We start from the raw sequence: 461,373 nt of genomic DNA, 5'->3' as shown, positions 1-461,373 counted from the left end.
ATTTCGGCTGCGCGTCTTCGTAGCGGGTTGCCTGGGCAACGCCCTGCGCATCCGGAACGTTTGGGGAGCCATACCAGCGGGTTGGCGATTCGCCCAAACGCAACTGGTTGCGTCCGTAAATACTGAAACCGGAACCCACCGTCGTGTTCGGAATTTCCAGCCGCGTAATCTTGCTGCGGTTAAACCAGTATTGCACCGAAGAGGTCCAGGTGAAATTCGACATCTCGACCGGTGTAACGTTCAGGCCCAACTCAACCCCCCGGTTTTGCAAATCGCCGACCGGGTAGGCGTTGAACTGCGTAACCCCGGTTCCGGATGATAAGGTGTAGGGATTCAGCAGGTTGAAGATTTTTTTGTCGTAATACGTCGCTTCCAGATTAACCCGGTTTTTGAACAAGCCCAGATCGATACCCCATTCGATTTCCTGCGCCGTTTCGGGCTCGATGGTCGGGTTTCCAACGCTCGTGGGGGTTACAGAACCCAGTTGGCCGTCGATGATGGTGGTTCCCAGCGAGGTGAAGAGGTTTCCGTAAGCCGGTACGCCCCCGGTCCGGCCAAAAGCGCCCCGGAGTTTGAACTGGCTGATGGGTTCGTAGGACCAAAAACCGAATTTCGTCAGGTTAATAGCCAGTGACGCCCGAGGAAAACCGTACCATTTCGCATTGTCGCCGTTCAGGCTCGATTTGTCGAAGCGAATCCCCAGCGTACCGATGATTTTGTCCTGGTAATTGGCTTCCTGCTGGGCAATCAGCCCCACATCCTGCCAAGCCTGCCAGGTTTCGCTGAACGTACGGACGCTCCCGGTGTTGGGGTTTTTCTGCTTGGGTAACAAACCATCCCCCTGAATCCAGCTAAAGTCGTTGTCGGTCGAGAGCCGCACCGTTCCCACCTGCGACGTCAGGTCGAGTTTGCCACCCAGCAACTGCCAGTTGTAAATCAGGAAAGCCTGTAGATTGGTGTTGAAGCTTCGGCTTTTCGAATACCGGGAAGCACCGGGCGTGGCCCGGGTGAGCTGCGATTGCAAATCTTCCGGGAAATACACCTCCGCTTCCGTATTGACGTAATCCAGACCGCCTTGGAGGGCCAGTTTCAGCGTGCTGTTCGGTTTTTGCAGGAAGTAAATGTTGCTGGTAAACGACTGAATAAACCGGTTGGTGAGTTCGTCGTTGATCGTCCGCTCGGCAATGGCAATCGGGCTATCGCCGGTGTAGCGGGATTGCGGGTAAACGCCGTTGACGGGCATTAACTGGGCATAATTAGGGGTATAGGCCAGGGTGTAGCCAATCGAAACGCCCCGGTTGTCGTTCCCGCTGAAACTCCGCTGGGCGCCCGTCTGCATGTAACTGGAACCAATCGAAAAGTCGATCCACTTCGCCAGTTTATGATCCACATTCAGACGGAGCGACTTCCGTTGGAAACCGGTTCCTTTCTGAATACCGGTTTCGTCGTTCAAACCAGCCGCCATATAAAATTTGGTCTTGTCGTTCCCGCCGGAAATGCTCAGCCGGGTGTTGGTGATTTTGCCGGTATTGCCATAAATGTATTTTTCGTAATCATACAGCTTGCCTTCGGCGGTAGCTTTCTGCCAGAGGTCGATTTCGGTTTTGCTACCACTGCCCACAGTTCCGTTGCCGAAAACGTAGTCGAATTTGGTCTGTCCTTCCGGGCCGATGGGGTCCAGGCTGAAGCCTTCGTAGCCCAGCAGTTTGATGGCGGACGAAAAGCCGACATCCTGGCCAAAGCTCACTTTGGTTTTGCCCGCTTTTCCCTTTTTGGTGGTGATGATGATAACTCCGGCATTGGCGCGGGTTCCGTAGATAGCGGCTGCACTGGGACCTTTCAGGATTTCCATCGACTCAATGTCGGCGGGGTTGATGTCCGAAATCCGGTTGGGGGCTTGATCCTGGTTGGTGCCCGCCCCGCTGAACGAGCCGGAACCGGCCCCGGTGGCAAACTGCGAGTTGTTGACGAAAACGCCATCGATGACATACAGCGGTTCGGAACTTCCGTTGATGGACGAAATTCCGCGTAGTTTCACGGAAATCCCGCCACCGGGCGCTCCGCTGTTCTGCACGATGTTGGCCCCGACAATTTTACCGCTCATGGCGGCATCGAGGGTCACCGGGCGGGTTTTTCCGACCAGTTCGTCCGACGAAATCCGGGTAACGGCATTGGCGGCATTGCTTCGTTTGACGCTCGTTGCCAGACCCGAAACAATGACTTCGTCGAGGCTTTGACTGGCTTCCGTCATCGTCACATTGATGGCGTTGGAGGAGGCCGAAACGGGTGCTTCCTGGGTCAGAAAGCCAATGTAGGAAAAGACTAGCGTTTTGGTGCCGGCGGGAGCCAGCAGGGAATAATTCCCGTTGACGTCCGAAACGCTGCCTTTTGAAGAACCTTTGGCCACCACATTGACGCCGGGCAGGGGAGAGCCATCGGACGAACTGGTGATTTTGCCGGAAAGCGTTCGGTCTTGCGCCCAGGCTTTTCCGAGGCCGCTGACGACGATCCAGACCAGGAGCAGAGAGTAGATTTGCTTCATTAGTGAATAGTTTGGGTTATAAAAATGGAAGAAACAAGCACTGCGGGTGTTGAGTAAAGGCAATAAAAAGTGTGCGCTCTCCACCATGGAGAGGCAGCCTAATCGTTCAGAATGGGAAGAAAAAGGGCAGCAAACCGGGAAGTTTGCCGGAGATGGTTTTGACCTGCTGGTTTTGTAAAGCGTCAGAGAAACTGACGATGCAATTATAGGTACTTATTCTTGAAGTGCAAATATAATTTTGAAAATATTGAAATTGTCAAAATATTTTGGAGATTATTGATGAAGTTGTAAAATTAAATATTGTATATTTTTTATCTTTTTTATGATGTTTTGCAGTTAATAGATACTGGGCAATAAAATACTGCTATTTGGTGATTAGTTAATCGATCGTATTACAAAGTTCTTGATTGGATTCTTTTTTATGATTTTCACCAATTTTCCTTTTACGTAAAAGTACTCGTCTTCCCGGTCATCGATCCGAATGCGGTAACTTCCCTTTTTCGTGGGTTCGATGGTGGCGTAATCGCCAAAGTATTCCGCAAAGACCCGGGTACGACCCACCGGTTCTTCAAAGTAAAGCCGCATGGTGGTGAAATCGATCGGGTTCGGTTCAATCGCTTTTCGTTCGTATTTATACTGCCTGACGTTGATGTCGTAGTGGTCTTTTTTCCAGAGAATGTCAGACTGGTAATTCCCGTGATTGGACAGCGCATCGATGTCGGAATGCAGGAGCTGGCGGGAGGTGGGATCGTGGCGGGAAACGGTTTTGTAATACACTTTGATTTTCCCGAAAAACCAGAATTCAACGTCGCTGACCTGATCGTAAACCACTGAGCCGGGGCTGGTAATCTGGGCGACCGTCATTGTCCCAACGCGAAAACCGGCGATATCGATTTCGTATTTTTGATTTACCGTCTGGCAAAAGCTTCGCGTGCAGGTCAGTATCAATAAGCTGGTAATGAGAAAAAACTGTAGCACGTTCGAACTGGTTTTATGTACTTTTAACCGATTAAAAACTCAACTGCTTGTGTGTATGCCCCGAATTGTCTGTCTGTGGCTGGGTTTGCTGCTGTCTTTTTCCGGCTTCGGCCAGTCGGATAAAGACTTCCAAATCATTCCCAAACCGGCTAAAATGGAATCGCGCGAGGGTCGGTTTATGTTCAGCAACGAAACCACCATCCGGTTTCCCCCGGGCAACGCCGACCTGAAAACAATGGCCGAAAATTTTATCCGGCAATTCCAGGCCGCTACCGGTTTTTCGCTGCGAACGGAAAACCGCTCCGGAGCGACGCCAACCGGCACTTTCCTCGCTTTTGTGCCGGTTTCTTACGCTAATTTGGGCGACGAAGGCTACCGGCTCGATGTTACCACCACTACTATAACGATTGAAGCGAGCAAACCGGCTGGTTTTTTTTACGCCATCCAATCGCTGTATCAACTTCTGCCGCCCGAAATCTTCCGTTCCACACCCGCCGACTCGTCGGTTAACTGGTCAATTCCGGCTTGCCGCATCGAGGACAAGCCCCGCTACCGCTACCGGGGGTTGCACCTGGATGTGGCCCGACACTTCTTCCCGGTTTCGTTCATCAAAAAATACATCGACCTGCTGGCTCTGTATAAATTCAACACCTTTCACTGGCACCTGACCGACGATCAGGGCTGGCGGATCGAAATAAAAAAATACCCCAAATTGACTCAGGTTGGTAGTCGGCGGAAAGAAACCCTCATTGGCCACTATTATGAATCGGATCCACAACAGTTTGACGGACAACCGTACGGCGGTTTCTATACGCAGGATGAAGTGCGCGAGGTGGTGCGGTATGCGAAATCCAAATATGTAACTATTATTCCTGAAATAGAAATGCCGGGTCACGCCCTGGCCATTTTAGCGGCATATCCGGAGTTTGGCTGTTCGGGCGGGCCCTACGAAACCGCCACCAAATGGGGGATCTTCACGGACGTTTTGTGTCCCTACGACCGGACATTTACTTTTCTGCAAGACGTCCTGATGGAAGTGATGACGTTGTTCCCTGGCCCCTATATTCACATTGGTGGTGACGAATGCCCGAAAACTTCCTGGAAAAAAAGCCCGTTTTGCCAGAATCTGATGAAGAGGCTCAAACTGAAAAACGAGAATCAGTTGCAAAGTTATTTTATTTCCCGAATTGATAAATGGGTGACTTCCAAAGGCTGGAAAACCATTGGCTGGGATGAGATTCTGGAAGGGAACAGTCCGGCCATTCGGGTGTCGCCGGGTGCAACCGTCATGAGCTGGCGCGGCATCGACGGCGGTTTGAAAGCCGCCCGGCAGAACCACGATGTGATCATGACACCCGGCGATTTTCTGTATCTGGATCATTACCAAGCCGACCGGTCGCAGGAACCGCTGGCTTTTGGCCGGTTTACGCCCCTCGAAAAAACGTATTCGTATGATCCAACGCCGGCTGATTTACCGGCCACGGCCCAAAAACACCTCATCGGTGCGCAGGCCAACGTCTGGACGGAATACCTCAAAACCGCCGATCAGGTCGAATATATGGTTTGGCCCCGGGCGGCTGCCGTGGCCGAAGTGGTATGGACACCCCTCGATCAGAAGAACTGGCCGGACTTCACCCGGCGGCTTCCGGTTCTCTTCAAACGACTAGAGGCACTGGGGGTTTCGTATTCCCGCGCCTATTACGATGTGGTGGCCGAAACCCGTCCGCAGCCGGATGGTAGCTTGCAGATTGCGCTGGCAACCCAGGAAGAAACCGCCGAAATCCGGTATTCAACCGATGGCTCGACGCCCACGGACCAATCCGTTCGGTATGATCGCCCGTTGAACCTGACAAAACCCACGACGGTAAAAGCCGTTGCGGTGAAAAATGGTATACGGATTGGCGATGTGCAAGCGTGGGATTTTGCGGTTTCCAAAGCGACCGGCAAATCGATCCAACTCGACACAGCACCAACCCGTCCGAAAAATGCGGAGCCTTCAACGTTGATCGACGGGCGCTACGGAACCACCATTGGCTACCTGGAGGAGATGCAGAACGTAGTTGGCGTGAAAACCGCCGACCTGACGGCCACTCTGGATTTGGCTGAACCGAAGTCGATTCAACTGGTAACGATTGGATTGGTAAAAGCCACTGCCGGAGCGATTCTGCTGCCCAGACAAATCGCCGTGGCCGTTTCAGACGATGGCCGGACGTTCCGCACCGTCAAAACCGTGTCGATGGACCCCACGGAACGTGGAAAAAAGGCCATCATCCGCCAGACCCTCACCTTTGAACCGGTGATGTGTCGGTATGTGCGGATCATGGCCCGAAATGTGGGAAAAGTGCCCACCGGCATGCCCCAGGCTGGCAAAGAAGCCTGGGTGATGGCGGATGAAATCACGGTCGAGTAAGCCCGGATTTAGTTACTGGCCAGGGCTTCTTTCTCCTTACTCGCAACGTCATTTTTAATTTTAGGCACCGTTTTCAGGTATTCGTAAATGGCTCCTACTTCGTAGTCGGTCATCTGGTGCGGAAACATCGGGGAGCGAATCAGGCTGCCATCCGGCCGTATACAGGCTTTGACGGCCTGGATGAACTGCGCTTTCGTGTATTTCCTGCCAATGCCGGTTTCTTCATCAAAGGTCAGGTTGGACGTGAAAATGGGTTTGCCATCGGGGGTTTTCATCTCGTTTCCACCGCCGTAGTACCCCGCTGACAACTCGGGGTGCATGGGATCTTGTTTGGTAAAGTCGGCGGAATGACAGGCATAGCAGGTTCCCAAACCGTCGGCTACGTAACGCCCGAATGCCACTACGTCGGTGCTATCCGGAATCACAATGGGCTTTTCCGGGTAGGGAAGCGGTTTGATAACGGTATTGGCGAGCAGTTTGGTGAAAAGCGAAAATTCCGATGGAGGAGCTTCTTGGCCGGAGGCTTGCACCGGGGCCGCATCCGACCGGAGCCAGGCCACAACCGATTTCAGGTCTTCGTCGGCCATGGTCGCAAATTTCGGCATGATTCCGGCGAAGGTGCCGTTTTTACGAACACCGGTTCGCAAAAAATGGAGCAGTTCACCATCGGTCCAGTTGCCAATGCCGACTACTTTATCCTGTGTAATGTTCATGGAGTAAATGGTTCCGAACAGCCCGGGAAGGTCGTTCATGTGTCGGCCTGTCAATTGATTATTTTGATCGGAATGGCAGGCGATGCAGTGCATCTGGGCAATCTTGGCTCCCCGTTCCAGCCGGGCCGGGGTGGCTTCGATGTTCATTTCCTGAACCATGGGAGGGTCGTACGTGGGAATACCACGGACGGCAACAAAACTGACGAAGCCCAGCAAGCCAACGACGACAAAACCGACTACGATCAGTACAATGCGCAGTACTTTTTTCATACAAGGGAATAATTAATGAGTAGTATTTGTATTTACGGATACAAATTAAGCGTCTAGGGGTGGGTTTGGCGGTGTCGGAATGCGTCAAAAAAGCAACATTTGCCGACAGGAACCGACCGTTCAATCAAAAGGTAAAAACCGCAAAAGGAAGTATTAAAGAGAGCCAACAGGCCGTTTTAACGACCTAAAACTTGTTTTTCAGAGCGGTTTTACCGAATCGTAGTTTTTTTCTTTATCTTCCGATTCCAACCTTTCAAGCTCAAAACCCCTGTATGTCTGATTCCGCAAACCTGTTAACCGAAGAGAAAACCGAATTAAAGCGCTCCCTGGGGTTCATCGATGCCACCCTGCTCGTATCGGGGTCGATGATTGGTTCCGGTATTTTTATTGTCAGTGCCGATATGGCCCGCAACGTTGGGTCGGCGGGGTGGCTGCTGTTACTGTGGGTGTTAACGGGTGTCATTACCGTTACGGCGGCTTTGAGTTACGGTGAACTGGCCGGTATGATGCCCAAAGCGGGCGGACAGTTTGTGTATATTCAGCGGGCGTATGGCTCGCTGCTCGGATTTGTGTATGGCTGGACGGTTTTTGCCGTGATTCAAACGGGAACCATTGCTGCGGTCGCCGTGGCCTTTACCAAGTTTACGGCGGTTTTTATTCCGGCTTTAAATCCTGAAAATATCCTGTTCAACGTTGGCAGCTTTCCCATTAAAGCGTCGGCGCTCTTTGCCATTGGCAGTGTGGTGTTGCTAACCTGGATCAACAGCCAGGGCATTCAAAGTGGAAAGCTGATTCAGAATGTATTCACATCGGCTAAACTGCTGGCTCTTTTGGGTTTGATTGTGGTGGGCATCGGTGTTGGATCAAAAACCGGAACGCTCTCGGCAAACTTTCAGAATGCCTGGGCGGCCACCCAAACGACGGCCGATGGCTCCGTGGTTTCGCTCGGTGGCATGGCGTTGCTGCTGGCGCTGGGCGTGTCGATGATTGGTTCGCTTTTCTCGGCCGATTCGTGGAATAACGTGACGTTCATTGCCGGCGAAATCCGGAATCCGCGCCGGAATATTCCCCTGAGCTTGTTCGTGGGAACACTGATGGTAACCACCATTTACGTACTCGCCAATATTGCGTATCTCTCGCTGCTCCCCTTGCAGGGATCGCCCAATGCCGCCGATGTGGTGGGCCGGGGCATTCAGTTTGCTTCCTACGACCGTGTGGCCACAGCCTCGGTTTCGCTGATTTTCGGGGATGTGGCCGTGGCCATCATGGCGGTTTTGATCATGGTATCGACATTCGGCTGCAACAACGGCCTGATTCTATCGGGTGCGCGGCTCTATTACGCCATGGCGAAAGAAGGTCTTTTTCTGAAAACCGCTGCCCAACTCAACAAGAATTCTGTTCCCGGTATTGCGCTTTGGTTGCAATGTGGCTGGGCGTCAATTCTTTGTTTGTCAGGGACGTATGGCGATTTGCTGGACTACTGTACCTTTACCTCACTGGTGTTCTACATCATTACCATCGGCGGTCTTTTTCTGCTTCGGCGCAAGGAACCCAATGCCGAGCGGCCCTACAAAGCTTTTGGGTATCCGCTGGTTCCGGCGCTTTACATCGTGGCCGGGGTGACCATCTGCCTGATACTGCTGAAAGAAAAAACATTCAATACGGGCATGGGACTGTTGATTGCCGGTCTCGGCGTCCCAATTTATTTCATGACATCGCGCGGGCGGAAGAATTAAGATTGCTCTTAAAGGGGGCTTTCGGCTCTGTATGTTTCTGAGTCCAAGTCCCCTTTAGGCCGGGCCGACGCTTCGGGCTTTAGGAGCAAGAATACTTTACAATTCCGGCACCGGTTTTCGCAATACACCCATCAGATACCGCATTTCGGTCAGGATTCTTTTCGGAAATTGGCCGAAATGCAATTACTTGCTGTTGTTTCCTGAAAAATTATTCTGATGAATGTATTGATTGTTGAAGATGAGGATCTGGCGGTGCGCAAGTTGCGGAAACTGGTGCAGGAAGTGGACCCGACGCTCGAAGTGGCGGGCATCACGGCCAGCATTGAAGATACCGTCGCCTGGCTCAAAAACAACCCGGCCCCCGACCTGATTTTCATGGATATTGAACTGGCCGACGGGCAGAGCTTCGAGATATTCGAGCAGGTGGAAGTGAACAGTACGGTTATTTTTACAACTTCCTACGACGAATATGCGCTCCAGGCTTTCAAGGTCAACAGCATCGACTATTTGCTGAAACCGATTCAAAAGGATGATTTACAGCGCAGTCTGAAAAAATTCCGGGATTTGAAAGTTCGCAGGGACGAAGCGAGTGCCCAGGCCAACCCGGCCTTCAATTTGGATAAACTTCTGCGCGAACTGCAATTGCAACAACCCAAAGAATACCGGCGACGGTTTCTGGTGCGGCTGGGGCAGCGGCTGCTTTCGGTCGAGGTGCAGGACATTGCTTTTTTCTTCACCGATGAGCGGTTCAGTTTCTTCAAAACATGGAATAACCAGAAATACCTGATCGACTACACCCTCGACGAACTGGAGGATGCGCTGGATCCGGGTATGTTTTTCCGGATTAACCGGGGCGTCATCGTTACCCACAGCACCGTCGAACAGATTCAACCGTATTTCGGAAACCGCCTGTCTCTCACCCTCAAACCGGTATTCGAAAAAGAAGCCATCGTCAGCCGTGAGAAGGTGAGCGATTTCAAGGTCTGGATGGGAAAATAAAGAAACCTTGCAGCCAGGGTAGCCGTTTACTATTCAAACGACTGCTCATCAATGAACGTTTCTTTCATCAACCGACTTCTCTTTTTTGCCGTACTGAGTTTGCTGGGAGCCTGCACGAGTGTCGGGCCGGGTAAATTGTTTCGGTCGGCATCACCCCACGATCAATACGCCCAGTCGCTGCGGGATGCGCGGCTGGAACGCACAGCTTTGGGCACCGGCTGGCTGACGACAGCCGACCGGGCTCTGAAAGATTCGGTGCTGATCACGGTGCCGTACCGCGAAAGCGGTTATTTCTCATCCTCCCGCCCTTTCGCGCTCGGGTATCGCCTGAACGGGCAGCGGGGCGACAAGTTCATCATCAAAGTCGATGTGCAGGGGCAGGAGCCGGTGCAGGTGTTTATCGACGTGTTTGAATTGAACGAAACCAACCGGGACCCCGACCGGCTATCGTCCGCCAAAGCCGATACCAATGTACTGGAACTCGAAATCCGCCGAGCGCGCACCCACCTCGTCCGGATTCAACCCGAATTATTGCGCAGTGGCCGCTATACACTTTCCATCACCCGCGAACCGATTCTGAGTTTTCCGGTTGTTGGGCGCGATAGCCGCCAGATCAGCAGTTATTTCGGTGTTCCGCGCGACGCTGGTCGTCGTCGGCACGAAGGCATCGATATTTTTGCTCCCCGTGGCACTCCCGCCATTGCCGCATCCGACGGGTACATTTCGGGCGTAGGGACGAATAATCTGGGTGGGAATGTGGTCTACGTGTCGGATTCACGACGAAACCAGACGCTGTATTATGCGCACCTGGATTCGCAGGCCGTTCAGCAGGGGCAAAAGGTTTCGGTGGGCGACACCGTGGGCTTTGTGGGCAATACTGGCAACGCCCGAACAACCGGTCCGCACCTGCACTTTGGTATTTATAGTGCCAACACGGGAGCTGTCGATCCGCTGCCTTTTGTCCGTCGCGGAACTGGCCCGGCGCGTCAGGCACTCCTTGCCGCCGAAACGCTGGGCGACTCTGTTCGAACTTCATCTCCGCGCGCTATGGTCCGTCAGTCGCCCAACGGAGATGCGCCCGTTCTGCGCACCTTGCCGCGTTCTTCTGCATTTACCATCGCGGGTGGAACAGCAGCCTGGTTGCGGGTTGAATTGCCGGATGGCGTAACGGGCTATGTTGCCAGCAGCGTTGTTGAACCGGCCCGCCGGATGTTACGCCGGGCGTCCCTGCCGGTTGGAACGGATTTGCTGGAAGCCGCCCGTCCGGGTGCCGCCGTAATCGAAACATTACCCTCCGGAACGACTGTCGATGTGTTGGGCGTCTTTGGTTCCTTTCAACTGGTGCGGCACACCACCGGGCTAACAGGCTGGCTGTTGCAAGCACCCTAAATACAAAAAAACCGCTCATTTCGTTGGAAATGAGCGGTTTTGATAACTTACACCTGCAAGGTCTTTAAGACCTTACAGGTGTAAAAGACCTCACAGGTATCGGGTTGATTATTTCTCTTTTATAGAGCCGTAATCAGAACCGGCACTTTCGGGAAGCTGTTTCATAATGCTTTGAACCGTTGTGCGGTAAGCTACATCACGATTGCTTTCCTTTTTACTCTGGTTTAGCTGACCAGACGCCCAGCCCTGCCAGATGATATCGTTCGTACGGGTATCGTACACATTGACAACAACCCGGTTTTCTTCGTACTGGCGGGTATACACGTTGTTATAACCCGGGTTATACCACATCCAGTAAGGCGACCAGGTATTGTTGGACTGCACTTGCTGGCGGTCTTTCGAATCAGAGAAGAACCGGATGACGAGGTCGGCTTCTCCGCCCACGACCGGTTTGTAGCCTTTGGCCCGCATTGTTTTTTCGATCTCGTCGGCAATTCGGCGTTGGTTCAGGTTACTGCCCGCAATCGGGTCAGCATTACGGCGTTGGTCAGCTTCAACCCGGAAGGTGCTGAACTGGCGAACATTGACTTTTGGGTCATAGTCATATTTGACATTCACTGATGGCGAACAACTTGCCAACAGACCCAACATGAACAGACTGGCAATTATGCTCCTGGTATTCATCGGTTGATTTGCGTTATTAGGGTTAATGTAATCGACTTCCAGATTTGAGTGAACTACTTGTTAACGCTTACAGATTTCTCATTAGTATTTAGTCCCTTAAATAACTAAATTTTACGAAAGTTAGTTCGCTGAATTGGCCTTGCATTTTAAGGATATATGTTTGATGATTAATTCTTTAAGGGTTTGATTTATAATGGATTGACTATAGATACTCTGCTTTCTAAGGCAATAAAAAACCACCCGCCTAACGGAGACGGATGGTTAAAAATAGTTAAAAGAAGTTTTACTGGTGCGACACCTGAACGTCGAGAAGCAGCTTCACATCGTCGCTTACGACCACGCCACCGGCTTCGGTAACGGCATCCCATGATAAACCGAATTCTTTCCGCTTGATGGTGCCGGTAATTTCGAAACCGGCTTTGGTATTTCCGTAGAAATCACCCATTTGTCCGCCGTGTTCCGCTTTCAGGGTAATGGATTTGGTGGTTCCCCGAATGGTCAGGTCGCCCGTGATGTCGTAGGTATCGTCGCCGGTTTTCTTGACGGACGTCGATGCAAAAGTCAGTTGCGGATGATTTTCAGCATCAAAGAAGTCCGCTGATTTCAAGTGTCCGTCGCGTTGGTCGTTGCCGGTGGTGATGCTATCGATATCGGCTGAGAAAGAAACCGACGCATTTTCAAAATCGTCGCCAACCGTTTCAATTTTTCCATCAAAGGAGTTGAATTTACCGGTCACGTTCGAAACCATCAGGTGACGGACTTTAAACTGGATGACGGTGTGAGATGGATCAATGGTCCATACGATGGTTTCGGGAGCAGCAGTTGCCATGATTGTCTTTTTATTTTTGGTTAATAATGTTAATACATTTAATGTTAATACATTTAATCTTGGAAAAATGTTTCAAGATTCCTGATTTTTTTTGAAAAAGAATGATTTCCCGGACGATCAATTCATGAATAGATCGTAGGATTATAAGCAAATATTTGGTTATCAGCCAAATAGTAAATCAAGGACGGCCCCCAAATTGTCTTTTCCCTCCAGAATTTCCGGGTTATAAACTCGGTATAACTGCATCTTGCACACGAACACGCTATAAACACGTTGTGCTCGATGTCGAAAATACGGGACAGGCCCGTTCCGGTAGTAGCAATCCGCTTGATATACACTTCACGGTTTTGGCATTTTGCACAGGAATACCGGTTGGCAATTTCATGTTCAACGGTCATGGAGAATACGGTTTGTGGTGTGAAAATTAACGGGCTTAAAGATAAATTTTCACGGAAAACCGTAAGGGAGTTATGGGCAGAAAGGCAATTTGTCGCTGTGAGTGGATTTATAAAGTTACCACAATAATGAAACCGGTTCTTTCGTATGGGTACGGTTCGAATGTTGCGAAGCTATAAAAAAGAAACCCCCGTTGCGGATCACACAACGGGGGTTCTGTATCGGTTTCTTATTTGCTATTGTTGTGCCAGTGCTTCGGCTCCACCAACGATTTCGAGAATTTCTTTTGTAATGGCTGCCTGACGGGTCCGGTTGTAAACCAGCTTGAGTTCTTTCAGCAGTTCCCCGGCATTTTCCGTGGCCTTGTCCATGGCCGTCATCCGCGCGCCATGTTCCGAAGCATTGGATTCCAGAACGGCTTTGTACAACTGAATTTTCAGCGTTTTCGGAATCAGCTCCGTAATGATTTCTTCTTCCGAAGGCTCAAAAAGATAGTTGACGTTGTTCGCCTTCGTAGCGGAATGCGTTGCTGCCGAAACGATGGGCAGAAACTGCTCGGAGCGGATCACCTGCGTCGCCACGTTTTTGAACTCGTTGAAGACGACGTCTACGCGGTCGTACTGACCCGCCGTGAAAGCCGCCATCACCTCTTCGGCTGCCGCCCGGACTTTGGCAAAACTCAGCGACAGAAAGGTATCGACAAAGTTGGTATTGACCTTATATCCCCGGCGTTGAAAAGCTTCGGCTCCTTTTTTACCAATGGCCAGAATTTCAACGTTACCCCGGCGGTTTTGCTCGGCGTAGCGTTCATTGATCAAAACCAGCGCTTCCTTGACAACGTTGGTGTTAAAGGCTCCCGCCAGACCCCGATCCGAGGTTACCACGATCAGCAGGACCCGTTCGATCGGACGAACCTGGTTGTATGGACTTTCGCCCGCCAGTTCGGCACCAGCCGCGACGGTGCTGAGCATTTCACTCAGTTTTCGGGCATACGGCCGCATCTGGATGATGTTGTCCTGTGCCCGGCGCAGTTTGGCCGCAGCCACCATTTTCATGGCTTTGGTGATCTGCTGCGTCGAGATAATAGAGGTAATCCGGCTTCGTACTTCTTTTAGTGAGGCCATTGTCTTTGGTTGTGGAGCGGTGATCGTTGAAAGCCGGGAAATAATCAGCCGGGGTCTCCGGGACGATTAGTTCCGCACTTTCAACGATCTGAACTCCTGAGTATCTAAACGTTATGCGTAACGAACTGCTAATTCCGTGGCAACTTTCTTGATGACGCCGATGATGTTGTCGTCCAGTTTCCCGGCGCGGAGCAGATCCAGCGTATCCTGGTATTGCGTTGTCAATAGCATCGTGAATTCGGATTCAAACTCTTTAACCCGGTTGACCGGCACTTTATCGAGGAAACCGTTGGTTGAGGCCAGGATGATGGCCACCTGGTGCTCTACCAATACCGGCGAATACTGCGGTTGTTTCAGGATTTCCTGGTTCCGCCGACCCCGTTCGATGGTCAGTTTCGTCGACGCATCCAGATCCGAACCGAACTTGGCGAAGGCTTCCAGTTCGCGGAACTGCGCCTGATCCAGTTTCAACGTACCGGCCACTTTCTTCATCGACTTGATCTGGGCATTACCACCCACCCGCGATACCGAGATACCGACGTTGATGGCGGGGCGGATACCGGAGTTGAAGAGGTTGGTTTCCAGGAAGATCTGTCCGTCGGTAATCGAAATTACGTTCGTCGGAATATAGGCAGAAACGTCACCGGCCTGGGTTTCGATGATCGGCAGAGCCGTCAGCGAACCACCTCCTTTAACCTTGCCCGTCAGAGACGGCGGCAGGTCGTTCATGGTGGCGGCAATGGCGTCGTTATTGATAATTTTGGCGGCCCGTTCCAGCAGACGGCTGTGCAGGTAGAAAACGTCACCCGGATAGGCTTCCCGTCCCGGAGGACGACGCAGCAGCAGCGACACCTCACGGTAGGCAACGGCTTGTTTCGACAAATCGTCATAGACTACCAGGGCCGGACGACCCGTATCCCGGAAGTACTCACCAATGGCGGCACCGGTAAAAGGTGCAAAGAACTGCATCGGCGACGGATCGGCTGCGGGAGCGGCTACAATGACCGTATAGTCCATGGCTCCGGCCCGGCGCAGGGTGGCTTCCACCTGCTTAACGGTGGAGGCTTTCTGACCACAGGCCACGTAGATACAGAATACAGGCTGACCTTTGTCGTAAAATTCTTTCTGATTGATGATGGTGTCGATGGCTACGGCGGTTTTACCCGTCTGGCGGTCACCAATGATCAGCTCGCGCTGTCCCCGACCGATGGGGATCATGGCGTCGATGGATTTAATACCGGTTTGCAGCGGTTCGGTTACGGGCTGGCGGAAGATAACCCCCGGGGCTTTGCGCTCCAGCGGCATAGCAAACGTTTCGCCAACAATGGGGCCTAAACCGTCGATGGGGATACCAAGCGTGTTGACAACCCGACCCAGAATACCTTCACCAACGTTGACATAGGCAATCTGATTCGTACGCTTCACCGTGGCACCTTCTTTAATTTCGCTGTAGTCACCCAGCAATACGGTTCCGACGTTGTCTTCTTCGAGGTTCAGGGCTAATGCCTGCAATCCGTTTTCAAACACCAGCAATTCACCGGCCTGGACTTTTGACAGTCCGTAAATGCGGGCTACTCCGTCACCAATTTGCAACACCGTACCGATTTCCTCGAGTTCGGCGGTGGTTCTGGAGTTCGATAGCTGTTCCCGGAGAATGGCCGAAACCTCGTCGGGTCTAACTGATACCATATGAGTGGAAGAATCGTTTTATGATGGTTCTAAGAATTCGGGTGCAAAGTTACGCACTAAATTTCACTAAAACAGACGTTATCAAGAAAATTCGTTGGCAAAGTTTATACTTTTCTAAGAATCGGGCGTTCATTATTTCATAAAGTGGACGGAACCGGTATTAATCGCATTTTAACCGGAAAGCCGGGGTTGCCCGAAAAAAAGTACACTATTTGAACTCCGCTTGTTGAGATCCTGCCATTTGTTTTTTACTTTAGTGAGTTGTGAGTAATTCGTCGTCAGAAACTCCTGTCCAGGATGGACCGAATTACCCATCCCGGTGGTCTCCACTGACCCCTGCCTGGCACCATTCATCAATAATTTGTTTCATTAAATCCTGCTATTGCCAAACTTTTGACCTACATCTTTACGTTTTCAGCTTAAGCACTTTTTGAATACAACTTTTGTCTCTTACACATGACGATTAAACAATGGACTTTAGCCGGCCTGCTGTCGGCTGTATTGGTAACGGGTCAGGTAGTGGCTCAAACGAAAAAGCCGGCCGCTAAGCCCAAACCCAAAGCACCGGCGGCTGCCGTTGCGGGAGCCTCTTCCCCACTAAAATTAAACAATGCCATCGACTCCGTTAGTTATAGCATTGGCGTGAATGTGGGATTGGGTCTGAAACAGCAGAATCTCGGTAATGCGAACATCAAAGCCATTACGAAAGCGTTGCAGGATGCACTCCAGTCGCAGAATATGCAGATTGCACCGGAGCAGGCTAACCAGATCATTGGAGCGTTTTTCCAGCGTGAACGGTCGGCCAAAGCCGATGCCAACAAAAAGATAGGCGAACAGTTTTTAACGGAGAATAAAAAGAAACCGGGCGTACAGACGACGGCCAGCGGGTTGCAATACGAAATCGTGAAGGAGGGAACCGGCCCCAAACCGATGACCACCGATACCGTTAAAGCACATTACACGGGTCGATTGATCGACGGAACGGTTTTTGACAGCTCCGTTGAACGGGGGCAACCCCTCGAAATACCGGTCAATCAGGTCATTCAGGGGTGGAGCGAAGCGCTTCAGCTGATGCCGGTGGGCTCGAAATGGAAACTGTTTATTCCTTCGTCGCTGGCCTATGGCCCCCAGGGAACCGGCCCCCAGATCGGGCCCAACTCGACGCTTGTTTTTGATATTGAATTGCTTGAAATTGTGAAGAAGTAATCAGTGATTGGCTGAATGGTTAAAAATTGTTAAATGGTTGAAGCCGGTGGACGGTTCAAGGGCTGAAAAGGGTTAATCACTTGGTGAATGGATGAAACTGCATAGCCATTTAATGAACCATCTAAACCATTTTCAGCCATTCAGCTTTTAAGTTAAAGAGTGGTGCTACATTAATCATAAAAGGGGAACATGAGAAAGTATCTCATTACGTTAGTACCGGTGCTGATGCTAAGTCTTCAGCCGGGTCCACAAGCAGGGATGTCAGCCGTACCGCTGCCCCCCCCAAGCGCTGATGATTTAAAACCGTCGGTATCGCAGGAACATGTTGAACAACTGGTCGCGCGTTTGCTGACGACCCACCACTACCGCAAGGTACGGCTGAACGACTCCCTGTCGTCGGTCGTTTTTGATAATTACCTCAAGGAACTGGACGGAAACAAAGCCTATTTTCTGGCCTCCGACGTCAATTCATTCGAGAAATACCGCAACAACATTGATGATCAGTTGATCAACGGCGAATTAACGGCCGCTTACGACATCTACAATGTGTTCCGGAAACGCTACCAGGAGCGCAATAAATTTGTTCAGGAGAATTTCGTAAAACCGTTCGATTTTACGGTGGACGAAACCTTCAATACCGATCGCGAAAAAGCCAACTGGCCCAAAAGCATCGAAGATCAGAACGATCTGTGGCGCAAACTGCTGAAAAACCAGTCGCTGGAACTGAAGCTGACCGGAAAAGCCGATACGTCGGTGGTCAACAGCATGAAGTCGCGGTATAAAAACCTCGACCGCTACATGAACCGGATCAAAGCCGAAGACGTGTTTCAGATTTACATGAACTCGTTTGCCGAATCGCTCGATCCGCACACCAACTACATGTCACCCCGCTCAGCCGACCGTTTCAATCAGGAAATGAGCGCATCGCTGGAAGGCATTGGTGCCTTGTTGCAGGAAGATGGCGACTACATCAAGATTTCTGACATTGTTCCCGGCGGGCCGGCATTCAAAAGCAAGCTGTTGTCGAAAGGCGACAAGATTGTGGGTGTGGCGCAGGGTGAAGGCCAGGTCGTCAACATCGTTGGCTATCAGGTTGACGACGCCGTTAAGCTGATCAAAGGCCCTAAAGGCACAACGGTTCGTCTGCAAATTCAGTCGAATGATGCCATCACCGGTGCTCCCCCGAAAGAGATTCGGCTGGTGCGTGAAAAAATCAAACTGGAAGAGCAACGGGCGAAGAAGGAAGTGATCGAAGTCACGCAGAACCAGAAGAAATACAAACTGGGCGTTATTACCATTCCGGTTTTCTATCGCGATTTTGAAGGGGCCCGCAAACGCGAAGAAGGCTTTGCCAGCACGACCGGCGATGTTCAGAAGTTTTTGAACGAGCTGAAAGCTGAAAAAGTAGACGGTGTTGTGGTGGATTTGCGCGACAACGGCGGAGGATCGCTGACCGAAGCCATTACGTTGACCGGTTTGTTCATTTCACGCGGACCGGTGGTGCAGGTGAAAGAAGCACAGGGCGACATTGAAGTACAGACCGATCCCGATCCGTCGATCATCTATGATGGTCCGCTGGCGGTCATGGTAAACCGCTTCAGCGCGTCGGCGTCGGAAATTTTTGCGGCTGCCATTCAGGATTACAAACGCGGGCTGATCGTTGGAAGCCAGACCTACGGGAAAGGCACCGTTCAGACGATGGTGGATTTGAACACCTGGTTGAAAGAATCGGAGAAAGTGGGACAGGTTAAAATGACCATTGCCAAGTTCTACCGCATCAACGGCAGCAGCACCCAGCACAAGGGCGTGACTCCGGACATTGAGTTGCCATCGGCGTTCAGCGCGGAAGAATACGGCGAAAGCTCACAACCCAGCGCGTTGCCCTGGGATCAGATTGCCTCAGCCCGTTTTGACGTAACCCGCAGCCTGGACGACAAGATCATTGCCAAGATCCGCGAACGCTACGAACAGCGTTTAAAGTCGGATACGGACATGAAACAGTTGATGGCTGATTTCGCTGAATTGAAACGCGCCAAAGAGAAAACGGTCGTCTCTCTCCAGGAGTCGAAACGCAAGAAAGAACGCGACGAAGCGGAAAAACGCCGGAAGTCGATCAGTGCTTCGGCGGGTGAACCCGTAGCAACCAATGATTCGACCACACCGGCCAAAGATTCGAAAGATGCCAAGGCACCGAAGAAGGATCTGTATCTCGATGAGTGTGGCAAGTTACTGGCCGACTACATTGCCTTTACGAAGAATCCCCAGTAAGGGAGTCTTCTCCTCTAATAAAAAACCGTATGGATCAGCTCCATACGGTTTTTTTGATGCCAAAAGACAGCAGCCCAGTTGTAGAACCGACGACCCCGGATTTCTCCGGGGCCGTCGGCGTTTTTGGTAGAGGACAGGTAGTGTGTTAGATCAGGCGAATGCGAACCTTGGCCAGGTATTCCTGATTTTCGTTGGAGTTTGGCTCGGTTAAAAATACTTTTTTGCCCATCAGTTGCTTAATCAGCGTGGCATTCAGGCTTTTGTTGTCACCGCTGGAAATCCGCAAATCGGCCAGCCGTTGTTCGCCATCGACCCGGAATTTGATGACAACGAAATCTTCATTGTCGAGCTGTTGCAAGATCTCCGGATACAATACGTATGAGGCAATCTGTTGTTCCAGCGTTTGTTTGAGCGTAATTTTTTTCTGACCCGAAGCCCGTAAAGTGATTGCCAGGGCGAGGCAGAGTGTACTGATTATCAAGACCGTTTTCATTAGTTTGTTGCGACTAGAATTGTATCAATGGTGTGGATATGTCAGATTCGACTTTACAAAGGTAGGGCGACCGGGGTAGCTCTTTTAGCGCACAACTACGCAATTTGAAAATCGCGTAGTTTCCACATCCCCTCTGCCGGAAGTGCGTAGTTACCCTTTCATCATTGATTGTATACTATTTGATCGACACATGCGGAAGAAAAGTAGACATTATGGGGATTTAGTTTGATATTCTTTGGTGTAAATGCGAAAATGGCAATTTTATTTATACCTTGTGGTTCAAACGCCATATTCCCTCCTGACCACAGTGTCTACCCGCCGTACCTTCTTCCGCCAACTGGGCGCAGCAGCCGCTACGCCCCTCGTTTTACCTGATTTCCTGACTGAATCGACCCGCACGGCTTTTCAGCGACTTCAAAAACCGGGAAGCCCGCAGCAGATTGCGCAGGACGAAGACTACTGGTCGTGGATCAAAGCCGAGTATACGGTTTCGCCCAACATTCTGAACCTGAACAATGGCGGGGTCAGTCCGCAGCCAAAAACGGTTCAGGACGCCCACATCCGGTTTTATCAGTATTGCAACGAAGCCCCCAGCTATTACATGTGGCGGATTCTGGATCAGGGGCGGGAGTCGCTGCGGGCCAAACTGGCCGATCTGGCGGGTTGCTCACCGGACGAACTGGCCATCAACCGCAATGCGACGGAAGGCCTGAACACGATCATTTTCGGGCTGACGCTGAAACCGGGCGACGAGGTGGTGCTGGCAAAGCAGGATTATCCGAACATGATGAATGCCTGGAAACAGCGGGAAAAACGCGATGGCATCAAACTCGTCTGGCTCGACCTGAAACTGCCTTCCGAAAACGATGAGGACCTGGTGCGGCAATACGCCGGCGCCATTACCAGCAAAACCAAAGTGGTTCACGTCACCCACGTCGTCAACTGGACCGGGCAGATCATGCCGGTTCGGAAGATTGCAGATCTGGCGCACAAGCAGGGCATTGAAGTCATTTGCGACGGCGCCCACAGCTTTGCCCACCTCGACTACAAAATCCCGGAACTGGGCTGCGATTATTACGCGACCAGCCTGCACAAATGGCTCAGTGCGCCTTTCGGCAGCGGTATGATGTATATTCAGAAGGAGAAAATCAAAAACGTCTGGGCGTTGCTGTCCAGTCCTGAACCCGACGGGCCGGACATCCGGAAATTCGAGTCGCTCGGAACGCGTTCGTTTGCCGCCGAAATGGCCATAGGCACGGCGGTCGATTTTCAACTGGGCATCGGAGCGGCCCGGAAATTTGCGCGTTTGCATTACCTGAAAAACTACTGGGCCGAAAAAGTAAAGGATATTTCCGGCGTCAAATTATTCACCTCGCTCAAACCGGAATTTGCCGGTGCGCTGGCCGTTGTCGGCATCAGCGGAATGGCTGGTCCCGAACTGGAGAAACAGCTTCTGGAAACGTACAAAATCCATACGGTACCCATTATCCTCGGACCCGTCGACGGAGTTCGCGTGACGCCCCACGTCTACACATCGCCCAAAGACCTCGATCGGCTGGTGGTGGCCATTACCGAACTGGCGGGAAAACAAAATCTGGCAACGAAACAAAAGAAGAGCTGATCCGCTATCTTTGTCGGTGGTATTGCTTTGGTGTAGCAAGTAACTAAACCGCCATGATGAGGATTTTAAGCACACTGCTTTTTTTGTTTGTACTCACGACAAAGACAGCGGCACAACTGATGGTCAACCGGGTCGATGTCAATAGCCTGGATGTTCAATATTGTCAGTTGGTTTGTGTACATCGTACCGGGATGACCAAAGACAAAATCGACATCTATATTGATTACGGGCAAGTTAATTTCCAGCGAAGTGCCTATTGGGAACTTCGCCAGATCGATTCATTAGGTAAGTATACTGAGCGTTTCGGTACGATTATGCAAGCCGTTAACTATGTCGCAAAAAACGGATGGGAGGTGGTTTCATTCCAGGTAATGCATGACCCTGGCGATTCATACAAACAATTCATCTATTTAATGCGGAAGAAGCAGCGACAGTAAGCTGGTATCTTCCTGACTCTTCCCCTCTTTGGCCCATTTTTGTGTCAGTTCACCCCAATTCTCCCACGCATTGCCATTCCCGGCCTAGTTTTGTTGAAAAAACAGATCAGTTATGCGGGAATTAGTGGGTTTCCGACGCTTTGAGTTGTGGTTCGCCGGGGGAGCGACCTTCATTTACGTCGTCCGAAGGCTTTTGGAAGAAGCAAACCGGATTGACGGAATGATTGAGGTGGTTGAACAAAACCGGGTCTCTTCGGCGACCATCTGGCGGGATCTGGCGGGGTACAACCACATCCTCAACAACAATTTCCCGCTGATTGCCGGTGCTCTGCTTTTTCTGATCGCCTGGTACGTTTTTCATTACCTCACCCTCCCGAACTGGAACAGCAAAGAAGATGATGAGAAAATCCGGTTGTATGCCGGCCTGAGTGTTTTACTGGTTGTGAGCAGCGTGGCTATTTATTACGTTGCCAAACTTCAGGTGCATTACCGGCAGAACGAAGTGGGGACCACGATCGGCCTGAAAGTGTATTCCTTATACCGGAAACGGAATGTGCTGGCCGATGCCATCGGCATGGGGATTTTCCTCGTTGGGTATGAATTGCTCTGCCAGTTGGGGTATTACCTGCATCGAAAAGCCCGCCAGGATTTTCGTTTTATCAGTTATCTGGTCTGGGTGCCGTTATATTCCTTCCTGACGGTTTTTGTTCTGGGAGGAAACCTCCCCGAAAAACTCTGGCAAAGTCCGGTTTTCGAAATACTGCTTCTGCTGGCCATCCCGATCCAGGTGTATATTCTACAGGCCTATATCTATACGTCGCTGTTGCCGTATATCCGGAGCTTTCGCACGACTGAGTTTCTGGGCCGTTTACTGGCCGGTTTGCTGATCTGGTTTCTGCTCAGTGCGATGCTCTGGGGCGCCCGCACCTATTTCAGATTTCCCAATTCAGGGCTGAACAATACGTTGTCGATACTGACGCTTTTTTGCGCGGTCATCATTGCTCTGCTGCGCCGGACTTCGGTTAAAGAAAAGGTCGCGTTGCAAACCCAGGTTTCCCACACCTCCGCTGAGCTGGCCGGCCTGCAATCCCAGATCAATCCGCATTTTTTGTTCAACGCGCTCAACAGCTTGTATGCCACGGCTTTGAAAGAAAACAGTGAAAAAACCGCCGACGGGATTCAGAAGCTGGGCGATATGATGCGGTTTATGTTGCAGGAAAACAACCGGGATCGGATTTCGCTGGAAAAAGAGGTGGAATATTTGCGTAATTACATCGAGCTCCAGCGGATGCGGCTGGACGAATCGCACGGAATCGAAATTCGGGTAACCATTCAGGAACCGGATCGGGACATATCCATTGCGCCGATGATGCTGATTCCGTTCGTTGAAAATGCCTTCAAACACGGGATTAGTCTGCGCAAATCATCCTGGATTTTTGTTACCTTGACCCTCGATCACACAACAATTTACTTTAAAGTCCACAATTCACGCCATCCGGGGCTGGTCAACGACCCGGAAAGAGAGCATACCGGCATTGGCCTGGAAAACGTCAGCAAACGGCTGGAGCTGATTTATCCCAGACGGCATACGCTGGCGATTCAGGCGTCGGAACAGGATTATTTTGTCGCTTTAACGATTCGCTATTGAATGTTAACCGCCATTGCCATCGACGACGAACCGCAGGCTTTGGAAGTCGTCCGGCTGCATGCCGCCAAAGTGCCATTTCTCGATTTAAAAGCGAGTTTTACGGATGCGTTTGAAGCAATTCCGTATCTCCAAAAAAACAAAATCGACCTGATCTTTCTGGATATCAAAATGCCCGATATTTCGGGGATCGAGTTTGTTCGCTGCCTGCAAACCGTGCCGATGGTGGTTTTTACCACGGCTTATTCCGACTACGCCGTTCAGGGCTTTGAACTGGATGCCATCGACTATCTGCTGAAACCGTTTCCGTTGGCCCGTTTCCTGAAAGCCTGCAATAAAGCACTGGATTACAAGAATTTGCGGGATAGTGAGGCCGAAGAATTTATTTTTGTCAAAACCGGCTACGAAGAAGAAAAGGTCTGGCTGGATGATATTTTATACCTGGAATCCGACGGAAACTATGTAACGTTCGTCCTGAAAAACCGCAAGGTTCTGAGCCGCCAGACCCTGTCGGATATTCCGCGAATTTTGCCGGAAAGTCAATTTGTCCGCGTACACCGATCCTACAGTATTTCGCTCCGAAAAATCGAGAAAATTGCCCGGAACGAAATCACCATCGCCGGTTTTAAAATTCCCGTTGGCGCTTCCTATGAAGATAAACTAGCGGAAATTAAAGCCCGGCTTTTGAAATAGAATCTGTTTCGAAAGTCGAAGGAATGATAAATGTAAAATGATGAACGCTAAATGTAAAAGTGTTTGGAACGCGCCAGCCCACTTTTACATTTAGCGTTCATCATTTTACATTTATCATTCTCTTTTAAAACACCAACACTTTTTCATTCTTTCCAATCAAACCGGATCACCTGCTCCAGATCCGGGTGCAGGCTGAGGGCAACGGGGCAGGTGTGGGCGGTATGCTCCATTTTGGCCCGAAACGCTTCCGTATGCGCTTCCGATGGCGGCATCATGATGTCGACTTCAATGCGGACAATCCGCCGGGGAGCGTCCTTCGACATCACTTTCGTAATCGACAATTCGCCGTTGGTCAGTTCGATGCCGTCGCGCCGGGCCACAATTCCCATCGTAGTGATGATGCAGCTTCCCAGTGAGGTCGCCGTCAGGTCGGTCGGTGAAAAGGCTTCACCTTTGCCGGTATTGTCGGTGGGGGCATCGGTCAGAATTCGGGTGCCGGACTGGAGGTGAACCGCTTCCGTCCGCAAGTCTCCTAAGTAGGTTGTTTGTACCGTGGGCATAATCCAAAAACTAAAATCCTGTTTGTGTACAACTATAAATTGAAAAATATAAATTGCTTCACGCAACCATCCAATGACTCAGACCGTTACTCAATAGAACGAGGGAGTTACAAGAGACGTGTTGGTTGATGCAGACGATAATTTCGTAGTGTCAAAGTAAACTGTTATTTTTATCCTTACAAAAGTTTTCCATTACGACCGTGTCACGAGTTTTACCGATAGTGTCCATCTTAGGTCTGCTGCTCACCGTTTGCAGTGTGCAGGCTCAGACCGCCGATACCGACGAGGATAAGTATACGACCGTTACTACGTACGGCGTAACGACCAATACGAACTCCGGTATTTTAGGCGGTTTTGTTTTCCGGCATTCGAAAGCGTTGCCGAATCTGTTTCAGGGAAAGCGGCAGTTTCGGTATATGGCCCTGGAAATTGTCAATGTGAAGCATCCGAAAGAAGTGCAGTCGCAGACGCCGTATTCGGGAGCGCGGTATGTGTATAACAAGCAGAATTATCTCTTTGTCGTTCGGCCGCAGTACGGGCGTGAAATATCGCTCTTTACCCGGACCGCTGACGAAGGCATTGCCATCAACGGTATTCTGGCGGTTGGTCCGTCGATCGGTGTTATCAAACCGTACTACGTCCAGTATACCACCAGCCCGGGGCATGTGGATACGCGCCCGTTCGATCCCAGTTTGCAACCCGAACTGATTGTGGGTGCCGGGAGTTTCTTTCAGGGGTTTGACAAGTCGAAACTGACCTTTGGCCTGAATTTTAAAGCCGCCGTGGCTTTTGAACTGAGCGCGTTTCGGAACAACATGACGGGTTTGGAAATCGGTTTTCTGGCCGAAGCATTCCCCAAAGAGGTGGTGATTATGAATGACACCAACAACCGCAGCGTGTATACTTCCGGGTTCGTAACGCTGTTTTTTGGTAACAAGCGATAAATTGCCCCCAGTCCCTAAAGGGGAGCAAAAGTTCGTTATTTTAAAGCCCCCTTTAGGGGGTTAGGGGCAGTTGAGCGAACTTTACTGCCCGAAAATTCCTTGTGTAAAAAACAGGATTGAGGTTTGCCATGATTGAACTTCCCGTAATTCCCTCCGAAACACAACGAAAGAAACGCCCCGACTGGCTGCGGGTGAAATTGCCCATTGGCCCGGAATATGCCAAAGTCCGCAAATTAGTCGATACGTATAAACTGCATACCATTTGTGAAAGCGGTAATTGCCCAAACATGGGCGAATGCTGGGGGGCTGGCACGGCCACTTTCATGATTTTGGGCAACGTCTGCACGCGGAGCTGTACGTTCTGCGCCGTGGCAACGGGTCGCCCGAACGAATACGATACCGACGAGCCCCGCCGGGTGGCCGAGGCCATTCTGCTGATGAAAGTTAAACACGCTGTTCTGACGTCGGTGAACCGCGACGAACTGAAAGACCGGGGTGCCGAAATCTGGTACCAGACCGTGCGGGCCGTGAAAGACGTGTCGCCCACGACCACCATCGAAACGCTCATTCCGGATACCAAAGGCAACTGGGATGCGCTGATCCGCATGATTGAAGCCGGGCAGGAAGTGGTTTCACACAATATGGAAACCGTCGAGCGCCTGTATCGTCGTGTGCGTCCTCAGGCCCGGTACGAACGCAGCCTGGAACAAATCCGCCGGACGAAAGACTTTGGTCAGCGGACCAAATCGGGCATTATGCTGGGGCTGGGCGAAACCGTCGACGAAGTGCTGAAGGCGATGGACGATCTGGTCGAACACGGACTGGACATTCTGACGCTGGGTCAGTATCTGCAACCGACCAAAATGCACCACGAAGTGATCGAATGGATTCACCCCGACACGTTTGCAATGTACCGGGAGGAAGGCCTGAAACGCGGGTTGAAATACGTCGAATCCGGGCCTTTGGTCCGTTCGTCCTACCATGCCGAGCGGCATGTGAACGTCTGATCCCGTATAATTGGATTAAAAAGAAGAGGGAGGAGTGGAAAAGAGGTTTTTAAAGCCTTTTTCCGCTCCTCCCTTTTTCCTTAGCTCCTTTTTTGCTTTCTTGTTCAGAATGAAAAAATACGACTTCATCATCGCGGGGGGCGGAATGGCTGGGTTAAGCCTGGCGTATTACCTGAGCCTGTCGTCCCTCCGCGACCGTTCCATCCTGATTCTTGACAAAGAAACCAAACACCGGAACGACCGGACGTGGTGTTTCTGGGAAGATCAGGAGGGGCCGTTTGAGTCGATTTTATTTCGAAAATGGGACACCGTCGAGTTTTTCGGGACCACCTTCAACGGGATGCTCGATATGGGGGCCTACCAGTATAAAATGCTGCGCGGCATTGATTTCTACACGTTTATGAAGAATCACCTCGCGCAGTTTCCGTCCATCGAGTTTCGGCAGGTGACCGTCAACCGGGTTAAGGACACGCCCCAGGGCGGTTTTGTGATTGCCGACGACGAACCCTACATTGCCGACTACGTGTTCGACAGCACCCATTTGCTGAAACTGAACCGCCCCGAAAACCACAACCTGTGGCAACATTTCAAAGGCTGGACGATAACCGCCGAAAAACCGTGTTTCGATGCCGACAAGCCCTGCATGATGGATTTCCGGGTGGATCAGCACGGCGATTGCCGGTTTTTGTACGTGCTTCCCTTTGATGACCGGACCGCGCTGGTCGAATACACGATTTTCAACGACCGGCTGTTGTCGGACGAACAGTACGAAAATGCACTTCTTGGTTACATCGACCGGTTTATCGATACGGGAAGTTACGCGGTTCAGGAAACGGAATTTGGCATCATCCCAATGTCCGACGAGCCGACTACCGAACGCCCGGGCAAGCACGTCATTCGGATCGGGACGGCGGGTGGCTACACGAAACCATCGACTGGCTACACCTTTCAGCGAACGCAGCGGTATTTGCGTGAAATTGTTCAGAATCTGGCGGCAAACGGCAAACCCAAACGCAGTAAGCCGTGGCTACGGCGCGTTTTCAAACGGTTTCTGGACAGTGTGCTGCTGAATGTGCTGCAACACCGCCGTCATCCGGCCGACGATGTGTTCACCCGCCTGTACCAGCGCAACCCGCCCGCGCAGATTTTCCGGTTTCTGGATGAAGACACGACATTTGCCGAAGATCTTAAAATCATGACTACCGTTCCGCTGGGAGCTTTCACAGTGGCGGCTTTCGATGTGATTCGCAAGCGCGTTTTCCGGGTTTAACCTGACCGCAACCGATTGCCGTAAGGCACACGACGATTCGCATCAGCAAACAGGGTTGTGTACCTCACGGCACACGGTTGGGCAGAATTGCCTTGACCTACCGACGTTGCAATGTTACATCACTATGGGATAGATTGTGCCATCACGACATCTACTTCTATACCAATGCCGGGATGGCACTTGGTTGCAATGGAACGGCAATCCTGTCAACAATCTTCCTGAAAAACGGATAAAAGGTACTGATTGCACCAAAACTGATGAGTAGTATTTTACTAAAAATTCTTTATTATGTAATAATGACAAAAAGCGTCTCATGGTTAAGCGCGTCAACTACCTTTACCTGATCGGTGCCGGGCTGCTGGGCCTGTTGGGTTTTATAACGACCCGGGAGGAGTCTCCGTCGCCGGTTCGAACACCCGCCGAAGAGTTAGCGACTTTTCAGGTTGAGCCGGGGTTAAAGGTTCAACTGGTGGCGTCGGAACCGATGGTTCAGGACCCGGTTGTGATTACCTTCGATGCAGACGGTCGGCTCTGGGTAGTCGAAATGCGGGGATTCATGCCCAACATGGACGGCACCGGCGAAGAAAAACCGGTGGGCCGCATTTCGGTATTGGAAGATACGAACGGCGACGGGCAGGTGGACGTCAGTACAGTCTACCTCGACAGTCTGGTCATGCCCCGGGCGCTGGCACTGGTTCCGGGGGGCGCTTTGGTGGTTGAAAGTGGCGCCCTGTGGATGACCAGCGACCGCAATGGCGACCTGAAAGCCGATACAAAAACGCTGATCGACCCGACCTATGCCGCCAACGGTTTGCCCGAACACGCCGGAAATGGCCTCTGGCGCAGCATGGACAACTGGTATTACAATGCCAAATCGCGCCTTCGCTACCGGCTGAACGACGGAAAATGGGAGCGGGACAGCACGGAATTTCGGGGGCAGTGGGGCATCAGTCACGACGATGAAGGCCGACTCTATTACAACTACAACTGGTCGCAACTCCACGCCGATCTGGTGCCGCCCAATTACCTTTCCCGCAATAAAAACCACACGCCAACCACCGGCATCGACCACGGCCTGACCATCGACCGCCGGGTGTATCCGATCCGGCCGACACCGGCGGTAAACCGGGGTTACATTCCCGGAACGTTGAATAAAGAAGGTCGACTGCTGGAATTTACGGCGGCCTGTTCACCCCTGGTCTACCGGGGAACGGCTTTGCCAGGCCCTTATTACGGCAATGTTTTTGTCTGCGAACCCGCGGGCAATCTGATCAAACGCAACGTCGCCGAAGACAATGGGCTGCTGATAACGGCGCAGGACCCCAATCCGGGCCGCGAGTTTCTGGCTTCGACCGACGAACGTTTTCGGCCGGTTCATCAGGCAACGGGTCCCGACGGCGCGCTGTACGTAGCGGATATGTACCGGGGTCTGGTGCAGCACAAGGCGTATGTAACCCCTTATTTGCGGGAACAGACGATCAAGCGGGGGCTGGTGATGCCGATCAATCGGGGGCGAATCTGGCGGATTGTACCGGAAAACTGGAAACCGACCAAACCCGTTAAACTGTCGAAGGCAGCCTCCAAGGACCTCATTCGCGAACTGTCGAGCCCCGATGGCTGGCACCGGGATATGGCGCAGCGGCTGCTTGTGGAGCGCAATGACAAAACCGTGCGGCAACCACTTACCGAGGTGGTGCTGAAAGGCAAAAGCCAACTGGGGCGGTTTCACGCGTTATGGACGCTGGATGGCTTGAAACTGAGCAACCCGGAACTGCTATTGAGTCTGCTGGCGGACCCCAACACGCTGGTCAAAACCACCGCATTGCGGCTGCTGGAACCGATGGTCCAAACAAACCCGGCGGTTCGGGCCAAACTGGAAGCGCAACTGCTGAGAGCCTGGGAAAAAGCTCCCATCGAGCAGGTGCTTCAAATGACCTTTACGGCGGGCGTTCTCTCACCGAATGCGTCTCATCAACTTCTGGCCGGGATTGTAAATCGGTATGGCCATACCGCCCTGATTCGGGATGCCGCCCTCAGCAGTCTTCAGAATCAGGAGTTTGCGTTTTTGCAAAGCCTGATGAAATCGCCCCAGTGGCAGGCGCATGAACCTTCGAAGGAGATTTTTCTGGAAATGCTGACCACATCGATTGTTCGAAAACGGAATCCGGCTGAACTCGCCGACCTGTTGAACCAACTGGATCGGGAGTCGCTGGGATGGCAGGAAAAAGCCGTCCTCACCAGCTTGTCGATTCAGGGTAATACCACCAAAAAACCGATTTGGCTTGAAACCGCCCCCACACTGCTGACCCATTCCAACACGAAAATCGAGCCGTTCCGTCTGGAAGGGTTAAACCTCCTTTTTGAATGGCCCGGACACACCGCTGTCAAGAGCAGCGTGACCAAAAAGAACCCCTTGAGCGATGAGGAGCAGAAACTGTTTGCGTCGGGACGGCAACTGTATCTGAGTACCTGCTCGGGTTGTCACGGCACGGACGGAGCCGGCCTGAACCGGTTTGGACCTCCGCTCGTGGGCTCGGATTGGGTGTTGGGCGATGAAAAACGACTGGCATTGATTCTGTTGCACGGCATGGAAGGGCCGGTGGAAGTGGGTAAAAAGGTGTACAATGCGCCGGAGATTCTGCCGGTGATGCCCGCCCACTCCACGATGGATGATGCCTCGATCACGTCCATTTTGATGTACATCCGCAATGAATGGGGGAACAACGCCGGGCCGATTGGCCGGAGAACCGTCGGGATGACCCGCATTACGTCGCAGGGACGCGTTATGCCCTGGACCGCCAAAGAATTGAACAGCTATATGCTGGAAGCCAAAGCCGCGGGCGGGAAGTAAATTCGCCCGAAAGCAATACTGAATACAGACTATTCCAAACCCGTAATCCGAATGGACAGACGTGACTTTATACAAAAGGCGACCCTGGGTGCCCTGGCGATCTCGTTGCCTAAAATGCCCGCATTCCTGAAAGACGTGCCGATGGGCGTGGTCGTCCATTCCTACGGAAGTCGCTGGAATTCAAAGGTCGAAAGCAAAAAATACCCCGGTTTTACGAGCGCAATTGAATTGATCGATCACTGCAGGGAAATTGGCGCGGGCGGGGTTCAGACGGTGGTCAAAGACTGGTCGGCCGAGTTTGCCAAAAAAGTGCGTTTGGAACGGGAGAAAACGGGCCTGTATCTGGAAGGGTCCATCGGGTTACCCAAAAAAGCGGAACAGGTAGCGGCTTTTGAGCAGGATGTGATCAACGCGAAAGAAGCGGGTGCGACGGTTTTGCGGACGGTTTGCTCGAGCGGTCGGCGGTATGAAACCTACCATTCCAACGAAGAGTGGCAGGCGTTGAAGAAAAACGCGCTGGTTTCGCTGCAACTGTCGGAGCCCGTTCTGCGCAAACACAAAGTCAAACTGGCGGTTGAAAACCACAAGGACTGGCGGGCCGACGAACTGGTAGCGATTCTAAAACAGATTGACAGTGAGTGGGTTGGTGTAACGCTGGACTTTGGCAACAGCATTGCCCTGCTGGAAGAACCGATGGAGGTGGTGCAAACGCTGGCTCCGTATGTGTTTACGACCCACGTCAAAGACATGGGCGTGGCCGAATACGCGGACGGTTTTCTGTTGTCGGAAGTACCGCTCGGCAGCGGCATGCTGGATTTGCAAAAAATGGTGGCCATCTGCAAAAAACACAACCCGGCGGTTACCTTTAACCTGGAAATGATCACCCGCGATCCGCTGGAAATACCGTGCCGGAAAGACGCCTATTGGGAAACGTTTGGCGGCATACCCCGAACGGATATGGACCGGACGCTGCGCATGGTCAAACAGCATACCTACAAACCGGCCCTTCCGAAGGTTTCCCAACTTTCTCCCGAAGAACGACTGGCGGTTGAGGAGAAAAACATCGTTTCCTGCCTTTCCTACAGTAGCAACAAGCTGGGGCTTAACTAGAGTTTACGGTTTACGGTTTTCGGTGCGGTTCCCCGCCGGGACTAACGCATGCTTGCTGGCGCGTTTTTGTTTCATGCGTCAGTCCCGGCGGGGAACCGCACCGAAAACTGTAAACCGAAAACTGTAAACCAATCAACCGATAATGAGTAAAGAAACATTACCTGGAATTAAGCAATTTGATTTGAGCGGGAAAGCCGCCATCATTACCGGAGGCTCCAAAGGGCTGGGATTCGCGATGGCGGCCGGGCTTGCTTCGGCGGGGGCGAATGTGATGCTGGTGAACCGGAATGCGGAAGAAGGGGCCAGAGCCGCTGAGGAACTGAGCCAGGATTTTGGGGTAAAAGCCCTCTCGTTCAGCGCCGATATTACGAGTCAGGAACAGACCGAAGCGATGGCCCAGGCCGCCATCGACGCTTTTGGCCGGATCGATATTCTGATCAACAGCGCCGGGATCAACATCCGCGGACCCATCGATGAGGTGACGCTGGAGGATTTCAGCAAGGTCATGACAGCGAATGTTACCGGCACCTGGCTATGCTGCCGGGCTGTGACGCCCTACATGAAAAAAGCCGGGCGGGGCAGCATCATCAACCTGGCCAGTACGCTGGGCGTGGTCGGCCTGGCAAACCGGACGCCGTATACATCGAGCAAAGGAGCCGTGGTGCAGATGACCCGCGCGCTGGCGCTGGAACTGGCGTCGCATCACATCACCGTCAATGCCATTTGCCCCGGACCGTTTCTGACCGATATGAATGTGCCGATTGCCGACACGGAAGAAGGCAAGAAGTTTGTTGTGGGTGCCACTGCACTGGGTCGCTGGGGTCATCTGCGCGAAATTCAGGGAGCCGCAATCTTCCTCGCCAGCGATGCCGCCACCTACATGGTCGGCTCCCTGCTCACCGTCGATGGCGGCTGGACGGCGAAATAGTTTAACGGTTTACGGTTTTTGGTATCCGGTTTACGGTGCGGTTCCCCGCCGGGACTGACGCAAGCTTGCCGACGCTTGAAACAGAAACGCACCAGCAAGTAGGCGTCAGTCCCGGCGGGGAACCGCACCGAAAACCGTATACCGAAAACGGAAAACCCCTAAACCCAAAACCGTAAATGGAACAAGTCATTGGCAAGGCGCCCAAAACCCGGGTACGATACGGGATGCTGGCACTCGTATTCATCAATGTCGTTATCAACTACTTAGACCGCAGTAACCTCTCGGTGGCTGCGGCTTCGCTGAGCAAAGACCTGGCCCTGTCTCCGGTCGAAATGGGGTATATTTTTTCCGCTTTTGGCTGGACCTACGCGGTGTTGCAAATTCCCGGCGGGCTGGTTGCCGACCGTTTCGGCCCCCGGATTTTGTACGCCTTCTGTCTCATTACCTGGTCGATATCCACTGTATTTCAGGGCTTTGCACGTGGCTTTGCCAGCCTGTTTGCGTTGCGGCTGGCCACCGGGGCGTTCGAAGCACCGTCGTATCCGATCAACAACCGGATCGTAACCAGTTGGTTTCCGGATAATGAGCGGGCGGCTGCAACGGCCATGTACGTTTCGGGCCAATTCATCGGCCTGGCGTTTCTGACGCCGGTTCTGGTAACGATTCAGTATTACGCGGGCTGGAAAGGGCTGTTCGTCATCACCGGGTTGGTCGGTTTGGTCTGGGGTGTTGTCTGGTACCTTTCCTACCGCGATCCGCTGGAGCACAAGGGCGTCAATGAGGCTGAACTGGCGTATATCGAAGAGGGGGGCGGTTTGTTCCGGGGAAAAAAAGCGGGAACGAAGCACACCAGTGTATGGAGTTGGGAAAACATTAAACTGGTGTTTCGGGGCCGCACGTTGTGGGGCGTCTATATCGCCCAATTTGCCGTGAATGCGACGCTCTGGTTTTTTCTGACCTGGTTTCCCACCTATCTGGTAAAATACCGGGGCCTGGATTTTATCAAATCCGGTTACCTGGCTTCCATTCCTTTTCTAGCCGCCTGCGCCGGGGTTTTATTGTCCGGCTTCCTGTCCGATAATCTGGTCAAAAAGGGCTGGTCGGTGAGCGCGGCCCGCAAAACGCCGATCATCGTCGGACTCATTTTATCGACCAGCATTGTGGGTGCCAACTACAGCACCGACACGGCCTACATCATTTTCTTCATGGCCTTTTCGTTTTTCGGAGCCGGTATGGCCCTGATTTCGTGGGTTTTCGTCTCTTTGTTGTCACCGAAACACTTGATTGGGTTAACGGGCGGTGTCTTCAATTTCATGGGCAATCTGGCGTCGATCATCGTTCCGATCGTCATCGGCTATCTGGCCAAAGACGGCGATTTCAAACCGGCTCTGGTCTTTATCGGCGCCCTGGGTCTGATCGGTGCCTGTTCGTATATTTTTCTGGTGGGGAAAATCGAGCGGAGGGGATAGAAAAGAATGATAAATGTAAAATGCTGAATGTAAAATGTAAAAGTTTTTCCAAACCGTCCCTTTTACATTTTACATTCAGCATTTTACATTTATCATTCCTGAAAAGTTTTGTTCTGGTTTACTTATTAATCCATTGCATATGAGTGATTTAGTATTTCCCGACCGCTACAAGGGCCAGGTGGCCATTGTTACCGGTGGCGCAGACGGCCTAGGAAAAGCCATTGCCCGGCGGCTGGGTGCGGAGGGCGCTTCCCTGGCCTTGTTCGACCGGAATGCGGTTTTGCTGGAACGAACGGCGGAGGAACTGACGGTGTCAGGTGTAGTTGTTCGGACGTATACCTTGGATATTTCGCAGGAAGAACAGGTCAAACGAGCCGTGGAGCAAGCCGTGGCGGATTTCGGGCAACTCGATGTCGTGGTGCATTCGGCGGGAATTGTTGGCCCAACCAGCACCAACATTACTGCCTACGCGACGGCTGATTTTGAAAAGCTGCTCGCCGTCAATCTGTTCGGGAGTTTCCTGATTACCAAATATACCGTCGGGCACATGGCCAGCCGACAGTATGGCCGGATTCTGCTCATTGCATCCATTGCCGGAAAAGAAGGCAACCCCGGCATGGTGGGCTATTCGGTCAGTAAAGCGGGCGTCATCGGGTTGGTGAAAGCCATTGCCAAGGAATACGCAACCGCCGGAATCACCGTCAACGGGCTGGCTCCGGCCGTGATCAGAACCGCCATGAACGCCGATACCGCTCCCGAACAACTGGCCTACATGACCGCCAGAATCCCGATGGGCCGTTTGGGTGAAACGGACGAGGTGGCGGCTATGGCCTGTTTCATCGTTTCTCCCGAAAATAGTTTTTCAACCGGTTTTATTTACGATATTTCGGGCGGCAGGGCAACGTATTGAGCAGGAAGAAACAAATCGCAGGAGTTCGTAAATCAAAATGGTTGATCAATCCGTTACCGTCGTAACCAATTACGCTCCGTATGAAAACACGATTTCTTCTGCTTCTGATTGTATCGGTTGGCTTGCTTTTCGGGCGTGTTTCGGCGCAATCGAACCAACTGAAACCCGGTTTTGAAAAAGCTGAATACCTGGAAATGCTGCGGGTGGGCGCTGGCCACATTGACTCGGTGACGATTGATCCTCCGCAAGGCTACAAGAAAGTGTATCGCTCGCCCGTTGTCGGGCTCGACAACCGCTGGGAGTTGTGGCAGGGGAGCAACGGCGTTGCGGTGATCAGCATCCGGGGCACCACCCTCGACCCGCTGGGCTGGATTGAAAACTTCTATGCCGCAATGGTGCCGGCCACGGGCCAGATTCAGTTGAGCGCCAACGAGCCGTTTTCGTACAAGCTGGCTAAAAATCCCCGGGCGGCTGTACACGCCGGTTGGCTGATTGGCATGGCGTATCTGGCCAAAGACATCCTGCCGAAAATGGATTCCTGTATTCAGAAAGGCACCAAAGAATTCATCGTTACCGGCATCAGTCAGGGGGGCGCCATTTCCTTTTTAATGACGTCTTATCTCTCCAATTTGCGGAGCAACCGGCTCCCCGCCGACCTCCGGTTCAAAACCTATTGCATTGCTGCGCCTAAGCCGGGCAATCTTTCGTATGCGTATGATTACGAGGTTCTTACGCAGGCTGGTTGGGCGTTTAATGTGGTCAATTCGGCCGACTGGGTTCCCGAATTTCCGTTGACGGTTCAGACCACCGATGATTTCAACCTGACCAATCCGGTTACGACGATTCGCAAAGCCATCCGGAATCAGAAGTTTCTCAACCGGGTGATGTTCAACTATGTTTTCAATAAAATGGATAAACCGTCCCGGAAAGCGCAGAAGCAGTACCAGCGGTTTTTGGGAAATTACATCAGCAAGGCTGTCGGGAAGAATTTGCCGGATTACCAGAAGCCGACTTACTTCCCGAGCAGTCATTTCATGCGGGCCGGGCAAACCATCGTTCTGGACGCCGACGAATTGTATTTCCAGCAGTTTCCGGCCGATCCGAAGCAACTTTTCCAAAACCACTTGCTGAAACCGTATTTGTTTTTAGGAAATCGGTTGAAGTAAAGCGGAAGTTTCTCCTGAAAAGAGATCGTCGGGCGTTACTCGCCGGACGAACCTTTCAGGATGATTTCCCGGTGCAAAACGCCCCATTTCCGCAGGGCTTCAATGACTTCATCCAGCGATTTGCTGTGGGGTGTCAGGGCGTAGGTAACCTTCACCGGGAAGGTGTCTTCCACCGTCCGTTTCACCAGTCCGTTCATCGTCAGATCCTGCAACTCCTTGGATAATACGCGGTCGGTAATGCCGTGAACCTCCCGCGCAATTTCACTGAAACGTTTTTCTCCAAAGGTTAGCGCTACAATGATGGGCAATTTCCACTTGCCATTCAGCACATCCAGGGCGTCCCGAATGGGTCGTAAAATGCCCATGCATTCCGAGTGGTTTAGTTCGATGGGTTTTTCCATGATTTCCGGTTTTACTATTCAAAAGGATAGTGCTATTAAAAAGTATAGTGCTTACAAATGGATAGTAAATATAGGTAAATTTGTTTACGAAATAAAAAGAATACATACATGGAAACACAACAAGATGTGACGATCCGGCGCAAGCTGGTCAATGTCTATACGCCACCCGCCCAGCCGGGATTTCTGGGACCCGATCACACGGCCCGCGCGGTCATTCATACGAGCTTTTCGGAAAGTGATCCGTTTATCCTGTTAATGGATGACGTGCTCGACAAAAAGGGGGGGGAGCCGGTGGGCGGTCCGCATCCCCATGCCGGTTTTGAAACGGTTACGCTAATCCTGGAAGGCGAACTGGGGGATGATGACCACCGGATGAAAGCGGGGGATTTCCAGATGATGACCGCCGGAAGCGGGATTGTTCATACGGAAACCATCGACCGGAAAACGAGGATGCGGCTTTTGCAATTATGGCTCAATCTTCCTAAAAAAGACCGTTGGACTGCGCCCCGCGTTCAGGATTTGACGGTAGAGACCGTTCCCCGCGTGTCTGAATCCGGTCTGGAAATCCGGCTCTACAGCGGTTCGTTTGCTGGCATCACCTCGCCGGTTCAGAATCATGTTCCGGTTATCATTGCCGATATTCAGTTGCAACCCGGCGTCAGCACCACGCAACAGCTACCGGCTTCTTTTAACACGTTTTTGTACGTAGTTGGCGGAAGTGTTGGAATCGGGAAAGAAGGGAAGCTGCTAAAAGAAAACCAGGTAGGCTGGCTGGACAAATTTTCCGGCGATGCGCTCAGCGACCTTCAGCTAACTGCCGGAGAAACGGGGGGACGGGTGATTTTGTATGCCGGGCAGCCTCAGCACGATCCGATTGTGTCCTACGGGCCTTTCATTGGCGACACCGAAAGCGACATCAAAGGATTATACCAGGTGTTTCGGCAGGGCAAAATGGGGCATGTGTCGGTTTTGCCGGAAAATCAGAAGTTTCGGTATTAAATCACGGTAGGTGTCTCTGATCGGGAATAAAAATGAGCCGGAAATGGGTAGTTCGTTCGTATGAATTCGCTTCGGGAATTGGAAGGACGAACTATTCCTTTTAAACCAGCGCGCCTATGTCCCTGTCTACCCCTAAACCGCCTTCCACACACTGGCGACTTCGGCTGCACGAGATCATCTTCGAAGCCGATACGCCCGCCGGGAAAACCTTCGATATCATCCTGATCGGGAGCATTCTGGTCAGTGTCATCATCGTCATGCTGGAAAGCATCGGCCGGGTCAGGGCGGTGTACGGGGATGAACTGCACCTTGCGGAGTTGTTTTTCACGGTGCTGTTTACTCTCGAATACATCCTGCGGCTGATCAGCGTGAAGCAGCCGTTGCGGTATGCGCGGAGTTTCTTCGGGATTGTCGATATTCTGGCCATTTTGCCGACCTACCTGAGTTTGTTCGTCCCTGGCACCCAATACCTGTTCACGATCCGTATCCTGCGGCTGCTCCGGATTTTCCGAATCCTGAAGCTATCGGAATACCTCTCGGAAGCCACGATTCTGACCAGCGCCCTACGGGCCAGCCGTCGCAAAATCAGCGTGTTTATCCTGACGGTTCTGTCGCTGGTGGTCGTGCTGGGGTCGTTAATGTACATCATCGAGGGGGAAGAAAACGGTTTCGACAGCATCCCGACCAGTATTTACTGGGCCATTGTGACGCTGACGACCGTGGGCTATGGCGACCTCTCGCCCCAAACGCCCCTGGGCAAAGCCCTGGCCTCCCTCGTCATGATCATGGGCTATGGCATCATTGCGGTTCCCACCGGCATCGTCACCGTCGAACTTTCTCAGGCAGCCCAGAAACTGAAGCAGGTTGTTTCGTCCCAATCGTGTCCGTCGTGCGGGGCGGAAGGGCACGACGTAGATGCGGTTTTCTGCAAATACTGCGGTACGCACTTGTAACGGGTTTCGCTTTACCGGCTCCCGTTGAGGCTGAAATGGATCGGCAGGTTATACCGACAAGCCACCACTTGCCCCCTGTGTTTCGCCGGGGTCCAGGCTGGCATAGTTTCGATGAGTCGAATGGCTTCTGCATCCAGTTCCGAACCTAAACCTTTTAAAATTTCCGCCTTTTCGATCCGGCCCTGCTCGCTAACGATGAAGGTAACGAATACTTTGCCTTCCTGTCCGGCTTTCCGGGCGGTTTCGGGGTAGCGAAGATTCTTCCCAATATACTCGCCTAACTTGTTCATTCCTCCTGGAAAAGTGGGTGAATCGTCGACAACTAAATAAACCGGGCGGTCGAATGTGGACGTCGAATCGAGGTTTTTGGGCTGGCATTGCGCGAGAAGCCAAAGCGTCCCCAGTAGTGAAAATGTGGTAAGGAAGGATTGCCGGATCATGGTGTTTCTGTTGTGTGGCCAACTGAATAACCTGAATAAGCAAACGTACGGATTTCTGCCGTTACTTACTCCCCAATTCGCTTAAATACCGGATCAAATCCCGCACATCTTCTTCCGAGTACGCATCCATCAGTCCCGTCGGCATTAGCGAACCGCTTTCGGTCTGGCTCGCCAGTTCCTTTTTGTTGATGACCCGGTTTTTGGTAGAAGCCGTCGTTTTGATGTGAATCACCTCGGCGGTTTCGAATACCTTGATACCTTGAATGATTTCGCCTTTTTTCGTTTCCACCTGCACCTGGTTATAGCCTTCCTTGATGTTCTGGTTGGGCCACAGCACTTCCGTGATGATTTCGCGGGAGGAAAGTCCGCGGCCAATGGCCGACAGGTTCGGACCAATGGTGCCGCCTTTGCCGTTCAGCGAATGACAGGCCGAGCAGCTTGGGTTGGCCTGATAAATCAACTCACCCCGTTTCGCATCACCCTGTTCCTGAACGGCTTTCGCCAGTTTTTCCACGTAATCTGAACTGTATTTCCGGGCAACAATGGTCCGTTCTTCGGCCAGTGTATTCAGCCGGGCGCTGAGGTCGGGCGCGTTGATCCCTTTGGTGGCCAGGGCTTCCAGCGCCAGCCGGGCCTGCGGTTTGGACAGGGCGGTTTTTTCCAGTTCCGCCGTGAGGGCTTTGATCCCGGAACGCTGATCGATCAGGGGGGCGATGGCTTCCCGCATGGCGTCGACCGAAGCCCCGGAACGTTGCATTTCGGCCACGGTGACCCGGGCCGCCAGTGCCACATCCAGCTCACTGAGGCCCTTCAACGATGCCAGCCGGATCACGCGGGGCGTTTCGGCAGAACCCACCAGCTTTTGCAGCAACGGCAAAGCCGCGCGCCCTCTGAGTTCGACCAATGCTTTCAACCCTTCGGCCCGGACCCGCTGATCGATCGGGTTGCTCATCGCCAGGTTGTTGATCGTTGCCGCAGTTGAACTGATTTTCCAGGCCCGCGCCAGATGGATCGCAGCCATGTTGACCTCGGCGGTTTTGGTCGGCAAAAGGCTGTTTTTGAGCGAAGCGGCCGCGATAGGAGAGACCGGCCGGACGTCCAGTTTGCTCAGGTTTTCGAGCAAAACCGCATCGGTTTGCGCCGAGGGTTGACTCAACACAAACTCGATGTCGGCGGCTTTTCCGGTTTTCGCCAGACTGAGCAGCAGGTTCCGCCGAACCTCTGGCGAAAGGTTTTCGGTTCCGATCAGCTTCCGATATTGATCCGGCGCATACCACGACGGTGGTAAAACGCTTACAAGCCAGGCCAGATGCGCCGGTTTTTTGAACGTCAGCTTCCCGTTTTGCAAAGCCGGTTCCCACGAATCCTGCAAGGCATAGGCGGTTTTGTTCAGCGCATACGTTAGAAATTTGTCCATCGGCTGATTCAGCACCTGCGTCGCCAGAACCATCGCTTCGGGGCGGTGAACCGAACTGACCGCCACGAGGGCCTCCAGCCGAACTCGCGCATGTTTGTCGTTGATCAACGGTTCCAGCACCGCCAGCGGATCAGCCAGGCGATCGGACCAACGCCCCACCACGTGGGCGGCATAGGCCCGCGCGCCCGGTTCTTTTCCTTTGGTAAGTTGCCGAAGCAGGTCTTCATAGACCAGTTCGTGGCTTTCAAAGACGCCGAGTGCCTCCATCAGGTGATGTTCGTAATTCGGATCTTTTGGGTCTTGTTTTGCCACCCATTCCGTTAAATCCGGTCGCACTTCGGGCATCGGTTTTTCGGCCAGAAGCCGCTTCACCTGATACCGCACCCAGTGTTCATCGGATTTCAGATGATCCAGTAAAACCGGGACCGGCTGCCCGGCCAGCTTCGGCAGCTGAACCAGCGGCCGGTCGGTGGCCGTAATCCGCCAGATTCGTCCGTGGGTTTTGTCGCGATCCGGGTGTCGCATGGAAGCCTGGTAATGTCCGATAATCGGGTTGTACCAATCCAGAATGTACAATGCGCCGTTGGGGCCAACTTTCACGTCGATGGGCCGAAAACTGCGGCTGCTCGAACTCAGAATCGGGTCGAGCAGCCGGGCCGAATACCCGGACGAATCGTTCGCAACCCGCATCCGCTCAATTTTGTTGTTGTAATATCCCGCAATCACAAAATCACCCTTCAAATCGTCCGGCAGGTGTTTGGTCCGAATGATTTCGATGATGGAACCTTTGATGACGAGTTTGCCAATGGGCGGGAGCAGGGCGCGTTGGGCGGTTTTGACCAGACCGGGAACGGTGTAAAACAATTCGGGGTCGTTGGCTTTGTGAAACATTTCGCCCCATTCGCCAAAGTTCATGCCCCACGGATTGACGCTGGCCATCGAACCATCCAGAAAATTGTCGAGCTGACGGCGCAGGGGCCGATACCGCCAGATGGCCGCCCGGTCGGCTTTTTCGATGCCCCAGGCGGTTTCGACGCGGCTGTAGATGCTGTGTCCCTGCGAAAAAAACAACTCACCCCCGGGACTCCAGATAAACGAGTTGATGGTCTGGTGCGAATCGTGCGTGCCAAAACCCGACATCAGCACCTGCCGTTTGTCGGCTTTTCCGTCGCCGTCGGTATCTTTCAGAAACACCAGTTCGGTTTGTTCGCCCAGATACACCCCGCCGTGGCCGAGTTCAAAACCGAGCGGCATCATGAGTCCGTCGGCAAAAACCCAGGACGTATCCGCCTTGCCGTCACCGTTGCGGTCTTCCAGAACGGTGAGTTTATCGACCGGTTTTTTGCCGGGTTCCAGTTGCGGATACGACGGAATGGTCAGCACCCAGAGCCGTCCTTTTTCGTCCCACCGCATGGCGCAGGGGTCGGCAATGCCGAGGTCTTCGGAAGCGAACAACTCGATTTTGTAGCCTTTGGCCAATTGAAAAGATTTGAGTTCGGCGGCCACTGAATTGTCAGTTTCGGCCGGCGAAACAGACATCGGATTGATTTGACCGAAACCACGATTGGAATGGCTGATTAGACTCAAAATGAGCGCAATCAATAGCGGGATTTTAGGTGGAAAAGTAGAAATGGTACGCGTCATTTGACAAAAAATCAGGTTTTGGGAATGATGAATTGAGCGTTTGCAGGTTCATACAGCCCACGGTTTGAACCGTGGGTTTGGAGAAAAAACGCAATTTTTATAAACCGTTTTAACGGTTTAAGGCGGTTTGCAAAACCGTTAAAACGGTTTCCTGGCCGTGTTTTTTTCGACGGATTCCCACGGTTCAAACCGTGGGCTATATTTTGAAAATAGACGAATAGTGCTCATCGCACCGGAGCCAGCTTGTGTTGTTCGTCCGCAATTCGCTGTTCGGCTTCCCGGATCAGCGGCTCGAACGCTTTCATTTCTTCGGGAAAAATCCGCCGGTTTTTGTCTTTCCAGTCGTGGCTAAACGGTTGCGTGATCCGGTCGCCGTTCAGAAATGCCCAGTTGCTCGGTCGCCAGTAGTTGAACCACAGGACGTTTTTCGTCAGAACTTCCTTTCGAAGCGGAGCGAACTGATTGGAAAATTCCTGCGGCTGATGCAAGGCTTTCAAGATTAATTCCGCCACCAATTGCTGGCCGTCGGTGTTTAGGTGCATCCCGTTGGTCGTCAAAGTCCCGAACGAAGCCGACGACTGAACCGGATGAAACAGATCGACAAAACTGTACCCGTCGGATTCCGCCAGCTTTTGGATCGCATTCGTGTATTGCTCAACGGGCGCGTTCGTCAACCGATTATTCGATTTACCCTCCGGGGTCAGGTGCGAACGGGCGGGTTCAAACGGGATCGGCGAAAGCAGCACGATGCGCCGGTCGGTTTTCCGAATACTGTCCAGCAATTTTTGATACGCTTTGACAAAACCGGGCAGGGCTTTTTCGCCATCCAGCGACTCTAGTTGCCCGAACTGCACAAACACCACGTCGGCGCCCAGGCTGTCCAGATTCTTGCTCCAGCTCCCGAAACCGACATCCCGGAATTGCTCATACACCGTGTCGCCGTCCCAGCCCAGGTTCCAGAGGTGGAGTTTTGTGGTGGGGTGAGCGGCCAAGAGCAGCGTTTCCAGAATACCGTCTTTGCGCATCGTGGCGATGTTAGTGCCGCCCGCAAATGCAATCACCTCGTCCGGGTTGAATTTCAGCGGCAAACGGCTCTGGCGTTTGTCCTCCGGGCGTTTCAGTTGGTCGTTCAACTGTGCTTCGTTCATTCCCGCCAGTTCGACTTTCGGATGATGGACCAGCTTGTTGATTTTGTAGGTAACGGTTTGCGGATCACCGCTGTGAATCTGGAGGGCAATCTGCCCCGAGGCATCCCCGCCGGGGTCTTTGATTGCTACCGCCAGCTTGCCATTGATCGCCGTCCAGATCCGGTCGCCCACGGCCAGAATTTCGTAATGATTCCACTGTCCGCGTTTGACGGCTTTCTCGCCCCGGTCGCCCCAGTCCAGTTTCTGCCGACCGTGTTCGTGGTACAATCGCCCCCAGACGTCCTTGCCCATATCCGCCTGATAACCTAGGGCTTGCCCCGTCGCGTCGGCCTGTTTGGAGCGAAACTGAATGCCGGCATTGCGGTCGTCCGGTTCGAGTTTGACGTCGATGCTCAAATAAAAATCGCTCACGTTGACCGACGACCAGAGGAAGCGGTTTTTGGCCACCGGCTGGTCGGCCCGGCCCACAATGGCACCGTTTTTCACCGACCAATACGTCATGTCCGTCGCCGACCAGCCGACTAGATCCTTCCCGTTGAAGAAGGTTTTGTCCAGGCGGGGTTGTGCGAAACCGGTTGAGAAGGACATCCATAGAAGTGTAGTCAATAGCAAAAACCGGTGCATAACCCTGACAGCGCCGGGCCGTCGTACGGTCGAAGGCCCTGTCAGCGGTTGCAACGCTGGGCTGACGTTACACTCTGCATTGCCGTAGAGAAATTCAGGTCGTATCATATTGGAAAAATAGCTGATTTAGGACCGTTGTTGAACAATAGAGTTGGATAAGCGATAGCCGCTGTCAGGGTCTTCGACCGTACGACGGCCCGGCGCTGACAGGGCTTTTTTCAATACCCCGGATTCTGTTTCATATCCGGATTGATGATGATCTCGCCGATGGGAATCGGATACAGCAAATCCCGCTCGGTAACGTTAAAAGCAGCGGCTGCGGGCGCGCTACCCAGCGGGTAATAATATTTCTGCGGATTGGCCTTGATTCGCGCACCGTATTCGCTCATCGTCTTGACCGCCAGCCCACTGCGGACCAGGTCATGCCAGCGTTTGTTCTCAAAAGCCAGCTCGATCCGGCGTTCGCGCAGGATGGCGTCGCGCAGCGCCGTCTGGGTATGAGCGGTGGCATTGGGCAAGCCCGCCCGGGTGCGAACCTGATTCAGAAAACCGCCCGCATCCGCCGAACGCCCCTGTTCATTGACCGCTTCGGCCAGCATCAGTAGTACTTCCGCATACCGGTAGACCGGCCAGTTGACGCCGGTTTCGCCGTAGCGGGCGTGCGGAAACTGATACTTCTTGATGTACGGCGTATTTTTATACGTAACGCCCACCAACGGCGAGGTGCCGGAATAAAACCCGATCGACGCCTTGTACCGTTTGTCTCTGAGCGTATCCTCGTAAGCCGCCAGCAAATCCGGCGTTGGCGTGTTGTAGCAGCCATCCGTGTTCGACGACGACGGTTTTACGCCGGTAATCACCGATGGATCAGCTAAAACCGGCAAAAACTTGTACGGCATGTAATTGCTGACGGCCTGCGACGTGCCTTCCGCGTACTGCACATCGAAAATGATCTCGCTATTGCCCTCGTTCGTCGGTTTAAACACATCGCCGTATTCGGCCACCAGCGCGTAACCCTGGGCTGTCACCAGTTTCAACGAGGCTTCGGCTTCAGGCCAGCGTTTCTGGTTGATATACACGTCGCCGAGCAGGGTGTAAGCCGCGCCCGATGCGACGCGTCCAGCCGTCTGGGCGGTTTTGGCGGGCAGCAGTTTGGCCGCCTGTTCGGCGTCGGCGATGATCTGTTTGTAGACCTCGGCGATGTCGGCGCGCGGCTTGAACGTGTCTTTGTAGGAACCGGCCGGTTCCAGAAAAACCGGGACACCGCCGAAATTTTTCAGCAAATCGAAATACGCAAAAGCCCGAAGAAAATACGCCTGCCCTTTCAGATTGTCTTTGGAAGCCTGATCGAAATCGACCGCGTCGATCGTAGTCAGCACCTGGTTGGCGCGGGCGATGATCAGGTAGTCGTTCGTCCATTTTCCGGCCGTATTGCGGTTGTTGTTTTCGATGGTGAACGTCGAAGGATCTTCTTCCGGTTTGGGACCGCGCTGGGCGATGTTGAACACAAAATGGGTGTTGTCGGAACGCATCTCGTTCAGAATCCAGTCCTGGTTATACAGCGGTTGCAGGGGGGCGTAAATTCCGCCGACGGCCTGTTCAAAATCCGCTTTCGACTGGTAGAAACTGGCCGGTGTCAGCACGGTTTCTGGAACAACATCTAAAAAATCTTTGCAGGCACTGACCAGGATAAGCAGGAGTCCCGCGAGTAAAAATCTATTTTTCATGGTGAGTCGAATTGAAGGGTTTAGAAACCGACGTTAACGCCGAAACTGACCGTGCGGGGCACCGGATACGAATTTTCATCGATACCCGGCGAACTGCCGCTGGTCGAATTGCGCGTGTTTACTTCCGGATTCGGTCCCGGATATCGGGTGATCACAAACGCGTTCTGAACGCTTCCGTAAACCCGCAGCCGACGGACGACACTCCCGGCTTTCAGTGGTAGCGTGTAGCCCAGCGTGATGTTTTTGAACGACAGAAAACTCCCGTCCTTGATGTAGCGGGTGTGCCAGCGGTCGCGCTCGAGGTACGTTGTTCCCTGTTTAGTGCTGCCGTATTTGCCCGCTCCCGGGTTTTCCGGCGATTTCCAGCGGTCTTTTACTTCGGCCAGAACGTTGAAAACGCCGTCGAGGTTGGTCGTCCAGTTTTCATACTGCGTCAGAATCTGGTTGCCGTAGGTGCCGGTGAGGGTCAGCGAGCCGTCAAAATTCCCGTACGTAAATGTGTTGGTCATCCCGAAAATGAAATCCGGCCAGGGGTTGCCGATGTCGGTGTAGTCTTCGGGAAACGTGATTTTTCCGTCGCCGTTCAAATCCCGGAATTTGATCGTTCCGACCTGCGAATCAGCGTATTTGGGCGAACGGTCGAAGTCGGCCTGATTCACATAGACCCCATCCTGCACGGCCCCGTAGAACATGCCGACGGGCTGGCCTACCTGCGAGCGGTGGCTGAAAAAACCGTAGCTGCTGATGCCGTGGAACAAAGCCGTGGTTGATTGGGTCGACAGGCTGACGGTTTTGTTGCGGTCGAACGAAAGGTTGAAGTTGGTATTCCACGAAAACCGGCTGGTGTTGATGTTATAGGTATTGATTCCGATTTCGTGGCCCCACAGTTTCAGCTCGCCGATGTTGGTCTGAATGTTACTGAAACCGGACGATTGGGGAACCGCAACGTTAAACAGCAAATCGCTGGATTTCGTGGAATAATAATTATACGTCAACTGAATGCGGTCGTTCAGGAAATAGATGTCGGCGCCCACGTTCAGTTGCTTTTTGCGTTCCCAGCCTAAGGTGTTGTCGCCCAGGTTGGTCGTGGCCCGGCCCTGAAACAGCCCGTTGTTAAACCCGTAATACACCGGGCTGATGGTCGAACGAAACGTGTAATTCCCGATGTCAAAATTGCCGGTGGTGCCGTAGCTGGCGCGGAGTTTCAGGAACGAAACCGGTTTGAATTTCCAGAAATCTTCCTTCGACACAATCCAGCCCACGGAAGCGGAGGGGAAATTTCCCCAGCGGTTGTCCGGCCCAAACCGGGAAGAACCGTCGCGCCGAACCGACGCCGTGAAGAGGTATTTGCTCTTGTAATTGTAATTGAACCGCGCCAGATACGACAGCAACGCCCACTCCTGAACCCCGCTGGTAACCACCACCCGACCGGCGGCACTGACGGCCTGAATCTTGTCGTCGGCGTAGTTGCTGGCCGTAACGAGCGTGTTTTCACTCCGAAACCGCTGCGCCGTAAAATCAACCAGCGCGTCGATGTTGTGCCCGTTGAAGTCGGTTTGGTACATCAACGAGTTCTCGTTCACCCAGTTATACGACCGGCTGGAGTTGTCTGAACCGAACGGAATCCGGGGCGGGGGCGTAAACATGACGCCGATGGTCGACGGATTGAACTGGAACACGTTGGAATTGCTGGTCTGAACGTTCACCGTCGTCTTGGCCGTCAGCCCTTTCAGGATTTTATATTCGACAAAGGCGTTTGCCAGCAGTTGCAGATTCTTCCCCTCATACACTTTCTCTTTGGCCACCCGGAGCCAGTTCGGATTGCCAAACGTGGCCGGGTCCGAAGCGGTCAGCGTCAGGCTACCGTCCGGATTATACGGACTCGCCAGCGGGGTGGTCGCCAGAGCCGCCGAAACGATGTTCTCGGAACCGTAGGGCCCGCCGTCGGTGGCAAAATTGGTGTTGGTAGCGTAATTCGGGGCGATGTTGAAGCCGATTCGCACCTTCGGGCTGGGCGTAAAAATCGAGTTGACCCGCAGCGAAAGCCGCTTATACCCCGTTCCGACAATGACGCCTTCCTGACTGAAATAACCGCCCGTGACCGAGGTGCTGAAATTTTTCATGCCCGCGTTGACGGTCAGGTTGTAGCTCTGGATGGGCGCGGTTCGGGTGATGGCGTCGTACCAGTCGGTGCCTTTTCCGGCGTATTGTTCGGGATTCTGGAAAGCTGCGTTCACCGGGCGGCCGTTCAGTTCGGCGATTTCTTTCTGAAACTGCGCGTATTCCTGCGCGTTCATCATCGTCAGCCGACGCGATTTCGGGATCTGTTCAAACCCGTAATAGGCATCGAAATCGATCTGCGTTTTGCCGGGAATCGCCGATTTGGTCTGGATCAGCACCACGCCGTTGGCCGCCCGGGAACCGTAGAGCGAGGAGGCTGCGGCATCTTTCAGAACCGTAATGCTTTCAATTTCAGCGGGGTTGATGGTGTTGATGTTGCCGGAAATGGGCATTCCGTCCACCACATACAGCGGATCGGCCCCGGCGGTGATCGAAACCGCCCCCCGGATTTTGATGTTCATGCCTTCGCCGGGCCGTCCCGACACCTGATCGATGCGCACCCCGCTCAGTTTTCCCTGCAACAATTGCCCCACCTGCGCCACGGGCGCGTCTTTCATCTGCCGTTCGGAAATCGTGGAAATCGCGCCGGTAATGTCTTCTTTTTGCTGCGTTCCGTAGCCGACCACAACCACTTCGGCCAGGGCTTTGGTGTCGGTTTTGAGTAAAACATCGACGGTGGACCGATTGCCAACGACCATTTCTTCCGGCAAATAGCCCACAAACGAGAAAACCAGCGTCGCCTTTTCATCTGGAACTGCGAGCGTATACCGGCCCTCGGCATTGGTGGTGGTTCCACGCTGTGAGCCTTTCAGAACGACACTAACACCCGGCAGGGCCTCGTTTTTCTCGTCGGTCACTTTCCCCGAAATCGTGATGTCAGCTTTGGGCTGGATCGGCAGGGGCGTAATGTCCCGCAGAATCTCGGGGGCGTTCAGGAAGGACGTTTTTCGTCGGTTGCGCTTGAGAATGATCTGTTCGTTGGTGGATTTGTATTCGATTTGCAAGGGTGACAGAAGCCGGTCGAGGACGGCCGAAAGCGGTTCGTTGAGGGCCGAGATGCTCACTTTTTCGTCGACCGGAATCATGCTCCGGCTGTAGGCAAACCGTACCTTGGCCCGGTTTTCGATTTCCGAAAGGGCTTTTTGCAGTGATATATTTTCAGCCTTCAGGCTAATGTTTCGTTTGAGAAGATCCTGCGCGTCGGATTCCCGGGCGTAGGCAACCGCCGTGAGGAGTCCAATGAGCAGAATTTGAAGCACCGATAACCGCATAAGGGCATATACAGTCTTGTTTTTTAGAAAAAAATGCATAGGTTTGGGTGGTTAAATTGAACAATAGAAAGCCGATCATCACCTTCCGAGTGATGGGATTCAGGAATGCTTGTTCAGAGTCAGGAGTGCCGCAATCACTCCTGATTTCCTTTACAAGCCCGGCAAAAAGAGGGAGTGTCGTTGTAGCATAGGAGGGGGTTTAGCGATAATCATTAACATTTCGTCTTCCGGTTTTTTGCGTTCATTCTACGGTACCACAGCCTTCGCCGTCGATCACGATGCTGTCGCCCCGCATTTCGTAAGTCGCTTCCACCATTTGGGTCGTTATTTCCAGAATTTCCGCCAGCCGGTTGTGGTCAAAAGTGGCTTTCAGGCGGCAATTGGCCAGATTGGGGTTGGCGAGTTTGATTTTGATTCCGTATTTCTTTTGCAGTCGCATCGCAATTTCCGACAGTTTTTCGTCCTCAAACGTGAGCGAAATGGGCTGCCAAGTATCGACTTTTTCCCGGAATTTCGAGAGTTCCGTGGACGTCAGCAGGCCCGAAGCAACTTCGAAAACCGCCTGTTGCCGGGGCAATAGCAGCACCGATTTCGCTTTCCCCTGGCGGTCCGGAACCGACACCGACACCTTGCCCGTTACGACCGATACCTCATACCACGACTGATCGGAGTTGGACTTTACGTTGAAACTGGTTCCCAACACTTTCACCAGCAGCGAATTGCTCTTGACAAAGAAGGGCCGCGCCGGGTCTTTGGTTACTTCAAAAAACGCTTCGCCTTCGACGCTCACCGTCCGCGACGTTTTGGAAAACGCCCGGGCCGTATACTGAATTTTGGCGGCCGGATTCAACCAGACCTTGCTGCCATCCGGCAACTGGTGACGGACCACCTGCTTCTGCGTGTTGACAATGGAAACCGCATCGGCGACCGGGTTTGCAGCCGGTTGGGTCGTATTCAGATAGAAGTAGACGCCCAGACTCGCGATGAGCAGCACCACAGCAGCCGCAGCATATCGCCAGACATTCGGCACCAGCGGACGGATTTTGACCGGTTGTTCCGGCTGGATTTCGTCGTCGGTTTGGTGGCGGATAAGTTCCTGAATTTTTTTCAAGTGCCGGGGCTGGTCAAAGTCCCGGCTTTCGGCGGTTACATTGTTCAGGCTGGCGTACCATTGCTCTACCTGTTCAACTTCGTCCGGGTTGCACTTTCCCTCCAGGTATTTCTTCAACAGGTCGGGCGAAATGGCTTTTGGGTTCATAGGTTCGTTTGGTCAGCTCCTGCTTGGTTGGCTGCTTTACCTACAAGACGCACAAAAAAACGCTAACCCTGGTGGGATTTGAAGAAAGTTTATAACGAATACTATCTGAAACCTTAGTAGTATTGCATTCGGCCTGCTTTTTAGAATCGATGCACAACCCGTACCGTGAGATGGACGCCCAGGCGCTGTGGCAACTGGTGAAAACGAAAGCCGATTCGGCGGCTTTTGCGGAACTGCACGCCCGGTTTTCCGGAAAACTCTATGCATTGGCCTACCGGAAAACCGGTGATTCGGATGCCGCCGAAGATCTGGTGCAGGATTTATTTGTGACACTCTGGGTGCAGCGGGAAGCTCTTTCCATCGACAAAACCGTTCAGGTCTATCTGTTTTCGGCGCTCAAAAACCGGATCATTTCCTACCTCCGGAAGCAAATCCTGCACAAATCGGTTTCGCTCGACGAGGTGTATTCGGAAGTTCAGGTTTCGCACTCGGCCAACGTCGTGCAGGAGTGGATTCAGGTGCGGGAAGTGCAGGAAGTCTACCTGCGGGAATTGCAAAATCTGCCCGAAAAAAGCCGGGAAGTGTTCGAACTCAGCCGCAGTGGCCTTGCCAACAAGGAAATTGCGGAGCAACTCGGGCTGGCCGAAAAAACCATCGAATTTCACATCAGCAAGTGCCTGCGGGTGCTGCGGGTCAAGTTGTTATACGTGGCCGGGGTTGTATCGACGCTGTTGCTGCTGCATTGATTTCGATACGAATTAAAAAACAGCCCACGGTTTGAACCGTGGGAATCCGGTAATAAAAACGAATCTGGTATGGGAAACCGTTTCAACGGTTTTGAGATCTCAAAACCGTTGAAACGGTTTCAGCGCACGCGATGCATTTCTTATAAACCCACGGTTCAAACCGTGGGCTGGATTTGACAATAGCCTCTTTTTACACGGAACGTTCTCCCGAGAATAGGCTTGCCGGAACATTCTGACTTTCAGATGGAACTGGGAATTCAGGAGCGGCATTTTCTCCCGTCGGTCGTTTCCGAAACCAGTTCGCCAGCGCCGAACCCGTCACGTTCTGCAACGGTCCGAAGATGGCCGACGCCAGCCCCAAGGTCGCTACTTTCCCCATTTGCAGGGCCAGGCCGGTGGCCACTCCGCCGTTTTGCATCCCGACTTCAAAGGCAATCGTCCGGCGGTCGCGCTCCGGCAGTCCGAACAGCAAGGCCGTGAAATAACCGACGCTCAAGCCGATCAGGTTGTGCAACAGGCAGGTAATGATCAGCAATCCACCGACTTGCAGCAGATTGTCGCGCCCGGACGCCGTGATGATGACGGTATTGATCACAATGCCGAGCATGGCGATAAAGGAAAGGCTGCTTTCGATCATGGGCCGGTTGATATTCTTTGCATTTCTCAGCAGCATCGCGCTCACCATGGGCAGGAGGTAAAACCAGAACGTCGAGGTCAGGAGGGCCATCAGAAAACCCATGCCGTCGGCCATCGTGACTACCATCATCACCAGATTGGTTACCAGAATGATACCGGCAAATGCCAGCAACTGAACGGTTCTGGCGCGTCTGGTTTCGTTGCCGAAATAAAACAGGTTGAAAATAAAACCGGCCACAATCGGGATGATGATCATGTTGGTGATGTCGATCATCATGTGGGCGATGTCGATTTCGACGTACTGCCCGCCCAGCCATTTCATCAGAAAAGGCGTTATGAACGGCGACAGGATGGTGGAACAGGCCCCGATCGTGACGGCCAGCGCCAGGTTGGCCCCCGATAGATACGACATCACATTGGACGCCATCGCGCTGGAAACGCAGCCGATCAGGATGACGCCCCCCGCAATTTCGGGCTCAAAATCGAAGAGATGGGAGAGCGAAAAACCGACCAGCGGCATCACCATAAAGTGGCAGCCAATTCCGATCAGAACGCCCTTCGGCATTTTGACAACGCCCTTAAAATCGTCAAAACTCATGTGCGACCCCATGCCGAACATGGTGAGCTGCACGAAAGGGACGATGAGCTTTTTTAACTGAAAATCGCCGACGGTGAAGAAATACGTGGGGTAGAACATCGCGACCGTGACAGCCGCCAGAATCCAGACGGTGTAGGAAAAACCTTTGAGTTGGGCAAAGCCCCGGAACGCCAGCGCCAGCAAAACCAGGGCGAGCATCAACACCGGGCCGGTTGCTGCGGGTTTATCGGACGCATACAGGAAAGCAGAACCGGCAAAGGCCAGGCCGGACAAAACCAGCAGGGCAATCGAAAAGCGACGTGGCATCATCAGGTTTAGGGTTATTCGCTAATAAGTTCAATACCAGCCCTGGGATACTCATGGCAGAGGAAATACCGGCGGGCTTCATCCTCTTCAATTTCGGGAAACCGGATGCCGTAATCGACCAGGAAAACGTTGTCGTTCAGGTCGTCACAGACGCTCGAAATCTCGGCACTGAGCGTGTAGCCAACGCCGTCGATCGGCCAGCCAGTGCCTTCTTCACCCCAGAACTGGTGAATGGTGCGCGGGTGAATCGTCAGGCTTTCGCCGGGCCGCAGTCGCACGATCTCGCCCGGTCCCAACCGCCGGGTACAGCCGTCCACCTGCGTCAGGAAAGTCTCGTTGGACGGATGGCCTTCGGCGTCGGCCTTGGTGAGCTGCACCAGCACATTACCACCCGCGCGGCAGATGATGTCTTCGCGTTTGGAAAGGTGGAAGTGGGCCGGTGCGCGTTGGTTTTCCGGGTCGATCAGCCACTTTTCGGCGTATTGTTTCGGATAATTCGGCTGGTTAGGTCGGCCATTGCGGACGGTAAACAACGTCCGCCCGATGGTGTGAAAATCCTGGCTGCCAAAGTCGGTGACGTCCCAACCCAGCATGCAGTCGCGGATTTCGTTGTATTCCGGCCCGGCGTCGAGCCACTGGTCCAGGGTCCAGTTGGCGAAAGGAGGGAGGTACAATCCGAAATGGGCGATAACTTCTTTCGCCGTTTCGATGCTGGCGTTCACAACGGATCGTTTCAAGTTCATGAGAATCAGGGTGATGTGTTTGGTTTTTTAAGAATGAGATAATTATTTGGAACGAACCCGGAAGTGGACAATCCCGCCCACAGTTTCATCGCATCGGCTAACCGTCCGTGGGGAATCCGGAAAAACGCATCTGGATCGGGAAACCGTTTCAACGGTTTTAGGAGCAATAAACCGTTGAAACGGTTTGAGAATGCCCAAATGATCCCCTGGCCCACGGTTTTAACCGTGGGCTGGCTGCTGCCCCGTTCCCCTAAAGGGGACTTGGACAAAGCATCTTCCGGATGCGAAAGTCCGGCTCCGGCCGCCCGGCCTTTAGGGGAAAAAGCAACGGTTTTACGGGATCTTCTTCTGCGCGTTGTAATTGCCGATGGCTTCCGACACCGTCAACGCCCGGCTGTAGACCGAAAGCTGACTGATCCGCCCGTTGAGTTGCGTTCCGAGGGTGATCTGAGCGGCCCCGGCCACAGACTTCAGGTACGGATTGAACCGCCCCCAGCCGAACTGTCGCGTGTCGCCCCCGTCGTTGAAATTGCCGTCGACTACGAAGGAGATGAGGTGCGGGCCGCCGTCGACAATGATGCTGACATTGTGGTTTTGATTGGCTTTCAGCAAGCCTTCGTCGCAGGACCAGGTGGATTCCGTACGCCCGTCGTTCATCGCAAACTCAACCGTTTTTTTGTCGGTCGTTCGTACAAACCAGCCTTTTCCGGTGGCGTCGCGGGCGTCGAGCAGAATCTGGTTGTCAGACAGGTTGGTAAGGTTAAAGCTGAGGTCGACGGTAAAACCGTTTGGTACATTCATGCCCGGCTGTTCCAGTTTCTTCGTATCGCGTTTGTAGAATTCGGGCAGCGTTGGGGCGGCCACGGTTTGCGGAAATTTTCCTGATTGATACGACCAGTTGGTCACTAAACCGTCCTGCGCTTTTTTCGCGTTGTCGAACTGATTCCACAGTTGGCTCAGCAGCTTCTCGTCAATTTTGTGGACGCGGGCGACGTCTTTCTGCGTTTCTGTGATGTAATACGAGCCTTTGTCTTCGACCAGATCGGGGTAACTCATCCGAATCAGCGGGTCTTCATCGTAGAGCAAAACCTCGGGCTGCGTCCATTTGATGACTTTCCCCTTGGGCGAATCGACTTCCACACCACCCGACACCCAGGCCGGATTCCGGTCTTCGTAGGCCATGCTACGCCGGTTTTTGTGTTCCCGAATAAACCGCCCGCCGTGGTTGTGAAACCAGTAGAGGTATTTTCCGTTCTCGCATTTCCAGACAAAATTAGCGGCTCGCGGGTGCTTCATCAACTGGCCGTTGCCATACCGCATGTACTGGGGCGGCTCCCAGGTATGACCGGCATCCCGGCTGTAGGTATAGGCCGGATAACCGTCGATGGTCCGGTAAACGCAGAAGAAAGAACCGTCGCTCAACACCACAAAATTCTGTTCTTCGGCAATGGGACCGCCGTCTTTGGCCGGTGTCCGCAGGCCGATTTCGCCGTCGGGCAGGGTGTTCCACTTCGCCTTGGCGGGATCGGTGGCGGTGAATAAATCGGGACTTTGCAACAACGCGCCTTCGCTGCTGGTGAAAAAGCCTTCGCCAAAACCGCCGACTTTGTGGACCGGAACATACGCCGATTCCTTGTAGGCAAACGCCCGGCCCACGTTCCAGAAGTACTGAATTTTGCCCTGGTACGGGTTCTTTTTGTCAATTTCGAAATTCCGCATGGGAATCGCGACCCGGTTGGCCGACCAGCTTTTGCCGTTATCGTCCGAGTATTTAAAGACAAAATACCCCTGGCTATCCACGCGCTTGACCAGTCCATCGGCATACGGCGGACTGTCGCCTTTCACCGCCCGGATGTTGTCGGTATTGTGGTTGTAGAAAACAAAAACCCGCCCCGACGGGGCTTTCAACAGCACTGCATACGACGCTTCCGGCCCGTCGCCCGGTTCGACATCGCGTTTGTCGATCCAGGTTTTCCCCTGATCGAGACTCCGCTGGGAAATCAGATGCTGGCCCGATGCGCCTTCGTGGCCGGTTCCGGTGGTCAGCACGCAGAGCCACGCGCCGTCGTTGGTTTTGACGATGTAAGGCTGATCACTGTACGTTTCGTCGGGAATCACCATCCCGGTTTTGATATCGCGGGCATCCTGCGCCACCAGCACGCCGGTCAGGGCGAAACCGAGACTCAGCGACAGAACGATTCTTTTCAAGTTGACTTGCATGGTTTCAACGGTTTTACCTAAAAGCCAGCCGCTCCGCCGGACTATCGATGAGCGGCTGGACGAGAGGATCAATACCCCGGATTTTGGGGCAACAGATTGGGATTGAGCATAATTTCGGTTATCGGAACGGGCAGCAGTGGTTTTTTATCGACGCCCAGAACCGCTTTGGCGCGCCCGGTTCGGAGCAGATCATACCAGCGATGGCCTTCGAAACACAGCTCGACGAAGCGTTCCTGTTCGATGGCCAGCAAAAGCGCATCTTTAGTCGCGGCTGCCGTATTTGCCAAACCCGCCCGGTTGCGGATGCGGTTGACCAGCGCGATGGCTTCGGTGGTTTTGCCCAACTGCGTCAGAGCCTCGGCCTGCATGAGAATGACGTCGGCCAGCCGCAAAAAGATGTAGTTGCTATCGCCGAAGCGGGCGTTGCCGACCACCGTTCCGAGGTATTTCCCAACCGTCGGCAGGTTCGCAAACTGATCGGTTTGCGGGTTGCTCAGAAAGAAACTGGCGGTTTTCCGCAAATCACCCGGTTCAAACGCGTCTACCAGTTTCGGGGTTGGAATCAGCGTCTGATTTCCACCGGTTTGTACCTTGCTGCTGCGGGGCAGAAAATAGGCCGAAAGACCGTTGGTTTCCTGATTGGCGTTGCTGTACTGAAGCTCGAAAATGGATTCGGTCGTATTTTTGGCAGTAAAAAGCGTGCCGTAATTGGCCCCGGAAACCAGCGAGTAGGTCGGGTTGGCGAGGACTTTGGCGGCATAATCGGCGGCCAGTTGCCACTCATTCGTCTGGTTAAACGAACTCCGCCAGAGGTAGACCTTACTCAGCAAGGCCTGCGCGGCTCCCTGCGTGGCCCGGCCCCGGGTTTCGATGTTCGATGCGTAGGTAACGGGCAGTAATTTTTCCGCTTCGATCAGGTCCGCAATAATTTGCTCCTGAATTTTGTCGGCGGGTGTTCGCGGCAACTGGAGATCTTTATCCAATGAATTGGTCGGTTCCAGCACCAGCGGCACGGCACCCCAGAGCCGTACCATGAAGAAATAATTGAAGGCCCGCAGAAAATACGCTTCGCCCATAATCCGGTTGCGGACGCTGCCGATGGTCGGGCTCTGAATGGTAGGGACCTGCGCCAGTACGTTATTGACGCGGTTTATGCCCACATAGAAAGAGCCCCAGGTTGCAAAACCGTTGCTGTTGCTGATGTTGTCATTCTGAAAATCCAGTACGCCCGGATCGGTGACGCCAATCGTTTCAATCGGTATTTTCAGGTTGTCGGCGCGGGCATCACCCCAGACCACCCGGCGGGTATCGTCACCCTGCAAGGCGTCATAAGCGGCAATGATGGCGGCTTCGGCATCGGCGGCATTCTGGAAAAAGGAACCCTGCGTAAGGGCACTCACCGGCACCTGATCCAGAACATCGGTGCAGCCGCTGGCCAGACTGAGCAGCGCGGTGATTAAGAGGAAATAGCTAATTTTTTTCATGGTCGAGGTCAGGTTAGAAGCCCAGATTTAAGCCAAACGTGAAAGTGCGAACCTGCGGATACGTGCCTAAGTCGATGCCCTGGAGCAACGGCAGACTGTTCCGGAAATTCACTTCCGGGTCCAGACCCAGGTAGTTTGTGAATGTGAACAGGTTCTGGCCGGAAGCATACACGCGCAGGCTTTCAACTTTGATCCGTTTGAGTAAGGTCGATGGAAAGGTGTAACCCAGCGTGGCGGTTTTGACGCGGAGATAGGACCCATCTTCAACCCAGCGGGATGACGGAAAACCGTTGCGGCCAATGGTGCTGGGTGCGCCACGCGGCACGTCGGTCACATCGCCTTCTTTCCGCCAGCTCCGCAGCACTTCGGTCGTGGCCGCGTTGTAGACAAAACTCCGGTTCGATGACTGGCGGGTCTGGTTGAAAATCTGGTTGCCGTAGGACCACTGCATGAAAACCGACAGGTCGAACCCTTTGTAGGAGAAGGTGTTGGTTAAACCGCCGGTGTGTTTGGCGTTGGAATTGCCAATGATCCGCCGGTCGTCGGCATTGATCACACCGTCGCCGTTGAGGTCTTCGTAAATCATGTCACCGGCCTGATAGAGCGGCCCGGTTTTGCTGCCATCCCGCAGGTTGGCGGCTTTGGCTTCTTCCGAGGTTGCATACACCCGACCCGTATACACATAGCCGAAGAAAACGCCGATGGGTTCGCCCACCCGCCCGATTCCGACGGGGCGGTCGCTGTAGAAAACCGCATCGGCACTTGCCTGAATGATGTCGGCATTGTTGTTGGAAAGCCGGACAATCTGGTTGCGGTTGAAAGAAATATTGAAATTGGTGCTCCACCGGAAAGCGCCCACCAGATTCTGGCTGGAGACACTGAATTCCAGCCCTTTGTTCTGCGTATCGCCCACGTTTTGCAAGGCAGAGCTAAAGCCCGAACTCGTCGGCAGATTCACGGACAGCAGCAGATCGTTCGTTTTTTTCAGGTAGGCGTCGGCGGTAAAAGCGACGCGGTCGTTCAGAAACGACACATCGATGCCGATGTCGGATTGCGTAGTCGATTCCCAGCTAAGCGTTGGGTTGGGAACCGCCGACAGCGCAATGCCGGATTTGCCGATGTAGTTGCGTCCCGTGCTGTACAGACCCTGCGCCCCGTAATCGCTGATGGACTGGTTGCCGACCACGCCGATGCTGGCCCGCAATTTCAGGTCATTGATAAAAGGCAGGCCCTGCATGAACGGTTCCTGCGAAATCCGCCAACCGGCTGATACCGAAGGAAATGTCCCGTATTGGTTGTCTTTCCCAAACCGGGAAGAACCGTCCCGGCGCAGGGTGGCCGCCAGCAAATACTTGTCGTTGAAACTGTAATTGAGTCGGGCATAATATGAAACCAGTCCCCAGGCGGATTTGCTGCTCGAAGCACCCGTTGCCGTGGCAGCCGCATTCAGAGTCGGAATGTTGTCCGTCGCGCCCTGATTGGCCGCTGCTGAGAGGTTGAACGTCCGGGTTTCCTGAACACTATAGCCGAGCAGACCCGAAACCGCATGCTGACCGAATGAACGGCTGTAATTCAGGGTATTTTCGCTGATCCAGCTAAAACCGTCGCCGTAGGAAGCCGTTGCCGGTCGGGCGGCTCCGCCCTGGATGGTGCTGGGAATGAAGTTTTCGTTCCGGTTGCCGGCGTAGTCGACGTTCAGGGTCGAGCGCAGCGTCAGGTCTTTCAGAATCGTATAGTCGGCGTAAATATTGCCAAGCAGGCGGTTGGAAACGGAAAAGATGCTGCTCTGGGTGGCCAGGGCGACCGGGTTTGGACGCTGGATCTGATCGACGAAGGTGTAGGAACCGTCGGGGTTGTACACCGGCGAAAAGGGCAGCATCCGGAGGGCGTTGGTCAGCACGGCATTGTTGTCGTCGCCCTCGGGAATCTGGTCGCGCTTGGCGGTCGACAGCAGAATGTTGGCCCCGGTTTTAAAGCGTGAAGAGGCCTGGTGATCGATGCTGAACCGGCCGCGGTAGGTTTTGTAGCCCGAACTGATGACGACCCCTTTTTGATCGAACAGGCCTAAACTGGCCGCATACGTGGTTTTGTCGTTGCCGCCCCGCAGCGACACTTCGTAGTTGGAAACCGGAGCGTTCCGAAACAGCTCGTTCTGCCAATTCGTGTCATACACCGGCGTGTTGCCGTTGAACAGCGTATCGAGGCCCAGTCGCACTTCCGCAACGCCCGCATTCTGGACGGCATTCAGGATGTAATCGCGTTCCTGCACGGCATTCAGCATCGGAATCTGCTTTCTGACTTCCGAAAAACCGGTGTAGGTACTGACATTGATGGACGTTTTGCCCGACTTGCCGCGTTTGGTCGTGATGATGATAACCCCGTTGGCTCCCCTTGCACCGTAAATAGCCGAGGCCGAGGCATCTTTCAGCACTTCCATGGATTGAATGTCATTCGGATTGACCACGTTGATGTTGCCCGTAATCGGCACGCCGTCAACGATATAGAGCGGGCTGTTGCCTGCGTTGAGCGACGTAATACCCCGGATTTTAACCGTCGGGCTACCTCCCGGTGACCCGCTGCTCTGCACAATTTCGACCCCGGCGGCCCGGCCCTGCAAAGCTTCTAGTGGTCCCTGAACGGGCAGGTTTTCCAGTTCTTTTCCTTTGATGGAGGCTACTGATCCGGTCAGATCCCGGCGCTGCTGGGTGCCGTAACCAATGACGACGACTTCGCCCAGGGCTTTGGTGTCGCCTTTCAAAACCGCATTGATCGTAATGCGGTTGCCGACCGGTATTTCCTGTTTTTCGTAGCCCACCGAACTGAAAACCAGCACGGCCTTGTCGTCGGGAACACTGATGCTGTACTGACCCGATTCGTTGGTGGTGGTGCCGATGGTCGTTCCTTTGACCGCAACAGTGACGCCCGGCAGGGTTTCGCCGGTTTCGGACGAGACCAGACCCCTGATCTGCAACACCGCCCTTGGGGCCGACGGACTATGCGTGGATACCGCCGGATGATGAGCCAGGACTTGCAGCCGGATGGTGGGGCCTAGCAGCAGGAGTGCCAGCCAGCCAACCTTTCTTAGATTTATTTTCATACAGGTACATGGATTGGAATAGTTCAAATCGTCAATTCTTTTTCTGTCGATAACCCGACTACCGGGATTTCGACAGTCGGGACTGAATCAGCATTTTTTATTGAATTATTTCTGAATTTAACAGAAGTAAAAAGAGAACGGCAACCGAAAAGGAGTCAAGTTTTCAGGAGAATCAAAAAAAACGTTTCCGGTAACGTTGCCGGAAAGGAAAACTGGCGGGCCTGATTTCAAAAGTGTTGAGACGGGCAGGAAAGTCCGGATTGGTTCGGAATCCATAAAAAATCATATTGATGTATTGATTTCCCGGCGAGCGCGGTAGTAGAAAAACAGGAAGACGCGTCTTGTGTAACGTAGCGGAGATTTTATCTTTAGTATGTGAATCCGACCCTGTCCGTATGAGAAGTAAACAACCAACCATCTGGGATATTGCCATTAAATTAAATGTCTCGATATCAACCGTTTCCCGGGCGTTGCGGAATGCGCCGGATATCAACCCGGATACCAAAAAGGCGGTTCTGGATCTGGCCCACGAGCTGGATTACCAACCCAATACGATTGCGACCAGTTTGCGGAAAAACAAAACCGACATCATTGGCGTGCTGGTCCCGGAGTTTGTACATGCCTATTTTCCGAATGTGATTCTGGGGGTGCAGGAGGTCGCCAATGCGGCCGGTTATAAAGTCATGATCGGGCAGTCGAACGAGTCGCTGGAGATTGAAAAGCACAATTTGCAGGCCATGCTGTCGAGCCGGGTGGAGGGACTGATCATGGCAATTACTCGGGAAACGAATGAATACGAACACATTCAATCGGCCCAACGGAAGGGGTTGCCGGTCGTATTTTTTAACCGGATTGTGGATGAATTGCAAGGATCAAAGGTGCTGGTGGACGACTACCGGGGCGCGTTCCGGGCGGTCGAACACCTGATCCAGACGGGTTGCCGGCGGATTGCCCACCTCGCCGGCCCCGAAAACCTGACCATGAGCCGAAACCGCCTGAACGGCTACATCGACGCGCTGAAAGCCCACGCCTTTCCCATCGACGAAACGATCATTATGCCCTGCGATTTTGTGGAAGGGAAAGCCCGGTTTTGCACCCAGCAACTGTTGAACCGGCCCGACCGCCCCGATGCCCTGTTTGCCGTCAACGATCCGACGGCCATCGAAGCCCTGGTTTGCATTCAGGAGAACGGGTTGTCGATCCCGGATGAAATTTCGCTGGTTGGTTTTTCCAACGCGCCCCACAGTGCGTTTGTCACTCCGCCCCTCACGTCGGTTGTTCAGCCGACCAACGAAATCGGCCGCGTGGCCGCCCGGCTTCTGCTGCGGCAACTGGCGGAGGGACCTGATTTTGTTCCTGAAACCCAGACACTGGACACCACGCTGGTGATTCGCAAATCGACGCAGCCGGTTTTGAGGGCGGTTTGAGGATTTACCAGGGACAGGTTCGACTATCTAAAAACCACTTCATGGCTCCATAAATGAGTAAATCGGCGACCGGTTTCAGGGTGAAATCGCTCACAGCGGGAGCGGAAGGATTTCCTCCCCCCCAATTGTAGACACTCGACCAGGCGAAACTCCCGTTGTTACTGACAAAACCGTATTTTATTCCCGGATTGCCATCAGTAACCAACTGCTGCGTCCAATGCTGATGCGCCTGACCGGTATACGATTGAAGGACCAGCTCGGTATCCAGCGTTTGATTCCCGCCAGCCGCACCGATAACCAGGCCCGTGCCGGTCATGGTCGTGAGCTTAGTGGAAGAACCTACAGGGTCAAGTTTCCAAATTTGCCCGTTCTGGCTATCGTCCGGGTCCTGTATTTTCAGGGTGCCATTCGCGTTGGTTAACCGTTTCCCGTTGGCCACCAGGCGAATGGAGTAGCAGTTCGGAGAGGTAGGACACCCCACCGAGGTGAGCCTGAAAATTCGGTAGGTACCTGCATAGTCCGGATCGGAGGTGTTCTGAACACTTCCCCATAATTGAAGTTCCGGGTCGACGCCACGGCTTCTTAAATCCCAGGTATTTCCGGCGGACTGATGCACCCGGTACTGTCCGCTACCCGCTGCGGTTTGGGAAAAATTCCAGAATTGAAGGGTCGTATTGGTAAAAGCAGCCAAACGAATCAACTCACCGTTGCCCGCTGCGTTGACGGACGCCACCTGACCGCTCCCGTTTTGCGAGGTGAGTTTATACTGACCGTTTCCCTGTTGTTCGAATTTCCAGATTTGGTTGGCCTGTCCCACAACCTGCGTTTGCTGTTGAACGGTGTTGTCGCTCATCACCTGCATGGCTTTGCCGGAATAAACACTCGAAATGACAAAGCAACCGTTTCCGACGGCATCGCCCCCCGCGCAATTGGCGTTGGTTTGTACCGTTACCTGCCCGGCCGAACTGGTGCAGCCATTGAGCGTGCAAGTTGCTAAATACGTACCGCTGTTGTTGACCAGCAGCGTATTGCCGACGACTCCTGTTGACCAGGTGACGGTTCCGCCGGTGCAGCCACTGGCGGTTATGGTCGCTGTCTGCCCCGGACAAATAGACGAGGGGATGGCTGACAGGGATGGGATCGGCGCCGAACAGCCCGGGCAGGATACGGATAAAAGCTGGAAAAAACGGTACGGCTGGCTATAATGAAAATCGCCGGGATTGGTCATGCTGCCGTACAATTGAGCTTTAGGACCGGCTCCTGCGCCTTCGATGTCCCAGGTTGTACCCGCCGACAGACTGACCCGGTACTGCCGGGAGTTGGCTGCGGTTTCGTTAAAATTCCACAGTTGAAGGGTGGTGCCGGTATAGTTCCCAATCCGCAGAAACTCGCCCTGATTGGCCGAATTCGTTTGAAGGGCCTGCCCACTGCCATTCTGGGTCGTCAACTTAAAAGCCCCATTGGGTTGCTGATCGAATCGCCAGATCTGGTTGGTTTGCCCGCCGACCGGCGTCTGCTGCTGAACGGTATTGTCGTTCATCGTCTGTAATACTTTGCCGGACAAAGCATTGTAAATCAAGAAACAACCGCTTCCGACCGAACTGTTGACCGTTGAAAATGGAGCGAGTTTTTTGGGGTTTTGTTCGCCGTTCGCATAATTGTAGTCGAAGGTTTTGAGCAAGTTCAGGTCGTGGTCGCGAATGGCATCCAGTCGCCCGAAATGGTCGTATTCATACCGGGTTGCGAAGCCATTTGGATCGGTGGTTGTTTTTACTCCCAGGAGTGGAACATCATAGGCATAACGGGTCGTTAAACTGGCCGCGGTATTGTAATTGGATGTTTCGCTGGTGAAAACCGAAAAAGGGACAAGTCCAGGATTGTAGGCATTCCATTCCAGGCGTGTACGCAAACCATTCCGCAGCAGGTATTCCAGCGGATTGCCCCGGCTATCATAGGCCGTATAAGTCAACTCCAGCCCGTATCGGCTGTCTTTGTTCGCCGTGCTGTTCGTCAGCGATAGCGGGACGTAGCCGCTCAGCAGACAGCAGCGATCCATTACCTGAAGCCGATGTGTTTCTTTTGGCAGCGCATACCCCGGAACGAGGCTGTTTTCTTCAAATAGATTCAATTGCCCCCCGGTTAAATACGGATTTGGATCGGCTGAGTGGTTTTTGCGGTACGCATATTCTTCAATAACGACGTTCCGCTGCCCCCGATTCTGCAGGAGTTGGATGCCGCGTGTTGACCCCGAAGCGGGCGTTGGGAAACTGAGGTCAAACGGGTATCGCATCTGCCGCACGGTGATGCTGCCATCAGCGGCTGTGACTGTTTGCTGAGCGGGTTGGTAATCGGCGTTGTATACGGTTTCAGTACTGGTTGCGACGGCATTGCCATTGCCCGCAGGGTACTGGTAGTCCTCGGTTCGGAATAGCCGGATGTTTCCTTTGGGCCAGGGATAGTAGGTGGGCGGTGTGTATTGGTTGCGCAGGTAGTCGCAGGGAGGAGGGGTTCTGGGATTGGAATAGTAGGTGGCCCATTCGGTCGTGTAGGTCAAGTTTTTTAGAATCAGAACCCCGGCTTTTGGCAGTTCTGTTTTTATCGGGTTCATATACGTATTGACCTGCCGATGGAGCATTTGATTGGCCTGATTATAAACCGTTCTGGTGAGCAGTTGCCCCCGATCCCAATGATAACTGGCCACATAGATTCGCCCGGAATTTCCACCACCTACTCCAAACGTTACGTCACCACTGGTTCGGAAGGTGTAGACGGTTTTCCCGTTTTCATTCGAACCGTTGTAAGTGCCTTCATACTCGGCCACTTCCGGATACGTAACCGGACTGCCGTCGAACGGGCTGATGCTGGAGGTGGGATTGGAGCCGAATATGCGGGTTTGTTGCCGGCAGTCGGGGGGAAGCTGTTCGGAATACACATTGGACCAACTGCTTTTGTTCAGGGTCACGTTGAGGGTTCCGTACCCATTTTCGCCGGAGCCGTAGCGGTATGTTTTGACTTTAAGCGGGTCATTGGCCGATGCCTGGGTCTCGATTCGGTTCACCCGAAGTCCGCCCGCTAACTGGATGGCGTTCATGCCTGCGTCAAAATACCGGTTAGACTCGTAGAAAAAACGGGAATAGCCGCCTGTTGGGTAGGTTACTTTGTTCAGGATCCAGGCCTGCATGTGGGGCTCGCTGCACGAGCGATTGGCTCCGCCGACCGTGGTCGAACCCATATAGCCTGCGGTGCCGTACAGGTTGACGGTTTGGGCCGGTATAAGCGTGGTCGGGTTGTTGGCTCCGTTGAAATAGCCCCAGACATCCCGGCTGCGCGATTGGGTCCCCGGCAGGTTCTGGGTCATGTTGTATTCGAACAGATATTTACTGATAATCCCGTTATTGATATCCTGCATCAACACGGCGTTGAGTTTCAATGGGGCATTCAGATAACCGTAATTCTGAGGTTGGGTTGCTGGAAAGTACCCCTGCTGGAGGTCAATCCGTTTGATTCGCTGGAAGGTGTTGGAAGTGATGTTGAACCCATACACATCGATGTAATCCAACGCCTTTAGACCGGGTAGGTCGGCCCGATTGGCAGCTTCCGGCGAAAAAGCTAGTTTCCCGCCCGGAAAAACGATTTCCTGCAACTGACGGGTGGTATGATACGTACTGACCGCAGCAGAAGTGAAATTCTGATTGCCCAGAAAGGCAAAACTACAATCACCTGAAGTCTGATCCACAATGGTTTGCGTATCGACGATGTCGGTGGTACTGTTGTAACTGACCGATGTATAATAAAACTGAACCAGATCATCCGGTCGGTTTCCCTGGATTTTGCTGAGCTGCCAGGCACTGGTGTAGCTGAGTTGTCCGTTGCCATTGTTAAAAGCGACGGATTCGGTCTGGTCGAACGTATAGACGATGCCGTCTTCGTCGGTGACCGTAAAGCCTGTGATGCTACCCGTTTGGGCTTGTATGAGACTGATTTTAACCCGCTCGAAAGGCATGGTGGTGGCAACACTGCCCGTACCGTCCGGAATGAGCACAAATTTAAGGGTCCTTCCACCTGGAAAAGTCAGGTTAAAAACATCATACCCGGAATCGTAGACCCGGTTATTATATTGTTCAAAGAAATTGAATATGTTGTCGCAGGCCGTATTTCCACTCACATTGGGATCCAGGGCGGGATGAACGCCGGGCCAGTACAAAATCTCCGACTGTTCATCCGGCCGACCCGTCACGCTGCGTGAAATGACTCCACCGGTATTTAAAGCCCAGCCCAAGCCAACCCAACTCGCCTGATCCGTCACTTTATTCCCTCCGGCATGGTAATCGAAACTGACCGGAACCCGCACTTGGCCCGCCGAGATGTCGAAAACCGGAACGGTGATCGACGGTATTCCCGTATTCAAACTAACCGGATGTTCACCGAATCGGCCCAGCGATGCTACATTGGGCGATTGGGGCGACAACGAAGGCCGTAAAGTAGGAACCTGGCCTTGTGCTTTTGCTGCCTTGATCGAAGTAAACAGCAGCAATGCAACGAGTAGAAACCGTTTCATGGAAGGGAGGATTATCGGCGCACAAAATACGTACTGCCCTGGTAAAGCGTATTATTCAGAAAACCGTCCGTAAACACCAGCGTATCCTTGCGACAGTCATAACGAAACGTATCCCGAAAGTTGAAAGCGGCTTTGTAGGTTTCAATCTCATCCGCTTTTCCCTCCCAGTAGAAGCGAATGACTTCATTCGTTACTTCGTAATGAAAGGAGATGGACAGGTCACTTCGTTTGGTATTCCGGCAATCATAAAAACTGAGTTCCCCTTTGTCCTTGCCCTTAAACTGGAGGACCAGTTCTTCTTCCAGCCGATTCTTTTGATTGGATTTCCCCTTTTTTCCACTCTTTTCCTTATCGCAAAGCACGAAGTCGTTGCCCCATTTTCCCGAAAAACAATCTTTTGCCAACGGAGCGGAGATTACGGGTAAAGCACCGGAGTGGTATCGGCTCGTGCTGCCGACCAAAGCCAGAAAAATAACCAGCCCCATGTATTTGGCCTTCCTGAAAAGCAGTTCCATACCCATAAAAATTAGTGTTTCACTAAACGAACGGTTGTTATTTGATCGCCCTCCCTGACGGTTACGACGTAATGACCACTGGTCAGCCTGGTCAGGTTGAGGGTCTGTGTATACTGATGATCGGTTAAATTGCCGGCAGTCGTCATCAGGGGTTTGCCCTGTAGGTCAAACACGGTGAGCGTCAATGCACCGGTTTGCTGATACCCGCGATAGCGTACGGCCGTCTGAACACCTGCCGGATTGGGCGTGAGCCTTAACCGTTCCGGCTCGGCAGTCTGGCTGGCGGGCGCACAGGAACCACACTGAAGCCCGATGTCTAAGCCCGGCATTGACCTGCCCCCTGGTGGGGTTGTAAAACGAATCAGCGCCGTCTGATCGGCCAGAATGGCGTCATTGTCAATTTGGTCAGCCTGGCTGGTGGCTACCGCTTTGCGCCGGTCAGGTGCGGGCAAGCTCAAGCCCGAATGAGCCGTTTGTTGCAGGGGTACCCGGATTTCGTAGTCCGTCAGGGGCTGTATACCACCAGTTACCGATTGGTTATCAAAAGCATAATAACCCGCCTGATCGGTTTGGGTTTGTCCTGCCAATTTCCCTGCGTGATGGAGCGTTACTTGAATGGCTGGCAGCCCCGGCTCGTCGGCATCCTGTTGGCCATTGGCGTTGCGATCGTTCCAGACCCGGTTGCCGAGGGTCAGCGGAGGAGGGTCAGCGATGACTTCGATATCACCTACATTGTTGGTTTTCCAGAAATAACCGGCCCGCTCCCCGCCCGGAAATGCCGCCTGCCCCCGAACAAAACTTCCGGTCTGATTGGCAAACCAGCGAAAACCACCCGTCACATACTGACCCGGCACCGGTTCGCGGGCGGCTACGACCAGTTGCCCTTGCTCCGGCAGGATGGCAAGCCCTCCCGTAGCGGTTTCCTAGTGCCAAACGATGCCATCGGCCTGAAACTGATCGTCGTGGTAAAATTCACCCCCGGTGGGTCCCTGTCGGTTATTACGGCCAGCCGACAGTTGGTCACCCACACCGCCGTTTCGTTCGAGGTCGTAGCGGCCATTCCGAAAAGCGACCCGCAAAATATCTCCTCCTGACAAACCCCGGTAGGGCATCAAGGGCATGGACGAATTCGGCCGAAAGAGTTGTCCACCCCCGGCTTGGTGTCCGAGTCGATCCATCAGGCCGAGAATCATCGACCCGTCGGTGTCAAATTCAATGTCAGCCAGGATAGGCTGTGGATAGATGAGCCAGTCGGGAGCCGACGAAACCCTGGCTTGCCGGTAATCATCCGTCCAGGGTTGCCACCCGGATACGCCGTAGTCGAGCGTGCCCCGTGGATAAGTCAAGGCCGTACTAAAAACCTCGGTAAAAGCAGGTGTGTCGGCATTCGGATCGAATCGGTAGACAATGGCTCTCAGATCCGTAACGCGCTTCGAATGGCTGGCATCCTCAACAACGCCCACATAGACCCGGTCGTTGTATATTTTAACGGCAAAAGGCCGGGCGTCGCCCGATTGTCCCGCTGTCAGGGGCAGTGTAAATTTTTTTACATCCGCGGATTGGGGCAATGCGCCGTCAGCAGGCAGACGAATGGCATACAGGGCACGGTCGTAAAGGTTCATGACGAACAGCATCTGCCCGTCGTCGGTTACATCCAGGCCCCCTAAACTGCACTTGCCCACCAGGGAGAACATCAGCGAATCGTGGCTGACACTCGTAAGGCTACTGCCCAAATCGCGTTTCAGATTAGCCGGAGCCGTAGCGAAGCCCAATGCATCGAGATTGATGAAGGGCAAAACCGTTCCGTCGTCGGGCGACAGGCGGTAGATGCCCCCCGACCCTAATGGCCCGAAACCGGCGTGCCGTTTCGCCAGGGCTGCTGCATAGAGCCGTTGGGAAGTTCGGTCATACGCCAGCCCCCAAAGCGAACCCACTTGCCGGGGTGTGGCGATTCGTTTCAACGTGGATGGGTCGCCGGAGGCCGCGGTTATGACCACCGCCGTGAGCGAATCGGCACCCGCATCGCCGTAGTCGCCGTTCACATAAACCGTCTGAACCAGCCGTGGATTGGCCCCCAACTGGTTAGCAGGGTGCTGCACAACCAGATTGACCTCGGCGGGTGTTGTGGCAAACCGCACCAGGGGTGTGTGTGCCACCGGTTGCCAGCCTTTTTCCAGATTGCCAAATTCCAACCGGACGGGCTGTTGTGGAGGAACCACCAATTGGTACGTTCCATCGGCCCCCGTCGTCGTTTGGGCGATTAATCGCCCGTCTGCCCCGTAAGCCTTCACTGCCACCGGGCTTACCGGGCGTTCTGTGCCCTTGGTCCCGTTAAGAGCATTGGCGTCCTGCCAAACCCGCCCCGAAATCTGGGCGGATAGGGCCGACGAGTACAGGAGCAAAATCAGTGTTGATAGATAGTTCATCATGGTTCATCTGATTTCTATGTTGTTTTGTGGTGTTGCGGATAGTTGAAAAAAGCTTTTAAAGGATGTTGTATGGTCCTTGAATTTGTAAGTTGTATCATTTGCTTTTACAAGCAAATATGATTTGGCAATTATACTCATTCTATAAGTGGTTTCTCGGTGTACGTATTGACAAATGTTATAAGTGATATACTTGCTCTTTATTCTATCGAATCATTTCCCATTCGGCTTAATTTCTCCTTTGTTTCTTTTATTTTTTGCTTTAACTGGTCTATTGTATAAAACGCTTTAGGGTCTAATTCATGATCTTCTTCGTACTCCGAAAAACGGCTTGCTATCTTATCTAGCTCTGAAAAAACTTTTTGCTCCAATTTCGTTAAATCGTCATCCCTTATCTCTAAACTGTACGAATAGTAAAACTCATCACAAAAAACTCTTTCAGTGATTTTGCCTGATAAGTACTGGTCTATTAGCCAATATAGTCTTCGTTTATCTTTCTTTTCAAACATAGCTTATTTGATTGCTGGTGATGGGTCTAAAGTACGAGTGTAAGCCCCAAAAGAGGTAACATTAGAATATAAAACGACCCTCTAACAGGTTAAATTCATTGCCCAACTCGACCCCGAAGATAAAAATATGGTATTCCGTTTGATTGACTCGGTACTTACCAAACAAAAATTCAAAAACTTCTTCCAACAAAATTTAGCTGTCGCTCAATAAAATAACTCCTAATCATGGGGGTTATTTTATGAATTCAAGACGAACATGTTTAACCGAACAAATTATGTTATCTCTTTCAGGCAGGACTTCATAATTATCAAGTTCATTACCAATAAGTAAATGCATATGGTCTTGGGTTTGTTTAAGACTTTGAAGATATAATATCAAATCTTCTACACCCTTTTCGTCAAACAAAATTTCTATCTGTTCGGGAACTTGCTTGTATGTTATAAATGATAGCATTATTAAAAGAAAAATTTGCGTTTGGGTTCTACATTTTTAGGCTTAGGATTTGGGTAATTTACATCTACATGAGGTGGTTCAACCTTTGCCCCTGTTTTGCCACTTAATCCAGTATCAACATTGTAAGAGTATTTACTCTTGGGATTTACATAGGACTTTGAGCCACTCACTGGGTCGGTATAGGCAGCCTTCAATTTACCCGATTGTACCTGTTTTTCAAACCCTTGTTGCACCTGTTCTAACGTTTTCCCTTTAAAAGGATTACCTAATGTTTCTTTTGCTGCTTTGACTGCCGAACTTGTTACTACGCCATTGGGTACGGTTTTAGCTAAGAGTCCTTTGGTTGTGCCACTGGTAGGCGATACAGCCGCTACGGCATTGAGACCGTCTAATAAGTGTCCACCTGCATCTTTCAAAAAGCCTTGCCGTGGTACTTGCTCAATCACAGTTTCGTACTTTTCGCCTACTCTCCTTTCTACCGCTTCCCACTTCATACCTTGGGCAGTAGGCGTAATACCCAACGCATCACCTGCATTATAGCCAAGGGTCATAATTGAGTTTTTTAGGCTCAACATAGCCGCCCCTATCATCATACCTATTTCGCCATTCTCTCCTGGGCAGTCTGGACACCTTCCATCGGGGTCGGTATATTTGATAGGATTGTTCCATCCGTAGGCATAGGGGGACTTATCTATTTGTGCTGGTTCATCCGCCAGCGGATCGACCACACTCCATCGCCCAATCGTCGGATCGTACATCCGGGCCCCATAATCCAGCCAGGGGGTTTGCAACTGCTGCTCCTTGCCGTTGTAGAGGTACTTATTGGTGTTGACATCGCCTTGCCGCAGCACCGCCAGACCAAAACCGTAGTACTCCGTTTGCTATAATTATGTTAGCTTGTTGCGTATATCAAAGAACAATTCGCCAGCCCCGAATCTCTACCGATTTTATAGTTTTATTCGAGTCTCAGAATTCAAAAAAACGTAGATGTCGAATTGGTCGTTTAAAGTCAGAAAAGTTGTAAACTACCGGATAAAATAATACACTTTAAAACGCCATTGATCGGCACCAACAGCATGTTACTCATATACCTTTGCGGCAATAAGTATGTTGGCAAAAACTCTCCAATTAACATCTTTAGGAACTGATATGTTCTTATTATAATAATAGCCGTCCATATCCTCAGTCCAACTTTGAAGGGCTTCGAGGTAGTTGAAAAGAGTCCTATTTCCCCATGTATCAGGATTGTTTTTTAAATCATTGATTAAAGCGGCAACAAAAGATATAAAATCCTCTTTAGTATCTATTAATTCAACCAATTCTTCTAAGTTCATGTCTTAAATTATTTAATTTAGAGTTATTTAATTATTATATTGTCTCCATCACCCAACTTAAGTTTCACGGAGGTGCCACCATTTTTTGTTGTCATTTTCCACATTTGGTTCTGAACTTGTGCTGGAGAGGCCCACTGAACTGGGGCTTTTTCCAAGCCCGAGAGCCTAAATGCTCCTAAACGTCGATGGTCAAGTGTCCAGATCTTTCCATTGGCGTCTTTCCACACATTCATTTTTAATACATTGGGGTTTAAGGCTCCTGTTTTCTGTGCTTCAGCATTACCCAAAACAGTAAATTCCCCTGTAACGTTTTTTATACTACTTTGCATAAAATGGATTTCTTTTGGACTTAGAACAAGAATGTCATCCGCTCCTGCCCTAAGAAAAGATTTTAACCACTTAACCCCTTTTCCTAACAGATTGATTCCTTTGCCAATCGGCAATAATGCGGCTTCTAGGTCAAACGAAGGGGCAATTCCATCAACGGCTCCAAATGCCTGGAAGCGTTCGCCAATCGAAGCTTTCTTCCAGGCAGCCTGCTCATTAACCGTCAGGTCTGAAAACTTAGACTTATTTTCACTGCCCTTTCCTGTCCTGGGTCCATCCTCCTTATTGGCTCCATCCCTGGCATCCTGATAAGTCCCACTGAACTCCATCGACCCCGTCGAATACTTGCTGTTCTGCGTACTGTACCCATCAGAATACTCAAACATCCCATCCGGATCCGTTACCCCGATCGGATTATTGAAGCCATATCGGTACGGCGTTAAACTCGGCTCCACATCCGCCAGCGGATCGACCACACTCCACCGCCCAATCGTGGGATCATACATCCGGGCCCCGTAATCCAGCCAGGGCGTTTGCAACTGCTGCTCCTTGCCGTTATAGAGGTACTTGTTGGTGTTGACATCGCCTTGCCGCAGCACCGCCAGACCAAAACCGTAGTACTCCGTTTGCTGGACCACCGCCCCGTTGTCACTCGCGACCTGCCGCACGTTGCCCAAGTGGTCGCGGTAGTAATACTGCACGGAATAGACGCCTGAATTGCTGCGGACCAGTTGCCCTTCTTCCAGCCCAATCCGCAGCAGCGTTCCGTTGGCATTGTACTCAAAATCGCCCTCGTAGGTGGTGGCCACCCCGCCCGGCCCCGTCATGCGCCGTTTCCGGCCCAGGGCGTCGTAATCGTATTGCACATAATTGGCGCCGACATTCACCTGCCGGGGCAGGTTCAGCACGTTGTAGCTAATGGCATTCATGGCCCGGTTGGCATCGCTGGTCAGGTTGCCATTGGCATCGTACACGAGCTCGTTGTCGTAATCGGTCGCGTTGGCAAACCCCTTTTCGGCCAGCGCGTTGTTGCCCCCGTCGCCAATGCGGTGGACCTGATTGCCGGTGTAAAAGTAATTCAATTGATCGATCAACTGACCGTTCCAGGTACGGTTCAGCGTTTTTATATTGCCGTTGCGGTCGTAGGCGATGTTGTTTTCGTCGAAACCGCCCAGACTCCCGCTGCCGCTGGTGGCCGTCAGCCGGTTGGCCAGATCGTAGGTGAAGCTCCGCGAACCGCTGTACTGGCCATTGGTACTGACACTCATCGACTGGACGTTGCCGTTGGGCTGGTACTGTAACGTGTGGCTAAAACCGGGTCCTTTGGTACTTTGCTGCTCGCAGAGCCAGCCCCGGGCGGTGTACTTGTAGAGCTGACCCAGGTTGCCCGCGTTCCATTCCTCACTGGCCAGCAGCCCCACCTGGTTGTAGATCTGGCGGCTGTGTTCGTAGCTCTTTACCGGGACGCCGTTTTCGTAAACCGTATGCTGCACCTGGGTCAATCGGTCGGCCTGGTCGTAACTAAAGGTCTTGTCGATGCGGTAGGTGATGCTGCCGGTATACTGCGTCGTTCGCTCCAGCACCCGCTTGCCCGCAAAATCATACTGGTACGAAATGCGTTCATAGGCCGAACCCGACAGGCCGAATAATTGCCGGTTTTGTTGAATGAGCCGGTTGCGGTTATCGTAATAAAAAACGGTTTGGTACCAGTTGTCGTAGCCGCCACTGGCATTCAGGAGCCGCACCGATTGGCCCGTCATCAGCCCCTTGCGCGATTCGGATTGGGGATTACTGACAAAGTGATCGGCCGCAGTCAGCCCCAATTCATTGACAAATCCCCCGTTGGCAAAGAGACTAAACCCATAATTGTCGTAATAGGTGTACTGAATCGGGATGTTGTTGTTAACCAGCACCTGGGTAGGGCGATTCAACTCATCGTACTGGTGGGTAAAAATTATGCCCCGGGCATCGGTCACACTGCTGAGTCGGTCGCGGGTGTCATACAGCATGGTTTGCTCACCGGCTCCGGGCACTTTTTTACGGATCACCAGCCCCCGGTTGTTGTACTGGTACATGAAAGCAAACCGATCGAGGTTACCTTCCAACTGAAATTGTGGCTGCAACTCAAACCGGAGCTGGCCGGGCTCATCGTAGACGTAATAGGTATCCAGATTTTCCGTTGCCAGCACCACCCGCCGGAGCACCACCCGCTTTTCGGAGTCGTGAAACGTCTGTGTCGTCGTGTTGTTTTCGTCTTTGACCTCCGTCAGCGTCAGGGTGTTGGCTGCATAATAGCCGTTCACGCCCAGGTCCTGTAAATTGGGGCCGGATACCTGATAGCGAATCACGGAATTGACGGTGTTGGTCTGGTAAGTAGTCCGGACGCCGGTTGCTACACCGATGGCCCGCTGCTCGGTGGGACGGTTGAGGGGCGAGGACTCATACACCGACTGGTCGTAATAATTGGCCGTGGGTGAACAGACCTCCGCCGAGTTGTAATAGGTTCCGATCGGGTTGCCAACCCAGCCGCCGTTGTTGCCGGGAGCGGCTACGGGTGCGAACGTTTGCGAGGGGCGTCCGTAGGCATCGTGCACGGTGCGGGTCATCAGGTCCTGGCCAATGTTGCCGGCAAAAGCCGCAATTTGTTGGGTGGGTTGCCCCAGACCATCGAAATACGCCACCTGCGTCGCGACCTGATTGGGCGTACCGTTGTATGAAATACCGGTCGCTTCGGTGGCCGCCCGAACTTTATAGGTTCGGGTCAGGACATAGTTCTGATCGTTGGACTGCGCTGTTGTCCAATGCGATAAGGCAAGTAAGCCGCCAATGAGGTAAAGTTGACGCATCATATACGAGGCAACCGCTAGGTATCATCTGGCGCAAATATATTTTTATTATTTGTATATGCAAATACTTTCATTAAGTAACCATTCTTAGGATTTATGGTACAAAACCGGTATCGTCCTCAATTAGTAGGGCTAGTTAGCGTAATTAAGGTATCACTAATCCGGGTAGGGTCATCTTCCGTTCGTTAATCGTTAGTTGGACGAAATGACCCAGGTAGGCTGCAATTGGCTAAATTTACCGGGCGTTCTCACCATTCCTGTTCTGAGACGAATATCTTTGGCCGACGCACACGAAATGCCTACAGTCGCTATGAAATTCAGCCCAACCCGCAGAACGTTTATCAAGGCATCGGTCCTGACCGGTACCGTTCCCTTTTTGCCTCCCGGCATTGATTTTGACGCCGTTGGGGAAAGTCAAACCAATTCCCTATTACCCGAAATGGTACCGGAAACAAAGAGTATTATCGGCGCCTACGGTTCCTGGGCGGCCTTTCTTCAAGCGCAGCCTTCACTTTCTTTCCGAAATGCCCGGTGGAAGCCGGAGCAGTTGACCCGCTGGAAAAAGGAAGCCCTGGAAAAAACCCGCGAATTGGTGGCGGCTCCCCCGCAACCGGCCACGCCCGAGGTCCGCATCGACCGGACCTTCGAGTATGACGGTCTGACGATTGAAGAAATTAGCTGGCAGCTTCCCTACGGTCGGCCCACCAGGGCGGTTGTTCTGAAGCCCAAGGGAGCCAAAGAACCGTTGCCTGCCATTCTGGCCCTTCATGACCACGCCGGGAAGAAGTATTTCGGGTATCGAAAAATCGTCAAAACCGGGGATGATCAGCATCCGATGCTTACCGAGCACCAGCTTGAGGATTACAGCGGAAGGGCCTGGGCCAATGATATGGCCAGGCGAGGGTATGTAGTGCTGGTGCACGATGCATTTGCGTTTGGCAGCCGACGGGTGTTGTATGAGGATGTGGTCGATTTGAAATACGAAGGACTCGATACGAGGGGGAAGACCGATGCCGATCCGGAAAAAAAGGAACACATCGAAGCCTATAATAAATGGTCAGCCGAGCATGAACACGTCATGTCGAAGTCCCTGTTTTGTGCGGGTACCACCTGGCCGGGCGTTTTTCTAAGCGAAGATCAGGTTGCGCTGTCCATTTTGTGCGGCCGAAAAGACGTTGATCCTCAGCGGGTTGGTTGCGGTGGTTTGTCGGGCGGGGGACTGCGGACCGTATATCTGGCCGGTATGGATGCCCGGATCAAATGTTGCGTCTGCGTCGGGTTCATGACGACCTGGGACGACCTGACCCTGCATAAATCCTATACGCATACGTGGATGACCTATACGCCTTTGTTGCCCCGCTACCTTGATTTTCCGGAGATTCTGGGCCTGCGGGTGCCGCTTCCCACCATGATTCAATGCAACAACCAGGATGAGTTGTATACGTTCCCCGAAATGAAGACCGCCGATAAAATACTGGGTGAGGTTTTTAAAAAGGCGGGGGCCGCAGACCGCTATGCGGCCCGGTTTTACGATGGCGGACACAAGTTTGACAAAGACATGCAGACCGATGCCTTTAACTGGTTTGACCGGTGGCTGAAAAAAGCCTAGCAAGCCGGGTTGCCGAAACTACTTTTGGGTTTGCCGTTTACTCACTAGTAAAATGCGACTGCGACCCGCTTTTGAAGGGAGCCTATTTCCTAAACTATGCGCAAAACCGTTCCTCTTTTCCTGCTTTCCAGCTTTTTTCTGCTGGCGATTGAATCCGTTGCCCAAACGATCTACGTGGCTCCTTCGGGCAGCGACAAAAATCCCGGAACGATCCAGAAACCGCTGGCAACGCTCACAGGTGCCCGCAACCGCGCCCGGCTGCTGCGCCGGCAAAAACCGCCCACCAAGCCTCTCGAAATTGTGGTTCAAAAAGGGGAATACATTCTGAATGAACCCCTGACGCTGACCGCCGAAGATTCCGGCACCGAAACCGCTCCGCTGGTGATCAAAGGCGAAGCGGGCAGCACCCCGGTTTTTTACGGCGGTATGCGCCTGAACCGGTTTGAGAAAGTGTCGGACGACCTCTGGAAAACCGACGTGCCGGAAGTGCGCCGGTATGGCTGGTCGTTTGAGCAATTGTACGTCAACGGGCAGCGGGTCGTTCGCGCCCAAACGCCCAATACCGGTTTTTTTCAGCCGAAAGCCGTCACCGAAACCGTGCTGAGCAAAGGAACGGGGCTGTTTGCCGATTTTGCCGCGCAGAAAATCACGGTTTCGCCGGAGAGCCTGGACTGGCTGGCCCGGCTCCCGGAAGCCGAGTTGAATCAGGCGGTTTTGACGTTCTACCACCACTGGGACAACACCCGCAAACCGGTGCTGGCCGTTAGCAAGGCCGATACGGCCCTCTACATCGCGGGAGAAGGCATGAAGCCCTGGAATAAGATCACCAACCATTCCCTGTTTGTCATCGAAAACCTGAAAGCGGCCCTGGATGCCCCCGGCGAGTGGTTTCTTGAGAAAAACGGCACCCTGTATTACCGCCCCCGGCCCGGCGAAACCATCGACAAGCTCACGGTTTTCGCGCCGGTTAACGAGAAGTTCGTCGTTGTCAAAGGCGATGAAACTGGCGGAAAACGGGTGAAAAACATCCGGTTTGAAAACCTGTCGTTTCAGATGGCGGGCTACCGAATGCCACCGTTTGGCGTCGAACCGGAGCAGGCAGCCGCGCGCGTGGAAGCCACCATTCAACTCGATTTTGCCGACCGGATCAGCTTCATTGACTGCGAAGTGGCGCATACCGGCGGCAGTGGCATCTGGTTCCGGCGGGCCTGCGCCAACGGGCGGGTGGAGCGGTGTTACCTGCACGATCTGGGCGCGAGTGGTGTCAAAATCGGTGAAACCGTCATCCGGCCCGATTCGTCGGAACTGACCCACCACATTACGGTCGACAACAACATTCTGCGTTCGGGCGGCCACGTTTTTCCCTGCGCCGTGGCCCTGACGATTTTTCACGGTCGGGATAACGTGCTGTCCCACAACGAAGTGGCTGATTTCCGGTATTCCGGTGTGTCGGTCGGCTGGGTGTGGGGCTACGCTTTCAGTCCGTCCAAGCGAAACCGGGTCGAGTTCAACCACATTCACCACCTCGGCTGGGGCGTTCTGAGCGACATGGGCGGAGTCTATACGCTCGGTGTTTCGGAAGGAACCGTGGTGTCGAATAATGTGATCCACCACATTTACGCCTTCGATTACGGCGGCTGGGGGCTGTATACCGACGAGGGTTCGACGGATATTGTCATGGAAAACAACCTGGTGTATGCCTGCAAAAGCTCCGGTTTTCACCAGCATTACGGCAAGGACAACCTCATCCGCAACAACATTTTTGCCGACAACATCAAGGCGCAACTCCAGGCCACCCGCGTCGAACCGCACCGGTCGTTTTCGTTCACCAACAACATCGTTTATTACAACAGCGGCACTTTGCTGAGCAGCAACTGGGCCAAATTCAACCTGCTGGCCGACCAGAATTGTTACTGGGATGCCCGCTCGAAAGAGCCGGTTTTTGGCAAACAATCCGTGAAAGAATGGCAGGAGGGGGGGAAAGACCCGCATTCCATCGTGGCCGATCCGGGGTTTATCGACCCGAAAACGTTCGATTTTCGGTTAAAAAATACCGACGTGGTCAGCCGGATTGGCTTCAAACCGTTCGATTACAGCCAGGCGGGTGTTTACGGAACGATGGCCTGGCGCAACAAGGCCCGGCTGGATTCGGCGGTGGCGCAGGAATTCGACCAGATGGTTGCCCAACACGAACAGAACTAATCATTGATCCATCATGCGACATTTTTTGAGTACTCTTTTTTCGATTGTTATCCTCAGTTATTCCGGTTTTGCGCAGGCGCAGACCGATACCTTATCCGAAAGCCGGGAGTTTCTGGGCCGGGAAGGGTTGCCCAATTTTTTTCAGAAGGTGCAGAAAGGTGGCCCGGTTTCCATCGCCTATTTTGGTGGCAGCATTACCGAAGCTGGCAATGGCTGGCGGGAGCAATCACTGAGCTGGTTGCAGCAGCACTACCCGAAAGCCAACCTGACGCACATCAACGCGGCCATTGGCGGAACCGGCTCCGACCTGGGCGTTTTCCGGCTGAAAGAGCATGTGCTGGTACATAAACCGGATCTGGTATTCGTCGAATTTGCGGTCAACGATGGCGGTCAGCAACCGGCCAAAATCCACAAAGCGATGGAAGGCATTGTCCGGCAAATCTGGCGGCAAAACCGGCGCACCGACATCTGTTTCGTCTACACCCTGAATGCCCCGATGGCCCCAGCTTTGCTGGCACACCGGATGCCGAACTCCGTCCGGGCGATGGAAGACATTGCGAATCATTACGGGATTCCGTCGGTGCATATGGGGCTGGAAGTGATTCGGTTAGACCGTCAGGGAAAGCTGGTTTGGGGCGGTAAAAAAGAAGATTTTCCCGATAAGACGGTTTTTGCCCCCGACAAAACGCACCCCTATTCGGATACCGGTCACCGGCTGTACGTGGAAGCGTTGAGCAAGGCGTTGCAACAGATCACCACGGTGGGCAAACCCGGTTCCCATGCCATCCCGAAACCGTTTGTGTCCGACAACTGGGAAAACGCGCAAATGATTTCGGTGCAATCGCTGACCCGACAGGGCGACTGGAAAGAGCTGACCCCGACGACCGATACTGTGGCCCGCCAGCTCCGCAACCGGTTTCCCTACCTCCTGAAATCGAACCAGCCAGGGGCGTCGATTCAGTTCAAAATCAAAGGCACGATGGCGGGGATTTACGATGTCATCGGCCCCGGTTGCGGGCAATATGCCGTGACGGTCGATGGCACACCCGGTGCGCTGTATCCCCGTTTCGACAGTTATGCCACCTATTACCGCTCGCATTATTTCTTTTTGCCGACCCTGAACGAAGGCACGCACACCATTACGCTGACGGTTTCGCCGGAACCGCTCGACAAAGCCGCCATTCTCAAAACCCGCAACCAGACCATCACCGATCCGCGCAAGTATGCCGAAAATGCCGTCTATGCGGGTCAGCTTTTGATCATCGGCAAGCTGGAAAAGTAGAAAATAGTGACCATTAAAAAGAGACAGTCTTTTGTCCTTTTGGCTATTTTTGACCATTTTCGTGCTCTGTTTTCGCACCATTGAGCAGCCGCATCTCTATTTCCTCTGAAAAGTACGTGTCAAATCACGAGTCTGTTCTGATTTTTCGTATTCCATAACTCCATCAACAATCCATGAGAAGAAGGGATTTTATCCAACTTTCCGGTTTGGGAATGAGCGCTCTGGTGGGCAGTTCTGTTCCTGTGCTGGGCAATACGGTTTCGTTGCATCAACTGCTTGAACCCCGCGCCGATACCGCCCAGAAGAAAAAGCTGGCCGACGTGGCCCTGAATGCGGCCAAAAGCAAAGGCGCAACCTACGCCGATGTTCGAATCGGGCGGTATTTGCAGCAATTTGTGTTCACCCGCGAAATGAAGGTGCAAAACATCACCAATGCCGAATCCTACGGCGTTGGCATTCGGGTGATTGCCAACGGAACCTGGGGGTTTTCGGCCACGAGTGACGTTCGGCCCGAAGCCATTGCCAAATGCGCCGAAACCGCCGTTGCCATTGCCAAAGCCAACGCCCGCATCCAGAAAGAACCCGTCGATCTGGCTCCGCAGAAAGGCGTGGGCGAAGTGGCCTGGAAAACACCCTTGAAAAAAAACGCCTTCGAAATACCGGTTCAGGAGAAGATCGATCTGTTGATGAAAGTGAACGGCGAAGCGATGAAAAATGGAGCCGGTTTCGTTACGTCCAACCTGTTTTTTATCAACGAACAAAAATATTTTGCCTCCACGGATGGCTCCTACATCGACCAGGACATTCACCGGATCTGGCCGACGTTTACCGTGACCGCCGTTGACCGTCAGGCCGGTAAGTTCAAAACCCGGGATGCGCTCAGCTCGCCGATGGGCATGGGCTACGAGTATCTGGACGGTCTGGCGGGCGATAAAATTCCCGGCCCGAACGGCCTGATCAGTTACCGCAACTCCTACGACATGGTTGAAGATGCGACGGTGGCGGCCAAACAGGCGAAAGAGAAATTATCGGCCAAGTCGATTCAACCCGGCAAGTATGACCTTGTGCTGGACCCTAATCACCTCGGCCTGACCATCCACGAATCGGTCGGACACGCGACGGAACTCGACCGGGTGTTGGGCTACGAAGCCAATTACGCCGGAACCAGCTTTGCAACGCTCGACAAGTGGAAATCCAAAAACTTCAATTACGGCAGCAAACTGGTTAATATTGTGGCCGACAAAACCCAGCCGCTGACGCTCGGGACGGTGGCCTACGACGACGAAGGGGTTCCGGGCAAAGAATGGGACCTCATCAAAGACGGTATTCTGGTGAATTACCAGGCAACCCGCGATCAGGTGAAAATTCTGGGCGGCACCGAATCGAACGGTTGCAGTTACGCCGACAACTGGGATTCGATCCAGTTTCAGCGTATGCCGAATGTCTCGCTGAAACCCAGTACTGAAAAACGCTCCGTGTCCGACATGATCAAAGGCGTCGATAAAGGCATTTATATCCTGGGACGTGGTTCGTATTCCATTGACCAGCAACGATATAACTTTCAGTTTGGCGGTCAGGTGTATTACGAGATCAAAAATGGTCAGATTGTCGGCATGCTGGATGATGTCGCCTACCAGTCGAACACCCAGGAGTTCTGGAATTCGTGTGCGCAGCTTTGCGACAAAGACGATTACCGGACATTCGGTTCGTTTTTCGACGGAAAAGGCCAGCCTTCGCAAATCAGCGCCGTTTCCCACGGCTGCCCCACGACCCGCTTCAACGGCGTAAACGTCATCAATACCGGTCGGAAGATATAAGAGTCGGTTTACGGTATTCGGTTTACGGTGGCTGACGCAAGTGTTGGAAGCGCGCGTCAGCCACTGTAAACCGTAAACCGAATACCGTAAACCCAAAACCAACAAACTGAGTCATGGCTATCCTAACGAAAGACGAAGCAAAAAAAATAGTGGATAAGGTTTTGGGGTATTCCAAAGCCGATGAAATGAGCGTTACGCTGAATGGCAACCGAACCGGCAACATTCGCTACGCCCGGAATAACGTGTCGACGAGTGGCGAAACCGATAACATGTCGCTGGCGGTAACGGCGGTTTTTGGGAAAAAAGTCGGCTCGGCCACCATCAACGAATTTGACGACGCGTCTCTGGAAAAAACCGTCCGGAGAGCCGAAGAAACCGCCCGGCTGGCACCCGAAAATCCGGAATACGTGCCGATGCTCGGACCGCAGAAATACATCGAAACCGGTGCTTATGCGGAAAGTACGGCTAAAATCAATCCGGAATTCCGCGCTCAGGCGGCTTTCGACAGCATTGATCCGTGCAGCAAAAAGAACCTGACTGCCGCCGGATACATGGAAGACAGTGCCGGTTTTACGGCCATTGCCAACAGCAAAGGATTGTTTGGGTACAACCCGGTTACGTCCGTCGAGTTTTCGGTGACCACCCGAACCGCCGACGGCACCGGTTCCGGCTACGCATCCCGCGATTATAACGACGTATCCAAACTAAGCACCAAAGAGGCCACGGAAGTGGCCATGAACAAGGCCCTGGCGTCCACGAATGCCAAAGCCCTGGAACCGGGAAAATATACGGTTATTCTGGAACCTACCGCAGCCGGTGATCTCATCGGCCTGATGATGAACAGCCTGGATGCCCGGAATGCCGAAGAAGGCCGGAGTTTTCTGAGCCGGAAAGGGGGCGGCACCCGATTGGGTGAGAAATTCTTCGACGAGCGGATTACGATTTATTCCGATCCGGCCAATGCTGAAATTCCCGGTTCACCATTCGCCGGTGGGGGCGGGGGCGGAGGAGGTGGCCGCTTTGGGGGCGGTGGCGTCGACGGTCGTCCGCAGGAGAAAACACTCTGGGTCGAAAACGGAATCATCAAAAATATGAGCTATTCGCAGTTCTGGGCCCAGAAAAGCGGGGTGAAAGGCACTCCGCCCGCCCGGGGTTTCATCATGCAGGGCGGCAATCAGTCGCTGCTCGATTTGATCAAAAGCACCCAGAAAGGCATACTGGTAACCCGGTTCTGGTACATCCGCGCCGTCGATCCGCAAACGCTGCTCTACACCGGTTTGACCCGCGACGGGACATTTCTAATCGAAAACGGGCAGATCAAATACCCCGTTAAAAACTTCCGGTTCAACGAAAGTCCGGTCATTATGCTGAACAACGTCGAGGCCCTGGGCAAACCCGTTCGCTCCGGTGGCGTCTTGATTCCGCCGATGAAAATCCGGGATTTTACGTTCAGTTCGCTGTCGGACGCGGTGTAATCAGGAGCGTCCCGTTCCCCCGTTGCGATCAGCCCCCCAGCCCCCTGAAGGGGGAGTTTTCTCGCGCTCCAAACTCCCGCTTTAGGGGGCTGGGGGGCTGATCGCAACGGGCAACGGGGCTAACCAGCCAAATATCCTTCAAACTGGGGGATGGTTTTATCGACACATCTTTCGCATTTTTAATACGTCCCATCAATCCATAATTCCTGGGATTATAAGCAGAAAGACTGGTATTTATTACTTTTTCGGGCCAAAAGCCACGGAAACGAGACCAGATTTCGTTAAAATTAGACCGTATCACTTTATCACCAACAAACATTGAACCGTCGAGATTTTCTTCAATTGACCGGCCTGAGTGCCGGGGCTTTCCTCTTGCCTGATAGCACGGTTTTCGGTCGCTCGGTTGCGCCGGAAGCGCTGCTGGAACCCGGCGTGGATGTGGCCGTTAAAAAACGACTGGCCGATGCTGCGCTGAATGCGGCCAAAGCCAAAGGGGCCAGCTACACCGATGTTCGGATTGGCCGGTATTTACGGCAGTTTGTCATTACGCGCGAAGACAAGGTGCAGAACATTGTCAACACCGAATCCTACGGGGTGGGCGTACGCGTGATTGTCGACGGCTGCTGGGGATTTGCGTCGGTGGTGGAAGCCAAAAGCGAAGCCCAAACCGCCAAAGCCGCCGAAGAAGCCGTGGCCATTGCCAAAGCCAACGCCCGGTTGATGAAACAGCCCGTCCAACTGGCTCCGCAAAAAGGCTTTGGGGAAGTAAGCTGGAAAGCACCCATCAAGAAAAATGCGTTCGAAGTTCCCATCAAGGAAAAGGTGGATTTACTGTTGACGGTCAACGACGCGGCTCTGAAAAATGGTGCCAATTACGTCAACTCGGTGTTGTTCATGGTCAACGAGCAGAAGTATTTTGCGTCGTCGGACGGTTCCTACATCGATCAGGATATCCACCGCCTGTGGCCTACGTTTACCGTGACGGCGATTGATCCGAAGAGTGGCAAGTTTGAGACCCGCAGCGAACTGAGTGCGCCGATGGGCATGGGGTATGATTACCTGCAAGCCAATCCGAGTGATAAAATAACCGGTATTACGACCCGCTACAACAAAGGGTACGACATGCTGGAAGACGTGACGTCGGCGGCCAAACACGCGAAGCAGAAGCTGACGGCCAAGTCGGTCGAAGCCGGGAAATACGACCTCGTACTCGATCCTTCGCACCTCTGGCTGACCATCCACGAGTCGGTGGGTCATCCGTTGGAACTGGATCGCGTATTAGGCTACGAAGCCAATTTTGCCGGAACGTCCTTTGCGACGCTCGACAAGTGGAAATCCAAAAACTTCAACTACGGCAGCAAGCAGGTGAACCTTTTTGCCGACAAAACGCAGGTCGGTTCGCTGGGTGCCGTGGGCTGGGATGACGAGGGAGTTGCCTGCAAAAAGTGGGATCTGGTGAAAGATGGTACGCTGGTCAATTATCAGGCCATTCGGGATCAGGTTCACATCATCGGCGAAAACGAATCGCAGGGTTGCTGCTACGCTGACAACTGGAGTTCGGTGCAGTTTCAGCGGATGGCGAACGTATCGCTGGCGGCTGGCAAAACGCCCCTGTCGGTGGAACAGATGATCAAGGATGTCAAAAAAGGCATTTACATCATCGGCGACGGCTCATTCTCCATCGACCAGCAGCGGTATAACTTCCAGTTTGGCGGGCAGTTGTTCTACGAAATCAAGGACGGACAGATTGCGGGCATGCTGAAAGATGTGGCCTATCAGTCGAATACGCAGGAATTCTGGAACTCCTGTGTTCAGATTTGCGACGAGAAAGACTACCGGCTGGGCGGCTCGTTCTTCGATGGCAAAGGCCAGCCGATGCAGGTCAGCGCCGTCTCCCACGGCAGCTCTACCACCCGTTTCAACGGCGTCAATGTGATCAATACAGCGAGAAAAATCTAGTTTACAGTTTACGGTTTTTGGTTTACGGTTGGCTGACGCACGATTTAAATGCGTTGGCCAAGAATGCGTCAGCCACCGAAAACCGTAAACTGAGAACCGTAAACAATTCAAAAATATGGCTTTATTAACCGAATCTGAGGCTAAGGCATTGCTTCAGAAGGTATTAAGTTATTCCAAAGCAGATGCGTGCGAGGTGAACGTGGTGGGTGGGGGGCGGGGAAACATCCGCTACGCCCGGAACGAAGTCTCGACCAGTGGCACCATGATTACGCAGACCATCCAGGTGCAATCGTCGTTTGGCAAGAAAAACGGGGTTGCCGCCATTGACGAGTTTGACGATGCTTCGCTGGAAAAAGTGGTTCGGCGGGCGGAGGAACTGGCCCAACTGGCTCCCGAAAACCCGGAATACATGGGTGTTCTGGAACCGCAGCAATACCTGAAATCGACGGGCTATTTTGAATCGACCGCCAAAGTTACCCCAGCCATCCGGGCCGAAGCTGTTGCGAAAAGTTTGCAGGAATCGGGTCAGCAAAAACTGGCTGCGGCCGGTTTTCTGGAGGATTTCCGGGGCTATTCGGCCATGATGAATTCCAAAGGACTGTTTGCGTATTACCCCAGCACGAACGTGAATTTTTCGCTGACGGTTCGGACCGACGACGGAACCGGCTCGGGCTACGTGACGCGGGGTTACAGTGATTTTTCCAAACTGGATACGGTTTCGGCGACCAAAATTGCCGTTCAGAAGTGTCTGGGTTCGGTGGGCGCGCGGGCCCTGGAACCGGGGAAATATACGGTCATTCTGGAACCGACAGCGGCCGCCGTGTTGCTCGAAAACATCTTTTTCAACATGGACGCCCGCAGCGCCGACGAAGGCCGGTCGTTCCTGAGCAAACCCGGTGGCAAGACCAAACTGGGCGAGAAGATTGTGGATGAGCGCGTTACGATCTATTCCGATCCAACGAACCTTGAATTGCCAGCTTCGCCCTGGTCGGGCGATGGCCGGGCGCAGGAAAAGGTCAACTGGATTGAAAAAGGCGTGGTGAAAAACGTCGCCTATTCCCGGTTCTGGGCGCAAAAGAAGGGTGTAAAAGCGGTTCCGTCGCCCACGAATGTGATTATGGCGGGTGGCACGGCTTCGCTGGAAGACATGATCAAGAGTACTCAGCGCGGTATTCTGGTGACCAAGCTCTGGTACATCCGTTCCGTCGATCCGCAAACGCTGCTGCTGACGGGCCTGACCCGCGATGGGACGTTTTACATCGAAAACGGCAAGATCAAACACCCGGTCAAGAATTTCCGGTTCAACGAAAGTCCGATCATCATGCTGAACAACCTTGAAGCTCTGGGCAAACCGGAGCGGGTGGTCAGCACGGAGTCGAATTCCAACTACCTGATTCCCCCGATGAAAATCCGGGAGTTTACGTTTAGTTCGCTGTCGGACGCAGTGTGAAAAGAAATTATTTCGCAGAGTTTACCAGAGAAAAGAAGAGTTACGCAGAGTTTTTTTCTCTGATAAACTCTGATTTCCTCCGCTTAACTCTGCGAAATAACTTTTAATTAACTCTATTCATCAACTCAACTTGAAACCATTCATTTTCACCCGCATCCAGTATGCCTCCGGCGATTGGGATACGGACCAGCGAATGCCTTCCAACCTGCTGCATTCGCTGGTCGAGTATACCACGATTCCGGTGGATGAGAAGGAAAAAGTGGTTCAGTTGACCAGTAACGAGATCTTTAAAAGCCCGTTCTGCTACCTCAGCGGTCATAAACTGGTGGAGTTTTCGACCCAGGAACGGGATCACTTCAAGCGGTACGTCCAGAACGGCGGTTTTGTGTTTGTGGACGACTGCAACCACGACATCGACGGGCTTTTTGCCAAGTCGTTCGAGCAGGAAATGGCCCGCACCTTTGGACCGAAAGCCTTGCAGAAAATTCCGAATTCCCACCCGATTTACACCTGCTTTTTCAAGTTTGAGGAAGGGCCGCCCACCACGACGTTCGAGCTGAACGGCTGGGGCGACGACCTGGTGCACGATTACCTGAAAGCCGTGCTGGTCAACGGGCGCATTGGTGTTTTGTATAGTAACAAGGATTATGGTTGCGAGTGGGATTACGACTTCCGCAACAAACGATTTCTGGCCGAGGATAATACCAAATTTGGCGTCAACATTATCACGTACGCATTAACCGCATAAGCATTGGAAACCAAGGAACTGACCCATTACAAAACCGTAGTCGCCAAGCTTCCGCGCCTGAAGAACGAAATTGGCAAGGTGATTGTCGGACAGCAGGAAGCCATTGACGAAATCCTGATTGCTCTGCTGGCGGGCGGCCATTGTTTGCTGGAAGGCGTGCCGGGACTGGCCAAAACGCTGATGGTGAAAACGATGGCGGAGGCTCTGGAGATGAATTTCAAACGGATTCAGTTTACGCCGGATCTCATGCCGGGCGACATTATCGGGACGGAAATTCTGGAAGAGGATCATAATACCGGCAAGAAATTCTTCAAGTTTAACCGGGGGCCGATCTTCGCCCATGTGGTGCTGGCCGACGAAATCAACCGGACACCGCCCAAGACGCAGGCGGCTTTGCTGGAAGCCATGCAGGAAGGCAAGGTGACCTACGGCGGAACCGACTACGAACTGCCCCGACCGTTTCTGATCATTGCCACCCAAAACCCGATCGAACAAGCCGGAACCTATCCACTACCGGAAGCCCAGCTAGACCGGTTTTTACTGTATATCAAGCTGAGCTACCCGTCTGAACAGGAGGAACTGAGCGTGTTGAAAAACACCACCGGCACCGCCCGCCCGGAACTGCAAACCGTACTGACCGATCAGGAAATTATCGACTTGCAACGCCTGACGAGACAGGTCCACATCAGTGATGAACTGATCGGTTTCATCAACACACTCGTCCGGTCGACGCGCCCCGAAAGCAGCCCGTCGGCGTTTGTCAAACAGTGGTGCGACTGGGGGGCGGGGCCGCGCGCAGGGCAGGCCCTGGTGCTCTGTTCCAAAGCCCGGGCGGTTCTGAACGAACGGTTTTCGGTGGTTCCGGAGGACATTCAGACGCTGGCCTACCCGATCCTGCGCCACCGCATCGCCCTCAACTTCCGGGCTGAGGCAGAGAATATTACGACTGATCAGGTGATAAAAGAGTTATTAAAATGAAGAGTTGTTTCGCGGAGTTGAGCGGAGTAAAAGGGAGTTAAGCAGAGTTAATTAAAATCTCCGCTTAACTCCCTTTTACTCCGCTCAACTCCGCGAAACAGCTACAAATCATGTTAGCCACAGATCTCATCAAACTCAACAACCTGCAACTCGCCGGCAAACTCGTCAGCGATGAGCTGCTGTTGGGGATTCACGCCAGCAAACGCTCGGGGTCGGGGACGGAGTTTGAGCAATACCGCCATTACGAACCCGGCGACGACCCCCGGCGCATCGACTGGAAATTATACGCCCGAACCGACAAGCACCTCGTGCGGGAATCGGCCACGGAAAGCAACCTGCAAATCCGTTTTTTGCTGGACTTATCCGGTTCGATGAACTACACCGAGCAGGGCGTCAGCCGATTGGAGTACGCGAAACTATTGCTGGCATCGCTGGCCTACCTGGGCTACCGGCAAAGCGACCAGATGAGTTTGTATGCGTTGCAAAACGGGGCTTTGCAGACGTTGGTTCCGACCGGAAAGCAGGCTTTTCAGCGGATTTTGTTTGCCCTGCAAAATGCCACCGCTTCCGGAACCTGGCTACCCAAACAGGCCCGGTTTCCGGAATTTCAGCAGAAACAGAAGGAGTTGCTGGTGATGGTTTCGGACTTTTTGCAAGTGGACGATGAGTGGTTACAACTGATAAAAACCGTGGCCAGTCCGCGCCGGGAGATTGTCATTTTTCAACTGCTTGGCGATCAGGAAACGGATTTTAACCTGAGCGGTTTTTACCGGTTTAAGGACCTGGAAACCGAGCGGGAAATTGAAGTGCAGGCCGAAACGATTAAAGAGACATTTCAACAGGCGGTTTCGGCCTATTTCAAAAAATTACAGGAAGAATTGTTGCTGCCGCACGTTCATCTGATTCGCATAAAACTGAGTGAGCCCATCGCCGGGGCACTAAAAGATTTTCTGACCAGGAGAAGCGTTTAATGGAGTTCATACAACCGTTATTTTTGTGGGGAATTGGCGCCGTGGTGATTCCGGTGGTCATCCATTTCTGGCACCAGAAACGGGGCAAAACCCTGGCCTGGGCCGCCACGCGCTGGCTTCAGGAGAAGAACCAGCAACAGCAGCGGGGCATCAAGCTTGACAACCTCCTGTTGCTGCTCCTGCGCTGCCTGGTGGTGATGCTACTGGCGCTGATCCTGAGTCAACCCATTCTGACCGGATTGACAAAACCGGTGGCCGTTGCCAAAATTCACCTGGTGCAACCGGAGAAAGTGGTGGTCGACAATTACCGGTTTGAATTGGAGGAAGCGATCCGGAAAGGAGAAGCGGTTTATTGGATCAATGCCGCCACCGAAGCAACGGGTCATCCGGCACAACTGCCTGATCAGCGGACGTTTAATTTAGATGTATTGCAGTCGTCCATCAATACCGTATCGGAAAAACCGTCGGAAATCCACCTGTATGTCCTGAATAACCAGCAACTGGCGAATGTTCCATTTATTCGGGTTCCGGCGCAGTTTACATTGCACACGATGGTTGATTCGGCGAGTCGCCCGCTTCGGCCCTATCTGAAATTACCGGGCAGTGGTAACGTATTTGTGAATGTCTCCAATCAGCTAGTCAGCAGTTCAGCCTTAAGTAAAGGCGTTCGTTTTCAGGATTTTCCGGCGCATTCGGGGCGTTTGAAAGCGCTGGTTGATTTCCACGATAAAACCGAGCAGCAAACCGTGCTAGCGGCTTTGAAGGCCCTGTCGGACGTGTATGCGCTCGGGATTCAAATCGACGTAAAAAAAGAGCAGAAAACCGGATACGACTGGGTTTTAACGGATCAGGACGTGGTGGCTCCCACATCCAAAACGCTTTACGTAGTTTCGGGAAAACTCAGCCTTCCGAGGGTTCCGAATGTGGTATACTGGGAAGAAAAACTGACCCCCCAAACCGCCGAACGGGTGCGAACCGGGCAACTGCCGGAACAATTGGGCGAACTTTTGATCCGGCATTTTAACCTCAAACCGAATCCGTTTCCACTGAGTCAGGCCCAATTAAATACGCTGTTTGTTCCGACGGGGGAGCGAAGAGAGAACCAACCGGAGAACCTGCGTAATGGCTTGTTGCTGGTGTTCGTCGGTTTGATCGGTCTGGAACGTTGGATGGCTTTAAGACAGAACGCATGAACAAACTGAAAAACACCCTGTCGACGATCATTTATCAGCTTGTTGCCAACGCGCTGCTGAAGAGCGGTTTGCTGGGCATTGCGGTGGGGATGATGGCCCGGCTCTGCGGTTTTTCGCCGGAACTGGCGGGCATCTTCGGGTTGCTGGGTTTTGGGATCGGAGCCTGGTTTACCGGTCTTTTTCAGGACAAAAAACCACAGGCTATCGGGATTATGCACCGGCTGGTGGGCGATGCGGAATACAGTTTGCCATTGCTGGAGAAAGACGAACTGAACATCGCGGAGCAGCTCCAACTGGCGCGGTTGAACGAACGGGTCCAGACGGTCCGGATTCCCGCGAGCCGGTATCTTTCGGTGATTTTTTCAAAAACTGGTTTTTATGGGTTGCTTGTGCTGCTTTCTGTGGCGGTTTATTACGGCTATCCCCTCCTGCAATCGAACCCGGTTGTTCAGAAACAATTGACGAAATACATTCCGGTTCTTGCCAAAGATAACCGCCCCGTTGCGCCTACTTTTCAGTCGGCTTTGTTGCAGATTCAACCGCCGGATTATACCGGTTTGCCAATCAAAGAATCGTCGGATCTGAACGCTGCGGCCGTGAGCGGTTCTTTGCTAAAATGGCAGTTAACATTCAGCGAATCCGCGACAGTTTCGGTTCGATTGGTGAATAGCCGGGGCGAAGAAGTGGCTTTTAAGAAGGCCGGAGCCGCTTTTGAATACCGTGATAAGTTGGTCAGTTCCGGGATTTATGCCCTCAAAGGCTATTGGAAAACGCCGGTTGGAAAAGACTCGTTGATTTATCAATCGGATTATTACCGACTGGAAGCGCAGCCCGATCTGGCTCCGAAAATCCAGCCGGATTCCAAAGAAGTATACCGGTTTCACTTTCTGAAAGATGACAAAAACCTGCGCATCTCGGCGCGTATTTCCGACGATTTTAAAGTTCGCCAAGCCTTCATTGTTGCCACCGTAGCGCGTGGTTCCGGTGAAAGTGTGAAATTCCGGGAAGTGAAATTTGCGTTGCCGCAAACTAATTTCAAGGAGGCCCAATTGACAAAAATTATCGATCTGAAAGCCCTCAATTTTGCGCCAGGTGATGAATTGTATTATTACTGGGCCGCCATCGATAACAAAGAACCGGAAGCCAATTTTGCCAAATCCGATACTTATTTTGTCGTGTATAAAGACACCGCCCGGGTAGAAGAAGCCGAACTGGCGACGATGGCGGTAAACATCATGCCGGAGTATTTTCGCAGCCAGCGGCAAATTATTATCGACACGGAAAAGCTGATTGCCAAACGAAAAAAGCTGGCGGCTAAAGATTTTAAAAGTACGTCCAACGAAATTGGTTTTGACCAGAAAGTGCTGCGGTTGCGGTATGGGCAGTATTTGGGTGAAGAGTTTGAAAATTCGATTGGCGGGCACGATTTGGTGGCCGAGGGCAATGTGCTGGAAGGCTTTATTCACAAGCACGATACGGAAGAAGAGAAAAATGCGCCCAAACCGTTTGCGTTCAAGCTGGCCGAAAAAGCGGAAGAACAGCAGAAAAAGGACTTGCCCGCTCCGGATGCACACGGACATGATCATGATAATCAGGGCAAAAGTAACAACGAAGACCCGGTGGCGGCTTTAATGGAGCAGTATATCCACGCGCACGACGACGCGGAAACCAACACATTTTACGAACAATCGACCCGCAGTTTGTTGAAAATGGCACTGGAACAGATGTGGCAATCGGAGCTGCACCTGCGTTTATACGAACCGGAAAAAGCGTTGCCGTTTGAGAATAAAGCCCTGGTTTATCTGAAAGCCGCCCAGCACAAAGCCCGGACGTTTGTCAAGAAAAGCGGCTACGATCCGCCCCCCATCAAAGAAAAAGAAACCCGCCTGACCGGCGAATTAAAGAAGGTCAACACGAATTTGAATCAGGAGCGCATATACGATCCGGTTCGGACCGGGCAGTTGGTTGGGGAAGTCCTGGGCTATCTGGAATTGAAAACCTTGGATCAAAACCAGAAAAAAACCGTACAACAACTAAGTTCTTCTTTGACGAATGACATCCTGAACAGCGGGTTGTCGAACTGGTCCGTGATCAGTGGGCTACAAAAACTGGGAAGTGGTAAGAACCTGTCTGATAAAGAGCGAGTGGAATTGAAAACAAAATTGTATGGTCTGGCGGCTGGTTCATCCCAAACCACAAAACGATCCGGATTGGGCTCGTATTCCAGCGAAAAGAAATTAGAACAGTCGTTCTGGCGACATTTAAAATGAGCCTATTGAATCGGTTTACGGTCACGTTTAACCCGGCTGATGTTGTTAGCTGGCTGATTCTGTTGCTTCTAGCAGTATTGCTCGTGGTGCAGGTGGGGCTGGTCGTTCGAAATGACACCCTTCCGGTTCGGAGAAAATGGATTCGGGGTGCTTTAAACGTCTTGCTTTGGAGCCTTCTGCTGGCGTATTTTCTTCAGATTGAATGGGAAATCAAACCGGCTTCAACGTCGGTCTGGATTGCGGATTCAAACGTGCCCGGTTCGGCGATCAGTCAACTGAAAGACAGTCTGAAAAACCGGGAAGTCGTTCGGGTCAGGGCGTTCAAAGAGGCTTCGTTTCGGTCGCGGCTGACCGACGGAATGATCGATACCGTCACCTTAATCGGTAACGGTTTTTCACCCGATGTGCTGGGCCAACTGAGTCGGCAAACCGTCCAGTGGGTTCCATACGCCCAACCCGATCAGGTGCAGCTGCTTCGCTGGAAAGCCATCCTGCGGAAAGGCGAAACGCAGTCGGTGAGCGGGCGTCTTCAATCATCGCAGGAACGGGTGCTGAAGCTGCGGTATGGCAATCAGACGCTGGATAGTTTATCCGTACAAACCGGTACGACGGCGTTTGCCTTTCACTTTCCAGCTTTCTCGCAGGGACGCACCGAACTGACGCTGGCGCTGGATCAGAAACCGCTGGACACGCTTCGGTATTTTACCCGACCGACAGAACCCATTGCCTACCAGTTTATTCTCAATAGCCCGGATTTTGAAAGCAGAACACTCGCCGACTGGCTGGGTAAAAAAGGCTTTTCCGTTCAGGTAACGTCCACGCTTTCCAAAGACATTAGCAGTCGCCTGAGCATCAACCGGGCGGCCACGCCTGACGTGATCATCACCGACCCGGCCAACGCGACGAACCCCATTGTTAAAAAGGCCGTAGCGCAGGGAAAACCGGTGCTGTTTATCAATCTGTCGGACGCCGAAACCGACACGAAAACCATCAACCGGGCTTTGAATACGAGCTGGAAACTGAAGCGGTTGTCGAATGAAGCGACCATTCCAATTGGGGCTGGCCTGCAGGCGTTGCCTTTTCAGCTTACGGAAGCCCTGAATCAGTTTCCCGTGGCCGGGTATCCGGTGGCGGTTCAGAAAACTACGGCCAAAATCGGGGTAAGTCTGGTGAGCGAGACGTTTCCCCTGAAACTGAGTGGCGACAGCGTTGCGTACGACCAGATTTGGACGGCCATTCTGACACCCTTACAACCGGCCTTCCCGAACAATATCCAGCTCGACGCACCGGTTTTTAAAGGCCTTCGATCCGTCATTCACTTCAACAACCTGACCCGGAAACCGGCTGAAATCCGGATCGGAGATGACACGGTCCGACTCGATTATTCGGCCATCAATCCCCTGTCGGCTGATGTTTCGTATGGGTTTGGCCGGGCGGGCTGGCTGTCATTGCAGGACAGTCTGGCGGTCTACGTTGACCAGCCGGACGAAAAACCGGTATTTGGAAACCAGTTGGTGAGCGATTACCTGCGCGCCCGGTCAACCGCAGTGCCCGACACCCGGCCCGGTTTTCAGCGCGGGTTTCCTGCGAAAATCCCGAATTGGATCTGGATCCTGCTATTCCTCAGTGCGTTGACCGCGCTTTGGGTCGAACCTAAATTTAGCATTTGACCTGTCGTAAAATTCCAGTAGCTTTGCGGCTGTTTTTAGTCTTAAATCTTACGTACAATGCCCTATCTATTTACCTCAGAGTCAGTCTCTGAAGGACATCCCGACAAAGTCGCGGATCAGATTTCCGATGCATTGATCGATCATTTTCTGGCCTACGATCCTTCCAGCAAGGTCGCCTGCGAAACCCTGGTTACGACCGGACAGGTGGTGCTGGCAGGTGAGGTAAAAACGAACACGTACCTCGATGTTCAGAAAATAACCCGGGAGGTTATCAGGCGTATTGGATATACCAAGAGTGAATACATGTTTGAGGCCGACTCGTGCGGTATTTTGTCCGCCATTCACGATCAGTCGGCCGACATCAATCAGGGTGTTGAACGCACCAACCCGGAAGATCAGGGCGCTGGCGATCAGGGCATGATGTTTGGCTACGCGACCAACGAAACGGACAATTTTATGCCGTTGCCGCTGGATCTGGCCCACAAGATTTTGCAGGAAATGTCGTACATCCGCAACCACGATTCGTCCATTTTACCGTACCTCCGGCCGGATGCCAAATCGCAGGTGACCATTGAATACAGCGACGACGACAAGCCCATCCGGATCGATACGATCGTGGTTTCGACGCAACACGATGATTTCGACACCGATGCGGTGATGCTGGCGCGCATTCGCGAAGACATCATCAACATCGTTATTCCCCGTGTGAAGGCTGGCCTGAAGCCGGAATTGCAAGCCTTGTTTTCGGATGACATTACCTACCACATCAACCCGACGGGCAAGTTTGTCATTGGCGGGCCACACGGTGATACGGGTTTGACGGGTCGTAAGATCATTGTCGATACCTACGGCGGCAAAGGAGCGCACGGTGGTGGTGCTTTCTCGGGCAAAGACCCCTCGAAAGTGGACCGTTCGGCGGCTTATGCCACGCGTCACATTGCCAAAAACCTGGTAGCGGCTGGTCTTTGCGATCAGATTCTGGTTCAGGTTTCCTACGCCATCGGGGTGGCCAAACCCTGCGGTTTGTACGTCAACACGTATAATTCGGCCAAAGTCGATCTGACTGACGGCGAAATTGCGACCAAAATTGAAGAACTGTTCGACATGCGTCCGTATGCCATCGAACAACGGCTGAAACTCCGGAATCCGATCTATTCAGAAACGGCGGCTTACGGGCACATGGGCCGTGAGAACAAGATCGTGAAGAAGGTATTCGGGATGAACGGCAGCACGAAAGAGGTTGAAGTCGAGCTGTTTACGTGGGAGAAACTCGACTATGTCGATAAAGTGAAAGAAGCTTTTGGGTTGTAGTCGATGGGCTAAAATCGATAGATACAAAAAAGCCGCCTTGTTAGGGCGGCTTTTTTCGTTGAAATGTATCGGTTAATATTCGATGTCTTCGTTAACGGTGTCCGCTTCAACGAGGTCGGTCGACTCATTGATCTGCTGGGCGGAAATACTTCGCTGTTTATCTTTATGGCGTTTCAACTTGTTTTTGAGCGTATCGATCACCACGTCGGTTGCTTCCTCAAACGTGGTACCCTGCTGGCGGACAAAAATGGAGTCGCCGGGCAAAAACAGTTTAACCTCGAAAATTTTCTGTTTGACTTTGTTGGTATCGCTTCCCTCTAACCTCAAATACACTTCACCGCTGATAATCCGGTCGTTGAAGGTTTCTAATTTGTCAAGCTTCTTCTGAATGAAGTCCAGCAACTTTTGGTCTGCTGTAAAATGGACGCAATGAATTTGAATTCTCATACGTGTCACATGGTTTAAAAGTTAAACAAAGAACCCACGGACTACCTAAGTTTGGAAAACCATTTGACAGAGTCAATAGGCTGAAAGAAATATCCAACTCAGTATATTGTCCGAAACTGTACGAATGCTACTTCACGACTCACAACCAACACTTATCGTACCAACCCCCAATCAGACCGACACAAAGATTCTTTTTATTGTCTAATTACGTCGTCTGGAAAATCAGGGCAATTGGCCCTTTTTGGCTACTTTTAGTAGCTTTCAGGAATTGACTACCTCACCGCCGTTGACGTGCATGACCTGGCCGGTGATGTAAGACGCATCTTCAGAAGCCAAAAAAACAAAGGCGGGGGCTACTTCCGCCGGTTGCCCGACCCGCTCCAGGGGCGTGTCTTTGCCAAACTCGGCGACTTCCTCTTCCGTTTTGGTTGACACGATCAGGGGCGTCCAGATGGGGCCGGGGGCTACGGCGTTGACACGGATGTTCCGCTCCACCAAATGTTGCGATAAAGAGCGCGTGAAAGCCGTTACGGCCCCTTTCGTAGACGCATAATCAATCAGCGCCTTGCTGCCCCGGTACGAAACCACGGAGGTCGTATTGATGATGCAGTCGTAGGCATTCATATAGGGCAACGCCAGTTTGGTCAGCCGGAAAATCGCCAGAATGTTGAGTTCAAACGTTTCGGTCAACTGCTGATCCGTAATGTCGGTAAATTCGTGCTGCTCGACGTGGTTGGCTGCGTTATTCACCAGGATATTAATGTGGTGATATTCACCGATGACCCGATCCACTAATTGTCTGATAAATGAGGGATTTCTGAGGTCACCAGCGATTAACAAACAACGTTGTCCTTCGGCTTCGACCAGCGATTTGGTCTTTTGGGCGTCTTCCTGTTCCCGCGGGTGATGAACAAGAGCCAGGTCAGCCCCTTCGCGCGCAAAATGCACAGCAACGGCCCGGCCAATACCACTGTCGCCCCCCGTTATGAGGGCTATTTTATTCTCCAGCTTTCCCGTGCCGACGTACGAATCCTGGATGTAAATCGGCTGCGGATGCATCTCGTTTTCCAGACCCGGTTGCGCTTCCTGGTGCTGGGGTGGTGTTTCAAGTTCCAGATTCATAGCTTTTGAAGGTTTTGGTTCAGGCGTTTATAATGGTTCCGCCGTTGGGGTGGATCGTCTGACCGGTGACGTAACTGGCATCGAACGATGCCAGATAGACATACGCTGGTGCCACTTCACTGGGTTGGCCGGGGCGTTTCATCGGCACATCCTTGCCAAACTGAGCCACCTCCTCCGCCGGAACCGATGCCGGATTCAGGGGCGTCCAGATGGGGCCGGGGGCCACACCGTTCACCCGAATTTTCTTCTTCGCCAGGTTGGACGACAACGCGCGGGTAAAACTCATGATCGCGCCTTTCGTGGCCGAATATTCCGGCAAATCGGCGCGGCCCTGAAAAGCCGTTACGGATGTCGTATTGATAATGCTGTCGCCTTCGTGCAGGTGTTTCACGGCGGCCCGGGTGACCCGAAAAAACGAATAGATGTTGATTTCGAAGGTGTTGACCAGATCGTCGTCGGTCATGTCTTCAAACCGTTCGTGCTGGAGTTGCAGGGCGGCATTGTTCACCAGAATGTTGAGCTTGCCAAACCGCCGGACGGTATCTTCGACCAGTTGTTCGCAGTAGGACGGATCGCGCAGATCGCCGGGTATAAGCAGGCACTGCCGCCCCTCGGCTTTCACCAGATCCCGGGTTTTTTGCGCATCATTTTCTTCGCGCTGCGTGTAGGCAATGGCTACGTCGGCTCCTTCACGGGCGAAATGGACGGCGACGGCCCGGCCAATTCCGCTGTCACCTCCCGTAATCAACGCCACTTTGTCTTTCAGTTTCCCCGACCCAACGTAGGTGTACCGAATCACTTTCGGCTGCGGATTGAGTTCACTTTCCAGACCGGGCTGGACAGCCTGGTGCTGGGGTGGAATTTTAGTTTCCATACCGTTTCTTGCGTTGTTGAGTAAATCAGAAAGCGTAGGCAGACAAAAGAGGTGAGATGAGAGAAGAAAGACAACGGTTGATGATTTCAATAGCATTCTGCCCCTCTGATCTCACATCTCATCTCTTTTGTCTACTAACTCAACAACAGAATCCCCGACCTTTTGACTGGATTCTGTTATCGAACGGGCTATGAAAAAAGCCGGCTGTTCGGAAACAGTCGGCTTCTGGTTTTGGTAAAGGGTTGTATATCAGGCCGTCTTTTGGGGTATTTCCGCCGTCAGGGCTTCCCAGATTTTATCGTAAACGTCAATGGCCGGTATCGGTTTTGCACTCGCCTGGCCCGGACGGGTCGACACAAAAACCGGGTGATCGGCGGGCTGGGTGCCCACCCGCCCGTGTGATCCTTTGATTAGCGTGGCATCCAGCGGAATGACGTTCATCAGATACCGGAAGCCGAGCTTTTTGCGCATCAGTTTATACCCGGCTTTGAGTTTGATCATCGGGTTGGCCGGGTCCATAAACATCTCGACCGGATCATAACCCGGTTTTCGGTGAATATCGACCAGCCGGGCGTAATCCGGGGCTTTGGCGTCGTCCGTCCAATAGTAATAGGTGAACCAGCTTTTGGCGTCGGCCATGACGACGAAATCGCCCGAACGCTCGTGATCAAGGTGGTACTTCTTTTTCCCGGCTTCATCCAGCACCAGTTCCACACCCGGTGTTTTCTCCAGAATCGAACGCACCTGAGCAGCACAGGACGGGTCGTTGATGTAGACGTGGGCAATCTGATGGTCGGCAGCAGCAAAAGCCCGTGACGCGCCCGCATCGAGCAATTCCAGCCCTTGTTCGACCCGAACCTGAATCAGCCCGGCTTCCCGCAACAGGCGGTTCAGGTGGATCGGCTGGCTGACGTTCGTAATGCCGTATTCCGACAAAAGGATAATCTCGGCGTTTTGCCGTTCATAGTGCTGAATCAAGTCCTTGCAGACGTCATCGATTTCGTGCAGTTCTTTCGATATTTTGCTGAAATCTTTTCCGAATTTTTGCAGGCAGTAATCCAGGTGCGGCAAATAAATGAGCGTCAGCGTCGGGTTGTGCCAGCGGTCGACGAGCAGCGACGCGTCGGCAATCCAGCGGGTCGATTTGATGTTGGCGTTGGGTCCCCAGAAACTGAACAGCGGAAAGGTGCCGAGTGCTTCCTGAAGCCGGTCGCGCAGGTCGGCGGGTTGGCTGTAGCAATCGGGTGCTTTGACACCGTCGGCGTGGTATTGGGGGCGGGGTGTTACTGAAAAGTCGGCGGATGAATACATGTTGTACCACCAGAACATCTTGGAAACCGTAAACGACGGATCGAGTTGCCGGGCGCGTTCCCAGATTTTTTCGCCACCAACCAGTTTGTTCGACTGTTTCCAGAATTTGACTTCACATTCGGTGCGGTCATACCAGCCGTTGCCAACAATCCCGGTCTCGGTGGGCCATTTTCCCGTTACGTAGGTCGATTGCACCGAGGTCGTGACAGCGGGCAACATCGGCTCGATGCTGGAAAGCTGCTTTCCTTCCACCCATTGTTTCAGGAAAGGGGTATGGTCACCAATCAAAGCGGCTGATAAGCCCACCACGTCGATTACTACGGTTTTTTTCATTGCTAATGATGGAGAGCAATACTATTGCATACTGAATGTAAAATGATGAATATTAAATGTAAAAGTATTTCTCAATCCAGCACCTTTACATTTGATATTCATCATTTTACATTTAATATTTCCTTTAATACCCATTCCAGTTCCCGCCCAATCGAATCATTCAACCGCAGTTTCATGTCTTCCGGCAACACTTCCCAAGTATAGGTTTCGACTTCCAGTTGCTGTGTAAACGGGTTTTCTTTCTGTAACCGAAGCACTTCCGTAATATCCTCCTGCGTCGATTGCAGCAAACCGTAATCCGCAACGAAAAGCGGAACGTGGAAATGCGACCGCCACTCGACGTGACTCGCATCGAAGGCCAGCAAAGCTTCGGGCAAATCCGGAAACCGCATCAGGTCGCCGTTCGAATCCCGCGCGACGACCTGATGCAGATACGTGGGTTCGTTGAACTGCCGGAATTGATCCAGAACCGCTTCCCGGCTGTTTTCTTCCACTGGAAAAGTCGCTTTCAAAGCCGCGCTGATCTGGATTTTGCCGACTTTCAGGTCATTGTCCTTTAGCTTTTTAAGGACTTCTTCCGGGCGTTCGTAGCCAACGGCAAAGTGACAAACGTCGTAGCACAATTGTACGTGTTCGCGCAGAGCCGCTTCCGCTTCCCCCGCCGATAGGCCAAACTCATCGTTGAGCCGTTCGAGGCCAATGGGGAGCAGATACAGATTGAACCATTCGATAAACTCGTCGCCGGTTTCCAGCAAACCATCCGGTTCGGGTTCGAGGTCGAGGTGGAGACTGATGCCTTCGGCTTGTTTGATCCGAACCAGTTCTTCCACAACCGTCATCAGCCGTTGCGTAGTGGCTTCAAACGCCAGATCGCGCTCATCCCGGTTATTCCATTGAAACCAGTATCGGTAGGAGAGGGGTGAGGTGGAAATCCCGGCTTCCGTAATGCCGCCCGCCATGTTGATGGGCAGCAGTGCCGTCAGCAGCCGAAAAAGCCGGATGGTGTAGTCAACCCGTTCGGGTGTTCGCCAGTCGGGGGCGTGAACCTGGTCTTTGACGCGGGTGTTGTGAAAACCGCCATACGGGAAACCGTTCATTGTAAAAACGTAGCAGTCGTTGTCGGTCAGCCAGTTCTGAAACTCCTTCAGCCGCTCGGGCTGCGTGAGTTCCACGCTGGCGATGTTGGACAATCGCAGGCCAATACCGAAGGGTGCATCGGGCGAAAGCTTCTGTTTGATCGTTGGAATGGCGTGTTGCAGCGCGATAAAATGATCCGCCCAGTGCTCACCGGCGTGAATGTTCGTACAATAACCGAGGTGTCCCAGCGGGGTTTTCATGCGGGCTGAATTTCGTTTTCTTTTAAAATACCGATCGCTTCGCGAATCAGCTCCGTGTCCATTTCGTGTACTTCCACGCCTTTGCCAATGGCTTTCAGCAGCATGATCGTCAGTTGGCCGCCGAGGTGTTCCCGGAATTCATTCAGCCCTTTCAGAACACCGTCACCGTCGAGAGCGGGGTGGAATAACGTAAAACCGAGGGTTCGTTCCAGGTGCAGAATGCGGTGGGTGTCGGTTTCGCTGAGCCAGCCCAGTCGTTGCGAATAGAGGCTGTCGAGGGCAATGCCGATGGCAACGGCTTCGCCATGACGAATCTCAAAATCAGTGAGTTGTTCGAGTTTGTGTGCACTCCAGTGTCCAAAATCCAGCGGGCGCGACGAACCCATTTCGAAGGGGTCTCCACTGGCAATGTGGTCGAGGTGCAACTCGGCGCAGCGGTGAATCAGGTATTGCATGGCGTCCAGATCGCGGGCGGCCAGTTTTTCAGCGTTCGTTTCCAGCCATTCAAAAAACGGTTGGTCCTTGATCAGGGCGACTTTGATGGCTTCCGAAATGCCCGCCCGCCAGTCGCGGTCGTCGAGCGTTTTCAAAAACTCAGTGTCGTTGAAAACCGCAACCGGTGGGGCAAACGAACCCAGGAAGTTCTTTTTCCCCCGGTAATTAACACCGTTTTTAACCCCGATGCCCGAATCATTTTGCGACAGAACCGTCGTTGGAATCCGGATGTGGCGGATGCCCCGGTGCGAAATCGCGGCCACATAGCCCACCAGATCGAGCACTGAACCGCCCCCGATGGCAATCACGTAGGAATGACGGTCGATGCCGTAGCGATCCACGGCCTCGATGAGCCGATCAACCAGCGCCGGATCGTTTTTGGCACCTTCACCACCGGGTATAACGAGTAAATCGGGGACAAGATCAACCATCGAAATCGGGGCAAAATAGGCTTTGATTTGTTCCGGTAAACCGGGATGGCTGGTGGTAACCCCTTCATCCAGAATGAATAATATTTTTTTGCGAAACCCTTCGGAATGGCGTTTTTTCAGAAATTCCAGTAAGGTGAGATTGGCACTTTCGAACAAACGATCGGAAAAGTAAACGTCGTAGGTAAACTGAACGTTGAATGACTGGTGAAGGGTATTCATTCCTTAGGACACAAAGTTAATAGAATGTATAGTTACTGATTGAACTGCCCCCACCCCCTGAAGGGGACTTTTTCAATTGCATGAAGCCCCCTTCAGGGGGTGGGGCAATAGATAATAAACAACCAAACTAACGGTTTGTCTTCTAAAACAAGAGTTTGGCCGGAACCGTTCGGTTACGTCACCGCAAATACTTTGGCCAGCAGCCGCGACAACGGCAACAGGCAAGCCACAAGCATCGCCAGCGGGAACGAGGCAAAAGCGGCCACCCACGCGGCATTCATGACAATCAGCGACAACACTCCCGATTTAACCGCCATGCCGATGTTTCGGCCCGTTGGTTCGCGAATGGCTTGCCAGAGGGGCGGAAAAATAAAGAAGCCAAACAGTAAAAGAAACGGAATGGCCGTTCCTAATTGGTGTTGCTGCTGGGCAATGGCACCGATGCAGCCGATCACGAGTCCATACAGCAAACCGGCCACCCTGAGAACCATGGGTTTTCCACCATGTACTTCGCCCCGGCTGATCATCGTAATGGCGGCAATGTAGACAATCGGAATCACGCCCAGCGAGGCCCACAGCGGCACCTGATCGGGCAGAACACTGATACCCAGTACCAGATTCAGCCCCCGGCACAGGCCCATGTTCAGCGGCCCGATGATGGCATTGTGTTTTCCAAACTTGTCGTAAACGAGCGATGCAACGCTAATTGCAATGGCCAGCCCGCCCGCTGTTGGGTTCACCATCCAGGCGGCTACCATCCCGATCAGCAATAATACACTTCCCAGTAAAGTTGCCTGTCCCAGGCTCACCTGCCCGCTTGGAATGGGCCGTTCCGGTCGCTCGACGGCATCGAGTTCGGCATCGAAAACGTCGTTGAACACCACGCCCCCGCCATATAAGCCGACCGTCGACAGGCAAAGCCAACCCACCGGCCCCGGATCGGCATCAGGAATCATGTAATAGCCGGCAATAGCCATTCCCGCCATGACATCGGCAACAGAGGTGATGAGGTTGGCAGGGCGAGTTAGGCGAAGAAGCGGGAGGAGCATGTTTTTGAATGATGGATGATGAATGATGAACGATGAATTGCATGTGCGTCAGCCAAATTCATCGTTCATCATTCATCATCCATCATTTACTTAATAATCGTTGATGATTTATCCACCCTGGGCGCTTGTCCTCCGCGCAGCACCGAACTACCATTGTAGCGCTGGCTCTGGTCGATGTCGATGGGTTGTTCGAAGTCGGCGAGGCTGATCTGGCCGCTCTGGGCAAAAGCCGTCACGGCGTTTTCGAAGGTGACCAGGCGGATGGTTTCGTCGGAAATGCCGCGTTCCTTCATCAGGGATGCGGTTTTCGGCAACGCCAGGGGATCGCTGATGCCCCAGTCGGCCGCCGAGTTGATCATGATGCGTTCCGGGCCATATTGTTTCACCACTTCCACCATGCGCTCGTTGCCCATCTTGGTGAACGGATAAATCGTAAAACCAGCCCAGAAACCGCGATCCAGGACTTCCTTCACGGTTTCTTCGTTGTTGTGATCGACAATCACCATGCCGGGGTCCAGACCGTGTTCGAGCGCAATGTCCATGCTGCGGCTGGTGCCCTGCTTTTTATCGCGGTGGGGCGTGTGAATCTGCACCGGCAAACCGGCTTCTTTGGCCAGATCCAATTGCGCGCGGTAGTATTTTTCTTCGGCGGGCGTCTGGTCGTCGAAACCAATTTCGCCCACGCCCACGACGCCTTCTTTGTAGATAAACAGCGGCAGAATTTCCATTACCTGCTCGGCCAGAGCCTCGTTGTTGGCTTCTTTGGAGTTCAAACCGATGGTGCAGTAGTGCCGGATGCCAAACTGCGACGCCCGAAACCGTTCCCAACCCACGAGGCTGGCAAAATAATCGCGGAACGAATCGACGCCCGTGCGCGGCTGCCCGAGCCAGAAGGCCGGTTCGATCACGGCCACAATCCCGGCGTCGGCCATCGCCTGGTAATCGTCGGTGGTGCGGGACGTCATGTGGACGTGCATGTCAAAAAACTTCATCCCGCGTACTGTATCTAAAAAACTCATGAGTGTATCGGCTTTAAAAAGCAAAGTTAGTTGGGTAGTCATCCAGTTGCAAGTGACCGGGAGAACGATTCTGATTCCGGGGCTCCGAAAACCGGTTTTGAGCCATTAGAATACTATTAAAAACCGCAGCCATCCCCATTTCGTTAAATAGATGCGGTGCGTTTATCGTTAATTAAGTATAAGGCAAATTCAGTAACCTATGAAAACTGTATTTCGGATTCTGCTGTGGGTGGGCATTTGTGGAGGCATAGGAAGTGGAGTCAGTTCCTGCCGACCCGACCCCCTCGACGACCTGACGCCCGAAGAGAGCCAGGTCTTTATTACCAATCACGACCGTTCGGTCAATTTTGCCAATTATAAAACGTTTAGTTTGCCGGATTCGGTGGTAGAAGTCAGCAACGACCGGCAGCAACTCTCCATGACGGGGATTGAGCAGCCGTTTCTGGATCGTCTGGCCCAAACGCTCACCAGCCGTGGTTATCAGCGGGTGAGCCGGAGCGATAGCGCCGATCTGGGCGTCGCCGTGATGCGGGTTAATAACAGTTATGTAGGAGTCTCCTCCATGCCCTTTTCGCCTTATTACCTCGATTACTGGGGCTACGGCGGTTTGGGCGGTTTTGGGGGCTTCAACCCCTATTACCCCAATTATTATTCGTTCTACGAGGTAAGCGACACCTACTGGCTGATTCAACTGATCGATTTGAAGAATGCGAATACCGCCAGTCAGGAGTTGAACGTCATCTGGCAGGCCCAGATTCGCGGCACCGGTATTTTCGATGCCGCTTCGGTCGATTCCATCATTACCAACGTGTTCGACCAGTCGGCTTACCTGCGGGCTAATCAGTAAAGACAATAGAGGATAGACAAGAGAGAAAAGACAATCAGGACGATCCCGTCTTTCATCTCTTGTCTATCCTCTTTCATCAAAAAAACAGTTATGAATACGAAAATCATATGGAGTCTTATGGGCATCCTCTGGGCCCTGGGAGCAGCGGCTCAAACGAATCAGGAACAAAAAGAGCGGGACATCGAGTTTAATAAAACCCTCTACGAGCGGTTTGTATCGGGTCGGGCTACGGTTTTTTACGGGGTAGGGCTCCCTCAGGGCAGCCAGCAGAACTTCATCGACAAGGTGGGAAACCGTAATTTTGCCGTTGCCGTCGAAGCGATGTTTCCGGGGCGGTTTTCGGTGGGCGCGCGGATCGGGCAGCAGTATGTTTCGGAGCGGTTGCCGCGTCAGGTTTTTTCGTTTGAAGACGGAACCGACATCTCGGCGGTGCAAACCCGGGCGCTGACCACCATTCCGCTGCTGGCGATTGGTTCGGTATACCTGAACGACATCAACTCGGTTTTTCGTCCGTACCTCCAACTGGGTGCCGGTGGGGCTTACGTCGATTATGCCCGGTATTACGGCACGCTGGTGGATCAGAAAACCGGCGTTCGGGGTGCGGTCGCTCCGGCCATTGGGGCCAAGTTTCAGTTTGGAAAAAATAACAACCTGGGCGGAGAAATTCAGGCGCAGTACCAGCACGTCTTTTTCAACTACAACGAGTTGAAAAACAGCACGAATTTGCTGTTTTCGCTGGGATTGTCGTATCGCTGGTTGTAAGCCCTTAATTGACCATCCCTACGGGATTGGGTGAAAAAATCCCGTAGGGATGACCCATTAAAGACTAAACAGGGGCGCCAGCCGCCCCGTGGGTTCGTAGCAAACCCTCCAGTTCGGCCCGGTTGGCTTCGGTTACGAACGGTTTTACCAGTGTCCAGAGTTGCGGGGGAATGGTGCGTCCGGCCGCCCGGCGTTCGTGAGCGTAGTCGACGGCGATGCGCGCCAGCGTTTCATTGGTGCGTTTCTCAAAACCGAGGATTTCTTCTACCGGTTTGTCGCAGAAGAAAGCCTTCATCACCAGTTGGTTCCAGGCGGGTTCGTCCAGTTGCTCGGCCGGATACGGATTTTGGAGCATGAGCGCATCCTGCACCGGACTCATGTTGCTCCGAACGCCCTCGGTGGCCTGAAACCGCCAGTGTTCAGGAAAAGACAGGACCGGAATGGCCGAATACAAGGCCGCCAGTTCGTTCATTTCAGCCGCTTTGAACAGGTTTTCGATGGTGCTGACATACACCGCCGGATCATCGGCAGGCAATTGGAGCAGCCACCACACCCGCGCCAGCCGGTCGAGTGACCAGCCTTCGACAGTAAAACCGTTCCGTAAAGACTGGATTTCCTGCGCCTGCTCGGGCGAAATGCGAATGGTTTGTTTGCCGACGAACCGCGGAATGGCGGTAAAAACGCGGTAGAAAACCGCTGTGGTGGGCTGGTTCCGGTAGGCGTCGGCTTGCTGGGTCAGGTAGGCAACGGCTTTTTCGGCGTCGGGCTGCTGCCGGATCAGGTCGAGGAGGGTGTCGGAAAGTGCGGGCGAATTCATGCCGTAAAAGTAGTAAGCAGATTGACGACTGCCAACTTACCCGGCCTTTGGATGGGCCTGATTATACGCTTTCTTCAATTTATCGATCGTCGTGTGCGTATAGATCTGCGTCGCGGCCAGGCTGCTGTGACCCAGTAAGTCCTTGATGGCGTTCAAGTCGGCGCCCCGGTTGAGCAGATGGGTGGCGTAAGTGTGGCGCAGCACGTGCGGACTTTTCTTTTCCAGGGTCGTTACCAAACCCAGATACCGCTTTACAATCCGCTGAATCAGAACCGGGTACGATTTAACACCCTGGTCGCTCAAAATCAGAAAAACCGGGTCGGCATTGGTGCCGAATTCGGCTTCTTTCGTTTGCTGGTACTGCTGAATCAGAGCGAACAGCGGGTTTGGCACGGGAATGATCCGGTGTTTGTTGCGCTTGCCCAACACCGTGATGGTTTTTTCGTACAGATTGACGTCGGCGGTTTTCAGCCCCACCAGTTCGGCGAGCCGGATGCCGGTACCGTAGAGGAGTTCCAGCACCAGTTTGTCGCGCAATCCCTTGAAATCATCCGGGAAATCGACGTCGTCCAGCAAGGTTTCCATCGGTTTTTCTTCGACAAAAACCGGGATTTTTTTGCTGGTTTTCAGCGCCGAAACTTTCAGCATCGGGTCGGTGGCAATGGCTTTCCGGCGAAGCATAAACCCGAAAAAACTCCGGAGTGTGGCAATTTTCCGGTTGACTGACGTTTTATCCAGCCCGCTTTCGACCAGGCTCACAATCCAGGAACGAATCATGTGAAAAGTCGCGTTTTCGGGTTGGTCCAGTTCGTACTGGCTTTTCAGATAAGCCTGAAACTGGTCGATGTCAATGCGATACGCCGTCAGGGTATGATGGCTCAGGCGTTTCTCGTAGCGGATGTGTTCAAGGAAAGTCGAAACCATAGAGCGTTGAGAGTCAGAATACACAACAAGATACCATAAAAAAAGCAGTAAGCGAATGCCTACTGCCAACCCATGCTGTCGTCGGTGCTTTTACTACAGACTATACTTCACTATTGCTGCCGTACATTTTTTCACGGTACACCGCTTTCAGAATTTCCTGACGACGTTTGATCGACGGTTTCTGGAAAGCAGTCCGGGAACGCAGAGCGCGCAATACGCCGGTTTTTTCAAATTTTTTCTTAAAGCGCTTGAGGGCTTTGTCAATTGACTCGTTTTCTTTGACGTTTATGATAAGCATATCCTGCAATTCGTTAATTTTCTGATACCAAACGGATTGCAAAGGTATGTTTCCAGAAGGAAAAAACCAATAGTTTTGCACGAAATGATTAACAACGAAATGGTCGAATGGTTAAATGGTTGTTGATGGTTAAATGGTTAAAATGGCTGGTGTCCATTTAACCATTTAACCAGTTTTAGCCATCAACAACCATTCAATCCATCCATTCCATGAAACAAGCCGTTATTGACCTCGGAACCAATACTTTTCATTTGATGATTACGGACGCGGGGCGGACGCTTTTTCGGGAAAGCCGACCAACGAAGATTGGGAAATCCGGTATCAATCAGGGCCTTATCACCGACGAAGCCACCGAGCGGGCGTTAACGGTTTTGCGGTATTTTCGGGATGTGCTTGACAGGCACCAGGTTTCGCCCAAAGACGTCGTTGCCATCGGTACCAGCGCCATCCGCAACGCAGGAAACCAATCGGCGTTTATTGACCGGATTCGGCAGGAAACCGGGATTGTCATCCGCACCATTTCGGGCGACGAAGAAGCGGGTTATATTTATGCCGGGGTGCGGGCTGCGGGCGCGCTGGACGAAAAAATGGCGCTGGTGATCGACATCGGTGGCGGCAGCGTCGAATTTATTTTGTGTACGGAGCGACGGGTTTACTGGAAACAAAGTTTCGAAATCGGCGGGCAACGGTTGCTGGAGCGGTTTATGGATACCGATCCGATCAGCCCGACGGCGGTCAATCGGTTGAACCGCTATTTTCAGGAACAATTGTTGCCGCTCACGAATGCCGTTCACCAATACGCGCCCGTCGTGCTGGTGGGTTCGTCGGGTTCGTTCGATACGCTGGTCGACCTGCAATTCATGCACGAAAAAGGCCATTTACCAGACGAAAGCCAGACGGCTTTTGAGTTGTCGATCCGCGAATTTTACCGGTCTTATGAATTATTGCTGACCCGCAACCACGCAGAACGGATGCAATTGCCGGGCATGATCGAGTTGCGCGTCGATATGATTGTGGTGGGTGTCTGCCTGATCGATTACGTGCTGCGTGCCTACGGGATTCAGCAGATCCGGGTGTCGACCTATTCGTTGAAAGAAGGCGTTCTGGCCGGTATTTTTCAATCCTGAAAAGAACGGTTTTGACGCGGAAAGGCCTTGCAATTAACTAATTAACTATATTTTTTACGTACCCAATGGCAGCAGACGAAAGAGAACGATCGTATAACTGGGAGGATCCCATGCAGGGCGCACAGGCCGCCAAAACCATGTCCGGACTGGAGTATTTACAAAGCATTCAGGACGGCATCAATCCGCTTCCGCCCATTTGCCAGACGCTGGATTTTGACCCGGTATCCATGGAAGATGGCAAGGCGGTTTTTTCCGTGATCCCGTCCGAATTTCATTACAACCCGATTGGCGTGGTACACGGCGGTTTGTTGAGCACCCTCTGTGATTCGGCCATGGGGTGCGCCATTCACACCAAACTGGCGGCTGGCGTCGGCTACACCACCCTTGAACTGAAAGTGAATCTGGTGCGGCCCGTGACGGCCAAAACCGGTAAGCTCATCTGCACCGGAACCGTCATCCACGTCGGTCGCAGCGTTGCCACGGCCGAAGCGCGGGTGGAAGACGCGCAGGGCAAACTCTACGCCCACGCGACTTCGACGTGTATGATTTTGAAGTAAGGTTGAAAAATGGTTGGATGGTTGAATGGTTGAAAAATGGTTGGGATGGTTCAAAATGGTTGGATGGTTAGCTGCTATCTTTAACCATGCTTAACCATCCCAACCATTTTGAACCATCAGAGCCATTCAGCCATCCTTTAACCATCAAACCATTACTTCCTGTGAATCGTCGTTGCTGCGGACTGGGCGGAAGCGAGAATGGTCATATCGGCAATGGTGACGTGGGGTGGGGCGGTGACAGCGTATACGACGGCATCGGCGATGTCGGTGGCGGTTAGCGGGGAGAACCCTTCGTAGATTTTGGCCGCCCGCGTTTCGTCGCCTTTGAAACGAACCAGCGAAAACTCGGTTTCGACTGCGCCGGGAGCCACATTCGTTACTTTAATACCGTATTGGGTCAAATCCAGCCGCATTCCTTCGCTCAGGGCTTCGACGGCGGCTTTTGAGGCACAATAGACCCCGCCGTTCGCGTAGGTCTGTTTCCCGGCAATGGAGCTGATGTTGACGATATGACCCCGCCCGTTGGCCACCATGCCCGGCGAAACCGCCCTTGTAACGTACAGCAAGCCCTTCACATTGCCGTCGATCATTGCATCCCAGTCGTCTACATCACCTTCGTGAATCGGCCCCATGCCGTGCGCATTGCCGGCGTTGTTGATCAGCATATCGATGGTTTTCCAGTCGGCGGGCAAAGAAGCGATGGCGGTTTCGACGGCGGCCCGGTCGCGGACGTCGAAGTTGAGCGTATAACACGCTGAATCCGGGCTGAGAGTCTGTTGCAATTCATCGAGCCGTTCCTGCCGTCGGCCACACAGAATAAGCCGGTAGTTTAGTTTGGAAAAAGCGGTTGCAATGGCAAGACCGATGCCGGAGGTGGCGCCGGTGATCAGGGCAGTTGGGGTCATTTTTTGAATGATTAATTTGAAAGAAACAGGTTGTAAAGAAAGCGGATGTTCCGGATAAATCAGAATCAAACCGGCTTCCCGGTCGTTTAACGGGTACGTATAGTACGAATTTAGCGATTCTTTTTTACCTTGGGATTTAGACCACTCGTCAATGAACCCCATTCTTTCCCTATTTCTGCTTCTTGCCGTTTTTTTCCTGCCTTCCGACCGACTGACCCGGAAAGCCCATAAAATTCACCAGCGTATATTGACGCTCGACACCCACGCCGATGCGCCGATTAACATGGTGAAAGACGGTTTTGACGTGGGGGAACGGCACGATCGGGTGCGCGACAAGTCGCAGATCGACTTTCCCCGCATGAAAGAAGGCGGGATGGATGCGATGTTTTTTGCGGTGTATCTGGCGCAGGGCCCCCGCACGCCGGAAGGCCACGCGGAGGCCAAAGCCCGGGCACTCGCCATTTTCAAAAGCATCGATGCGGCTTTAAAGAAACACCCCGATCTGGCCGAACTCGCAACGACACCCGCCGATGCCTACCGCATCAAAAAAGCCGGAAAGCGGGCGGTTTTTATCGGAATGGAAAATGGCTATCCGGTGGGTGAAGATCTGGCAATGCTGAAGACCTATTACGACCTGGGTTGCCGCTACATCACGCTCGCCCACTTTGCCAACAATGCCATTTGCGACTCCGCGACCGATCCCGATGGCCCGCTTTACAACGGCTTGAGCGATTTTGGAAAAAAAGTGGTGCCGGAAATGAACCGGCTCGGCATTCTGATCGATGTGTCCCATATTTCCGATAAATCGTTTTACGACGTGCTGGCCTTGTCGAAAGCACCGGTGATTGCGTCTCACTCCAACGTTCGGGCGCTTTGCAATTTTCCGCGCAACATGACCGACGAAATGATCCAGGCACTAGCCGCGAAAGGTGGCGTGATTCAGGTAAATTTCGTAACTGATTACCTCCGAAAACCGTCAGACGAACACCGCCAGGCGTTGAATGCCATCCGGATGGCGGGTGTGGGCCGGGTGGTAACGCCGGAAATGCGGACGCGTCTCGATGCCAAAGAAGATTCGATTCAGAAACGGTATGCCTACGAACGGGCGAGCGTGGCGGACATCGTTAAACACATCGACTACATTGTCCGGCTGGTGGGCATCGACCACGTCGGCATTGGCAGCGATTTTGACGGGGGCGGGGGCGTCAATGGTCTGGAGGATGTCAGCGAAATTGAATCCCTGACGCTGGAACTGGTACGGAAAGGCTATTCCGAACAGGACATTGCCAAAATCTGGGGCGGGAATTTGCTGCGGGTGCTGGGGCAGGCTAAAGTGGCACGGTAGATTACAGCCAGCCGGTCGGTTTTTTAGCAATTCGGGTGCCAGACGTTTGCCAGATTGGTTTTCGTAAACTAATAAAACCGCCGGTGGCATTCTCATAAAGTTCGCCCGAATCCACAGACACGGCAGCTGTCAGCCAGCAACCACCCAGCCACGATACCGGTAAACCCAATTGCAGGACGGACGACCATTGCGGTAGCGTTTTTGGAAACGGATAATTATATGTGCCTTTGTTCTCGCTGTACGAAACCCTGGCCATTACATCGATTTTGTTAGCCAAAGTGGCCTGAATTCCCAGATGAGCCATTTTAACACGGTTGTTATTGACGATATACCCAATCCGGTATTCCGGTTTGGCATCCACCAGACGGGTTAAAAAAGGCGACCCAATAACCCGGTTTCGGTAAACCCAACCCTCCTGATACTGAGCGTGATTAAAATTGTTGTCACCCCCCCAGCCAAATTGCAGGTTTTTGAGCGCCGGATCACCGCTTTGAAAAACCGTGGAAAAAAACTCCATATTCAGTCCTACCAGGTGAAAAAAGGATGGTGAAGAACGGTTCGTCCGCAGTCTGATGCCATACAGGCCATCCGGAATATTCTGAAGCAGGAAACTGGAAGCATCTTCAAAAGAATGCTGGTGATACAGCAACACCGACAACGTTTGAAGGGGTAGTTCGGCGGCAATATCGAGACTTCCCACATGGTTGCCGTACATATTTTCCCAATCGAATTTCGTGATGCGATCGTTGTTCAGCCCGTTGGTGCGGATGGCAAACACGACGTTTGGGAAATCACTCAGGCGGTTGGGCATCTGACCATTCACCGAAATCGCGTTGTTTGGTAATCGGTCGGTATGCCCGGCCCATTGGACATTGTGATTAAGGCCAGCATAAAACCGGGCTCGCCAGGACGGTTTCCCAATTCGCCAGGTAATTGATTTTTGGTGCAAGAAGGAGCGTTTGATGTACCAGGTATCACCAAACCACCCGTGCGCAAAGAACGCATTGAGGGCCAGCCAACTGTTAAGAGAAATAAATCCCCGGGTGCCGATCTGAATTTTGGGAATGGGTAAAGCATTTCCCGACCAGCTATAGGAACCGGAAGAAAGGGTTGAGTCGACGAGGCCGATGACTTCCCGCCGACGTCCCGCTACCAGCTCTACTCCCTTATGAGTCAGTTTAATGTAGGCTTCCGGTAGCAGAAGCTGGTTGGTTTTTCCAGCATTGCCGACGCTCTCAGCGGCATAAGACAATGTCCATTCCCGGTGCGGACGGATGAAAGAGCGGACGGATGTGGTATCAGTTAATAAAAGTGTGCCCTGTATTCCAACCCGGAGTGTTCCGCCGGGCGATGATAAAGGAATACTGCCATACTGATTGGCCCTTAACCAGAACGGCGTTCGTTCGGCAGTTGAGCCAAATGCTCCCACTTCGGTGTAGGCAGAGACTTGATGCGGATGCGAGTTCTGGGCAAAAACACTCCATGAAAACAGGGTATAAATAACAGGTAGACAGTAGAGTATTTTCATGCCACAAAAAAAAACAAATGTTTCTAATTTCCTATGTTTGGTAACTAATCAATTTGGAGATTCTGGAAAACCGATGCAAAAAAAAGCCGGTAACATGTTGTTACCGGCTTCAAATTTCAGAGGGATATTCTCAGGCTTTTTCGCAAAATTCTTCGAAAGCCATTTCCAAGTGTTGGGCGATCATTTGCGCCGAACGTCCTTCGATGTGGTGCCGCTCGATAAAGTGTACCAACTCGCCATCTTTGAAAATACCGATGGCCGGTGATGACGGCGGGTAAGGCAGCAGATACTCACGCATCCGGGCCGTGGCTTCAGAATCGACGCCGGCAAAAACCGTCACCAGTTTGTCGGGTTTGATACCGCTCAGGTTTAAAGCCGCCTTAACGCCGGGACGAGCCGCACCAGCCGCGCAACCGCAGACCGAGTTGACGACCACCAGCATGGTGCCTTCGGCATTATCCATGGCCTCATCGACTTTTTCGGCGGTGCTCAGGTCCTCGAAACCGACGCTGAGTAGGTCGTCCTTCATCGGGGCAACTAAATGTGGAGGATACATTGTATTGAGTTTTAAAGTGTATAGTAAATGATTGTAATGGTTAAATGGCTGTAATGGTTGGATGGTTGAAGGATGATTAGAAATGGCTGAATGGTTTGTCGTACGGCTAGCTATCCAACCATTATAACCATACAACCCTTTTCAACCCTTTAACCATAACAACCATCGAACCGTTCAAGTTACATAAAGCCGAGTTCCAGCTTGGCCACTTCCGACATCATTTCGGTGGAATAGGTCGGTTCGAATGTCAGCTCGACGCTCACGTCGTTGACGCCTTCAATCGACCGGACTTTGGCCTCGATCTCGCCCGGAATGGTTCCCGCCGACGGGCAGGAGGGGGAGGTCAGCGTCATCAGAATGTAGACGTTGTTAATCGGAAATATTTTGATTTCGTAAATCAACCCCAATTCGTAGACGTCTACCGGAATTTCCGGATCATAGACTTCTTTCAGGGCTTTCACGACTTGTTCTTTGAGTTCTTCGTCATTCATGACTTTCTACTTTATAGCGTTGGCTGTTCGGTCGTACGGTTTTTACCAGCTTGTGCCGCCGAAAACTGCTTCATTTGCTGAATCATGGAAGCTAGTCCACCGGCGCGCCGGGAGGTTACCAAGTTACTCAATCCAATCCGGTCGATGAAATACAAATCGGCGTTGGCAATGTCTTCGGCTTTTTCATTCGACAAAATCCGGATCAATAAACTCACCAATCCTTTGCTAATTTGGGCGGTCGGTTCGCTGTCGGCTTCGAAATGGACGGTATCGCCCCGCATTTCGGAATGCAGCCACACTTTCGACTGACAGCCCCGAATCAGGTTCTCGTCCGTCTGGAACTGCACCGGCATGGGTGGCAGTTTCTTGCCGATGTCGATGATGTATTGCGTCTTATCGAGCTGATCGTCAAAGAGATCGAAGTCTTCGATAATTTCGTCCTGTTTCTCGTTGATGGTCATATTTATAACTTGCCCAAAGGTCGACCCATCGGGCGAATTGCAACTACTTTAATGACACCGTCCTGATAGGTATACACAAGCCTGTAACGTCCAACAAATACTTCACGGATGAACGAAATAGAGAACTCGGGCACCTTTCTTCCCATTTCTGGAAAGCTTGTTATCAGATTTAATTTATTTTCTAATTCATTTGCCCAATCATCTGCCAGAATAGGAGCTTCATCAAGTAAATATGAATAAATATCTTTGACTTCTTCTTTTGCTTCAGCACTCCAGGCGATGATCACTGTTTCTTCAAATCTCTAAGTTCCTGCATAACCTGCTCATGAGCCACTACTTCCCCTCTCTCTATCTGTTGTAAACCCCGTTCAACGCGCTGGATAAACAAGATTCTTTCAATCAAATCATTCGCGGTAACGTCTTCAGGTAAATCCTGAAAACTGTTAATTACCTGACTCTTTTTCAGCGTTACTTCCATGACCATGCTTGAAATGAGTTTTATGGCTACAACATCATCTTTTTGACCCGCAGCAAACCCTGCACCAGCCGGTCAATCTCTTCTTTCGTGTTGTAAACCGCAAAGGAGGCCCGGGTGGTTCCCGTGAGGTTAAACCGGCGCATCAACGGCTGCGTACAGTGGTGACCTGTCCGGACGGCAATGCCCTGCTGATCCAGAATGACGCCCGTATCCTGGTGGTGAATCCCGTCCAGAACAAAGGAAACAACGCTGATCTTTTCAGCACTTTGGCCAATGATCCGCAACCCGTCGATGCTTTCGAGTGCTTCGGTCGCATAGTTGAGCAGGCTGTGTTCGTAATCCGCTATCTTTTTCTTGCCAAGCGTTTCGATGTATTCCAGTGCCGCATACACCGCGATGACATCGGCGATGTTAGGCGTTCCGGCTTCAAACTTATACGGCAGATCGTTGTAAGTAGTTTTTTCGAAGGTGACTTCCTTGATCATTTCGCCCCCTCCCCGCCAGGGCGGCATGGCATTCAGAATATCCCGTTTGCCGTAGAGCACACCCATCCCGGTCGGGCCATAAAGCTTATGGGCCGAAAAGACGTAAAAATCCGCATCCAGTGCCTGTACATCGATGTCGATGTGTGAACTGGCCTGAGCGCCATCGATCAGTACTTTGGCTCCCACGGCGTGCGCTTTTTCGATGAGAAACTTCACTGGATTGATGGTGCCCATCGCGTTCGAAACATGAACGGCGGAGACGAATTTGGTGCGTTCCGAAAGGAGTTTTTCGTATTCTTCCAGAATCAGATCACCCTTGTCATCAATGGGAATCACTTTCAGGATGCAGCCCTTTTCTTCGCACAGCATCTGCCAGGGAACGATGTTGGAGTGATGCTCCATCGTCGTGATGATGATTTCATCCCCTTCTTTCAAAAACCGCCGTCCGTAAGTTTGAGCCACGAGGTTGATCCCGTCGGTAGTGCCGTAGGTAAAGATAATTTCCTCAACATGGGCTGCGTTCAGAAACTGTTGAATGGCCCGGCGCGACGCTTCAAAGGCCGACGTCGCTTTTTCGGCCAGCGTATGAATCCCCCGGTGAATGTTGGCATTGTAGCCTTCGTAATACCGGGTCAGGGCGTGGAGAACCGGTAGCGGTTTCTGGGTGGTTGCTGCGTTATCAAAATACACCAGTTGCCGACCGTTCACGACCTGATCGAGAATCGGAAAATCCCGGCGAATGGCTTCAATATCAAGGATTTCGTGTGTCGCGGTTTGCATAAAATCAGAGTGATCTGTCAGAAAGTAACATGAAGCGACATGGAATGGTGCGAAGAATTAAAGTAATATCGAATATTGAATAACGAATATTGAATAGCGAAGTAATTGTTCCCTTCCATTTCAACATTCGGTATTCAATATTCATTATTCGATATTAATCAATTTTATTATCGTGCGAGTTTGGCCTGGATCCGGCGTTCCAGTTGCTCGCGCAGGGGATCGATTTTGATCTTTTTGATCACATCTTCCGCAAAGGCGAACATCAGCAGCGATTGAGCTTCCGTTTTCGGAATACCGCGTGACTGAAGATAAAATAACGCTTCTTCGTTCAGTTTTCCAGTGGTTGTACCGTGCGAACACTTCACGTCGTCGGCGAAAATTTCCAACTGCGGTTTGGTGTTCATGGTGGCATCGTTCGAGAGCACCACGTTTTTGCACGACTGGTAGGCGTTGGTTTTCTGGGCATCCTGACGGACGAAAATCTTGCCGTTGAAGACCCCCGTCGACCGGTCTTCCAGAATTCCTTTATACAGTTCGTTGCTGTGTGAATTCGGTTTGCGGTGATCCACCAGCGTGTGGTTGTCGATGTGCTGGCGGCCATTGGGGAAATACAACCCGTACATGTGCGCTTCGCAGTTGGAACCGTCGAGGGCAATGTTGAGGTTGTTGCGGATAAAACCGCCGTCGAGGGTAACGGTAGCCGAATAAAAATGGCTGCGGTCTTGCTGATACACCTGCGTGGTGCCGATGTGGTAGGCCATATCCGATTCGTTCTGGATTTTGTAATACTCCATCCGGGCGTCTTCGGCCACCACGATCTCGGTGACGACGTTGGTAAAGCTGGCCTGATCGCCTAGGGTTCGGAACGATTCGGCCACTTTGACTTCCGCGTTTTGATCGACAATAAAGAGGTTGCGCGGTTGCGAAGCCACGTTCATCTGCCGGGCATCGGAAATGAAGCGCAGAATGGTCGGTGCTTCTACCGTCGTATGGGCCGGAACATGAATCACCACGCCTTCGCTGGCAAAAGCCGTGTTCAGGGCGGTGAAAGCATTGTCCTGGAAATCAGCGTATTTGGCAAAATACTGATTCAGCAAATCCGGCGTATTTTTGACCGCTTCGGCCAGCGTCGTGATCGAAAGCTGATCGGCCGGGCTGACAATCTTCGACAACTGGGGCTGATACTGGCCGTTGACAAAGTAGAGAACGTTCCCGTTGAGCTGCGACGACTCCAACTGGGCCAGATCTTCCAGCGTGATCGCAGACGGGGCATTGAATTCGAATACCTCCTTGATTAAGCTATTGACGTTGGTATATTTCCACTCTTCGTGTTTGACGGTGGGGAAACCCAGGCGATCGAACTGGTTGAGGGCTTCGCGCCGGATTTGATGCAAAGCCGACTTGCTGGCTCCGTTCATCCGCTCTTCCGAGGTTCGGAAATCCGCCAGTAGCCTGGATTTGAGATCGTTATTGGGCTGATTGTTCATCTTATGAGTTAAGAATTAAGAGTGAAGAGTTAAGAGTTAAATGCGCCAGCCAAACGCGTCAGCCAACTCTTCATTCTTAACTCATCACTCTTAACTAAAAAATTAGACCGTTTCCACTTCTGCCTTGATCCAGTCGTAGCCTTTTTCTTCCAGCTCGAAAGCCAGCTCTTTGGGCCCTGACTTCACGATCCGGCCTTTGTACAGGACGTGAACGTAATCCGGCACGATGTAGTCGAGCAGGCGTTGATAGTGGGTGACGACGATGGTGGCCCGTTCCGGTGAGCGGAGTTGATTGACACCTTCGGCCACAATCCGGAGAGCGTCGATGTCCAGTCCGGAATCGGTTTCGTCCAGAATGGCCAGTTTGGGTTCCAGCATCGCCATTTGGAAAATCTCGTTCCGTTTCTTTTCACCGCCCGAGAATCCTTCGTTCAGTGACCGGCTCAGCAGCGATTGATCGATATTCACCAGTTTCATTTTCTCCTTCATCAGTTTCAGAAACTGAACAGCATCCAGCGGATCCTGACCCCGGTATTTCCGGATCTCGTTCATGGCGGTTTTCAGGAAGTTGGTCGTGCTGACCCCCGGAATCTCCACCGGATACTGAAACGCCAGGAAAATTCCTTCGGCGGCCCGGTTTTCCGGAGCCATTTCCAGCAGGTCTTTGCCTTCAAACAGCACGCTGCCACCGGTCACGTCATAATCTTCGCGACCCGCCAGCACCGATGCCAGGGTACTTTTTCCAGAACCGTTCGGCCCCATGATCGCGTGTACTTCCCCGGGTTTAACTTCCAGGTTGATACCCTTTAATATCTCTTTACTGCCAATGGATGCTTGTAAATTGCTAATAGTTAGCATAACAGGAGGTTGATTTCGACTCAATTAAACTGCAAAGGTAATGCATGAAGCGATAGCTACACGATTTGATAACAATTTAGACCCGTTAAAAGTTGACGCTCACTGCATTTCGTTGGCAGACACGGCCCGACTTTTTTTTTCACTACCCAATACCTTACCTTGCAACTTGAAGAAGTATTCCCTTTTTTAGTCATTGGAGTATGCAACATGGTAATCATCAGGTGCGCACGCAGGAAATCAGGGTGAGTTCAGAAGTCGGTTCGCTGAAACGGCTGCTGATTCACAGCCCCGACCGCGGCCTGGGAAAAGTCGTCCCTTCCAAGGCGCAGGACTGGCTTTTTGAAGACATCGTTCACCTGGAAACGATGCGGAAAGATGAGTATGACTATTACGTAAAAATTCTGCTGTATTTTCTGGATCCGGATAAAATACGGGGCAAACTGGCCGCAATCAATGCCGATTCCGAGCGTAATTTTTTCAAACCCGACCATCCGGACTATTTTCGGTCTGACGCCGTTATCGATATTCAGCACCTGCTGACCGAAATTTTAGCCGATGAAGTGATCCGCACCCGGCTGATTTCGGGAATTTGCGCCGTTGAAAGGTGTAGTTTCTTCATTCAGAGCCAGTTGTATACGTATGATCCGGTTGAGTTGTCGAAGATTCTGATCTCCGGATCCCTGCCCGACCGGACGATGCTTTTCGCCCCCTTGCCGAATTTCATCTTCACGCGCGACATTGGCATAGTTATTAATAGCCATATTTTACTGAACAAGCCCGCCAAGCTGGCCCGGACCCGCGAAGCGTTTCTGGCCCAGTACATTTTCTTTTACCACCCGTTGTTCAGCAAATACCGGGATAAAATTATCGAAATACCGGACAACGAGCATCATTTTCTGTTGCCCGACAACGAGGTAAGCAACGACTATTCGCGGTCGACGCTCGAAGGGGGGGATGTGATGATGGTGGCAAAAAACCACCTGTTGATCGGGTGTAGTGAACGAACGACTCTGTATGCTGCCCAGCAGGTTATTCGCCTGTTGTTTGACAAAAATGTGGTCGATAAAGTGACAATTGTCAAGATTCCGAAAAAGCGGGATTACATGCACATCGACACCATTTTTACGCAGGTAAAACGCAACGTCTGGGTGTTGCTGGGGTCGTTGGGACGCACGGGGGATGAAGCCCGAAAGCGCGATTTGCTGCATTTTCTGGCCCCAAAAGACGTTCCGGACGATTTGCGGATCATCCAGTTTCGGAAAGGGGAGGAGCATAAACCGGTGGAGATCGAAAACCTGGAAGACCTGCTGACGGCTATCAGCCGGGACGATCTGGGCTGTACGGAACCGGTGCGGTTTATTTATTCCGGAAACAACGAATTTCCGTTTGGAGCCCGCGAACAATGGACGGATTCCTGCAATCTGCTGGCGCTAAAAGACGGGGTAGTGATCGGGTATGACCGGAACGACAAAACCCTGGAAGCGTTTCGGCAGGCGGGGTTCGAAACCGTACGGGCGGCCGACTTGCTGGATCGGTTTGAGCGGGGTGAGGCCGACCCCGAAACCCTTGAAAATACCTTCATCCTGTTGCCGTCGGCTGAACTGTCGAGGGCGCGGGGCGGTTCTCATTGCATGAGTTTACCTTTGTTGCGTGCCGAATTATAACCCTAATCCCTAACCCTATGCAGTCGCAGACAACCTCAAACCTTCTCATGATCAGGCCCGTACGGTTTGGGTTTAATGAGCAAACCGCCGGGAGCAATGTGTTTCAGAACGCAGACCTGGCGACTCAATCCCGGGATGTGGCGCAGGAAAAAGCTCTGCGTGAATTTGACGACATGACGCATCAACTGATGGCGGCCGGGGTGAACGTCATCATTTACGACGATTTACCGGAGCCGTTTACGCCCGATTCGATTTTTCCCAACAACTGGGTGTCGTTTCACTACAGTGGTACCGTGGTGCTCTACCCGATGCAGGCCCCGAACCGCCGGCTCGAACGGCGGCTGGACATCATCGATGACCTGGCAAAAAAATACCACGTTGCTAAAATTGTTGACCTGACGCATTTTGAGCAGCAGGGAAAATACCTCGAAGGAACCGGTAGTCTGGTGCTTGACCGGATGAAGCGGATTGCCTACGCCTGTCTGTCGCCCCGAACCGATGCCGACGTTCTGGCCGAGTTCAGCCAGAAAACCGGGTACAGTGTCGTTGCCTTTTCGGCGGTCGATTCGGCCGGCATACCCGTTTACCACACCAACGTGGTCATGTGCATTGGCGACGTTTTTGCTATAGTCTGTCTGGCGGCCATTGCCGACCCCGACGAGCGGCTGATGGTGCGGCAGTCACTGGTGAACAGCGGGAAGCACGTGATCGACATTACACTGGAGCAAATGGCTCATTTTGCGGGAAACATGCTGCTGGTAACAACCCGGAAAGGGCAAAAACTACTGATTATGTCGACGCAGGCTTTTGATTCGCTTTCGGCCCGGCAGCGCGACGAATTGGACGATTTCGCTACGCTGTTCCATTTCAATCTGTCAACGATCGAAGGAAACGGAGGTGGTTCGGCGCGTTGTATGATGGCTGAAATTCATTTGCCTTCCCGATAAAGGAGCGCTATTGGGAAGAAAATCAGCATTGTCGGGCCGGTAACTGGCCGTGAGCACGGGCTGAAACCGGCAGAGAGAGATAGGGATTCTCTTTATAACAAGTCAGTGCCCCTATTTTTCAAATTGTATTTATTTTCTATTTTCTTGGATCTTTAATACCGTTTAATAACTTAATTGTAGCAACACCTATTTTTACTTTTTCAAGTCTCTAAAACTATAGTCATTTGTGTTAACAAATTAGTAACAAACGCGTTCGAATATTTTAAAAAACAATTGCTTTGACAAACTAATTCTAATTAAGTTCGTTATATTTACAAATCGGTAACATAATTAAGAGGTTGAAATTAAAAAACCCTAGCAATCATGATCGCAGAAAAAAAACGGATTTCAAAGTACAGCAGTTGCCTGAATTTCACGGCGAATGCCTTAGCGAGAGTAATGACTAACATTTCCGACGACGAATTTGGTCGTTTGGGCTTGACGGCTTCCCATGCTTTTGTATTGAAAGAAGCCATTGAAAATCCCGGTATTCAGCCGAAAGAATTGAGTGGAGAACTGCACTTGACGCCATCGACCATCACGCGCCTGATTGAAAAGCTTGAATTGAAAAAACTGGTAGAGCGCAAGATCGAAGGAAAACACACGCTGGTTTATGCAACGGAGAAAGGAATCACCATGTTACCGGATATCAAAAAAGCATGGGACAACCTGATGCGCCGTTATGCTGATATTTTGGGTGATGAAAGCTCCCGCCGAATGACTGACATGCTGTATGGAGCCGTCAAAGCATTGGGAAAAGATTCATAATCTCCCATTTTAATACGAAATGGAGTAATGATTGTGCAATCATGTATAACTTGGAAATGCCTGAAAAAGGTCGCTTTTTAAACAATTTCAGTGATTGAATAGTAGAGTTGGTGAGGTTGCGCCGATGCTTAAAGGGGCCGACGTGGTTCAACTCTACCATTCAATCATTGAAGTCATGAACACCAATCACGAAAAGGTTGCCTTAGTAACCGGTGCAAACCGGGGATTAGGCAAAGAGATTTCTCAGGAGCTGTGCAAAAAAGGCTATGCGGTTTTCATGGCCTCCCGCGATATAGAAAAAGGCCGTGAGGCTGTTCACACACTTTGTGGACAGGGATACGAAGCCATCTTTCTCCACCTGGATGTTACCGATCCGGTCAGCATCAAAAATGCCTATGGCGCCTTCTCCCAAAAAGCCAGCCATTTGGATGTGCTGGTAAACAATGCGGCCATTCTGGAAGAAACCGACCGGCATGTGTCCATTTGTAAACTCAATGTCGAATCGCTGGAACGCACCCTGAAAACCAATCTGATTGGTCCGATCCTGGTGATTCAGGATTTTCTGCCGTTTCTAGAAAAAAGCCGGACCGGAGCTCGCATCATCAACATGACCAGCGACTTAGGCTCGCTTTCCCACATGCAGGACAGCTATCCGGCTTATAGCCTTTCCAAAACCGCCCTGCATGCTATGACCCGCCAGTTTTCGGCTGCTTTGGCAGGGAAAAATATTGCGGTGAATTGCGTCAATCCGGGTTGGGTCCAAACCAGCATGGGTGGCTCCGGTGCCAACCGCTCTCCGGAGAAAGGCGCCGAGACCGCCGTCTGGTTGGCTACTGAAGCCTCTCTGGCCGAAACCGGGAAGTTCTGGAAAGATAAGCGCGAAGTGCCCTGGTAAGCGGAATCTACTATCTTTGTACCTCCCTGAACCTTAACCCGATTCCGATGAATTTCACTGGAAAAGCTGGCCTTCTCTCCGCCGGTCTGTTACTATTCGCATTCCCTGGTCTTAGTTCCGGTGGGCCGTTTGGCGGTGCCGATTCCGTCAAAGTGACCGCACCGGGCGCCGTACCGAAACAGATTTCCAGCCAGTTCAAGTTTACGGAAGGCCCCGCCGTCAATAAAAAAGGAGACATTTATTTTACTGATCAGCCCAACGATAAAATCTGGAAGTACGACACCGGCGGCAATTTGACGCTGTATAGGGACAAAACCGGTCGTTCCAACGGGCTTTATTTTGACCGGAAGGGCAACCTGATTGCCTGTGCCGACGAGAAAGATGAGCTGTGGTCGATTAGCCCGAAAGGGAAGGTGACGGTTTTGCTGGCGGATTTCGAAGGCAAACGGCTCAACGGCCCCAATGACTTATGGATTGACGCGAAAGGCGGTATTTACTTCACCGACCCCTACTACCAACGCGATTACTGGGAGCGGAAAAAACCGGATCTCGAAGGCCAGAAGGTTTATTATTTACCCAAAGGGAAAAAGCAACCAGTCGTTGTAGATGGCGATCTGATGCAACCCAACGGCATTGTGGGAACGCCCGATGGCAAATCCCTCTATGTCGCCGACATCCGCGCCAGCAAAACGTATAAGTACCAGATCAACGACGACGGCACGCTGACCAATCGCCAGCTTTTCGTTTCGCAGGGTTCTGACGGCATGACGATCGATAACCAGGGTAATGTTTACCTGAGTGGCAGAGGGGTAACGGTTTACAATCCGGCGGGTGAAAAACTGCAGGTTATTCCGGTTCCGTCCCGCTGGGTGGGCAACCTCTGTTTCGGCGGAAAAGACCGCCGTACGCTCTTCATTACGGCTTCGGAGTCGGTTTACACTCTGGCGATGCAGGTAAAAGGGGTGGAGTAACGGAATCGAAACCATTTCCACAAAAAAGCCAGCCTTCAGGATGAAGGCTGGCTTTTTTGTGGAAATCAAACCGTTGCGTTAAGCGAGAATACGAACGCGGACCGGCGTAGCAATAATCTGCGTGCCGTCATCCAGGGTGACCTGGAAAATAAAGGCAATCTCACGGAAACCCGGTAGCGCAACCGGCGTGCTCGGAACGGCGGGCCGCTTCGTGGCAAAATCCTTAACGGTCGTCGTAAACTCCACGGTGGTGCCGCTGCCGGCAATTGGAGCTGCATTGTAATTACCCGCCGTAGTCACGGTTCCGGCGTTGATGCTGGTGGCACCAGCCGCTACTTTCGAAATTTCCTTGATTGTCCGGCCACTGGAAGACGGGATCGAAAGCGTGATTTTGATGTTACCACCCGCAGCTACCGATGTTTCGTAGTACGGATCGAAACCGTAGGTCGTTGCACCGGTGTAAGTGATTGGAACCGTTGGTCTATTGTCCTGCACCAGGTCGCTGTAAACGTAGTCGTCTTTGCAGGAAACACCGGCCAGCGCGAGTACGGTAAGCAGAAGGAATTGCGTTATTTTTTTCATGATTGTTTTCCGTTATCAAATGACCGATTAATCAACATCCCACCATAACTTGACATTGGACTGCGGCCCGGGATTCGGGAAGGCCGGATTCCGCTCGATTTCCTGGGTGATGTAAGCCGCCCGCACCGGACGGGTTCCATCGATCCCAACGGCATTCTGCGATGCTGTCAAACGAGGATAACCGGTTCTGCGCCAGTCGTTCCACGACTCCAGACCGTTGCCGGTCCAGGCAATCCACTTCTGGGTGATGATCTGCTCCAACTGCTGCTCTTTGGTTCCGGTCAGGGTCGCCACTGCCGGATTGGCAGCCAGATAAGCTGCGATGTCGGCATCAGCGACACCTGCCAGTTTCATCGAAGCCGTAATGCCTTCGGTATACAGCGTTTGCGGATTGCCCGGCGTTCCCAGGATCAAAGCCGATTCGGCCAGAATAAACGCCCGCTGGAAGTTGGTCAGCAGCCGCACCGGGCCTTCTCCGCTCGTTCCCGTTACGTACGGACTGTAGCGTGACCAGTTGGTTGACGGACTGGGCAATGTGCCCCGAAAACCGTTGTCGATGGTGACGTAATCAGCCGCCGGTTTGGTGAAGAATTTGGCCAGCCGGGGGTCGGTTTTGGTCGGATCCGTCGCACTAGGCCGCAACACGTTCAGGAAACGGGTGCTCATAATCAGCTCGTTACTGAAGGAAGCGAAGATGGCCAGGTTCCACATAGGACTGGTACTGCCCACGTTGCTGCCAAATTTTACGTTCAAATCGAGCGCATTGCTGTTGATATACAGGTTTTTAGTCAACACTTCGTTGATTACCTGCGTCGCCAGTTGCGGTTCTTTCCGGCTGATGGTATTGGCGAGCTTCAGCATCAGGGTGTAGCCAGCCCGTTTCCAACTGTCGATGTTACCACCGTAAACGATGTCTTCGGCAGCAGGCTTGGAGGTCGAAGCAGCATCGAGATCCGTCAGACCTTCGCGGATCAGATCAAAGAGACTTTGAATCCCCAGGGACTGGTTGCCCTTGTAGATATCTTCCTGCTTGTCGATCCGCGGTTGAATGAACTCTTCACCCTTCAATGCTTGTGAATAGGGTACATCGCCCCACACATCGGTGGCAATGCTGAACGTGTAGGCCTTCATGATTTTGGCAATGCCGGTATACGCTTTGGCGTTGTTCTGGTCAGCAGCTTCGATCAATTTCTGGTAGTTGACGAGCGCACCACCGTAGATGTCAAAACGCCACTGGTTTCCGAAATCGGCACCGTTTGTATTGAAAATGTCGTAGGCAGCCGGGCTGCCAGCGGCCCCCGCCAGGTAGTTCATCACCACCGAGCCAAACCGGTTTAGTTCACCATTATTAGCAAATGCAGAACCCGCTAAGGCTGTGGGTAATAAAACCGGGGGCGTTACCGCCGTAGGTTTGTTGGGATCGAGGTTGATATCGTCCACAAAATTGCTGCAGGCCCCGATTGACAACATCAACGGAACCAGAAGGAATTTTTTATAAGTCGTGACTTTCATTGTCGGAAGAATGATGAAGGTTGATTAAAAGGTAAACCGCAGGTTAACGCCATAATTCCGGGTGTTGGGCGCTCCATTCAAATCAAGCCCCTGAATATTACCGGCTCCCTGCGTGTTTACTTCCGGATCCATGAAGAAGTTAGGAGCGTAGAAGAACAGGTTCCGGCCACTAACCCCCACCGAAATTGCACCAAAAGGCGTCTTGCCAATCAGGCTGCCCGGCAGGCTGTAGTTCAGGGCAACTTCACGCAGCCGGTAAACCGTCGCATCGAACACGGCCGCTTCAGAAGCCAGACCACCGAGACCGGCCCAGTAGTTCTGTGCGCTAATCTGGATGTTGTTCGGTCGGTACGTCTTCGTACCATCCGTATTGGTTACCTCGATGACGCCCGGCAAAATGCGGGGTTGATCCCGGTCGACTCCCGTTACTTTCAGGTGCCCCTGGCTTCTCAAGTCGGCCGCACTGAACGAGTAAAGGTCTCCACCCTGACGGGTATCGAACAAAACCGACAACGACAGGCCTTTGTAACTGAAGTTATTCGTCAGACCCGCCGTCCAGTCCGGATTTGGATTGGCAATCACCTGACCGGCAAGACCCGGTACAAACTGGCCGGTATTGGGGTTGATCAGATACTCACCCTGCGGACTGCGGACGTTGGCCGTTCCAACAATGACGCCATAGGGTTGCCCCAGCACGATGGACGGGTTGATCCCGATGAACGCATTGCCGGTAATCGGCGATTGCGTTACACCCGGGGCAATTTCTTCCACTTTGTTCCGGATGCGGGTAAAGTTCAGGATCAAATCCCACTTGAATCCGCTTTCCAGCCGGACCGGGGTCGTATTCAACACCAGTTCAATCCCCCGATTTCGCATGGAACCCACGTTGGTCGTACGGGTGTCGTAACCGGTTGAGTTGGAGACTGAGACGTTGAAAATCTGGTTCGTACTGCGGGTATCGAAGTACGCCAGATCGATGCTGGCCCGGTTGCGGAACAGCCCCAGATTTAACCCGAATTCATACGACCGCACGAATTCCGGAGTCAGACTTGAATTACCGATCCGGTCATCGATCCGGAAGCCGGGTAAGCTGGTGGTTCCGACAGAAATAGGGAAGGTAATGCTGGCAGCATTGTTTCCGTAAGAAGCGGGCTCAAACACGGAGTTGAGCAGATACGGATCGGCATCCCGGCCCACCCGGGCAATACTGGCCCGTACTTTGGCGTAAGAAAGTACGTTTGAGTTCAACTTGAACGCATCCGTTGGCACAAAACTGACCGCAGCCGATGGGTAAAAGTAGGTGTTGTTGGCCTTCGGTAAGGTCGATGATTTATCAACCCGACCGGTCAATTCCAGAAACAGGTAGTTCTGGTAGCCCAGCGAAAGCTGGCCATAATACCCCATCAGCCGACGCATGGTGCTGCTCTCGGTACTGGCAGAGAAAACCGATCCGTTGCTGATGTTTTCGAAACCGGGAATGGTCAACTGCTGGCTGATGATCGTTGGATTCTGAGTCTTCCGCTGGTTGATGTTATTTCCCAGCAACAGGCTGGCATTCAGGCCTTCTAAAAATAGATTGTCTTTCTGGGCGGTGATGATCAAGTCCCCGTTCAACTCCGACCGGAAGAAGATATCTTCCCGGAGTTCACCGGCTGGCGTACGCGCTGCTCCAATGGCCGCAACAAATTTCCGGCGGTCGGTGTACGTATCGGCGGTTGCCCGGTACGAAACGTTCAGCCATTTGGTGACGTCGTACCCAATTTGGATATTGCCGAAAACCCGGTCCACCTGGCCTTGCAGCGTTTCGTTATAAGCACTCCACAGGGGGTGGTTCTGCGTGGGGCTGTTGTAATAAATACTCCGGCCCAACGCATTCTGGTAGGGGCGGCCCATCAGGTCATAGCTGCGTGGAATCCGGGTCAACTGACCAAAGGCACTCCCGCCGTTACCGCCCGGGACGCCCTGTTGAACGGTTTGTACGTAGGTTACCGTCCCATTGATTTTAATGCCATTGTTCAGGCGCGATTCCCCGCCGACCTGAACGTTGGTCCGGTTGAATTTGGTGTTGGGAATAACCCCTTTCTGGAGCGTGTTTCCCACCGCCAGAATGAAATTGCGTCGTTCGTCGCCGGAGGCAATGTTGAAGGAGTTTTGCAGAATGCTCCCCTGGCGGTAGAAGTCTTTCACGTTGTTGGGGTAAGCCTGGTACGGAACCGTCTCGCCCTGTGCGGTCACAACCTGCGTGAGCGGTCCGCCGAATTTAGGGCCCCAGGAGTTAGCTGACGTGTTGACGAAGTTGTTCTGGGTTCCCTGTCCGTAGTCGTTTTGAAGTTCGGCTAAACCGGAGACATTCTGAATGTTATACGACGAATTAACCGTTACTTCCGTTTTCCCCTTCATGTTCCGACCGGTTTTTGTCGTGATGACAATGGCTCCTGCCGACGCTCTCGAACCGTACAGAACCGCAGCCGCCGGTCCTTTCAGCACGTTAATCGACTCGATGCTTTCGGGGTTGACGTCGGCCAGCCGGTTGGCGGGTTGCGAACCGAACAATGTGTTTTCGGTCTGGTTCAGGTCGTTGCTGAAAATGATGCCATCGACCACAATTAGCGGCTGGTTGCTGCCGTTGAACGACGTAATCCCCCGGATGTTGATGTTGGTGGAAGCCCCCGGCGCACCACTGGCACCGGTGATGTTCACCCCGGCCAGTTTTCCCTGAAGCGCATTCAGCACGTTGGGTTCCGAGCGCTGGGCCAGCACATCACCCCGAACGTCCTGAGTCGAATATCCCAGCGAACGCCGGTCGCGCTCAATCCCCTGAGCCGTCACCACGACTTCCGACAATTGACTGGCGTCGGCTTTCAATTGCACATTGAGGGTGGATTGGTTGCCGACCACAATTTCCTGGGTGGCGGTTCCGATGAAGCTGAACACCAAACGGGCGTCGGCCGGAACGTTGGTCAGACTGTAGTTTCCGTCTGAATCGGTGGTGGTACCACGGCTGGTACCTTTCAACTGGATGCTCACACCCGGCAGGGTGGAACCGTCGTCGGATGAAGTGACTTTACCAGTCACCGTCCGATCCTGGGCTAGCGCGGGCAGGGCAAAAAGCACGCACAATAGCCAGAATCCGGCTAAACGTTTTCTCATAGATAGGTTATTGTTTGGATGAACGTAAAAAAATGGTTGCAAAAGTACTTTTATATCAGCAATAAGTAAACCAAATAGTGCGTTAAGTAACATTTTTTTCCAACATGCCACGAAAGCCGCTTCAACTACGACTATTGTCTTTCTAACTACTGCTATAATAGTAGGATCAATATAATGATAAATTGAACAATATGGTGTTTAAACCAAAAGAAAACCTTCCGGAGAAGGATTCTAACCCGTTTGTACCGAGTTTCGACCCTTTCCGGAAGGCGTTAAGATAATCCGTCGTGCGGTTTTCCAGGCTACTGCATGGTATTCTTACGGATTTGGCACGGCCAGTTTGTTTACGTTCAGCTCGCCCTGTGGAATCGGCCAGATGTAGACCGAGGCCGCTACCGTCACCGCCTGAATATTGGCTTTGGCGGGTAGCGGAAGATTCTGCCGCAGCAAATCGTTGGAGCGAAATCCTTCTCCCAGCAACTCGATCCGGCGTTCCAGCAGAATGGCATCGACCAAAGCGGTTTTACTGGCCATGGTGGCATAAACCGCCGTGGGTGCCGACCGGCCCCGAACAGCATTCAGCAATGCCAGCGCATCGGCATCGACTCCCGCAGCCAGCCGTGCTTTGGCTTCGGCCAGGTTCAGCAGCACTTCGGCGTAGCGGATCACCGGAACATAGTCCGTATGCTGGGGCCCTGTCGGGAATTTGGTGAGCCGAATACGGCCCGCATCGCCCGTAAAATCATTCTTGACAAAACTGGTTCGGCGGGCGTCGGTGGCCGTAAAAGCCGCATTGCCGATGATTCCGTTCGGGTTCAGGCTGTAGTCACCAATCCCGACAATCGGCATGTAGTAGCTCGCCAGCCCGTTTTGCGTACCGGGCAGGTCGTTGCTGCTCATCGGCATGGATAGAATGGATTCCGTCGTGGTGTAATTGGTAAAAACCGTCGAAACCGATGCCTGCAATTGGTGGGCCACACCCGTTGCCGCCCGGTAAGGGGCCGTCGCCGATACAATCTTGGCCGCTTCCGTCACCACATCGGCGTAGCGACCCATCGCCAGATAGGCCCGGGTTTTCAGGGCAATGGCGGTATTTTTGTGGGCACGCGTCGTATTCAGCGCAGCAGAGGTATTGGTGGCCGCCAGGTTTTGTTCGGCAAAATTCAAATCCTCCAGAACCTGCTTGTAGACGTCGGCGACCGAACTGCGAACCAGATCGTTGTTGCCCGTTCCAACCTCGCCTTTTAACCGAAGTGGCAGGCCCAGGCTGGCTCCGTTGTCCTTCGTGTAGGGCTGGGCATAGAGTTGCACCATTGACAGGTAAGTGAGCGCCCGCAAAAACCGGGCTTCGCCTTTGTACTGACTGGCCAGTGCAGCATCGACCACGGTGGGGTTGGCGTCCAGGCCTTCCAGAAACAAATTGATCCGGTTGATGGCCAGATACGCCTGGTTCCAGAGGTTGGTGGGTTCGTTGGAGCCGGAGTTGTTGGTGTGGTTCCAGGTCTGGAGGGCCGTTACCCCGTTGTTGCTCACATTCAGGAACTCTTCACCCCGCACGTCGACGTAAATGAAATACCGGCCACCCAGAAACTGGCCGTTTTTAACGCTCGAGTACAGACCGTTCACCTGCGCCAGTACCCGATCGGGATTGGAAAAGGCCTCTACATCGGCCAGGCTGGTCAGGGGTTTGGGCTCCAGGAGTTCTTCCTCACTACACGAGGTCACGACGGGCAGCAGGCACACCGAAAGCAGCGCGGCTTTCAGGAACATCCGTCGGTTGGTGGATAAATATGAAGTATGGTTTTTCATGGGAAATCGTGTTAACCGTTTAAAGGGCTGTTCAATCAGGACGTCAAACGATCGATTAGAAATTAAGGCTCAAACCAGCCGTGAACGTACGGGCCTGCGGAACGGAGTTCCGGTCGACACCCGGTGCTGTGTTGGAGTTCCGGTTGGTCGAGATTTCAGGGTCAGATCCCGTGTAGTTCGTAATGATGAACGCATTCTGAACCTGCGCATACACCCGGATCGACGCCAGATTGGCTTTCCGCAGCAGATCGTTCTTGATCGTGTAGGCGAGCATGATGTTCCGTCCCCGCAGAAAGTCGCCTTTTTCTACATTTTCAGAAATCGGGTTGGCCGAACCGTTCGAGATGTTGTCGTTCAGAACCGGACGCGGAACGTCGGTGACATCACCCGCCTGTTTCCAGTGATTCAGCACGCCGATGTCGTTGTTCCAGGGCCGCTGATCGCGCAAACCGGCTTTCGTTCCGTTGTAAATCACGTTTCCGCCCGAAAACTGGAGGAAAACGCCCAATTCCAGGTTCCCGTATTTGAAGGTGTTGTCGAGACCGCCGAACCATTTCGGAATGGCCGCTCCCACCACAACCCGGTCGGTGCCGGAAATCGCCGGGGCGTTGCCGTCTTTGTCAACGTAGGTCCAGCGGCTGGCGGCCGGGGCCGAGTGGTCGTACTGCACCCGGTCGTTGTTGGCGTTGATAAAAATCCGGCGACCATTAGCCGGGTTGACGCCATCGGTCCGGATGACGTAAATACTCCCGATCGACTCATTGACCCGCACGATGTTAGAGCTTTCCAAACCGCCGGTTTGGGCCAGAATGTCGGCGTTGTTGTTAGCCAGCGCCGTCACTTCGTTTTTCAGCGTCGAAATATTGAAGCTGGTGGTCCAGTTGAATTTACCTTTGGTAATGTTCGAAGAGGTCAGGGCCAGTTCGATTCCGGTATTGGCCATCGAGCCAATGTTCGTCAGAATGAAGTTGTTCGGAATTCCGCGCGACGGGGCCTGGGGTTCAGGCAGAACGAGGTCGGTTACGTCTTTCTTGTAGTAGGTCAGTTCGCCCGTAATCCGGTCACCGAACAGGCCAAAGGCGATCCCAATGTCGGTGCTCGTGCTGCTTTCCCACCGCAGCGACGGATTGCCGGCCTGCGCGAAGAAGAACGTGGGCACGGTGCCGTATAAACCGGAGTTAAACAGGCTCAGCGATCCGAAATCGCTGATGCCGGCGTTTCCGACACGGCCCAGACTGGCCCGGATTTTGAATTCGTTGACGACTTTGCCGAGCGAATTTTTCCAGAAATCTTCTTCCGAAACCCGCCAGCCGATCGACCCTCCGGGGAAGTTTCCGTATTTACGGCCAGCCGCGTAGGCCGAATAACCGTCGCGACGGAAGTTGAAGGTCAACAGGTACTTCTGGTCGAAGTTGTAATCCAGGCGGGCGAAATACGAGATCAGGCCATTCTGGCTCTGGAAGTTACCGGACGGTGGCTGGTTGCTCGTAAAATTTCCCTGATAGGACGTAAAGAACGGGTCCGACAGCCCTTGCCGCGCACCACCCCAGCGGTTGATCGTGTACTTTTGAACCTCATTACCGCCGACAACCGAGAAATTGTTTTTTCCTACCTGAAGATCGTACGTCAGGTAGTTCTGCCAGTTCCACTGTTTGATGTTGGTGAAGATGTTAAACGCCTGACCACCTGCCGTTCCACCTTCGCCGTGAACGCTGTTCCGGAAGTCGATGTCTTCCACCGTTGTGTTGTCCATCCCATAGGAGGTCCGGAACGTGAGTCCTTTGAAGAGGGTAAAATCGGCAAAAATATTTCCGAGTACGTGGTTGTTTTCCGACGTAAACCGGCTGAGTTCGAGGTCCGGAAGCGGGTTATAATACCCACCAGCGCCGACCAGGTTCTTGCCAAGTCCCATGTTGTTACCGGCCCGGTTGATGTTGTACGATCCGTCGGGGTTGCGGGGGGCCAGGTTGGGGGCCAGCACCAACGGCAAACGACCCAGACCGCCGGTGCTGAACGCGCCCGTTGTGCCGGTGTTGGGGGCCTGATTTTTGCTGTTGGCCAGGGCGATGTTGGCACCCAGCCGAATGGCTTTGTTCAACTGGTGCGAGATGTTCATCCGGCCCGTCATCCGGTTGAAAGAGTTCTGTTTCAACATCCCTTCCTGATCGGTATAGCCCACCGAGAAGGCGTACTTCGTGTCTTTCGTCCCGCCGTTGACGCCCAGGTTGTGGTTGTGGGCTGTTCCGGTGCGGTAAATCACGTCGTACCAGTCGGTGTTCACCACGCTGCCATCGGCATTGAGGGTGGGGAAAAACTGGTCGGGCAAACCGGCGTTGCGGGCCGCCAGGTTTTTGTAGTCCATGTACTGTTGCGCATCCAGGATTTTAAACAGTTTGAACGGTTTAGTAACCCCAACCCAACCATCGTAGGTCACCTGCACCCGGCCTTCTTTGCCTTTTTTGGTGGTGATCAGAATGACACCTGCGGCCGCGCGAGAACCGTAAATGGCCGTTGCCGACGCATCTTTCAGGATCTCAAGCGATTCGATGTCGGACGGGTTGATGTCGCCCAGTGGGTTGTTCACCGTAAAACCGCCCGCCGAAACGTTGTCGTTGGAGTTGATGGGCAGGCCGTCGATAACGATCAGCGGAGATGAACTGCCGTTGATGGACGAAACCCCGCGCACCCGGATCACCGGCGCATTGTTCAGAACCCCGTTGGGGGTGATGATATTCACCCCGGCCGCCCGGCCCTGCAACGCCTGATCGAAACTCTGAACGGGTTTGTTGGCAATGGTCTCGCCGTTGACTGACGAAACCGCCCCCGTAATGGTTTTTTTGCTTTGCGTACCGTACCCTACCACCACGACTTCGCTGAGGCTGGTGGCATCGACCTGGAGGGTGACGTTGATCGTGGAACGATTGCCCGTTTCGATTTCCTGGGAAGCAAAACCGATGAAGCTGAAGACGAGCCGGGCATTTTCCGGAACGTTGCCCAGACGGTAAGTGCCGTCGCTGTTGCTGTTGGCACCGCGGGTGGTACCTTTGATTTGAACACTCACGCCCGGGAGGGGGGAGCCGTCGTCTGATGAAGTGATTTTCCCGGTAACGGTGCGGTCCTGCGCCAGTGCTGGTAGACACAACAAGGCAAACCACACCCATAGGGATGGTAATAGTTTTTTCATAAATCTGTATATTTGTTTAGGTTATTCGCAAAATTGGTTCAAAAAATGATTGCATAATACTACTTTGATAAAATTTTTCTAAATATTACTTCGAAAAACAACCTAGCTTGCATTTTCGGCAAAACAGGAAATAAACCAGAACGAGTATATGAGGATGTCTACAAAAACAGTCGGTGCAATGGTTTTTTCGCTTGCACTGGCACCGTTTACGTTACCGGCCCAGTCGCCCCTGAAGAATCAGATGAATAAACTGGCCGATGGTCTGGAGAAAAAAGTGATCACCTGGCGTCGGGAAATCCACCAGCACCCGGAGCTGGGCAATCGCGAACTGCAAACCTCCGCCAAGATTGCCGCTCACCTCCATTCGCTGGGCATCGAGGTAAAAACCAATGTGGCCAAAACCGGGGTCGTCGGCATTTTGAAAGGCGGCAAACCGGGGCCGGTCGTGGCGTTGCGGGCGGACATGGACGGTTTGCCGGTGACCGAACGGGGCGATCTGCCGTTCAAATCGACCGTAACGACGGAATTCAATGGTCAGAAAACCGGCGTCATGCATGCGTGCGGTCATGATTCACACGTTGCCATCATGATGGGTGTGGCAGAAGTGCTGGCCAGTGTTAAAAGCGACCTGAAAGGAACCGTCAAGTTTATTTTTCAACCTGCCGAAGAAGGGCCACCGGCTGGTGAAGAAGGGGGGGCGCAGTTGATGGTGAAAGAAGGGGTGCTGGAGAACCCGAAAGTCGACGCTATTTTTGGCCTGCACATCAACTCCCAAACGGAGGTCGGAACGATCAAATACCGCCCGGGGGCTACGATGGCGGCCGTCGATTTTTACAGCATCAAAGTCAAAGGGAAACAGACGCACGGCGCAGCACCGTGGTCGGGGGTCGATCCGATTGTGACTTCGTCGCAAATCGTGATGGGCCTGCAAACCATCGTCAGCCGGAATCTGGCGATCACGGAATACCCGGCGGTGGTGACGGTGGGCGCGGTGCATGGCGGGATTCGGCAAAACATCATTCCGGAAGAGGTGAACATGATCGGCACCATTCGGTCGTTCACGCCCGATATGCAGAAAACGATCCATCGCCGGATTAACGAAATTGCCACCAACATATCGGAAAGTGCCGGAGCCAAAGCCGATGTGAAAATCGACGTGATGTATCCCGTGACTTACAACGACCCGGCTTTAACCGACCAGATGGTGCCGACGCTGGAAGCCGTGGCCGGAAAAGACAACGTGATCATTCGCCCGCTCGATACCGGCGCGGAAGACTTTTCCTTTTTTCAGCAAAAAGTACCCGGTTTCTTCTATTTCCTGGGGGGGATGCCAAAAGGCCGCAAGCTGGAAGATGCCGCCCCGCACCACACGCCGGATTTTTTCATCGATGAAAGCGGTTTTGGCCTGGGCGTCAAATCCCTCTGCCACCTGACGGTCGATTACATGGAACAGTGGAAAGGAGCCGCAACGGCGGGTGGGAAGAAGAAGTGAGAAAGGAAAAAGAATGAAGAATGAAAAATGTAAAATGATGAATATAAAAGTGGGACTACTTCTGGGCTAGATTGCGTTCAGCGGTTTCAATGCTGCGCGTGAAGATTTGAACCAGTTCCCGACATTCCTGGGTGGTTTTTTCGTCGGCAAAAGTAAGGTGCTGCGTTTTTTTGAGGATTTTCAAGTTGATCTGCGACTCCCGAAGCTCTTTCAGGGCACCCTTCATTTTGTGAATAAAATCCTTTCGAGACTCCGCGCCCTGGGCTTCACCATAATGTAAGGCTGGCGCAGTACCCGAACGAATAAGTTGGCCGCCCAGATGACTCCCTGCTTTTGTGGGGGGGATTCGGTTAGTACGGCAATATCAATAAGCCGCTCTTCGAGATCATACTGCCGCGTCTTTCGTTCACCTATTTTATCATTCGTCATTGGCCATTTCCATGTAGTATTCATGAACCATTAGACGACGCTCTCTCTTACCAGTCACTTTTACATTTAAAATTAATCATTTTGCATTTATTATTCCCCTTAAAACCGTAATCGTCCTCCTTCTTCCTTCACCACCAGCTCGGCGGTTTTTCCAATTGGCAGTGCCAGATTGCGGGCGACATGGCCGACCGGGAAATCGAAGCAAACGGGGTAGTTATACCCGGCCACCTGCTCGGCGATGATTTCGTTGGCGGTTTTGCCAAAAGGGGACGACTCATTGATGCGCATGTCCGTAAACTGCCCCACCAGCAATCCGGCCAGATCCGCCAGCCGGCCGGAGCGCCGGAGCTGAATCATCATGCGGTCGGTGGAGAAAAGCGTCTCGTCAATGTCTTCGATGAACAGAAGTTTGCCGCTTAGATCAACGTCGGATGGGGTCCCCAGAATGTGCATGAGCATCGTCAGGTTGCCGCCCACGAGTGGACCTGTGGCCGTTCCGGGGCGGCTGAGACGGTGCGACGGGCTGGTATAGGGCGTGGGAGATTCCCCAAAAAGGCATTGCCGCAGCGTTTCGATGGAATCCGCAACGCCTTCACTGCCAAATAGCTTGGGCATGATGGCGTGCAAACTCTGCACTCCCATCCGGTGCAGGTGGCAGTGTACAACCGTAATATCACTGAAACCAATGATCCATTTCGGATTTTTCAGAAACTGCGTGAAGTCAAGGCGGTCCAGGATGCGGTAGCTGCCGTAGCCCCCGCGGGCGGAAAAAATCGCCCGGATGCTGGGATCGTCGAGCATTCGTTGCAGGTCGCGGGTGCGCAGGGCGTCGTCACCCGCAAACTGAAAATAACTGCTTCGGAGCGATTCGCCTTCTACCACCTCCAACTGCCACTGATCGCGCAGCGTGTGGAAGGCCGGTTCAAGTGCTTCATACTCCAGACGGCTGGCCATTGCCAGTATGCCGACCCGTTGGCCGGGTTCTAAAAAAGGGGGTCGTATCAAATGGGCTGCTGTTTAATTAAAAAAGGTATTGTGAAAATTAAGCCGGTTTGCTGCCGAACGAACCAATGGGTAAGTCTTGCTTTTAAGCCATAGGTTACTCAAAAACGCGCAGCACCTATTGGCTTTCATTTTATTTCTAATAAAAATTTAATCCCTGCTAAGGGCTTGATAGCGTGATAGTTAAATATTTATGAGTGATGTGAGTAGAACTACTTACTGGAACTGGTTACAAAAATATTTAATATTGTTTCTATACTATTCTACCGAATAGGCTACCATCTCTACTGAAAAGACTACCATCGCAAAGGTCACAAAGATAAGATGCCGAATGTATTTATGAACCCACACACTGGCAAAATCAGTGTTGTCGTTCCGGCCCATAACGAAGAAGAAAACCTGCCTGTTTTGGTAAGCCGGCTGGAAAGCGTGTTAGCTCCCTACGAGGATTTCGAAATCCTCATTGTTGACGATGGCAGCATCGACAATACTCTTTATGTTTTGCAGCAGTTGAGCCACCACTACCCATCGGTTCGTTACCTGTCATTTTCCCGGAATTTTGGTCACCAGGCTGCGTTACGGGCCGGTTTCGATCATGCCACCGGTAGCTGTGTGATTTGCCTCGATGCGGATTTGCAGCACCCTCCCGAGCTCATTCCTACCCTGATCGGGCAATGGCATGAGGGCCACGATGTTGTTTGTGCCATTCGGAAACCCGATCCCTCGCTGCCTTTGATGAAACGAAAAACGTCGCGCTGGTTCTACCGGTTTATCCGGACCGTTTCTGACGTGAATCTGGAAGAAGGCGCGGCTGATTTCCGGCTGCTTGACCGCAAAGTGGTTGAAAGCCTGAACCAGTTTAAAGAAACCGATCTGTTCATGCGCGGTATGATTAGCTGGATGGGCTTTCGGCAGAGCCGCGTCGAATACCAGGCCGCCGAACGCTATGCGGGCAAAAGCAAGTATTCGTTCCGCAAGATGTTTAACCTGGCTACGATGGGCATTACATCGTTTACCACCAAACCGCTGTACCTGTCGGTGGTGCTCGGGTTCGGCATGTTTCTGTTTGCCTTGCTGTTTGGGGCGGAAGTATTGTATGAAAAATATTTTACGGCCAACACGGTTTCCGGCTGGACCACCATCGTTCTGCTGATTGTCCTGATCGGCGGGATTCAATTTATTATGATGGGAATCATTGGCATCTATCTGGGCAAGGCTTTTCAGGAGGTTAAAAAGCGGCCTTCTTACCTGATTCAGGAATCGAATATCGTGGATAAAGTCGTCAGCGTGGAGGGATGGAACCGCTAATGCGTCAGATTATGTTCACGGTCGATGTGGAAGAATTCGATACGGCTCTGGAATACGGCCATTCCCTGTCCATCAATGAACAGCTTGCCGTTTCGACACGAGGGCTTCGGTTGTTGACCGATCGGCTGGCAATTCTGCCCGTACGGGCTACCTTGTTTACCACCGCCAACTACGCTTTTCATGAGCCGGACCTGATCCGGAAGCTGTCGGCCACGCATGAAATCGCATCACACGGTTTTTACCACACGACATTCGAACCCGCCGATTTGCTGAAATCGCGCCGGATGCTGGAATCGATCACCGGAAAGCCCGTCGTGGGTTTTCGGCGGGCGCGGATGGGCGCGGTCGATGAAGCAGATTTGCGTGAGGCCGGTTATCGCTACAATTCGTCGTTGCACCCGACGTTTCTGCCGGGGCGGTACAACCATCTGAAGGCGCCCCGGAAACCGTTTCTGAGCGGCACTATTCTGCACATTCCCGCATCGGTAACGCCCCGGCTGCGGTTGCCGCTGTTCTGGCTGAGTCTGAAGAATTTTCCGTTTGCCATTTACAAAAACCTGTGCCTGCATACGTTGAGAGCAGATGGTTTCCTGAATCTGTATGTGCATCCCTGGGAATTCACGGATTTGTCTGCGTATGCCAAAATTCCCGCGTACGTCCGTCGGTATTCGAACCAGCGATTGCTCGACCGGGTCGAGACCTTGTTGCGCTACCTGGGGCCGCACGGCACCTTCCAGACCATGCAGGAATTTTCGGAAACTTTTCAACACACGTTAAAAGCATGAGTTTGCGCTGGTTGACCTTGCCGCGACTGGTGACCCTGTTCATCATCATTCTGACGGGAGCCGGTTTTCAAAAATACCTGATGGGTAGCTTCAACAACTACCTGATGTTTTCGAAGCCGTTTCAGAATCTGTTGCTCAACCAGAGCATTTACGGCTTGTATCCTGATCTGTACGACGACAATTACAAGTATAGTCCGACGTTTGCGTGGTTGATGGGGCCGTTTTATTATGCACCGACCGGCCTTGGGGTGTTCTTCTGGAATCTGATCAATTCCGCCGTGCTGGCCCTGGGTGTCTGGTTGTACCTGGATGGCGAAGAAGATGCCGCCCGCAAGCGCTGGATGGCTTTGCTGATCATCCTTCCGGAAGCCCTGGTGACGGCTCAAAACATGCAGAGCAATAACCTCATCGTTGGAGCCATTCTGCTGGGACTATACCAGTTGCGCAATGAGCGGGTCTGGCAGGCAGCTTTTTGTTTCGTGCTATGCGGTTTCATAAAATTCTATGGAATTACGGCCGCCCTGTTTTTTATTTTTTATCCTAAAAAACCGCAGTTTCTGCTGGCAATGTCGGTCTGGACGGTTGTATTCGCTCTTGCCCCAATCACCCTCATCCCGTTCAGTAGCCTGTTGAACGAGTATCAGGAATGGTTCAAGGTGGTGATGGTTAGCACCTTAGGGCGACTGGTTTCGGTGATGGGGATTCTGGAAGTCTGGTTTGGGATGGCGAAAACCGATGCCAATCTGCGGGTGGTAGAAACCGTTGGCATCGTCCTCTTTCTGCTGCCATTCCTGCGTTTCCGGCTGTGGAGCAATGGGTTGTTTCAGCGCCGGATGATTGCCTACTTTCTGCTGTTTATCATTCTTTTTAACAAAATGGCCGAGTCGCCTACCTACGTTCTGGCCGTAACCGGGGTAGCACTCTGGTGGCTGACGCTCGATTCGCCCACCCGGCTTGACTGGGTTCTGTTGCTAACGGTACTTGTGTTTACCTCGCTGTCGCCGACGGACCTGTTTCCCCGGTTTATTCGGAGCGAGTTTTTCGTGCCGTATCGGATCAAAGCCGTCGGAGGTGTTCTGGTCTGGGGAAAATTGCAGTGGGGATTGTGGACGCAACCGGCTGACGATCAGATAAAAATGACATCTTCCAGTACATCGGCACCCATTTCGCGGTTGATGAGCTGAATCATTTTCTGTTTGGCAATGACCAATTCGCTGCGAAGCGGAGCAGAGTTGATTTCGATGTGGAGCTTGCGGTCTTTAACGTAAAGCCGGTTGGTGCGGGAAGCGATTGCTTTGCCCATCATCTTCTCCCAAAAAGCTTCCAGGTACGTTTCGTTGAAGCGGGTTTGCAGTTGATACGATTTCAGCATCTGCCCGATCGCATCCTTCAGGGCAACCGTTCCGGCACGCCGGGAAGCATTGTCTTTGTCAAAGCGATAGTATTGGGCCATACGAAACGGTGTCTTAATACAAAGGTAACGAACCACCCGAAGGAATGGCCAGGCGATCCCGGAAAAATTTTAACTACGGAACGTGGATGGTTGGATGGTTGATGAGGGTTGGATGGTTAAATGGCTGTAGGATAGTTGAAAGATGGGCTCCACCAGCTATTCGACCATTCTTTACCCTCCAACCATCCTTAACCATTAAAACCATCTCATTTTCTTTAACCATTTTTTCGCCCCGATTGGTATATCTTCCCTACTTTGAGCTTTATTTGTATTGATTTACCTATAGTCCTTATCTGATTTATGCAATCTTCTGAAAAACCGTCGCAGACATCGCGTCGCAAGTTCATTCAGGCCGGGGCATTAGCTGCTGGTAGTTTCTTTATCGTGCCGCGCCACGTTCTGGGTGGGCCGGGCTTCATCGCGCCCAGCGATAAACTTAACCTGGCCGCTGTCGGCTTTGGTGGGAAAGGGTCCAGTGACATCAACAACTCGTTCAACAACGGAGCCAACAACGTCGTGGCCCTGTGTGATGTGGACTGGGGGCTTCCCCGTGTGAAAGAAAATTTTACGAAGCACGCCAACGCCAAGCGTTACAAGGACTTCCGTGAAATGCTCGAGAAAGAAGGAAAGAACATTGATGCCGTTACGGTTTCGACCGCCGACCATACACACGCCGTTGTGGCGATGGCCGCCATGCAGCGGGGCAAGCACGTTTACGTACAAAAACCGTTGACGCACAACATTTACGAAGCCCGGATGCTGACCGAAGCCGCCCGTAAATACAAGGTGGTGACGCAGATGGGAAACCAGGGGTCGTCGAACCCGCAGCAAAAGCAGATGGTAGACTGGTTTGACAAAGGTCTAATCGGAAAAGTACACACGATTCAGATCTGGACCAACCGCCCCGTGTGGCCGCAGGGCATTCCGGTACCGCAGGCAGCCGAAAATACGCCGGTCGATCTGGACTGGGATCTGTGGCTGGGACCGGCCCAGAAAGTGGGCTACACACCGGCTTACCACCCGTTCAAATGGCGCGGCTGGTGGAACTTCGGTGCGGGCGCACTCGGCGACATCGGTTGCCACATCATGGATATTCCGTTCCGCGTTCTGGGACTGGGCTACCCTACCGAAGTGGAAACCAGCATCAGCTCGGTATTTCTGAAAGACTGGACGCCGGAATACAACCCCGAAGGCTGTCCGCCAGCGTCGCACGTAGAGCTGAAATTCCCGGCGTCGGCTAAAAATAAATCCGATGTGAAACTGATCTGGGCCGATGGCGGTATTCGTCCGTTCCGCCCCGACTTTTTGCCCGCCGGTGAAGCCTATCCGGAAGGGGGCGAAAACGGGATGTTCATGGTGGGCGACAAAGGTCTGATTGCCTGCGGCATGTACGGCGATGACCCGAAACTGTATACCAAAGACGGACAGAAAATGGAAGCCGCTCCGAAGCCCAAACCGGTAGACGGAAAACCTTGGCCCGAAAACGGTCACCAGATCCTGTGGACCGAAGCCTGCAAGGCCGGTTTTAACAGCAAGGAACACAAAGCGTTGACGTCTTCGTTCGATTTCTCCGGACCGCTGACCGAATCCGTTCTGATGGGTAACCTGGCCATTCGCAGCTACATGCTCCGGACACCGAAAGCCGACGGCAAGGGCTTCAACTACCCCGGTCGCCAACGCCTGATGTGGGATGGCAAGAACATGAAAATTACCAACTTCGACGATGCCAACCAGTTTGTTTCACGGCAATACCGTGATGGCTGGAAGCTGACGACGTAGTGAACAGGTGAATAGCCCCCGGCGACGTTCCGGAATTTTCGGGCAACGCCAGAATCGTAAAACCTCTCATTTTGTGGTCGCCAGACTGCGAAATGAGAGGTTTTTTATTGAGAATACCCACCGCTTCGAAGTCCTGTTCGACCGGTTTCCTGCCAAAAAATTTGCAGCATCGGGCTTCGTTCGCTATACTTGCGGCTCAAATCAAGTTTCCACACGATTCGAACAACACCGAATCTTTGCAGCAGACTTCCTGCTGCGCTTGATTTATAAAGAAGAGGCAAGAGACCGGGCTCGGTGAACCTCTGGCAACCTGCCGCGCGGCAAGGTGCTACATCCCGCCTACGGATCGCTTCGGCCATCCGATAGGAGATATAAATCGAACAGACACATGACCAACATCCGATGCTGTATGCCCCCGGCGGGCTACTAACTTCACACATTCCAACGATACCGACAACCGGGAGAGGCTATCGGCTGCGGGTTGACTGAATGGGTCGTAGATGCGTCTCCGCCACTCAACAACTCCACTACTCCGGCACCCGGTGTTTGGACGTTCCAGCGTCCTGGCCGGCGCGTCGATTCAGAACCTTACTCTTGCTTTACCAATCCTCAACTCTATAACAATCAGCACGTATGGCAGCACCATTGCATTTTGAAACCCTGCAACTGCACGCAGGACAGGAGCCCGATCCCACCACCAAATCCCGGGCGGTTCCCATTTATCAAACGTCTTCCTACGTTTTCGATAATGCCGAACACGGCGCCCAACTGTTTGCCCTGCAGCAGTTCGGGAACATTTATACCCGGATCATGAACCCCACGACCGACGTTTTCGAGAAGCGCATGGCGGCTCTGGAAGGCGGGGTGGCGGCTCTGGCCGTGGCGTCGGGTCAGGCGTCGCAGTTCATTGCGCTGAACAACATTCTGAGTGTGGGAGATAATTTTGTGACGACTTCCTACCTCTACGGCGGCACCTACAACCAGTTTAAGGTTTCGTTCAAACGACTCGGGATCGATGCCCGTTTTGCCGATGGCGACAAAGTGGAAAGCTTCGAAAAGCTGATCGACGACAAAACGAAGGCCATTTACCTGGAAACCATTGGAAACCCCCAGTTCAACATTCCGGATTTTGAAGCCTTCGCGGCTTTGGCCCGGAAATACGATTTGCCGCTGATTGTCGACAACACCTTCGGCGCGGGCGGTTATTTGTTCCGGCCCATCGAACACGGCGCGGCTGTCGTGGTTGAATCGGCGACGAAATGGATTGGCGGACACGGAACGAGCATTGGGGGCGTCATTGTCGACAGCGGGAATTACAACTGGGGCAACGGCAAATTTCCGCAGTTTACCGAACCGTCTGAAGGCTACCACGGGCTGGTGTTCAACGATGTATTCGGCATTGGCGGGCCATTCGGCAACATCCAGTTCATCATTCGCGCCCGGGTCGAAGGACTCCGTGACTGGGGACCTTCGCTGAGTCCGTTCAATTCGTTTCTGTTTTTGCAGGGCATCGAAACGCTGTCGTTGCGCGTCGATCGTACGGTGCAGAACGCCCTCGCCCTGGCGCAGTGGCTGGAGCAACACGAGCAGGTAGAACGGGTTTTCTATCCGGGTCTGGAAAGCAGTCCTTACCATGAGCTGGCCAAAAAATACCTCAAACGCGGTTTTGGGGGCGTGTTGACGTTCAAACTGAAAGCAGGGAAAGAACTGGCCGATAAGTTTATCGACAGCCTGACGATGATCAGTCACCTGGCCAATGTCGGCGATTCCAAAACGCTGATTATTCACCCGGCGGCCACCACGCACCAGCAGTTGAATGAGGCCGAACAAACCAGTGCCGGGGTTGAACCGGGTCAGTTGCGGTTGTCGGTGGGTACCGAACACCTCGACGACATCAAGGCCGACCTTGAACGGGCGTTTGCCGCCATTGGGGCTTAATCTTTTAGTTTATGGTTCATGGTTTTCAGTTTACGGTTTTCAGTTTACGCCGGGCCGTCGCTACGGTGGCTGGCGCGTTAGCTTCATGCGTCAGCCACCGTAGCGACGGCCCGGCGTAAACTGAAAACCGTAAACCGTAAACTGAAAACTGATAATTCTTTTTCGATTGGAAACCCGGTTTTTTGACTACAAATACACCTTCGCTTTAGAGTCGGGTGCGGCTCTGCCGGGCTTCCGGCTGGCGTATACGACGCGTGGAACGCTAAACAGTGACCGTTCAAATGTCGTCTGGATTTGCCATGCCCTCACGGGGAGTGCCGATCCCGGCGAGTGGTGGGAGGGCATGATCGGGCCGGGTAAATTCTACGATCCGGCGCATCAGTTCATCGTGTGTGCCAATGTGCTGGGCTCCTGCTACGGCTCCACCGGGCCGCTGTCGGTCAATCCGCAAACCGGGAAACCGTTTTACCACGATTTTCCGCTGATTACGATCCACGACATTGTCAAAGCGCTGGACCTGCTCCGGCAGGAGCTGGAGATTGAACGGATTCAGACCTGCATCGGTGGATCACTCGGCGGGCAGCAGGCGCTGGAATGGGCCATCCAACAGCCCGAAGTGATTCAAAACCTGATCCTGATTGCTTCCAACGCCGTGATGTCGCCCTGGGGCATTGCCTTCAACGAAGCACAGCGGATGGCCATCAGCACCGACCCCACCTGGCGCGAAAGCCACGACGACGCCGGCCGAACGGGCCTGAAAGCCGCCCGGGCCGTGGCCATGTTGTCGTATCGCAATTATGACACCTACGGTTTTACGCAGGCACTCGACAACAACGAGCAGCTCGACCACTACAAAGCCTCAACCTACCAGCAATACCAGGGGGAAAAATTAGCCAATCGCTTCAATGCGTACACCTACTGGATTCTGTCGAAAATCATGGATTCGCACAACGTCGGCCGAAACCGGGGCAGTATCAGCCTGGCACTCGAACAGGTCGTTTCGCGAACCCTGGCCGTCGGCATCAAATCCGACATTCTCTTTCCACCCATCGAACAAAAAATTCTGGCCCGCCATATTCCGGATGCCCGCTACGAAGAAATCGACTCTCTGTATGGTCATGACGGTTTTCTGATCGAAACCAAACCGCTCACCCAGATTATTCGAACCTGGATGGATGAACGAAAAACGGTACTCAAGACGGCTGGAAAGTAGTTTAGGCCTGATGCACTAACCTATAAGTAAATTCTGCGTTTGCTTTCGCTTTTGTATAAATCGAGCCTGATTTGATGGAATTCTAGGATTGTTTAAAGCAAATTATTGCTGTTTTGTAAATAATTTAATAAAATCGTTCTATTAATAAATTATTTTAAAAATATCATTCTTATATTTCATCGCTTTTCATCTCGTAGAGTTTTTAATAGCGTATTGTATTTATGGAGGCAAACTATACGGTATCCATTGTTGATAAGAAAAAGAGTCGGTTAAAGCGCGGTATCCTGAAAGAAATGTACCGGCTGGGGTCCCGAACGCTGGCTCAGTTGGCCAAGGCGTTACACGCCAGCGTTCCTTCGGTCACGATGCTAATCGACGAACTGGCAACTGAACACTGGGTTCAGGAAATCGGTACCGGTGCGGCTCAATACGGTCGAAAACCGGCTCTGTTTGGATTACGGCCTGGAAATCAGGCGATTGTAGTAGTCGATATCAGTGTCCACGACGTCAAATTGGTGGTGTTCGATCTGACCAACCGCGTTCTCGACCGCCTGGATGTCAACCTGCGTTTAGAGGATTCCGTGGCTTTTCTGGAATCGCTGAAAGGGCCGCTGGAGGAAATCTCGCACCGGATTCGGGAACATAACCTGAACATCATCGGCGTTGGTTGCGCCCTGCCCGGCCTGGTCGACCCCCGAACCGGGATCAATTACACCTACAAAAAACTGAACCGACCGGAACAGTCGTTGCAGCAATTGCTGGCCCATTGTTTCGATTCGCCGGTGTACCTCATCAACGATACCAAGGCGACCATCCTGGGCGAACACCGGTTTGGACTCGCGAAAGGAAAAAACCACGTTTTATCGATCAACATCGACTGGGGTGTGGGTCTGGGTGTCATCAATAACGGCGAAATTTTACAGGGTTTGGCCGGTTTTGCGGGCGAATTAGGGCATATCCAACTTCAGGCCGATGGCGAACTGTGCTCGTGCGGCAAAGTAGGTTGCCTGGATACCCTGACCTCGGCGTCCTCGCTGGTGCGCCGGGTGAAAGCCGGTTTGCGGGAAGGACGCGTTTCGAAATTGGCCGAAGAAAACTTTGAAGACATCGACGTCGAACTGGTGATCGACAAAGCCAAAGCGGGCGACGAACTGGCCATCGACCTGCTCAACGAAGTGGGTGGTGAACTGGGTAAAGGACTTTCCATTGCTGTCCATTTATTCAACCCCGAACTCATCATTGTCAACGGGGTTGTAGCCAAAGCTGAACGACTCATTACCCGCCCCATCGAACAGGCCATCGACAAGTATTGTCTGGCGGATTTTCGCAACAAGTTAGTAATCACGGTGTCCCGATTGGGTGAAATGGCGAAACTCTACGGCACGCAGGCCTACGTTGTGCAAAGTTTACTGGAGCACGAAGAAATTCCTTGATAAATCCGCGTATTGAATGAAAAAACTGTTTTTCTGTGTAGTAATATTTTGTCTGACAATTCAGGTTTCCGAAGCGCAGACGAGCCAGTATGCGCTGGTTCCTCAACCTGCTCGGCTCGATGAGCAGAAAGGGAATTTCAAACTCCCGAACGAAGTCGTCATCAGCATCGGCACGGGCAACGCGGAGGTGCGCCGGGTGGCCGGGACGTTGGCCGCTCAGCTTGCCAAAACCACTGGTCGGACGCCGAAGATCAAAACCGGCCAGGGCGGGACTATCGTTTTTGTTACCGAACAGAACCCCAAACTGGGCAGCGAAGGGTATTTCCTGACCGTATCGCCCAAACGCATTACACTGACCGCTCAGCAACCCAACGGTTTTTTCTACGGAATGCAGTCGCTGCTGCAACTGATGCCCGCCGAGGTGTTTGGCACCACGGTGGCTTCGGGCGTCGCTTGGTCGGTGCCATGCTGTCGCATCGAAGACCAGCCGCGGTTCGGCTATCGGGGCGTGATGCTGGACGTGGGTCGTCATTTTTACCCGGTTCCGGCGGTGAAGAAATTCATTGATGAAATGGCTCTTCACAAGCTCAATACGTTCCACTGGCACCTGACCGAAGACCAGGGATGGCGGATTGAAATCAAAAAATACCCCAAACTGACCGAAATCGGCTCGGTCCGGAAAGAAACCATGCTGGGGCATTACCGGAACAACAAATTCGACAAAACACCCTACGGCGGTTTTTACACGCAGGACGAAATCCGGGAGGTGATCAACTACGCGCAGGAACGGTTTATTACGGTAATCCCGGAGATCGAAATGCCGGGTCACTCGATGGCGGTGCTGGCGGCTTATCCGCAATTGGGGAGCAATCCCGACAAAATTGTGCCGGTAACGGGCCGTTGGGGTGTCCACGACGATGTGCTGTTCCCACGAGAGGAAACCTTTCAGTTTCTGGAGGATGTTTTGACCGAGGTAATCGCCTTGTTTCCGAGTCCGTATATCCACATTGGCGGGGATGAATGTCCGAAAAAACAGTGGATCGAAAGCCGGTTTTGTCAGGATCTGATCAAAAAGCTGGGGCTGAAAGATGAACACGAACTGCAAAGCTACTTCATCGGACGCATCGATAAATTCATTACGTCGAAAGGCCGCAAAATGATAGGCTGGGACGAAATTCTGGAAGGCGGTTTGTCACCCAATGCGACGGTGATGAGCTGGCGGGGTGTCGATGGCGGTATTGCGGCCGCCCGGCAGGGGCACGACGCGATCATGACGCCCACCACGTTTTTCTACCTGGATTATTACCAGGCCGACCCCAAAACGGTGTCACAACCGGTGTCGATTGGCGGGTTGCTGCCCCTGGAAAAAACGTATTCCTACGAACCCATGCCCGACAGTTTGTCGGCCGAGCAGCAGAAGCACATCATTGGCGTGCAGGCCAACCTCTGGACGGAATACATCAAAACCCCGGAACACCTCGAATACATGCTGTTTCCCCGCGGAATTGCGATGGCCGAAATTGGCTGGACGCCCAAAGAACGCAGGAATATCGACAGCTTCAAGCAGCGGCTGGACGTTCATAAAAAACGATTGGATGCGCTGAAAATCAATTATTTCGGTGCGCCGATCAACGGTGATTTCATCTACGTCAAACCGGATGGTTCGACGGGGAAATTGTAGGTTTCAAGCCATGCCCGTTCCTTCAATCGGTCTTCCCTCCGGGATTATCAAATCAACCAAGCCCTGGGAATGAATCATCTTGTAGCCCACGATTTCAATCGTGGGCTATTGTAAAAAAAACGATATACAAAAACCGTTTTAACGGTTTCATAAACCCCGGGCTAGCAAACAAGACAGCCCGCAGAAGCTTTTTCAGGGGGTATCCGCATTACTCTGCTGTTACCGCATCGTTGCGGAAATACGACAATGCCCCGGACGGACACTGATGGATTTGTTCCACAATGCGTTCCGTTGCCGCTCCGGCAATGGTCACCCACGGTCTTTTCCTTGGATCGAAAACGTCCGGTAAGCCCGTAAAACAGCGTCGGGAGTGCGTACAGAGGGCCGGTTTCCAGACGACGGTTATTTCGCCATTGGTGTAGCGGGTTGTGATGTCTTTCATGAATGCAATGGTTAGAGGATGAATAAAATTTGCCTGGACAGGTAGAGAACCGCCCTTTTTTGCTTACCAACAAAAACTGCTGAATAAAATTTCAACACCTGAGCCTTATGAAAAAATGCTTCCTGCTGGTCCATCTGTACCTGCTTGTAACGGTTTGTGCCCTAGCCCAACCCGCCGAACGTCCCATCAAAATTGTCGTGGCCCCCGATCATACCGATTGGTTATACCGCCCCGGTGAGTCCGTTAAATTTACCATTTCTGTTTTACAATACGGCAATCCCGTCAAAGGAGCCAAAATCCGGTATGAAATCGGGCCGGAAAAAATGGAGCCCACGAAACAGGAAACCGTGACGCTGGCCAACGGCACGACGACCGTCGAGGGCGGCACGATGAAAACTCCCGGTTTTCTGCGTTGCGTCGCCACCGCCGAAATCAATGGCAAGACCTACCGCAACCTGGCCACGGCCGGTTTCAACCCGCTGCAGGTAGTACCGACCGTCGAAAATCCCACGGATTTCAAGATGTTCTGGGACAGTGCCAAAGCCGAACTCAGCCGGATTCCGCTCGATGCCCGCATGACGCTGCTGCCCGAACGCTGCACCGAAAAAGTGAACGTGTATCAGGTCAACATTCAGAACTACGCCAACTCCCGGTTGTATGGCATTTTGTGTGTACCGAAGCAGGAAGGAAAATATCCGGCCTTGCTGCGGGTTCCGGGGGCGGGGATTCGTCCGTATAACGGCAATATCGCCGATGCAGAAAAGGGCATTATTACGCTGGAAATCGGGATTCATGGCATTCCGGTAAACCTGGACCCGGCGGTTTATCTCAATCTGAGTGCCGGGGGACTGGGTGGCTATCAAAATTTTAACCTCGACGACCGCGACCGGTATTACTACAAACGGGTGTATCTGGGCTGCGTGCGGGCCAACGACTTTCTGGTGAGTTTGCCGCAGTACGACGGTAGCAATCTGGCCGTAACGGGCGGTAGTCAGGGGGGCGCATTGTCCATCACCACCGCCGGTCTGGACAGCCGCGTGAAGTGGCTGGGAGCCTATTATCCGGCTTTATCGGACATGACGGGCTATCTGAAAGGCCGGGCTGGCGGATGGCCGCACCTGTTCTACGGCAAATCGCTGGCGTTCAATAATACGCCCGCCAAAATCAAAACCGTTGGGTATTATGACGTCGTCAATTTTGCCCGCCTGATTAGAGTACCCGGTTATTATTCCTGGGGATTCAACGATGAAACCTGCCCGCCGACTTCCATGTATGCCTCTTACAACGTAATTTCGGCTCCAAAACAGTTGAAATTATACGAAGACACCGGCCATTGGACCTATCCCGAACAAACGGAACTGATGACCACCTGGCTGGTTCAGCAGTTGAAGGGAGCAGGGAAATAATCGTTTACGGTTTTTGGTTTACGGTGGCTGACGCGTTTTTAAGCAGGCGTCAGCCACCGTAAACCAAAAACCGTAAACTGAAAACCAAAAAACCATGAACCGAAAAACCGCCTTGTTGTTGATCCACGGCTGGCTGATGGCGTCTGCGCTTTTTGCCCAGAACGGCGTGCTGGTTTTTCAGTCTGATTTTGGGTTGAAAGACGGGGCGGTTTCGGCGATGAAAGGTGTGGCGGTGGGCGTGTCGCCCACATTGAAGATTTTTGATCTGACCCACGATATTCCAGCCTACAACATCTGGGAAGCGGCCTACCGATTGCTGCAAACGGCGCCCTATTACCCCAAAGGCACGGTTTTCGTTTCGGTCTGCGACCCCGGCGTGGGAACAGAACGGAAATCGGTGGTGCTGCTCACCGAGTCGGGGCATTATTTTGTAACGCCCGACAACGGAACGCTCACGCTCATTGCCGAAAAGCTGGGCATTCAGGAAGTGCGCGAAATTGACGAAGCCGTCAACCGCCTGCGCAATTCGACGGAGTCTTATACCTTTCACGGTCGCGACGTGTATGCCTATACGGGAGCCCGGCTGGCGGCTCAGGTCATTTCGTTGGCACAGGTCGGCAAAAAGCTGCCCGCCGAGGTTCGGAAAATACCGTATCAGAAACCGGCTTTTGAAAAGGGCGTTCTGAAAGGAACGGTTCCGGTGCTGGATGTGCAGTATGGCAACGTCTGGACCAACATTCCCAAATCGCTTTTCGAACAACTGGGCGTTAAAACCGGTGGAAGCGTACGGATTCGGATTTTTAACAAAGACGAAAAGGTATTCGACGACCGGGTGGTGCTGGTAAACACCTTCGGCGAGTCGAAAGAAGGGGATAAGGTGGCCTATTTCAATAGTCTGCTCAATTTTTCAGTGGCGATCAATATGGGAAATTTCGCCGGTAAATACAACGTCAGCAGTGGCCCGGATTGGCGGGTTGACGTTTCAAACTAGAGGTGGCCAGTCGATAAGTATTCCTTCTTTCAGCCAGAAGCCGCCCACGGTTTTGGTATTTTAGTTTCCAAATTAACTATATCGGTTACATAGTGCGATCGAAAGCACCGGATTGGTGGCGGTTTGGCCCGTCGTTGACCCAGCGTAAACCGGTGGAAACTGCGGATGAAAGTTGAACGCTATTCGATTCCCACTCGTTTTTATTCATTGGATATTTTAAGGGGATTCGCTGCACTCGCAGTCGTCTTGTTCCACTGGCGGCATTGTTTTTATACCGGTACGAGTCATGCCGGTTTTGTTGCTTCCAATCAACCTTATTATACGACACTCTACTTCTTTTATGAAGAAGGCCAAAAAGCAGTTGAGCTGTTTTTTACGCTTTCAGGGTTCATATTTTTCTGGTTGTATGCTAAAAAGATAAATGACCGTCAAATCGCATTCTTTCCGTTTTTTCTTCTGCGGTTATCGCGGTTGTATCCACTTCATTTTGTTACGCTTCTTACGGTTTTTGTTCTGCAATGGGTCTACCGTTTAAATTTTAACAGCTATTTCGTGTACGCTCATAATGACGCTTATCACTTCGTTCTGCACCTGTTTTTTGCTTCAAATTGGGGGTTTCAGGAAGGCTTTTCGTATAATGGACCCGTGTGGTCCGTGTCCATAGAGATTCTGTTGTATGTTGCTTTCTTCCTTATTTGCTGGATTAAAAAAGATAAACTACCGGCTTTATTCATTCTGACAATGGGTAGTTATCTGGTGTTTTATTACAAAGGGTACCCACTGGCCCAAGGGTTATTTTCATTTTTCGCTGGTGGATTAACTTATAAAATATTTCGATTAAACTTTAATGCCTTTGTTACGGGCTGGCGGGGTATTGTTCTTCTTGGTGTTACATTAATATCCTGGATTGCTACGGTTTTAGAAGTTTGTACCCATTATTTTTCACAACAGTTTGTTAGTTTATTGGACCAGCTTTCGATCCATCCCCGGTATGCTTTTTTGTTTGAAAGAGGAGTTTCGATTTTTATTGGCGGTTTTTTATTTCCCCTGACCATTTTGGCACTCGTGAGTTTGGAAACCCGCAGAGGGGCACTCGGAAAGCAACTGGCTTTTGTGGGCGATATTAGTTATTCGTCCTACCTCTGGCATTTTCCCCTTCAGTTGGCGTTTGTGTTGCTGGCGAATGCCTGGGGATACAGCCAGGCGGTTTTTGAATCGCCGATGGTGCTCCTGCTTTTCTTTGCCATATTGATCGCCTTGAGTGGGCTGTCTCACCGCTATTTTGAAATGCCCATGCAGCGGAAATTGAGGAGAATCTGGTTGAATAACTGAAGAAATGGCCCGCGGAAAACCGATCATTTGGGCTTTGGGGCGGCTTTTTAGGAAAGTCCTGAAAATTGCCTGAGAACTTTTTGATACTTTTTGGTTTAGTATACGACTAAAGTAAAAACCTTTCACTCCCTCACATCATGCGCTCGCGAGCCGGTCGATTAATTTTTGGTTTGATTGCGGCCCTCATTGCCGTTTTCACCTACTTCAGTAACACGCAGGAAAATCCGGTGACGGGGGAGAAGCAGCACATCAGCCTCACGCCCGAACAGGAAGTTCAGTTGGGGTTGGAAAGTGCGCCCCAGATGGCCCAGCAATTTGGCGGACTCTACCCGGACGAGAAGGTCCAGCAGTCGGTGAAACGCGTTGGACAGAAAATCGTCAATTCCACCGATGTGAAAAACAGCCCCTATCAATTTGATTTTCACGTTTTGGCCGATAACCAGACGGTTAATGCTTTTGCCGTGCCGGGCGGGCAGATTTTTATCACAGCGGCTTTGCTGGACAAACTGAAAAATGAAGATCAACTGGCAGGGGTACTGGGTCACGAAATCACGCACGTGGTAGGACGCCATTCGGCCGAGCAAATTGCCAAGCAACAACTCACCCAGGGACTGGCCGGGGCTGCCGCCATTGCCACCGAAGACCCCAACTCGCCGGGCCGGAATTCGGCCATTGCGGCTTACGTCGCCAACCTGATCGGTCTGAAATACGGCCGTGACGACGAAATCGAATCCGACCAGCTCGGCGTTCGGTGGATGGTGGAGAGCGGGTATAATCCCGAAGCAATGATCGACGTGATGGAAGTTCTGAAAGCCGCCGGTGGCCCCAACCGCCCTTCCGAATTCATGAGCAGCCACCCCGATCCCGATAACCGCATCCAACGCATTCAGGAAGCGATTGCGAAGTATAAAGGGAAATAGCCTTTTATTTTTCTACAATTCCTTCCCACAGTGCGGGCAGTGCCGCTTCTGACCGGTTTTTTGGGAGCGGACGTGTTCGGCAAAACCGGAGGCCAGAATACCGGTAGGGAGAGCGAAGAGGCCAATTCCCATAACCGCCGTAACTCCCGCCAGCACTTTCCCCAGGGGTGTCATGGGGTGAATATCCCCATAGCCGACGGTGGCCATTGCGTTGATTCCCCACCACAAGGTGGCTGGAATGCTCGAAAACTGATCGGGCTGGGTGGGGTGTTCGAGGTAGTACATGACACTCGAAATGATAACGAGCATGAACATCAGAAACGATACGCTCAGCACCAGTTCTTCCTTTTTGTCTTCCACCACGTTCTGGATAACCTGAAATGCCTTGGAGTAGCGCGTGATGCGGAACAGCCGGAAAATCCGGAAAATCCGCAAAATCCGGATCAGGGCCAGATCGGTGTGAAAAAGCGTTACGTAAAACGGCAGAATCGCCAGCAGGTGGACAATGGCCGTGGTAGACAGCATATAGCGGATTCGTCCGAAAACCGGGTGCCGGTACTTCTCATTCTCGACACAGATCCAGATTCGAACGACGTATTCAACTGTAAAAAACAGAACCGAAAAGATCTCAAAATCAACGAATATGTGATCGTAGCGGAGCTTGAGCGATGGCACGGTATTCAGAATGATGGCAACGGCATTGAGCGTAATGACGATGATCAGGGTCAGGTTGAATACCAGACTCAAACCCCGTTTTTTTCCGGTAGACGTTTCCAGCACCCGGTAAACCGTCCGGCGCAACGGGTTGGCAGCGGGCTCGTGAATGTGAGCAGAAGGTTGCATAGGAATAGCATTGGTAAGAATAACGAAGTTGAACAGCGAATACTGAACGGTAAATAAGAAGAGGCATTTCGGTATTCAATAGTCGTTATTCAGTGTTCAATAGTCAACTCGTACAGATCAAAACAGTCGTTCACCACCGATCCAGGTTTGCAGTACCTTCACCCCTCGAAGTTGCGGAGCCGGAATCTTCATAATGTCCTGTTGCAGCACCACAAAATCGGCTTGCTTGCCGGGTTCGATGCTGCCGCGCAGGTGGTCTTCAAAATTGGCGTAAGCAGCCCAACGCGTCATCGCATTCAGGGCCGATGCACGGTCTACGGCATTCTCCATCCGGTAGCCCCCGGCCGGAAACCCTTTGGCATCGACCCGGGCCACGGCGGCATGAAAACCGTAGAGCGGGTTGGGGGCTTCGACCGGAAAGTCACTCCCAAAGGCAATGATACCGTTTTGTTTCATCAAGTCTTTGAAGGCATAGGCGCCCTTCACCCGGATCGGCCCCAGACGGTCGGCGGCCCAGTACATGTCGGAGGTTGCGTGGGTGGGTTGCACCGACGGAATGACCGAATACCGGTTGAATTTCCAGAAATCGTCCGGCGAAACCACCTGCGCGTGTTCGATCCGCCACCGGCGCGGGTTCGGGCTTTTGAGCAGTTTGCCGTACAGATCCAGAATCAGGTGATTGGCCGAGTCGCCGATGCAGTGCGTATTGGCTTGAAAGTTACTCGCTTCCAGCAAGGTCAAAACCCGTTCCAGTTCGGCGGGATTCAGCAGAAGAAAACCGGCGGTTTCGGGGCGGTCGTAATACGGTTTTCGCAGGCAGGCGCCCCGCGACCCCAGCGCCCCGTCGGCATAGAGTTTAAAAGAACGAACCGTCAGCCGGTCGGTCTGGAACGGCCCCCGTTTGAGGTAGTAGTCCAGGTTCGGTTCGCCGAGGCTAATCATCACATAATCACGGATTTTTAGCTTGTTCTCTTTCTGTAACTGCTCCACCAGTTCGATATCGGTTCGGTTCAGGCCAGCGTCGGAAACGGTTGTTAAGCCCAGCGACAGGCACACGTTCTGAGCGGCCAGCAACATGCGCTCCTTGTCTTTGGCATCGGGCTGTGGGATGACGCGCCGAACGAGTCCCATCGCGTTGTCGATCAGCACCCCCGTCGGTTCGTTATTCGCGAGCACGACTTCCCCACCGGGTACTTTTGATCCTTTGGCAATACCGGCCAGCTGAAGCGCTTTGGAGTTGAGCAAAACGGCATGGCCATCGATGCGGATAATGCAAACCGGGATCGTGGGAAAGGCCGCATCCAGTTTCTCTTTAGTCGGGAACTGCTTGTCGGGCCAGTCGTTCTGATCCCAGCCCCGGCCAATGACCCAGAGGTTGTCGGGGTGTTTTTCGAAAAAGGTTTTAAGCCGGTGGACCACCTCGTCGAAGGAGTTCGTACCCACCAAATCGGCCTGATCCAGCATCTGCCCCAACCCCAGGAAATGGGCGTGAGGGTCATAGAAACCGGGATACACCGGCTGCCCGTTCAGATCGACGACGCTATCCGCCTGGTAGTCGCTCAGGATGTTTTCCGAAGAGCCGACGGCCACGAATTTTCCGTCTTTGACGGCAAAAGCCTGCGCGTTGGTGAAGAGGGAATCGGCGGTGTAAATAACCGCATGATGAACGATTAAATCGGCTTTTTTCCTGGACGAACAAGCCGTTAAAAGAGCAACGAACAGACCGAAGAGCAGGGAGCGATGGTTCATGCCGGAAATTTACGCTTTTGCTGGAAGATTCTTTCGGAAATGTTCGGTTGAGAAGAAATACCCCCAAATCTAATTCCGGTATACAAAGAATGACAGAATATCTTTTAATTTTGAAGGTCAGATACTTAAAAATAATACCAGAATGCGCTTCTTTCTAAGCTTGCTCCTTTTCTTTTCATTCTTTACTTCCTGGTCTCAACCCGTTCAACCGCTTGCTCCGCGCACCCGGCGCACGTCTGTCATTTCGCAGGAAGGTGAAACCCTTACCTTGCAGGAAGCGATTTCGGCGGCTCTTGAAAAGAGTTACCAGGTTCGCATCTTTCGGTCGCAGGAACAGATCGCCCGCACCGATTTCAAGACGGCCAAAGCCAGTTTTTTTCCCAATGTAACGGGTAACCTAACCAACAACAGTAACTTACAAAATTTACGCCAGGAATTTCTCGACGGGTTGCGGCCCCCGCAAAATCTCTACGGAGTCACCAACCGGAACACCCAGATTGGGGTTGGAGTAAACTGGACGGTTTTTAACGGGTTCGGCAATTTTATTACTTACGACCGCCTGGGCGAAGTCGTGAAGATCAGCGAAGTCAACACCCGCGCCAACATTGAAGCCACGGTGGCCGATGTCGCTACGGGGTATTACGATGTGATCCGGCAATTGCAGCAACTGGTTTCACTCCGGCAGGCACTGGATATTTCCCGAGACCGCCTTGAACTGGCCCGCGCCAATTACGAAGTTGGCACGCGCTCGCGGGTCGATTTCCTGAGTGCTCAGGTCGATTACAACGCCGATAGCTCCGCATTGGTAACGCAGCAGCAGAATGTGCGGAATGCCAAGGTATTGTTGAATACGCTCATCGTTCGGGACCCCGCCACAGAATTTGCCATTCGGGATACCATCATCGTGCGGACGGATATTTCGCTCGATCAGCTTCGGGAGTCGTTGACCAACAACAACCCGCTGTTGATTGCCGCATCCCTGAACCGGCGGGTGGCCGACCTGAACGTGCGGCTGGCGCGGTCGCAGCGGTTGCCGGTCGTCAATCTGGTGGGGGGATATAATTTTACGGCCATCGATAACCAGGGTGGTTTCGGGGTTCGGAGCGCCCGCAACGATGCCCTTCAGTATGGGATTCAGGCCAGCATTCCGATTTTTACCGGATTTAATCAGCGTCGGCTGGTTGCCAATGCTCAGACGAATGCGCTCATCACCGAGTACCAGGAGTCCGACCAGCGTTTGCAACTGCAGCAGGCACTGGAACAGACGTACTCTCAATACCGCAACAGCCTGATTCTGGTCAATCTGGAACTGGAAAGCTTCAAAATCGCCAACGAAAACGTCGAGATTGCCTTTGAACGCTACCGGGTAGGAAACTCGACGGCGGTCGAATTTCGGGATGTGCAGCGCAACGCCGTTGCCGCCGAAACCCGCCTGATCAACGCTGAATACAATACCAAACTTGCCGAAATCGAACTCTTGCGGCTCAGCAGCCAGATTCTGCAACAAACAAAATAAGGGATAGCATGGTTGAATGGTTAAAATGGTTAAATAGAATCCGCTTGCGGTTTAGCAATTTAACCCTCTAACCATCCAATCCTTTTACTACCATGCCCTGGACGAAGCAGGATTATCCGGTGTCGTTGAAGAATTTTATGGCGCCGGTGCGAAACAAGGCGATTTCGATTGCCAATGCGCTGTTGAAAGAAGGAATGGAGGAGGAACGGGCGATTCCGATTGCGACTTCCAAAGCCGAAGAATGGGCGGCTAACCGGCATTTGAAAATCCGGAAAGACAAGGCCTCCTGACTAATTTGAAACCGCCATAGATGAGCAACGAAGAGCCGATTCAGGCTTTTGACTGGCAACGGATGTTGCTGCACGATTTCCCTTTGAGTTACCTCGGTGAGGTGGCTTTGCGGACGTTCGTCATGTTTTTGATCTTGCTGACGGCCCTCAAAGTATCGGGGAAGCGGGAGGTGAAACAACTCTCGGTTTTCGAACTGGTGCTGGTCATCGGGCTGGGATCGGCCGCCGGCGATCCCATGTTTTACCACGATGTGCCGCTGCTGGCGGCTGCGGTGGTGTTTGTGGTGATGATGGGCAGTTACAAATTCTTCACCCGTCTGAGTGACAAGAGCACACCCGTCCGCGAATTTCTGGAAGGAAAACCGGTTTACGTCATCGAAAACGGCTGTATTCTGGTGCAGAACTTCGATGATGAAGACCTGGGTCTGGATGAATTATTTGCCGAACTCCGGCTGGCGGGCGTCGAACACCTGGGGCAGGTCCGAACGGCGATTCTGGAACACAACGGCGAAGTCAGTATTTTTCAGTTCAAAGACGACGATGTAAAACCGGGGTTGCCGATTCTTCCGCATAAATTAAAGGAGTCTGTTGATACCCTTTCCGAAGCCGGGCATTACGCCTGTTGCCAATGCGGCCAGGTGGTGGAATACGGCCAGTCGCCAATTTCAACCTGCCAGCGGTGCGATCATCGGCGGTGGGTGCGGGCGGAGGGGAATAGCGATCGATAGCGGCCAGCTACCTGTCAGGTTTTCAAAACCTGACAGGTAGCTGGCCGCTATCGATCGCTATTCCTTCACTTTATCCTTCAAAAACGTCAGCAATAATTTCTCAATCGGATCCAGCCCATAAGGTGACGTCTGGCGGAATTGGTTTTTGCGCTTCAGATACGGGTTTAAATCCCGGCATTCATAGGCTTCCAGAATCTGCGGATGCACGTAATACTTTCGGCTGACGGTGCGGGTGTTGCCCAGCCGATGCGCCACCTGTTCCAGAATCGTATTGATGTTTTTTTTCGCTTCCTTTTCCGTCGAACACGGTTCCAGTTCGGCCAGCAAGCGCAACGCGTTGACGGTGCCGGCCCAGGTACGGAAATCCTTGGCTGAGAATTCTTCCCCCGTCACTTCCTGCAAATAACCGTTCACCATGCCGGAGTCGATGCTGCGGTGTTCGCCGGTTTCATCGTAATACTGAAACAGCTCTTTCCCGGGAATATCGCGGCAAGCTTTCACGAGTCGGGCCAGCCGCCGGTCGCGAACGGTTATGTCGTGGTAAATCCCTTTTTTGCCCTTGAACCGAAACTGGACTTCGGAGGTCGCCACGTTGACGTGTTTGTCTTTCAAAGTCGTCAAACCGTAGTGCCCGTATTCTTTCTCGTACGATGCATTGCCGATCCGGATCAGCGTCTGTTCCATCACACTGAGGGCAATGGCAATCACTTTTTCTTTGGTCAGTTCCCGGTTTTTCAAATCCTGTTCGATGCGGGCGCGGAGGTCGGGGAGCTGTTGCCCGAAGGCAATCATCCGGAAAAACTTGGTTTCGCTGCGGATGGCGTTCCAATTTGTATGGTAGCGGTATTGCTTCCGGCCTTTGGTGTCGATGCCGGTGGCCTGCAGGTGTCCGTTGGGTTTGGCGCAGATCCAGACGTTTTCCCAGGCTGGCGGCAAGGCCATTTTCTTGATGCGGCACAGGGTGTCGTCGTCGTCGATGCGGTGACCTTTCGGGTCTTTGTAAACAAACTGATCACCCGACCGGTGGCGGTAAATACCGGGTGTCGAATCGTTGACGTAGACTAATTTGACCGCTTTGGCGGCCTTAATGGGGTCGTGAACCAGTTCGGCTAGATTCATGGGTACGGTTAAATGTATTGCATAAACCCAAAGATTTGGCAAATGTTAAACCGCTTGAAGGATATTTATCGACGGTGATATGAACAAAATCAGATTCATCGTTTATCAGACAAACAACGCCTGATCCGGATGAAAAAGCTTTTCTATCTGTCCTTTATTCTTGCGATTTTTTCGCTAAAACTGCACGCTCAGGTACAGATCGGTGTGCGGGCGGGTACTCACTGGTCGACGGTTCACACCCGGAATTCTTTCGCCGACCGTTCCCTGGCGAGGGGGTTTGCTATTGCGGTTCCTGTTGAGATGGTTCTGAAAAATCGCTGGTCAATTCGGGCAGAACCATCGGTCATTCAGAAGGGCTGGCGGTCAGGTGTAGATTATACCGATGCAATCGGTGTGCCTGCCGGAACCGGGAAGCTCGTTTTACACTATGAAGTTGCCGAGCTTCCGGTATTGATTTCTTATCGCCGGAAGGTGACGAATCGCTGGGCCTATTACGGATTGTTTGGCCCCAGTCTGGGATATGCATTAGGCGGCAGGCTGGCGATTACGGCCAATGGCTCCGAGGTTTTTCGAGACCAGGTTCTTTTCAGGCGTCGGCTCGAAGCGGCTGTCTGGGGTGGTGGTGGAATTGAGATGGCAATCGGGCGACTCACCACCTTTTTAGATGCCCGGCTTCAATACGGGTTGAGCCAATATCCCTCGACGCTGGCGTCGTCCAAACCGAACGAAAACACCTACGGTTTCACCGTCTCGCTGGGCTGCTGGTTGCCAACCAAAAAATGACCCTGACTGCAAGGGCGGTCAGGGTCATCGGTCTTCTATCACACAAAGATAGGACTACGCTAATTATTGAGGGGAAAGCCCGGAAAGCCGGTGCTAGTTCATTTCTTCGATTTCCCGCAGGTGCCGGTTGCGCATGGCAATGACCGATTCCGGAACGGGTTTATAATCAGCCGGTTCACGCAGAAAAACCAGACGGATGTTGCGTTTGTGGGCGGTTTCTTTAAAATTCTGAATCGTGTTCATCACGTCGCTGTCGATGTACGACGAATGGCTGCTGTCGATTTCCACAATGGCGTTTTCCGGCACATTCGTCAGCAGCTTCACTATGCTGGCTTTGCTCAAAAACGAAACATAATCGCCGAGGCTGATGCGGATGTGCTCCTGCCCGTTGTCCTGAAAGGTTTCCATTTTGTGGGCGTTGAGGTAATTTTCCCGCAGAATGAAAAATAGGGCGACGATCATCCCGACGCCGATGCCGGTCAGTAAGTCCGTCATCAGAATTGCAACGACGGTGACGACGAAAGGCAGAAACTTGGCGATACCTTCCTCAAAAAGCTGCTTGAAAATCCGAACACGCGTTAGTTTGTAGCCGGTGATCAGCAAAATCGATGCGAGTGCCGCCCATGGAATCCGGTTGAGGACCGTCGGCAAAGCAATCACACACACCAGCAGCAACGTTCCGTGTACCAGGGCTGCGAGCTTCGTCCGGGCACCGGCGTTGATGCTAACTGAACTCCGGACAATGACGGACGTCAGCGGAATGCCTCCAATGAGTCCACTCACCATATTGCCGATTCCCTGCGCCTTCAGCTCGGCGTTGGTAGACGTTTTGCGTTTCAGCGGGTCCAGCTCATCCGTTGCTTCAATCGACAGCAGGGCTTCCAGGCTGGCTACCAACGCAATGGAAACGGCCGCTGTGTAGACTTGCGGATTCGTCCATTGTTCAAAATCGGGCATCGTAAACAGATCGACAAAAGCCGCCGGGCTATCGGGCACCGGTAATTGCACCAGATGGTTGCCTTTCAGGGCCCAGTCACTCAGAAAAATCCCGATCAACCCGTTGATGGCAATGCCCGACACCACCACCACCAGAGCTGCCGGGATGTTTTTCAGGATTTTGTTCTTTTTAAAAACCGGTCGTTCCCACAGGAGTAGAATCGCCAGCGACACGACGGCAATCAAAAAAGCGACGCCGTTGAGTTGTCCGATGGCGGCCTGAAACTGGCTAACGATGTTGAATCCATCGGGCTGAAAAAGTGAAATCTCTTCGGCCGAATCCGTATCGTAGCCGACCAGATGAGGTATTTGCTTGATAATCAGAATAACGCCAATCCCGGCCAGCATGCCTTTGATGACCGACGAAGGGAAAAAGTTGCTGACAATCCCGGCCCGCATGTACCCCAGCCCAATCTGGAGAACACCGGCCAGGAAGGTTGCCAGCAGAAAAGCCGGAAAGGAACCCAGCGACTCGATGGCAGCCAGCACAACGACAATCAGTCCGGCTTCAGGCCCTGAGATACTCACCGCCGAACGACTGAACAGACCGACTACCAGACCGCCGACGATCCCGGCAATGATTCCTGAAAAAAGGGGCGCTCCGGAAGCCAGGGCAATTCCCAGACAAAGCGGGACGGCTACCAGAAATGAAACAACACCTCCTTTAATATCGCCTTCCACGTTGCTCAAATCAACGATTTGAAAGTTTTTTTGTGTTGTTTTCATGATGAATAAATGGTTGGATGAAGTTAAATGGAAAGATCGCAACGCGGTCAAACCGGGCTGGTCAGTTGGTGCTACTGACGTCGACCGCGGTGGTTTCGCGCTGGTTTAGTTCCAGTAACCGCTTTTCCAACTCAACTTTCACGGCCCGCAGCGAGTCCGCTTCCGATGCCTTGACTTCGTATTTCGTGCGATAAATTTCTTTATCCTGGGTGTTTTCGCGGTAATTAAGGTAAACGTCGAGGGCGATGGTGGCGAAGATCATTCCCCAAACCGTACCCCAGTTAACGAGTTTACTCGATTTTTTTTCGGTATTTTCAGTGTCGACCATCATAGCTCTATGTAGTTTGTGTGAGTTAGTTGGACGGTTTTTTACGATCCAGCGCAAACTCCAGGGGACTAAATGCCACAACCCATTGACGGCCAATGGGTCTATATGAACTGGACTTATGTACTTTATTATCGTAGTAACTAACCTTCCTTGTGATGGTACAAATTTACAACCGTATGGAAAGCAGGTAATTAGGAGGTAATTAGAAGTCGATGAGAAGTCGATTAGAAGTCAATTAGGAAACGATTAGAACGTCTTGGGTAGCTTCAATGTAAAGGTCGTGCCTTCGTTGATTTTGGAGGCAACGGAGATCTGCCCGCGGTGAAGCTGAATGATGCGGTAGGTCAGGGGCAGGCCAATACCGTAGCCCAGGATTCGTTTGGCATTTTCGGCCCGGAAGAAAGGCTCGTAGATGTGCTTGATGTCGGCCGCGTCGATTCCAATCCCTTCGTCTTTGAACTGGATGGTGGCCCACCGCTCATCCGCCCCCAGAATCACTTCAACCCGGTTGTTGGCCGAAAATTTACACCCGTTCTCCATCAGGTTTACGAACGCTGAAATCAGCAACGCCAGGCTGCCCTGAACCGTGAGCGAGGAATGAATGGTTTCGGTTTCGAAGGAAAAAATGACCTGGTAATCCGGTCGGCGGGTGGTCAACATCTTGGTAGCCTGGTAGATGGCTTCGTCCAGTGCCACTTCGTGAAACTTGATGGGCGCATCGTCGAGGCTCACCTGCGTCAGCTCCAGCAAATTGTTCGACAGGACGTTCAGCCGTTTGATCACGTCCAGAACGGCGATCCATTTGGCTTCGTGTTCTTCAACCGTGCGCTTTTTGATGAGTGTCACTTCGATCTGGCCGGTAATGATCGTAAGGGGGGTCCGGAGTTCGTGGGAGGCATTGGCCACAAAATTCCGCTGTACCTCAAACGCTTCCTGCACCCGGTCGAGCATCGAGTTGAAGGTGTTGGCCAGTTGTGCAATCTCATCGCTGTTATCGCTGGCATCCACCCGCATGTTCAGGTTCGATGCCGTGATGCGATCCACCTGCCGGATCACGTTGGAAATCGGTTGCAGAAAACGGCCTGCAAACATCCAGCCCGAAATGCCTACCAGCGAAAGGCTGAAAACGAGCCCAAAACCGAGGATATTCCGCAAATGCGCAATTTCCGTCAGCCCGGATTCGTCGTAGGCGGTGGCAATGATCACGTATTCCTGTTGCTGATAGGAGTAGGCCAGGCCGACGATTTCCCGGGTGTTGCGACGCATGTAGAGTTGCTTCTGTTTGCGAACGCGGTCGAGCAGGTCGCGTTGGCTCGCAATACCGTGCGCGGTGTCGGCACTGGCATAAATCTGTTTGTTTTGCTGATCGTAAATGACGATGTGTTCTTCGGGCAGAGACGTCAGGTTGTTGCGTTCAATTAAACGAAGAATAGCCGGATCGACTTCGTCCTCTTCAATCAGTAAACGGGCGGTGATACGGGCTTTGTCGGCCAGCCGGTAATAAAAATCGCGTTGCCGGAAATATTCAGAAATAAAATAGATCGCGAGTGAAAAAAGCACCAGATTGGTGGCGACAATAATCAGGAAAGTAACCGAAATACGCGCTCTTATTTTCATCTGCTATTCTTCGGATTCCTGCATGATGTAGCCAATGCCGGTGATGGTATGGATTAGTTTGGGGGAGAAATCCTTGTCGATTTTTTTTCGTAAATAATTCACATAGACATCGACTACGTTGGTGCCGGTATCGAAGTTGACATCCCACACTTTTTCGGTAATCTCATTGCGGGAAAGGGCTTTGTTTTGGTTTTTCATAAAGAACTCCAGCAGCGCCAGTTCGCGGGCGGTCAGAATGATTTTCTGGGTGCCGCGTTTGACGGTTTTGCTCTGCTGGTTCAGTTCCAGATCTGCGATTTTCAGCACCGTGGCATCCGACGGATTGGTGCTTCTCCGGCGATTCAAAGCCCGCAACCGGGCTACCAGCTCCCGAAATTCGAACGGTTTGATGAGGTAATCGTCGGCCCCGGCGTCAAAACCGCTCAGTTTACTTTCCGTACTTCCCATAGCGGTCAGCATCAGAATCGACACGTCTTCGTAGCGGCTACGGATGAGTTTACACAGCTCAAAACCGTTGATCACCGGGAGATTTACATCCAAAATGATGGTAGGATAGTCGGTGTTGGCCAGCATCACCTGAGCCTGCAAAGCGTCGCCGGCCACATCGGCTTCGAAGCCGTAGTCTTCCAAACCGCTTTTAATAAATGAAGCTACTTCCTGTTCATCTTCAACAAGTAAAATCCGCATACCAAGTAATGTTACAGGAGTTGAATCGTTTACGATTGAAAATAATAGCTGCCGGAAAATAAAGCAATCAACTACTTTTTTTGCTATAAATCGCGCAATAATTTGGCCATAGCCCGGTATAATTTGGGAGCGGTTTCTGGTCCGGTGGAATTGACTTCGCCATACGGTTTGTCCTTCTGATTGTAGATATGCGGAGCTTCCGTATCCCATTCACTCTTCGGAATAATGTAGCCCAGTTCATCATTTGCCAATCCGATCACAAATTTGTATTTCCCCGGCATCAACTTTCGCAGCGAAGGAGTTTCGACCGGTTGAATGCCAAAGTCGGCCCCCACCGGATTTTCAACCCCGCCGTTGACGATTTCGGGATAGATTTCCCCCGGAACACACAAAAAAGACGCTTCCCCTAAACGGAAAGCCGCAATTTCGCTCCGGAAGTTCCCCCAACTGCTAAAACCGGCATCCAGAACACCCAGGCCGACCGCCAGCCGGAACAGTTTATTGTCCAGCGGGATTTCGATCGTGTGCGCTTTCAACCGGATGTCGGCCGGCCGGGTTGTTGTGGTGTCTTGCTGCAACGACTTGTAAATCAGCATTGCCAGGTGTTTTCCCTGCGCATCGGCTTTCTCGAACGTCGGCTCCTTAAACCGCTCACCCGTCAGCGGGTCCTGAATGGTCACTTTGGGCGAGGTCGTCATCAATCCGCCTACGCAGCCGGACGCATACACCACGGTGCCACCTAATCCCTTCTGCACCACCGAATCGCCCTGCGAGATTCCTTTTTCCAGATACGCCCGAACGTAATGCGGGAAATCGGAGGTCAGCAGCGTGTTTTTACTCCACAACGTTTCGGGGTGATTTCCCCAGACGACAAGCGTTCCCAGGGTGCTGTCTTTCACCGCATCCAGCACCTGCATGCTATACAAACCGGCGTCTTTCACCAGCGGTTTTCGGGTATCCATCAGCAGCGAATCCGCACCGGTCAAATCCTGCGCAAACCGCAGCCGCGCCGGTCGCAGCTTTTCGACGGCCTGCACGATGGCCCGCGTCACCTGCTGCTCAACAAAGAGTTCATAGGCTTTGTTTACGCCACTTTTCAAAACACTGCCGCCCCACATCCCCAGAAAATCCGGCGCTTCGTGGGTGTGGGTGCTGCACACGATGGAATAGGTAACGCCCGCGCTGGCGGGAATGGATTTCCGGACATTGATGACGTTTTTGTGCGTGAAGCCGAGCAGGTCGACGGCCACGATGGCCAGCCGGGTTTTGCCATCGTCGATCACCATCGCCCGCGCCCACAAATCGTCGTGAACGCCGTTGGCTGCGCGTTTCTGGCTGAATCCGGCCATCCAGTAGGCATCAAATTCGCCGTTGTTGTTGCCGTCGGTAAAGGTGTCGCCATCGTCCGGTTTATAAGCCGCGTCCTTGTTTTTATCCGTCCAGCGGTCGGGGAGGTAGGGGGTGATTTTCAGTGCCGAAAAACCGACTTTAAGCGACTGGGCCTGGGCAGGAGCCGGAATGTTCAGGTCGAGTGTATAACGGGGATGCCGGTCGCGGCTGTTGTAGTAGCCGTAGCCCGCACCCAGCACGACGACCGCAACCAGAAAGAGCAGGAAACCGATGAAAAATTTACGCACGGAGGAAGGAGTTAAGGAGTTTGCGTAAAAGTAAAGATTTAGCGGTTACGTTATTTCGGTTTACGGTTTTCAGTTTACGACGGGACTGACGCAGTCATTTTCTTGTGCTAATCAAGAGTTATAATTTCGGATACCAATTTAACCAAGTGACTTCGGTTTTAAAATAATGTCTAATAGAAGTCATTAAACGCATTCTGGTTATGGCGGATACGTAAACGCAGCTTTACGTACAGATTGTTTTTGCCGTTAAAGGCCGTCACAGTCTTATTCCACGGGAGCACAAAGAAGAATTGCATCGCTATGCAACGGGGATTGTACACAATAGGGGCGCTAAGTTACTGGCAATCCATTGCATGCCCGATCATGTCCATTTATTGGTTGGATTTTCTCCCACCTTAACCATTGCCAGTCTGGTTAAGGATATAAAAACAGCGACTTCAGCTTTTATAAAGGAAAACGCTGGACACGAATTCCATTTTACTGGCAGGAAGGGTATGGGGCTTTTACCTATTCTCATTCTCAGGTTGGTGCGGTTGTCCGCTATATTTTAAATCAGGAAGAACCTCACCGGAAGCACACGTTTCGGGAGGAATACCTTACACTGCTGGAAAAATTTGAAGTGCCGTTTGAGACGGAATACCTGTTTGAGTGGATTGATGACGGGAATCGTTAATAAGCAGTACGCTCCTCCGGAGCTTAATGATATCGACAGAATTCCGTCTACTATTAACAGAAAACCCCTCCGGGGTAATGCACATCCTATCTTAAGCGGCACCCTCAATCCCGGTGGGAATCCCTGTTAATAGCAAACAAGCCGACTTTTGACAGAAAAACCCTCCTGGGTAATGCACATCCTATCCCAAGCGGCACCCTCAATCCCGGAGGGATTTCCTGTCAATAGCAAACAATCCCTGCTACGACGGCCCTAAGCTCCGGAGGAGCGCCCTCTGACTGCGTAATTGATCACAATCACAACCGTTTTTAACTTTATTCGAGAAATTTTTAAAACCAACTAAGGTGGTTTTGGTAAAAAGTTGTCTTTCTTACTAAAGCATGGTCTCTTTCAAAGCCCGTTCGTTTTAATTTAAGGTTATGCAAACCCGTCAACGGTTCGATTCTGCCAACCCGCCAGTTCCGACGATTACCTCTCCCGGGAATGACCCTGGTCTGGAAATCGCGCCAGGGGATGAAAAACCGGCTCGGCTGGATGCCGAATGGGTTATTCGGCGGACGTTCAGTGAGAACCCGCAAAAAGGATGCGAGCTGCTTTTTCGGCGGTATCACCAGGCGCTGTGCAGCCATGCCGTCCGGTTTGTCTACTCCAAAGAGACGGCAGAAGACCTCGTCAGCGATGTTTTTTGTAAATTCTGGAAAACAAAAGCCTACGAATCCGTTACCGACTCCTACCGCTATTACCTGTTTCGCAGTGTTCGCAACGAAGCCTACAATTACCTGCGCCTGGAGTTCAAAAAGCTGGAAGACCTCGAAACCGCCGACGCCCAGGAAAGCGCCCCCAGCCAGCGCCCCGACCAGATTATTCAGTTTGAAGAAGTCTTTCACCGGGTCGAAGATCTGGTTGAATCGATGCCTCCGCAATGCCGGAAAGTATTTCTGCTGAGCCGGTTTGAAGGGAAAAAATACCAGACCATCGCAACCGAACTGGGTCTTTCGATCAAAACCGTCGAGGTGCACATGGTGAAGGCCCTGAGCATTATTCGGAAAGGATTGAAAGAGCACTGGCTGATTTTGCTGGCCCTGTGGATGTGTAGCCCCTAAATCCCCTGAAGGGGACTTGGACGCGGCTAATCCGGATTTGAAAAGTCCTTTTTAGGGGATTTAGGGGCAGATTCCTAGAACCACTAAGGTGCTTTTGCCGAAAAGTTGTCTTATGAATAAACAGCAGGTAGCAGGAAATGGAATCGGAAGTCAACAAAAGTTTGCTATTTAACCACTTCGCCCGGAAGACGTCTCCGCTGCAGCGGGAGTTGATTGCGCAGTGGCTTCAGGAAAAAGCAAACGAAGAGCGCTACTACGAATGGCTGGAAGAGTGGGAAAATTTGCATCCGCAGTATTTGACCCAAACCGACGGCGCGCTTCAGCGTTACACGGCTTTTTTGAAAGACAATCCGCAAACCGACGCCGTCGATACCGCCGAAACAGTGGTTGTGCCCGTGCAAAACCGCTGGTCGATCAGGCCCTGGCTGGTGGCGGCTTCCTTTCTGCTGCTGGTCAGCGTCGGTGCTTTTTTGTTCCGCAATTCAATCCGGTATCAAACTTACGAAACGGGATTTGGCGAAACCCGTTCGCTGCAACTGGCCGACGGAAGTGCCGTGCTCCTGAATGCGAATTCGACCTTGCGCGTACCCCGCTGGGGATTTGGGACGCGCATCCGGGAAGTGCTGCTCACCGGCGAAGCCAATTTTTCGGTGACCCACACCGCCGACGATCAGACGTTTGTCGTCAAAACCGTCAAGAATTTCGAAGTGGTGGTGCTGGGAACGGAATTCAGCGTTTTTGCCCGAAAACGCGGAGCCAAAGTAACCTTGAACAAAGGGAAAGTTCAGGTGCAGGTGCAAACCGGGCAAACCGTAAAGCAGGTGCTGATGAAACCCGGCGAACTGGTAACGCTCGACCCGCAGAACCACATTGCCCTGAAAACGATGAAACAAACCCAACTGCATCCGGCCTGGGGCGAAAAGCGGTTCGTTTTTGAGGAAACGCCTTTGCAGGAAGTGGCCTATCTGCTGGAAGAAAACTACGGTTTACAGGTCGATATCAAAGACCAGAAACTGGCCGGACGGGTGCTGATGGGGTCATTTCGGGCCGACAATGTCGATCAATTGTTGCAATCCATCTCGGAATTGCTGGATATTAATGTGGTCCGGCAGGGCAATCATGTCCAGTTAATGGACAACTAAACCAGACTTTCTAAACCCTTACTTTCTATGGTAAATCCTTTACGAAGGGCTCCACAAGCGGGGCTTCTGTTCATCTTATTGCTTTTTGGGCTCCGGCCGGGCTGGTCGCAGTCCCTGGCGCTGGCCAGTCCGATGCGGCAAAAACCGGTTGAAATCCCGCGGGGAACGGTTCGGCAACTCAAAGACGTACTGAACGATCTGAAGAACACCTACGGGGTCGATATCATGTTCGAACTGCGTGCCGTAGAAGGGTTTACGGTTACGTCGGAAGCCATCAATCCGAAAGCGACGCTCGAAAAAAATCTCGGCAATGTGTTGCGGCCGCTGGGTTTGCGGTACAAAAAAGTAAACAGCAGTTCGTACCTGGTCATTGGCGACAAAAAGGCGCGGAAAGTGGCCGATGCCGAGACCCGGCTTCCGGATTCTGCGCTCTCCCTGCCAACACCGTCGAATGGCGCCACGGAAAGGGGAACCGCCACCGCCGAACTTCCCCTGACGGCCCCGGCGAAAGCGCCCGTTGCGGACCGGGTCCTGACGGGGAGTGTGAAAAGCGAAACCGGGGAACGTCTGCCGGGGGTTAGTGTGGTGGTGAAGAAAACCACGCGGGGAACCACGACCGACGGAAACGGTGAATTTCGGCTCAACGTGCCCGACGATGCCGGCACCTCGGCGCTGGTGCTGGTCTTTTCGTTCGTCGGGTACCTGAATCAGGAAGTGACGATTGGCAACCGGAACACCATCGATGTGCAATTGGCACCCGACCAGAAAACCTTGAATGAGGTCGTGGTGGTGGGCTACGGGACGCAGAAAAAGAAGGATTTGACGGGTTCGATTGTCAACCTGAGCGGAAAAGACCTGTTGCCCGTCCCGGCCGCCAGTTTCGATCAGATGATGCAGGGTAAGGTGGCCGGGGCGCAGATTACCCAGACCACGGGTGCGCCGGGCGGCAACGTCAACGTCGTCATTCGGGGCATCAGTTCCATCACGGGCGGCAATCAGCCTTTGTATGTCATCGACGGATACGCCATCGGTTCGATGGGCGGAGGGTCGGATTTGAGCAGCTTCACCGGAAATTCCTACTCGGCCAGCGGCATGGCCACGAATGCGTCGACGACGAAAATTAATCCGCTGAGTACCATTAATCCGTCTGATATCGAGTCGGTTGAGATTTTGAAAGACGCATCGGCCACGGCGATTTATGGTTCACGCGGTGCCAATGGCGTAGTGATTATCACGACCAAGCGCGGCAAACAGGGCAAAACGAGCATCAACCTGGAGTCGTCGGTGGGCGTTCAGACCTTGGCGAAGAAACTGGATATGCTCAATCCGCAGCAGTTTGCGCAGATGGTGGCCGAGGGTCGCGACAACGCCTGGGTGTATCTGGGCGGGAAAGCCTCCGATCCCAACAGCGTGCGCGGTCAGCCCCAGTGGGTGCGACCGGACTACCGGAACCCGCAGTTGCTGCCCACCGAAGGAACCGACTGGCAGGATGTGATTTTCCGGCCGGCGACGGTCCAGAATTACCAGCTCTCGGCCAGCGGTGGCACCAACGACATCAATTATTACGTTTCGGGCGGTTATTTCGATCAGGAAGGGATCATCATCGGCTCCAATCTGAAGAAATTCACCCTCCGCACCAACATCGACGCACAATTGACCAAACGCCTGAAACTGGGCGCTTCCTTTGCCGGATCATATTCTTACGGCAATTTTGCCCGCGCCGAAGGAACCGTCGGGCAGCGCGGGTTGCTGGCGGCCACCTTGTCCAGCTCGCCACTGGCCCCGGTTTACGATCAGAACGGCAATCCGTATTCCGAACTGGTTGATCCGATGGGCGTTCCGGTCGAGAATCCGCTGGTGATTGTGCGCGAATTTACCGATAAACGCAATGCAGCTAACATCTTCACTAACAACTATCTGGAGTATGAATTGATGAGCGGGTTGCGGCTCAAATCGTCGGTGGGCGTCAACTACACCACCAACAATAACCGCATCTGGAAGTCATCGCGGATTGGCGACGGTTTCAACCTGACCGGGCCGCCCACGGCTGGTGCGTATGTCAGCAAAAGTCTGAACTGGCTGAACGAAAACACGCTCAGTTTTCAGCGGATGCTGGGTGAAAAGCACAATTTCAACAGCGTGGTCGGGTTTACGGTTCAGAAGAATTCGGACGACATTCTGCAGGCTGGCGCGTCCGATTTTCCGACCGATTACATTCCGTTTCTGTCGGGCGGGAACGTCAATGCGGGGACGAATTTCGTCTCCGAATGGTCGATGCTGTCGATGCTGGCCCGGGTCAACTACACCTTCAATGGGCGGTATTTGCTGACGGCAACGGTGCGTCGGGATGGCAGTTCGCGGTTTGGAGCGAATCACAAATGGGGAACCTTTCCATCCTTTTCGCTGGGCTATCGCCTGTCCGATGAGCCGTTTATGGCGGGCCTTACGTTTGTCAATGACCTGAAAATCAGAGCCAGTTATGGAACATCCGGGAATAACCTGATCGGCAACTACGCCCACATCGGACTCCTCGGAACGTCGCGTTACGTCACCACCAGCGGTATTGTGCTGGGCATTACGCCCCAAAGCCTGGCCAACGACGACCTTACTTGGGAAAAGTCGCTTCAGGCCGACATCGGACTCGATATTTCCCTGTTCAAAAACCGCCTGTCGTTCACCGTCGATGCCTACCGAAACGTCAAAAAAGGGCTGTTGTTGAACACCTTGCTACCGGCGGCTTCCGGCTTCGACTCGTCCATTCAGAACATCGGCGAAGTGGAGAACAAAGGGCTGGAATTGACGGTGAGTTCGGAAAACATCCGGGGGAAAGATTTTTCCTGGACCACCAATCTGAACCTGAGCACCAACCGGAACAAGGTACTGGCACTCAGCACGTCCAGCTCCCGGATTGTCAACTCGCCGTATCAGGTCAGTCAGGTCGGTTCGCCCATTTCCAGCTTCTTCATGCTCAATGCGCTGGGCGTTTTCAGGACGCAGGAAGAGATCAAAGCCAGCCCGCTGGTGCATCCGGCCACCCAACCGGGCGACCTGCGGTTTGAAGATGTCAATAAGGATGGACGGATTACGGATGCGGACAAGAAAATCGTCGGAAATCCGTGGCCAAAATATACCTGGGGTTTCAATAACAAATTCACGTTCCGGAATATCTCCCTGAATGTCAGTGTGATCGGTACGGAAGGGAACCTGGTTTATCTTCAGGCGGGTGAAACCCAGTTGAACGTTGCGGGCGTGCAGAACCAGCTTGCCCTGGCCGAACGTCGCTGGAAATCGGCCGAAGATCCCGGGGACGGCCTGCTTCCGCGAGCAATCCGGAACGATTATGCCCGGGGAAACAGCATGTCGTCGCGGTATTTGTTCGACGGCTCGTACGTGCGCATCCGGAACATCAATCTTTCGTATTCATTCCCAACCGCGCTCGCCGGTCGGCTTGGCCTTCAGACGTTTACCCTTTTTGCGGATGTGACCAATGCTTACACCTTCACAAAGTACCCCAGTTTTGACCCGGAAGCCAGCATCGGTGGAGATAACATCGCCAAATCCGGCATCGATTTTTATTCCTATCCGGTTCCGCGCATTGCCACATTGGGGTTACGGGTCGCTTTTAAATAATGCTACCGGGTTTTTTAAAAAACATTATCGAATACGATTATGAAACCGAAAATGCTATATAAACTAAGCACGATACTGGCCGTTTTTCTGGTCATGATTTCAAGTACGTCGTGTAAAGAATTTCTGGAATTGCAACCCCAGAACCAGATTAACGACGAGAGTTTCTACCGCACAGCGGCCGATTTTGAAAGTTCTCTTTTGGGGGTTTACAGCTCATTCAAAGGATTTCATACCGGTAATCTGCATTATATCAACGAACTGGCAACGGACAATGCCGAACTCCAGTGGCTGGCGCCAACGGCCGCCGAAGTGGAGTTCGACGACAACAGCGTTACGGCCGCCAACGCCACGGTGCTGGCGACCTGGAACGTGGGTTTGTACACCATTGCCCGCTGTAATACCATTTTAAACCGCATCAAAGGCGCTTCGTTCGACCCGGTGACAAGGGATCGGATTATCGGAGAAACCCGGTTTTTCCGGGCCTGGAGTTACTTTTATTTGGTGCAGTTGTTCGGCCGGGTGCCGGTTGCCGACGTGGAGTTCCGAAGTCCCGGCAATATTGCGGCCACTGATTTATCGCTAAAACCGCAGGAGGAAGTCTACAAAACCATCCTTGATGACCTGATCAGTGCCGAGTCGCTGATGCCCGCGAGCTTGAATGCCGATAAAGGCCGGGTTTCCAGAGGAACCGTCAAAACGCTGCTGGGAAAAGTGTACCTGACCAAAAAAGACTATGCGTTGGCGGCTGCGAAACTGAAAGAAGTTATCGACGAAAAGCAGTATGCCTTAGTGCCCGATTATAAATCGCTGGTGGTCAAGGGAAACAATAATTTAGTTGAGTCTATTTTTGAAATCAAGTTTGTCTCCGGGTCCAATCTGGGCAATTTATATTCGGTGCAGTTTACGCCAGCTCTGTCCAATATGCTGCTGTTTCCCAATAACCAAAGTGGCGGTGGGCGAATGGTGCCGACGTTGAATTCCTTTAACGCATTTGAAAAAGCGGATCGGCGAAAAGCGGCCTCTGTTCATGATACGATCACCTTGCTGGGGGGCACGAAAGTGTATAGCCGGTATGGGTTAAAGTTTGTGGATTTCAGCGCAATCAACGTGTCCGATGGCAATGTTACCTACCCGGTTTCGCGGTTTTCCGACGTGCTGCTGATGTACGCCGAAGCCCTCAACGAGCAGGACAAAACCGCTGACGCGCTGCCTTACATCAACCAGGTGCGCAAACGCGCCGGTTTGGCAGATCTGACCGGACTGGATAAACCGGCGGTTCGGCTGGCGCTGGAGAAAGAACGGAAAGTGGAGTTCCTGTTTGAAGGGCAACGCTGGTTTGATCTGGTGCGTACGGGCCGCGCCATCGAGGTCATGAATGCACATTTTGCCAGTAAGGGTATCAGTTTCAAAATGACGGAAAATGAGCTACTCCTGCCAATTCCACTACGGGAAATCGACCTGAATCCTGCGTTAACCCAAAATCCGGGCTATTAACCTTCTAACCTGTTTGTTCTTTAATTCGATGAAAATACGTTCGTCCCATATCCGACGGTTTCTGGTCGTGTTGCTCCTTTTGGGCTCCGTTTTTCAACTGAAAGCTCAGAAAAGCGAGGTGAAACTCAACGGCCTGGTGTTTGCCTATCCGCCGGTTTTGATCAATGATTTTAAGAAAAATGGCGACGGCTGGTCGCGGGAGCCGGTTTTGCGACGGATGCCCGACGGCTCGCTTCTCTGTCTGCACTACACGGGTGGCCCTTGGGAACCCGACAACGGCAATTTTGTGGTTTCCACCCGCAGCACCGACGAAGGCAAAACCTGGTCGTCGCCGGAACCGTTTCTGAACCATCCGACCCGGGCGGTTTGGTCGCCGGAACTGTTTGTGTCCGATAAAGCCGTGTTTGTGCCGGTCAATACGTTCGACGCGCCGACCTGGTATAACAACCTGAAAACCTTCACGACCGTCAGTACCGACGCCGGCAAAACCTGGACGGAGCCGGTGAGCCTGCCGGGTTTTGCCAGCAGTTTTACGCTGCGACGCGGCTTTGTTATGTCCAACGGCGAATGGTTTTTCTCCGCTTTCTGTCAGGAACAGGCCGACGGGTTTACCCAGAAATTTAGCCGTCAGAAGTTGATCGAAGATAAAAAATGGCCGTTCTGCGTTTCGGCGTTAATCTGCAAGCCGGGTTGGAAAAACATCGAAATGCACGGCTATCACAAGCGCGAAGATCTGGGAATGCTCTGGGAACCCAACACGGTTGAAGTGGCACCCGGGCATCTGGTAATGCTGATGCGGGCTTCCGGAACCGGCGTCCTGTACCGAACCGAAAGCCGGGATTTTGGTCGTACCTGGACGAAAGTTGCGCCGAGCGACATTCCCAATGGAAATTCAAAAATTACGTTGCTGAAGGTCGGGCAAGACGTTTTGCTGATCGGGAATCAATGCAAAGATCGAAGCGAAGTGTCGCTTTGGGTTTCCAAAGACGGTTGTAAAACCTGGTCGAAAAAAATCCGGCTGGCGACCATTGAGAATACCGCTACGATGGAGAAAATTGAACACAATCCCGCCATGATCTGCTACCCCGACGGCTTTGCCGACGACACCCAAAAAGTGCTCTATCTCGCGATGGAAGACGGTATTAGGCACTATTTCATGAAAATACCGTATGCGGATTTTAGGTAATGATGGTATGAATCACCTGCTAAGAATACAGTTTTATTGTCTGATAATCGGCTTGTCGATGGCTGCTTTTTCGCTTCAGGCGCAGGCTCAAAAACCGGTCGATCCGGCCCTGGTGCCACCGGTTGTCAATACCGTTCCGTCGGCAGAATATGATCTGGACCGGCTGGATTTCAACATGACCATCGGCCTCGAGCGAACGCCCAAAGGAAGGCTTTGGGCCTGTTGGGTGGGCGGGGGCGACAACGAAGAAGCGTTTTTTGCGCTGACCACCAGCGACGACAACGGCAAAACCTGGTCGAAACTGCGTGCCGTGATCGATCCGCACGATGCGTCGCTGGGCGAAAGCCGCCGGGCCATTGTAGGAACCTTGTGGACTGATCCGCGAGGTCGTCTCTGGCTTTTCTTCGACCAGTCGATGACGTTTTTCGACGGTCGTGCCGGTAACTGGTACACCATTTGCGATAACCCGGACAGCGACAAACCCACCTGGTCGAAACCGCAACGAATCTGGCACGGCTGCTCCCTGAACAAGCCCACCGTACTGGCCAACGGCGACTGGCTGCTGGTGATTTCACTCTGGAACCGGGAGAAAATCATTGCGATGGACCCGGCTTCTCCGTATCGGGAAGCGCACCATGAACTGGATTCGCTCCGGATGGCTAACGTATTCATTTCCAGTAATCAAGGTCGCACTTGGGAACGCCGGGGCGGGGTACGGTTTCCGCAGCCCGACTACGACGAATCGCACATCATCGAACGGCGCGACGGCACACTCTGGCTGACCACCCGCACGGCCAAAGGACTTTGGGAAAGCTACTCCAACGACAAGGGGAAAACCTGGTCGGAACCCCAGAAGTCGGCGATTGAAAACACCAACGCCCGGCATTTTATCCGCCGTTTGCAGTCGGGCCGTTTGCTGCTGGTCAAGCACGCCAAAGTGGATGGCAAAATCGCCCGGTCACATCTGACGGCGTATCTTTCTGACGACGACGGGCAGACCTGGCAGGGCGGTTTGCTGCTGGATGAACGGAAAATGGTAACGTATCCCGATGGTGTTCAGGCACCCGACGGCACCCTGTATATTTCCTACGACCGGGGCCGGAAACGGAGTACGGGTGGCGAAATTCTGCTGGCCCGGTTTACGGAAGAAGATGTTCTGAAGGGCGGTTTTGTGACGCCGAACGCCAAAGCCAAACAGGTGATTAGCCAATCGCTGGAAGCCAGGGCAGAGGCTAAGAACGAAAACTAGGATGGCGAATCGGCAACAGATTTATTATTGGAAATGCGACCGGCCTTCCGCTTTTTACAGTCTGATAACGCCACAGGCTTCCGTACCGGATCAGGACGTAGAAGATGCCTTACGAACGGTTTTGCAGGCCCATTTTGGGGATTCTTCCTTTACACTGCAACCAGCGGGCGGTCAGGGCAATCATTTGACGTATCTGGCGACGCACCGCGGAGAAACGTATTTTCTGCGGCTGGAAAATGGGCCGGAAAAAGATGAGTATATGGACGTGGAAGCTGCCGTTCTGGATCAGGTTCGCCAAACCGGGGTGCCGACGCCAGCGGTTTTTGCCGTCGATGCGTCCCGGTCGAAGGTGCCTTTTGCGTACCAGATTCTGGCGTTTATCGATGCGCCGGATTTGAACGCGTTACACAAAAAAGGGGCGTTGAACGAACACGCTATTGCGCACGAAATTGGAGTCAATCTGGCCCGCTGGCAGCAAATTTCACCTGAAAATTTCGGCCCTTTTGATCCGGAGCTGCTTCGAAAAACCGGTCGGCTAATCGGTTTACACGAAACGTACCGCGCTTATTTCCGGCTGAATTGGGTACGTCACTTGAATTTTCTGACGAACGCCCAGTTTCTGACCAACGAAGAAAGCCTTGACGTACAGGATCTTGTTGATGAAAACGACGCTTTGCTGGCGTTGAAAACCGGTTGTCTGGTTCATAAGGATCTGGCGTTGTGGAACATGCTGGGAACGCCGGACCAACTAAAAGCCGTCATCGACTGGGACGACACCATTTCGGGTGACCCCACGGACGACCTGGCACTGCTGGCCTGTTTTCATTCCGGCGACTTCATCAAGGCCGTTTTGACGGGTTATCAGACCATCCGGGAATTACCGGAACAATTCCTGCCGCGTTTCTGGCTGCATCTGCTTCGGAATATGATCGTCAAAGCCGTTATCCGGGTGGGAGCGGGGTACTTCGACCGGCAGGACGATTTTTTCCTGATCGGAGCCGGATCGTCGGGACAATCCCTGAAAAGCTTCACCAAAGACCGGATTCGAACGGCGATGCTGGGTTTGCAAGGCCATAAAACGATCGCTGATTTATGAATTCCTTCGAAAAGAAAAATGCCCGTCGACTGGGTTTGGGAACCTGGTTGTCAACGGGTTCACCGGTTATTGCCGAGCTGGCCGGGGCGTGTTCGCTGGACTGGCTGCTGTTCGATCTGGAGCATGGCTGTCTGACGGAAAGCGGGTTGCTGACGAATTTGCAGGCCGTCCGAAATCCGGAGGTTACGCTCATGGTTCGGGTGGGCAGCCTCGATCCGGCGCTGATTGCCCGGGCGCTGGACTGGGGTGCGTCGGGCATTATGCTCCCCCACGTTTCGACTCCGGCGCAGGCGGAAGCCTGCGTGGCCGCCATGCGCTATCCGCCCCACGGAACCCGCGGGTATTCCGGTTCGGTGCGGGCGTATGCCTACGGACTGCGTGCGTCCAAAGCCATTCAGGAACTGTCCGCTCCGGTTTTTATGGCCCAACTGGAAGACTATGAAGGGGTTATGAATGCCGAAGCGATTGCTGGAGTTTCGGGGGTCGATGTGCTTTTTGTGGGTCCAGCGGATCTGAAACTGGATTTAGCCGTGCGTTGTCCATCAAAACCGTCCCTACCATTTACCGACGCCCTGGCACGGGTGAGTCAGGCGGCCCGAAAGAACGGGAAGCAGGCCGGGATTCTGGTGCGAAACCCGGCTGACGTACCGGACCTTCGAAAAGCCGGTTTTTCCTGTCTGGCCATTGGTTCCGATCTGGGAATTTTGCGCGACGGCTTCCAGACCCTTCTTAGCTTGTAATTTCATCCCGGCGAATTCCAGCCATCAACTACCGGAACGAAGGGTCCAAATGCCGTTTCCTGGAATCTGATACCAAGCACGGTTCTCAAATCCCAACCGGATTACAGTTTCCCCACAATGGTCATCACCAGATTGGCCGAATTGCGGGCGGCAATCTTGAAAAAGGTGAGCATATCCTGCCGGGCGTTGGAGTTGGCTTTGTCGCTCAAACTCCGGATCACCAGGCAGGGAACCTGTTGCTGGTAGCAAACCTGCGCCACAGCCGCGCCTTCCATTTCGGTGGCGTCAGCCTTGAATTCCGACCACAGACTGGCGACTTTTTCGTCGGATGCGATAAACTGATCGCCTGTCACCACCGTGCCCACGACCACCGACGGCGGCCGCCGGGTGGTCGGAATGCTCTCGAACGAAACGGTTTTGGCGGCTTCCTGTGCTGCCAGCATCATGATCGAATCGGCGGGGAAGTAGGTCGGATTCATGTCTTTCGTGATGGCATTGCGGGTCTGGTTCGTGGGCTGTTGCTGGAAGGTAATGGAGTGATAATCGTGGTGAGCAGTTTGCCGGGCAATCACGATGTCGCCGGGTTGAAGATCGGGATTGGTGCCGCCCGCAATGCCCGTGAAAAGAACCTGTTTGGGTTTAAAATAAGCCAGCACAAACGCCGTCGTCATGGCGGCATTTACTTTGCCAATCCCGGTTTCGGCAACCACGACGTCATGCCCGTTGATCTGGCCCGTCATGAAGGTAATGCCGTTGAGCGTCTGCGTTTTTGGATTTTTGAGGGATTGCTGAACCAGTTTTACTTCTTCGTCGAAAGCACCCAGAAGTGCCGTAATCGGCTGCGCATCATACCGTTGGGCCTGAACCGAAAGAGGGACGAAAACCACCCAGAACAAAAATATCCCTTTGATCAATACCGTATTCAGACGAATCGTTTTGTATATTTCCTGCCGCATCATTTTGCTGTTAAACAACTAAAATACGATGAAAAAATTTGTCATTTCCACCCTTGTCCTGTTTTCGACCGTTGTTTTTAATGGAGTGAATGCCCAATCCGGCCAAAATGCAATTGAAAAACAGAAATTTCATTTTGGGAAAGCCGGTGAAGATGGAGCGGGCTATGCGCAGGCCGTCCGGGTCGGCAAAACCATTTACATTTCGGGAACCGTGGGCGGTGGCGAAGCGGCTTCGGCGCTGACGAACGTGTACAAGGGTCTTCAGAAAACACTGGCTTTTTACGGGGCTACTTTTCAGAACGTGGTCAAAGAGAATTTATACACGACCAACATCGAGGAAATGAAAAAGCACAACGACGTTCGCAAAAAGTATTACAACAACGATTTCCCGGCAGCAACCTGGGTTCAGATTCAACGGCTGTACGAAGAAACGGCGCTGGTGGAAGTGGAACTGGTGGCCATGCTTCCGTGACGATCAGTGTCCGGAAAAGAGCGCCAGAATGCAGAATAAATCGACAAGCAATAAACCGACCGGCACCTCTTTTGATTGGCCAATGGCCAGTTTGACGACCGTCCAGGTCAGAAACCCCCAGATAATTCCCTGCGTAATCGAGTAGCTGAACGGAATCAGCACCAGTGCCAGAAACGCCGGTAAGGCATCGTCCAGCCGGCCCCAGTTGATTTTGGTAATCGGTTTCATCATGAAAGCACCGACCAGCACCAGCGCCGGGGCAGTGGCAATGGCCGGAATCACCGACAACAAAGGCGATAGAAACAGGAACGGCAAAAACAGGCAACCCGCCACAATGGCCGTCAAACCCGTACGCCCGCCCTGCGCAATGCCCACCGCCGATTCGATGTAGGCCGTTCCGGGGCTGGTGCCCAGCAAACCCGCCATCGTCGTGGCCACGGCATCGACCGTCAGTGAGCGGTTGAGGTTGCGCGGATTGCCGTCTTCGTCGTACAGATCGGCGGCTTCGGCCACGCCCACGAAGGTGGACAAACTGTCGAACAGATCCGTGAAAACAAAGGCAAAAATCACCGGCCAGAGCGACCATTGCAGGGAGTTGACCAGATCCAGTTTGCCGATCAGACTGAAATCCGGGGTGGCAAAAAGCCCCTGAAAATTGACCAGCGTTTTTTGTCCGAAATTCACCGCCGACGCATCGCCCCACCACCGGCCAATGGGTAGTGCGGCCAGGGTAGTGAGCAAAATACCGATGATAATGGCTCCCGGCACTTGCCGGATCACCAGAACGCTGGTGATGAAAAGTCCGAAAATAAACGTCAGAATGATTGGGTCTTTCAGGCTGGCGATGCTGACCAGCGTGGCCGGATTGGCCACAATAAACTTCGCATTTTCAAAGCCAATCAGGGTGATAAACAGGCCAATACCGGCCGAAACGGAATACCGCAGCGGTTTGGGGATGATCCTGACAATGGCCGAACGGACGTTGAAAAGCGACAGGATCAGGAACAGAACGCCCGCCCAGAAAACTGCCCCCAGCGCCACTTCGGGCCGAATGCCCATGCCTTTGACAGCGGTGAAGGTGAAAAAGGCGTTCAGTCCCATACCGGGCGCCACCACCATCGGGTTGCGGGCATACAGGCCCATCATCACACTACATCCGAACGACAGCAGAACCGTGGCCGTCAGCACCCCGCTGAACGGCAGACCGGCCTGACTGAGAATCGCCGGATTGACCACGATGATGTACATGGTTGCCAGAAACGTGGAAACGCCCGCCAGAATTTCGGTGCGGGTTGCGGGAACGGAAAGGCCGGTTTGCATGAAGAACGGATGGATCGAGGTCCGAAAATACGGATTACGAACGCCAATTCAACTCCCTGTCTGGCAATCGGGTAATTATTTCGCACAAAAAAGCCCCCGGCCCGGAGCAGATTGCCCATGCCGGGGGACTCGAACCAATTTAACCAAATTAAAGTAAAGACGTGAGAGGTGAGACAAGAGAGAAGAGACGAAGGCTTGCTGGCTGAGGGGAGCGTCTTTCATCTCTTGTCTTACCTCTTTCATCTCTTGTCTCACCTCTCTTGTCATTTTCGAAACTCCGTCGCCAGCCATTGCTGATCGACTGGCATGGCTGCGCCACCCGGTTGTTGCGAAACGGTCCATTGTTGCAAAGCCTGTTCCAGCACGGCATTCAGACTCTCCCGGGTTTTGGCCTGTTTGAGATTGAGTCGTTTTTTTGCCAGATTTTCTTTGTAAATGAGCTGGTTCTCATCGTTGTAGAAAAACACGACGCAGTTTTGCTTCGGTTGAGATTCCACGACCCAGAAGCCCTGGCGGGGCGAGATGGACGGACGGTTTGGTCGTCCCTGGCCCAAGCTGAAAGCCGCCAACGACAGGAAAAAGGCAGTGGCGAATAGCGTCCGCCGATAGTGTGGATTGATTTTCATGGTAGTAGCGCCGAAGCGGTTCGTTCGTAGTTGTTGTTTTAGTCGGAATTGACGCGTCAAAGGTAAACACGGGAAAAACCGCCTGCCGGGATTATCGCCCAATGCGACGGTTCCCGACAGATACAGCAAGGGTCTGGCGACGAGTGTAGTTAGGTCTGTGAAAAGAGTCATTTGGCGACGATTGGCTACCGTTCGTCTACAATTCGCCCGATTCGTGGCAGGATTGGTGTCGTTTATCTATATTCGGTCGGCAATCGGGTACTCGTATGCAACTGTCTAACACCAACTTCATCTTTTCCAACCAGCCGCGTTACCGTCTGGCTCGGCATGGGCTTTTCTGGGGAGTTGTTCAACTCTACTTTACGGTTTTGTATGGTGTTTTTCCGATCTCCTATTTCCTGCATCGCGGTTACGGAAAACCCGAAGCGTTCTTTCTGGGTTTTTTTTCCTCCGGGGTCAGTTCACTGATATTTATGCCGGCCCATATGGTTCTGTCGTACGGTATTATTTACGTTTTATTCCCCCGCTATCTGGACAAAGGGCCCTATTGGAAAATGGTGGTTGGTGTTATTCTTTTTTCATTTCTGAGCGCGTCGGCATCGGCCCTTCTGTCGACCTCGGTTGTTGCGCCCTTGCATTCGTGGCTGGGTACGTCGCGGGCTCGCGGGGGTGGTCTAACCTATTTATTGATGGCGGGATTACGGGGCGGCATCACGGTGGGCGGTTTTGCGGCTGCGATCAAACTCGTCAAAATCTGGTATTTGAAAGAGCAGGCGTATCGGCAGATTGAAAAAGAAAAATTTAACGCGGAGTTACAGTTGCTGAAATCCCAGATTCATCCGCACTTTCTGTTCAATACCCTCAACAATCTGTATGCCTTGACGTTACGAAAATCTGATCAGTCGCCGGCGGTTGTGCTGAAGCTGTCGCAATTGCTGAGTTATATGCTCTACGACTGCAACGCGTCGGAGGTGTTGCTGGAAAAGGAGATTGCATTCATGAAAAACTACATTGGGCTGGAGCAGTTGCGCTACGGTTCGCGGCTGGATGTTTCGATGAATTTCCACGGCAATTTGCAGGGGAAACAGATGGCGCCCCTGTTGCTGATTCCGTTTCTGGAGAATGCGTTCAAACACGGCACCAGTGAACAACTGGAACAGGCCTGGATTTTTCTGGACCTGGCCGTCGATGATAACGTGCTGACCTTCAAGTTGGTCAACAGCCGCGATGCCGATCCGTTTGCCCCAATGGAGGCAGGGGCAACCTCCGTTGGGGCAACCTCCGTTGGCGGAATCGGCTTGCAGAACGTCCGGAAGCGGCTGGAATTGCTGTATCCGGGTCGTTATGAACTGAAAATTCAGCCGGAAGAAGAAACGTTTCTGGTCGATTTGACCTTGCGGTTACCCCGGGAGTCGGCGGTTTTGAAACCGAATGCGGTGCCGGTAGCTGAACTACCGGTTTAAAATAAAAAGTAGCCCCTAAATCCCCTAAAGGGGACTTTAAAATCCGGGTTATGCGGTGTCAAAGTCCCCTTTAGGGGATTTAGGGGCTTAAAAAATAACAACAACAACAAATACACATCCTTATGAACGTACGTTGTCTGCTGATTGATGACGAGCCACACGCTGTGGAAATTATCGAATCGTACATCGAACTGGTTGATGGACTGGAGATTGTCGGCAAATGCCACAATGCCGTTCAGGCATTCAGTATGCTCCAGTCGATGCCGGTCGATCTGCTGTTTTTAGACATTAAAATGCCCAAACTCTCCGGCACCGATTTCCTGCGGAGTTTGCGGAATCCCCCCAAAGTGATTTTCACGACGGCGTATCGCGAATACGCACTGGACGGTTTTGATCTGGACGTGGTCGATTACCTGCTCAAACCCATTCCGTTCGAGCGGTTTTTGCGGGCGGTTTCCAAAGTCATGCGGCTTGAACCCCAGCCTATGGCGAACGGTATTTCGGAGCCGGATCAGCCGTCCGTTGAAAAGGATCTGGTGCCGTCGGAGCGCGACGCGTTTCTCTATTTTCGGGCCGACCGCAAAATGGTGAAGGTCTATACCAAAGACATTCTCTACGTCGAAAGCCTGAAAGATTACATCAAAATCATCACGACCAACGCCAAACCGCTGGTGGTGAAACAAGCCATCAGTTCGGTGGAAGCCATGCTGCCGGGCCGGGATTTTCTGCGCATTCACCGGTCGTTCATCGTGGCCATCGACAAGATTTCGGCCTGGTCGCCCAGCCACATCGAGGTCGCCGGGCAGGAACTCCCGATTGGGCGGCTGCACCAGAAGGACGTCGGCCGGGCGTTGAAAATGGAAGTGTAGCGTATTCTTAAAGCACATTTGCCGGAAAAACCGTATTTTGCATCAAACGAAAAAGGTATGCAGACGCTTGAGAAGAAAGAAGTTTCCGGAAAGTCCCGTAAACCGCAAGGTGTCAAATCGCCTGTAAAGACGTCTAAACAAAAAGTAGCCCTGGAATCGCTGGTGTATGAGGTGCTGGATGGGCGACCGCTATATTACAGCGGTTATGAAGACGTTTTAGCGGGGAAAAAAACACCGGAAGAAATTATGGGTTCCAGTTCGTTGCAGTGGGTTTTAGTATCGTATTTCATGCGAATAATGATTCGTTCTCTGGACGAGAAAAAATATTGGTTTGCTTCCAACGAAGCTGGTGTTCATCTGGATCACCGGAATAATTTGTCGCACGATGCCGCGATTTATGAAAAAAGTGTCTTGACACCGGATAAAATTAATGTTCATTATGTGGACGTCCCCGCCAAAGTGGCCGTTGAAATTGATGTAAAAGCCGATCTGTCTAAAACAGAAGACTTTAATTACGTCAATAAAAAGACCCGAAAACTCCTCGATTTTGGTACGGCTAAGGTAATCTGGATTTTCACGGACACGCAGCAAGTGATGATTGCCGAACAAACCGCCGATGCCTGGCTGACCATGGATTGGCACCGGGATCTGGAATTGCTCGACGGTCAGACGTTCAACATTGGCCGGTATTTGGAAGAGGAAGGGATTAAAGTAGAAAACTGATTTTTTTTAAAAAGCAGCCAACCGTAGGGGTACACTTGCGTTGAGGGGTCATGGTTTCGATTTGAACATAACCTCAACTAAAACGTATGAAAACAGTACGCTTCGTCCTCTCGGGTTTATTGATTTGGGGCCTTACGGCTTGTGATCAGGAAAAAAATGTGACACCCGAAGCCTTGCCACAAAATGCACAAAACTTCATCCGTACGCATTTTCCACAGGAAACCATCCTGCAAGTGGTGAAAGAGCGTGACGGTTTGACCACCGGTTTCGATGTCATCCTGAGCAACGGTTTTGATCTGGATTTCACCAAATCCGGCGAGTGCACGCAGGTAGACGGGAAAGACCAGGCGATTCCGGATGCGGTGATCAATCCGGAAAAAATCCGCACCTACGTGCAAACGAATTTCTCCCAACAAACCATTGTCAGTTGGGAGAAAAACGAAAACGACCGCGACCGTTACAGTATTGAGTTGTCGAATGGGCTGGATCTGAATTTTGATAAAAACGGCGATTTTCTGCGTGTTGACGACTGATTAGTCGACCGCCCCGTTTTTCAAATACTTCTCCAGATATTCCGTATACTGCTGATAAAGCAGCAGTGAACTGGTGCTGTTGTAGGCCACGCCGTGCGCACCCGGTGGATAAATGCGCAGGTCGGCGTCTTTCCCGGCGTCTTCCAGCGCATTCATCAACTGCATGGTGTTCCGGACGTGAACGTTTTCATCCATCGTCGAATGCGCGATAAACAGTTTACCCTGGAGGTTTTTAGCGTTCGGCGAAACCGCGCTTTTCTGGTATTGGGCGTCGTTTTCGGGCAGCAACCCCATGTAGCGTTCGGTGTAAATGCTGTCGTACAGCCGCCAGTCGGTGACGGGGGCACCCACGAGCGCAACTTTGAAAATACCGGGGTGGGTCAGCATCGTATAGCTGCTCATGTACCCGCCATAGCTGTGTCCCCGGATGGCCATCCGGCCACCATCGATCCAGGGCAGCGTACCCAGGTATTTGGCGGTTTCAACAAAGTCCCGGCTTTCGTACTGGCCGAGTTTTTCGTAAACCACTTTCTCAAAATCAGAACCGTAGCCGCCACTGCCCCGGTTGTTCACACTCACAATGACGTAACCCTGTTGCGCCAGAAACTGGTGCCATCCGGACGTATTGAACTCATTGTAAACCGATTGTGCACCCGGTCCACCGTAAATGTCCATCACCACCGGATACTTTTTGGTGGCGTCGAAATCGAGCGGTTTCAGGATTGAAATGTCGATTTTCTGTCCATCGGACGTCGTGAAATGGGTCAATTCCTTCGTCGCGTAGGCATAGTTGCTGATGAATTTCGTCACGTTGGCGTTGGTTTCCAGCGGTTTGATGAGCTTGCCTTTGGTGTCCCACAGTTCTACGCGGGTGGGCGTGGTGGTGTTCGAAAACCGGTCGATGTAATACTGGCTGTTGGGCGCAAAATCGATCTTGTGCCGGCCCGCTGACTGAGTCAGTTTCCGCTTGTTTTTTCCGTCAAAATCAACCGCATACAGTTGCCGGTCCAAAGGCGACTGTTCAGTCGAGGTGTAGTAAATCTTCTTATTTTTGGCGTCGATGTTGTGCACAAAAACCACTTCCCATTTGCCCTTCGTAACCTGATTCAGCAGTTTTCCGGTATAATCATACCGGTACAGATGCGCCCAGCCATCCCGCTCCGAAACCCAGAAAAACTCCTGCGAATTGGCCGGAAAATAGAAATAGTGCATGATACCGGCGAAGAAATCGAACACATCGACCCAGGTTTTCGACGTTTCCTCCATAATCTGCTTCGCGTCGCCGGTGCGGGCGTTGGTCAAAAACAGTTTCAGGTGGTTTTGCTTGCGGTTCAGGTGCACCACCGCCAGTTGCCCTTCCTGCGACGTCCAGTAAATGCGGGGAATATAGCCGTCGCCCAGCTCGATTTTCATCCATTTTTGCTGGGTGTTGGACAACTCGACGACGCCGATTCGGGCGGTCGGATTCTTGTCACCCACGCGCGGGTAGGGGAGCTTTGTGAAGTTTTCGTCAAAGCCCTTGTAATCGGTCATGGCGTAGATCGGCACTTCGCGCTCGTCAATCTGCCAGTAGGCGATGAACTTGCTGTCGGGCGACCATTCCCAGGCCTGCGCCAGACCAAATTCTTCCTCGTAGGCCCAGCCAAACCGGCCGTTGTAGAGCGAGGGAGCGGCATCGTTGGTGAGCTGCGTTTCTTTCAGCGTGGCAAAGTCAAACACATACAGATTTCCGTCCCGCTCGTAACCAATCTTCAATCCGTCGGGTGAAAGTTCAGCAGTTTGGGCGTCTTTTGCAACCTGCTTCAGGCTTTTATCGGCGACACTGTACACGTAATAATCCGAAATGCCCGAGCGACGCCAGACGGGCCGGAAGTTGGTTTGAAACAACAGATTTTTGGAGTCTTTCGACCATTGAAACGATTCATAGGTAAACGGCTGGCCGGTTTCGGGAAACTGGAGCGCACTGCCGTCAAAAACCACCTCTTCGCGCTGGTCTTTGGGCGAAAATGATTTAATCACACCCTGGTCGATAAAAGAAAAACGGGTCCCGCCATCGATCCAATTAACGCTCGAAGGACCTTGTGAACCAGCGAGTTGACCGGACGCGGCCAGCGCCTGTTGCAGATTTTGAAACCGTTGCTTTTGTTGGGGAAAAGCGGGAAACTGAATAAAAAGAACGAAAAGAAATTGAAACGAAAATAAGGTACGGAACATAAGGCCAGTCAGCGTGAAGTGTGTTCAAAAGTAGTGAAAAAATGAATTCGATGGCGTATCTGAACTCCGACCGATTTCTTCCGTACGATAGACACATTTTAAGAAGTAATTGTACCTTTGGTTTGTACTTTAGTGATCTTTCAGGCTATAAGAGAAAGCGAACCGGCTGATTTTTGGATCAAAACCGTCGGATTAGAGCAACTTTTTACTTCAGCACGTTGATGCCTTTTTCGGAAACTACGGACGATAAAGCTTTGTGGCAGGCCTTCAAACAGGGTGACGAAACCGCCTTTGGGGTGCTCTACCAGCGGTATGTCCGGGTGTTGTTCAGTTACGGTAAAAAGCTGTCCCGCGACGATCAGGCGGTTGAAGATGCGGTTCAGGACCTGTTTGTGGATTTGTGGCAAAGCCGTAGCCGCCTGAGTGACGTGGAATCGGCCCGGTTTTATTTGTTTCGATCCCTACGCCGGAAGATTCACAAGGCCCTTCGGCCCGATCAGCTTGCCTCCGAAAGCTGGGAAATGACCGACGAGTGGCGGCTTCCGACCAGCCCGGCGCAGGAAACGGAGGTGATCAATGCCGAAATGCTGCAAACACAAACCGCTGATTTGCAGGCCAAACTAAAAAAATTGCCGCTTCGCCAATACGAAGTCCTGATGCTCTACTATTACCAGGATTTCAGCTACGCCCAGATCGCGGACATTCTGGCGATCAACGAACAATCCGTCCGGAATTTGCTGCAACGCGGGCTGCATAAACTCCGTCAGTTCGCTTTTCTGTTTAGCACCATCCTGTTTTTTTTTTCTTCGCAAGTGAGTTAAACCGCGGCTTCAATTTCTCTTTCTTCCTAAAGGCATAATCTAATTACGTAGCCAAAAAGTAATAGGATGGAGTACGCGGATTTCGATTTGGAGGATTTTTTAAAGGAGGAGTCCTTCAGACAATGGGTGTATGCACCGACCCCGGAAACCGATGCTTTCTGGCGGCAATTTCTGGACAGACATCCTGAAAAACAGCCGGTTGTCGACCATGCCCGGATGGTTTTGCAGGCAATCGATGAAGCCGTCATCCAGGATTATCCGGACGAGAACCAGGTCGAACGGATGTTTACGAACGTCCGCGAACGCATGCAACCCGCCCCCATGCACCGATTCCCGCTCCCGTGGCGCTGGCTGGCGGCTGCCTCCATTCTACTTGGTCTGGGACATTGGGTCTACCAGAAAAACCGCCTTCCAACGCAGTATGAGCAGTTGATCGATCAGTCGTCTACGGCTTTGCTGGAAAAAGTCAACCAGTCGGATCGGCCTCTGACGGTTCGTCTGCCCGACCAAAGCACGGTTCTGTTGCAGCCCAATAGCCGAATTAGTTTCGCCCGGGATTTTGGTGGTCAGGCGAAACGGGAGGTGTATTTGACCGGTGAAGCCTTCTTTCAGGTGACCAAAAATCCCGCAAAACCGTTCTTTGTGTACGCCGACGAACTGGTTACCAAAGTGCTGGGCACCAGTTTCTGGATCAAAGCCGCCGAAGCGGGCAAGCAGGTGGTGGTGCAGGTGAAAACCGGCAAAGTCTCGGTTTTTGCCCGAACCGACAGCCGTGCCAATGCGATGCAGGCCAACCGGGAACTCGAAGGGGTGGTTTTGACCCCCAACCAGCAGTTGGCCTTCTCGCGCGACGAGGTTCGGATGAAGAAATCGCTGGTGGCTGAGCCGGAACCCATTCATCCCCACAACTTTGAGTTTAAGGATGCGCCTGTCGCTCGGATCTTTTCGGAATTGGAGCAGGCCTACGGAATCGACATCGTATACGACGAAGAACTACTGGGAAATTGTCTGTTAACGGCCTCTTTAGCTGAAGAACCACTTTTTGAAAAGCTGACGCTCCTTTGCAAAGGCATCGAGGGTCATTACGAAATCGTTGACGCACAGATTGTTATTTCGGCAAAAGGCTGTCAATAAATGGAGCAGATAGGTGCTGAGAACCAAGGGTTCTCGTAAAATGTATAGCTAGTCTAGTGATTTAATTTACTAAATTCATCCTCATTACTAAAAAATGAAATACTTTCGCCCCTCGAAAAGGGCAGGCGAAGCAAACGACCCTTATCCCAATACACCTAATAAACTGAATACATGAAAAAAAATCTCCCTACCCTGTACTCCTGGCGAATGGCTCTGAAGCTGAGTTGTCTGCAACTGCTCCTTTCGGGACTGGTAACCAGCATCGCTTTAGCGACCGGTATCCGGGCGCAGGCTATCCTGAATACCAAAGTGACGATACAGATGCAGAATCAGGACGTGAAAACGGTTCTGGCGCTGATCGAAGAGCAGACCAAAGTAAAGTTTCTCTACAGCACAAGCCTGATCCAGGCCGACCGGAAAATCTCGCTGAATGTGCAGCGTGAAAAGCTGGGGACGGTTTTGGAAGACATGCTGAAACCGTTGAATCTGGGCTATGAGGTATCCGGTAAACAGATTATTCTGAACCGCATGCCCGGTGTGGCCCCGGCAGTTAAACCCAATTCGTCGCCAGAAGCTTCGCTGCTGACTCAGCCGGTTGAGGAAGTGATTTCGGGAACGGTTTCGGACGAAAAAGGCGGAGGTTTGCCCGGCGTTTCCATTGTGATCAAAGACACCCAGCGCGGTACTACTACCGACGGAAACGGCCAGTTTCGCATCAGTGTGCCGGATAAATCGGTGACGCTGGTGTTCAGCTTTGTCGGTTATCTGACGCAGGAAATCCCCATTGGTTCCAAAACCACGCTAAGCGTCGTTCTGAAAACGGACGAAAAAACCTTGAGCGAGATTGTGGTGGTGGGCTACGGCACCCAGAAAAAGCGGGATTTGACGGGCGCGATTTCCTCCATTTCCAGCAAGGACATTTCCGAAACCCCGGCGGCCAACTTTCTGTCGAATGCCCAGGGCCGACTCGCCGGGGTCGACATCGTCCGGGCCAACGGCGCTCCCGGTTCCAATCCCACCATCCGGATTCGTGGAAACCGGTCGATCAACGCCAGCAACAACCCGCTGTATGTCATCGACGGCATTCCGACGGATGTGAATATCAACGACTTCAATCCGAACGACATCGAGTCCATGGAAGTGCTGAAAGATGCCAGCGCCGTAGCCATTTACGGGTCGCGGGGAGCCAACGGCGTCATTCTGATCACAACCAAACGCGGAAAAGAGGGGAAAGCCGTGTTGAGCTACGATGGGTATTACGGCATCAAAAAGGCCAAGAAAGACCTGAACCTGATGAACGGGAATGAATTTGCCCGGTACGCCCGGATTTCGCGGGGACTCGCTCCCGACAACGCCAGCCAGGACGCGGCTTTGATGAGCAGCCTGGAAATCGACAACCTGAGCAAAGGCATTTCGACCGATTGGCTGGATCTCATTCTGCGCGACGGTGTTCAGCAAAGCCACCAGCTTTCGGCCAGCGGAGGGTCCGAAAACACAACCTATTACCTGTCCGGTTCGTTTTTCGATGAAAAAGGTGTCCTGCAAAAAAGCGATTACCGCCGGTATTCGTTCCGGGCCAACATCGACACCAAATTGACCGAACGGCTGAAGATCGGCGTGAGCGCGACGGTATCGACCGACCTGCAAAACGTGATGTCGAACGCGCCGTACAACAACGCCCTGCTTTTCTCGCCCCTGATCGAACCCTACAATGCGGAAGGGGCTTTTGTGGCCTATCCAAACCCCCGCGAAGGCAATACGACCAGTCCGCTGCTTGAATTTCAGCCGAATCAATACGTCGATGAAACGAAGAAATACCGGGTTTTTGCCACGCTTTTCGGGGAATACCAACTCGCGGATGGGCTTACCTACCGCCTGAACTACGGCCCGGATTTCAGCACCTACCGCCGGGGGAATTACTCCGGAACCCTGGCGGGCGGTACGAGCCGGGCGACGGTCGAGAACCAGCAGAACTTTGCTTACACGCTCGAAAACCTCCTGAGTTACAACAAGAAATTCGGGCAGCATTCGCTGAACGTGGTCGGGCTGTTCAGTACGCAGAAAAACCGCTTTGAATCCTCAAGTGCCAGCGGCCAGAACATTCCGATTGAAACGTCCTCGTTCTACAACCTGGGGAGTTCGGGCACCGTTACCGGCATCACCAGTTCGCTGACGCAGTGGGGATTACTGTCGTATATGGGCCGGGTCAACTACGGGTTTAAAGACCGGTATCTGCTCACCCTGACCGGACGCGCCGACGGTTCCTCACGCTTATCGAAGGGCAACAACTGGGCCTTTTTTCCGTCAGTTTCGGCGGGCTGGGTGATTTCGGACGAAGCCTTCCTGGCGGGCAATACCGTGCTGTCTTTCCTGAAACTGCGCGTGGGCTATGGCGAAGTGGGCAACACGTCCATTGCGCCTTACCAGACCCTCGGCGGACTGAGTCGCTCGATTTACGCCTTTGGCACGGAACCGGGCTACGGCTATGGATTGAGCATCATTCCGAATCCCGATCTGAAATGGGAAATATCCAGGACGCTCAATGTGGGAGTTGATTTCAGTTTCCTGCGCGACCGGATTTCCGGTTCGCTGGAACGCTATGATACCAAAACCAGCGATTTATTGCTCAGTCGCCTGATTCCGATTTCGTCCGGTTATGCGTCGGTGCTGCAAAACATTGGTGCCACCCGCAATCGGGGCTGGGAGTTGACTTTGAATGGCAACGTGGTCAATAGCCCTTCCGGTTTTAAATGGGACGCCAGCCTGAATCTATTCTCGAACAAGGAGCAGATTGTCGACCTGTTCAATGGCCGGGATGATGTGGGAAATCAATGGTTTATCGGACAACCCATCTCGGTTTTTTACAATTTCAAACAACTCGGTATCTGGCAAACCAGTGAAGCCACCCAAGCAGCCGCCGAAGCTAAACAACGCCCCGGTGACATCAGGATTGCCGACGTCAATGGCCGGGATGCCGCCGGGAATTTGACCAACCAGCCTGATGGCGTCATCAATGCCGACGACCGGACGATACTGGGTTCCATCGTGCCGAAATGGAGTGGTGGGATTACCAACCGGTTTAGTTTCAAGGGGATCGACTTTTCGTTCCTCGTCTATGCCCGCCAGGGGCAGATGCTCCGGAGTGATTTTCACAATCTGGGTGGCAATCAGTGGCAGGGGCGCTACAACAGCCTGAATTTTGATTACTGGACACCCGACAATCCGACGAACAAAATCCCGTTGCCGTATGCGGCTTCGGCGCCCTTGTATGCCGATGCGGTTCGCTTTTTCGATGGCTCGTTTGTCAAAATCCGCAACATTACGCTGGGGTATTCGCTGCCGAAAAGCCTGCTGGCCAAAGCGCACATTTCGAGCCTGCGGCTGTATGCCACCGCCGACAATGCTTTTATCTTTTCGCCCTACAAACTGGTTGACCCCGAAACGGCCACCGGCATTGTGGGCGGCAGCACACCGATGACCTCGGCTACGTTTGTATTCGGTATGAATCTCAAATTCTAAGCGACCCGTACAAGTCATGAAAAATAGCACTACCATTCTCAGCCTGGCCCTTCTGCTGGTCGGTCTTTTCTCCTGCCAGAGCGTGCTGGAAGAAACTCCCGTTGGGCTCGCCACCGCTGATAGTTATTATTCAACTCCCAGCGGTTTGGAAGACGGGCTGAAAGCCGTCTATACGCCATTGCGCCGGTTTTACGGCCGCGAAGAAGCTTTCTTCCTGACCGTTACGGGAACCGACATGTTCACCAACGGTTTTGGTGGCGTGACCAATTATCCCGATATCAACAATTATTCCGCCAACTTTCTGGGTTCCAATGCCTTTGTAACGGCGGTTTGGGATAATTTTTACGTCGGGATCAACCAGGCCAACGCCGTTATCAACCGCGCTCCGGGCGTGGCGGGGGTAACGGAAGCCAATCGGGCGCGCATCATCGGGGAGGCCCGTTTTCTGCGCGCCTTGTACTATTTCCATCTGGTTCAGCAGTTCGGCGACGTCCATTTTTCATTGGAAGAAACCATCGGTGTGCAGACCACGGCGAAAAAAACGCCCGCCAAGACGATTTATGAGCAGGGCATCGTACCGGATCTGCAATATGCCATTGAACACCTGCCCGCCAAAGCCGCTATGTACGGACGGATTACCAAACCGGCTTCGGAAGCGCTTCTGGCCCGCGTTCAACTGACGCTGGGGAATTGGGCCGAGGCTGAGCGGCTGGCCAGTCAGGTAACGAAAGCGTATGACTTTCAGATGATTAAACCGTATGGAAGCCTTTGGGATATTAATAATGATGCCAATGCGGAGGTCGTCTGGTCGGTGCAATACACCGCCGATCCCTTGACGAACGGGGCCGGTAATGAAAGCCATTTGTTCTTTTTGTTCGATTATACCCAGAATCCGACCATCATTCGGGATTTGCCCAATGGCCGGGCCTATCAGCGGTTTATGCCGACCAACTACCTGATCAAGCTGTTCGATCCGTCCAAAGACAGCCGTTGGGAAGGCTCGTTCAAAACCGTCTGGTTTGCCAACAACCGGGGTACGATTAACGGAAAAACCGTGATGCCGGGCGACACGGCCATTAAAATTGTCCCGTATTCGGTGCCGGATGCTGCTCAGACTACGGCACCTTACTGGTACATCGACTTCAAGGATACGTGGGTGGGCGCGTCGACGATCACCAACAACGAGATTGGCGGAGGGCAGCGCCGACGGTTTCCGGTGATCAAAAAATACATCGATCCGCTGCGGACTAGCATCAATGCCACCGACGGTCGCCGGGATTTTATCGTGATTCGGCTGGCTGAAATGTACCTGATTGCCGGGGAGGCCGCCTGGCGTCAGAACAAACTGCCCGAAGCGGCTGCTTATTTCAACGTGGTGAGAACCCGCGCGGCTCTGGCTGGCAAAGAAAAAGACATGCAGATCACCACGAGTGACCTCAGCCTGGAATTTGTGCTGGACGAACGGGCGCGTGAACTGGCGGGTGAAATGCACCGCTGGTATGACCTGAAACGCACCGGCCAGTTGCTGGCGCGGGTCAAAAAATACAACCTCGATGCGGCTCCCAACATCAAGGAGATGCACCTGGTTCGGCCCATTCCGCAGACCCAGATCGACCGGGTGACCAATCCGGGTGAGTTTACCCAGAATCCGGGTTATTAAAGAAAGAAAAACGACCTTGGGCAGCCCACGGTTTTAACCGTGGGTCCAAAAAAACGACCCAATAATTTAATGGGAACCGTTTTAACGGTTTTGGGGCTTGAATAAACCGTTAAAACGGTTCCAATGCATTCGATTGTTTTGCCTTCATGCCCCACGGTTAAAACCGTGGGCTGTAAAAAACGGGGTTATTCGTATACAGGATGAAATGGATTTTGTTTTGCTCGTTTGCCTTCGGCTTGCCGGGTATACTCGCATTGATTCGACCTGCACAGGAACGGGTCCAACGTCCGAATGTGCTTTTCATCAGCATCGACGACCTGCGTCCTGACCTCAAATGCTACGGCAATCCGGTGATTCATTCGCCCCATCTGGATCGGCTGGCGCAGCAATCGGTGCTTTTCACGCGGCAGTACGTCACCCAGCCGACCTGCGGGGCGTCGCGCTACAGTTTGCTCACCGGGCGGCTGCCGCGCAATCCGGTGGACATTACGAATGAAGCCCTTGAAAAGCAGGTGTCTGGCAAACACTGGACGGAGGAGCCGGAGACGTTCATCGACCAGTTGCGCCGAAATGGGTATTACACCGTCGGGATGGGCAAGATCAGCCACTCGCCCGATGGCTATGTCTATGGCTACAACGACCCAAAAAGCAATCAGTTGGAACTGCCGCATAGCTGGGACGAAATGCTGTTTGATCCGGGAAAATGGAAAACGGGCTGGAACGCGTTTTTTGGCTACGCCGACGGTTCGAACCGGCAGGGCCGGCAATCGAAAGTCAAACCGTATGAAGCCGCAAACGTAGCCGACGAGGACTATCCCGACGGATTGACGGCCAATTTAGCAGTAGCGAAACTGAAGGAATTGGTGGGGCGAAAACAACCGTTTTTTCTGGGCATCGGTTTTTTCAAACCGCATCTGCCGTTCAACGCGCCCCAGAAATACTGGGACCTGTATGACGAAGCGAAAATTCCGCTGACACCATCTCCCACGATACCCGAGCACGTCAGTCCGGCCAGTTTGCACGAGAGCGCCGAGTTCAATCAGTATGCGCTGGGCGACGAACAGGCTTCGCTGGAAAAACCGGTTTCGGATGCCTACGCCCGCAAATTGCGTCATGCCTACTACGCCAGTGTGAGTTATACGGATGCGCAGGTGGGCAAGGTGCTGGAAGCCCTGAAGCAGTTGGGAATGGCTGAAAATACGATTGTGGTGGTCTGGAGCGATCACGGCTGGCACCTGGGCGATTACCGGGTTTGGGGAAAACACACGATTTTCGAGCAAGCCGTTCGCAGTGTGCTGATCGTCAAAACGCCCGGCATGAAAACCGGTGCGGTTCGGAACGAAATCCTGAGTTCGATAGATATTTATCCCACCCTGATGGCGTTATGCGGGGTAAAAACACCGGCCACGCTCGACGGGAAAAGCTTCAGTAGTCTCCTGAAAAAAGGCAAACCGGCTGCCTGGGATGAGCATGTCGCCTACAGTTATTTCAAGCGGGGCATCACGGTCCGCACGGATCGCTATCGGTTCACTCGATATTTCCGGGCGCAGGAACCCACTGTCGAATTATACGATCACCGCACCGATCCGAACGAAAACCGGAACGTGGCCGACACCCATCCGGACGTCGTGAAGCAGCTTATGCCGGTTTGGGAAAAAGGCAATACGGGGGTGTTTAAATGAAGCCGACCGGGGCGTGAAACCGGTACGAAATCCTTAAAAACAAACGCTAACGACCTGAAACAATGGTACTCAAACTCTTAGTGGCTTTTCTGGCTTTGACGTTCGTTTTTTGTCCCGCCCTGCAACCGCCGGAGAAAAAACCGAACATTATCCTGATTCTGGCCGACGACATGGGCTATTCCGATATTGGCTGTTACGGCTCCGAAATCCAGACGCCCAACCTGAACGAGATGGCGAAAAACGGCCTTCGGATGCCGCAGTTCTACAACGCGTCGCGCTGCTGCCCAACCCGGGCGTCGTTGCTGACGGGCCTGTTTCAGCACCAGGCGGGCGTGGGTGACATGGTCAATACCCGACAGCAACCCGCCTACCAGGGCTACCTCAACCAGCAGTGCGTTACGATTGCGGAAGCTTTAAAACCGGCAGGCTATAAAACCTACATGGCCGGAAAATGGCACGTCGGCACCAAACCGGCAGGCTGGCCCGTGAAACGCGGTTTCGACCGGTATTTTGGGTTGATCGACGGAGCGAGCAGTTATTTTGGCAAGGACCCGTATCGCCCCAACCAGAAACTCACCATCGCGCTGGACGATCAGGAATACACGCCGGAAAAAGGCTATTACGCGACCAATGCCTTCGCCGATCACGCCATTGAGTTCATCGGACAGACTCCCAAAGACCAGCCGTTTTTTCTGTACATGGCCTTTACGGCTCCCCACTGGCCTTTGCACGCCCTGCCCGAGGACATTGCCAAATACCGGGGTGCTTACCAAAAAGGGTGGGACAAACTACGGGAAGAGCGGTTTCAGCGCATGAAGGCAATGGGAATTCTGGCGAACAATAGTTCGCTTTCACCCCGTGATGCATCCATTCCGGCCTGGGATTCATTGAGTGAGCCTGAGAAAAAAGATTGGGAAGACAAGATGGCGGTTTATGCGGCCATGATCGACCGCATGGACCAGAACATTGGCCGAATCCGGCAAAAACTGAAAGAAATGGGGCAGGATCAGAACACGGTGATTCTGTTTTTGTCGGACAACGGAGCCAGCCACGAAAACATCGGAACCGGCAATTTTCTGCCGGCCATTTACGAAAGCAGCAAAAAACCGTCGAGCGACCCAACTTCTTTTACGGCCTACGGAAAACGGGGGGCCAACCTGAGTAATACACCTTTCCGGTTCTACAAACACTGGGAATATGAAGGCGGAACGGCCACACCCTTTGTCGCCTACGGTCCCTCGATTGTGAAACCAGGCAAGATCGACCAGCGCCCCGCTCATATCATCGACGTTATGACAACCTGCCTGGATCTGGCGGGAACTACGTACCCGAAAACGCACAAAGGCAACGCCATCACCCCGGCGGAGGGCGTAAGTCTGGTGCCGGTGTTTCGGGGAGCCGCCTGGAAAGGCCACGATGCGCTCTATTTCGAACACGAAGGCAACCGGGCCGTTCGCCAGGGCGACTGGAAACTGGTGTCGGAATTTCCGTCCAACCAATGGGAACTCTATAACCTGAAAACCGACCGGACCGAGCTACAGGATTTGAGCGCGAAAGAACCGCATCGGGTCAAAGCGATGGCGGCACTTTATGACGTCTGGGCCAAACGCGCCGGGGTGATTCCGTTCGCGGAACTTGCCAAAGCCAAAGGTGAGTAAATACTTTAGGGGCAACATGCAAAGGTACACCCGGTTCTTTGAACTTCGTGCCGCCAACGCGGATGTTCAAAGAACCGGGTGTTTTTTGTGAAAAACCGTGGCATCCTGATACATTTTGGCCACCGCCAGCAAGCGCCCTTCGTCGAACAATTGGCCCATGAACGTGATGCTGGTGGGTAATCCCTTCGCATTGAACCCGTTGGGAAGAGCCACGCACGGGTGACCGGTGAGGTTGGTCAGCGTCAGGTTGGCGTTGCCGTAGGTGGGCGTGATGTAGACGTCGAAACCCTTCATGGTTTGCGCCATTTCGTTGATGAGTTTGGTCCGAATACGGTTGGCCTGAATATATTCGACCGCCGGAATAAATCGGGCGGAACGGAAGGAATTCGGCCAGGCATTTTTGACCTGACGTACCAACTGATCATCCTTGCCCGAACGCGTCAGCTCGTCAAATGAAGCAGCGGCTTCGGCACTCAGAATGTGCGACATTTTGCCCACCGGAATGTCTGGCAATTCAAACGCGACCAGTTCCGCACCGAGTTTTCGCAGTTTTTCCAGCGTGGCCTGATCGTTGGCTTTGGTGGGGTAATCAGCGTCGAAGGCTTTTTTTAGATACCCAATCTTGAGGCCTTTCAACGAAGCCAGCGGAGCATACCGGAACGGAGCCGCGATCACCGTCGGATCGTGTCCATCGGGTCCGTAGATCGCATTGAAAACCAGCGCACAATCTTCGACGGAGCGGCACATCGGCCCGATTTTATCCATCGACCAGCTCAAGGCCATGGCACCGTAGCGGCTCACGCGCCCGTAAGTGGGACGAAGGCCGGTTACGCCGTTGACGTTCGACGGTGACACAATGGACCCCAGCGTCTCGGTGCCAATTGCAAAGGGCAATAGTCCCGCCGAAACACTGGAGCCCGAACCGGCGGAGGAACCGCTGGAACCCGTCGTTGGGTCCCACGGATTGCGGGTTTTTCCGCCAAACCAGACGTCGCCCATCGCCAGTTCGCCCATGGTCAGTTTGGCACACAAAACCGCCCCGGCTTTTTCCAGCCGCTGAATGATCGTGGCGTCGTAATCCAGCGTTTGATTCTGATACGGGACTGAACCCCAGGTCGTTTTGTAGCCTTTTTTAGCGAATAAATCTTTGGCTCCGTAGGGAATCCCGTGCAGCGGTCCCCGGTATTTTCCGGCTTTAATTTCCGCATCGGCCTGCCGGGCCTGTTTCAGCGCCAGTTCGTCGGTAAACGTGACGACGCAGAAGAGTTTGGCGTTGTGGGTTTTCAGCCGGTCGAGGAAGAATTTAGTCAGTTCTTCGGAGGTGATCTGGCGGGTTCTGAGTAGTTCGCCCAGTTGAGCGACGGAATAGTACGCGAGATCGTCGCGGTTGGCGGGCAAAGCGGTTTTGCCAACCGGGCTAGCTTTGAACGACGCGGCTCCCTGCGGAAGTTTGAAACCGTCGGGTAAGGGATTGAAATACAGGGCCGGAGCGACGTCGTTGCTCACGTCAATTTTCCGGAGGGCTTCGTAATTGCTGCGGTAATTGGTGAGGTTACCGAGCATGGAATCCCGCTCGGTTTGGGTGAAGGTCAGGCCGAACACCCGGGAAGCGGCATCGACCAGCTCGGCGGTGAGCGGTTTGGCCGGATCGTCGTCGGTGACGAAAGCCCCCGCCAGAAAGCTGAACGCGCAGGCGGCCAGAAAGTAGCGTTTTTTCATAGTTATGTATCCACCAGTGTAATCTCGTACAGCCAAATTACAAAATAGCTTCGAGGAAATACGGACTTTAGACTGCAGGTACGTAAAAAAGGCGGATTACAAACCGATCTGGCAGAAGGTTTCGTGGAGCCGCAGAACCTGCGGAATCAGCAGTTGGGTCTCATTATTATAAATCACATAATCCGCCATTTGAACCCGCTCTTCGTCGCTCATCTGCCGGCTGATGATGTTTTTGATTTCCTGCTCGGAACGGTGCGGATCGCGCTGGTGAATGCGTTGAATGCGAAGCTCCAGGGGCGACTGAACCACAATCAATTTGTCAAGGTTATTGCCGTCTTCACCCGCAGCCCGCAGCAAAGCCGCTTCCTTGATCAGATACGGTTTGTCGGCATAACCACGCGCCCAAAGCTCGGTATCGGCATACACCCGCGGATGAATCAGCGCGTTGAGTTGCAGCAACAGGTCGGGTTTGGCAAACACCTGAGCGGCCACCCAACTCCGGTTGTAACGCCCGGCCTCGTCATACGCTTCCGATCCCAGCAGGCGCGTCACGTCCGATTTGAGAATGGCATCGTGATCGACCAGCCATTTGGCGCGTTCATCTGCCGAATACACGGGAATCCCGAGGGCTTCGAAGATGCGGCAAACCGTGGTTTTTCCGGAACCAATTCCGCCCGTAACCCCGATCAACAAAGGTCTTTTCACTGATTGACTCATTTTTTACGGACCGATTTGGCTTTGGCCGATTTCCCGGTTTTTTCCGATTTGGTCGATTTAGCCGGTTTTACGGGTTGGGGAGGAGGGGGCGGGGGAAGCGGTTGCAGGAGTTCGGCCACTTCAAAACTAACCGAAACCTGGTCGGCACTGGCCCGTATGAGCGGATGACGCGGAATGGGCAGTCGTAATTCCTCATCGTAGCTTTGGGTCAGCCGCCGGGCCGGAATCTTCACTTTGATGGTATCCGGCATGGCCCGAAGCAGGCGGGCCGGGCCTTCAAACCGGATCCGGCGTGGGGTAACGTTGATCAGACTGGAAACCACCATGCTTTCGGCCAGATCGATGCCCGAGCTGTCAACTACAATCGGAACTTCCTGGGCTGCCAGCCGGTCGAAATTCAACGCCAGCGTATCACCGGCCACAAAATTGACCCGAACGTCGTTGGCGTGATCGGTCAAAGAAGCCGCCAGCGAAGCGGTATTGATGTATTTGGTTTCGAGCGGACGGGGAACGGAATACCGGATGGGTTGAGACCGAAACGGCAGCCACGACTTCCGGAACAGCTTCCAGCCATTGCCGGTGATGCTGACAGTAATGGTTTTGGGAAGGGGCGTCGTGGGAACGTACAATTTCTGGTCGTAAACAAACTCAATCGGATACTGCACGCTGACCGTATAGTTGTTCTTGTTGAGCGCATTCAGCAACCAGATGACGGCAGCCGCCAGCAGACACAAAACGAGTGTCGGCAATTGAACCGGGCGGGGTTGGGTGTTGGTTAGCGGCACAGTTGCAGAAGGGAATGATGAGTTATGAATGATGAACGATGAATTACTTTACGCTGCCATTCATCGTTCATCATTCATAACTCATCATTATATTTAATTACGCCGGTAATTTAACCGTTGCTTCGCGGGAGATGGCGGTTTTTTCAAACGTCAGTTTCACGCCTTTGTCCACTTCCACCACCACCGTCGTGCCTTCTACGGCGTATACTTTGCCGTGTAAACCGCCAATGGTGACCACGCCGTCGCCTTTTTTCAGGTTCTCAATGAAATTCTTCTGATCCTTCTGCTTTTTCTGCTGCGGACGAATCATGAAAAAGTAGAACACCACAAAAATACCGACCCACAGGACGATGTTCCAAACCATGGAATTGGACGAGCCGCCCGGTACTTGTGCTAGAATAGAAGGGAAATTCATGGTAACGAATAGTGGTTTAAAATGAATGGGTTTGATGGAGGATGCGTGGATCAGTTACTGGTACTGAACAGGGCTTACTGGGCGGTTTTGACGCTGCTGGAATCCCGGGGATTTACCATCACGCGGAAAGCGAGTTCGCTGTAGGCCGGGTCCGTATTGGCATAAACGGTGACGGTTTTGTTCTGAACGCCCCGTTTCCCCTGGCTGTTGAACAGCACTTTGATGGACGATTCCTGGCCGGGCTCGATCGGTTTTTTAGGCCATTCGGGCGTTGTACAGCCGCAGGATGCCTGAATGTTGTTGATAATCAACGGAAATTCGCCTTCATTTTTGAACTTGAAATTCCGCGATACCGTATCGCCTTCGGTAATGTCGCCAAAGTCGTAAACACCCGTGTCGGTGAACACCATTTTAGGCATTTTGCCCGACAGCTCTTTCGTTGAGTCTTTCTGGGTCTGGTTGCAGGCCGTAACACCGGCGAGAAGAACCAGACTAAGGAGGAAGTTTTTCATTACTTTTTTTAACGAAATGGAGGGTCAGGAAGGGAATCGATTCAGTCGAAACCGACTCACTTCCTGGCCATTAGATAGGCTTGTTATGCGCCCTGCTGCTTGATCTGCGCCATCAGACGATCGACATCTTCCAGCAGTTTTTCCGCTTTTTCGCGGGCATCGCTCACGACCCGTTCGCCCTCGGTTTTGGCCAGGCTTTCGGGGAGTTTATCGGTTCTTAACACATCATCCAGCAGGTAGCGAAGTTGTTCGCGGTATTTTGACAAACGATAGGTTAACCGGTCACGGGTAACGGCGCCTTTCTCGGGCGCATAGAGTAGACCCAGTGCGGCACCAGTTACGCATCCCGTTACAAAGGCAATCAGGGTTTGACTTGTTCTGCTCATAATCGTGCTTAGTTATCAGTTGTTCGTCTTTATAAACGAGAAACAACCGGAAACGGGTAAACTTATTTATTGTCCATCAAACCACGGCCACTTTTGCGAAGCTGGCCGGAGGTTTTTAGTTTTTCGGATAAGCTATCCAGAATACCGTTGACAAATTTGCCACTTTTGGGCGTACTGTACAGCTTTGCCAGTTCGATGTACTCGTTGATGGTCACTTTTACCGGAATATTCGGAAAATTCAGCAACTCGGCGAGTGCCAGTTTCAGAATAATTTTGTCCAGTTGTGCCACCCGCTCCACATCCCAGTTGGTCAGTTGCTCGGCCAGCAGGCTCTCGTATTCGGCGTCGTTTTCCAGGGCTTTTTTGTACAGTGTTTCCAGAAAATCCCGGTCTTCTACCCAACCTTCGGTCAGCGCCACGAGTTTCAATCCTTCCGGCCCCTGCACGGATTTCAGCGTTTTGATGGCCATACTCCGCACAATTTCGCTGTTTTCGGACCAGCTCAGGTCCATTTCCTCGAAAAAGCTCCGGGCCGGTTCCTGCTTCAGCAACACATTTCGCAACACGTGCTGCGCCAGTTGCTGGTCTTCGTCGGCCGTATGCTGTTCGGATTCGCAGTAGGTGCGGTAAACGTCGTCTTCTTTCAGCACATCGTTGTAGATGGTCCGAACCATCTGACGGTCGTCACCCCACTCGATTTTCCGGCGAATCTGCTCGACCTCCAGCGGTTTGTGTTCGCGCAGGGCCTTGATAATCCGGTTGCTATCCAGTCCCGATTCTTTGGCGATCTGGCGGGTATCCAGGTTTTTGTAGGTCCGTTCCCGGTCGATCTGCGCCACGTGGGCCAGCTCCAGGAGCAGGCTCAGCAGCCGGATGAGGGAGTTATCGAGCGTCCGAACGTCATCGACCAGCGCCTGCAGCACCCGCTGACGTTCCCGGGTCAGGCTGTTCCGATAATCCACCAGCGCCTGGTTGGCGGCTACCAGCACTTTACGCGGTATTTCCTCCTCTTCGGGCGGTTTTCCTTCTTTTAGTCCTTCTTCAAACAAAACCGTAGCCAGTCGGCGGTAGCCTTCCAATTGCTGGAGGTTCTGCACCTCCATCGAATTCAGGTCACGCTGAAAAGTTTCGGTAATGGTATCGACAGCCGCCTGCCGATTGGATAATTCGGATTGTCGCAGGGCATAAAAAGCCTGCATGACCTTAATCCGCAATAAACGTCTGTTTAGCATTCTGGTCCGGCAAGAAACAAAGAACTCGGTTCGATATTTCGAAGATTGGTAATTGGGTACAAAAGTACGGAAAATGTCTTGAACTATACTTGTCTTCACCGGCGAAATACCGGTTCAGGACGAATACCGGTCAACCTATCGTGTCGATAAACTATTCCGGCCCGATTTCTGTTACCAGCCCATATCCCTGATTTGTTTCATTGAAAGACGTCTGCTGATTTGTGAAAGCACTTTCCCACCTCAATAAATACCTGCTGAAATACAAGTGGTACCTCATTTGGGGAACCGCTTTCACCATCATTTCCAACCTGTTCGGGATTATTCCGGCGCAGTTGGTGCGGTATTCGCTCGATCTGGTGAAAGAAACGCTCGACATTTATTTTCTCTACAACGGCAGCCGCCTGCAAAGCAATCTCTACGATGTGTTTGCTTTCAGCATTCTGTTTTATGGGTTGCTGATTCTGGCGATGGCGCTCCTGAAAGGCTTTTTTCTGTTTCTGGTGCGGCAAACGCTGATCGTTATGTCGCGGCACATCGAATACGACCTGAAGAATGAAATTTACGCGCATTACCAGACGCTGCCCCTCAGTTTTTTCCGTCAGCACAACACCGGTGATTTGATGGCCCGGATTTCTGAAGATGTCAGCAAAGTGCGGATGTATGTTGGACCCTCGATCATGTACGGGCTGAACCTGATCACGCTGTTTATCCTGGTAATCAGCTACATGGTTTCGATCAATGTCCGGCTAAGCCTCTACGTGCTGTTGCCATTGCCGGTTCTTTCCATTGCGATTTACGTAGTTAATACGATCATCATCAAACGTTCGGAAGAAATTCAGCGGAGTCTTTCGCGGCTTTCGACCTTCGTTCAGGAAGCGTTTTCCGGCATTCGGGTGCTCAAGGCGTTCGTTCGCGAAGACAACTCGGCGGCTAATTTCACGACTGAAAGTGATGTCTACAAACAGAAATCCCTGCAACTGACCCGCGTCGATTCCCTGTTTTTTCCGCTCATCATGCTGCTCGTCGGATTCAGTAATGTGCTGGTGGTGTATGTCGGAGGTCAGGAAATTCTGACCGGGCGACTGACGCCGGGCAACATCATGGAATTTATTCTGTACGTCAACATGTTGACGTGGCCGGTGATGGCCCTTGGCTGGACAACGAGCCAGACCCAGCGGGCGGCCGCGTCCCAGCAACGGATCAACGAGTTTCTGGCCGTGAAAACCGATCTGGTTTCCGAAAAATCGCTGGAACGGGAAATTGTTGGCGAAGTGGAGTTTCGGAATGTGCGGTTTGTCTACCCGGATTCGGGCATTGTCGCGCTGAAGGATTTTAACCTGAACGTCAAAGCGGGCGAAACCGTCGCCATTCTGGGAACCACCGGTTCGGGCAAAAGCTCGCTGGCCAATCTGCTCACGCGGATGTATGACCCCACCGAGGGCGAAATCCTGATCGACGGGATTCCGCTGAAGGATTATAGCCTGATGAGCATTCGGCGGCAAATGGGCTACGTGCCGCAGGAAGTGTTTCTGTTTTCCGAAACCATCAGCAACAACGTTAAATTCGGGATGCCCGAAATGCCGCAGGAGAAAGTGGAGCAGGCCATCAAAGACGCGGATTTATACCAGAACATCATCGCTTTTCCGGAGCAGTTCGACACCCGGATTGGCGAGCGGGGCGTTACGTTGTCGGGTGGTCAGAAACAGCGGCTTTCGATTGCCCGCGCCATCGCCCGCGACCCTAAAATCCTGATTCTGGACGACTGTTTATCGGCGGTGGATACCAACACCGAAAATATCATTCTGAACAACCTCCACCGGATCATGGAAAACCGCACCTCCGTGGTGATTTCCCACCGGGTTTCGTCGGCCAAACTGGCGGATAAAATTCTGGTGCTCGATGAAGGCGAAGTGGTTGAACACGGCACCCACGAGGAGCTGTTGGCGGCCAACGGCGTTTACCGCGAACTGTATGAGAAACAGTTGCAGGCGGAGGAAGTGTAAAAATTTCTGGTAATTTAACGTGAAATACGGTTACTCAGGCTCCAGCGGAGCCTTCTGTCAATAGTATTTAAGCGATCAGGTCAAATATAAGCTCCGGAGGAGCGTCCTTGCGATTTCAGGACGCTCCTCCGGAGCTTATGTTTATTTATACCTATTTTCTATAAACAGAGAGCCCCTCCGGAGCAAACCCATCCATAATTCACGTTAATTTAGTGTGTTGATATGACACAGATCGAATTTATTAAAACATTTGAGACCTTCTCTGCCAAGGACCGACGTATCATCGCACGGAAATAGCAGGTGCGGTTGCTTGACGACCTCTTTGAAAAACTTGATGCTGAAATGCCTGACGTTGAGATCACAACCGAAGAGATTCAGACGGAAATAAATGCCTACCAGAGTGAAAGGTGATTTCACCGCCAATCCCAAACCAGCACATTCCAGCTTTCGGCAGAAACCGGGTTGTCATGCGAGTGAATGATTCGAAACCCGACCCGTTCGTGTGCCCGTTGCGACCGACGGTTGCTTGCCGCTACTTCGGTGATGGCCAGTGAATAAGAGGGACTCAGTTTCTCCCGAAACAACCCATACATCCGATCAAAAATCCCCTGACCCCGGTAGCCATCCGCCACGCAGATTTGTCCCATGACCACGTAATTCGACTGGCTGAGTAACTGGTCCTGGTAGGGAAGCTGGTTGAGCAGTTCGAACATGGAAACCAGAACCGGGATTTCGTTGCGGAATGCGGGGATCATCGTTAGGCAGTAACCAACCACCTCATCATCGTTTTTGGCAATTACACTAGGGGCGGCTTCATTCATCCGTCGAAGCAGCGGCAGGGTGTGCTCAACGGTTAAAAATCCCTGCCTTTCGATCAGTTCGGCAGACAGCGCTTTCTTGAGATTTCTCTGCTGCAAATCCAGAATGCCCCGCAAATCCTGATCCGATTGAGCGGTCGTAATTGTAATCATAGGGTTCAACTAGCTAATCTCAATTCTCTCCATACTAGCCAGAAAGGTTTCGTCAATGGTAGCACCGATTCCCGGCCTGGTTGGCAATTCAATTTCGTATCCTTTGTACGTGACGCCCCCCAAAACCGGGTCATCAGCGTGTTCAAATGGCGCATCCAGATCGTAGAACGAGATATTTCGCCGGGCGGAAGCAAAATGGGCTTTGGCCGTGATGGCCAGCCGGGATTCCGACATGCAACCGATCATACACGGGATGCCGGCCGCTTCGGCAATGGCGTTGATTTTCTGGGCGTTAAAAATTCCCCCACTTTTCGACAACTTGATGTTGAAGTAATCGACGGCTTCTTCCTGCGCCAGCTGCAACGCATCCCGATGGTTGAACAGCGATTCGTCGGCCATGATGGGAACGGTCGTCTTGCTCCGAAGGCGCTTCAGGTCGGCAATGGCCCAGTGCTTGACGGGTTGTTCGCAGTATTCGATGTTCCAATCCTGAATGGTTCTGAGCACGTTGACTGCCGTGACGTAATTCCAGCCCTGGTTGGCATCCGTCCGAATAGGAATGCCGTCGCCCACCGCTTCCCGAATCACTTCCACACGCCGGATGTCATCGCGCTGGTTGGTGCCGAGCTTCACTTTGATTGCTAAACCGCCTTTTTCTTTGATCCGAACAGCGTCGTCAGCCATGCGTTCCGGCGAATTGAGGTAAATCGTTTCGTCGGTGACCAGCGTAAACCGTTCGCCACCCAGAAATGCGTACAACGGCATTCGGGCCGCCTGGGCGGCCAGATCGTACAGTGCCATATCGAACGCACTTTTCACCGTTGGATTGTTGGGTAAATATGCATCCAGCCGGTTCAGATTACCTTCAATATCCAGCGCATTCTGACCAATGAGCAGTTTGCCAAAATCGCGGGCGGCTGCAAAACCGGTTTCCTGCGTTTCGCCGACAATCATCCAGAACGGCGAGCCTTCACCCCATCCCACCAACCCGTCGGCGTGAATCCGGACGAGCAGATTCCGGGCATTTTCAATCGTTCCCAGCGAAATAGCGATGGGTGCTTTGAGCGGAATGTTGTACTTGAAAACGTCGATGTGGGTGATTTTTAGCATTTTATTTAGTTCGGAAACTGCGATTTGTCCAGGCCCGGAATAATCCGCAGGGCATTTTTGTAGTAGACTTTTTTCAGCACCTCGTCGGGTAACGCCATGCCATACATGCGCCAGAACGCGTGGTATTTTTTGTGGTATGGGAAATATTCATCGTCGGTTTCCAGCACGCGGAAATACGTTGCGTACTCCGACGGCACCCAACTGTCTTTTCCGAACAGAATCCGGTCCTGGTATTTTTCAAAGAACTTCCGCGACGCCCGGGGCTGGCGACCGAGTTCGGCAATAACCGCTCCGATTTCGACCAGCATGTTCGGGAATACCTTCATTAGGCTATCTAATTTCACCAAATCATTCGGATACCAGCCCATGTGGGCGTTGATAAACGTCGTTTTCGGGTGTTTCCGGAACACATTGTGCTGCTCGGCAATCAGTTGTTCCCACGAGACCGGGTTGTCTTCCGACCGCTTGCGGCCGGGGTGGGTTTTCAGTTCCAGCCAGCGTTCGTTGAAGCGGTCCATCGGGTCCCAGAAAGGTTTCGGGTCGGCGGTGTGAATCAAAACCGGAACGCCCAACTGACCGCATTTGGCCCAGATCGCGTCCAGGCGCGGATCGTCTACCCGAACGCGTTTCCCTTCCGTATCCTTCACATTGAAGCCCAGACTTTTATAGATTTTCAGGCCTTTTGCGCCGTTTTTGATGTCGTCTTCCAGCAGTTTGACGGCCTTTTCCGTCCAGCCGGGTTCGCCCAGATTGGCAAAGTTGATGTTGGTAAAAATCGCCAGCCGCTTTGGATATGATTTCTGCACATTGGCCAGCGCATTTCCGAGAAAAGTGCTGCTTTCGGCTACGTTCGACGTAAAACCGCGTCCGCTCAGATTGACCATGATGCCCATGTTCAGGCTGTCCATCTGGGTCACCAGTTTCCGTAAATCCGTCCGGTCCATGTCATACTGGTGGTTGTGAACGTCGATAAAGGGGTATTTGGCGCGGGTGATTTTGTGTTCCGGGGTCTTCAAAGTCGAAACCGGTTCATACTCTTCAAAATCAATTGGGCCGTTGGCGGTTGCCACTTTCGGCTGGGCGCGGGCCGACAGGATGAGGAGAGAAAACGCAGAAAGCGCGGTGAGGTGGCGCAGATTTCGCAGAGATAAAAGCATCGTTTATCAGGTCAATGAGTGTAAATGAAACGTTTTCAGTACCAACTCAGGAATAAATCAGCGCGACGCAAAAAGCCGCAATGCCTTCTTTTCGGCCCACAAAGCCCATGTGTTCGGACGTGGTGGCCTTGATGGAAATATCGTCTTCCGGGACTTCCATGACGCCCGACAGGCAGGTTTTCATCGCCGGAATGTACGGATTTAACTTCGGTTCCTGCAACACCACCGTCACATCGACGTTCGAAACTTCATAGCCTTTTTCGCGAATCATCCGCATCACCTCGGCCAGCAACAGCTTGCTGTCGACGCCTTTCCAGCGCGGATCTTTGTCCGAAAAATGGTAGCCGATGTTCCGCAGATTGGCGGCACCCAGCAAGGCATCACAGAGCACGTGACAAATCACATCGGCATCGGAATGCCCCTGCGCACCGTGTGTGTGCGGAATTAAAATACCGCCGAGCCAGAATTCCCGGCCTTCGGCTAACTGATGCACGTCGTATCCTTGCCCTACGCGGATTTTCATAACAGTTCGACTTAAGCGGCCCGGTAATACAGGGTCGAGCGGTTTTCTTTCCGGAGCAGTTTTTGGGCAATCGACTGGATGTCGTCTGGCGTAATGGCCTGAATTCGTTCCGTTTCCTGATTCACCCAGTCCGCATTACCGGCATTGGCCGCATACGCCAGATTCATGGCGCGGTTCAGCAGTTCTACCTCCGAAAATACCAGCGTCGCTTCCGCCTGATTCTTCACTTTGGCCAGTTCGTCTTCCGGTACGGTTTGGCTAATGATTTCATTCACAACGCTTTCAATAGCGGCATCGGCTTCTTCCAGCGATACGCCCTGATTCAGCGAACCGCTGATGACGAGCAAACCGGGGTCCAGCGATCCGGTCGAGTGCGCTGAAATACCGGTGAACAGCGCATGTTCTTTCAACAATTTCTGGTAAAGCCGCGACGATTTTCCCCGGCCCAGCACGTCGCTCAGCAGGTCTGCGCAGTAGTAATTATCCGCGAAACGACCCGGCATGTGGTATACTTTGTAGAGCGCATTGAGGGGAACTTCGGCCACGGTTTCCAGAAACCGGGCTTCGGTCTGTATGGGTTCCTGCGGCAGATTGCGTGCGTGAACCTTGCCCGCCGGAATGGGTTCAAACCATTTTTTAGACAATTGCTTGACCTGTTCGAGCGTGACGTTTCCGCCCACCACCATCGTGGCGTTGTTCGGCAGGTAATGCGTATAAAAAAAGTGTTTTACGTCATCCATTGTCGCCGTTTCGATGTGGCTGATGTCTTTGCCAATCGTGGCCCACTGGTAGGGATGCACCTGATAGGCCAGCGGACGGAGTTTCAGCCAGACATCGCCGTAGGGCTGGTTGAGGTAACGTTGCTTGAACTCTTCGATCACCACTTTCTGCTGTACGTCCAAAACCGTCGGGTCGAACGACAGGCCCAGCATCCGGTCGGATTCGAGCCAGAAGGCGGTTTCGAGGTTGGCCGATGGGAGCGTGATGTAGTAATTCGTGATGTCGGGCGAGGTAAACGCGTTGTTTTCGCCCCCCACTTTTTGCAGCGGTTCGTCGTAGCTCGGAATGTTGCGGGAGCCGCCAAACATCAGGTGTTCGAACAAATGCGCAAAACCGGTTTTCCCCGCATCTTCATCGCGCGACCCGACATTGTACAAAATATTGACCGTCGCCATCGGGCTGGTCGGGTCCTCGTGAACGTAGACTTTTAAACCGTTATCTAACACAAAATGCTCGAATCGAATCATGGCAAACTTTTTCGGTGGGGGTGTCGTTAGGCGTTTTGAGAACTAACAAAAGTAACGGTCAAATCGTATTCTTCAAAAAAGAACATTCCCGTAACTCGTGAACACACCTTCCCATGAAAAAATTCTGGCTCCTGCTTTTCTTATCGGGCCCTTTGCCGGCTCTCGCCCAGATACTCGATGACGCTGGTATTCAGCAGATTATTTTGAAGGCTACCGATAAAATTTACAACTACGAATTCGATGAAGCGGATGACTATATTCGACAGGTAAAAGCCAAATACCCCCAGCATCCGGTGGTGCCGGTGATGAAAGCCATTCAGCTCTATTGGCAGTATCTGCCGCTGAAAGAAAACAAAAATGCCACCACACAGTACGTCAACTACCTGAATCAAGGCATTGCGCTGTCGAAAAAAATGCTGGATCGCAATGAAAATGATCCGGAAGGCGTCTTTTTCTCGCTGGCTTCACACGGCTATCTGGCGATGAAAAACCACTATGACAACGAGACGATGAAAGCCGTCGGTGAAGCGCAGAAGGCGTATAGCTATTTGCGGAAGGGATTTAAACTGATGGATAAAAATCCGGAATTTTATTTTTCAACCGGGCTTTATAATTACTACATTGAACGGTATCCGCTGGATCATCCGGTGTCGAAACCGCTGCTGCTTTTTTTTCAGAATGGCGATATGGCGCTGGGAATGAAGCAGATGGAAACGGCTGTTCGCCGGGGTGTTTTCACCCGGACCGAAACCGCGCTCTATTTGGGACATATTTACCTGAAACACGAAAGCCAACCAGCCCGCGCGGCCCTGTTTCTGAAACCGCTGGCGGATAAGTACCCGCAAAACCCGATCTTTACGCTGGGATGCGCCGAAGCGCTGGTGCAATCGGGTCGGTACCGCGATGCCCAGGCCTACATCGAACGGTTGCGGAATCTTCCCCAGAAGTTTCTGGCCATGCCGGTAAAAGTATTGGAAGGCATCACCGAAGAAAAAATGAACGGCAATCCTAAACAGGCCTCCGAAAACTATCAGAATGCCCTGAAATTACCGGTGGACGAGGTCTTTGCCAAGGAGTTTACGGCCCACGCCTACAGCGGTTTAGCCCGGATCTCGGCCCAGTCCGGCGACCGGAACCGGGCGAAGTCCATGTACAAAAAGGTGTTGAGTATGGCCGAATACAAGTCGACCATTCAGGAAGCCCGGAAGTATTTAAAATCCTAATGACCCATTCGAGTATGATGAAACGTCGGACCTTTCTGAAAACGTCACTTGCCGCCGGGTTTTGGCCGGTTCTTCAAAAAAAAACGATGATCAACACCGTAACCGGAGCGGTTCAGGCGTCGGAACTGGGGTTGACGCTCATTCACGAACACATGCTGGTCGATTTTATCGGCGCCGACCAGATCAGTCCGGAGCGCTGGAGACGGCCCGATGTGGTGGTGAAAATGCTGCCGTATTTGCAGACGTTGCGGAAGCTGGGCGTTCAGACGCTGATTGATTGTACGCCCGCCTACCTTGGCCGCGACCCCCTGTTGCTGAAAGAATTATCGGAGAAATCAGGGGTCAGAATCCTGACAAACACCGGTTATTACGGGGCATCGAATGACAAATACCTGCCCGCCCACGCCCGGATCGAAACCGCCGACCAACTGGCCGACCGTTGGGTGGCGGAGTTCGAGAGCGCAATTGAAGGCACCGGCATTCGGCCCGCTTTTCTGAAAATCGGCGTCAACCCCGGCCCCTTGTCGGAACTGCACCGCAAACTCATTACGGCAGCCGCCCGGACGCACAAACGCACTGGTTTGACCATTTGCTCGCATACCGGGCCGTATGTTCCCGCTTTCGAGCAAATAGAGATTTTGAAACAGGAAGGTGTTGCTCCATCGGCATTTGTGTGGGTACATGCGCAGGGGCAAAACATGGTGCATTACGCCCGCGCCGTTCGGGAAGGTGCCTGGGTGAGTCTGGACGGTTTGGATGGGAAAAATGTGAGTCAGTACGTCGATACTCTTCTGTTGATGAAAGAAAACCGGTTTTTGCACCGGACCCTGCTCTCCCACGACGCCGGTTGGTATGATCCCGCGCAACCCGACGGCGGTTTCATCGGTCGGGATTATACGGTTTTGTTCAACCAGTTGATGCCGGTTTTAAACCGCAAAGGATTTACGAAGAAAGACTGGAAGCAAATTCTGGTGGAAAATCCGAAGGAAGCTTTTTCAGTGAAGAATTAAGAGTTATGAGTGAAGACGGGGCCGCCCATGCGGTTGGCTGACGCAAGCTGAGACAAATGCGCCAGCCAACCGCATGGGCGGCCCCGTCTTCACTCATAACTCTTAATTCTTCACTCAATAATCAACATCCAGGCCCAGCGTCCGTTTCAACTCCAGCAGGGCCGGGTTTTTTTCGGCCAGGTAATTGAATTTGTCCTGGGGCGTATAAATCATTTTTCGGGTTTCCTGGAGCGCAATGGTATCGGTCAGTTGAATCTGGCTGTTCTGCAATTCCCGCCGAAGATAGGTGAGTAAATCCTGTCGTAGGTCGTTCAAAAGGTTGGCTTGCAGGGAGTTATCGAGCGCAATGTGGATCATGGTGCCTTCCAGGCGAAACTCGCGGTTCAGCATCACCTGCTCCGTTCGCGAACCGTCCTGCTGATCTCGCATTCGGGCGTACGTTTGCCAGACAGTTTGTAACTCCTCAAAAGTGAACGGTTTATCCACTTTGATCATTTCGGGAGCCTCGGCCAAAGCCGTCGCGACGGCATCAGCCATCGTGGCCACCGGCCGTTCGACGGAGACCAGATTGGAGGTGGTTCGAAGCTTACTGCCCACCGGTTTTGGAATTTCAGCGATCACCGGACTGCGTTCCGGGAGCGGTTTGGCGGTTCCGTTGCCATTCGGCTGGGGGTGATAGCCGTTCGTAGGTTCGCTGGTGTGCGAGGGCAGGGCGACGGGTTCCCGGTTTGTGGCTAAGGCGTCACGGTCGGCTGAGCTGTCCTTTTTTTTTTCAGCCTGCTCCGGGTTGCGGGGTTCCGAATGGCTACTTAAAACCGGAACGGCATGGATGTCCAGCACATTCGGCAGGTTCGCCAGTTTCATTAGGCAAACTTCTACGTGCAGCCGCTGGTTTTTGGCCGACTTGTAATTCAGGTCGCACTGCGCACCGACGCTCAGGGCCGAGAGCAGAAAACTCAGGGGTGCTTCGGTGGCCTGTTGCAAATACTTTTGCTGAATGCTTTCCGTCACCTGTAACAACTGAATGGTCGCTACATCCTTGCAAACCAGCAGGTTCCGAAAATGCTCGCTTAGTCCGACAATGAATTGATGACCATCGAACCCTTTCCGCAGAATTTCGTCGAACAACAACATGCTCTGCGGCAAATTACCCGCCAGCAGCAGGTCCGTTAGCCGGAAATAGTAGTCGTAGTCGAGGATGTGGAGGTTTTCCAGCACTTCTTTGTAGCGCAGAATCCGGTCTTCCGAGAAGGTCACGTTCAGGTCGAACATCGAAAGCGCATCCCGCAAACCGCCGTCGGCTTTCTGGGCGATGAGTTCCAGGGCTTCGTATTCGGTCTGAATGCCTTCTTTCTGCGCAATGCTGGCCAGATGGTCAGCGATGTCGCGTGGCTGAATCCTGTTGAAGTCGAAGAGCTGACAGCGCGACAGAATCGTGGGCAGGATTTTGTGCTTTTCGGTGGTCGCCAGAATGAAAATGGCGTAGGAGGGAGGCTCTTCCAGTGTTTTCAGGAACGCGTTGAACGCAGCCTGAGACAGCATGTGAACCTCATCGATGATGTAAATTTTATACTGACCCGACTGGGGCGGATAGCGTACCTGGTCGATCAGGTTCCGGATATCTTCCACCGAGTTGTTGGAAGCCGCATCGAGTTCATGGATGTTGAAGGAAGCGTTCTGATTGAAACTCACACACGAGTCGCAGTGGTCACACGGTTCGACGGCTTCGCTTTTTCCGAGGTTCTGGCAGTTGATGGTTTTGGCCAGAATCCGGGCGCAGGTCGTTTTTCCAACCCCCCGTGGTCCGCAAAACAGAAATGCCTGCGCCAGGTGATTGGTTAAAATCGCGTTCTTGAGTGTAGTCGTAATATGTGCCTGTCCGACGACGGTATCGAAGGTAGCCGGACGGTATTTCCGGGCCGAGACAACGAAGTTATCCATGTCGGCAAGTTAGCCAAAAAAAATGGTCCGCCGTAGGATTTGGAACCCCGCTGTCCAAAATTACTTTCCTCCCGACTGGTTTCCCGCGTCCGTCTTTTGAACCGATTTTCCGAAGCAAAGCAGTGATAATGAAAGCGTATAGTGGTAAAAATCGATGGGATGAATGGGCAGATTTTTTGATTGACCCACGCGGGTTGCCAGGGCCAGAATCATCACGGCCAGCACCACCCAGGTGGCGCGGGGATCCCGACGAACGACGCCCAGAAAAGCAATCAGCAGCACGATTACCATGCCCATCGACGGGATTACCGGCTCGAAGGCCCGGATGGTGGGACTCAGCAACAGCAGCAGAAATAAAACCATGCCGAGCGTGACGGTAATGACGAAACCGGATCGCGTAATTTTCTGCTTGAGAATCAGGCCCCACACCCCAACGATGACGCAAACGACCCCCAGACTGGCCGCGAGTGTTTCCAGCGAGCGGTGTAACGGCACCACGCCCTGAATGCCCGCAAACACCAGAACGCCGATCAGGGCTGTCATGGAAATGGTAATCAGAAAGAGTCCCCAGAGTACCCGGTTATACCAGCTCAATGCCATAAAATACCGCCAGAAGACCCAGATACCCGTGAACGCCAGGACGGCATCTGACACCATGTTTGAAAGGTTCATGCTGGAAATAACAATTTTTCGGGGAAAAAGGCAAAAGGGAGTTATGAGTGAAGAGTTGGCTGACGCGTTTTAACTCTTAATTCTTAACTCTTCACTCTTCACTTTTTTCTTTAGCCATTTCCCTCTACTTTTGCGCCGGTTCCAAGGGCTTATACCTTCACACGCATAGCACAGCTTTTCATTCATCATGAGCGTATTAGTTAACAAAAATTCCAAGGTTATCGTCCAGGGCTTTACGGGCTCTGAAGGTTCATTTCATGCTCAACAGATGATCGAGTATGGTACCAACGTCATTGGCGGAGTCACTCCGGGCAAAGGCGGACAGACCCATCTCGACCGACCTGTATTCAACACCGTGAAGGAAGCTGTTGAAAAGGGCGGAGCCGATGTCTCGATTATTTTTGTACCACCGGCTTTTGCCGCTGACGCCATTATGGAAGCCGCTGACGCCGGTATCAAGGTGATTATCTGCATTACGGAAGGAATTCCGACGAAAGATATGATGGTAGCCAAGGACTATCTGACCGGGAAAGACGTCCGGCTGATCGGGCCGAACTGCCCCGGTGTGATGACCGCCGAGGAGTGTAAAGTGGGCATCATGCCCGGTTTTATCTTCAAAAAAGGAACCATCGGCATTGTTTCCAAATCCGGTACCCTGACCTATGAAGCCGTTGATCAGCTTTCGAAAGTGGGACTTGGCCAGACTACGGCCATCGGAATTGGCGGTGATCCCATTATCGGAACAACGACCAAAGAAGCCGTTGAACTGCTGATGAACGACCCCGAAACCGAAGGCATCGTAATGATCGGCGAAATTGGCGGAGGCATGGAAGCCGAAGCGGCACGCTGGATCAAAGCCGACGGAAACCGCAAACCGGTCGTTGGGTTCATTGCCGGACAAACCGCCCCGAAAGGCCGCCGGATGGGCCACGCGGGCGCCATCATCGGTGGTGCGGACGACACGGCAGCCGCCAAAATGCGTATTATGTCCGAATGCGGTATTCACGTCGTCGAATCACCAGCCCTGATTGGTGAAACGATGCTGAAAGCCATCGGGAAGAATTAACAAGTTAAGAGTTAAGAGTTAAGAGTTAAAAGTTATAAGTAGATTCAGGCATAATGCGCCAGCCAACTTTTAACTTTTAATTCTTAACTCTTAACTTAATAATTCCTGACTCGTGCGGATTCGTTTTATTTTGTCCACCCTGGCCCTGGCTCTGTGGGCGCTGGGAAGTATGGCACAGGGCGTTGGGCCGAATCAACAATTTTTTCCCGTCCACGACTTCCGCAACGACTGGTTGGTCTATGACCAGTCTTACAAATCCTACGTGCCTTTCATCGACGAACAGCACGCTCTGGTTTCTTCCGTTAGTTTTTTCCTGGATATTGAAAGCAACCGCCGGTACAGTCTGCTGATTTCGACCCGGCAGGACGGTTATCTCTTCATCGACGCGGCTCTCAAATACAAGCTGGTGGCCAATGACTGGCTGGTGTTGAACCTGGACAGTTTATACCGCGCCTACCGCAAACCGGAACTGTTTCTGACGCTCCACGGGAGCCCCGGTGTTGAGGACAAGCTGGTGTTTATCGGCCACCAAAAATCGGCCACCCAGAAAGACGTGGTGGTAACCGATACGCGGCTCAGTATTCTGCCCCGCCGGCTGTCGATGTACACCAATTTTTTCACGCTCTGTCTGCTGTTCATTGTGGCCGTCAATGCGTATTTATTCAATTTTCACCACCGCGCTTTCCTCCGGTTCTTCAATCTGGCTGATTTGTTGTCGGTAACGGTTCGGGATGAATTATTTCTGGTCAACCGGCCGCTGAGCCGAACGAATCTTCTTTTTTTGATGAATTTGGGGTTCATCACGGCGTATTTATACCTGATTATTCAGAGCAAAAACATCGATCTCTTTCTGTCGAGGGCCTTGCTGCTGCGGGGGCAGGGCTTGCTGGATCTAACGCTTACGTTTGTTGAATTGAGCTTTCTGGCCTTTTTTCTGTTGCTGGCAAAATATCTTTTTATCGTGATCATTGGGGGGCTGTACCGGCTGGAAGAGGTAGTAAATTTGCACTTCTTCAAGGTCATGCAGTCTTCCCTGATTTTTTTTACCGGTGGCACCATTTGCGTAGCCACCATTGCCGCCAACACTGCCGCCACCACCACCTGGCCCAGCCTCTGGCTGATTGTTCCGTTTGTCGGCTTCTACGTCATCCGGCTGGCCCTGTTATATGTTGTCATTGCAAACAAAGCGGTTATCAAAAATCTGTATTTATTTTCGTACCTTTGCATCGTTGAATTGATCCCGCTAACCATTGGGGTACGGTTCGCACTGTAGCCAGTGGGCAAGCTTTAAACACAAAACGCGAGGTATTCGATGAGTGAGATTTCTGCTAAGTACGACCAGGAAAGGCTGACCAAAGTAGCCAGTATTTTAGTTACCCAAGCCCGACCTGCCGACAGCAATTCGCCCTATTTTGAAATCGCAGGGAAATACAACCTGCAGATTGATTTTCGTCCGTTTATTCAGATTCAGGGCGTTTCCTACAAAGACTTTCGCAAGCAGAAAATCAACATCCTCGACCATACGGCCATCATTTTTACGAGCCGTAACGCCGTCGATCACTTCTTCCGAATCTGTCAGGAAGCGAAACTGGAAATGCCGGCCGACATGAAGTATTTCTGCGTGACGGAGCAAACCGCCAATTACCTCCAGAAATACATCGTGATCCGGAAACGGAAGATTTTTACCGGCAATAAAACGGCGGCCGACCTGTTCGACCTGATCCGGAAACACAAGAGTGAGAAGTTCCTGTTTCCGTGTTCCAACATCCGGGGCAACGATATTCCGGATTTCATGGACACCAGCGGTTTGCACCTGGCCGAAGCCGTGATGTACGAAACCGTGCCGGCCGACCTCTCGGATCTGGACATCCATTCGTTCGATATCATTGCGTTTTTCAGCCCGTCCGGCGTCAACTCGCTGCTGCATAATTTCCCCGGGTTTACGCAAAACGGCATCCGGATGGCGGCTTTTGGTCCCACCACGGCGCGGGCCGTTACCGAGGCCGGTTTTATTCTGGACATTGAAGCCCCCCTGCCCAATGCGCCGTCGATGGCGGGTGCGCTGGAACTGTATATGAAGAAGGCCAACAGCCACTAGATGGCAACGATTCTGCGAAGCGATTGCGCTGTCCGAATGAGCTTAGACCGTGATTTTTTTTGAATCCGGTACGTCATTCAGGCCGCGCAATTGCAGTTTAATAAGGTCTCTTTTTTTATACCAATATTTTTGGAAAATCTCCGTTTAATAGGTAACATGCGCTTAAGCAGGTCTGGCGACTGAACGGGCGGTTGATTCGTTCGGCAGATTTAGAAATTAGTCTGGTGATTGTTCTGATAGTATATGAATCGTAAGTTTTACGTTGTCCTGCTTGGTTTGGCCAGTTTCATGACGGCTTTGGGCGTTCAGGCTCAGGATCAGGATCCGCAGTTTAGCTTGTATATGTTCAATCCGGTCTACTACAATCCAGCCGCAGTCGGTTCGGAGGGGGTAACCCGGTTTCAGTTGGTACACCGGACGCAGTACCTGGGTTATCAGGGAACCTTTGACGAAGGTGGAGCCCCCAGCACCCAGTTGTTTTCGTTTAATATGCCCCTGAACAAAATTCGGGGAGGGATCGGTTTGAATGCGGTGAACGAAACATTTGGTCCGCAGGGATTTCAGAAGGTTCAGGTCGCGTATGCTTTTCGGGTGCCCCTGAAAAAAGGAACGCTCTCCTTTGGGGCAGAGGGTGGTATTCACAACCGGTCGATCAATTATGACCGGTTTCGGCCCAACGATCCCGGCGATCCGCTGATTCAGAACGGACGTGTCAACCAGACGCAGCCGGATCTGGGCGCAGGGGTTTATTACAATGCCGATACCTATTATATTGGCGCCAGTATGAAACACCTGACCCAGCCTGATTTTAAATCAGGCAACGATACGGGACTCAACCCCCTTTACCGAACCGCCTACCTGACGGCGGGATACCGGTATGCGTGGAATGAACTGATCGACATCATGCCCTCTGCCATTTACAAATTCAACACCAACGCGACGTATTCGTCGGTGGAGGTGAGTGTACTGGGCATGTACGACAAGCGGCACTGGGTCGGTTTCGGCTACCGCCAGGGCGATGCGTTCACCGCAACGGCCGGCCTTAGTTTACTCCGGAATAATGCCCTGCGCTTCGGGTATGCGTTCGATTTTGTGGTGAGCAACCGCGATGCGAAAAGCCCAACGTCGCACGAAATCTTATTGTCTTATTCACTCCCCGAACCCCGCTCAGGCCGTAAACCGATCATCAGAACGCCCCGATTCCGCTATTGAAAGAACAACTACACAAACTGACCTCGTTTCTTTACTCCGTTGCCATTTCTACGATTGGCGTAATTATTGTTAGGCTGTTAAAAGCCAAAGTGATAATTTTGAGAAAATTAGTAGGCTACGTGATAGAACTGATCGCAGGTTAGTTTGTACTTTTTTTGAATAATAGATGCATTTAATCAATTCAAATGTACGTATACAATAAAATGCTTTATTTTCGTTCTAAGACTGGTTTGCACGCGAAACAGATTTTAACGTACCCTACAACTATGAGTAACAAGTGGTTTACCGGCAACGCAGCCCGAGGGGTGATGGTGGTGGCAACGATTCTGCTGATGCAGGGTTGCGGGTTTATCAAATCCAAATTTGGTGGTGGAAAAGGCAAGGGCGAAGATGTCGGCATTGTCAATGGAGAAGTCACTGCCAATGGACGAAAAGGCTGGAAACAAACCACTCCCTATGGTATGGTGCTGGTTCCGTCGGGTTCGTTTATGATGGGACAGGCCGATGAAGATTTAGCAGCAACCCAGACGAACATGAACCGGCGGGTAACGATCAGTTCATTCTATATGGATGATACGGAAATTACCAACCATGAATACCGTCAGTTTGTCAATGCCTTACTGACCGACTCGGTTTCAGTGCTGGGCGAAGAAGAAATTATGACGAAATTCTACCCGGATACGACCGTTTGGAAGAATGACTTTACGTATCATAACGGGGACCCCATGCTGGAGTACTATTTTTCACACCCGGCATTCGATACCTATCCGGTGGTTGGGGTAAGCTGGCAGGCAGCCCAGTATTTCTGCACCTGGCGTACGAACCTGTACAACGATTACCGCACGAAAGAAGGCCAGTTTGTTTCTCCCCGGTATCGCCTGCCTTCCGAAGCGGAATGGGAATGGGCGGCCCGTGGCGGTCACAACTCCGCTAAATATCCCTGGGGTGGGCCGTACGTAGCCAACGGAAAAGGCTGCTACCTGGCCAACTTCAAACCGCAACGCGGGAATTTCGACGCCGACGGGTATCCGTACACGGCTCCGGCCAATGCCTACAATCCGAACGACTACGGGCTCTACAACATGGCCGGTAATGTGGCCGAGTGGACCCGCGACGCCTATGCTGAAAATGCATCCGCCATTGTTTGGGATATGAACCCGGACAACCAGAATGCCGACGAACCCCGGAAAGTAGTGCGGGGTGGTTCCTGGAAGGATATCGCTTACTATCTGGAAACGGGGACGCGGTATTACGAACTCGAAAGCAATAAGCGGTCATTCATCGGTTTCCGCTGCGTAATGGATAACCTGCAAGGAAGAACCGCTTCCAAAGGTGCCCGTCGTTAATCCGGTTCGTTTCCGGAATGGAATAGACTCAACCCCTATTTAATACCTATACACAACACATAATACCCATTTAATTTTTGCTTTAATCATGGCTAAAAAGAACGGTAACGGTTCGAGTGTTTTCTTTGACAAAATCCTTCCGACATTGTATAGTCTGGGTGCTGCCGTCGTTATTCTCGGCGCACTGGGTAAAATTCAGCACTGGGAGGGTGGAGGCACCATCTTGACCATTGGTCTGCTGACCGAAGTAGCGATCTTCGTCTTGTTTGCATTTCAAACATTCGCTCAAAATACCCAGAAAGAACCGGATTGGGCGCGGGTCTATCCGGAACTGGCTGATGATTACGATGGCGAATTGCCCCAGCGTCGCCCGGCTTTGCAAAGCAATGGCTTGACCGCCAATATGGATAAAATGCTGGCTGATGCAAAAGTGTCGCCGGAGATTTTTGAAAAACTGGGCACGGGCCTGCGCAGCTTTACCGATACCGTTGGCAAAATGCGTGACGTTTCGGATGCCACGATTGCCACCAACGAATACACCCAGAATGTTCGGCAGGCGGCTTCGTCCATCAACGAAATGAACAAATCGTACGGCGTAGCGGTCACCTCGATGAATGCAATGGCTGATGCAACGCAGGATGCCAAAGAATACCGTACCCAGTTCCAGAAAATCACCCAGAGCATGGGTGCTCTGAATGCCGTGTATGAACTGGAATTACAGGACACCAACAAGCACCTGAAAGCCATGAATGCGTTTTATGGCAATTTGACCAGTGCGATGGAAAATATGTCGGAAGCCAGCCGTGACACGCAGCAGTTCAAAAGCGAAATGTCAAAATTAACCAACAATCTGTCGTCTCTCAACAACGTATACGGCAGTATGTTGACGGCCATGCGCGGAAATGGCGCCAAATAATCGTTAAAGGAAAAGGAGTTGGCATTTAGCGGTTTACAATTGTAACGTTGAATGCCAACTCAAAGACTTTAAACGACCGGTATTTAATTCTACATTACAAGTTACTCTACCATAAACTAATGGCAGGCGCAAAAGAAACACCCCGTCAGAAAATGATCGGGATGATGTATCTGGTATTGACCGCAATGCTGGCCTTACAGGTCAGTTCGGCTTTGCTGGAGAAATTTATCTTACTAAATAGCAGTCTGGAAACGTCAACGGGTTCTGCAAACCGCATCAACCAGTCCACGTTAGACAATATTAAGGCCACCGTTGACAAGTCAGGAAACCGGGCCGCGGATGTGGCTGTGGTGAAGCAGGCCGAAGAAGTTCGCACCATGACGGCTGGCATTGTGAATGAGCTGGAAACAGTGAAGCAACAGTTGATCACGGAAGCGGGTGGTGGACTCGATGAAGAAGGTCGGCTGAAAAACCCGAACGAAGAAGACAAGGTTGGGATTATTATGGTGGGTGGCCGTAAAAACGGTAAAGCCTATGAACTGAAAGAAAAACTGAACCAGTTCACCCAGCAACTTCAGAAATACAATCCCAACGCCAAATTTACGCCATTAGCGGCTGATGCCAAAGACGATCCAATCGCCAGTCGTTCCAAAGAACAACGCAACAAGGATTTTGCCGAACTGAATTTTGAACAAACGCCGGTTCCGGCAGCTTTGGCTGTTTTGAGTCAGCGTCAATCGGACATCCGCCGAATGGAAGGAGAAATCCTGGACTACCTGGCGAGCAAAGTGGGAGCGCAGGACATCAAGTTTGACAAGATTCTGGCACGGGTGAGCATGGAATCCAAAGTGGTTGTGGCCGGTACCAAGTTCAAAGGTGAAATGTTTCTGGCGGCTTCGTCGAGTGGAATTTCACCCCGTATGAGCCTGAATGGCGGTGCGGTTCGGGTAGAAGATGGGGTTGGTAAAATTGAATTTACAGCGCAGGGCGGAACCTATGATAAAAACGGGTTAGCGAAACGGAATTTAACGGGCTCCATCAGTTATCAGGCCCCGGATGGGATGAAAACCGTTAACTTCAATCAAGAGTATTTTGTAGCCAAACCGTCTTACGAGATTGAAACGGCCTCCATGCCTCCGTTGTATTTGGGGTGCGCTAATAAACTGAGCATTCAGAGCCCGCAACTGGGTGCCTTATGGAATCCGTCGTTTACAGCCAATGGCGCAGCGGTGATAACCAGCGGAGAACGCGGTAAAATTACGGTTATTCCCAATGCGGCACAGGTGAGCCTGAACGTCAACAACGGAGGGAGCCTGTTAGGAACCAACCAGTTCAAGGTAAATCGGGTGCCTCGTCCCACGTTGCGGGTATACGCCGGAGGAGCCGAAATTGACGAGCGTCGGGGAATGCCTATATCCAGCGTGCGGAGCATCCAGGTTCGGGCCATTCCGGATGAAAGCTTTAAAAACTTTATGCCGGATGATGCCAATTTCCGGGTAAAAGGCTTTACCGTTCGTTTGGCGCAGGGCGGTCGTCCCATTGGGGCTCCGGTTTCGTTAGGGCCAAACGGGGGTTCGGTAGGAGCCTTGGCGGCTGATGCCCAGCCAGGCATGCGGTATGTTATTGAAGTGGAAGGGGTCGAACGGCGAAACTTCCGGGGAGAGATCAGTGATGTTCCCGTCGTTCAGAAGATTTATACAATTAATTTGAATTAGTCAGTACGATAGCTGACAATCAGTTCGTTATTGTGGAGAATAAACGCAAAAAGCACAAGGTCATGAAACAGGCGGGAAGCGTAGCAGTAGCTGCTGTATTGGCAGTAATGGCAGGAGGGGCGGCACAGGCGCAGGAAAGAGACAATACGAAAACCAATCCGCTGTCGGTTCGGGAGATCAATGAGAATGATGTCATGATGAAAAAAACATTATGGCGTCGGGTCGATCTGAACGAAAAGCAGAATCAGGCCATGTTTTCCAAGAACAATCAGATTACCAAATACCTGATTGATGCCGTGAAAGCGGGCGTTCTGGTTGCCTATCCCAATGACTCGGTCAATACGCCGATGCCGGTTGAAAAATTTGCCGAAAAACTGGCCGCACCCGAACAGGGCGCTACCCTGACGGCAGAAGAAAGAGCCGCCGGTTTTGGCAACGAAGACAAGACAAACGATGGCTGGGGCGATGCTTCCAAAGATAAAAAGGGCGCAGCCAAAAAGCCCGCCGATGATGGTTGGGGAACCCCCGCTCCGCAAACCGCGAAGGCTAAACCGGTAGATGACGGCTGGGGAACCCCCGCTCCCAAAAAGAAAACAACCGCTAAAAATACCAAAGGCAAAAAGCCCGTTAAAGCAGCACCGGTCGTTCCGGAAGTGCCGAAAGTCGATTCGAGCGCCATGGCGAAAGCGAATCCATTCACGGGCATTGAGCGCCTAAACGACGAATATAGCGTTCTGGATATCAAAGAAGATTGGGTATTCGATCGCAAACGTTCTCGCCTGTATTATGATATTCAAACCGTTGGTATCGTGATTCCGGCCGACAAAAGCCCGTCGGGTCTGGAAACGCAGGTGGCCTATTTTAAATACAAGGACCTCGACAAACTGTTCCGTAGCGATCCGAAGAAGTTTATCTGGTATAACTCCCAGAATCAGGCCCAGCACAAAAACCTGGCCGATGCTTTCGACCTGCGGTTATTTTACGGACGAATTTACAAGGTGTCGAACCCGAAAGATCGTGATCTGATCGGTCAGTACGGTAGCGAACGGGAAGGCCTGATGAAATCGTATCAACTCGAACAACAGTTGATGGAACAGGAACACGGTTTGTGGGAATATTAATCCCAATCCAGTCATAACAAAAAAGGGAGCTTCAGCTCCCTTTTTTGTTATGTATAAAAGTTAGCGTTCCTTTTTTATTCTCTTGTCTTTACTCTCCAGGCTCCGGATCGATCACACCTGATCGATCGTCTCGAAGTATTGCTTGACTTTCTGCGCTTTATCGGCTCCAACGACCGTCACGATGTCGTCGATTGGCGCTTCCCGAATCTTTTTCACACCTTTAAAATACTTCAGGAGTTTAGCCGCCGTTTTTTTGCCAATGCCTTCGATGTTTTCCAGTTCACTGATCAAACTGTTTCGACTGCGTTTGTCGCGGTGGTAGGTGATGGCAAACCGGTGCGCTTCGTCGCGGATGCGCTGGATCAGCTTCAACGACTCAGACTTCTTATCGATATACAGCGGGAGGCTGTCTTCCGGAAAGTAAATCTCTTCCAATCGTTTGGCAATGCCAATGATCGGCACCTGACCATACAGATTCAACTCCTTCAGGGCTTCACAGGCCGCACTCAACTGGCCTTTACCACCGTCGATCACAATCAGATCGGGCAGACCGCTTTGCTCGTCCAGCACGCGGATGTACCGGCGGGAAACGACCTCGTGCATCGATGCAAAATCATTGGGTCCAACAACGGTTTTGATCGAAAAATGGCGGTAGTTCTTGGGGGACGGTTTTCCATCAATGAAACACACCATTGCCGAAACCGGGTTGGTGCCCTGAATGTTGGAATTATCGAAACATTCGATGCGGTTGGGTAAGGTTTTGAGCTGCAAATCCTGCTTCAGCCGAATCAACACGCGGTCTTTTTTGCTGGCGTTGCCGGTAGCTTCGGCGGCTGCCCGCTCGGCCCGTTCGCGTCGGAAATACAGCACGTTTTTCATCGACATATCGAGCAGCTTCTTCTTGTCCCCAATCTGCGGCACCGTAATTTCGGCTTTCAGATCGGCTTCCAGCGGAATGTTGGTGATAATCTCCTTAGCCTCGCTGCCGTATTGTGTGCGAAATTCGATGATTAGCATCGTCAGCAGGTCTATGTCCGATTCGTCAAGCTTCTTTTTGATCTCCACTGTATTCGTCTGCGTGATGGTTCCGTTGACCACCTTCATGAAATTGATGTAAGCCGCCGACTCATCCGAGGCAATCGTATACACATCCGCATCCGAAATCTTGGGGTTGACCACCGTCGATTTGCTCTGGAAATTTTGCAGAACATTCAGCTTTTCCTTGAATTGCTGGGCTTGTTCAAACGCCAGCTGATTGGCCGATTCCAACATGCGTTCTTTGAAATACTGCTGGGCCGGTGCCACATTTCCCTTCAAAATGGAATGGATTTGGTCGAGGTCTTTGAGGTAGTCGGCCTCGCTGACGAGTCCTTCGCAGGGGCCTTTGCAATTCCCGATGTGGTATTCCAGACACACCTTGAATTTTTTGGCTTCGATGTTTTCCGGTGTCAGATTGAGGTTACACGTCCGGAGCGTAAACAACTGGCTGAACATCTCCAGCAGGGTATACATGGGCCTGAGCTGGGCGTAAGGGCCATAAAACGTCCCCATCTTCCGGTCGATGCGACGGGTGGTAATCACACGCGGGAAACGCTCGTTGGTCACGCAGATAAACGGATACGTTTTGTCATCGCGCAGCAGAATGTTGTAGCGGGGCTGAAACCGCTTGATCAACTGGTTTTCCAGCAGCAGCGCGTCAAATTCCGTATGGACAATGGTGAATTCGATCTTGCGAATCTGGCTGACCAGTCTGAGGGTCTTCCGGTCGTGTTGGTTCGATTTGGCAAAATAGCTGCTGACCCGGTTTTTCAGATCCTTGGCTTTGCCAACATAAATGACTTCTCCTGATGCGTCAAAATACCGGTATACGCCCGGTTCATGCGGAACCTTCGCCAGTTCTGGTTTATAATCGAATTCGGCCATTTTTTGGGATGGGAACGCGGATGTAACGGATTAAACGGATTTTCACGGACAGAATCAGTTTTAATCTGTCTGATCCGTTCAATCCGTGCTCCTATTTAACAAACGAAGAACATTAAAAGTTGTCTGCCGGACGGCTTCGTAAGCACCGGATAACGCTTCGTCGAGCGTCTGGGGATGGGTCAAAACGGAGAAGGCCGCTGTTAAACCGAGGGCCATCAACTCCTGCGGTTTGGCTTCCAGCGTTCCGCAGAGGGCAACGGTCGGCACGGCAAACTTTTTGGCTTCCAGCGCAATGCCGTTGATCAGTTTTCCCTGCAAAGTCTGGTTGTCGATCTTGCCTTCACCGGTCAGTACCAGGTCCGTACCCGGCAGATTTTCCGCGAAGCGGGTTTGCTCCATGACTACTTTAACGCCCTCTTTCAGCGTAGCCTTCAGAAAAAACAGCGCCCCGGCACCCAGTCCGCCCGCAGCCCCTGCTCCCGGGATGTCGGCTAAATCGACGCCATATTGCGCCTGAATCCGATGCGCCAGATGACGCAATCCCTGATCCAGTTTCTCCACATCGTCAGCCAAAGCGCCTTTTTGGGGGCCGTATACATAAGCTGCTCCGGTAGGGCCAAAAAGCGGATTGGTCACATCACAGGCGACTTCTACGGAAAGATTCAAAGGTAAAACCGGCGGGACGAGTTGGGCAATGCGCTCCAGATTCCCACCGCAGGGAGCAACGGGTTCACCCTGCGCATCCAGAAACTGCCACCCCAAAGCGGCTGCCATACCGATGCCGGCGTCGTTGGTAGCACTGCCACCAATGCCCAGCACCAGGTGTGTAACACCCCGGCTGATGGCATCCAGAATGAGCTGGCCCGTGCCGAACGTGCTTGCTTTGAGCGGATTCAGTTCATTTCGATGGAGCAATCGCAGGCCCGAAGCCTGGGACATTTCGATGAAAGCCGTTTGGTGGTCGGAGGAAATACCGTAGGAAGCCTGAATGGGTCGGTCGAGCGGATCGAGGGCCGGAACCGTGATCCATTGCCCTCCGGTGGCCATCGTCAGGACTTCGGCGGTTCCTTCTCCGCCGTCGGCCATCGGCAACGCCACAATTTCAGCACCGGGATGAACGAGCCGAATGCCTTCTGTCATGGCGTCACACACCTGCCGGGCGGTCAGTGAACCTTTGAATTTATCAGGAGCCAGCAGGATTTTCATGAGTAGATAAAAGAGGCTAGAGGTGAGACAAGAGACTAAAGCAGTAGTGGATTGAGTAGCCTCTTGTCTTTTATCTCACCTCTTTTGTCTCACATATTAATTCAAAATTTCTTCCTCTTCCGACTCGACGACTTTGGGCGCAATGTACCGCTGGCTGGAGTCGATGGAATACCCGCCACAATCCAGCGACAGGTTGAAACCGTCGGGTTTTCGGAACGGCACCTTGGGATACGAACGTCGCAACGTGGGATCGGCGTAGACCTTCTGCATGTACATACCCCAGGCTGGCATGGCCACCCGCGCGCCCTGACCCAGTGCCATGTCACGAAAGTGAATGCTGCGGTCGTCGCCACCCACCCACAGGCCCGACACCAGATTCTGCGTCATGCCCATGAACCAGCCGTCCGAATAGCTGGAAGTCGTACCGGTTTTGGCCGCAATTTCGTTGCCGCCTTCCAGCAGTTTATATTGAGTCCGGAGCCGTTGTGAGGTTCCATCGGCGTCTTCCACCGCACCGCGCATCAGATAAAGCATCTGGTAGGCGGTATTGGCATTGATCACCAATTTATTCTCGGCAAAAAAGCTTTTCAGCAGGTTGCCATTTTTGTCACGGATATCCAGAACCGTCAGCGGTTTCACCCGGTAACCGGCATTGGCAAACGTGCAATAGGCTGCCACCATTTCGTAGACCGACACGTCGCTTGTTCCCAGACACAGGGTTGGGTTCGCGATCAAGTCACTTTCAATACCCAGTTTATGCGCGTATTCGACGACTGAGGTAGATTTCGCCTGCTTTATCAGATGGGCACTGACCGAATTGATCGAACGGCCCAAAGCCTGACGTAACGACAATTGATGGTAACTGTATTTACCATTTGAGTTTTTTGGTACCCAGGCTCGGGGACCATTGTGGTCCTCATAGGGTTCAAACCGGACCGGTTGATCAGTTACGCGGTCGCAGGGCGTCAGAAAGTTTTTGTCGATGGCTGTCAGATACACAAACGGCTTGAAGGTCGAACCCGGCTGGCGTTTGGCCTGTTTAACGTGGTCGAATTTGAAATATTTGAAGTTGATCCCGCCCACCCAGGCTTTCACGTGGCCGTTGCGGGGATCCATCGACATGAAACCGACGTTCAGAAACCGCTTGTAGTATTTGATCGAATCCAACGGACTCATCACGGTGTCTTTCTCGTTCCGCCGACCGCCATACACGAACACTTTCATCTTCACCGGTTTTCGCATTTCGGCCCAAATCGCCTTCTCGTCGTCACCGTATTCGCGCTTTAAGGCAATGTACCGGGGCGTTCGTTTAGCGACCTGCTCGATAAAACCCGGTATTTCCCGGTATTTCCCGTCGATTTTCTGGGTCCAGGGGTTCCGGCCCCGCCAGTGTTCATAGAATTTCCGCTGCTGTTCGCGCATGTGTTCGTAAACCGATTCTTCGGCGGCTTTCTGCAAGCGGGAGTCGATGGTGGTCCGGATTTTCAAACCGCTGGTTTCCAGATCCAGTTCGTCGTCCGGGTGAGCTTCGTTGTACTCATCCAGCCACTTCTGAATATCGCTTTTGATGACGGATCGGAAGTATGCCGCCCGGCCGGTATTCTGATTTTCGATGTTGAAATCGAGTTTGATCGGTTTCTGTTTGTAAAGTGCAAACTGGTCGTCGGTCAGAAAACCGTATTTCCGCATCTGAAACAGCACCACATTACGCCGTAAGAGCGAACGGTCTTCATACAACCGGGGATTAAACCGCGACGGATTCTGGAGCATTCCGACCAGCATGGCCGCTTCCTCGACGTTTAGTTGCCAGGGTTCTTTGTTGAAATAGGTCTTGGCGGCCGTTTTAATTCCAAACGTGTTGTTCCCAAACGACACCGTGTTGAGGTACATCATCAGGATTTCCTGTTTGGTATAGTTGCGCTCAAGCCGCACCGCCAGAATCCACTCCTTGGTTTTGTCAATGATGACGCGCACGTAGGGGATGCTGCCGAGCACGCCCCGGAATTTTTCAGTCCGGGTTTCAAACAGGTTTTTGGCCACTTGCTGGGTCAGCGTACTGCCCCCGCCCGAACTGCTCCGGCCCGTCAAAACACCATTGACCGCCCGGAAAATACTGCGGGCATCGATTCCGGAATGTTTCACAAACCGCGCATCTTCCGTCGCCAGAAGGGCCGAAATAACATTGGGCGAAACCTGAGAAATCTCAATGGGCGTCCGGTTTTCGAGGTAGTATTTACTGAGCAGAACACCGTCTTCGGTATAAATTTCCGAAGCCAGATAACTCTGCGGGTTTTCGAGCGCTTTCAGACTGGGCATTCCGCCAAACAACCACAGAAAATTGAAACTAACCGCAACGATATACAGAATAAGCAGGACAACGCCGGCCAGGGTCAGTTTCCAGAGTCTTGCAATCAGGCGTCGATACAAACCCGGTTGTAACTCAAACATAGGGGAATCAGGGATTAAACTTGATACTGGGATACACTTCCGCTTTTGTCAAATGTACACATTTTAACCAAAAACGTCACTTTCGCTTGGCCGTCTGCTGCTCGGCGGCTACCTGCATTTCTCGCACTTTTGGAAGTAAAGGACTGGTTGGATAATCGCGGATGAACTCGATCAGGGCCTGACGGTAGGGCTCCACACCGCGCACTTTGCCAATCAGAATGACGCGCAAAACGGCCATTTTATCTTCAATCAAACTGCCGGTCAACGCACCCAGGGCGGTTTCGGCCCGGCTGAGGGCTTCACTCAGATTATTGGCTTTATACAGTCCGTAGATTTCCGTGTAAACGCGCTGGGCTTCGGTTTCGCCGGTCGCCGTGGGGGCACCATTTGCGCCGGTTTTTCCAACCTGACGGGCATAGGACGACGTTGGGAATTCGGCCAGCAGTTTGTCTTTCCAGGCCGAAGTCCGGTTCAACTGGTCGTTCGAAACCATCAACAGGTAATACACTTCCGGTTTCACGGAAGTGTTCGGATAACGGGTCAATAAGGTTTCGAAGGTCGGAATGGCTTTGTCCGGCTGATTGAACTGAAATTTATACAATTTCCCCAGGCGGTAGTAGGCGTCTTCGAGCCGCTGGTTCGATTGTTTCAGGGCTTCCGGACTAAACGGGATGGTGGCATACAACGCTTCTTTCTGCGCCTTCCGTTCTTCGGCCGTCAGGGTAGCCGGAGCAGAACCGTCGGACCCCGTCGCATTCAGGGCCGTACCGGTTTGGGGAGCCGAGTCAATCGTAGCTAGCTGGGCCGATGATTCTTTCTGGCTCCGGCGCCAGTTGTCTTCCAGCTGTCGGGTTCCCCATTTCTGGGTAAACTCGGTCTTTCCCTGCGTAATCATGATGGGGTTGTACAGAAGCCACCGCTGGTCGGCCGGAATGTCGGACGAGGTGGCGGGGCGGTTCGACGCCTGAGCGGCAATTTCCTGCGCCTGCTTGAGCAAAGCCTGTTGCTGTTTCAGCTTGCGGTCGATGGCTTCGTCCAGGTGGCGGTCCAGAGCCGCCGGGTTCATCTGCGCCAGTTTTTGCAGGCTGTCTTCCGTCAGAATGGTTTGCTGCTGGGCGACGAATTCGTCGAGAAACACTTTCCGACCGGCCAGCAGTTTATAGTCGGCCGATTGCTGGGGCAGTAGCGCCAGTGCACTGTCGTAATAAGCCTTGGCGGTGGGGAAATCCAGCAATTTTTCGAAGTACAGTTTCCCCATTTCCTGGTAGGTATACGGAATCTGGAGGGTGTTCGTCGTCGTTTCCCTGATGGATTTTTTCCAGTATTCGATGGCTTTCGGATACCGTTCGTTCCGGGCTTCCAGCAAACCCATCGTGTAATAAATCTTATCTTTCAGGTCGGTATTTTTGCGGTCGTTCAGCATCCGGCTAAACCGTTCGCTGCTGGTTCGTCCGCCCTGAATGGAATAAATCGTGGCATAAAACGACTGCTCGTAAGTGGGGCGGTTTCGTAACACCGAGCGGTAATGCGCAACGGCCTTGTCTGATTTGCCGGTTAAATCATAGAGTTGACCGGTAATCAAATGCAAACGGGCCGTGGTTTCGCCCTTTTTCAGGAACGGAAACGTGGCGTCCAGCAAAGCCGCCGACACCGCATATTCCTGTTTTTTCTGGTGCAGATACGCTTTCGTTAAATAATAATCCCGCGTATTAACTTTGTTAAGCGGCTGAACGCGAAGGTATTCCGCCACATTCAACCCATTTGCATAATCCGCGATTTCGACGTAAGTCCGCATCAGCAGAATCAACGCTTCGTGTTTTTCGTCCTCGCTTTCGCCTTTCGTATTCACGTATTTGAACACCTCCATCGCATTGCCGTAATCCTGGCGATACAAGCGGGCCGTTCCCAACAAAATGTAGCTGTTATCCAGCCACTTGCTGTTCTGGTGACGCTCGGCTACCAGCGATGCCTTCTTGATGGCGTCGTCCAGTTGCGCTTTCACAGGTTCCAGTTTGGTGGAATCGAGGGGCAACAGAATGGGCAGCGGCTGGTTGTAATTTTCCTGGTAGGTTTTCTGTTGATAGCGTTCCACTTCCCGAAGCCGGTCGCGCGCGATGAGGTACGCATTGTAGCGGGCGTTCAGGTTGTGATAGGCCACCGGAAGCTTTTTCTGGCTGTATTGCGAACAGCCACTGACCCCAACCGTCAGGACAACCCACAGCAAAGAAAGCCGGAACCCGTCAGCTACAGAAGGACAAATGGAATATCGGTTGAAAAACCCGCCTTGCATGGAAAATGGTGAGATACTTGGTAACCGACGGAAGGCTTTCTACCTTCGCAGAACCAACACTACTGACTAACGACGTCGACGCAAAATCCGTATCGAAAAGTGTGCCACGCCTACAAAAATACGAAATAACTGACACCAAATCCGAAGACCTGACGCATGGAACCCAATAATTCCCATTCTGACGAGCCGGAAAAGCCGTTCCGGAAGGTTACCCGCAAGACCAGCTCGTTCGTTCAATACTCCGCGATCGGTTTTCAAATGCTGGCCACGATTGGTCTGGGCGTTTGGGGCGGCATTAAACTGGACGAGTGGCAGGGCAACCAGAAACCCATCTGGACGCTGGTGCTGTCGCTGGTGGCCATTGGTTCGTCTTTGTACCTGTTTATCCGCAGTTTACCCAAACAGCCCTGATATGCTCCCGAGTCTTGGGGCCACCGCCCTGCTTGCAATTGTATTTTTTGTAGCCGAACAGTACGGAGCCGAACGCTGGTTACATCCCTACTGGAAGTTCATGCTGATTTTTTTTCTGAGCATTTCGTTTCTGATCCACCGGTTGATGGAGGTTGGTTTTCAGAATAATCGCGAAAAATTCATCCCATTTTACATGGCGACCATCGTGGCCCGGCTGATTCTGTGCCTTGTTTTTGTCGGGTTCTTTTTGTGGCGGGGTGTCGATGGCGTGAAACTGTTCATCCTGGACTTTCTTGCACTATATATATTTTATACAGCCTTTGAAATCTACATTTTGAGTCGTAACTTGCGACGCGGTTTGTGATATATACCATTTACTTCATATGTCTCGTTTCCTAATTCGTAAAGCATTTTTAAGTATTGTATTGTTTTTGAGCACGTTGGCCGCCGTTACGGCACAGCACGACGAGCATCACGACCACGGCGCAACCGGGGAAAAGAAGAAATTCAATGTGGGTGACATGATCATGCACCACATTAAAGACGACCACGGTTGGGAATTTGCACACGGGTTGACGCTGCCTTTGCCGGTCATTCTGTATACGCAGGACAAGGGTCTGGACGTGTTTTCGTCTTCCCATTTCGCCCACGAAGCCAACTACAACGGCTACGTAAAGGAGCACAATAAGATTTACCGCGCCGGTGCCAACGGCGAGGCTGACAAGACGATTAAAGTCTACGATTTTTCCATCACGAAAAACGTGGCTTCTCTGCTGTTGAGTGCGGCTCTGCTTTTACTTGTATTTTTCTCCGTTCGGAAAGGCTACGAGAAAAACCGGGGCAAGGCGCCCAAAGGCTTGCAGTCGTTTCTGGAACCGGTTATTCTGTTTGTTCGCGACGAGATTGCCAAACCGAACATCGGTCCGAAATACGCCAAATACCTGCCCTTCCTGCTGACTTTGTTTTTCTTTATTCTGTTCAATAACCTGCTCGGCCTGCTACCGGGTGGTGCCAACCTAACCGGCAACATCGCCATCACGATGACGCTGGCGGTAATCACCTTCCTGATTGTCAACCTGAGCGGAAACAAGCATTACTGGGCTCACCTTTTCAAGCCAACCGGTGTGCCGGTGGCGCTGCTGCCGATCATGATTCCGGTGGAAATCGTGGGTGTTTTCATGAAACCGTTCTCCCTGATGGTGCGGTTGTTTGCCAACATCACAGCGGGCCACATCATCATTCTGAGCTTGTTAGGCCTGATTTTCATTGCCAATGACCTGGGCGGTTCCGGGATGGGCTGGGGAGTTAGCCCGCTGATTATCGTTTTCTCGCTCTTCATGAACCTGATCGAATTGCTGGTTGCGTTCCTGCAAGCGTTCATTTTTACCCTGCTCACGTCGATGTACATCGGTAGCGCGATTGAAGACAGTCACGAAGCCGATCACGGGCATTGAATATTATAAAGTTTACGGTTTACGCCGGGCCTTCGAAATGGAGGCTAAATCCTGAGAAATGACGGGTCTGAAAACCGTAAACCGAATACCTTTTTTTAGTTTGTATTTTTTTGTTTAACCATAAATCAATTTATCGAGCATGTTTGCAATGTTGCTCTCTATTCTTCTGGAAGCTACGGGTAGCTTCGCAGTAATGGGTGCCGCCATTGGCGCAGGTCTGGCCGCTATCGGTGCAGGTCTGGGTATTGGCCGTATTGGTGGTTCGGCGATGGAAGGGATCGCCCGCCAACCGGAAGCTGCTGGTCGGATTCAGACCGCGATGTTGATCATCGCAGCCTTGATCGAGGCCGTGGCTCTGTTCGCAGCCGTTATCTGTCTGCTGATCTCACTGGGCTAACCAGGAAACCGCATCCGGGTCGCTGATTGCATTAGGCGTTGGCATACGACTCACAAAACTGGAAAAAGCCCGTCGGTATGAATTAGTCAGCCGACGGGCTGATTTCAATCAAAAAAGAAATTCAACGTATTTATATATTCTAATTTCGTACGTCAATGGATCTGCTCATTCCCGACATTGGGTTGTTATTCTGGATGGTGGTCGTTTTCGGACTGCTCTATTTCATTCTGTCAAAATTTGCCTGGGCACCGATTACGGAAAGCCTGAAAGAGCGGGAAGACGATATTCAGAAAGCCCTGGATATGGCCGAAAAAACCCGGATCGAAATGGCGAAACTGCAGGCCGACAACCAGAAGCTGCTGGCCGAAGCCCGCGCCGAACGGGATGCCATTCTGCGGGGAGCCAAAGAAACCGCCGACCGCGTTATTGCTGAGTCACGCGATAAGGCAACGGAAGAAGGCAACCGCATCATTCTGAAAGCCCGCGAAGAATTGCAGACCGAACGCCAGGCCATGGTTGCCGAGGTGAAGCGTGAAGTGATCACATTGTCGCTGGATATCGCCGAAAAAATTCTGAAAAAGGAATTGAGCGATAAGAAATCACAGGAAGAACTGGTTAAAAGTCTGGTTGCCGAAGCACGATTAAATTAAGTTAAGCGTGAAGAGTGAAGAGTGAAGAGTTGGCTGACGCTTGCTTTCTCTTAACTTGACCGGGCTTTGCCTTAACTCTTAATTCTTAACTCTTAATTCTTAACTCCTAAGATGGCAGAGTCTACAGTAGCATTCCGATACGCTAAATCGCTGATCGACCTCGCGAAAGAGAAGCAGAAGGTCGAAGAGGTGTACAAAGATATGTTGTTTTTCAGCGACGTGGTTCGTAAAAACCGCGACCTGATGCTGGCCCTGAAAAGCCCGATTTTGCGTCATGAGAAGAAACTAAACGTTTTGCGGGCGATCTTTGAAAGCCGTGTCGATCCCCTTTCGTTTACGATCTTCAACATCATTTCGAAGAAAAACCGGGAAGGAATTATGGATAGCATCGCTACCGAATTCGTCCGGCAGTACAATGAATTGAAAGGCATCCAGAAGATTCAGGTGACAACGACGATACCGCTGACAGACGAAATTCGGAAGCAGTTTATCGATGTCGTTGCCAAAGAAACCGGAAAGCAAATCGAACTCGAAGAAACCATTGATCCGAAGCTGATCGGCGGGTATATTCTCCGGATCGGTGACCGCCAGATCGATGCGTCGATTCGCAACCAACTGGCTGAACTGCGGTTGAGCTTCCTGAATTGATTTTTTGAGATAAAAGAGATTAGACAAGAGAAGTAAGACAAATACCACCTGAGCGGTTAAGTCTTTTCTCTCACATCTTACTTCTTTACTCTAAAACAAAAAAACCGGACATCAAAGCATCTGCTTCGATGTCCGGTTTTTTTGTTAACATGCAGGGTCAAACGGTTACTAAATGGATCTGCTCACGCAAACCCGTACCATCGACATCGTCCGCGTTGTAACGGATTTGGGGTATGAACTGCACGAAAACCGCAAGATCGTGTGTCCGTTTCATGCCGAAAAAACGCCGTCGCTGGTCATTTATCCGCAAAACAACTCGTATCACTGCTTCGGATGCGGCAAACACGGGGACGTCATTAACTTCTACGCCGGAGTTGCCAAGCTGGAATATACGGCGGCCATGCACGAACTGGCGTTCAATTACCTGCCCGATTATAAGCCGGAGCTATATAAGAAAGGCCATCTGAATAAAATACAGACACCGATTTCTGCCAAACCGACGAGAATGGCCTTACCGTCTGATACGAATTCCTACGTCTACCAACCGCTGCACAGCACGATTTACGAGGATTTCCAACGGATTTGTGCGTTGCAACCCGCCAATGTGGTGCGGGAGGAAGCCTGGCAGTATTTAGTCGGTCGCGGATTTTCAGAAACCACCTTGCGAAAGTTTCGCCTGTTTATCGTCAATGATTACCAGGCGGCACAGGCGTATCTGCGAAGGACCTACACCTTGCCGGATTTGCAGGAATGCGGGTTGTTCAACGAAAAAGGCAACCTGATTTTTTACCGGCATCCGATCATTATTCCCTACTACCGAAAGAACCACATCGTTTATTTACAGGGCCGGGTGATCCGAAACCCGTCCGAAACCGTATCCCGGTATCAGTTTTTGAGTGGTGTTCCGGTCGAGTTGTTCAATGCGGATGTTACCGACCTGATCAAAACCGGTCAGACGCTGTACGTCACCGAAGGCGCGCTGGACTGCATGACACTGATGCAGGAAGGCATGCCCGCCGTTAGTCTGGGCAGCGCGACGATGTTCAAACGGGAATGGATGAAACTCTTCCGACGGTTCGAGGTGTGTTTTTACTTCGACAACGATGCCGCCGGACAGAAAGCCGCCCGCGAATACGGCGATTTGTTCAGCCAATACCGTATTTCAACCCGCACCAAAACGGTGAAAGAAGGCTACAAAGACGTGAATGACTATTTCTCGAAACGGGAGTAGGAGAGCCGATCTACTTCTGCCGCCCCTAAATCCCCTAAAGGGGACTTTTTGCATCTGGAGCGTCTAAGTTCCCTTTAGGGGAACGGGGCGTAAGTGGAGGGTCGTCCTACTGAAACTCCTTCACAAACTTGAAATGCGAGGGCCGGAACGTTAGTTGCTGGTAAAACCGGTGCGTGTGTGTCCGTTTCTGGTTGGCCGTCACTTCGAGATTGACAAACCCGTGGGCTTCTGCCAGTTGTTCCATCGCGGCCACGAGTTGGCGGCCAATCTGCTGGTTGCGGTATTCCGGCATCACGTACAACTCCTGAATTTCGCCCACTTTGCCGGTATGATGCAGCAGGTATTGCACGTGGCAGCTAATGAAACCGACTATATCTTCGTTGATTTCCGCGACTAAATAATGCACCCGTTTGTCGGTAAGGTTCCGTTGAAATACCGCCCGAAACGCCACCGCATTGAGTTGGGTTTCTTCCAGTTCGCAAATGAAACGGTAAAGCGTTCCAACATCCTGATAATCAGCCGGGCGAATGGTTGCCTCGAAGGTCATGTTCGGAGAAAGATTAAATGAGGTTTTCGGGAAGTGAATAAGAAGTGGTTAATTTCGGAAAATTCTGACGATTCCTAAGCCAAATGATGAAAAAAGTGAGTCTTTGGGTAGTTTTACCCTTCCTGGCGGGCGCGCTGTCCTGCCAATCCACCTCTTCCAGCGAAGAAAAAGCATCCCCAACCGATACCACCCAAACCCGTATGTTTGCTTCCGACGCAGCCTTCCTCCAACAATACCACCCCGATTTAGTGACCCTTCAAGATGGTAAATCACAGGTTCTTATCTGTCCGGCGTATCAGGGACGGATCATGACCAGCACCGCCGATGGCGAAACGAGCTACGGCTGGATTAACCGCGAACTGATTCAGTCGGGGAAAGTACTGCCGCACATGAATGCGTTTGGCGGAGAAGACCGGTTCTGGCTTGGGCCGGAGGGCGGACAATTTGCCATTTATTTCAAACCGGGTGCAAAATTTACCGGTGACGACTGGCAAACGCCCGCAGCCATCGACTCCGAACCGTTCGTGCTGGCGTCGAAAGATGAGCGTTCGGCCCGGTTTACGAAAGCCTTTGAACTGATGAATTATTCCGGGACAAAGTTCAGTGTCGGCGTGGAGCGTGAAGTCCGGCTGTTGGGCGCAGAGCAGATTAGCCAGATTCTGGGCGCAACGGGTGCGTCTTTAAACGACTCGCTGAAGATCGTGGGGGTCGAATCCGACAATACCCTGATCAATACCGGAAAAGAGCCCTGGACGAAAGAAAAAGGGCTGTTGTCGGTCTGGATTCTGGGCATGTTCAACGCGTCGCCGGAAGCTACGATTGTGGTGCCCTTTCAGATCGGGAATGGGCAGGCCATCAACGATAGCTATTTTGGTAAAATACCGGCATCGCGGCTGGTGGTGAACGACAGCGTGGCTTTCTTTAAGGCCGATGCCAATGCGCGCGGCAAAATCGGGGTGCCGCCCGCCCGCGTCAAAAACCGGCTCGGCAGCTACGATCCCGGTTCCCAAACCCTCACGCTGGTCACGTTTACGTTCGATCCGTCCAACCGCGACTACGTCAATTCGGCCTGGGAAATTCAGAAAGAACCGTATGTGGGGGATGTTGCCAACGCTTACAACGACGGGCCGATGAAACCGGGCCAGCCGCAGATGGGAAAATTCTACGAACTGGAAAGCTCATCGCCCGCTGCTGCGCTCGCGCCCGGTGGTCGCCTGACGCATACGCACACGACGCTGCACTTCCAGGGCGATGAGCCGCAACTCGACAAAATGGCGCGGCAATGGCTGGGCGTTTCGCTGGCGGAAATTGTAAATGCGTTTTGATAAACCGAAAAACAGCTCAGGGTCAATTGGCTAGTCTGAAAAAATATACCAGCCCACGATTACAATCGTGGGCTGAACATTAAACGGCCCTGATTTCCCATTCCGCAAAAACCGTTGCGTACGGGGGTAAGCTAAACCGCAACAGCTCTTCATTCTCAGGAATGAGGCTTTCGCCCGACGCTTCCCGAAAGGATTCCGGCGAAAAACAGGCTTTCCTGAATGAGGATTCGTCCAGCGTCCGTACGACGACTGTTCGGGTAATCGGAGCAGAAACCGTTTGCGGTTCATCGGTCAGATTGGCCAGGATCAAAACCGCTTTGTTGTCCTTTTGCAGACAGAGCGCTTCGACCTTCAACGGCTGGCTGCTGGTGGTCGGCATCACCCTGCCTTCCCGAAAACCGTTCACGAATCGAAAGATCCAGTACAACGGAAAAACCATACCGGCTTCGGCAACGAACTGGTTGGGGTAAGCCGACGGGAAATCGCCCTGAATAATCCCCTCTTCACCTACGGTTTCGTAATAGGTAACGGAACGCGCTTCGGCCTGAATCAACCCTTTTAAACTGGCCAGCGTCCAGGCGGCTCCGAACAGCGCCATTTGCCGGGGATCCGTTGAAAAAGGCATCTGATTGTTCGTAGAATCGGCATCGTCGCTGGTTGCGTCGGGATTAAAACGAGGTCGCAGTGTAACGGGCGAAACGTGAACGTTCGGCGTCCAGTGCCGGGCATCCCGGACGGTGTCGGGTTGGGCCGTGGTATTTTCCATCAACGTCAGATGATCGACCGCGTGGGCTTGTGGGCTGATGGCGTAGCTGAGAAAATCGACGGTTTCGAGTGGTGGCGTTTGCCGGTTGACGGCCACAAAAAAAGCGTTGGTTCCGGCCCCGATCTGCGCATCGGGAAAAGCCTGACGAATGGGCGACGTCACTTCATGCAGCAGCGTCGCCGGGGTCGATTTGGCAAAATTACTGAGAATCGTTACGGAATAGACCAGCGACGGCTCGACCGGTTCTTTCAAAAAACTGTACAGCTCATAATTGGCCAACTGGTTGAAAATCAAAACCAGTTCGAGCTTTAAATCCAGCAAAACCGCATCGCCGACGGCTTTCCGGAAAGTTCCGTGCCAGTCGTGGTGCTGAAAGTTAACCTCCACGCGCAGGTGATGGAAGCGGGCTGCTTTGAGCAGGTGCACCGCCGAATCCGTCAATGCTTCCGGGTTGGCGCCCAGCCCGATGACGGGCAGAGGAAGCGTTTTGGACTCAAAGCCAAGAGCGGTTTCGGAAGGATTGGGTTCAACATCCAGCGGGTTGGCAAACGAACCGACCAGACGAAGTTCAACCGACTGCTGGATGGTATCACCGGTTTGAAGCAGTACCGGAAACGCACGCGAAAGGGGCGTACAATACGTTTTATACGAAGCATCGGTCCAGTTGCGCTGGTCTTCGGTTTCGAACACATCGCCCACAAACCACAAAACCGCCGAGCCGTCGTTGGAAATCGGCCACTGCATTTCCCGAATGTTCAGAAACGGCTGGTGGGGGCTGATGCCTTCCGGAAATGGAGCAACGGTCTGGCTGCCGTCGGGGTGCGTAAGGGTACAGGGTTGGCCGGCACATTCGGGAATGGGATGCAGGATGCAGAAACCGGCGCGGTTGCGCTGGAAGTCGGCGAGGGCTTCACCGTCGATATTGAATTGGATTGTTCCGTCCGGTTCGCCGATGATTTCGCATTGCCAGCGCAGGTGGACAGTCTCATTTTGGCAAACGCTCGTATAGCGAACGTGAAACGAATCGGTCTGTTGGTCAATGATTTCGTCTTCGATCACCATCGGGGCCGTGGCCCAGTTGGGGTCGCGGACGGCGTGGTAGATCAGGCGGAGAACTTCGTGGTTGCCCAGGCGGATATACCGGAGAAAACCGTGTTCATACTGCATCGTCAGCGGTCCGGCGCGGAGCATACGGGGTTCCGGCAGCGGCTCGGTCTGGCCGTACCGAATCAGGGAAGGAGCGTACATAGGTCAAAAATTCTGCAACTGATCCGATTCAATGATGTGCTTCCCGGTCAGTCCTTCCTGGGCTTTTTGAAACATGGCGTTGGCCACGCTTTCCACCCGGATGCCTTTGTATTTGGCGGGAATCAGCGGATTGAGCAGCTTCATCAAGCCTTCCCCAATGCGTTCGCCGAGCCGGAATTCGTTGCGTTCGCCGAGCAGGAGGGAAGGCCGGAAAATAAACAGGGCCGGATAGTTCAGGGCGGCCAGGTCACGTTCCAGTTCACCCTTGACGCGGTTGTAGAAAATCGACGAATCCGGATTGGCTCCCATCGACGAAACTAAAAAAAATTGCTTCGCCCGGTTGACCAAAGCCCGTTGCGCAACGTCTAATGGATATTTGTAATCAATTTTTCGAAAGGCATCTTTGGAACCCGCTTTTTTCATGGTGGTGCCGAGGCAGCAAAAAACGTCGTCGGCCTGCACCAGCAAACCATTCGGATGGTCAAAATCGTACTGGATTTCCTGCAAACGGGGGTGTTGCCACCCTAACGAATGGCGAACCAACACTTTCACTTTTTCGTAGGCTGAAGAATCCAGCAGGCGATGGGTTAGTACATTTCCAACAAGACCAGTCGCTCCAACAACAAGCGCGGTTTTAAGAGTGGGCTTTGTCATTATTTAGGGTTAGTGGCCGTTAAGATTGCTAATTTATGAGCGAGTATTTGTTTTTTTACCACATTATTTCGAAAAACTACTAAATGAATCTACTAAGTGCTTCGTTTCGACGTCTCGGATGGTTCGTAGCCGCATCGGTTTTGCTGGCATTCAGTTTGGCCGATGACACGTTTCCGGTCTACCTGGTCGAGCGGTTACAGGCGTTTAACACGGCTTTTCCGAAAGAAAAAGTCTATGTTCAGACCGATAAACCGTATTATACCGTTGGCGAGACGATCTGGCTGAAAGGCTATTTGTTCGATGGCCCGTCGCACCTGGCCGATTCTGTCAGCAAGGTTCTGTATGTGGATCTGCTGCAAATCGAGAGCCAGAAAGTGGTGGTGCACCGAATTTTAAAAGCAGAAAACGGTTATGCCACCGGTGATATTGCCCTGGGCGACTCCCTGGCGTCGGGCGCGTACCTGCTGCGGGCCTACACGGGCTGGATGCAGAACTTTCCGGAAGACTATTTTTTCAGCAAACCGCTGACGCTGTTACGGACCGACGTCGGACCTGTTCAGGCCATGACCACTTCACCGGGCTCATTGCAACCGGATGTGCAGTTTTTTCCGGAAGGCGGGCAGTTGGTGAACGGAATAGAGGGGCGGGTGGCTTTCAAAACGGTGAGTCCGGCGGGAAAAGGGCTGGAAACATCCGGTTTCGTGCTGAGTTCGGCGGGTGATACCGTCACCGGTTTTTCGACCAAACACCTCGGCATGGGGTATTTTTCGATCAAACCGGAAACCGGCCAGACCTATACGGCTTTTGTTAAACTCGGCGATGGCAGTACCCATCAATACCCATTACCAGCCGCCCAGCCGGAAGGCTACCTGATGGTGGTCGATAACATCACCAACCGCGAAAATGTGCGCATCTACGTCCGAAACAATAAACCGGCCAGCGCTCAGGGGCGGTTTACCGTGATTGCACAATCGCGGGGGAAAGCCGTTCAGGCCGCGCAGGGGGAGGTCACGAAAAAGTCCGTCGTGGTCCAGATTCCCCGGCAATTGTTCCCGGAAGGCATTTCGCAGTTGACCTTGTTCGACGAAGCCAACCAGCCGGTTTGTGAGCGACTCATTTTTATCGAAAAAAATAACCGCCTGACCATTCAGGTGAAACCATCAAAACCCACGTTCAGTCCGCGCGAGAAAGTGGAGCTGGACGTTTCCGTAACGGATGAGTCGGGAAAACCGGCCCGGGCCAACCTTTCGCTGGCGGCCACTGATGCTGGTCAGGTGCTGGAGAAAGAACCGTATGCCGCCGATCTGGTGTCGCATCTGTTGCTCAACTCCGACCTGAAAGGCAGCGTGGAGCAACCCGGTTATTATTTCGATCCCGCGAACAAAGAGCGGTTGCCGGATCTGGATGTGCTGATGATGACGCAGGGTTGGCGTCGGTTTGTCTGGAAAGAGGTACTGCAGGAAACCTATCCGGCTCCGCAGCATCTGATTGAACAGGGGCTGACGTTGTCGGGTCGGGTGGTTCGGCCCAACCAGAAAACGCCCGGCAAAGTCACGTTGACGGTGCTGGTGATGCAGCCCGATAGCAGCCGTGACATCCTGTCGGGCGAAGCGGACGAGACCGGTCGTTTCGGCGTATACGGCCTGTCGTTTCAGGATTCGACGCGGGTGATGATTCAGGCGGTGATGGGCAAAAACAACCGGAATGTGGAAATTCAACTCGACAACCTCGTTAAACCCACGGTGAAGCTGACGAAAATACCGTACAATCCCCTGGTTTTCCAGCGGGATGAACTGGCCGATTACTTGAAACACGTGAAGGAATACCAGGAAATTGAAGCCCAAATCCGGCGAAACCGGGAGATTTTACTGAAAGAAGTGACGGTTCGTAAAAAGCGGGAAGCGCCCACCGATTCCCGGAAAATTTACGGGCAGGCCAGCAATACCATCAAAGTGGATCAAACCATGACAGGCGGAGCCATGACGGTGCTGGACATGCTGCGGGGGCGGGTTGCGGGCGTCAACGTGTCGGGCAGTGCCATGAATCCCACCGTTCAGATTCGCGGTGCCGCCAATTTTGCGGGGGTGGTCGAACCGCTGTTTCTCATCGACGGCATGCCGGTTTCCAAAGAGAGCATCCTGACGGTGTCGGTGTATGATGTGGAGTCCATCGACGTGCTGAAAGGCGCTTCGGCCACGATCTTCGGCAGCCGGGCGAGTGGTGGCGCGATTGCCGTCTACACCAAACGCGGATCGCCGGATTATGACTATACCAAGGACAAGTCGCCCGGAACGCTGGTGGCGGTGGTGCCGGGCTATCGGGCCGTCCGGGCGTTTTATGCCCCGCGCTACGACGAAGCCAAACCCGAGCACGTCCGGCCGGATTTCCGGGCGACCCTGCACTGGGCGCCGATGATTCAAACCGGAGACGACGGAAAAGCGCAGATTGCTTTCTTTGCTTCCGACGCCCGCACCCGGGTTCGGGTGGTGGCCGAAGGCGCATCGACCGACGGCCGACCGGGTGTTGGGAAGGCGGTTTTTGAAGTAAAATAAGCGGTTTTGCCCCGTCTGTTACACCTCTTTTTCGAGAGCAATGTAGTGGGTTAGTTCCCCCTTTCTGTTCCAGATCGGGTCAATTTCAATGTCGCAGAGATACGGCGAACCGCCTTTTCGGTAATTAACAAGCTGTTGAAGAATGGGTTGGGTACGTTTTGTAGGTTGGGCCAGCGCCAGATCGTTCGATAGTTCACGGATTCGGGCGGGGTCCGTGTCTGGCCCCTGTAAAAACCGGGGGGAACGCCCAATGACTTCCGTAGGCGTATAGCCCGTCATGGCCAGAAACCGGTGGCTGACCCACAGAATCGATCGGGCTGCGTTCGAAACAATGACGGTGTAGCCTTCGACGAGCGCTTTCTCGTAGTCGCGGGTAAGTTTCCAGTCAAAAACCTCGGCGAATTCGTTCAGTCTGTCCACTTCGCGCCGGTGTTGACGATCCTGAGCCTGGTCGAGCAAAAACACTTCCAGACAGGCCGCCGGAAAAGGCCGCGCCGAAGCCGACGTGTGCTGCAGGTAGTCCGTGTAGGATTGGTTCATATTCATGAAAATGGGCCTGTGGGGGCTGTTACGTATAGTGTGGGTGAGTTCACGAAAGTGGAAAAGATAAGCGGTTTGCGGGTGGTTACCAACAATACCTGTTATTTTACCTCCAGGACCAGACCCGTTGTCCACCGGAAATCGTTGTTTTTCCGCCCCGCGGCCACGACACTTTCATACGAATTCTGAACCGCCGTGCGAACGCCGATGAGCGAGGTCAGCCGGATCTGGAAAGCCAGATTGCCGTTCCAGCGGAGGTTGGGCTGGTTGAGGGCCGGTTGCATAAAAACCGTATGGCTGATCGAATACCGTCCCTGATCCCACTGATATTCCCCAAAAATCCGCGTAGAATTTCGTAACACATTGACATCCTGCACCTCAACCGAGTTGGTGATGAAATCCGTGTATTCGTACAGCAGCACATTGGTAACGGACAGGTAGGCGTTCTTGCGGCTGAGCAGTTTGTAGCCAATGCCTGCTCCGCCGGTGAGCCGCTGGTGGATTTTGCGGAGGTTGCTGATTTCGACGGCCCCAAAACCGAGGTAATAAAACTTGCGTTCGTGGAGGTAAGTCGTGCGAAAATCGGCCAGAATTTCCCGTTCATTCAACTGCTGGTTCTGGCGCCCGTAGGCAAAAGACGGGTTGCTGGCAAACCGGAAAAGCTGACTCACCGCCCAGTCGAACGCTCCGCCAACCTGAATCAACGCCCGGTTGACGTTCCCGGCGGTCACGGTGCCGTCGGCTGTAATTTTGTAGTGAAAACCCGTGGGATCGCTGGCTGCGACCGGTGCCGCCTTGGCTTCTTCCTCTTTTTTCAGGCGGGCGGTGGAATCTGATGCGACCGAGTCGACGGGCGTGGCCGGTTTCAACGTGTCTGCGGGAACGGCCTGAGCGTGGCCCGTCAGGGGTAAAAAGAGGCCGAACAGAAGGCTGATTTTAAAGAAAGTCATAGGCAAAAATACGATGGCTTCTTGTCTATAACCCCTGATGCCGTACATTTGGTCTACAGTTGTTCCCAAAATGATTCAATTGCCCTGCTTATGGCCGTGATTCGTTGGGGTGTTCTCGGCCTGGGCCGGATTGCCCATAAATTTGTTCAGGATCTCCAAACCGTTCCGGATGTCGACCTGCTGGCGGTGGCTTCCACCAGCCAGGAGCGGGCCGATGCGTTTGCGGCCCAATATGGTGCCAAACACGCCTACGGTTCCTACGAAGACCTGCTGACCTGCGAGGGCCTGGACGTGGTCTATATTGCGACGACGCACAATCACCACTTCGAAAACACGCTGCTGTGCCTGAATGCGGGTATTGCGGTTTTGTGCGAAAAACCGTTTGCCATGAACGCCGGTCAGGTTCGGCAGATGGTCGAAACGGCGCGGTCGAAGCAGGTGTTTCTGATGGAAGCCCTCTGGAGCCGGTTTATGCCGTCGGTGCAGAAAGCCCGGGAACTGGCCGAAAATCAGGCGATTGGGCGCGTGAAAGGTCTGCGGGCCGATTTTGGGTTTATCGCGCCCGTCGTTCCTGAAAAACGGATGTATAACAAGGCGTTGGGCGGTGGTTCGCTGATGGACATTGGGATTTATCCGCTATTTTTGTCGTACGTATTTCTAGGCATTCCCCAGGCGATTAAAGCTACGGCGGTTTTTGGTTCAACGGGGGTAGATGAACAATGCGGCATGGTGTTGACCTACTCCGAAAACCAACTGGCGGTTTTGAACAGCACGGTGGTATCGAAAACCGAAACCGACGCGGTGCTGTACGGCGAAACCGGAAATCTGTATTTACCCGGTCGCTTCCACGAAGGGGATTCCGTCGTTCACCAACCCACCGATGGCGAGCCGCAAACATTTACCTTTGCCCGGACAACCTGGGGTTACGATTACGAAGCCGAACACGTTTCGGACTGTTTGCGGCAGAAGAAAACCGAAAGTCCGGTGTGGTCGCTCGACGACAGCCTGAACCTGATCGGTTTGCTGGATGCCGTGCGGGCCGAAGCGGGGATTGTGTATGAGGAAGATAAATAGTTTACGGTATTCGGTATTCAGTTTACGGTTGGCTGACGCAAGAACAATAGCTTGCGTCAGCCAACCGTAAACTGAATACCGAATACCGTAAACCATAATTTTAAAACTACCAATTGTTATGAACCAAAAACGCCTTGCCTTTTTCGTCCTGATGCTTCTGAGTCATTCCTGGGTGGTGGCTCAAACCTGGGAGCAGGTCAAGTACAAAAATGAGTGTGAAAAGCGCCACGAAAACGCAGCCGCCCTCGTTGGCGACAGTCTGTATGCCATCGGCGGTCGCGGCATGAAACCACTGGAAGCGCTGAACCTCAAGACCCTGATGTGGAAAAAACTGCCGACGCCACCGGTGGAAATGAACCATTTTCAGGCCATTAACTACAAAGGCGAAATCTACGTGATGGGCGCGTTTGAGGGGAAATACCCGCACGAAACGCCCATTCCGAACATTTATATCTACAGCCCCAAAACCGGCGTCTGGCGCAAAGGGCCGGAAATTCCGAAAGACCAACTGCGCGGATCGGCCGGCGTGGTGGTGTATAACGACAAGATTTACATGGTTTGCGGCATCATCGACGGCCATTTCGACGGCCACGTTTCCCGACTGGACGAATACGATCCGAAAACGAATACCTGGAAACAACTGGCCGATGCGCCCCGTTCGCGTGATCACATCAGTGCCGCCGTGGTCGGAACCAAAATGTACCTGGCGGGTGGACGGCGCTCGTCGGCCAAAACCGGGCATGTGATTGACACGACCATGCCGGAAGTGGATGTCTATGATTTCAAAACCGGCAAATGGGAAACGCTGCCAGCCGAAAGCAACTTCCCGACGCTGCGGGCGGGCAGCACGGCGGTGACGAAAGACAACAAAGTGTGGGTGATTGGAGGTGAAAGCGAACAATTGCTGTCGCACAACCAGGCCGAAATTCTCGACCCCAAAACCAACCGCTGGACGTCGGGGCCGAAACTGAACGAAGGACGGCACGGTACGCAGGCGGTGGTCTACAAAAATAGCATTTACATTCTGGCCGGATCGGCCAACCACGGCGGTGGCCCGGAATTGAATACCGTCGAAGTTTTAAAATAACCAATGAACCAACCAACTGATCGTTACGCGCAGCGGGGTGTTTCGGCTTCCAAAGAAGACGTTCACAAAGCCATTGCCAACTTAGACAAGGGATTGTTTCCCAAGGCATTCTGCAAGATTGTTCCCGATGCGCTGGCAGGTGACCCGGACTATTGCACCATCATGCACGCCGATGGTGCCGGAACCAAGTCGTCGCTGGCGTATCTCTACTGGAAAGAAACCGGCGATCTGTCGGTCTGGCGGGGCATTGCGCAGGACGCCGTGGTGATGAATACCGACGACCTGATTTGTGTGGGTTCTACTGGACCGATGCTGTTGTCGTCGACCATTGGGCGGAACAAAAACCTCATTCCGGGCGAAGTCATTGCTGAAATTATCGACGGGACCGAAGAGGTGCTGGCGATGCTGCGGCAACACGGTATCGACATTTCCAGCACCGGGGGCGAAACCGCCGATGTAGGCGATCTGGTCAGAACGATCATTGTCGACAGCACGGTAATTGCCCGGATGCGCCGGGATGAAGTCATTAGCAACGACCGGATTCAGGCCGGGGATGTGGTGGTCGGCCTGGCGTCGTTCGGGCAGGCGACCTACGAAAAAACCTACAACGGCGGCATGGGCAGCAACGGTCTGACCTCCGCGCGGCACGATGTGCTGGGGCATTATCTGGCCGACAAATACGCCGAAAGTTTTGACCCCGCCGTGGACCGGAGCCTGGTTTACAGCGGTTCGAAGCAATTAACGGACCCGGTTGATGCGACCGGTTTGAACGTTGGGCAGTTGATTCTGTCGCCAACGCGGACGTACGCACCCGTTGCGAAAGCCCTGTTGGACGAATTGCGTTTTCATATTCACGGGATGGTACATTGCAGCGGGGGAGCGCAGACCAAAGTGCTGCATTTTATTGATAACCTGCACATTATAAAGGACAATCTCTTTCCGATACCGCCTTTGTTTGAATTGATTCAGCAGGAAAGCGGCACGGATTGGCAGGAAATGTACAAGGTGTTCAACATGGGCCACCGGCTGGAAATCTACCTATCCGAAGCGAACGCCCAGCGCGTGATCGACATTGCCGGTCAGTTCGGCATCGAAGGCCGGATTATTGGTCATGTCGAAGCGTTTGAAGGAAAGCGCGTAACCATTCAGAGCGAAGTCGGAACGTTTGTGTATTAAAAGAAATACGGTTTTTTGAGTGTACTTCTTTTGTCTCTTTTCTAACTTCTCTTGTCCGTCACCATGAGCCAGGTCAAGATTTACGGTCTTCAGGAACCATTGCGGGCCATCCGAAATGCCTTGTCGGATGTGATTCATTCCTGTGTGGTTGATGCGCTGCAATTTCCGCTAAACAAACGTGCCCACCGGTTTTTGTATCTTGAACCGGAGGATTTTTTCATGCCGGAAGGTCGCTCGGAAAAGTACATCATCATCGAAATTCTGATGATTGAAGGCCGGACGATGGAGACGAAAAAGAGACTGATCAACCTGCTTTTTGAGCGCATCACCCAGCAGACCGGCCTGTCGTTGGCCGATATTGAAATCTGCATTCTGGAAAGTCCGGCCCACAACTGGGGCTTTCGGGGCAAAACCGGCGATGAAGCAGCAATAAATTATAAAATTAACGTGTAACCGTTCGTCTATGGTGCTGCATCTGAAAGTGAAACCCGGCAGCAAAATCGATAAACTTTTTTTTGACGCGGCCGGGCAGTTGAATGCCAAAATCAAAGCACCGGCGCAGGATGGCAAGGCCAATGCGTATCTGGTCGAATTTCTGGCGCGTCAGTTCGGAATCTCTAAATCTTCGGTTGAAATTGTTTCCGGTTTTACCAATCCTCACAAACGACTGGAAATCAGTGCAGAAGAAGGCATTGTTGCGAAGATCTTGTCAGGTTTGGAAGGGGTCAATTAAAAAAAGTCAGGCTGCGTGTGACTTTTTCAGACTTTCGGCAACTAATACCCTGAATCCATTTGTTGACTCCGTCTGTGGCCAAAGCATCCATACAACAGGAATTTGTGCAGCTCATTGCACAACACCAGAAGCTGATCCACAGCCTTTGCAGCCTGTACTATCGGTTGCCGGAAGACCGAAAGGATCTTTTTCAGGAAATTGTACTGCAACTCTGGAAGTCCTATCCTTCGTTTAATCACGAGTCCAAAGTCTCCACCTGGATTTACCGCGTAGCACTTAACACGGTTTTTGCCCGAATCCGGAAGGAGAAAGCACAACCCGAGCGTGTGCCATTTTCGGAGCGGGAGTTTCAACTTCCGTCGTCGGAAGTTGACAATGAATTAACGCAGGCGTTGTATCAGGCCATTAGCCAGTTGTCAGACGTTGATAAAGCCATAATCATGCTCTACCTGGACGAACACAGTTACAAGGAAATGGCGGCAATTCTGGCGATGAGTCGAACGAATGTCAGTACGAAAATCAATCGGATTAAAACCCGGTTGGGTCAGCTATTAAAAAAAGAACCGTTATGAATACCGACGACTTGAAACCGATCTGGAATGCCTATCAGGATCAGGTGGGCAAACAATCCCGGTGGAGCGAGGAGGATCTTCTGCGCCTGATTCAATCGAAAACTGTCGTCTATCCGTGGTATAAACCGTATCAACACGCGGCCCTTAATTTTTGCGTCAGCCTTTTTTTAGTGGGCATCACCACGGGCTGTTAACCTCCTGATTTCTATGCTTCCTCACGTATTGGGATTTATTAGTTGGGACTTTGATCCCCGAATTTACACCCTGGCTATTTTTGGGGTCGAATGGCCGATTGCCTGGTACGGGTTGTTGTTTGCGGCCAGTTTTTTAGGTGGTCAACTGGTGATGCGTTACATCTATAAACGGGACCGGAAACCGGTTGCAGACCTGGAAATTCTGATTCTGTATGTCGTGCTGGCAACGGTGATTGGTGCGCGGCTGGGCCATTACCTGTTCTACGAGTGGGAGTTACTCGTTGCTCAGCCCGGTCGATGGCTAAAATCCATGCTGAGTTTACCGTTTGAAGGACTGGCGAGCCACGGAGCAGCGATTGCTATTCCCGCAGCACTGTATTTGTATAGTCGAAAGCGGAGTGATCAGCCTTTTTTATGGGTCGTCGATCGGTTGGTGATTGCCGTGAGCTTGGGTGGAGCGCTGATTCGGCTGGGGAATTTATTGAACTCCGAGATTTATGGAAAACCGACCACGTTGCCCTGGGGTTTTGTTTTTGTTCGCGAAACCGACCCGGCCTTGCTGCCCCTCGTCCCCCGCCATCCGACGCAACTCTACGAGTCGCTTTTTTGCCTGTTTTTGCTCGCGGTGACCTTCGCCTTGTGGAAGCAGAAACGCTATCGACTTCCCAACGGTTTTATAACCGGCATCTTTCTGATCCTACTGTTTAGCTTCCGGTTTCTGGTCGAATTTTTGAAAACCAGTCAGGAAGATTTTGAGAATTCTATGGTGCTTAACATGGGTCAGATTTTGAGCATTCCGGCCATTCTGGCTGGTGTTATCCTTCTGTTGGTTATCAGACCTAAAAACCGCCCGGTTTTTACCGCGAATTTCTAACGCTCGACACTAGGGTTTCCACTGTTTCGGCAGGCCGAGTTGTCGGGCATACAGCCCCGGCCCGTGGGTATAAATGAAATCGAGTGCCTGGTTGACATCGGTTTCAAATTCGATGTAATAATCGGGATCGATCTTTTGGAGTTTTTTCAAAATCGTCTCCGCTTTTTTGGCCACAAAGGCGCAGGAGTTCTGGTTGTGGTGGTTCAGATGGGCAAAAAGGCTCGGTTGAACGTTGAAGAAAGCCGTCAGGATGTAGATATTCAGTTCGACTTCGCCGTACTTGTCCTTCGTGATTTTGACGTGGTGGGCAATCGCAGAGGTAAGCGAGCGCAGGGCTTTCAACATCCAGCCGTCAGGGTGGGTGTAATGTCCGTGGGCGGTTTCGGCAATTTTCTCTTTCAGGTTGTGCCGCCGTTCCTCGGTCGTGGTTTCGCCCTCGATCAGCACAAAATGCAACCGTTCGACCAGGTCCTTGTCTTTGGCAATCAGCCGCAGCAACAACTTGTCTTTCTCGCCCGGCGGCAGTTTCAGAATTTCTTTCTTGAGGTCTTTTTCGATGGCTGGCATCTCCTAATATTTCCTAATTTGGGTGAAATTAGGAAATATTAGGAGATATAGGAAGTTTCAGAAACCTGCAAGGTCTTCAAGACCTTACAGGTTTTGTCGTGGTTTTGTTGTTTAGGTGATCTTACACCCGCTGAAAGGCCACAATTGCGTTGTGTCCGCCAAAGCCGAAGGTGTTGCTCATGACCACATCAACCGGCGTTTGAACGGCCACGTTGGGGGTCAGATTCAGGTCCGAACTGATGCGTTCATCGCGCTCCTGCAAGTTGATCGTGGGGGGAATCGTGTTGTGCTGGATCGCCAGAATACCGGCAACGGCTTCGATGGCTCCGGCGGCTCCGAGCAGGTGTCCCGTCATCGATTTGGTGGCACTCAGGTGGAGTCGTGCCGGATTCTGCCCAAATACCTTCTGAATCGCCTGGGCTTCGCTGAGGTCACCGACCGGCGTTGAGGTGGCATGAACGTTCAGATAGTCAACGTCTTCCGGTTTTAGGTTGGCTTCCCGCAGGGCTTCATTCATGGCCAGCGTGGCCCCCAGTCCTTCGGGGTGGGTGGCCGTCATGTGGTAAGCGTCGGCGGTGGCACCGGTGCCCACCAGTTCGGCGTAGATTTTGGCACCCCGTGCTTTGGCGTGTTCATATTCTTCCAAAACAAGGGCGGCTGCCCCTTCACCCAGTACAAAACCGTCGCGGTTGGCATCGAACGGACGCGATGCCGTAGCGGGGTCATCGTTGCGTTCCGACAGGGCTTTCATGGCGTTGAACCCACCGACGGCGACTTCCGTGACGACCGCTTCCGAACCCCCGGCGATGATCACCTCGGCCTTGCCCAACCGGATGTAGTTGAAGGCATCAATCAGGGCGTGCGTCGCAGAGGCACAAGCCGAAACCGGCGCAAAGTTGACACCCCGAAAACCGTAGCGGATCGAAATCAGGCCCGACGCCATGTTGGCGATCATTTTGGTAATAAAAAACGGATTGAAGCGCGGATTCCGGCCACTGGCGCCGTAGGCAATGACCTCCTCCTGAAAGCTGTACATCCCGCCAATGCCCGACGCCCAGATCACGCCCACGCGGTTCTGGTCGACTTTATCCTCAATCAGATTTGCATCCCGGACGGCTTCGTCGGCCACCACCAGCGCATACTGACTGTATTCGTCCATTTTACGGGCTTCTTTTTTATCCAGAAACTGGAGCGGATCGAAGCCTTTTACCTCGCAGGCAAACTTGGTTTTAAACAGCGTGGCATCGAATTTGGTGATCAAAGCCGCCCCGCTGCGCCCCTGAACCAGTCCGTTCCAATATGCTTCTACGGTATTTCCAATGGGCGTTAAAGCCCCTAATCCCGTTACGACGACTCTTTTCATTTGATCATCCGGATTCATTCATCCGGTCTTTTAATAGGTAATAGTTTTTTTAACCGCCTGTCAATCACGGCCTGAGGTGATTTTACAGACGTTCGACGGCGCGATTCCGGCAGTCGGTCAATACGTGTTCGTTCCCAAACACTTTCACCAAGACCAGAGACCCCTGGATTTCGGCAGTAGCCTGTTCGGCCAGCTCACGCGCTTTTTCCGGTGAATGGTTTGTCCGGTAAAGGTGTGCGAGAGCCGCCAGCGCATTGTTAAAATGAACGCGCAACGGTTCGGTAAACGCTTCGGTGACTAAAGACGTTTCCAGCGCCGTATTACCCATCAGACAACCCCCTTCCGACCGCACAATGCCGTTGAACAAGGCATCGAGCAGGTGTTCCAGCCGCTGTTTCGGAGGCTTATCTTCATCATAAGCAATCGAAAAAAGCTGCTTTTCGTTAACCGCATTGAAATACAGCAGCACCTCGTTCATCAGGACTTCCTTGCTGCGAAAGTAGTGGTAAAAACTGCCTTTTAACAAACCGCAGGCTTGCGCCAGATCCTCCATCGTGGTTCGGTGGTAGCCTTGCCGTTTGAAAACCAGCATGGCTTTCTGCAAAATTTCCTCCCGCGTGACTTTCTGAACTGGCATGGTGCAAAGGTAAAGAGTTGTTTTATTTTTACCAAACGTTTGTTTGATAAAAATAGCGGTGTTTTGAGTTATTTATTGTTTCGCAGAGTTGAGCGGAGTTTAAAAGGGTTCAGCGAAGTTTTTTCTCTGCGAAACTCCTTTAAACTCCGCTCAACTCTGCGAAATAACCTGTTAACCCGACTATCTTTGCACCATGATTTTACAAAATGACCTGTTCCTACGGGCCGCCCGTGGCGAAAACGTAGAACGTGTTCCCATCTGGCTGATGCGGCAAGCGGGCCGGATTCTGCCTGAATACCGGGCGGTTCGGGAGAAAGCCGGGAGCTTCATCAAACTGGCTACAACGCCGGAGCTGGCTGCCGAAGTTACCATTCAACCCGTTGATATTCTGGGGGTTGATGCCGCTATTATTTTCTCGGATATTCTCGTAATCCCGGAAGCGATGGGGTTGCCATACGAAATGGCCGAGCAACGGGGACCGGTTTTTCCGCAGACCGTTCGCAATCGGCAGGAGCTGGATCGCATCAAGGTTGCTGATGCCGAGAGCGATCTGGCCTATGTGCTGGATGCCATCAAAATCGTTAAAAAAGAGTTAAAAGGCCGGGTTCCGCTGATCGGTTTTGCGGGGGCGCCGTTCACGATATTTTGCTACATGACCGAAGGCAAAGGCTCCAAAACCTTCTCAGTGGCGAAGAAATTGCTGTATGCCGATCCGGCCTTTTCGCACGCTTTGCTGCAAAAAATTACGGATAGCACCATTGATTACCTGAAAGCTCAAATCCGGGCGGGTGCCGATTTAGTGCAAATCTTCGATTCCTGGGCAGGCATTTTGTCGCCCGATCAATACCGGACGTTCTCATTGCCTTACATCAAACAGATTTGCGATGCCCTGGCCGAAACCACCGGCGTTCCGGTAACGGTTTTTGCGAAAGGCGCCTTTTTTGCCCGCCAGGAAATCGGGCAGTTGAGCTGCTCGGTGGTGGGGCTGGACTGGAACATGGACGCGGCCGAATCGCGGCAGTTGATTCCGGACAAAACCCTGCAAGGCAATCTCGATCCCTGTGTTTTGTATGCCGATTATGGTCAGATCAAAGCGGAAGTGACGAAGATGCTGCAGACTTTCGGAACGCAGCGGTACATTGCCAATCTGGGTCATGGGGTTTATCCCGATACCGATCCGCAGAAGGTTAAGTATTTTATCGAAACCGTAAAAGAATTCACCGCATGAGCGAGAAGAAGAAAGCCGACGCCGTATTTACCCGGCATTCCGAAGCGGAAATTCAACCGTTCGATACCTCAGAAGAAGCGATTCAATTCCTGGAGCAAGGAGCCAGGGAGAAGACGATTCAGCCGGTCGCGGTGATTTTTAATTACAAGGTGGTGTGGCGGTACCACAACAACCGGGGCAAAGACTACACCGACGATTACATCAACGAAATCAGAAGACAGGCAGGGTAGGCGGAGTAAGTGGCCTGACCAACCGGAACCGATGAGCGGGTACGTGAATCGCTACACTCATCTTCTCAAACAAAAACCGGCTGATTGAGGTATATCATCCAACTCCCTCGTTTAGGGGGTACGTTCGGGCTTAACTAAAAGCAGGCTCGGCAGGATATACCTTAAACAGTTAGTTCATGAAAAAGATAACGACTTCGCATTCCAATAAAGGCTTTTTTGAGCGGTTCTCATTGGGTGTCGCCAAAGCAACTGGTTCGTCGATGGCTTTTGTAATGGCCCTGGCAACTGTGCTGATCTGGGGCATCACCGGCCCTTTGTTCAATTATTCGGAAAGCTGGCAACTGATTATCAACACGGGAACCACCATTGTTACGTTTCTGATGGTTTTTGTGATTCAGAAAGCGCAAAATAAAGAGTCGCTCTCTGTTCAGCTTAAACTCAATGAACTCATTGCCGCGACCAAAGGCGCCAGCAATCGCCTGATTGACAGCGAAGACCTGAGTGAAGAAGAACTGGCAGTTTTGTACCGGCACTACTGCACCATGGCGGAACTGACCAAAAAAACCAGTGACCTGCGCAAGTCGCATTCCGTAGAGGAAGCAATCAAGGAAACCCGGGAAAAGTTAAAAGAAGAGAACGGGTAGCGTTTCGTTACCGCCGAATGGCCGAATCGTCGAATCTCTCCATCATGGTTTCCGGTTTGGTGAGTTCCGTGAAACCGAATTGCCGGTATAACCCGTGGGCATCGCGGGTGGCCAGGAGCCAGCGCCGGATGACTTGCAACTCAGGATGGGCCAAAATAGTCGCCATAAGCCACTTCGACAGTCCCTGTCCACGGTAGTCTTCCAGCACAAAAACGTTGCCGAGGTAGGCGAAGGACGTGAAATTGGTCAACACCTGGGCATAGCCAATTTGGTTTTCACCATCATAGAGGCCAAAATGCAAGGTTGTGTGGTCCAGTTGCTTTTGCAGCGTTTCGCGGCTGATGCCGGTGGCCCAGTAGGAGCGATTGGTTAGAAAATCGTAAATGACCTCAAATTGAAGCCGCGCCGGATCGGTCGAAATGGTGTAGTTTTCTTTTTGAACTTCCATCGGTTTACAATAATGCTTCCTTGATGGCTTCCGTTTTCAGCCGTTGCTTGTTGATGGGTACGACGCCGAGCGATTCGCAGACCAGTCCTCCGGCCAGATTCGACAGACCGGCGATGAAACGGGGCGCCAATCCGAGGGCCACGCAACAGGCCGCCACGCTAATGACGGTATCGCCCGCGCCCGACACATCCGAAATCTGGCGGATGTGGGCTGGAAACCGGTGAATTTCGCCCTGAAAATCGATAAAAACGCCCCGCTCCGAGAGGGTAATCAACGCCCCTTTCAGACTCATTCGGGCTTTCAACTGGTCGATAGCCGCCTGAAATTCACCGGTTTTCGTTACATCGAAGTCAATTTTAAGCCCCTCTTTCAATTCTTTCAGGTTGGGCTTGAAAAGCGTGGTGTGGTGGTAGGCCAGAAAATTCCGTTTTTTTGGGTCCACCACCGTCGGAACACCCTGTTCGTTGGCAAAATCCGTAATTTCGGCAATGGCTTCCGGGCTCAGAACACCCTTGTCGTAATCCTGAAAAATAACTACCTGACACGTCGGGATTAGCTCTTTGGCTTTCGCAATCAGAAGATTCCGTTCCGATTCGGAGATGTATTGATCGGTTTCCGTATCCACCCGAACCACCTGCTGCGAACCGGCCATGATCCGCTCCTTAATGGTGGTCATGCGGGAATCGCTCCGAATCAGTCCGTCGCAGTATAAGCCGCTTTCCTGGAGTTGACCGATCAGCCGGTCGCCCGGTTCGTCGGTTCCAATCACCGAGCAAATGATGGGTTCGGCACCCAGCGCCCGGACATTCAGAATCACATTACCGGCCCCGCCCAGCCGTAATTCCCGCCGTTGGACGGTTACAACCGGCACGGGCGCTTCCGGCGAAATCCGATCCACGCGACCCCAGACGTAGGAGTCGAGCATCACGTCGCCGACGATCAGGACACGGAGCGAATTGAACGCTTCAAAAATTTCTTCCAGGGATGCGGTGTTAATCAATGCGGTACTGGTCAATGCGTTTGGTTTTAATCCTTCTTACTTCAGGAGCGGTTTCAGTTTAGCCGTCCAGATTTCGTAGCCTTTCGGACTCATGTGCAGGCTGTCGGCCCGGAACAGTTCGCCCCGGATCTGGCCGTTGGCATCGAGCATGGGCGTATAAATATCGAGGTATTGCGCCTGTTTTTGTTTGGCAATGTAGTTCTTAATGAGGTCGTTGGCTTCCATCGTAACCGGTAAAAACTTCCGGCGCGACGGGCTGGGCTTCATCGAAATGAAAACGATGGGCGTTTTGGGCAACGATTTCCGGATTTTCGTAAACAGCGTAACAAACCGGTCGCGCACTTCCTGAGCCGTCACGGTGCCGCTGGCGACGTCGTTTTCGCCGGCGTAAATCACAATCTGTTTAGGTTTGTAAGGAACCGTCACGCGGTCGGCGAAGTAAATGACATCGGGCAATTTGGAACCGCCAAAACCACGGTTGAGCACCTTCTTGTCCGGAAAATCGGCCTGGAGGGTTTGCCAGAGCTTGATGGACGAACTGCCGGTAAACAGAATCACATCCTGGGGGGGCGACGCGCTACGGTCCTGTTCCTCAAAAGCCTTGATCTCGTTTTCAAAAGGAACGACTTCCTGAGCGAGCGCAATATATTGAATAACAACGGTTAACAGAAACAGGAGCGGGTATTTTTTCATAAAGGATCATTTAGGAATAAAACAAAAATGGCATTCGCTTTTTTGTATAAGCCCACGGTTAAAACCGTGGAGTAGGTTTGTAATTCCCTACTTTACGCTAACCGTTTTAACGGTTTTTTCCGTGGTCAATGGCCAAAACCGTTAAAACGGTTGTTGTGGTTGTCCGCTGTTTCGTTGTAACCCACGGTTAAAACCGTGGGCTGTTTTTTATGCCTTGTCAATTTTGGTGCCTTACAAAAACTGCACAACCGACTCCAACCCCATGCCGCGCGACCCTTTGATCAAGATGGCCGTGTCCTGAAACGGATTGTCCATAATCCAGTTGTGTAACGAAAATTTGTCGGGGAAATAATACGCTTTCGGCAACGCACTCAGCGCATACCGCATGTCCTGCCCGGCCAGAATCACGGTGTCGAATTTCCCCTGGGCAATCAACTCGCCCAAAGCCGCGTGTTCGGCGGGGCTTTCAGGTCCGAGCTCGTACATATCGCCCAGAATCACGACTTTATGGGCGGCATCCTGCTTCATAAAGTGCTGAATGGCCGCAGCCATCGAACTCGGATTGGCGTTATAGGCATCCATCAAAATGGTGTTGCTGCCTTTCCGGATGAACTGCGAGCGGTTGTTGGTCGGATTATACCCCGCCACCGCTTCGTTCGCTTCCTCCGCCGGAACGCCAAAAAACTTCCCGATGCAGAGCGCGGCCGCCATATTGTCAAAGTTGTAACGACCCGGCAGATGCGTGGTGATGACCTGACCGACCTCGTCTTTATATACCACCGGATTGTCGCTGAGGATCTCGTACTGACCGGTGAGCTGGTAAAAAACAGCCTCGCGGAACAGCCGTTCGGCCGCCATCTCCATCAAAACCGGGCTGTGGGCGTTGATAAAAACCGTTCCGCCCGTTTCGGCCAGAAAATCGAACAGCTCGCCTTTGCCTTTGCGCACCCCCTCAACGCCCCCGAACCCTTCCAGATGGGCTTTTCCGACGTTGGTAATCATGCCGTGCGTCGGTTGGGCGATGGAGCAGAGAAGCCGGATTTCGCCCTGGTGATTGGCCCCCATTTCCACGACCGCCATCTCGTAAGCCGCATCGATGGCCAGCAAAGTGAGCGGCACACCAATGTGGTTGTTGAGATTTCCCTGCGTCGCATACGTCCGGTATTTGCGGGACACGACGCTGGCGATCAGTTCTTTGGTGGTCGTTTTTCCGTTCGAACCGGTCAGGCCGATAACGGGAATGGTCAGCGTATTCCGGTGGTAGCGAGCCAGTTCCTGCAACGCCGTAAGGCCATCGTCGACCAGCAAATACCGGCTGTCGGTCGCCAGTTCCGGCGTATCGACCAGGGCGTAACGTGCGCCTTTTTCCAGCGCATCATTCGCGAATAAATTTCCGTCGAACTTCTCGCCTTTGAGTGCGACATACAGACAACCTTCTGTAATTTTACGGGTATCAGTCGATACGCCCGCGCATTCGCGGAAGCGATCGTACAATTCAGGAATGGATATAACCATTTTCCGGAAAGAAGTAAACCAACGTTATGAGTCTGTTCGTTATCAGTTAACCGCACGACCTCCTAGTCGGCCGCTTACACGCGGTTAATGAGCCAAAGTTACATGAAAAAGCTGTTTACCGTACTTTGTTTTCTGATTCTTCAAATCGCGCGGGCTCAAACCAGCGGTTCTTTTTCCTTTCGCTACGAGGCCGGGGCTACCGTCAAAATCGTGGGCCGGAACCTGGCTAATCCGTGGGCGGGTGGCACCAACGGGGCGCAATATTCCACCCTCCACCTCAACACCGATACCGTTGAAGACCTGGTGGTATACGACCGGCAGACCAGTCGAATTATGGCCTTTGTAGCTGAAAGACAGGCTGATGCGAGCTACGTCTGGCGGTATGCTCCGCAGTATGAGGAACAGTTTCCGGCCATTACGTTCGGTACCTGGATGCTGTTGGCCGACTACGACCACGACGGCAAAAAAGACCTCTTTACGCACACCAACGGCGGGCTTCGGATTCTGCAAAATACCTCGGCAAATGGCCAATTGTCGTGGAAAACCATTGCCGACCCGGTTTATCACGAAGGACTTTCCGGTACGCTGAATTTATACATCAACTCGGTTGACATCCCGGCGATTCTGGATGCCGACAACGACGGCGACATCGACATTCTGACCTACGACATCAACGGAGGAACGGCGAATCTGTACCAGAACATGAGCGTCGAGCGGAAAAACGACCCGAATGGCCTGGATTTCAAGCGAATCGGATTTTGTTGGGGCAATTTCAAAAGCGACGATCACTGCGACGAATTCATTTTCGGACTGGATTGTGTCTACGTCGGCAACGAAACCGGGGGCGACAATTCGGGCGCGCGGGTGAAGCACAACGGAAATTCCATGCTTGTGATCGACCTCGACGGCGATGGCAACAAAGATTTGCTGACGGCCCACGTCACCTGTCCCAACGTTTCGATGCTGACCAACGTCGGTGGCAATGGTGCTTCGGCCCGTTTCATTACGTCGACCAGCCGCTTTCCGGCGGTCACTCCAATTTCTTTCGATATTTTTCCGGCCCTTTACGCCGAAGATCTTGATTTTGATGGGATTAAAGACCTCGTTGCCTCGCCCAATACGTACGGGAATGAAGGCAACCTGATCGATTACCGGGCATCCAACTGGTTTTATAAAAATGCCGGAACCAATCAACTTCCCAATTTTCAGTATGTCAGCAAGAGTTTTTTGCAGGAAGACATGATTGATTTGGGCGAAGGAGCGACTCCGGTTCTGGCCGATCTCGACGGCGATGGCGACATGGATCTGCTGGTGGGCAATGCGGGCGTTCGGTCCGCCACGGGCTACCGGGCCAGCATCGCGCACTTCGAAAATACCGGCACCAAAAGCAAACCGGTTTTTGAACTGCGAACGACGGATTATCTGAAACTGTCGGAGCAATTTCTGTTGACGGACCTGAAAGTGGCCGTGGCTGATATCGACGGAAACAACAGCTTCGACCTGATTTTTACCGGGAATTCGATCAACCGCGCACCGGAAATCCGCTACATTCTGAATCAGGCCGGACGGGGAGCGGCTTTTCAACTCGACCCGACCAAGGTGCAGCAAATCCCGACGCCCGACCGCCTGGGCGTGATCGACCTGCCGACCTGGTATGACGTGGATCGGGACGGAAAAACCGACTTGCTGATCGGAAAACAGAACGGAACGATTGAGTATCACCGCAATACCGGCACGACAACGGCACCCAAATATGAGCTACAACAGCAGAATTACGGACAGATCAACGTGGTGCCTGGCGCGACCAGCCCCTCTATTGTCGTCATCGATCTCAACGGCGACCAGCGCCCCGAACTGCTGACCGGCACCCGCGACGGCAGCCTGCGGCTCTACCAACTGCCGGAAAAACCCACCGACAAAATGGTATTGCTGGACTCCACGCTGGTGATCAACGAGATTACCCAGACCACGGACAAGACTACGCCCGGCGCTAATCTGGCCCTGACGGCTGCCGATCTGAACGACGACGGTTTGGCGGATGTGTTGGCCGGAACCAGCGCCGGTGGGGTCCGGTATCTTCGCAACACGTCGGAGAAAGTGATCATTACGGGTCTTGAAGACGAAGAAGACAGGCTGCCGTGGGTATATCCAAGTCCGACCGACCGGTTTTTGCGGGTTAAGTCGCCCAACAACGGCGTCGTTCAGGTCATGAATCTGCTCGGTCAACCCGTGACGACCCGGCAGGCGGTGCAGGCACATACGGAAGCTACGCTGGATTTGGGAACCCTGCCGATGGGCGTTTATTTGATCCGGCTGATGCGCGAGGGGCAACCGGTGCGGCACCAGAAGGTAGTTTTGTCGAAGTAAAAAAAGGGGATTGATTACTTTTACCCTCATACACCTAACACCGCTGGCATGATTGTTTTTGTAAACACCCCCTTGAACGAGTCCGATAAAGCGTATTTCCGTGCACAACTGCCTGATCAGTATGACGTAATTTTCAAAAAAGACCTTCCCGAAAGCGAACAGCCAGCGGCTTTTCAACGCGCCGATCTGGTGCTGGGCAACCCGCCCCCGGCCTGGTTTTCGGGCGGTACCAATCTGAAATGGTGGCAGTTAGATTCTGCCGGGTTCGACGGGTATAAAAATATTCAGCTCAACGCGCCGGTGACCAACATGGGCGATTATTTCGCCTGGCCCTGCGCCGAAACGATTGTGGCCGGGATCATCGCGTTTTACCGGGATATTCACGGACTGGCGGTGCTGCAAACGCAGAAGAAATGGGTGGGTGTACCGCTGCGTTTTAAACTGGGTTTACTCAAAAACAAGAAAGTGATCATTCTGGGGTCGGGAACCATTGGGCAGGCCGTTCGGCAAATGCTAACCGGTTTTCAGTGCGAGGTTAAATTTCTGGCCCGAACCAATCCGGAAGCCGAACTCCACACACCCGAAGAACTGAAAGCCGCTCTTCCCGAAACCGATCTGGTGGTCAACTGCTTACCCGGAACGGCCAAAGGTTTTTTCTCGGCGGAGCTGATTGCGGCTATGAAAACCGGTAGTGTTTATGCCAACATTGGCCGGGGCAGCACGACCGACGAAAAGGCCCTGATCGACGCCCTGCAAAGTGGACAATTAGCCGGTGCGGTGCTGGACGTAACCGAAGTAGAACCGCTTCCGCTCGACAACCCGCTGTGGGAGATGCCCAACGTGATTCTGACGCAGCACACAGGCGGAGGGCAGGCGACGGAAGACAAAGGGAAAGTAGACCTGTTTTTTCAGAATCTGAACCGGTTTATCAACGGAAAACCGCTGGAAAACCAGGTTGAGTTGTCGAAAGGGTATTGAAGCATTCTTGGAAAGAACATCAATGGTACGTATGAACCCCGGAGGGATAAAATGTAAATAGGGAACAGCGCCCCGTATTTTTCCAAGCTCCGGAGGAGCGTCCTCAAAGGGTAGGACGCTCCTCCGGAGCTTAAATTTCTTTCCTGTTAGCGTAACGATTAACATTCTACCCCTCCGGGGTTAGTTTTGTAACTACAACCATTCCACCGCCCTGAAAAAATAAATGGACTACTGCCATTTTGACCCCTTTGGGCATTTGCATAGATGAAAAAAATACTTCTTTTCGTATTCCTGCTCTGGGCGTCAATTGGCTTTAGCCAAACCTTGTCCAATCCGTTGTTGCCGTCGGGGGCCGATCCGTGGAGCATTCACAAAGACGGGTTTTATTACTACACGCACACCACCGGGCGCAACCTGACGCTCTGGAAAACGCGTTCGCTGGCGGATTTGAAAACCGCTGAGAAGAAAATCGTCTGGACACCCCCGGCATCGGGTCCCTATTCCAAACAGATTTGGGCACCCGAACTGCATTCTATCCGGGGGAAATGGTACCTGATTTTTGCCGCCGATGATGGTCAAAACCGCAACCACCGCCTGTGGGTGCTGGAAAATGACTCTGCCGATCCCTTGCTGGGCACCTGGACGATGAAAGGCCAGATTAAAACACCCGACGACAAATGGGCGATCGACGGGTCGGTTTTTGAGCACAAAGGCAAACTATACCTGACCTGGTCGGGCTGGGAAGGGGACGAAAATGGAGAACAGGACATTTACCTGTGCCAGATGGAAAACCCCTGGACGGCGACGGGCCAGCGCGTCCGCATTTCGTCGCCGACCTACGCCTGGGAAGTGGACGGCAAGATTCCGAAACCGGGGCCAGACGACAAGCCGGTGGTGCTCGTCAACGAAGGGCCGCAGCCCCTGACGCACGGCAACCGCCTGTTTGTGGTGTTTTCGGCCAGCGGCTGCTGGACCGACAGTTACGCCCTGGGCATGCTGTATATCGACGGTGACAAAGACCTGATGGACACCCGGAACTGGACCAAACTGAATCAGCCGGTTTTTAAAGCCGTGAACGTTTCGGGAACGAATGCCGCCGGGCACAACTCCTTTTTCAAATCGCCCGACGGCACGGAAGACTGGATTTTGTACCACGCCAACCCCGAACCGGGGCAGGGTTGCGGCACCAATCGATCACCCCGGGCGCAAAAATTTACATGGACCTCCGACGGAATGCCGCAGTTCGGCCAGCCGCTCGCACTTGACGTGACCCTGCCGGTTCCGAAATGACGTTCCCAAACCTTCAGACCGCAGGTGCAGTATACGGCATAATCTGCTCATCGACAAAGCACCACAGCCACGACTCGCCGGGTTCGGCCGAGGCAATAACCGGGTGGCTGGTGGCGTAAAAGTGCTTGGTGGCGTGTTGGTTGGGCGACGAATCGCAGCAGTGTGTCTGCCCGCAAGTCTGGCAGGTTCGCAGATGTACCCAACGATCTCCGGTTTTGACACATTCCACGCAAACCGCCGGCCGGTCCGGTAGCGTAACGGATTCAACGGCACTGAGATGGGAGCAGGCTTTTTGTCTCATGATAAAGAAAAAACAGTCGCCGGATTTCCGGCAACGGAACTAGGTTTCGGCTAAATATTTATGAACAAAACTGACCGCCATCGCTCCTTCGCCCACCGCCGACGCTACGCGGTTCATGGCTCCGGCACGTACGTCGCCCGCGGCAAAAATGCCTACGCTGCACGTTTCGAGCAGGAACGGATCGCGGTCTAACTTCCAGAATTCCTTGTAATCGTCGTATCGCGCCAGGTCGCGGCCCGTTTCAATAAAGCCTTTCGGGTCCTTAATGATGTTCATTTGAATCCAGTCGGTATACGGTTTGGTCCCGATAAAAATGAATAGGGCGCTGGCCGGAACCTTCGTTCGCTCCTGGGTTTGTATATCCTCCAGAATCAGACATTCCAGGTGCGATTCGCCCAGTCCTTCGGCAATGGCAGTGCAGGGATGAACGTGGATGTTCGGCGTTTTTTCGATCTGGTCGATCAGGTACTGCGACATGGTAGCCGTCAGGTCGGGACGCCGGATGATGATGTGTACCGCGGAAGCCATTCGGGAAAGGTACATGGCTCCCTGTCCGGCCGAATTGCCTCCGCCCACGACGTAAACCGGCTTGCCCTTGAAGGCATAGGCTTCCGTGGTGGCGGCACCGTAATATACCCCCGCGCCCGTCAGTTTATCCAGCCCCGGACAGTCCAGTTTGTGATAAGCAACGCCGGTGCTCAGCACAATACTCCGGGCTACCACCTCGCTTCCATCGCTCAGCTCGATGTGTTTGTACTGGCCTTTCGGTTTGATGGCAACCACCTCGTGCGGAGCCAGAAACTCGACGCCAAAGCGGGTGGCCTGCGTAATGGCCCGACGCGCCAGTTCAGAACCGCTCAATCCTGACGGGAAACCGAGGTAATTCTCAATCCGTGAACTGGTTCCGGCTTGTCCGCCGGGCGCGCGTTTGTCGATCAGGATGGCCCGAAGCCCTTCCGATCCGGCGTAAACGGCGGCTGCCAAACCCGCCGGGCCCGCGCCAATAATCGCCAGGTCGTAGAGCGATTGGGTGGCTTTGGCACTCAGCCCCAGTTTTTCACCAACGACCGGCATCGTCGGCTGTTTCAGAACCGCTCCGTTTTCCAACAACACGGCGGGCAGATCGTTCGGTTGAATACCGTGTAACTCGGCCAGCCGTTTGGCTTCCGGATTCGTTTCAAAATCAAGCCATTGGTAGGGAAAGAGATTGCCCGCCAGAAAGTCTTTCAACTCATGTGTCTGGGGCGAAAACTGGTACCCGATCAGCTTAAGCCCTTCAAACGCCGGGCGGTAATTCGACTGCCAGTCGCTCAGCAATTCGTCCAGAATCGGGTACAGCTTTTCCGTGGGCGGGTCCCAGGGTTTGTTCAGGTAGTAATCCAGTTGAACGTCGTTGATGGCCCGGATGGCGGCTTCGATGTCGGAATAGGCGGTCAGCAACACGGTTTTGGCGTTCGGAAACGTCTTGCGGGCTTTGAGCAGAAAGTCGACGCCCAGCATTTCCGGCATCCGCTGATCCGACAGAAACAGGGCTACTTCTTCGTTTTTCTTCTTCAGCTCAACCAGCGTCTCCAGCCCTTCGCTGGCGGAGGTGGTGGCCAGAATCTTGTAGTTTTTCCGGTATTGCTGCCGCAAATCCCGCTGGATGGCCTGCAAAACCGCCTGATCGTCGTCAACGGCAAGGATGATGGGGAGTTTCATGCGTTAGGATGTAATGGGCAGACAGACTTTGAATTCGGTTCTTCCCGGTTTGGAGTTGACGTAAATCCGGCCATTGTGGTGACGGACGATGCCCTGCACGATGTCGAGGCCGAGCCCGGTTCCTTTGCCAATGGCTTTGGTGGTATAAAACGGATCGAAAATATGGTCGAGGTGTTCAGCCGGAATCCCCGAGCCATCGTCGATCACGCGAATCAGTTCAAATTCGTGGTCCACTTCGCCGGTAATCTGTAAGTGACCGCCTTCGTTCATGGCGTCGATGGCGTTGTCGATCAGGTTGGTCCAGATCTGGTTCAGTTCGCTGGGAAACGCTTCGATCTGCGGCAAGTTGTCCGCGATACTGACTTCAACCTGAATGTTTTTTTCTTTCAGTTTATGTTTCAGCAAAACGAGCGTGCTGTCGATGCCTTCGCGCAGATGAATGCACTCCCGACCGGTTCCGCGGTCCATGTGCGTATACGACTTGATGGCATCCACCAGAATGGCAATGCGTTTGGACGCTTCCTCGATGTCGGTGACCAGCCGCTCCGTCACCAGATTATTGACCAGCCAGTTCAGAACCGTGGCCCGGTTATCCGGTGCAACGTCCACCAGGAGGGTGTCCAGATCGTCGGTCGTAAAGCCAAAATCAACCAGCGATTCGGCCAGCTCGCTGCCATCCGCCACGTCGTTATCGTCAAACCAGTCGAGCAGTTCATCTTCCAGGCTGCTGCGTTCCATCAGCGATAAGCGTTTTCCCTCCGCCGGGCCTTTCGTTTTGCGGAACAGCAGGTTGCTGACCCGGTCGACCATCTCGTCGGTAACCCGCAGCGCCATCACGTCCTTGAACCGTTGCGGGGTGTTGTGCAAATGTGATTTCAGCGTGTCGGAACTTCGGACAATGGCCGAAACCGGGTTGTTCAGCTCGTGGGCCAGCCCCGCCGACATCCGTCCCAGCGCCATCATTTTATCGTTTTGCTGCAACTGCCGGGTCGTTTCGCGCACCCGGGTGGTCATGACATGCACCAGCGTTTCGGTCAGTTCGAATTGTGTCTGAATCATTTCGCGGAAGTGGTCGCGGTGCAGGGCCAAAACCGCCGTTGGGCCGATGGTTTGCCAGAAGGCCACCGATTCTACCATGCGCGAAAACGGCAGGACGCCCTCCAGCGAGCCGTCTTCCGACACCCGCAATTCCTGCTGTTGCCCTTGCTGGATGAGGTAAAACCGGATATGGCCTTTCAGCACAATCAAAAAATGATCGGTCGGGTCGCCGGGCTTATAAATCAGGGCATCAGCCGGATACTCGCGGCATTCCGAGCGATCGACCAGCCAGAGGAGCTGTTCGTCCGGAACACCCGTAAATTTCGGATTGTTTTTCAGTTCGGTCAGGCAATCCATGAAAAAGCGGTTTGAGAATCAAAAGATAAGCAATCGGCGGGTATTTCCCATAACTGAACTTCCCGCCGATCGGTTTCATCCCGCGTCTTGTTTCTGGTTTTGTCGGTTGTAATTTGCGGTATGAAGTATCTCGCCCTCCTGCTGGTTTCCCTGCTCGGGTTAAAACCGGCACTCACCCAACCCATCCGGTTTGCGTTTGTAACCGACACCCACGTCGGCGCACCCGCCACCGCTGCCGAAGATTTACAGCGAACTGTCAACGACATCAATGCCCAGACCGATCTCGATTTTGCGGTTTTTACGGGCGATGTCACCGATTTTGGCTCGGATGAAGAGTTCCGGATTGCCAAACAGATTCTGGACGGGCTGAACAAGAAGTGGTACATTTTTCCGGGCAATCACGACACGAAATGGTCGGAGAACGGCTGCAACAGTTTCCGGAAGGTATTCGGAGCAGAACGGTTTGCGTTCACCGTCGGGAAATACCGGTTTATCGGCTGCGGCAGTGGTCCCAACATGCGGATGTCGCCGGGGCTGGTGGCCCGCGAAGACGTGCTGTGGCTCCGGTCTGAGGTCGGGAAACTGAAGGGTTCCGACCAGCCGGTTATTTTCATGAACCACTATCCACTCGATGAGTCGCTGGAAAACTGGTATTTGCTGATTGACGAACTCAAGAAAACCAACGTTCAGGCAGCTTTCTGCGGCCACGGACACGCCAACCGCGAACTCAATTTTGAAGGCATTCCGGGAACGATGGGCCGTTCCAACCTGCGGGCGAAGGATCAAGTGGGTGGGTACAACATCGTCACGATGCGAAACGATACCATGACGTTTGCCGAACGGACGCCCGGCCTGGCAACAAAAACCGCCTGGCGCACCATCGTGCTGGAAAACCATCATTTCAGCCAGCAAACGGCCAAATCCTACCCGCGTCCCGACTATAGCCTGAACGAGCAATACGCCAACGTAAAACCGGTCTGGGCCAAACAGGACAGCAGCGACATTGGGGCGGGTATCGTTGAAAGCGACGGTTTCTGCATCTATCCCAACACCAGCGGGCAGATCGTGGCACTCTCTACGGCCGACGGAGCGGTGCGCTGGCGGTTTGCCACGGGCGGGAAAGTCTATTCAACCCCGGCGGTTCGCAAAAACCGGGTCGTGGTCGCTTCAACCGATGGCACCGTGTATTGCCTCGACAAACGCAGCGGCACCCTGCTCTGGAAGCAGGAAACCGGCCAACCCATCGTGGCGTCGCCGGTGATCGATGGCAAGGTGGTTTTTATCGGCAGTTCGGAAGGGAAATTCCGGGCGTTGTCGCTGGCGGATGGCGCGGTACGCTGGACGTTCACGGGCGTCAAAGGTTTTGTGGAATCGGTGCCGGTGGTCGACAAAAAGCGCGTGTATTTCGGTTCGTGGGGCTCGTCATTGTATGCCCTGAACAAGAAAACCGGTGATTCGGTCTGGCGGTGGACCAACGGGAAAATGCGTAATTTCTCGCCCGCAGCCTGTGTGCCGGTTCTGGTCAAAAACCGCCTGTTCATCCAGACACCCGACCGCACCGTGACGGCCATCGATGCCGAAACCGGCAAGGAAATCTGGAAAACCAGCCAGCACAAAGGCTTCGAGTCGATGGGCGTGTCGGCAGACCGTTCGCTGATTTACGTCAAGTGTATGCAGGATTCCGTCTGGGCCATTCCCACCAACTCGGCCAATGGGCAAGGCGCATGGTTTGTCAATTGCCGGTACGGCTACGAAATCAGTCCGGGGCCGCTGACCGAGCGCGACGGACTGGTTTACGTACCGACCGACGAGGGCGCGTTGTACGTCATTGACCGCCGGAACCGCAAGCTGCTCTGGTCGCACAAACTGTCGAATGCGATGCTCAATCGCGTCTGGCCGTTGAAGAACAAGCAGGTGCTGGTGACGACGATGGACGGGAAGATTGCGTTATTGTCTAACCCTGTCAGCGCCGGTCCGTCGTACGGTCGAAGACCCTGACAGGGTTAGACAATAACGCAATCTTTAGTTTGGTTCCGGTTTTGCTAAAAAAGAACCGCTGTCAGGGTCTTTGACCTTGCGACGGACCGGCGCTGACGGGGTTCTTTTTTAGCAAAACCGGGATCGATGCCTGTCGGTTGTCTTCCAGGCCCATCCCGGCGACGGCCAGATCATAGGCATCCACAATCGACAGCCCCGAACCCAGGGCCTGGTAAAACGTCGCCGAAAAAGCAATGGCGGCTTCGTCGCCAATCGAACGTTGCATCCCGATCACGTACGGAATGTGTTCGCCGATGGCACGGGCCTGGGTTTCGGAGTAACAGGCGTTCAACAGCACGCACTGCACGGAGTCGTCGAAAACCGCAAAAAGTCGTCCCAAAGCCTCGGCGCTGACGGTTTTCAACTGCCCGCTTTCCGTTTCCAGACACAGCCCTTCGCTGGTGCCGTGGCCGGAAAAATGTACGATGGTCGGTTTTTCCTGCAAAATGGAGCGCGTCAACGTGCGGGGGGTGACGGCGAGGCTGGTGGAAAACAGAATCCCGTCGCTCCCCCGCAGCTCCTCTTGGATCTCGCGGGCTTCGGCACCCAGCCGCAACGGTTCGTGGGTGATGGGGTTGGCCGAAAGAAATAAAATCCGTTTCCAGGCTTTCGTGTCGGGTGTGGGAACGGCCGAATCGTCACTGCTGATCAGTACTTCTTTTTCCAGTACGTCCAGATCGCGGGAGCGGCTCCCCAGATGTACGGTGACCTGAAGCAGCAACGGATGGCGACCAGCTTTGAGCGGTCGGACAAAAAACTTCCACTGGGTGTCGTCGCCGGTCCAGATTTCCTGCCGCTCGGTGCTGGTGGTTGTAATTTTGAAATACTCCCCGCCCGAGCTATCGACCAGCCGAACACTCATTTCGTTGCCGATGATAATGTCCTGATGGACACTCTCTTCGCTAATCTTCAACAAGGCCGCTTCCACTTCCTTTCCTGCAATCCGCACCGTACAGGTCGTTTGCGCATTCACCTTCATGGAACCGGGAATGTCATAATCAAGCTGGCCTTCGCGAAGCGAAGAGGCCGTTGAGTTGGCTTCAGCCGGGCTGTTGATCGGCGGAGCGGGCGGGGGCGTAAAGGCGGGTGGGGGAATGTGCGACGACCTGGAAGGGGCTGTTTCATATTCGACATTCGCCGTGTTGATGGTAATGCCCCGTCCACCGCTGCGGTTTTTTTCCGGAGCAGGAGAATCAATCTCCCGCGTAGGTCCTGATTGAGGCTTTGCCACTACCTGTCCCCGACCACTGAGGGGGAAAAAAAAGTCCTCGCCCCGGCTCTGGTTCAGGGGCTGCGCGAGTTCCGGTCGTTTGGTAAGTACGGCGTTGATGCGCTCCATGAACTTCATCGCCACCTGTTGATAACCGTCGCTGTTCGGGTGAATTTCGTCGTACCACTGGTCGGGCCGGACGGTTTTGCGGAGGTCGAGGTAGGAAACATTTTCGAAAGCTTCGGCCACCGTTTTGATCCGGCTGTTGAACTCGTCCAGAATAAATTGGATCGTGGCAAATCGGTCCTCCTGCCGATTGATGCCTTTTTCGATCATGTAGCGTCCCAGCCAGCCTTTGTTGGTCACTTGCAGCGGAATCACGTAGTCGTAGCCATGCACCAGAATCTGGAGGTCCGGTTTATAGATTTTCAGGTGACCAAACATTGTTTTGTACAGGTCGCGCAACGCATCCAGCTCGGCGAACACCTTGTCATTCAGAAACCGACGCGGATTCTGGCCCGGCGGCTCGCTCATATCCGGATTTTCTTTCAGAAACGTGCGGAACTGATCGCCGAGAATGTCGTTGCCGCCCCCGCTGATGAGAAAAAACGCCGGATTCTGTTCATCGATGGCGTCGAGGTATTCACCGGTTTTCTGGTAATTTCGGAGCGTATCGCCCGCGGCTGCCACGCAATAGATGGCGAACGCCCGGGAAAGGTGGTCGATGGTGTCGGTCACGAGCGGATGCTGAAACCACGAATCGCCCTCCGAAACCAGCCGGACGCGGTTGGGGAAGCGTTTGGTTACCTGCGCATACTGCCGGTTGCGCAACCGGTTGGCCAGCGTGTTGGCCGCAGCCAGACCCAGGTCGCTGATCAGCCCGCGTTCGTCCAGGTGCGCCGAATCCAGCACTGTAATGTCCGGTTTGAGCTGGTAATCGGTTTCCCAGTTCGTTCCCGGACGGGCATCGAAATAGATTCCCAACGCAAAGGGCGTTGTAACCGGATCGTGGAGCATCGCGTTGAGGTCGGTATCCAGAATCACATTGGGCTCCGGATTGACCAGTTCCAGGGTATAGGACTGCGTCGTCCAGCCCGTCAGTTGAATCGAACGGTCCGATACGTCATCGGTTGCAAAACCGCCCCGGTTGCCGCCCCGGTTTTCATCGCCGGGCAGGGGCGGATCGGGCAGCGTGGCCAGCGTCAGTGCCTGTGGGTCGAACTCATCGGTGCTGACAATCAGTTTGATGTGTTCCAAACGGATTGGCCAGTTGTAAAACCGCATTGTGTCCTGCAACGTGGCGGGCAGGTAGTCCATTTTGTTCAGACCCAGATAAACCGAATTGCCCGGTTCCAGCAAATACGCTTTGGGGTTCAGAAAACCGGTGAACGATTCAAACGTAGACGAGAGATACAGCGCCGAGCAATAGAGCGAACGCTGGTTGCTGGCTGGATTGGTGATCTTGACCTGAAGGTTGCTTTGCCAACGGCCATTGGCCTGTTTTTCATAGTGGATCGGAAGGAGGTCATTGTTCGGAGAAATCGCCGTTGGTTGCCCGTCTGCCCCAATCCGGGCAAATTCAACCGTCAGCGGTTTTCCCGGTAGCTGGTTGGTGCCCGAATTGGTCAGACTGTTCATAAATTCCCAGCGGGACAGGTGTTTCAACTGTTCCACCAGTTCCGGGATGGCCGTTTCGGATGCGGTTTCAATCACGTTCGTCAGCGGGCGGTAAGGGTCGTTGGGGTAGGTGATGTAATAGCGACCATCCTGATCGTGAACCACATACTTTGCCAACTCTTCCCGTTCTTCGGTCACAATGAGCCCTCCGCTTTCGCTGGAGAGCTTGTCAAGCAGCATCTGCTGGTTTTCCGGCAAACCGCCCCTGTTTTTGAGGGTAATGGGCAGCGGAAGCATCATCAGGCCGTCGATGGTGGCCTGAAAAACCGCATTCTGGTTCAGATTGACCGCCTGATCAAACCGCAATTGCGTCGAGTCGACCCGAATGAGGCCCGGTTGGGCGGAGTATTTCTGGCCGGGGTCGTCGGGATTGAAAACCGTGATGGATTTGGTTTCGACTGTAATGCCGTGAATCGCGCCCAGGTTCAACTGCCAGCCGGTTTTTCGGTTGTAGGTCACCTCGCCAATGGCCGATTGCCCCCGTTGACCCGGTCGGTTGAGAAAGGTGGTATGCAGCAGCGAATCATCCCCGTTGGCGACGTAAATGCGTGGTTTTTGCTCGTACACATTCCGCAGATATTGCCGGACCCGACTCCGCAGTGTGTAGTAGCTCAGGTCGCCCGCCGACGCTCGCAAAACCGTCAGCAGTGTTTTGGTAAAAACGCCTTCGCCACTGACCTCTACCGCCGATTCGTCGGATTCGCAGGCGGACAACTGGACGTGCGTTCCTTCGGGCAAGGCAACCGCATCGCCCTGCTGCCGGATCGTATCCGCAGCGATCGTCTGTCCGAAAATAAACTGCTCCCAGGGGCGTTTGGCAAACGCAAACGGTATGCGTTTTTCGCGGGGAGCTTCGTCTTTGAACACGGTTTGCACCAGTGCCCCGTTGCGGGTATTGTCGCCCGAATGGCAGCAGTCGAAAATGGTAACGACGTGCGGTTTTTTGGCCGATAGTTCCTGGATGAGATACCGCAACTCCTTGTCTGCCAGTAGAAAATCGGAAGTGGTTTGTTCGTCATAATGACAGGCCAGACACTCCAGCCGACCATCGGTTTCGTGTTTCCAAACGGTTGGATCGGCCCATTCCTGCGTGCCGTGTCCGGAGAAATAGAACAGGGCTACATCGCCCTCTTTCGCCTGGCCCAAATGCTCACGAAAAGCATGAACCACGCTGGCTTTGTCGGCTTTTTTGTCCTGCAATAGCAAAACGTGCGGTTCGAAAGCGGGATCGTTTTTCAGGTATCGCTGCACCTTGAGGGCATCCATGACGCAGCCACCGAGGGCTGGAAACCGGATTTGCCCCTGCAAAATTAAGTCAGCCCGGTAGTCGTTGATGCCCACGATCAGGGCGTAGAGTTTCGGTTTAGGAGTCGTGTTCATGGTTGAGGTAGGGAGAAGGGCCGGGAAGACCGGTCGGATTTTCGGAAAAATCGGAGATGAGGTACGTTTTTACAACCGGTTCAAAACCGACTATAATTTAGGCGAAACAATCTGTACAGAAAGCGATCTATTTATCGAACGGCGAAAATAAACGGACGAATTCCAGTATTCGGAAGAATGGCGCTTTTTACCCGGTTTCAGACCCGTCAGCGGCTAAAAGGGAAGCACCAATTGCTGGCTGGATGGTTGGTCGGAAGCGTCGAGGTTGGAGAGTGAAATGCCCAGGAGCCGGACGCCTTTGGAAAGGGGGAAAAGTGCTGTGAGTAATTCGACGCCGATGCGATCCAGAAAAGTTTTCTGTGAAACCGGCCTCAGCGTGGTGCGGCTGCGGGTAATTTGCTCAAAATCGGCAAATTTTACTTTCAGCGTAACCGTGCGCCCCACCACCTGAATGCGTTCGCACAACCGCCAGACCGAATCGAGCAGGGGTTGCAAACCCGCGAGGAGGTCGGCTTCGGTGGTTAAATCCCGGTCGAAGGTCGTTTCCGACCCAATAGATTTCCGAAGCCGGTCGGGCGTCACGGGCCGGTTGTCGATGGCGCGGGCGATGGTGTAATAGTAACTGCCCGCTTTCCCAAAGTGCTGTTTCAGGAAGGCTTCGGACTGTTGCCGCAAATCCCAGCCGGTAAAAATACCAAGCTGGTTGAGCCTGGCGGCCGTGACGCGGCCAATGCCGTGGAATTGCCCGACGGTCAGGGTTTCGACAAACGCCAGACCCTGTGACGGTTTAATCACATACTGACCGTTGGGTTTGCGATAATCGGAGGCCAGTTTGGCCAGAAACTTGTTGTACGAAATCCCGGCAGAAGCCGTCAGTTGCGTTTTTTCAAGGATTTTAGCCCGGATTTCCTCCGCGATCTGCGTGGCTGAAGGCATGTTTTTTAAGTTATCCGTCACATCCAGATAGGCTTCGTCCAGCGATAAGGGTTCGATGAGGGGCGTATATTCCGCAAAAATGGCGCGGATTTCGCTGGAAACGGCCTTGTAGACATCGAACCGGGGTTTGACAAAAATCAGGTCGGGACATTTGCGGAGGGCAACCGACGACGCCATGGCGGAACGAACGCCAAATTGCCGGGCTTCATAACTGGCCGCTGCCACGACGCCCCGCTGGCGCGATCCGCCGACGGCCACGGGTTTCTGGCGCAACGCAGGATTGTCGCGCTGCTCCACCGATGCGTAAAACGCATCCATGTCGATGTGGATTATTTTTCGGATTACGGGCTGCTCCACGGAACAAACTAACGGTTTTTTCTAACGATACCCTAAACCGTAATGTTCCCACTGCCTGCTGAATTGATGGAGTGGTCTGCGTTACCCTCCTCCGGAAGCACTGAGGCAGCGATCACCCGTTCGGTTTTCCGGGGCTGTCCACAGCCCGCATTTCTTCGTACATTAGCGTTGGTAATGCCAGGACACGATGCTACTACGGCATCGCCAAAAAAATCAAAGGGCCGTTGTTCCCTTCGTCAAATAGCATAACGGCGGTCGAAACCATTTCGAAGTGATGAGTACGCTTTCATTCTCACACACACACTTGCCAACATGAAACCTTCTATTTTGCTCCTGATCGGCCTGGTGATCAGCCTGATCGAAGCCTGCCAGCCGCAACAAAAGGCTGCGACTGGTGAAACCAGTTCCACCACCATTTCGCACCTGATTTGCCGCACCGAGCCCACCGATCAAAACTGGTATATCTCCGGGCTGAAAGCGCCGAAACTTGATAGCCTGGGAAATCTGCATTTCCCGATCACAACCCGGAATGCGGAAGCGCAACGGTATTTTGATCAGGGCTTTATGCTGTCCTACGGGTTTAATCACGCGGAAGCCGCCCGGTCTTTTTACGAAGCGATGCGCCTGGATTCGACCTGCGCGATGGCACACTGGGGGTTTGCGTATGTGTTGGGCCCCAACTACAACGCCGGGATGGAAAAGGACAATTATGAGCGGGCGTATAGCGCCATTCAGCAAGCCCTTCGTTTATCGGGACCCTGTACGGCCCGGGAAAAAATGCTTATTATGGCGCTGGCCAAACGCTACCCGGCCCAGCCGGTCGATGATCGAAAACCGTACGATATCGCCTATGCCAACGCCATGAAGCAGGTTCACACCCAGTTTGCGGATGATATCGATATGGCCGCACTCTACGCCGAATCGCTGATGGATCTGCACCCCTGGGATCTGTGGGAAAAATCGGGGAAACACAAACCATGGACACCGGAAATTACGAATCTGCTGGAAGATCTGATCCGACGAAACCCCCAACACATTGGAGCCAATCATTTTTACATTCACGCCGTGGAGGCTTCCAAAACGCCGGAGCGCGGACTGAAAAGTGCGGATATTCTGGCCAGTCTGGCGCCTAATGCCGGACATCTGGTGCATATGCCGTCGCACATTTACATCCGCACGGGCCACTACCACAAGGGCTCCCTGACGAATCAGCGGGCCGTGGAGGTAGACAGCGCGTACCTGACGGCCTGCCACGCGCAGGGCTCGTATCCGCTGATGCTCCTGCCACACAACTACCATTTCTGGGCCGCCACCGCTACGCTGGAAGGCAACAGCCAGTGGGCCATGACAGCCGCCCGGAAAGTGACCGAATCGACCAAAAAGAAGCTGATGAGTGAGCCGGGCTGGACCACGCTTCAACACTACTACACCATTGTGTACAACGTCGCCATCAAGTTTTCCCGATGGGACGAAATCCTGCAAACGAGTGAAAAAGATACGGTTACGCTCAAGTATCCGACGGCCATCCGCCACTACGCCCGGGGTATGGCTTTCGCCGGAAAACACCAATTCGAGCAGGCCAGAACTGAATTGGTACAACTCGAAAAACTGGCCGCCGACCCGGAAGTTCGGGCCATGACCATCTGGGACATCAACTCGATGGGTTCCATTCTCGACATTGCCCGCCGGGTGCTAAAGGCCGAACTGCTGACCCGGGAAGGGAAATTGCCCGCCAGCCTGGCCCTGTTGCGCGAAGCGGTAGCCATTGAAGACCAGTTGAATTACAACGAACCGCCGGACTGGTTTTTCTCGGTGCGCCACACCCTCGGTGCGGTTTTGCTGAAAGCCGGGCAGTTTGCTCAGGCCGAGCAGGTGTTTCGGCAGGATTTGCAGGAGTTTCCGAACAATGGCTGGGCGCTGTCGGGGCTGTATAAAGCGCAACAGGGGCAGGGCGCTACGGCCAAAGCCGTACAAACCAAAGCCCGGCTGGACGAAGCCTGGAAACACGCCGACGAAAGCCTGACCGCCGGGATTTGATTTCGTCCTGAGCGGGGTCACCGAAACACCGTTTCCAGCAGGCCATTGATGGCTTCCGGCGACGAAACCAGTGGGTCGATTTGCCCGTAGTTGCCGTTGACACCGTAGACCACCGTCGTTTTTTGTTGCGGAAAATAGAGCATGTTGGCGTAATAACCAATGGCATCTCCGCTGTGGGTATACGCGATTCCGTAAGGCGTTTCAATCCTGAAAAATCCCAAACCGGCGGCTGTTTTGTAGGTTTCCGGTTCCTGTTTGAGCGGTTCTTTCCACTGCATGGCTTCGGCCAGGGTGGCCGGTTTGAGCAGCTTTCCGTCGAATAACGCGTGCAAAAAAAACGCCATGTCGTGCGGATTGGAAATCAGTCCGCCATCGGCCGTGTAATAATCCCAGCCGCTGTAATACGTGCTTTCGACCACATTCAGGTCATTGTACAGATCGACATAACCCCGGATAATCGTTTTCGGAACCGGGTTTCGGGCGGCAAACTGTGTGCTGGTCAGGTGCAACGGCTGGAAGATTTTTTCTTCAAAAACCTGATAAAAAGGCTTCTGTGTGATCTGCTCGATGAGCATTCCCAGCAAAATGTAATTGGTGTTGGAATACCGCATGTCGGTTCCCGGTGCGAAATAGGCTTTCTTCCCGTTCGCATAGGCCAGCAATTCGTCGGGCGACCATTCTTTCTTCAAGTCATTCAACGAAGCCGTCTGGAATTGCAGATTCTGGATGTAATTATATAGTCCGCTCGAGTGATTCAGGAGCTGGCGAACGGTCACTTTCGTGCCATTGTCGAGCTTGTTGAGCACCGAATTCGGCAGGTATTGGCTAACGGCATCATCCAGTGACAGAAGTCCTTCGTCGTAAAGCATCAAAACCGTCACGGCGGTGAACGTTTTCACGGTGCTGCCGACGCGGGTGATGTTGCATTTCTGCAAGGGAATCTGGTTGTAGAGGTCGGCCATCCCGGCGGCTCCCAGCCATTCGTCGTTGACCGGGTCCTGAACGGACAACAGAATGCCCGGTACGCCCTGACGGACTTTCTGGTCGAGCAGGGCCTGAAAACGGTTTCGTTTGGGGTGCGTGTCGCTCTGGTCGTTGAAATCGACGGAACAAGCGAAGGTCGCCGGGGCAATGACTTCCGAGTGGGTGCAACTCAACAGGAAGGCCAGCAGGAAAAGCGGGAAGGATCTGAGTAAAGGGGTGGTTGTGTTCATGGGGGTGTGATGGTTATGTATTTCGTTATTCGCCATTCGGAATTCATGATTCGCTATGCATTGCGTCGATGGAAATAGCGAATACTAAATAGCGAATCATGAATAACGAAGTGGGGTTAACGAAAAGGGAAGAATTGATACCCAACCGCTAGATTGGTGTGCGTCATGAGGGGGATGAAATCCGGAGAAAACGGGTACTCGATCCAGGGTTGATACTGCCCAAAAATCCGGGGAGACCGGGGGCTGTCAGGACGAAGCCGGAACCCGATTTCCAGCGGAACGGAAAGCAGGACGTGGGGCGTCCCCCGGTCTTTTTTCAGGACATAACGCCCCTCTTCCAGCCGGAATTCGTCCTGCGTTCGGAACGTATGCAGATAGCCGATGCCGAGCCCGATGGAAGCATACAGTGAAAGCGGCAATTGCCGTTCATAGCGAAAATCCGTACCCAGAAAAAGGCCCTGCGCTACTTCTTTGTGATGGTAATACCCGGCGGTTAGACCCTGAACCAGGCGGGATGTTGACCGTCGTTTCAACGCCCATTCGGTCCCGATCGACACGCCGGGATGGAGCGGTTGGGTAACCAGGCCGTCGGCAAACGGAATGGACGTGCTTTCGGAAAAAAGGGTCAGGCGAAGGGGGAGCGAATCGCTCGTTTTCTGGGCTAAAACCGGGCTGGCGGCTCCCAGAAAGCCAGCCCATAGAAGCGCCTTCAGGAAGGTCGGAAACTGTTTCATGTGCGAATGAGGGTGTTGTTTACAGTCGGGCCGTTCGGAACGGGATGTCTGAATTGCGCTGCAAAAATACCGGTCTGATGGCGCACAGCGGGGGTTTCGGAGGGAGAATGCAACCCAAACCGGCAAAATAGCCGCTGAAACGGACGGCTATTTCCCCAGCCACGTCAGAAAAACCGTGGCCCGGTCTTTGGAGACATACACCGCTTCCGGAATGGGCGGGCAGAGCGTCACGAGCAGTTTTCGGGTAGGCGTCTGTTCGACGGACTCGATGCTGCGAATCTGGGCGATGACCTGGCGATTCAGCTTGAAAAACCGGGTGGCATCGACCTTCTCCATGACCTCGTCCAGCGTTTCCCACACCACAAATTTTTCCTGTCGGATGCTGACCAGATAAACCACTTTGTCGAGGATGATAAAGTAGGCAATGTCATCCATCAACACCGGTTTTTGGGTGTGTCCTGTGCTGACCAGAAACGACGGTGCCATCTGCGGTTTTTCCAAAACCGGAAGCGGGATCGGCTGGGCGGGAGCGGGCAGCGAAACCAGTGAATGCAGCATGTTCAGCAGCAACAAGAACGTGGCGGAGAGGGGTAATTCGGTCAGAAAAAGGGAGCTAAAATTCGGGCGCAGTTGCAGGAAAAACCGGACGTAAACGACCTCCAGAACCACCAGAACGAGCAGGGGGATTGCAATGCCCCAAAGCACCTGCCACCGGACCCGGTTCGGTCGGTTGGTGGTCCAGGGGTATTTTTGATTCAGTTTTTCCGTCACCCGGTTCAGGTACCAGCCTATGGCAAAGGTGTAGGCCAGGGCGAACAGCACATCGGTGTAGAAACTCGGCAGCCAGATTCGCTCGCGGAACGGCGTATCGTTCGTCACCAGCACCACGGTCAACGCGATGAGGAGATACACCAGCCAGACCCATCGTTTCCTGTGAAAAACCGCGTTCAAATTCCGGAGTTGTTAACCTGAACGCAAAGATAAAAAGGGTTTTAAGACAAAAGAAAAGAGACAAGAGAGTAAAGACTGCGCGAAACGTCTCTACTCTCTTGTCAATGCTCTTTACTCTCAAAGAAAGATTACCGCTTATCCCACCAGACCTTGCTCAAATACGTATCGCCGTTGGCCATTCTCGACGAAGCCTCGTTGTAGTTGGTGGCATTTCGGAGCCGCTCGGTGCTGGAGTACACCCCCCGGCGCGGAATCTGGCCGTTGGTCGTGCCGGGATTCGGACCGGGTTTCAGTTTGGGGTAGCCCGTGCGTCGCCATTCGGCATAGGCTTCGTAATGCCGCATGAACAGGCTGATCCACTTCTGGTTCATGATCTGCTCCAACTGCTGTTCCTCGGTGCCCGTCAGTTTACCTTCCCGACCAATGTATTCCGTAATGGCGGTTTCGGCGATGGCATACGGCTGAATCTGCATCGTGGCCCGAATGGCGGCCTGGTAAAAGCCTTCAGCCTGCGCCGGCGTCAGTCCGCCCCAGCCCAGCAAGGCCGCTTCGGCCTTGAAAAACAGGTTGTCGGAATACGCCAGAAAAACGTACGGGAAGGTGGCTTTCCGGTCGTTGTAAATGGCAATGTTACCGTACGAATAGTCGTCGCGGTTGATGATGACACTTCCGCCCAGGGCAACGCCCAGGCCCCGGTAAATCGGTTTGCCAGCTTTTTTCGAGTTTTCGGTTGGCTCGGCAATGCGCGGCAGACGCGGATCGTTCTTCGCCAGCAGCATATCGATAAACGGAGCCCCCATCTGGTTCAATTCCTTGCTACCATTGTAACCGCCAATAATCGGGTGGTAACCAAACGGATTGCCGTCCTGCGTCACCGTCGGCATGGCCCCGTTGTCGGCGTTGCTTTCGATCAACGGAGCTTTCAGAGCTTCTTCGACGGTTTTGCGGGCCAGGGCGGCATCGGCAAAACGGAGCCGCATGCCCATCCGGAGTTTCAGCGAGTTGGCAAACTTGCGCCATTTGGTAACATCGCCCTTGTACACAAAATCCGCGTTGCCATACGACACATCCGTGGCCGTCAGTTGGGCGACAGCCGCATCCAGCTCCGTGATGAGGGATTTGTAAATGTCTTCCTGCTTGTCATATTTCGGCAGCAGGATCAGGTTGTCGTCGGGCAAACCGGCCTGGGTATACGGAATGTCGCCCCAGAAATCGGTCATGCGTTGCCAGAAATAAATCTCCGTAATTTTGGCAATGGCCAGTTTCGTCCGGCCGGTGGGCGTAGCTTCCTGGCCTTTCAGGAGTTGATTCCGAATCTGCGACAGATTCTTAATGAGTTCATAATGGGCCGTCCAGTTGTTGGTTTCGTAAATATCGCGGTCTTCGAGATACTGCGAAGGGGCTGATAATGAGCCGCTTGCCCACTGCTGTACCCACGAACCGACCTGCCACCAGTTGGTGCCATCGGCCAGAAAACCGCTGAGTTGCGCCTGCGAATACAGGTACTCGGCCGGAACGCTGCGGGGCTGGGTGGGAGAGATGTTGATTTCCTCGAAGTTGTTGGTACAGGCCGATGCCGTCAGGAGCAAACCCAGTACCGAAAAGCGTATTTTTTTAGAGAATCGTTTCATGATTGTGATGCCGTTTGGGTTCCGATCAGAAGTTCAGGTTGAGGTCTACACCAATGGTTCGCAGCAACGGGAGCGAGTGTTGTTCCATGCCCATCGTTCCGGAGTTGACGTTGATGGATGAATTTTCCGGTGAAAAACCGTCGGTATGCCGCTCGATGTAGCCCAGGTTCCGGCCATAGACTGCCAGCGATGCGCCCCGAACCACCTTGTTGTTTTTGAGAATAGCCGATGGAAGCTGGTAGGAAAGCCGCAATTCCCGAATGGCAATGTAGCTGGCGTCGTACAGAAATTCTTCGGCCACCGCGAAACCCTTGTCCGAAGCCACGCGGTTCCAGTAGGCCTGTGCCGTCACCGGAATGTCGTTGGCCTGACCCGTGCTGATCCACTGGTTGCCTTCCCGGCGTGCTTTCACCCCGGCGGCAATCAAACCGCCTTCGCGTCCTTCCAGCGTCCGTTTGGACGTACCGTAAGCGGCTTCCTGCACGCGTCCCTGCGAGAAAATCTGACCACCCTGCCGAATGTCGATCAGGCTACTCAGCGATAAGCCTTTGAACGAGAAGCTGTTGGTAAAGCCGCCAATCCATTTGGGGGTGGCATTACCGATGGATACGGTTCCGATGCTCTGGACAATGGGCAATCCCTTGTCATCGATCAGCCGGTTACCATTGGCATCTTTGAGCCAGGCATAATCAGCGGCTTTCAACTGGCCGTAGGGTTGTCCCGGCGCGGCCACAACCCGGATGTTGCGGTCGGAACCGACCACGATTTCGTTCACGCCGTCGATCAGTTCAAGCACTTTGTTGCGGTTGGCGGAGAAGTTAAAACCGGCATCCCACGCAAAACCGTTCGCCAGTTTGATGGGCGTTCCGGCAATCAGGAATTCGATTCCCTTGTTCTCGATCCGTCCGGCATTGGTCAGTTTGCTGCTGTAACCGGTTGATTGCGAGATGACAATCGGTAAAATCTGGTTGCTCGTTACGGAATGATAATACGTAAAATCCAGGTTCAGGCGGTTTTTGAAAAACCGTAGTTCCGCCCCGGCTTCGTACGACGTTTTTAGTTCGTTTTTCAGGTTCGGGTCCACAATTGTGCTGGTGTAGGTCGCCAGCGGCTGGTTCAGGAACGTGTTGGCATTCAGGCCGTAATAGCCCGTGGTCGAATACGGATCGCCTGAACGGCCGGCCTGCGCGTAGGAAGCCCGGAGTTTGAAGTAATCCAGCGCCGGAATGTTCAGCGGAATCGCATCCGTTACGGCCCAACTCAACCCGACCGATGGGTAGAAAAACGAGCTGTTGGAGATTGGTAAGGTCGACGACCAGTCGTTTCGTGCCGAGACGTCGAGGAACAGGTAATTGCGGAAACCGACGCTGGCCTGCCCATACACCGAGTTGATGATGGATTCGGAAACCCCCAGCCGGGGCGTGTTCAACACCGTCCGACCCACGGCATACAAGCCCGGTATGCTCAATTGCGTGCCGGTATTGCCCGTAATCCGGTATTTGTTGCTCAGGTGATTCGCCCCGAAGTTGGCGTTGATTGAAAAGTCGCCGACTTCTTTGTTGATCATCAGCAAGGCGTCCACGTTTTCGGTTTTGCTAAACTCCACATTCTCAAACACATCCCCGGTTTGCGAGATCCGCGTTCCGACGGCTTTCCAGCCATACTGGCGTTCGTAATACAAATCCGTTCCGTAGCGCACCTGCAGGTTGACGCCCTTCATAAACTCGTAATTGAGCTTGGCGTAGGCAATGATGCGGTCGCGGGTATCTTCGTTGTGCGTGTTGTTGATGGTCCAGAACGGGTTGGATGTCACGGAATTACTCTCAAAGATTTTCTCACCGCCGACAAAATACCCGTTGCCGCCGAGGTCCTGCGAATAGCGAATGTCCTTGGCCGAGTATTCATACCGCTTCAAACCGTCCATGTTCAGGCTACGGGGAACGTACAAAAACCGGTAAACCGGGTTCAGACCGTCGTCACCCACATACGGGCGGTTATTCACAAACTGGTTGACGTAATTGACTTTCGTATCCAGGTTCAGTCCTTTGGCAATGTCCGCCGAAAGTTTTACCGTCACCGAGTTACGGTTCAGCTTGTTGGTGGGCGTAAAACCGTCGTTGGTCAGGTTGGTCAGCGAAAAATAATAGTTCACTTTCTCCCCCCCGCCATCGACGCTCACGGTATTCATGGCCTGTTTTTCCGGACGGAAAAAAGCCGAATAGGGGTCAGCAATGGGCGAATAACTCACCGTATCACCCCACATGTCTTCGACGGTTTGCCCCTGCATTTTAGGTCCCCAGCTTCCGCGTGTCGTCGGATTCCGGCCCGCACTGAGCTTAGGCACACCACCCGTTAATGCTGCATTGAATGGTACAACGACGCCGTTGGCCTGCCGGTAAAACGTAAACTGGCCGTTGTAACCCTGTCCGTATTCGTTCTGATAATCCGGTTTGACGAGCGCGTTGCCGACGGAATAACTGCCGCTGTACTGAATGGAAGGCCGCCGATTCCGCCGACCGGATTTGGTCGTGATAATCACCACCCCGTTGGCACCCAACTGACCGTACAAAGCCGCACCGTTGGGGCCTTTCAGGATGGTCATGGATTCGATGTCGTTGGGGTTGATGTTGGAAATACCATCACCGCCGTCCAGACCGCCCTGCAACTGAAACGAGCTGATGGCCCGGCGGTTGGAGTTGTCGATCGGAACGCCGTCAATCACGTACAGCGGCTGCGAGTTGCCCGACAGCGACGAGTTGCCCCGAATCACGATCCGCGACGAACCGGACATCCCACCCGCCGACGAGGTGACCTGAACTCCCGATACTTTCCCGGACAAAGCCGTACCCAGGTTCGTCACATTGGCCTGCGCCAGATCGCTGCCTTTGATTTCACCGGCGGCATAGGTCAGCGCTTTTTTCTCGCGTTTGATCCCCAGGGCGGTCACGACCACTTCGTTCAGCGTCTGGTCGCCGGGCATCAAACGAACCGTAAGGACACTCTGGGTGCCAACGGTAATTTCCTGTTTGGCATAGCCCACGAAGCTGAAAACCAGCACCGCATTGCCATCGGCCACGTTGAGCTTGAATGCCCCCTGCGCGTCGGTGGTCGTTCCCTGCGTGGTGCCTTTGACGGTGATGCTGACGCCCGGCAAGCCCTCGCCTTTGTCGTCGGAGACCGTTCCCGAAACCGCCTGATCAACGGTCGAGAGGGTGGTGGCGGGTTCGATGGGTTGCAGGTCGCTGGTCTTGCCTTTGGTCAGAATGATGCGGTTTTCGGTTACTTCATACGTGATGCCAAGGGGCGTAAACAGGCGTTCCAGCACACCGGATAGCAGCTCATTGGTCGCGGTCACGGAAAGGTCGCGGTCGACCCGGATGTTTTGCGGGATGTAAACAAATTTGACCTGGGCCTGCTTTTCAATCGTGGCCAAAACCTGTTTCAGCGATTTGTTTTTCAGTTGTAAACTGACGCGCTGGCTGAGCAATTCTTTCGTGGCCTGATCCGGGTTGAACGAAAAACCGGCGTGGCTGACCGTGATCAGCAGGAGCAGGTACGTCATCCGACGGAGGTAAGACCCAAACGGTCGGGTTGGTAGTCGTTTTTTCATGGTTTATAAACTAAAGGTGTCGCATTGGTACTGATTAAGGTTTATTCGCCACATCCGGTTGCCAGGATGAGGACTTTTCCATCGGTTACTTCGTAGGAACCCTGGAGCGATTTGCTGATCAAACGAAGCTGTTCATACAGCGACAAACCGGTCAGGGACGCTGTCAGGCTGCATTTTTGCAGGAGGGATTCATTGTATACAATGTCGATTTCGTACGTTTCCTCGATGCGCCGAAACACTTCGGTAAGCGGAACGTCGTCAAATTCAAAGGAAATCGCAGTGGCGTTTTTAGCGATATAGGCCGGATTTTCGACCAGTTCCTTGCGAAAAATCTCCTGTTTCGCGTTAAAAACCACCTGCTGATTGGGCGTCAGCACCACGCCGGTCACCTCCGGTTTTTCCACGTTGCGCTGTTGCTCCAGTTCTTTTCGGGAATACACCGTCACGCGTCCGGTTCGCACGGCCACCGTCACCTGCGGCAGATCGTCGTAGGCTTTCACCGTGAAACTGGTTCCGACTACGCGCGTCACCACGTCGCGGGCGTAGACCAGAAATGGCACTTTCGGATTGGGAACCACGTCGAAAAATGCTTCCCCCGTCAGCACGACGGCCCGAACCTGTTGTCCAAAACCGGCGACGTGCTGAATCCGGCTGTTGGGCTGGAGCCGAACCGTGCTGCCATCCGGCAACGTCACCCGAACCGGTTTGCTGGTGCGATTGGCCTGCTCCACGACGCCGTCCTTGGGCCGCGCATCCGGCAACAGGCTCGTCAGCAGTTGGGACTTTTGGGGAATCCGCCACACCAGCCAGCCTGCACCCAGCAACACAAGGAGGGTTGCGGCCGCCAGCCACCAGGATCTCCGAAAAACCGGAAGTTTACGGGTTTCCGACTGCTGGCTGACCCGCCGTAAAATCTGCCCGGTTTCGTGCGTGAGGGTGGCCTCGGTCACTTCCGTTTCCGCCCGATTCAGGGCTTCCAGAATGTCTTTGGCAAGCAGGGCTTCCGCCCGGTTCGGCTGCGGTTGCGCCATCCAGCCGGACCAGAAAGCCGAAGCCGCTGCGTCGCGGTTGTAAACCCAGGCGATGAAGGAATCGTCGGTCAGAAAGTCTTCGGCTTTGTAGGAATGATACGCCTGCATGTAACGGGGTGAGTTCTCCGGTCTTGTTTAGGTAGATAGAACGGTTTTGGGAGTTCATACCCAAGGACGTTAACTTTTTTTGCTGAATTGCCCCCAACCTCCTAAAGGTCGGTCGGCCGGTGCCGGGCTTAAGAAGCCGGATGAAAAGCCCGGCACCGGCCGACCGGCCTTTAGGGGGTTGGGGCTGTGAAAGTCACTCATTTTCGCAGCTTGCTGCAAATTTTTACGGATAAACTACTACTTTTTGAGAAGAACGGCATTTGGGTTATCTTCGTGAACTGATTCAGTTGTATGCTTAATTCTCCGTCCGTATGAAAGAAACGATACCGGACCCGGATCTGTGGAATCAGGTTCGAATGGGGGACGAAGTGGCTTTTGAAGAGCTGATCCGGCGTTTCTACCGCCCGTTGCACCACTACGGTTTTAAGTTCACCCGCGACGCTGATTTGCTGAAAGATTGCATACAGGACTTGTTTGTGGAACTCTGGGCCTACCGCCGAAACATTGCGCAGACGGAGTATGTGCGGGTGTATCTGTTCAAATCGTTACGCCGGAAACTGTATAAAGATGCCCTCCGAAGGGGCCAAACAGAGCCTTTTGAAGACGGGATGGCCGACGGTTTTCTTCAGTCCGAGAGCTTCGAAGACGAACTGATCCGAACGGAATTATCGGCCTATCAGCGCAGCCGCCTGGATACGCTCCTGAAAACCCTGACCGACCGCCAGCAGGAAGCCGTTCACCTGAAGTTTTTTGCAGCTCTGCCGAACGATAAAATTGCTGAAGTCATGGGACTCAGTTACCAGTCCGTCGGCAATCTGCTGCACCGCGCGGTAAATAAGTTGCGGGAAGGCTGGCATGGGTTGTTGTTGTGAAAACCGCAGGTGTTTGGGCAATAGGGTATGGTCTATCAATTTACCCGATAAAGCACCGAATCAGGAAACCGCTGACCGTGTATGTAGTTGCCAAAAAATGGAATGTTACTGATTCCGGGTTCAGTATGGATCATGTGTTTCAATTGACGGCACAACGTATTATGCGTATCAATGACTGATACATCACCCAATGAAAGGTCGATTTCATTTTCCTTGATGACCTTGTATATTTTAGTGTAGGCCATTCTTGATCCGTCCCGATCAATACCTTTCATGGCAAACAATAAACGCCAATTTTCGGTATCCGGAAGATTAATCCAGAGAGCAACCGGAATGGAAGCACCCGATGCATCCAGCTTTTCGAGAAGTTTCTTTCCTTCTTCCAGTTGTTTATTTACCAATAGTGCTGTATCCATATTAATATTCCACTAATCGGGTCGGTTACTGAATCAAGTAAATTTTTAGCCTCGGCTTTTGTAATCATTCGATACCGGCTACTTTCGTTCCAGTCTTTCACGATGGTCCAATTGGTAGCGAAGGTGCTGTTGTGCTTTTCCAAATTTAGTCGTTGTGCCTCTAAATCTGCTAGTTTTACCAATTCTTTTAAATCATGGGTATAGCATTTTTGGGCAAAGTTCTTATCCGGAAAATCATGTCTTTTTGTCTTTTGAGCGATACAGGCTTTCAGCGCACATTCTATGGCATATCCAGCCAAATAATAGGCACCACAATAGTTTTTTGTTGATAACAAGACAGCCGCTTCTTTGATTCGTACTTCAGAAATTTGCTTGAGTAGCCTTCCATTCATCATTGCCGCATTTTAATATCTCTTTAGACGATAGATTTGCGATTAAGTCAGCGTTAACCAACCAAACAGGTATTTCCTCCCTCTCCTAAAATTCATTAACTTTGCAATTCTCTGATTCCCTCTGATATTCTCTGATCAACTCTGTGTGAAAATTGGGCCAACTATTACACAGAGCTAATCAGAGAATACCAGCGATAATCAGAGGTAAATAAGCATCGAATCATGTTTGAAAATCTTCAGGATAAGCTTAATCAGGCTTTCAAGACCTTAAAAGGACAGGGTCGGATTACCGAAATCAACGTTGCCGCGACCGTTAAGGAAGTGCGCCGGGCCTTGACCGACGCCGACGTAAACTACAAAGTTGCCAAAGAGGTTACCGACCGCGTCAAGGAGAAAGCCCTCGACCGCAAGGTGCTGATCGCCGTTGAGCCGGGGCAACTGTTCGTCAAGATCGTTCAGGAAGAACTGACCGAACTGATGGGGGGCGAGGCCGAAGGCATCAACCTCAAAGGCGATCCGGCCATCATCCTGATTGCGGGTTTGCAGGGTTCCGGTAAAACGACGTTCTCGGGCAAACTGGCAGCTTTCCTGAAAAAACAGGGCCGCAACGTGCTGTTAACGGCCTGCGACATTTACCGCCCGGCCGCCATCGACCAGTTGAAAGTGCTGGGCGAGCAGGTGGGTGTGGAGGTTTATGCCGAACCGGAAAACAAAAATGCCGTCGAGATTGCCCAGAACGCCCTGGCGCACGCCCGCAAAACCGGCAAGAAAGTCGTCATCGTCGATACCGCCGGTCGTCTGGCCGTGGATGAGGTGATGATGAAAGAGGTGGAAAACCTCAAAAAAGCCCTGAATCCGTCGGAAACGCTATTCGTGGTGGATTCGATGACGGGGCAGGATGCGGTCAATACGGCCAAGACCTTCAACGACCGGCTGAACTTCGACGGCGTGGTGCTGACCAAACTCGACGGTGACGCCCGCGGTGGGGCCGCACTCTCGATTCGGGGCGTCGTCCAGAAACCGATCAAGTTCATGAGTACGGGCGAGAAGATGGAAGCTCTGGACATCTTCTACCCCGACCGGATGGCCAGCCGGATTCTGGGCATGGGTGACGTGATTTCACTCGTTGAGCGGGCGCAACAGGCTTTTGATGAAGACGAAGCCAAGCGCATTAGCTCAAAAATGCGTCAGAACAAGTTCGATTTCAACGACTTCCGGGGGCAGTTGCAGCAAATCAAAAAGATGGGGAACATCAAAGACCTCATCGGTATGATTCCCGGCATGGGCAAAATGATGAAGGATGTCGATATCGATAACGATTCGTTCAAGCCCATCGAAGCCATCATTGGCTCCATGACGCCCATCGAACGCGAACGCCCCGATATTATCGACGGAAACCGCAAAAAACGGATTGCGAACGGAAGCGGTACGTCGATTCAGGAAGTGAACAACCTGCTGAAACAGTTTGACGAAATGCGGAAGATGATGAAGAAAATGAATCAGATGCAGTCGTCGGGCAAGCTCAGTAAAATGATGAAGTAAGCCAAAAGGAGTTGGCCTGTTGGACATAAAAAACCGGGCGGGAATGACCCCGCCCGGTTTTATTATTTGTGGGAAGCATACCCGCCTTTTTCCAGTAACCGCGCCTGATCGAAGAGGGTCAGGGCTTTCTTGTACGTTTCGTCGCCCTCCGACAGCATTTCGAAGAATTCGTTGTTGAGACCGTCGCGGTGGCCCTGCCGCCACGCATACTGTGCGATGTAGGCTTTCAATTGCGTCTGGATGTATTTCTTCGACCGCTTGTATTCGGCTTCGTTAAACTTGATGCCCTGCGCCGTGGCGTCGTCGGTCAGGCGTTTCAGCATGGCGTCTGTGATCACGAAATTCTTCTTGTAGCTGCTAAAACCGTCTTTTTCCAGTTGTTTGCGGTGATCGTTGGCGTATTCCATCGCCTGTTCCCGAACAATGTTTTTGTTGAACAACTGAATCAGATACTTGGTCATGAACAGCGTATCGCGGGGTACGAACACATCAGGTGTGATGCCACCAGCTCCGAAAACCGTCCGGCCACCCGACGTTTTAAATTTGTATTTTGCGTTGTTCTTGATGCTGTCGGCAATGTAATATTCCCCGCTCTTCGAACGGGCTTCCAGTTCTTTTTCGTAATCTTCACCGTGACCGGCCACATACGGTTTCTGAATGCTCCGGCCGCTTGGCGTGTAATACCGGGAGATCGTCAGCCGCAATTCGGAACCATCGGACAGCATGACCGGCATTTGCACCAGCCCTTTGCCAAACGACCGCCGTCCGACAATCAGCGCCCGGTCCTGATCCTGCAAGGCACCGGCCACAATCTCCGACGCCGACGCGCTGCCTTCGTCCATCAGCACGATCACCGGGCCTTCTTCAAACTGACCGGCAATGCGGGCTTTGGTCTGGCGGTCGTAGCGGTCATCCTTGCCATCGGTATACACCAGCAGTTTGTCGCCCGAAATGAACTCATCGGCCAGACTCGTGGCCCGGTCCATGTAGCCGCCGGGGTTGTTGCGCAGGTCGAGCACCATCTGGCTCATGCCTTTTTGCTTCAGGCTTCCCAGGGCTTTCTTGAACTCGTCATAGGTCGTTTCCGAGAACCGGTTTACCTTGATATACCCGGTTTTATTATCAATCATGTAAGCGGCATCGACGGAATAGGTCGGAATCCGGTCGCGTTGCACCGTGAACGTCAGCGGTTTCTTCTCGCCTTTGCGCAGAACGAATAATTTGACGGATGAACCCTTTTTACCACGCAGTTTTTTGAAAACGAGGGCATTGTCCAGTTTGCTACCGGTCATATCGGTCTCGTCGACCTTGATGATTTTATCACCACTCAAGATCCCGGCGGTTTCGGACGGGCCACCGGCCATCGGCGTTACGACATAAACCGTGTCTTTATAAATGTTGAATTCGACGCCGATCCCGTCAAAACCACCTTCCAGTTGGGTGCGGGCGGCCACGGCATCGGTCGGGTTCATGTAGGTGGTATGGGGATCCAGTTTCTCCAGCATTTTGGATATGGAATAATCCACCAGATCGTCCGTGTTGACCGAGTCAACGTAGTTATTCTCAATCAGTTGAAGAACTTCCTTGAACTTTGAATACCCGCGTCCGATGTTGTTGAGGCTTTTTCCGCCACTAAAAAACGTAGCGCCGATCAATACGCCGGCTGCCAGCGTGATGCCCAGGAGCATCGGCAACCGGACGGTCGCCTTGTCGTTCTGAATTTTTTCGCGTTCAGGTTCTCTCATAGTCGTACCCACGGACAGTCGTCCGCAAAACATTCTATAGGTTGTTGATACTAGTTTACTCGAATAATACGCACAAAACCGGACCGCCCGGAAGTCCGTGAGCACTTACTGCATAACGATAAAATACGGGCAAAATGTTTGCCGAAACTGAATGAAAGATATAGAATTTATTCCGACTCTCCTATTTCACCAATAAATCAGATTTCATACTGTCTGCCAACAGAATAAAAGTATCCAGTGCCGACGGATTCCGGAGCGTATCGCGACTCGTCACCCGTTCGGGCGAGATGCCCATCAGAATCTTTTTAACGGGCGCTTCCACTTTTTTCCCGCTGATCGTATACGGTATTTCCGGTACCTGAAAAATGGCGTCGGGAACGTGCCGGGGGCTGTATTGCGTCCGGAGTGCCAAACGGATTCGCTGCGCCATTTCCGCGTTGAGTTCGGTCGCCGGATCGGTGGTCTGGCCTTTGAGCACCACAAAGAGCGGCATAAAATACCGTCCGCCGGGGAGTTCGAGGCAAACCACGAGGCTGTCGGCTACGTCGGGAACGCTCTCGACGGCGCTATACACCTCGCTCGTGCCGATCCGAACGCCGTCGCGGTTGAGCGTGGCGTCGGAGCGACCGTAGATGATGACGGTTTTTCGGTCGGTAATTTTGATCCAGTCGCCGTGCCGCCAGATGCCGTCGTACTGGTCAAAGTAGCTGGATTTGTAGCGCTGGTTACCCGCAGAATCGTTGTGGTTGTCATTCCAGAAATAGATCGGCATCGACGGCATGGGTTCCAGAATCACCATTTCGCCCAGTTCGTTGCGGATCGGTTTCGCGTTTTCGTCGAACGATTCGAGTTTACACCCCAGCATCCGGCACTGAATTTCGCCTTCGTAAACCGGTAGCAGCGGACAACCGCCGACAAAACCGCTGCAAATGTCCGTGCCGCCACTGAGCGACACCAGCCAGACGTCTTTTTTGACCGATTCATACACCCAGCGGAAGCCTTCGGGCGGCAGGGGCGAACCCGTGGAGCCGATGGTTTTGAGGTGAACTAACTTTGAACTTCCGACGTAGGACAGCCCCGCCCGCATACAGGCCAGCAGATACGCGGCTCCTGCTCCGAAATGATTGACCCGCGCGCGCTCGGCCAGATTCCAGAGTACGTCCATGTTTGGATACCCCGCCGAACCGTCGTAGATCACCAGCGTGGCCCCGACCAGCAGCGATGCCACCGAATAATTCCACATCATCCAGCCCGTTGTGGAGTACCAGAAATACCGGTCGCCGGGCTGAACGTCCTGGTGCAGGGCCAGCGCTTTCAGGTGTTCGAGCAAACAGCCCCCGACGCTGTGGGTAATGGCCTTCGGTTTGCCGGTTGTTCCCGACGAAAACAGAATCCAGATTGGGTGTTCGAACGGCACCGGTTCAAAAACCAGGGGAATCGCTGTGTTAGTTTGTAAGACGGAATTCCACAGAATCGACTTGCTGCGGGGGCCGGTCGTCGGTTCGAAATCAGGATCGAGATTAGCTACCCAAACCACTTTTTTCAACGTGGGCAATGCCGTTTGCAAGTCGCTCAGCGCGTCGGTTTTGTCGATCGGTTTTCCGTTATAGTGATATCCGTCGATGGCAAAGAGCACTTTCGGCTCGATTTGTCGGAAGCGGTCGATGATGCTGGGCGTACCAAAATCCGGTGAACAACTCGACCAGATGGCGCCTACGCTGTTGGTAGCCAGAAAGGCCACGACGGCTTCAGGGATGTTGGGCAACACCGACACGACGCGGTCGCCGGGCCGGACGTTGTTTTCGCGTAAGTAGTGGGCAATGGCTGTCACCTGTTGTTCCAGTTCCGACCAACTCAGCGACGTCAGTGACTGTTGTTCCGACTGGAAAAGGATGGCCGGGCGTTCGCTGGTTTTGTTGCGGAAAATGTGTTCGGCGTAGTTCAGCGTGGCTCCGGTAAACCAGCGAGTTCCGATCATGCCCGAAGCCGGTTTTTCGATCACGTCCTGGTAGTCGCGGTGGCTTTGGACATTGAAAAACTGCCAGATGCTGCGCCAGAAATCTTCGAGGTCGGTGGTCGACCAGTCCCACAAGTCGTGGTAATCGCGGAAATACAGCCCTTTCTTGACGAACAACCAGTCGAGGTAGCGTTTCATCTGCGATTGGTCGATCAGGCGCCGGTCAGGTTTCCAGATGGGTTCTTTGGAGTCGGGTGGTATAGAAGTCGTTGCAGAAGCCATTGGTAAGGGGAATCAGAATTGTTGTGAGGTTAGGAATTGTTTCCGGACGAAATGGTGTTCCGTTTCAGAACAAAGACAGAAGTTACATTAAAATACGCTAACTTTGCAGCCCATTTCAGGATGCGTTTTCGAACTGGCTGATAATCAAGAGTGTCTATAATAACTACAGTAGTGATACTGCAACTTTCATGAGCAAAAAAAGAGAAGAACCCCAGGGCCGCCGGGAAGGCAGATCGGGAGGCTACGGTCAGACGGAGACGACGAATAAATTCTACAGCAACGTCGTCAAACGCAAGGACTCCGGAGACCGTAAGGATGAGCGTAAAGAGCGCAGTTTCGATAAACCGGGTTTCGACAAACCGCGGGGAGAACGTCCTGCGTCCGGTGAACGCCGGTTTGATGATAAACGATCGGAACGACCCCGGACGGGTGGCTCAAATTACGCGGGTTCGCGCCCGGATCGTCCGCGTTTTGAACGCAGTGATGATCGTCGGTCGTCCGGCCCGTCATCGGATCGCCCGGATCGGAACCGGGACGAACGTCCGCGCAGCGATAGCCCGCGTGGTGGCCGGTTTGAAGGCGGTGGACCCCGCCGGGATTTTGACCGTCCGCGCGGACCACGGGATGAAAATAAAGAGTTTCGCCGGGATGACCGCCCGGATAACCGCAGCAGCCGGTTTGGCGGTTCGGATTCCCGGGATGACAAACCCCGGTATGGCCGCAACGGCGGTCAGTCGGAAACCCGCAACAGCCGCTTTGGTAGTGAGAAATCGCACGGTGACCGGTCGCGGAATACTGATTCAAGACCGCAGTCTGACCGGCCCGAGCGCCGGGAAAGCCGGTTTGGGTCGGAACGCAGCTACGGTGAGCGCCCTGAACGGAGCCGCGAGGGTGAACCGCGCGATGACCGCAACACCGAGCCCGGAGCCGAACCGCGCGAACGCCGGGAATTTGACCGGCCCCGCCGGGACGACCGCCCGTCTGGCGGTGAGCGCCGGGAGTTTGACCGTCCGCGCCGGGATGATCGCGGATCGCGCGATGAACGTCCCGCCGACCGGGAACGCCGGGATTTCGACCGTCCGCGGGAATCGCGTGACGAAAGCAAAGGATTCAGCCGGGACCGTCGTCCGGGCGACCGGGAACGCCGGGAGTTTGACCGTCCGCGTCAGGAGGATCAACCTTCGCGTTATGACCGTCCACGTCGGGACGATAGCGATGATGCCACCAAACGTAAAATTGAAGACAGCCGGGGTCGTCAGGTAGGCCGTTCGCGGGCACCGGAGTACGACATCGACAAGATGAAGGAGCAGGCACTGGGAAGCCGCGGTTCGCGCGACAAACGACCGAAGCGGGTGGGTCACGAGAAAGTTCGTGAGCAAGCCGGCAGCGGTGACCGTGATAAAAAACCGCGCGATGCCGACTCGGGATTGATTCGCCTGAACCGGTATGTTGCCAACGCCGGGATTTGTTCGCGCCGGGATGCGGATGAGTTGATTGCCAAAGGAGACGTCAGCGTGAACGGCAAAGTGGTGACCGAAATGGGCTACAAAGTGCAGCCGACGGATGTCATCAAATACGGTACCCGGGTTTTGAATCCGGAGAAAATGACCTACGTGTTGTTGAATAAACCGAAAGATTACATCACGACGACGGAAGATCCGGAAGACCGCAACACGGTGATGGATCTGGTGGCGGGCGCCACGCCGTACCGGATTTATCCGGTGGGCCGTCTGGACCGCAACACCACCGGTCTGCTGCTGCTGACGAACGACGGCGAACTGGTCGAGAAACTGACCCATCCATCGAACGAAATCAAGAAAGTATACCAGGTTGAACTCGACAAACCGCTGACCAACGAACATTTCGAAGCGATTCGGGACGGTTTTGAACTGGAAGACGGCTACATCAAACCCGACGATCTGGGAATTGTGACGCCGGATGCCCAGGTGATCGGCATCGAAATCCACAGCGGCCGCAACCGCATTGTCCGCCGGATTTTTGAGCATTTCGACTACGTTGTAACGAAACTGGACCGGACGGTTTACGCGGGCTTGAACAAAAAAGAACTGCCGCGCGGTACGTGGCGGTATCTGAACGAGAAGGAAGTGATTCGGCTGAAATTTCTGTTGTAGAACCTGTTTAGGATTTCACTCCCCTTCAGAATTCAATAAAAAAAAGAATGTAAACCGGGTCGCCGGAGCGATGATGAATGCCAAATGTAAAAGTGCTGGATTGGGAGCTACTTTTACATTTGGCATTCATCATCGCTCCGGCGACCCGGTTTACATATAGCGTTCTTTTCTTACGCAATCCCACATATCCTGTTCGCGGATCGATTTAACCGGCTTACCGCTTGATCAATACTTCGAGCGTTTCCAGCCCCACGGCAATTTGGCGGAACAGATCCGTCAGGCTTTCCCGAACTTCCTGGTCGGTCAGTGCCGGATTTTTCTCGATTTTCTTTAGCCCGGCAGCAATGTCGAGCATGGCGACGGAGTTGAGCGATGAGCGGAAACGGTGGGCCAGGTGGTCGAACTCATCGCGGTTATTCTGGTCCAGAGCCTCAAACAGGGCTTGCTTGTTGATGGGAAGTTCTTCTTTAAAGAAAGCAATCAGGTCGTTGATTAACTCGCGGTCACCGCCGGTGATTTCCCGCAGATACGTTTGATCGACCACCGACGTTTGATCGTCTTTTTGGGGTAAAAACCGCTCCAGAATGGCCTCCAGTTGTTTTTTTTGAATCGGTTTCGCCAGAAAATCATTCATGCCGGCTTCCTGACACCGGGGCCGCACCTCAAATTCCGGATTGGACGTAACGGCCACCACCGGAATCGATAAGCCTAATTCTTCCCGAATCTGCTGGGTAGCCGTCAGGCCGTCCATCACCGGCATCTGGATGTCCATCAGGATCAAATCGACGGTTTCTTTTTTCAGGAAATTCACCGCTTCCAGTCCATTGTTGACCACCACACTTGGAATACCGTATTTGCGGAGGAGGGTGGATAAAAATGTCTGGTTAATAAAATTGTCTTCAACGATCAGAACCCGAACAGTCAAGTCAGTTTTTCTGGTTTGTTGCACACCTGGAGGGTTCATATTCGAAATCGGGATACCGGCAAAATACACAACACTAGTTTCAGGAACAATAGTCTGATATTTTTTAATGATTCTTTGTCTGACAAACTGAATTCCTTACTAGCTTTAGGGAATGGTATGAAATCTACAGTTTTGTAAATGTAGTAACAATAGCGGTACGATTTTTGCCTTTCCGTAATTTATTAAATGGCTGTACAATCGGATTTAATCGTATGCCAACTGGATCGTGTGACTGATGAGCCGGGATTGTTACATCTCGCGTTTGCCACTCATTTTGTGAAAATACTTCGCGCACATTCTGCCTCTGTTGCCCGCCGTTTTGACGCTTCAACTCTATGAAATTATCGTCGACCAACCGGTTGTATATCGGGATTGTTCTGGCCCTTTTTCTCTTTGTCGTGCTGGGTGTCATCGCCTTCCGCACCATTCGAAGTCAGTTTGAAGAAGCCCAGTGGGTTCGGCACAGCTATCAGGTTCTGAAAAGTATTGCCATTACGGAACAGTTGCTGGTTGACATGGAAACCGGTCGGCGGGGCTTCCGGGGCACGAACGAAAAGCGGTTCCTAAAACCGTATTACGAGGCCGTCGGGAAAATCGAGGGATCGGCTGACGCGATTCGAAAGCTGGTGGTCGACAGTCCTGAACAGACGGAGCGGGTGGTGGAAGCCGAAAGGCATATCCGGGAATTATTACAATACTGGAAAGGATTGGGCGATGATGCTGCGCGCTATACAAGAGCCGATATTGTCCGCGTAACCGACGGCGAAAAAGAACGCATGGACCAGGTCCGGAGAGCACTGGACGAGATGATTCGGGCGGAGGAATTGCTCCTGACGAACCGCGAAAAAGAAAGCGATAAAGCCGTAATAACGGCTATTTATGTCTTCAGTGTTGGGGCGGTTATTCTGTTTATTCTGGGAGTTGTCGTTTCTTATCTGTTTTGGTATGAGATGAATAAGCGCCAGAAAGCGGAAGCCCGGCTGGTTCAGAATCTGGAAGAAGTCGAACAGCTCAACCAGGTCAGCATGGAAAAAAACTGGCTGCTGACCGGGATGACGGTGGTAAACGATTCGGTTCAGGAAGTGGGCGAATCGGAGTCGCTGGCGCAGGAAGTCCTGCGAAATCTGACGCGGTACCTCGACGTTCAGGCGGGCGGTTTTTACTGCTACGACGACGAAAAACAACACCTGGAACTGAACGCATCGGTTGCGCTGTCGGCCCACGCAACCCGGTATTATGCGATTGGGGAAGGCCTGGTGGGGCAGTCGGCAACAGAGTCTGATGTGGTGGTGACCAGCCACGTTCCAGCCGATTATTGGGCCATTCAGTCGGGCAGCGGCAAAGCTGTTCCGGGGCAGGTGATCTGTGTACCGCTCTGGTACAAAAAAGAACTGAAAGGCGTGATCGAACTGGCGACGTTCCAGCCGCTGACCCCCACGCAACTCGATTTGCTGAAATCCGTTGCCAACAACATTGCCATTGCGCTGAACGCAGCCGATGCCCGCCGAAGGGTAAACCGCTTGCTGGAACAGGTGCAGGAGCAGAAAGAAATTCTGGAAAACCAGCAGGAAGAACTCCGGCAATCGAACGAAGAACTGACGCGGCAGGCCGAAATTTTGCAGGCATCGGAAGAAGAACTGAAGGTGCAGGAGGAAGAATTGCGGCAGATCAACGCCGAACTGGAAGAGAAAAATGAGGCTGTGGAAGTGGGTCGGCAGACGCTCGCCCTGAAGGCGCGTGAGCTGGAAGAAACCGGTCGCTACAAGTCGGAATTTCTGGCCAATATGTCGCACGAACTGCGGACTCCGCTGAACAGCGTCCTGATTCTGGCCAAAATGCTGTCTGAGAATAAGGCCAGTAATTTGACCGGCAAACAGGTCGAGTACGCCAATGTCATTCACAAATCGGGTTCGGATCTGCTCAATCTGATCAACGATATTCTGGATTTGTCCAAGATTGAAGCCGGAAAAATTGACATGGTGGCCGAAAACGCGACGGTCAGTGGCATGGTCTACGATCAGGAGCAGTTGTTTAGCGTGGTGGCGGAGCAGAAAGGCGTTACCCTCATCACCGAAGTCGACGAGTCGGTGCCACCGGTCTTGTTTATTGCCAAACAGCGACTGGAGCAGGTTATTAAAAACCTGTTGTCCAACGCCTTTAAGTTTACACCCCAACGCGGAGTGGTCACGTTGTCGTTCAACACCAGACGTCCGATGGACGGTTTTGCCAACGAACCCCTCCTGAAAGCCGACCGATGGTTGGTCATTGCCGTTAAAGACACCGGCATCGGCATTTCGCCGGACAAGCAGCAGGTTATTTTTGAAGCGTTTCAGCAGGCCGACGGTTCGACCAGCCGCAAGTATGGCGGCACGGGTCTCGGACTTTCCATCAGCAAAGAACTGGTGAAGCGGCTCGGTGGCGAAATGCGGCTGCAAAGCGAAGAAGGGCAAGGGAGCACATTCACGGTTTATTTGCCGCTGACCGAAGCACAAACCGGCGATCAACCCAGCCCCGTTGCCCCCGAACCGAAAAAAGAAAGCGCACCTTCGACGCCTTTGAACGGAGCGTTACCGCGTTTGCAAAACGGAATTGTTGAACAGAACACGTTGAAAGACGACCGGAATACGCTGGAAAAAGGCGATAAAGTGATGCTGATTGTGGAAGACGACCCCATTTTTGCCGGGGTTGTGCAGGATTTTGCCCGCAGCAAAAAGTACAAAACGATTGTGGCTCTGCGGGGCGATGAGGGGATTTATTACGCCCGAAAATACAAACCGTCGGCCATTATTCTGGACATGCAACTGCCGGTGGTGGATGGCTGGAGCGTTATCAACTGGCTGAAAAACGACGAGAGCCTGAAATCCATTCCGGTGCACGTGATGTCGGCGGCCGACGAGCCGAAACTGGGCATCGGGAGTGCGCTGGCGTACATCCGGAAACCGGTCGAAAAAGACGATCTGGAAAAGGCATTCGAGCGGATCAGCGACCACTTGCAGGGTCAGATCAAGAAGGTGCTGGTGTTGTCGGGCAACTACCTCAACGACGATTCGCTGCGGCAATTTATCGGACAGCGGAAGTTTGATCTGGAATGCGAATACGTCGCCACCAATGCGGAAGCCCTGAAAAAACTGCGGAAAGAACCGTATGACTGCCTGATTGTCGACATGGGGGGCGATCTGGAAAAAGGTGTCCGGCAATTAAAAGACCTGCGGCAAGCCATGCCGATGGAATCGCTGCCGGTGATCATTTACATGGACAAGGATTTGAAACCGGCGGACGAATGGCAGCTCAAAAAACTGTCCGACGTTGTGATTCGGGAGTCGTCGCAGGCCATCGACCGGCTGATGGACGAACTGGAACTCTTTCTGTATAAAGTGCAGGAAGTCGAGAAGAAGGAGTTGCCCAAACCGCTGACCTTAATCAACGACCAGAGCCTGCAGGGGAAAAAAGTGTTGCTGGTGGACGACGACATGCGGAACGTTTTTGCACTGAGTACCTTGCTGGAAGACCAGCAAATGAATGTTCTGACCGCCGTCGACGGCCGGGAAGCGCTGGAAGTATTGCAGCAACACCCGGATACCGACATTGTGCTGATGGACATCATGATGCCCGAAATGGACGGGTATGAAGCCACCCGCCGGATTCGCTCGGATTTGAAACTGCTGCATTTGCCGGTAATTGCGCTGACGGCCAAGGCCATGCCCGGCGACCGCGAAAAAACCATCGAAGCGGGGGCGTCGGATTACATTACCAAACCGATCGACAGCGGCCGGTTATTTTCGTTGATGCGCGTCTGGTTATCCGTTAAAGCATGACCGCGCCGATTCACATTTCAGCGGAGGATCTGGAGGAGGTCGTTCACCTGGTTCGGCGGCAGTATGGCTACGATTTTGGCGACTACGCCCGGGCGTCGCTCCAGCGTCGCGTCATCCGGTGTATGCAGAAAGCGGGCTGTCTGACGGCCTACGAGCTGAAGTACCAACTGACGAACGATGACCGGTTTTTTGCCTGGTTTATCGAGTCGCTGACGGTGAATGTCACGGAGATGTTTCGCGATCCGGCGTTTTACAAAGAATTGAGGAATACCGTGTTGCCGAAACTGGCGTCGTATCCGATCCTGAAAATCTGGCATGCGGGCTGCTCAACCGGCGAGGAGGTATTTTCGATGGCGATCCTGTTGCACGAAGCGGGTTTACTCAACCGGGCTCGCCTGTATGCCACCGACCTGAATCCGGCCAATCTGGAGCGGGCGCGGCAGGGCATCGTGCCGTTGCAGAACATGAAAGAGTATACGTCCAACTACATTCAGTCGGGCGGAACGAACGATTTTTCGTCGTATTATACAGCCCGGTACGAGAACGCGATTATTCACAAGGAATACCGGAAGAACATCGTATTTGCGACCCATAATCTGGCAACTGATCAGGTTTTCAATGAGTTTCAACTGGTTTGTTGCCGGAATGTACTGATCTATTTCAACCGGGAGTTGCAAAACCGGGTCATGACATTGTTCAGCAACAGCCTGGCTCCGCTGGGGTATCTGGCGCTGGGCATGAAAGAATCGCTGCTGTTTTCGGAAGCCCGGGACCAGTTCGATGTCGTGAGTCCGGCAGTTCGGATTTACCGGAGTAAGTTATAAATGGTCGGTATACGGTTTACAGTTTTCGGTCGCTGGCGCGTGCGGCTTCGAATGCGTCAGTCTCGGCGGGGAACCGCACCGAAAACCGTATACCGAAAACCTTAAACTGAAAAACGATGACCGGATGTAAAGTGGTGGCGATTGGCGGTTCGGCGGGTAGTATACCGGTCGTGACGGCTTTGTTGCAGGCCCTGCCGGCGAACTTTCCGTTTGCGGTTTTCGTGGTTTTGCACCGGCTGAAGAACGTTACCAGCAGCATGGACACCATCCTGACCAGCAAAGGCCGGGGGCTTGTGATTGGTGAACCCGACGACAAGGAGGCTATTCTGGCGCACCGCGTCTATCTGGCTCCGCAGAACTATCATTTGCTGATTGAAGCCGACCGGACGATCAGTCTGGATTATTCCGAGCCGGTTCATTACAGCCGACCGTCGATTGACGTCACGTTTGAAAGCATTGCGATGGCCTACGCCGGAAGCGCGGTGGCGATTCTGCTGAGTGGAGCCAACCAGGACGGTGCCGATGGGTTGCTGGCCATCGTTCGACAGGGCGGGACGGCCATCGTTCAGGACCCGGCCACAGCCGAGTATCCCGTGATGCCCCAGGCCGCCATTGACCGGAATCAGAATGCCGTCGTTTTGGCACCCGAACACATTGCATCTTTTTTACACACACTCAACGATTAACTGAAAAACGAATGGTAACAGCGAACCACTCTCCGGATATGACGATCATGCTGGTCGACGACCGCGAGGAGAACTTGCTTGTGCTCGAAGAAATGCTGGCGAACGACCAGCGAACGTTCATCAAGGCCACGTCGGGCAACGAAGCGTTGCGGTATGCCTTGAAAAACGACCGGATTGGTCTGGTCATGCTGGATGTTCAAATGCCCGAAATGGACGGTTTTGAAGTGGCCCGGATTCTGAAATCCAACCCGAAAACCAGGGACATTTCCATCATTTTCGTTACCGCCATCAACAAAGAGGAGCAGTATATTCTGAAAGGGTTTGACGAAGGGGCGGTGGATTATCTGCAAAAACCGCTGGACGTCAATGTGACCAAAGCGAAAGTGAATGTGTTCGAGCAATTGTATCACTACCAGCAGGAACTAAAGCAGACCGCGCTCCAGCTTGAGAAAATAAACAAGCAACTGGAGAAATTTGTCTACATCGTCGCGCACGATTTGAAGTCGCCCCTGGTGGGCATGATTGCGGCCCTGTCGTTGCTCGAAATGAAAAATGAGGAAGAGGTGGTTCCGCGCGAAGAAATTCAGGAATATGTGGGCCACGCGAAATCGGCGGCTTTTCACCTGTCCGACATGATCAATTCCCTGCTGGAGTATTCGCGGAAAAATGTAGCGCAGCAAACCGTTGAAGCCGTGGATGTTCACGAGCTGGTCGATCAGATTGCCCTGCTGATTTTTCCGCCCCGGCACATTTCCATCGAGATCATCGGGCGATTGCCCGTTATGACTACCAAAAAAATCAAGCTGCATCAGATCTTTCAAAACCTGATCAGCAATGCGATCAAATACAATGACAAGCCCGTTGGTCACATTGAAATCGGGTGCCACGACCGGGGCCGCTCCATCGAATTTTACGTCAAAGACAATGGCCCGGGAATTGCACCGGATGAACACGAAGCGATCTTTAAGTTATTTCGCACCACCTCCAACGTGGCCCAGGCCGAAAGCAGCACCGGCGTCGGGTTGTTTATCCTGAAAATGCTGGTCGAAGAGCAGGGGGGCAAGGTGTGGGTGGAATCGGAATTGGGCAAAGGAAGTACATTTTATTTTGATTGGATGAAGTAAGCAGAAGACAAAAGACAAGCGACACAGGCACAAAGAGGGGCCGGAGTGAAAACAAATTTCTCAATGCCTGATTGTAAAGTCTTTTGTCTCTGGTCTAATTTCTATTATCTAGAAGGGCAAAAACGCTATGGAAACGAGTATCACTTTTTACGTTGTGGAAGACGATCAAACCGATTTTAGTTACATTGATCGGGCGATTCATGAAATACAGCCGGATCTGAAAATCCGCCGGTTTTTGCACGGTGCGGCCCTGTTGACGCATCTTCAGAGCATTCTTCCGGAAGAATATCCGTCGCTGATCATGCTGGATTTTTTCATGCCGGTTCTGGACGGACTGAAAACCCTCCGGCAACTGAAAGCCAACGAAAACTACCAGCAGATTCCCGTCGTGATGTGGTCAGGATCGTCGCGGCCCGAAGACATCAGCCAGGCCTACCGGCTCGGCGCGCGGGCGTTTCACACCAAGCCGGTTTTGTTTGAAGACTGGCAGGAACAGTTGCAAACCACCTTGCGGTATTGGTTACGGACGGTAGAACTGCCCCGTTTGGCCGAATATTAAGAGACCATTCCGTTATTCCTGGCTATGTAACACAATTCTATACGAACCAACCGGAATTCTGTACCATTGGCTCTTGTTCTAATACTGATCTTTGCAGTGTCAAATCACAAAAAACAAGAGCATGAAAACGATTCAATTCAAAACCAATATCAAGTGTGCAGGCTGCGTAGCCACCGTAACCCCCTTTTTGAACAAAGCCGTCGGCGAAACACACTGGCAGGTCGATACCCAGAACCCGGACAAACTGCTGACGGTGGAAGGTGCCACGGTCGATCAGGTGAAAGAAGCCCTGATAGAAGCCGGTTATAAAGCCGAACCCGTATGAACGCGCCCCCCACGGCAGTAGCAAAAACCGCCCGAACCGGCGCAGCCTCCAAACCGGTTCGGAAAACCTACCCCGTTCTGGAAATGACCTGTGCGGCCTGTGCCGTCAGCGTGGAGTCGATGCTGAAAACAACACCGGGGGTGGTCGATGCGGGCGTCAATTATGCCAACCAGCAGGCTTGGGTGGAGTTTGATCCCCAAGCCGTTACGCAGCAGGAGTTGCAAGCCGCCATCCGTTCCATTGGCTACGACCTCGTGATGGACGCGGAAGATCCGCAGGCGGTGCAGGCCGAAGCGCAGGAACGCCACTACGAATCCTTGAAAAAACGGACAATCTGGGCGGCTGTGCTGTCGGTTCCGGTGGTGGTGATCGGGATGTTTTTCATGACGATTCCGTACGCCAACGAACTCATGCTGGCCCTGTCTGCGCCGGTCGTATTTGGTTTGGGCCGCTCCTTTTTCGTCAATGCCTGGAAACAGGCCCGGCACGGAAAAACCAACATGGATACGCTGGTGGCCCTGTCGACCGGCATTGCCTTTCTGTTCAGTACGTTCAATACGCTCAACCCGGATTTCTGGCACCGGCGCGGCATTCACCCGCACGTCTATTTTGAAACCGCTGCGGTAATTATCGCCTTTATTTTGCTGGGAAAACTGCTTGAGGAACGCGCCAAATCGAACACTTCCTCGGCCCTTAAAAAGCTGATGGGATTGCAACCCAAAACCGTCCGGATCGTGGAAAACGACGTGGAAACGGAAATTCCGGTAGCGTCGGTTCGGGTGGATCAGGTGATTGTGGTGCGGCCCGGTGAGAAAATTCCCGTGGACGGCGTCGTGGTTGCCGGTACGTCGTTCGTCGATGAAAGCATGATTTCGGGCGAGCCGGTTCCGGTGGAAAAGAAGGCGGAACAGACAGTTTTTGCCGGAACAATCAACCAGAAAGGCAGCTTCCGGTTTCGGGCCGAAAAGGTCGGTGCCGACACGGTTCTGGCGCAGATCATTCGTATGGTGCAGGACGCGCAGGGCAGCAAAGCACCGGTGCAGAAACTGGTCGACCGGATTGCCGGTATTTTCGTGCCGGTCGTCATCAGCATCGCCGTGTTGACCTTCATCGTCTGGATGCTGTTGGGAGGTGAAAACGCATTTGCGCAGGCCTTGCTGACGTCCGTAACCGTTTTGGTCATCGCCTGTCCGTGTGCGCTCGGACTCGCGACGCCCACGGCCATCATGGTCGGTGTGGGCAAAGGCGCGGACAACCAGATTTTGATCAAAGACGCCGAAAGCCTGGAATTGGGCCACAAAGTGAACGCCGTTGTACTGGACAAAACCGGTACCATCACCGCCGGAAAACCCGCCGTTACCAACCTGGAATGGCAACGTTCCGACATCGCTCAGGCATCCTCCGTTTTATACGCACTGGAAAACCAATCGGAACATCCGCTGGCCGAAGCTGTCGTTGACCATTTAGCCGGTCTATCGGTAAAAAGTCTGCCGCTTGAATCGTTCGAGAGCCTGACCGGGCGCGGGGTTTCGGCGCGGTTTGAAGGGATTACCTATCGGGTGGGCAATCGTCGTTTGCTGGACGAACACGGTATTGCGGTCGATTCGGCGGTTGAAAAACGCGTGAATCAGTGGCAGGACGAGGCTCGGACGGTAGTGTATTTCACCAATGAAAAAACCGTGCTGGCGATCATCGCCATTGCCGACCAGATCAAGGAAACGTCGAAAGCTGCGATTCAAACGCTGCAAGACCAGGGCATTGATGTGTATATGTTGACGGGCGACAATCCGCAAACCGCCCGGGCGGTAGCGAAAGCCGTCGGTTTGACGGATTTCCGTGCCGAAGTGATGCCGTCCGATAAAGCCGCTTTCATCCAGGAATTGCAAAGCCGGGGAAAGGTGGTGGCGATGGTGGGCGACGGCATCAACGACTCCCAGGCGCTGGCACAGGCCGACGTCAGCATCGCAATGGGCAAAGGCTCCGACATTGCCATGGACGTGGCCCGGATGACGCTCATCACGTCCGATTTGGGCAGCATTCCGAAGGCGCTGGAACTGTCGCGAAAAACCGTGCGGGTGATCCGTCAGAATCTGTTCTGGGCGTTTATTTACAACCTCATCGGCATTCCGATTGCCGCCGGGATTCTGTTTCCGATCAACGGTTTTCTGCTCAATCCGATGATTGCCGGCGCTGCAATGGCGCTCAGCTCGGTGTCGGTCGTTAGTAATAGCCTGCGCCTGCGGAGTGCGCGGTTGTGAAGACGGTTACAGAATGAGTCATCCAGGAAGGATGACTCATTCTGTAACTTAAAACCGGGGATGCTATTAGGGCATTAGCTGCTGAACGCCCCACTGCTCCACAATTTTTCCCTGGATCAACCGGAAAACGTCATAGAATGTAACCGGTTTTTGATCAAGCTGCCCTTCGGATTGCACCACCACAAACTGGCCTTCGCCAATAATCTGAAGGACTTTATGGATGGCGAAGTCTCCGCCTTTTTGATGTAAATACTGCCATAAACCATCCCGCCCGTTGGCGATTTCCGGCTTGTGCTGAATCAGATCCGACGTAACATAGTCCGAAAGCGTTTCGATATTCCGCTCGATCAGAACGCGTTGACAGAAGACTTCAACAAATTTTTTATTCGCTTCGGTCGCTTCAATAGCCTCTATCTCGACGGTTCCGTCCATCATCGAATGCCCGTTCAGGGTCGTTTCGGGCTGCTGCTGAACAGCGTCCCAATGTTCGATGACTTGCCCGCTCCGAAGCCGGAACAGATCGACGACGACCATTTGCTTCCCGCCAAATTCAAAGCGCAGGTTTGTCACTACATACTCATCTTCCGCAATGAGTCGCATGAACGGTTTGGCCGAAGCAGGCGGTTTAGGGATTTGCTGCATGGCTTTCAGGGCTTCCAGTAGCCCCGCCTTGCCCGGTTTTACCATCAGGCTGTGTTGGATGTAATCGTCGGCGATGATTTGTTCGGCATAATCGAGGTCGCCGTTGGCAACCGTGCGCCGGTAGAAATCCCGGATAATGGATTTATTGTAATCTGTATTTTGCATGATCAGCGTCTGTTTAGAAATGGCACTGGAACACGAAACGATCCGGAGAACCGCTGCGTATAGCAGAGCAGCCATGAAACCGTTTGATTTCATGAGGAATAAAAGAAGGAATTGAAGGAAACTAAAAAACCGTCAGGCAACCAGGAGAAGCCTGATTTACCCCAAAGAAAGGGTATACGAAAACGCCCTACCGGTTTATGGTAGGATTTTTCGGGGAAGGTTGGCTATATGTGATGATACGATGCAGCAGTGTCGCAAAGGTAAAGGCAAACCGAATAATTTACAAGGGGTTACGGATCAGGTTTCGATACGATGATACATCCCACGAGCCTGAAAGGCTCACATCACTAGCCCCGGCTTATAGGCCGGGGGGGGATGATTGAATACGGTTGGTGTTGAATGGGATTGGTGATGGTTGGATATGGTTGGTGATGGTTAAATAGGGTTGGGAATACCATCAGGAACGCGCCAACCGATCGGCATCCACCGCCGTCAGCAGCGAAACCAACCCGTTTTGTTCGGTAATTTTCCGGTGGGTTTCGGGGTAGCGAATGGCCGACGTCTGGTCGATGAACATCTGCCGGAGCAGCTCCCCGTAGAGGTGCATTTTCTGGTGGTCGAAACCGTAGCGGATCTGCACCTGTTGGGCGATTTCGAAGTCTTTGTTTCGTCCCCGGGCCGCCCGGTCTTTGCCACCATAATTGGCTGTAATGTCCAAAACCGAACCCGGAAATAAATCCATCAGCGCCCGCGTCCCGGCTTCGTCGACCAGCCCTCGGATAATTGCCCGCGTAGGCACCCATTCCTGCAAGGTAACGTCGCCCCGCTCGAACAGCAGCCGCATTTCCTGCCGGTCCATCCGGCCCACCTGCGTAAAACCGTGGTAGAAATTCACCAGCGCATCGCCGTAGCGAACGGTCGCGTTCACCTGGTCTTCGAGGTCGCTGCCGTCGCGTTTGCACACCTGAGCGGCTTCCACCTGGCCTTCGCCCAGCCAGCCCGCAAACATGTCAAAAAAGTGAACGCCGTGTTCGATAAAAATTCCGCCACTGAGTTCCCGGTCCCAAAACCAGTGCTGGGGCGAAAGCCCTTCGTCACCCGCGTAGTTTTCGAAATAACCGTGTAGAAATTCACCGAGTATCTTCTTGTCAATCAGTTTTTTAACCCGCTCGAACATTGGATTGTACCGTTGCATCAGGTTGGTGACCATCAGCAAGCCTTTGCTCTCGGCGTAGCTGACCATTTCGCGGCCCTGTTCGGCATTCATCGCCAGCGGTTTTTCGCAGATCACGTGTTTTCCGGCCCGCAGGGCCAGCATCGACTGCTCGTAGTGCAGAAAAGGGGGCGTGGCAATGTAAACGATATCCAGATCCGGTTGGTCCAGTAATTCATCGATGGTGTCGAAATGCGTGGCTCCGAAGCGGTTGGCGGCCTTGGTGGCTTCCTCGCGCTGGGAACCGGCAATGCCGATCAGCTTGACATTGGGCGTTTGGAGGAAATGTTGGGCGGCAAAAAGGCCGAATCCGCCGAAACCGATGATGCCTAAACCCAATTCTTTTAGTTCACTCATAATACCGTTCAGATTGTGGAGATGAAACGTGAGAAACGGTTTTCGCTTCCGGGCCCTAAAACCTTACACACGCTATAGCATAACCAGAAACCGGCATAACTGTTGAGATTGATCGGTATGTGTCTAGCCAACAGGCGATTAATTTTCAGACAGAGACTTTGACGCCCGGCCCCGGTCAGCCACTTTGCCCTCTTTGATCAGTTGAAGGGTATACTGCATGCCAAAATCCCGGCCGTGCAGCAGGTCATCGTAGGTTCGTTCGACCGGAAAATCCGGCTCAACCGTAAAACCGTTGGCACGCCGGGGATCAACGGCATGTGCCATTCGTTTCAGGGGAATCCGGACCCGCAGACCCGAATGGGGCAGGGTAATCATCTTGAATTGACCGGCAAAATCGCCCCAGTACGCTCCTCCCGTAGCTTCGCCAACGAATGTGCCGAGCTGATTATTGAGGGTTTGGGCCAGAACCGTAGCCGTGGCGGAATACGACGCTCCGTTAACCAGAAAATAGAGGTGGCCCCGGTAGGCATACCGTGTTTTTGGCTGGTGGGGGCGGCCCGCAAACCGTTCTTTATACCCTCCGGAAGGGTCTTTTTTGTAAAATACCGGGAACAGAACCCAGGTGACAGGGTTGTACCAGGTGACGAACGCACTCCGAAACCCGCGCTTCATCGTTTCCCGCTCCATCAACCGGAACGGTCGCGGAATCCAGTATTGCAGCAACCGCGCCGAATTTTTGACGGCCCCGCCACCGTTGCTGCGTACATCCACCACCAGATTCGTTATTTCTTTGCGCTCAATTTCCCGAAAAGCCCGCTTGAGTTTTCGCGGGAACTTCCCCGTCAGAAAATCGGCCAGATTTCCGTTGAAAGTCGATACGCGCAAGACTGCCGTATGCGCCAGGCTATCGACCGGTTTGACTGAAAGGTTGGGCGTCTGGTTGAGTTCTTTTTTATAGCGTTTGGTCAAATATGCGTCAATCACTTTCCGGTTTTCGCAGCGAACAAACCGGGTCCGAATCAGGGTGTCGTTGGGCAAACGGAAGGCGACCTGCACCGAGTCGCTGGGGCCAAACCAGTTGTAATAATAACTGGAAAAAGCGATGAGGCTCCGCGACCGGCGGCCCGACTGGTTGTCGCCATCAGACCCGCTTCGGTCGACATCCTGAAGCAACTGGTGGAGCGCAGCCACCGGCTGCTGGTTGATCAAGAGGAGCTCGGTTCCCCGAACGAGCGTCGAGTCGGATGAAAGGTTGTGTGAAATGTAGTAGGTCGGTCCAACGTTTCGAATGTAAAATGGAATCAAACGGCGGTTTTTGTTGTAGTACTTTTTGCGGTGCAACAGGGCCGTGTGGCCGTCTTGCAGGCTGGTAATTAAGGGCGTAGCTGTTTGGAAGAACGCTTGGTAAGTCAGGGGTTGCGTCAGTTGCCGGTGCAGGGAATCGAAAAGCTGGTCATACGTTTTTTCCGGGATATACTGACCAATTCCGGGATGTAGCCGGTCCATTTTTTTCTTCAGGTACTCAAAATCGGCGCGGGCCTGTTCGGGGCGCAACGTCTGGGCGTGCAGGCAGAACCCGAAAAGTAGAAAAAACAAAACGAGTCCAAGTTCCCTTTTCATGGCTTGTATTCTCAATTCATACGTCTGGCTAAGATACAGGTATTTCGCAACCGTACGTCATCGGCCTGGGAACCCGCAAATAAAGGCAGAGTTAATTTTATACTACACCCCAAGCCTTTCAGGCCTGAATTTTGGCGGTTCATCATTTTTTTGTCCTACGGGATGGGGGGAAAGTCGACCTTTGCTGTCATTCCGTCAATGCCGTTGCAACGCACGATATACGTCATACCACCATCCTATGAAATACACCTTATGAAAAAAATCGTACAAATTGGCCTGCTGCTGCTGCTGGTCGGCCCGGTCGTTCGGGCGCAGGGAACACCCGACCCGGCCCCCGCAACCCGGCGAACGAACGCGCAGGCCACCGTGAGCGGCTACATTAAAGACGCGGCCAACGGCGAAGGCCTGATTGGCGTTTCGGTATTCGTGAAAGAAACCGGTTCCGGTATTACGACCAACTCCTACGGCTTTTACTCGCTGACCTTACCACTGGGAACCTACAACCTGGTGTATACCTACGTTGGATTCACCAAACAGAACCGTACCATCGACCTGACCAGCCAGAACGTCCGGCTGGATATTGAACTGAAAGAAGAAGGGCGTGACCTTCAGGAAGTGATTGTTTCGACCAAACGCGAAGACGACCATGTAAAAGACATTGCGATGAGCGTCAATACGGTGGAAATGAAGACGATTCAGAAAATTCCGGCGTTGCTGGGCGAGGTCGACGTTATCCGCAGCATCCAACTGCTGCCGGGCGTTTCGACGGTTGGCGAGGGCGCAACGGGTTTCAACGTCCGGGGCGGCAACGTCGATCAGAATCTGGTGTTGCTCGACGAAGCGCCGGTCTACAACTCCTCCCACCTGTTCGGTTTTTTCTCGGTTTTTAACCCCGATGCGGTCAAGGACGTGAAACTGGTCAAGGGCGGTATTCCGGCCGTGTATGGCGGGCGGATTTCATCGATCCTCGACGTTCGGATGAAGGAAGGGAATTCCAAGAAAACCACGGTATCGGGTGGTATTGGATTGATTTTTAGCCGGTTGACGCTGGAGCAGCCGCTGTTTAAAGATAAAGACGGGCAGGCCCGGGGTTCGTTCATCATTGCGGGTCGCCGGTCGTATGCCGACATTCTGGCCAAACCGTTCCTGTCCGGCGATCTGAAAGGCTCCCGGTTTTTCTTCTACGACCTCACCGCCAAGGCCAATTACCGCATCAACGACAAAAACACGATTTACCTGTCGGGTTATCTGGGGCGCGATGTGTTTGGGGCCGATTTTGGGTTTAACTGGGGCAATACGACCACCAGTTTGCGCTGGAATCACGTATTCAGCGACAAGCTGTTTCTGAACACCACGGCTTTTTACAGCAATTACGACTACCTGCTCGACAGTGACTTGAAGCGGAAAGATCCCAAAGATTATTTCAACTGGAAATCGTCCATCGTCAATTACAGCATCAAACCGGACTTTACGTTGTTTCTCAAAAACAATACCCTGACGTTTGGTGGTCAGGCCATTGTCTACGATTTCCAGCCGGGGTTGGCCAATGCCGCCAGCGGGGGCGATGTGCGGACGTTTGGGCTGGAGAATAAATATGCCCTGGAAAGTGCGCTCTACATCGGCAACGAGCAACTGGTTTCCAAGCGGTTGCAGTTGCAATACGGGTTGCGGTATTCGCTCTACAATTACCTCGGCCCCGGCGAAGCTTACGAATTTCAGACCGATGTACCACCCAACCAGCGTCGGTTTCCGGTTTCCACCACGACCTACGACCGCAACGAAACCATCAAAACCTACGGCAACTGGGAACCCCGGTTTTCGGCCAAGTATGAGTTGAATGAGGTTAGTTCGTTGAAAATGAGTTACAACCGGCTGGCGCAATACATTCACCTGGTGTCGAACACCACGGCTTCCACCCCCCTGGATGTCTGGACGCCCTCGACCAACAACATCAAACCGCAGATTGCCGACCAGATTGCGGGGGGCTATTTCCGGAATCTGGGCAAAACCGGTACGGAGTATGAAGTGTCGGTGGAACTCTATTACAAATGGCTGCAAAACCAGGTCGACTACATCGACGGTGCCGACCTGCTGCTTAATAAATACCTCGAAGGCGACTTGCTGAACGGCAAAGGCCGTGCCTACGGGGCGGAGTTTTTCGTGAAAAAGAACAAAGGCGACCTGACAGGCTGGGTGAGCTACACGCTGGCGAAAACCGAACGGTTTGTGGACGGCATCAACAACAACCGCTGGTTTCCGACGCGTTTCGACAAGCGGCACACGCTAAATGCCGTGGCTTTGTATGATCTGAACAAACGCTGGAGTTTCTCGGCAACCTTCGCTTTTGCAACGGGGACACCCGCCACGTTCCCCACCAACGGCTACCTGTTTCAGGGGTATCTGGTACCGCACAACGCCGAGAATTCCCGGAACAATTACCGGATTCCGCCCTACCACCGCCTGGACCTGGCGGCAACGTTGCAAAACCGCAAGAAAAGACCGACGCAGAAATGGGAGAGCAACTGGGTGTTTTCGGTCTACAACGCCTACGGTCGGAAGAACCCGTTCTCGGTCTTTTTCCGGCAGGCCGAAGACAAGCGGACGGTGACGCTGAACGGCGAGCAGGTGCAGATTCCGGTTGCCGAAGCCGTGCGCTATTCGGTTTTTGCCACGCTGATTCCGTCGGCAACCTACAATTTCAAGTTTTAGACGATAGAAACCGCCATGAAAAATACACCCATATTCGGTTTTTCGGTCATCCACGTAATCCTGCTGGGGTTGCTGCTGCTGGGGCTGTCGTCCTGCGAAGATCCGATCGATATTGACCTGCAAACCGGTCCGTCACAATTGGCCATCGATGGCTGGCTGACCGATCAGCCGGGGCCACAAACCATTAAACTCACGAAAACCACCGGGTATTTTGACGCAGCGCAGCCCCCGGCCGCTTTGGGGGCCACGGTTATTGTGGCCGACGAAGACAGCGTGATTCATCAATTTATCGATGTAAAAGGGAATGGTACCTACGTCTGGACCCCAAAACCCGGCGAAGTATTCGGGAAAATCGGTAAAAAATACCTCTTGGGCATCCGGTTTGAAGGGCAGGAATATTACGCCATTTCCCAGATGAATGCCGTTCCGGCCATCGACTCGCTGGTTTTCCGGGAAGAAAAACCCAATCCGCTGGAGGATCGGAAAGGTTTCGCGGGCGAGTTTTACGCAACGGACCTGCCGAACCAGACGGATTATTACTGGATTCGGACGTATCGCAACGGCAAGCGGCTCGACGAAACCAGTGACATTGTCGTGTCGTATAATGGCTCGTTCAACGGTTCCGCCGATACCGACGGGTTGTTGTTTATCCGTCCTATCCGGACGTCGATCAACCCTGACAGTTTGTACAACCGGAACGATTCGGTGAAAGTGGAAGTGTTGTCGATCACGCCGGACGCGTTCTACTTCTTTCAGCAGCTCAGCACCCAGATCAACAACGGCGGGTTGTTTGCCTCACCGCCCGCCAACGTGCCGACCAACGTAGTGAACCGTAACGCCAGTGGCCCTAAAGCCGTCGGTTTCTTCGGCGTTTCGGCGGTGAGCAGCAAGACCGTGAAAGTGGAGGAGGTAAACATTCGGCCGAGCGAGGATTGAAAAGAGGATAGAAAATGCACCTACTTCGTTGTCGCTTGCATTTCGCAAGCGACAACGAAGTAGTCTATGTTAATCAACAACCCTAGAGTAAGAAACTTTTCAATTATTTTTCGTCTTCTGAAAATGCAGCGAACTTAACTTAAAGCCGTTCGCAAAGGCCATGACGAACACCGCTCTCTTGGTCGAATCGATCTGCAATAATGGAGAAAAACTGGGCGTCTTGACGTTCATAATACCGGAATATTGCGTAAGACACCAGGTCGGCCAGTTGTATAAGCCGCGATGCGCGGGAATCAAGGAATAGAGGTACTTCTGACAAATTACGCAAAACTCCCCATGTATGTCCTAACGTCCTGAAGTTTGTAGCTAATCCCTGAATAGTGCTTTCGTAAGTGGATTTATCAAAAATAATGATGCCGCGTTGTGGATCATTCTTTTTATGTAAGCGGCCCAAGTAATGATCAAATCTACTGGCTAGTTGTTCAAAGGCCATCTCTACAGGATCATGTGGGCTCACCCTTGTTTTGTTGACCACACAAGCGAAAATACGATTGGATGGATGCGAATTTGCTAATACAGAAAGGGCATCTTTGATCGCTTGTATCCTGTCTTGTTTTGGAAAAGGTTTCCAGCTATTCCGTCCTCCCATCATGGGGCTGCCATGCAACTCGACGGAATTTATTTCTGCAGGATTGAAGCGTTCGGCAATCCGGTCGAGTTCATTCGATATCCAGAAGGTTTGTCTTTCAAAGAAGGAAATTCCAGCCAGGACAAAGTGTATTTGGCTAGGATCAGCCGCGCTCCCGGACTCGTCAGCGTAAAGTAAATGCATAAAAAAAACAGCCAAGGAGAAACCATGTTCTCGCGGCCCAAAGTGGCAGGGCCTCTCAACTGCATTACAAATATAATAATATTATTTAAAATTATTAACAAAAATGTCAAAACACTACAGACTGATGGCGTAACCTTCATAGCTTCCACCGCACCTGCACTTTCACTTCGCTTTTATGCGGTTTGTCAATCTCGTCCAGATCGGAGCCGACGGTTTCCTGTTGTCGGAAATCGGTTCGGCTCCAGCGGAGCCAGACGTCCAGGTGTTTGTTGAGGGTGTATTGCAGCAACAGGTAATTCCGAATGCCTTTGTTGGCGTAAGCCGGGATCGAAAACGTCGATAAGACATCCCGCTCGTAGACATACTGGCGGCTTTCGTAGTCGTTCGTGCTGAACCACGCCAGCCGCCCGCTGAGGGAAAGCCGTCCAAAATCCGCCGTGGCATCCTGCACGATGGCCAGGCCCTTCGAAGCCGAATAACCCGCGTAACGAAAACCGCCCCACTGAATCCGCGTGCGAAACGACCAGATTCGGGAAGGGGAGTAGTCGGCGTTGAACGCGTAGTTTTTCCGGACGGTTTTAACGGTTTCCTGACCTTTGCTAAGCCGCGTCGGCAGGTTTTTCTCCTTGTGTTCGTCGTGGTAAATCCCGTAGACCGTAAGCTTTTTGGTGGGTGTGTAGGTGGTTTGCAGCAGGTAATCGTATCCCTGTGACGGTTTATCGACCAGGTATTTCCACCACGGAAACCGGTAGTAGTCCATGAAGGCTCCCAGTGTCAGCTTGCGGTAGATGACATACCGCAAACCGGTGTAAAGGCCGCGTTCGTTGCTGTTGCGCGTGTTTTCGCCGAAGGCATTGGCGTAAAAACTGTGAAAATTTCGGGCATAATACCGCCCCAGCATGGCGACATCAAACCGCTTGGTCAGGCTGGCGACGGCACCCCCAACGGCCCCAACTCCCCCGCCCGACGATCGGGCGGCTTCCCCAAAAAAATTGACGTTTTGCCACAAATAACTGCCGTGCAACCCGAAAACCGTGTTTTGTTTCCCCGAAAACTCGTACCGGTTATACGGCAGATCGCGTTTTTGCAAAGTTTTGTCGAAAACCGTGTGCAGAACCGTCGCGCCCAGTTGCCACCGTTGCTCCCGGTGGTGTAGCAGGTGAATGCCCAGATTCTGTTCCAGCAGACTGGCCCGGTCGGCGAGTTCGGCGGTGGTGCGGTGCAGGCCGCTGGTCTGGAGCGAACTGATCTTGTCTTCGTGGTTTTCAGGATCTTCCACCACGTTGCCATCCCGTCGGTTGCGGGCGGCCAGCAAAGTAATGTCCCAGTTTTTGTGCAGGGAATAGGTGGCCGTCAGCCCGCGCAGAAAACCGGATTCGCTCAGGGAACTGTAAGGCCGTCCGCCCAGCGAGGGCCGCCGGACGCCCGCGACGGTTTCGGTGCCTTTGCCCAGCGAGAAGCCCGACGCCAGGATGAGCCCCTGCCCGATTTGGAGTTGGTAATCGCCGATCAGCAGGTTCCGCCAGCGGCCCCGGTTCTGGAATTGGGCGTGAAACGAAACGTAGTCGATGCCGTACTGATAATGGCCCGGTTTCCAGCGAAACGGTTCGCCGGGGTCCTGCTCCAGCGTCAGCCCGAAGCTGAACTCGCGCGGGCGGCTGTAGCGATACCGCCAGTACCACTGCTGCCGACTGCCGTCGTAGCGCCGGGGCAGGTTGCCGTTTTTGTCCGGTTCTGCCGACGTAAATCCCTTTTGCTTTTCCAGGACGCGTTCCACCCGCATGATCAGGTAATGGTCGGTGGGGTTGCGAACCGAAAGCGAGCGGTTTTGGGCATCGACGGTAACAAAAGGCAGCAATCGGCGGATGGTGGGCAGGTCGAAATCCGGGACGGCCTGGAGTTCATAAATTGAAAGCAAGCTGCCAAAGCGGGTGCGGTATTCCGCCAGGCTATTGAGCTGGCGTTCGGTCAGCAGGGAGGTGCCCGCCAGCTCGTCGCGGGTGGCGGTGTTGAGATCGAGCGGGTTGGCGTAAAGCTGGTACAGGTTCTCGTAAACCGCCTGGTAGTCAATGCCTTCGGTTTGAACCGGAAACAGGTTCTGAATGAACGCCGTGAGGTTGGTTTCGCGCCGACGGTATTCCTGCGCGACGGCAAACGACCGGATGAGCAGAAAACCGCAGATCAGCCAAAGGGTAGAACGGTATTTCAAATCGTCGTGGCAACGGGGAAGGCCGCACCTCCGCCGGACGGCCCGTTCCGGCTGAAAGAACTTCTCTCAGTTGCTTAGACGAAAAAAAGAACCGGAAGACACTCCGGTTCAGACGGTTTGGCAAAAGAAGGCCGGATTACTCGCCCTTGATAACGGCGACCAGGTCCTGCAAACTTTTCTTCTGACGCTTGTTCACTTTCGGGTAGTCAGTTTTCAGATTTTTCACTTCTTCGACCAGAATTTTAGCGACGATCAGCCGCATGTTTTTCTTGTCATCGGCCGGAATGATGTACCAGGGCGCTTTTTTGCTGGCCGTTGCGTTAATCGCATCCTCGTAAGCCTGCATGTACTGGTTCCAGAAACCGCGCTCCACCACGTCCTGATCATCAAATTTCCAGTTCTTCGACGGGTCTTCAATGCGGCTAATGAGTCGTTCGCCCTGTTCTTTTTTCGACACGTTCAGGAAAAATTTCAATACCGGAAAACCGTTGCGGTTCAGGTACGTTTCGAAGTTGCTGATGTCTTTATACCGCTGTTTCCAGAGTTTGTCCAGATCGACGGTGCGTTCCTCGGGCAACCGCTGGGATTGGGTCAGAATTTCGGGGTGGACTTTCACCACCAGCACTTCTTCGTAATAGGAGCGGTTGAAAATGCCGATGGTGCCGCGTTCGGGCAGGTTGATGAGGTTACGCCAGAGAAAATCGTGATCCAGTTCCTGATCGGTTGGTCGTTTGAACGAATGGACGCGCATCCCCAGCGGGTTGACACCAGAAAAAACGTGCTGAATGGTGCTGTCTTTGCCGGCGGCATCCATCGCCTGAAAAACCGTCAGCAAACCGTAGCGGTTGTGGGCGTACATTTTCTCCTGCAATTCATTCAGTTCGGTGGTCAGGTTGCGCAGCAAGACCTCGTAATGATCCGAATCTTCATACAAATCGTCTAGTTTGGTGGGGACATCGGCGATGGCGAATTTTTCAGATCCGCGGCCATCGAAACGAAACGACTCTGTTTTCAGGGCAAATGATTCCGTCATGGGTTTTATCGTCATGGTTTACGAGTTACGCCGGGCAATTTCTTTTTCCGGCGAACCGTCTTAAAATAGATTCTGTTCTTTAAAAACCGTTGGATTGATTCCCGCGTAGATACAGGCTGGAACTCGATTTTGTTATACCGGTGTAAGGTCGGAATAAAACCCTCAACTTCGTACAATGTTTAAACCCATGCATCTAAAACGCGTTAGTACCTGGTTGCTGGCCCTGTTGCCGCTGGCGTCTTTGTCGGCCTGTGGTCAGTCAACGAAACAACAATCATCCGAGAAAAAATCTAAAATTATGAATACCAACAACCCTGTATCAACTGCCGCCGGCCTGGAAAAAGCCACCTTCGGCACGGGCTGCTTCTGGTGTACGGAAGCCATGTTTGAATCGCTGGATGGCGTTTCGGATGCCGTTTCCGGCTACGAAGGCGGTTCCAAAGCGAACCCTACGTACAAGGAAGTCTGCACCGGCAACACCGGCCACGCCGAGTGCGTCGAGGTGACGTATGACCCCAAGAAAGTAACCTACGCCGAACTGTTGCAGGCCTTTTTCCGGAGCCACGACCCAACTTCGCTCAACCGGCAGGGGGCCGACGTCGGAACGCAATACCGTTCGGTCATTTTTTACCACAACGACGAGCAGAAGCAACTGGCCGAAACCGTGAAGAAAGAACTGAATGCGTCGGGTGCGTATGACAAGCCGATTGTGACGGAAATCAGCAAAGCCACCACCTTTTATGAAGCCGAAGCGTATCACCAGAGCTATTTCGCCAACAACCCGGAGCAGGGCTACTGCTCGTTTGTGATTGCGCCGAAGCTCGACAAGTTCCGCAAGGTGTTTAAAGACAAGCTGAAGAGCAATGACAAAGTGACGTCCAATCACGAGTGATACCCGCCATCAAAAAAGCCCCGATCGGGGCTTTTTTGATTACTTGACATAATTTGGAGACACACATTCCTGCCAGTATTCTACGATCTTTCGTACGGTTTCCTTCAGTTTCTCAAACTTAGACGGTTTGATAAAAAATCCCTGAACCGACTTGGAATAGGCGTCAATAACGTGTTGCTGTTCGGCACTTGTCGTGAAAAACAGATACGGAATGCATTTCAATCTCAGGTCTTCGTTCTCGTGAATTTGCTCTCTCAATTCCAGCCCGTTCAGCTTCGGCATGTTGATATCCGAGATAACGATAAAGGGTTCGATGGAGGTGGAAACTAAATAGCGAAGGGCCTCCTCCGCATCTTCAAAAAAGATAACCTCATTCCTGTAGTCAAGTTGTTTAAATACTTGCGTCAGCATCTCCTGATCATCTTCATCGTCTTCTATGACTACGATTGCCCCTGTCTTATTCATCGTGCTACAAAAATGAGTTGATCCGAAAACCGCTGATTGAACTGATGAGAAACGCAGCAGAACACCAGAAAAAAACGGTCTACCCGGTTCTCAGACGCTCAAAGATAGGATTATAAAATTTAGAATGGCTCATGAATACTTCGTACCCGGGCAAACCGGGTGTAGATTGCTAATCATTCGATTCGTACTTTACACCCGGTTTTACTTTATCTCTTTCGGGAACACGCACACTGACTTATGACGACTGGTTCCAACGCCCATTTGCTATTGGTTGAAGACGAACCCAAGGTGGCTACGTTTATTAAAAAAGGGCTTCAGACGCAATCGTATACGGTGGAGGTGGCCTTGACGGGCGAGGAAGGGAAAGCACTTTTCAATACCGCAACCTTCGATCTCATTATTCTGGACGTCAATCTGCCTGATATCAGCGGCCTTGAGGTGGCGGAGTACATCCGGCAGCAAAACCGCCGGGTGCCGATTCTGATGTTGACGGCGCTGGATACGACCGCCGATAAATTGCTGGGATTTGAAGCCGGTGCCGACGATTATCTGGCCAAACCGTTTGATTTTCTGGAACTGGTGGCCCGGGTAAAAGCCCTCCTGCGCCGGGCCGGAACGACCGAAGAAGCGGACCGCATTCTGCGCGTGGCCGATCTGGAACTCGACCTGCACGAACGTGTGGCGCGTCGGCAGGGGCAGACCATCGAGCTGACCGCCCGCGAATTTGCCCTGCTGGAATACCTGATGCGCAACGCGGGCCGGGTGGTTTCGCGGGTAGACATTGCCGAGCAGGTGTGGGACATCGGGTTCGATACCGGCACAAACGTCATCGATGTGTACGTAAGTTACCTGCGCGCCAAGATCGACAAGGATTATCCCACCAAGCTCATCCACACACTGATTGGAATGGGCTACGTGCTGAAAGAAAAATGAGCCTTCAAAACCGCCTGACCCTGTTATCGACCGCCATCGTTTCCATTTTGCTGGCCTTCTTCTGTCTGTTTCTGTATCTGGTGGCGGAACAGTACCGGAAAAAAGAATTCCTGACCCGGCTGCGGTCGGAAGCCCTGACGGCGGGGCATCTGTTGGTGGGGCAGGAGAGCCTGGGGCCGACCCTCTACAACCTGATCGACAAGAATCAACTGACGGTTTTGCCCGACGAGGAAATCATCATCTACAACGCGCAAAACCGCCTGATTTACGAAAGCGGAACGGACTTTCTGACGGTGACACCCGCGATTTTGGACCGGGTTCGGGAGCTACAGACGACGCAGTGGCGGGAGGGAAATCGCGAAATCGTGGGGATTTTGTTTACCGAAAAAGCCGCTCCGTTTGTCATTTTTGCCTCGGCGGTTGACATCTATGGCGTGCGGTCCATGCAGGATTTGGCCCGGTTGCTGAGCGGGGGCTGGTTTGTGATGATCGGCGTCATGCTGATTGCGGCCCGCTACTTCATGGGCCGTATTCTGGAACCCATCAGCCGGATCAATCAGCGGATCGACGAAATTACGGCCTCGAATCTGTCGCTCCGTTTACCCGAAGGCGAAAGTGCCGACGAACTGACCCAACTGGCGCAGCGGTTCAACCGGATGCTCAACCGGCTGGAGGACGCGTTCCGGCTGCAACGGTCGTTTGTGTCACACGCGTCGCACGAGTTGCGAACCCCGCTGACCGCCATTACGGGGCAGTTGGAAGTGTCGCTGCTGGCCGATGATGAGCCCGACGAACTGCGGGCGACGCTGCGCTCGGTGCTGGACGATGTCAGGGGGCTCAACCGCATGGCCAATGGACTGCTGGCGTTGGCCAATGCCAGCATGGATTCGTCCGCCGTGCCGATGGGACCCGTGCCACTGGATCGTTTGCTGGAACAGGTTCGGCTCGACGTTCAGCGGCTTCAACCCACCTATACCGTTCACCTTCGCATCGATTCGCCGAATGCATCTCCCGCCGACTGGCAACTGACGGGCAGCGAACCCCTGCTGCGGACGGCTTTTTTCAACCTGCTCGATAACGGCGGCAAATTTTCGACCGACCATACGGTAACTCTCCACGCATCCGTCCAACCGAAGTCGATCGAATTACGGGTGCATAACGCCGGTTCGGTGATTCCGCCCGACCAGCTAGCGGAGGTGTTCATCCCGTTTCAGCGGGGTCGTAATGCCAGCGGACTACCGGGTTTCGGGATTGGACTTCCATTGACGGAGCGCATCGTCCGGCTGCACAAAGGCGACATTCGGGTTGAGTCGAAGGAAGATGCCGGAACCACTTTTATTGTGAATTTCCCCCGCTAGCGGCATTTCTAACCCCGTTCTAATGTCGTTCTAACACGAGCTTAACACCGGCTTACGACCTTTGTAAGGTCAACCAGGCAGTAGGGTACAAAACGAACCTGAAACCGAGTGGTTGATTTAATATAAAGACAGAAAAAGCCATGAAAACATACATTTTTGCTCTAGCTCTTAGTGGATTAACGATTTTGAATGCCGCAGCCCAGGACGATACCAAACGTCGGAAGGATGTCACCTATTCGACCCATAATTACAAACACCCCAACAAAGCCGCTGCTGCCCAAAAATGGGCGAATCAGAAAGGGGAAGGCATTAGCGTCCCGGCGGTGAACAACCGGGCCGTAGCGAATTACAAGCAACCAAGGCTCAATACAGAACCGGTCAACGGAATTCTGGTTCCGCACACGGCTGAGGAAAATCTGGCCAACCGGAACTACAAAATTCAGCATTTCAACGTAGCGGGTCAGGAAGCCCCTTCGGCTGAAGTGGCCGGAAATACGCCGAAAAAATCCCTTCCGCAAGAAAACGAATAACCCGAACCCTGATGCCAAAAAGGGCTTAACCGCATAGAGATATGCTGTTGAGCCGTTTTTGGTTTAGGATAGTCAAGCTTTACACACTCTCAACCCAGCGATGATTCGGTAGGCCCGTCATCGACGAGGGCTATCAATTACTTCTTCCGAACATACACGTTATTGCTGATCGACTCCAGCCGTACCTCCGGCCCACCGCCGTTGACGGTTCCTTCCAGCAGATAACCGACCATCGGATTCTTTTGCTTTTTGGTTTTGAAGTCGATGGGTAGGTCGGAAAACACCTCGCCGGTGATGGTTTTCATGGACAGATTGGCACCCTTGGTTCCGGGCCAGTTCAGATCCACAAAACCGCTGATGGTTTTGGCAAACACCTCTTCGCTGGCGCCTTCGATGTCGATGTTGCCGTTGATGGTTTCGACGCGCAGTTTGGCTTTGCGGGGCAGAAAAACCTGGTATTGGATGGTGCTGCAGACGTAGTAATCCTGTCCGTTCATTTCGGTGCGCCAGGTCGAGGCTTTTTTGCCCGGACAGTCCTCGGCTTTGCCCAGTCGCAAAAGCTCCCGGTCGTAATCGGTTTTGACGCTGATTTCAGACGCCGTAGACGTGGATTCAACCAGCAGGGCATTGTTAAGCTGACCGCTGTTGATGGTCACCGCAATGCGGACGTAAACCTCCGGTTTATCCCAATACCGGACCTGAATGCTGTCAGCAAACTTCAGATGGAGGTTGACGAGCTGGTTCGGCGTGAACGGAAAGGTTTTATCAATAATTTTCTGGGCGAAGGCCGAACTGACGGTCAGGCCGGTCAGGAGCAAAAAGAGGAGCTTTTTCACGGGAATAGGGCGATTTTGGATGGCTTACTTCTGCTTGCGGATGTAGATGTTACTGCTGATGGTATTGAGCTGAATTTCAACCCCTCCGCCGTTGGCCGTTCCTTCGATGTGGTTGCCTCCGCCCACGCGTGACAAGCCTTCCTTCGAACTTTTCAGACCCAGGTCAAAGTCGGTATACATCTCGCCATTGATGGACCGCAGCTTCATGTTGGCCTTCGCATTGGCGGGCAGCGTCACGTCTACCGCCCCCGAAATGGTGGTGATGGACGTCGGTTTTTCCTGGCTCAGGTTCGTGAAAAAGACGTTGACTTCGCCGTTGGTGGTGTTGGCGACCACGGGGCCGGTGACACTTTTGAGCGTAATGGGCGAGTTGGTGGTTCGCACTTCCAGGTCGCCGTCCATGTTGCTGATGGTGACCGCTCCGTTTCGCCAGTTGATTTGACGAAAGAGAATGGCAACTTTTTTAGGCACCCGAATCGTGTAGTCGATGTCTTTGCGGGTGGCTTTTTCGATTTTCAATCCGCCGTTTTCCGGGGTCACGGCCAGCCCGATGCCGGAATTGTCTACGGCCGAGTAATACAGCGGTTTCAATCCTTTGGCCCGTTCCGGCGGTGCTTCCAGCCCCGAAGAGGCCCGGATGATGACCTCATCGCCGTCGTAACCTTCAATTTTGTAGTCACCGGCGTCCATTTCGATGACAATTTTCCGGTCTTTGGCATTGGCGAGTTTAGCTTTGTATTCCTGGGCGTTGGCATCCAGAAGGCAGCATAAAGCCGTGACAATCAATAAACTGATTTTTCTCATTGGTTTGGTCTATAAAAAGTGGAAATCGAATAGAATCAGGAAGCAGAGCGGTTTTTGGCCTGAGCCAGCCGATTCAGCCCTTCCTCCGCTTTCAGCCGAACCGCTTCCAAAAGCTGGCGGTTTTGAGCGAGTCGCTGCATCGCGTCGACGGCCCGTTTTTCCTGAATCGAAACCAGAGTTTCGATGAGCATGATCTGGACGTAGGGATCGGTCTGAATCTTCAGCGATTGAATCAGGGCTTCCCGAACCCCCGGTTCGTTGGGCAATCGCATCAGGGCTTCACAAGCCGCCAGCCGTACGTTGACGTTTTCATCAAAATTCAGCGTATTGATCAGCAACTGCGTAACCGCCTGATCGGCTTCCGCCAGCTCGTAGCTCTGGTTAACGGCCTGAATGCGTTCGCTGGCCGATGTCTGGGCTGCCGGATCGAAATCCAGCACTTTTTTTATGGCCACCGTCGACGAGGTTTCGAGCGAATCAGTCGGTGCAGAAACGTGGTTGCTATAGTAGAAACCGCCCGCAAAACCGCCCGCCAGCAAGGCCACACTGGCGGCCATTCGGAGCCCCCAGGTTGTCAGGCTCCGGATGCGACCTTCCGAACCCAGCCGGTTGGCCAACCGGTTGTTGAAAGCGGGGGACGGCTGCTCGTTCCGGGCTTCGGCGAAGTAGCGAAACGGCCCGGCCTGGTTTTCCAGATGGGCGGGAACCGAGGGTCCGCGAAAAAAATCCCGCAAGGCTTTTTCTTCTTCCAGGGTGCTCTCCCCGGCGTAGTATTTCTCGAGCAGCTTTTCAATATCCTGCTTCATAATCGTTGGTCTTTAGGTAACTGTCCCGAACCCGCTGTCGGGCTCTCGACAAAATCACGCGGATGTTGTTGACGGTCAGGCCCGTTACCTGTTCAATTTCTTCAAACGAATACTCCTCCACATCGCGCAGATGCAGAATCAGCTTTTGCGGGTCCGGCAAATCGCCGATGATGCGACGCAGCAGCGCACTGCTGTCTGCTAATTCGGTCTGACGATACGGCGAAACATCGTCTGCCTGAACGGTTGTCAGGTCGGTAGTGCCGTTCGTCGTCCGGTTGGCCTGGGATTTTAGTTTGTCCAGACACAGGTTTCGCGTCATCTGCACCGCCAGCGCTTCGACGCTGTGGTACGAATCCAACTGCTGCCGTTTCGTCCAGAGCCGCAGCAACACCTCCTGCAACGTATCCTCGGCTTCTTCGCGGTTGCGCAGAAACAGTTTGGCCAACCGAAACAGCCGGCCCTGAACGGGGAGTACGATTTGGTTGAAGGCTTGTAAATCCATTTCAGAAACAAAGACGACGGAAGAGAGCATTCATTACAGCGGTTGTGCGAAAATTCGACTTTTTTTCGACACCCCACCTGGTATAGTCTGGAAACCGCCCGCCCGGCCGCGTTCGAAAGTCCATTGTAATTATTGTAACTACATGGATTACAACGGGAGCATACGTAGAACTACTTGCTACCAGGAAAGAAATAAGGGTAACTACTACGAGAATTTAAGGGAATTCTACCCGTTTTTCACCGAAATGAGACCAACTAACCATTCACCACTTGTAAGAACCTGAGAAACTCCCTTATTTTGGCCTAAGTTTCACATCTAACTCATTCATACTAATGAAAAAATTACTCTCCTCACTCCTCGTAATGTCCCTGCTGCTGGTAGGTACGCAATCATTCGCACAATATCAGAAAGGCGATAAATTATTGAATGCCGGTATCGGTTTGGGTGCATACTACGGTGGTGGAATTCCGCTGGGCGCGTCTTTCGAAGTGGGTGTAACCGACGAAATCAGCGTAGGAGCTCAGGTTGACTTTTATACCTGGAGTTACTCATCATACTGGCGTTATACGTTCGTCCCAATTGGTGTTCGTGGCTCATACCACGTCAATGAACTGCTAAATCTGGGTAACGACAAGCTCGATTTGTACGCTGGTGTGGGTATTGGCTACCGGATCTCAAGTTACAAGTATGATGGACCGGGTGGTTCCATTTACAGCGATTCGTACGGCAGTGGTGCCTTCTTTAACCTGCATTTGGGCGGTCGCTACTATTTCAAACCCAACATCGGCGCTTTTGCTGAAGTAGGCTACGGTGTTGCACCGCTGAAATTAGGGGTTGCCTTCAAATTTTAATCAGGCATCGCCACAACAAAAAACCGCCGGAAGCTCGCTTCCGGCGGTTTTTTGTTTACTGGACAAGAGAGCCGAGACGTGAGAAGAAAGACCAACAGCTTTGTTGTCTCTGCTCTCACGTCTCGGCTCTCTTGTCTATTTCAAACTCTTCACGCCCATATTCCAGAGCATAAACGCGTAGATATCCGCCGTCGACTCGATGTTTTTCTTCGTGTTGCTGGCACCGTGACCGGAGTTGGTTTCGATCCGGATCAGGGCCGGATTCGGGCCTTTGTAGTGTTCCTGCAACGTAGCCGCGTACTTGAACGAATGGGCCGGAACCACCCGGTCGTCGTGGTCGGCGGTGGTGATCATTGTGGCCGGATAAGGGATTCCCTCTTTAATATTATGAATTGGCGAATAGGCATAAATCGCCTTGAATTCGTCGGCGTTATCGCTGCTGCCGTAATCCGACACCCAGCCCCAGCCAACGGTGAATTTATGAAACCGCAGCATGTCCATCACGCCCACCTGCGGAATGGCAACCCGAAACAAATCCGGCCGCTGGTTGATGACCGCGCCCACCAGCAAACCACCGTTGGAACCGCCCCGCAGCGCCAGCTTCTGCGGTGAGGTGTATTTCTGAGCGATCAGGAACTCGGCAGCCGCAATGCAATCGTCGAATACATTCTGTTTTTTGAGTTTCATGCCCTGCTCGTGCCAGGTTTCGCCGTATTCGCTGCCTCCGCGCAGGTTCACAGACGCGTAAATGCCGCCCTGTTCCAGAAACGGAATCAGCAACGCGCTGAAACCTGGGGTGAGGGTGACGTTAAAACCGCCGTATCCGTACAACATCGTCGGGTTGTTGCCGTCCAGTTGCAGTCCCTTCCGGTAGGTCAGGAACAACGGTACGCGGGTGCCGTCCTTGCTGGTAAAGAACACCTGTTTGGTTTCGTAATCCGCCGGTTTGAAATCGACTTCCGGCGCCCGGAACAGGGTGGTTTTCTTCGTCGCCAGGTCGTAGCGGTAAATGGTGGCCGGAAACGTGAAGGAGGTGAAGGTGTAGAAAACGAATTTGTCGTCGCGCTCGCCATCAAATCCGCTCACCGTTCCCAGGCCCGGCAACGACACCTCATTTTCGAGCTTGCCGTTCAGGTCGTATACGTAAACACGCGAGGTGGCATCTTTCAGGTAATTCGCAAAGAGTTTGTTACCAGCCACCGACGCGCCATCCAGTTTTTCGGGTTTTTCCGGAATCAGATCACGGAGCGCACCGGTTTTGGGCATTACTTTAGAGAGCTTGTAATTCGGTGCGCCGTTGTTGTGATACACCAGCAACTGATCGCCCACATTGTCGACCACCGAGTAGTTGTGTTTGAAGCCTTCGAAAAGTCGCTTGAATTGCTTGTCACCGGCCTGCAGGTCTTTATACCAGACCTCGGACCCGTCCGTGCCCTCGGAAATGTTCAGGATCAGAAACCGTTCGTCTTCAGTGGTTTGTGAAAAGAAATACCGCAACGGATGTGCTTTGTCTTCATACACCAGTTCGTCCTGGGCCTGAGCGGTTCCCTGCCGGTGGAAGTACACCTTCATGAACTCATTTTTGGACGATAACTCCTGTCCGGCAGCGGGTTGGTCGTACCGGCTGTAATAAAAACCGTCGCCTTTCCAGGCCGCCCCCGTGAATTTTACCCACTCAAGCTTGTCGGGCAGCGGTTTCAAGGTTTGCATGTCCATCACGTAGATTTCCTGCCAGTCCGACCCCGCTTTCGACAGCGCATAGGCGGCATACCGGCCGTTTTTCGACAGATCGAAGCTCGTGAGCCGCGTCGTGCCGTCGGCCGAAAGCTGGTTGGGGTCGATCACCACCTCGGGCGTGCCGGTCAGGCCCTTCTGCCGGTATAAAACCGACTGATTTTGTAGTCCGTCGTTTTTGTAAAAGTAAAACCACTCCTGCTTACGACCCGGAGCCGAAAAACGGGGGTAATTGATGATCTGCTCGAGCCGCTTTTCCAGTTGCTTCCGGTAAGGAATCTGCTCCAGATACCCGAAGGTAACAGCATTCTGGGCTTTCACCCACGCACCGGTTTCCGCCGACCGGTCGTCTTCGAGCCAGCGGTAGGGGTCGGCCACTTTTGTGCCGTGGTAGTCGTCAACCTGATCCGTTTTGCGGGTTTTTGGATAGTTTAGGGGAGGGGATTGGGCTATCGCCCCGGAGATTTCAAGCATAAGAAACAGACCAGTCAGGATGGATTTTAAGATCATGCCTATCAAATAGGTTAAGAAGAGAACGAGTCGATAAAATCCAAATTACGACTTTTGATCTGATTGAAACGCTGATTGGGCGGATTTAACGGATTAACGCAGATAAAATCTGTTTAAATCCGTTAAATCCGCCCAATCAGCGTTTCAATCCTTTACAAAATATCCCACCAATTTTTCACCGCCTGCGTATCGCCCCCGATGTTTTTGGCGGCTTCCGCGCTGTTGGTGGCATTGCTGGCCCGGCTTCCACTGGGGTATTTCAACCGTTTCGGAACGTCTTTTACGTCCGGGTCGAGGCTGCCCGACGCCGGGTCGATGAACAGGATGTCGCCGTTCGGTTTTTTCGGGTCCAGCCGCAACCGTTCCATCCAGGCCTGCAACCCCTGCATGTAGAGCGCCAGCCATTTTTGCGTACCAATCACGTTTTTGAACGTGCCGGCTTTATACGGAACCCCTTCAAGGTACGCTGCGACCACTTTCGAATCCGTGATTCCCCACTGCGTCATGGAAGCGGTTACGGCGGTTTTATAGAGGTCTTCCGCCGTTTCGGTGCCGACGTTCATCCCGCGTGCAGCGGCTTCGGCTTTGGCAAAGGCAATTTCGGCGTAGGTGATCAGGTAACCCTTGGCCGACCCGCTGTAGGCCACCACGCCCGGTTTAGACAAGCCAATCATGGTTGGCGAATTGGCTTCCGTGCCATACACTTTGCCGATGTACTTGCCATTGGTGTCGTCCGGACGGGCAAAAATTGGTAGTCGCGGATCGTTGACGGATTTCAGATAATCGACCAGCGTTGCGGTGACGGCGAATTCCACCAGCGGTCTTTCGACGTCGTTATACGGAAACCGGTTCGTCGCCGTCGCCACGTTATACGGAAAAAAAGCATCTTGGCTGACGCTGGTCAGCGTGTTTTTAACCGCTTCTTCGATGACGGTTTTGGCTTCGGCGGGTTGCGCATCGGCGATTCGCAAGGCCATCCGAATGCGCAGGGCATTGCCGATCCGCGCCCACTGTTTGGCGTCGCCGTTGGCTATAATATCGCCCCGAATGGCCCCGGAAGCGGTATTTTGCAGAATGTCGACCTGCTTTTTCAACGAAGCCAGCGAGCCCGCGTAGACGTCTTTGCCTTTGTCATATACGGGCTGCGGAATGTCGTCGCCTTTGAGAGCCTGCGAATAGGGAATATCGACGTAGACGTCGGTCAGGACCTGAAACAACCAGGCTTTCAGGATTTCGGACACGGCCAGCGTGTGCGGATTGCTTTCTTCCGGGTGCCGGGTGTAGTAGTTCTGGATTTCCTGCAAATCCATCAGCGGGCCGGCATACAGGCCATTCCACAAGCCGTCGTTGGTGAACAGAAAGCGGCCGTCGGAGGTCTTGTCGGTGCCCATCCAGTATTGCGAAAGTTCCATGCCGATGCGTCCGTTAAAATACGTATCGTACATCAGGTCCGACGCGCGTTTCTCGGCGCTGGCCAGCAGGAATTCCGGTTGCGTTTCGCTGGAACGGGCCGGATCGGTGTTCAGCTCCTCAAAGTTCTGGCATCCTGAAATGGCGACGAGCAGCGCGGCCAGCAGGAATACGGTATTCAATTTCATAGTGGTAACTGTTAGGTTTTAGGTGCCCAAACCGGGCATTCCTTAAAAAGTCATGTTAATATTCACCCCGTAACTCCGGACGGGCGGCAACGCACCGCCTTCAAAACCAATCTGGTTGCTGATGGAATTGGTGATGTTGGCCGGGTCGACGTTGGGCGCACTGCTTTTGATCAGCCAGAGGTTCCGGCCTGTCAGGGTGAGCCGCAAAGCCTGCATCCGGATTTTTTTGGCGACGGCATCCGGGAAATTCCAGCCCAGCCGGACTTCGCGTAAATAGATAAAGCTGCCGTCGTATAAATTGGCACTGCTGATCCGGTTTCCACCGTCGGCGTTGAAGTGGGTGCGGGCCGTAATGACCACATCATTCGGGGTGCCGTCGGCTTTTACACCCGGGTTGATCACCCCGTTTTCGCGAATGCCATTTTCTGCCGTTTCTTTCAGCATACCGGATTTATAGCCGTACAGATTGGTGTACGAAAAGAAATCCCCGCCTTTCTGAAAATCGATCAGCGCCGAAAGATACAGGCTTTTGAAACTGAACGTATTGGAAAAACCGCCGATGAAATCGGGGTTGGCATCGCCAATAATCACCGGGGTTGGCGTCACGTTGTAGGTCCCGTTGGCGCCGACGGTTTTGTTCCCGTTGGCATCATAGACAAAGTCAGTGCCGAGCATGGTGCCCAGCGACATGCCTTTCTGAGCTACCATCGATACTTTGTTAGTGCGTCGTTCCGTGCCGATGATAAACCGCTCGATGCCCTGGATGTTGTCGCCGGTACTGTTAAGATCGAGTACGGTATTCTTGTTTTTCGAGAAGTTCAGGGCCATTCGCCAGCTAAAACTCCGGGTGGTCACGGGGGCAGCCGAGAGGGTCAGTTCAACACCCCGGTTCTGGACGGTTCCACCGTTGACAATCTTGGTCGAAAAACCGCTTTCGGCGGGAATCTGCACGTTCCAGATCTGGTTTTTGGTCCGGCGGTCGTAGTAGGTTACGCTGGCTCCGAGGAGTTCGCCGAAGAATTTAAAGTCAAAACCGCCTTCTACTTCCGACGAAAGTTCCGGTTTTAACTTGCTGTTAAACAGCTTGTCGGACGTGCTTTGCAGCGGGAACGTATTGAACGGGGCGACGTAGTCATAATACCTCGAAACGTTGTAGGGATCGGCGTCATTTCCGACCCGGGCATACGACAGCCGCGCTTTGCCGAGGGTGAGCCAGTTGGTTTTTGCCAGCACATCCGAGAAGATAAACGAACCGGCGATGGAAGGGTAGAAATACGAGAAATTGCCGGTCTGGCGCAGGGTGGAGGCCCAGTCGTTCCGGCCGGTGGCCGTCAGATACAGCACCTTTTTATACCCCAGCGTGGCCGATGCAAAGAGAGAATTGGTTTGTCGGTTTCCAAACGCGTTCGAAACCGTTGCGGGAAGAACGGAATTTTGCAGCACATACACCAGCGGATTCTGGAGTCCGCCACTCGTGCTGCCCGCATCCACGCTCGATTTGATACTCAGGATATTACCACCCGCCACGGCTTCCAGACTCAGTTTGGAATCCATAAACGTCTTGTTCAGATTCAGCGTGCCCTGGTAGTTGGTTTCGTTGTTGATCGCTACCCGTTTGGCATACGACCCGACGAAAAACCCTTTGGCACTGCGGACTTCATCGAGGTGGTTCAGGTAATCCGAGAAGACGCGCACGTCGGCCGAAAGCCAGTCGGTGATTTTATAGGTTAGACCGGCATTCCCGAAATAGCGGTTATTCTGGTCGGTGTTGTAGCTTTCATACTGGTTCCAGTACGGATTCTGGGTAAAGGCCGGTTTCTGAATATTCCAGGCCGTCCGGTTCCACGACTGCTCCGTTCCGTCGGCATATTTATAGTCTTTCAGATACGCATCGTCGATCTGACGCTGGCCGAACATGACGTAAAACAACATGGGGTTGTTGCCGAAGAAGCCGGTTCCGGGCCGCCCTTTGGAGTCGTCGTGAACGTAATTGATGCCTCCGCTGAACGTGAATTTGTCGGTGAATTTATACGTCGTGTTGAGGCTGATGAAAAACCGGTTCAGGTGGCTGCCGGGATAAATAAAGTTCTGCTTCGTTTGCCCCAGCGAAAACCGGATGGAACCTTTGTCGGTGCTGCTGGCGACCGACAAGTTATTGGAAAACGTGAAGCCGGTTTTGAAGAAATCCTTCGCATTGTTGGGGTGGGCGCTCCAGGGAGCGGTTTTGCCGAAGTTCGGATTGTTCCGGTCCTGATCCCACGACCAGTAGTGCCGCACCAGCGTGCCGTCCAGCTTTGGCCCCCACGATTCGTCGGTGCCATAATCCGGAATCAGGTCGTATTTCCCTTTGCCATCGTTGTCGTCATACGTTCCTCCGCCGGGCAGAAAACCGGTCGGATTCTGGTTAACGTACAATTTGGTGAACGCGGAACTGCCCCCGCCCCCGTACGAATTCTGAAAGTTGGGCAACAGGGAAACCTGGTCGATTTGCATGTTGAGGTCATAATTCACCGAAAGACTGCCGGACCCTTTGCCGGTTTTGGTCGTGATGTAAATGACGCCGTTCTGCCCGCGGCTTCCGTACAGTGCCGTTGCTGCGGCTCCTTTCAGCACCGAAATGTTTTCGACATCATTGGGGTTGATCAACTGGGCCGGGTTACCGTAATCGTAGCCGCCACCTCCGGTGCCCTGTCCGCCCGTAACCCCGTAGGAATTGAGGTTCATGTTGGCCATCGGTACGCCGTCCACGATGAAAAGAGCGTTGTTGTTGCCGGAAATGGATTTCAGCCCGCGAATGGTGACCCGCGACGAACCGCCCATGGAACCGCTGTTGCCGCCGATCTGTACGCCCGCCAGTTTGCCCTGCAACGAATTGATAAAGTTGACTTCCCGGGCTTCCTGAATTCCGCTTCCGTCGATCTGCTGCACGGCATACCCGACGTTGCGGGTGTTACGCTGAACCCCCAGCGCGGTGACCACCACTTCGCTCAGGCTCTTGACGTCCGGTATCAGCTTAACCGTCACCTTCGACATGGCGGGTGTGACCTGGACCTCTTCGGTTCGGAATCCAATGGACGAGATGGTTAAGGTTTGGTTGCCGGATGGCATGGAAACGGTGAAGGTTCCGTCTCCGGCGGTGGTGGTTCCGGTGGTGGTTCCTTTGACGACCACATTGGCCGCCGGGACTGCCGCACTGGTCTCATCGATGACCTTTCCGGTGACTTGCCGACTTTGAGCCTGGACATGCTGAGCCCACATCGCTATGCCGAACAGCGTCAGCAAGCAATGGCATAAATTTTTCCTCATGGGTTTAGTGTTAATTGGGTATGATTACTTCGGTAAGTATACATATTATAATAACACCGTGTATCTGACCAGAATAGTTGTTTGGCTGTAAAATTGAAGAATAGGTCCAGTTAAAAATTTTAATCTTGCTTTTTTAGCGAAGGTGAACAGGACGATAATAGGCTGGTTCAAAACCAACTACCCCCGTTTTTACGTATACAGGATAGACTTCCCCGAATGGAAATACTGGCATAAATTATTCTATAAATCCGTGAAATGAAATAGTATTGCAGCGTGATTCCTGAAGAGTCAATTTCGCTAACGGAACGGGTTTGTCTTATTTCCTATCTTTCTAGTTACCATAAACCGCATTGTATGCCTAAAAATCTACTCTTAAAAGTTGGAATCGTATTGGTAGTGTTGTTGGAAGCTGCAACGCTCCAGGCTCAGGTGGCGGTTTCGTGGCCGCAAAACGGAATGGTCTTTCAGCGCGGGTCCGACAACAAAGCGAGCGTAAAATGCATCATTACCTCAACCAACGGACAGGCCATTTCGTCCCTGCAACTGCTCTTTTACAAATACACCCTGGCCGGTGGCACGCAGGGGCCACTCGATCCGGTGACGGGTACTTCGCAAAGCTGGACGACGGTGCCGATTGCGGGGGCCGGGACGTGTCAGGTTACGGCGCAGATCGACGTGGCCGGTGGCATGTATAAAGTGAAGGCGAAGGACAACAGCGGTCGGGAAACGGCCGAGTTCGACCTCGGCGTCGGGGAGGTGTTTGCCATTGCCGGCCAATCCAACGCGTCGGGCATAGTGAATGCGAACAACCCGGCTTATGAAACGGGTAATGTGACCTTCGTCCGGTTTTTTAATGAGAAAGACCAGAGTAACAACCTGCAGGGTTTTGAAGAAAACGATCCGGGAAAATGCGCCGGTTGTTCGCCCGAAACGGTTTATTTTCAATGGTATTGGGGCGGATTAGGCAACAAGCTGATCCAGGCGCTGAATGTGCCGGTGGCCTTCTACCAGAACTCCATGTCGTCGACGAGCGTGGTGGAATGGCGGAACAGCAGCCAGAACCGCACTACGCCCTTCAACGACGGGCAGCCCCGGTTTATCAACGGATTTCCGTACCGGAATTTGAAGAATTTTCTGACGGGCCGGGCCAAACAGACGGGGTTGCGGGCCATTCTCTGGCACCAGGGAGAGAACGACCGACGGGATGACCCGACGACGCCGAACAACTCGCCTACCAATACGACCGGCGGTTTTCCACGGGCGATGCGGTATTACGATGTACGGACCAATTCGATCAACATGTCTGAAAATGACGGCGATGTGCTGAATGAACTGATTGGGCAAAGCCGCGCCGATCTCGGTGCCGATGTTCCCTGGGTCATTGCGCAGGCCAGCCATCTCCGGGGCATCAGCGACCCGTTAATCGTGGCAGGACAAGTCAAAACGATTGGGTATGCCACCCACGACAACAGCAATCCGTCCGCTGCACCCAAAGCGTTTGGAGATCCGTTTGTGTCGCCTTATGGCCGGGCCAACATTTTCACCGGCCCCAATACCGACCAGTTTGGCAATTCATACCGACAACCGGATCCCGATAAAACGCACTTCAACAACCTGGGGCAGAGCGCCGTGGCGACGGAATGGAACAAGGCCCTGACGACCCCGTATAACGGCCAGACCTTTTTCAACGCTTCGGTTCCGATGCTCAACAAGGGCGAAACGACCGGAGTGCCGACCAACGTGGCCTGCAATCCGACGACGCCCCCCGTGGTCAGCGGCAACTTTGACGGCTATCTCTACGGCGCGGACTGCGAAACGTTCCGGGGCTGGGCCTGGGACGCCAACCAGCGAAACACCCCGATTTCGGTTCAGATTCTGGACGGAACAACGGTTATTGCTACCCTGACCGCCGATGAATTCCGGCAGGATCTGGCCAACGCCGGCAAAGGCGACGGACGCCATGCGTTTCGCTACTTCATCGACAACAGCCTGAAAAACGGGGCGAAACATAGCCTTTCGGCCCGCGTAACGGGCAGCAGTTTTGTGCTGAAAAGTGGCCCCAAAGTGATTGAGTGTCAGGGGACCGGCACACCACCACCGGCCAACAACCCGCCCCAACCCCCCACGGTGGCTGCGTTGTCGGCCCAGCAAGGCGTAGCGTATTCGGCTACGTTACCGGCTTTTACGGACCCGGATAACGAAACGCTCACCTACGGTTTGTCGCCCGTGCCGACTGGCCTGGGCTTCAATCCGGCCAGCCGGGTGCTGAGCGGGACGCCCACGGTCAATGGCACATTTACCCTGACGTATACGGCAAGCGATCCGCGGGGCGGCACCGGCTCAACGCCCGTAACCTTGACCATACAGCCCCCGGCTACACAACCGCCATCGTCGACCACCGTGACGGGCAGCTTTGAAGGTTATCTGGACAAAGTGGAGTGCGGCACCATGCGGGGCTGGGTCTGGGATCGGAACAAGCCGAACACACCGATGACAGTTGAGTTTTATGCCAACGGCGTTGCCATCGGCACGACCGAAGCCAACATCTACCGGCAGGATCTGAAAGATGCGGCCAAAGGCAACGGCGCTCATGCGTATAGCTTTACGACACCCGCCAGTCTGAAGAACAATGCCACGCATCAAATCAGTGCAAAGATCCTGAACAGCAGTTACACCCTGAAGGGGGCGCCGAAACCGCTGACGTGTGCGCCCCCGGCGGCCCGCGTGTCGGCGGGTGTTCCGGAGCGGAACTTGACGGTGACGGTTTTGGGCAATCCGGTGGGTGAAACCGTTGGGGTGGAAGTCCGCGGAGCCGAAGGTCAATTCCTGCATTTGCAGCTTTCCGACCTGAATGGCCGAATGCTGGCGGAACAGGACGTGGCAGAAGCCGGAGCCGTTGAAATTCAGCACGTGCCGGTCGGACGACAGCCGACGGGGCTGCTTCTGCTGCGGGTCGTGAGTGGTCAGCAGGCGGTTACGGTCAAGGTGCTGAAACCGTAGAAAGACAAGAGAGCTAAGACAAGAGACAAGAGAGGAAAGACGGGAGAATCAAGACAGCCAGGAGCGGTTTTTTGTCTTTTCTCTCTGGTCTTTCCTCTCTTGTCTTAACAACATTTGCAGGTTACCGATCTATCTGTTAATTTACCATGATGTTTCCGTTTCGGTGACAAATGAAACTAACCCGTATCTTGTTCCTGCTCTGCTGGCTGATTGTCCTCGGGTCGCCAGAGGCTGTGGGAGCCCCGAAAGACCCGCTCAGTCAGTCCCTCCGGATTGATCACATTGGCGTTGACGATGGTCTGACGCAAGGTTCGGTGTATCACATGCTGACCGACAGCCGGGGTTTTCTGTGGCTGGGTACGCAGGACGGTCTGAACCGGTATGACGGAGCGCATTTTCGGCATTACCGCCCCAATCTGACCGATTCTACCGCCATTGTCGGCATCAACATCTCCGGCATTGTGGAAGATCGCACCGGCAATCTCTGGATTGGTACGGAATATGGACTCAATTACTACGACCGGGCGACCGACCATTTCACCTGCATTTATTCCTATTCGAAAGCCAAAAAACCGCTAAAGAGCAAAACCATCCCGTTTTACGCCAACGGCCAGGAGGTGCTGTATTACAGTGAAACGGAAGGACTGGTTTCGTTGACGATCAAAACCCGCCAGAAGCTGGTGCTGGACCCGGGTGTCCGGCCCACGCATGAATACGACCAACTGAATTCGACCGTTCGAACCCCGCTGGGCGATGTGTGGCTCCACGCGCCAACCGGTTTGATTCGGTATAATCTCTACGAACGGCGGGCGCACTATTATTTCAGCAACCACCCCACCAATGAAGCGGGCCCGGCGGTGGGTGTTTTCTCGTTTCATTGCGATACGGCAGGGGTGGTCTGGCTCGGAACAGCAGCCGGTATGATCCGGTTTGAGCCGCAAACGGGTCGTTATCAGACATTTGTGCCGGATGGCGGGCGTTCCCTGACCTCGGTTTACACGATTGCAGAAGACCACGACGGTCGGTTGTGGCTTGGCACCCAGCGAAGTGGAATCTGGCTGTTTGACAAAAAGACCAACCGGTTTAGCCCCGTCAGCGGGTTTACCAACAGCTCCCGGCATTTGTCCGATTACGAAATCTGCAAAATCTACATCGACCGACAGGGCATTATCTGGGCGAATACCGACCCGGATGGCCTGGCCCGCATCGTGCCGGGCAGTACTTTTTTTGGCGGCATGGCCGTTTCCAAGAACGAACCGCACGTGGCCAAAGACCCGTCGACACTCAGTCATTTTGTGGTGCGCGGTTTTCTGGAGACCTCCCCAACGGAGTTGTGGATTGCCACCGAACGAAGCCTCGACGTGTTGGACCGGTCCCAAAACCGCATCATCCGGCGGTATCTGACGCAGGCCAAATACAGCGATTTGCCCTCCCGAACCCTCATCAAATGCCTGTATAAAGATCCGCAGGGCCGAATCTGGGTCGGCACGAACGGGGGCGTCTTTACCTTCGATAAAGCGAAATCTACCTTCCGAAAAATTCCGCTGCCGGGTTCGCCCAACAGCAAGGTGGTCGAAAATTTTGTCCGCCGACTGCTATCCATCGATGACAATACCATGCTGGCGGCCACCGAAGATGGCCTTTTTTTGCTCGATGTTCGCCAGAAGAAATTTACCCTGCTGCCGACGATGGTTCATCAGAATATTTTCAGCCTGGCCCGCGACCGCGCCGGTCGCTACTGGGTGGGGACCTACTCGGCCGGATTCTACTGCTATGAACGGCCTCCCACCGGAAAACGTCTTGAACCACAGCAAATTGTGAAAGGCCTGGACGGCTACACGGTTCTTTATTTTTACGAAGATCCCGTTCATCCCATCGTCTGGATGGCGACGGACAAAGGGCTGGCGGCACTGAACACCAAAACCGGCCGCATCAGCCTCTATGACCAGCAGCACGGCCTGGCCAATCCGTTCATTTACGGCATTCTGCCGGATCATCAGAACCGGCTGTGGATGAGCACCAACCGGGGTCTGGCCTTTTTCAATCCCACCACGAAAAAGTTCAAGAACTTCGATATGTCCGACGGTTTGCAGGGGTATGAGTTCAATGGGAATGCGTATTTCCGAACCCAGGACGGCGAGCTGTTTTTTGGTGGTGTAAACGGATTTAACCGGTTTTATCCGGAACAGTTCCGAACCAGTTCGTACATGCCAGCGGTTCATATCCACAAAATGAGTGTCAATGAAAGGCCTTATCAGTCAGAAGGTTACATTGGTGAGGTGGCGCGAGTTGAACTGCCTTTCAATCAAAATACCGTAGCGCTTGAATTCACGGCTCTGGATTATTACAGCAACGGTCGAAACCAGTACCAGTATCAGCTCGTGGGCTACGATGCCCAGTGGGTGCAGTCGGGGCTCGACACCTACGTCCGGTATGCCAATCTGCCGCCGGGAACCTACACCTTCCGGGTAAAAGCGGCCAATAAAGATGGGCAGTGGAGTCCGAAAATCAAGCGGTTGACGGTCGTTATTCAGCCTCCGTTCTGGCAGCGGGCGTGGTTTCTGGTGTTGCTGGGCTTGCTCGTCGGCGCGATCGGTTTTTACTGGCTTCGCCGGCGCGATAACCGGATTCACCGGCAGCACCAGCGGAACACCCGGCTGGCCGTGGAATTGCAGGAGCAGATCAAGAAAAACCTGGCCCGTGATCTGCACGACGAGATTGGAACCCAACTGGCGACGCTGAAACTGTACGTCGGGCGGCTGGTCGATCCGCCCACCCATCCCGTTCGGTCGACCTCTTTGAGCGAGCTGGCACGGCAACTCATCAGCGACATCATTGGCAACATCCGCAACCTGTTGCGGGAGTTGAGTCCGCGGACGCTCGAGCAGTATGGCTATGCAGCGGCCGTGGAGGAACTGCTTTCCCGCATCGACAAATCGACGATTGAAACGCATTTCTGGGCCGACGAACTGCCGGCGCGGCTGAATCCCGAAACCGAACTGATGCTGTATCGGATTACGCAGGAATTGCTGAACAACACGCTGAAACACGCCAACGCGCGGCAGGTGAGCATCCGGCTGGTGTATGAAGAACCGCTTTTGAAACTGTATTACAACGACGACGGCCAGGGGTTCGACTACAAAGAAGCCCGGCGGGGTTTGGGCATCGGCAACATCGAGTCGCGGGTGGCGCTGATCAATGGCGAGATCGACTGGCAATCGACGCCCGGCGATGGCACGCGGGCCATTGTAACATTAACCTACCGGCCGACGAGCCGGTTTTCGCTGAACCGGCTGGAGCGGTCGATCAAAAAAGTGACGGCTTTGTTTTAACCCCGTCTCAATGGGAGTATGACCAATTTGCACATCAACGGGAGAGTCTGGCTGGAAGCCCAGGAACGGTTTTTCGGCATTGGCCGGATGGAACTGCTGGAACGCATTCAGCGGACGGGGTCGATCAACCAGGCGGCCAAGGAGATGAAAATGTCTTACAAACGGGCCTGGGAACTGGTTCAGTCGATGAACAGCCAGGCCGACGCGCCCCTGGTGAGCACCCAAACCGGCGGTGAGCGCGGTGGGGGAGCCAGTGTGACCGAAGAAGGCCTCAAATACCTCACCTATTACCGCGGACTTCAGGAACGTTTTCAACGATTTCTGGCCGAAGAAGTGAACCATCTGCCGGTCTGATTTCGACTGCCGATCCCGCCTGAACCGGCTCTCTTTTTTCCTGCCGTTGTCCGCTTCCGACCCATTATCCGGATTTGAAGTAAAAAATAATTTACTGCCCCAAACCGCTAAATTTCTCCGCCAACCGCCCTTTTTTGTCCCGTTCCCTCGAATACGGACCCAATAAAATCTTTTTTGATCGTTGCGAAATCCAAAAATCAAGTTGGCTCGTTCGTATGGGTGTCTTTTAAGAAGATCCTTTTATACACCCTATTAACAAATTTACTTTTCTTATGGAAGAATTAACAAGTACCTCTACCCCCAAGAAAGGCCCGAGCGTACCCGCCATTCCATCAGTTGAACGTCGGATGTTTCTACGCGCATTAGGCTTAACGACTGTTTCGGCGGCTGCCTTTCTGACGGCTTGTCAAAATTCGATGAATGATGTCGCTCCCAAGTATTCCGGTGCCCGGCTTTCGGCCGATGGTGTGAGTTTCGGAGAAGGTGATTTTGCCATTCTGAACTACGCTTACGCCCTGGAGCAACTGGAAACGGCATTCTATATGGCTGTTATCGAGAAGAAAACGTTCGCTGCCGGGAGCAAGGAAGAAATGATTTTCAAGGATATTCACGATCACGAGCTGATTCACCGCGAGTTTTTCAAGCTGGCAATTCCGGCCGACAAGCGCATCGGTGATCTGGAATTTGATGTGAGCAGTATTGATTTCACCAACCGCCGGGAAGTGTTGAACACGGCGCGGGTACTGGAAGATACCGGGGTGGCTGCCTACAACGGCGCCGGTCCGCTGATCTCGAAAGCAAACTCCATTTACCTGACCCTTGCCGGAAAAATTGTATCGGTCGAAGCGCGTCACGCTTCCCTGATCAGTTCCATTCTGCAACCGGGTGGCGGGTTGTTTGCCGGAGACTACGTTGTGGATAACAACGGGTTGGAGAAAGCACTAACGGTTTCGGAAGTACTGGGCAGAGCAGGCCGATACATCAAAACCGCCATTAATCCCGCTTCACTGCTTGCGCTGGAATCATCCAAATCATAAACCTTACGAACGATCATGAATCTTCTCGGAATATTCTCACAAATTGAAAAATCTGATCCGGAAATTGGCGAAAAAATGGATTATTCGCGCCGGAAAATGTTAAAGACCACCTCGGTAGCGGCTGCGGCTACGCCGATGTTTTTTGCCGCGATGGTGAACAAGGCCTTTGCCGCTGACGGTTGTGCCGGTGATGCCATTGCTATTGTAAAGTATGCCTTGACGCTGGAATACCTGGAACGCGATTTCTACCGCGCCGGTCAGTTCAAAGCGGGTTTACTGCCTGCAGGAACGCGCCCTTACGTGGTGCAGATTGCCAAGCACGAAGCGCAGCACGTTGATTTGCTGGAAGGGGTTCTGGGGATCAAACCGAATGCCATGCAGCCGAAATACAACATGGCGACGCTGAACGCAGCCCTGGCCGACTACCCAACCTTCCTGACTTATGCGCAGGCGCTGGAAGACACGGGAGTTCGGGCCTACAAAGGACAGGCCGCCTGTCTGTTGGAAGAAGATACAAAAACATCCCGGACCGTTCTGGCCGTAGCGTTGCGGATTCACTCGGTGGAAGCCCGTCACGCGGCCGCCGTTCGCTACATGCGGGATTTGCGCGTATGGCCATCCGGCGGTCAGAACGGCACCGAACCGGATCCTAAAATTTACATGAATGAAGACCAGGGAACACAAGGTGGTGCTAACCTGGTTGACTACTTCAACATGTCGGAAAACAAAATGAAGCTGTATAGCCCCGACATGTCTACCCGGAGCGTGTATGAATCATTTGACGAAGCGTTGACTGCAGAGCAGGTTCTGGCGATTGCCGGTCCGTTCTTTGCTGCTCCGATGTAATTCAACATAGCGTGTATTTTTTTGAAAAGACCGACATATGTCGGTCTTTTTTTTACCCTTTTTGGGTCGGTTTTCGACAGAGGATGGCGTGATTGACCAGTCGTGAACTTTCTTATAAAACCTACCTTTTAGTGCGTACTTTTCTGCCTGTAATTCCGGATTTATGCCTGCTTAACCGTTGGTAGTATAACTAAAAATGCCGTTTCGTTACTGGTGGACAACTGCAGTGTCTGTCGATGGGAATCGCTGATTTTCGTTCCCGGTAGCTTATTTTTTCGTGACCGCCCACTCGTTTTATTCATTATTTTTTCATTAACAAAGTTCGGTAAAATGACCTGTATCCGCGATTTCTTCTGCTTTTAATAAGACCGAAAAAGTCCGCTTATCAGACAAACCGGTTGGTTGGCCAAGGGCTTGAAATTCCTCCAGGCAGTCTTTGACAGACTGCCTGGTGAACGGCGAAAATTTACATTGACGCTGGGGGGGGTGACCCGATCCTGCCGTTGCCCATGGTTCCTAAACACGGTAGGGCAGGCGGGCATACCGAAACGGAAGGAAAGACGTGTTTGAAATACAAACCATTTGTCTGTCAGTATTTTGTAAGCTGGTGAGACGCCATGCAATGAAGTTGGACAGGGTTGGAGCAATGCGGATTTTTCCTCTGTTGCCAGTGCTACAATCCGTAGTTCGACGGGGTTGACACTGAAAGCAAACGACTCGATTTCGGGCAAGTGCTAGCGTTGAATGGCGGACCTTTGACGCTGATCAGGTTTTATTCGCCTGTTTTTTGGCATAGTAGTAAGACAAGCCCCGGTAACCCGTATCCGGTTTAATCATCGGGAAATGGTATCGTATGAAGAAATCCCGGCTGATCACCGGAATCCCTGATGAAACTACCTTCAAGTACAGTGGATATCCGTCCACCATAGAATTCAAAAAAATATAATTAAATTTAGCACGAGTAACCCTGTCCAATATGTCCAAACTTATACAACTCGCAACGCATTCCTCAGCGCGGGGAGATCTTACCGTTTTTGAAAAAATATTACCTGGTGAAATAAAGAGAGCTTTCTATATCTATAATGTCGAGTCGCCAACCCAGGAACGGGCGTTGCATGGTCATCGGAAAGAGTCGAATGCCCTGATTGCACTGGCCGGCCAATGCCGCATATTCGTAACCAATGGAGAAGAAGAAACGTATTTTCATCTAACCGCACCGAATGAATGTCTGGTGATCGAACCCGGCGACTGGCATATTATCGACAACTTTACGAAAGAGACCGTTCTGCTGGTTCTCTCGAACGAGTGCTATGACCCATCCGATTATTTTTACGACCGCCCATGATTCCTCATTTAGACCTCAGGCAGGTGAATCAGCCTTACGCAGAGGCCCTGCAGGCCGCATCCTGCCGGGTGCTGTCGTCGGGTTGGTATGTGCTGGGGCAGGAAGTGGAGGCTTTTGAAACCGGCTTTGCGGCCTATTGTGGCGTCAGGCATTGCATAGGCGTCGGCAACGGCTTGGAAGCGATCCATCTGATTTTCAAGGCCATGAGTTTTCCGGAAGGGAGTGAAATCATCGTGCCTGCGAATACCTACATTGCCACCATCCTGCCCATTACGGCTTTGGGGCTGGTGCCGGTTTGGGCTGAGCCCGATCCGCGGACGTATACCCTGGCGGCCCCGCAAATTGAACCCCTGATTACGGAAAAAACCCGCGCCATCGTCGTCGTTCACCTCTACGGACGCTGCTGCGACATGGCTCCCATTGAGGAACTGGCCCGAAAATACGACCTGAAACTGATTGAAGACGCAGCCCAGGCCCACGGGGCTACCTACCAAAACCGCAAAGCCGGGAATCTCTCCGACGCGGCAGCGTTCAGTTTTTATCCGACCAAGAACCTGGGTGCTTTGGGTGATGCCGGCGGGGTGGTTACCAATGACGACGAACTGGCGCATCAGATTCGGCTGCTCCGCAACTACGGTTCCGAGCAGAAATACATCCACCGGATTCCGGGCATGAACAGCCGCCTGGATGAATTGCAGGCGGCCTTTCTGGGGGTCAAATTAGTCCACCTCGATGCGGATAACCGGCGTCGGCAAGCGCTGGCAGCCCGGTATCTGGCTGAAATTCACCATCCTTCTCTCCAATTGCCCCCCGCCGACGCCATCGATCAGGATGTCTGGCATCTGTTTGTGGTGCGGCACACGCAGCGGGAGGCTTTTATGACGTATCTGCGCCAGAAAAACATCGGTACGGTGATTCATTATCCTGTGGCACCCCACCAGCAGGACGCCTATACGGAATACCGTTATCTGAATTTACCCCTGACCGAACAACTACACCGGGAGGTGTTGAGCCTGCCGCTCAATACCGTCCTGACCGATGCTGAAGTGGATTATATTATCAAAACCATCAATGAATCCCCTTACTGATGTTACTCTCTGTCATTATTCCGGTCTATAACAGCGAACGCACCATCTTTCCACTGGTGGAGTGCCTTACCTACGAACTCGCGGCTTATTCCTTCGAGATCGTGCTGGTGAACGACGGCAGTCGCGATGCATCCGAGGAAATCTGTGAGACGCTGGCCCAGACGTTTCCGCAGGTTCAGTTTATCTCCCTGCGCAAGAACTTTGGCGAATTTCAGGCTGTCATGTGCGGGTTGAACCACGCCCGGGGCGAATACTGCGTAATTATCGACGACGACTTCCAGAATCCCCCGCAGGAAATCATCAAGCTGCTCCGCGAAGCCCAGCAGGGTCACTACGACGTGGTGTATTCGCAATACGAGAAAAAGAATCACGTTCTGTTCCGCAACATGGGGAGCTGGCTCGTGAACCGGTTGACCACCTGGTTGTTGCGAAAACCGTCTGATTTATACCTGTCCAGTTTCAAACTGATCCGGCAGGAAGTCGTGCAGGAAATCATTCAGTACAACGGCCCGTATCCGTATCTGGACGGGCTGATTTTCCGGACCACCCGCAACATTGGCCGCGTAATCGTGCAACACCACAAACGCCAGGAGGGTGATTCGAACTATACCTTCCAACGGCTGATTTCGCTCTTTCTGACCATCTTTTTCGGCTATTCGGTTCAACCGCTGCGTTTGCTGACCACACTGGGCGTCTTCATGATTGCGCTGAGTATGGTCGCAGGTTTGGCCGAAACCGTCGGTTCGTTGCTAACGCTGCATTGGCCGGCAAAGGATCATCTGCTGTGGGTGACGATTTGCCTGATCGGCGGGATTCAGCTCTTTGGCATGGGGCTACTGGGTGAGTACGTCGGCCGACTTTTTATGATGCAAAGCGGATTGCCGCAATACGTGGTTAAATCGGAACATTTCAACTATGATCGGAAACCGGGACGAGTACGAAAGTATGTTCCAAGTGGAGCGTAAACTCTGGTGGTATCGTATTTTACACCAAAAAGTTATCCGTCAGATTCAAGCTCATTTTCCGGATAGTCAGTCCATTCATATTCTGGATGCCGGTTGCGGAACGGGCGGTTTGCTGGATGCGTTGCGTCAGGCAGGATACCCGAACAGTGCCGGATTCGATGCGTCCACGGATGCGGTTTCCTTTTCCCGTGAGCGAAAAGTGGCCGTTGAACAGCATGATCTTCGGGACGTGGCGACTTTTCAGCCGGGCAAAACCTTCGATGTGATCGTCTGCAACGACGTGTTGTATTTTTTCAACGATGAGCAGATTCGCCAGATTCTGCGGGTCTTTCGGCAGCGACTCCGCCCCGGGGGTGTTTTTATCAGCAACAACAACGCATTCTCCGCCCTGCGCGGCACGCACGACATTGCCCTGACGATTTCCCGGCGGTTCGTAAAAGCCGAGCTGGTTGACTTTGCCCGGCAAACCGGTTTTTCGCTGAAACACACGGTCTATTGGAATTTTCTGTTGACCATTCCGATCTGGTGCGTCCGGAAAGTGCAGCTTTTGATCTGGCAAATGAACCCTTCCCAACCCGTTCATTCCGACGTCAGCCTGCCACCAGCCTGGCTTAATGCTCTGTTTCTGAGGATTCTCCGTTTGGAACAACGGTTTTTTCAGGCACCTCCTTTTGGCAGTTCCCTATTCACCGTAATGCATTGATGGAAACCGTTGTTTACGCACTGCCCTTCCGGCTTTTTAGTGTGGTTTTGCTGGTTGGGTGGAGTGTTCTGATCGGGCGAAAAGCGCTCGCCCGCGACTTCTGGCCACGGCTCTCCGTTCGGGCGGTTGTGGGCCTGTCGTTCCTGCTTTTTATCCTCATTCGCCTGCTCTATGGCCAAAACCGGGAGCAGAATGTAGACACCAGCACCTGGATCGCAACAGCCCTGACCGTGGGGCAAGCCGACGACCCGCTCTACACTTTACTCAATTATTCCGACGGCCGACCGCTGGCCGTCGTACCGCTGGCCCTGGCCGAATGGCTGGGCATTTCCGTCGATTATCGCGTGGCGGACATCATTGGTGTGCTGCTCTGGTGCCTCACCCTCTGGATTTTCTGGCAGCTTCTGAAAAAATACGTTGCCGAAGAAATAGCGCTGGTGTTGATCTGGCTACCGATTCTGCTTCTGAGCACGGTTTGGAACCACGATTTTGCCAGTTTCAATACGGAAGTGATGGGGAATCTCTGGCTCATCGCCGGACTTTTCTGGATCCTGCGTTTCAACACCTGGTCACTACCGGCCGCGCTCGCCATCGGTTTCTGGCTGGGGTGTTTGCCGTTCGTGAAATTCCAGACCGTACCGATGGGCCTGGTTCTGGGGCTGTTTACGGCCTGGAAACTGTATCGGGCGCGTCGGTTTGCCAGCTTGCCGGTTCTGGTGGGTGGAGCCTTGCTGCCGGTCCTGTTGCTAACGCTTTACTATGTCAGCCAGAATGACCTGGAATCGTTCTGGGGCGATTATTTCAGCAACTATTTTGTGTATTCCTACACCACCGAGTATTCGACTCTTTCAGCCTGGGAACGGTTTTCGCCCATCCACATCGTTCAGTTTCTGTTTCAGTCTTACCAGCTTGTGCTATACTGGGTTGGGATTTTTGGAGGAATTCTGCTGGGAGCCTGGCTGGTGCTGCGTCGCCGGGTTTTCCGGACTGTCGATCAAAACGAGCGGTTTTGGGTTGGCGCAGCATGGTTGCTGGCCAGTTTTTATGCCACCCTGCAAGCCGGTAACAACTACACCCATTACCTGCTTTTTCTCATTTTCCCGAGTCTGTATGTCCTCGCGGTGCTGAGCGAACTTTCCGGTTTTCCGGAAAACCGGAAAGTGTTTTTTTTTAGTTTCCTTCTGGTTTTGGTCCAGGCTTCAGTCAATGGGTTTTTCCGGAAACCGCTTCCCATCCATCCCGGCGAACCTTTGTTTCAGGAAGTATCGGCTGAAATTCAGCGACGGAGCCAGCCGAAGGACGGCCTGGTGGTGTGGGGCTATGTCGACCGCCTTTACGGGTATGCGCGCCGACCGATGGGCTACCGGGCCTCGGACACCTTCTGGGTGTATTATCCGACCTCGACCCAGCCTTTCCGCATGAAGGAATTTCTGGCCGATATGGAACGCAACAAACCACTCCTGTTTGTCGATGCGATGACGCCGAGAATCTCGATGTTTGCGGACGAAACCTTTCAATTTGAAAACTTCCCCGCGATCAAAACCTACATCGATCTGCAGTATCAGTTGGTGAAAACCATTGAAGACGTCCGGATTTTTGCACGGAAGAAGGAGGAGAGGAATAAATTATAAATGTAAAATGATGAATGTTAAATGTAAAAGTCTCGCAATCCAGCACTTTTACATTTAACATTCATCATTTTACATTTATAATTATATTAATACCATTTAAAGGCTTGTCTTTTATAAGGTTACAAACTAACCGTCTGCTGACCTTCTTTCAAAGCGACCGTTTTTCCTTTCCATTTCAACGTTCCGGTCAGGCCGTCGGGCAGGGTGACGGTGCCTTTCAAACCGCCGGTGGGTGTTTTGTCAAACCGGACCGCAATTTCCCCCGCCGGGTGCGGCATGGCGCCTTCCGCAAATTGCAGATTGCCCAGATAGGGCGTGATGAGAACCGACGAAAAACCGGGCGAGGCCGGATTGATTCCGCAAACCGTCGACAGAAACTCGTAGTTCGGGGCTGCGCTCCAGGCGTGGCAGTCGGAGCGGGTGGGTTCGGGATTCTCGGCAAAGGTCGTCAGACCCATCGCCAGCATGTCGTGCCACGGTTTCAGCATCGGCAGAAACTGATCGGCCATCCCGGTTTTTTTCAGGGCCTGGAACAGGTAGAATTTGAAGTAAAAGGTTGCCTGAATCAGATTCGCATCCGCCATCACTTTCTGCATCAGCACCTTTTGCTGCGCCACCGGCACGGCGTCGGTCAAAATCGCCCAGATGTTGGCGTGCTGGCTGAAGCCGGTTTTGTCGGGCGTGTCGGCCATCAGGCCCCGGCCCGCATCCCAGCAACGGTCGTAGACATTTTTGGCCAACCGGAGCCCCACCAGGCGGTAATGCTCGGCCTGCTGGTTTTTGCCGTAATGGTAAAACACCTGCGAAATCCGCTGCATCGTGTACGCCTGTTGCAACGTCAGAATGGCCGAACCGCCTTTCCGCGCGCCCTTCGGCACTCCGCCCATGCCTTCTTCCGGGGCATCCCACTTCGCCCAGTCGACAAAATTCCACCATTCCAGCGGGCCGTTCAGGCCGTTGGTTGCCAGCCGTTTTTCGTGCCAGTCCAGCACGCCCGTGATGCCCGGCAGCATGGATTCCACAAACGGATCGTCTTTCCGGTGCATCCAGTAATCGTAGACCATCGTGACCCAATACAGCGAAAACGGTGGAATGACCTGAAAATCAGCACTCGGGTAGCGGCTTTGCGTGAGTCCGTCGTTGAAACGGCTGTGGTCGTAATCCGCGATGGCTTTCCGCATCAGCCGGTCGTCGCCGGTTACATACAGCGAAATGAACGACTGAATGCGCGTATCGCCGGTGTACTGCAATTGCTCGTAGTAGGGACAGTCGTAGTACGTTTCGCCCGCACAGAGCCGGGCCGTCCGCCAGCCGACGGTCCAGATGGGTTTCAGGCTTTCGTCACTGCTGGCAAACCGGGCTTTTTCCTGAAACGGGTAGCCCGTAAAGTGGCCCATCAAATCGTGAACTTCCAGCGGTTCGCCTTTGGTTTCGATCGTGATTTGCAAATACCGGTAGGTCCGGAACAACAGCGGCCGAAAGGTGCGTTTCTGCTTGGTGCCATCGCCGATGAACTGATCTTCAAACCCAATCAACTGCTTGCCTTCCACCTGGTTGCGGTTTCCTTTCTGCCGTTTATCGTCCACCATCGCTTCGGCGTAGCCCAGCGTTATGACGGCGTCTTTTCCCCGGCTGACGGTCAGCTCAGGAAAGGCATTGGTCAAATGCCCCTGATCGAGAAGAATAACGGCTTTGTGGTTGCGGTGCACGGTAAACGAATTTTTTCCCTGCAAAAAATCATCGTCCACATCGACGCCTTCCGACCGTCGAACCGTGGCCAGCCGTTGCGGAGTTTCTTCCATAAACGGAATGGTGCGTGCCACCAGATTCCAGTTGCCGTCCGTTCCCAGACCCCGCGGTTTGGCGGGCCAGCCGATCGGTTTGGCGGGTGCCCAGGCGGCATCGTCAAACGCCGGTTCTTCCCAGCCCCAGGGGTATTTGGCGGCTTCGACCCGGTCGCCCGCGCCCATGACGATGTACGTCCGCAGTTTCGGAATGTCGTTGATCACCGGCGAATAGGCCGGATTCTGGAAAATTTTCCAGGTGTTGTTGGTATTAACCACCTGTTCGGCGTCGCCATCGCCCTGCACGATAAACCCAAACTGGTAGTGCATCTGGGCAAACGGGGCGTATTCGGCCATGTAGGTCACCACGGCGGCCAGGGTATTTTTGCCGGTATTCAGATACGGGGCGATGTCGACGGTTTCGTAATTCCAGTTTTGCAGATCGCTGCGGGCGGGGCCGCAAACCACGGCTTTGCCATTGACAAACAGCCGGTAGCGGTTATCGCCCGACACGTTGATGACGAAGCGCCCCGGTTTCTGGGCCAGCTCAAAGCTCTTGCGGAAATGATAGACGCCATAGGACCGGATCGGGGCCGTCGGGTGACCAATCCACTGGGCTTTCCAGAAGTCGGTTTGCCAGCGGGGGGAAGGCTTCGCCAGTTGGGGAGCGGGGGTTTGGGCGAAGGTAAGATGAACGGCCAGCAGGAATATGAAAAGGAGTAAACGGGTCATAGTAGGGTAATAACGTTTTCTCTGCAAAATTGCACTATTTAAAACAGATTTGGCAGTGAGTCGACCCGGTTTTATTTAACGTTATGTTGCATGAAATGCATACTGCCCAATTTCTTAACACCGCCGTAACCCGATAAATCCCTATTTTTAACGAATGAAACAACCGCTTCGTAAACCGTTCGGATTGGCCCTGCTGGCCGTTACGCTCCTTCCTGTTTTTGCCGCTCTGGCGCAACCCGCGCCGAGAACCGTTCTGGGCGACTGGTGGTTCTGGCCCGATTATACGCTGGAACGAAACGCCCGGAATTATCCTGGCCCCCGAAAAGAATCCCCGACCACACCGGTGGTGGCGGCTGCGGTCGAAACGCCCGCTCTCACTTTTTTTGGCGAAAAACCAACGGAGCGCATCACCAACCTGCTGCCCGCCGTCGCTCTGTCCGGCAAGGCCTTTGCCGTTGAACTCTGGCTGCTCAATCACGTGAATGAACCCGTTGGCGCGCTGGTAACACTGCGGAGCCGGCAACGGCCCGATCAGGGAAGCTGGCTGCTCGGTTGCTACGACCGTACTATGGTATTTTCGCTAAAACCCGATGAACTGTCGCAGCTCCCGATCGGCAAAAGCCAGCCCAGGGGCGGAACGGAAACGACAACCAGGGCATCCATCCTGCGAACCGTGCAGGAAAGAGGCTGGAAAAAACGCTGGAGCCACCTGGTCGGCAATTACGACGGCACGGGTATGCAATTGTACCTGAACGGTAAAAAAATCGGCGAGATCCCCCAGACTTCCCTGACTGCTTCCGGAACCGACTCGTTGCAGCTCGAAATGGCGGCTTACCTGCGTCGCGAACCGTACATGCAGTGGGGCGACCTCGTCAAAAACGTCCGGATTCACAACGCGGCCCTGACGGAGCAGGCCATCGTCGGCCGGTTTGCGGAACTGCAACACCTGGTTGAAGACGGGCGGTTATACCCGGATCTGTTCCATTTTAACGCCGGGCCGTATCTGAATGGGGTACAGCAGGAAAGCATTCGGCTGGTTTGGGAAACGGACCGACCGGCGTCGGCGGTGATTCGCTACGGTGACCGGCAGCCATTGAGCCATACGGTAACGGTTCCGCTGACGGAGGGCAAAACCCACAACGAAGGGAAAGTACACAGTTACATCCAGGAGGCTATGCTGAAAGACCTGAAACCGGGAACACCCTATTTCTACGAGATCGAAGCGAAGTCGAAAACCGGCGAAACCATTTCGTCGGGCATCCTGACGTTCAGCACGGCCGTGAAGGAAGGTCAGGCTTTTACGTTTGGGGTGATCGGCGACACCGAAGCGCGGCCGCACGTCAACAACCGCGTTGCGGGTCTGCTGTGGGATGAACGGCCCAACTTTGTGCTGCACGTGGGCGACCTCACCGACGGGGGCGAACAGCCGTACAAATTCGAGTGGAACTACGAGTTTTTTACCGGTAATCGGCAACTTTCGGGCCGCGTTCCGTTTTTTCCGGTTCCCGGCAATGGCGAAGGCGATTTGTACTGGTATAAGCAATACCACGCGCTGCCCGAACCGAAAGCTTACTACAGTTTCCGGTATGGCGACGCGGAATTTTTCATGCTCAACAGCAACGAGGAGAAGGAGTTTGCGCCCGGAGGTAAACAGTATGTATGGCTGGAAGAGCAACTGAAGAAATCGACTGCCCGCTGGAAATTTGTAGCCCACCACCACGCGCCCTATTCGCCGGATGAAGACGACTATGGCAATGCCTGGACCCGATCCACCGACATGGGCGACGTTCAGATCCGGAAAATCATTCCGTTGTACGAGAAGTACGGCGTCGATCTGGTGTTCTACGGCCATTTGCACACCTACCACCGGACGCTGCCCATCCGGGACGGGAAACTAAACCGCAAAAAGGGCATTACCTACATTCAGGTCGGTGGAGCGGGCGGCAATCTGGAGGATTTTGCGCCCACCCGGCCCTGGTTTACGGCCAAAGCGTTCCGGGGCTACCATTATGGTACTCTAACGCTGGCCGACGGTCACCTGAATTTCAAAGTATACGATACGGAAGGACGTTTGAAAGATTACCTCGATCTGGAAAAAGCCGAGCGGGAAAAACCATAGGTAGTTTTCTGTATTAGTTTGAGCAGGATGCTGCCGGTTAACAGACGTTGAATTTGTCTTTTGATCGGCGAATAGCGCATCCTGCTTTTTAATAATCGAAAAAAAATCTATTTTAATTGCCAAAAAAATATGAGTAGTTTGATAGCGATTAGCGCGCTCAACGTGTATAGAAAGTATGATAAAAACGTATACCCTTCTTATTGTAGTTGTTTTAGGATTAGCGATAGCCTGCGAAAAATCTCCCAACCGCCATTCTGACCACACTGTCTGGGCCGACAGCACGGCCGAACGTGCCACCAACCTCATGGACGGGAAGAATCCCGCTTTGGCGATGCGGTATCTGGACTCGGCTTACAATGCCCTGCGCAAGCCCGGAATGGGTGATTTATGGAAAAAATACAAGGTAAAAGCGATCTACTATACGTATTACAAACAAGATTTTGTAAACAGGAGGCTGTATATCGACAGCATGTTTACCATCCTGAAAAGCAAGGAAACGACCTACCCGTATGAATATGCCCACACCCTGTATACCCTGGCTAATCTGTTGCAGGAAGAGAAAAAATACAACCATGCTTTTAAAGTATATTACGATGGGCGCAACTTTTCGAAGGGAAGTTTGGACAATTGCAGCCTGAGTGATTTCAGCAATGCCCTGGGAATTATTCGCTATAGACAGGAACAATATCAGCAGGCTATTCCGTATTTTAAACAGGCTTACCGGGAGGTAAGCTCTTGTTCTAATCCAGTTTTTCAGTACAGTTTTATTCAACGCCAGAGCGCGCTCAATTCGATTGCGCTGTGTTTTGAAAAAACCGGCAGGTCCGATTCGGCTATCTTCTATTACAACCGCGCCCTGGAGTTTATCAAAGCGAGTTTCCGGCAGCATCCGCACAAACAGGATTTCATCACCACCGCCCGCGCCGTTGTTGAGGGGAATCTAGGGGGGGCGTATGGGCGGTTGAACCGGTTTGAGGAAGCCGAACAACACTTGCAGACGAACATCCGGCTCAATGACCGGCCCGGTTTTTCAATTGAAGATGCCCAGACGGCGAAAACCAAGCTGGTCAGATTATACATCGGCCATAACCGTTTGCCCAAAGCGAAATCGTTGCTCAACGAGCTGGAATCCGATCTGGTATCGGGTCGCGGAAAGAGCAGTTCGCACGGAGAAATCTGGGAGAGCTGGTACCAGTTAAAATGGCAGTATTACGACAAGGTGGGCGATTTGGCCGGCGCCTACCGGTTTTCAAAGAAATACCATGCCTACCGCGACTCGCTGGACCGTTTGAACAACGGGTTGAAGAATGTTGATATCGACCAGGTACTTCGGGAGCACGACCAGAAATACCGGCTTTCGTTGCTGGAGAAAAGCAGTGAATTGCAGAATACGTATGTGATTGGATTATCGGTTTTTCTGGGAATGGCCCTGTGTCTGGCGTTCGTCATCTGGCTTTCCTACCACCGCTCCCGCGCCAACGTGAAGAACCTGACGGAACTCAACAGCCAGATGCAGCAGGCGCTTTCGGCCCTGGAAAACAGCCAGCGGGAAAATGCCCGGCTGATGAAAATCGTGGCCCATGACCTGCGCAACCCGATCGGAGCCATGTCGTCGATGGCCGAACTGATGCTGGACGATGACAACCGGGCGGAGGAGGACCGGGGGTTTCTAAAGCTGATCAAAGACTCTGGCACCAACTCCCTGGAACTGGTCAACAACCTGCTGCACATGAGCGGCACGTCGGAAAAACACTTCGCAAAAGAAGAGGTGAACCTGGCCGATCTGGTGCAACATTGTGCCGATATGCTGGCCCTGCGGGCTGCCGACAAACAGCAGTACATCCGGTTGAATCTCCAGCCCGCCGTGCTTTGGCTCAATTATGAAAAGATGTGGCGGGTGGTTAGCAACCTGATTTCCAACGCGATCAAATTTAGCCCGGAAGGGTCAGTGATTGAAATAGCGATTGAAAAAAACCGGGAATCCGTTCAACTCATCGTCAAAGACGAGGGGATTGGGATACCGCCGGAAGTAGGGAGCAAAATTTTCGATGTCTTTACCGAATCGAAACGGAAGGGAACGTCCGGCGAAGAGTCGTTCGGGCTGGGTCTTTCCATCACCAAGCAGATTGTTGAAGCCCACGCGGGAAAAATCTCGTTCGAAAGTGTTCCGAATCATCCGGGCACGATTTTTAAAATTGTGCTTCCTGAGGCTGGATTTGAGTAAGGGTTTTTCGAAGAAATCCCTCCTCAAATCCGCTCAATCAACTCCGCTACTTTTCGCACCGGCTTGCCCGTGATGTGGTCGATAATCGCCTTGGCGTGGTCGCGGCCGTTTTCGATGAACACTTTTTCGGTGTAAATCCCGGCCATCACCGTGCCGCAGACGTACAGACCCGGCACGTTGGTTTCGAACGTTTCTTTGTCGTAGGTCGGCACCTGGGTTTCGGGATTCAGCGAAACGCCACACTCTTTCAGCAGATCGGCATCGGGAATGTAGCCCGTCAGCATGAGCACAAAATCGGCGGGCAGTTCGCTTTCTTCACCGGTTTCCAACTGAGTCAGGCACACTTTTCCGGGTTCGATGCGGGTGACACAGGTGCTAAAACGGGTGTGGATTTTGCCTTCCTTGACCCGGTTTTTAACATCCGGCACCAGCCAGTATTTGACGGTTTTCCGGAAGTCGTCGGCCCGGTGTACAATCGTTACGTGGGCATCGGCCCGATACAACTCCAGAGCCGCTTCCACCGCCGAGTTCGACGCGCCGATGATAACGACGTTGGTATAGGAATACTGAAAGGGTTCGTCGTAATAATGGCTGACGTGCGGCAGATCTTCCCCCGGAATCGCCAGCGTGCGGGGTTTGTCGAAGTAGCCCGTAGCCAGAATGATTTTGTGAGCCTGGTAGGTGCGGTCGTTGGTCGTAAAAACCGTAAACAGGTCTACCGAATTTTTTCCTTCTTCCTGGGGCGGTTGATACCGGGTGATGTGCTTGACCTCCGTGAACAGCTTGAAATTCAGCTTGAAATAACCGGCCACCTTGCGGTAATACTGCAAGGCTTCGGTGCGATTGGCTTTCACGCCCGCAATCGGAAACGGAATTCCACCGATCTCGATGTTTTCGGCCGTCGAGAAAAACCGCATCATTTTCGGATACCGGCGGATGGATTCGGTCAGGCTGCCTTTTTCCAGAATCAGATGGCTCAGTCCGGCTTTGGAAGCTTCGATAGCGGCCGCCAGACCGCAAGGCCCTCCGCCGATGATAATCACGTCGTACATATAGTGTTGCCCGTTGAGCAGGTTGGATCAGATGGACAAATAAAGAATACCAAAATTAGCCAAAGAAGTTCTGATTCGCCGGATATTTCCCGAAATCACCGGGATTCCGCTGCCTGAAGCGGTCTTCAGGCAGTCGACCGCGCTTCTCCTCGGTTTTTATTTCTTTAGATTTGGCTTAAATTTGAGTAGACAGCCCTCCTGTGCCGGACCGGCAAACCGGTCGCGTGGGTGGTCTGAGTCCATCTTTTTTCCAAATCGCATGTCGTCCGTATTGATCCTTTTTGCGCATCCCGCTTTAGAAAAATCCCGCACCAACCGGCTTTTGCTGGAAGCCTGCCGGTCAGTGGAGGGCGTCACCGTCAATGACCTTTACGAAGAATACCCGGATTTTGACATCGACGTGGATCGGGAGCAGCAGTTGTTACTGGATCACGATTACATTCTCCTGCATCATCCGTTTTACTGGTACAGTTCCCCCGCCATCGTGAAACAATGGGAAGACCTGGTGCTCGAACACGGCTGGGCGTATGGGCGGGAAGGCAAGGCGCTGGTGGGCAAAAAAATACTGAACGTGCTAACCACCGGCGGGCGCCACGAAGCCTACGAAGAAGGCGGCTATAACCGCTTCACCATGCAGCAATTTCTGGCTCCCTTCGATCAAACGGCGTATTTGTGTAAGATGATTTACCTGCCGCCCTTCGTCGTCCACGGCACCCACCGGCTTTCCGAACCCGAAATGCGCCGGTATGCGAGTCAGTACAAAAGCCTGCTGACGATGCTGACCACCGACCAGATTGACCTCGAAGACGCCAAAACGCGTCGGTATTTGAATGAATTACTCGTCGATTAATCACGCTTATGAATCAATCCGTACTTATTCAGGCCATCGTTTACCTGGCTTCGGGTGTTTTTTTTGTTCCGATTGCCAAACGGCTTGGGCTGGGCTCGGTGCTGGGCTACCTGATCGCCGGTGTCATGATTGGCCCCGCCGTGCTGGGGCTGGTGGGCGAAGAGGGCCACGACATCATGCACTTCGCCGAGTTCGGCGTCATCATCATGCTGTTTCTGGTGGGGCTGGAACTTGAGCCGGAGCGGCTTTGGAAACTGCGTATGCCGGTTTTGGGCCTGGGCGGTTTGCAGGTGCTGCTGACGGCACTGCTGACGTGCGGACTGGCGCTGACAACCGGTTTGCCGTGGCAACCGTCGCTGGCGCTGGGCATGATTCTGGCCATGTCGTCCACCGCCATCGTGCTGCAAACGCTGAACGAAAAAGGGTTGATGCAAACGGCAGCCGGGCAAAACACCTTTGCGGTTTTGTTGTTTCAGGACATTGCTGTCATTCCCATTCTGGCCATCATGCCGCTGCTGGCGACTTATCCGCTCCCGATCAGTGCCACTGAACACGAGCATGTTGCGTTCATCGACGGTCTGCCGGGCTGGTTGCGGCCCATTGTGGTCGTGAGCGCGGTCGTGGGGCTGGTGCTGATGGGCCGCTACGTCATGCAGCCGGTTTTTCGCATCATTGCCCGAACCGGCATGCGGGAAGTTTTCATCGCTACGGCCTTGCTGATGGTGGCCGGTATTTCAGTTTTGATGGAAATGGTGGGACTGAGTCCCGCGCTGGGCGCTTTTGTGGCGGGGGTGGTGCTGGCCAACAGCGAGTATAAACACGAGCTGGAAAGTGACATCGACCCGTTCAAGGGACTGTTGTTGGGGCTGTTTTTCATCTCCGTCGGGGCCGCCATCAATTTTGAACTGATTGCCGAAAATCCGCTGCTGGTGGTCGGTATCGTGTTGGCCGTCATGGTTGCCAAAGCACTGGTTCTGGCGGTATTGGGGAAAGTTTTTCGATTAAAAACCGACCAGAACCTGCTGTTTTCGCTGGGACTTTGTCAGGTGGGCGAGTTTGCCTTCGTGCTGTTTTCCTTCGCGTCGCAAAACGGTATTCTGGCGAAGGAAACGGTGGATCTGATGACGGCGGTGGTGGCCATCAGCATGGGGCTGACTCCGCTGGTTTTTCTGGCCAACGAAAGACTATTGCTTCCGCGACTGGGCACAAAGGAAGTTGCTGAAAAGGAGCAGGATACGATTGACGAAAAGAATGCCGTAATCGTCGCGGGTTTCGGACGATACGGCAACATCGTCGGGCGGTTTTTACGGGCCAACAATATCGGAACCACGGTTCTGGATTTTGATTCGGACCGGGTCGATACATTGCGGAAACTGGGCATGAAAGTCTACTACGGCGATGCGTCCCGCTATGACCTGCTGAAATCGGCCGGTGCGGAGGATGCCAAACTGATGATTATTGCCCTGGATTCGGCGGAGAAATCGCTGGAACTGGTCGAAACCGTCAAAAAACACTTTCCCCATTTGAAAGTTCTGGTGCGGGCCAGCGACCGGGAAGATACCTACGATCTGATGGATGCGGGGTTGACGCACATCTACCGCGAAACCGTCGATAGCTCGCTCCGGATGGGCGTCGATGCCATGACCTTGCTCGGTTTTCGGGCGTACCAGTCGCAGCGGGCGGCCCGGTTATTTCTGAAACACGACGAAAAAGCCCTGGCAGGACTGGCCGCCGTCCGGCACGACCGGAAGCAGTATTTCAGCAGTGCCAGACAACGTATTCGGGAGCTTGAAGACCTGCTCAGTTCCGACGAAAAAGACCGCTGGCTGAAAGATGTCGAAGACGGCTGGGACCCGGAATCGCTGCGAAACGAGTTCAAACAGCAGAATCTCTAAGGCGTCAATGTATCCCGATTCTAAATCAGAAACAGTCTGGCTTTTAAGCTGGTTATCAGGTTGTAGGACTTGTATCTGATAATTCTGTTACACTTTCGCTTTCTGCCCCTAAATCCCCTAAAGGGGACTTGGACGTAGCTCAATCCGGATGCTAAAAGTCCCCTTTAGGGGATTTAGGGGCAGAAAGCGAAAGTCCTAAGGTTGAAAACTCTTCAAATTCCTTCCCGGCTGGCGGTTGGAAAGAAGACGGTTTTGTCGCGTAAGAAAGCGGCTATCCAGACCAGCACCATAACCATAACCGCCCCGGCGAGCGGCCCACCATGAGACAGTTCGGTGGCCATGGCTCCGGCAAAATAACAGCACAGCAATACGAAGCCCAGCTTCATGGTTTTGGGATACAGAAAAAGGCCGGCAAAAGCAATCTCCATGATCCCCAGCAGCGGAATGTAGGAACCTACGCCCGCATTCGTCAAGGTTTTTACAACGTCGGTGCTTCCCATCAGTTTCATAATACCGCTGAGAATCACCATGCCACTGGCGATAACCGTAAATAGGAGGGCGATAATTCGTTTCGTTTTTGCGTTCATGATCTTCCTTTGGTTAAATGCGAACGGCGTCCGGAATGGTCCGAACGGCGTCGTTTGTTCGGCCGTAAAAGTACAGCAGATCGCTATGCAAAAGATAGTACTATCCCAAAGGATACCGGTATCCTTTGGGATAGTGGACAAGCGGACGAAAAGGACTGATACCTATCAAATGATGGATGTTGAATGTAAAAGTGCCGCAGCAATTGCTAACTTGCTATACGAAATAAAGCCGTACCCATTGTGCAATCATTGCCCCAGACATTTGCTTTCGACGAAGAGACTACCTATTTCGCTGACCTGATCATCCCCGTTCCGATTCCGAAACTCTTCACGTACCGCGTGCCGCGCGACATGGTGGAACGGCTGAAAGTGGGCGCGCGGGTGATTGTGCCGTTTGGCAAAAACCGGGTCTACACGGCGGTAGTGAAGAACATTCACCACCAACCCCCGAATGCCTATCAGGCCAAATACATTCTCGAATTGCTGGACGAATACCCGCTGATTACCAGCTATCAACTGGAGCTATTTGCCTGGATGGCAGAATATTACCTCTGCAACATCGGCGATGTGCTGAACGTGGCCCTGCCGTCGGGACTGAAGATTACGAGCCAGTCGAAAGTGCAGTACAACCCGGATTTTGACTACCCCGAATTGCTGACCGACGACGAAGTGCGCTTGCTGGACGAACTCAAAAAGCATTCGTCGCTGTCGTACGAAGAACTGGGTCGGCTGGTGGGGGAGACCAACGTGCCGGGCACGATCAAACTCCTCGTGGGCAAACGGGCGGTGATCGTTTTCGACGAAGTGCGGGAAAAGTACGTGCCGAAAATGGTGCGGAAAGTCCGGCTGACGGAGAAATACGAAAACCGGGACGTGATGCTGAGTCTGATTAACGGACTGGAAAAGTCGCCGAAGCAGCAGGAGGTGGTGATGAAATACCTGAGCTACGTGCCGGTTTTGAACAATCCGACCCTCAACCGCAAAGGACTCGACAAAACCATTCTGAATCAGGACGATGAGGTGTCGCAGTCGTCGCTGCAAACGCTGATCAAAAACCAGGTTTTTGAAACCTTCGAGATCATCGTTCCGCGTTTTGGCGACGAGGATATGCAAAATGTGGAGGTGAAACTGACTGACATTCAGCAGAAAGCCTGCGACGACGTCATTAGCCAGTTCAACGAAAAAGACATTGTTCTGCTGCACGGAATTACCGGAAGCGGCAAAACGGAAGTCTACATCAACCTCATTCAGAACGCGCTTGAAAGCGGTTCGCAGGTGTTGTATCTGCTGCCCGAAATTGCGCTGACCACCCAGATCGTGGTCCGGCTGAAGAAAGTTTTTGGCGACAAAATGGGGATCTATCACTCCAAATTCTCGGACAACGAGCGGGTGGAAGTCTGGAAGGGCATTGTGGACGGGCAATACCAGTTTGTGGTGGGCGTTCGCTCGGCGGTTTTCCTGCCGTTCGATAACCTGGGGCTGATTATCGTGGACGAAGAACACGAAACGTCGTATAAACAGCACGACCCGGCCCCGCGCTACCACGCCCGCGACGTAGCCATGATGATTGCGCACTGGCAAAAAGCCAAGGTGCTGTTGGGTTCGGCCACGCCCTCCATCGAAAGTTACTACCACGCGCAGCAGGGCCGCTACGGTTTTGTTGAACTGCTGCAACGCTACGGCGATGCCATGCTGCCCGACATTGTGCTGGTGAATACGCGGCTGGAAAAGCAGCAGAAGAAGATGAAAAACGAGTTTTCGTCGGTTTTGCTCGATCAGTTGCGGCAAAATCTGGAGCGGAAGGAGCAGAGTATCCTGTTTCAAAACCGGCGCGGCTACTCGCCCTATCTGCAATGTGAAGACTGTGAATGGACGGGGCGCTGTCCCAACTGCGACGTCAGCCTGACCTACCACATGCGCGATGCCGAGATGCGATGCCACTATTGCGGGCACAAAGATCCGGTGCCGAAAAGCTGCCCGGCCTGCGGTTCGTTCAAGGTGCGGACGATCGGTTTTGGGACCGAAAAGCTGGAAGATCAGCTTCAGATTGTGTTTCCCGAAGCCCGGATTCAGCGGATGGATCTGGACACGACGCGGGCCAAGAATGCCTATCAGCAGATTATCTCGGAGTTTGAGGGCGGCAACGTCGATATTCTGGTCGGGACGCAGATGATCAGCAAGGGTCTGGATTTCGGCAACGTCAGCCTGGTCGGGATTTTCGACTCCGACCGGATGATTCACTACCCGGAATTTCGGGCCATCGAACGGGCGTTTCAGATGATTACGCAGGTCAGCGGCCGCGCCGGGCGTCGGGCCGACCGGCGGGGGAAAGTGCTGATTCAGACCAGCAATCCGCAGCAGGCGGTTTTGCTCAAAATTCTGGAAAACGATTACCGGGGGCTGTTTGAGGAAGAAATTGTGGAGCGGGAAAACTACAACTATCCGCCCTTTTCGCGGCTCATCAAGCTGACGGTCCGGCACGCCGAGCAGAGTGTCAGCCAGAACGCGGCTCAGCGGCTGGTGGCCCAACTGACCGAAAAACTGGGCGAAGCGCGGGTGCTGGGGCCGGAAGTGCCGCTGGTCGAGCGCATCCGAAACCAGTATCTGTACACGATTCTGATCAAACTCGAACGCACCATCAGTCCCAAAGCCGCGAAGGTTTTCATTCTGGAAAAGATCAATGAACTGCTGAGTGACAAGGGATTGAAAGCCGTGACGGTGGTGGCGGATGTGGATTGTTTGTGAAGGAACCGGATTAGCGGAAAATGAGTTTTTCTAAAAAATGCAGCTATGAGTACATTAACGATAACACTGACCGAAGAGCAGGCAGCCCGTTATGGCTTGCAATCTGATCTCATTACATTGGATCAACTTGTTGACAAGATCAAGACGGAAGTTGCTCGTGACGCATTACATAAGTGCCAGGCAATTGCTGGTAATACTGGTTTATCAGAAATTTCACTGGATGAAATAAACGCTGAAATTGAAGCCGTTCGGAATGCAAAAACTGGTCATTGATACGAATGTTCTGGTTTCTGCGCTCATCTCCCGAAGCTATCCGGCCCGAATCGTTGAAGATATTTTAATAGAAAGAAAAGCTACACTTATTTTGTCGGAAGCGATCTGGGAAGAATACGTTGACGTACTGAATAGAGCCAAATTTGCCCGATTTTCCGAGTTCAAGAAAAACGCGGAGATTCTGTTGTTAAGGTTGGACGAGCTTGCAGAAAAAGTGGTGCCTACCGAAACCGTAATGCTGATCAAGGATGTTGATGATAATAAATTTTTAGAAGCTGCCTTAGCCGCACAAGCTCATTATCTTGTTACGGGTAACTCGAACGATTTTACCTTTAGTAAAATACGATTAACTCAAATCGTATCACCGAAAGAGTATTGGGAGCAATTCATTTCAGGTTTATGAATTGTTTGTACATAAATTTTATATTTCTTTTCAAAATCGTGGCAGATGGGGCTGGTGGGTAACTTTTTCGCGCTTACCGCCGATAAAACCCCGGAGGTAAAATCAGGACATGCGTGAGTACCAGTACTCGAATCAAAACCGAATAGCAGGACAGTCTGAAAACCATCAGCGGTTTATTCTGAAACACGATAAAGAGTGCGATTTTCAAAGCCATGAGGGGGTGGGCGGGTGCGGATTGAGAAAAAGGAACCATCGTCTTAAGCCAGCGCTTTTCTGAACAATTCTTCCCGACTGCGAAAAATACTCCGGCTTACTTCCGACCCGCAACTCCCCGGACTTTGCGAGCAGAACGCCCGCAGGCTGGTCGGCAGCGCATCGTAGCGCGCCAGCGCCATCAACCAGACGCTGCGGTCCTGATAGGGAGCCAGCAACGCCCGGGCGCGGTTCAAATAGCGGTGTTGCCGTGGTTTCCAGACGGGGCGCTCCCCGTAGACCAGTCCCTCGCCGTTCAGCAGGTTGGGAAGGGCCTGGGGGGGCGCCAGGGGCAACAGTTCCGCCAGCAGAAAAAGCCCCAGTTCAACGTTCAACAGCCGGTTGGCCAACTGGCCGGGCAACTCGTGTTGAAACCGGAGTTGCGTGGCCAGCGGCTCCTGCCAGTGCAACGGAAACGGGCTCAGTTGGCGGGCAAGGGGTGTGTTGGATAGGGGCAGTGCGTTCATGAGTATGGTTGTTTACCGTTCGTTGTATACAAAAATAAACTCACTAGAACGTAATCTTTTTACGTTGTCAATTAATTTCAACTTTTTTTTTACCCCAACACTTTTCGTAAAACCGTCAGGCGATTGCGCGAAAAGCCCACGGTTTTCAAGCGAAATCCACTGCGGTCACAACTGATGTCGTAGGCCTGAAGATGAACCGGAACGGCAATGTACAGTTCCAGGAGATCATGCCAGCAGGTTTCCCGGGTCAGATGCGTCAACAACGCCAGACCCCGGTTGCGCAGTTTGTGCTGGCGGGTGGTCCAGCTTAGGCAGGCCGGGCTGGTCGGATGGTGGTCGCTCAGCAAACCGGGCAGGGCGTCGGGGGGCGCACTCGGCAAGAGTTGCGAGAGCAGAAAAAGCCCCAGTTCAACGTCCAGAAGCTGGCGGGCGGAAAGCCGGACCGGTCGCCGGACGGTTAAAACCGGGTGAGTTGCTGGTTGCGGAAGTGCGAAGAGCGTGTTCATGGTCATGTTGTTCCTGTTCGGCTGGGTGATTCGAACACTACAAAATTGATTTTGTCAGAACGTAATCTTTTTACGGCCATTGATTTTTCTGCGATTTTTTTTCGCTTCTTTGTCCCGACAACAACCGAACGCATGCCCATTACCCGCTCCGCCTTCCAACGCTACCGCCTGATCGATGAAGTGATCAGCCGCTACCCCCGCCGGTATTCCAAACAGGCGCTGTTCGAACTGCTTCAGGACCGTTGCGGCATTCGGTCGGTATCGTCGCTGGAAAAAGACATCCAGCGGCTGCGTGAAGACCACAACGCGCCCATTGCCTACGACAAACGCAGAAACGGCTATTACTATACGAATCCGCAGTTCCGGCTGCTCCGGCTCATGCTCACGCCCGACGACATGGAAGCCCTCGACTACGCCCGCGAGGTGCTGGCGGCCACGCAGGGGGCATCGGTGGTGGCGGAATTGACCAACGCCCTCCAGAAAGTCCGGCAAAGTCTGGACATTGTCCGGGAAGTGCGGCCCGAAGACGGAAATGCGTCGGGGATGCAGCGGAAAGTGGTGTATGTGGAAGAGAAAGTGCTGGGCGGAAACCGGCAGTATGTTCCGGTGCTGATCCGGGCCGTCAACCAAAACCGGCAGGTATCGTTTCAATACCGCAAACACGCCGATCCCGACATCGAGTCGTCCGCATCGGCCCGAACCCTGCACCCGATTTTGCTGCGGGAGGTGGCCGATAGCTGGTATGTGATTGGGTACGACGCCCTGAGCGGCAAGGAGAAAACCTACGCTCTCGACCGCATGGCCGAACTGGAGATTCTGGACGAACCCTGCGCGGTGCCCCCGTCGGTTCTGGCCTATGTCGCCGAGCTGTTCGATCACATTTACGGCATCACGGACACCACCGATCCGGTGGAGGAAATTCTGCTGTCGTTCACGCCCCTGTTCGGGTATTACGTGAAAGCCAAGCCGATTCACCAGACGCAGGAAGTGCTGCGCGACGACGAAACCGAGTGCATCGTCCGGCTCCGGCTGGCCCCCAACCGCGACCTGCTGATGCACCTCCGCAGTTACGGCGAACACGTCAAAGTGCTGAAACCGGCGAGTTTGGCGGAGACCATTACGGAGTCGCTGCGGACGACGCTGGGGCGGTATTGAACCGCCTGCGATCTTACGAAAATACACCTGAAATGTATACCCGAATGAAAAAAAGCCGCCCCGTTCGCTTGCCCGCTTTCCTGGCTGTTGTTGTCAGTTTCCTCTTCTTTCAAGGTTCGGGTGCGCAAAATGTGCTTCACTCCACCAACTCCTCGGCTGCCGATACGGCACAATGGGCTTTTCCGTGTGACAAAAATACTATCGAACAGTATACCGCCTACCGGACCTTGAAACCGCCCGTGATCGACGGAAAACTGGACGAGGAAATCTGGACCAAAATCCCGCGATCACCCCGGTTTGTCGATCTGGTTTCGGGCGGCAAGACTTTGCACGACACGCGGGCGGCCGTTTGTTGGGACCAGGAAAATCTCTACGTGGCTTTCTGGGTGGAGGAGCCCTATATCAACGCCAAACTGGTGAATCACAACGATCCGATTTATTCGGAAAACGACGTGGAGGTGTTTATTGCCGGAAAGGATACCTATTACGAATTTGAAATCAATGCGTTAGGCACGCGCTACGAAGCGTTTTTTATCTGGCAGGACGCCTACGAAAAAGGCGGTTTTGGGCAGGATGCCCGCTTTGCCCTTTCCAATCCGGCGGTTCGGAAATTCAACGGCGTCGGGTTCAAAAAACACCCCCGGGGGCTGCGCTACGGTTCCTGGGATTTCCGTTTTCCGGGGCTACAGAGTGCGGTTTTCGTGGACGGCACCCTCAACAACAACCAGGATCGGGACCGGAAATGGACGGTGGAACTGGCCTTCCCCTGGAAAAGTATGGCAGACCTCGCCAAAGCCGACCACCGCGCGCTACCTCCGAAAAACAACGACCAGTGGCGCCTTGATTTTTCGCGGTTCAACACCTACAAGGAAGCCGCCCCCTCCGGCGACCACGGCGGCTGGGCCTGGAATTCCCACCGCGTCTGGGATTCGCATGTGCCGGAGTGTTTTCCGATGATCCGGTTTTCGGAGCAGGGGTTGTAGGGAAGCTGCTGATACGGTCATAGCTTCAACAGGCGGCTATCTATCAGAAAGAGTTAATTTTCAATTACTTAGGCCTCCGCACGAAAGCCGGGATGAAGCGTATGCAGCAACTAGTTACCGGAGCGGCTTACGACGGCCGATGGCACCGATACGGTCAGTACATCGGGCTGTGCCAACCAGTTTGAGAAGTAGGTTTGCAAGGTCTCGTAATGCGTATCGTTTTGCCAGTCGGTGGGTAAATCGGTCAACGAGACCGTTTGAAAGGTATCCGGTATATCCAGTACCAGCAAATGAAAGTCGGGGATAAATACCGGATTCAGGTGGGTTACGATTTCCAACAGCGCCAATTCTGGAGAATAGAAGAGGAATGGATAATTAAAGCAGGAAAAAAATAGTGGTTGTATTGTTAATGCTCCAAAAAATATAGCCCCGAGGAGGTTTTAAATTAACATGGCTGGTTAAATACAACCACCGAATGCTAAAGAAAGATACAAATCGGGCTTTTTGTTAAATGGGTACAATGCCCGTGCCTTTTTATCGCAGTTACCCGATCCTCAGTAGTCGAGCCGGATTTCAGCCTGGCCCGAAAAGTCTTTTATCGAGACGGTTTCCGTTTGTTCATTATAGATCCCTCCGGCTACTTTCACGGGTTTCTTACCGGTGGGATGTGGGATCCGGATCAACACTTCTTTCGGTTTACGGGGATCCGTGCAGCTCACGGTAGCGGTAATGTACCCCTTTTCGACTTCCGAAGTTACATTGGTCGAAATCGGACCAAAATAGCTCCGGACATTACTCAGCGTTAGTTGATTGCCCTGCTCCAGCCAGTGGCGCGGTACGGTATTGAACAATCGGAGGGTGGAACCCTCCTCCAGATAGAGCATCCAGCGCGTTTCCATCAGGAACCACGCTTCTTCGTGTGTCTTATGCGGACTGACCTTAAATAAATGCTCCCAGAAAGTGTAGGTTTCCCGGTCAGCATGGGCCGCAAACGTATGATAGTAGGTACTTAAAAAGGGTTTGGTCATTCCCAGCTTTGCCTGCATCCAGTTATGGCGGCTGTAATACGGTTGACTAAACGCTGAATTTTCCTGGTAGAAAAGCTCGCTGTGGTAGTTCAGAAGTGCTTTAGCCGCTGGCTCAAGAGGGTCGAGTACTTCGCAAAAAATCAGATGCAGGGGACCAAGCATCCCGTCCGGTGCCGTGAATGTGCCATGCGACCAGAACGTCTCACGTTTCTGGTACATCCCTCTCAAACCGGCCCCTTCCGTCCAGGGCGGAGCCGTGGGACACCAGGTGCCATCGCCCAGGGGAACCACCGGCGACATCGCCACCGAAGTAAAAAACGACTGCCGGATATCTTCTTTCCAGGCGTCCGCTTCCTTTCGGAGCCGCTCGGATTGGGCCGGATCAACATTGGCCAGCATTTCGGCACAGCGGCTCATGCCGAGGTAGGCGTAGCCATTGAGCATGAACTGGTGAAAATGATCTTCGGGGTCCGCTACTTTTCCTTCAATCATCCCATACCCCCGGCCGCGTAGTTCTTCCTTTTTGTTCCGGTTACGCCAGGCAATCAGGTAATCACAGGATTTAAGGAGTTTTGCTTTGATGGTTCCGACCCATTCCCGGTCGTTGGTATACCGGAAGTATTCGCCCATGCTCCACAAGGCCGCCCCGGTTTCGACCATATACCCGTTGAAGTTCTGGATAAAACCGTCTTCATGCTGTTTGTCAAGAAAGTACTCCAACGACCTCCTGGCAACATCGGTCCAGCCCATCGAGGCATAAAACTGAATAATTGGCGCACTTTCCGTTCCGATGGGTGAATAGACGCCAATGGTCGGAGCAAGCGTAGCGTTGGGCTCATTGCCGTACGTAATCAGGTCAAGATGAAGCAATCCGGCCTGGATCATTTCGTCAATCCGCTTTTCGGGAACGTGGATTTGCGCAGCTTTCCCTAATTTGGCGAGCCAGAAATCCCGGCTTTCAGCGTAACGCTGCTCAAAGGTCAGCATCGCCAGTTGCGCAGCCCGTTCCTGAGAAACGGGACTGTGGGGAATAAAAAAATCAAACAACGCTTTTTCACCGGGTTGCAGCAAAATAGAAATTTCCTCGCCGGGCAGCGGTTTTCCGTTCAGTTTGGAAATACAAAAAACCCGGTTTTCCGAATAAGCTGAAAATCCGGTTTTTACTTCGAAACGATACGGAAATTTCTGCCACCACATAGTGCCCGGCCGTGGCGTTTTGAACCAGGCATAACGGGGCACGGGTCCGCTATTCACGGCTTCAACCCGGAAAAACAAAACGGTTTCCTCGTCCGGATTCAGGGCTTTCTCCGATTTGGTTTTCACCAGTTCCTGCTGTTCGTTGGTGAACATGTGACCGCCACTGTAACTGTCGGCCACTAGAAAATCGGTTCCTTGCAACGCCGACAGGGGTGATTTTTCCAGAGAAACAAACGTGGTAGACTTATAAACGACATCATCGTCGGTCAACGTGGAGTGCAAAATCGGCAATGTACCCTGTTCCAACCGACGCGAGACATTCTCCTTTACGCCAACGCCCCGGCCATAGGTGTATAGATAATGGACCGGTTCATTTTTGGTCTCGACCAGTCGCAAGGCCGTCGACGACCGTTTGGGGGAAATAATGCTGGCTTCTCCCTGGGATGCGTCTGTGAGGTTTTCGGCAATCTGGAAGATTCTAAAATCCCGGCTGGTCCCCAACCAGGTAGGTACAGTCATGTTCCGAACCTTCTTCTCGACCGAGGAAAAGGAAACCTCCCGCTCGGTCTCAATCCGCTGCAGCTTGGTCATTGTTTTTCGGGAACGTACGGTGGCCTCGACCTCCCGATAAGACCGTCCATCCGTCGCACTCAATACGACGACGCCATAATCCGGCAGATAAATGGGGGAAGTGGAGGTAACGTCCCGAAGAAAAAAGGAGAACGGATTTTTGGCCGTTTTGATTGACACGACGGTGGCTCCGGTCCCGTATTCGGTCCGGGCACTATCAATCGTTATCAGAATGCCCGGGCGGCTGCCTGACCCGACCTGAAAGGCGTTGGCTTTCATTTTGCCTTTTCCGGCTAACCCTTCGATTGTACGCAGCACACCGTGCTGCAACTGAACCGTACCGGATGGCGACGAACCTTCTTTCCATTCGACCCTGACCTGTCCTACTGTCTGGGAAAAAGCCTTTGGACCCAAAAGCAACAGCAAAGAAATGAAGGCATTGGAAATCCATTTGTAATTCATACTCGAGCCATATTCGGTATTTTTTTGTCATCCCGACGCGGGCCGGGATGACAAAAAAACGATTGGAACAAACGTTTAGGTAGCCTCGCCAGGAAAAGGATAAAGATCAGCGTCCCGGCAAGGTCAGGCCGGTGGAATGGACGGAATAGACAGACGGTTTTTTTCGGTCGGGGTCAGTGATAAGCATGGGGGTTAGGTTAGCCTGCTTCACGTCATCGAGCACCACGGCGGGACGGTAGTCTTTTTTCAGACACGTTAGTTTTACGTTATCGAACCGGATATTTTGCGCATGGCGAATGTAAAAACCCCAGGCCGGTAGTTCGCCAAACATGGAAAAATCCGGGTAAGCCGTCGGCTTTTCGGGGACTTTGTCGAGCGCCGTGAGCGGTACGTTTGCCACCATCGAAGACCCCCCGCCGGCGTAAATGATCTCCACATTTTTTAACGTCACATCGTTAACAATGGCATCGGGCATACCAACAATCGACGAGGGCGATACATTCCGGGGCATGTCTTCGATGGGGCCTTCATATTCGTAGCCTGCGTCGGGTTTCGTAGCGGGCACCTCGACCCGGATGTTCGTCAGCCGGACGTTTTCAAGACGGCCTTTTTTTCCCTTCACCCGCTCGCCGATTCGCAGAAAAATGGCGTTTCCCGTATTGATAGCCTGTAAACTGTCAATCACTACGTTCTCGATAAAACCGCCATCCACTGCTTCCAGGGCGATAGCGGAGCGGTAGGTATCGTAGACTTTGTTCTGCACCATTTTGATGTTTCGAAAACCGCCATAGCTGGCCGTACCAAATTTGATCGCGTTGGCACTCGACCGGATCGTACAGTTGCGCACGTAGATGTTCTGACACACCTGCGAGGCATCATGCGATTTCAAACAAATGCCGTCATCGGCTGAATCGATGTAGGAGTCGGTAACGCTGACACTGTCCGAATCCACAATGTCGATGCCGTCGTTGTTCCAGTAGGCTTTGCTGTCGACCGTAATGCCGGCCAACTGCACGTTGCGGCACTGATCGTAAATTTGCACCCAACTTGCGGCATTCCGTAACGTTACGGTTTGAAGTTTTACCCGCTGACATCCCTTGAAGTAGATAATCACGGCGCGCGCTTCGGCCTCGGGACGATCATAACGGAACAAGTCTTTGACGAGACCTTTCTGAATCACATTCACGACATTCCGGGCTAATTGACGCCCCTGCCCGTCGATGACCCCCTTGCCGGTAATGGCAATATTTTGCTGATTTTCGCCGAACACCAGCGCCGTCCAGACGTGTCGATCGTAATCGAAGGGATTGAGTGATCCCATGAGCACGGCTCCTTCTTCCAAGTGCAGCGTTACGTTCGATTTTAAATGAATCGACCCCGTCAGATACCGTCCGACGTAGAACACCAGCCGACCACCCCCATTGGAATGAATATAATCGATCGCGTACTGAATGGAACGCGTGTTGAGCGTAGCGCCATCCGAATAGATGCCGAAAAACGACGCTGGATAATCTTTGGCTTGAAGGCTCAGGCTGGCCCAGAGCAGAAGCAGGGCGGTTCTTAAATAGATCATGGATTATGAAGATGGGGTTAGGTAGCAAATGTTGATCCACAAAATCACCCGGACCGCCCCATCAGGATTCGCAGAATTAGCCAATACAGGTTCAGATTTGCTTCGAAAATCCATTTGAGAAGGTGGGCTGACGATCACCACTGTGAGAGATGCATCGCCTATAAAACTACTTATCGTTAGCTAGAATTAGTAATAAAGGCTGAATAAATGGCATAAAAGCATCATTTTCTGCTAATAAACTGGTATTCTTTCGTGCTCCAAAGCACTAAGTTTACGTTGCAAAAATTATAAGTTTTTTATAAATATTAATACATATTATATATGAGTGATACGCTGATTAGCTGCAATGCATTTTCGACTTTTAACCCTGTTTGGCTATTCACTACTTTCAAGCTTTACCAATGAAGATTCTATGGTTTACTATTCTGGCGCTGCTGTCTACCTTTTTAGCATACGGTGACGACCAAACGGATGATTTGAAAATTAGTAATCTGCGGACCGAGTATTTAGTAAATCCGATTGGGATTGATGTCAAACAGCCCCGCCTGAGTTGGGAGTTGGTTTCTACAAAGCGGGCACAGTCTCAGTCTGCCTATCAGATCTTGATAAGTGCGGATTCCCTATCCCTGGTAAAAGGTGTAGCGAATGTATGGGACTCAAAAAAAGTTGAATCCACTAGTGCCAATCAAGTGCGGTACACCGGGAGCAAGCTGCTTACCCGGACCAAATACTTTTGGAAAGTCCGCGTTTGGGACGCCGGGAAGAAGGTTAGTTCGTGGAGTGCCATCGCCAGCTGGTCGATGGGGCTGCTCCATAAAGAGGACTGGCAGGCACACTGGATTGGAGGGCCGGAAGAAAATGTACCTGCCGACGCAAAATTCGATATCTGGCATAGCTTTCAATCAGGTTCTGGCCCTATGGAGAATGCGGGCAATCAATGGGTGGATGTTGATTTAGGTTCGCAACAGGACATTCGTCAAATTAAACTCTATCCCGTAGCGTATAAACTTCAGCCCAGCGGCTACTTATTTCCCAAACGTTTCAAAATTTTGGTATCGGCTACGGCGGACTTTAAAAAGCCAACGGTCGTTGCCGACGAAAGCGCCCGGGATTACGAGCAGAGTGGGCTGGAACCGTACAGCAAACCGATGGCGCCCGCAACCGGCCGGTACATCCGGGTAGTTGTTCATAAACTCCGCAAAACGGACGAGGGAAAATACGCCTACGCCATCGCCGAATTAGAAGCCATCAATGCCCGTTCCGAAAATGTTGCGCTGAAAAAACCGGTCGCTGCCTCCGTTCCGTACGCTACCCATCCGGCCTTTTCAGCGGAGAACTGGAGCCCGGCCAAATTGACGGATGGAGCTTACACCGGCAGTTCGGCAAATCGCAAGCCCTTCAAATCGTCCATACCCGCATCGCCGTTGTTGAGGAAGACGTTCACAGTGACGAAGGAAGTGAAGCAGGCCACCCTCTACGCGAGCGCTTTGGGCCTGTATGAGATGACCCTGAACGGCAAAAAAGCCGGAAATCAGGTTCTGGCCCCCGAGTGGACCGATTACCACGAACGTGTTCAATACCAAACGTATGACGTCACGAAATCCGTGAAAAAAGGCGTCAACGTGATGGGGGCCATGCTGGCAGATGGTTGGTATGCCGGCGGTCTCTTTTCCCATCCAGACCGGGGGGCGTATGGATTCGACCGGCGGTTGATCGGGCAACTGGAGCTGCTGTTCGACGACGGTACCCGAACCCAGATTGTAACCGATGCCAGCTGGAAGCTATTGGAAAACGGGCCAATCCAGACGGCATCCATCTTCGACGGCGAAAATTTTAATGCAAAACGATTGCCCGCCAGGTGGACGGAACCGGATTTTGATGACTCGGGGTGGAAATCCGTTACCGTGGACAAAACCGTCTCGAAAACACTCAACGCCCAGCTCAACGAGCCGATTAGAGTGATTCAGGAAATTACGCCGATACAGGTGGTGAAGGTGAAGGAAGGAACGTACATTTTTGACCTGGGGCAAAATATAGCGGGGTGGGTAAATCTTAAAATTCCTTATAATCCAGCTCAGAACATCACGTTTCGGCACGGCGAAGTGCTGGACGAAAATGGCCAGCTTTATGTTAGCAACCTGCGAGCCGCTAAACAGATGGATGTATACACACCCGGGTTGGAAAAGTCCATTGACTATGAGCCTCGCTTTACGTATCATGGCTTCCGATACGTTGAGATTTCCGGTCTTACCCAGGAACCTAAACTCACTAATGTAACGGGGAAAGTAGTTGCGTCGGCTGCGCCCTTGGCCGGTACATTTGAAAGTTCGTCGCCCGATCTTAATAAGTTGTGGGCCAATATTTTATGGACTCAGCAAGGGAACATGCATTCGGTGCCGACCGACTGTCCCCAACGGGATGAGCGCGCGGGGTGGATGGGGGATGCCCAGGTATTTGCCCAGACGTCGATGTTCAATCTGGACATGAGTGCCTTTTTCACCAAGTGGGTGAGGGATATTGCCGATTGCCAACGAGCCGACGGACGTTACCCGGATTATACCCCGCAGGTCGATAAGTGGAATCGCTATTGCAATGCCCCCGGATGGAGTGATGCGGGAGTCCTGGTCCCCTGGCGAATGTATGAGAACTATGGCGATACGGCCATCCTGGCCCGCCAGTATGCGTCGATGAAAGCCTACATCCGGCACATCCTGGACACCAATCCGGATCTGTTGTGGAAAAATGAGCGGGGGAACATGTACGGCGATTGGCTGAACGGAAATACCATTATTGCGGACGACTATCCGAAAGAAGGGGGTAAAGTAGATAATGATATCTACTCGACGGCCTTTTTTGGCCATTCAACCCGAACCGTCGCAAAGGTTGCCAGGCTGCTTGGTCATCAGCGAGACTACATGTTCTATGACTCGCTGGCAACCGCGATAAAGACCCGGTTTATCAAAGCATACATGACCGATGACGGTACCATTGCCGGTAATACGCAAGCGGCATACGCCCTCGCGCTGGATTTTGACCTGGTGCCCGAAAAGCTGAAGAAACAGGCCGCAGCCCACATGGTTCAGGCCATCAAAGCGTATGATTACCGGATCTCGACCGGTATTCAGTCGACGATCCGGTTGATGAATCAGTTGTCGGAATACGGGTACGCCGACGTGGCTTATAAATTACTGGAAAGCCGCCGGTTTCCTTCCTGGATCTACTCGATTGATCAGGGAGCAACCACCATTTGGGAACGCTGGGACGGATACGTAAAGGGACGCGGTTTTCAGAACGTAGGCATGAATTCATTCAATCATTACGCCATCGGCGCCGTGGGCGAATGGATGTACCGAAGCATCCTGGGCATTAATGCCGATTCTGCTGGTTACAAGCATTTTACCATTAAACCGCGTTTGGGAGGTAGCCTGACCCGGGCCAGGGGGTCTTATCATTCCATTGCCGGAAAAATTGCTGTTGACTGGAAAGTCGAGAACGGCACGTTCCAGTTAGCGGTTCAGATTCCGGCGAATACTACGGCTACCGTGTTCCTGCCATCCGGAAAAAGCATCAGCGAAAACGGGCAACAGATTGCCGGATCAAAAGACATCCGGATTATAGAGACCACGGCTGTGGGTACGGCTTTACGCGTGCCCTCTGGCCAGTATACGTTCAGCGTTGCTTTGTGAAGTAAGATATACGATGAAGGGTAGAAAAATAATGGTACTGGTCGTCTTCCTGCTGAGCGTAGGTCTTACCGCACGAGCGCAGATACGGGTAGTGGCTGCCTTGTGCGACAATCGGGTTAATCCGGTGGGTATCAACCCCCGCGATCTGTTTTTTTCCTGGGAAATGCAATCGCCGAAGGAATCGGTCACCCAATCGGCGTATCAGGTGGTCATTGCCTCGTCGAAAGCGAATTTAACGTCTGGCCAATTTGATGTATTCAATTCCGATGTGGTGAAAAGTGATCAGAGCATTCAGGTTCATTATTCGGGAAAAGCGCTTCAGTCGGCGCAGACGTATTTCTGGAGAGTACGGGTATGGGACACGGATAAAAAACCGTCTGCGTGGAGTAGCCCACAGCAGTTCACAACGGGAATCTTTACCCCGGCAGATTGGAAAAATGCCCGTTGGATCGGTTACGAAGATTTGCCCGATTCCGGGCGGGTTGTGCCCTTCGTTCACCTGAAAATGAAGCCGGGTGATTCCCGGATTTTTAAGAATGCCCGGTCACCGTTGCTCCGTAAAGAATTTACAATGACCCGGAAAGTTGCGAAAGCACTCTTGTTTATCAGCGGTTTAGGTCATTATGAGGCCAGTATCAATGGCAGCCGGATTGGGGACGCTTTTCTGTCGCCCGGCTGGACCAGCTACGATAAAACCATCCTCTATAATACCTACGATATTACCGACCAACTACGTCCCGGCAGCAATGCGATGGGTGTTCTGCTGGGCAACGGTTTCTACTCCATTTCGCAGGAGCGGTACGTGAAAGGAACGGGCACCTTTGGTAACCCCAAACTGATTGTTTTGCTGAAAATTACGTACACCGATGGCAGCACGGATCACGTAATTTCTGACCAAAGCTGGAAAGCAACCCCATCGCCCATTACGTTCAACACCATCTACGGCGGGGAGGATTATGACGCCCGTCTGGAGCAAAAAGGCTGGAATACGGCCGGTTTTGCCGACAAGGCTTGGAAGAATGCGGTTTTAGTGACTTTGCCAAAAGGTAAACTACTGCCCGAAATCGATTATCCCGTTCGGTTTCTGGATTCCTTAACCGCCAGGAAAATGACGGTGGTCGGCCCGAATACCGTCGTGTATGATTTTGGCCAAAACTGTTCGGGGGTTCCTCGCATACATGTAAATGGGAAAGCTGGACAGATTCTGAAAATGACGCCGGCTGAGTTGCTTCATTCGGACGGTACCGTCCATCATACGGATGGCGTTACACCCCATTCGTATTCCTATACGCTGAAAGGAGACGGAGCAGAAACCTGGCAACCCCGGTTTTCCTATTTTGCCGTTCGATACGTTCAGGTGGAGGGCGTCCGGGTCAAGGCAGAAGAGGCTAGTCTGCCGGTGGTTACAGAACTAAAAATACTTCACAACCGCAATGCCGCTCCGGCCAATGGTTCGTTTGCGTGTTCGAATGCGCTGTTTAACCGGATCCATACCCTGACGGATTGGGCGATAAAAAGCAATCTGCAAAGTTACATCACCGACAACCCCCAACGGGAAAAACTAAGCTGGCAGGGCGAGCAGAATTTTATGCGCACGGCGATCCATTATACGTACAATGTGTACAATCTGTACCGCAGTCTGATTCAGAACATGGCCGACGCGCAGCACGAAAATGGCCTGGTTCCCGACATTGCCCCTGAGTACATTCAGTTCGATGGACCTTTTGTTGATTCGCCCGAATGGGGCACAACGGCCATCCTGGATTCCTGGTTTTTGTATCAGTTTTACGGGGATACATCGGTAGTCCGCAAAACCTACGGGATGATGACCCGGTACGCGGATTTTCTGGAAAACCGGGCGACCGACAACCTGCTCCTGTACGGTTTGGGCGACTGGCTGGATATAGGGAAAGTGACACCCGTCGGCGTTACGGCTACGGCGTATTACTACCATTCCATCAGTGCCTTAAGCGCAATGGCGGCTTTGATTGGAAAAACGAACGATGCCGACCGCTACCGCAATCTGGCCAAAACCATCAAAACCGCCTTCAATACGAAGTTTTATAATCCGGAGAAGAAACTGTATGCGACCGGTAGCCAAACCGCAATGGCGATGCCGATCAGCATGGGTCTGGTGGAAGAAACGTACCGAAACGACGTACTAAACAAACTGGTAACCAACATTCAATCGATCGATGCCCACCGACTGACCGCTGGCGATGTTGGAAACCGGTATCTGATCAAATCACTCTACGAAAATGGTCACCCCGAAACGCTGTTTACCATGACCAACCGCGACGATGTGCCGGGCTATGGGTATCTGCTGAAACGCGGGGCGACGGCCCTGGTCGAAACCTGGGACGGCAAAGCATCGCAGAATCAACTGGCGATGGGCCATATTCTGGAGTGGTTTTACGAGGGCATTGCCGGTATTGCTCAGGAGGAAAATTCCGTCGCGTTCAAGCACCTGAAACTTCGTCCCCAGCCTGTCGGCGATCTGACCTGGGCCCGGGGCCGTTTCCATTCGCCTTACGGCTGGGTAATGACCAGTTGGACCAAAACCGCCAGTCGATTTCGCTATCAGGTAGAAATTCCCGTCAACACCCGGGCAACCGTTTATTTGCCAGCGCGGTCCCGTTCGAAAATTTATAAAAATGGGAAAATCGTCCGGGATTACAAAATCGAAGCGAATACGGCTCTGCTGGAACTAGGTTCGGGTCAGTACGAGCTAAAGGTCGAGTGATCAACGTACCAGAATGAATTTATTGAAATGATGAGAGGATTAAAAGACAAAGTTATAGTCATTACCGGTGGTCTGGGTGATCTGGGTTATGCCACCGCCACCCGAATGACCGAAGAGGGATGTGTGGTTGTTCTGGTTGATCTTCAGCCCGATACAAAGCATAAAGCCTCAGATCTGGATGCCCATTTCTGGCAACTCGATATCAGCGATGAAGCGGCCGTGGCGGAAACCTGCGCGGCCATTGAGCAAGCCGTTGGCCCTGCTCACGTACTGATCAATACCGCAGCCCGGTTTATCTTCAAAGGGGTAGATGCTACGGCCGACGAATGGCAGCAGATCAATGCGGTCAACATTGGCGGTACGTCTCTGATGGCCAAGTACATCGTTCCGCAGATGAAAAAGAACGGCGGTGGCAGTATCATCAATTTTTCATCGGTGAGCGGCTTTGTCGGACAAGCCAGCTTCGCGACGTACAACGCCACCAAATTCGCCATTCGGGGACTCACCAAATGCTGGGCACAGGATCTGGCACCGTTTGGTATCCGGGTGAACACCCTGTGCCCGGGCTACATCTACACCAGCGCCTTCATCAATTCATGCGAAAAATTAGGCTTGAACATTGACGAAGAAGATCGTCGGGCATCGGCCATGCACTTACTGAACCGGCAGGGACGCCCCGACGAAGTAGCCGCAGCAGCCGCCTTTCTGGCCAGTGACGATTCTTCCTTCATGACCGGCAGCGACTTAGTGGTTGATGGCGGCTATTTAGCTAAATAAAACGATGAAATTGGTCGATCTATCCCATCCCCTGGTACACGGACAGCAAACGTTTCCGTCGGACCCCAAGCTGAGCATTATTCCGCACGGTAATACCCGCACCTTGAAATACAACATTACGCAAATCGTGATGGGGTCGCATCAGGGAACGCACCTGGACGCGATGTACCATTTTCTGGATGATGGCAAAACGCTGGACCAGATGCCTTTACACTGGTTTTACGGGAAGGTGCATGTACTGAGAATCCCCAAAGAGGCCCGGGAAGAAATTACCGTAGATGATTTTTTACCCTATGAACAGTTGCTGACTCCCGAGGCAAAAATCATCTACGACACGGGCTGGTACAAGAACTTTGGCAAGGATGATTTCTTCGAAAATTTCCCGTCGCTGACGCAGGAAGCCAGTGCGTATCTGGCCGACCGGAACATCCGGATGCTGGGCATGGACACGCCAACGCCCAGCCGCGACTGGTATGAAGTGCATCACATCCTGCTGAAAAAAGAAATCGTCATTGTGGAAAGCCTGACGAATCTGGATCAGGTTCCGGATGAATTTACCTTTATGGGGTTTCCGCTCAACTTACAAGGCCGTGACGGCTCCCCCATACGAGCAGTAGCTCAATTCTGAAAGTCAGTTACTTATGAAAGCACTTTTTTATCCCGAGTTTAATAAACTCACGATTGCAGAAAGGCCATTACCTTCTTTTTCCGAGGATGAGGTCCTGCTGAAAGTACTGGCTTGTGGTATCTGCGGGAGTGAGCTGGAAACCTTTAAAAACCAAAGCCCCCGCCGTGTGCCGCCTTTAATTATGGGCCATGAATTTTGTGGAATTGTTGAGGATGTTGGTTCCGATGTAATGGGCTTTACGAAAGGCGATCGGGTGGCCAGTAATAGCGTAGTGTCCTGCGGAGCCTGTGATCCCTGCAAACGGGGACTAACGAACTTATGCAAAAACCGGCAAATATTCGGGATGCATCGCGGGGGGGCATTTGGGGAATACGTGAATGTACCGGCCCATTGCCTGGTGCCGATGCCGGCGAACGTTAGTCCGCCAGCTGCCTGCATGACCGAACCGCTGGCCAATGGGATTCATATCGTTAACCTGACCCGGCATTTGGCGCCCAAAAAAGTGCTGGTGATTGGTGCCGGACCCATCGGACTGGTGACACAGCAGGCGTTTCAATCCCTGCTTGGCGTAGCGGTATACGTAGCCGATCTGCGGAACGAACGGCTCTTCATTGCGCGGAAATTAGGTGCTGCGGCCACCATCAATTCCTCGGAGGAAGACCTGGTTTCCGCGATTGATCAATTGACTGATCAGGAGGGAATTGATCTGGTTGTCGATGCCGTGGGGACATCGCAAACCAACCAGCAGGCCCTGAAAGTCATTCGGCCCGGCGGGGCAATTGTGCTCATCGGTCTTTATGAAAACGCTCAGCCCTTTTTTTCGTACGACATTATTTTAGCTGAAAAACAAATCATCGGCAGCTACGCGGCCACGCAGCAGGAAATCAAAGCATCGCTGGCGTTAATCGCTTCCGGGAAAGTAGACGTGACGTCGTGGGTACACTATTATTCAGTGGATGACGGGGTTATGGCCTTTACCGATATGGTGATGGCAAAGGGAGCCCACGTTAAATCGGTTATTCTTTTTTAACCTTCTTTCTCCATCCGTTTTTTCCCATTCCTAACCTGTCGACCTTGAATTTTTATGACTAGCAGCACGAAGAAAATTGTTATTACGGATCACGGCTTTTCCAACATCAACCCGGAAAAAGCGGTGTTGGAACAATCGGGATATGAGTTGATCGACGCCCAATGTAAAAACGAAGCCGAGTTATTAGCAGCCACCAAAGATGCTTTTGCCCTGATCGTCCAATGGGCACCCATTACGGAAACCATCATTCGAAACCTGGATCATTGTCGGCTCATTGTACGCTACGGGATTGGTGTTGATAATCTCAATCTGGCGGCAGCCAGGCAAAGACAAATACCGGTTTGCAACGTCCCGGATTATTGCATCGATGAGGTGTCTGATCACGCGATGGCCTTGGCGTTGGCGCTCCACCGGCAATTAGTATCGACGGATAAGCGGGTTCGGGAGGGTGTTTGGAAAATAATTCCGCCCGGTACGGTTCCGGCCTGTAAAGATGCCCTATTTACGACCCTGGGATTTGGACGGATTGCTCGGGTTATCCTCAAAAAAGCCGCAGTGTTCCATTTTAAACTGGCTGCAGTTGATCCCTTCGTGAGTGAAGAAGAAATGCAGGCATTGGGTGTCCAAAAAATAACCCTTGAAGAAGCCCTGGCAAATTCGGATATCCTCTCCCTGCATTTGCCGCTCAACGACCAAACCCATCATCTCATGAACCGGGAAACGTTATTGAAAATGAAGTCGAATGCGGTTTTAATCAATACGTCCCGGGGCGGGTTGATCAATACGGTTGACCTGGCGCAGGCATTGACAGAACGCAAAATCGGGGGCGCCGGTATCGATGTCTTTGAACAGGAACCGCTTCCGGACTCTCATCCGATCCTTCAGGCACCCAATACGATACTCACCTCGCATACCGCCTGGTATAGCCAACGCAGCATTCCGATTCTTCAGCAATTTGCCGCCGAAGAAGTATTGAGAATGATAAACGGAGAACCGCTGAAGAACCAAGTGGCTTAACAGTCATATTGACTCTGCTTCGAGTAAATTTATCCTGAATGGTTTTTCAAATAAGTTCGGAGGATTATTTATGATTTTCTCTAAGTCATATCCTTATCAGTCAAATTGTTTTCCTGAAGCTGGTATAGTGATGCCTGAAAGTACATAGATCTATGCTTAAGCTGGAATTGTTTAGGTGACAGTTCGGTAAAGCTTTTAAATTGTTTGTTAAAGTTTGAGACATTTTGAAAGCCGCATTCAAAACAAATCTGCTGTATACTGAATTTGTGTAACATTAATAGTTTGCAGGCATAGCCAACTTTCAGTTCATTTACAAATTGTGAAAATGGCTTTTGCATTCGTTGTTTAAAATACCTGGAGAAAGCGGTTGGACTCATATTAGCAATATCTGCCGCATCAATTAATCGAATAGATGATTTAAAATTATTCATGATGTAGGCCAGAACCTTATTTAATCGATCGTTCGTTTTGTCATTGATATTTAAGTTGTATCCCTCGCTGGATAATAAGGTTAACTCTTTAGAATCAGCTAATAAGCAAAGGATTTGCAATAATTTGATTAATTTATGAACACCGCTTAACGTCTGAATCTGATACATTTGATCGATCACTTCGGTCTGGGTTTTGCCCATTATTTTGATTCCTCGCTGGGATAGTTGCAGAAACTGTTCTATTGCATATAATTCTGGTGTTTTAAAAAAAGAATTTCCTAAAAAATCTTTTTTAAAATGGATTACAAGCGCTTCTGACGACTGAGGTTTTTCTTTAGAACTATCGGATTTCCAGGTATGCGCTAAATTCTTTCCGATAAAAATGAGATCGTTTTCATTATATCGATCAATATGATCTCCGACGAATCGGGTTCCAGAGCTTTTAACGATTAGCGTTAATTCGTATTCGGAATGGTAATGCCACAAACCAGGAAACGGGCCATTATATTTAAAATAATTGACACTGAAAGAATCAGTTTCTGTTTTTTTTACTTTTAAAAGAAGAGGGTCCATAGAATGTATTTTCGAACAGCTAATCAATTTGAAGAAAAGTAACCATGCTCCAAGTACTGGATTGTTCAACGATTAAAACAGGGATATTGCTGAGATCTGAGGTCCTTCCTGAAAGCGGTCCGGTCAAAGAGTATGGACCGGACGTTCATAGCACTCTCGTGATCCGTCATATACTTTTGCCGCATTCAATATATGCCGTTTGCCCATTGGTGTACCATGTATCCTCAATGTTTACGCTGGAACGTTGTGCCATAGCGACACCCATGGTTACTAATAGCACGATTGAAAGAAAGCAGAACGTGTTTTTTAGGATGCGTTGTCGATTTTATATTAATTTGTTCATATAAGTTGCTTGAATGAACATAAATTTATATTGAAATAATATTATTTTTAACACAAGTTCTTTATTTTTAATTTTTATTACATTTTTCTCAGATCACTTTTTTCAATTTATTATTCACCTTTACTCTTATTCTAGTATGCTCAAAATCATTACGATCAAAAGAAAAGGATCCTTAGTCCTTCTGTGCAACCTGCTTTTTAGCCTGGGCCTTTATGCACAGGTGCAGGTTTCCGGAAAGGTAACCGATGCCTCAGGGGCCACGTTGCCCGGGGTGAGTGTAATCGTTAAAGAGACAACGATTGGCACTGTCACCAATTCCGATGGAATTTTTACCATCCCGAATGTTCCTGCTACAAATTCCACCCTGGTATTCTCCTTTATCGGATACACCACCCAGGAAACCGTTGTGGGCAACCGGAAAAATATTGAAATTAGTCTGGCTCCGGCAGACAACCAGCTTAGCGAAGTAGTCGTGATCGGGTACGGTACCGCAAAGAAAAGCACGCTGACGGGTGCGGTATCACAGGTTGATTCTAAAGTCATTTCTGTGCAGGCAAACTCCACGGTTACCAGAGCCCTTGAAGGGGTAGTCCCCGGGATTCAGGTCTCTTCCATTGATGGCCAGCCCGGTCTGGACATGGGTATTCGGTTACGCGGAGCGGGCTCTACCAGCCAGAACAGCTCCAATGCCCTGATCGTGATCGATGGGGTGCCCACTGAATACCCCAATGCCCTGTCTTCCATCAATCCCAAGGACATTGAAAGCATCAGTGTGCTGAAAGATGCCGCTTCCACAGCCGTTTATGGTTCGCGTGGAGCCAATGGGGTTGTGCTTGTGACGACTAAAAAAGGAACAAAAGGGAAGCCGAATATTTCGGTACAAACCCGGGCTGGATTCAATTATCTGGGTGGATTGCGGTTTGATCTCATTGATAATGCCAAAGACATTTATGAACATGCCTGGCTGGCCATCTACAACTCCGCACGCTACGGGGTGAACGGCGGATCCTCTACCGACGGTAAATTCACGACGAATGTGGCCAATCCAAACATGTCTCATGAAGCGGCCGGTTTGTTTGCCAGTTCCCATTTATTCGATTACACCGGATCAAGGACAAACTTTGCCATGAACCTATTGGGGAATTACATGGCCTATGACGTGCCGGGCGCGGTGTATACCACCACCGGTAGCGGAGCCAATGCCAGTGCGACCATGTCGGGTGCGTACCTGATTGACCCGACAACGGGCAAGTTGAATCCGAATGCAAGACCACTTTGGGAAGCCGGATCGTACAAGGATTACTTCTTCGAAAAAATGTTCCGTCAGGAGCATACGATATCGGCAAGCGGTGGCTCCGATAAAATGGATTACTTTGTTTCTGTGGGCATGCTGGAAGATCCTTCTTATATCAGAGGGTCGACATTCAAGCGTTACAACGCACGGACCAATGTGAATGCGCAACTCACCAGTTGGCTGAAAGTAGGAACCAATCTGGGTTACAGTATGCGGAACACCCAATCGCCGGCAACCCGTTTCGGACGTAACCCCGGAACTGTGCAGCAAAACGCGTTCAGGTGGGTAAATGGGCAGAATCAACTCGTACCGTTGTTCGCCAGAGACCTTCAGGGAAATATTCGTAAAAATCCGAACGGCACCGACATGGTATCTGATAATGCGAATGATACCTATTCGCCCCTTGGCGTTCAGCCCAATTTTCTGAATGGAACCACCAGCCAGCCGCTTTATGCAACCAACCTGATCGACCTGTTGGATAAAGACATCGATCGGAGGGAATCGCACGACTTGAACCTTAAAGGGTATTTCACGGTGAACTTCCTCAAGAATTTCAGCTTTACAAACAACATTTCGTATGACCGCTTTACGGAAGAGCGGACGCGTTACGGTACGCCTGAGACAGGAGCTGTAGTGGGTATAGGGGCGATTGGGAAGTATTATACGAACACCGGCGTTTTCAACACACAACAGTTGCTGAACTGGGGTAAAGAATTTGGTCGTCACTCCGTTACGGCACTGGCTGCCCATGAATTCTACCAATTTAAAAGTGATCTGGTGAACTTTGCCTCCGCGTATTCGCTGATCAATGGGTTTACCGGCGCCGGTAACTTTACCAGTCGGTATAATACAGCGGGCGCACCGTTCGGTGTTCCGGGTTATGGTGGAGACTTAACGACCATGGATAGCTATTTTGGCCGGGCGGTGTACAACTATGACGACAAGTATTTTGTGGAAGGCTCGCTGCGCAGAGACGGTTCGTCTAAATTCCGCTTCAACGAGAATCGCTGGGGAACCTTCTGGTCTGTTGGTGGTGGTTGGCGTATTTCTCAGGAAAAATTCATGCAGCGATTCAGTGACGTCATCAACGAACTGAAACTACGGGCCAGCTATGGGGTGATCGGTAACCAGAGTGGTATCGGTAACTATTCGGGTTATCAGACCTGGAGCTACGGTGCAGTTTACACCAGCTCAACGGCTGGAGCAGGTATTCCTGCAACGTACACCCTTCAGCAAGGTGCTGCCGTAAATGATAAATTAACCTGGGAAAACACGCATACCTTTGATGCCGGTATCGATTTCACCCTTTTGAACAGGAGATTGAGCGGAACCATCGATGTCTACAACAAGAAGACGGTAAACTCCGTGTTTGCACAGCCTCTTGCCGCTTCAATGGGACAAGCTTCACTCACCCTGAACAACGCTGAAATTGTCAACCGCGGTGTGGAAGTTGCTTTGGACATCAAACTCATCCAAAACAAAAATATCAACTGGAGCATCGGATTGAACGGTACCCACTACCGCACCATTCTGACTAAATTTCCCAAAAGTGTAGGTTCGCCATCACTGGGCGGAAACTTTACAGGCTTCATCGATGGATGGGGAATTGCCAATGGCGGTGCGAACACCGCCGGCCAGATCATGTACCTGCGGGGTGAAAATAAGGATTACTACAACCTCTATCTCTACAAGTACGCGGGAGTGGATCAGAGCACAGGTTTGCCCTTGTTTCATCACACCGTTACGCAGCAAGATCAGGATGCAGGACGCTTTACGGATAGCAGCGTGGGAGAAATTGTTAGCACCACCAATTACACGCTGGCCAACCGGTATGAAATGGGCAGCGCCATTCCAAAAATTATTGGTGGCTTTTCCACAAGCTTTCAATACAAAGGATTTGACTTCACCGCTATCCTGGCCTACCAGCTGGGAGGGAAATTCCTGAGTGTGGAATATGCCAACCACCTGTACCGATCGGGAAATATCGGGAACGCATTATCGAAAGAAGTATTGGGAAATACCTGGACGCCTGAGAACAGAGACGCCAAATTCCCGATGGCATTTTATGGGGATACGTTCTATACGGGCGGGTCTACCTTTGGGCCATGGCAGTATACCGATCAGGCTCTATTCAGCGCTTCTTATCTGAATGTCAAAAACCTCACCCTGGGTTATACGCTCAGTGGCCCTATCCTGGACAAGTTGAATACAAAAAGTGTGCGGGTGTATGCATCCGGCGACAACCTGACCATGTTGACGGCTCACTCCGGTATCGATCCGCGCATGTCGCTGGTCGGTGGAATGGAAGTAGGGGCAGCCGTGTATCTGCCCATGAGCACCTTTTCGGTGGGTATTAATTTAAACTTTTAATGAGTCGAATGATGAAAATTCTAAATAAATGGATAACGGGTTTGGCAGTTTCGGGTATGCTGCTAGTTTCTGGGTGTGCCGATAAGCTGGAAGTGGAGCCCCCACACAGCATTACCGACAAGCAAATAGCCGAACTTCTGGCGTCGGGTGACGAGGCCAAGATTCGGATCGTCATGGGTGGAATGGCCAACGCCATGCCCCTGTTGTTCAACAACGCAGGTGCTACAGGTGCGGGCGTTGCGGACATGTATTATTCCAATCAGGGACTGGATGTCAACCGCTCTATTGAAGGAAATGATATCATTCTGGGAGATCAGGAAGGGCTGAACGTACTCTCCGGTTCAATCGAATATCAGCTCGGTGACTTCATTGGAGCTGCCAACGCAAAGAATGGTAATTACTGGAGGTATGGCTGGTTTTGTATTACGACTGCTAACCAGATGCTCAATTACCTTCCGGATGAAACCGTGGCCAACAACAACTTTCTGAAGGAATGTAAAGCCAGAGGATTGTTTGCCAGAGCCTATGGGTACAACTACCTGATGGAAAATTATCAGAACGCCTTCCTGCAGGGCGGAAAGGACAAACTTGGCCTTCCGTTGTATGACCGGTTTCAACCCACTCAGGAAAACAAGCCTCGTTCCTCTGCTGTCGAAACGTATGCCTTTATCAAAAACGACCTGAACCGTGCCATTGCCTTATTCAAAGAGGCTGGGATTGGCTATACAACTGATATAACGGATATCGATCTGGCTGTGGCCAATTTCCTGCTGGCACGTGTATCGATCTGGACGGGGGATTGGGCTACTGCGATCAGTGCGTGCAATGAGATTCTGGCAAAGTATCCAACCCTTCTGAGCCAGGCACAGTACGGAGGTAAGAACATCGGCACCGCAGCAGCTCCCGAAATAAGGCCGGAAACCAATGGCTTTCTCAATAATGCGCAAAATCCGGAGGTCATTTTAGGATTTCCGCTTGGTGCGGCCAACACGTACTTTACCGCTTACATGAATCCCTACGGCAGAGGGAACGGAGGGCTGGAAAGAGCTTACAAGCGGATTGATAACCGGCTGTATGAAAAAATAGCACCCAACGATTTCCGTAAAGATGCCTTTTCGCTGGCACCACTTGGCAACTACACCTATCCGCCAAACAACACGGTTGCCTTTATCCCTTCTTACACGAACCTAAAATTCGCAGCTACCCACGGATTGAACAGCAACAACAAAATTGATGTGGGCGCTTCAACGGCGTTTTACATGCGTACTTCGGAAGTACTGCTGATGAAAGCGGAAGCGGAAGCGATGTCGCCAGCCACAGAAGCTGCAGCCAAAGCAACGCTCGACAGGCTGTTGGCTGCCCGTACCAAAACAGGAATGACACCGCTAACGACGGCTACTTATCCTGCGATGCAAGGGCTCACCACGTTACAAATGGTGCAGCTACAAACCCGCATCGAACTATGGGGGGAAGGCGGCCGCGAGTTCTACAACAACAAGCGCTGGAATATCCCGGTGGACAGAGCCAGCTCTGCCAACCATGTTACCAAGTCCAGTTTACCGGTAGCCAATATGACCCTGCAGATTCCCGAAGATGAAATTTTGTACAACCCGTTGGCGGTGCAGAATTAATCAATTTTTGAAGTTTAGAAAGAGAGGTGTTCCACAATGGCCACCTCTCTTTTCGTTGGAATTTGAAAACTATTGAACCATAAAGGAAGATAGAATCGCCGTTGTCATGGGTTGATCATTAATCGCTTGTACAAAGGTTATCCGGGTAGATGGGCATACTAGCTACTTGTGAATTAGGCTGTCGCTAATGCCAGCTTACGCACGGTCAGGATGGGTTCACCAATGGCCACTAGCCGTAACACATCGGCCCGCGCGGGCGTCTCCGTTAAATTCATTGGTTGATGCGTTGGGCTGCGTTTTCTGAAACGGCGGTGGTGAAAATGTTCGGGAACATCATTTTAGTGAGGGTAAAAAGGGTTCTGTTTTTCGATGCCGTGGGAATCGCACACAAGGTTGAATTATTTTTATTGATTTTTTAGGATAAGCCCCGGAAAACTTCCCGGCTGTCGGGCCAATACGAACTTTAAGGCGTTACCCGATCGAAAAACCGCTGACGTTTGATTTTGGCAAAGAATTGATCTAATTTTCAAACCTCCTTTGAAAATAAAAAAACGGCATGAAATTACCGATGCTTTCCCGAAAGCTAGTTGCATCAGATTCTACAGGGTACAAAAAACGAATGGGCCTTTGGGCCTTTGTCCTGATCAATGGATTGGGAATTGGCACCCACACCCACGCGCAGCAGCCCGCCAAAAAGCCCACCGCAGCCAAACCGCCCCTCACCGCCAGCACGGACTATTCCACCGACAAGGCGGTTCTGACCAAAGGACAGCAGTTGTTCCAGCAGAACTGTACGGCCTGCCACAATTTCCTGCAAAAAGGCATCGGGCCGAATCTGGCCAGCGTGACGACGGAAGTGCCGGTGGACTGGCTCCGGAAGTTCATCCGCAACGCCCCGGAGGTGATCAACAGTGGCGACGCCCGGGCGCACGAGCTTTTTGAAGAATACAAGCAGATGATGCCGCCGTTCACGCAGTTCAGCGAGGGCGACATCACCGCCCTGACATCCTTCATTCATTCGAAACGCAAGGTGTCGACGGTCGATGTCGGCAGTGAAAACCTCGGCGCGGTGCTAAACGATCCCATTCCGACGAAAATACCGCCCTCCGGGTTGCGAATTCAGTTGGAAGAGGTGACCACCGCCCCGGCCAGTGCCGAAAAAATACCGCTGGCCCGCATAAACAAAATGCAGGTGTTGCCCGGAACGAAAAACCGGCTGTTTCTGGAAGATTTGCGGGGAACGCTGTACGAAATGGAAGGCAATTCGCTGCGGCCCTACATGTCGATGGCGAAAGAACGCCCGAATTTCATTCACGTTCCCGGTTTGGCCACTGGTTTCGGCAGCTACGCATTCCACCCGGATTTCTACACCAACGGCCTGTTCTACACGACCCATACCGAAAAAGCCAACACCGCCCCGGCCGATTTTGCCTATCCCGACTCCATCAAGGTGACGCTGCAATGGGTGCTGACCGAGTGGAAACTGCCCGACCCGACGGCCCCGACCTTTGCTGGCACGGGCCGGGAGCTGCTGCGGCTCAACATGGTGAGCCCGATTCACGGCGTTCAGGAAATTACCTTCAACCCGCTGGCCAAACTGGGAAGCGCGGACTACGGCATGTTGTACATCGGTGTGGGCGATGGCGGAGCCACCGAAAACGGATTCTATTTTATCTGCAAAGACCGGAGCCGACCCTGGGGAAAGGTGCTGCGCATCGACCCGAAAGGCACCAACAGCACGAATGGAAAGTACGGTATTCCGCCCCACAACCCGTTTGCGAAGGATCCGACGGCGCTGAAAGAGATTTTTTGTCAGGGATTCCGGAACCCCAACCGGATTAGCTGGACGCCCGACGGCAAGATGCTGATTTCGGACATCGGTCAGGCGCAATCGGAAGAGCTGAACCTGGGTGTTGCCGGGGCGAACTACGGTTGGCCGGATCGCGAAGGCACCTTTGTCATCAACTACCGGGGCCGCATGGACCGGGTCTACGCCCTGCCCGCCAACGACGCAACCTTCAAGTATACATATCCCGTCGTGCAGTATGACCACGACGAAGGCAACGCGTTTTCCGCCGGTTTTGTCTATTCGGGAACCGCCATTCCGGCCCTGACGGGAAAATACATCTTTGGCGATATTGTCAGTGGGAAAGTGTATTTCGTGGAAAGCAGCCAGCTACAACCCGGCAAACAGGCCGAAATCAAGGAGTTGAAAGTGGAAGTGGCGGGCAAAACCGCTACGTTTCAGGAATTGAGCCAGAGTAAAAAAACGGATTTGCGGTTTGGTCTGGGGCTGAATCAGGATTTCTTCATCTATACCAAAGCCGACGGCCGGATCTACAAACTGGCCAACTGCGTACCTGATAAATAGAACGGCGGGAAAACCCTACAGGGCTATTTTTAACGCGAACGATGGGATTATTGGCTACAAACATGTCGTGCCTACGATACTTAATTAGTTCATAATCAATCAATAAATCTCATAGTTTGCATTATTTTTAAGATCTGATCAGCATATGTTAGCCGGTATACGCGACAGCTTTTTCGCTGCGCTGTATACCGGCTATTTTCTTGCCATTTCTTCCGGCATTCTTCTCTGATTTCAATCTGACGAGCCACCCAAAAACCCGAATTCAGGCTGGGAAAGGGGTGTTGAAAAATAGTAGAAAAGAAATGTTTTTTTAGTGTGGGGTAAAATAACAAAACTTTGTCTTCGAATTAGGATATTTTTCCGGCCTGGTCGACACACCGTCAACCATTCTCTACTACGTGCGTAGCGTGTATTCTCTGACCCGATGAACCTTGAAGAGCAGCCTTTAGAAGAGTATCACGCCGACCGAACCGGTCCCCGGATTTCAAAAGAATCAGAACAAACCCGGGTAATTTCCGACGAGTATTTTATTCAGAATTGTTTCGCTTTGTCTCCCCAGAAAGGGTTTGAGTTGCTCTTCAGAAAGTACTACACCAATTTATGCAACCACGCGATTCGGTATGTGTATTCGAAAGAAATAGCGGAAGACGTTGTTGCTGAAGTTTTCACGAATTTCTGGAATAATAAGGTGTATGAAACCGTCACCATTTCGTACCGGTCCTATTTATACACTTCCGTCAAAAACCGTTCCTACAACTACATAAAACAGGAGTTAAACCGGAATGAAAACCTGGATACGCGCGATGAGGACACGGATTATCTTAATGCCATTGCGGTGCTGCAGCCGGACGAAATCCTGCATTTCCATGAGCTAAGCCGAAAGCTGGAAGTGGCCATTCAACACCTGCCCAAACAATCCCGAAAAGCGTTTCAGCTAAACCGGCTGGAAGGCAAGAAATATGCGGAAGTCGCTTCCGAAATGGAATTAACGGTTAGCGCGGTAGAGCGGTTGATCAGCAGAGCGTTATCCCGGATCAGAGAGGAGCTGAAACACGAGTACTTACTCAGTTTATTTCTGCTGTTTATTCTCTAAGTCAGTGAGTGATACGACCCAAATCCCGCCAGTATGGAAACTTCATTACTAAAGAAAATCGTATTTGATTATTTTGATCACAAGTGTACCACAATTCAACGGAAACTGCTTGAAGAGTGGCTTGCTGATAAAAATAATCTTGATCTGTTTCATCAATACCTGGATGAATGGGAGTCGCAGCACCCCCAGTATAACTTTGATCCGGAGCGGGGATTAGAAAAAGTTTACCGATCCATTCAGGCGCCGGAAACCGAACAAAAAGTGAGTACGGTTCCGATCAAACTATTTCGATTGAATTCGCTATTCAGATGGCTTTCTGTGGCTTCCATTGTTTTAGTTCTGGGTTGGCTAGGCTGGACTAAATACGCAAAGTCCCCCGTCATTACCTACCGAACGCTCATCAATACGGTAAAAGAAGGAACCGGTGAAATTTACGAAAAAGAGAACCTGACCAACGGCCCTATTCTGGTCAACTTACCCGACAAAAGCTCCGTCATTTTACAGCCCCAAAGCCGGATCAGTTATTCACCGAAGCTGTTTAATAAGCGGAAACGGGAAGTGGTTCTGGTTGGGGAAGCTTTTTTTGAAGTACAGAAAAACCCCAGCAAGCCTTTTTTTGTATACACGAGGGGATTGATTACCAAAGTGTTAGGAACCAGTTTTCTGGTAAAAACGCAGGCCGAATTTTCGGAGGTCGTTGTGAAAACCGGGAAAGTCGAAGTGTTTCTGCACAGTGATAAAAACAAGGAGAAGAAAATGACCAGCAACCAATTGGAGGGGCTGGTTTTAAAAGAAGATGAACGCATCAATACAAACCCGAATCAGCAAACCTTAAACAAACCGCTGACGGTCGATAAAACCAACCTGAAACTCTCCATTCAAAGCCTGAGCTTTAATTTCGATGAGACGGCGGCTATTACCGTTATCGAGACGTTAAACAAGGCCTACCATGCGAACATCGTTTATGATAGCACCCGCTTGTCTTCCTGCAAACTGACCGCGCATTTGTCGGACGAACCCTTGTTGCAAAAAATCGAATTGATCTGCATTGCGCTGGAAGCCAGTTACGTCGAAAACGACGGTCGAATACAGATCAAGTCGAACGGATGTAAATGAACCGGTTTCAGAACGCGCCGGTATTTGCAAACTGTAATCACTACTGCCTCCTATTATTCCTAACCCTTAACCCGTAATTTTATGAACATAGCGCTACGAAATTGCAAACAAAGCATGGGCTTTCTGCCTGCATTTGTTTGCCAGGTATTTCTTTCGGTTCTCTTCATGGGGCCATTGTTTGCATACAGAGCCGATTCGCAGGAAGTACTGAAAAAACGGATTAGCCTGAAAATTGAAAATCAATCCGTCAAAAAGGTATTGATTGAGATCGAGAAAAATGCCGAAGTGCGGTTTATTTATAATCCCAATTTGTTAAAATCAGCGCACAAGGTTAATCTAACGATCCACAATTTACCGCTTGGCGATGTCCTGACCAGCGTCCTCGAACCGCTGCAATTGGGTTACCGGATTCTGGGAAAACAGATTGTTCTCAATCGGATTGAAGGAAAGCCGTCAGCAATGCCGGAAAACGAGGCCAGTCTACAGCCCGTATTGCCTCTGGATATATCCGTTAAGGGCCAGATTAAAGATGACAAAAATGAGGCCATTGTCGGGGCCAGTATCATCATCAAAGGCCTGAATAAAGGCACGACCACCGACGCGGAAGGCCGGTTTTCGCTGTCGGTTCCCAATGAGGATGCGGTATTGATCGTCAGTTTCATCGGGTATGAATCGCAGGAACTGGCTGTTGGAAAACGCACGGTTTTCGATGTGGTTTTAAAGGCAGATTTGAAGCAACTGGAGGAAATCGTGGTGGTTGGCTACGGTGAAATCAAGAAGACCGATCTGACCGGTGCGGTGGCCTCCGTTCAAACGCGGGACATTGTCCGGGCCAATCCGGTGATGGCTTCCAAAGCCATTCAGGGGCAGGTCGCGGGCGCAACCGTCACCAAATCAAGCAATAAACCGGGAGCGGGCTACAACATCACGATTCGGGGCGAAAACACCATCAACAACTCCACCGAACCGCTGGTGGTGATTGACGGACTGATGGGCGGCAATCTCAACAACCTCAATCCCAACGACATCCAGTCGATGGACATCCTGAAAGATGCGTCGTCGACCGCCATTTACGGGGCGCGGGGCGCCAACGGCGTCATCATCGTCACCACGAAAAAAGGGATTTCCGGCAAACCGCGTGTCAGTTACGACAGCTACGTGGGCGTAAAAATGCCCGCCCACATTCCCGAGCTGATGTCGAGTGAGCAGTTCTACAAAGCGACGTATACCGACCGGGTGCTGGAAGGTGCCACGGGGGCTACGTTCACAGCCGCCGAAATGGCGAACATCAAGGCCGGAAAAACCGCTGACTGGGTGGATTTGATTACCGACCCGGCCCTGCAAATGAGCCAGAACATCAGCGTAGCGGGTGGAAACGACAAGACAACCTACCGGTTTTCAGGTGGTTATCTGAACGAAAATGGCAATGTGCTCCATACGGGCTACAAACGCTACAACCTGAACGCCGGTCTGGACAGCAAGTTGGGAAACCGCTTCAAGGTGGGGTTTACGTCCTACCTGACCTACAGCAACCAGAACGTAGGGTCGCAGGAGTCGCTGCGAGGGGCTTACCGGGCGCGTCCGACGGGAACCGCCTATTTCAGCGACCTTGCCAACCCATCCGAGAACGGCGATTTCAATGTCGATGGGTATGCGTTCTGGATGGGAATCAACGACAAGCAGGTGCCTAATCCGCTGGCGGATATCGACCCCAAGACCTCGAAACTGCTGACCACCACGATGTCGGTGATGAGCAACGGTTACGTTGAGTTTACGCCCATCAAAGGGCTCAGTTTCCGCTCGTCGCTTTCGGCTTCGTATAACACCGACCGGATTGGCGATTTCCGGGGGCAGTGGTCCAAATCGCAGATTGGCTCCAAACCCCGGGCGCAGTATGACAACCGGACGCAGGGCAACTACACCCTGGACAATATTGTCACGTATAACCTGGATCGGGGCAAGCATAAATTTGGCGTTACGGGTTTGCAAAGTGCCTTTTACCAGCGCAACGAAGCCTATCAGATTGCCGCCAAAGACCTGCCGTATGACTCGGATTGGTACGCACTAAACACGGGTACGGTTACGGGCATCAACAGTTCGCTGGTCGAGCGCTCGCTGCTGTCGTTCATGGGGCGGGTTAATTATTCCTACAATGACAGGTATCTGTTGACGGTGACCGGTCGTTCAGACGGTGCTTCCCAGCTTTCGGAAGGCAACAAATGGGCCTTTTTTCCGTCGGTGGCCCTGGCCTGGCGGATGGGCGACGAACCGTTTATCAGCAACCTCAACGTGTTTTCGAACCTCAAACTGCGCCTGAGCTACGGGCAGGTGGGCAACTCGACGGTGAGTCCCTACAGCACGCAGGCCGGGTTGCTCAACACCGGGTATGACTTTGACGGTACGGCAGCTTACGGTTTCGCGCCTTCCAATCTGGCCAACAAGGATCTGAAGTGGGAGCGGAGTACGGAATACAACCTGGGACTGGACTTCGGGTTCTTTAAAAACCGCATTTCGGCTTCGCTGGAATTGTATAACCGGAAAACCGCCGATCTGATTCTGAATCAGAAGATTCCGACCGTAACCGGGTTTTCGCAGGTCATTGCCAACGTCGGGCAGATCGAGAACAAAGGCGTGGAACTGACGCTCAATACGGTCAACATCGCCCGCAACGATTTTAGCTGGAACAGCACGTTTGCGTTCACCCGCAACCGGAATAAACTGCTGCAACTGTACGGCGACGGCCAAACCGTCGATAAAGGCAACAAGCTGTTTGTCGGCTACCCGATCCGTTCGAATTTCGATTATCAATTCGATGGCATCTGGCAAACCGCCCAGCAGGAGCAGGCGACCAAATACAAACAGGTACCCGGCTCGGTACGCGTGGTCGATCAAAACAACGACGGCGTTATTTCCTCCACCGATGCCATCGACGACCGCGTGGTGCTGGGAACGCAGTTGCCAAACTGGATTTTGGGCATCACCAACCGCTTCAAATACAAAAACCTGGACTTGTCCTTTTTCGTCTACTACCGGGATGGCGTTCAATATTACAACAGCACCCTGTCGGGCACGTTCGGCGAAATCAGCGGCACCCGCTATAATAAACTGGCCTCGCTGGACTACTGGCGGAGCGACAATCCGTCGAACACCTATTTTGGGGTAGTGGCGGCCAATCCGTACCGAAATGCCATCAACTACCAGGATGCCAGCTTTTTGCGGATTTCGGACATTACGGTAGGCTACACCTTGCCGAAAGGCGTGATGAATTCCTGGAAACTGGCCAATGCCCGCCTGTATGCGCAGGTCATGAATCCGTTTGTGTTTACCAAATTCACGGGATTTGACCCTGAATTTAACTCGGCGATTTATCAGGATGACGTGCCGTCGATGACGTATACCGTAGGTGTCAATATCAGTTTCTAACCCCGAAATCAACGCGTAATTCCCATGAGATCTTTCCTCTCGATCCGATATACGGCCCTGTCCCTTGCTTTCCTAGGCCTGGTGGCTTCCGGCTGCAAAGACGAATTTTTGGTTGAAAAACCGGTTACCACCCTGACCACCGACGTATACTACAAAACGGAAGCCGGTTTTGAAGATCTGGTTCGATCCTGTTATTCTCTCCTGCGGAATATCCACCAGAACCGGACGCTGGTTCTGAACGGTACCGACATTTTTTCGCAGAGTGGTTTCGGCGACCCTAAATTTGCCACGCCAGCCGTGACAGGCGGCCCGCTGGAGCAATATGATGTTCGCCTGAATGCCACACTGGCGGAATTGCAAAGCCTCTGGACGCTCCTGTACGCCGAAGTGGCCCGAACCAACACGGCCATTAGCCGGGCCGAGGGCATTACGACGATGGCGGCTGCGCTCAAAGACACGCGGCTTTCGGAAGCGAAATTCCTGCGAGCATTGTCCTATTTTTATCTGGTTCAGCAGTGGGGCGATGTGCCGATGCCGCTGACCGAATCGCTCAGTCCGAGCAAAGAAGCCATTCGGGTGCCTTCGGCGACTATTTACAAACAGATTATTGACGATTTGCTCGATGCGGAAGCCAAATTGCCGGTGACGGCTTCCAACTACGGACGGATCACCAAAGGGGCCGCTCAGTTTTTGCTGGCTCGGGTGTATCTGACGAGGGGCTGGAATTTCAAGAGTTCGTTGGGTGGGAGCAACGCCGATTTTGATCTGGCGCTGCAATACGCCGATAAAGTGATTGAAGCCTACCCGCTGGCGACGGCCTACACCCAGTTGTTCCCGATTCATTCCGAAAATCCGCTGAAACAATATACCGGTGCTCAGAACGACAAGAATCCGGAGATCGTGTTTGCCGTCCAATACAATTCGGATGTGCTGACCAACAAAACCGACCCGGCTTTTGCCGTGGATGCGGCTGGGGGCAACAATTTGCATTCGGTTTTTGGCGGTGGTGGTGAAGGGTATCCCGGCACGAAAGGCCGAACGTCGGACTACAACCGGCACCAGCCTTTTCACATTACCAATCCGGCCATGTATCGGCTGTTCGATCCGGAAAATGATTCGCGGTACGATCATAATTTTGTGGAAGTGGGTTATGCCTTATTGCCGGTTACCGGTTTCAAACCTTTACCGGTTGTTAACCCCAATCTGAAAGTTGACATCAAAGCGGGCGATACCGTCGTGTATTTCCGGCCCTGGAACAAACCGGCTACCTCGTTGAATGAGCGCGGCATCGATTTGGGCGGCAAGAAGAATTATTCGGTGGTGAATCTGGATGAGTTGAGCGGAGGATACGGTTTTGTGAACGGCAGTGCGGTTAGCGTGAGCGGTTTTCCGTCGGACCAGCCGATGATGTGGAAGTTCTGGCAGCCCGGTATTGCCTACGGTGATGCATTTGGCACCTTCAACGAAGCGGTTTTCCGCTCAGCGGAAGCCTACCTGATGGCGGCCGAAGCACTGGTGAAAGGGGCGAAAAACGGGAAACTGGGCGGTGCCGAAGTGTATTACAACAAAGTGCTGGACCGGGCGCTGGTGAAAAAAGGGGCCGATCCGCTGTGTGCCAAAGATCCGGGCAATGTAAAGTCGCTGGAAGCGGTGTCGTACCGTGCCACGGCGGCCAACATCTCAATCGACCTGATTCTGGACGAACGCGCCCGCGAACTCATGGGCGAATATTCCCGGTGGTTTGATTTGAAACGAACCGGCAAACTGGTCGAACGGGTGAAAAAATACAATCCCTGGGCGGCCAAAAGCAACACGATCAAAGACATTCACTATTTGCGACCCATTCCGCAGGGCGAGATTGACCTGTCGTTTCCGGCCATGAAACAGAACGAAGGCTACTAATCGATACCCCAATGCCAAAAAAGGGGAGCGGTTTTGCGTTCTCCTTTATAACCAGAGGATCGTCGTGTAGATTTGCCATCGGCCTGTTGCCCCGTTCCCCTAAAGGGGACTTGGACGCGAAATCTTCGGATGCTAAAAGTCCCCTTTAGGGGAACGGGGCAACAGGCGTAATCCTGGAGTATTCTACACGCATACGATTCACCTCAACATGTTTAAATTTTCCTTCTACAGTCTCCTGTTTCTGCTGGTTCTGGAAATCGGAACAACGCCTTCCTGGGCGCAGAAAGGCGACCCAAAACCGGTCGATCTGGTAAATCCGCTGGTGGATGCGGCCAACTCCCGCTGGTTCTTTTTTAATTCGGCCAGCCGACCGTTCGGCATGGTCAATCTGAGTCCCGACAATGCCGTCAACGCCGACTGGAACGCGGGTTACCGGTATCACCTCGACAGCATCAAATGTTTCAGCCATATCCACGGCTGGCAGTTGTCGGGGATTCCGGTGATGCCCACAACGGGCGAATTCAAGGGCCACCGGGGAGCCAGTCAGTACGGTTCGCCGTTTTCGCACGCCAGCGAAGTCATCAAAGCGGGGTATCATAAGGTGGTGCTGGATCGGTACAAAATCACCGCCGAACTGACCTCGACTACCCGGGTCGGTTTTCACCAATACACCTTTCCGGCCTCGGCTCAAAGCCACATTCTGTTTGATTTTTCGACGTTTCTGGGACCATCCGATACGCAGAAGGGATCCGTGAAAAAGGTTAGCAATCAGGAGATTGAAGGCTACGCCATCATGGCCCCGACCATTCGCCGACCCAAAACGTTGACGGTTTTTTTCGTGGCGGTTTTCGACAAACCGTTTAAGTCCTTCAAGGGCTGGCGAAACGGTACATTGGAAACGCCCGGTGACCTGATCGAGGGCGAACGAACGGGAGCCTACCTCAGTTTCAAAACCGGGGCGGGTGAAATCCGGAAAATGAAAGTGGCGATTTCGTACGTCAGCGAAGCCCAGGCCCGGCTGAACCTGACGGCCGAACTGCCGCATTGGGATTTTGAAAAAACCGTTCAGGAAAGCCGCACCGACTGGAACACCTGGCTGAGCCGGATCGAGGTGCAGGGCGGCACCGAAACCGAACGCAGCCGGTTTTACACGGATTTGTGGCATGCCTTGCAGGGACGACGGATCATTTCTGACGTCAACGGGAAATACAGTGACATGACCGGTCCCGAACGGCGCATCAAACAGATTCCGCTGGATGCCAACGGGAAGCCAAGGTTCAATCACCACAATTTCGACTCGATGTGGGGCGCACAGTGGTCGCTCAACACGCTCTGGCACCTGGTTTATCCGGAGGTGACGGAATCTTTTGTGAATTCAATGCTGCTGATGTACGACGACGGCGGACTGATTCCGCGCGGACCGGCGGGCGGCAACTACACCTATGTGATGACCGGCGCTTCGTCTACTCCGTTCATTGTCAGTGCGTATCTGAAAGGAATCAAAGGTTTTGATCACCAGAAAGCCTACGAAGGGTTGCGGAAAAACCACTTCCCCGGCGGTATGATGAGCAAAGCGGGGTATGAGCACAACACGTTTAAAGGCGGTGGTATTGAATACTATATGGAACGCGGGTATGTGCCGCACCCGATGGGCAAAACCCGTTACGGTTTTCATCAGGACGGTTCTACGCAGACGCTGGAATATGCCTATCAGGATTACACGCTGGCGCAGATGGCGAAGAAACTGGGCAAAACGGATGATTACGGCCTGTTTATGAAGCGGGCTGAAAATTACAAGAACATCTGGAATCCCGAACTGGGCTGGATGTGGAACCGGACGCTGGACGGGAAATGGGGCGAACCCGCCGATATTTTGCGGTACGACAACGGCTGGGAAGAGGGCAATGCGGCCCAATACACCTGGTTTGTGCCGCACGATGTGCAGGGCCTGATCAACCTGATGGGCGGTCGGGAAGCCTTTACGGCCAAGCTGAACAGTTCGTTTGAAAAAGCCGAAAAACACGATTTTGTTTCGGGGAAATCGCACGACAAAGAGACGCTGGAGGAGTTGCGCCGGGTGTTTATCAACTACGGCAATCAGCCCTGCATGCAGACCCCTTTTCTGTTCAATTACGCCGGTTCGCCCTGGCTGACGCAACACTGGACGCGGCAGATCATCGAGAAAGTCTACAGCGGTATTTCGCCCGATTTTGGCTACAGTGGCGACGAAGATCAGGGGTTGATGGGCAGTTTGTCAGTTTTGCTGAAAACCGGTTTGTTTTCGACCAACGGCGGCACGACGCCCGAGCCGTTTTACGAGATCAGCAGCCCGCTATTCAACAAAATCACAATTCACCTCAATCCCAGGTATTACAAAGGGAAGCAGTTTGTGGTGGAAGCAAAAAACAACTCGGCTCAGAACCTGTACATCCAGTCGGCGCAGTTGAACGGCAAAGCCCTCGACCAGCCGTGGGTGATGCACGAAACCGTTGTCAACGGGGGAACCCTGCGGCTGCAAATGGGCGCAAAACCGAATAAAGCCTGGGGCAGCAAACCGGAGCAGGCACCGGTGTCGATGTCGTCAAAATCCGAAAAATGAAAAAGCTGAAAATACCGGTCAGAAAGGCCCAAGGTGTGGTAAAAACGAAGGACCAATGAGCATGACGAAGCGATTCTGGCTGCTTATGGTCTGGGGATTTAGTCTTGGTACAGTCACTCACGCCCAGAAAACCAGCGCAATCTGGCTGGACGATTTGCCCATCAAATCCTTTTCGGAAGGCATTCCAGCCGTGTTGCCCAAAACGACGGCAGCTGGTGATTCCATCGTCATGCACGGGCGGTATTTTAACCGGGGTGTTGGTGTGAATGCGACCAGCATTCTGGCGTTTTTTCTGGATGGAAAAACCACCGAATTTACCGCAACCGTGGGCGTTGACGACAAAGGAATCAGGGATTTACCCCACACGTTTTACGTCATTGGTGACCGGAAAATCCTGTTCGACAGCGGAGAAATGCGGCTTGGCGACGTGCCCAAAAACGTCACGGTAAAGTTGGACGGGGTTAAACGGCTGGGACTTCTGGTGAAGGTTGATGACACGGGGCGGACGAAACTGTATTCCAATTGGGCCGATGCCCGGTTGGTTATGCTGGCTGGTTATCGTCCTGAAAACATTCCTAATGCGGATGAAAAATACATTTTAACCCCGGCTCCGGCCCCATCACCCCGAATCAATTCGGCAGCGGTTTTTGGAGCCACGCCCGGTAATCCATTTCGGTATACCATCGCGGCAACGGGTGACCGACCGATGCGGTTTTCGGCTAAAGGGCTACCACCAGGGCTTTCGCTGGACGAAAGGACGGGAATAATCACGGGAAAAGTGTCAAAACCTGGTACGTACCCCGTAACCATCCGCGCCAAAAATACGCATGGTGAAGCCACAAAAGTGTTAGGAATAAAGATTGGCGATACCATTGCGCTGACGCCCCCGATTGGCTGGAACGGCTGGAATTCCTGGGCCCGAAACATCGATCAGAAGAAAGTGATGGATTCGGCCGATGCCATGGTGAAAATGGGATTGAGCCAGCACGGCTGGACCTACATCAACATCGACGACGCCTGGCAGGGCAAACGCGGAGGAAAATTCAACGCCATTCAGCCCAACGATAAGTTTCCGAAGTTCCGGGAAATGGTGGACTATATTCACGGTTTAGGATTGAAAGTGGGCGTTTATTCGACGCCGATGATCACCAGTTACGCAGGTTACATCGGCGGTTCTTCCAACTTTGAAAAAGGCGATTTTCCCGATTCGATTCAGGCCAACAAGCGCGCTTTCCGTTACGTGGGGAAACACCGGTTTGAAACCGAAGACGCCCGGCAACTGGCCGAATGGGGAATCGATTACCTCAAATACGACTGGCGGATTGACGTACCGTCTGCCGAGCGAATGTCGGTGGCCCTGAAACAGTCGGGCCGGGATATTTTTTACAGCATTTCCAATTCGGCGCCGTTTGCGAATGTTAACGACTGGGTTCGATTAACGAATAGTTACCGCACCGGTCCCGACATCCGGGATAGCTGGAACAGCCTCTATGTTTCGGCCTTCACGCTCGACAAGTGGGCACCCTACGGCGGCCCCGGCCACTGGAACGACCCCGACATGATGATTGTGGGCAATGTCACCACCGGAACGCAGCTTCACCCCACGCGCCTGACGCCCGACGAGCAATACAGCCACGTGAGTTTGTTCAGTCTCCTGGCGGCTCCGTTGCTCATCGGTTGTCCGATTGAACAGCTCGATGCGTTTACCCTGAATTTGCTGACCAACGACGAAGTGATCGAAATTGACCAGGACCCGCTGGGGAAATCAGCCCGGCTGGTGCGGGAAGATGATGGCGTACAAATCTGGCTCAAACCACTGGAAGATGGCTCGTTTGGCGTCGGTCTGTTCAACGTCGGCAACTTTGGCAAAACCCCTGAATCGCATTTTCGCTGGGGGGATGAAACGGCCAAACCTTACACATTTGATCTGGCGAAAGCAGGATTAAAAGGCAATTACCGGCTGCGCGATGTGTGGCGGCAAAAGGATTTGGGTGTGTTTGAAAGGACATTCAAAACCGAGATTCGGCATCACGGGGTGGTTCTGCTCCGGTTGTTTCCGTACACCCCTAAATCCCCTAAAGGAGACTTTTAGCATCTGGCTCAACCGTGTCCAAGTCCCCTTTAAGGGAACGGGGCAAAAAGTGAAAGCTCTAAATACACCACAAACATGCCTACACTGTCAAAGTCGTTTACGGTTTTATGTCTGTTCATTGCAACCGCAACGTATGCCCAAAAGACGAGTACGGTTTGGCTGGATGATCTGCTGATTCAAACGTTTTCCGAGGGTATTCGTCCGGTGACGGCGAAACGAAATTACAGCAACGATTCGATGCGGATCAACCGGACGTATTACCGCCGGGGTGTGGGGGCGCAAAGTGTGAGCGTGTTGGCGTTTTACCTGAAGAAAAATGCCACACGATTCAGTGCCGTAATTGGAGCCGATGACCTGGGCAATACAGAAATTCCGGTCAAATTCTACGTCATCGGCGACCGGAAAATCCTTTTTGAAAGCCGGGAAATGAAGGTGGGCGACGCTCCCCAGAACGTTGAGGTAGACCTGACGGGGATCGAACGACTGGGCCTGTTGATCACCGATCCGGTCGGTGGTTCCAACAACAAACGAACCTACGCCAACTGGGCCAATGCGCGGTTGATCATGAAAGGCGAAAACCGTCCTGAACACTTTCCGAATGCAGACGAAAAATACATTCTGACGCCCAAACCGGGCGAAAAACCCCGGATCAATTCTGCAAAAATCGTTGGAGCCACACCCGGAAATCCGTTTCTGTACACCATTGCGACGACCGGAAAACGCCCCATTCTTTTTTCGGCAGATGGTTTGCCATCCGGGTTAATACTGGATCGAAAAACCGGTATCATTACGGGAAAAGTCAGCCAGCGCGGCACATACAAAACCACGCTGAAAGCCAAAAATGCGCTGGGTGAAGCGACCCGGAGCCTAACGATCCGGATTGGCGATACGATTGCGCTGACGCCACCCATTGGCTGGAACGGCTGGAATTCGTGGGAAACGCGGATTGACCGGGAAAAAGTAATCGCGTCGGCCGACGCCATGGTGAAGATGGGCCTGATCGATCACGGCTGGACGTACATCAACATCGACGATGCCTGGCAGGGCGTCCGGAGTGGGCCGCTAAACGCCCTGCAGCCTAACGAAAAGTTTCCGGATTTCAAGGGCATGGTGGACTATATTCACGCGCTGGGCTTGAAAGCGGGGCTGTATTCGACGCCCTATATTTCCAGTTACGGCGGTTATGTCGGGGCTTCCTCCGATTTTGCAAAGGGCGGAGAATCGCATGAGTCGATTAGGGTAAACCGACGCGCGTTCAATCACATAGCCCCCTATCGGTTTGAAACCGAGGATGCCCGGCAAATGGCCGAATGGGGTATTGATTTCCTGAAATACGACTGGCGGATCGATGTCAACTCGACCGAACGGATGTCGACGGCACTGCGGCAATCGGGCCGGGATATTGTGTTCAGTTTGTCCAACTCGGCCCCGTTTGCCAACGTGACCGACTGGATGCGGTTATCGAACATGTACCGCACCGGCCCCGACATCCGGGATAGCTGGACGAGCCTGTACCAACTGGCGTTTACGCTGGATAAATGGGCCCCTTACAACGGCCCCGGTCACTGGAACGACCCCGACATGATGATTCTGGGCAATGTATCCACGGGTCCCGAACTTCATCCGACCCGACTGACACCCGACGAGCAATACAGCCACGTGAGCCTGTTTAGTTTACTGGCAGCCCCCTTGCTCATCGGTTGTCCCATCGAGCAACTGGACGCGTTTACCCTGAATTTGCTGACCAACGATGAAGTCATCGAAATCAATCAGGACCCGCTGGGGAAATCGGCCCGGTTGGTGCGGGAAGAGAATGGTGTACAAATCTGGCTCAAACCGCTGGAAGACGGCTCGTTTGCGGTCGGCCTGTTCAACGTTACGGAGTATGGCAAAACCCCCGAATCGTATTTCCGTTGGGGGGATGAGACGGTTAAAACCTTTACATTTGACCTGACTAAAACGGAACTGAAAGGCAACTACCGGCTGCGCGATGTGTGGCGGCAGAAGGATTTAGGGGCATTGAAGGATTCATTCAAAACCGATATTCGGCATCATGGGGTAACCCTGCTCAGGCTGTTTCCGGTTCGGTAGATTATAAAGAAATGGGATGGGAACGCTGATCAAGCGGATGGAACGGATTAAATCCGTTTTGATCCGTTCCATCCGTTTAATCCGCGTTCCCATCCCTTAAACATTCACAAAATGATCAGATTCCTCAGTTCAGGCGTATTGATTTGTGGGATTGCCGGTTTTTTAATCGGCATGAATCCGTCACAACCCGACAAAAAACAGCCGCCCAACATCGTCTACATTCTGGCGGATGATTTGGGGTATGGCGACGTGTCGGTGTATAATCCGGAAGGGCAGATCAAGACGCCCCAGATCGACAAACTGGCGTCGGAGGGCATGCGGTTTACGGATGCGCATTCGCCCTCATCGGTTTGCACGCCCACGCGCTACGGTTTGCTGACCGGCCGCTATCCCTGGCGGAGCCGTCTGCCGGTCGGGGTGTTAAGGGGGTACAGCCGGACGCTGATCGAAGCCGATCGCCCAACGGTGGCTTCGTTGTTGAAAAGCCAGGGGTATCAAACGGCCGTTGTTGGCAAATGGCATTTGGGGCTGGATTGGGAAGTGCAGAAGGGCCGTGAAGCGGTTTTGACGGCGGAAGGGTACGGCATTAAAACCGAAATGAATCCCGATGATATTGATTTTTCGCGGGAACCGGCGCAGGGGCCGAAAACCGTTGGCTTCGACTATTCCTACATCCTGCCGGCCTCGCTCGATATGCCGCCCTATTGTTACCTTGAAAACCAGAAACTCACCGACTTGCCGACGGGTTACACCGACGGTAATAAGCTGGAAACCGGCTATACCGGCCCGTTCTGGCGCGAAGGCAAGAAGGCACCCTCATTCGATTTCTATGGCGTACTGCCCACGTTTGTGTCCAAAGCCGTCGCTTTCCTGAAAAAGCAATCGACGCAAAAACCGTTCTTTCTGTATCTTCCACTGGCGGCTCCGCACACGCCCTGGGTGCCGACCAACGACTATACCGGGAAGTCGAAAGCCGGGGAATACGGCGATTTTGTGCAGCAGGTGGATGCCGCCGTCGGGGAGGTTCTGCGAACGCTGGCCGAATCGGGACTTGCTGACAATACGATCGTTCTGTTTGCGAGCGATAACGGCCCGTACTGGCGGGAAAATTTTGTGAAGCAGTTCAACCACAAAGCGGCTGGCGGATTCCGGGGCATGAAAGGCGACGCGTTTGAAGGCGGCCACCGCATTCCGTTCATTGTTCGCTGGCCGGGCCACATAAAACCGGGAACGACCAGTGCGGCTACCACGACCTTAACCAACCTGATGGCGACCTGTTATGACGTGCTTGGACTGAAAAACCGGACTGCCATGCCCGAAGACAGCTACAGCATTCTTCCCGTGTTGCTGGGCAAAGCCCGCCAGGTTGCCGATCAACCGGCCGTGGTGCACAGTTCATCCATCGGTTTTTTTGCGATTCGAAAAGGCGACTGGAAGTTGATCGAAGGGCTGGGCTCGGGCGGTTTTACGGAACCCCGACAGATCAAAGCCCCAGCGGGGCAGGGGAGCAAAGGGCAGCTCTACAATCTGGCCACGGATGGCGCGGAGACCACGGACCTTTATCAGCAGAATCCCGAAAAAGTGCGGGAGTTAACGGACTTATTGGTCAAAATCCGGCAAAGCAAAACGCGGGTTTCGCGTTGAGGAGTTCATCTGGCCGGAACCGATACCGCCACACTTTGGGGCAGAAATACCGTAAATGTGGTTCCCTGACCGGGTTGCGACTGGGCCGCGATGGTACCGCCGTGCATCTCAGCCACTTTCTTGCAAATGGTGAGACCGATGCCCGTGCCGGCATACTGGTCTTTGCCGTGCAGCCGTTGGAAAAGCTGAAAAATCCGGTTGTGATACCGTTCGTCGAAACCAATGCCGTTGTCTTCCACGCTGATGGCCAGGTACGACGGCTCCCGTTGCCGCATCGGAACCGGAATGTCGAAAATGGTGACGTCCCGGGCCGAAATCCGCACCTGCGGAGGGCGATCGGGGGCGATGAATTTCAGGGCATTCGAGAGCAGGTTCTGGAACAGTTGCCGCAGTTGCAGCGGATTGCCGTAGATGGTGGGCAAAAAGTCAACGAAAACCTGCGTCTTTTTTTCACGAATGCTTAGTTCCAAATCGCCTAATACTTCTTTAACCAGCACATTGAGGTCGACCTGGCGAAAGGGCTGGTGGTGCGTGTTCAGCCGCGAATAGGCCAAAATATCCTTGATCAGAACGTGCATGCGTTCGGCTGCGTGGTGCATCCGCTGAATCAAATCCTGGGCCGTTGGGTTTAGCTCATTGGCAAACTGTTCGACCAGCAGCGTTCCGAAAGACTGAATTTTTCGTAAGGGTTCCTGCAAATCATGGGAAGCAATGTAGGCAAACTCGGCCAGTTCCTGGTTGCTGCGGTTCAGTTCGCCAATGTTCAGTTTCAGTTCGTGCTGGTATTGTTCCAGTTTCTGTTTGGTTTCGGTCAGCTCGCGGTTGTCCTGCAAGGTTCGCTCCACCATTTTCTGGGCCTGAATATCCACCAGAAAACCGCTCCAGTACAGAATTTCCTTCTTCTCATCCAGCAGTGCGGTGGCGGTCATGCGGTGCCAGACGTAGGCACCCGTTTCGGCATTCCGGATTCGGATCTCGGTCTGGAAGGTGTGGTTGGCCGAAGCGTTTTCGGCCCATTTTCCCCACCATACGGCCGCGTCGTCTTCGTACAGAACCGTCTCCCATTTCGTTTTATTCAACTGGCTGACCGATTCGCCGGTGTATTTTCGCAACCATTCATTGGCATACAGGAGTTTCCCTTTCGCCGTGGCCGTAAAAATCATGAGCGGCAACGAATCGCTCAACATCTGATACTGGCGTTCTGACGAGCGAAGCCGCTCAGCCAGTTCCTGTAGCTGGTTGTTTTTCCGTTTGATTTCATCGGCTACCAGTTCGGTCGGCTCGGTGAGGAAGTGGTGCTTCCAGCGTGCCACGTTGGTTTCATTAATGCACTGATCGGCTAAAACCGGCATACTCAGCCGTACTTCCGATCCCTTTTCAGATTCAGAGACCCGAACTTCGTCCACCAGACGGCTGGCCACCTCGATCCGTTCATTTTTTTGTCCGGTAATCGCACTGCGGCTGTCACTGATTTTGGCCATAATCCGGGCTTTAGAGCCGTTTGGGAGCACAATCCCGAGCGTCAGGGAAGCATCGCTGCCATGCTGAAGGGCATCGCGGGAAACTTCCAGAACCGCCGTTGCAAAAGTCGTTTGAGCCAGCAGCGAAAGCCCCGCCAGCTCGCCCAGTTTCAACGTGCGTTTGTGCGCCAGAATCAGATCCTGTTCATCAGCCAGCGAAACCTTAACGAATTCGTACATAACAGAAACAGGGTATGCTATACGGCTGCCGGGGGATGAATGGTTCATCGACCGTGGTCTTTTTTAAAGACGATTATCGGGGAAATATCCTCTTGTGAGTAGGGGAGAATACATTGATAATCTCGAAAAGACCGCTGAACCGACGATCTGGTCAGCGTGTAGCCTATGTCTGTTAAAACAGCTAAGTCTCTGGTTTTGTTTAAAGTAAATCCGGGTGAACGATCCAATCGGCAAGCAACCAAAACGGGTGTTTTTTTTACTATTTTCAAGCATCCCGAAATTGGAACGGTTTTTTGTCCCGTACTTGCAGGCGGAGAAATGGCGTACCTTGCCAGGTAGGTTGATCATCGAAAACAGGAAAGTCATGAAAAAAAACGTTCAGAGAAAAGTCTTGCTGTTTGCTCTTCCCTGGTTTATCGGGATCTCTGGCCTGGCCCAGCAACGAACCTACTGCAACCCGATGGACATCAGTTACCGGTATAATTTTGAGCAGTTGAACGAACGGATTTCGTACCGTTCGGGCGCCGATCCGGTCATCATCAACCACAAAGTGGGTAACAAACCGGGCGAGTACTTTCTGTTCGTCACCATTTCGGGCGGCTGGTGGAAATCGAAGGATCTGGTCAGTTGGCAATACGTTGTGCCTGATAAATGGCCGATGGAAGACATGTGCGCTCCGGCGGCCCTGTCGGTGCACGATACGCTGTTTCTGTTTCAGTCAACGTTCGAACAACGGCCCATTTTTTATTCGACCGAACCCGAAAAAGGCAAGCTCAAATTCTATAACCGCTGGCTGCCGCGCCTGCCCAAAGACATCGGCCCCTGGGACCCGGCGCTCTTCCACGATCCGGACACCGACAAGTGGTACATGTATTGGGGTTCCTCGAACGTTTACCCCATTTTTGGTGCCGAACTAGACCACCGCCGTCGACTGACCTACCTGAACCCGGAACCGTCGAAAGCCTACCAGCCCATGTTCTGGCTCGACCCGTGGCAACATGGTTGGGAGCGTTTCGGCCCGAACCATTCCGATCCCATCAAACCGTTTACGGAAGGAGCCTGGATGACGAAACACAACGGCAAATACTACCTGCAATACGGCGCCCCCGGAACCGAATACAACGTGTACGCCAACGGCACTTATGTCGGCAAAGATCCGCTGGGGCCGTTTGAATACGCACCCTATAATCCGATTGCCTACAAACCGGGGGGCTACGCCACCGGCACCGGCCACGGAAACACGTTTCAGGACCATTTTGGCAACTACTGGAATACCGGCACCACGTGGCTGGGCATCGTCTGGGGCATGGAACGACGGATTGTGATGCACCCCGCCGGTTTTGATAAAGACGACCAGCTTTACGCCAACACCCGGTTTGGAGACTTTCCGCACCATCTTTCCACCCAAAAGTGGGAGAACAGCAACGCGCTTTTTACGGGCTGGATGTTGCTGAACTACAAAAAACCGGTTACGGCTTCCTCAACGCTGGATACCCTGCGCGCGGAGTTGACGGTGGACGAAAACCCCCGGACCTTCTGGGTACCGACCCAAAACAAACCCGGCGAAACCCTAACCACCGACCTCGGCGCCGACCACGACATTCGGGCGGTGCAGGTCAATTACGTCGATTACAAAAACACTGTTTTCGACAGTGATTCTACAGTTTATACCCAGTTTCGGTTGTATGCGTCGAAAGATGGAAAGAAGTGGGACAAAATTGCCGACCTGACATCGGAGCCCAAACGCGACCGCGCCTGTGCCTATGTGGAATTGCCCCGGCCGGTGCGCGGGCGCTATGTACGGTATGAACACGTCTACACGGCGGGTCCCTACGTGGCCATCAACGGTTTTCGGGTTTTTGGCTATGGGTTAGGAAAAGCCCCGGCGATGCCCGTAAAACTAGCGGCTGTCCGGCAGAAAGACCAGCGAAATGCCGATATTGCATGGGAGAAAGTCCCCGGCGCTGTGGGCTACAACATTTTGTGGGGCATTGCCAAAGATAAGCTGTATCAGACCTATCAAATCTGGAATGACCAGCCGAATAAACTGGAGTTGAGGGCGTTGAACGTGGGCGTACCGTATTATTTTGCCATTGAGTCGTTCAATGAAAACGGTGTATCAACGGTCAGCGAGGTCATTGGTCCCCGGTAACAACGGAATCCGAATTCTTCAGGTTCATATCCCTGTTTTCGACCAATGATTCGTTCATAATTCACTCTGGAACGCCCGGATGGTTTGCTAAAACTTTTCTTTTTCAAAAAAGACCCTCAACTTCGGGTCGCTAATCGAGTTTGAAACCAACCAATTCCATGAACAAAATTCTAGTACTGATTTGCTGTTTGTTAACCGGGCTGGCCGTTGCCCAAACCGCGCCGAAACATCCCGATACCTCCGGAAGCGACTGGCAACCGCTTTTTGCCGCCGATTTGTCCGACGCCGGTTTTCCAAAAGGCATCTGGAGCGTTGAAAACGGCGTCCTGACGGCCACGGAAGACATTCCGATCTGGACCAAAAAGACGTATAAAAACTTCGTGCTGGACCTGGAATTCAAGAATGCGCCCGGCACCAACAGCGGAGTTTTTGTGTATTGCAGTGATACCGCCAATTTTATTCCGAACTCGGTGGAGATTCAGATTGCCGACGACTACAGCGAGCAGTGGTCGAAAGCCCCGGCTTCGTGGCAGTGCGGAGCGTTTTTTGGTCACAAACCCGCCATGCTGCCCAAGGTGGTCAAATCGGCGGGCGAATGGAACCGCTACACGATCACCTGCCAGGGAAAAAACATCACGGTTTTGCTGAACGGTCAACTCGTCAACCAGATCGATATGAGCCTGTGGACCTCCGGCAAAAATAACCCTGATGGGTCGGAAATTCCGAACTGGCTCAACAAGCCCTGGGCCACGCTGCCGAATGAAGGGTATGTCGGTTTTCAGGGCAAACACGCCGGTGCACCGATTTATTTCAAAAACATGAAAATCAAAGCGTTGCCGTAAAAAAAAGTTACCAGAGGCTGCCGACCAGGAAACGACGTGTCCGGGTCGGCAGACTAGTCAAAAGTTTAGTTAATCGTCAGACTTCGCAGCAGGTTTGCGCTGCACAGAATCGACAGCACTTTGACGACTTCGCTCGCCAAAACATCGTCCCGGATCACGAAAGCCGCCACCAGACAGGCGACTGACACACTGAACTGGAACATGATCGGTAAAACCGGTAAGCGGGATTCGAGCCGGGTACTCAGCATCCCGGCGTTGTGCAGGCACTTTTTCATGACAGACTGATCGTTAGAACGGAAGCGATCGAAACCGGCCCGTTGCTGGATTGAATGGTCTGTCGAAGATCGAAGAGGTCTTTCTGCAAGGTTTTGATCCGTTTTTCCCGCATTTTGACGTCTTCCTCACTGCTGTTGCTGCCGATCTTACTTTCGTGGTATTTGATTTTAACATGCACCATTTCGGTAAGGAGTTGAATGGAATCCTGGGCCGAAAACTGACCCTGAATGAGCTGCATTTCCATGATATGCGAAGTGGGTTTGATGAATTATTGGCCTTGCCCCAGCGAAAAGGCAGGTTTTCCGTTAAAATCGTACAGGTTCTCGGTCTTGATGGTGTCAATGTTGTTTTCGACGGCTTTGACCAGCAGGAAAATAATATCCAGTTTATTCAGGGTTTTGCCTTTTGCGGGTTTGAAACGACACCGCCAGTGGTCAGTACAAAACGTTTCCGAAAAGCCGTCCGGCCATACTTTGATGCCCCGGTTGGTGATCATGGAAAGTGTCGTTTTTTCGGATTCCAGTGGTTTCAGCAACCGGGCAAGCTCGTCCGGATTGGTGCCATTCCAATGCACAAAGACATCAACACCAACCAGTTCTTTTTTGGCGGGCGGTTTTCGCTGGTATTTAGGCAGATTTAACGGCGTTCCATAGGCCAGATTAACGGCTTTCAGGGTTGAGGGTTTTTGGCCCAGATTGGCAATAACCGCCTGCGCAAATTCTTTTGTGCCCACTTTTTGCGTGCTGATGCCTTCCTTGTAGAGGTCATAGGTGTGAATGCCGTCTTCGATGGTTTTAAGCCAGGCATTCTGTACCGTTTCGGCCACGTCGGTTTGTCCGATGTGAATCAGCATCATCACCGCACCCTGAAGCAGCCCCGACGGATTGGCCAGATTTTGCCCGGCCCGGCGCGGGGCCGACCCGTGAATGGCTTCAAACATGGCACATTCTTCGCCCAGGTTCGCTGATCCGGCCAGCCCCACCGATCCCGCGATTTGAGCCGCTACATCCGAAAGCACATCGCCGTATAAATTGGGCATCACAATGACATCGAAAAGTTCGGGCGTATCGGCCATCCTGGCAGCTCCAATATCAATGATCCAGTGTTCATTTTCGATGTCGGGGTATTCGGCAGCAATCTCGTCGAACACCTGGTGAAACAAGCCATCCGTTTGCTTCATAATGTTGTCTTTCGTGAAGCAGGTTACTTTTTTGCGCTTATACTGACGGGCGTATTCGAACGCATACCGGATGATTTTTTCGCAACCCGGCCGGCTGATGAGCTTGAGGCATTGCACCACTTCGTCGGTTTGCTGGTGTTCAATACCGGCATACAGATCTTCTTCGTTTTCCCGCACAATCACCAGATCCATCTGCGGGTGTTTGGTTTTGACGTAGGGATGGAGACTCAGGCAGGGCCGAACATTGGCGTAGAGACCTAAAAATTTGCGGGTGGTGACGTTCAGGCTTTTGTACCCTCCACCCTGCGGGGTGGTGATGGGGGCTTTCAGAAATACCTTGTTTCGCCGGATGACTTCCCACGACTCTTTGGCAATCCCGGCTGAGTTACCGGCCAGATAAACCTGTTCGCCCACCTGAATCTCATCCAGTTCGAGTTGTGCGCCTGCCGCCAGAATAATGTCGAGCGTGGCATCCATGATTTCAGGACCGATGCCGTCGCCCTTTGCTACTGTAATTCGTGTCATTTTTAATACCAGTTATTGATGCGACAAAATTGCAGCGCCAGGATTATATATTTTTATTTATGTTTGTAATGATATGTATAAAAAATAATTATGAATTACACCCTCAATCAACTTCGCATTTTTTCAACGATCGTTCAAACCCAGAGCATCACCAAGGCCGCCGAAGTACTGCATCTGACCCAGCCGGCCGTTTCTATCCAACTGAAAAATTTTCAGAATCAATTTGAAATTCCGCTGACGGAAGTGATCGGAAAGAAGTTATACATTACCGATTTTGGGAAAGAAATGGCCATTGCGGCCGAAAACATCCTGAACGAAGTCTACGCCATTAATTACAAAACGCTGGCTTATAAAGGGCAACTAACGGGGCGCTTGAAAATTTCGGTGGTTAGTACCGGTAAATACGTCATGCCGTATTTTTTGACCGATTTTATGAAGCAGCATCCGGGTATCGAACTGGTGCTGGATGTGACGAACAAATCGAAAGTGATCAGCAGTCTGGAGAACAATGAAGTTGACTTCTCGCTGGTTTCCGTCCTGCCGACTCAGTTGGCCATCAGCCAGATTGAACTGATGCAGAATAAACTGTATCTGGTGGGGAGCCAGGAGACGAACTTGGGCCCGCAACCGCACCCGATGCGCCTGTTTGAGACCATTCCGCTAATTTACCGGGAAGCAGGCTCCGGTACCCGGCTGGTGATGGAACGGTATTTGGAAAACAACGGACTAACGGTTTTGAAAAAGATGGAACTGACTTCCAATGAAGCCGTAAAGCAGGCGGTTATTGCCGGGTTAGGCTATTCCGTCATGCCGCTGATCGGCATTAAGAATGAGCTTGAAAACGGTCAGCTCCGGATTATTCCGGTTGCGAATTTTCCCATCAAATCGGTTTGGAGTTTGATCTGGCTTTCCCCTAAAAAAATGTCGCCCGTGGCTGGCATGTATCTGGAATACGTTAAAAAGCAGAAGGATGCAATCATAAAGGAACGCTTTAACTGGTTTGAAAATTACCAGTAGCGTTTTTCTTCGGTTACTTGTGACTTAATCCGGTTTTTGAGGTCAAAAGAAGGGGTCAACAACCCCTTTCTCTTAAACTTAAAAACTGTCTATGAAAAAGTCACTGGCCGAACTCATCGGCACCTTTTCCCTGGTTCTCTTTGGTTGTGGAGCCGCCACTATTTCCGGAATTTCGACCACCGGACCCTCGGGGATTGGTCTGTTGGGCATTTCGTTTGCCTTTGGGCTGGCGGTGGTAGTAATGGCTTACGCCATTGGTCCGGTGTCAGGTTGCCACATCAACCCCGCCATTACGATTGCCATGCTGGTGGCCGGAAAAATCAGCGTCAGTGATGCCATCGCCTACATCATTGCGCAGTTCATTGGGGCCACGCTGGGGGCAGGCGTATTGTATTTGATACAGAGCGGGGCTCCCGGTTTTTCGATGGGCCAATGGGCACTCGGTTCCAACGGCTGGGGGCCCGGCTACCTGGGAGCCTACAACACCTCCTCCGCATTCATTACGGAAGCCGTCCTGACGTTCCTGTTTCTGCTGGTTATTTTCAAAACGACGTCCCGGCTGGGCAACAGCAACATGGCCGGTCTGGCCATTGGTTTGACGCTGGTGCTGATTCACCTGGTGGCCATTCCAGTTACGGGGACGTCGGTCAACCCCGCCCGGAGTTTTGGCCCGGCGATTTTTGCCGGTGGTCTGGCCCTGAAACAATTGTGGCTCTTCATCGTAGCCCCGATTGTGGGCGGAATTGTGGCCGCGTTGTTTTATAAAGGCGTTTTTGAAGAGAAGAAAAAATAAAGAAAGCAAAGCGCGCCGTCATCAGGAACCGGTTGCAGCCTCCTCAGTATTCCCGTAGGGATGGATCTATTTTCTGCGGATGTGTTTCGTACAAAATGGATAATCCCTTCGGGATTGTTTTGATATGGGTGTCAGACTTCGGGGCTTTCAAACGATTCCGAAGACATAATACAGCGCAATCACAAAGAATACGGCTGCGGTTTTGACGAGGGTGAGGATAAAGATGTCCTTATACGCCTGTTTGTGCGTCAGTCCGGTTACGGCCAGCAGGGTGATCAGCGCGCCATTGTGCGGCAGGGAGTCCATGCCGCCACAGGCCATGGCCGCCACGCGGTGCAGCACTTCCGGATCGATGCCCAGTCGGGCGGCCTGTTCGAGGTAGGTCTTGCTCATGAGGGCCAGGCTAATGCTCAAACCGCCCGAACCGGAGCCCGTAATTCCGGCCAGCGTCGTGGTCGTAACGGCTTCATTGACCAGCGGGTCTTTGAAGAGGGACGCGATGCCGGCGCTCACCACTTTAAATCCCGGAAGAGCCGCAATGACGGCTCCAAAACCGTATTCGGATGCCGTATTCAACGTGGCCAGCAAGGCCCCGCCAATGGCGAGGTTGAGCCCTGCCGTAAAACCGGCTTTGATGGCCCGAAAGGCAAAAAGAAGAACGGTGATGATGCCCAGAACCAGTGCCCCTTGCACCGCCCAGACAGCCGTTAATTTTGAGATCTCGATGGGCGGAATGCCTTCCATCCCCAGGCTGGCGAAGTCGAACGTTTTGCCGTAGCGTTGGGGAATCAGCTCCGTGAAAACTTTGTTGAAAACCGTCACGACGAGCAGCGGAAGTACTGCAACGCCAACGGAAGGCAGCGTCGTTTCGGTCCGTCTTTCGGGTTCATTGAGGTGGTTTTTTCCATACCCTTCACCGGTTTGGATTGCCCGGTTTCGCTGCCATTGCAGGTAGAACATGCCAATCGAAAAGATAAAGATACTGCCACAACTGCCCAGCCACGGAGCGGCCCAGGCGTCGGTGTTGAAAAACGTGGTCGGGATAATGTTCTGGATCTGAGGAGTTCCCGGCAGGGCGTCCATCGTAAAGGTGAACGAGCCGAGGCCAATGGTCGCGGGAATCAGGCGCTTGGGAATGTCGCTGGCTTTGAAGAGTTCGGCCGCAAAGGGGTAAATGGCAAACACCACGACGAACAGCGAAACTCCGCCGTAGCTGAGAATGGCGCCGACCAGCACCACGGCGAGCATCGCCCGGTTTTTGCCAATGACATCGATCACCGCCGTAGAAATGGATTTGGCATACCCCGCCATTTCGATGAGCTTTCCCAACACCGCCCCCAACAAAAATACCGGGAAATAGAGCTTGATAAAACCGGCCATTTTATCGAGAAAAACGCCTGAAAAAAACGGCAGGACGTAAGCGGGATTGGCTAGCAGAACAGCCAGCAAAGCGGCAAGGGGTGCAAATAAGATGACATTGAATCCGCGGTAGGCAACAAGAATCAAGAAAGCCAAAGGCAGTAAAACCAGGAGGACATCCATCCGATGCGATTGCTTAGAGAGTTAAGCTAGCATAAGGAGGAAGTCATTGTATTTTACTGCCTTTTTTTGGTATCCATCCGTGTCAATTAAAGCGGCAACTTTTCCGCGCTGAAGTCCTTCAGCAACGCCAGGACTTCCTGAACGTTTTCGACCCGATAAGCGGCATGGGTGCTGCCGGGGCCAACCTTGACGGTATACTGGTTTTCCAGCGTCAGGGCCGTAAACATATCTTCGTCGGTGCGGTCGTCACCGATGGCCAGCACAAAGTCGTAAGGGCGGGCCAGTGATAACTGCTTGGCCACCTTGCCTTTATCGGTTTCGGTGCTTTTGATTTCGACCACGCAATTGCCATCGATCACCCGCAACTGGTAGGGTAGCAGGTTTTCGAGGGTGTTGATCAACTCGCGGGACCGCACAAAGCCGGTTTCCGATTCGGCAGACCGGTAATGCCAGGCCAGCGAATGGCTTTTTTCTTCAATAAACGAGCCGGGGCAGCGGGTCACGAAATCGATCAGAACCGGGCTGACAATCTGTTTCCACGAACCATCGTCCAGAATGTCCCGTCGCCACAATCCCTGTTGCTTGATGTAGGAACCGTGTTCGGCTACCATGTCGATGGGCAGAAACCCCAGCCACTCGTCGAGCGTCTGCTGGTCACGTCCGCTGATGATCACCACATAATTTTCCCGGCGGCTCGCCAGTCGGCCCAGCACATTGATTACTTCGATGGGCGGAGCGGCCAGTTCCGGTTTGGTCTTGTAATTCACCAGGGTACCGTCATAATCGAGCAGCAACAGCCGCGAACGGGCCTGTGCGTAGCGTTCCTGGAGGGAGAAATTGGGTTGTGATTTCAAGAGGGGAGCGGGCTCAATCTGTTGGGCACTTTGCAGGTTTAATAAACAGTCGACAAAACTGCCGGCCCATTTTTTGACATCGTATTCTTTCAACCGTCGCTGCATGATGGCAATCCGGCGGGCCTGTTCTTCCGGTTCCATTTCGAGCGCCACCCGCATTTTGTCCGCCACTTCGTTTTCATCCATCGGATTGATGTGCAGGGCCGTACTCATTTCGTTGGCGGCTCCGGTCATTTCGCTCAGAATTAACACGCCCTGGTGGTCTTTTCGGGCGGCAACAAACTCTTTGGCAACCAGATTCATTCCATCGCGAATGGGGGTGATCAGGGCCACATCACAGGCCGTATAGAGTGCAAGCAACTGCGGAAATGGCACCGAGCCGTAGCGATAGACAATCGGGCGCCAGATCAGGGTTCCAAATTTCCCGTTGATTCGCCCGACGGCCTGCTCGATCATCATTTTCCGTTCGCCGTATTTCAGAATTTCATCGCGGGAGGGCACTACGACCAGGATAAACGTCAGCCGTTCGGTCCATTCGGGGTAACGTCGTAAGAAAGCTTCCAGCGCGTCGAGACGCTGCATCACGCCCTTGGTGTAGTCCAGCCGGTCGACCGAAAAAATGATCTTGTTATCTTTGTAGGCATTTTTCAAAGCTGCCCGTTCCTCCACCACATCCGCATTGTCGTAGGCGTCGTGGTAGAGCGAATAATTGATGCCGACCGGAAACGCATCCGATTGAATGAGCCGGTTCTGGTAATTAATCTTCCAGATTTTGTGCTGCACACCCAGGTTGATCTGGATGGATTGCAGAAAATGGATGTTATAGTCGTTGGTATGAAAACCGACCAGATCGGCCCCCAACAGGCCGGTGAGCAGATACTCTTTGCATCTTTGGGGCAGAATCCGGATTAATTCGTAGGAAGGGAAGGGAATATGCAGGAAAAAACCGATGGTCGCGTCGGGTGTTTTTTCACGGATCAGCTTCGGCAAACCCATGAAGTGATAGTCGTGTACCCAAACGATATCTTTGGGTTTCATCAGTTGCGCAACGGTTTCACTGACGGCCTCGTTGGCTTTCTGGTAGGCTACGAAATCCTTTTCCTGGTAATCGACATACGTCGTGAAATAGTGAAAAAGGGGCCAGATGACCGAATTGGAAAAACCGTTGTAGAAATCCTGCTGAATTTTGCGGTCTAAAAAAACCGGGACATATTCGAAGTCATCGTTGACGAGGTGTTTGTATTTTTCCCAGGTTCGGCGGGAGAAATCAGCGCAGCCTACCCAAACCGGTTTTTCACTGGCTCCTGTGAAATCCAGGGACTTCATGGCCGTTACCAATCCTCCTGAGGAAGCTTTCAGCGTCGTACTACCGGAGGTGGTTTCAAAGGCAAAAGGGAGCCGATACGAAACGATGATAAGTCTATTGTTCTTCATAATGAATGGTTTATACTAATCACGTTGAGTAATTAAATAAGACCATTTAGCGTGGAATGGTTCGGGAAACACCCGGATTAGAAAAATTCTAATCCGGGTAATAACCATTTCCAGAATGCTAAATTTGCTATTTAAATTTCTGACCCACAATGAATTGTACGATAGTCAGAGATTTGCCTATTCGGTTTTGAACGGCTTTTCAATCAAGAATTGCTTTGATGATTCGAACCGGTGCCAGTAGCCGATCCGGGCGGTTGGCCAGCTCATCATTGAGGTCAAACATGGCGCGTTCCAGCAGATAAGCTTCCAGCATGACCCGAAAATCGGCCCGGTTTTTTGGATAAAAATTTGTTTCCTCAACGGTGTCGAGGTACGCTTTCAGGAAGATCTGGCTGATCTGGTACGCCCACCAGTCGGCAAACGGCAGCAGGTTTTTAATGTCCTCTTTCGGAACCTGGTTGGTGGCCAGAAAACCTTCATAAGCAACGTAGTAGAAGGAGCGGAGCATCGTGGCTGCATCCCGCAACGGCGACCGTTTGATGCGCCGGGTGCTGAAACTCCGCAGCGGATTCCCGCCAAAATCCTGAATAGCAAGGTCCCGACCCGTCAGCAGCACCTGTCCCAGGTGGTAATTCCCGTGAATCCGAATTTTCAGCGCATCCAGTTTGTGGTCATAAATCCGTTTCATGGCAGCCAAAATCGCCTGCTTTTTACCCAGAATGTCCTCCACTTCCCGGCGGCTGTCGTCTGGCAAATCCTTCAGGCTTTTGGTCTGGCTCTGGTAACTTTCCCGAACGAGCGACTGCATACCGGCAAACAGCGACCGCTGGTAGTGCAGCGAAAACTCCTCGGGGACAAAGTCCTTGTGGGTGGTGTTGGCCAGCGCCAGATGCATCTGACCCGTTCGGATGCCCAGCAAACGGGCTTCTTCCGAAGCCGTACCGCCCAGCAGTTCCCGGCTTTCGGCGGTCAGTTCGTCAAAGCTGAGGGGTTCGCTCCAATTTCCCTGGCGGACAATCGAAGCCAGCGTCTCTTTGTTCCGCGCCAGAATCCGCTCGATGAAGTTGTGAATCCGTTCCAGCATAAAACTGTGGCCGTCGCCGTGGTTTTCCACCATCACCTCCATCATTCCCAACGCAATCGATCCTTTTTCGGACTGCCATTCGATCGTACCGATAAACGGCGGAACGTACTCGAAATGGGCTTCGTCGCTCAAAAACCGGGTGATTTCCACGTCCGGGTTCAGGTTCCAGTCCACTTTTCGATACATCTTCAGGAAAAACTGGTTGTCGTAGGCAATGGCCGTATAATCCCGGTCGGCGGTGTGCATTTTGGATTTGATTTCCCCCGCGTTCAACGGATAACTTTTCAGCTTGTCGTTCCCGGTAAAAACCAGCTTGCCATTTTTGGCCGGAATGGCCTTATTGGCGGCCATTTTGGTGAAAAGCAACTGGTGCAGCCGGGCAGTGAAAAACGCATCGCAGAGCAAACCGTCCTGATCGCCCAGGGTGAGTGTCGCCAAAACCGCCTGCGGACAACTCGTGGCGATCTGGCTGGCCCGGTCACCCTGTACGAACACGACCGGAACCTGGTACAATTCGGGTAACCCCTGTTCATACGACACCTCCACCAGCAGCAGCGAACCCGTTTTATCATCCAAGTGGATAACGGCCTGGTCGGTGATGGCAAAACTGTCGATTTCCCGGCCTTTGCCAATAAACCAGTTGGCTTTCGCCATGTAGTTCGGTAGAATCTCGTTTTCGAGCGTCGTCCGGGCTTTGGTCAGCGTCAGGTCTTCCCATTTCGCCAGCGTCAGCGAAGGCAGCGCATTTTCCAGGTCGATATCCGGGTGCGCTTTTTGCAGCGAAAACCATTGATAATCATAGGGCGCGAGCGTAAACGGATACGGGCTGTCTTCCCGAATGACCGGAAACCGGTTTTTGCTGAACAGTTCAACCGGCCGGTAGCCTTTGTAGTCGACCAGATCGATCTCCGCCGGTTGCGAATGTTTGGATAAGTTGACCACAATCAGCAGCGTCTCGTCTTCATAGCTGCGGACAAAGGCCAGCACTTTTGGATTTTCGACGTTCAGAAACGTCAGCTTGCCACGCCCGAACGCTTTGTACCGCTTGCGCATGTTGATCATCCGTTTCGTAAACCAGAGCAACGACGAGGTATTCTGCCACTGGGTTTCCACGTTCACGGCTTCGTAATGGTAGGCCGGATCGAGAATCACCGGCAGGTACAGCTTCTGCGGATTGGTCACCGAAAAACCGGCATTCCGGTCGGGCGACCACTGCATCGGGGTCCGAACGCCGTCGCGGTCGCCCAAATACACGTTGTCACCCATCCCGATTTCGTCGCCGTAATATAAAACCGGCGTGCCGGCCAGCGAAAACAGCAGACTGTTCAGCAGCTCGATTTTTCGCCGGTCGTTGTCCATCAGCGGTGCCAGCCGGTGCCGGATGCCCAGGTTGATGCGCGCTTTCGGGTTTTTGGCGTACATCTTATACATGTAATCCCGCTCGTCGTCGGTCACCATTTCGAGCGTCAATTCGTCGTGGTTTCGGAGGAAAATGGCCCACTGGCAGGTTTCCGGAATGTCGGGCGTCTGGTCGAAAATGTCGGTAATCGGGTAGCGGTCTTCCATCTGAACGGCCATAAACATCCGGGGCATCACCGGAAAATGGTAGTTCATGTGACACTCATCGCCGTCGCCGAAATACGAAGCCGAATCTTCCGGCCACATATTGGCCTCAGCCAGAAAAATAGTTCCCGGAAAATGCTCGTCGATGTATTTCCGCAGTGTTTTCAGGTACGCGTGCGTTTCCGCCAGATTTTCGCCGTTGGTGCCTTCCCGTTCAAAGAGATAGGGAATGGCGTCGAGCCGAAAACCGTCTACGCCCATCTTGCACCAATAATCCAGAATTTTGATGATCTCGTCCTGAACCAGCGGATTGTCGTAGTTTAGGTCGGGCTGGTGGTGGAAAAACCGGTGCCAGTAGTATTGCTGGGCCACGGGGTCCCAGGTCCAGTTAGAGGCTTCAAAATCCTGGAAAATAATCCGGACATCCTTATACTGGTTGGGATCGTCGGTCCAGACGTAGTAGTCGCGTTCCGGTGAACCTTTCGGGGCTTTCCGGGCGCGTTGAAACCACGGGTGCTGATCGGAGGTGTGGTTGATGACCAGTTCCGTGATTACTTTCAGGTTGCGGTTGTGCGCTTCCTGCAAAAACTCCTGAAACTGTTCAATGTTGCCGTACGACGGATTGATGCTGTAATAATCGGCGATGTCGTAGCCGTCGTCGCGCAGGGGCGACGGGTAGAAGGGCAGCACCCAGATGGCCGTAACGCCCAGATCCTGCAAATAGTCCAGTTTTTCCAGCAATCCCCGAAAGTCGCCTATGCCGTCGCCACTGCTGTCGCGAAAGGCTTTGATGTGTAATTCGTAAATAATGGCATCCTTGTACCAGTGAAGTTTATCGTCTAAGCCTGCTTTGTTCGTCGCCATAGTTCTCTCGTCAATAGTCCCGTTTCACGCACTGTACGTATAAAACTAACTTGTATGGGAGCGAGATGTTTGGGAAAACCGCTTATTCTGGTCATATCCCGCGTCCCGGGTGCAATCCGGTTGGTGTCCCGTTTCCCCGTGTAATCCGGTTGGTGTCCCGTTTCCCCGGATTGCATCCGGGGCTATTGATAATCGCCCCGTTGGGGCTTGGTGTTCTGGATCGAAGCAACCCCTGTAGTGGCCGGAAAACCTTGAAACGTCTTTCGGGGTTACTAAAAAAAACGGTACCATGCTCCCACCAACCCATCAGACGGCTCCGGCACCGGATGTCGTATTTGGCGATTTTTTTCTGGATGTTCAATTGAGTGGTATTTTCCCCGACTCAAAAACCTTCGTGGACAGTGTCCCGCTGATGGCCCCCGAGGCTATTCTGGCCCAGTATGAAGCTCAGAAAAATAAACCCAATTTTTACCTGAAAGCGTTTGTCGACCAGCATTTTACGCTGCCCGATTCACCCGCGTCCGGTTATGTCAGCGACGCCACGATGACGACCACTGCCCACATCGATCAGCTTTGGGACGTCCTGACACGCGACCCGGATGTGCCGGTGGAAGGCAGTTCGCGGTTGCCGCTGCCCCATCCGTATGTCGTGCCGGGCGGGCGGTTTCGCGAGATTTTTTACTGGGATAGTTACTTTACGCTGCTGGGACTCAAACAGGCGGGGCGGATCAATCTGATTCGGAACATGGTCGATAATTTTGCGTACCTGATCGATACGTACGGTTTTATTCCGAACGGCAACCGAACCTATTTCCTCAGCCGTTCACAACCGCCGGTTTTTGCCCTGATGGTGCAGTTGCTGGCCGAACTGGACGGACCTGATGTGCTGACGCGCTACCTGCCTCGTCTGCAAAAAGAATATACGTTCTGGATGCAAGGCAGTGAATTGTTAAACGTAGATCATCCGTTTGAGCAGCGCGTGGCCCGGCTGGAAAACGGCACGGTGCTGAACCGGTATTTCGACCCAACACCCCGGCCCCGCGCCGAGGCCTATCGCAAGGAAGTGGAACTGACCGAAGCCGCCAATGCGGTCGGGATCGAGTCTACGGTTTTTTACGGCCATTTGCGGGCCGCCTGTGAGTCGGGTTGGGATTTCAGCAGCCGCTGGTTCAGCGACGGGCAGACGATGGCCACCACCAGCGCAGCCACCCTGCTACCGGTCGATCTGAACTGTATTCTCTATTCGCTGGAACGGACCTTGCGTGACGCCTACCACCAAGCCGGTGACGGGACGGCGTCGGAGCGGTTTGAACACCTGGCCGAAAGCCGGAAAACCGCCCTTTTGCAGACGTTTTGGGATCAGGACCGGAGCTTTTATTTTGATTATAACCTGGTAACCAACCGGCGGGCGACGTCCCAAACGCTGGCGGCTGCTTTTCCGTTGTTTTTCGGGCTGGCCACCCCCGAACAGGCGCAGGGTGTTCATGACCGGCTGCGGAGCGATTTTATGAAACCCGGTGGCTGGGTGACGACCCTGGTCCGATCCGGGCAGCAATGGGATTCGCCGAACGGCTGGGCTCCGTTGCAGTGGATTGTGTATAAGGGACTTATGAACTACGGTTTTTCGGAAACGGCCGCCGAAGGGCGCGACCGCTGGCTGGCCCTTAATGACCGGGTTTTTCGCGAAACCGGGAAAATGACGGAGAAATATAATGTGGTGGACGATACGCTGACGGCAGGCGGGGGCTATTACCCGAATCAGGACGGTTTTGGCTGGACCAATGGCGTTTACCGGCAATTGATGGGCGAAAAGCTGGCTGAAACCACGCCGATCAACAAACCGGACTAGCCAGATAAGCGGGGATGAAACGCATTTTTTAACATTGATTATACAACCTTTACAGAAAATTTGCTGGATTGTCGGAAAGGGTTGCTTATTTTGCACCTGTATGGTCTACTGACTTCTGTCAAATTCTATGTCATTGAAAAAAACCAAGATTGTTGCCACGGTCGGCCCGGCGTCCGACACCAAAGAAAAACTGCTGGCTTTGGCCCGCGCCGGTGTGAATGTTTTCCGGCTGAATTTTTCCCACGGCACACACGAAGATCATTTAGCCCGCATCAAAAGCATCCGGGAAATCAACGCTGAATACGGCCTGAACCTCGCCATCCTGCAGGATTTGCAGGGTCCCAAGATCCGCATCGGCAAAGTCGAGGATGAAAGCGGGGTGATGATTTATTCCGGTAATAAGCTGGTCTTCACCAATGATGACATCATTGGAACGGCCGAACGCGTCAGTACGCCCTACAAAGGCATGTTCCGCGACGTCCGAAATGGCGAGCGCATTCTGCTGGATGATGGCAAACTGGAGGTAAAAGTAACCGGTACGGACGGCACCGATGTCATCACGGAAGTGGTGTATGGCGGATTGCTGAAATCGAAAAAAGGGGTCAACCTGCCCAATACGAAGGTTTCGATGCCTTCGGTCACCGAAAAAGATTTCGAAGACCTGGACTTTGGTCTGCAGCACGAAGTGGACTGGATTGCCCTGTCGTTCGTTCGGCAGGCGTCCGAGATTCTGGAAATTAAAGAGTACATCCGGGCGCGGGGTAAATCCTGTCGGGTGATTGCCAAACTCGAAAAACCGGAAGCGATTCAGAACATCGACGAAATCATTGCCGCTACCGACGGTGTCATGGTGGCCCGCGGTGACCTGGGCGTTGAACTGCCCGCCGAAGAGGTTCCGATGATTCAGAAAATGATCGTTGAGAAATCGAACAAGGCGGCAAAACCGGTGATCGTGGCGACGCAGATGCTCGAAAGCATGATCGACGCGCCCCGTCCAACCCGGGCGGAGATCAACGACGTTGCCAACTCCGTGTTAGACGGAGCCGATGCCGTGATGCTCAGTGCCGAAACTGCGTCGGGTAAATACCCGATTCTGGCGGTCGAAAACATGGCCAACACCATTCTGAAAGTGGAAGAACTGAGCGATAAAATTTACTACCGCTACCACGCTTTCGTTAACGAACAGCCAGGTAAAAACGTCCTGAACGACAACGTGGTGATGAGCGCGTGCCGGTTGGCGCGTGACACCAAAGCCAAAGCGGTGATCGGAATAACGACCTCGGGTTATACGGCCTTCCGGTTGTCGCACCATCGCCCGAAGGCCGGTCTGTACGTTTTTACGTCCAACAAAACCATGATGAACGCGCTCGCGCTCTATTGGGGGGTGCAGGTGATGCCGTATGAGCCCAACCCGGAAAACACGGTGGATCAGACGGTTTCCGAAATCAAGGATCTGCTGGTGAAGCAGGGCGTGCTGAAGTCAGGTGATATTTTCATCAATACGCTCAGCATGCCGTTGATGGAAAACCTGAAAACGAACACGGTGAAGCTGAGCGTCGTGGAGTAAAGAGAGAAGAGTTGTTTCGCGGAGTTAAGCGGAGAAGAAAGGAGTTGAGCGGAGGATATTTAAAACTTCTCTGCTCAACTCTTTTTTTTCTCCGCTTAACTCCGCGAAACACTTTCCTCCAAACGCTGCGAAACAACCGCCTTGTATTTCCGCTGAAAATACCCAAAAGAAACGACGATCAGAACGCCGTAGACGACGGAAATCACATAGGCCGAGTAGATGAAAAAATCGAGGAAACTGATGTTCGGCTGGCCGAAGTTTTTATACAACACAACGGCGACACTTCCCATGTAGCCGTAATAATCCGCCAGGGTCACGATGAAGCCCACCGTGCTCACGTAGCGGAACGACGCTACCAACCGTTCGAAATACAGCCCGTTGCACGGCACATAAGCCCCGTAAAGTCCCAGCCCCACCAGTGTAAACCAGGTTCCCGGCGAAAGTATGCCCTGCTGAAAAAGCCAGGTACTGATGCCAATCAGCACCGCCGACAGCAGCATCACGATGTTGATGAGCCGGAACGCCAGAAAGTTGTCTTTGATGAGTTGCAATGCCCCCATGACGACCAGAATTCCGAACGCGACCGTGGTTTCCGTTTTGGTAAACACACCCGGATTGGTAATGCCAACAGCCGAAAGAATTTCGGGGGCAAAATTATCGCGGAAATCCCGAAAGGCCGATAGCAGCACGTAGGAGACGATCAGCGTAGTGAGCCCCACCGAAAAAGTCTGGAGAAAATGCCGCCGTTCGGTCTGGTTCATCGGTCGCCGTTCGGTGCGGAGATCGTGGTCTTCGGGCGAAGGCGGAGGGAGGAGCGTCATCATCCAGACCGAAATCAGCAGCGGAACGACAAACAGCAGACCCGTAACGAAGGGGAGCCAGAACTCCGAAATGCCCCAGGCACTCCGGATGGTCAGGGCGACGGTTTTGACAAATCCCGACGCAAAGATGAATGAGGCCGTGAGTCCGGCAACGAGGGCGTCGGTTTGCCGCCGGCCTTCCAGAAAACCCAGCATGATGCCATAGACCATGCCCAGCGGCAAGCCGTTCAGGAACAAAAAAACGATGTTGTAGGGGGGCGGGGTCAGCGCAAAACCGAGCAACGCTAGTTCAGCCAAACCAATAAAAATCAGGATGTACAGTGCGCGTTGCGCCGGTTTCATCTCCGATACGACCTTCACGCCAATCCGTTTGGAAACCGCATAGCCCAGCACCTGCGCCGTGATGAGCCAGATTTTGTAGCTGATGCCGGCGTAACTCATGCCTTCGAAAATGACGGCCGTAATGCCTTTCCGGAACGCATACATGCAGGCGTAGGTGCAAAACGCAGCGACCGCGCCGAAAGCAATGAAGAGGATCGGGTTTCGTAAAATGGATTTGTTGGGCATTCGGGTCGGTTTGATCACAAATTACACAGGATTTATGAATAGAAGACGCGCCGGAACCTAAAAATCAAAATTCGGCAGACTTCCCGGCGTATGCGGTTTTTTGGTATTAAGATTGTGTTACATAAACACAGAAAACTGTATACCGAAGTGGGCCACTCTTTCGTATATATTCTTACATTCACGTTAGTCTCCACCTGAATACAACCGATATGAGCGCACAACCGATCACCAATGGATGTCTGCTGATCGCTGAACCGTTTCTGGGCGATCCGAATTTTGAACGAAGTGTCGTGCTGGTGTGCGACCATAACGAGGAGGGCACGTTCGGGCTGGTTCTGAACCAGATTGCGCAGGTGAAACTGAACGATGTGCTGACCGATGAAATGTACCACGACTATTCCCTGTATGTCGGCGGGCCGGTGCAGCAAAACACCCTGCACTACATTCACCGGCTGGGGCACACGGTGGACGAATCCATCGAATTGCCCAACGGCCTCTACTGGAGCGGTAATTTCGACCGGTTGCGGCAACTCATCAACGCCGGTGCCGTGAAAGAATCCGACGTCCGGTTTTTTGTCGGGTACTCCGGCTGGTCGGGGGGGCAACTGGCCGACGAAATGGCCCAGAATGCCTGGATTGTGACTCAGGCCGATTCAAGCTACATCTTCGATACGCCCTCCGACCAGTTCTGGCGGGGTATTCTGCGCCAGATGGGCGGGCAATACCGGGTGCTTTCCCATTACCCCGTCGATCCGCGGCTGAATTGATTCAGGGTAGACAAGAGAGATGAGACAAGAGAGTAAAGACTAAATTCCTGAAAACCGACGATTCTACTCTTTACTCTCTTGTCTCATCTCTCTTGTCTATCGTCTCTTGTCTATTCTCTTAATTTTTGTGAAAATGGCCCGAAACTTCGGGCTATACCCGTAAGATAACTGAATTTCTCCCGTTATTTGTCTGCCGGTTCACGCTCTCAGGGGTGAACGGATTTGTTTATTTCTCCAAAACCGTATGTTGAAAGTCAGACTACTTATATTGGTGGCGTTTTTGTTCGCTTCGTTTGCTTCATTTGCTCAGCTTCAGGGTGTATTTGGTTTAAAAGCCGGTGCCAGTTCGTCCATCACCGCTCAGGAAGGAATTACCCCGTATATTTCACGCTACAAAACCGCCTTTCATTTGGGAGGGGTATACCGCCTTCGCTACAAACGCTTCGTGGCGCAGCCGGAAGTATTGTATTCTATCAAAGGAGGTACTTTTAAACGCCTGGGTGTCAATCCACAAACGATCCGGAACAATTACAATTACCTGAGTATTCCGCTGATGCTGGGTTGGATTCCTACCGAAGGCGTTGTGCTTCAGGCCGGACCGGAGTTCAGCTACGCCATCGACACGCCCTACGGCCCCGGAAAGAAGCAGGATACCGGCATTGCCATTGGCGCTCACTACGATTTTCTGGACATGGCGGAACAATTCAGTTTGAACCTCCGGTATATTCACGGACTGAACAATGTTTCCAACAGCTCCATTGTCGAATACCGCAACCGGACGTTTCAGGTTTCGATTATCTATAATTTTTACAAGAAAAAGAAGTGAGAAAGCAGGGAAGGAGTATCTTTACCGCCAAACCGGAAATCCTTACTACTCATCACCATGTCAGCGTATCCAAGTCCATCGGCGGAAGCGCTGCGGGAAGACCTGCAGCAGAATAGTGACAATGACCACGTAGGGCACACGCTGCTCTTTGAAAACGAGAAGGTCAAAGTTTGGCACATTGCCCTGCATCCGGGGGAGCGAATCCATTACCACCGCCATAACTACGATTACTTCTGGACCGTGCTTCAGGATGGCGAAGGTGTTTCCAACCAGGAAGACGGCAGTCAGGTGCGGTTTACATTCAAAAAAAATCAGACTTCCTTTCAGAATATTCTTCAGAAAGGCCGTGCCATTCACGACTTGCAGAATACCGGCGATCAGGTGCTGGAATTTGTCACGACGGAGTTGAAGTACTAATCTTCATTTCACCCGCACATACACCAGTTTGAAGTTGCCTTTGCCGGTTTCACGCTCGTCAATTTCAAACTGGTCGATGCTTTTTAACAGCGGAACCAGCTTCTTGAAACCGTAATTGCGAGGGTCGAAGTCGGCCTGTTTTTTGGGGAGGAGATTCCCGAGTTCACCCAGAAATGCCCAGCCGGATTCGTCGGCGAGGTCGTTGATGCTATCGACAATCATCTTGATGACGTCTTTGTTTACCTTGCCAATCGCTTCGGGTTCCACAACGGAAACCGGTTCCGGTTCTTTCGCCGGTTTGACCGGGATCTCAACGGGTCTCGGCGTGGCTTTTTTCCGGGAACGGGTTTTGGCAGCGGCTGGTACGAGAACGGGTACTGCCTCGTTTTTTTTCAGGATTTCGAGGTAAATGAATTTGTTACAGGCGGAGATAAACGGCGTTGGCGTTTTCTTTTCGCCGATGCCAAACACTTTCATGCCGGCTTCGCGCAGGCGCGTGGCCAGGCGCGTAAAATCACTGTCGCTCGAAACAATACAAAACCCATCGACCCGCCCGGTATACAGAATGTCCATCGCATCGATGATCATGGCCGAGTCGGTCGCGTTTTTGCCGGTGGTATAGCTGTATTGTTGGATGGGCGTGATCGCGTTTTCGAGCAGCACGGTTTTCCAACCGGCCACGGTCGGTTTGGTCCAGTCGGCATAAATGCGTTTAAACGTCGGTGTTCCATACTTGGCAATTTCTTCCAACATGCCCCGGACGTTGGAATAAGGCACATTGTCGGCGTCAATCAATACCGCAAGTCGGAGGTCAAGGACGGTTTCCATGGATTTTTCGGTTGGAAGCGGGCTATGGTATAGAGATAATCCGGCAACTTTACCGAAAATTATGCAGAAGTCAACCTCACCGGGCAAGAAGCTTGCCCGGTGAGGTGGGAATTACGCGGTTTTACTCTCTTTCGGCTCTTCCGAATGGCTTTTGAATTTCGTGGCGATGTCGTCGTAGGCGGCATCGACTTTCCGCTTGAGGCTTTTGACGGAATGGTTGTATTCATCTTTCAGGTCTTCCAGATAATCCTCTCCCTTTTCCCGGATCTTTCTGCGGACTTTTTCCCCTTTTTCCGGTGCAAACAAGATGCCCAGGGCCACACCGGCGGTGGCTGCCAGCAAAACGCTCAAGATTACTTTTTCGGTTTTCATGGTGTACAATGGTACGGTTTGTAATGATTACTGAATTCGATTTACAAAACTAAACGGATACAAAGTAGCGGAAACTGATTGATATTGGGCCTAAAACTGAAAATTATCACCTCTGACGGGCTACAGTGCCACTCCTTCAATCAACAGAACCCGGTCAATCGACTGGTCTTTCAACGCCAGATACTGCTGGCGTTGCGGATCATCGCGGTACGCTTCAAAGTCGGCCTTCGTTGGAAAGGTGACGAGGTGAAGTTCGTACGGATAAGCCAGCGTGGTCGCAATCACCGCCGATCGGGGTGGCCGAACCCGGTAAAGCAATTCGCCCCCATACTGATCAAGCAAGGGCAAAACGTGCTCTTCGAAGGCGTGAAAAATCGTTTCCTGCCCCGGTTTTACAAACAGGATCTGGGTGTAATACAGCATGGTTTATTCGATTAACCGGAACAACCGGTTCCAGCGGATTTTAGCCCAAACCGTCGACGGGTCGGGGTCGATCGACATCCAGACGAAAACCGCCTTGCCAACGATGTGATTCTCCGGCACAAAACCCCAGTAACGCGAATCGTCGGAATTGTGGCGGTTGTCGCCCATCATGAAATAATAATCCTGCTTGAAGGTATACGACGTGATCGGCTGGCCGTTGATCGTGAGGCTGTTCGCGGTTGTTTTCACCTTCTCGTTGCCTTCGTGGCGGCTGATCAATGTGCCGTAAACGGCGATGGTTTGCGGGTTGATCGGAATGGTCTGGCCCTTTTTCGGAACGGCCAGCGGACCAAAATTGTCGCGATTCCAGGCATACGCCGAGCCGCCGTAAATGCCCGGAGCGAGTTGCCCGGCGGGTTCCGTCATTCGCTCGATTCCCTTCACCCAGTCCAGTTCTTTCAGTTTGGCAATGACCTCCGGCGTCGTGGTGACGCTGTAGCCCACCAGCACGGAAGCCTTCGTGGCTTCGTTGTATTCTTCGATGGGCTGCCAGTTGATAAATGGCCCTTCCGCCGATTTGTAATCGTTGATGATGTTGTATTTCCGGAAAAACCGCTCGTTCAGCACCTCCGTCGTTCTCATGAAATAACTGGTTTCGGCCCGAACCGGCGTTGGAAACGCCTTCCCATTGACGTAAACCTGCTCCTGCCGGATTTCGAGTTGGTCACCCGGAATACCAATGCAGCGCTTGATGAGGTTGGTTCGCAAATCCATCGGATAGTCCGGTTCGCCAGCTTTGGGCGGGGGAAAATTGAACACCACGACATCACCGTTTTTTACGGTCGTAAAACCGGGCAGGCGATAGGTTGGCAATTGGATCAGGTCGCTGTAAGACGGTATTTCCGTCCCCCAAATCTTCTGGTGGGTGAGGGGCACCTGCAAAGGCGTCTGGGGCGTTCGGGAACCGTAGTGCAGTTTGCTGACAAACAGGAAATCGCCCACCAGCAGGCTGTTCTCCATCGACGGCGTCGGAATGGCGTAGGCTTCGAAGGTCAGAAACCGGATCAGCGTCGCGGCAATCACGGCAAACAAAATCGAATCGAGCCATTCCCGCAGGAACGATTTTTTAGGTTTGGTGGGCTTGGTTTGGGCGTTGCGCATGAGTTGGCAGAATCTGAGGTTACGAATCGTTACCGGGCATACGATCAGGGCGCAATCGGGTACCCCGAATAACCGCCATCATCATTCGGGCAAAGTAAGAAGCAACCGTTTAGGACGGTTTATTTTTTACAGGGGAGGTTGTCTGCTTTGCTGAATGGTGGGGCTGGTCTTGACCAGCATATTAAAGCTATTCCGATTTCAGACTCTTCACCGGATTCATCAACGCGGCTTTGATACTCTGGAACGAAACCGTCGCAAAGGCAATTGCGATGGCGGTGACCGCCGTCAGAACGAAAACCCACGGGCTGATGCTGGTTCGGTACACGAAGCCTTCCAGCCATTGATTCATCACCCACCACGCCACCGGCGACGCCAGCACGAGGGCAATCAGAACCAGCTTCAGCAGATCTTTAGAAAGTAGCGTCACCAGTCCGGGTGTCGAGGCACCCAGAACCTTGCGGATGCCAATTTCTTTGGTGCGCTGTTCTGCCATGAACATCGACAAACCGAACAAACCGAGGCAGGAAATCAGGATGGCAACACCGGCGAAAATACCGAAGAGCTGCTGCTGCGTTTGCTCGGTGGTATAAAGCCGCCCAAACCGCTGATCCAGAAACTCATAGGAAAAGGGCTGGCTGGAAAACCGCCGTTTCCAGACGGACTCGATGTGCGCCAGGGCCGTCTGCAAACCGGCCCCACCCGCCACGTGAACCGAAATCCAGTTGTGCTGCTCGGGCAGCATAAACATCGCAATGGGAGGGATGGCCTGGCGGAGGGATTCAAAGTGAAAATCTTTGGTGACGCCCACCACCTGACCGCGCCGTTGGCCGTAGCCAAACGGTTTCCCAATGGCCTGCTCGGGGTTTTTCCAGCCCAACATGCGGGCTGCGGTTTCGTTCAGAATAAAGGCCGCCGTGTCATCCGTGGTGTAGGCGCGGGAGAAGTTTCGCCCGGCCGCCATTTTCATATTGTAGGTGGGAATAAAATCGTGATCGACCGATAAGGCCTTGAGAATCACTTTGGAAGGTGCCATGCTGTCGCCTTTGGCCACGTAGGCATCCCAGGAATCCAGCAGCCGCCCCGACGGAATCCGCGATGACTGTCCCACTTCCAAAACCGATGTGTTGCTCTTTAGCTCCTGCTTCAGCGCTTCGGCATTGACAGGCGAATCCTCCACCGTCCGCAGTAAAACGATCTGGTCTTTCTGATATCCCAGTTTGTAGTTTCGAATGTAATCCATCTGGTTGTAGACCACCATCGTGCTGATAATGAGCACGACCGCAATGGCAAACTGGGTCACCACCAGCGCCTGCCGGAACCGGCCCGTCCGCATCGCCGAGGCAATTTTCCCTTTTAGAACACTGATGGGTTGAAACGAGGTCAGGAAAAAAGCCGGGTAACTCCCCGACACCAAACCCGTTAACAAAGTAATACCGGCTACAATGCCCAGAAAAACCGGGTGCGTCAATTGATCCAGCGTCAGTTGCTTTTGGGTGAAGTCATTGAGGAAAGGCAGACACAAAACGACCAGAACCACCGCCAGACTCAACGCAAAAATCACCAGCAAAAGGGATTCGCTCAGAAACTGGCCCACGAGTTGACTTCGGTGAGCACCCACTACTTTCCGCATGCCGACCTCCTTCGCCCGACCCGCCGAACGGGCTGTTGCCAGATTCATGTAGTTGATGCAGGCGATTAGCAGAATGAACAGGCCAATGGCCGAAAACATGTAAACGTAGCGAATGTCGCCATCGGCCTCCAGCGCATCGTCCGTGTCGGAGCGGAGGTGAATATCGGTCAATTTTTGCAGGTTCAGAACCGAATACGTCGATGCTTTGGGTTCGATCCGGCGGTTTTGAAACGCCGGAAACGCCTTGACCAATTTGTCCGGATCGGTGCCTTTGGCCAGCAAAACATACGTCAGAAACGAGTTATTGCTCCAATTGGTCCGCAGTCCTTCGGCACCATAAACCCGGTTGTCGTTCAGGGTATTGAATGAGATCAGAAAATCCGGACGAATGTGCGACTGCGACGGCAACGGTTCAAATACGCCCGTCACCATCAATTCAAACTGGTTATTGCTCCGCAGGCTTTTTCCCATCGGCGATTCGTTGCCGAAATATTTCTCGGCCATCGGCCGCGACAGCATGATGGAAAACGGTTGCGCCAGGGCCTGCGCGGGATTGCCACTGATGACCTTGAAATCCAGTACGTTAAAAATAGATTTCTCGGCAAATAGCACCCGGCTTTCGTTGTAGGTGTGTTCGCCGTATTTGAGCAACGAGCTGGTGCTGAGGGTGCGTACCACTTCTTCGGCCTGCGGAAAATCCTGTTTGATCAGTGGACCGAACGGAGGAGCCACGGTGCCGAGTTTCAGCTCGACGGTGCCGTCATTAGAGTTGAGAAAAGTGCGCAAAACCCGGTAGGTCCGGTCGGCTTTGGTATTGTAACGGTCGAAACTGACTTCGTCGCGCACGTAGAGGGCGATCAGCAGGAAGCACGCCAGTCCGATGGCCACACCGACTATGTTGATAAAGCCGAATGTTTTGTGTTTCAGCAAATTGCGAAACGCAATTTTCAGGTAATTGCTCAGCATAAGGTTCGTCGTTCACTGTCCGTACAAGGCACGCTTTCAGAATGCTCAAACTGTATACCATAAAATTCAACAAACTGATTTTAAATTATTTATACTCAGTTCATGAGTTCATTTGTCCGTTTACGGACGGTTGGCCGTTCGCTGGCGGACAGGAAAAAGAGATTATTTCGCAGAGTTTATCAGAGGAAATCAGATGTTAAGCAGAGTTTTATTTTTCTCTGATAAACTCTGATTTCCTCTGCTCAGCTCTGCGAAATAACTCACTCACTCCTCAAACTTTCCACCGGATTCATCAGGGCGGTTTTTGCCGATTGAAGCGAAACCGTCAGCAAGGTGATGCCGATGGCCAGCAAACCGGCCAGGGCAAATACCCACCCTTGAATCTCAACACGGTAGACGAAGTTTTGCAACCAGCGGCTCATTGCCCAACCCGCTACGGGCGAGGCTACGGCAATGGCCACCAGCACCGGTTTCAGGAAGTCTTTCGACAACAGGGCGACGATGTCAGCCACCGTGGCGCCCAGCACTTTCCGCACACCGATCTCCCGCGTCCGCTGTTGGGTGGCCAGTTTCGCCAGACCGAACACGCCGAGACCGCAAATCAGGGTCGCCAGCAGGGTTGCATAGCTCACTATTCGCTGCCATTTCTGCTCCAATTCATAGGCTTTGGCGTTCCGTTCATCCTGAAAACCGTAGTCCATCTCAAATGAAGGGTAGGCTTTCCGGTATACGTTCTTCAAAACGGCCAGGGCTTCTTTTTGGCGGTTTTTGTCAATTTTTACCAAAATGCCACTGGATTGATCCTCCCGCATGAACAGGGCCATCGGCCGAATGCGCTCTCGCAATGAACTGACATGAAAATCCTGGACCACGCCAACGATGGTCAGCGGTTTCTGGCTGAAATTTTCGTGCAGTCGAATGGTTTTTCCGATCGGCTTCTCCAGCCCCGCGGCCTTTACGAACGTTTCATTGACCAGAACGGCTTCGGTTTTGTCAGACCCGAAAGCAGGGGAGAGGTTGCGCCCGGCTTTCAGACGGATGCCCAACACCGGCAGGTAGTTTTCGTCAATGTACTGGTAGCGGCTTTCAATTTTCCGGTTTCCTGCGCGGGTCTCGTACGATCCGCCCAAATCACTGTTAAACGAAACGTTTCGGATCAACGGTTCGCCCGCCAGTTCGGTCCGCAGAAAAGCCTGGTCGACTTTCAGATCAGTACTGAAAGGAATGTACGTTCCAACGACCTGATACGGATCATAGCCCAGGTCCTTCGTCCGCACATATTCCATCTGATGGTGGAAAACCGTGGTCGCAATTACCAGAAAAACCGACAGGGCAAACTGAATCATGACGAGCGTTTGCCCCAGCCAACTCCGTCCCGAAAGCCGCGGCTTATGGTACAATACATCGGTGGGTTTAAAATTGGACAGAACGAGTGCCGGATAAAGCCCCGATAGTAAGATATTAAAGACCAATAGGATGATAAAATAGAAGAGAAGCTCGCCGTCCAGAATTTCACGGAAAACGATGGCTTTGCTAGCCAACTGATTAAAAACCGGTAATGTCAACTGAGCCAGCAGAATCGCTACCCCAAAAGCAACCAGACACAGCATGGCCGACTCCCCCAGGAATTGAGCCACAATGCGTTGCGAACTGCTCCCCGTCAATTTCCGAACCCCGATTTCTTTGGTCCGTTTCAGTGAGTTTGCCAGGCTGATGTTGATGAAATTAATGGAAGCCATCAGCAGAATAAAGGCTGAAATGCCCAAAAAAAGGTACGAAAAAACCGGATTACTGCCATTGGTGATGCCGCCTTCCCGGTTCCCTTCGCTGCGGTACAACGGGTTGAGGTGCAGGTCGGTCATGGGTTGTAATCCATACCGAATCGCCGGATCAAAACCGTAATTTCTCCGGTTTTCGGCCACCTGCTGCCGGGCGTGTACTGCGTATACAGCACTGAATTTTCGGACAACTGAACCCGGGTCGGCCTGTGGATGCAGCACGACAAAGGTGCTCAAATAGGAGTTCAGCCAACTGGTGTCGTCGAACGACGCCTGCATGAACCGGAACGGAAACAGCAGATCGAACTGGAGGGAGGAATTTTGGGGCGGGTCCTGCACCACACCGGTGATGATCGATGCCCCCACCCGCTTGCCGGAAGGCCCGTCTTCCAGAAGGGTTTTCCCGATCACATCAAGGCGGTTGAAAAGTTTCCGCGCCGTCCGTTCGGTGATGACGACCGTGCCAGCGCCCCGCAAGGCGGTTTTCGGATTGCCGCTCAATAGCTTGAATGAGAACACATTGAAAAACGTGGAGTCGACAAAAAAAGGATGCAGCACAAACGATTTATGGTTGGCCACGAACAGGCCCTGGATGTCACCGCCCATCACCCGCACGTAGTTCTGGACTTCGGGTACCTCCGCCTGGAAGGCCGGTCCCTGCACCTGACCCGTGCCACCGTTCGTTTCGCCGGTTCCGCCCCGGGTTTCGGTCACGGTCGTTGTAATCCGGTAGAGGTGAGGGTTTTTCGCGTGAAACCGGTCATAGCTGCGTTCATCTTTCAGGTAGAGAATCGCCAGCAACAGGCAGGTGATTCCGACGGCCAGACCAACGACGTTAATGACCGAATACAGCCGGTTTTGCCACAGGTGTCGGAGGGCGATTTTGAGGTAATTTTGGAGCATAAACGTGCCGGAGGACTTTTTACAGTCCTGAGAATAGAAGCGGAAGTCCTAAAGGAAAATAGATGGATTAAGCAGTTCCCGATGCGTTCGGGCGGGATTCCAGGCGATACCCCACGCCGTGAACGGCGACGATCTTGAGCGTCGGGTCGTCCTGCAACAGTTTCCGCAGTCGCGAAACGAACACGTCGACACTACGCCCAACAATGATGCCTTCGTCTTCCCAGACCGATTTGAGAATAAAATCACGTTCCAGCAGTTGGTTCGGATTCCCGCCAAAAAGGCGGAGCAGCTTGGCTTCGCGGTAGGTCAGGTTGTGGACCTGTCCCCCGGAAATCAACGTCAGATTGGTGGTGTCAAGGCTGGAATTTCCAAAATGAAGCTGGTGGTCATCGTGGGGCGTTGAATCCGGAATTATCGGCTCCTTCGGCGGGGACGACCGGCGCAAAACCGTGAAAACCAGGGCAGTCAACAAACTTCCGAAAGCCATCATCCACCAAGCAGAAGCCGTTTGCGGGGGTGTTTCGGACGCCGTAAACCGAATCTGGAGATTGTAGCAGCCTTTGGCCTGTTCGCGACCGGTGCAGGCTACTTTCTGCTTTTTTGTTACATCCAAAACCGTATAGCCCAACTCGATTTTGCCATCCGAACAATTCAGGATGGCGACGTCATACGGTCGCGTAACCCCATGCAGCCGGAGGGATGCCTGCAAAACATCGGGCAGTTGTCTGTAGTCGAAGGTCTGATTCAGGCGGATCTGGAACGTATTGGCATCGGTTTGCTGAACGGGCGAAATCCGGGAGGTCGAATCACCGGCGGCAGCCAGCAGCCGGTGCGCCGTCCGGCGAAGGGCGAGATTGGCCTTCTCCGCAAAACGGTTCTGGTCGGCCTGCGTCGGATTGGGGGATGACCGAACGAACTGCACAAACAGCAGGCCCGTTAGCAGAACGAGGATGATTGCGATGATGCGGTTTAGTTTTCCCATAGCCCATTCTTTTTATTCGGTTCGCCTGACCTCCGTCAGAAATTTCTGCAATTCGTCTTTGACGTAGGGATCCATCCGTTCTTTTTTCAGTTCCTTCTCCACCCGGCTGATGGCTTCGGGTTTTTGATTGACCCGGACCAACGCCTTTGCCAACGACAGCAGGTAGACTTGATAACCGTACTTTGCAACGAAATACTCGAAATACGGGACGGCTTCTGCTTTCCGTTTGGATTCGATCAGGTTCTCGCCGGTTTTGATGAGGTTATCGTGATTAAAATACGTCAATTCGTACGTATAATACAATGACTCATTTTTTAGAAAATGATCAAATACCGGTAACGCTTTTTCAACCGGCATCGTCTGAAGCAACGAATCCAGGTACACCGAAACCGGTTTTCGGTTGACGTTAAGCGGTTTATCGCCGGCGAGTATTTTTTTGAGATAAGCCGTTGAATTGATGACATTGACCCGTCGACCCGTTTCCGCGTCTGTTCGTCCGTTGGAATAGATGCCAACCAGCCGCCCCTGACTGTCGATGATGGGCGATCCGCTGGCACCACCCAGAAAAACCGTATCCATGCCTGCGCCCTCAAACTGGACGTAAAAGACGGGGCCTTCCGTTTTGACAACCGTCCCCTTTGCCGTCAGCGTCTGTTGAAACCGGTAGGGATTGCCCGTCAGATACACACTTTCTCCAACCGAAACCACTTTTTCCCGCATCCTGACCGGCTGAATTTTTGATGAAACCGACTTGGTTGAGAAAACAAGCCAGTCCCGTTGCAACACCCCGTTATCAAAACCATCCCACAGTTTTTCGGTGGAATCTTCGTTCATCAACCGATCGATGACCACCGAATCGGCCGGGTGGTGTTTCGGGTACATCTTCCACGTTTTAAGCTGGTCGTTGATCACCACCCGCTTCGTCGCTTTGTTGCGGGCGACCCACAAAATGTGTTTCGCCGTTACCGCCAGCGTGTCTTTTCCGGTATCGAGCAAAAAACCGCTGGCGGCATAGGTGATCGTCGGGTCTTCGTATCGATCCCCGTTTTTATACAAAACTTCGTTGACCAGGGCAATCGGCGGCCACTGTTCGACCGGTTTTTGAATCCCTTTTTCGGGACTTTGGGCAAATCCAAAGACCGGTAGTGCAAGCACCCAAATTAATATTTTTCTCATCGCGATTAGAGGCCTGGTTAACAACCGTCCCCTTTTCTGAACGGGAGTTTAAGAAACCAGAAAAGCTTCAACCGGATGATCCGTCGGGCTACTGCGTCTTCTTTCCGGGTTGGTTCAATCACCAGATCGTCGCCGACCTGTGCGTAGGCCAGCACGTCTGATAGCTCAATTTCAGACTTTTCGCAACGCCCATCGGCCTTTCCCATATTGAGCGGTTTTCCGTCTCTGCGCAGATAAGCCCGGAATGGTATTTTGGTGGCATCGGGCGAATAAGGATCGCCGGCAACAACGGTCAGTTTGCCCCGGCTACTGAGTGAGAAAAAGGAATAATCCAGCGAAATGCCATCCAACAGCAACGGATTATCGGAAAACGCTTTCGTTTTTTTCTCATCACCTGATTTTCTGCTTTCGTAAGAATCTGTCATCCGGTTTTCCGTCAACAGCAGGGAACTACTAAAAACGGCAGGCTGGGAAACCGTACCGAAAAAGAAGACGAGAAAAATCCATTTTTTTGACATGGTGGCTTTTCGTTAAGTGAACAATGAACCAAAGGTATTGGCCATTCCAAACGCGGCCAATCAATGCCCGTAAAACATTGTAAACGAATTGTAAAAGCTTTCTAATCAGTCATTAAAACGCTCTCTTTTCGATGGTTATCGTTTAGGCAGGTAGAATCAAACTTTTTATTAAAAACAGCTTTCAATTCTTAAAAAATCTTTTGAAGGAGAAAAATACAAAAACGGCAGAAACAATTTCTAGGATACTGATTTGCGAAAATCCCCAATTTCCTATTAAATTACCGCCAAAATGGGAAATTAAATAGAGTAATGTCACTATTCAGCAAAACAATTGTTCGATTCCCGATCGTACCCAACGTATACTATTATAATTCTCTCTTTTACCATTTCTAACTTCATTTCCCCCATGCGAAAACCAGTACTTTTTTTGAACCGGAAAGCGCCATTCAACCGCCGGTCTCGGTCCTACACCCTTGTTCTGCTGGCCATCGGAATGGCTTTGTCCGCTCCGCCGGCTTCAACCTACGCCAACCCGGCCAAAGCCGGAGCGGTGGCCACCCTTGAAAAGGAAGTAACCGGAACCGTTAAGGATAACAATGGTAATGCGCTGCCGGGGGTAAACGTTGTCATCAAAGGCACGACCAAAGGCACGACGACAAACAGCGTCGGAAAATACACGCTGATGGTCGACAACAACGCTACGGTTTTGATTTTCTCGTTCATCGGGGCTTTGTCACAGGAAGTTACCGTCGGCGATCGCTCCGTGGTCGATGTAACGCTTCAGGAAGATGCCAAGCAGTTGAACGAAATCGTCGTGACGGCACTCGGGATCGAACGGAATGCGAAAACACTGACGTATTCTACCCAGCAGATCGATGGTAAAAAACTGGTCGATGTCCGGGATGCCAACTTTGTCAACACGCTTTCCGGAAAAGTGGCCGGGATGGTCGTAACGCAGGCCTCTTCGGGTCCGGGCTCGGCTACGCGGGTCGTTTTGCGCGGAAACCGCTCCATTACCGGTAACAACAACGCCCTGTTTGTGATCGACGGCGTTCCGGTCGACAACACCGTCCGTGGCCAGGTGACCGGCGATTTCGGTGGCATCAACGGCAGCGATGGGGCCAACAACATCAACCCCGACGACATCGAGTCGATGAACGTGCTGAAAGGCCCGGCCGCGTCGGCCCTTTACGGAAGCCGTGCTGCCAACGGGGTGATTATGATCACGACGAAAAAAGGGAAAGCCGGGAAAGTATCGGTCGACGTCAATTCGGGCGTGGTAATGGAGTCGCCGTTTGTATTGCCCAAACTGCAAAATACGTTCGGACAGGGTGCCGGTGGCAAAACCAGCGCCAACTCACCGTATAGCTGGGGAGCCGCTGCCACGACCTATCCCGACAACATCAAAGATTTTTTCCGGGATGCAATATCGACCAACAATTCCGTGGGCATCGCGGCAGGTAGCGAAAAGGTGCAGACCTACACGTCCTACACCAACAACTACAACCAGGGCATTCTGCCCAACAACGAGCTGATGCGTCACACGCTGAACCTCCGGCTTACTTCGCAGATCACCAAGCGGTTTTCGACCGATGCCAAGATTACGTACGTCAACCAGAAGATTGACAACAAGCCCCGCTCCGGTGAGGAAAGCTCGGTGACGATGAACCTCTACAAAGTGCCGCGCAGTGTTGATCTGAACAACGTCTACAATACGTATGAAGACGCCAACGGCAAACCGACCTACTGGACCAGCTCGGGGATTTATATGAACCCCTACTGGACGCTCAACAAAACGTTTGCGCTCGAAAAACGGAACCGGGTGATTGCCCTCGGTTCGGCCAAATACCAGTTGACCGACTGGCTGAATGTGCAGGGGCGGCTCAGTTATGACTGGTATGCCGATCGCTACAACTTCGGGTATGCCAACAACACGCTGCTGTTTGCCGGTGCGGGTGGATCGTATTCGGATTATACGGGCGAGCAACTGGAGCGCAACATGGATGTGATCATTTCCGGAAACAACAACGTCGGAAAAGACTTCGCCGTGACCTACAACGTGGGAGCCGGATCGACTTATAACCGGTTCTCCCAGGTGGGAGCCAGCACCAACGGTTTGTCGGTTGCCAACCGCTTCGATCTGTCGTTTGCGTCGAACCTGACCCAGATTACCGGGTATAGCGAAAAAGAACTGCAATACGTATTCGGAACCGCTTCGGTTTCGTTCCGCGATTACCTGACCGTCGATGCTTCAGTGCGGAACGACTGGTCGTCTACGCTGCCCAAACCATATTCCTACATTTATTCGTCATTTGGTGCCAACGTCATTCTTTCCGATGCGGTTAAACTGCCAAACTGGATCAGCTTTGCCAAACTGCGGGGGTCGTGGGCGCAGGTGGGGAACGATGCCGCGCCATATAGCCTGCTCCAGACGTATGCGTTCTCACAGGGTGGAACGGGCGGTTATATTTCCCGCAGCACGACCCGCCCGGCTGAAAACCTGAAACCGGAAATCTCGTCATCCACCGAATTCGGGGCCGATGTCCGGTTTTTGGGTGGCCGCTTAGGGGTTGATTTTACTTACTACAACAGCAACACGGTCAACCAGTTGCTTTCGCTGGGTCTGGCTCCGGCATCGGGTTTTGCCAGCCAGTTCGTCAATGCCGGAAAAATCAACAACAAAGGTTTTGAACTGACCCTGAGTGCGTCGCCGTTGAAAGGCAATAGCTTTACCTGGGATGCCTCGCTGAACTTTGCCCGGAACGTCAATACCATCGTTGAACTCCACCCGAACATCAAGAGTGCTACGCTGGGCGGAAACACACGGACGACGACAGCCGTGGTGACGGAAGGCGGTTCCTACGGGGATCTTCAGGCGTATGGCTGGGCAAGAGACGCGCAGGATCGTTTGCTCGTGAATGCCAGTGGCTTGCCGGTGGTGAGTGCTTTCAAAACCATCGGAAACTTCAACCCCAAGCTGACGTTCGGGTTTAGCAACACGTTTTCGTACAAGAATTTCGTGATGAGCTTCCTGGTCGACGGCCGGGTGGGTGGCATCATGGTTTCCGGAACGGATGGCAACCTGGCGTATGACGGAACGGCCGAATACACCCTCGAAAACCGCGAAGGCGGCTGGGTATTGCCGGGCGTAACGGCAACGGGCGAAACCAACACGAAAGCGGTTACGGCTGAGCAATTCTGGCAAACCGTATCGCAGGGACGCTATACCTGGGGCGAGTTTTTTGCGTATTCAACCACGAACGTTCGGCTGAGAGAAGCAACTTTGGGGTATAATATTCCTTTCCCGCAAGGCTTTTTCATCAAAAACGCCCGCTTGTCCCTCACGGCCCGCAACCTGTTTTTCTTCTACCGGGGCAACGCCACGATGGACATTCCCGGTTTGAAAACCCGCAAGCTGCCGTTTGACCCGGATGTGAACCTGAGTGCGGCCAACTACCAGGGTTCTGAATACGGCGCGTTGCCGTCGACCCGCACGGTTGGTCTTAACTTAAAATTAGGATTCTAATCGACATTCTGAAATAAAAGAATTGTCCGATAAAAGCCCCCAACCCCCTAAAGGGGGCTTTATCAATCCGGATTTTTGAGCCCCCTTTAGGGGATTGGGGGCTAATTTTTCAGAATCAATAATCAATATTGAACGAACCATGAAAATACCCGTCAATAAATTTACCAAGTTATCAATTGGGGTCCTGATTGCCGGGGCAGCCGGCATTTGGAGTGGCTGCACAAGCGATTTTGACGAAATCAATACCAGCAAAACCGCCATCACTACGTTGAGCGCGACGGAACTTCCGTATTTGTTTTCGCGGGCGCAACAACAGGCGTCGTATGCCGCCGGTACGTACCAGACAGCCCAGAATCTGTTTGCGGATCTGTATGCCCAATACTACGCTACCACGACGCCGAACTTCCAGTCGGACCGGTATTTTATGCACCGCACCTGGATCAACTCGCACTGGAATCCGATTTACACACAGGTGGTGCCGCAGTTGAAAACACTGTTCGACCAGACCGACCCGACTTCGTCGCAGTATGCACTGGCCAGCATCTGGTGGGTGTTTGCGTTTCACCGCCTGACGGATTACTACGGCCCGGTGCCGTATTTCGACGCGGGTATTCCGGCCAACAGCGTCAAATATGATCCGCAGGACAAAATTTACGACGACTTTTTCAAACGCCTGGCGGCTGCTACGACGGTTTTGAAAGGCAAAACGGCGGAAAAACCGTACGGAAGCTACGACATCATCTACGCGGGCGATGTCAACAAATGGATCAAATTTGCCAACACGCTGCGGTTGCGGCTGGCAATGCGGATTTCGAAAGTAGACCCGGCTCGGGCTAAAACCGAAGCGGAGGCTGCCATCGCGGGCGGCTTGCTGACCGACGTTGCCGACAATGCGCTGATGACCAAAAACCAGGTGGGGAATGATTACAACGGTCTGGCGACAATTTCCGGCTGGGGTGAGTTTCGGATGAGTGCGTCGATGGAGTCGATCCTGAAAGGCTTCGATGATCCCCGGATTGGGATTTATTTTCAGCCGGCTTTCAACACCAAAACGTACGAAGGCGTCCGCAACGGACTGGGTTCCGTTGAGTTGACCGATCCGCTCAACAACAACGACAACAATTCCAACATTGGCGATCGTTGGGTTAAAAATACCGGAGTCGGGTCGGCCTGGGCGCAGCAATACGCTACCAAACAGGACATTATGCACACCGCCGAAGCGTATTTTCTGGTGGCTGAAGCGGCTCTGAATGGCTGGAATGTGGGTGGTACTACGGCACAACAGGCCTATGAGAAAGGCATCCGGGCGTCGATGGATGGCTGGGGAATCAGCAGCGCCCTGACCGACGCGTACATCGTCAGCACCAAAACGCCGGTTGCTCCGCAGGATCAACAGAAATCACCGGCTTTGTCGACGATCCCGGTCAAATGGGGCGCGACGGAAGCCATTCAGCGGGAGCAGATTGGTACGCAGAAATGGCTGGCGGTGTATCCAGACGGCATCGAAGCGTGGGCCGAAGTTCGCCGGACCCGGTTTCCGAAATTGTACCCGGTGGTCAACTCGGTCAACACCGATGTTCCGACGACGTCCTATCCCCGCCGGATCCCGTTCCTGCTGCTGGAAGAAACTTCCAACACGGCAGCGGTCAAAGCAGCCGTTGCCCTGCTAGGCGGCCCGGACAACGCGGCAACGCCGTTGTGGTGGGATAAGAATAAATAAGTGATTATTTCGCGGAGTTGAGCGGAGAAGAAAGGAGTTAAGCGGAGGTATAAATCTCTGCTTAACTCCTCTTTTTTCCTCCGCTCAACTCCGCGAAATAACCTCTTCTACTCAAGACTCCACCAGCATACGCCGTTGTTTCACCAGATCCTCCCGCTTCACGAAGGTGATCGGCACAAACTGGTCGGTGGGCGAGCCAATGTAGTAGAGCGTCCAGTCCTGATCATAACCCGCCAGCATCTGTCGGATGCAATCAACGCGGTCGATGGTCGGAATGTTGCAGTCTTCCCAGTAAAACAGCTCCACGCGGTAGTGCAATTCCTGCCGCTTGCCGTTGATGGTGACTTCGATTTCGATGTCCTGTTTGCCGGGCATCATAGGAATTGGGATAGCGATATGTGCTGCCATAGGTATAGGAGATTGGAAGTTTCAGTTATTCACTCCGAAGACTTTTAACCGGGTTGGTCAAAGCCGCTTTGATGCTCTGAAAACTCACGGTTACAAAAGCAATAACCAGGGCGAGAACAGCCCCGGCGCCAAAAATCCACCATTCAATAGCCACTTTATACGCAAAATCCTGCAACCACTTGTCGGTAAAGTAGTAGGCAATCGGCGACGCAATCAGGATGGCGACCAACACCAGCTTCAGGAAATCCCTCGTCAACAGGCTTACAATACTAACGACCGTTGCCCCCAAAACCTTACGAACCCCCACCTCTTTAATCCGCTGATAGGCAATCAGGGTTGACAATCCGAACAGCCCCAGGCAACTGATGACCACGGCCACGGCGGTGGCCAGCTTAATGACCTGGGACATATTCCGATCACTGGCGTAGATTTCTTCCAGCGTGCTGTCGTAGAACTTGTATTCAAACGGTTCGGTCGGGTAGAAGTTTTTCCAGATTTTTCCGATCTGTTGGATGGCTGTCTGCCACTGTTCCGGATTCGACGTACTGAGTTTGATGTTGAAAGTCGTCAGGCTATTTTTGTTCGTCATCAGCAGAACCGGATCAATTTTCTGGTAAAACGAGCCGATGTGAAAATCTTTCACCACGCCGACAATCGGGATCGGATGTCCATCAACCTCCTGAATGTATTTGCCAATCGCTTCCTGGGGCGACGCAATCCCGAATTCGTGCAGGGCGGTTTCGTTGATGATGTATTCGCGGGCGGTGTCGGATGCCGTTAGATTCCGGCCGGCCAGCAGCGGAATTTTATACATCGCCAGCAAGGTCGTATCGATGTGTTTGAGATACATTCCCTTTTCAATCACCTCGCCTTTCTTCGTTTTATACTGATAACTGTTGCTGTTAAACGACTGGTTCATGGGCGCATTGCCGAGCGCGACACCGGCAATACCGGGTTGTTTGGCCAGTTCCTGCTGCATGGTAAACTGGCGGTGCTTGTAAGCGGGTTTGTCGCTCAGTTTCCAGGGAACATTGACCAGCAACACGGCTTCCCGGTTGAATCCCAGGTCTTTATGGAGCAGGTAATTCAGTTGCCGTCCCACCAGCATCGTTCCGACAATGAACAGTTGGGCGATCACAAACTGAAAGACGATCAGGCTTTTGCGCATCGTCAAACCGCCTTTTCCGACTTCCGCCGTGACCTGTCCGCGCATCATGCTCACAGCCTGAACGCGGGTGACGAGCCAGCCGGGGTACAGGCCGGAAAAACCGGTAACCCCCACCACCAATACCGCCAGAAAAAGGGCCATCTTTCCGTAATCCGTATAGGCATTCATGCCGTCCGGAATCAACTTCTCAAAATACGTCAGCACCCACTGCGACAGGAAAGCCGAAAGCAAAACCGCCAGGATTGTGATCACCAGCGTTTCGCCCAGAAACTGCCGGATCAGGTGCCAGCGTGAGCTACCCAGCGTTTTGCGAATGCCGACTTCTTTCGCCCGCTGCGGCATCTGCGCTGTGGTAAGGTTGATGTAATTGATGCAGGCCAGCAGCAGCAGAAAAGCCGCAATACCCATCAAACCGTAGAGCACATTCCGGTTGGCCTTGCGCAGGTTTTCGCCGTATTCGGTCGAGAAATGCACCTGCGCCAGCGGAAGCAGTTCATGCCAGCGTTTGAAGTGGTACTTTTTCATATTTTCCGCGCCGTTCAGGGCAGAAATCGCATTGATCTGCTTCAACACCTTCGCCGGAACCGCATTCGGTACGAGTTGGATATACAGCCTATTGTTGGAGCTGACCCCGCCCCAGCTCGGGTTCCGGTTGGTCGTTCCTTTTATGGGAAAGAACTCTTTGGCATCGAAACTGCTCGGAAAAGCGAGGTCGGCCACCACGCCCGAAACCCGTACCGTGACGGTATCGTCGTAAATGATTGTGCGGCCCAGCACCTTCGCCATGGGAACGCCCGGAAAATAGTTTTCTGCCCGGCTTTGCGTCAGGACCACCTGGTTGGGCGCATCCAGGGCCGTGGCCAGGTTGCCGGCCAACCACCGATGGGGCACCATCTCAAAATACGCGTTGGTGGTGACGATGAGCTTTTCAGGCTCCGAAAACTGATTGGAACCGGCTTTTCCGCCCGGAATCAGAACGCTTTGTTTCCAGTGATCCCAAACCGGCACTACCTTCTCCAGCCCCGGCACCTGTTCCTGGATGGCTTCGGCCATCGGCATTGGCACTCCGGCATTTTTTCCTTCATTCCCCTCCGATTTAAAGTGGCTCACCACCCGGTAAATCCGCTCGCGGTTGGGCTGTTGGGTGTCGAAGCTGAATTCATAGCTGACAATCCGGTAAATCACCCAGCACCCGCTGATGCCAATGGCCAGGCCCAGGATGTTGAGGGCGGTAAATAACCGGTTCCGCCAGAGGTGCCGCAGGGTGGTTGTGAGGTAGTTCATAAACATTTTAGTGAAGAATTATGAGTGAAGAGTTAAGAGTGATGAGTGAAGGGTTAAATAATGCGTCAGCAACTCTTAACTCTTAACTCTTCACTCCGAACGAAGTGAGTTTACCGGATTTTTCAGGGCGGCTTTGATGCTTTGAAAACTCACCGTGATCAGGGTTACCAAAACCGCCAGAATGCCCGCCAGCGCGAACATCCACCACTCGATGTCAATTTTATACGCAAACTCTGCCAGCCATTTCGTCATGGCCCACCACGCCACCGGCGAGGCAATAACCAGCGAGATGACCACCAGAATCACAAAATCACGCGAGACCAGCCCAACGATGCTGCTGATGGTGGCACCCAGCACTTTGCGAATGCCGATTTCCTTGGTTTTCTGCTGCGTAACGAGCGACACCAGACCGTATAAACCCAGGCACGAAATGAGAACCGCTAGCCCGGCAAAGTAGCCGATGAGTTGGCTCAGCCGTTGCTCGTTTTCATACAGCCGGGCGAGGTTATCGTCCAGAAACTGCGAAGCGAAGCCTTTTTCCGGAAAATACCGGTCCCATTCCTGCTGAATGAACTTCAGGGTTTCGGCCCGGTTTTGCGACTGAATTTTGATCGAGAAAAGCCGCAGCAACGGCTGGTCGATCGTCATCAGCATGCCTTCGATGGGGCGTTGCAGCGATTGGTTGTGGAAATCTTTTAAAACGCCGACAATCTTGCCCTGTTTGCCTTCCAGATTGACCGACTTGGCAACGGCTTCGGTGGCCGATTTCCAGCCCAGTTGCTTCACGCCGGTTTCGTTGATCAGAAAAGCCGCCGTTTTATCCGTGGGAAACGACTCCGAGAAATCCCGTCCGGCCACAAATTTGAGTCCGTAAGTTTGGGCAAAGTTGTGATCGACGCCCATCGTTCCGATAAAAATGTTCTCGTCGGGCGAATGGCCCTCGGCAATCACATTCCGCCGAACCGAACCGGAACCCATCTGCTGGGTCGACAGCGTGACCTGCCGAATCTGCGGATTTTTGAGCAGAATATCCCGGAAGGTCCGCAACCGCAAATACGTACTGTCGGAGCGGTTGGCGAAAACGTTGGTAATCTTTTCGTTTCGCGTATTGGCCGTAATGATAAAGTCTTTCTCAAATCCGAGCGGACGGTTTTTCATGTATTCCAGTTGCTGGAAAGCCACCAACGCACCGATGATCAGCGCAATCGAGGCCACAAACTGCGCGCCCAACAACACCTGCCGCAACCGCCCACCCCGGGCTTTTCCACTGACAAAACTGCCTTTCAGGGTCGCAATCGGCTGAAAACCGGACACGAAAAAAGCGGGGTAACTGCCGGATAATAAACCGGTTAGTAGCGCAATCCCGACAAATAGGACCAGCAAACCGGTGTCGGACAGGAAGTAGCGAATGGTCAGTTCTTTGCCCGTCAGGTTGTTAAGAACCGGTAGCAAAACCGCAATGAGAACGAAGGAAAACACCAGAGCGATGACGCTCAGGAGGAGGGATTCGCCCAGAAATTGCGCAATCAGTTGCTGTTTTTCACTGCCCAGTACTTTCCGAATTCCGACCTCTTTCGCCCGTTTGAGGGAGCGAGCTGTCGAGAGGTTGACAAAATTGATGCAGGCAATCAGCAGGGTGATCACCGCAATGCCGAGAAAAACGTAAATGTAGGTCATGCTGCCGGGAGCCTCCGGAGCGCCCTGCGCCCGCGAACGCAGGTGAAAATCCCGCATCGGGTCCAGCGCATACACAATGTCTTTGGCGAACTGCTTGTCGGCGTGTGTCAGCAGAAACTTCGGAAACCGGGCGTTGACCGACTCCGGCGATGTTCCGGGGCGCAGCAGGACGTAGGTGTAGCCGTGGGAAATGACCCAGTTTTGCGGAAGATTTTGCCGAACGTTCTCACTTTCAGTGGCAAACATCGTTTCGTAATTCGACAGCAGGTCGATGTGAATGTGCGAATGGTCCGGAAATTTTTCTACCACGCCTGTCACCCGCAGCGGATGCTGGCCTTCGTAGAGCAGGGTTTTGCCGAGCGGACTGGTTTTACCGAAATACTTCGTGGCCATTTCATCGGTAATCACCACCGTAAATTTGTCCTTCAGGGCTGTACGCGGATCGCCTTGCAGGAACTTGAACGAGAAGATGTCGAGCAGGGTTGAATCGCTGAAGAAAAACCGTTCCTCGTCGTATTTGACGGGTTGCGACTGCCGGTTGTCCATCAGCTCGATGGTGGCACTGCTGCGGTAGACCCGGGCTGATTTCTCAATTTCCGAAAAGTTGGAGGTCAACAAGGGCGAAACCGGGGGGGGCGTCAGAGCCAGCGGTTCTTCCAGCCCTGCGAATTTGGGCAGGTAGCTGACCCGGTAAATCCGGTCGAATTTCTGCTGAAACGTATCGTAGCTCAATTCGTGCCGCACGAAGAGCAGAATCAGGAAACAGCATGTCAGCCCGACGGTTAAACCGACGATGTTGATGATCGAAAACGTCTTCTGACGAAGCAGGTTTCGGTAGGCAATTTTCAGGTAATTTTTAATCATCTCATAGGATAGGTTTGGTACTGAGCACTTTATTCACTCTTTAAACTCTTCACGGGATTCATCAACGATGCTTTGATCGACTGGAACGAAACCGTCAGCAACGCAATGCCGACGGCCAGAAAAGCCGCCAGGACGTAGATCCACCAGGCGATTTCGATGCGGTACGCAAAATCCTGTAACCAGGCATGCATCGTCCAGCCCGCGATGGGGAAGGCAATCAGGACCGAAATGAAAACCAGTTTCAGGAAGTCTTTCGAGAGCAGCACAACAATGCTGGACGAGGTGGCGCCCATGACCTTCCGGACGCCAATTTCCTTCGTGCGCTGTTCGGCGGTGAACGTGGCCAGCCCGAACAGGCCCAGGCAGGCGATGACGATCGAAATGCCGGCAAAAACCGTGAAGAGCCGACCGGTTTTTTGCTCCGCTTCGTACAAAGCCGCAAAGCGATCATCCAGAAACGTGTAGGTAAAAGGGGCGGGAGGACTCAGGGCGGCCCACTTCTGCTTGAACGATTCGACCACACCGGAAGCATCATCGGCCTTCACCTTCACCTGAATGGCGCCCGAATTACCGCCCAGAATCATTATGAGCGGAGCAATTTTTTGCCGGGCGGAGGCATAATGAAAATCCTTGACGACGCCGATTACCGTAAATTCCCGACGCCCTGAACGGACGATGGTTTTGCCGATCGGATTGCTGCGTCCCCAGCCCAAATCCCGAACCGTGGCTTCGTTGATGATCACGGCGGCAGAATCCGTTGAAAATGCCTTCGAGAAATTCCGCCCCGCCCGCAACGAAATGCCCAGCGTGGGCAAATACGCGTCGTCGATGCGAAAAACCGTAGCCTGAATTTCGTTGGTATTGGCCTTTTTGACCGGGTCTTTTCCGAAAATCTGCGTGCCTTCCTGGGTCTCATTACTGAGCGGAATGCTGCGGGAAAGACTCGCCTGAACCACCCGGCTGTCCTGCCGTAACTGATCTTTGAACGCGGTTTCGTTCGTTCCCAGCATGTAGGTGTCGTGAATGACCAGAACCTGCTCTTTATCAAAGCCCTGCGTTTTGGTCTGCATGAATTTCAGTTGCTGGTACGACACCAGGGTGGCAATGATGAGCGCCCCGGAAATGGCAAACTGAAAAACCACCAGGCCACTCCGTAAGCCACCGCGACCGGCGTTCTGGAGAACCGAGCCGCCTTTGAGAACAGCGGTGATTTTGGAAAAAGCGAGGAAGAACGCCGGGTAGATGCCCGCCAGAATGCCGACCAAGACGCCGAACGCCAGAAAACCGGCGATACTTTTCGGGTTAAATACCGTATAGGCTTCAATTTGCTTCCCGGCCAAATCATTGAAAAAGGGAAGGAGCACCGTCACCATCCCAACCGAAAGCAGCAGGGCCAGAAATGTAATAATGACCGATTCGAGCAGAAACTGCCCCATCAACTGGGTCTTGATCGACCCCATCACTTTCCGGATCCCGATTTCTTTGGAGCGTTTGGCGGCTCCCGCCGTCGACAGGTTGGTGAAATTGACGATGGCCAGCAGGAGGATAAAAACCGCCAGAACACTGAAAATATACACGTAGCTGATGTTGCCGTTGGGCTCCAGTTCGTACTTCGTGGCCGAGTGCAAATGAATGTCGGTTAGCGGCTGGAGAAAAAACCGGAAAGTATTGACCGATTTCTGCGCTTCGGCCCGGCTGACGCCCATATCGTGCTGAATCTCGGGAACGACGTGTTTGGCAACCAGTTGCGGGAATTTCGCTTCCAGCTTCTGCGGATCGGTGCCTTTTTTGAGCACCAGATAGGTATAGCAGCCCACGTTGCTCCAGGTCTGGTTCTGGGCGTATTTTACGTCGGCGGTGCTGAAAAACAGGCTGAAGTGAAAGTGCGAGTTCTTTGGAATTTCGCGGATGACGCCGGTGATTTTGCGGACATCGCCGTTGGTACCAAAGACCAGCAGTTTGCCGAGCGCGGATTCATTGCCAAAAAAACGCGTGGCAAATTCCTCCGTTACCACCACGGAATTCGGCTCTTTCAGGGCGGTTTTTGAGTCACCTTCCAAAAACGGCAGGGAGAAAATCGTCAGGAAATTGGAGTCCACCACCGCAATGGATTTTTCCTTGATCTGCTTCTCCTGGTAGCGAATAAAAACCTGGTTCCACCGCAGCAGCCGGGTGGATGCCTCGACCTCCGGAAACGCGTTTTTGATGCCCTGGCCCACGGCAACATCGACGTTGGGGAAGTCGGTGATGCCGTCATTGACCGTCAGATGCAGACCAACCCGGTAAATCTGGTCGGCTTGTGCCGGATACCGGTCATAGCTAAGTTCATCAACGACGAACGCCGTGATGAGAATGCAGCAGGTTAATCCGACCGATAAACCGATGATGTTGATGAGCGAAAATGCCTTGTTTTTGACAAGATTCCGCCAGGCGATTTTGAAATAGTTTTGTAGCATACCCTTTTTGAGTTAAGAGCTATGAGTTAAGAGTTAATGCCTCTGGCAATTCAAAACTTTTAACTCTTAACTCCTTATTCGGAACGAAGTGACTTAACCGGGTTCATCAAAGCGGCTTTGATGGCTTGAAAACTGACGGTTACGATGGTAATGATGGCTGCTCCCAGACCGGATAGACCAAAAACCCACCACGAAATGGTGGTTCGGTATTCGTATTGCAACAACCAGTCACTCAGAAAATAATAGGCAATTGGAATGGCGATTAAAAAGGAAATGAGCACCAGCCGCACGAAGTCTTTGGAAAGCAGACTCCACAAACTGAATACTGATGCTCCCAGCACTTTGCGCACGCCGATTTCTTTGATGCGCTGTTCGGCAACAAAGGACGCCAGGCCAAAAAGCCCCAGGCAACTGATGAATATGGCCAGCGTCGCAAAAATCCGGGCCAGCTTTCCGACGCGCTCTTCGGCCCTGAATTTGGCGTTGTATTCCTCGTCAGCAAACTGAAAACTAAACGGAGTGTCGGGGTCGTATTTTTTAAAAACCGCTTCCACTTTTTTGACGGCCGTTTCTACCGGTGCGTTGGGCATCAACTTGACATTGAAAACACTGGCCCAATCGTAATTAATCATAAAAATGGTCGGCTTGATGGGCGTGTATGGCGATTCCATCACCATATCTTTCACGACACCCACCACCTGGCACGATTTGCCGTTGTAGCGAATGATTTTGCCCACGATGTCCTTTAATCCCGTCAGTTTGACAGCCGCTTCGTTCAGGACAAAAGCGCTGGAATCGGTGGAGTACTTCCGGGAAAAGTCACGTCCTTCCTTGATTTGCCAGCCAATAGTTTTTCCGAAGTCGTGCGAGCAGGCCACCACACCAAATAACGGAATTGCCTGAGGATCTTTGCCTTCCCATTCAAAGCCAATCTGGTTGGAACTGATGTAGGTGGTGGGACTCGATGATTTGCTCACTTCAAAAACCGCTCCCGATTTTAGCAGATCATTCCGTAGTGGATCATATTTATCGCGGAGGGTACTGCTGATGTAAATCTGCAACAAGCCCTCGCGGTTGTATCCCACCGGACGATTTTTAGCGTGCTGGATTTGCCGGAAAACCATGAGCGTTCCGATGATGAGCGTTATGGAAACCGTAAACTGAATGACCACCAGAACTTTGCGGGGCAGCGTGGCCCATCGGCCTACTTTAAACGTGCCTTTCAATACCTTCAGCGGGTTGAAAGAGGATAAATAAAAGGCAGGATAGCTGCCTGACAGCAAACCGGTTATCAACGAAAATGAAAGGAGAAGTCCCCAGAAAGCCGGATTCTGATACGGTAGACTCACCTTCTTTCCCGCCAGTTCGTTAAAGGCAGGTATCGAAAGCAACACCAGAACGATGGCCAGGAATAGCGCGAAGAAAACGACCAGCATCGACTCACTGATGAACTGGGTGATCAGTTGCCGCCGTTGCGAACCCACGGCTTTGCGAATCCCGACTTCCTTGGCCCGTTTTTCGGAGCGGGCGGTGCTCAGGTTCATGAAATTGATGCACGCCAGCAGCAAAACGAAGGCGCCGATGATGCTGAACAGCCACACGAACTGAATGCCGCCACCGGTATTTTTCCCATTCTTGAAGTCAGAGTACAAATGCCAGCGGCTCATCGGGTGCAAAAAGTGCTCCGGGTTTTCGCGGGCTGACGTATGCTTTTTTTCCACATCGCGGATTTTTGCCGACACGCCTTCCATCGTGGTGTGGTTGGCAATTTGGGCAAAACATTGAAACGAGTGGTTGCTCCATTGCTGTTGGGATTCTTTTACCCAGGACTGATCGGCCACATAGTCGCTCCAGGGCAAATAGAATTGCACGCGGTAGAAGTCCGAATTGAAGGGCAGGTCTTCAAAAACGCCCGTTACCCTGACGTTATTCTGGGAGTCGATTTTAATGATTTTGTTCATCGGATTGGCATCACCGAACAGGGCTTTGGCAATCGACTCCGAAAGCAGGATCGAGCGGGGGTCTTTCAGGGCGTTGGCCGCCGTACCTTTCAGCATTGTCAGCGAAAGCATCTGCGGAAAAACCGGCTCCACGAACATGCCATCTTTGTTGATCTTCTTTTCGCCGTGCACCAGCAGGTGTCCGTAACTCCAGGATCCGAGCGATACCGCTTCGAAATTAGACGCGTATTTGTTTTTGATTTCAGCCATTGACGGCAACGAAATCGCCCGGCTGGTGCCGGTGGTGCCATTGAAGGTCTGGTTGATGTAGACCTGCGCCAGCCGGTCGTAATTCCGGTGGTAGGCGTTGAATGATACTTCGTCGTAAATCCACAGCCCGATCATCATGGCCACAGCCATTCCTACCGCCAGACCCAGGATGTTAATAAACGAAAAAACCTTGTTTTTAGCCAGGTTTCGGAGGGCGATCTTGAAGTAGTTTCGTAACATAATCGGCCGGATCAAAGGAAATAAGGCAGGTACCGACCTAGCACGACCAAATGACATACCAGAATTTTAACAATCTGATAATCAATTTTATAGGGAATGAAAATAAAATAAAATGTCCGTAAACGGACGCGGTGCGTACATTTACGGACAGGTTGGATGGGGCGGTAGTTGCGAACCGATAGGCTCTTAATTCGGAATCATGCCGTGTGGATCGATGACGAATTTCTTGGCCGCTCCTTTGTCAAAATCCTGGTAGCCTTTCGGCGCTTTATCCAGGCTGATCACTTCCACATTCACGGCTTTGGCAATCTGGATTTTGTCGTACAGAATGGCGTTCATCAATTGCCGGTGGTATTTCATCACCGGGCACTGACCCGTATAGAACGAATGCGACTTAGCCCAGCCTAAACCAATCCGGATGCTCAGGCTTCCTTCCTTGGCGGCATCGTCGGCGGCTCCCGGATCGCCCGTTACGTACAGTCCCGGAATGCCCAGCGCGCCCCCGGCCCGGGTAACGCTCATGATAGCATTCAAAACCGTGGCTGGCCGTTCAACACCGGCATCCGAACCGTGGCCCCGGGCTTCGAAACCGACGCAATCGACGGCACAATCGACCTCCGGAACGCCAATAATAGCGGCAATCTGATCGGCCAGTGGCGTGTCTTTCCGCAAATCGACAATTTCGCAACCAAAGCTTTTGGCCTGCTCCAGTCGTTCGGGAATCATGTCGCCGACAATGACGACGGCGGCTCCCAGCAAATGGCACGAAGCCGCACAAGCCAGCCCAACCGGCCCGGCTCCAGCCACGTACACAATGGAACCCGGCCCCACACCCGCCGTCACGGCACCGTGGTAGCCCGTCGGAAAAATGTCCGACAGCAGCGTCAGATCCCGGATTTTCGCCATTGCCTGGTCTTTGTCCGGAAATTTCAGCAGGTTAAAATCGGCATAAGGAACCATCACATATTCGGCCTGACCGCCAACCCAGCCGCCCATGTCGACGTAGCCGTAGGCTGCGCCGGGCCGGGCGGGATTGACATTCAGACAGATTCCGGTTTGGCCCACTTTGCAATTCCGGCAGCGTCCGCAGGCAATGTTGAACGGAACCGACACCAGGTCCCCGACTTTGACAAACTCCACATCGCGCCCGGCTTCGATGACCAGGCCTGTGATCTCGTGACCCAGTACCAGGCCTGCCGGGGCAGTGGTCCGGCCCCGCACCATGTGCTGGTCGCTGCCGCAGATGTTGGTTGAAACGATTTGCAGGATGACGCCGTGGTGGCACATTCGATCGCCGATCGCCAGTTTGGGGTATTCAATGGACTGTACTTCCACCACACCGGGTTTAATGTACGCAACACCGTGGTTTTGACACATACTTCTAGGGTTTAGAGGGTTTAGAAATTCAAATAAAGTATTATTAATGAACCGCTTCGGCTCCCGCTTTGGCGACGGCATGGTCGTTTTCGACAGTGCTGCCGGATACGCCGATGGCCCCAATCACGTCGCCGTCGGCATTCTTGATCGGAATACCGCCCGGAAAGGTAATCAGTCCGCCGTTCGCGTGTTCAATATTAAACAACGAGCCACCCGGTTGTGATAACTTTCCGAGTTCACCCGTGTTCATATCAAAAAAGCGGGCGGTTTTCGCCTTCTTCTGCGAAATATCGACCGATCCCAGCTAGGCGCCATCCATGCGGGCAAAAGCCGTCAGGTTGGCCCCTGCGTCGACGACGGTGATGTTCATGACGGTTCCTAATTCTGCGGCTTTGGCTTTAGCGGCTTTTACCGCAACCTCTGCCTGTTCTAATGTGATGCCAGTTGTGCTCATGATTTCGTTCTTTTGGATAAAGTGATCAATCTGTTGGTTCCTTCGGTGAACCTGAGCAAAACTAGGCATTCAGAAAAGCTTCTAGTTACACGATAATACCAACAAATACTACTATTATCCAATCCTATCGTAGTGATCAGCAAATTTTCTTATCAAAAAACATTTATAGGGCATACCCTGAAACACGATGAACAACGGATTTCCCTTACAGACCATCAATTTGTCGGACACCCGAGAGCTGGATTCGCTGGTCGAACACCGCCGGGTTTTTACCCTGAATCACTGCGAATTAAATATTTTCGAAACCTACCACTCTTGTTCCGATGTGGTGTTGTCGTACAACGGACTGGTTATTACCAGCATGTTGCGCGGGAAAAAAGTGATGCATTTATCCCAGAAACCCGGTTTTGATTTTCTGCCCGGCGAAACCGTCATTTTACCGGAAGGCATTTCGATGAAAGTGGATTTTCCGGAAGCCGACGAAAAACACCCGGTACAATGCGCCACCATTGCCCTCGACTGGAACGTAGTGACGCAAATGCTGGATTTTCTGAACGAAAATTATCCCCGGAAAGATAAGGTAGGGGAGTGGAAGCTGAATTTTAGTCAGTATCACTTTTACAACAACCGGGAACTGGCCAACGTCATGAACAAGCTGATCAACATCAGCATGGAAGACGATTTGGCCAAAGACGCCCTGGCTGACCTGACGCTCAAATCCCTGCTGATCCGGGTGATTCAGACGCAGAACATGGCGCTGATTGAAGACGGGCTGGCGACGAACAACCGGTTTGCCGCCGTGGTCGAGTATATCCGCGAAAACCTGACTGCGAAAATCAGCATCGAGGTCCTGTGTCAAAAAGCCTGCATGAGCAAATCCGGTTTTTTCCGAACCTTCAAGGAAGCTTTTGGGCTATCGCCGGTGGAGTTTATCATCCGCGAACGGATCGGATTGGCCAAACGGCTGCTGGCCAATCCGACGGCTACGGTCACCGAGGTGTGTTATCAAGTGGGATTCAACAACCTGCATTATTTTTCCCGCCTGTTCAAAATGCTGGAAGGCGTAACGCCCACGGTTTATCGCCAGACGGTGGGGGCGTGACAGAGGAGTGGTTACAGGGGCGTTCCAGGAACAATCCCGGCAGAAGGGGCTATCTGGTAGAAATCGCTAAATGAGCCATCCCTACGGGATTGTTTTTGGTTTTTCGCGCGATACGGTTTCTACAAAATGGATTATCCCTACGGGATTGTTTTTGGTTTTTCATGCGGGAAACTGGTTACGACATCTGTCCCATTGAGACAGCCCATTTTGTAGAAATCGCGCGCTTATCCGGGGATGAATCCCGTAGGGATGGACCATTTTGTAGGACCGACCGTCGGAATGATTAGCCTCGGGTTTTTATTCCGACCGTAAACTTTTCACCGGATTCATCAACGCGGCTTTGATGCTTTGAAATGAAACCGTGGCGAAGGCAATGACGACGGCGGCAAAACCGGCGAGGGCGAACATCCACCATTCCACATCGATTTTGTAGGCAAAATCCTGTAGCCACTGGTTCATGCCGTACCAGGCGATGGGCGTCGCAATCAGAATAGAGACGAAAATCAGTTTCAGAAAATCTTTCGATAACAACCCGACGATGCTGCCCACCGACGCGCCCAGCACCTTGCGAACGCCAATTTCTTTCGTCCGCTGGTTGGCTGCAAACGTAATGAGGCCGAACAGACCCAGGCAGGAAATGAAAATGGAGATGGCGGCAAAGATTCGGAAGGCATCGAAAACCAGTTGCTCGATCAGGTAATTCCGGGCCAGGTCTTCGTCGAGGAAGGTATACCGATACACATCGTCCGGAAAAATCTGCTTCCAGATCTGTTCAATCGCCTGCAGGGCTTGGCGCAAGTTCGGTTCATTGCCGGTGTGCGGGGTGAGTTGCAGGTGAATCTGTCCGTAAAATCCGCTGTTCCAGCATGTCATGACACAGGGTTCGATCGCATTTTGCAACGACCGGTTGTGAAAGTTCTTCACTACACCCAGAATCGGGGCTTCGCCTTCGTTGATGACAACGGTTTGACCAATAGCGGTTTCGGGTGTGAGTCCCAGCATTTTCACCAGCGTTTCGTTGACGACAAAACCGTTAAAAGGTTGACCATTGGGAACGATATTCGAGGTTGTGAACCAACGGCCGCTGACCAACTGGAGGCCAAAAAGTGATGAATAGTCCAGGTCCACCACCTTCAGTTCAGATTGTCGTTTCATTTGCTCCGACTCCGATTTCAGGCGGAAATCCGTTCCGTAGTGGTTTTCGGTCAGGGGAGCACCCGACGAAAAGCTCACGTTTTTGACGGCCGGATTTTGCCGTAAATGCTCCCGAAATACGGCCAGCTTGCTGTCCTGCTGGTTGCGCGGACTATTGATCGTCATCACCGCGTCCTTCGTAAAACCCAATTCTTTTTGCTGGAAAAATGCCATCTGCCGCGAAACCACCAGCGTGCCAACCAGCAATCCGTAGGTAATGCAAAACTGGAGAACAATCAGTCCCTGTCGCAGCGAAAACCCTTTCTGAGGTGCCGAAAACGTATTTTTCAGGGCTTTGATGGGCTGGAACCTTGACAACACAATCGCCGGATAGGAGCCTGCTAAAACCGCCACAACCACCACCAGACCCGCTCCGAACCACCGGACCGTGTAATCGGCGTGCAGGTCGAGTTCGATGAGGGTCATGGATTGGTTGATTACCGCCAGCAATCCGTTCAGGACGCCCAGCGACAGGATTCCCGCAACCACCGTGATCACCAGACTTTCACCGATAAACTGAAAAAATAATTGCTGCTGCGAGCTGCCCACTACTTTCCGAACCCCCACTTCCTTCCGCCGTTGAATGGCCTGCGCAACGCTGAGGTTGATGAAATTAAACGCGCCGATCAGAATCAGAAAAACCGCCAGACTTGCCAGCCCGGCCAACACCGTGCGGCTAAGGACGTAACTGCCAATATTGTCGCCATAGCGCGTTTCGGTGTGCACATCGGCCAGTGGCTGCAGCACGTAGGTTTTTCGTCGGAGGTCTTCGGCGTTCATGTATTTCTTCTGCAAGGCCACCAACTTGCGCTCAAACGCCTGCGGATCAGCACCAACGGGCAGCGTGACGTAGGTGGTACCCTGGTAGTTGCCCGACCAGTTCGTTGCATAATACGGGTTATTGGCTTTGTAGAATTGGTAATTGATCAGGATATCGAACAGCAGATTGGTGTTCCGGGGTGGGTTTTGAATGATTCCAGACACCACTAGCGGGTCCGAATTGTTGATGGTCAGCGTTTTTCCAAGCAACCTTTCATAGGGAAGCGCGGTTCCGGCAAAATACCGTTCGGCCATTTTCTGGGTCAGTACCACGGCATTCGGTTGCTGAAAGGCCGTCATTGCATTCCCCGCCAGCCAGATTCCGTCCGGCGCAATCGCTTTAAAATCGAACGTTTTCAGGTATTCCGCGTCGGCAAACAGCACCCGTTTTTCATCAAACCGGGATACCGTACCGTTTCCATCCGTCGAACTGATGATGCGCGAATCAGGGCCGGCGGTTTGCGTCACGCCCACCCCTGGAAT

Annotated in this window: 348 protein-coding genes, 3 pseudogenes and 1 riboswitch (2 of these 352 only partly in view); of the genes and pseudogenes, 185 read left to right on the top strand and 166 right to left on the bottom strand. The window is 52.7% G+C overall.

Going from position 1 to position 461,373, the window contains the following annotated elements; all coding sequences use genetic code 11:
- A protein-coding gene (locus tag F0P93_RS10750; protein ID WP_191908776.1) for a SusC/RagA family TonB-linked outer membrane protein crosses the window boundary here: on the bottom strand, nt 1-2,542 show its 5' portion. Its footprint begins 491 nt before the window's first position; the window shows 2,542 of its 3,033 coding nt (coding positions 1-2,542); the start codon lies at nt 2,540-2,542; the stop codon falls past the left edge of the window.
- Nucleotides 2,543-2,917: 375 nt separating this feature from the next.
- On the bottom strand, nt 2,918-3,520 hold the full coding sequence (locus F0P93_RS10745; protein ID WP_225309445.1) for a DUF6134 family protein: 603 nt from the start codon (nt 3,518-3,520) through the stop codon (nt 2,918-2,920).
- 55 nt (nt 3,521-3,575) lie between these two features.
- Here F0P93_RS10745 and F0P93_RS10740 point away from each other — a divergent pair, with 55 nt between their 5' ends.
- On the top strand, nt 3,576-5,930 hold the full coding sequence (locus F0P93_RS10740) for a glycoside hydrolase family 20 protein (RefSeq protein ID WP_150876341.1): 2,355 nt from the start codon (nt 3,576-3,578) through the stop codon (nt 5,928-5,930).
- 8 nt (nt 5,931-5,938) lie between these two features.
- On the opposite strand, the gene F0P93_RS10735 is transcribed toward F0P93_RS10740, so the two are convergent.
- A complete protein-coding gene (locus F0P93_RS10735; RefSeq protein WP_150876340.1) occupies nt 5,939-6,913 on the bottom strand; it encodes a c-type cytochrome in 975 nt (324 codons plus the stop codon).
- 272 nt (nt 6,914-7,185) lie between these two features.
- Here F0P93_RS10735 and F0P93_RS10730 point away from each other — a divergent pair, with 272 nt between their 5' ends.
- The 3 genes from F0P93_RS10730 (at nt 7,186) to F0P93_RS10720 (ending at nt 11,037) form a co-directional block, all read left to right on the top strand.
- On the top strand, nt 7,186-8,649 hold the full coding sequence (locus F0P93_RS10730) for an APC family permease (protein WP_150876339.1): 1,464 nt from the start codon (nt 7,186-7,188) through the stop codon (nt 8,647-8,649).
- Nucleotides 8,650-8,865: 216 nt separating this feature from the next.
- A complete protein-coding gene (locus tag F0P93_RS10725; RefSeq protein ID WP_150876338.1) occupies nt 8,866-9,648 on the top strand; it encodes a LytR/AlgR family response regulator transcription factor in 783 nt (260 codons plus the stop codon).
- Nucleotides 9,649-9,699: 51 nt separating this feature from the next.
- Nucleotides 9,700-11,037 (top strand): M23 family metallopeptidase, encoded by a 1,338-nt coding sequence (locus tag F0P93_RS10720; protein WP_150876337.1) that lies wholly within the window; start codon nt 9,700-9,702, stop codon nt 11,035-11,037.
- Nucleotides 11,038-11,145: 108 nt separating this feature from the next.
- Here F0P93_RS10720 and F0P93_RS10715 read toward each other — a convergent pair whose 3' ends face one another.
- The 5 genes from F0P93_RS10715 to atpA form a co-directional block, all read right to left on the bottom strand.
- Nucleotides 11,146-11,721 carry a DUF4136 domain-containing protein gene (locus tag F0P93_RS10715; RefSeq protein WP_150876336.1) on the bottom strand — a complete coding sequence of 192 codons (576 nt, stop codon included), beginning with the start codon at nt 11,719-11,721 and terminating at the stop codon, nt 11,146-11,148.
- A 283-nt stretch (nt 11,722-12,004) separates the two neighbouring features.
- Nucleotides 12,005-12,550 (bottom strand): YceI family protein, encoded by a 546-nt coding sequence (locus F0P93_RS10710; RefSeq protein WP_150876335.1) that lies wholly within the window; start codon nt 12,548-12,550, stop codon nt 12,005-12,007.
- A gap of 122 nt (nt 12,551-12,672) precedes the next feature.
- Nucleotides 12,673-12,948, bottom strand: a complete 276-nt coding sequence (locus F0P93_RS31995; RefSeq protein ID WP_225309444.1) for a zinc ribbon domain-containing protein — start codon at nt 12,946-12,948, stop codon at nt 12,673-12,675.
- A 234-nt stretch (nt 12,949-13,182) separates the two neighbouring features.
- The gene (gene atpG / locus F0P93_RS10700) at nt 13,183-14,070 is read right to left on the bottom strand and encodes an ATP synthase F1 subunit gamma (RefSeq protein ID WP_150876334.1); all 888 of its coding nucleotides are present in this window, start codon (nt 14,068-14,070) and stop codon (nt 13,183-13,185) included.
- 111 nt (nt 14,071-14,181) lie between these two features.
- Nucleotides 14,182-15,759: a F0F1 ATP synthase subunit alpha gene (atpA, locus tag F0P93_RS10695; RefSeq protein ID WP_150876333.1), complete on the bottom strand. Its 1,578-nt coding sequence runs from the start codon at nt 15,757-15,759 to the stop codon at nt 14,182-14,184.
- Between the two features lie 456 nt (nt 15,760-16,215).
- Here atpA and bamJ point away from each other — a divergent pair, with 456 nt between their 5' ends.
- Together bamJ and F0P93_RS10685 are read left to right on the top strand one after the other, a co-directional pair.
- On the top strand, nt 16,216-16,965 hold the full coding sequence (gene bamJ, locus F0P93_RS10690) for a BamJ family beta-barrel-assembly machinery protein (RefSeq protein WP_150876332.1): 750 nt from the start codon (nt 16,216-16,218) through the stop codon (nt 16,963-16,965).
- 189 nt (nt 16,966-17,154) lie between these two features.
- The gene (locus tag F0P93_RS10685; RefSeq protein ID WP_150876331.1) at nt 17,155-19,233 is read left to right on the top strand and encodes a carboxy terminal-processing peptidase; all 2,079 of its coding nucleotides are present in this window, start codon (nt 17,155-17,157) and stop codon (nt 19,231-19,233) included.
- 145 nt (nt 19,234-19,378) lie between these two features.
- Here the strand turns inward: F0P93_RS10685 and F0P93_RS10680 are convergent, their stop codons facing one another.
- Entirely contained in the window at nt 19,379-19,726 is a 348-nt protein-coding gene (locus F0P93_RS10680) for a hypothetical protein (protein WP_138989892.1), read from the bottom strand.
- 307 nt (nt 19,727-20,033) lie between these two features.
- Between F0P93_RS10680 and F0P93_RS10675 the strand changes: the two genes are divergently transcribed.
- The 4 genes from F0P93_RS10675 to F0P93_RS10660 all read left to right on the top strand — a co-directional run bounded on the left by F0P93_RS10675 (nt 20,034) and on the right by F0P93_RS10660 (nt 24,122).
- Nucleotides 20,034-21,347, top strand: a complete 1,314-nt coding sequence (locus tag F0P93_RS10675) for an aminotransferase class V-fold PLP-dependent enzyme (protein ID WP_225309443.1) — start codon at nt 20,034-20,036, stop codon at nt 21,345-21,347.
- 53 nt (nt 21,348-21,400) lie between these two features.
- Nucleotides 21,401-21,784 (top strand): hypothetical protein, encoded by a 384-nt coding sequence (locus F0P93_RS10670; RefSeq protein WP_150876329.1) that lies wholly within the window; start codon nt 21,401-21,403, stop codon nt 21,782-21,784.
- A gap of 112 nt (nt 21,785-21,896) precedes the next feature.
- Complete coding sequence (locus F0P93_RS10665) at nt 21,897-23,432, top strand: sensor histidine kinase (RefSeq protein ID WP_150876328.1); 1,536 nt, start codon at nt 21,897-21,899, stop codon at nt 23,430-23,432.
- Nucleotides 23,433-24,122 (top strand): LytR/AlgR family response regulator transcription factor, encoded by a 690-nt coding sequence (locus F0P93_RS10660; RefSeq protein WP_150876327.1) that lies wholly within the window; start codon nt 23,433-23,435, stop codon nt 24,120-24,122.
- 143 nt (nt 24,123-24,265) lie between these two features.
- Here the strand turns inward: F0P93_RS10660 and F0P93_RS10655 are convergent, their stop codons facing one another.
- Nucleotides 24,266-24,682, bottom strand: a complete 417-nt coding sequence (locus F0P93_RS10655; RefSeq protein ID WP_150876326.1) for an OsmC family protein — start codon at nt 24,680-24,682, stop codon at nt 24,266-24,268.
- Between the two features lie 221 nt (nt 24,683-24,903).
- On the opposite strand from F0P93_RS10655, the gene F0P93_RS10650 reads away from it, so the two are divergent.
- The 9 genes from F0P93_RS10650 (at nt 24,904) to F0P93_RS10610 (ending at nt 36,337) form a co-directional block, all read left to right on the top strand.
- Nucleotides 24,904-25,626, top strand: coding sequence for a hypothetical protein (locus F0P93_RS10650; RefSeq protein ID WP_225309442.1), 723 nt, complete (start codon nt 24,904-24,906; stop codon nt 25,624-25,626).
- 128 nt (nt 25,627-25,754) lie between these two features.
- Nucleotides 25,755-26,633 carry a lipoyl synthase gene (gene lipA, locus F0P93_RS10645; protein ID WP_150876324.1) on the top strand — a complete coding sequence of 293 codons (879 nt, stop codon included), beginning with the start codon at nt 25,755-25,757 and terminating at the stop codon, nt 26,631-26,633.
- Nucleotides 26,634-26,742: 109 nt separating this feature from the next.
- Nucleotides 26,743-27,903, top strand: a complete 1,161-nt coding sequence (locus tag F0P93_RS10640) for a lycopene cyclase family protein (protein WP_150876323.1) — start codon at nt 26,743-26,745, stop codon at nt 27,901-27,903.
- A 313-nt stretch (nt 27,904-28,216) separates the two neighbouring features.
- Nucleotides 28,217-30,754: a DUF7133 domain-containing protein gene (locus F0P93_RS10635; protein ID WP_150876322.1), complete on the top strand. Its 2,538-nt coding sequence runs from the start codon at nt 28,217-28,219 to the stop codon at nt 30,752-30,754.
- A 51-nt stretch (nt 30,755-30,805) separates the two neighbouring features.
- Nucleotides 30,806-31,864: a sugar phosphate isomerase/epimerase family protein gene (locus F0P93_RS10630; RefSeq protein ID WP_150876321.1), complete on the top strand. Its 1,059-nt coding sequence runs from the start codon at nt 30,806-30,808 to the stop codon at nt 31,862-31,864.
- Nucleotides 31,865-32,006: 142 nt separating this feature from the next.
- Entirely contained in the window at nt 32,007-32,792 is a 786-nt protein-coding gene (locus tag F0P93_RS10625) for an SDR family NAD(P)-dependent oxidoreductase (RefSeq protein ID WP_150876320.1), read from the top strand.
- A 176-nt stretch (nt 32,793-32,968) separates the two neighbouring features.
- Nucleotides 32,969-34,261, top strand: coding sequence for an MFS transporter (locus F0P93_RS10620; RefSeq protein ID WP_150876319.1), 1,293 nt, complete (start codon nt 32,969-32,971; stop codon nt 34,259-34,261).
- Nucleotides 34,262-34,400: 139 nt separating this feature from the next.
- Nucleotides 34,401-35,171, top strand: coding sequence for an SDR family NAD(P)-dependent oxidoreductase (locus F0P93_RS10615; protein ID WP_150876318.1), 771 nt, complete (start codon nt 34,401-34,403; stop codon nt 35,169-35,171).
- 80 nt (nt 35,172-35,251) lie between these two features.
- A complete protein-coding gene (locus tag F0P93_RS10610; RefSeq protein WP_150876317.1) occupies nt 35,252-36,337 on the top strand; it encodes a lipase family protein in 1,086 nt (361 codons plus the stop codon).
- Nucleotides 36,338-36,372: 35 nt separating this feature from the next.
- Here F0P93_RS10610 and F0P93_RS10605 read toward each other — a convergent pair whose 3' ends face one another.
- A complete protein-coding gene (locus F0P93_RS10605) occupies nt 36,373-36,738 on the bottom strand; it encodes a winged helix-turn-helix transcriptional regulator (RefSeq protein WP_150876316.1) in 366 nt (121 codons plus the stop codon).
- A gap of 108 nt (nt 36,739-36,846) precedes the next feature.
- On the opposite strand from F0P93_RS10605, the gene F0P93_RS10600 reads away from it, so the two are divergent.
- On the top strand, nt 36,847-37,737 hold the full coding sequence (locus F0P93_RS10600; protein WP_150876315.1) for a pirin family protein: 891 nt from the start codon (nt 36,847-36,849) through the stop codon (nt 37,735-37,737).
- A gap of 116 nt (nt 37,738-37,853) precedes the next feature.
- Nucleotides 37,854-38,690, top strand: a complete 837-nt coding sequence (locus tag F0P93_RS10595) for an ion transporter (RefSeq protein ID WP_150876314.1) — start codon at nt 37,854-37,856, stop codon at nt 38,688-38,690.
- Between the two features lie 11 nt (nt 38,691-38,701).
- Here the strand turns inward: F0P93_RS10595 and F0P93_RS10590 are convergent, their stop codons facing one another.
- The 6 genes from F0P93_RS10590 to F0P93_RS10565 all read right to left on the bottom strand — a co-directional run bounded on the left by F0P93_RS10590 (nt 38,702) and on the right by F0P93_RS10565 (nt 50,340).
- A complete protein-coding gene (locus F0P93_RS10590) occupies nt 38,702-39,130 on the bottom strand; it encodes an energy transducer TonB (RefSeq protein WP_150876313.1) in 429 nt (142 codons plus the stop codon).
- A 61-nt stretch (nt 39,131-39,191) separates the two neighbouring features.
- Entirely contained in the window at nt 39,192-42,086 is a 2,895-nt protein-coding gene (locus F0P93_RS10585; protein ID WP_191908775.1) for a PVC-type heme-binding CxxCH protein, read from the bottom strand.
- Nucleotides 42,087-42,415: 329 nt separating this feature from the next.
- The gene (locus tag F0P93_RS10580; protein ID WP_191908774.1) at nt 42,416-43,927 is read right to left on the bottom strand and encodes a 3-keto-alpha-glucoside-1,2-lyase-like domain-containing protein; all 1,512 of its coding nucleotides are present in this window, start codon (nt 43,925-43,927) and stop codon (nt 42,416-42,418) included.
- A 254-nt stretch (nt 43,928-44,181) separates the two neighbouring features.
- Nucleotides 44,182-45,690: a RagB/SusD family nutrient uptake outer membrane protein gene (locus F0P93_RS10575; RefSeq protein ID WP_150876310.1), complete on the bottom strand. Its 1,509-nt coding sequence runs from the start codon at nt 45,688-45,690 to the stop codon at nt 44,182-44,184.
- 20 nt (nt 45,691-45,710) lie between these two features.
- A complete protein-coding gene (locus F0P93_RS10570; protein WP_191908773.1) occupies nt 45,711-49,121 on the bottom strand; it encodes a TonB-dependent receptor in 3,411 nt (1,136 codons plus the stop codon).
- A 202-nt stretch (nt 49,122-49,323) separates the two neighbouring features.
- Nucleotides 49,324-50,340 carry a FecR family protein gene (locus tag F0P93_RS10565; protein WP_150876309.1) on the bottom strand — a complete coding sequence of 339 codons (1,017 nt, stop codon included), beginning with the start codon at nt 50,338-50,340 and terminating at the stop codon, nt 49,324-49,326.
- A 149-nt stretch (nt 50,341-50,489) separates the two neighbouring features.
- Between F0P93_RS10565 and F0P93_RS10560 the strand changes: the two genes are divergently transcribed.
- Nucleotides 50,490-51,086, top strand: a complete 597-nt coding sequence (locus F0P93_RS10560; RefSeq protein WP_150876308.1) for an RNA polymerase sigma-70 factor — start codon at nt 50,490-50,492, stop codon at nt 51,084-51,086.
- 190 nt (nt 51,087-51,276) lie between these two features.
- On the opposite strand, the gene F0P93_RS10555 is transcribed toward F0P93_RS10560, so the two are convergent.
- From F0P93_RS10555 to F0P93_RS10535, 5 genes are all read right to left on the bottom strand, one after another.
- Nucleotides 51,277-52,629 carry a bile acid:sodium symporter family protein gene (locus F0P93_RS10555; protein WP_150876307.1) on the bottom strand — a complete coding sequence of 451 codons (1,353 nt, stop codon included), beginning with the start codon at nt 52,627-52,629 and terminating at the stop codon, nt 51,277-51,279.
- Between the two features lie 11 nt (nt 52,630-52,640).
- Entirely contained in the window at nt 52,641-53,369 is a 729-nt protein-coding gene (locus F0P93_RS10550; protein ID WP_150876306.1) for a D-lyxose/D-mannose family sugar isomerase, read from the bottom strand.
- A 333-nt stretch (nt 53,370-53,702) separates the two neighbouring features.
- Nucleotides 53,703-55,589, bottom strand: coding sequence for a LamG-like jellyroll fold domain-containing protein (locus F0P93_RS10545; protein ID WP_150876305.1), 1,887 nt, complete (start codon nt 55,587-55,589; stop codon nt 53,703-53,705).
- 68 nt (nt 55,590-55,657) lie between these two features.
- The gene (locus tag F0P93_RS10540) at nt 55,658-57,073 is read right to left on the bottom strand and encodes a RagB/SusD family nutrient uptake outer membrane protein (RefSeq protein WP_150876304.1); all 1,416 of its coding nucleotides are present in this window, start codon (nt 57,071-57,073) and stop codon (nt 55,658-55,660) included.
- A 13-nt stretch (nt 57,074-57,086) separates the two neighbouring features.
- A complete protein-coding gene (locus F0P93_RS10535; protein WP_150876303.1) occupies nt 57,087-60,170 on the bottom strand; it encodes a SusC/RagA family TonB-linked outer membrane protein in 3,084 nt (1,027 codons plus the stop codon).
- Between the two features lie 395 nt (nt 60,171-60,565).
- Between F0P93_RS10535 and F0P93_RS10530 the strand changes: the two genes are divergently transcribed.
- A complete protein-coding gene (locus F0P93_RS10530; protein WP_150876302.1) occupies nt 60,566-61,597 on the top strand; it encodes a LacI family DNA-binding transcriptional regulator in 1,032 nt (343 codons plus the stop codon).
- 4 nt (nt 61,598-61,601) lie between these two features.
- Here F0P93_RS10530 and F0P93_RS10525 read toward each other — a convergent pair whose 3' ends face one another.
- The 8 genes and pseudogenes from F0P93_RS10525 to F0P93_RS10485 all read right to left on the bottom strand — a co-directional run bounded on the left by F0P93_RS10525 (nt 61,602) and on the right by F0P93_RS10485 (nt 74,569).
- Complete coding sequence (locus tag F0P93_RS10525) at nt 61,602-66,155, bottom strand: RICIN domain-containing protein (RefSeq protein ID WP_150876301.1); 4,554 nt, start codon at nt 66,153-66,155, stop codon at nt 61,602-61,604.
- A gap of 11 nt (nt 66,156-66,166) precedes the next feature.
- Complete coding sequence (locus tag F0P93_RS10520; protein ID WP_150876300.1) at nt 66,167-66,670, bottom strand: hypothetical protein; 504 nt, start codon at nt 66,668-66,670, stop codon at nt 66,167-66,169.
- Nucleotides 66,671-66,681: 11 nt separating this feature from the next.
- Nucleotides 66,682-67,524 (bottom strand): SdrD B-like domain-containing protein, encoded by an 843-nt coding sequence (locus F0P93_RS10515; RefSeq protein WP_150876299.1) that lies wholly within the window; start codon nt 67,522-67,524, stop codon nt 66,682-66,684.
- Between the two features lie 69 nt (nt 67,525-67,593).
- A complete protein-coding gene (locus F0P93_RS10510; RefSeq protein WP_150876298.1) occupies nt 67,594-69,099 on the bottom strand; it encodes a hypothetical protein in 1,506 nt (501 codons plus the stop codon).
- Nucleotides 69,100-69,296: 197 nt separating this feature from the next.
- Nucleotides 69,297-69,605, bottom strand: a complete 309-nt coding sequence (locus F0P93_RS10505; protein ID WP_150876297.1) for a colicin immunity domain-containing protein — start codon at nt 69,603-69,605, stop codon at nt 69,297-69,299.
- A gap of 456 nt (nt 69,606-70,061) precedes the next feature.
- Nucleotides 70,062-70,919: pseudogene (locus F0P93_RS31720) on the bottom strand (RHS repeat domain-containing protein); the annotation flags it as partial.
- A 219-nt stretch (nt 70,920-71,138) separates the two neighbouring features.
- Nucleotides 71,139-71,393: a DUF7660 family protein gene (locus tag F0P93_RS10490; RefSeq protein WP_150876296.1), complete on the bottom strand. Its 255-nt coding sequence runs from the start codon at nt 71,391-71,393 to the stop codon at nt 71,139-71,141.
- A 23-nt stretch (nt 71,394-71,416) separates the two neighbouring features.
- Nucleotides 71,417-74,569 (bottom strand): RHS repeat domain-containing protein, encoded by a 3,153-nt coding sequence (locus tag F0P93_RS10485; protein ID WP_150876295.1) that lies wholly within the window; start codon nt 74,567-74,569, stop codon nt 71,417-71,419.
- A gap of 292 nt (nt 74,570-74,861) precedes the next feature.
- Between F0P93_RS10485 and F0P93_RS10480 the strand changes: the two genes are divergently transcribed.
- The 14 genes from F0P93_RS10480 to metK all read left to right on the top strand — a co-directional run bounded on the left by F0P93_RS10480 (nt 74,862) and on the right by metK (nt 95,501).
- Complete coding sequence (locus tag F0P93_RS10480; RefSeq protein WP_191908772.1) at nt 74,862-76,175, top strand: alpha/beta hydrolase family protein; 1,314 nt, start codon at nt 74,862-74,864, stop codon at nt 76,173-76,175.
- 96 nt (nt 76,176-76,271) lie between these two features.
- A complete protein-coding gene (locus F0P93_RS10475; RefSeq protein WP_150876294.1) occupies nt 76,272-78,377 on the top strand; it encodes a right-handed parallel beta-helix repeat-containing protein in 2,106 nt (701 codons plus the stop codon).
- 13 nt (nt 78,378-78,390) lie between these two features.
- Entirely contained in the window at nt 78,391-79,659 is a 1,269-nt protein-coding gene (locus F0P93_RS10470; protein ID WP_150876293.1) for an SGNH/GDSL hydrolase family protein, read from the top strand.
- Between the two features lie 173 nt (nt 79,660-79,832).
- A complete protein-coding gene (locus F0P93_RS10465) occupies nt 79,833-81,476 on the top strand; it encodes a TldD/PmbA family protein (RefSeq protein ID WP_150876292.1) in 1,644 nt (547 codons plus the stop codon).
- 113 nt (nt 81,477-81,589) lie between these two features.
- Nucleotides 81,590-82,951 (top strand): TldD/PmbA family protein, encoded by a 1,362-nt coding sequence (locus tag F0P93_RS10460; protein ID WP_138989861.1) that lies wholly within the window; start codon nt 81,590-81,592, stop codon nt 82,949-82,951.
- Nucleotides 82,952-83,269: 318 nt separating this feature from the next.
- The gene (locus F0P93_RS10455) at nt 83,270-84,910 is read left to right on the top strand and encodes a TldD/PmbA family protein (protein WP_150876291.1); all 1,641 of its coding nucleotides are present in this window, start codon (nt 83,270-83,272) and stop codon (nt 84,908-84,910) included.
- A 115-nt stretch (nt 84,911-85,025) separates the two neighbouring features.
- Nucleotides 85,026-86,360, top strand: a complete 1,335-nt coding sequence (locus F0P93_RS10450; protein ID WP_150876290.1) for a TldD/PmbA family protein — start codon at nt 85,026-85,028, stop codon at nt 86,358-86,360.
- Between the two features lie 130 nt (nt 86,361-86,490).
- Nucleotides 86,491-87,108: a DUF4159 domain-containing protein gene (locus F0P93_RS10445; protein WP_150876289.1), complete on the top strand. Its 618-nt coding sequence runs from the start codon at nt 86,491-86,493 to the stop codon at nt 87,106-87,108.
- A gap of 3 nt (nt 87,109-87,111) precedes the next feature.
- Nucleotides 87,112-88,086 carry an AAA family ATPase gene (locus tag F0P93_RS10440; protein ID WP_150876288.1) on the top strand — a complete coding sequence of 325 codons (975 nt, stop codon included), beginning with the start codon at nt 87,112-87,114 and terminating at the stop codon, nt 88,084-88,086.
- 110 nt (nt 88,087-88,196) lie between these two features.
- Nucleotides 88,197-89,057 carry a DUF58 domain-containing protein gene (locus F0P93_RS10435; RefSeq protein ID WP_150876287.1) on the top strand — a complete coding sequence of 287 codons (861 nt, stop codon included), beginning with the start codon at nt 88,197-88,199 and terminating at the stop codon, nt 89,055-89,057.
- On the top strand, nt 89,057-90,250 hold the full coding sequence (locus F0P93_RS10430; protein WP_150876286.1) for a BatA domain-containing protein: 1,194 nt from the start codon (nt 89,057-89,059) through the stop codon (nt 90,248-90,250). The genes F0P93_RS10435 and F0P93_RS10430 overlap by 1 nt, the downstream gene beginning before the upstream one ends.
- Complete coding sequence (locus F0P93_RS10425) at nt 90,247-92,520, top strand: DUF4175 domain-containing protein (protein WP_150876285.1); 2,274 nt, start codon at nt 90,247-90,249, stop codon at nt 92,518-92,520. The genes F0P93_RS10430 and F0P93_RS10425 overlap by 4 nt, the downstream gene beginning before the upstream one ends.
- The gene (locus F0P93_RS10420) at nt 92,517-94,190 is read left to right on the top strand and encodes a type 1 periplasmic-binding domain-containing protein (protein ID WP_150876284.1); all 1,674 of its coding nucleotides are present in this window, start codon (nt 92,517-92,519) and stop codon (nt 94,188-94,190) included. Before F0P93_RS10425 ends, F0P93_RS10420 begins: the two co-directional genes overlap by 4 nt.
- 57 nt (nt 94,191-94,247) lie before the next feature.
- Complete coding sequence (gene metK, locus F0P93_RS10415) at nt 94,248-95,501, top strand: methionine adenosyltransferase (RefSeq protein WP_150876283.1); 1,254 nt, start codon at nt 94,248-94,250, stop codon at nt 95,499-95,501.
- 72 nt (nt 95,502-95,573) lie between these two features.
- Here metK and F0P93_RS10410 read toward each other — a convergent pair whose 3' ends face one another.
- The 8 genes from F0P93_RS10410 to F0P93_RS10375 all read right to left on the bottom strand — a co-directional run bounded on the left by F0P93_RS10410 (nt 95,574) and on the right by F0P93_RS10375 (nt 104,138).
- On the bottom strand, nt 95,574-95,948 hold the full coding sequence (locus F0P93_RS10410) for an HPF/RaiA family ribosome-associated protein (protein WP_138989852.1): 375 nt from the start codon (nt 95,946-95,948) through the stop codon (nt 95,574-95,576).
- A 261-nt stretch (nt 95,949-96,209) separates the two neighbouring features.
- On the bottom strand, nt 96,210-97,070 hold the full coding sequence (locus tag F0P93_RS10405; RefSeq protein WP_150876282.1) for an SDR family oxidoreductase: 861 nt from the start codon (nt 97,068-97,070) through the stop codon (nt 96,210-96,212).
- A 19-nt stretch (nt 97,071-97,089) separates the two neighbouring features.
- On the bottom strand, nt 97,090-98,040 hold the full coding sequence (locus F0P93_RS10400) for an SDR family oxidoreductase (protein WP_255472054.1): 951 nt from the start codon (nt 98,038-98,040) through the stop codon (nt 97,090-97,092).
- Between the two features lie 153 nt (nt 98,041-98,193).
- A complete protein-coding gene (locus F0P93_RS10395; RefSeq protein ID WP_150876280.1) occupies nt 98,194-99,588 on the bottom strand; it encodes an alkaline phosphatase family protein in 1,395 nt (464 codons plus the stop codon).
- A 101-nt stretch (nt 99,589-99,689) separates the two neighbouring features.
- A complete protein-coding gene (gene eboE, locus F0P93_RS10390) occupies nt 99,690-100,925 on the bottom strand; it encodes a metabolite traffic protein EboE (protein WP_150876279.1) in 1,236 nt (411 codons plus the stop codon).
- Nucleotides 100,922-102,070: a 3-dehydroquinate synthase gene (locus F0P93_RS10385; protein WP_150876278.1), complete on the bottom strand. Its 1,149-nt coding sequence runs from the start codon at nt 102,068-102,070 to the stop codon at nt 100,922-100,924. Before F0P93_RS10385 ends, eboE begins: the two co-directional genes overlap by 4 nt.
- 173 nt (nt 102,071-102,243) lie before the next feature.
- Nucleotides 102,244-103,119, bottom strand: a complete 876-nt coding sequence (eboC, locus tag F0P93_RS10380) for a UbiA-like protein EboC (protein ID WP_150876277.1) — start codon at nt 103,117-103,119, stop codon at nt 102,244-102,246.
- Between the two features lie 86 nt (nt 103,120-103,205).
- On the bottom strand, nt 103,206-104,138 hold the full coding sequence (locus tag F0P93_RS10375; protein WP_150876276.1) for a TatD family hydrolase: 933 nt from the start codon (nt 104,136-104,138) through the stop codon (nt 103,206-103,208).
- 199 nt (nt 104,139-104,337) lie between these two features.
- On the opposite strand from F0P93_RS10375, the gene F0P93_RS10370 reads away from it, so the two are divergent.
- Nucleotides 104,338-104,985 (top strand): DUF4136 domain-containing protein, encoded by a 648-nt coding sequence (locus F0P93_RS10370; RefSeq protein WP_150876275.1) that lies wholly within the window; start codon nt 104,338-104,340, stop codon nt 104,983-104,985.
- Between the two features lie 117 nt (nt 104,986-105,102).
- A complete protein-coding gene (locus F0P93_RS10365) occupies nt 105,103-105,747 on the top strand; it encodes a porin family protein (RefSeq protein ID WP_150876274.1) in 645 nt (214 codons plus the stop codon).
- A 64-nt stretch (nt 105,748-105,811) separates the two neighbouring features.
- Here F0P93_RS10365 and F0P93_RS10360 read toward each other — a convergent pair whose 3' ends face one another.
- The 3 genes from F0P93_RS10360 to rpsU all read right to left on the bottom strand — a co-directional run bounded on the left by F0P93_RS10360 (nt 105,812) and on the right by rpsU (nt 107,786).
- Entirely contained in the window at nt 105,812-106,564 is a 753-nt protein-coding gene (locus tag F0P93_RS10360; protein ID WP_191908771.1) for an EboA domain-containing protein, read from the bottom strand.
- 36 nt (nt 106,565-106,600) lie between these two features.
- Nucleotides 106,601-107,488 (bottom strand): tyrosine-type recombinase/integrase, encoded by an 888-nt coding sequence (locus F0P93_RS10355; RefSeq protein WP_150876273.1) that lies wholly within the window; start codon nt 107,486-107,488, stop codon nt 106,601-106,603.
- 100 nt (nt 107,489-107,588) lie between these two features.
- Nucleotides 107,589-107,786 (bottom strand): 30S ribosomal protein S21, encoded by a 198-nt coding sequence (gene rpsU / locus F0P93_RS10350; protein ID WP_114404259.1) that lies wholly within the window; start codon nt 107,784-107,786, stop codon nt 107,589-107,591.
- A gap of 209 nt (nt 107,787-107,995) precedes the next feature.
- Here rpsU and F0P93_RS10345 point away from each other — a divergent pair, with 209 nt between their 5' ends.
- Together F0P93_RS10345 and F0P93_RS10340 are read left to right on the top strand one after the other, a co-directional pair.
- Complete coding sequence (locus tag F0P93_RS10345; protein WP_150876272.1) at nt 107,996-108,913, top strand: Ppx/GppA phosphatase family protein; 918 nt, start codon at nt 107,996-107,998, stop codon at nt 108,911-108,913.
- 65 nt (nt 108,914-108,978) lie between these two features.
- On the top strand, nt 108,979-109,470 hold the full coding sequence (locus F0P93_RS10340) for a PaaI family thioesterase (RefSeq protein WP_150876271.1): 492 nt from the start codon (nt 108,979-108,981) through the stop codon (nt 109,468-109,470).
- Between the two features lie 152 nt (nt 109,471-109,622).
- Here F0P93_RS10340 and F0P93_RS10335 read toward each other — a convergent pair whose 3' ends face one another.
- Nucleotides 109,623-110,375: an SDR family NAD(P)-dependent oxidoreductase gene (locus tag F0P93_RS10335; RefSeq protein WP_150876270.1), complete on the bottom strand. Its 753-nt coding sequence runs from the start codon at nt 110,373-110,375 to the stop codon at nt 109,623-109,625.
- A gap of 151 nt (nt 110,376-110,526) precedes the next feature.
- Between F0P93_RS10335 and F0P93_RS10330 the strand changes: the two genes are divergently transcribed.
- Nucleotides 110,527-111,720 (top strand): dipeptidase, encoded by a 1,194-nt coding sequence (locus F0P93_RS10330; RefSeq protein WP_150876269.1) that lies wholly within the window; start codon nt 110,527-110,529, stop codon nt 111,718-111,720.
- A gap of 1 nt (nt 111,721) precedes the next feature.
- Here F0P93_RS10330 and F0P93_RS10325 read toward each other — a convergent pair whose 3' ends face one another.
- The 9 genes from F0P93_RS10325 to sufC form a co-directional block, all read right to left on the bottom strand.
- Nucleotides 111,722-113,248: a capsule assembly Wzi family protein gene (locus tag F0P93_RS10325; protein WP_150876268.1), complete on the bottom strand. Its 1,527-nt coding sequence runs from the start codon at nt 113,246-113,248 to the stop codon at nt 111,722-111,724.
- A gap of 130 nt (nt 113,249-113,378) precedes the next feature.
- On the bottom strand, nt 113,379-113,804 hold the full coding sequence (locus F0P93_RS10320; protein ID WP_150876267.1) for a BrxA/BrxB family bacilliredoxin: 426 nt from the start codon (nt 113,802-113,804) through the stop codon (nt 113,379-113,381).
- A 179-nt stretch (nt 113,805-113,983) separates the two neighbouring features.
- Nucleotides 113,984-114,295 carry a DUF59 domain-containing protein gene (locus F0P93_RS10315; protein WP_138989839.1) on the bottom strand — a complete coding sequence of 104 codons (312 nt, stop codon included), beginning with the start codon at nt 114,293-114,295 and terminating at the stop codon, nt 113,984-113,986.
- A gap of 11 nt (nt 114,296-114,306) precedes the next feature.
- Nucleotides 114,307-114,756: a SufE family protein gene (locus F0P93_RS10310; RefSeq protein WP_150876266.1), complete on the bottom strand. Its 450-nt coding sequence runs from the start codon at nt 114,754-114,756 to the stop codon at nt 114,307-114,309.
- Between the two features lie 2 nt (nt 114,757-114,758).
- Nucleotides 114,759-115,043: a type II toxin-antitoxin system RelE/ParE family toxin gene (locus F0P93_RS10305; protein ID WP_150876265.1), complete on the bottom strand. Its 285-nt coding sequence runs from the start codon at nt 115,041-115,043 to the stop codon at nt 114,759-114,761.
- A complete protein-coding gene (locus F0P93_RS10300) occupies nt 115,040-115,234 on the bottom strand; it encodes a hypothetical protein (protein WP_150876264.1) in 195 nt (64 codons plus the stop codon). Before F0P93_RS10300 ends, F0P93_RS10305 begins: the two co-directional genes overlap by 4 nt.
- A 26-nt stretch (nt 115,235-115,260) precedes the next feature.
- Nucleotides 115,261-116,499, bottom strand: a complete 1,239-nt coding sequence (locus F0P93_RS10295) for a cysteine desulfurase (RefSeq protein ID WP_150876263.1) — start codon at nt 116,497-116,499, stop codon at nt 115,261-115,263.
- A gap of 167 nt (nt 116,500-116,666) precedes the next feature.
- The gene (gene sufD, locus F0P93_RS10290) at nt 116,667-117,986 is read right to left on the bottom strand and encodes a Fe-S cluster assembly protein SufD (protein ID WP_150876262.1); all 1,320 of its coding nucleotides are present in this window, start codon (nt 117,984-117,986) and stop codon (nt 116,667-116,669) included.
- A 102-nt stretch (nt 117,987-118,088) separates the two neighbouring features.
- The gene (gene sufC / locus F0P93_RS10285) at nt 118,089-118,844 is read right to left on the bottom strand and encodes a Fe-S cluster assembly ATPase SufC (protein WP_138989836.1); all 756 of its coding nucleotides are present in this window, start codon (nt 118,842-118,844) and stop codon (nt 118,089-118,091) included.
- A gap of 200 nt (nt 118,845-119,044) precedes the next feature.
- Here sufC and F0P93_RS10280 point away from each other — a divergent pair, with 200 nt between their 5' ends.
- The 5 genes from F0P93_RS10280 (at nt 119,045) to F0P93_RS10260 (ending at nt 124,128) form a co-directional block, all read left to right on the top strand.
- Nucleotides 119,045-120,508, top strand: coding sequence for an arginine deiminase family protein (locus F0P93_RS10280; RefSeq protein WP_150876261.1), 1,464 nt, complete (start codon nt 119,045-119,047; stop codon nt 120,506-120,508).
- A gap of 17 nt (nt 120,509-120,525) precedes the next feature.
- On the top strand, nt 120,526-121,455 hold the full coding sequence (ctlX, locus tag F0P93_RS10275; RefSeq protein ID WP_150876260.1) for a citrulline utilization hydrolase CtlX: 930 nt from the start codon (nt 120,526-120,528) through the stop codon (nt 121,453-121,455).
- 363 nt (nt 121,456-121,818) lie between these two features.
- A complete protein-coding gene (locus F0P93_RS10270; protein WP_114404187.1) occupies nt 121,819-122,262 on the top strand; it encodes a MarR family winged helix-turn-helix transcriptional regulator in 444 nt (147 codons plus the stop codon).
- Between the two features lie 175 nt (nt 122,263-122,437).
- Entirely contained in the window at nt 122,438-123,157 is a 720-nt protein-coding gene (locus tag F0P93_RS10265; RefSeq protein WP_150876259.1) for an SDR family NAD(P)-dependent oxidoreductase, read from the top strand.
- Between the two features lie 47 nt (nt 123,158-123,204).
- Nucleotides 123,205-124,128: an SMP-30/gluconolactonase/LRE family protein gene (locus F0P93_RS10260; protein ID WP_150876258.1), complete on the top strand. Its 924-nt coding sequence runs from the start codon at nt 123,205-123,207 to the stop codon at nt 124,126-124,128.
- A gap of 78 nt (nt 124,129-124,206) precedes the next feature.
- Here the strand turns inward: F0P93_RS10260 and F0P93_RS10255 are convergent, their stop codons facing one another.
- The 5 genes from F0P93_RS10255 to F0P93_RS10235 all read right to left on the bottom strand — a co-directional run bounded on the left by F0P93_RS10255 (nt 124,207) and on the right by F0P93_RS10235 (nt 134,365).
- Nucleotides 124,207-124,710: a hypothetical protein gene (locus F0P93_RS10255; RefSeq protein WP_191908770.1), complete on the bottom strand. Its 504-nt coding sequence runs from the start codon at nt 124,708-124,710 to the stop codon at nt 124,207-124,209.
- Between the two features lie 27 nt (nt 124,711-124,737).
- Complete coding sequence (locus F0P93_RS10250) at nt 124,738-126,222, bottom strand: SusD/RagB family nutrient-binding outer membrane lipoprotein (RefSeq protein ID WP_150876256.1); 1,485 nt, start codon at nt 126,220-126,222, stop codon at nt 124,738-124,740.
- Nucleotides 126,223-126,246: 24 nt separating this feature from the next.
- On the bottom strand, nt 126,247-129,372 hold the full coding sequence (locus F0P93_RS10245) for a SusC/RagA family TonB-linked outer membrane protein (protein WP_150876255.1): 3,126 nt from the start codon (nt 129,370-129,372) through the stop codon (nt 126,247-126,249).
- A gap of 318 nt (nt 129,373-129,690) precedes the next feature.
- Complete coding sequence (locus F0P93_RS10240; RefSeq protein WP_150876254.1) at nt 129,691-131,181, bottom strand: RagB/SusD family nutrient uptake outer membrane protein; 1,491 nt, start codon at nt 131,179-131,181, stop codon at nt 129,691-129,693.
- Between the two features lie 55 nt (nt 131,182-131,236).
- The gene (locus F0P93_RS10235) at nt 131,237-134,365 is read right to left on the bottom strand and encodes a SusC/RagA family TonB-linked outer membrane protein (RefSeq protein ID WP_150876253.1); all 3,129 of its coding nucleotides are present in this window, start codon (nt 134,363-134,365) and stop codon (nt 131,237-131,239) included.
- A 178-nt stretch (nt 134,366-134,543) separates the two neighbouring features.
- Here F0P93_RS10235 and F0P93_RS10230 point away from each other — a divergent pair, with 178 nt between their 5' ends.
- A complete protein-coding gene (locus F0P93_RS10230; RefSeq protein ID WP_225309440.1) occupies nt 134,544-135,857 on the top strand; it encodes an amidohydrolase in 1,314 nt (437 codons plus the stop codon).
- A 55-nt stretch (nt 135,858-135,912) separates the two neighbouring features.
- Here the strand turns inward: F0P93_RS10230 and F0P93_RS10225 are convergent, their stop codons facing one another.
- The gene (locus F0P93_RS10225; protein ID WP_229315683.1) at nt 135,913-136,161 is read right to left on the bottom strand and encodes a four helix bundle protein; all 249 of its coding nucleotides are present in this window, start codon (nt 136,159-136,161) and stop codon (nt 135,913-135,915) included.
- Between the two features lie 224 nt (nt 136,162-136,385).
- Nucleotides 136,386-137,291, bottom strand: coding sequence for a S66 peptidase family protein (locus tag F0P93_RS10220; protein WP_150876251.1), 906 nt, complete (start codon nt 137,289-137,291; stop codon nt 136,386-136,388).
- Nucleotides 137,292-137,627: 336 nt separating this feature from the next.
- Here F0P93_RS10220 and F0P93_RS10215 point away from each other — a divergent pair, with 336 nt between their 5' ends.
- The 3 genes from F0P93_RS10215 to F0P93_RS10205 are packed head-to-tail and all read left to right on the top strand — an operon-like array spanning nt 137,628 to nt 140,565.
- Nucleotides 137,628-138,596, top strand: a complete 969-nt coding sequence (locus F0P93_RS10215; RefSeq protein ID WP_150876250.1) for a glycosyltransferase family 2 protein — start codon at nt 137,628-137,630, stop codon at nt 138,594-138,596.
- The gene (locus tag F0P93_RS10210; protein WP_225309439.1) at nt 138,596-139,381 is read left to right on the top strand and encodes a polysaccharide deacetylase family protein; all 786 of its coding nucleotides are present in this window, start codon (nt 138,596-138,598) and stop codon (nt 139,379-139,381) included. Before F0P93_RS10215 ends, F0P93_RS10210 begins: the two co-directional genes overlap by 1 nt.
- The gene (locus tag F0P93_RS10205) at nt 139,378-140,565 is read left to right on the top strand and encodes a glycosyltransferase family 87 protein (protein ID WP_150876248.1); all 1,188 of its coding nucleotides are present in this window, start codon (nt 139,378-139,380) and stop codon (nt 140,563-140,565) included. Before F0P93_RS10210 ends, F0P93_RS10205 begins: the two co-directional genes overlap by 4 nt.
- Here the strand turns inward: F0P93_RS10205 and F0P93_RS10200 are convergent.
- On the bottom strand, nt 140,508-140,834 hold the full coding sequence (locus F0P93_RS10200) for a DciA family protein (RefSeq protein ID WP_114404177.1): 327 nt from the start codon (nt 140,832-140,834) through the stop codon (nt 140,508-140,510). The genes F0P93_RS10205 and F0P93_RS10200 overlap by 58 nt on opposite strands.
- A gap of 300 nt (nt 140,835-141,134) precedes the next feature.
- On the opposite strand from F0P93_RS10200, the gene F0P93_RS10195 reads away from it, so the two are divergent.
- The 5 genes from F0P93_RS10195 (at nt 141,135) to F0P93_RS10175 (ending at nt 148,878) form a co-directional block, all read left to right on the top strand.
- On the top strand, nt 141,135-142,613 hold the full coding sequence (locus F0P93_RS10195) for a Gfo/Idh/MocA family protein (RefSeq protein ID WP_138989824.1): 1,479 nt from the start codon (nt 141,135-141,137) through the stop codon (nt 142,611-142,613).
- A gap of 261 nt (nt 142,614-142,874) precedes the next feature.
- Nucleotides 142,875-142,991: riboswitch (SAM riboswitch) on the top strand.
- 255 nt (nt 142,992-143,246) lie between these two features.
- Nucleotides 143,247-144,551 carry an O-acetylhomoserine aminocarboxypropyltransferase/cysteine synthase family protein gene (locus F0P93_RS10190; RefSeq protein WP_150876247.1) on the top strand — a complete coding sequence of 435 codons (1,305 nt, stop codon included), beginning with the start codon at nt 143,247-143,249 and terminating at the stop codon, nt 144,549-144,551.
- 166 nt (nt 144,552-144,717) lie between these two features.
- A complete protein-coding gene (locus F0P93_RS10185; protein WP_150876246.1) occupies nt 144,718-145,764 on the top strand; it encodes a homoserine O-acetyltransferase family protein in 1,047 nt (348 codons plus the stop codon).
- A 221-nt stretch (nt 145,765-145,985) separates the two neighbouring features.
- Nucleotides 145,986-147,197, top strand: a complete 1,212-nt coding sequence (locus F0P93_RS10180) for an ROK family protein (protein WP_150876245.1) — start codon at nt 145,986-145,988, stop codon at nt 147,195-147,197.
- A gap of 16 nt (nt 147,198-147,213) precedes the next feature.
- Nucleotides 147,214-148,878 (top strand): beta-N-acetylhexosaminidase, encoded by a 1,665-nt coding sequence (locus F0P93_RS10175; protein WP_150876244.1) that lies wholly within the window; start codon nt 147,214-147,216, stop codon nt 148,876-148,878.
- Nucleotides 148,879-149,086: 208 nt separating this feature from the next.
- Here the strand turns inward: F0P93_RS10175 and F0P93_RS10170 are convergent, their stop codons facing one another.
- On the bottom strand, nt 149,087-149,320 hold the full coding sequence (locus tag F0P93_RS10170) for a (4Fe-4S)-binding protein (RefSeq protein WP_150876243.1): 234 nt from the start codon (nt 149,318-149,320) through the stop codon (nt 149,087-149,089).
- Between the two features lie 107 nt (nt 149,321-149,427).
- Between F0P93_RS10170 and F0P93_RS10165 the strand changes: the two genes are divergently transcribed.
- From F0P93_RS10165 to F0P93_RS10150, 4 genes are all read left to right on the top strand, one after another.
- On the top strand, nt 149,428-150,726 hold the full coding sequence (locus tag F0P93_RS10165) for an acetylxylan esterase (protein ID WP_150876242.1): 1,299 nt from the start codon (nt 149,428-149,430) through the stop codon (nt 150,724-150,726).
- A gap of 94 nt (nt 150,727-150,820) precedes the next feature.
- Nucleotides 150,821-151,717 carry an SAM hydrolase/SAM-dependent halogenase family protein gene (locus tag F0P93_RS10160; RefSeq protein ID WP_150876241.1) on the top strand — a complete coding sequence of 299 codons (897 nt, stop codon included), beginning with the start codon at nt 150,821-150,823 and terminating at the stop codon, nt 151,715-151,717.
- Nucleotides 151,718-151,882: 165 nt separating this feature from the next.
- Nucleotides 151,883-153,049: an acyltransferase family protein gene (locus F0P93_RS10155; protein ID WP_150876240.1), complete on the top strand. Its 1,167-nt coding sequence runs from the start codon at nt 151,883-151,885 to the stop codon at nt 153,047-153,049.
- Nucleotides 153,050-153,186: 137 nt separating this feature from the next.
- Nucleotides 153,187-153,969: a M48 family metallopeptidase gene (locus tag F0P93_RS10150; protein WP_150876239.1), complete on the top strand. Its 783-nt coding sequence runs from the start codon at nt 153,187-153,189 to the stop codon at nt 153,967-153,969.
- A 12-nt stretch (nt 153,970-153,981) separates the two neighbouring features.
- Here F0P93_RS10150 and F0P93_RS10145 read toward each other — a convergent pair whose 3' ends face one another.
- Both F0P93_RS10145 and F0P93_RS10140 read right to left on the bottom strand, forming a co-directional pair.
- Nucleotides 153,982-154,812, bottom strand: a complete 831-nt coding sequence (locus F0P93_RS10145; RefSeq protein ID WP_150876238.1) for an ion transporter — start codon at nt 154,810-154,812, stop codon at nt 153,982-153,984.
- A gap of 117 nt (nt 154,813-154,929) precedes the next feature.
- Nucleotides 154,930-156,561, bottom strand: coding sequence for an amidohydrolase (locus F0P93_RS10140; protein WP_150876237.1), 1,632 nt, complete (start codon nt 156,559-156,561; stop codon nt 154,930-154,932).
- 142 nt (nt 156,562-156,703) lie between these two features.
- Here F0P93_RS10140 and F0P93_RS10135 point away from each other — a divergent pair, with 142 nt between their 5' ends.
- The 3 genes from F0P93_RS10135 to F0P93_RS10125 all read left to right on the top strand — a co-directional run bounded on the left by F0P93_RS10135 (nt 156,704) and on the right by F0P93_RS10125 (nt 159,095).
- Nucleotides 156,704-158,077, top strand: coding sequence for a TolC family protein (locus tag F0P93_RS10135; RefSeq protein WP_150876236.1), 1,374 nt, complete (start codon nt 156,704-156,706; stop codon nt 158,075-158,077).
- 92 nt (nt 158,078-158,169) lie between these two features.
- Nucleotides 158,170-158,367, top strand: a complete 198-nt coding sequence (locus F0P93_RS10130; RefSeq protein ID WP_138989812.1) for a DUF2188 domain-containing protein — start codon at nt 158,170-158,172, stop codon at nt 158,365-158,367.
- A 20-nt stretch (nt 158,368-158,387) separates the two neighbouring features.
- A complete protein-coding gene (locus tag F0P93_RS10125; RefSeq protein ID WP_150876235.1) occupies nt 158,388-159,095 on the top strand; it encodes a DUF421 domain-containing protein in 708 nt (235 codons plus the stop codon).
- 57 nt (nt 159,096-159,152) lie between these two features.
- Here the strand turns inward: F0P93_RS10125 and F0P93_RS10120 are convergent, their stop codons facing one another.
- The gene (locus F0P93_RS10120) at nt 159,153-160,214 is read right to left on the bottom strand and encodes a DNA topoisomerase IB (protein WP_150876234.1); all 1,062 of its coding nucleotides are present in this window, start codon (nt 160,212-160,214) and stop codon (nt 159,153-159,155) included.
- Nucleotides 160,215-160,343: 129 nt separating this feature from the next.
- Between F0P93_RS10120 and F0P93_RS10115 the strand changes: the two genes are divergently transcribed.
- The gene (locus tag F0P93_RS10115; protein ID WP_150876233.1) at nt 160,344-160,997 is read left to right on the top strand and encodes a porin family protein; all 654 of its coding nucleotides are present in this window, start codon (nt 160,344-160,346) and stop codon (nt 160,995-160,997) included.
- A gap of 93 nt (nt 160,998-161,090) precedes the next feature.
- Here F0P93_RS10115 and F0P93_RS10110 read toward each other — a convergent pair whose 3' ends face one another.
- From F0P93_RS10110 to F0P93_RS10090, 5 genes are all read right to left on the bottom strand, one after another.
- Nucleotides 161,091-162,719, bottom strand: coding sequence for a SulP family inorganic anion transporter (locus F0P93_RS10110; RefSeq protein ID WP_150876232.1), 1,629 nt, complete (start codon nt 162,717-162,719; stop codon nt 161,091-161,093).
- Nucleotides 162,720-162,780: 61 nt separating this feature from the next.
- Nucleotides 162,781-163,050 (bottom strand): hypothetical protein, encoded by a 270-nt coding sequence (locus F0P93_RS10105; RefSeq protein WP_150876231.1) that lies wholly within the window; start codon nt 163,048-163,050, stop codon nt 162,781-162,783.
- Between the two features lie 243 nt (nt 163,051-163,293).
- Nucleotides 163,294-164,664 carry a HAMP domain-containing sensor histidine kinase gene (locus tag F0P93_RS10100; RefSeq protein ID WP_150876230.1) on the bottom strand — a complete coding sequence of 457 codons (1,371 nt, stop codon included), beginning with the start codon at nt 164,662-164,664 and terminating at the stop codon, nt 163,294-163,296.
- Nucleotides 164,665-164,667: 3 nt separating this feature from the next.
- Nucleotides 164,668-165,351, bottom strand: a complete 684-nt coding sequence (locus F0P93_RS10095) for a response regulator transcription factor (RefSeq protein WP_150876229.1) — start codon at nt 165,349-165,351, stop codon at nt 164,668-164,670.
- Between the two features lie 83 nt (nt 165,352-165,434).
- A complete protein-coding gene (locus tag F0P93_RS10090) occupies nt 165,435-166,988 on the bottom strand; it encodes a neutral/alkaline non-lysosomal ceramidase N-terminal domain-containing protein (protein ID WP_150876228.1) in 1,554 nt (517 codons plus the stop codon).
- Nucleotides 166,989-167,221: 233 nt separating this feature from the next.
- Between F0P93_RS10090 and tnpA the strand changes: the two are divergent.
- From tnpA to F0P93_RS10045, 9 genes and pseudogenes are all read left to right on the top strand, one after another.
- A pseudogene (tnpA, locus tag F0P93_RS10085) lies at nt 167,222-167,661 on the top strand (IS200/IS605 family transposase).
- Nucleotides 167,662-168,080: 419 nt separating this feature from the next.
- The gene (locus F0P93_RS10080) at nt 168,081-168,764 is read left to right on the top strand and encodes an RNA polymerase sigma-70 factor (protein ID WP_150876227.1); all 684 of its coding nucleotides are present in this window, start codon (nt 168,081-168,083) and stop codon (nt 168,762-168,764) included.
- Between the two features lie 137 nt (nt 168,765-168,901).
- Nucleotides 168,902-169,906: a FecR family protein gene (locus F0P93_RS10075; RefSeq protein ID WP_150876226.1), complete on the top strand. Its 1,005-nt coding sequence runs from the start codon at nt 168,902-168,904 to the stop codon at nt 169,904-169,906.
- A 27-nt stretch (nt 169,907-169,933) separates the two neighbouring features.
- Nucleotides 169,934-173,536 (top strand): SusC/RagA family TonB-linked outer membrane protein, encoded by a 3,603-nt coding sequence (locus F0P93_RS10070; RefSeq protein ID WP_225309438.1) that lies wholly within the window; start codon nt 169,934-169,936, stop codon nt 173,534-173,536.
- A 39-nt stretch (nt 173,537-173,575) separates the two neighbouring features.
- A complete protein-coding gene (locus F0P93_RS10065; protein ID WP_225309437.1) occupies nt 173,576-175,030 on the top strand; it encodes a RagB/SusD family nutrient uptake outer membrane protein in 1,455 nt (484 codons plus the stop codon).
- Nucleotides 175,031-175,058: 28 nt separating this feature from the next.
- Nucleotides 175,059-176,216, top strand: a complete 1,158-nt coding sequence (locus F0P93_RS10060) for an exo-alpha-sialidase (protein WP_150876225.1) — start codon at nt 175,059-175,061, stop codon at nt 176,214-176,216.
- Between the two features lie 58 nt (nt 176,217-176,274).
- The gene (locus tag F0P93_RS10055; RefSeq protein WP_225309436.1) at nt 176,275-177,465 is read left to right on the top strand and encodes a sialidase family protein; all 1,191 of its coding nucleotides are present in this window, start codon (nt 176,275-176,277) and stop codon (nt 177,463-177,465) included.
- Between the two features lies 1 nt (nt 177,466).
- Nucleotides 177,467-178,561, top strand: coding sequence for a phosphotransferase family protein (locus tag F0P93_RS10050; RefSeq protein WP_150876223.1), 1,095 nt, complete (start codon nt 177,467-177,469; stop codon nt 178,559-178,561).
- Nucleotides 178,558-179,301, top strand: coding sequence for an HpcH/HpaI aldolase family protein (locus F0P93_RS10045; RefSeq protein ID WP_150876222.1), 744 nt, complete (start codon nt 178,558-178,560; stop codon nt 179,299-179,301). Before F0P93_RS10050 ends, F0P93_RS10045 begins: the two co-directional genes overlap by 4 nt.
- A 101-nt stretch (nt 179,302-179,402) precedes the next feature.
- On the opposite strand, the gene F0P93_RS10040 is transcribed toward F0P93_RS10045, so the two are convergent.
- The gene (locus F0P93_RS10040; protein WP_150876221.1) at nt 179,403-180,257 is read right to left on the bottom strand and encodes a 5'-methylthioadenosine/adenosylhomocysteine nucleosidase; all 855 of its coding nucleotides are present in this window, start codon (nt 180,255-180,257) and stop codon (nt 179,403-179,405) included.
- Between the two features lie 28 nt (nt 180,258-180,285).
- On the opposite strand from F0P93_RS10040, the gene F0P93_RS10035 reads away from it, so the two are divergent.
- Complete coding sequence (locus F0P93_RS10035; protein WP_150876220.1) at nt 180,286-180,729, top strand: RidA family protein; 444 nt, start codon at nt 180,286-180,288, stop codon at nt 180,727-180,729.
- Nucleotides 180,730-180,732: 3 nt separating this feature from the next.
- Here F0P93_RS10035 and F0P93_RS10030 read toward each other — a convergent pair whose 3' ends face one another.
- Together F0P93_RS10030 and F0P93_RS10025 are read right to left on the bottom strand one after the other, a co-directional pair.
- Nucleotides 180,733-182,049 carry an NCS2 family permease gene (locus tag F0P93_RS10030; protein ID WP_150876219.1) on the bottom strand — a complete coding sequence of 439 codons (1,317 nt, stop codon included), beginning with the start codon at nt 182,047-182,049 and terminating at the stop codon, nt 180,733-180,735.
- Nucleotides 182,050-182,312: 263 nt separating this feature from the next.
- Nucleotides 182,313-182,675, bottom strand: coding sequence for a hypothetical protein (locus F0P93_RS10025; protein ID WP_150876218.1), 363 nt, complete (start codon nt 182,673-182,675; stop codon nt 182,313-182,315).
- A 266-nt stretch (nt 182,676-182,941) separates the two neighbouring features.
- Between F0P93_RS10025 and F0P93_RS10020 the strand changes: the two genes are divergently transcribed.
- The 4 genes from F0P93_RS10020 to F0P93_RS10005 all read left to right on the top strand — a co-directional run bounded on the left by F0P93_RS10020 (nt 182,942) and on the right by F0P93_RS10005 (nt 186,263).
- Entirely contained in the window at nt 182,942-184,138 is a 1,197-nt protein-coding gene (locus tag F0P93_RS10020; protein WP_150876217.1) for a sensor histidine kinase, read from the top strand.
- A gap of 122 nt (nt 184,139-184,260) precedes the next feature.
- The gene (locus tag F0P93_RS10015) at nt 184,261-185,007 is read left to right on the top strand and encodes a LytR/AlgR family response regulator transcription factor (protein ID WP_150876216.1); all 747 of its coding nucleotides are present in this window, start codon (nt 184,261-184,263) and stop codon (nt 185,005-185,007) included.
- A 57-nt stretch (nt 185,008-185,064) separates the two neighbouring features.
- Nucleotides 185,065-185,730 carry a Uma2 family endonuclease gene (locus F0P93_RS10010; RefSeq protein ID WP_225309435.1) on the top strand — a complete coding sequence of 222 codons (666 nt, stop codon included), beginning with the start codon at nt 185,065-185,067 and terminating at the stop codon, nt 185,728-185,730.
- 86 nt (nt 185,731-185,816) lie between these two features.
- The gene (locus tag F0P93_RS10005; RefSeq protein ID WP_150876215.1) at nt 185,817-186,263 is read left to right on the top strand and encodes a PepSY-like domain-containing protein; all 447 of its coding nucleotides are present in this window, start codon (nt 185,817-185,819) and stop codon (nt 186,261-186,263) included.
- Here the strand turns inward: F0P93_RS10005 and F0P93_RS10000 are convergent, their stop codons facing one another.
- Nucleotides 186,264-188,477 carry a S9 family peptidase gene (locus F0P93_RS10000; RefSeq protein ID WP_150876214.1) on the bottom strand — a complete coding sequence of 738 codons (2,214 nt, stop codon included), beginning with the start codon at nt 188,475-188,477 and terminating at the stop codon, nt 186,264-186,266.
- A 221-nt stretch (nt 188,478-188,698) separates the two neighbouring features.
- Between F0P93_RS10000 and F0P93_RS09995 the strand changes: the two genes are divergently transcribed.
- The 6 genes from F0P93_RS09995 (at nt 188,699) to F0P93_RS09970 (ending at nt 198,951) form a co-directional block, all read left to right on the top strand.
- A complete protein-coding gene (locus tag F0P93_RS09995) occupies nt 188,699-189,298 on the top strand; it encodes an RNA polymerase sigma factor (protein ID WP_150876213.1) in 600 nt (199 codons plus the stop codon).
- A gap of 66 nt (nt 189,299-189,364) precedes the next feature.
- Nucleotides 189,365-190,432, top strand: coding sequence for a FecR family protein (locus F0P93_RS09990; protein ID WP_150876212.1), 1,068 nt, complete (start codon nt 189,365-189,367; stop codon nt 190,430-190,432).
- A 171-nt stretch (nt 190,433-190,603) separates the two neighbouring features.
- A complete protein-coding gene (locus tag F0P93_RS09985; RefSeq protein WP_150876211.1) occupies nt 190,604-193,951 on the top strand; it encodes a TonB-dependent receptor in 3,348 nt (1,115 codons plus the stop codon).
- A gap of 16 nt (nt 193,952-193,967) precedes the next feature.
- A complete protein-coding gene (locus F0P93_RS09980) occupies nt 193,968-195,611 on the top strand; it encodes a RagB/SusD family nutrient uptake outer membrane protein (protein WP_150876210.1) in 1,644 nt (547 codons plus the stop codon).
- Between the two features lie 200 nt (nt 195,612-195,811).
- Entirely contained in the window at nt 195,812-197,293 is a 1,482-nt protein-coding gene (locus F0P93_RS09975; RefSeq protein ID WP_150876209.1) for a sulfatase, read from the top strand.
- 62 nt (nt 197,294-197,355) lie between these two features.
- Nucleotides 197,356-198,951, top strand: a complete 1,596-nt coding sequence (locus tag F0P93_RS09970) for an arylsulfatase (RefSeq protein ID WP_150876208.1) — start codon at nt 197,356-197,358, stop codon at nt 198,949-198,951.
- A 66-nt stretch (nt 198,952-199,017) separates the two neighbouring features.
- Here the strand turns inward: F0P93_RS09970 and F0P93_RS09965 are convergent, their stop codons facing one another.
- From F0P93_RS09965 to nusB, 7 genes are all read right to left on the bottom strand, one after another.
- Nucleotides 199,018-200,670, bottom strand: a complete 1,653-nt coding sequence (locus F0P93_RS09965) for an amidase (protein WP_150876207.1) — start codon at nt 200,668-200,670, stop codon at nt 199,018-199,020.
- 96 nt (nt 200,671-200,766) lie between these two features.
- Entirely contained in the window at nt 200,767-201,387 is a 621-nt protein-coding gene (gene coaE / locus F0P93_RS09960) for a dephospho-CoA kinase (RefSeq protein ID WP_225309434.1), read from the bottom strand.
- Complete coding sequence (locus F0P93_RS09955; protein ID WP_150876205.1) at nt 201,384-202,172, bottom strand: YbbR-like domain-containing protein; 789 nt, start codon at nt 202,170-202,172, stop codon at nt 201,384-201,386. The genes coaE and F0P93_RS09955 overlap by 4 nt, the downstream gene beginning before the upstream one ends.
- Nucleotides 202,173-202,269: 97 nt before the next feature.
- On the bottom strand, nt 202,270-202,587 hold the full coding sequence (gene yajC, locus F0P93_RS09950; RefSeq protein WP_114404134.1) for a preprotein translocase subunit YajC: 318 nt from the start codon (nt 202,585-202,587) through the stop codon (nt 202,270-202,272).
- Nucleotides 202,588-202,661: 74 nt separating this feature from the next.
- Nucleotides 202,662-203,099, bottom strand: a complete 438-nt coding sequence (locus F0P93_RS09945; RefSeq protein ID WP_150876204.1) for a DUF1573 domain-containing protein — start codon at nt 203,097-203,099, stop codon at nt 202,662-202,664.
- Nucleotides 203,100-203,182: 83 nt separating this feature from the next.
- Nucleotides 203,183-203,485: a YtxH domain-containing protein gene (locus tag F0P93_RS09940; protein ID WP_114404132.1), complete on the bottom strand. Its 303-nt coding sequence runs from the start codon at nt 203,483-203,485 to the stop codon at nt 203,183-203,185.
- Between the two features lie 62 nt (nt 203,486-203,547).
- Nucleotides 203,548-204,717 (bottom strand): transcription antitermination factor NusB, encoded by a 1,170-nt coding sequence (gene nusB / locus F0P93_RS09935; RefSeq protein ID WP_225309433.1) that lies wholly within the window; start codon nt 204,715-204,717, stop codon nt 203,548-203,550.
- Between the two features lie 221 nt (nt 204,718-204,938).
- Here nusB and F0P93_RS09930 point away from each other — a divergent pair, with 221 nt between their 5' ends.
- On the top strand, nt 204,939-206,720 hold the full coding sequence (locus tag F0P93_RS09930; protein ID WP_150876203.1) for an ABC transporter ATP-binding protein: 1,782 nt from the start codon (nt 204,939-204,941) through the stop codon (nt 206,718-206,720).
- 413 nt (nt 206,721-207,133) lie between these two features.
- Here the strand turns inward: F0P93_RS09930 and F0P93_RS09925 are convergent, their stop codons facing one another.
- Genes F0P93_RS09925 through F0P93_RS09905 form a run of 5 tightly spaced genes read right to left on the bottom strand, consistent with a single transcriptional unit; the run spans nt 207,134 to nt 211,728 of the window.
- Nucleotides 207,134-207,691, bottom strand: coding sequence for a GNAT family N-acetyltransferase (locus tag F0P93_RS09925; protein WP_150876202.1), 558 nt, complete (start codon nt 207,689-207,691; stop codon nt 207,134-207,136).
- A 9-nt stretch (nt 207,692-207,700) separates the two neighbouring features.
- On the bottom strand, nt 207,701-208,801 hold the full coding sequence (locus F0P93_RS09920) for a mandelate racemase/muconate lactonizing enzyme family protein (protein WP_150876201.1): 1,101 nt from the start codon (nt 208,799-208,801) through the stop codon (nt 207,701-207,703).
- A 5-nt stretch (nt 208,802-208,806) separates the two neighbouring features.
- On the bottom strand, nt 208,807-209,958 hold the full coding sequence (locus F0P93_RS09915) for an amidohydrolase family protein (RefSeq protein ID WP_150876200.1): 1,152 nt from the start codon (nt 209,956-209,958) through the stop codon (nt 208,807-208,809).
- 46 nt (nt 209,959-210,004) lie between these two features.
- A complete protein-coding gene (gene ispF, locus F0P93_RS09910; protein WP_114404127.1) occupies nt 210,005-210,481 on the bottom strand; it encodes a 2-C-methyl-D-erythritol 2,4-cyclodiphosphate synthase in 477 nt (158 codons plus the stop codon).
- Nucleotides 210,482-210,492: 11 nt separating this feature from the next.
- Entirely contained in the window at nt 210,493-211,728 is a 1,236-nt protein-coding gene (locus tag F0P93_RS09905) for a M16 family metallopeptidase (protein WP_114404126.1), read from the bottom strand.
- A gap of 113 nt (nt 211,729-211,841) precedes the next feature.
- Here F0P93_RS09905 and F0P93_RS09900 point away from each other — a divergent pair, with 113 nt between their 5' ends.
- On the top strand, nt 211,842-212,951 hold the full coding sequence (locus tag F0P93_RS09900) for a tetratricopeptide repeat protein (protein ID WP_150876199.1): 1,110 nt from the start codon (nt 211,842-211,844) through the stop codon (nt 212,949-212,951).
- An 86-nt stretch (nt 212,952-213,037) separates the two neighbouring features.
- Nucleotides 213,038-213,961: a phosphotriesterase family protein gene (locus F0P93_RS09895; protein ID WP_225309432.1), complete on the top strand. Its 924-nt coding sequence runs from the start codon at nt 213,038-213,040 to the stop codon at nt 213,959-213,961.
- A 114-nt stretch (nt 213,962-214,075) separates the two neighbouring features.
- On the opposite strand, the gene F0P93_RS09890 is transcribed toward F0P93_RS09895, so the two are convergent.
- Together F0P93_RS09890 and F0P93_RS09885 are read right to left on the bottom strand one after the other, a co-directional pair.
- Complete coding sequence (locus tag F0P93_RS09890) at nt 214,076-215,902, bottom strand: DNA polymerase III subunit gamma/tau (protein WP_150876197.1); 1,827 nt, start codon at nt 215,900-215,902, stop codon at nt 214,076-214,078.
- A 60-nt stretch (nt 215,903-215,962) separates the two neighbouring features.
- A complete protein-coding gene (locus F0P93_RS09885) occupies nt 215,963-216,574 on the bottom strand; it encodes a DUF6962 family protein (protein ID WP_150876196.1) in 612 nt (203 codons plus the stop codon).
- A 187-nt stretch (nt 216,575-216,761) separates the two neighbouring features.
- Between F0P93_RS09885 and sucD the strand changes: the two genes are divergently transcribed.
- The 8 genes from sucD to porN all read left to right on the top strand — a co-directional run bounded on the left by sucD (nt 216,762) and on the right by porN (nt 226,048).
- On the top strand, nt 216,762-217,640 hold the full coding sequence (gene sucD, locus F0P93_RS09880; protein ID WP_114404122.1) for a succinate--CoA ligase subunit alpha: 879 nt from the start codon (nt 216,762-216,764) through the stop codon (nt 217,638-217,640).
- 112 nt (nt 217,641-217,752) lie between these two features.
- A complete protein-coding gene (locus F0P93_RS09875; protein ID WP_225309431.1) occupies nt 217,753-218,913 on the top strand; it encodes a DUF4271 domain-containing protein in 1,161 nt (386 codons plus the stop codon).
- A gap of 39 nt (nt 218,914-218,952) precedes the next feature.
- The gene (locus tag F0P93_RS09870) at nt 218,953-219,738 is read left to right on the top strand and encodes a uroporphyrinogen-III synthase (RefSeq protein ID WP_150876195.1); all 786 of its coding nucleotides are present in this window, start codon (nt 218,953-218,955) and stop codon (nt 219,736-219,738) included.
- A 243-nt stretch (nt 219,739-219,981) separates the two neighbouring features.
- The gene (locus F0P93_RS09865) at nt 219,982-220,950 is read left to right on the top strand and encodes a PorP/SprF family type IX secretion system membrane protein (RefSeq protein ID WP_225309430.1); all 969 of its coding nucleotides are present in this window, start codon (nt 219,982-219,984) and stop codon (nt 220,948-220,950) included.
- Nucleotides 220,951-221,216: 266 nt separating this feature from the next.
- Nucleotides 221,217-222,296: a T9SS ring complex lipoprotein PorK/GldK gene (gene porK, locus F0P93_RS09860; RefSeq protein WP_150876194.1), complete on the top strand. Its 1,080-nt coding sequence runs from the start codon at nt 221,217-221,219 to the stop codon at nt 222,294-222,296.
- A gap of 88 nt (nt 222,297-222,384) precedes the next feature.
- A complete protein-coding gene (gene porL / locus F0P93_RS09855; protein WP_150876193.1) occupies nt 222,385-223,212 on the top strand; it encodes a type IX secretion system motor protein PorL/GldL in 828 nt (275 codons plus the stop codon).
- A 119-nt stretch (nt 223,213-223,331) separates the two neighbouring features.
- Nucleotides 223,332-224,927: a type IX secretion system motor protein PorM/GldM gene (gene porM, locus F0P93_RS09850; RefSeq protein ID WP_150876192.1), complete on the top strand. Its 1,596-nt coding sequence runs from the start codon at nt 223,332-223,334 to the stop codon at nt 224,925-224,927.
- Nucleotides 224,928-224,989: 62 nt separating this feature from the next.
- Nucleotides 224,990-226,048 (top strand): type IX secretion system ring subunit PorN/GldN, encoded by a 1,059-nt coding sequence (gene porN / locus F0P93_RS09845; protein ID WP_150876191.1) that lies wholly within the window; start codon nt 224,990-224,992, stop codon nt 226,046-226,048.
- A gap of 111 nt (nt 226,049-226,159) precedes the next feature.
- On the opposite strand, the gene uvrC is transcribed toward porN, so the two are convergent.
- From uvrC to porW, 4 genes are all read right to left on the bottom strand, one after another.
- Nucleotides 226,160-227,971 (bottom strand): excinuclease ABC subunit UvrC, encoded by a 1,812-nt coding sequence (gene uvrC, locus F0P93_RS09840; RefSeq protein ID WP_150876190.1) that lies wholly within the window; start codon nt 227,969-227,971, stop codon nt 226,160-226,162.
- Between the two features lie 78 nt (nt 227,972-228,049).
- Nucleotides 228,050-229,177, bottom strand: coding sequence for a glycerate kinase (locus tag F0P93_RS09835; protein WP_150876189.1), 1,128 nt, complete (start codon nt 229,175-229,177; stop codon nt 228,050-228,052).
- A gap of 96 nt (nt 229,178-229,273) precedes the next feature.
- A complete protein-coding gene (locus F0P93_RS09830; protein ID WP_150876188.1) occupies nt 229,274-231,625 on the bottom strand; it encodes a penicillin-binding protein 1A in 2,352 nt (783 codons plus the stop codon).
- A gap of 76 nt (nt 231,626-231,701) precedes the next feature.
- Complete coding sequence (gene porW, locus F0P93_RS09825) at nt 231,702-233,849, bottom strand: type IX secretion system periplasmic lipoprotein PorW/SprE (protein ID WP_310587997.1); 2,148 nt, start codon at nt 233,847-233,849, stop codon at nt 231,702-231,704.
- A 222-nt stretch (nt 233,850-234,071) separates the two neighbouring features.
- Between porW and F0P93_RS09820 the strand changes: the two genes are divergently transcribed.
- The 7 genes from F0P93_RS09820 (at nt 234,072) to F0P93_RS09790 (ending at nt 238,706) form a co-directional block, all read left to right on the top strand.
- On the top strand, nt 234,072-234,326 hold the full coding sequence (locus F0P93_RS09820) for an AtpZ/AtpI family protein (RefSeq protein ID WP_150876186.1): 255 nt from the start codon (nt 234,072-234,074) through the stop codon (nt 234,324-234,326).
- Between the two features lies 1 nt (nt 234,327).
- Complete coding sequence (locus F0P93_RS09815; protein ID WP_114404110.1) at nt 234,328-234,690, top strand: hypothetical protein; 363 nt, start codon at nt 234,328-234,330, stop codon at nt 234,688-234,690.
- Between the two features lie 19 nt (nt 234,691-234,709).
- Nucleotides 234,710-235,780, top strand: coding sequence for a F0F1 ATP synthase subunit A (gene atpB, locus F0P93_RS09810; protein WP_114404109.1), 1,071 nt, complete (start codon nt 234,710-234,712; stop codon nt 235,778-235,780).
- Between the two features lie 139 nt (nt 235,781-235,919).
- On the top strand, nt 235,920-236,177 hold the full coding sequence (atpE, locus tag F0P93_RS09805) for an ATP synthase F0 subunit C (RefSeq protein ID WP_114404108.1): 258 nt from the start codon (nt 235,920-235,922) through the stop codon (nt 236,175-236,177).
- A 155-nt stretch (nt 236,178-236,332) separates the two neighbouring features.
- The gene (gene atpF / locus F0P93_RS09800; protein ID WP_138989759.1) at nt 236,333-236,827 is read left to right on the top strand and encodes a F0F1 ATP synthase subunit B; all 495 of its coding nucleotides are present in this window, start codon (nt 236,333-236,335) and stop codon (nt 236,825-236,827) included.
- A gap of 111 nt (nt 236,828-236,938) precedes the next feature.
- Entirely contained in the window at nt 236,939-237,475 is a 537-nt protein-coding gene (gene atpH / locus F0P93_RS09795; protein ID WP_150876185.1) for an ATP synthase F1 subunit delta, read from the top strand.
- Nucleotides 237,476-237,647: 172 nt separating this feature from the next.
- Nucleotides 237,648-238,706: a CHC2 zinc finger domain-containing protein gene (locus F0P93_RS09790; protein ID WP_150876184.1), complete on the top strand. Its 1,059-nt coding sequence runs from the start codon at nt 237,648-237,650 to the stop codon at nt 238,704-238,706.
- Between the two features lie 106 nt (nt 238,707-238,812).
- Here the strand turns inward: F0P93_RS09790 and F0P93_RS09785 are convergent, their stop codons facing one another.
- Nucleotides 238,813-239,253, bottom strand: coding sequence for a GNAT family N-acetyltransferase (locus F0P93_RS09785; protein WP_150876183.1), 441 nt, complete (start codon nt 239,251-239,253; stop codon nt 238,813-238,815).
- A gap of 83 nt (nt 239,254-239,336) precedes the next feature.
- Here F0P93_RS09785 and F0P93_RS09780 point away from each other — a divergent pair, with 83 nt between their 5' ends.
- Entirely contained in the window at nt 239,337-240,578 is a 1,242-nt protein-coding gene (locus F0P93_RS09780) for a DUF6786 family protein (protein WP_225309429.1), read from the top strand.
- A 79-nt stretch (nt 240,579-240,657) separates the two neighbouring features.
- Here F0P93_RS09780 and F0P93_RS09775 read toward each other — a convergent pair whose 3' ends face one another.
- On the bottom strand, nt 240,658-242,592 hold the full coding sequence (locus F0P93_RS09775; RefSeq protein WP_150876182.1) for a D-apionate lactonase family protein: 1,935 nt from the start codon (nt 242,590-242,592) through the stop codon (nt 240,658-240,660).
- A gap of 3 nt (nt 242,593-242,595) precedes the next feature.
- A complete protein-coding gene (locus F0P93_RS09770; RefSeq protein WP_150876181.1) occupies nt 242,596-243,246 on the bottom strand; it encodes an oxidoreductase in 651 nt (216 codons plus the stop codon).
- An 83-nt stretch (nt 243,247-243,329) separates the two neighbouring features.
- Here F0P93_RS09770 and F0P93_RS09765 point away from each other — a divergent pair, with 83 nt between their 5' ends.
- Nucleotides 243,330-245,798, top strand: a complete 2,469-nt coding sequence (locus F0P93_RS09765) for a TonB-dependent receptor plug domain-containing protein (protein ID WP_150876180.1) — start codon at nt 243,330-243,332, stop codon at nt 245,796-245,798.
- An 18-nt stretch (nt 245,799-245,816) separates the two neighbouring features.
- Here the strand turns inward: F0P93_RS09765 and F0P93_RS09760 are convergent, their stop codons facing one another.
- Together F0P93_RS09760 and F0P93_RS09755 are read right to left on the bottom strand one after the other, a co-directional pair.
- Complete coding sequence (locus tag F0P93_RS09760; protein ID WP_191908769.1) at nt 245,817-246,338, bottom strand: PAS domain-containing protein; 522 nt, start codon at nt 246,336-246,338, stop codon at nt 245,817-245,819.
- A 101-nt stretch (nt 246,339-246,439) separates the two neighbouring features.
- On the bottom strand, nt 246,440-247,288 hold the full coding sequence (locus F0P93_RS09755; protein WP_150876178.1) for a DUF481 domain-containing protein: 849 nt from the start codon (nt 247,286-247,288) through the stop codon (nt 246,440-246,442).
- A 90-nt stretch (nt 247,289-247,378) separates the two neighbouring features.
- Here F0P93_RS09755 and F0P93_RS09750 point away from each other — a divergent pair, with 90 nt between their 5' ends.
- From F0P93_RS09750 to lgt, 8 genes are all read left to right on the top strand, one after another.
- Complete coding sequence (locus F0P93_RS09750; protein WP_310587996.1) at nt 247,379-248,362, top strand: Gfo/Idh/MocA family protein; 984 nt, start codon at nt 247,379-247,381, stop codon at nt 248,360-248,362.
- Between the two features lie 118 nt (nt 248,363-248,480).
- The gene (locus tag F0P93_RS09745) at nt 248,481-249,449 is read left to right on the top strand and encodes a Kelch repeat-containing protein (RefSeq protein WP_150876177.1); all 969 of its coding nucleotides are present in this window, start codon (nt 248,481-248,483) and stop codon (nt 249,447-249,449) included.
- A 3-nt stretch (nt 249,450-249,452) separates the two neighbouring features.
- Nucleotides 249,453-250,625: an AIR synthase related protein gene (locus tag F0P93_RS09740; RefSeq protein ID WP_150876176.1), complete on the top strand. Its 1,173-nt coding sequence runs from the start codon at nt 249,453-249,455 to the stop codon at nt 250,623-250,625.
- A 63-nt stretch (nt 250,626-250,688) separates the two neighbouring features.
- A complete protein-coding gene (locus F0P93_RS09735) occupies nt 250,689-251,078 on the top strand; it encodes a tautomerase family protein (protein ID WP_150876175.1) in 390 nt (129 codons plus the stop codon).
- A gap of 10 nt (nt 251,079-251,088) precedes the next feature.
- Complete coding sequence (locus F0P93_RS09730; RefSeq protein WP_150876174.1) at nt 251,089-251,358, top strand: DUF167 domain-containing protein; 270 nt, start codon at nt 251,089-251,091, stop codon at nt 251,356-251,358.
- A 59-nt stretch (nt 251,359-251,417) separates the two neighbouring features.
- Nucleotides 251,418-251,930, top strand: a complete 513-nt coding sequence (locus F0P93_RS09725; protein WP_225309428.1) for an RNA polymerase sigma factor — start codon at nt 251,418-251,420, stop codon at nt 251,928-251,930.
- Complete coding sequence (locus F0P93_RS09720; protein WP_150876173.1) at nt 251,927-252,124, top strand: hypothetical protein; 198 nt, start codon at nt 251,927-251,929, stop codon at nt 252,122-252,124. Before F0P93_RS09725 ends, F0P93_RS09720 begins: the two co-directional genes overlap by 4 nt.
- Nucleotides 252,125-252,137: 13 nt before the next feature.
- Nucleotides 252,138-252,998 carry a prolipoprotein diacylglyceryl transferase gene (lgt, locus tag F0P93_RS09715; RefSeq protein ID WP_150876172.1) on the top strand — a complete coding sequence of 287 codons (861 nt, stop codon included), beginning with the start codon at nt 252,138-252,140 and terminating at the stop codon, nt 252,996-252,998.
- 9 nt (nt 252,999-253,007) lie between these two features.
- Here lgt and F0P93_RS09710 read toward each other — a convergent pair whose 3' ends face one another.
- The 3 genes from F0P93_RS09710 to F0P93_RS09700 form a co-directional block, all read right to left on the bottom strand.
- Entirely contained in the window at nt 253,008-253,565 is a 558-nt protein-coding gene (locus F0P93_RS09710; protein ID WP_138989743.1) for a hypothetical protein, read from the bottom strand.
- Between the two features lie 121 nt (nt 253,566-253,686).
- Nucleotides 253,687-254,928 carry a beta-ketoacyl-ACP synthase II gene (fabF, locus tag F0P93_RS09705; protein WP_229315680.1) on the bottom strand — a complete coding sequence of 414 codons (1,242 nt, stop codon included), beginning with the start codon at nt 254,926-254,928 and terminating at the stop codon, nt 253,687-253,689.
- Between the two features lie 82 nt (nt 254,929-255,010).
- Nucleotides 255,011-255,565 carry a TetR/AcrR family transcriptional regulator gene (locus F0P93_RS09700; protein ID WP_150876170.1) on the bottom strand — a complete coding sequence of 185 codons (555 nt, stop codon included), beginning with the start codon at nt 255,563-255,565 and terminating at the stop codon, nt 255,011-255,013.
- Between the two features lie 193 nt (nt 255,566-255,758).
- On the opposite strand from F0P93_RS09700, the gene hemE reads away from it, so the two are divergent.
- The 3 genes from hemE (at nt 255,759) to F0P93_RS09685 (ending at nt 257,667) form a co-directional block, all read left to right on the top strand.
- Nucleotides 255,759-256,793, top strand: a complete 1,035-nt coding sequence (gene hemE, locus F0P93_RS09695; protein ID WP_150876169.1) for a uroporphyrinogen decarboxylase — start codon at nt 255,759-255,761, stop codon at nt 256,791-256,793.
- Nucleotides 256,790-257,023 (top strand): hypothetical protein, encoded by a 234-nt coding sequence (locus F0P93_RS09690; RefSeq protein WP_150876168.1) that lies wholly within the window; start codon nt 256,790-256,792, stop codon nt 257,021-257,023. Before hemE ends, F0P93_RS09690 begins: the two co-directional genes overlap by 4 nt.
- Nucleotides 257,024-257,199: 176 nt before the next feature.
- On the top strand, nt 257,200-257,667 hold the full coding sequence (locus F0P93_RS09685; RefSeq protein WP_150876167.1) for a low affinity iron permease family protein: 468 nt from the start codon (nt 257,200-257,202) through the stop codon (nt 257,665-257,667).
- Nucleotides 257,668-257,674: 7 nt separating this feature from the next.
- Here F0P93_RS09685 and F0P93_RS09680 read toward each other — a convergent pair whose 3' ends face one another.
- From F0P93_RS09680 to F0P93_RS09665, 4 genes are all read right to left on the bottom strand, one after another.
- On the bottom strand, nt 257,675-258,115 hold the full coding sequence (locus tag F0P93_RS09680; RefSeq protein ID WP_150876166.1) for a GNAT family N-acetyltransferase: 441 nt from the start codon (nt 258,113-258,115) through the stop codon (nt 257,675-257,677).
- 4 nt (nt 258,116-258,119) lie between these two features.
- Complete coding sequence (locus F0P93_RS09675) at nt 258,120-259,115, bottom strand: bifunctional heptose 7-phosphate kinase/heptose 1-phosphate adenyltransferase (RefSeq protein ID WP_150876165.1); 996 nt, start codon at nt 259,113-259,115, stop codon at nt 258,120-258,122.
- A 36-nt stretch (nt 259,116-259,151) separates the two neighbouring features.
- Nucleotides 259,152-259,808, bottom strand: coding sequence for an SGNH/GDSL hydrolase family protein (locus F0P93_RS09670; protein ID WP_150876164.1), 657 nt, complete (start codon nt 259,806-259,808; stop codon nt 259,152-259,154).
- Between the two features lie 231 nt (nt 259,809-260,039).
- The gene (locus F0P93_RS09665; RefSeq protein WP_150876163.1) at nt 260,040-261,323 is read right to left on the bottom strand and encodes a UDP-N-acetylmuramoyl-tripeptide--D-alanyl-D-alanine ligase; all 1,284 of its coding nucleotides are present in this window, start codon (nt 261,321-261,323) and stop codon (nt 260,040-260,042) included.
- Between the two features lie 102 nt (nt 261,324-261,425).
- Here F0P93_RS09665 and F0P93_RS09660 point away from each other — a divergent pair, with 102 nt between their 5' ends.
- The 3 genes from F0P93_RS09660 to F0P93_RS09650 all read left to right on the top strand — a co-directional run bounded on the left by F0P93_RS09660 (nt 261,426) and on the right by F0P93_RS09650 (nt 265,958).
- On the top strand, nt 261,426-263,690 hold the full coding sequence (locus F0P93_RS09660; RefSeq protein WP_150876162.1) for a T9SS type A sorting domain-containing protein: 2,265 nt from the start codon (nt 261,426-261,428) through the stop codon (nt 263,688-263,690).
- A 48-nt stretch (nt 263,691-263,738) separates the two neighbouring features.
- Nucleotides 263,739-264,668 carry a D-2-hydroxyacid dehydrogenase gene (locus F0P93_RS09655; protein ID WP_150876161.1) on the top strand — a complete coding sequence of 310 codons (930 nt, stop codon included), beginning with the start codon at nt 263,739-263,741 and terminating at the stop codon, nt 264,666-264,668.
- A gap of 264 nt (nt 264,669-264,932) precedes the next feature.
- On the top strand, nt 264,933-265,958 hold the full coding sequence (locus F0P93_RS09650; RefSeq protein ID WP_150876160.1) for a glycoside hydrolase family 43 protein: 1,026 nt from the start codon (nt 264,933-264,935) through the stop codon (nt 265,956-265,958).
- Nucleotides 265,959-265,971: 13 nt separating this feature from the next.
- Here the strand turns inward: F0P93_RS09650 and F0P93_RS09645 are convergent, their stop codons facing one another.
- Genes F0P93_RS09645 through F0P93_RS09635 form a run of 3 tightly spaced genes read right to left on the bottom strand, consistent with a single transcriptional unit; the run spans nt 265,972 to nt 269,355 of the window.
- Nucleotides 265,972-266,259 carry a UBP-type zinc finger domain-containing protein gene (locus tag F0P93_RS09645; protein WP_150876159.1) on the bottom strand — a complete coding sequence of 96 codons (288 nt, stop codon included), beginning with the start codon at nt 266,257-266,259 and terminating at the stop codon, nt 265,972-265,974.
- Nucleotides 266,260-266,298: 39 nt separating this feature from the next.
- Entirely contained in the window at nt 266,299-267,960 is a 1,662-nt protein-coding gene (locus F0P93_RS09640) for an NAD(P)/FAD-dependent oxidoreductase (RefSeq protein WP_150876158.1), read from the bottom strand.
- A gap of 3 nt (nt 267,961-267,963) precedes the next feature.
- Complete coding sequence (locus F0P93_RS09635; RefSeq protein WP_150876157.1) at nt 267,964-269,355, bottom strand: sensor histidine kinase; 1,392 nt, start codon at nt 269,353-269,355, stop codon at nt 267,964-267,966.
- 120 nt (nt 269,356-269,475) lie between these two features.
- Between F0P93_RS09635 and F0P93_RS09630 the strand changes: the two genes are divergently transcribed.
- Entirely contained in the window at nt 269,476-271,353 is a 1,878-nt protein-coding gene (locus F0P93_RS09630) for an outer membrane protein assembly factor BamB family protein (protein ID WP_150876156.1), read from the top strand.
- Between the two features lie 61 nt (nt 271,354-271,414).
- On the opposite strand, the gene F0P93_RS09625 is transcribed toward F0P93_RS09630, so the two are convergent.
- Together F0P93_RS09625 and dinB are read right to left on the bottom strand one after the other, a co-directional pair.
- The gene (locus F0P93_RS09625) at nt 271,415-275,659 is read right to left on the bottom strand and encodes a caspase family protein (RefSeq protein ID WP_150876155.1); all 4,245 of its coding nucleotides are present in this window, start codon (nt 275,657-275,659) and stop codon (nt 271,415-271,417) included.
- A 213-nt stretch (nt 275,660-275,872) separates the two neighbouring features.
- Nucleotides 275,873-276,952, bottom strand: coding sequence for a DNA polymerase IV (gene dinB, locus F0P93_RS09620; RefSeq protein WP_150876154.1), 1,080 nt, complete (start codon nt 276,950-276,952; stop codon nt 275,873-275,875).
- 312 nt (nt 276,953-277,264) lie between these two features.
- On the opposite strand from dinB, the gene F0P93_RS09615 reads away from it, so the two are divergent.
- On the top strand, nt 277,265-278,989 hold the full coding sequence (locus F0P93_RS09615) for a tetratricopeptide repeat protein (RefSeq protein WP_150876153.1): 1,725 nt from the start codon (nt 277,265-277,267) through the stop codon (nt 278,987-278,989).
- A gap of 17 nt (nt 278,990-279,006) precedes the next feature.
- Here F0P93_RS09615 and F0P93_RS09610 read toward each other — a convergent pair whose 3' ends face one another.
- From F0P93_RS09610 to F0P93_RS09585, 6 genes are all read right to left on the bottom strand, one after another.
- A complete protein-coding gene (locus tag F0P93_RS09610) occupies nt 279,007-280,203 on the bottom strand; it encodes a serine hydrolase domain-containing protein (RefSeq protein ID WP_191908768.1) in 1,197 nt (398 codons plus the stop codon).
- 116 nt (nt 280,204-280,319) lie between these two features.
- The gene (locus F0P93_RS09605) at nt 280,320-280,937 is read right to left on the bottom strand and encodes a hypothetical protein (protein WP_150876151.1); all 618 of its coding nucleotides are present in this window, start codon (nt 280,935-280,937) and stop codon (nt 280,320-280,322) included.
- A gap of 147 nt (nt 280,938-281,084) precedes the next feature.
- Complete coding sequence (locus tag F0P93_RS09600; protein WP_150876150.1) at nt 281,085-281,849, bottom strand: LytTR family DNA-binding domain-containing protein; 765 nt, start codon at nt 281,847-281,849, stop codon at nt 281,085-281,087.
- Between the two features lie 167 nt (nt 281,850-282,016).
- Nucleotides 282,017-283,519, bottom strand: a complete 1,503-nt coding sequence (locus F0P93_RS09595; protein WP_150876149.1) for a SusD/RagB family nutrient-binding outer membrane lipoprotein — start codon at nt 283,517-283,519, stop codon at nt 282,017-282,019.
- Nucleotides 283,520-283,544: 25 nt separating this feature from the next.
- Nucleotides 283,545-287,129 (bottom strand): SusC/RagA family TonB-linked outer membrane protein, encoded by a 3,585-nt coding sequence (locus F0P93_RS09590; RefSeq protein ID WP_150876148.1) that lies wholly within the window; start codon nt 287,127-287,129, stop codon nt 283,545-283,547.
- A gap of 41 nt (nt 287,130-287,170) precedes the next feature.
- The gene (locus F0P93_RS09585) at nt 287,171-288,268 is read right to left on the bottom strand and encodes a FecR family protein (RefSeq protein WP_150876147.1); all 1,098 of its coding nucleotides are present in this window, start codon (nt 288,266-288,268) and stop codon (nt 287,171-287,173) included.
- Nucleotides 288,269-288,579: 311 nt separating this feature from the next.
- On the opposite strand from F0P93_RS09585, the gene F0P93_RS09580 reads away from it, so the two are divergent.
- On the top strand, nt 288,580-289,140 hold the full coding sequence (locus F0P93_RS09580; protein ID WP_150876146.1) for an RNA polymerase sigma factor: 561 nt from the start codon (nt 288,580-288,582) through the stop codon (nt 289,138-289,140).
- 35 nt (nt 289,141-289,175) lie between these two features.
- Here F0P93_RS09580 and F0P93_RS09575 read toward each other — a convergent pair whose 3' ends face one another.
- Entirely contained in the window at nt 289,176-289,556 is a 381-nt protein-coding gene (locus F0P93_RS09575) for a hypothetical protein (RefSeq protein WP_133299737.1), read from the bottom strand.
- Nucleotides 289,535-289,951, bottom strand: coding sequence for a HEPN domain-containing protein (locus F0P93_RS09570; RefSeq protein WP_150876145.1), 417 nt, complete (start codon nt 289,949-289,951; stop codon nt 289,535-289,537). Before F0P93_RS09570 ends, F0P93_RS09575 begins: the two co-directional genes overlap by 22 nt.
- A 219-nt stretch (nt 289,952-290,170) precedes the next feature.
- Between F0P93_RS09570 and ffh the strand changes: the two genes are divergently transcribed.
- A complete protein-coding gene (gene ffh, locus F0P93_RS09565; protein ID WP_114404068.1) occupies nt 290,171-291,490 on the top strand; it encodes a signal recognition particle protein in 1,320 nt (439 codons plus the stop codon).
- Between the two features lie 62 nt (nt 291,491-291,552).
- On the opposite strand, the gene F0P93_RS09560 is transcribed toward ffh, so the two are convergent.
- The gene (locus tag F0P93_RS09560) at nt 291,553-293,235 is read right to left on the bottom strand and encodes a S41 family peptidase (protein ID WP_225309427.1); all 1,683 of its coding nucleotides are present in this window, start codon (nt 293,233-293,235) and stop codon (nt 291,553-291,555) included.
- Between the two features lie 181 nt (nt 293,236-293,416).
- Nucleotides 293,417-295,474 carry an acetoacetate--CoA ligase gene (locus F0P93_RS09555; RefSeq protein ID WP_150876143.1) on the bottom strand — a complete coding sequence of 686 codons (2,058 nt, stop codon included), beginning with the start codon at nt 295,472-295,474 and terminating at the stop codon, nt 293,417-293,419.
- A gap of 188 nt (nt 295,475-295,662) precedes the next feature.
- Between F0P93_RS09555 and F0P93_RS09550 the strand changes: the two genes are divergently transcribed.
- The gene (locus F0P93_RS09550) at nt 295,663-297,606 is read left to right on the top strand and encodes a pseudouridine synthase (protein ID WP_150876142.1); all 1,944 of its coding nucleotides are present in this window, start codon (nt 295,663-295,665) and stop codon (nt 297,604-297,606) included.
- A 214-nt stretch (nt 297,607-297,820) separates the two neighbouring features.
- Here the strand turns inward: F0P93_RS09550 and F0P93_RS09545 are convergent, their stop codons facing one another.
- Entirely contained in the window at nt 297,821-298,531 is a 711-nt protein-coding gene (locus F0P93_RS09545; RefSeq protein WP_191908767.1) for a response regulator, read from the bottom strand.
- A gap of 374 nt (nt 298,532-298,905) precedes the next feature.
- Here F0P93_RS09545 and F0P93_RS09540 point away from each other — a divergent pair, with 374 nt between their 5' ends.
- From F0P93_RS09540 to F0P93_RS09510, 7 genes are all read left to right on the top strand, one after another.
- Nucleotides 298,906-302,385 (top strand): response regulator, encoded by a 3,480-nt coding sequence (locus F0P93_RS09540; RefSeq protein ID WP_150876140.1) that lies wholly within the window; start codon nt 298,906-298,908, stop codon nt 302,383-302,385.
- Nucleotides 302,382-303,209, top strand: a complete 828-nt coding sequence (locus tag F0P93_RS09535) for a CheR family methyltransferase (protein WP_150876139.1) — start codon at nt 302,382-302,384, stop codon at nt 303,207-303,209. The genes F0P93_RS09540 and F0P93_RS09535 overlap by 4 nt, the downstream gene beginning before the upstream one ends.
- Before the next feature lie 116 nt (nt 303,210-303,325).
- Nucleotides 303,326-303,895 carry a chemotaxis protein CheB gene (locus F0P93_RS09530; protein WP_150876138.1) on the top strand — a complete coding sequence of 190 codons (570 nt, stop codon included), beginning with the start codon at nt 303,326-303,328 and terminating at the stop codon, nt 303,893-303,895.
- An 11-nt stretch (nt 303,896-303,906) separates the two neighbouring features.
- On the top strand, nt 303,907-305,019 hold the full coding sequence (locus tag F0P93_RS09525; RefSeq protein WP_150876137.1) for a sensor histidine kinase: 1,113 nt from the start codon (nt 303,907-303,909) through the stop codon (nt 305,017-305,019).
- A gap of 127 nt (nt 305,020-305,146) precedes the next feature.
- Nucleotides 305,147-305,578, top strand: a complete 432-nt coding sequence (locus F0P93_RS09520; RefSeq protein ID WP_114404055.1) for a response regulator — start codon at nt 305,147-305,149, stop codon at nt 305,576-305,578.
- A 121-nt stretch (nt 305,579-305,699) separates the two neighbouring features.
- Complete coding sequence (locus F0P93_RS09515) at nt 305,700-305,903, top strand: heavy-metal-associated domain-containing protein (RefSeq protein ID WP_150876136.1); 204 nt, start codon at nt 305,700-305,702, stop codon at nt 305,901-305,903.
- Nucleotides 305,900-308,161: a heavy metal translocating P-type ATPase gene (locus F0P93_RS09510; RefSeq protein ID WP_225309426.1), complete on the top strand. Its 2,262-nt coding sequence runs from the start codon at nt 305,900-305,902 to the stop codon at nt 308,159-308,161. The genes F0P93_RS09515 and F0P93_RS09510 overlap by 4 nt, the downstream gene beginning before the upstream one ends.
- A gap of 66 nt (nt 308,162-308,227) precedes the next feature.
- Here F0P93_RS09510 and F0P93_RS09505 read toward each other — a convergent pair whose 3' ends face one another.
- The 3 genes from F0P93_RS09505 to F0P93_RS09495 form a co-directional block, all read right to left on the bottom strand.
- On the bottom strand, nt 308,228-309,043 hold the full coding sequence (locus F0P93_RS09505; RefSeq protein ID WP_225309425.1) for a nuclear transport factor 2 family protein: 816 nt from the start codon (nt 309,041-309,043) through the stop codon (nt 308,228-308,230).
- Nucleotides 309,044-309,425: 382 nt separating this feature from the next.
- Nucleotides 309,426-310,538: a Gfo/Idh/MocA family protein gene (locus tag F0P93_RS09500; protein WP_150876135.1), complete on the bottom strand. Its 1,113-nt coding sequence runs from the start codon at nt 310,536-310,538 to the stop codon at nt 309,426-309,428.
- A 138-nt stretch (nt 310,539-310,676) separates the two neighbouring features.
- Nucleotides 310,677-312,158 (bottom strand): S41 family peptidase, encoded by a 1,482-nt coding sequence (locus F0P93_RS09495; protein WP_150876134.1) that lies wholly within the window; start codon nt 312,156-312,158, stop codon nt 310,677-310,679.
- Between the two features lie 252 nt (nt 312,159-312,410).
- Here F0P93_RS09495 and F0P93_RS09490 point away from each other — a divergent pair, with 252 nt between their 5' ends.
- Entirely contained in the window at nt 312,411-314,867 is a 2,457-nt protein-coding gene (locus F0P93_RS09490; RefSeq protein ID WP_150876133.1) for a TonB-dependent receptor, read from the top strand.
- Between the two features lie 15 nt (nt 314,868-314,882).
- Nucleotides 314,883-315,803 (top strand): DUF4249 domain-containing protein, encoded by a 921-nt coding sequence (locus F0P93_RS09485; RefSeq protein WP_150876132.1) that lies wholly within the window; start codon nt 314,883-314,885, stop codon nt 315,801-315,803.
- A 139-nt stretch (nt 315,804-315,942) separates the two neighbouring features.
- Here the strand turns inward: F0P93_RS09485 and F0P93_RS09480 are convergent, their stop codons facing one another.
- The 3 genes from F0P93_RS09480 to F0P93_RS09470 form a co-directional block, all read right to left on the bottom strand.
- Nucleotides 315,943-316,635 carry a DUF3800 domain-containing protein gene (locus tag F0P93_RS09480; RefSeq protein WP_150876131.1) on the bottom strand — a complete coding sequence of 231 codons (693 nt, stop codon included), beginning with the start codon at nt 316,633-316,635 and terminating at the stop codon, nt 315,943-315,945.
- A gap of 136 nt (nt 316,636-316,771) precedes the next feature.
- On the bottom strand, nt 316,772-318,844 hold the full coding sequence (locus tag F0P93_RS09475) for a ComEA family DNA-binding protein (RefSeq protein ID WP_225309424.1): 2,073 nt from the start codon (nt 318,842-318,844) through the stop codon (nt 316,772-316,774).
- A 136-nt stretch (nt 318,845-318,980) separates the two neighbouring features.
- Nucleotides 318,981-319,877 carry a PPK2 family polyphosphate kinase gene (locus tag F0P93_RS09470; protein WP_150876680.1) on the bottom strand — a complete coding sequence of 299 codons (897 nt, stop codon included), beginning with the start codon at nt 319,875-319,877 and terminating at the stop codon, nt 318,981-318,983.
- Between the two features lie 298 nt (nt 319,878-320,175).
- Between F0P93_RS09470 and msrA the strand changes: the two genes are divergently transcribed.
- Nucleotides 320,176-320,769, top strand: coding sequence for a peptide-methionine (S)-S-oxide reductase MsrA (gene msrA, locus F0P93_RS09465; protein WP_150876679.1), 594 nt, complete (start codon nt 320,176-320,178; stop codon nt 320,767-320,769).
- Between the two features lie 39 nt (nt 320,770-320,808).
- Here the strand turns inward: msrA and F0P93_RS09460 are convergent, their stop codons facing one another.
- Nucleotides 320,809-321,234, bottom strand: coding sequence for a response regulator (locus F0P93_RS09460; RefSeq protein ID WP_150876130.1), 426 nt, complete (start codon nt 321,232-321,234; stop codon nt 320,809-320,811).
- Between the two features lie 237 nt (nt 321,235-321,471).
- Between F0P93_RS09460 and F0P93_RS09455 the strand changes: the two genes are divergently transcribed.
- The 3 genes from F0P93_RS09455 to F0P93_RS09445 all read left to right on the top strand — a co-directional run bounded on the left by F0P93_RS09455 (nt 321,472) and on the right by F0P93_RS09445 (nt 324,055).
- On the top strand, nt 321,472-322,167 hold the full coding sequence (locus F0P93_RS09455; RefSeq protein WP_150876129.1) for a response regulator transcription factor: 696 nt from the start codon (nt 321,472-321,474) through the stop codon (nt 322,165-322,167).
- Nucleotides 322,164-323,525 (top strand): HAMP domain-containing sensor histidine kinase, encoded by a 1,362-nt coding sequence (locus F0P93_RS09450; RefSeq protein ID WP_150876128.1) that lies wholly within the window; start codon nt 322,164-322,166, stop codon nt 323,523-323,525. Before F0P93_RS09455 ends, F0P93_RS09450 begins: the two co-directional genes overlap by 4 nt.
- Before the next feature lie 140 nt (nt 323,526-323,665).
- Nucleotides 323,666-324,055, top strand: a complete 390-nt coding sequence (locus F0P93_RS09445; RefSeq protein ID WP_150876127.1) for a hypothetical protein — start codon at nt 323,666-323,668, stop codon at nt 324,053-324,055.
- Nucleotides 324,056-324,192: 137 nt separating this feature from the next.
- On the opposite strand, the gene F0P93_RS09440 is transcribed toward F0P93_RS09445, so the two are convergent.
- The 4 genes from F0P93_RS09440 to F0P93_RS09425 are packed head-to-tail and all read right to left on the bottom strand — an operon-like array spanning nt 324,193 to nt 327,033.
- Complete coding sequence (locus F0P93_RS09440; protein WP_150876126.1) at nt 324,193-324,891, bottom strand: DUF4097 family beta strand repeat-containing protein; 699 nt, start codon at nt 324,889-324,891, stop codon at nt 324,193-324,195.
- A gap of 24 nt (nt 324,892-324,915) precedes the next feature.
- On the bottom strand, nt 324,916-325,695 hold the full coding sequence (locus F0P93_RS09435) for a DUF4097 family beta strand repeat-containing protein (RefSeq protein ID WP_150876125.1): 780 nt from the start codon (nt 325,693-325,695) through the stop codon (nt 324,916-324,918).
- Nucleotides 325,696-325,730: 35 nt separating this feature from the next.
- On the bottom strand, nt 325,731-326,501 hold the full coding sequence (locus F0P93_RS09430) for a HEAT repeat domain-containing protein (RefSeq protein WP_150876124.1): 771 nt from the start codon (nt 326,499-326,501) through the stop codon (nt 325,731-325,733).
- Nucleotides 326,485-327,033, bottom strand: a complete 549-nt coding sequence (locus F0P93_RS09425; protein ID WP_225309423.1) for a GFO_1088 family ECF-type sigma factor — start codon at nt 327,031-327,033, stop codon at nt 326,485-326,487. The genes F0P93_RS09430 and F0P93_RS09425 overlap by 17 nt, the downstream gene beginning before the upstream one ends.
- A gap of 302 nt (nt 327,034-327,335) precedes the next feature.
- Between F0P93_RS09425 and F0P93_RS09420 the strand changes: the two genes are divergently transcribed.
- Complete coding sequence (locus F0P93_RS09420) at nt 327,336-327,854, top strand: hypothetical protein (RefSeq protein ID WP_138989690.1); 519 nt, start codon at nt 327,336-327,338, stop codon at nt 327,852-327,854.
- A gap of 135 nt (nt 327,855-327,989) precedes the next feature.
- Here the strand turns inward: F0P93_RS09420 and F0P93_RS09415 are convergent, their stop codons facing one another.
- The 3 genes from F0P93_RS09415 to F0P93_RS09405 all read right to left on the bottom strand — a co-directional run bounded on the left by F0P93_RS09415 (nt 327,990) and on the right by F0P93_RS09405 (nt 335,002).
- Nucleotides 327,990-330,098, bottom strand: coding sequence for a prolyl oligopeptidase family serine peptidase (locus F0P93_RS09415; RefSeq protein ID WP_225309422.1), 2,109 nt, complete (start codon nt 330,096-330,098; stop codon nt 327,990-327,992).
- A 152-nt stretch (nt 330,099-330,250) separates the two neighbouring features.
- The gene (locus F0P93_RS09410) at nt 330,251-331,696 is read right to left on the bottom strand and encodes a SusD/RagB family nutrient-binding outer membrane lipoprotein (RefSeq protein WP_150876122.1); all 1,446 of its coding nucleotides are present in this window, start codon (nt 331,694-331,696) and stop codon (nt 330,251-330,253) included.
- 42 nt (nt 331,697-331,738) lie between these two features.
- Nucleotides 331,739-335,002 carry a SusC/RagA family TonB-linked outer membrane protein gene (locus F0P93_RS09405; protein ID WP_150876121.1) on the bottom strand — a complete coding sequence of 1,088 codons (3,264 nt, stop codon included), beginning with the start codon at nt 335,000-335,002 and terminating at the stop codon, nt 331,739-331,741.
- 354 nt (nt 335,003-335,356) lie between these two features.
- On the opposite strand from F0P93_RS09405, the gene F0P93_RS09400 reads away from it, so the two are divergent.
- The 10 genes from F0P93_RS09400 (at nt 335,357) to F0P93_RS09355 (ending at nt 349,303) form a co-directional block, all read left to right on the top strand.
- Nucleotides 335,357-338,002, top strand: coding sequence for a putative Ig domain-containing protein (locus F0P93_RS09400; RefSeq protein WP_150876120.1), 2,646 nt, complete (start codon nt 335,357-335,359; stop codon nt 338,000-338,002).
- A 170-nt stretch (nt 338,003-338,172) separates the two neighbouring features.
- Nucleotides 338,173-341,334 (top strand): ligand-binding sensor domain-containing protein, encoded by a 3,162-nt coding sequence (locus tag F0P93_RS09395; protein WP_150876119.1) that lies wholly within the window; start codon nt 338,173-338,175, stop codon nt 341,332-341,334.
- An 18-nt stretch (nt 341,335-341,352) separates the two neighbouring features.
- Nucleotides 341,353-341,688, top strand: a complete 336-nt coding sequence (locus F0P93_RS09390; RefSeq protein WP_150876118.1) for a winged helix-turn-helix domain-containing protein — start codon at nt 341,353-341,355, stop codon at nt 341,686-341,688.
- Between the two features lie 272 nt (nt 341,689-341,960).
- The gene (locus F0P93_RS09385) at nt 341,961-342,725 is read left to right on the top strand and encodes a ferritin-like domain-containing protein (RefSeq protein WP_138989683.1); all 765 of its coding nucleotides are present in this window, start codon (nt 341,961-341,963) and stop codon (nt 342,723-342,725) included.
- Between the two features lie 15 nt (nt 342,726-342,740).
- Complete coding sequence (locus tag F0P93_RS09380; protein ID WP_150876117.1) at nt 342,741-343,571, top strand: ferritin-like domain-containing protein; 831 nt, start codon at nt 342,741-342,743, stop codon at nt 343,569-343,571.
- A gap of 976 nt (nt 343,572-344,547) precedes the next feature.
- Nucleotides 344,548-344,916, top strand: coding sequence for a sugar 3,4-ketoisomerase (locus F0P93_RS09375; protein ID WP_150876116.1), 369 nt, complete (start codon nt 344,548-344,550; stop codon nt 344,914-344,916).
- Nucleotides 344,913-346,004, top strand: coding sequence for a DegT/DnrJ/EryC1/StrS family aminotransferase (locus F0P93_RS09370; RefSeq protein ID WP_150876115.1), 1,092 nt, complete (start codon nt 344,913-344,915; stop codon nt 346,002-346,004). The genes F0P93_RS09375 and F0P93_RS09370 overlap by 4 nt, the downstream gene beginning before the upstream one ends.
- Complete coding sequence (locus F0P93_RS09365; protein ID WP_150876114.1) at nt 346,004-346,969, top strand: glycosyltransferase family 2 protein; 966 nt, start codon at nt 346,004-346,006, stop codon at nt 346,967-346,969. Before F0P93_RS09370 ends, F0P93_RS09365 begins: the two co-directional genes overlap by 1 nt.
- A complete protein-coding gene (locus tag F0P93_RS09360; protein WP_191908766.1) occupies nt 346,950-347,672 on the top strand; it encodes a class I SAM-dependent DNA methyltransferase in 723 nt (240 codons plus the stop codon). Before F0P93_RS09365 ends, F0P93_RS09360 begins: the two co-directional genes overlap by 20 nt.
- A complete protein-coding gene (locus F0P93_RS09355; protein ID WP_150876112.1) occupies nt 347,672-349,303 on the top strand; it encodes a hypothetical protein in 1,632 nt (543 codons plus the stop codon). The genes F0P93_RS09360 and F0P93_RS09355 overlap by 1 nt, the downstream gene beginning before the upstream one ends.
- A gap of 119 nt (nt 349,304-349,422) precedes the next feature.
- Here the strand turns inward: F0P93_RS09355 and F0P93_RS09350 are convergent, their stop codons facing one another.
- Nucleotides 349,423-351,819, bottom strand: a complete 2,397-nt coding sequence (locus F0P93_RS09350; protein WP_150876111.1) for a family 78 glycoside hydrolase catalytic domain — start codon at nt 351,817-351,819, stop codon at nt 349,423-349,425.
- 154 nt (nt 351,820-351,973) lie between these two features.
- Between F0P93_RS09350 and F0P93_RS09345 the strand changes: the two genes are divergently transcribed.
- Entirely contained in the window at nt 351,974-353,938 is a 1,965-nt protein-coding gene (locus F0P93_RS09345; protein WP_150876110.1) for a metallophosphoesterase, read from the top strand.
- Between the two features lie 175 nt (nt 353,939-354,113).
- Entirely contained in the window at nt 354,114-356,162 is a 2,049-nt protein-coding gene (locus F0P93_RS09340; protein WP_150876109.1) for a tetratricopeptide repeat-containing sensor histidine kinase, read from the top strand.
- A 23-nt stretch (nt 356,163-356,185) separates the two neighbouring features.
- Here the strand turns inward: F0P93_RS09340 and F0P93_RS09335 are convergent, their stop codons facing one another.
- Nucleotides 356,186-357,214: a YpdA family putative bacillithiol disulfide reductase gene (locus tag F0P93_RS09335; RefSeq protein ID WP_150876108.1), complete on the bottom strand. Its 1,029-nt coding sequence runs from the start codon at nt 357,212-357,214 to the stop codon at nt 356,186-356,188.
- Nucleotides 357,215-357,473: 259 nt separating this feature from the next.
- Here F0P93_RS09335 and kefF point away from each other — a divergent pair, with 259 nt between their 5' ends.
- Together kefF and F0P93_RS09325 are read left to right on the top strand one after the other, a co-directional pair.
- Nucleotides 357,474-358,064: a glutathione-regulated potassium-efflux system oxidoreductase KefF gene (gene kefF, locus F0P93_RS09330; protein ID WP_114404016.1), complete on the top strand. Its 591-nt coding sequence runs from the start codon at nt 357,474-357,476 to the stop codon at nt 358,062-358,064.
- 8 nt (nt 358,065-358,072) lie between these two features.
- Nucleotides 358,073-359,959, top strand: coding sequence for a monovalent cation:proton antiporter-2 (CPA2) family protein (locus tag F0P93_RS09325; protein ID WP_150876107.1), 1,887 nt, complete (start codon nt 358,073-358,075; stop codon nt 359,957-359,959).
- 212 nt (nt 359,960-360,171) lie between these two features.
- On the opposite strand, the gene F0P93_RS09320 is transcribed toward F0P93_RS09325, so the two are convergent.
- Nucleotides 360,172-360,546 (bottom strand): DoxX family protein, encoded by a 375-nt coding sequence (locus F0P93_RS09320; protein ID WP_150876106.1) that lies wholly within the window; start codon nt 360,544-360,546, stop codon nt 360,172-360,174.
- Between the two features lie 240 nt (nt 360,547-360,786).
- On the opposite strand from F0P93_RS09320, the gene priA reads away from it, so the two are divergent.
- From priA to F0P93_RS09305, 3 genes are read left to right on the top strand one after another with little or no spacing between them, the layout of a single operon-like run.
- The gene (gene priA / locus F0P93_RS09315; protein WP_374756771.1) at nt 360,787-363,291 is read left to right on the top strand and encodes a replication restart helicase PriA; all 2,505 of its coding nucleotides are present in this window, start codon (nt 360,787-360,789) and stop codon (nt 363,289-363,291) included.
- Nucleotides 363,292-363,336: 45 nt separating this feature from the next.
- On the top strand, nt 363,337-363,564 hold the full coding sequence (locus F0P93_RS09310; RefSeq protein ID WP_150876105.1) for a hypothetical protein: 228 nt from the start codon (nt 363,337-363,339) through the stop codon (nt 363,562-363,564).
- Nucleotides 363,545-363,967 carry a putative toxin-antitoxin system toxin component, PIN family gene (locus F0P93_RS09305; RefSeq protein WP_150876104.1) on the top strand — a complete coding sequence of 141 codons (423 nt, stop codon included), beginning with the start codon at nt 363,545-363,547 and terminating at the stop codon, nt 363,965-363,967. Before F0P93_RS09310 ends, F0P93_RS09305 begins: the two co-directional genes overlap by 20 nt.
- A gap of 257 nt (nt 363,968-364,224) precedes the next feature.
- Here F0P93_RS09305 and F0P93_RS09300 read toward each other — a convergent pair whose 3' ends face one another.
- Both F0P93_RS09300 and F0P93_RS09295 read right to left on the bottom strand, forming a co-directional pair.
- Nucleotides 364,225-364,686: a pPIWI_RE_Z domain-containing protein gene (locus tag F0P93_RS09300; RefSeq protein ID WP_138989667.1), complete on the bottom strand. Its 462-nt coding sequence runs from the start codon at nt 364,684-364,686 to the stop codon at nt 364,225-364,227.
- An 89-nt stretch (nt 364,687-364,775) separates the two neighbouring features.
- Complete coding sequence (locus F0P93_RS09295; protein ID WP_150876103.1) at nt 364,776-365,192, bottom strand: pPIWI_RE_Z domain-containing protein; 417 nt, start codon at nt 365,190-365,192, stop codon at nt 364,776-364,778.
- Between the two features lie 132 nt (nt 365,193-365,324).
- On the opposite strand from F0P93_RS09295, the gene F0P93_RS09290 reads away from it, so the two are divergent.
- Together F0P93_RS09290 and F0P93_RS09285 are read left to right on the top strand one after the other, a co-directional pair.
- Entirely contained in the window at nt 365,325-366,347 is a 1,023-nt protein-coding gene (locus tag F0P93_RS09290; RefSeq protein WP_150876102.1) for a helix-turn-helix transcriptional regulator, read from the top strand.
- A 44-nt stretch (nt 366,348-366,391) separates the two neighbouring features.
- A complete protein-coding gene (locus F0P93_RS09285) occupies nt 366,392-367,330 on the top strand; it encodes a carbohydrate-binding family 9-like protein (protein WP_150876101.1) in 939 nt (312 codons plus the stop codon).
- A 110-nt stretch (nt 367,331-367,440) separates the two neighbouring features.
- On the opposite strand, the gene F0P93_RS09280 is transcribed toward F0P93_RS09285, so the two are convergent.
- The 3 genes from F0P93_RS09280 to F0P93_RS09270 all read right to left on the bottom strand — a co-directional run bounded on the left by F0P93_RS09280 (nt 367,441) and on the right by F0P93_RS09270 (nt 372,160).
- Nucleotides 367,441-367,677: an RES family NAD+ phosphorylase gene (locus tag F0P93_RS09280; RefSeq protein WP_374756770.1), complete on the bottom strand. Its 237-nt coding sequence runs from the start codon at nt 367,675-367,677 to the stop codon at nt 367,441-367,443.
- Between the two features lie 207 nt (nt 367,678-367,884).
- Nucleotides 367,885-370,587 (bottom strand): glucosidase family protein, encoded by a 2,703-nt coding sequence (locus F0P93_RS09275; protein WP_225309420.1) that lies wholly within the window; start codon nt 370,585-370,587, stop codon nt 367,885-367,887.
- A 106-nt stretch (nt 370,588-370,693) separates the two neighbouring features.
- The gene (locus F0P93_RS09270) at nt 370,694-372,160 is read right to left on the bottom strand and encodes a glycoside hydrolase family 28 protein (RefSeq protein ID WP_150876099.1); all 1,467 of its coding nucleotides are present in this window, start codon (nt 372,158-372,160) and stop codon (nt 370,694-370,696) included.
- A 401-nt stretch (nt 372,161-372,561) separates the two neighbouring features.
- On the opposite strand from F0P93_RS09270, the gene F0P93_RS09265 reads away from it, so the two are divergent.
- The 6 genes from F0P93_RS09265 to F0P93_RS09240 are packed head-to-tail and all read left to right on the top strand — an operon-like array spanning nt 372,562 to nt 382,041.
- The gene (locus tag F0P93_RS09265; protein ID WP_150876098.1) at nt 372,562-375,846 is read left to right on the top strand and encodes a family 78 glycoside hydrolase catalytic domain; all 3,285 of its coding nucleotides are present in this window, start codon (nt 372,562-372,564) and stop codon (nt 375,844-375,846) included.
- A gap of 31 nt (nt 375,847-375,877) precedes the next feature.
- Nucleotides 375,878-378,589: a family 78 glycoside hydrolase catalytic domain gene (locus F0P93_RS09260; protein ID WP_191908764.1), complete on the top strand. Its 2,712-nt coding sequence runs from the start codon at nt 375,878-375,880 to the stop codon at nt 378,587-378,589.
- Nucleotides 378,590-378,616: 27 nt separating this feature from the next.
- Nucleotides 378,617-379,366, top strand: a complete 750-nt coding sequence (locus F0P93_RS09255; RefSeq protein WP_150876096.1) for an SDR family NAD(P)-dependent oxidoreductase — start codon at nt 378,617-378,619, stop codon at nt 379,364-379,366.
- A gap of 4 nt (nt 379,367-379,370) precedes the next feature.
- Nucleotides 379,371-379,994, top strand: a complete 624-nt coding sequence (locus F0P93_RS09250) for a cyclase family protein (RefSeq protein WP_150876095.1) — start codon at nt 379,371-379,373, stop codon at nt 379,992-379,994.
- A gap of 13 nt (nt 379,995-380,007) precedes the next feature.
- On the top strand, nt 380,008-381,024 hold the full coding sequence (locus tag F0P93_RS09245) for a zinc-dependent alcohol dehydrogenase (protein ID WP_150876094.1): 1,017 nt from the start codon (nt 380,008-380,010) through the stop codon (nt 381,022-381,024).
- Nucleotides 381,025-381,078: 54 nt separating this feature from the next.
- Nucleotides 381,079-382,041 carry a C-terminal binding protein gene (locus tag F0P93_RS09240; protein WP_150876093.1) on the top strand — a complete coding sequence of 321 codons (963 nt, stop codon included), beginning with the start codon at nt 381,079-381,081 and terminating at the stop codon, nt 382,039-382,041.
- Between the two features lie 80 nt (nt 382,042-382,121).
- Here the strand turns inward: F0P93_RS09240 and F0P93_RS09235 are convergent, their stop codons facing one another.
- The gene (locus F0P93_RS09235) at nt 382,122-383,045 is read right to left on the bottom strand and encodes an AraC family transcriptional regulator (protein ID WP_150876092.1); all 924 of its coding nucleotides are present in this window, start codon (nt 383,043-383,045) and stop codon (nt 382,122-382,124) included.
- Between the two features lie 479 nt (nt 383,046-383,524).
- On the opposite strand from F0P93_RS09235, the gene F0P93_RS09230 reads away from it, so the two are divergent.
- The 11 genes from F0P93_RS09230 to F0P93_RS09180 all read left to right on the top strand — a co-directional run bounded on the left by F0P93_RS09230 (nt 383,525) and on the right by F0P93_RS09180 (nt 407,014).
- Nucleotides 383,525-387,052 (top strand): SusC/RagA family TonB-linked outer membrane protein, encoded by a 3,528-nt coding sequence (locus F0P93_RS09230; protein ID WP_150876091.1) that lies wholly within the window; start codon nt 383,525-383,527, stop codon nt 387,050-387,052.
- A gap of 8 nt (nt 387,053-387,060) precedes the next feature.
- Nucleotides 387,061-388,683, top strand: coding sequence for a RagB/SusD family nutrient uptake outer membrane protein (locus F0P93_RS09225; protein WP_225309419.1), 1,623 nt, complete (start codon nt 387,061-387,063; stop codon nt 388,681-388,683).
- Nucleotides 388,684-389,302: 619 nt separating this feature from the next.
- The gene (locus F0P93_RS09220) at nt 389,303-391,054 is read left to right on the top strand and encodes a PQQ-dependent sugar dehydrogenase (RefSeq protein ID WP_150876090.1); all 1,752 of its coding nucleotides are present in this window, start codon (nt 389,303-389,305) and stop codon (nt 391,052-391,054) included.
- A gap of 424 nt (nt 391,055-391,478) precedes the next feature.
- Nucleotides 391,479-392,147: an RNA polymerase sigma-70 factor gene (locus tag F0P93_RS09215; protein WP_150876089.1), complete on the top strand. Its 669-nt coding sequence runs from the start codon at nt 391,479-391,481 to the stop codon at nt 392,145-392,147.
- Nucleotides 392,148-392,180: 33 nt separating this feature from the next.
- Entirely contained in the window at nt 392,181-393,263 is a 1,083-nt protein-coding gene (locus F0P93_RS09210; RefSeq protein WP_150876088.1) for a FecR family protein, read from the top strand.
- Between the two features lie 81 nt (nt 393,264-393,344).
- Complete coding sequence (locus tag F0P93_RS09205; RefSeq protein ID WP_150876087.1) at nt 393,345-396,686, top strand: TonB-dependent receptor; 3,342 nt, start codon at nt 393,345-393,347, stop codon at nt 396,684-396,686.
- Nucleotides 396,687-396,710: 24 nt separating this feature from the next.
- Nucleotides 396,711-398,588 carry a RagB/SusD family nutrient uptake outer membrane protein gene (locus tag F0P93_RS09200; protein ID WP_150876086.1) on the top strand — a complete coding sequence of 626 codons (1,878 nt, stop codon included), beginning with the start codon at nt 396,711-396,713 and terminating at the stop codon, nt 398,586-398,588.
- Nucleotides 398,589-398,796: 208 nt separating this feature from the next.
- On the top strand, nt 398,797-401,187 hold the full coding sequence (locus F0P93_RS09195) for a GH92 family glycosyl hydrolase (protein ID WP_150876085.1): 2,391 nt from the start codon (nt 398,797-398,799) through the stop codon (nt 401,185-401,187).
- Nucleotides 401,188-401,248: 61 nt separating this feature from the next.
- On the top strand, nt 401,249-403,279 hold the full coding sequence (locus F0P93_RS09190) for an NPCBM/NEW2 domain-containing protein (protein WP_150876084.1): 2,031 nt from the start codon (nt 401,249-401,251) through the stop codon (nt 403,277-403,279).
- 75 nt (nt 403,280-403,354) lie between these two features.
- Nucleotides 403,355-405,370, top strand: coding sequence for an NPCBM/NEW2 domain-containing protein (locus F0P93_RS09185; protein WP_150876083.1), 2,016 nt, complete (start codon nt 403,355-403,357; stop codon nt 405,368-405,370).
- A gap of 111 nt (nt 405,371-405,481) precedes the next feature.
- On the top strand, nt 405,482-407,014 hold the full coding sequence (locus F0P93_RS09180) for a sulfatase family protein (RefSeq protein ID WP_150876082.1): 1,533 nt from the start codon (nt 405,482-405,484) through the stop codon (nt 407,012-407,014).
- A gap of 5 nt (nt 407,015-407,019) precedes the next feature.
- Here F0P93_RS09180 and F0P93_RS09175 read toward each other — a convergent pair whose 3' ends face one another.
- Nucleotides 407,020-408,714 (bottom strand): sensor histidine kinase, encoded by a 1,695-nt coding sequence (locus F0P93_RS09175; protein WP_191908763.1) that lies wholly within the window; start codon nt 408,712-408,714, stop codon nt 407,020-407,022.
- A gap of 364 nt (nt 408,715-409,078) precedes the next feature.
- Between F0P93_RS09175 and F0P93_RS09170 the strand changes: the two genes are divergently transcribed.
- Nucleotides 409,079-410,866 carry a family 43 glycosylhydrolase gene (locus F0P93_RS09170; protein WP_150876080.1) on the top strand — a complete coding sequence of 596 codons (1,788 nt, stop codon included), beginning with the start codon at nt 409,079-409,081 and terminating at the stop codon, nt 410,864-410,866.
- A 158-nt stretch (nt 410,867-411,024) separates the two neighbouring features.
- A complete protein-coding gene (locus F0P93_RS09165) occupies nt 411,025-411,708 on the top strand; it encodes a 3-keto-disaccharide hydrolase (protein ID WP_150876079.1) in 684 nt (227 codons plus the stop codon).
- 65 nt (nt 411,709-411,773) lie between these two features.
- Here the strand turns inward: F0P93_RS09165 and F0P93_RS09160 are convergent, their stop codons facing one another.
- Genes F0P93_RS09160 through F0P93_RS09150 form a run of 3 tightly spaced genes read right to left on the bottom strand, consistent with a single transcriptional unit; the run spans nt 411,774 to nt 413,689 of the window.
- The gene (locus tag F0P93_RS09160; RefSeq protein WP_150876078.1) at nt 411,774-411,983 is read right to left on the bottom strand and encodes a hypothetical protein; all 210 of its coding nucleotides are present in this window, start codon (nt 411,981-411,983) and stop codon (nt 411,774-411,776) included.
- Nucleotides 411,980-412,228 (bottom strand): hypothetical protein, encoded by a 249-nt coding sequence (locus F0P93_RS09155; protein WP_150876077.1) that lies wholly within the window; start codon nt 412,226-412,228, stop codon nt 411,980-411,982. Before F0P93_RS09155 ends, F0P93_RS09160 begins: the two co-directional genes overlap by 4 nt.
- Before the next feature lie 24 nt (nt 412,229-412,252).
- The gene (locus tag F0P93_RS09150; protein WP_150876076.1) at nt 412,253-413,689 is read right to left on the bottom strand and encodes an NADP-dependent isocitrate dehydrogenase; all 1,437 of its coding nucleotides are present in this window, start codon (nt 413,687-413,689) and stop codon (nt 412,253-412,255) included.
- Between the two features lie 90 nt (nt 413,690-413,779).
- Between F0P93_RS09150 and F0P93_RS09145 the strand changes: the two genes are divergently transcribed.
- Nucleotides 413,780-414,706, top strand: coding sequence for a LysR substrate-binding domain-containing protein (locus F0P93_RS09145; protein WP_150876075.1), 927 nt, complete (start codon nt 413,780-413,782; stop codon nt 414,704-414,706).
- Nucleotides 414,707-414,797: 91 nt separating this feature from the next.
- Nucleotides 414,798-415,499 carry an aquaporin Z gene (gene aqpZ, locus F0P93_RS09140; protein ID WP_150876074.1) on the top strand — a complete coding sequence of 234 codons (702 nt, stop codon included), beginning with the start codon at nt 414,798-414,800 and terminating at the stop codon, nt 415,497-415,499.
- Between the two features lie 147 nt (nt 415,500-415,646).
- Here the strand turns inward: aqpZ and F0P93_RS09135 are convergent, their stop codons facing one another.
- The 3 genes from F0P93_RS09135 to treS form a co-directional block, all read right to left on the bottom strand.
- The gene (locus F0P93_RS09135) at nt 415,647-417,041 is read right to left on the bottom strand and encodes a GntP family permease (protein ID WP_150876073.1); all 1,395 of its coding nucleotides are present in this window, start codon (nt 417,039-417,041) and stop codon (nt 415,647-415,649) included.
- A gap of 86 nt (nt 417,042-417,127) precedes the next feature.
- Entirely contained in the window at nt 417,128-419,329 is a 2,202-nt protein-coding gene (locus F0P93_RS09130; protein WP_150876072.1) for a bifunctional alpha,alpha-trehalose-phosphate synthase (UDP-forming)/trehalose-phosphatase, read from the bottom strand.
- A 199-nt stretch (nt 419,330-419,528) separates the two neighbouring features.
- Entirely contained in the window at nt 419,529-422,840 is a 3,312-nt protein-coding gene (treS, locus tag F0P93_RS09125; RefSeq protein ID WP_150876071.1) for a maltose alpha-D-glucosyltransferase, read from the bottom strand.
- A 289-nt stretch (nt 422,841-423,129) separates the two neighbouring features.
- On the opposite strand from treS, the gene treF reads away from it, so the two are divergent.
- Both treF and pyk read left to right on the top strand, forming a co-directional pair.
- Nucleotides 423,130-424,689: an alpha,alpha-trehalase TreF gene (gene treF / locus F0P93_RS09120; protein ID WP_150876070.1), complete on the top strand. Its 1,560-nt coding sequence runs from the start codon at nt 423,130-423,132 to the stop codon at nt 424,687-424,689.
- A gap of 127 nt (nt 424,690-424,816) precedes the next feature.
- Nucleotides 424,817-426,256, top strand: coding sequence for a pyruvate kinase (gene pyk / locus F0P93_RS09115; RefSeq protein WP_150876069.1), 1,440 nt, complete (start codon nt 424,817-424,819; stop codon nt 426,254-426,256).
- A gap of 95 nt (nt 426,257-426,351) precedes the next feature.
- Here pyk and F0P93_RS09110 read toward each other — a convergent pair whose 3' ends face one another.
- Nucleotides 426,352-427,644, bottom strand: coding sequence for a DUF5690 family protein (locus tag F0P93_RS09110; RefSeq protein WP_150876068.1), 1,293 nt, complete (start codon nt 427,642-427,644; stop codon nt 426,352-426,354).
- A gap of 209 nt (nt 427,645-427,853) precedes the next feature.
- On the opposite strand from F0P93_RS09110, the gene F0P93_RS09105 reads away from it, so the two are divergent.
- The 3 genes from F0P93_RS09105 to F0P93_RS09095 all read left to right on the top strand — a co-directional run bounded on the left by F0P93_RS09105 (nt 427,854) and on the right by F0P93_RS09095 (nt 429,654).
- Nucleotides 427,854-428,411: a YqgE/AlgH family protein gene (locus tag F0P93_RS09105; protein WP_150876067.1), complete on the top strand. Its 558-nt coding sequence runs from the start codon at nt 427,854-427,856 to the stop codon at nt 428,409-428,411.
- Nucleotides 428,412-428,655: 244 nt separating this feature from the next.
- Nucleotides 428,656-429,237, top strand: coding sequence for a porin family protein (locus tag F0P93_RS09100; RefSeq protein ID WP_191908762.1), 582 nt, complete (start codon nt 428,656-428,658; stop codon nt 429,235-429,237).
- A gap of 57 nt (nt 429,238-429,294) precedes the next feature.
- Nucleotides 429,295-429,654, top strand: a complete 360-nt coding sequence (locus F0P93_RS09095; protein ID WP_150876066.1) for a cupin domain-containing protein — start codon at nt 429,295-429,297, stop codon at nt 429,652-429,654.
- Nucleotides 429,655-429,657: 3 nt separating this feature from the next.
- Here the strand turns inward: F0P93_RS09095 and F0P93_RS09090 are convergent, their stop codons facing one another.
- The 9 genes from F0P93_RS09090 to F0P93_RS09050 form a co-directional block, all read right to left on the bottom strand.
- The gene (locus F0P93_RS09090; protein ID WP_150876065.1) at nt 429,658-430,482 is read right to left on the bottom strand and encodes an NYN domain-containing protein; all 825 of its coding nucleotides are present in this window, start codon (nt 430,480-430,482) and stop codon (nt 429,658-429,660) included.
- Nucleotides 430,483-430,593: 111 nt separating this feature from the next.
- Nucleotides 430,594-430,854, bottom strand: a complete 261-nt coding sequence (locus tag F0P93_RS09085; protein ID WP_138989634.1) for a YtxH domain-containing protein — start codon at nt 430,852-430,854, stop codon at nt 430,594-430,596.
- A gap of 120 nt (nt 430,855-430,974) precedes the next feature.
- Nucleotides 430,975-431,277, bottom strand: coding sequence for a DUF1330 domain-containing protein (locus tag F0P93_RS09080; protein WP_150876064.1), 303 nt, complete (start codon nt 431,275-431,277; stop codon nt 430,975-430,977).
- A 3-nt stretch (nt 431,278-431,280) separates the two neighbouring features.
- Nucleotides 431,281-432,438, bottom strand: coding sequence for a signal peptidase I (gene lepB, locus F0P93_RS09075; protein WP_150876063.1), 1,158 nt, complete (start codon nt 432,436-432,438; stop codon nt 431,281-431,283).
- A gap of 187 nt (nt 432,439-432,625) precedes the next feature.
- Entirely contained in the window at nt 432,626-435,034 is a 2,409-nt protein-coding gene (locus F0P93_RS09070; RefSeq protein ID WP_150876062.1) for an ABC transporter permease, read from the bottom strand.
- Between the two features lie 260 nt (nt 435,035-435,294).
- Nucleotides 435,295-437,715 (bottom strand): ABC transporter permease, encoded by a 2,421-nt coding sequence (locus F0P93_RS09065; RefSeq protein WP_150876061.1) that lies wholly within the window; start codon nt 437,713-437,715, stop codon nt 435,295-435,297.
- A 67-nt stretch (nt 437,716-437,782) separates the two neighbouring features.
- The gene (locus tag F0P93_RS09060; RefSeq protein ID WP_150876060.1) at nt 437,783-438,697 is read right to left on the bottom strand and encodes a winged helix-turn-helix domain-containing protein; all 915 of its coding nucleotides are present in this window, start codon (nt 438,695-438,697) and stop codon (nt 437,783-437,785) included.
- A 12-nt stretch (nt 438,698-438,709) separates the two neighbouring features.
- A complete protein-coding gene (locus F0P93_RS09055; protein WP_150876059.1) occupies nt 438,710-439,873 on the bottom strand; it encodes a S1 family peptidase in 1,164 nt (387 codons plus the stop codon).
- 17 nt (nt 439,874-439,890) lie between these two features.
- A complete protein-coding gene (locus F0P93_RS09050) occupies nt 439,891-440,391 on the bottom strand; it encodes a hypothetical protein (RefSeq protein WP_150876058.1) in 501 nt (166 codons plus the stop codon).
- A 406-nt stretch (nt 440,392-440,797) separates the two neighbouring features.
- On the opposite strand from F0P93_RS09050, the gene F0P93_RS09045 reads away from it, so the two are divergent.
- Both F0P93_RS09045 and F0P93_RS09040 read left to right on the top strand, forming a co-directional pair.
- Nucleotides 440,798-443,917 (top strand): SusC/RagA family TonB-linked outer membrane protein, encoded by a 3,120-nt coding sequence (locus F0P93_RS09045; RefSeq protein ID WP_150876057.1) that lies wholly within the window; start codon nt 440,798-440,800, stop codon nt 443,915-443,917.
- Nucleotides 443,918-444,056: 139 nt separating this feature from the next.
- Nucleotides 444,057-445,637 carry a SusD/RagB family nutrient-binding outer membrane lipoprotein gene (locus F0P93_RS09040; RefSeq protein ID WP_150876056.1) on the top strand — a complete coding sequence of 527 codons (1,581 nt, stop codon included), beginning with the start codon at nt 444,057-444,059 and terminating at the stop codon, nt 445,635-445,637.
- 111 nt (nt 445,638-445,748) lie between these two features.
- Here F0P93_RS09040 and F0P93_RS09035 read toward each other — a convergent pair whose 3' ends face one another.
- The 7 genes and pseudogenes from F0P93_RS09035 to F0P93_RS09005 all read right to left on the bottom strand — a co-directional run bounded on the left by F0P93_RS09035 (nt 445,749) and on the right by F0P93_RS09005 (nt 457,775).
- A complete protein-coding gene (locus F0P93_RS09035) occupies nt 445,749-446,045 on the bottom strand; it encodes a hypothetical protein (RefSeq protein ID WP_150876055.1) in 297 nt (98 codons plus the stop codon).
- Between the two features lie 25 nt (nt 446,046-446,070).
- A complete protein-coding gene (locus tag F0P93_RS09030; protein WP_191908761.1) occupies nt 446,071-448,497 on the bottom strand; it encodes an ABC transporter permease in 2,427 nt (808 codons plus the stop codon).
- A gap of 90 nt (nt 448,498-448,587) precedes the next feature.
- Nucleotides 448,588-451,038, bottom strand: coding sequence for an ABC transporter permease (locus tag F0P93_RS09025; RefSeq protein WP_150876053.1), 2,451 nt, complete (start codon nt 451,036-451,038; stop codon nt 448,588-448,590).
- A 29-nt stretch (nt 451,039-451,067) separates the two neighbouring features.
- Nucleotides 451,068-453,494, bottom strand: coding sequence for an ABC transporter permease (locus tag F0P93_RS09020; protein ID WP_150876052.1), 2,427 nt, complete (start codon nt 453,492-453,494; stop codon nt 451,068-451,070).
- A gap of 74 nt (nt 453,495-453,568) precedes the next feature.
- Nucleotides 453,569-455,944 carry an ABC transporter permease gene (locus F0P93_RS09015; protein ID WP_150876051.1) on the bottom strand — a complete coding sequence of 792 codons (2,376 nt, stop codon included), beginning with the start codon at nt 455,942-455,944 and terminating at the stop codon, nt 453,569-453,571.
- A 186-nt stretch (nt 455,945-456,130) separates the two neighbouring features.
- The gene (gene fdhA / locus F0P93_RS09010) at nt 456,131-457,321 is read right to left on the bottom strand and encodes a formaldehyde dehydrogenase, glutathione-independent (protein ID WP_150876050.1); all 1,191 of its coding nucleotides are present in this window, start codon (nt 457,319-457,321) and stop codon (nt 456,131-456,133) included.
- A gap of 43 nt (nt 457,322-457,364) precedes the next feature.
- Nucleotides 457,365-457,775: pseudogene (locus F0P93_RS09005) on the bottom strand (GlcG/HbpS family heme-binding protein).
- A gap of 187 nt (nt 457,776-457,962) precedes the next feature.
- On the opposite strand from F0P93_RS09005, the gene F0P93_RS09000 reads away from it, so the two are divergent.
- A complete protein-coding gene (locus tag F0P93_RS09000; protein ID WP_150876049.1) occupies nt 457,963-458,877 on the top strand; it encodes an AraC family transcriptional regulator in 915 nt (304 codons plus the stop codon).
- 297 nt (nt 458,878-459,174) lie between these two features.
- On the opposite strand, the gene F0P93_RS08995 is transcribed toward F0P93_RS09000, so the two are convergent.
- Nucleotides 459,175-461,373 carry the 3' portion of an ABC transporter permease gene (locus F0P93_RS08995; protein ID WP_150876048.1) on the bottom strand. It continues 261 nt past the right edge of the window, so 2,199 of the gene's 2,460 nt are visible here — the last part of the coding sequence; its start codon lies beyond the right edge, outside the window — the gene reads right to left on this strand; its stop codon occupies nt 459,175-459,177.

Origin of the sequence: Larkinella humicola (genome assembly GCF_008727875.1) — a bacterium.
Taxonomy (GTDB): Bacteria; Bacteroidota; Bacteroidia; order Cytophagales; family Spirosomataceae; genus Larkinella; species Larkinella humicola.
The sequence above is the reverse complement of the archived record's forward strand: the minus strand, read 5'-3'. Positions and strand labels throughout refer to the sequence as shown.

Excerpts from the sequence above, each read along its gene's own strand:
- F0P93_RS10585 (WP_191908775.1), bottom strand. The coding sequence starts at position 42,086 with ATGTCTGTTTCGCCGGCCGAAACTGACAATTCAGTGGCCGCCGAACTC.
- F0P93_RS09160 (WP_150876078.1), bottom strand. The coding sequence starts at position 411,983 with ATGAAAAAGTGCCTGCACAACGCCGGGATGCTGAGTACCCGGCTCGAA.
- F0P93_RS09630 (WP_150876156.1), top strand. The coding sequence starts at position 269,476 with ATGAAGTATCTCGCCCTCCTGCTGGTTTCCCTGCTCGGGTTAAAACCG.
- F0P93_RS09200 (WP_150876086.1), top strand. The coding sequence starts at position 396,711 with ATGAGATCTTTCCTCTCGATCCGATATACGGCCCTGTCCCTTGCTTTC.
- F0P93_RS10605 (WP_150876316.1), bottom strand. The coding sequence starts at position 36,738 with ATGGAAAAACCCATCGAACTAAACCACTCGGAATGCATGGGCATTTTA.
- F0P93_RS09835 (WP_150876189.1), bottom strand. The coding sequence starts at position 229,177 with ATGAAAATCCTGCTGGCTCCTGATAAATTCAAAGGTTCACTGACCGCC.
- F0P93_RS10130 (WP_138989812.1), top strand. The coding sequence starts at position 158,170 with ATGCCCTGGACGAAGCAGGATTATCCGGTGTCGTTGAAGAATTTTATG.
- F0P93_RS10255 (WP_191908770.1), bottom strand. The coding sequence starts at position 124,710 with ATGAAAAAAATAACGCAATTCCTTCTGCTTACCGTACTCGCGCTGGCC.
- F0P93_RS09560 (WP_225309427.1), bottom strand. The coding sequence starts at position 293,235 with ATGAGAGAACCTGAACGCGAAAAAATTCAGAACGACAAGGCGACCGTC.
- F0P93_RS10625 (WP_150876320.1), top strand. The coding sequence starts at position 32,007 with ATGAGTAAAGAAACATTACCTGGAATTAAGCAATTTGATTTGAGCGGG.
- yajC (WP_114404134.1), bottom strand. The coding sequence starts at position 202,587 with ATGAATTTCCCTTCTATTCTAGCACAAGTACCGGGCGGCTCGTCCAAT.
- F0P93_RS09480 (WP_150876131.1), bottom strand. The coding sequence starts at position 316,635 with ATGCATTTACTTTACGCTGACGAGTCCGGGAGCGCGGCTGATCCTAGC.
- F0P93_RS09515 (WP_150876136.1), top strand. The coding sequence starts at position 305,700 with ATGAAAACGATTCAATTCAAAACCAATATCAAGTGTGCAGGCTGCGTA.
- F0P93_RS09585 (WP_150876147.1), bottom strand. The coding sequence starts at position 288,268 with ATGCAGGCGTATCATTCCTACAAAGCCGAAGACTTTCTGACCGACGAT.
- F0P93_RS10075 (WP_150876226.1), top strand. The coding sequence starts at position 168,902 with ATGGAATCGGAAGTCAACAAAAGTTTGCTATTTAACCACTTCGCCCGG.
- F0P93_RS09105 (WP_150876067.1), top strand. The coding sequence starts at position 427,854 with ATGAGCGCACAACCGATCACCAATGGATGTCTGCTGATCGCTGAACCG.
- F0P93_RS10540 (WP_150876304.1), bottom strand. The coding sequence starts at position 57,073 with ATGAAAAAAATTAGCTATTTCCTCTTAATCACCGCGCTGCTCAGTCTG.
- F0P93_RS09785 (WP_150876183.1), bottom strand. The coding sequence starts at position 239,253 with ATGACCTTCGAGGCAACCATTCGCCCGGCTGATTATCAGGATGTTGGA.
- F0P93_RS09145 (WP_150876075.1), top strand. The coding sequence starts at position 413,780 with ATGAATTACACCCTCAATCAACTTCGCATTTTTTCAACGATCGTTCAA.
- F0P93_RS09775 (WP_150876182.1), bottom strand. The coding sequence starts at position 242,592 with ATGTACGCTCCTTCCCTGATTCGGTACGGCCAGACCGAGCCGCTGCCG.
- F0P93_RS09610 (WP_191908768.1), bottom strand. The coding sequence starts at position 280,203 with ATGAACACAACCACCCCTTTACTCAGATCCTTCCCGCTTTTCCTGCTG.
- F0P93_RS09175 (WP_191908763.1), bottom strand. The coding sequence starts at position 408,714 with ATGTACGAATTCGTTAAGGTTTCGCTGGCTGATGAACAGGATCTGATT.
- F0P93_RS10610 (WP_150876317.1), top strand. The coding sequence starts at position 35,252 with ATGAAAACACGATTTCTTCTGCTTCTGATTGTATCGGTTGGCTTGCTT.
- F0P93_RS09015 (WP_150876051.1), bottom strand. The coding sequence starts at position 455,944 with ATGTTACGAAACTACTTCAAGATCGCCCTCCGAAACCTGGCTAAAAAC.
- F0P93_RS10215 (WP_150876250.1), top strand. The coding sequence starts at position 137,628 with ATGAACCCACACACTGGCAAAATCAGTGTTGTCGTTCCGGCCCATAAC.
- F0P93_RS10655 (WP_150876326.1), bottom strand. The coding sequence starts at position 24,682 with ATGCCCACGGTACAAACAACCTACTTAGGAGACTTGCGGACGGAAGCG.
- F0P93_RS10030 (WP_150876219.1), bottom strand. The coding sequence starts at position 182,049 with ATGCAAACCGGCCTTTCCGTTCCCGCAACCCGCACCGAAATTCTGGCG.
- F0P93_RS10535 (WP_150876303.1), bottom strand. The coding sequence starts at position 60,170 with ATGAAAATAAATCTAAGAAAGGTTGGCTGGCTGGCACTCCTGCTGCTA.
- F0P93_RS09790 (WP_150876184.1), top strand. The coding sequence starts at position 237,648 with ATGGATCTGCTCACGCAAACCCGTACCATCGACATCGTCCGCGTTGTA.
- lepB (WP_150876063.1), bottom strand. The coding sequence starts at position 432,438 with ATGCGCAACGCCCAAACCAAGCCCACCAAACCTAAAAAATCGTTCCTG.
- F0P93_RS09285 (WP_150876101.1), top strand. The coding sequence starts at position 366,392 with ATGAAAAAAAGCCGCCCCGTTCGCTTGCCCGCTTTCCTGGCTGTTGTT.
- F0P93_RS10115 (WP_150876233.1), top strand. The coding sequence starts at position 160,344 with ATGAAAAAGCTTTTCTATCTGTCCTTTATTCTTGCGATTTTTTCGCTA.
- F0P93_RS09580 (WP_150876146.1), top strand. The coding sequence starts at position 288,580 with ATGAAAGAAACGATACCGGACCCGGATCTGTGGAATCAGGTTCGAATG.
- F0P93_RS09460 (WP_150876130.1), bottom strand. The coding sequence starts at position 321,234 with ATGAATAAGACAGGGGCAATCGTAGTCATAGAAGACGATGAAGATGAT.
- porL (WP_150876193.1), top strand. The coding sequence starts at position 222,385 with ATGGCTAAAAAGAACGGTAACGGTTCGAGTGTTTTCTTTGACAAAATC.
- F0P93_RS10345 (WP_150876272.1), top strand. The coding sequence starts at position 107,996 with ATGAAACAAGCCGTTATTGACCTCGGAACCAATACTTTTCATTTGATG.
- aqpZ (WP_150876074.1), top strand. The coding sequence starts at position 414,798 with ATGAAAAAGTCACTGGCCGAACTCATCGGCACCTTTTCCCTGGTTCTC.
- kefF (WP_114404016.1), top strand. The coding sequence starts at position 357,474 with ATGTCGTCCGTATTGATCCTTTTTGCGCATCCCGCTTTAGAAAAATCC.
- F0P93_RS09870 (WP_150876195.1), top strand. The coding sequence starts at position 218,953 with ATGAGTGAGATTTCTGCTAAGTACGACCAGGAAAGGCTGACCAAAGTA.
- atpH (WP_150876185.1), top strand. The coding sequence starts at position 236,939 with ATGGCAGAGTCTACAGTAGCATTCCGATACGCTAAATCGCTGATCGAC.
- F0P93_RS09625 (WP_150876155.1), bottom strand. The coding sequence starts at position 275,659 with ATGAACACGACTCCTAAACCGAAACTCTACGCCCTGATCGTGGGCATC.
- F0P93_RS09080 (WP_150876064.1), bottom strand. The coding sequence starts at position 431,277 with ATGCTGTATTACACCCAGATCCTGTTTGTAAAACCGGGGCAGGAAACG.
- F0P93_RS10320 (WP_150876267.1), bottom strand. The coding sequence starts at position 113,804 with ATGTATCCTCCACATTTAGTTGCCCCGATGAAGGACGACCTACTCAGC.
- F0P93_RS10435 (WP_150876287.1), top strand. The coding sequence starts at position 88,197 with ATGTTAGCCACAGATCTCATCAAACTCAACAACCTGCAACTCGCCGGC.
- F0P93_RS09780 (WP_225309429.1), top strand. The coding sequence starts at position 239,337 with ATGATGAAAAAAGTGAGTCTTTGGGTAGTTTTACCCTTCCTGGCGGGC.
- F0P93_RS10580 (WP_191908774.1), bottom strand. The coding sequence starts at position 43,927 with ATGTCCTTCTCAACCGGTTTCGCACAACCCCGCCTGGACAAAACCTTC.
- F0P93_RS09430 (WP_150876124.1), bottom strand. The coding sequence starts at position 326,501 with ATGAAGCAGGATATTGAAAAGCTGCTCGAGAAATACTACGCCGGGGAG.
- ispF (WP_114404127.1), bottom strand. The coding sequence starts at position 210,481 with ATGAAAATCCGCGTAGGGCAAGGATACGACGTGCATCAGTTAGCCGAA.
- rpsU (WP_114404259.1), bottom strand. The coding sequence starts at position 107,786 with ATGCTTATCATAAACGTCAAAGAAAACGAGTCAATTGACAAAGCCCTC.
- F0P93_RS09890 (WP_150876197.1), bottom strand. The coding sequence starts at position 215,902 with ATGGATAACTTCGTTGTCTCGGCCCGGAAATACCGTCCGGCTACCTTC.
- F0P93_RS09965 (WP_150876207.1), bottom strand. The coding sequence starts at position 200,670 with ATGAAAAAACGCTACTTTCTGGCCGCCTGCGCGTTCAGCTTTCTGGCG.
- F0P93_RS10685 (WP_150876331.1), top strand. The coding sequence starts at position 17,155 with ATGAGAAAGTATCTCATTACGTTAGTACCGGTGCTGATGCTAAGTCTT.
- F0P93_RS31995 (WP_225309444.1), bottom strand. The coding sequence starts at position 12,948 with ATGACCGTTGAACATGAAATTGCCAACCGGTATTCCTGTGCAAAATGC.
- F0P93_RS09365 (WP_150876114.1), top strand. The coding sequence starts at position 346,004 with ATGTTACTCTCTGTCATTATTCCGGTCTATAACAGCGAACGCACCATC.
- F0P93_RS10560 (WP_150876308.1), top strand. The coding sequence starts at position 50,490 with ATGCACAACCCGTACCGTGAGATGGACGCCCAGGCGCTGTGGCAACTG.
- F0P93_RS10710 (WP_150876335.1), bottom strand. The coding sequence starts at position 12,550 with ATGGCAACTGCTGCTCCCGAAACCATCGTATGGACCATTGATCCATCT.
- F0P93_RS10065 (WP_225309437.1), top strand. The coding sequence starts at position 173,576 with ATGAAACCGAAAATGCTATATAAACTAAGCACGATACTGGCCGTTTTT.
- F0P93_RS10670 (WP_150876329.1), top strand. The coding sequence starts at position 21,401 with ATGATGAGGATTTTAAGCACACTGCTTTTTTTGTTTGTACTCACGACA.
- F0P93_RS09660 (WP_150876162.1), top strand. The coding sequence starts at position 261,426 with ATGAAAAAGCTGTTTACCGTACTTTGTTTTCTGATTCTTCAAATCGCG.
- F0P93_RS09310 (WP_150876105.1), top strand. The coding sequence starts at position 363,337 with ATGAGTACATTAACGATAACACTGACCGAAGAGCAGGCAGCCCGTTAT.
- F0P93_RS10355 (WP_150876273.1), bottom strand. The coding sequence starts at position 107,488 with ATGGTTTCGACTTTCCTTGAACACATCCGCTACGAGAAACGCCTGAGC.
- F0P93_RS10165 (WP_150876242.1), top strand. The coding sequence starts at position 149,428 with ATGAAAAAATGCTTCCTGCTGGTCCATCTGTACCTGCTTGTAACGGTT.
- F0P93_RS09395 (WP_150876119.1), top strand. The coding sequence starts at position 338,173 with ATGAAACTAACCCGTATCTTGTTCCTGCTCTGCTGGCTGATTGTCCTC.
- F0P93_RS09945 (WP_150876204.1), bottom strand. The coding sequence starts at position 203,099 with ATGAAAAACTTCCTCCTTAGTCTGGTTCTTCTCGCCGGTGTTACGGCC.
- F0P93_RS09815 (WP_114404110.1), top strand. The coding sequence starts at position 234,328 with ATGCTCCCGAGTCTTGGGGCCACCGCCCTGCTTGCAATTGTATTTTTT.
- F0P93_RS10425 (WP_150876285.1), top strand. The coding sequence starts at position 90,247 with ATGAACAAACTGAAAAACACCCTGTCGACGATCATTTATCAGCTTGTT.
- hemE (WP_150876169.1), top strand. The coding sequence starts at position 255,759 with ATGATTTTACAAAATGACCTGTTCCTACGGGCCGCCCGTGGCGAAAAC.
- F0P93_RS10015 (WP_150876216.1), top strand. The coding sequence starts at position 184,261 with ATGAACGTACGTTGTCTGCTGATTGATGACGAGCCACACGCTGTGGAA.
- F0P93_RS10600 (WP_150876315.1), top strand. The coding sequence starts at position 36,847 with ATGGAAACACAACAAGATGTGACGATCCGGCGCAAGCTGGTCAATGTC.
- F0P93_RS10620 (WP_150876319.1), top strand. The coding sequence starts at position 32,969 with ATGGAACAAGTCATTGGCAAGGCGCCCAAAACCCGGGTACGATACGGG.
- ctlX (WP_150876260.1), top strand. The coding sequence starts at position 120,526 with ATGCAGTCGCAGACAACCTCAAACCTTCTCATGATCAGGCCCGTACGG.
- fabF (WP_229315680.1), bottom strand. The coding sequence starts at position 254,928 with ATGAAAAGAGTCGTCGTAACGGGATTAGGGGCTTTAACGCCCATTGGA.
- bamJ (WP_150876332.1), top strand. The coding sequence starts at position 16,216 with ATGACGATTAAACAATGGACTTTAGCCGGCCTGCTGTCGGCTGTATTG.
- F0P93_RS10735 (WP_150876340.1), bottom strand. The coding sequence starts at position 6,913 with ATGAAAAAAGTACTGCGCATTGTACTGATCGTAGTCGGTTTTGTCGTC.
- F0P93_RS10385 (WP_150876278.1), bottom strand. The coding sequence starts at position 102,070 with ATGAATACCCTTCACCAGTCATTCAACGTTCAGTTTACCTACGACGTT.
- F0P93_RS10120 (WP_150876234.1), bottom strand. The coding sequence starts at position 160,214 with ATGAATCTAGCCGAACTGGTTCACGACCCCATTAAGGCCGCCAAAGCG.
- F0P93_RS09900 (WP_150876199.1), top strand. The coding sequence starts at position 211,842 with ATGAAAAAATTCTGGCTCCTGCTTTTCTTATCGGGCCCTTTGCCGGCT.
- F0P93_RS10730 (WP_150876339.1), top strand. The coding sequence starts at position 7,186 with ATGTCTGATTCCGCAAACCTGTTAACCGAAGAGAAAACCGAATTAAAG.
- F0P93_RS10300 (WP_150876264.1), bottom strand. The coding sequence starts at position 115,234 with ATGGAAGTAACGCTGAAAAAGAGTCAGGTAATTAACAGTTTTCAGGAT.
- F0P93_RS10295 (WP_150876263.1), bottom strand. The coding sequence starts at position 116,499 with ATGCAAACCGCGACACACGAAATCCTTGATATTGAAGCCATTCGCCGG.
- F0P93_RS09940 (WP_114404132.1), bottom strand. The coding sequence starts at position 203,485 with ATGAGCAGAACAAGTCAAACCCTGATTGCCTTTGTAACGGGATGCGTA.
- F0P93_RS09370 (WP_150876115.1), top strand. The coding sequence starts at position 344,913 with ATGATTCCTCATTTAGACCTCAGGCAGGTGAATCAGCCTTACGCAGAG.
- F0P93_RS10135 (WP_150876236.1), top strand. The coding sequence starts at position 156,704 with ATGCGCTTCTTTCTAAGCTTGCTCCTTTTCTTTTCATTCTTTACTTCC.
- F0P93_RS09885 (WP_150876196.1), bottom strand. The coding sequence starts at position 216,574 with ATGAACCTTTCAAACATGGTGTCAGATGCCGTCCTGGCGTTCACGGGT.
- F0P93_RS09635 (WP_150876157.1), bottom strand. The coding sequence starts at position 269,355 with ATGGATTGCCTGACCGAACTGAAAAACAATCCGAAATTTACGGGTGTT.
- treS (WP_150876071.1), bottom strand. The coding sequence starts at position 422,840 with ATGGCGACGAACAAAGCAGGCTTAGACGATAAACTTCACTGGTACAAG.
- F0P93_RS09320 (WP_150876106.1), bottom strand. The coding sequence starts at position 360,546 with ATGAACGCAAAAACGAAACGAATTATCGCCCTCCTATTTACGGTTATC.
- lipA (WP_150876324.1), top strand. The coding sequence starts at position 25,755 with ATGATTGAACTTCCCGTAATTCCCTCCGAAACACAACGAAAGAAACGC.
- F0P93_RS09045 (WP_150876057.1), top strand. The coding sequence starts at position 440,798 with ATGCGAAAACCAGTACTTTTTTTGAACCGGAAAGCGCCATTCAACCGC.
- F0P93_RS10110 (WP_150876232.1), bottom strand. The coding sequence starts at position 162,719 with ATGAAAACAACACAAAAAAACTTTCAAATCGTTGATTTGAGCAACGTG.
- F0P93_RS10170 (WP_150876243.1), bottom strand. The coding sequence starts at position 149,320 with ATGAAAGACATCACAACCCGCTACACCAATGGCGAAATAACCGTCGTC.
- F0P93_RS09650 (WP_150876160.1), top strand. The coding sequence starts at position 264,933 with ATGAAAAAAATACTTCTTTTCGTATTCCTGCTCTGGGCGTCAATTGGC.
- F0P93_RS10035 (WP_150876220.1), top strand. The coding sequence starts at position 180,286 with ATGAAAAAATTTGTCATTTCCACCCTTGTCCTGTTTTCGACCGTTGTT.
- F0P93_RS09445 (WP_150876127.1), top strand. The coding sequence starts at position 323,666 with ATGAAAACATACATTTTTGCTCTAGCTCTTAGTGGATTAACGATTTTG.
- F0P93_RS09215 (WP_150876089.1), top strand. The coding sequence starts at position 391,479 with ATGAACCTTGAAGAGCAGCCTTTAGAAGAGTATCACGCCGACCGAACC.
- porN (WP_150876191.1), top strand. The coding sequence starts at position 224,990 with ATGAAACAGGCGGGAAGCGTAGCAGTAGCTGCTGTATTGGCAGTAATG.
- F0P93_RS09355 (WP_150876112.1), top strand. The coding sequence starts at position 347,672 with ATGGAAACCGTTGTTTACGCACTGCCCTTCCGGCTTTTTAGTGTGGTT.
- F0P93_RS09735 (WP_150876175.1), top strand. The coding sequence starts at position 250,689 with ATGAGCCAGGTCAAGATTTACGGTCTTCAGGAACCATTGCGGGCCATC.
- F0P93_RS09110 (WP_150876068.1), bottom strand. The coding sequence starts at position 427,644 with ATGCCCAACAAATCCATTTTACGAAACCCGATCCTCTTCATTGCTTTC.
- F0P93_RS10195 (WP_138989824.1), top strand. The coding sequence starts at position 141,135 with ATGCAATCTTCTGAAAAACCGTCGCAGACATCGCGTCGCAAGTTCATT.
- F0P93_RS09050 (WP_150876058.1), bottom strand. The coding sequence starts at position 440,391 with ATGTCAAAAAAATGGATTTTTCTCGTCTTCTTTTTCGGTACGGTTTCC.
- F0P93_RS09605 (WP_150876151.1), bottom strand. The coding sequence starts at position 280,937 with ATGAAACAGTTTCCGACCTTCCTGAAGGCGCTTCTATGGGCTGGCTTT.
- F0P93_RS09225 (WP_225309419.1), top strand. The coding sequence starts at position 387,061 with ATGATGAAAATTCTAAATAAATGGATAACGGGTTTGGCAGTTTCGGGT.
- F0P93_RS09640 (WP_150876158.1), bottom strand. The coding sequence starts at position 267,960 with ATGAAACTCCCCATCATCCTTGCCGTTGACGACGATCAGGCGGTTTTG.
- F0P93_RS09195 (WP_150876085.1), top strand. The coding sequence starts at position 398,797 with ATGTTTAAATTTTCCTTCTACAGTCTCCTGTTTCTGCTGGTTCTGGAA.
- F0P93_RS09240 (WP_150876093.1), top strand. The coding sequence starts at position 381,079 with ATGACTAGCAGCACGAAGAAAATTGTTATTACGGATCACGGCTTTTCC.
- F0P93_RS09295 (WP_150876103.1), bottom strand. The coding sequence starts at position 365,192 with ATGAACACGCTCTTCGCACTTCCGCAACCAGCAACTCACCCGGTTTTA.
- F0P93_RS09300 (WP_138989667.1), bottom strand. The coding sequence starts at position 364,686 with ATGAACGCACTGCCCCTATCCAACACACCCCTTGCCCGCCAACTGAGC.
- F0P93_RS09100 (WP_191908762.1), top strand. The coding sequence starts at position 428,656 with ATGTTGAAAGTCAGACTACTTATATTGGTGGCGTTTTTGTTCGCTTCG.
- F0P93_RS10550 (WP_150876306.1), bottom strand. The coding sequence starts at position 53,369 with ATGAACTTGAAACGATCCGTTGTGAACGCCAGCATCGAAACGGCGAAA.
- F0P93_RS10205 (WP_150876248.1), top strand. The coding sequence starts at position 139,378 with ATGAGTTTGCGCTGGTTGACCTTGCCGCGACTGGTGACCCTGTTCATC.
- F0P93_RS09510 (WP_225309426.1), top strand. The coding sequence starts at position 305,900 with ATGAACGCGCCCCCCACGGCAGTAGCAAAAACCGCCCGAACCGGCGCA.
- F0P93_RS09035 (WP_150876055.1), bottom strand. The coding sequence starts at position 446,045 with ATGGCAGCACATATCGCTATCCCAATTCCTATGATGCCCGGCAAACAG.
- F0P93_RS10080 (WP_150876227.1), top strand. The coding sequence starts at position 168,081 with ATGCAAACCCGTCAACGGTTCGATTCTGCCAACCCGCCAGTTCCGACG.
- F0P93_RS09165 (WP_150876079.1), top strand. The coding sequence starts at position 411,025 with ATGAACAAAATTCTAGTACTGATTTGCTGTTTGTTAACCGGGCTGGCC.
- F0P93_RS10640 (WP_150876323.1), top strand. The coding sequence starts at position 26,743 with ATGAAAAAATACGACTTCATCATCGCGGGGGGCGGAATGGCTGGGTTA.
- F0P93_RS09670 (WP_150876164.1), bottom strand. The coding sequence starts at position 259,808 with ATGAAAAAATACCCGCTCCTGTTTCTGTTAACCGTTGTTATTCAATAT.
- F0P93_RS09085 (WP_138989634.1), bottom strand. The coding sequence starts at position 430,854 with ATGAAAACCGAAAAAGTAATCTTGAGCGTTTTGCTGGCAGCCACCGCC.
- F0P93_RS09535 (WP_150876139.1), top strand. The coding sequence starts at position 302,382 with ATGACCGCGCCGATTCACATTTCAGCGGAGGATCTGGAGGAGGTCGTT.
- F0P93_RS10335 (WP_150876270.1), bottom strand. The coding sequence starts at position 110,375 with ATGACCCCAACTGCCCTGATCACCGGCGCCACCTCCGGCATCGGTCTT.
- F0P93_RS10720 (WP_150876337.1), top strand. The coding sequence starts at position 9,700 with ATGAACGTTTCTTTCATCAACCGACTTCTCTTTTTTGCCGTACTGAGT.
- F0P93_RS10450 (WP_150876290.1), top strand. The coding sequence starts at position 85,026 with ATGGCTTTATTAACCGAATCTGAGGCTAAGGCATTGCTTCAGAAGGTA.
- F0P93_RS09655 (WP_150876161.1), top strand. The coding sequence starts at position 263,739 with ATGATTGTTTTTGTAAACACCCCCTTGAACGAGTCCGATAAAGCGTAT.
- F0P93_RS09500 (WP_150876135.1), bottom strand. The coding sequence starts at position 310,538 with ATGAGTGAACTAAAAGAATTGGGTTTAGGCATCATCGGTTTCGGCGGA.
- F0P93_RS09415 (WP_225309422.1), bottom strand. The coding sequence starts at position 330,098 with ATGATCTTAAAATCCATCCTGACTGGTCTGTTTCTTATGCTTGAAATC.
- F0P93_RS09750 (WP_310587996.1), top strand. The coding sequence starts at position 247,379 with ATGGCCGTGATTCGTTGGGGTGTTCTCGGCCTGGGCCGGATTGCCCAT.
- F0P93_RS09700 (WP_150876170.1), bottom strand. The coding sequence starts at position 255,565 with ATGCCAGTTCAGAAAGTCACGCGGGAGGAAATTTTGCAGAAAGCCATG.
- F0P93_RS10375 (WP_150876276.1), bottom strand. The coding sequence starts at position 104,138 with ATGAGTTTTTTAGATACAGTACGCGGGATGAAGTTTTTTGACATGCAC.
- F0P93_RS10180 (WP_150876245.1), top strand. The coding sequence starts at position 145,986 with ATGGAGGCAAACTATACGGTATCCATTGTTGATAAGAAAAAGAGTCGG.
- F0P93_RS10245 (WP_150876255.1), bottom strand. The coding sequence starts at position 129,372 with ATGAGAAAACGTTTAGCCGGATTCTGGCTATTGTGCGTGCTTTTTGCC.
- F0P93_RS10420 (WP_150876284.1), top strand. The coding sequence starts at position 92,517 with ATGAGCCTATTGAATCGGTTTACGGTCACGTTTAACCCGGCTGATGTT.
- F0P93_RS10000 (WP_150876214.1), bottom strand. The coding sequence starts at position 188,477 with ATGTTCCGTACCTTATTTTCGTTTCAATTTCTTTTCGTTCTTTTTATT.
- F0P93_RS09760 (WP_191908769.1), bottom strand. The coding sequence starts at position 246,338 with ATGAACCAATCCTACACGGACTACCTGCAGCACACGTCGGCTTCGGCG.
- F0P93_RS09135 (WP_150876073.1), bottom strand. The coding sequence starts at position 417,041 with ATGGATGTCCTCCTGGTTTTACTGCCTTTGGCTTTCTTGATTCTTGTT.
- F0P93_RS09250 (WP_150876095.1), top strand. The coding sequence starts at position 379,371 with ATGAAATTGGTCGATCTATCCCATCCCCTGGTACACGGACAGCAAACG.
- F0P93_RS10485 (WP_150876295.1), bottom strand. The coding sequence starts at position 74,569 with ATGATGCGTCAACTTTACCTCATTGGCGGCTTACTTGCCTTATCGCAT.
- F0P93_RS10270 (WP_114404187.1), top strand. The coding sequence starts at position 121,819 with ATGATCGCAGAAAAAAAACGGATTTCAAAGTACAGCAGTTGCCTGAAT.
- F0P93_RS09690 (WP_150876168.1), top strand. The coding sequence starts at position 256,790 with ATGAGCGAGAAGAAGAAAGCCGACGCCGTATTTACCCGGCATTCCGAA.
- F0P93_RS09925 (WP_150876202.1), bottom strand. The coding sequence starts at position 207,691 with ATGATTACAATTACGACCGCTCAATCGGATCAGGATTTGCGGGGCATT.
- F0P93_RS09575 (WP_133299737.1), bottom strand. The coding sequence starts at position 289,556 with ATGGATACAGCACTATTGGTAAATAAACAACTGGAAGAAGGAAAGAAA.
- F0P93_RS10530 (WP_150876302.1), top strand. The coding sequence starts at position 60,566 with ATGAGAAGTAAACAACCAACCATCTGGGATATTGCCATTAAATTAAAT.
- F0P93_RS09265 (WP_150876098.1), top strand. The coding sequence starts at position 372,562 with ATGAAGATTCTATGGTTTACTATTCTGGCGCTGCTGTCTACCTTTTTA.
- F0P93_RS09245 (WP_150876094.1), top strand. The coding sequence starts at position 380,008 with ATGAAAGCACTTTTTTATCCCGAGTTTAATAAACTCACGATTGCAGAA.
- F0P93_RS10055 (WP_225309436.1), top strand. The coding sequence starts at position 176,275 with ATGGCTGCTTTTTCGCTTCAGGCGCAGGCTCAAAAACCGGTCGATCCG.
- F0P93_RS10100 (WP_150876230.1), bottom strand. The coding sequence starts at position 164,664 with ATGAAAATAAGAGCGCGTATTTCGGTTACTTTCCTGATTATTGTCGCC.
- F0P93_RS09985 (WP_150876211.1), top strand. The coding sequence starts at position 190,604 with ATGAAAAAAAATCTCCCTACCCTGTACTCCTGGCGAATGGCTCTGAAG.
- F0P93_RS09570 (WP_150876145.1), bottom strand. The coding sequence starts at position 289,951 with ATGATGAATGGAAGGCTACTCAAGCAAATTTCTGAAGTACGAATCAAA.
- F0P93_RS09235 (WP_150876092.1), bottom strand. The coding sequence starts at position 383,045 with ATGGACCCTCTTCTTTTAAAAGTAAAAAAAACAGAAACTGATTCTTTC.
- F0P93_RS09185 (WP_150876083.1), top strand. The coding sequence starts at position 403,355 with ATGCCTACACTGTCAAAGTCGTTTACGGTTTTATGTCTGTTCATTGCA.
- F0P93_RS09210 (WP_150876088.1), top strand. The coding sequence starts at position 392,181 with ATGGAAACTTCATTACTAAAGAAAATCGTATTTGATTATTTTGATCAC.
- F0P93_RS10150 (WP_150876239.1), top strand. The coding sequence starts at position 153,187 with ATGCGCTCGCGAGCCGGTCGATTAATTTTTGGTTTGATTGCGGCCCTC.
- F0P93_RS09745 (WP_150876177.1), top strand. The coding sequence starts at position 248,481 with ATGAACCAAAAACGCCTTGCCTTTTTCGTCCTGATGCTTCTGAGTCAT.
- F0P93_RS10555 (WP_150876307.1), bottom strand. The coding sequence starts at position 52,629 with ATGATGCCACGTCGCTTTTCGATTGCCCTGCTGGTTTTGTCCGGCCTG.
- F0P93_RS10005 (WP_150876215.1), top strand. The coding sequence starts at position 185,817 with ATGAAAACAGTACGCTTCGTCCTCTCGGGTTTATTGATTTGGGGCCTT.
- F0P93_RS10330 (WP_150876269.1), top strand. The coding sequence starts at position 110,527 with ATGAACCCCATTCTTTCCCTATTTCTGCTTCTTGCCGTTTTTTTCCTG.
- F0P93_RS09740 (WP_150876176.1), top strand. The coding sequence starts at position 249,453 with ATGAACCAACCAACTGATCGTTACGCGCAGCGGGGTGTTTCGGCTTCC.
- F0P93_RS10070 (WP_225309438.1), top strand. The coding sequence starts at position 169,934 with ATGGTAAATCCTTTACGAAGGGCTCCACAAGCGGGGCTTCTGTTCATC.
- F0P93_RS10510 (WP_150876298.1), bottom strand. The coding sequence starts at position 69,099 with ATGATGAACTATCTATCAACACTGATTTTGCTCCTGTACTCGTCGGCC.
- F0P93_RS10615 (WP_150876318.1), top strand. The coding sequence starts at position 34,401 with ATGAGTGATTTAGTATTTCCCGACCGCTACAAGGGCCAGGTGGCCATT.
- F0P93_RS09340 (WP_150876109.1), top strand. The coding sequence starts at position 354,114 with ATGATAAAAACGTATACCCTTCTTATTGTAGTTGTTTTAGGATTAGCG.
- F0P93_RS09180 (WP_150876082.1), top strand. The coding sequence starts at position 405,482 with ATGATCAGATTCCTCAGTTCAGGCGTATTGATTTGTGGGATTGCCGGT.
- F0P93_RS09550 (WP_150876142.1), top strand. The coding sequence starts at position 295,663 with ATGAGCAAAAAAAGAGAAGAACCCCAGGGCCGCCGGGAAGGCAGATCG.
- F0P93_RS10630 (WP_150876321.1), top strand. The coding sequence starts at position 30,806 with ATGGACAGACGTGACTTTATACAAAAGGCGACCCTGGGTGCCCTGGCG.
- atpF (WP_138989759.1), top strand. The coding sequence starts at position 236,333 with ATGGATCTGCTCATTCCCGACATTGGGTTGTTATTCTGGATGGTGGTC.
- F0P93_RS09495 (WP_150876134.1), bottom strand. The coding sequence starts at position 312,158 with ATGAAAAGGGAACTTGGACTCGTTTTGTTTTTTCTACTTTTCGGGTTC.
- sufD (WP_150876262.1), bottom strand. The coding sequence starts at position 117,986 with ATGAACAATCAGCCCAATAACGATCTCAAATCCAGGCTACTGGCGGAT.
- nusB (WP_225309433.1), bottom strand. The coding sequence starts at position 204,717 with ATGCTAAACAGACGTTTATTGCGGATTAAGGTCATGCAGGCTTTTTAT.
- ffh (WP_114404068.1), top strand. The coding sequence starts at position 290,171 with ATGTTTGAAAATCTTCAGGATAAGCTTAATCAGGCTTTCAAGACCTTA.
- F0P93_RS10140 (WP_150876237.1), bottom strand. The coding sequence starts at position 156,561 with ATGAACCATCGCTCCCTGCTCTTCGGTCTGTTCGTTGCTCTTTTAACG.
- F0P93_RS09520 (WP_114404055.1), top strand. The coding sequence starts at position 305,147 with ATGGAAACGAGTATCACTTTTTACGTTGTGGAAGACGATCAAACCGAT.
- F0P93_RS10475 (WP_150876294.1), top strand. The coding sequence starts at position 76,272 with ATGCGCAAAACCGTTCCTCTTTTCCTGCTTTCCAGCTTTTTTCTGCTG.
- F0P93_RS09405 (WP_150876121.1), bottom strand. The coding sequence starts at position 335,002 with ATGAGGAAAAATTTATGCCATTGCTTGCTGACGCTGTTCGGCATAGCG.
- F0P93_RS09485 (WP_150876132.1), top strand. The coding sequence starts at position 314,883 with ATGAAAAATACACCCATATTCGGTTTTTCGGTCATCCACGTAATCCTG.
- F0P93_RS09975 (WP_150876209.1), top strand. The coding sequence starts at position 195,812 with ATGAAATGGATTTTGTTTTGCTCGTTTGCCTTCGGCTTGCCGGGTATA.
- F0P93_RS09020 (WP_150876052.1), bottom strand. The coding sequence starts at position 453,494 with ATGCTACAAAACTATTTCAAAATCGCCTGGCGGAATCTTGTCAAAAAC.
- F0P93_RS09645 (WP_150876159.1), bottom strand. The coding sequence starts at position 266,259 with ATGAGACAAAAAGCCTGCTCCCATCTCAGTGCCGTTGAATCCGTTACG.
- lgt (WP_150876172.1), top strand. The coding sequence starts at position 252,138 with ATGCTTCCTCACGTATTGGGATTTATTAGTTGGGACTTTGATCCCCGA.
- F0P93_RS10595 (WP_150876314.1), top strand. The coding sequence starts at position 37,854 with ATGTCCCTGTCTACCCCTAAACCGCCTTCCACACACTGGCGACTTCGG.
- F0P93_RS09255 (WP_150876096.1), top strand. The coding sequence starts at position 378,617 with ATGATGAGAGGATTAAAAGACAAAGTTATAGTCATTACCGGTGGTCTG.
- F0P93_RS09720 (WP_150876173.1), top strand. The coding sequence starts at position 251,927 with ATGAATACCGACGACTTGAAACCGATCTGGAATGCCTATCAGGATCAG.
- F0P93_RS09055 (WP_150876059.1), bottom strand. The coding sequence starts at position 439,873 with ATGAGAAAAATATTAATTTGGGTGCTTGCACTACCGGTCTTTGGATTT.
- F0P93_RS09385 (WP_138989683.1), top strand. The coding sequence starts at position 341,961 with ATGGAAGAATTAACAAGTACCTCTACCCCCAAGAAAGGCCCGAGCGTA.
- F0P93_RS10040 (WP_150876221.1), bottom strand. The coding sequence starts at position 180,257 with ATGCGGCAGGAAATATACAAAACGATTCGTCTGAATACGGTATTGATC.
- F0P93_RS09305 (WP_150876104.1), top strand. The coding sequence starts at position 363,545 with ATGCAAAAACTGGTCATTGATACGAATGTTCTGGTTTCTGCGCTCATC.
- uvrC (WP_150876190.1), bottom strand. The coding sequence starts at position 227,971 with ATGGCCGAATTCGATTATAAACCAGAACTGGCGAAGGTTCCGCATGAA.
- F0P93_RS09490 (WP_150876133.1), top strand. The coding sequence starts at position 312,411 with ATGAAAAAAATCGTACAAATTGGCCTGCTGCTGCTGCTGGTCGGCCCG.
- F0P93_RS10395 (WP_150876280.1), bottom strand. The coding sequence starts at position 99,588 with ATGAAAAAAACCGTAGTAATCGACGTGGTGGGCTTATCAGCCGCTTTG.
- F0P93_RS09025 (WP_150876053.1), bottom strand. The coding sequence starts at position 451,038 with ATGATTAAAAATTACCTGAAAATTGCCTACCGAAACCTGCTTCGTCAG.
- sufC (WP_138989836.1), bottom strand. The coding sequence starts at position 118,844 with ATGCTAACTATTAGCAATTTACAAGCATCCATTGGCAGTAAAGAGATA.
- F0P93_RS10190 (WP_150876247.1), top strand. The coding sequence starts at position 143,247 with ATGGCAGCACCATTGCATTTTGAAACCCTGCAACTGCACGCAGGACAG.
- treF (WP_150876070.1), top strand. The coding sequence starts at position 423,130 with ATGCTCCCACCAACCCATCAGACGGCTCCGGCACCGGATGTCGTATTT.
- atpG (WP_150876334.1), bottom strand. The coding sequence starts at position 14,070 with ATGGCCTCACTAAAAGAAGTACGAAGCCGGATTACCTCTATTATCTCG.
- F0P93_RS10210 (WP_225309439.1), top strand. The coding sequence starts at position 138,596 with ATGCGTCAGATTATGTTCACGGTCGATGTGGAAGAATTCGATACGGCT.
- F0P93_RS10365 (WP_150876274.1), top strand. The coding sequence starts at position 105,103 with ATGGGCATCCTCTGGGCCCTGGGAGCAGCGGCTCAAACGAATCAGGAA.
- F0P93_RS09895 (WP_225309432.1), top strand. The coding sequence starts at position 213,038 with ATGATCAACACCGTAACCGGAGCGGTTCAGGCGTCGGAACTGGGGTTG.
- F0P93_RS10360 (WP_191908771.1), bottom strand. The coding sequence starts at position 106,564 with ATGAATTCGCCCGCACTTTCCGACACCCTCCTCGACCTGATCCGGCAG.
- F0P93_RS09205 (WP_150876087.1), top strand. The coding sequence starts at position 393,345 with ATGAACATAGCGCTACGAAATTGCAAACAAAGCATGGGCTTTCTGCCT.
- F0P93_RS10105 (WP_150876231.1), bottom strand. The coding sequence starts at position 163,050 with ATGATGGTCGACACTGAAAATACCGAAAAAAAATCGAGTAAACTCGTT.
- F0P93_RS09390 (WP_150876118.1), top strand. The coding sequence starts at position 341,353 with ATGACCAATTTGCACATCAACGGGAGAGTCTGGCTGGAAGCCCAGGAA.
- F0P93_RS10400 (WP_255472054.1), bottom strand. The coding sequence starts at position 98,040 with ATGCTATTGAAATCATCAACCGTTGTCTTTCTTCTCTCATCTCACCTC.
- coaE (WP_225309434.1), bottom strand. The coding sequence starts at position 201,387 with ATGAGTCAATCAGTGAAAAGACCTTTGTTGATCGGGGTTACGGGCGGA.
- F0P93_RS09070 (WP_150876062.1), bottom strand. The coding sequence starts at position 435,034 with ATGCTGAGCAATTACCTGAAAATTGCGTTTCGCAATTTGCTGAAACAC.
- F0P93_RS09290 (WP_150876102.1), top strand. The coding sequence starts at position 365,325 with ATGCCCATTACCCGCTCCGCCTTCCAACGCTACCGCCTGATCGATGAA.
- F0P93_RS10160 (WP_150876241.1), top strand. The coding sequence starts at position 150,821 with ATGAACCGAAAAACCGCCTTGTTGTTGATCCACGGCTGGCTGATGGCG.
- F0P93_RS09425 (WP_225309423.1), bottom strand. The coding sequence starts at position 327,033 with ATGCTCTCTTCCGTCGTCTTTGTTTCTGAAATGGATTTACAAGCCTTC.
- msrA (WP_150876679.1), top strand. The coding sequence starts at position 320,176 with ATGAATACCAACAACCCTGTATCAACTGCCGCCGGCCTGGAAAAAGCC.
- eboE (WP_150876279.1), bottom strand. The coding sequence starts at position 100,925 with ATGAAAACCCCGCTGGGACACCTCGGTTATTGTACGAACATTCACGCC.
- fdhA (WP_150876050.1), bottom strand. The coding sequence starts at position 457,321 with ATGTGTCAAAACCACGGTGTTGCGTACATTAAACCCGGTGTGGTGGAA.
- F0P93_RS10590 (WP_150876313.1), bottom strand. The coding sequence starts at position 39,130 with ATGATCCGGCAATCCTTCCTTACCACATTTTCACTACTGGGGACGCTT.
- F0P93_RS09325 (WP_150876107.1), top strand. The coding sequence starts at position 358,073 with ATGAATCAATCCGTACTTATTCAGGCCATCGTTTACCTGGCTTCGGGT.
- F0P93_RS09090 (WP_150876065.1), bottom strand. The coding sequence starts at position 430,482 with ATGGAAACCGTCCTTGACCTCCGACTTGCGGTATTGATTGACGCCGAC.
- F0P93_RS10240 (WP_150876254.1), bottom strand. The coding sequence starts at position 131,181 with ATGAAAAACCATACTTCATATTTATCCACCAACCGACGGATGTTCCTG.
- F0P93_RS10545 (WP_150876305.1), bottom strand. The coding sequence starts at position 55,589 with ATGCAAGTCAACTTGAAAAGAATCGTTCTGTCGCTGAGTCTCGGTTTC.
- F0P93_RS10520 (WP_150876300.1), bottom strand. The coding sequence starts at position 66,670 with ATGGAACTGCTTTTCAGGAAGGCCAAATACATGGGGCTGGTTATTTTT.
- F0P93_RS10235 (WP_150876253.1), bottom strand. The coding sequence starts at position 134,365 with ATGAAAAAACTATTACCATCCCTATGGGTGTGGTTTGCCTTGTTGTGT.
- F0P93_RS10525 (WP_150876301.1), bottom strand. The coding sequence starts at position 66,155 with ATGAAACGGTTTCTACTCGTTGCATTGCTGCTGTTTACTTCGATCAAG.
- F0P93_RS10175 (WP_150876244.1), top strand. The coding sequence starts at position 147,214 with ATGAAAAAACTGTTTTTCTGTGTAGTAATATTTTGTCTGACAATTCAG.
- F0P93_RS10505 (WP_150876297.1), bottom strand. The coding sequence starts at position 69,605 with ATGTTTGAAAAGAAAGATAAACGAAGACTATATTGGCTAATAGACCAG.
- F0P93_RS09525 (WP_150876137.1), top strand. The coding sequence starts at position 303,907 with ATGGTAACAGCGAACCACTCTCCGGATATGACGATCATGCTGGTCGAC.
- F0P93_RS09375 (WP_150876116.1), top strand. The coding sequence starts at position 344,548 with ATGTCCAAACTTATACAACTCGCAACGCATTCCTCAGCGCGGGGAGAT.
- F0P93_RS09450 (WP_150876128.1), top strand. The coding sequence starts at position 322,164 with ATGAGCCTTCAAAACCGCCTGACCCTGTTATCGACCGCCATCGTTTCC.
- F0P93_RS09995 (WP_150876213.1), top strand. The coding sequence starts at position 188,699 with ATGCCTTTTTCGGAAACTACGGACGATAAAGCTTTGTGGCAGGCCTTC.
- F0P93_RS09685 (WP_150876167.1), top strand. The coding sequence starts at position 257,200 with ATGAAAAAGATAACGACTTCGCATTCCAATAAAGGCTTTTTTGAGCGG.
- F0P93_RS09595 (WP_150876149.1), bottom strand. The coding sequence starts at position 283,519 with ATGAAACGATTCTCTAAAAAAATACGCTTTTCGGTACTGGGTTTGCTC.
- F0P93_RS10460 (WP_138989861.1), top strand. The coding sequence starts at position 81,590 with ATGGCTATCCTAACGAAAGACGAAGCAAAAAAAATAGTGGATAAGGTT.
- F0P93_RS09230 (WP_150876091.1), top strand. The coding sequence starts at position 383,525 with ATGCTCAAAATCATTACGATCAAAAGAAAAGGATCCTTAGTCCTTCTG.
- F0P93_RS09275 (WP_225309420.1), bottom strand. The coding sequence starts at position 370,587 with ATGAATTACAAATGGATTTCCAATGCCTTCATTTCTTTGCTGTTGCTT.
- F0P93_RS10020 (WP_150876217.1), top strand. The coding sequence starts at position 182,942 with ATGCAACTGTCTAACACCAACTTCATCTTTTCCAACCAGCCGCGTTAC.
- F0P93_RS09665 (WP_150876163.1), bottom strand. The coding sequence starts at position 261,323 with ATGGTTATATCCATTCCTGAATTGTACGATCGCTTCCGCGAATGCGCG.
- F0P93_RS10250 (WP_150876256.1), bottom strand. The coding sequence starts at position 126,222 with ATGAAAGTCACGACTTATAAAAAATTCCTTCTGGTTCCGTTGATGTTG.
- F0P93_RS09865 (WP_225309430.1), top strand. The coding sequence starts at position 219,982 with ATGAATCGTAAGTTTTACGTTGTCCTGCTTGGTTTGGCCAGTTTCATG.
- F0P93_RS09915 (WP_150876200.1), bottom strand. The coding sequence starts at position 209,958 with ATGCTTTTATCTCTGCGAAATCTGCGCCACCTCACCGCGCTTTCTGCG.
- F0P93_RS10325 (WP_150876268.1), bottom strand. The coding sequence starts at position 113,248 with ATGAAAATACTCTACTGTCTACCTGTTATTTATACCCTGTTTTCATGG.
- F0P93_RS10410 (WP_138989852.1), bottom strand. The coding sequence starts at position 95,948 with ATGAGAATTCAAATTCATTGCGTCCATTTTACAGCAGACCAAAAGTTG.
- F0P93_RS09470 (WP_150876680.1), bottom strand. The coding sequence starts at position 319,877 with ATGACGGAATCATTTGCCCTGAAAACAGAGTCGTTTCGTTTCGATGGC.
- F0P93_RS09455 (WP_150876129.1), top strand. The coding sequence starts at position 321,472 with ATGACGACTGGTTCCAACGCCCATTTGCTATTGGTTGAAGACGAACCC.
- metK (WP_150876283.1), top strand. The coding sequence starts at position 94,248 with ATGCCCTATCTATTTACCTCAGAGTCAGTCTCTGAAGGACATCCCGAC.
- F0P93_RS10715 (WP_150876336.1), bottom strand. The coding sequence starts at position 11,721 with ATGAATACCAGGAGCATAATTGCCAGTCTGTTCATGTTGGGTCTGTTG.
- F0P93_RS09335 (WP_150876108.1), bottom strand. The coding sequence starts at position 357,214 with ATGTACGACGTGATTATCATCGGCGGAGGGCCTTGCGGTCTGGCGGCC.
- F0P93_RS09130 (WP_150876072.1), bottom strand. The coding sequence starts at position 419,329 with ATGAAGAACAATAGACTTATCATCGTTTCGTATCGGCTCCCTTTTGCC.
- F0P93_RS10155 (WP_150876240.1), top strand. The coding sequence starts at position 151,883 with ATGAAAGTTGAACGCTATTCGATTCCCACTCGTTTTTATTCATTGGAT.
- F0P93_RS10570 (WP_191908773.1), bottom strand. The coding sequence starts at position 49,121 with ATGCATTTTTTTCTAAAAAACAAGACTGTATATGCCCTTATGCGGTTA.
- F0P93_RS09765 (WP_150876180.1), top strand. The coding sequence starts at position 243,330 with ATGAATCTACTAAGTGCTTCGTTTCGACGTCTCGGATGGTTCGTAGCC.
- F0P93_RS09905 (WP_114404126.1), bottom strand. The coding sequence starts at position 211,728 with ATGATTCGATTCGAGCATTTTGTGTTAGATAACGGTTTAAAAGTCTAC.
- F0P93_RS10565 (WP_150876309.1), bottom strand. The coding sequence starts at position 50,340 with ATGAACCCAAAAGCCATTTCGCCCGACCTGTTGAAGAAATACCTGGAG.
- F0P93_RS10470 (WP_150876293.1), top strand. The coding sequence starts at position 78,391 with ATGCGACATTTTTTGAGTACTCTTTTTTCGATTGTTATCCTCAGTTAT.
- F0P93_RS09270 (WP_150876099.1), bottom strand. The coding sequence starts at position 372,160 with ATGATCTATTTAAGAACCGCCCTGCTTCTGCTCTGGGCCAGCCTGAGC.
- F0P93_RS09540 (WP_150876140.1), top strand. The coding sequence starts at position 298,906 with ATGAAATTATCGTCGACCAACCGGTTGTATATCGGGATTGTTCTGGCC.
- F0P93_RS09260 (WP_191908764.1), top strand. The coding sequence starts at position 375,878 with ATGGTACTGGTCGTCTTCCTGCTGAGCGTAGGTCTTACCGCACGAGCG.
- F0P93_RS09555 (WP_150876143.1), bottom strand. The coding sequence starts at position 295,474 with ATGGCTTCTGCAACGACTTCTATACCACCCGACTCCAAAGAACCCATC.
- F0P93_RS09980 (WP_150876210.1), top strand. The coding sequence starts at position 193,968 with ATGAAAAATAGCACTACCATTCTCAGCCTGGCCCTTCTGCTGGTCGGT.
- F0P93_RS09065 (WP_150876061.1), bottom strand. The coding sequence starts at position 437,715 with ATGCTCCAAAATTACCTCAAAATCGCCCTCCGACACCTGTGGCAAAAC.
- F0P93_RS10680 (WP_138989892.1), bottom strand. The coding sequence starts at position 19,726 with ATGAAAACGGTCTTGATAATCAGTACACTCTGCCTCGCCCTGGCAATC.
- F0P93_RS09920 (WP_150876201.1), bottom strand. The coding sequence starts at position 208,801 with ATGCTAAAAATCACCCACATCGACGTTTTCAAGTACAACATTCCGCTC.
- porK (WP_150876194.1), top strand. The coding sequence starts at position 221,217 with ATGAGTAACAAGTGGTTTACCGGCAACGCAGCCCGAGGGGTGATGGTG.
- F0P93_RS09770 (WP_150876181.1), bottom strand. The coding sequence starts at position 243,246 with ATGACAAAGCCCACTCTTAAAACCGCGCTTGTTGTTGGAGCGACTGGT.
- F0P93_RS09350 (WP_150876111.1), bottom strand. The coding sequence starts at position 351,819 with ATGACCCGTTTACTCCTTTTCATATTCCTGCTGGCCGTTCATCTTACC.
- F0P93_RS09435 (WP_150876125.1), bottom strand. The coding sequence starts at position 325,695 with ATGAGAAAAATCAGTTTATTGATTGTCACGGCTTTATGCTGCCTTCTG.
- F0P93_RS09830 (WP_150876188.1), bottom strand. The coding sequence starts at position 231,625 with ATGTTTGAGTTACAACCGGGTTTGTATCGACGCCTGATTGCAAGACTC.
- F0P93_RS10025 (WP_150876218.1), bottom strand. The coding sequence starts at position 182,675 with ATGAAAATCAATCCACACTATCGGCGGACGCTATTCGCCACTGCCTTT.
- F0P93_RS09590 (WP_150876148.1), bottom strand. The coding sequence starts at position 287,129 with ATGAAAAAACGACTACCAACCCGACCGTTTGGGTCTTACCTCCGTCGG.
- F0P93_RS09170 (WP_150876080.1), top strand. The coding sequence starts at position 409,079 with ATGAAAAAAAACGTTCAGAGAAAAGTCTTGCTGTTTGCTCTTCCCTGG.
- F0P93_RS09410 (WP_150876122.1), bottom strand. The coding sequence starts at position 331,696 with ATGAAATTGAATACCGTATTCCTGCTGGCCGCGCTGCTCGTCGCCATT.
- F0P93_RS10315 (WP_138989839.1), bottom strand. The coding sequence starts at position 114,295 with ATGAATGACGAAGAACTCAAAGAACAAGTCGTGAAAGCCCTGAAAGAA.
- F0P93_RS10095 (WP_150876229.1), bottom strand. The coding sequence starts at position 165,351 with ATGCGGATTTTACTTGTTGAAGATGAACAGGAAGTAGCTTCATTTATT.
- F0P93_RS09680 (WP_150876166.1), bottom strand. The coding sequence starts at position 258,115 with ATGGAAGTTCAAAAAGAAAACTACACCATTTCGACCGATCCGGCGCGG.
- F0P93_RS09155 (WP_150876077.1), bottom strand. The coding sequence starts at position 412,228 with ATGGAAATGCAGCTCATTCAGGGTCAGTTTTCGGCCCAGGATTCCATT.
- F0P93_RS09190 (WP_150876084.1), top strand. The coding sequence starts at position 401,249 with ATGACGAAGCGATTCTGGCTGCTTATGGTCTGGGGATTTAGTCTTGGT.
- F0P93_RS10725 (WP_150876338.1), top strand. The coding sequence starts at position 8,866 with ATGAATGTATTGATTGTTGAAGATGAGGATCTGGCGGTGCGCAAGTTG.
- F0P93_RS09360 (WP_191908766.1), top strand. The coding sequence starts at position 346,950 with ATGTTCCAAGTGGAGCGTAAACTCTGGTGGTATCGTATTTTACACCAA.
- F0P93_RS09040 (WP_150876056.1), top strand. The coding sequence starts at position 444,057 with ATGAAAATACCCGTCAATAAATTTACCAAGTTATCAATTGGGGTCCTG.
- F0P93_RS10465 (WP_150876292.1), top strand. The coding sequence starts at position 79,833 with ATGAGAAGAAGGGATTTTATCCAACTTTCCGGTTTGGGAATGAGCGCT.
- F0P93_RS10260 (WP_150876258.1), top strand. The coding sequence starts at position 123,205 with ATGAATTTCACTGGAAAAGCTGGCCTTCTCTCCGCCGGTCTGTTACTA.
- atpB (WP_114404109.1), top strand. The coding sequence starts at position 234,710 with ATGTCTCGTTTCCTAATTCGTAAAGCATTTTTAAGTATTGTATTGTTT.
- F0P93_RS10340 (WP_150876271.1), top strand. The coding sequence starts at position 108,979 with ATGGCAGCAGACGAAAGAGAACGATCGTATAACTGGGAGGATCCCATG.
- F0P93_RS09710 (WP_138989743.1), bottom strand. The coding sequence starts at position 253,565 with ATGCCAGCCATCGAAAAAGACCTCAAGAAAGAAATTCTGAAACTGCCG.
- F0P93_RS09030 (WP_191908761.1), bottom strand. The coding sequence starts at position 448,497 with ATGAACTACCTCACAACCACCCTGCGGCACCTCTGGCGGAACCGGTTA.
- F0P93_RS10480 (WP_191908772.1), top strand. The coding sequence starts at position 74,862 with ATGCCTACAGTCGCTATGAAATTCAGCCCAACCCGCAGAACGTTTATC.
- F0P93_RS09060 (WP_150876060.1), bottom strand. The coding sequence starts at position 438,697 with ATGGGAAAACTAAACCGCATCATCGCAATCATCCTCGTTCTGCTAACG.
- F0P93_RS09505 (WP_225309425.1), bottom strand. The coding sequence starts at position 309,043 with ATGGCTGCTCTGCTATACGCAGCGGTTCTCCGGATCGTTTCGTGTTCC.
- F0P93_RS10010 (WP_225309435.1), top strand. The coding sequence starts at position 185,065 with ATGCAGACGCTTGAGAAGAAAGAAGTTTCCGGAAAGTCCCGTAAACCG.
- atpA (WP_150876333.1), bottom strand. The coding sequence starts at position 15,759 with ATGGTATCAGTTAGACCCGACGAGGTTTCGGCCATTCTCCGGGAACAG.
- F0P93_RS09220 (WP_150876090.1), top strand. The coding sequence starts at position 389,303 with ATGGGCCTTTGGGCCTTTGTCCTGATCAATGGATTGGGAATTGGCACC.
- F0P93_RS10310 (WP_150876266.1), bottom strand. The coding sequence starts at position 114,756 with ATGACCATCAACGAGAAACAGGACGAAATTATCGAAGACTTCGATCTC.
- F0P93_RS09000 (WP_150876049.1), top strand. The coding sequence starts at position 457,963 with ATGAACAACGGATTTCCCTTACAGACCATCAATTTGTCGGACACCCGA.
- F0P93_RS10125 (WP_150876235.1), top strand. The coding sequence starts at position 158,388 with ATGAGCAACGAAGAGCCGATTCAGGCTTTTGACTGGCAACGGATGTTG.
- F0P93_RS10230 (WP_225309440.1), top strand. The coding sequence starts at position 134,544 with ATGGTTTTTTCGCTTGCACTGGCACCGTTTACGTTACCGGCCCAGTCG.
- F0P93_RS10575 (WP_150876310.1), bottom strand. The coding sequence starts at position 45,690 with ATGAAAAATAGATTTTTACTCGCGGGACTCCTGCTTATCCTGGTCAGT.
- F0P93_RS09380 (WP_150876117.1), top strand. The coding sequence starts at position 342,741 with ATGAATCTTCTCGGAATATTCTCACAAATTGAAAAATCTGATCCGGAA.
- F0P93_RS09730 (WP_150876174.1), top strand. The coding sequence starts at position 251,089 with ATGGTGCTGCATCTGAAAGTGAAACCCGGCAGCAAAATCGATAAACTT.
- F0P93_RS09970 (WP_150876208.1), top strand. The coding sequence starts at position 197,356 with ATGGTACTCAAACTCTTAGTGGCTTTTCTGGCTTTGACGTTCGTTTTT.
- F0P93_RS10265 (WP_150876259.1), top strand. The coding sequence starts at position 122,438 with ATGAACACCAATCACGAAAAGGTTGCCTTAGTAACCGGTGCAAACCGG.
- F0P93_RS09150 (WP_150876076.1), bottom strand. The coding sequence starts at position 413,689 with ATGACACGAATTACAGTAGCAAAGGGCGACGGCATCGGTCCTGAAATC.
- F0P93_RS10490 (WP_150876296.1), bottom strand. The coding sequence starts at position 71,393 with ATGAACTTAGAAGAATTGGTTGAATTAATAGATACTAAAGAGGATTTT.
- F0P93_RS10660 (WP_150876327.1), top strand. The coding sequence starts at position 23,433 with ATGTTAACCGCCATTGCCATCGACGACGAACCGCAGGCTTTGGAAGTC.
- F0P93_RS10405 (WP_150876282.1), bottom strand. The coding sequence starts at position 97,070 with ATGAATCTGGAACTTGAAACACCACCCCAGCACCAGGAAGCGCAACCG.
- F0P93_RS09420 (WP_138989690.1), top strand. The coding sequence starts at position 327,336 with ATGAAAAAATTACTCTCCTCACTCCTCGTAATGTCCCTGCTGCTGGTA.
- F0P93_RS09755 (WP_150876178.1), bottom strand. The coding sequence starts at position 247,288 with ATGACTTTCTTTAAAATCAGCCTTCTGTTCGGCCTCTTTTTACCCCTG.
- F0P93_RS10370 (WP_150876275.1), top strand. The coding sequence starts at position 104,338 with ATGAAAACTGTATTTCGGATTCTGCTGTGGGTGGGCATTTGTGGAGGC.
- eboC (WP_150876277.1), bottom strand. The coding sequence starts at position 103,119 with ATGCTCCTCCCGCTTCTTCGCCTAACTCGCCCTGCCAACCTCATCACC.
- F0P93_RS10145 (WP_150876238.1), bottom strand. The coding sequence starts at position 154,812 with ATGCAACCTTCTGCTCACATTCACGAGCCCGCTGCCAACCCGTTGCGC.
- F0P93_RS10430 (WP_150876286.1), top strand. The coding sequence starts at position 89,057 with ATGGAGTTCATACAACCGTTATTTTTGTGGGGAATTGGCGCCGTGGTG.
- F0P93_RS10060 (WP_150876225.1), top strand. The coding sequence starts at position 175,059 with ATGAAAATACGTTCGTCCCATATCCGACGGTTTCTGGTCGTGTTGCTC.
- F0P93_RS09400 (WP_150876120.1), top strand. The coding sequence starts at position 335,357 with ATGCCTAAAAATCTACTCTTAAAAGTTGGAATCGTATTGGTAGTGTTG.
- F0P93_RS10635 (WP_150876322.1), top strand. The coding sequence starts at position 28,217 with ATGGTTAAGCGCGTCAACTACCTTTACCTGATCGGTGCCGGGCTGCTG.
- F0P93_RS09820 (WP_150876186.1), top strand. The coding sequence starts at position 234,072 with ATGGAACCCAATAATTCCCATTCTGACGAGCCGGAAAAGCCGTTCCGG.
- F0P93_RS10280 (WP_150876261.1), top strand. The coding sequence starts at position 119,045 with ATGCAACATGGTAATCATCAGGTGCGCACGCAGGAAATCAGGGTGAGT.
- F0P93_RS10665 (WP_150876328.1), top strand. The coding sequence starts at position 21,897 with ATGCGGGAATTAGTGGGTTTCCGACGCTTTGAGTTGTGGTTCGCCGGG.
- F0P93_RS09530 (WP_150876138.1), top strand. The coding sequence starts at position 303,326 with ATGACCGGATGTAAAGTGGTGGCGATTGGCGGTTCGGCGGGTAGTATA.
- F0P93_RS10045 (WP_150876222.1), top strand. The coding sequence starts at position 178,558 with ATGAATTCCTTCGAAAAGAAAAATGCCCGTCGACTGGGTTTGGGAACC.
- F0P93_RS09095 (WP_150876066.1), top strand. The coding sequence starts at position 429,295 with ATGTCAGCGTATCCAAGTCCATCGGCGGAAGCGCTGCGGGAAGACCTG.
- F0P93_RS09990 (WP_150876212.1), top strand. The coding sequence starts at position 189,365 with ATGGAGTACGCGGATTTCGATTTGGAGGATTTTTTAAAGGAGGAGTCC.
- pyk (WP_150876069.1), top strand. The coding sequence starts at position 424,817 with ATGTCATTGAAAAAAACCAAGATTGTTGCCACGGTCGGCCCGGCGTCC.
- F0P93_RS10050 (WP_150876223.1), top strand. The coding sequence starts at position 177,467 with ATGGCGAATCGGCAACAGATTTATTATTGGAAATGCGACCGGCCTTCC.
- sucD (WP_114404122.1), top strand. The coding sequence starts at position 216,762 with ATGAGCGTATTAGTTAACAAAAATTCCAAGGTTATCGTCCAGGGCTTT.
- F0P93_RS09615 (WP_150876153.1), top strand. The coding sequence starts at position 277,265 with ATGAAACCTTCTATTTTGCTCCTGATCGGCCTGGTGATCAGCCTGATC.
- porM (WP_150876192.1), top strand. The coding sequence starts at position 223,332 with ATGGCAGGCGCAAAAGAAACACCCCGTCAGAAAATGATCGGGATGATG.
- F0P93_RS09345 (WP_150876110.1), top strand. The coding sequence starts at position 351,974 with ATGAAACAACCGCTTCGTAAACCGTTCGGATTGGCCCTGCTGGCCGTT.
- F0P93_RS10740 (WP_150876341.1), top strand. The coding sequence starts at position 3,576 with ATGCCCCGAATTGTCTGTCTGTGGCTGGGTTTGCTGCTGTCTTTTTCC.
- F0P93_RS10200 (WP_114404177.1), bottom strand. The coding sequence starts at position 140,834 with ATGGCCCAATACTATCGCTTTGACAAAGACAATGCTTCCCGGCGTGCC.
- atpE (WP_114404108.1), top strand. The coding sequence starts at position 235,920 with ATGTTTGCAATGTTGCTCTCTATTCTTCTGGAAGCTACGGGTAGCTTC.